This window comes from Paucibacter sp. B2R-40, assembly GCF_025717555.1.
Taxonomy (GTDB): Bacteria; Pseudomonadota; Gammaproteobacteria; order Burkholderiales; family Burkholderiaceae_C; genus Paucibacter_A.
On the sequence record NZ_JAJIRP010000002.1, the window covers coordinates 57672 to 519044 of the forward strand.

Here is a 461373-nt window from a genome sequence, read left to right on the forward strand (position 1 = left end):
GGGCTGCGTGCTGTTGAGGCGCATGGCGGCCCGCGAGACGCTGCGTTCGCTGATCACTGTGTGCAAGACCCGGACGAGTTGGAGCTCGATCTTGTCGAAATCGGCGCGCTGGCTCATATTTTCAAATCCATACTAACTATGCGCATAATCGTATAGCCTGAAGCGACACGCCCGTTACTTTCGGTGCAAACTTCGACAAGCCATCATGAACAGCCCCGCCGCCCGCCCGCTACGCTTCTTCCATCAAGGTCAGATCCGGGCCGTGCAAGGCCTGCCCGTCACGACCACGGTCTTGCAATACCTGCGCGAGCAGGCCTCAGGGCCATGTTTGGGCAGCAAGGAAGGCTGCGCCGAGGGCGACTGCGGCGCCTGCACGGTGCTGGTGGCGGAGTTGCGCGAAGGCCAGCTGCAGCTGCGCAATATCAACGCCTGCACGCAGTTTTTGCCCACGCTGGATGGCCAGGCCCTGCTGACGGTGGAAGACCTGGGCTCGTCCACCGACTTGAATCCAGTCCAGCAAGCGCTGGTGGAGTGCCATGGCTCGCAATGCGGCTTTTGCACCCCCGGCTTTGTGATGTCGCTGCAGGCCTGCTATGAAAAGCACAGCGCTGCCGGCACGCGGCCGACCCGCCAGCAACTGGCCGACGAGCTGGCCGGCAATTTATGCCGCTGCACCGGATATCGGCCGATTCTGGATGCGGGGGAGAAGATGTTCGACTTGACGGGCCGGCAGCTCGATCTAAAGCCGGCCGAGGCAGCCTTGTTGCAGATGCAGGCAGAAGATATTCCGCTGCATTACTCTGCGCCTAACCCTGCCTTCCGGCAGCGCACAGACAGCTTTGATGCGCCTCGGACGCTGGAGCAACTGGCGGCCCTGCTCGAAACCAAGCCGGCCGCCCGTCTGCTGGCCGGCTCCACCGATATCGGCCTGTGGGTCAACAAGCAGTTCCGCGACTTGGGCGACCTGATCTATATCGGCGCTGTCGACGAATTGCGTCAGATTCGAGCCGAGGCCTTTGATGGCCAGCCAGGCTTATGGATTGGTGCTGCTGCATCGCTTGACGATGCCTGGGCCGCGCTGACCGCTGCCACGCCACCCTTGCGCGAGCTGTGGCTGCGCTTTGCCTCGCCACCGGTGCGCCGCGCCGGCACGCTGGGCGGCAATATCGCCAACGGCTCGCCGATCGGCGACGGCGCGCCGGCCTTGATCGCCCTCGGTGCCGAGCTGGTTTTGCGGCGCGGCAGCCAGCAGCGCCGGCTCAAGCTGGAGGATTTTTACCTCGCCTATATGCAGAATGCCTTGCAGCCGGGCGAGTTCATTGAAGCCATGCATCTGCCCCTGCCGACGGCTGACTGGCGGCTGCGCGCCTACAAGATCGCCAAACGCTATGACAGCGATATCTCGGCGGTCTGTGCGGTGCTTTCAATCCGGCTGGACGGCGAGTTGGTCGCTGAGGCGCGGCTGGTCTTCGGCGGCATGGCAGCGGTGGTCAAACGAGCCGCTTTGGCCGAAGCGGCCTTGCTTGGCAAAGCCTGGACCGAGGCCGCGATGATCGAGGCGCAAGCGGCGCTGACCAGTGACTTCACACCGATGAGCGATGCCCGCGCCAGCAGTGCTTACCGGATGCAGGTCGCACAGAATTTGTTGCGCCGGCTCTGGTTGGAGACACGATCAGATGCACCCTTAGCGGCCAGCGACTTGAGCGTCTGGCAGGCGGTTTCTTTCGACACCAACATGACCAGGAGCGCCGCATGAACGCCGCCGCAGCCCAAGTGGGGGTGAGTCGCCCGCATGAATCGGCCGCCCTGCATGTGTCAGGCGAAGCGATTTACACCGATGACATCGCCGAGGCCACGGGCACGCTGCACGCAGCGCTGGGTCTCTCGCCGGTTGCACATGGCAAGCTGCTGGGTATTGATCTGGACCTGTTGCGCGCCCAGCCCGGTGTGGTGGCGGTCTTGACGGCGGCCGATATTCCGGGCGCCAACAACTGCGGGCCGCTGCTGCACGACGACCCCATACTGGCCGCCGATGTATTGAGTTACCTAGGCCAGCCGGTCTTTGCCGTCATCGCCAGCAGCCGCGACTTGGCGCGCCGTGCCGCTGCGCTAGCCAAGCACGCCATTCGTTTCGAGGCGCTGCCCGCCGTGCTGACGGCCAAGGCCGCGCATGAGCGGGGCCAATATGTATTGCCGCCCATGCATCTGAACCGGGGCGAAGCGCAAGTTGCACTCGCAACGGCGCCGCACCGGCTCAGCGGCGAATGGTCGGTCGGCGGCCAGGAGCAGTTCTACTTGGAGGGCCAAATCAGCTATGCCTTGCCGCAGGAGCAGCAAGCGATGCTGGTGCATTGCTCGACCCAGCATCCGAGCGAAATGCAGCTGCTGGTCGCCCATGCGCTGGGCTATGCCGCGCACCAGGTGCAGGTGCAATGCCGACGCATGGGCGGCGGGTTTGGCGGCAAGGAATCGCAATCGGCGCTGTTCGCCTGCGTGGCGGCGGTCGCGGCGACCAAGCTGCGCCGGCCGGTCAAGCTGCGACTGGACCGTGACGATGACTTCATGATCACCGGCCGCCGCCATGGCTTTGATTACCGCTGGGATGTCGGATTTGACGAGGACGGCATGCTGCTCGGCGCCGAGGTCGATTTGATCTCCAACTGCGGCCATTCGGCCGATCTGTCGGCGCCGGTGATGGCGCGTGCGCTCTGTCATTTTGACAATGCCTATTTTTTGCCTCATGTGGCCTTGCACGGCTTTTGTGCCCGCACCAACACGCAGAGCAATACCGCCTTTCGCGGCTTTGGCGGGCCGCAAGGGGCCTTGGCCGTCGAGATGATTCTGGACTCGATTGCGCGCCGTCTTGGCCTTGATCCGTTGCTGGTGCGTCAGCGCAATTTCTATGCGGACGAAGGTGGCCGCAACATCACGCCCTATGGCCAGCAGGTCGAGGACAACATCCTGGCGCCGCTAAGCGACAGGCTTGTTGAGACCAGCGACTATCACGCCCGACGCGCAGCGATTGCGAGCTTCAACGCCAGCAGCCCTGTGCTGAAGAAAGGCCTGGCGCTGACGCCGCTGAAGTTCGGCATCAGCTTCAACGTCGTGCACCTGAACCAGGCCGGCGCCTTGGTCCATGTCTATACCGATGGTTCGGTCTTGGTCAATCATGGCGGCACCGAGATGGGCCAGGGGCTCAACACCAAGGTCGCGCAGGTCGTGGCGCATGAACTAGGCATTCCTCTGAGCAGCGTGCGCTGCAGCGCCACCGACACGCAAAAGGTCGCCAACACCTCGGCGACTGCTGCCTCCACCGGCAGCGACTTGAACGGCAAGGCTGCGCAGGACGCGGCGCGCAAGATCAAGCAAAGGCTGAGCGTCTTGGCGGCGCAAATATTTGGCTGCGCGCAGGACGAAGTTCTTTTTGAGGCCGCGCAAGTCAGCGCAGGTAAGCAGTCACTTGGTTTTACAGAGCTGGTCCACAAGGCCTATATGCAACGTGTGCAGCTCTGGAGCGACGGTTTCTACACCACGCCGGGCCTGCACTGGGACCGCGCCAAGCTACAGGGCAAGCCCTTTTACTACTACGCATTTGGCGCGGCAGTGGCCGAGGTCTTGGTCGACACGCTGACGGGCGAGAGCCGCGTCACGCGCGCCGATGTGCTGCACGATGTCGGCCAGTCATTGAACCCGGCCTTGGACATCGGCCAGGTCGAAGGCGCCTTCGTGCAAGGCATGGGCTGGCTGACCACGGAGGAGCTGAAATGGCATCCGCAATCGGGCGCCCTGCTGACTCATGCGCCGAGCACTTACAAAATCCCGACCGCCAACGACAGCCCGCCGGACTTCCGCGTCAGCTTGTTCGACCAGCCAAACGCCGCCGACAGCATTCACCGCTCGAAGGCGGTCGGCGAGCCGCCGCTGCTTTTGCCTTTTTCGGTGCTGCTGGCGATCAAGGATGCAATTGCCTCGACGGGTCCGGCCGGCTGCGACCCGCTGCTGCGCGCACCGGCTACGGCCGAGGCGGTGTTGTCTGCTTTGCAGGCTGTGGGGGCTGTTGGGACTGTTGGGACTGCGTAGAGAGTTGCGCCAATTGGTTCAGGATCGCGTACGCGGCCGTGATGCGCGCCGTGATATCCACGTTCTTGTTCGCCAGCATCACGATGCCAATTTTCAGCTGGGGCACAAACAAGACGTAGCTGCCGAATCCCGCCGTTGAGCCGGTCTTGTTGAACAAGGTCGACCGGCTCGATTGGGCCTGCATTTGCGCCGCCGAGAGGCGCTTGGCCGGATTGGATTCAAAAATCATGGCCTCGGAGTTGCCGGCCAGCAAGCGATCCAAGGTGATGGGGAAAGGGTATTGCTCCCAGCCCAACCCTTGCACCATCTCGCCGACCTTGAAGTAGCCAAGCTGCGTGCCCACAATCGCACGCTGCATGGTCACGCTCAAATGCTGCGGATCTATTTGGGCCTGCACATAACGAATCATGTCAGCGGCCGTCGACTTGACACCATAAGCTTGTTCGGCGAAGACGCCAGGCCTCACGCGGATCTCGGCATTGGCTTTGCTATAGCCCCAGGCATAGCTGTCCACCTGCGCCTCCGGCACCTGGATATAGCTGTCGTGCAGACCTAGCTGCGGGAACAGCAGGGTTTGCATCGCATCTGCAAAACTGCTCTTCAAGGCCAAGGCGGTGACATGACCCAGCAAACCAAGACTTGGATTCGAATATTCGCGCCTTGTGCCCGGCGCAGCGCTCGGCCGCCATTGCTGGAAATACGCCAGCATGCCATCCGGTGCGAGTTCATCCGGAAACTGCAGCGGCAGGCCACCGGCGGTGTAGGTCGCCAGGTGGATCAAAGCGGCGCGGTCGATCGCCCGACCCTTGAGCGCCGGCTCATAGCGGCCGGGGTGGTCGTTCAAAGACAGCTGTCCCTGCACTTGTGCGTATGAAGCCAGCGTAGCCGTGAAGGTCTTGCTGATGGAGCCCAACTCGAACAAGGTGTGCTCGTTGACGGGCTTGTGCGCCGCCCGGGACGCCAGGCCGTAGTTGTAGAAGCTGGCTTCGCCATTGAGCGTGATCGCGACCGCCATACCGGGCACGTCATGCTGGGCCATCAAGGGAAGAATCGCTGCATCGACGATGGATACAAGCTTGGCGGGGGGCTCGGCGGCCTTGCTGCCGACAGGCAGCAGGCATGAGCAGACCAGCGCGAGGGTCAACAGTTTTTGCACGGGAGTCATGAGGTCTAGCAATTTGAATTCTTCAAAGAACGTTTGCCGATGCGGCTTGGCCGTCAGGCAAACAAGGTCGCCAAGCGCTCCACTGCGGCGACCGACAGCGCGCGGTCGATGCGGGTGTCCTCATTGCCGAAGTCGTGTTCGCCCTGCGCCTGCACCAACACGCCGTCGCGGCGCGGCAGCATAAAGAGGTTGTGGCCTCGGTAGATCAGCGCGTAGTCCACCTCGATTTGCGGCACCAGGCGCGCCGTCTGGCCGCGCACTGGGATGATGGACTTGTCACCCAGCAAGGCGCGCGCGCCATAGCCGGTGCAGTTGACGACGGTGCGTTCACGCAAGGCGCCAAACTGGCGCGGGTGCTCAAACACCTCATGCACGATCTCGCCGCCGGCGCGCAGAAAGTCATCCATCAAGAGTCGCTGATAGCTGGAGATATTGAAGCTCATTTGGGTGAAGCGCTTGGCATGGGCGACGCGAAACGGATGCTCGCCCGGCCTCAGAAGCACGGACTTGGGGCGGATGTCGTCCAACTCCCCGATCAGATCCGGATAGTCGGGCTCATCAATCCCGCCATGTGCAGAGTCGGGCAAGGGCTGATCGAAAGGGATGTCCGACAAGATGTAGCCGTCGCGCCACTCGACCGGCCGATCGGCCAGGCCGAGCAGGCTTTGGTAAGTCTTGAAGGAGCTGCGCGCCATCGAGGCCCAGGCCTGAGTCCAGGCCGGCGTGGCGTATTCGCTGCTGCAGATGCGCGAGTCCGGCGACCACAGACCGGTAGCCTTGGATGAGGCCACTTCGGGCGGGCGCTCCTTGCAGTAGATGCGCACCTTCATCCCGTTCATTTGCGCGACGCGCGCCGTGGTGAGCCCAATAGCACCGCAACCAATCACGGCAATCTGCTTGTGCCCGCTGGCCCTTATCAGCGGCAGCGCCAATCGGGCGGAGCCCCAAGACAGCGACCAGCCGCTGCCGCCATGGCCGTAATGGTGGACGATGGTCTTGCCGTAGCGCTGCTCGGACGCTATGCGGGGTCCCTGGGCGCGAAACGGCCGCAGGCAGACATTGAGGTCGATGATGCGGTCGGCGCTGGCGCGCAGCGGCGCGATCGGCCCTGGTGGCGCAAACGCGTTCAGTGCTGTGGAGGGCGCTGTTGTTTGCGCATAGCTGCACTTGGGCAGATTGGCGAGCGCGGCTGTGCCCGCACCCAGAAAAAGGCGGCGTTTCATAAGTTTCTCCTTGGGGGCGCCGGCTCGGGCCGGCCTAGCTTGGCTTGGTGCTTGGCGCGGCGAACTCAGCTGCTGTGCGTGGAGGCCAGCCTTGCGTGAATCTCGCTGGCGTCAAGCTGACGACGGGCCGCATCATCTGCGTCCAAAAGCACCAGCGTGAACCGCCTCTCACCGCTCTTGAAGCGCATGGTCAGGCAACTGCCGGCCTCGCGGGTGGTGCCGGTTTTGGACAACTGAATGTCCCATTCACTGGCACCGACAAGCAGATTGGTGTTGCGCACCGCTCGCACCCGGCCGTCGATGGCCACCTGGCCGGCACTTTCGCTGCTGATGCGCGCAATTTCGGGGTAATGCGAGGCGCCAAGGGCGATCTTGGCCACCTCTGCAGCGGTGGAGATATTGCCGGGCTTGACCCCGGCGGGGTCGACAAAGGTGGTTTGGCTCAGGCCCAGGCTCTGCGCTTTGGCCTGCATGGCCCGCACAAAAGCCTGCGTGCCGCCGGGATAGTTGCGCGCCAAAGCTGCGGCGGCGCGGTTGTCGGACGGGATCAGGATCAGCTGCAGGGCGCTGAGCCGGCTCATCTGCGCACCCACTGCGAGCCGGGCAGCGCTGCCGATATGCGGGCTGATATCGGCGGCCGCAATGCGCAGCGTTTCCTGCAGATCGGGCTTGGCATCCAACACCACCATGGCCGTCATCAGCTTGGTGATGGAGGCGATGGAGACCGGTGTGTCGGCGTCCTTGGCCAGCAGGACCGCGCCGCTGCTATCGTCAAGAATCAGCGCATGGCGGGCATTCAGCGGCAGTTGCAGCAATTGACTCGCTGTAGGGATGATGGGGCCGGGCCCGGCCATGGTGCTTGTGGCCGCAAGGCTGGCCAGCGGCGCCCTGCTGCTGGCGCTATTCGCCTGCACCCACAGGCTGGCGCAGGCCAGCAGCGCGGCGGGCAGCGCCGTTTTCCAGCCGCTGGCCTGGGCCTGCGGCTTCAATAGTCGCTCCAAGCGCTGCAGCAGCTTGCCGCCGCCGGCCGCCATCGCCAAGCTGGGTAAATTGGGCAAGCTGGGCGAGCACGCGGCTTGCTGCAGCGACAAGGCGTTCAGCGCCAGGGCCAGGCGGCGCGGATCATTCAGTGCCTGGCCCGCCAAGGCATCGGCCACTTCTTCACGTGCATCACGCATCTGGCCGGACAGCCACCACACCACGGGGTGGAAGAACAGCAGCGCTTCGACCAGGCTCTGCAGCAAATTGACCAGATAGTCCCAGCGCCGTACATGGGCCAATTCATGCGCAAGCAAGGCCTCCAGCAAAGGAGGTGGCATGCCGCTGAACAGGGCTGCGGGTATCAGCACCAGCGGACGCAAGAAGCCAACGGTGATGGGGCTGGCCAGATCGGGCAAGACGGCTAAGCGGACGGGGGTTTGAATCCCCAGGCGCAGCGCCAGCGCGTCCAACCGCAACTGCCAGGCAGCAGCTGCGGGCATGCAGCGGCGGCGCAGCAGGCTCACCCACGCCAGGCCGACGCTCAAGCGCAGCGCCATCAAAGCAAGCCCAACACTCCAGGCCGCCACCAGCGCCGGCAATTGCCCGGCCAGCGACTGCAGCCAGGCCGGCAATGCTTGCGTCGCTTGCGCCGACACCGCTTGCCCTGCGCCCAGCAGCCACATCAGATGGCCCAGCGGCAGGCCCAAGCAGGCCAGCAAGGCACAGGCGCAAATGGCATAGCGGCTGCGCGGATTGGTCTTGCTCAAGAAAACAAGCGAGCCACCGGCCAGCGCCGCAATGATCAAGCCCTGCCAGACAAAGTTCAGCAATGCCCAACCCAGCGCCGGCACGAAGGAGCCGATGGCCCACGCACTCAAAGAGGCACTCATTTGGATTCATCCTCGCCGCCCAGCAACTTCTGAATGTCGGCCCGCTCCTTGGCGCTCACATGCCCCTTCAGCGCCGCCAGCACCAAGGCCTTGCCCGAGCCGGCAAAAGCCTTGGCGATCAGATCCTTGAGCAAGTGCGTTTGTAACTTATCCTGCTTTTGCGCTGGGGCATAGAGCTGCGGGCGCCGGCTTTCGTCGCGCGTCAGCAGCCCCTTGGCATGCATCAGCTGTAACTGCCGCAGGACGGTGGCGTAAGTCGCCTCTGGGCGATCACTCAGCAAAGCTTGATGTACCTGCTTGGCATCGGCCGGGCCAAGCAGCCAAAGCACGCGCAAGAGATCAAGCTCGGCGGCGGTGGGATGGGGAACAGTGGCTTGAGGGGTGCTGGGCTGCGACATTCGTTCAGTATAAATGTTCTAGAACAAATATTCTAAACAATCGCGAAAATGCTGACCAGGCGCGCAGGCGAAGTCGGATGGGCCAAACCAGTTCAAACCGCCTCCCTGGGTGCAGCTCGGCTGAACCTGTGGTCTGCAACATTGAGATGGGAGTTGAAGGACGGGCGATCCGGGCTTCGGGGCAAGGCGCTCAGCACTGCGATGCCAAGCGGCAGGGAGCCTTGCAACGCGTGGTCAACAACTTCTGAGTTCATTGTTGCAAGCCACTAGCCAGACGCACAAGCCGCGCCATTGGCGCGAGGCAAGGCTTGATCGTGGCATTGCTTGTGCAGGGATGCAAACGCGCTTGATATTGCCGGCGTGGCTGCCTGCTGCACGGCCTGAGCTGGCCGTTCGCTCCTTTGCACTCCTAAGTGGCCGGCTAACTGGCCGGCTAACTGGCCATCTATATGCCCACCCATCGATAGCTGGCCCAAAGCGAGCTCATCCAGGCCTTGCCAGTTGATCTTCCAATTGAACTTCATTGCGAGCCTCTCTTTCTCTGCGGGGATCTCAGCACTCGCTGAGATTTCCATGGGTGGAATGATATTTAGGCTGATTGAAATTGATAATCCGTCAAAATCCACAAACACTGTTTCCAAAAACATCTCAATTAATCAATTCTTTATGTCTTTGCATGAACGCCTGGCCGATATGGCCGTCTATGCCCGCGTGGTGGAAAGCGGCGGCTTCTCGGCCGCCGCGCTGACGCTGAACCAGTCCAAAAGCGCGGTGAGCAAAGCGGTGTCACGTCTGGAGGCACATCTGGGCACGCGGCTGCTCAATCGCAGCACCCGCAAGCTCACACCGACCGAGGCCGGGCTGGCCTTTCACGCCTATTGCCGGGAGATCGTCGCGCAGGCGGAAGAAGCCGAGCAGCACATCGGCCAACTGCGCGATGTGCCGCGCGGCTTGTTGAAGATCACCTCACCGCTGAGTTTGGGCGTTGGGCGCATTGCCTTGATGCTGCCGGAGTTCCTGGCGCTGCACCCGGAGGTTCGGGTCAGCCTGGTGGTGGATGACCGCAATTTAGACCTGATCGGCGAAGGCTTTGATCTGGCCTTGCGCATCGGCAAGCCGCCCGACTCCAGCCTGGTGGGGCGCAAGCTGGCCGAGTTGCACAGCCTGGTGGTGGCCTCGCCCGACTATGTGGCCAAGCATGGAGCGCCGCGCCGGCCGGCCGACCTGCTGCGCCACAACTGCCTGAACTTCAGTGAACGCGCCGACGAAGGGCAATGGCATTTCACCGGCCCGGACGGCAATGAGAGCGTGCAAACGCAGGGCCAGCTGATGCTCAACACCAGCCTGGGCCTGCGCGAAACAGCGCTGGCCGGTATCGGCATCGCCAAGATGCCCGACTACCTGGCCGCCGAAGGATTGGCCGACGGACGCTTGCTGCGCCTGCTGCCCAACCACCCCTGCCAAAGCCATCCGCTTTACGCCATTTACCCGCACCGGGAACATCTGGCCGCCAAGGTCAAGGCCGCAATTGGGTTCTTTCAGCAGGCCTTTGGCAAGTAGAACTGGGCCCGCGCGCTGCCATGCGATCATCCCGCCATGTACGCCTTTTCCCGCGCCATGGTCGAGCTCTACAGCTTGGCCGAGCAAGCCAGTTATCAGGAGTTCCCTGAGGCCGCACTGCGGCTGCTGCGACGCTCGGTCGGCTTCGACGGCGCAGTTCTTGGGCTGGGCGCAGCCGGCGCCGCATCGCAAGAGCCATTGCAAATCACCCAAGCCCATGTGCATCAACGCGACGAGAACATTCTGCAAGCCTACGGCGCCGTGTCAGCCGGCGACCCCGTCACGGCGGCATTCTTGCGCGGGCTGGAGCGGCCGCTGGCGGTCGACTGCCAAGCACTCTACGGCGGCTCGCAACGACCCGGCTTGAACGATATGGCAGGCTTCAGCCGCAGCTACGGCTTGCGCCATCTGCTGCTGTTTGGTGACCGACCAGTCGGCGCAAAGCCCGGGCGCTGGTTGGTGCTTTACCGCAGCGCAAACAAGGGCTTCCGCGCCGAAGACGCCGACTACCTGCATGCCACCTGGGCCCATTTGTCACGCGCTATCGTCATTCATCACCATGCGCTGCTGGACCGGCAAGACAGCTTGCAGGCGCAGCGTGCATCGGCGCTGGTCAATGCCCACGGCGACATCGAGATCGCCGACCCGCAGTTTTTGGCCTTGCTGCGCCGGCAATGGCCCGATTTATCCAACCGGCGGCTGCCGCCCTGCGTGCTGGATGCGCTCAAACGCGGCGTCAGCTACCGAGGCCAGCAGATCGAGGTCAGCGCCAAGCCGCAGGAGCAGCTGTGGCTCTGCAGAGCGCTGCCGGTCGACACGCTGGCCGCGCTGACACCGGGTGAAAGCGCCGTGGCAAGGCGCTTTGCCGCCGGCCTCAGCAGCAAAGAAATTGCGCGTGAATTGGGCGTCGCACCGAACACCGTGCGCACGCAAATCACCCGCGTCTACGCCAAGCTGCAAGTGCATGACAAAGCGGCGCTGGCACAGCGCTTGATGGAAGCTTGAATTCGCTTTGTCACGCATTTGCGTGATTGAGTGTCGCGCTCGCAAGGTCTATGGTTGCCCAAGAGTTGAAGGCATTCGACCCTCGCTCAACAAAAACGGAGACAAGCATGTTCAAGACCCGCAAACTGCCTATCGTGGCCGCGTTCCTTAGCGCGTTGCCTTTTCTACTGGTGGCCTGTGGCAGCGCCGACGACCTCGATCCGGTTGCGCCCTACAAGCTCAAACCCGAGTTCCTGACGGCCGAGCCCAGCCGCACCGACTATGACGGCGCCAGCAACGGCCTGCTGACGGGCAAGGCGGCGTCACTGACGGCCTTGCTGAGCTACCAGCTGCCGGCCAACCCCAGTGCCGCTGACCTGCGTACCTTGGCCATCCAAACCAGCTACACCGGCCTGCTCGACGTGACGCCGGCCGGCGGCTTCGGCAGCTATTACGGCCGCATCTCGGCGGCAGGCAACAAGGGCAGCGAGTATGTGGCTGTCTCGGACGACGGCAGCGGCAAGCAAAACGTCACCATGATGGTGACGGTGCCGAGCAACTTCGATGCCAGCAAGGCCTGCGTGGTGGCGGTGCCGTCCAGCGGTTCGCGGCCGGTCTACGGCGAGTTGGGCACGATAGGCGAATGGGCGCTCAACAAGGGCTGTGCCGTCGCACTCACAGACAAGGGCGGCGGTGTCGGCATCCATGACCTGGACCGCGATGCCAGCTTCGCCTTCGACGGCAGCGTGGCCACGGCCGGTACACGCAAAGACCTGACGTTCAACGCCAATTTGCTCGGCGATGATCTGAGCATATTCCGCGCCACCAAGCCGAACCGCTTGGCACTCAAGCATGCGCATGGCAAGCAAAACCCCGAGAAGGACTGGGGCAAGTACACGCTGCAGTCGATCAAGCTCGCACTCTATGTGCTGAACAAGCAGTTCCCAAACGCCAATTTATCGCCCGCCAACACCTTGGTGATCGCGTCCAGCATTTCCAATGGCGGCGCCGCCGTGCTGCGAGCCGCCGAGCAAGACAGCGAGGGTCTGATTCGCGGCGTAGTCGCCGGTGAGCCCCAGCTCAATCTGCCGGACAACGCGGGCCTCATGGTCAAACGCGGCGGACTCAACGTGCCGATGTCCGCCAAGCCGCTGTTTGACTACATCACCGTGGCCGGCCTTTACCAGGCCTGCGCCACGCAGTCGGCCGCGCTGGCGCCCAGCAGTGCTTTCGTGATCGCAGCCTTCGCCGCCAACCGCTGCGCCTCGCTGGCGGCGCAAGGCCTGGTCACGGGCGGCACTCTGGCCGAGCAGTCGGCCGATGCCCTGGCCAAATTGCATGCCTATGGCTGGGAGGCCGAGTCCGACCTGCTGCATGACAGCCACTACGGCTTCGAGTTCACCGAGTTGGTGGCGCACACCTACGCCAATGCCTTCGCCCGCGCCTCGGTGACGGAGGGCGTCTGCGGCTATAGCGTGGCCGGTATCGATGCCTCATACAAGACGCCGGTGGTACCGGCCGCTGACGCCTTCAAGACCGGCTGGGCCACCGGCGGCGGCTTGGGTTTTTTGGGCGGCGCCTTCAACATCATTGCCGACACTGCAGTCGGCGGCCCGGCCCTGTTCTTGCTGGCCGCCTCACCCAGCAGCGGCAAGCCCGATTTCTATCTGGACGGTGCCACTTGCTTGCGCCGTTTGGCGAGCGGAGTGGACGTCGGACGCTTCTCCATCAGCGCGGCCGAGCAGGCCTTGGCGGCGCGCATCAAAACCGGCCTCAGCGAGGTGCGCGTGAGCGGTGATCTGCGCGGCAAACCGGTCGTGATCGTGCACGGGCGCTCGGACGCGTTGATCCCGGTCAACCACAACTCGCGCCCCTATGCCGCGCTGAACAAGCGCGTCGACGCCAGCAGCGGCCTGCGCTATTACGAAGTGACCGACGCCAACCATTTCGACGCCTTGGTCGGCATGTACCCCAAGACCTTGGTGCCGCTGCATGTCTACACCTTGCGCGCGCTGGACCTGATGTGGGCCAAGCTGACCACCGGCGCGGCTCTGCCCGACTCGCAACTGGTGCGCGCCCAAGCGCGTGCCTCGTCCAGCGTGGTGTTGACCGACGCGCATGTTCCGGCCATCGCGACCACGCCTGCAGACGCCGACAGAATCTTCATCACAGCAGGTGCGATCGACGTGGCCAACTGAGGTCGTCACATCCTTGTCACCTCCAAGCTCTAGGCTGCGCGCAGTCGTTCGGACGGTCGCCCAGCACCTTGGGCGGCAGCCTTCACCTAGAGTCCTGGAGGGACCAGATGTTCACTTTGATCAGTCGAAAATTCGGCCGGCATGCGCTCGCATGCACGGCTTCCGCCGCTCTGCTGGGCGCCCTGGCCCTGTCAGCTACGCCGGCCTCGGCCGCTGAGGCAGACCCCGTGGTGCTGAGCTTCGCCACCCTCGGCGACTCGCGCCAAGACCCGCTAACGTCTGACCCCACGCTCGGCGCCCTGTCCGGCCAGGACAAAACCTGGCTGCAAAGCAGCAAGGCCTTCTCGCGCATCCTGCGCAGCATCCAGGCGCAAAAGTCGAACCTGCTGTTCTTCAACGGCGACATGATCCACGGCTACGGCTGGGCCGGCTTTGGCTATACCTCCAACCTGGGCGGCACCGCTATCAGCGCGCCGGTGGCACCGACGACCGTCGGCGACATCCTCAACAGCGATCTGGTCAAGTTCTACACCCAGTACGCGTTCTGGCGCGGCATGGTGGCGCCGGTGATGGAAACCGGCACCTACGTCGTGCCGGTGCCGGGTAACCACGAAACTCAGTGCAAGGCCTGCGGCAAGAAGGCCAAGGTCGAGAACGAAAACGCCTGGCGCGCCAATATGGGCGACCTGATCATCGACAGCGCCCGCTTCAAGGCGGTCGTGGGCCAAGACGCCAGCAATTTGAACGTCGGCAATAACGGCGCATTCGATGGCCTGAGCACCGACCAAAGCCAGCTGTCCTACAGTTTCGATGTCGGTGACGCGCATTTTGCCGTCGTCAACACCGACCCGGTCGGCGCCGACTCCAAGGCACCGGCGGCCTGGTTGGCCAGCGACTTCGCTACGGCCAAAGCGCGCGGTGCCAAGCATTTCTTCGCCTTTGGCCACAAGGCCGCCTACACCTATAACTACTCGGCCACCAACACACCGACGCCGGCCGGCGGCCTGGACGTCAATGTGGCGGCCCGCGATGCCTTCTGGAAGGTGATCGAGGACAACGGCGCCACCTACTTCTGCGGCCACGAGCACATCTTCAATATGCAGCAGCCCAAGGGCGCGGCCTGGCAAATTCTGGTCGGCGCGGGCGGCTCGCCGTTTGATTCGAAGTTCGGTGATGCGTCGGCCAACCCGGCCACAGACCGGACTTATTCCTGGGCCAATGTCTTGATCCGCAAGAGCGGCAAGGTCGAGATCACCGCCTACGGCTTCAATGACGCCTTCGGCCCGACCCAGGTGCTCAAGCAAGTCACGCTGGCGCGTTGAGACTGAAGCAGGACCACAACCATGATGCGCATCAAAACAATCGCCCTCGCCGCCGTGCTCGCACTGTCCGGCGCGGCCCAAGCGGCAAGCTTGATCGACACCGGCAGCCCGGACGCCAGCAAGCCCGGCTATGTACTGGATACCGCCAACTTCCTGGCCGTGCAGTTCAAAGCCGACGCCGCCTGGCAGATTGACGGCTTGTCCGCCTATCTGAGCGGGGGCAATGCCGGCGAGCACTTCACCGTCGCCTTGTATGCGGATAGCAGCAGCCATTTGCCGGGCGATCTGCTCGCATCCAGCTTGGCCGAATTCTCAGCCGATGGCTGGAATAGTTCCGCAGCCTTGAACTGGAGCTTGCCAACGGCGGGCAACTACTGGTTGGCGTTGGAAGGTGCGACAAAGGAAACCATCCCCGGTCTGCCCGAGCCGGACGGCAGCTTTGTTGCAACTGCCGGCGGCCTGAGCATGCCCGGCCTAACAGCCTTCTCGGACGGCGGCTTGGCCGGCTACCAAGCCAGCCCGGGCATCCAGTTCGGCCTGCAGGTGACCGGTGCGGTGCCTGAGCCCACCAGCTACTTGTTGCTGCTGGTGGGGCTGGGCGTGATCGGTGTGAGTCGTTTGAAAGCCTGCCGGCAACAGCACGGCTAGCACTGAAGGCTGCAAATCAGCGACAGAACAACAAGAAGAAAAAGAAGAAGAAGGGTCCGGTCAGGCTTGAAAAAGCAGACCGGACCCTTCGGTGCGTCCACGGCGGCCTAGCGCGTCGTTTCAGCGCACAAAACTTCTTGAGCAGGAATGTTATTTTTTACTGCCACACCCCCCATGTCGTAGGGGGTCTCGAACAGATGGTGCGACCGTAATATGCGCGGGAATTTGAAAGCCGCAGAGGGTCACGGAAGCAAATTTCGGGCTTCTGCTCGCGATTCAGCCTTTTCCTCTCGCTTCGAAAACAGCTTGTGCATTCAATGCTCCTGAGATCTAGACGGCTACGCGGAGTGCGGGCGAGCTTCAGCTCTGTATTTGCACCCGCCCCGACCGAGCTCAGAAAACGAACAGCCAAGCGAGCATTGCCTTTCTTCGCGAGGGCAAAAAAACGACCGCCTTCCCTGCAGGCATAGCTGAGGGGAGGCCAAATCATCGTGAGGCCTCCTTGATGAAAATTGCAATCGCCAGACACCGTCGAAGCTTCAAGTTTTGCTCTTTGGGTGCAGCTGCGCTGTTGGCGAGCTTGACTGCTCAGACAGGAGCGGCCGAGCAAACCGGTGCAGCCGGTGGCGCAACTGCCGTGGCCGGAGACGCTCAGCTACAGACCTGCACTGCCACCCTGGGCACGATTCGCTTGCAAGATGGCTATACGCCGGCAGCCAACACCGCTGCCGCTCCCGCAGCCAACAACGACAGGCTGTCCTCCATCACCGGCGTCTTGGCCAGCTTGGCCGCCCTCAACGGCGGAGCCGGCGCACCCTCAGCCGGGCCCGCTGGAGGCAGCGGCACAATGAGCGGCGCCTCACTCGAATCATTGCGTTTGCTGATCCAGCAGTCCAACTGTTTTGTGATTGTTGACCGGGGTGCCGTGGAGCAGGCCGCCAACGACGAAAAGAGCCGCGCGCGCTCCAACAACAATGAAATGCGCGACGACGCTCATATGGAGCAGGGCCAGGAAGTCGCCGCCGATTTTGTGTTGCGCTCCTCCGTCATCTCCTTAGAAAACAAAGAGAACACCGGCATCAAGCTGGGTTTTCTGTCCAAAATTGGCATGTCGGGCAGCAGCAAAAAGTCAGACATGAATGCCAAGGTGCAGCTGGTGCTGTCCGATGTCCGCTCGAAGGTTCAATTGGCGGCCGCGCTGGGCGAAGGATCGGCCAGCAATACCGCTTTGGCCGGCAATATTCTGGGCGGGGCTAGCCACTTCCTCGGCGGGGTCGGCTACAGCTCGGAATCCAAGACCTCCAGCACCACGGTCTTGCTGCAAGCGTTTGCCGATGCCTACAACAAACTCGTTCCGGCCGTGCAGAACTACAAGGCGCAAAGCGTGAAAGGCGGGCTGGGCACCGGTGGCGCCCTGCGCGTGCAGGGAAGCAAAAACGCCGAGTCACAGCGGCCCTGAGGCGCTATGCAGCAGCTCCCTTCCGGCATCTTTGCGCTGGCAATGTTGGCGCTCAGCGCTGCAGCAAACGCCCAAGAGTACAGCCGCTTTCTCAGCTGCAAAGGCAACTTTATCGCGGATGAAAAAACGCATGAAGCGAATGCGGAAATCGCCTTGCGCGTCAACAACCGCACGGCCTTGATTCAGGGCTCTAACGTATTACCTGTGGGTGAAATACTGCGCTACGTGCCCACGCCAGTCAGCTATTCGATGACCTATATCTTGCGACCCAAGGGCACGAAGGTAATTGTCGTGCCGGGCTGGTTTCAGAACACGATTCTGGTGGCCTACCCAAACTTGAACCGACTCAACCAGATTCGCCTTTCGGTCAATCGGCAAACGGGCGTGCTGGACGGCAAATTGCTGAATGAAGAAGATGAGCTGCTGGGCTCATTCAGCATGAACTGCAGCTCGCAAACCGAGCAAGACGTGGCCGCCCCAAAGTTTTAAGCGTGACTACTGCCCCACCTGCGTTGAACATTTCACTCCGGCCCGTTTGACCTCGAGGAGCCATATCAAGCGTGGGTTCGGCGCCTCGATCGGGCTCAGCAGGCTCAGTGCAGCAACTGCTCCACATCGCTGGCCACATCCCCGGCGGCCGTGATCTTGGCCTCCAGATAGGCCAGATCCAGATGCAAATGTTCAACCAAATCGGGCACCGCCACCAGTAAGGCCTGGGCCGGGTTGTCGTGGTGCTCGGCGGCGTCGGCCAAGACCTCGGCCAGATGCAAAACCGCCGCCATCAGCGAGAAGGGTCGAATCTCCATCGGCGTGTTGGCGTCCTTGAAGGCCTCGACCATGGGGGCCGGGAAATGCCAATGCGAGGCCAGCGAGGCGGTGACATCGGCATGGGTGCAGCCGAAGCGGTGCTCTTCGAGCGAGAAACGGCTGCCCGGCTCGGCCGCATGGGCCTCCACATCGGCGACCATCTCAGGCTCTTCCATCGCCATCATCAGCTGGCCTGTGCGCAGCATCAGGCCGGCCAGATAGCTGGTGTCGGCGTCCACGCGCAGGATCTGGCTGAGGATGCGGGCATAGGCGGCTGTGGTGATGCTGTGGCGCCAGAACAGCGCCCGGTCCAGGCCCTTGATGACCGGAAAGGCACCCGAAATGCAGGCGGCCAAAGAAAGATTACGCAAGGTGTCCAGACCGAGCGCGCCGGCGGCGTCGTTAAGACTGGAAATCTGGTGCGAGGGGCTGTAGCGGGCCGAGTTGGCCAGGCGCAAAACCTTGGCCGACAAGGTTGAGTCCTTGCCGATCAATTCGGCAATGGCATTCAGACTGATGTTGTCATCGTCGAAGCTTCGAATCAGCCGGCTGGCCACTTCGGGCATGGTCGGCAGTGCATTATTGTTCTTGAAAAACTTTTCGGCTGCAGCGCTCACATTGGTCTCCTCAAGCTGATGCGCGCAAGCTTAAAAAGCCCGAGCAGCATCGGAGCCACCACAGCGGGGCCCCGTCACCCGCAGTCTAAGCGGCGACCGCGCTTTTTTGCAGCGAACTAAGACTTGAAAAGCGTTGAAATTCACCTCTATAAGACAAGGCTTGTGCAGCGCCGTGCTCAGCCATGCGCAAGGTTTTGCAAGGCGGCCAGATTCAGCAGCTTGATTGAATAGCCCTTGACTTCAATCAGGCCGGCCGTCATCAGCTGACGCAGCAGCCGCGACAGGGTTTCGGGCGTAATCGCCAGCTGCGCGGCCAGTTCGCGCTTACGCTCCTTCAAGGCCACGTCCGCGCCTTGCACCGGGCTGCGCTGCAGTAACCAAGTAGCCAGACGCTTTTGCGCGTCCTTGGACATCAAGTCATGGGTCGCGCCGGTGAGGCTTTGCACGGTCTGGGCCAAGGCCATCATCAGGCGCTCGCGCATGTCCGGAAAGCGTTCCAGCAGCACACGCATGCCGTCCAAGGGGAATTCCAGCAGCGCAGACGGTTGCAAGGCACGGGCGTCTTGGGCGTGGCCTGAGCCCAACCAGGCGCTGCTCAAATCCAGCCAAGCGGGGCCATGAACACAGCGCTCCAAATGAAACTGTTGATCATCGCCGGCCGAGCCCAGACCGACCACCCCGTCCAGCACCGCCACCAAATTGCCGGCGGATTGGCCGCGCGAAAACACCGCAGCCCCCGTCTGCAATTGGCGGGTTTGGGTCAACGGAGCCAAGGCATGCATCTCGGCATCGCTGAGCCGCGGCGGGCCGAGCAGCTTGTCAAGCAAGGCGGCGCTGCTGCCGGCACTGCGTGGCAAGCGGCGAGCGGACTGGGAAATGATGGCAGTTTCCACGTTGGGCCTGACGGAAAAGTCGCTGAATGGACCGCAATGTGTCGCAAGCCCCCTTTTCTGTCTTTGCGAAAAGTCAAAACGGTCGACGACAAACCCGCCTGCGGGGGCCGCAGCTTGCGCCAGCGCAAATCAGCGGATCAGCAGAGCCCTGAAATCATTCACATTGGTGAATGTAGGGCCGGTGCTGACGAGATCGCCCAGCGGCTCAAAGAAACCCAGCGCATTGTGGGCGTCCAAGTCCTGCTGCGCACTCAGCCCCAAGCCGCACGCACGCGCCAAACTGCTGGGCGTGAGGATGGCGCCGGCGTTGCGGCCGATGCCGTCGATCCCGTCGGTATCGGCTGATAGCGCATAGACGCCGGGCTCGCCGTCCAAGGCCAAGGCGCAACTGAGCAAGAATTCCGTAGCGCGGCCGCCTTGACCGGGAGGCGACTGAGTTTGCCGCAGCGTCACCGTGGTTTCACCGCCGGACAAAATCACGCAGGGCTTGGCAAAGGGCTGGTCTTGCCGCGCGACAGAGCGCGCGATGGCCGCATGGACGCGCCCCACCTCACGCGACTCGCCCTCGATGGCGTCGCTCAGGATATAGGCCGGCAAGCCCAGCGCACGCGCGGCATCGGCGGCGGCCTGCAGACTCATCATGGGCGTGGCGATGAGCTGGGATTGCTGAGCCGCAAAGCAAGCGTCGTCAGGCTTGGGCGTCTCAAACGCGCCGCTGCGCAAGCCTTCTTGCGCCGCTGCCGGCAGCTCAATCTGGTAGCGCTGGCAAATGGCCAGCGCCTCGGCACAAGTGGTCGGATCAGCCAAGGTCGGGCCGGACGCGATCACGGCCGGGTCGTCGCCGGGCACATCACTGATCAAAAGGGTCAGGACTTGCGCCGGCGCACAGGCCGCGCCCAAGCGGCCGCCCTTGATGGCCGACAAATGCTTGCGCACGCAATTCATCTCGCTGATGCTGGCGCCGCTTTTGAGCAGTGCGCGGTTGATGGCTTGCTTGTCGGCCAAGCTCAGGCCCGCAGCCGGCAGACTCAACAGCGCCGAGCCACCACCCGAAATCAGGCAGATGACCAAATCATCGGGGGTCAAACCTTGCGTCATGGCCAGGATTCGCGCGGCCGCGTTGGAACCAGCGGCATCGGGCACCGGGTGAGCCGCCTCGACCAACTCGATGCGGCTTGGCCGGAAGCCGGGCGGGCAATGGCTATAGGGCGTGATCACCAAACCGCTCAAGCGGCTGTCTGTAGGCCAGGCCGCTTCCAGCGCCTGCACCATCGCGCCGCCCGCCTTGCCAGCGCCCAGCACCAAGGTCCGACCGGCCGGCGGCGACGGCAGATGCGCGGCCAAAATGCGCGCCGGCAACGCACGCGCCACGGCGACATCGAAGAGATGCCGCAAAAATTCACGGGGATGATTCAGAGGGTCGAGGGCAGCGTTCATCCGGTCCATTATCTCGGAGCGAACTTCCCGGCAATCTGCCGGTCAGATACGCCAACGCTGCCCTGCCCAGCAGCAGAGTCAGGCGCCGCCGCGGCGACGACGCAAGCGCAATGCCAGCAGCCCCAAACCGGCAAGCATCAGCGCATAGGATTCAGGCTCCGGCACCGCGACCACGGTCCGCGTGAAGTAGCTTTGACCTTGGCAATCAGCCAGGGAATCTCGATTGCAGGTGCTGGCGGGAAAAGCCACCGCATCGAGCATGTGCCCCTCGGCATCCAAGCCTGAAACATTCAACCAGACCAAGGACCGGTAGAAATAGTAATCACCCGCGGCCACGGCACCGGCACTGGGCGAAAAGGTCCCAAACAAATAGTCATGATGCCCGCCGGGCGCCAGGACATAGGGCTCAGAAAAAGGATTGGCAGCGAACGAGAAGTTATAGGGTGGCCCATCCGTGCAATTGAGGGAGAAGCTGCCGCTGCAACCGAAACCGATGGTCAGGCTAAAGCTGGTGTAGCTCGTGAAGTCACTTTGAAAATACCCCCCTTGGCCGTCGTTCCAAGTGCCACTGGTCGGAAGATCTGCGGCATTCAGGCCTGCCAGCGGCAAATTGCTGTCAAGCGTGAAGCTCTCGCTGGGGTCCTTGTTGCTGAAGCGAACATGGACATCAATGCTGTCATTGGGGCCGACCACACCCGTGGGCTCGGTGAACACCAAGGACAAGGAGGACCACGCCGCTTGGGCCGAGGCCGGTGGCACCAGCGCAAAACCAAGGCCAGCCAGCAAGGCTGCACGCATTGAAAGTCCAAAAGAGCACGTTGTCTGCTTCATGATTTCTCCAAAAATATTAGGGCCAGATGCTGCGGTCAGCACAGCCAACGCTACGCCTCAAGTTCGGTTTAGCCATCCCCCTAAGGCGCTGCTTTTCGCCTGCCCGGGGGCATTTCTCGAACTTGCTTGCGCCTGGTCAACAAGCGCCAGGGCTCGCGGCTGAACTTGCTCAGGCCTTGATCTAACGCAATACGTCAACAGCGCCAGGCCCGCAAGCTTTGCGGGCACTTCATGCGAGGACGGCAGCCCCCTCGCCCGCTTGATCAGCGCTGCGCTCACCAGGGAATATTCATGGCCAAGCCCACCCATCCGAAGTCGGCTCACCGATCCACGCCAAGCACCGCCTTGAGTCGCAGAGAGCCGCAGGCACTGGCTAGCCGCGATGCCGGCGGCGGAGCCGGCAGCAGCAATAGCAGCGGCGGCGCGGCACCAAGCTCTGGCGTAGGCGCTTTGATAGCCAGTCAACTGGCCGATATGACGCCCAGCTTCGGCAATATCCTGGCCTCGATCGGCCTCGGCGTGGCACGCTCGCAAGCGGCCTTGGATGAAGGCGTGATCGAGACGGTCAAGCAACTGGCCGACACCAAGATCACCGTCGTCACCGAGGTGATCGAGCAACTCGATGATGATGGCCTGCCCAATGTGGCCGCCACACAGCTCGTCACCAACGAGCTGTCGGTCTTGAACTTCGTCGCCCCGACCGTGCATGAATGGCAGCATGTATCGCTGTCCATGGACATGAGCGTGGGCGCGATGGATGAGCAGACCGGCTTGTCCTACAGCCTCACGCAGACGCACAGCGGCAACACCCGGGGCGCCTTGGCCGGGCTGGTCGGTGTGGGCGCGATGTCCACCAACAGCAGCGTTTTGTCCATGCAGCTGAATGCCGAGCGCGAAGCGCAGTGGTCGAACGGCACCGTGCAGCTGGACGCCGTGCTCGCGCCTCGACGCACCGGCAAATTCCCGGTCCCGGCGCAGGTGACGATAGGCCCGCAACTGTTCATCAGCCAAGGCGCGGTGAGCGAAACCAAGACCGGTGGCGTGCTGACCGAGCGCAGCGTCGAGTTGATGATCAGCGTGCGCAAGGCCAGCGGAGCGGTCAACCCCGACAAAGAGCTCAGCCTGGATGCCGGCGGGCTGCTGCCCAGCTTCTCGAGCGACGATCCCTTCACCGGCTCGACCACCAATGCCGACGGGCGATGCAGCGTCAGCCTGCGCCGCCCCATCACGCCGGGCTTTGCACAGCCGGCCCGGCGCAGCATCACGCTGCGCTTGGGTGAGATCAGCAAGCGCTTTGACTTGGTGATCTAGCTATCAAACTGAGCAGGAGAAAATCATGGGCAACACCCTCTCGTCTCCCTTCCAAGCGGGCAACGCAGTGAACGCAGCCAACGCCGGCAGTCAAATGCTGATCGATACCAGCTCGCCCAAAGGCTTGGCCAGCAATCTGCAAAGTGCCGGCATGAGTTTCGGCCAGCTGGTGGCCAGCACCGGCCAAGCGGTGGCCGACACGCAGATGCGCCTGAACACCACCGGTGCGGCAATGGCCTCGGCCCTGGCGACTACGCAGGTCGAAGTGATCGCGGCGCAGGAAAGCATCTATGACGACGACGGCCATCTGCATGAGGCACGCACCTTCACGCGCAAGCTGCCCTTGGTCAACTTCATTGACCCGGTGTTCTATGAATGGACAGCGGTGCGCCTGCAGGGCGAGTTCTACGCCAGCGGCTTCAGCGGCAGCGCCAACGTCACCGCGACGACGCAGACCGAAACCAAACAGCCCGGCAGCGGCGCCTTTGGCTTCATTTTCGGCGCCAACAAGGTCGACACCCAGACCAACACCAGCACGGTCACGGTCGGCGCTACGACCACGCAAGAGCGCTCCTTCGGCCATGTGCGCGCCAGCGCCTTGCTGCAGCCCAAGCGCGATATCGGCGTGCCGCCGCCGCGCCAGGTGGTGCGCGGGCCCAGCCTGAATGTGGTGGCAGGCGAGATCAAGGACGTGATGGACGGAGAGGTCTTGCAGGCGCGCACCATGGCGGTGTTGATCGAGCTGCGCCGGGCCGACGGCAGCGCAATCGCCGGCAAGGCGATAGCCATCGACACCGATGGTGCGCCCTGGAGCTATACCGACGACACGGCGATGCTGACCGACGCACAAGGCCGCTTGGCGCTGACGCTGCGGCGCGACTTTCTGGCCGCACTGGCCGGTGCTGCGCCGGACACAGCGCCCAAGGATTTGATTCTGAGCGCCCGGCTGGGCCTGGTGTCAAACAGCAGCAGCCTGAGCTTTTAGTCGCTTTCATGAGCCGCTTGCCCGTCCGCCGCGCCAGCCTGCCCGCGCAACAGGCGCCACTGTCCAGCCTGCTTTGCGAAGCCGTGGCCGGCGTGCTGCGCGCGCAAGCCGAGCTGGACCGCGACGCGCTGAGCCGCGTCACCCAGTTTGTGCAAACACCGAATGGGGCTTTGAGTTTGCCGCCGCTCTGGTACTCAATGACACAGGTAGATCTAAGCTTCGAGATGGCGGCCACGGTGAGCAAGGTCAATGCGCGGCCAAGCACTAAAGGCACTAACGGCACTAACGGCGATAGCGTACGGCTTGACTGTCGCCTGCTCAATCCCGCCATGGTCAGCCTGTTCGGCCACAGCGCGTCCAGCGGTTTGAAAGTGACCCTGCGGCTGGCGCCGCAGGACGCCGACGGCTTGCGGCCACTTGATACGCAAAGCAGCTGAGCCACAACCATGCCCTTGCCGCCTGTCTCTGAGCCGAGCAATATCAAACGTGTCGGCAGCGAACGCTTGGTTCGCATTGATGGGGTCAATGGCATCTTCACGCCGATCGGCAGCACGGCCGAGCTGCCGATCGGCGCGGATGAACGCGCCAATCTGCAAGCCGTCATCGACGCGCTGAAGCAAGAACTGAGCAGCGTGCAAAGCGAGAAGCAGCAGGCCGAACAGCAACTCAGCCAGCTGCGCGACCGACCCTCGGCGCCGGACGACTTCGCCAGCGCGGTACAGCAGTCATTGGACGAGTTGCAGGGACGCATGGCGACCATGCGCAATGCAATGTCCAACTTCGCCGTGCGCGAGTTCAAGCTGGAAGCGAGCGTGTTTGTGCAGGTCTCGGCGCTGGGCAATATCGAGTACCGCTTTGTGCAGCCGGGCGACCAGATTGAACCAGCCGCGCTGTCCAAGCTGACGCTGGATGTGGTGCCGGTGCCCAAGAGCAATCTGGCCGGCGTGTGGTCCAGCGAGTTGTTTCAGCCCGAGCTGGCGCTAGGCGGTCTGCCCGGCCTCACTGATGTTCAGCTCAAGCGACTGGAGGGCGCGGGCCTGTTCTCGGTCGGCGAGTTTTTGCAAGTCGGCACCCGGGCGCGCGCGCAAGTGACGCTGCAAGCCCTGCTCGGAGCCGAGCGCCAGCAACTGCAGCGCTGGGCCCAGCAGGCCGCGCTGATGTGCTTGCGAGGCGTGAACGGCGCAGCTGCGCTGGTCTTGATCGAAGCCGGCTTCGGCAACTTCGAGCTATTGGCCGGCCACGCGCCGGAGACAGTGGCGCGTGGCTATGCACGGGTGCGCGCCGCGCACAAGGACTGGGGCGCGCCCTTGGCCGGCATCGCCTGGGCCCGGCAGTGGGTGCGCGCAGCCCGGCAGTATCTGGGTCTACCCGAGGACGCTGCGGCGGCTGGCACTTGACACTTGACACTCGACACTTGGGCCGGACACTGTGCCCGCACCCGCAATTATTTCAAGGCCCATGCTCTAGGCTGGACCTTTCCCCTACTTCAGCAGTCCTTGGGGTTCTCGCTATTCACCCCAAGCTAGCGGGCTGCGCCCACTTGAACTCGAATTCATTTGGCGTGCGACGCGAGCTCTTCGACCAACTGAATCAGCTCGGCAGCGTTGTTCGTACAAGCATTGGCGTCATGAAGTGACGCCTCCTCGCGCAGCGCTGGCGCGTCCAGCGATGCGTAAAAAACGACAGGTGTTTGATCGTCCCGCCCGCGCATACTGTCCAACAAATGAAACCCTTCCCTGAGCCCTTCCTTTCGGCCCATGTCCGAGATCACGGCCAAGTATTTGTTCTTTGCAAGCAGCGCCAAGGCCAACCCGGTTGATAAGGCATAGGAGATATGAATACCTCTACGTTCAAGATGGGCGGCAATCGGTCGGTTGTCCTTGGGCTGATCATCTACCCAAAGGACCCGACGGCTGGCGTCGTAGCGATATGGAGTCATTGCTTTTGTAGAGGTCCGGTGCCTAGCGTCGAAGTTAAGCGGCGAGCGATGGCTGGGCGCGGAAGGCCCAGGATGACATGGCAGCCTGGAGTGCGCAGCCCTTCCGACTTGGCTCGAACGAATGCTCAGGCGTCGCTGCACGCATGTTGGCTATGGCTTTGCAGCGCTCCAGTACGACAAGAAGTCTCTTCCGGTCGAGTTTGTGAGACCCTCGAGTCGACTGCCCGTGAGAATCGCTGAGTGGTTGTAGGGGCCCGACTGGTCTGATGTGACGAAGGCGATGCGAACCGTACCCCAATCGGTATTGATTCTCGCTTGTTCAATGGGCGCGCCATAAAAGGTGCCAGAGAAGGTCTTTCCATTGACCGAGGACACTACGAATTCTTGAAAGTAAGCCGCCGCAGTTGGCGTCGGTCGCAGGTCTACCTTCCAGACGCCAATAAGTGCCTGCGGATCGGCAGGCTTTATATCTACGTTGGGTGCTGCGCATCCAGCGACCAGCGCAAAGGAGAGTAGCGATACTGCGATTCGCATTTGAGCCTTTCCTGACCGTGTGAGAGACAGTGGTTTCGCGACGCCCAACTAGGCCATGGGGCGACCCCGCTGCTGCGTACCGCAGCGACTGCGCCGCTATTTTCTGGGTATCTCGGCTAGCCCGCACAAACTTGCTGCAGATCCTCCCACTTGCCCGGTTTGTACCACGCGTGTCGAATCGCTAAAACCAGCAAACCCTTGAAGCAGGCTGGCTTGGAGTGAGTTCACGAACTCCAAAATTCATCGGCATACAGGGATATCCGGCCTTGTTGTTGGAGCTCACGTCGTCCACGCCAAGCAAGCAGGCTTGGTTTGGCTCGGTCGCCGATCTAGTCGAGTCGAACTTTTGCCCCGGCCTCGAACCAGCGCCCCAGCAGCGCCCGCTCCGCCTCGGTGATGCCAGTCGCATTGTTGAGCGGCATCAGCTTTTGCAGCACCGCCTGTTGATAGATCAGCGGCGCGTTCTGCGCGATCAAGGCCTGCGTGTGCAGCTGCACCCCCTTCTGCGCGAGGTCGGCGTTATGGCACATCACGCAGCGCTGCGTGATGATGGTCTGCACCTCAGCAAAGCTAGGGGCCACCGCTTGCGCGGCGAGCGGCACGCGCAGCGGCGCCATCCACAGGATCAAAGCCGCCAGCAGCGCCAGCGCAGCGGCCACCAAGCTCCAGGCGTTGACACCCTTGTGCCGCTTGACGAAGTAGCTGCGCACCAGCACGCCCACGGCCATCAGTGCAATCAGCACCAGCCAGTTGTGCGCATGGCTGTAAAGCATGCCGTAATGGTTGCTGAGCATCGCGATCAAGACAGGCAGCGTGAAGAAGGTGTTGTGCACGCTGCGCTGTTTGCCGCGCTGGCCGTAGACCGGATTGACCGCGCGGCCGGCGCGCATATCGGCAATCACCTGCTTCTGGCCCGGAATGATCCAAACCAAGACATTGGCGCTCATCATCGTCGCCAGCATCGCGCCGATGATCAAGAACGCGGCGCGGCCGGCGAACAGCTGGCAAGCAGCCCAAGTTGCTGCGGCGACGAAGACGGCGATCAGACCCAAGACCCGACCGTCGTTGCCAATCTGGCCATCCTTTGTTTTTCCCAGATGCCTGCAAATCTGGTCATAGACCAGCCAGCCCGAGAGCAGAAAGCCCAAGGCTGCCGCAATCGCCGCGCCAGGCCCCCAAGCGTGTATCCGTGGGTCGATCAGATAAGTGCTCGCATTGAACAGATACAGCGTCACAAAGAGCGCGAAGCCGCTGATCCAGGTCCAGTAGCTTTCCCAATAAAACCAGTGCAAATGCTGGGGCAGATTGGGCGGCGCCACCATGTATTTTTGCGGGTTGTAAAAGCCGCCGCCATGGACGGCCCACAACTCGCCGCTCACGCCTTTGGCACGCAAATCGGCAGCGACGGGAGCGACAAGATGGTTATCCAACCAGACGAAGTAGAAGGAGGCGCCGATCCAGGCGATGCCCACGATCAGGTGCAGCCAGCGCAGCAGCAAAGCCGCCCAATCAAGCAGATAGGCGAGATCCATATGAGTCTCAATCCAAGAATCAGATGCATCTCACCACAGGCGGGCGCTGTGAGCTGCGGACAAGTCGCGTCATTGATGGCCGCTGCGACGATGCCGCAAAGTGTAGCGAGCTTTGCAGCCCTCAAGTTCGGCGACTCTTGCTCGCCTTGGTCGGTTTGGGGCCCTGCTTTGCCGGCCGGTCGGTGCGCGCCGCATGGCTGGGCAAAATGCTCTGCGCCAGGGCGATCAGCTGATCCGCGCTGCGGCTCAGTGCCACATCATCATGCTGAGCCATGGACAGCGCATCGACGAAACGAGACAGGCGCTCCAGTCGGTCGACCATCGCTTCGAGCTGCAGCGGCCGCACTGTCACGCAACCCAGCGCCTGCGCATAGCTGGCGACCAACTGATCAAACCAGCGTCGCCCCTCTTCAGCGGGCTGCCCCAATTTACCGTCAATCATGCGTTCGACCAGCAGGGCTTCGGGCTGGATCAGCAGATCCCAGGGGCTGGGCTGGATGGCAAAGTTGTATTGTGCCGTGCGCCGGCATTGCTGCGCCAACTCGATCGCGGCGTCTTTCTCCGCCGGGTTGTGCCAGTCGGTCAAGGCATCCAGCGCCAAGCGGTAGAGCGCGTGACAAGGGCTGAAGTGATCGGAGCCGGGCTGTCCCTCACCGGCCCGGTAGGCCTCCACACCTTGCTGCAAACAGTCCGCCATGGCCTTGATTGCGGCGTCGGCTGCGGCTGCATCCAACTGCCCGCTGAGCAAACGCCGGGCCTGCAGATTGGCCTTGCGTTGCCAGGCCGCACCGCGCAAGGCGGTGCGCTCGCTGTGCATCGACGACGAACTCGGCGGTGCATCGTCTGAGCCCTCGCCGTCGCCATCCGCCACCAGGGCGTCCAGCCCGTCCAGCCGGCGCAGCGCAAGATCGATCATCGCTTCGCCGGCCCGCAGTTGCTGCAGCGCCTTTACATCCCCGCCCAAGGCCTTGGCCAGCGCCTCAACCGCGCGAGCTTCGCCCAGCCTGGACTCCACATCGACCAACTTTTCCAGATCCGAGATCGGCACGCCGCCGCAGCGGTCCACCGCCTGCGCCGCACTCAAAAAGGCCGCGCGGGCCCGCTCCCATTGCCCCAGATCGAACCAGGTCTTGCCCAAGGCATATTGCAGCTGAGGATTCTGCTGCCAACCGGCCGGGCAGCGCCGCGCAAGCGACTCCGCCACATGCTCCACCTCGGCTTGCAATTCGCGTGCGCCCAGGTAGTCGCCTCGGCGCGCCAGATCGGAGCGCAGGCTGGCCAACTCATCCAGCATTTCGTCGGGCGACACATAACGTTCAGCAGCGCCGGTGCCGGGCGCGCCCTCAGCCGCCGGCTCGGCCAACCACACCGGGTCGCCATAGGCTTGAAAGGCGCCCCAGGTGATGTCCTCGGGATGGGCGCGCCAGACTTCTTTGCGGGCGCTGAACACCGCATCGCCGAAGGGCTGGCGGCGCAGCAAGAGCTGCTCATAGAAAACCTGGCCAAACAAGCGCGCCGATTCGTCATTGACGGCCCAGCCGGCCACGACCACACAGCGCACGCCGATGGCGATCATTTCGCGTGCCACGCTGGCGGCCAGCTTGTTGCTGCCCGGACCTTGGGTCTCATTGTCAACCTGGCCCAGATGGCAGCAATTCATGAACACCAGCTCGGGCACGGTCTCCATCGCCATGATCTCGGCCGCCGTGATCAGCAGGCCATCGGACAAGAGCACGCCGCTGCGATTGCGCCCATCGGCATGCGGCAGATCGAAGACGCCGTGGGCCGAAATATGCAGGATGCGCCAAGGCTTGGCGTAGAGCTTGGCCAGCACATCGCTGGCCTTGTTGTAGTCTCCAATCACCCCCTCGACCTCATAGCCCATGCCGCCGAGCAGGGCCTGGCAGGCTTCGCCTTCGGCCTGGGCGCCGGGCAGATCAGGAGGCGCCTGGGTCGGCTGCCCGTTGAGCAGCGGGAAACCCTTGGAGAAACCGGCCACCGAGGGGTTGGCGATCACCAATGCGCGGCGCAACACGCCCTGATGCACGCTGGCGCGAAACACCTGGGCCGCCAGCTGCCGCACCACCGCCGTGCGCAGTGCCAGCGGCTGCTTCTCCTCCGAGGGTCGGTCCGGGTCATCGGCCAACATCAACTCCCAGGGCAGGTTGGCGGTATAGCCATCCACCACCAGCACCACACGGTCGAGTTGGCGCGCGGCGTCCTTGAAGTCATGCGGCACCATCAACTGGAACAACATGCGGCCGAAGTCCTCGTTCCAAATCGGATTGCTGATCTGCTGCGCCACCATCTGCTCGATCAAGCCGGGCTGACGCTGCAAGGCGACCGACTCGGCACGCGCGCGCTGGCCGACAAACACAAAGCGCAGCTTGTCGGCCAAGGGGGCCGCCCCGCCACTGTGCGCCGCCGCGTTCTGAGCTTCGCTGCGCTCGGCGTCGGTGATGATCAGGCGCGGCCAATAGCTGGAATTGCCGTCGTCAAAGAGGCGCTGCCTGAAGCCCTCGCCCTGCTGCAGCTCGGCCTGACACAGCAGAGCCGTGCCCTGCTTCTCGGCTTGCGCCGCCAGTTGAGCGCTCAAGTTGCGCAAGGCATAGGTGGCGCCGATGGCGGTGTCGAGGTAGAGCTCGATGATGTCGAGCCGGCCGATCCGGATGTTCAAACGCGTGGCCGCAAAAAAGCGTGCATTGGCCTCCATCACGCCGCGCACCAAAGCCTCGACCGAGGCCGCCACGGTCAGATTGGCCGAGGAGTTATAGCCCAACAGCAAACTGGCCAGCGGCACCTCGCGCTCGGCCTTGCCCAGGACATCAATGACTTGCAGCAAGTAGCGCAAGGCGCCGGTGCGCACCGCCTCGGTCAGATCGGCCGGGCTGAGGGCGCGGTCGTACGAGCCCAGGCCGGTGACGACCGCGCCGCTCAAGACACCGAGCTGGCGCTCGAAATCGCCGCGCACCCGCAGCACCACCGTGGCCGAGCCGCGCGCGCCGGCATAAAGCCCGAGGCTGTAGCGTTCGCTCAATTCCTTGTTCAAGAGCTCGCGGTCGATCAAGGCCTCGGCGCCGGCGATCGGGTCGCGCTCGTAATGACCGACCAAGATAGGGTCCGACACAAAGCGCAGATCCATCGCTTTGACCGCCACCTCCAAACGCCTTTGCGTGCGTGCGGGCACGCGGTTGCGGGAGGAGCCGCCCATCAAGCCACGCAACAAGGCGTCCGGGTCCTCGGCGCTCGGCGGGCCGGCGTCATAACTGATCGGCTGCGCATGCTCGATGGCCCTGGTGGTGGGCGCTTGGCTGCTGAGCGCCGCCGTCGAGCCCGAGTTCAGCAGCTCGGTCATGGCGGTGAAGTAGGCGCTGGTCGAGAGCAGGTCGCCATGGGCTGCGGGCAGGTAGTAGAAACGCCCGATACCGCCGATGCGGCCCGAATCCCAGGTCACCGTACCGTCGCCGCGCGTGGTGCCGACCATCTTCAAGCGTGCCTTGGCGCCCGCGCCTTCTTCGCGCAGACCGCAAGGCGTGTTGGGCGCCTGGCCGAAGATATAGATGCTCTTGGCCTCGTAGGCGGCCGGCAGCGCGGGAACGTTTGGCCCGTCTTGCGCCCACAACCAGTTGGCCGAGGTCAATACCGCTTGCTCCGGCGTGCCGGCATGTTGGTCGCCGAACCAGAAGTCGCGCACCTTGCTCTTCAGGCCCAGCCAAGTGTCGGCCTGCTGATAGGCGTAACTTGCACCCCCGTCGGGTTGACCCTGGAAGGTATCCACAAAGCCGGGCTTGGGCAGCAACTGCAAGGCACCTCGGAAGCCGGCAATGATGTCCAGCACTTCTTGCATATCATGCGTGACATCCAGCCGCACCAGCGTGCGCAAGGTGTCACCCTTGCCGATCAGGTTTTCCACCATCGAATGCGCACCCTGATGCGGCGTGCCCAGCATGATCAGGCGCGCGCCGTCGCGGGCCATCAATTGGTCGATCACGGCGCGGCGCTTGTAGATGCAGGCCCGCACCACCAGGCCGCCCATGCTGTGGGCCAGCAGTCGGATCGGCTGTTGGGTCTGGCGCATCAGGCGGTCCAGAAACTCGCCCAGTCGTTCGGCCAGCACGTCCAGCGGCTGGCGCCAGTCATAGGGAAAGGGCTCGACCCTGTGGCTGTCGGCCAAATGCTTGCAGACGCGCCCGTAAAACATCGCAAACAGCTCATCGGCCTCGACGCCGCTGCGCGACCATTCGATCTTGGCCAGGCCGCCGGTGGCAATATCGCCCGGATCGAACCAGACCCGGTCCTTACCGTCGACCTGCAGATGCGAGCCCATCACGCCGGGCAGCACCACCACCACAGGCCGGTCCGCAGCCGTAGCGCTGCGGCTGGCACCGGCCGCTGCCAGGGCCGCCGCGTAGTCGGCCGGGTCGGGCAAGGCGCGGAAGCTGGTCAAGCTATAGGGCTCGGCCACCAGCAGCCAGTCGCGCAGCGCGCTTCGGGTGTCGATATTGACGAAATAGCGGAAATGCGAGACATCCGCGCCACGGTCAAATAGCACCCGGGCGGCCGACTTGGGCGCGATGCCGGCCAGCATCGCCGTGGTGTTGACCACCAGGTCGTTGTCGTCGTTGTCGAACAGCAAGAAGTCGGTCAGCATGACGCCCAGGCGCAGCAGCAAATTGCCGCCCTGGATATCGCCGGCGATGATGGACATGGCCGTGCCGGGCCGCACCGGGGCGTCGTGCAAAAGCCGGGCCATCGGCGAGTCCGGCAGCATCGCCTCGATGCCGGGCACCAGATGAGCATTGGTGCGGTTCTTGGCGATCTCGATCACCGCGCGCTTGAAAGCCGAATAGAGCGGGCTGCCGAAGAAGAAAGGCACGTTGCCAATCAAGGTCAGCAGGCCGGACAAGAACACATCGAAGTTGCCGCTGGCCAGCTTGGTGCCACTGGCGGGCGAAGCGGCGCGCACATAGCGCTGCACATCGAGCTTGCGCTCGCGCAACAGACCGGCCAGCGTGCGCAGCTGCTGGCGCTGCTCGGCGTGAGCGTCTTTGAGCTCCTTGATCACGCGCTCGGCCTCCTTCGCATCGGCGTCGCCGGTGCCTTCAAAAGCGAAGGCATAGCCGTCGATCAAGGCGTCGAAGTCGCCCAGGCACAGCAAGTCGGCAACCAGACCGCCGCGTGAATGCGAGACCAAGCAGATCTGCGCGCCGACAGGCAAGGCGCGCACCAGCTCGATCGCGTTTTCAATCGGGCTTTGCGACAAAGTCCGGTGCTCGAAGCCGTAAATGCCGCCGCTGAACTTGGCCTGCAGCGCGCCCCACAGATCCCGGTCGCCGTTGCGCAACTCGCCAAAACTGCCCAAGGTGCTGGAGCCAGTGCCATGCACAAACACCAGCATCGGCCCTAGCGGCGGCTTGGCTGCGAAGTCGCAGTCCTCCAGGTCTTGCGGCTTGCCGGTGGCTGAAATCCAGCGGTACAGGCCTGGCTCTTGCGAGAGTTGCTTCTCGATCGCCCACATCAAAGCCTTGGTGCCGGCCCAAGTCACCCCCAGCTCGGCCTTGTTTTTCAACTCACCCAAGGCCGCGTCAATGATGGCGTCGGGCACCGCCCCGACGGCAAAGGAATAGACCTTGCTGATCAGGCCGCCGATCGCCTCGCCCAAGCCACGGCCGGGTGCCGCACCTTGCGCTCGCAGCGCCTCCAGCAGGATGGAGCCATCCGCAGCGATCAACTCCGGATGCGTCAGCAACAGCGTCTCACGCAGACGCCCCGCGCTGGTGATCAGCGTGCTGCCATCCGCCAGTTCCAGCACCAAGACCTCATTGGCGGCCGCCTCATGGCTTTGCGACACGGCAGCTCCGGCCACGCTGCGAGCGGCCGGGCTCATATCAAACGCGCTCAGCGGCTCCAGATAGCCATCGGGCAAGAAGGCGTCATCGCGCCGATCGGCCGAGCGGGCGGCCGGAGTCAGCATGGCCGGCAGGCGCAGGCGCTCGGCCGGCCGACCATTGAGTCTGATCTGAATGCTGTGCTCGGCCATCTTGTTCTCCCGCTATGGCTGTTGGGCGACTAAATCGTGAAGGGCTTTTGCGCCACAAAGGCTGCCGTCGCCGCGCTACTGCCCAACACAAACAGATTGGGCGACTGGGTGGGCGGCAGGCCGGCGCGGATGCGCGCATGAAAGCTCGCGTAGTTGCCGGCGAAGGCGCCACCATTCCATATCTTCAGCAATTGGCCGGTAAAGGCGCCGTTATGGTCGCCGTCCATCGAGGTCTGATTGTCTTGGCAGCCCGAGATCAACAGCACCGCCGGCTTGAACACGCCCACCAAAGCTACCGCATGCGAGGCCGCACCGACCAGGGCCAAGGCGGCATCGGGGTCAGTTGTTGCCTTGGCGGTTTCTCTGAGCACATTGATTTGGAGCTGATCATAGAAGTCCTTGTGCTCGGCATAAACCCGGCGCGCCACATCGACCGGCATCAGCTTGATGCGCTGTCCGGGCGGTGGCGGTGGCGGCGGGAAGTCCCTCGTCACGCTGCCGCTGTGGCAACTGTCCGACAGCACCAGCACGCGCACGCCAGCGGCAAAGCGGCTCAGCTCCAGGTAGAGCTCGTCATCGATCAGTTGACCATCAAACAAGCACCAGGTTTCGTCTTGGTGATCGGGCTCGTCGCCATTGATGTCACCGACCTGCCCGCCATGACCTGAATAGGTCAGCAGAAAAAAGTCACCCGCCTTCAAGGCCTTGGCGGCGGCACGCAAGCCGGACAACACCGCAGCGCGCGTGCCCTTCTTGGTCAGCAGCACGGTCGGCTTGATGCCCTTGGTCTTGGCCAGCGCGGCCATGTCATTGGCGTCAAACTCGCAGGCGGCGAGTGGGCCGTCCCAGCCGCCGTAGGCCGCCGGGCTGACGGCATTCAAGCCGATATGAAGGGACAGGGCCTTGGGCTTTGGCGAGGGCTTAAGGGCGGACACCTTCTGCGCTGGGGCGGATGTGATCTTGCTGGCCATGATGCGATTCTCCTGAAGCCGCCCCCATGGCGGCAGCCCCGGATCTTCCGCGCCGGTTTCAAATTATGAAACCCCTAGCTTCAATTAGGATGAACCTGCATTCCATCAACCCGACCAACTCCATGAGCTGCGCACGACCTGACCCCCTGAGCCGCCATTTGCTGAGCCTGGCCTATAACAACGGCTGGGCCAACTACCGCCTCTTGAACGCGTGCGGCCAACTCAGCCAGGCTGAGTTTGAAGCCAGGCGTTGCAGTTTCTTCCCCAGCATCAAGGCCACCCTGAACCACAATCTATGCGTCGATTGGTTCTATATCGATGCTCTGGAGCGTGCCCAGCAAGACCTGGCCCCGCATCCAGACTGCTACAGCTTCTTTGCCGTCGACGAGCCGTTCCAGTCCTGCGCCGACTTGCAGCAAGAGCAGCTCTGCGTCGATCGCCGCTTGATTGCCTTGTGCACGGCCCAAAGGGACGAGCATTTGGAGCGCATTGTCACGATTGCGCGGCCGGGCCGACCGCAACTGGAGAGCCGCACGCGCTTGCTGGCGCATTTGTTCCAGCATCAGATCCACCACCGCGGCCAGGTGCACGCGATGTTGGCCGGCAGTTCGGTGGCGCCGCCGCAGCTGGATGAATTCTTCTGCGCCGGCGAGGCCAGTGAGCGGGCGGCGGAGTTCGCCGCCCTGGGCTGGACCGAGTCCTTGGTCTGGGACTGATTTAAGCCGAGCGGCGGCGCACCACCAAGCCCAAAGCGCCCAAACCGGCCAGCAGCAAGGCATAGCTCTCAGGCTCAGGCACCGGCGTCAGCGCAGCAACTGCCGCAACACCGGTGTCGGCGAAGTCGGTGAAGACACCGTCCACGCCCAACTTCAAATAGGCTTCCATTTCCTTTTGCGGGTCGCTAAAGCCCAGCATGGACGCATCATTGCGGAAGGTCCAGGTGTGCACGAACAGGCCATTGGCATGGGCCGACTCGATCACGCCGGTGGAGCCATCAACACGGCGGTCCTTGCCGTCGACGGTGCCGTCGCCAGTGCGGTCAACGCCGTCGGCCACTGTCTTCAGCAAATAGGGCTTCCAAGGTCCGATGCCGTCCGCATAGGTGGCGACAAAGGACAGACCGACATCGGTGACCATGTCGGCAAAAGTCAGCTTGCCGCCCTTTTTGGCGATGTCGTAAGGCCTGTCATAGGGGGCCACCAGCGACAGCGAGCCATCGGCGTTGACGTCATCGGCGTCGACCAACTGCACCAGCTTGATGTCGGTCTTGGTGTTCAGGTATTGCAGGTTCGAGACTTCGAAACTCTGGATGAAGACCGGCGCATTGCCGGTGTTGCCGTAGGCCGCGTGCAAGGTCGAAACTAAGGTATCTTCGAAATAAGACTTGCTGCGGCCCTGAGCGACCGAGACGCCCTGCATATAGGTCGAATGCTTGAGCTCGGGGTAGATGCCAATCGTGCGGCCGGTCTCGATGCTCTTGGCCTTGGCCAAGGCGATCACTTCGTCGAGTGTGGGCACCTTGAACTGACCGTCATAAGTGGTCGGGCGGCCGGCACGCGTTTGCATTGCGCCCAGGGTCTTCAGCTCGGCCAGCGTGAAGTCTTCGACGAAGTATTCGTTCGCATAGGTGACGCCGTCGATGGTCTTGGTCGTCTTGCGGCCGGCGAATTGAGCCAGGCTGGCCACATTGGTCGAAGCACCGATGATGGGCTCATGGCGCGCCACCAGCACGCCGTCCTTGGTCATCACCAGATCGGGCTCGATGAAGTTGGCACCCAGCTCGATGGCCTTGGTGTAACCCTCGATGGTGTGCTCGGGCAGATAGCCGGAAGCTCCACGGTGGCCAATCACGATGGGGGCATTGCCGTCCAGCGTATTCCAGGCAAAAGCAGGCGCGGCGCTGAGCGCGCAAGCGGCGGCCAGGGCGCTGAGGATGTGTTTGGTTTGCATAGCGGTCCTTCTTGATGGAGCCTGCATACTGACGCGCGATGATGAAAGTTCCACCCAAAGTCTCCAGTTCGAAATAGTCCATTCGGACTACTCGCTCCCCACGCCGGCCCCTCTAGGCCGCCATATTTTGAAGTTAGGGGGGTGGCGACACAAACAGCGCAGTGCCATGCAAAATCGCGCGGCACTGTGCGGGCGATCCGACCGCAAAACAATCAGGAATTCGAGCTATGTCAAAGTCAAAGCTACTTGCTCTCGTCATGTCGGTCAGTTGCGCAGCGGCCAGCGCCGGGCCGATGACCGTCACCGAGCTCACCTTGTTCCGCGACGGCGATCGGGCGAGTTGGCTGGCCGGGCAAAACATATGGCTGAATGATCGCTTTGACAATGGCGACGCTTTTCACGGCCCGACCTTTACGAACGGCAATATTGCCAGCTACAGCCTGCAGTCGCTGGCCGCCGGCGCCGACCCCAATCTGGCAGCACAAGAAGTTGGCGGTGCACTGCTGTTGGATGCCAGCTATGCGGAACCTTCGCCCGGTGCTACTGGCGGCATAGGCAAGTCTTTGAAGCTGCGCCTCGCGACCAACACCAACACCGCCGGCAGTGGGCTGGACAAATCGCGCAGCTTCGCAGCCGCCCTGACGATATCGATGCAAAGCCTGCCCGAAGTGGGTCAATCCTGGGGCCTGCGAATGAGCGATTCGTTCAGCAACTCGAATGACTATATTGAACTCAATGTGTTCAGCAACAGCAATGCCAGCTGGGTACAGTTTCGCAAGCAGGATTTCCTCAATCAAACCGTCACCGTCCTCGGCACTGCCGCGCTGAACATGCCCAGCGGTGCCAATGGTTTGATTCTGGCCATCAGCCATGACAGCGCCGGTAGTGATGTGATCTTCGGCAACTATGGCTATGCCGACGACAACGGTTTGATGAGCGGCACGCTGAAGACCTTTGCCACCAGCACCACCGCTTTCCACGGCGAAGACCACACCCGCATTGAGATGCGTGCCACCCAAGCCGTGCCTGAGCCGAGCACTTGGGCGCTCTGGGCAGCCGGGGCCGGCCTGCTCTTGGCCCGCCGCCGGCGCACGCGCAGGGATTGATCAGCGACCTTGCAGCAACTGCGCCAGCACCGCGATCGCGATCACCTCGGGCTGTTTGCCGGCAATCCCGGGCAAGCCGATCGGGCAAGTCACATGCATTAATTCGATCTCGCTGAAGCCGCGCTCTCGCAAGCGAGCACGGAAACTGGCCCACTTGCTCTTGCTGCCAATCAGCCCGATGAAAGGCAGATCGGCCTGTTCGCGCTGGCGCAGCAAGCAAGCCGCCAACACATCGAGGTCTTCGGCGTGGCTGAAGCTCATGATCAAGACCCGACTGCCGGCACGCAGCTCTTGCACCGCAGCCTGCACCGGCTCGCTGTGCTCGGCCTGCACATGGGTGGGCAAACCGGGAGGAAACACTTCATCGCGGCTGTCAAACCATTGGACTCGGCTCGGCAGACGACTCAATAGGTCGATGATGGCGCGGCCGACATGGCCGCCGCCGAACAAGGCCACCGGCAAGCGCTGAGCTTCCAACGGCGCCAAGCGCGTGCGCAAGTCAGCCAGTTGCCCAGCCGAGGGCCGGGCCGGCAGCAGTTCGAAACTCAGGTCGACCACGCCCCCGCAGCATTGGCCCAGGCTCGGGCCAAGGGGGAAACGTCTCTGCAAGGCTGAGCCCTGCCCGCCAAGCAAGGCCCGCGCATGCGCTGTGGCCTCGAACTCCAACTGCCCGCCGCCGACGGTGGCAATCAGCGCCCCTGCGGTCACGGCCATCCAGGCGCCGACCTCGCGTGGCCCACTGCCCTGCACCCGCGTCACTTGCACCAGCACCGCTGGGCCGTTGTACAGCGCCGTCAGCAAGTCGTCCAAAGCAGCCAAGATGCGTCAGCTCCCCCGGTAAGTGGAATAGCTCCAAGGACTGGCGAGCAAGGGCACGTGATAGTGCAGGCCCGCGTCGGCAATGCCAAAGTCCACCGGCACCCAGTCAAGAAAGGCCGGCTCGGGCAAAGCCACGCCGAGCGACTTGAAATAGTCGGCCACGCCGAACAGCAGCCGATAGCGCCCGGGCAGGCAAGCAGCCCCCTCCAGCAGCGGCGCGTCAGTTCGCCCGTCCTGGTTCAGCACCCAGCGCTTGAGCAACTGCGGCGCAGCCCCTTCAAACCGCAGCAACTCCACCGGCATGCCGGCCGCCGGCGCACCGTGCATGGTGTCCAGCACATGGGTTGACAGCCATCCCGCTGTCGCAAGTCCTAACTGCACCATCAGATCACCGCCTTGCATTGAAAATTAAGGCACAGTGTAGGCACAGCGGCCCCGAGCTACACGACGATGCGACCCAAACTAGCAGCAAGTAACTATCCACGCGACCTGATCGGCTACGGCGAACACCCGCCGCAGGCCCAGTGGCCGGGCCAGGCCCGCATCGCGCTGCAGTTCGTCTTGAACTATGAAGAAGGCGGCGAAAACTCGGTGCTGCATGGCGACGCCGGCTCCGAACAATTCCTGTCCGAGATGGCCAGTCCCCCTGCCTACCCGGCGCGTCATCTCTCGATGGAGAGCATCTATGAATATGGTTCGCGCGCCGGCGTCTGGCGACTCTTGCGCGAATTCGAGTCTCGCGGCTTGCCCTTGACGGTGTTCGGCGTGGCGATGGCGCTGGAGCGCCACCCCGAGCTGTGTCAAGCCTTGGTCGGCATGAACCATGAGATCGCCTGCCATGGATGGCGCTGGATCAGCTACCAAAACCTTGATGAGGCGACCGAGCGCGAACATATGGCCCGGGGCATGGACATCTTGCAGCGCCTGACCGGCGAGCGAGCCTCGGGCTGGTACACCGGCCGCGACAGCCCCAACACCCGCCGCCTGGTGGCAGACTACGGCGGCTTCGAGTACGACAGCGATTACTACGGTGACGATCTGCCGCTGTGGTTGCAGGTGCGCAAGAGTGACGGGTCGCTAGCGCCCCATCTGGTCGTGCCCTACACGTTGGACTGCAACGATATGCGCTTCGCACTGCCGCAGGGCTTCTCGACCGGCGATGAGTTTTTCGAGTATCTGCGCGACAGCTTCGACCTGCTCTACGCGGAAGGCGCCGAAACGCCGAAGATGATGAGCGTGGGCATGCATTGCCGCCTGCTCGGCCGCCCAGGGCGAATGCGTGCACTGCAGCGTTTTCTCGACCATGTGGAAAAGCATGAGCGGGTCTGGATTTGCCGGCGCGTCGACATTGCTCGGCATTGGCGCAGCGTCCACCCTTTTGATGCCAACACCGCTTTTACCTGGGAGCGCTGAAGCATGTTGCTGAACCTGACCCAATTGAACGCCGCCAGCCCGGCCGAATTTGTGCAGTTGCTGGCCGGCACCTACGAGCATTCGCCCTGGGTCGCCGAAGCCGCCAGCGCCGCTCGCCCCTTCACCAGCTTGGCCGGCTTGAAGCTGGCGCTGGCTGATGCGGTGCGCGGCGCCGGCCGCGAGCAGCAATTGACCTTGATACGCGCTCACCCCGAATTGGCCGGCAAAGCCATGGTGAGCCAAAGTCTGACGGCCGAGTCCAGCGACGAGCAAGAGCGTGCCGGTCTGACCCATTGCTCGCCGATCGAACTCGCGCGCATTCGGCAACTCAATGCCGACTATGCCGCCAAGTTCGGCTGGCCCTTCATCCTGGCCGTGCGCGGCCCGCGTGGCCTGGGTCTGAACCGAAGCGAGATCATCGCGAGCTTCGAGCGTCGCCTGCAGAGCCACCCGGAATTGGAGCTGAGTGAATGCCTGCGCAATATTCACCGCATCGCTGAGATCCGCTTGAATGACAAGTTTGGCCAGTCGCCGACGTTGGGCAATCAGTTGTGGGATTGGGCCGAAGCGCTGGCCGTCCATTCCGACCCTGGCTTCAAAGAGGCCGGCGAGCTGACCGTCACCTACCTCACCGATGCACATCGGGCCTGTGCGGCGCAGCTGCAGCAATGGATGGCACTGGACTGCGGCTTTGACGAGGTCGGCATCGACGCCGTCGGCAATGTGGTCGGCATTTACCGCGGCCTTAGCCCGAACGCCAAGCGTCTGCTGACCGGCTCTCACTACGACACGGTGCGCCGCGCCGGCAAATACGACGGTCGCCTGGGCGTGCTGCTGCCCATGCTCAGCGTGCGCGAGCTGCGCGCGAGCGGCCGCCGCCTGCCCTTTGATTTGGAAGTGGTGGCCTTTGCCGAGGAAGAAGGCCAGCGCTACAGAGCCACTTTTTTGGCCTCCAGCGCCTTGACCGGCGACTTCGATCCCGCCTGGCTGGATGAATTGGACGCCGAGGGCGTGAGCATGCGCGCCGCGATGCAAGCTGCCGGCCTGCCCGCCGAGCTGAGCCCTATTCAAGCGCTGCGGCGCGACCCGGCCGACTATCTCGGCTTTGTCGAAGTGCATATCGAACAAGGTCCGGTGCTGAACGAGCTGGACCTGCCGCTGGGCGTGGTCACTTCGATCAACGGCAGCCGGCGCTACTCTGGCGAAGTAATCGGCGTGGCCGCCCATGCCGGCACCACACCGATGGATAGGCGCCGCGACGCCGCGGCCGCCGTGGCCGAGCTGATCCTTTATGTCGAGCAACGCGCCGGTACGCATCGGGAGCAAGTGGTCGGCACGGTCGGCATGCTGGAGGTCCCGGCCGGGGCCATCAATGTGATCCCCGGCCGCTGCCGCTTCAGCCTGGATCTGCGCGCCAGCAGCGATGCCGCTCGCGATGCGCTGGACGCCGATGTGCGTGCGGCTCTGGCCGTCATCTGCCAGCGCCGCAGCCTCCAGTGGCAATTGACCCCCACCATGGCCGCCGACGCCGCCCCCAGCGATGCCGGCTGGCAAGCGCGCTGGGAGGCCGCGGTGGTCGCCTTGGGCCTGCCGGCTCATCACCTGCCCTCGGGCGCCGGCCATGACGCACAGATGCTGCACCGCCTGCTGCCGCAAGCGATGCTGTTTGTGCGCGGCGGCAACGGCGGCATCAGCCACAACCCGCTGGAGCAGCTCAGCAATGACGATGCCGAGCTGGCGCTGCGGGCCTTTCAACAGCTGCTGGAAAACCTTGCCAAGGACATGTCATGAATCCCTATGAGCAAATCGACCAATGGGTCGATACGCATTTCAACGAAGAAGTGCAATTCCTGCAGGCGCTGGTGCAGGTACCCACCGACACGCCACCGGGCCATAACGCGCCGCATGCCGAGCGCACGGCCGAGTTGCTGGCAGCAATGGGTTTGAACGCCGAAAAGCATGAAGTTCCGGCCGAGCTGGTCCACGCCCATGGCTTGCAGTCCATCACCAATTTGATCGTGCGCCGCCGCTACGCGGAGGCCGGCCCGGTGATCGCGCTGAACGCACATGGCGATGTGGTGCCGCCGGGCGAAGGCTGGAGCCATGGTCCTTACAGCGGCGAGCTGGTCGGCGACTTGCTAACGGGCAAGGTCTACGGCCGCGCGGCCGCCGTCAGCAAAAGCGACTTTGCCACCTACAGCTTTGCACTGCGGGCGCTCGAGTCACTGGGCCTGCCCTTGCAAGGCGGTGTCGAGCTGCACTTCACTTATGACGAGGAATTCGGCGGTGAGCTCGGCCCCGGCTGGCTGCTGAAAAAGGAATTGAGCAAACCCGACCTGCTGCTGGCCGCCGGCTTCAGCTATCAGGTGGTGACGGCGCACAACGGCTGCTTGCAGCTGGAAGTGACGGTGCACGGCAGAACAGCGCATGCCGCCTACCCGGACAGCGGCGTGGACGCCTTGCAGGCAACGGTGGCAATTTTGAATGCGCTTTATGCACAGAACGAACAATACAAAAAGACCTGCTCCGAGGTCGAGGGCATCTCGCACCCGTATTTGAATGTGGGCCGCATCGAAGGCGGCAGCAACACCAATGTCGTACCCGGCAAGGTCACGTTCAAGCTCGACCGCCGCATGATCCCCGAGGAAGACCCGGTCGCGGTGGAGGCCAATATCCGCGCGCTGATACGCCAGGCGGCGGAAAATTTTGAGTCCGACCCGCCCATCAGCGTCGACATCAAACGCCTGCTGCTGGCCCACTCGCTGAAACCAAAACCCGGCAACCAGACTCTGGTCGCTGCCTTGCAAAAACATGGCGAGGCGATCTTCGGCGAGCCGATTCCGACCTCCGGAACACCGCTCTACACCGACGTTAGGCTTTACGGCGAGCACGGCATCCCGGCGGCGATTTACGGCGCCGGCCCACGCACGGTGCTGGAGAGCAACGCCAAGCGGGCCGATGAACACCTGAATCTGGCCGATCTGCGCGGCGCGACCAAGGTGGTGGCGCGCACGCTATTGGACTTGCTGCATAGAATCGAGCCATGAACAAAACACTCCCCCAAGCCCTGACAGCCCTGCTGCTGATCCTGAGCGTTGCCGAAGCTACAGCACAAGTCGAAGTCAGCCAGCCCTGGGTGCGCGCTACCGTCGCGCAGCAAAAAGCCACCGGCGCGTTTTTTCAGCTCAAGGCCAAGACCGATGCTCGCCTCGTCGAGGTGCGCTCCAGTGTGGCCGGCGTCGCCGAGGTGCACGAGATGGCGATGGACGGCGCGGTGATGAAGATGCGCGCCGTGCCCAGCCTGGCCTTGCCGGCCGGCCAGACGGTGGAACTCAAGCCAGGCGGCTATCACGTGATGCTGATGGACCTGAAAGCGCCGATCAAGGCCGGTGACAGCGTGCCGCTGACGCTGGTGTTCGAGGGCGCCGATAAAAAGCGCGAGACTCTGGAGATCAAGGCCGAGGCGCGCCAGCTGGGATCGCCGGCTGCGCCAACAATGGCTCACTGAGTCGCATTGCCCTCGACCGGCAATTGCTCCGCGCGCCAGCGCAACATGCCGCCGGCCAGATTGGCGACCTGCGCCAAACCCGCTTTTTGCAGCAACACGGTCGCCTGCGCCGAACGCGTGCCCGAGCGGCAGATCGCCACCACCGGCCGATTCGCTTCGATCAACTCGCCGGCATGCGCGGCCAGTTGCGACAGCGGCAGCAGACGGGCGCCGGCGATATGGCCGAGCGCGTCGCTGAACTCGGCCGGCTCGCGCACATCGATCAGCTGCACCTCGCCAGATCGCTCGGCCAAACGCTCGGCCAACACCGCCGGCTGTATCTCCCAGATGCCGCTGAAGGTGAAGGTCAGCGGTGCCCAGGCTTGCTCGACGCCGGTCTCGACGTCGGGCCGGCCACAGCGCAAATTGGCCGGCACGGCGATGTCCATCAGCTTCGGGTGCGGCAGCCCGAGATTACTCATATAGCCGCTGAAATCAGCCTCATTGACCTCGCCTCCCAGGCGCGGGTTGAAGCGCCGCTCCTCGGCCACGCTGGTGACGGTCAGGCCGCGATAGTCATGGCCAGGGTAGAGCAAACAAGCATCGGGCAGCGACAGGATCTGGCTCCGCACTGACTGATACAGCAGTTGCGGGCTGCCTTGCTGGAAGTCGGTGCGCCCACAGCCACGGATCAACAGGCTGTCGCCGGTGAAGGCCATGCTGTGGTCGTCGAGCACATAGCTCAGGCAGCCGCTGGTATGGCCCGGCGTGGCACGCACTTCCAGATAGCGCGCGCCGAAACCTACGCGCTCGCCATGTTCTAGCAGTCGATCGGCAAAGGCGGCGCCGGCCTGCCCGGACAACAAGATCTGGCTGCCGCAACGCTGTTTCAAACCCCAGGCGCCGGTCACATGATCGGCATGCACATGGGTGTCCAGCGTCGCCAGCAGGCGCAGGCCCAGCTCGCGCAGCAAGGCGGCGTCGCGGCGCTGGTGTTCAAACACCGGGTCAATGATCAGCGCCTCGCCGGTCAGCGAATCGCCCAACACATAGGTGTAGGTCGACGAGAGGGGATCGAAGAGCTGGCGGAAGATGAGCGGCGAGTTGGACATGGGCTTGGGCTCCTTGCTAAAGGAACAGTTTAGGGGCGGCCGATCCAAGCTCGCTAGAATCCCGCCCGTGCACCTCCGATTCTCCAAGCCCACAACCCTAAGCCGCTGGCTGGTCGTCATGACCTTCTTGCTGGCTGCGCTGATGCCTGCTTTGTCGCAGGCCTTGGCTCATGCCCGTGGCGATGTGGCGGCCTGGAGCCAAGTGTGTCGCAGCAGTGTGATCTCACCGCGAGCCTCCAGTTCGGTATTGGCGGCGCAGGCGGATCGCCAAGACTCGCAAACATCGGTGCACGGCTTGTTCGCCAACTGCCCCTATTGCGCGCTGCATACGCAAGACCTGGCACCGCCGCCGGCAGCACTTGCAAGCACGGTGCTTTTGCTGCCCCTGAGTTTCGAAATGCCGGAGCGCTTCTACAGCGCACCCAACAGTGCCCACGCCTGGGCGCCGGCGCAATCTCGCGCACCACCGCTCGCGCTGGCCTGATTCACCTGCGCTGAAAGAGCGGCCGGCCTAGCCCGCGCCCGCCTCCTTCCCCTGTACTGCCCACGCCCGCCCGGTCAATCAACAAAACTAGGCCGGCGCTTGGGCGCCGATCGAATCGATTTCCAAACATGAACACCCTGTTCAAACCCACCATGCTGAGCATGGCCTTGGCCGCCGCCTTTGCTTGCCTGCCTCATTCTGCAGCCCTCGCCTGCGAAGATTGTGGCGATGATGAAGCCCCCGCAACAAGCGCCGCAATTGAGGCCGCCCAAGTCGCGGCAAATGGCGCGGCAAATGTCGATGCGAACAATGCGAATGCCGCCACCCCGACCCGCAATCTCGGCATCGTCTTGATCGCCGGCAACGCCACGCGCTCCTTGCCAAGCAATATCCCCACCACCATGGAGAGCGTCACGGCCGAGGAGATCGCCCGCACGATCAACGCGACCGACGCGCAAGATGCGCTGAAGTACCTGCCCAGCTTGCTGGTACGCAAGCGTTATATCGGCGACTACAACCACGCGGTGCTGTCCACTCGCGCCTCGGGCACGGGCAATAGCGCGCGCTCGCTGGTGTTTGCCGACGGCATCCAGCTCTCCAACCTGCTCGGCAACGGCGCCGGCTTCACCCCGCGCTGGGGCATGGTCACGCCCGAAGAGATCGAGCGGGTCGATGTGCTCTACGGCCCCTTCTCGGCCGCTTACTCGGGCAACTCGGTCGGCGCGGTGGTGGACTACCAGACCCGTAGCCCCAAAACTTTTGAGGCTCATGCCAAGGTCGGCATCTTTCACCAACCGTTTGAGCTCTACAACAGCTCGGCCAACTACGGCGGCTACCAAGCCAGCGCCTCGATCGGCGACCGCGCCGGCGCGCTGGCCTGGTGGGTCAACGTCAACCATCTGGACAGCGAAGGCCAGCCGCTGACTTTTATCACCAAGCTCACTTCGACCGGCAAACCCGTCAATGCACAGACCGTGGCGGTCACGGGCAATGTGCTGGACGCCGACAAGAGCAACACGCCCTGGCAGATTCTGGGCGCCGGCACCAGTTATCACACCCAGCAAGACCACGCCAAGCTCAAGTTGGCCTATGACTTCAACCCCGAGCTGCGCGCCAGCTACAGCCTGGGCTGGTGGAACAACAAGGCCGTCGGCAGCAGCGCCAGCTATCTGCGTGACGCGGGCGGCAACACCGTCTACAGCGGGGCCAACATCGGCATCGACGGCAAGCAATACGCGGTCGCCAACACCGACTTTGGCCAGAACCGCGACCGGCTGGAGCATCTGATGCATGGCCTGGCGCTGAAGAGCCAGACACGCGGCGTGTTTGACTTCGAGCTGGCCGCCAGCAGCTATGACTACCGCCAAGACGAAGCGCGCGCACCGAACGCGCCCAAGAGCCTGAGCAAGCCGGCGGCCGACACCGGCGGCCCCGGACGCATCACCGATCTGAGCGGCACCGGCTGGAGCTCGCTCGCCGCCAAGGGCGTTTGGCGCCCGGACGGCAGCGCGCATGTGCTAGACTTTGGCCTGCAGCATGAGCGTTATGCCTGGCGCCAGAAAGTCTCCGACACGGCCGACTGGCTGGGCGGCGCAGCCGGAGCCTTGTTCACCGACTTCAGCGGCAAGACCCAGCTCAGCAGTGCCTTTGTGCAGGACGCCTGGACGATCGGCCCGCAGCTCAAGAGCGTGATCGGCCTGCGCGCCGAGCAGTGGCAGGCGCTGGATGGCAGCAAGACGGCCGCCAATGGCACGCCGGTCAGCTTCGAGGCCCGCAAGGAGCGCTATCTGTCGCCCAAGGCGGCGCTGGGCTATGAGCTGAGTGAGAGCTGGACGCTCAAGCTCTCAACCGGCCGGGCGGTGCGCATGCCTACCGCCGGTGAGCTGTACCAGGGCGGCGTCAATGCCAATGGCGTCTATGTGCCGAGCGACCCGAGCACCAACCCGACCCTCAAACCCGAGAAGGGCTGGACCAGCGAGCTGGGTGCCACCTGGAGCAGCGGCAAACAGCAGCTGCGCAGCACCCTGTTCCACGAGGACACCCGCGACGCGCTGTACTCGCAGCTCAGCGCCAATCCAGCTGACCCGGCCAAGCCCATCAGCAGCGTGCAAAACATTGGCCGCATCCGCACGGTCGGGATCGAGCTGGCCTATAGCGCCGAGGACCTCTTCGTTCGCGGCCTGGAGCTGCAAAGCAGCCTGACCTATGCCGATTCCGAGATTCTGGAGAACGCCGGCTTCGTCAGCACGCCCGGCGACACCATCGGCAAACAGCAGCCGCGCGTGCCCAAATGGCGCGCCACGTTGGTGGCCAGTTATGCAATCACCCCGGCCCTGAGCGCCAGCTACGGCCTGCGCTACTCGGGCCCGCAATACAGCACACTCAATAACAGCGACCCGAACGGCTTCACCTACCAAGGCTTCTCCAAGTTCTTCACCACCGACCTGCGCTTGCAGTGGCGCGTGGCCAAGCAATGGACCGTGGCGGGCGGCATCGACAACCTGAACAACTACCGCTACTGGGCCTTCCATCCCTACCCGCAGCGCACTTACCACGCTGAGCTGAAGTTTGACCTTTGATCGGAGCTAGAAAATCATGTTGAAAATGACCCGCCTGCTGCTCGCACTGGCCTTTGTGCCGGCCGCTCAAGCCCATGTCACGCTGGAGCAGGCCGAGGCCGTCGCCGGCACACCTTACAAAGCGGTGCTGCGCGTCGGCCATGGCTGCGAGGGCTCGGCCACCACTCGCATCACGCTGACCTTACCGGCCGGCTTTCGCGGCGCCAAGCCCAGCCCCAAGGCCGGTTGGGCGCTGGAGCTCAAGCGCGAAGCGCTGGCCAAGCCCTACGAGAGCCATGGCCGCATGATCGGCGATGAGCTGGTCGAGGTGAGCTGGACGGCCAAGAGCGAAGACGCCTATTTGCAAGACGCCTGGTACGACGAGTTCGTCGTGCGCGGCATCTTGCCCGAGGCGCTTGGGCCGATCTGGTTCAAGGTGCGCCAGAGCTGCGTCAAGGGCGAATGGAATTGGGCTGACTTGCCCAGCGAGGGCGACTCGACCAAGGGCTTGAAGGCGCCGGCCGTGCGTTTGCTGCTGACCAAACCGGCTGCAGCGCCGGGCACGCACCAGCATTGATTCGAACCGCCAAGTCAGGAAAAGCCGGGAAAAACCAGCCCACAAGTTGGCAAGCTTTGGGCCCGGTTCTTGAGGTTTTTGCGCCGCGCCGGAGAGTGAAAATACAGCCCATGACGACGCAACACCGCTCCAAGCAATGCCGCAGCCCATCCGCTAGCGGCGCCCTGCAACTGCCGGTGCTGGAGGCCGCGCCGCCGGCCTCCTAGGCCAAGCCGGAATCACTTCCTATAGCGCCCAGGCTGCAGGCCCTCGCCGGTTTGCCCGGCCCAGCGCTGCCAGCGCAACAACCCTCAACGCTGCAGCCCCACAAGCTAGCCCAGATCATTTCAGCATCGAGCTAGCCATGTCTTCGGGCAGCGTCACGCGCTTTTGACAGACCCCGACCGACTCTCCTCGGTCGGGGTCTTTTTTTGCGATTCAAATCTGCAGGGGCAGGCTCAACTCGACGATGCAGCCCTGGCCCGGCCTGCTGTTCAAGTGAATGCTGCCCTGCAAATCCAAGGTCACCAGCCGGTAGACCATGTGCAGCCCCAGGCCCGATGAGCCCTGTCCAAGTTGGGTGGTAAAGAAGGGGTCAAAGACGCGCGACAAATGTTCGGGCGCCACGCCCCGGCCGTTGTCTTCAATCCGCAGCACATAGCGGCCATCTTGCTCGGACTCGGTGACCATCAGCCGATGGGGTTGAGGCCAATTCTTGAAGCCATGGACCAGGCTGTTATCGATCAAATGCGCCAATACCTGACCCAGAGCGCCAGGGTCGCCATGCACGCAGCTGTCGACTTGGCTGTCGTACTGCAAGTCGACCTGCTCCGCACGCAAGGCGGGAGCCATCACGGCCAAGGTGTTTTCAAGCACCTGACGGGGCCGGAACTGGATCACCTGCGCGTTGCTTTGCTCTTGCGCCAGCGCCTTGAAGCGGCTGACGAGATCGGCGGCCCGCGCCAAGCTGCGCAGCGTGATGCTCAAGCCGTGCGCCAACTCGGCATGGTGGCGACTCATGTCCGACCGACGCAGACGGTTCTCCTCAAAGGCCTGGACGTGCGCGGGCAGACTTTCGCTGAGGGTGCTGGTGGCCAGCAAGGCGTTACCTATGGGCGTGTTCAACTCATGGGCGACGCCGGCCACCAAATGCCCCAAAGCGCTCTGCTTCTCGAGCTCCAGCAGCAAGCGCATGGCCTGCGCCAACTCGCGCGAGCGCTGCTCAACCTTGAGCTCCAGCGCATCGCGCGCTTCCTGCAGCGCCGCCTCGGTTTGGCGCCGCACCTGCACCTCGTTTTGCAGATGCAAAAGCGTGGCCTCCAACTCCCGGTTGCGCTCGGCCAACTCGCGCTCCAACGCATTGCCATGCTGGCGCAGATAGTCGTTCTGCGTCTGGGTGCGCACATGGCCGAGCATGCTCATCAAACTGCGGCCACTGCTTTGCTGCAAGGTCTTGAGCTGCTTTTCAGCCAGTTCCACCTGCTCGCGGCGCGCACTCAGGGCCTCAGCCCACAGTCCGGCTTCCTCGGCACATTCGGCGCGGCGCAGCAAGGCGCGCGTCAGGATAGGCCATTGGGCATGGCTTAGGGCGCTGTCACGGGCCTGCTTGAAGCGTGCAATCGCCTCCGCATGGTGACCGGTCTTCCAGAGATAGAGGGCCTGGTTTTGCAGCAGAAAGCTGAGTTGAAGGCCTTGAATCTCATGCGCCGGCAGCAGGGCTTCGGCCTCATCCAGCAAGGCGCGGGTCGCGTCCAGCCGGCCTTCCCAAAGTCGCTTATTGGCCAGGTTGACGGCATCGCGGAAGATGCGGCTGGGAATCTGCAAACGCTTGGATTCCGCATACGCGCGCTCCTGCAGCACGGTCGATTCCGCCATACGGTCGACAAAGGAATAGGCTGCCGCCAAGCTGATGATCAAGGTGTAGCGATCATCGGCGCTCAGCCGGCTCAAGCTCGCCTCATCAAGCACCCAAGGTTCCAGCCTGCGAATCGCCTCTTCATGCATGGCCTCGTCATGCAAAAACTTGCAAACCAGCATCAAGCAGATGTGCAGACCTCGCTCGTCGCCCAGCCTCGTGTAGAGCGCTTCCGCGCGAGCCACCGACTGCAAGGCCAGCGCGATCACATGAGCGCGACTCTGAAACCGTCCCAGGCAACACAGGACCTCGGCCAAGGGCAAATCGTCGCCTAGCTGCTCGGCGCGCTCAAGCAGGGCGAAGACTTGATCCAGTAGTTCGAGACCAATTTCCTGATCCAGACTCAAACGCAGGCGAAGTTGCCGCTCTTCCAGGCGCAGCAACTCGCCGGGCTGCAGCGCGCCCTGGGCCTGCAGCGCCTGCAACAGCTGCTGTGCATTGCGGTGCTCGCCAATGGCAAGTTGGTGGTCAAGTTCCGCTATTGCGCCAATAAAGTCATCGCTGGACGTTGCGATCGGCTGCAGGTCTTGGCGCTCCTGGCCAATATCACTCATGTACATGCTCCATGTCTGCGCCAGCCCGAACTCCGTGAGCAAGAATAGCAGCAAGTGGCAGCACAAAGACCATGCAAAATATTAGCCACGCTCAGCCACCACCAAGGATTTCAATGCCAATTTGCCGCCGTCCCCTGATCATCAAGTCCTTCTTGGCCGCCTGCGTGTTGGCGCATGGCCTGCCGGCAGCCTTGGCTCACGGCGCCGGCCCGGCCGATGCTGAAGCCGCGCCAGCGGCAGCCGCAGCGCCCAAGCTCAGCGCCGTGTTGTTCGAGAACGTGCGCATCTTCAATGGCAACGCCGATCGGCTTTCTGGCCCGTCTAACGTGCTGGTTATTGGCAACCAAATCAAAGCGATCTCCGCAGCGCCGATCACCGTGCCTGCCGACGTCGACTTGGTCAGAATCGCAAGTGGTGGCCGCACGCTGATGCCGGGTTTGATCGATGCCCACACCCACATCATGTTTTCATCTCTGCCACAGGCGGCGATTTTGATGTCGGATGTGGGCTTTGTGAATGTGGCTGCGGTCAAGGAGGCGCAAAACACCTTGATGCGCGGCTTCACCAGCATCCGCGATCTGGGCGGCCCCGCGTTTGGCCTCAAACAAGGCATTGATATGGGTTTGGCCACCGGGCCACGCATCTGGCCTGCGGGCGCTTTCATTTCACAAACCGGCGGCCATGGCGACTTCCGCCTGCCTAACGATATGCCCGCTCGGCCGGGTGACTTCAGCCACAGCGAACGCGTCGGTGCCGCGATGATTGCCGACAGCGCCGATATGGTGCGCCAGCGCGCCCGCGAGCAATTGGCACTGGGTGCCTCGCAAATCAAGATGATGGCCGGCGGCGGCGTCTCGTCAAGCTATGACCCGCTCGATGTGACCCAGTACACCACGGCCGAGCTGCGCGCCGGGGTGGAGGCCGCCGAGAACTGGGGCACTTATGTGACGGTGCATGCCTACACGCCGCGCGCGGTGCGCCAGGCCATCGAAGCCGGCGTCAAGTGCATTGACCATGGCCAGCTGCTGGACGACGCTACCGCCAAACTGATGGCCGACAAAGGCATCTGGTGGAGCTTGCAGCCCTTTATCGACAACGGCAAATCGGCCTTCGCCGAAGGCTCTCCGAACCGCATCAAGCAAAAACAGATGATGGCCGGCACCGACACTGCCTACGCCTTGGCCAAGAAGTACAAGATCAAGACCGCCTGGGGCACCGACACCTTGTTCGACGCCAAGGCCGCCGCCACCCAAGGCGCGCAGCTGGCGCAGATGGTGCGCTGGTACAGCCCGGTCGAAGTCTTGAAGATGGCCACCAGCGGCAATGCCGAGCTGTTGGCGATGTCGGGTGCGCGCAGCCCCTACCCCGGCAAGTTGGGCGTGGTGCTGGAAGGCGCGATGGCCGACCTGATCTTGGTCGACGGTGATCCGATCGCCAATATCGACTTGGTGGCCGACGCGGCCAAGAACTTCCTCGTCATCATGAAGGACGGCAAGATCTACAAGAACAGCCTGCGCTGAACTTGTGCCGGTCGGCGAGGGCTTGGTTCAATCTTCGCCGGACTCCGGCAGATGAATCATGCCGGTATGGTAGTTGTACTCGAACACTTCGCCATAGCGGGCCCATTCGATCGCCACGCGCAGCACGCGCTCCGACTCATGTTCGTCCATGCTTTCATGCAGCAGCTTGAGGAAGGGTTCCTCGCGCAGCTCGCCATGGGGCTCTTGCTCCAGGCTGTGGCGGATGAAGGCGGCGATCGGCACATGGGCCATCAACTGCTGGCCGAACAGCTTGCGTCGCAACTCATGGTCACCGTCAACATAGCTTTGCCCCAGCGCCGTGATCAAGATGTCGCCGCGCTCCAGCTGCGCCAAGCCCAGCCGGTGCAAGGCATCGGCCAAGGGCAGCAGATCTTCGTCGGTCAGTTCGCTCTCTTCGGCCAGCTGCGGCAGGTCGGCGCGGCCCTTGAAGCGTTCGTCGATCAGCAGTTCCAACAGGCTTTCCATGCGGCCCACATCGGCCTCGGGCAAGCGGTCGGACAAATGCGGGCGCGGCTCTTGCACCTGGTCGGAGGCCGCCGCACCTGCGGTCATCAAGGCGTAGACCTCGTCGATCAGCAAGCGGACTTCCGCGCTGTCGGGGTGGCGCGGACGCGGTAGGCTGATCGGCAATTCCGCCCTCACCCGGCCCGGATTGCTGGAAAAAATCAGCACCCGGTCGGCCATCATGACCGCCTCTTCGATATTGTGTGAGACCACCAACATCGCCTGGGTCGGCATCTGGCCGCTGCCCCACAGCGTCAAGATTTCATTGCGCAAGCGCTCGCCGGTCAGCACATCGAGGGCCGAAAAAGCCTCGTCCATCAGCAGTACCTGCGGCTCCATCACCAAGGCCCGCGCCAAGCCGACACGCTGCCGCATGCCACCCGACAACTCGCGCGGCAAAGCACCTTCGAAGCCGGCCAGGCCAATCATGTCGATCGCCGCGCTGGCACGCTTGGCGCGCTCAGGCGCACTGACGCCACGCGCCTCCAGACCGAGTTCGACGTTTTGCTGCACCGTCAACCAGGGGAATAGCGCGAAGGACTGAAACACCATGGCGATGCCATCGGCCGGCCCGAACACCGGCTGACCGCAATAGCGGACATCGCCGCCATCGGACGGGATCAGGCCCGCCATGATGCGCAGCAGCGTCGACTTGCCCGACCCCGATTGGCCCAACAAGGCGACGATCTCGCCCTTGTCAAGCTGGAAGTCCACGTCCTCCAGCACCGAGCGCATGCTGCCGTCCGAGGACTTGAAGCTCTTGGCGACCTTCTTCAATTCAATCAAGCTTGTCATCAGGAAAAATCCTTAAGAATGAAGGCGCTGTTCCGCCACCACGTACAGCCGCCGCCAGACCCAATGGTTGAGCGCCATCACGAACACGCACATCACGCCTATGCCCAAGGCAATCCGCGGGAAGTCACCAATCGAAGTCATGTGGGCGATATAGCTGCCCAGGCCTTGCGCCTGCAAGGTGGTGTCGCCCCAGGACACATATTCGGCCACGATGCTGGCGTTCCAGCTGCCGCCACTGGCGGTGATAGCACCCGTCACATAGCTCGGAAAGATCGCCGGCAACAGATAACGACGCCATTTCAACCAGCCGCGCAGGCCCAAGTTTTGGGCCGCAAAACGCAGCTCGGACGGGATCAGAGAGGCACCGGCGATCACATTGAACAAGATATACCACTGCGTGCCGAGCACCATCAGCGGCGACAGCCAGATGTCGGGGTTGAGCTTCCAGTGCACGATCAGCATCACCGCCACCGGGAACATCAGATTGGCCGGGAAGGCCGCCAGGAATTGCGCCAGCGCCTGCACCCGACCGGCAATGCGCGGGTTGAGGCCGATCCACACGCCGATCGGCACCCAGATCAGGGAGGCCAGCGCGATCAACAGCAGCACGCGCAGCAAGGTGTAGGCCCCGAGCTTGAAAACATGGGCCGCCTCGGCCCAGCCCACCTCGGTATGGATAAAGCGCAGCAAATGCCACAGCGCGAACAGCACGGCGGCCGCCAGCACGGCATCCCAAGCCCGCGCCCAGAGCGGATTGCCTGGCTGCGGGCGAGCACGTATCGATGTGCCGTCAAAACGCCGGCGCGTCCACCGGAAGCTGGCCACCAACAAGCGCCCGGGCAACACGCCCACGCGCTGCAACAAGGCCGTACGGCGCAGCCAAGTCAGCAGCCAGGAGTTCGGCACCTGCTCATTGCCCGACTCTTCAAAGCGGAACTTGTCGGCCCAGGCCAGCAGCGGACGGAAGAACAATTGGTCATACAGCAGAATGCCGATCAGCATCGCCAGGATGGCGTAGCCGATCGCGGCCAAGTCGCGCGCGGCAATCGCCATCGCGATATAGGAGCCGACGCCGGGCAGCTTGATGTCTTGATTGGCGACCGAGATCGCCTCGGAGGCGACCACAAAGAACCAGCCGCCGGACATGCTCATCATCATGTTCCACAGCAGGCCCGGCATCGCGAACGGCAACTCCAGTCGCCAAAACCGCTGCCAACCGGAGAGCTGAAAAATGCTGGCGGCCTCCTGCAATTCGGCCGGCACCGTACGCATCGACTGGTAGAGGCTGAAGGCCATATTCCAGGCCTGCGACGTGAAGATAGCAAAGATGGCCGCGCATTCAACGCCGAGCAAGCTGCCCGGAAAGATCGCGATAAAGCCGGTCACCGTGATCGACAAAAAGCCCAGAATCGGAATCGACTGCAGAATGTCCAGCAAGGGCACCAGCACCCGTTCGGCGGCCTTGTACTTGGCGGCGAGCGCGGCGAAAGCGCAGGCAAACAGCACCGAAGCACCCAGCGCCAGGAACATGCGCAGCGTGGTGCGCAGCAAGTAATAAGGTAAGACAGCGGGGTCCAGGCTGATCGGCAACACCTCGCCCAAATGGAAAGGCTGTGCCATCTGCGAGCCGGCCAGGGCCAGCAAGCTGAGCAGCGCCAGCACCAGCGGCAGCAAGGCCCAATCCCAGCGATTGGTGCGGCCGTCAAGAACTTGCTGAGGGAAAAACCGTTTGTCTTGCATGACTTGAGCGTGACCGTCAGCGGAGGTGCGAAATCATAGCTGCGCCACATGGCAAAGCTCGGGTTTTCCCGAGCAGCGCGCTCAATTCAAGCCGCCAGCAGCGTCTGCAACTCCTGCTCGCGGATGCCGTAAAAGCGCTTGATCTCGGCGATCTGCGCTTGCAGCTCCGACCGCCTTGCCGCGCTCAGCGGCTGCGCGCGCTTGACGGCCAGAATCATCTTGTTCTTGCTGGTGTGCTCCAGCGCCACAAACTCGAACACTTGGGTGTCATAACCCTCGGCCTCCAGCAGCAGCGCGCGCAGACCATCGGTGACCATTTCGGCCTCCTGGCCCAGATGGATGCCATGCTGCAAAAGCGGGCGCAAGAGAGTGGGCGTCTGCATCTGCGGCCGCACCTGCTTGTGGCAACAAGGCGAGCACATGATGACCTTGGCGCCGGCGCGCAGGCCGAAGTGGATCGCATAGTCGGTGGCGATGTCGCAGGCGTGCAGCGCGATCATGACGTCCAGCCTCAGCGGTGTGTAGCTGCGCACATCGCCCTGATCAAAACGAAGGCCCGTCATCTGATGCTTGGCCGCGGCCGCGCCGCAGAGCTTGACCATATCGTCGCGCAGTTCGACGCCGGTCACCTCGGCACGTTTGCCCTGCGCACGCAACCAGTCATGCATGGCAAAGGTCAGATAGCCCTTGCCGGAGCCGAAATCGGCCACATGCACATCCGGGCTGTCGCTCAGGCCGGAAGACTTCAAGGCGGCTGAAAAAATCTCGATGAACTTGTTGATCTGTTTCCATTTGCGCGACATCGCCGGCACCAATTGCGCCTTTTCATCCCCAACAGCGCGCACCAGATGCGTGACCCCCAGATCCAGCCAGAAGGGCCGGCTCAACTCCAGATAGCGCAGCTTTTCCTTGTCATGGCCTGCCTGCCCTTTCAACTCAGCAGCGATCGGCAGCGCTGCCGCCGGCACCTTGCCCAGACGCAAGCTGGGCCGGCCCTTGCGGCTGAACACCAGTTGCACTTCCTCGCTCTGCGTTTGCAGATGTGCGCTGTGGAACTGCGCACCCAGCAGCTCGGACAAAATCGCCAGCGCCTCGGGGACTGGGTGGTTCTTGGTGATGTCGCGGGTTTGATAGCGCCACAGGAAGGACAGCTGGCGCTCGCCGCGCAACAGCACTTCGCGCACCATCAGCCGGTCCAGCTGGGCCTCGCTGCCGACATATTTGCTCAACAGCAATTTGGCGAACGTGGCGTTGGCCAGCGCCGTTTCCAGCAGGCGCAAGAATCGCGCTTTGGCATCGGCCTTGGCTGCTGGAGGCTCGGGTGGCGCGCTGTCGGGAATCAGATCTGTGAACATCGGCAAGGGCCAAGTGGGTGAGCAAGCGACTGATTTTCGCTCATAGACTCAATCCTTGCCGCTGCGCCATACGGCCGCAAACGCACGCCACTTGTTCCAAGCCGACATACGCTCATCCGACAAGGCATCCAGGAAGTCCGACAAGCGCTTGGACTTGACCATGGTGTAAATCGTCAGCGCCAAGGTCGCCACCATCACCACGGCAAAGTAGAGCAGACGCTCGCTCAGCGGCGCTTCGGCCTCGGCGAGCAAATTCATGCCCAAGAATCCGGTCGTGATGGTGCCCACCAGACCAAAAATCGTCACCACCGTCAGACGCACCACCGTGTTGGCCTGGCGACGAATGCTGTCGGTTTCCAGATAGGCGCTCATATCGGTGATGCGCTCCTTGACCTCAGCGTACAGCACCGGCAACTCCAGATGATTTGCACACATGCGAAACAAGGCACGCGACTGCGCTTGCTCGGCCACCTCGTGGAACCAGTAACGGTGCGAGAAGCGCAAAAAACCCTCGAAGCTGGAGCGAATCGCACGCTTGAAGCGGCGCACGTTTTCGGCATCCTGCACGTTCAAGCGCCGCAACGCCTCGACCAGGCGGTCGGAGAACATCAGCAGCGAAGCCTTTTGGAAATGCGCAATCAGAAAGATCAAAAAATGCTGATGGCGGAACTGCGCCAGCACGCCGCGGTCGCGGCAGCTGAAGAAAGCCGAGTCCGCCCGGCCGATCACCACCAAGGAGTGCCCACCGCACAAGTAACGCGTATTCGGTGCGGGTCCGGCATCGCTCCAGAAGCGGTCATAGCAATACTTGCTTTCGAAATCGTGCAGATGCTGCTCGGAGAACGGCAGCTCTTGCACGCCGGCTTGCGCTGCCGGCCCCGTCACCAGCCCCAGACTGACCATCTCGCTGCGCGACAAGGCGCGCGGCTCATCCAGCGCCAGGTAAGCCATCATCGGCATCCGGTAATACTCGATCTGACGGTAGCGCAGCGCGCCGGCTTCGGCCGAATGATCGACCACCAGCGGGCGCAACACAAAGGCCCAATGCTCGGCAATGCAAGGCGCACGGTGCTCCTGCACTTGCGCGATGTAATGCTCGCGCTCCAGCGCATCCGAGGCCGACAAGACCTGACCCTGTGCATCCAGCCATTCGGCGCTGGCCAGGCTATGCAAGGGCAAGCCTTGCGCGTCCCAGCCGGACGGGTAAGCGCGGCCCAAGCGGTACAGCAGCTCCTGCGCCTGGCGCAGTTCCAGATCGGTGGTGCAAACCTCGACATTGAGCAGCACCACGTCCACGTCGAAGAAGAAGTACAGGTCCACGTGGACGACATCCAGCGTCAGCGGCGCGGCACCGGGCCTGGGGCAGACGCGCAGCTGAGCCAAATCACGGCGCCGGAACACCTTCATGCCGGCTTCGCTGCGCCCGTCTTGCGGCCTGCCGGGTGAGCGCCCGTCGCCATAGAGAAAGCGCTGCACATAGGGCAAAAAGGTCACGAACTCCTGGTAGTGGCGTTCGTGAAAGCTGGCCGGGTCGCCGGTGTATTCGTCGACCAACTCATGCCAGGGGCCGGCATTGGGTTCGCCATTTTGCCCTTGGGGCAGCAGCTCCCAAGGGCGTCGCGGCGCGCCCGGCTCCTCGCCCAAGGGCATCAAACGCAGCGGCCAGAGGAGGATCTGGTGCATGCGCTGCACATGGGGCGAGGACCGGGTCGCCTGACTGGGCTGACTTGACATGGCGCGAATCCGCAAAGTAGATGCAGCCATCATGCCGCCTATTGCTGCGCGGTCAAGCGCATAGCAAACAGGGCTAAGCGCTCTATTTGTCGAACTTCTAGGGAGTGCCCAGGGAAGCCTGCGGCAGCACAATCAGTCCCCACCCAGCCCAGGAGCACGCCATGTCATTTGCAACGTCCTTGCCCTTTGTATTGCGCTGGGAGGGTGGCTTTGTCGACCACCCCGCCGACCCCGGTGGCGCCACCAACAAGGGTGTCACCCAAAAGGTCTATGACAGCTGGCGAGCCAAGTACGGCCAGCCTCAGCGCTCGGTGCGCGACTTGCAGGACAGCGAGATGGCCGCCATTTACGAACAGAACTATTGGCGCGCGGCGCGCTGCGGCGATGTGCAGGACAAACTGGATCTGGCCGTCTTCGACACCGCCGTCAATATGGGCGTCGGGCGAGCCGTGGGCTTTTTGCAAGGCAGTGTGGGCTGCGCGGTCGATGGCGGCTTCGGCCCTGCGACCTTGAATGCCGTTCAATGCTGTGACCCGGCCCGCGCGCTGCCGATGTTTTGCAATGCGCGCGAAAGCTATTACCAGCGCCTGGTCGAAGCCAAGCCTGAACTGAATGTGTTTCTGCGCGGCTGGATGAACCGACTCAATGCCTTGCGCGCCAGCGTCGGCATACCGGGCTTCAGCGCCGGCGTGACGCGAGGCATAGTCCCCGGCGAGATCATTCGGCGCTTGCCGGATCTGGGTGAAGATCCGGCTTTTGATGTCTGATCAGGCCGCCCGGCGACGCAAGGCCGCCAAGCCGGCCAGGCCGGCACCGAACAGCAGATAGGTCGACGGCTCGGGCACGGCCACCGTTTGCAGCGTCAGCGGCTGCGTCGTCACCGTCACATCACCCAGATTCGAATTGAGGAAGATGGCATCAGAGAAGTTCAGCACACTGCTGCCAACGCTCAATACATTGAAGCTGATATGCGCCAGGCTGCCGCTGCCGCTGACACCCGGCACGGCGCCCTGCAAGGTGTTGAACACCAAGTCGATGGAACCGAGCGAATTATTGATGCTGCCGCCGTCTGCAAATGTCGAGCCGCCGCCGCTGGCCAGAAAGCCGCCTTCCGTCACGCCCGTCGCCTGCAGTACCGCCGCATTGAAGGACAGCGTGAACTGGTAAGCGAACAAATCGCTGACGTCAGAAATCAACACATTCAGATCAATCACCGAGCCCTGCACGGCGGGATTTGCCGAGGCAACGATGGACAAGGTCGGGTCGGCGGCCAAGGCGGGTGCAGACAAAGCACCCAAGACACCGAAGACGCCCAAGAGCAAAGCGCTGTAAAAACTCTTCTTCAACGTGGGCCGGCTGGTCATGCTGATGTTCTCCTCTGCCCTGTAGGCGGCTAAATTGGCGTCGAGTCCGCAACGGCTTTTTGCGCCGGCGCCTAACGTCTAATGACATAGATAAATGTTTGGCAAGCCGAACCTTCGCCTTGTCGGCGAAGGCTCCGGTCTTGCAGGGCTTGAGTTTTCCATTCGGGCGCCCACTAGGACAAGAGGGGAATCCCGCCCTTTGTGTGCAGCGCGGCTAAAACCCCACGGGTGCTTTCACCTGAAGTCGATCCGGGCTCGCGCGGCCTGCATCGCGGATTCAATGACATTGAACGCCTCGGGGCCCTGGCTCTCTCTGCGAAACACCTGCCGGGTGGCGCCGCCACGCCACTCGATGCTGATCACTGCCCAGGCGCCGTCGCGGATCTGCGGATCCTCATACACCGCCTGCATCGCCAAAAAGCCCTGTGCCAAAGTGAGTCGCACCAAAGCATCGAAATCCGCTTCGCTGACGGAGCCATGGCGGCTGACATCTTCGGTTTGGTGGCGGGCCTTGCCGGTCGAAGTCAGGCTGGCGAGGCCGTCCCGGCGCAGCACCAAGCGTTCGCCGCTGCTGCAGCCGAAACAGTCCTTCTCCAGGGAGATTTGGATGATTTCACGGCTGTTGGTCGGCCACACAAGACCCTCCTCGCCCTGGCCGCAAGCGGGCCCAATTCCGAGTGCGGCAAGCCACAAAACAAGCGCCCGCATCGTGCGCTGCAGATTGCACTCAAGCCGAAATTCCCTCGTCGCACTTGATTGCCTCATCGGGATTGCCCCTCTATTGCTGCTCAAAACTGTCCACTATTCTTGCACCCTTATTCAAACGGATAGCGAATCCGTGGTCTATCGAATAGCAAGTTAGTAAATGCCGGCTGACCGCTGATCCCGCGCCTTATCCCTTGATCCACAGTTCACGCCCCATAAAGGACAGCACATGGAATCGCATCTCTCCCGCAGCCCGAGCGCAAAAGCCGTCTTTGCACTGTGCCTGGCAATGGCCGGCGCTGTCGCCGCGCCGCTGGCCCACGCCGCCGCTGAGGTTCAGCCCCTAAATGCCAGCGAGCAAACGCAGACCGGCGGTACTTTCTGGCAAGACAGCAAGGCCTCCAGCGCCAAAGTGTCGGCCAAGGGCGCCGTGGCGTCTGTACAGCCACGGATTTTTCGCGCGCTGACGCTGGACCGCAGCGGCTTCAAGGCCTTGGCCATCGGTGCGCCGCTGGAACGCACAGCTGCCGCAAGCTTGAGCCCCTTGGTGATTTCGCTGCCGCATCCGGACGGCGGCTATCAGCGCTTCGCGATCGCGGAGTCGCCGGTGATGGAGTCCGGCTTGGCCGACAAACATCCCGACATCAAGACCTTCTCGGGCCGCGGCCTCGACGATGAACGTGCCAGCTTGCGCATGGACATCACGCCGCTGGGCCTGCACGCCTCGATCCGCTCACCCAAGGGCGCTTGGTATATCGACCCCCAGTTCCACCTCGACGACAGCATCTACCTCAGCTATCACGGCCGTAACCTGCCCAACACGCATGGCCGCTTGACCGAGGCGATGCAAACCGAAGCCCATATCGCGCTGACGCGAGGTTTTTATCATGCGGCCGATGCGGTGGAGGTGCGTGGCTTTGGATTTGCGCCCGGCGCTCAGGTGCGCATCACTGTGCAAGACCCCGCCAACGACGTGAGCCCCCGCCAGACCGTCCAAGCTACGGCCGACCAATATGGCACGGTCGCGGCCACCGTGACCGCCGACCCGTCGCGCAACCTCGGCAGCTATGAGATCACCGTCAGCGACGGTCTCAGCAGCGCCAGCTCCGCCTACCATGTGGTCGGCGACGACATCAGCCCGACCGCCGCAACCGGCAATCAGCTGCGCAACTACCGTCTGGCCCTGGTGACCGACCCCAAATACGCAAGCTTCTTTGGCGGCAGCGCCAATGTGACGGCGGCGAAGGTCACCTTGGTCAACCGCATCACCCATATCTATGAGGACGAGACCTCGATCCGTCTGACGCTGGTGAATGACAACGACAAGTTGAATTTCGACACCGTCGCGCAAATGACCGGCGCAAATGGCCCTTGCGGTGCCACCGCTTGCTACACCACGGCCCAAGTGGCGAGCTGCGGCAGTGGGACGCTGACCCGCAACAAGACCGTCATCGGCCTGCTGATTGGCGCCAGTAATTACGACATTGGCCACATCGGCATGGGCAATTCCGGCGGCGGCCTGGCCAGCCTGGGCGTGGTCGGCGGCACCAGCAAAGCGCAAGGTTGCACTGGCGTGACCACACCGGTCGGCGATCTGTTCGCGGTCGACTATGTGGCGCATGAGATGGGCCACCAGTTCTCCGGCAACCACTCCTTCAACGGCATCAGCGGCAGCTGTACGGGTGGCAACCGCAATGCCGGCACCTCGGTGGAGCCAGGCAGCGGCTCGTCCATCATGGCCTATGCCGGCATTTGCGGCACCGACGACAGCCAGCCTCACAGCGACGCCTATTGGTCGCAACGCAGCTTCGACGAGATCGTGGCTTACACCTCCGGGGCCGAGAGCAATCTGAGCGAGGTGCAGATGGCGGCCTTGACCGCTTTCACCACCGACGGCCAGCAGTTCAAGCTGAAGTACAAGGGCAATTCGTCGGCCGCCATCGTCCGAGGCAGCAACTTCACCATCGCCGGCATCAAGGCCGCGATCGAGGGCATCAGCGGCTGGCCGGCGGGCGGCACCGCGACGATCACCTCGCTGACCGATGCCAGCTTCACCATCACCTTTGGCGGTGCGCTGGCGGGCACCAATGTGGACTTGCTGGGGCTGACTGAGGCGACCGGAGGTTCCAGCGGCTATGTCGGTGAAATCACTGCCGGCGGCCCGACCGCGCGCGGCGGCAGCACCAGTGCCACCGGCAATAGCGCACCGGTCGTGACCGCACCGGCCGGCTACACCATCCCGATTCGCACCCCATTCGCCTTGACCGGCGCCGCCAGCGATGCGGACGGCGACACCCTGACCTATCTGTGGGAGCAAAACGACCGCGGCGGCTCGACCGGCACCGGCTTGCTGAGCAACACCAAGTTGAACGGCCCGTTGTTCCGCCAGTTCGGCACGGCCGCCATCGTCAGCGAGGCCAACTCGCAGACCTACAACTCTGCCGGTGAAAACCAGGTCAGCAGCGACCCGACCCGCGTCTTCCCGGACATGGCGCAGATTCTGGCCAACAACACCAACGCGGTGAGTGGCAGCTGCCCGGCCTCCAATGTGGACTGCTTCTCGGAGTTTTTGCCGACCAAGGACTATGTCGGCTTCGCAGGCGTCAACGCCAGCCCGGCCAGCCTGAACTTCAAGCTGACGGCGCGCGACGGCCGCGGCGGTGTCGGCAGTGCCAGCACCAAGCTGATTCTGGCAGCCGGTGCAGGCCCCTTCTTGGTGACCTCGCACAACAGCGCCTTGGCGGTCGCCAGCGGATCGGTGCAAACCGTCACCTGGGATGTGGCCAACACCAATGCAGCGCCGGTCAGCACCGCCAACGTGAAGATCAGCTTATCGGTCGACGGCGGCAATACTTTCCCGCATGCCTTGGCCGCCAGCGTACCCAACAATGGCAGTCGCTCGGTGGTCTTGCCGGCGCTGGCCACCACCAAGGCGAGGTTCAAGGTCGAGGCCGTCGACAATGTGTTCTTTGATGTCTCGAACGTCGACTTCACCATCGTGATGGTCGGTGACGTGAACGGTGACGGCAAGGTCAACTGCGATGACATCGCCATCGTCAAGGCTTCAATCGGCAAACGCGCCGGCGACCCTGGCTTCGATCCGCGCGCCGATGTCAACGGTGACGGTGTCGTCAATATTCGCGATCTGACCACCGTGGCCCAGCGCCTGGCGATCGGGGCCAAGTGCAAATGAATGTGAGCGCGGCGAACTAGCTGACCCGCAGCACCCGACGCAAAACCCCCTCGCCTCTGGCGGGGGGGTTTTTTTATGCCCGGCGGTTAAACTCGACCCGCCCGAACAAGTCAGAGATATCGCGATTGCCAATGGCAAACCAAGTAACGAATTACCTGTACTTCTTCCAACAATTCGGCCTGATCAGCCTGGTGGCTTTGCCGTTTCTGGCCAGCTTGATTGCGGCACTGCTGCCCAGCAATGCGCGTAATGCCGAGTCGACCTTGGCTGGCGCGGTGGCGCTGTTCTGTTTTTTGCAAGCCGCGTCTTACTTCCCCGAAATGGCCGCCGGCGGTGTGATCCGGCAGGAGTTCATCTGGTTGCCCTCGCTGGGCCTGAATTTCGTCTTGCGCCTGGATGGCTTTGCCTGGATGTTTTCGCTGCTGGTGTTGGGCATGGGCGCGCTGGTGGTGCTGTACGCGCGCTACTACATGTCGCCCAGCGACCCGGTGCCGCGCTTTTTCTCGTTCTTGCTGGCCTTTATGGGGGCGATGAGCGGCGTGGTCATCTCCGGCAATCTGGTGCAACTGGTGCTGTTCTGGGAGCTGACCAGCCTGTTCTCGTTTTTGCTGATTGGCTATTGGCATCACCGCCGCGACGCGCGGCGCGGTGCGCGCATGGCGCTGACCGTCACCGGCGCCGGCGGCTTGTGCCTGCTGGCCGGCGTCCTGGTCTTGGGCCATATCGTGGGCAGCTATGAGCTCGACGCGGTGCTGGCCTCGGGCGAGCTGGTGCGCGCGCATCCGCTTTACCTCAGCGCCCTGGTGCTGGTGCTGCTGGGTGCGCTGACCAAGAGCGCGCAGTTCCCGTTCCACTTCTGGCTGCCCAATGCGATGGCCGCGCCGACACCGGTGTCGGCCTACCTGCACTCGGCCACCATGGTCAAGGCGGGGGTGTTTTTGCTGGCACGGCTGTGGCCGGTGTTGGCCGGCAGCGATCAGTGGTTCTGGATCGTGACTGGCGCAGGGCTCATCACCTTGCTGATGGGCGGCTTCGCGGCGATTTTTCAGCAAGATTTGAAGGGCGTGTTGGCCTATTCGACCATCTCGCACCTGGGCTTGATCACGACGCTCTTGGGACTCAACAGCCCGCTGGCTGCCGTCGCCGCCGTCTTCCACATCATGAACCACGCCACCTTCAAGGCCTCGCTCTTCATGGCCGTGGGCATCATCGACCATGAAACCGGCACACGCGATATCCGCCGCCTCAGTGGGCTGCGGCGCAGCATGCCGATCACCGCCACGCTGGCCATGGTGGCGAGTGCGGCGATGGCGGGCGTGCCGCTGTTGAACGGCTTCATCTCCAAGGAGATGTTTTTCAGCGAGGCGGTGTTCGTCAACTCTGTGCCCTGGTTTGACCTGCTGCTGCCGGCCGCTGCGGTCTTGGCCGGCATGTTCAGCGTCGCTTACTCGCTGCGTTTTTGCGTCGATGTGTTCTTCGGCCCGGATACCAGCGCCGAGCTGCCGCGCATGCCGCATGAGCCACCGCACTGGATGCGTGTGCCCGTGGAGTTATTGGTGCTGGCCTGCCTGGTGGTAGGCACCTTGCCGCAATGGACCATGCAGACCCTGCTGGAGACGGCCGCAGCCCCAGTGGTGGGCGGCGCGCTGCCGGATTTTGATCTGGCGCTCTGGCATGGCTTCAACACGCCCTTGCTGATGAGTTTGGTGGCGCTGGCCGGCGGCATTGCGATGTACGGCTTGTTGCGCGGCCCGCTGGCGCGCGAGCAGTTTGCGCGCACGCCCTTGCTGGGTCGCCTGCATGGCAAGCGGCTGTTTCAAACCGGCTTGGCGCGCCTGACAGGCGCCAGCCGCACGACGCTGCGCCTGCTCAGCACGCGCCGCCTGCAGACGCAGTTATTGCTCTTGATCGGTTTGGTCGTGGTCGCCGCCGGGCTGGCGGGTCAAGGCGGCATCGGCCTGGGTGAACGCGCACCGCTGCCCTTCTCGCCCGGCTTCACCTTGCTGTGGCTGATAGGCGGCGCGGCGGCACTGGCCTGCACGCGCGCCGCCAAATACCAGCGACTGACGGCCCTGGCCTTGATGGCCGTGGCCGGCCTGTGCACGGTGATCACCTTCGCCTTGTTCTCGGCCCCCGATCTGGCGCTGACGCAGTTGTCGGTCGAGACCGTCACCACGGTGCTGATTCTTCTGGGCCTGCGCTGGTTGCCCAAGCGAATCGAGGCACTGGAGGCGCCCGAGGCCTCGGGCGAAATCCTGCTGGAACAGGACCGCCGCCATACACGGCAAAGGACACGAAAAAAAGCGCGGAGGCTGCGCGACTTGGCGCTCGCCTTGTGCGCCGGCGGTGGCATGAGCTGGCTGTCTTTTGCCATGATGACGCGCGAATTCCCGCACAGCATCTCGACTTTTTTCCTGGAGCGGGCCTTGCCCGAGGGCTTCGGCACCAATGTGGTCAATGTGATGCTGGTGGACTTCCGCGGCCTCGACACCTTGGGCGAAATCACCGTGTTGGGCATCGTCGCGCTGACCGTCTACGCCTTGCTGCGGCGCTTCCGACCCGCGCCCGAAAGCATCAGCTTGCCGACGCAGCAACTGCTGCTGGCGCCCGACATCGCCACCGACCTGGTGCACGCCAACACCGCCACGGACACTGCCAGCGGCTACCTCTTGGTGCCGGCCGTGCTGGTGCGATTGCTGCTGCCGGTGGCGCTGGTGATCGCCGTCCACCTGTTCATGCGTGGCCACAACCAGCCGGGCGGCGGTTTTGTCGCCGGCCTGGTCTTGTCAACCGCCTTCATCCTGCAATACATCGTCTCCGGCACGCAGTGGGTCGAAGCCCATCTGCGCCTGCGGCCGCAGCGCTGGATTGCAATGGGTTTGCTGACGGCCTGCAGCACCGGCCTGGGTTCGCTGTTATTCGGCTACCCCTTCTTGACCACCCACACCAGCCATTTTTACCTGCCCATCGTCGGCGAGATCCATATCGCCAGCGCGCTGTTTTATGACATCGGCGTTTTCACCCTGGTGGTCGGTGCCACCTTGCTGATCTTGACGGCCTTGGGTCACCAATCGGTGCGCGGCCACAAGCGCCTCGCAACGGGGAGCAAGAGCTGATGGAAATCGTGCTGGCCCTGGCCATTGGCCTGTTGAGCGCTTGCGGCGTTTGGTTGCTGCTGCGCCCGCGCAGCTTTCAAGTCATCATCGGTTTGAGCCTCTTGGGCTACAGCGTCAATCTCTTCATTTTCAGCATGGGCCGCTTGAGCCTGGACAAGGAGCCGGTGCTGGCCGCTGGCGTGGCGACCACGCTGCAAAACTACACCGACCCGATGCCACAGGCCTTGGTGCTGACGGCCATCGTCATCGGCTTCGCGATGACGGCGCTGTTCTTGGTGGTGATGCTGGCGCAGCGCGGCTTTGTCGGCAATGACCATGTGGACGGTACGCCGGATGAGGATCAGGAGCCCGAGGAAACGCCGGGCCGCCCCAAGTTTCCTTACGCCCCCTTGGGGGGGCGGACGTCGCGCAGCGGCGGCCTTGGGGGCACGGAACCATGATGGCGCTGCTGACCGAATGGGCTTTGCTGGCCAATGCGGCCTTGATGCCGCATCTGACGATGGCGCCCATCCTGCTGCCCTTGATTGCGGCCTGCCTGCTCTTGCTGCTAGGCGACCGGCGCCACCGCCGCAAAAGCATATTGGCCCTGGTGGCGACGACGGCCAATCTGGCCATCGCGCTGTTCTTGATGCTGGGCGTGCATATGGAAGCCGCGCAGCCACAGGCCTACGGCGTCTATCTGCCCTCGAACTGGGATGTGCCCTTTGGCATCGTGCTGGTGCTGGACCATTTATCGGCCTTGCTGCTGGTGGTGGCGGCCGTCGTGGCCTTGATGGCGCTGCTGTTCTCCTTGGCCCGTTGGCACAAGGCGGGCGCGCATTTCCATGTGCTCTTGCAGCTGCAGATCATGGGCCTGAACGGCGCTTTTCTGACCGGCGATCTGTTCAATCTCTTCGTCTTCTTCGAGGTGATGCTGGCCGCGTCCTACGGTTTGCTGCTGCACGGCAGCGGGCCGGCGCGGGTCAAGGCAGGCCTGCACTACCTCAGCATCAATCTGTTCGCATCCTCGCTGTTCCTGGTCGGGGCTGCGCTGATTTATGGCGTCACGGGCACGCTGAATATGGCCGACCTGGCCGCCCGCATCCCGCTGGTGGCGCCGGCCGATCTGGCACCGCTGCATGCCGGCTGCGCGATTCTGGCGCTGGCCTTCTTGGCCAAGGCCGCGCTTTGGCCGTTGAATTTTTGGTTGGCACCGGCCTACACGGCTGCCTGCGCGCCTTCTGCGGCGATCTTCGCGCTGCTGACCAAGGTCGGCGTCTATGTGCTTTTGCGCTTGTCCACCTTGCTGTTCTCGGACGGGGCGGGCGCCTCGGCGGGCTTCGGCCAAAGCTGGCTGCTCTGGGGCGGCATGGCCACGCTGGCCTTCGGTGCCGTCGGCATGCTGAGCGCGCAGCGGCCTGCCCGCCTGGCCTCGTTTGCGGTCATCGTGTCCTCGGGCACCTTGATGGCGGCCATGGGTTTTGCGCGCCCCGACCTGACCGCCGGTGCGCTCTACTACCTGCCGGCCTCGAGCTTTGCGGTGGCGGCATTTTTCTTGCTGGCCGAGTTGATGGATCGCTCCCGCAACCCGGAGCCGCATGCCCAGCGTGCCCCCGAAGATGAGGAGGACCATTTGCCCTTCGCACTGGCCGAACAAGAGTTGAGCCGCGAGGCCAATCTGGATGAAGACGAAGAAGTGCTGGTCGGCCGCGCCATCCCCGCCTCCACCGCCCTGTTGGGCCTGGCCTTTGTTGCTTGCACCTTGCTGCTTTCGGGTCTGCCGCCGCTGGCGAGCTTTGTGGCCAAATTTGCCATGCTGTCGGCACTGCTGAAGACCAGCGGCAGCGCCATCGGACCTGCCCCCGCCGCCTGGCTGTTCTTTGGCTTGCTGCTGCTGGCCGGTCTGTTCGCCTTGCTGGCCTTGTCGCGCACCGGCATGCGTTTCTTTTGGACGCCGGTGGACCGCAGCGCGCCGCGCCTGCGCTTGTTCGAATTCGCGCCGATGGTGTTGCTGCTGGCGCTGTGTGCCTTGATGACGGTTCATGCCGAGGGCCTGCTGCGTTATGCCAACAGCACCAGCCAAAGGCTTTATCAGCCGCAAGGCTATATTGATGCAGTGCTGTCGGCCCGGCCGGTGCTGACGCCGACCAATGCCGAGCGTCTGCGCGCGCTGCCGGCGGAGAGCAAGCCATGAGCAAGTCGTTTTTCAAGCGTTGCATCCCGGCGCCGCTGTTGAGCCTGGCCTTGATGGCGCTGTGGTTGCTGCTCAATCACTCGCTCAGTCTCGGCCAATGTCTGCTGGCGCTCCTGGTCGGCCTGCTGGCACCATTGCTGACCGCGTCGCTGCGGCCCACGCCGATCAGCTTCAAAAAGCCGGGCGTGGCCTGGCACCTGTTCTGGCGGGTTGGACTGGATGTTCTGAGCTGGAATTGGCGCGTGCTGCGCGGCACGCTGGCGCGCAGCAAAAGCCTGCCGCAGGGCGGCTTTGTGACGGTGCCACTGGAGCTGCGCGACCCGAATGGGCTGGCGGCCTTGGCCGTCATCATGTGCGTGATACCGGGCACCATCTGGTCGGAGTTGTCGCTCGACCGCAGCGCGCTGTTGGTGCATATCTTCGAGCTGGGCGATGGCGACGGCGCAGCGCAAGCCGAGATCGACTTGATCAAAATGCGCTATGAGCGGCCCTTGATGGAGATCTTTGAATGAGCGGTTTTCTATTCGGCGCCATCACCTTCACCGTGGCTTGCTATGTGCTGGCCATGGCCTTGTGCCTGCTGCGCATGATTCGCGGGCCTGCCTCGCAAGACCGCATCCTGGCGCTGGACCTGATTTGCACCCTCGCAATGCTGATCTTGCTGGTGCTGGCGATTCGCTATCGCAGCGAAATGTATTTTGAAGCGGCGCTGCTGATCGCGCTGTTTGGCTTTGTGGGCTCCAGCGCGATGGCCAAGTTCTTGTTGCGCGGCGAGGTGATCGAATGATTCACCCAGCTCTTTCGCTCTGGATCGAGGTGCCGGTCGGCATCTTGCTGTTGATCAGCGCGGCCTTTTGCCTGGCCGCAGCCGTCGGCGTGCTGCGCTTCAAAACATTTTTCATGCGCATGCACCCGCCGGCACTGGCCTTCACGCTGGCGACCTGGTGCGTTGCGCTCGCCACCATCATCTATTTCTCGGCACTGGAGCAAGGGCTGGCCCTGGACGCGTGGCTGATCATCATCTTGTTGGCGCTGACGGTGCCGGTCACCACCATCATGCTGGCGCGCACCGCCTTGTTTCGCACGCGCACCCGGCAAAGCAGTGAGGAAGAAGTGCCGCCTGCACTCAGTCAACAGTGATGCGTCGCTGCGCGGCGATCTTGTCTTTGAGCGCCTGCAGTTGCGCGGGCGTCCAGCCCGGCGCATCGGTCAAGCTGGCCCAGCCGTCCAGATAATGCTCGAAGGCATACAGGTGCCCATAGCCCAGCGGCGGCGTGGTGGCCAGCATCAGGTCTATCGTCAGCTGCAAAAAGGTCACCACCGGCACCCAGACGAAGTCCGGTGACACATCGGGGCCAAGCGGCCCCTGCAACCAAGCCGGCCGGCGCCATAGCGCGCCGGGGTCAAAAAAGCTGACCGCGTCGCTCGCGTATTGCAAGTAGATCACCCGGTACGGCCCCCAGGCGGCGGGCGCCTGGTTCAAACGGTTGACTTGAGCGGTAAAGCGGATCACCGAGCCATCGCGGAATTCGGGCAGCCAGGCCGGTGTGCCGGGGCGACGTTGGGCGGTGACCAGATTCCAGGTCTCGCTCGCAAAAGGCGGGCCGGCCCAAAAGGCGCCGGCATAGGGGTCGCCGATCACCTGATGCAGATCATGTGAGAGGTCGGAGTTGAGGCTGCCCAGACTGAGTCCGTGCAAATAGAGCTTGGGGCGCTTGTCGCGTGGCAGACTGCGCCAATGGTCATAGACGGCGGTGAAGGTCGCGCGAGCGGTGTCGCGACCCAGTTCGGGGTCGGCCAGCAAGGCCAGCCAGCTGGCCAGATAGGAATATTGCACAGCCACGCTGGCCACATCGCCGCGCAGCAAATACTCCAGCGCCGTCTGACTCTCGGGGTCGACCCAGCCGGTGCCGGTGGGCGTGACGATGACCAGATGGCTGCGCTCAAAGGCGCCGATACGTTTCAATTCTGCCAGCGCCAGCTGCGCGCGCGCCTCGACCGTCTCGGCCGAGTTCAGGCCGACGTAAACGCGCAGCGGCTCCTTGACTTGCGCGGCATCGCTGCTCGTCATCTGCGCGATCGCCGCCCGGTCCGGCCCGGCGGCGATGACGCGGCGGCCGGCCCGGCCCAGACCCTCCCATTTCAACAAGGAGCCGGGCGCGCCGGCCTTGAGCGGGTCGCTCGGGCGCGGACTGCTGTCGTCCTCGATCAAGGCATCCAGGCGCCGATAAGACGAATCAAAGGCATGCATGCCGGCGCGCACCAGCACGCCATTGCCGATCGAATAGAACAACCAAGCGGTCAAACCCAGGGCCGTCAGCACCGCCACCGGCCCCGACACCTGGCGCTGCAAACGCGCAGCAATGCCCTGCTTGACCCAATCAAAGGCCCGCCCGATCAGCAAGAGCAGCGCAAAGGTCAGCACCGCCACGACCGCGATCGTGAACGGACCGGCGCTGTCTTGCGGCGCCAATTGCATCAAGGCGCGCAAACGGTTTTGCCATTCATTGGCGCGCCACAAGGCATAACCGGTCGCACCCAGGCAGAGCAGCAGTGCCGGCGCGCGCCGCCAGACCAGCGTCTCAGACCGCGGCTCGGGCAGTTGCAGCAGCCGCCACAACCACTGCACCAGCACCCCGATGCCATAACCGGCCGCAAAGCACATGCCGCTGAGCATGCCTTGCACGGCCGGGTGGCGCGGCACCAGGCTGGGCGTCAGCGAGGCGGCCAAAAACAGCGTGCCAAGCAAGAGCCCGACCACGGTGAACGAGCGCAGCAGCGCCGGTAGAGCCGAATTGAGGCGAGTCATGCCTGCTCCTATGAAGACGGCCATGCAGCCAAATCAATAACTGATGCGAAAGCGCTGGCCCTTGAAGACCAGCACCGCGCTCTTCAACTCGATGCGCTCCAGCAGCAGCTCCGGCGCTATCTGCTCGCCCTCATGCAGCAATTGCCCGTTGACGATCAACATGCGGTTGGCGGGGGTGTCCGAGTACATCGCACCGCTGGTGGCAATCGTGGGCAAGGCCTTGCGGGTCGCGTCGGGCAATTCGGTGAATTTCAAGATGACAGCGCCAGCCGCACTGGCAGCCGGTGCCGGCGCGGCCATGCTTGGTGCGAGACCGGCGAGCGGCTTTGCGGCCGGCAGCGGCTCGGCAGCGGCCGGCGGCGGTGCCCGCAAAATCGGCGTCAGCGGCGGAGCGGGGTCGCTGGTGGCTGCCGCTATCGGGGCAACCGAGGGAGCAGGCAAGGGAACGGCCAAGGGACCAGCGGGTGTCAGGTTTGTAGCCGCCGGTGTTGCCGCCGCCGATGCCGCCGCCGTTGCCGCCGTACTGACCGGCGCCGGCTCCTTCGTCAACCAGCGCGCAGCCCAGGCTCCCAGCAGCAGCAAGACCACGCCTGCAACGGCCAGCGTCACGCCAGCTCTGGCCGACCAAGCCCCGGCAACCATGCCGGACTTGCCCGGCTTGCCGCCTGGGTGCTCATGTTCGGCATGGCTGTGCAGCGTCGGCACGCTGCCGCGCTCTCGCTCGGAATCCGCTTTGCGCAAGGCGTCAAGAATATAGGACATGGTCGCTTGGATGGTTTGTTCAGGGCGCCGCAGCAGCAAGATTTGGCGAGGACTTGCCGGCTTGCAGCCGCGGCTCGGCGGCCGTTTCCGCCTCTGTTGCCGCTCCTGCTGCTCCTGCCGTATTGGCCGCAGCCTGCTGTTCGGTCAAACCCACTCGGCTGAGCAGCATCAAGGTGACGGGCCCCAGTTGGCCGTCGCTACGCAGGCCTTGCGAGCGCTGAAACGCCGCTAACCTGGATCGCATCGAGGCATCCAAACGGATCGGGCCGGCGCTTGGCGCTACGGCAAAGGCCTTGGCCAGTTGCGCATCAACCCAAGCCAGCAGCGGCCCGCCATTGGCCTTGGCCGGATAGCCGGGCGGCGCCCGCCACAGCAGACCAAACTCGCCGCGCCACTGCGTGCTCAAGGCCGGCAGGCTGATGCGCAGCGATTGCTCGCCCAGGCGCACGGTCGCGTATTGCTCGTCGAGTTTGATCAGGGTGACGTAAAAAACCTTGCCCGCCTCATCGCGCAGGCTCAGGATGCCGGGGCGATCGAGCAGGCGCAACAGGCTCAAGCCGCCATCACCCGCACCGCCGCCCACGGCCAGGCTGCGAAAGCAATGCAGCTGCTGCTGCGCCAAGGCCTGACAGGGTTCGATCTCGGGCGCCTCAAGCTGCCAGCTTTTTGCCAGCTCTTGCCAGGCCTGTGCCTCGCTGCGCAAGCCCAAACTGCCGGGTACGCTGTTGCTAACTTCCAGCTTGCTGGGCGGGCTGGCTTTACCGACCAAGCTGGCTGGGGCTGAGGCCGTTGCTGGCTTTGCCAGATTTGCCGGCGCCACCGCAGCACTGACGACGGGCGCCCGCTTGCCGCTCGAGCTGGCATGCAAATAGTCGCGCCCCGCCCAAGCCAGCACTGCCGCGCTGGCAAGCAAGGCGCTGGCGCCCAGTGCCCAGCGCTGCTTGCTTCGCCCAGCGCCTGACCAGGCGGAGCTCGAGTCTTGGGGGCCGAAAACTTCCGCCGCCGCCCGGTCCACCGTGGCACGGTCAACACTGCGCTGATCCTGCGAGTAAGCACCCAGCAGCGCGCGGTCGCACAGCAGATTGATGCGCCGGGGCACGCCGCGCGAGAGCTGGTAGATGCGTCGCAGCGCCTTGGGCTCAAAGGGCAAGGCGGCGCTGAAGCCGGCCACGCCCAGGCGGTGCCGCACATAGTGGCCGGTTTCGGCCTCGGACAGCGCGGGCAGATGGAAACGCGCGATCACGCGCTGCGACAACTGCTCCAACTCGGGCGCCGCCAGCATGTCGCGCAACTCGGGCTGGCCGATCAGGATGATCTGCAGCAGCTTGCGCTCATTGGTCTCGAGATTGGTCAGCAAGCGCAGCTGCTCCAACACTTCGGCGGAGAGGTTTTGCGCCTCATCGATGATCAAGACATTGTTCTGCCCGACCGCATGGGTGCTGAGCAAAAACTCGTTGATGGCATCAACAAAGGGCTTCACCGACTGGATAGGCGCGTTTTCGGCCGGCAGCGCTTGGTGGTGCTGAATGCCGTATTCCTCGCAGACCGTGCGCAACAACTCGGCCACCGACAACTTGGGGTTGAAGATGTAGGCAACATTGCAGCGCTTCGGGATCTGCCCCAGGAAAGCACGGCAGACGGTGGTCTTGCCGGCACCGATCTCACCCGTCAGCAACACAAAACCGCCGCCACCGCGCAGACCGTAAAGCAGATGCGCCAAGGCCTCCCGGTGCCGCTCGCTCATATAGAGATAGCGCGGGTCGGGGGCGATCGAGAAGGGCTCTTGCTTCAGGCCAAAAAAGTTCGCGTACATGGTGTGGGCATGCGGGCCCTGGCTGCCTAGTTGGGGGGTGATGGTAACGGCATCGCATGAATGCCAGCCAGACTCAGCCAAGCTCAACGTCTGCGCAAAGCCCAGACGACCCCGGCCAGCAAGAAGGCAATGCCCAGCAGCGTCAAAGCCGGCGGCATTTGGCCTCGCAGCATAAAGGCATAGGCGAGCGCCGCCAGTGACTCAAACACGATCAATTGGCCCACCAGCGAGGTCGGCAGGCGTTGGCTGGCCTCGTTCCAGCACAGCGTTCCCAGCCAGGAGGAAAACAGACCCACCGCCAACATCAGGGCGAAAAATGGCAAGGGCCGCGGCCCCAGCGGCAGCGCAAAGCCGGTCGGCAGCAAGGGCCAGCCAATAGCCTGCGCCCCGTACAAGCAAGCCACGCCGAGCAAGGCCACCGGCAAGGTCATCAGCCCCTGAGCAGTGGCCCAGGCACGCGGGCTGGCCTGTGGGTGAGCCAAGAGCCAATCGGCATTGCGAATCGGGTACCAAGTCCAGCATGCGACGGCAGCCACGGCCAGCAGGGCGCCGAGCAGATAACGGTGCAGATCACCGTCCTGGCTCTGAAGCAAGGCATCCAGCTCGGATTGGTTGACGGCGGCAATACCGGCCGCGATCAAGAGCAGCGAAGGCGCCAGCTTGATCCAGGGCAGAGCCTGATGGCTGCGCAGGTTGGCGATGATCGCAATCACCACCGGCAAGGTGCCGATGATGACGGTGGGCAGCGGCCCGCCGGCCATTTGAATCGCAGCGGACAGGCAGAGGTAATAGATGAAATTGCCGATCAGGCTGAGCTTGAGCGCCTGCCACCAATCGACCGAACGCAGCTCGGCCAAGCGGCTGCGGTCCAGCAGGCCCAGCGGCACGGCGATCAAACCGAAGGCCAGATAGCGGCCTATGGTCAGCATCAAAGGCGGGTAGTCGCCCAACATCAGCGGCGCCACAAAGACCAGCCCCCACATCAGGCCGGCCGCGAGCGCAAAAACAATGCCTATCCACATGCGTAGCGGTCTCAGGTTTCAATCAAATACGAGCTTGGCCGCCAGCGCCAACATGGTCAGGCCGATCAGGGCGTCGAGTATCTGCCATGCGCGTGGCCGCGCGAACCAAGGTGCCAGCCAGCGAGCGCCATAGCCCAAGAGCGCAAACCAGAGCAAGCTGGCGCTGGCAGCACCCATCATGAAGGCCAGGCGCAAGGCCGTTGGCTGCTGCGCGCCGACCGAGCCGACCAACATCACCGTGTCCAGATAGACATGCGGATTGAGCAAGGTGAAGCCGGCCAGTTGCAGCAAGGCCTGGCGCAGACTCAAGCGGGGGCCCTGCGCGGCGTGCAGATCGGCGCCGGGCCGGCGCGCCCGCCACAGCGCGCGCAAGCCGTAGCCGGTCAAAAAAATGGCGCCGGCCCCGCTGATCAAGCGCGTCAGCAAAGGCTCTGCGTTGATCAAGGCCGCCAAGCCAAATACGCCAGCCGCCATCAACAAGGCATCGGTGAGGCCGCAGGCCAAGACGATGGCCCCCACATGCTCGCGCCGCAGGCCTTGGCGCAGTACAAAGGCGTTCTGTGCGCCAATGGCGACGATCAATGTGGTGCCCAGCAGCAGGCCCTGGGTGTAGCTGTTGAAATGGGTGAGATCAAAATTCATGCCGCGCAGCATCGCTCAATTTGCCGCCCGCCGCCCTTAGACTTGCTGATGCCGCATCAGCGCGGCTGAATCATGACCTCCTTGCCCGCAAAGCCCGATGCTTGACTATTCTCTGTTGGCCGCCATCGCGGCGGTGGTGCGCGAGGGCAGCTTCGAGCGCGCGGCGCGCGCACTGCACCTGTCGCCCTCGGCTGTGTCGCAGCGCGTCAAGCTGCTGGAAGAACGCTTGGGGCAGATCTTGGTGCTGCGCGGCTCGCCTTGTAGGGCGACCGAGGCGGGCCTGAGCTTGTGCCGCCATGTCGAGCAGGTCGGCATGCTGGAGCAGGACTTGATCGGCGCGCTGCCGGCGCTGGCTGCCGACGACTCAGGCCGTGTGACGCTGCGCCTGGCCATCAATGCGGACAGCCTTGCGACCTGGTTTTTGCCCGCAGCCAGTGCCTTTGCCGAAAACGAATCGGCCCTGCTGGACTTGAGCCTGGCGGATCAGGCCCACACCGCCGAACGCCTGCGCAGCGGCGAGGTCTTGGCGGCGGTGACGGACCTGGCTGAGGCGGTGCAAGGCTGCCGCAGCCTGCCGCTGGGCGCCATGCGCTATGCGGCCACCGCCAGCCCTGCGTTTGTAAAGCGTTATTTCCCCGGCGGCGTTACGGCCGCAGCGTTGAGCCTGGCGCCCAGCCTGCGCTTCAATCAGCAGGACCGCCTGCAATCGCGCTGGGTCGAGCAAGAGTTCGGCCAAGCCTTGACCCTGCCGGCCCATGGCCTGCCCTCGGCCCAAGCCTTTGTGGACGCAACAATTGCCGGCCTGGGCTGGGGCATGAAGCCGTCCGCTGCTGTCGGGGGGGCGCTGGCCGACGGGCGCTTGCTGCTCTTGCTGCCGCAGGCGCCATTGATGTTGCCCCTCTATTGGCAGAGCACACGCCAGAAACTGCCCATGCTGGAGCGGCTGACGCAGGCGGTCTTGGCGGCGGCGCGGGACGGCTTGGAGCCGCTAGGCTGAGAGCAATAGGCCCTCAGCGTTTGGCTATGCTCAGGCCGAGCGCAGTTCCATACAAAAGCTTGCTTCGGTACCGCAGCGCCAGCAAAGCTCCAAAACCAGCGCTTGGCCAGCGGGCGCGTGGCGCAGGCGCTGCACCTTCAGCAAAGCGGTGCCCACAGCGATGCCCATTTGTTGCGCCTGCAGGGCAGTGGCGGCAAGGGCCTCGATGTGCTGGAGACGGTAGTTGCCGCCAAAGCCCAGGGCCTGGAAGTGCAGCTCAAGATCATCTGGGCACAAGTCGGACACTGTGATACGCCCCGGCAGGCAATGCAGAGGCAAGCTGCGCTGGGTCAGCACTTGGGCCGGGCCGCCCTCCCCGGCCAGGATTTGCAGCGTCACGAGCCGTACCACCCATTCGCCGGCGACCAAGCCAAAAGCGCGCTGTTCACTCAGGCTGGCCAAGGCCAAGTCGCGCGAGAGCAGTTGCACGCGAGACTCGGCCTTGGCATTGCCACTTGCGGGAGCGGCTTCGGAACCGGCTGCAGGACCGGCTGCAAAAGCAGCGGCCGGTTCGGCCCGATAGGTGCCCGAGCCTCGCACCCGCACCAAGAGCCCGCGCTGGCACAGCAAGCCCAGCGCTTTGCGCGCCGTCTCACGCGACACAGCCAGCACCTCGGCCAAGACCCGCTCAGAGGGCAGCGCGCCATCGACCTGCCATTGGCCGCGCTGCAAGCCCTCGCCCAGACGCCTGGCCAAGCCCATATAGAGCGGCATGCGCGCGGTTCGCTGGAACAGGGCCGAGTGATTGCTCATGGTGCAGGTGACTATGGCAAACACCGCCTCAATATCGAGACAAGATTGGCTTAAGGCCGCCTCAAGAGGCTTGCGGGTCATGTGCGCGCGAAGCCTTTTTTTACACAGAGCGGCACTTGGCGCGCGCGGCTTAGCGTGCGAATATGACGCCATGATGACAATCAGCGTTTCAACTTGGTGGTCGCTGCTGTGCGGGGTGGCTCTGTTCAATATCGCCGCATGGAGCTTTTCGTCGCTGGCGCTGTACAAGCGTCAAGCGCTGCTGCCGCCCAAGGCCTACTCAATGCGACGGCTGCAGTTGCTGCTGTCGGCCGGCTATGTACTGGGTTGCGCCTTTCGCTCGGCGCTGCCGGTGTTTGACGTGCCGCGCCTGTGCCTGCTGGACACCTGGCTGTCCAGCGTGGTGGTGGGTCGCTCCGTCGCCACGGTTGCGGAGCTGTGCTTTGTCGCGCAATGGGCCTTGATGCTGCACGAGGTCTCCAGCAGCGCCGACAGCCGCGTCGGCCGACTCGCCGCATTGGCCATCGTGCCCTTGATCGCGGTGGCCGAAACCTTCTCCTGGTACTCGGTGCTGACCACCTCGAACATCGGCCATGTGGTGGAAGAGTCGCTCTGGGGTTTGAGCGCCGCCTTGCTGGTGGCCAGCTTGATCATGGTCTGGCCGCGCTTGACGGACAGGCAGCGCCCCTTGCTGGCCGCCTGGTGCTTGATCGGCGTCGCCTATGTGATGTTCATGTTCATGGTGGACGTGCCCATGTACTGGTCGCGCTGGCTGGCCGATGAAGCGAGCGGCCGCGCCTACCTGAGCGTCGCCCAAGGCTTCGCCGACGTGTCGGGCCGCTGGACCGTCTCGCACCGCCAGCAAGACTGGCAAGGCGAGATGGTCTGGATGACGGCTTACTTCAGCGTCGCCGTTTGGCTCAGCATCGCGCTGGTGCATGCCCCGGTGCTGCAGGCTCGGTCCAAGCAGGCTTGATCAAACACTTTTTTCAGCGGTAAAGCAAATCGCCGCCGGGCTACCGACCGCCACATAGTGGCCGGTGAATTCGAGCCCGCCGCTCGCCGCCTGCACTTCGAAAACAGCCAGATGGTCGCTGCGCTGATTGCAGACATACAAAAACCTGCCACTCGGATCGAAGGCGAAGCTGCGCGGGTAAGAGCCGCGCGTCCATTCATGCCCCAGCAGCGTGAGCGAACCCTCGGCCGCGACCGCGAAAATAGCGACCGAGTCATGCAGGCGGTTCAAACAGTAGAGATAGCGGCCATCGGCGCTGAAGCGCAGGTCAGAGGCAAAGCTCGTGCCCTTGAATCCCAGCGGCAAGCTACTGACTTCGGCGTGTTGGGTCAGCCGGCCCGTTTCAACGTCAAGTTGCAGCCAAGCCAGCGTGGAAGCTTCTTCGTTCAGCACATAGCAATGCTCGGCGCGCTGCGGATGAAAGGCAAAGTGGCGCGGCCCGGCGCCGATGGAGGAGCACCAGGTCTGCGGCTCGGACAACTGCCCGCTGCGTGCGTCAAAGCGCCAACTGATCAGCAAATCCAGGCCCAGATCGCTGACCAGCAAAAATCGCCCTCGAGGATCAAGCTGGGCCATATGCGCATGCGGGCCGCCGTCATGGCCGCTGATCGCAAAACTACCCGCCACGGCCAGCGCCGCCGGCTGCGGCGCGCTGACTGCGGCGCCGAACAGCTCGCCATGGCGGCTGACCGTCAAAGCCTCGCACAAGCTGCCGTCACCAGCCACCGGCAGCACGGCCACCGAACCTCCGCCGTAATTGGCCACAAAGACGAAGCGCTCGTCGGCGGACAGACTGAGATGGGCCGGGGACGCGCCGCCGGAACCGACGCTATTGATCAGCGTTAGCGCGCCGTTTGTGGCGTCACGGGCATAGACCGTCACCTGCCCGCTGCCCCCTTCAGCGCCGTCGAATTCATTTGCCGCATACAGGCGCGAGCCGTCGGCCCTCGCACATAGCCAACTCGGGTTGGGTGGCCCGGCACTCAGGCCCAGCGGCCGCAAACTGCCGTCCTGCGGGTCTTGCTCAAAGCTGTAGATCCCCAGGCCGTTGGGGCTGTAGCTGCCGACATAGGCGTGGGCGGGTAGATTGATTTTCACGGCCGGATTCTCGCGCAAGCTGGCTTGAACTCAGATGCGCAGGCGCACGCCGCGCGCCGCCAACTGCTTGACCAGCAAGGCCACCGCGACCGCATAGGCCATGCCGAAGCCAATGCCGACCAAGTCGGTGCGCAGGAACAGCGGGATTTCCCAATTCGCCAAGCTCATCAGGCCCTCCACAATGAAGGGGATGAGATAGGCGACCAGCGGGTTGGCCGCCACCGGCTCCAATAGCCAGGGCAAAAAACTGCGGCCGCCCACATCGACATAGTGGTACAACGCGGCGAAGATCAGCACGCAGGCCGATGCGCTGTAAAGCGCCCAGCTCGGCGTGGCATAAATCTTGGAGATCTTGAACTCCGGCCGCAGCCAAGTGGCCGCCAGCGCCAGCAGCAGAGCAAAGCCGAAAGCCAAGGCAAAGCGCTTGGCTGCGCTGTCCTGGCTCAGCTGATTGAAGAACAGCATCGCCGTTACACAGCCGCTCAAGACCAAGGCCGCATGGCTGAAATGTGCATCCTGGCTGAACAAGACCCGCAGCAAGGCCTGCCCCTCCACGGCCGGCGCCCGGTGCAGCGCAAAGTAGGCGGCGCAAAAAGCAATGCAGACCAGCAGGCCCAAGACCCGCCCGCGGCATAGCGCAAAGCATGCGCAGCCGATCAAATAGGCCCAGCCAATCAGGCCCAAGATGCCCCACCACTGCGGCGTCATACCGTCTTGGCCTGCGGGGCCGCCACGGTACAACAAGGCCAGGCCGACAAACAGGCCGACACCGATCAAGCGCCAAGCCAATCCCAAAGCTGGTCCGCCGCTCAGCGAGCCCCAGACCAAAAAGGCGGCGACAAAACACAGCAAGGCCCAGACCTGAATCGGCAGCAGCATTGAGGCGGCGTGAAAGCCGTCCTCAGCGTTGACCATAAAGAAGCCAATCACCACCAGGCCCAGCGCGCGCTGCAAGACATGGCCTTGCACCTGCCAGCCGCTATCGCCCTTGCTGAAGCGCTGCTGCAGGGCAAAGGGAATCGACATGCCGACGATGAACAAGAAGGCCGGGAAGACCGCGTCGACAAAAGTCATCGCGTCCACATCGGCCGGCATATGCGTCATCCACTGCGGCAGCCCTATCACCCCATGCCACTCGTTGACGGTGATCATCACCAGCACCGTCAGCGCGCGAAAGATGTCGATCGAGTTGATGCGGCCGCTGCGCACCTTCAGCCAGGGTGCAGGGGATGTGACAGTTATATTTTTGGTCATGGCCGAAAGCCGCAGAAATTTCTAGCAAGAAGGAACAGAAAAGTGACGGCCTCGTGCCGTCACTTCGCAGCGCGCATCAGTAGTCGATGCCGACCCGCAGCCCATACATGCGCGGATCATTCCACATCGCCCGCACAAAGCCACCGCCGTCCTGGGCCGAGTTCTTGGTGTACTTGTTGGTGGCATTGAAGACATAGACCTCGGCATACCAGCTCTTGGGCGCCGACAACTTGATCGAGGCATCGATCTTGGTGAAGGCCTTTTGTGCATCCGAGATGTGCGCGTTATCAAGATTGCGCAGGGTGAAGTACATCTTGTCTTGCCACTTCAAGGCCAACCAAGGCGTCACCGAATAGCCGTCACCGAAATCGAACTTCTGCGAGAAGTTGAACCCCAAGCTGTACTTGGGCGAGAAAGGCAGATGGTTGCCGGTGATGTCATAGATATTGCGCCCAATCAGGTTCGGGTCTGTGCCCTCGTTGGCGGGCGGGCAATCGGGCGCGCCCATCTCATGGCGGTAGTCGCAGTTCCAGGTATCGCTGAAGTTGGGATAGTTCTTCACCTTGGAGTTGATATAGGTGAAGAAGCCGCCGATCCGCGCACCGGCCCAGGGCTTGTAATCGAACTCAAGTTCCAGGCCGGGGATGTCAACCTGGCCGACATTGATGGTCTGGTACTTCTTGATCAGATCGCAATCAAAGGTGTTGGGTGTGCATCCCGGCTCGGGCTTGACCTTGGCCGAGAAGAACTCATCGGTGACCTGCATATCCTTGTAACGGCTGAAAAACGCTGTGGCGGAAATGCTCAGGCGATTGCTCAGCATCAAGCCTTTGTAGCCGAACTCCAGGTTGGTGACCGTCTCGGGCTTGTAGGGGAAGAAGGTGTACTGCGGCGACGGGCCCTCGACGCAGGTTTTATCGCCGCAGCGGTCGTCCTTGTCACCGAATCCTCCGGCCTTGTAGCCGGTCGACAAGGAGCTGTAGACCATGTCCTTGGGCGTCAATTGCGTCATCAGGCCCAGGCGATAGGTGAACTTGCGCCAGGATTCGGAATGGTCGTTCTGCGCCGGATCGCCCCAGTGCGAATAAGCGCCGGTGCCGGCGAAGGGGCCCATGTCCTTGGTCAGGTCGGCGCTGTTGTGCGGGCGGAATTCCGGCGTGCCGAACTTGGAATCGTAGTGGCCGTTGTAATAGGCATCGCTATCGTCGGCCCAGCCACCGAAGACCTTGCCGCCTTGGTCGGTCTTGCTGTCCCAGCTGTAGCGCCCGCCGACCGTGGCCGTCCAGGTCGGCGCAAACTTCCAGTCCATCTGGCCGAACAAGGCCTTGGCATCGATCTGGCGATTCGGCTGGTTGTAGAACTGGCTGTTGGGCAGGCCCCAGTTATTGTTGGTCAGGTACTCCTGCGCATAGTCGATGGCGTTCTTCTCGCGCATCCAAAACCCGCCGACGACATATTGCAACGTGTCGGTTCTTTGCTTGTATTGCAGTTCCTGCACCAGCGACTGGTACTTGGAGTTCAGTGTGATGGAGGAGTTGTCTTGCACCGGCCAAACACCGGGATGCAGGCCCTCGGCGGTCCACTCCGCCGTGACCTGGCTGGACAGTCGGTGATAACCGGCATCATCATCGGTCTGCTGGCTGCGCCGCTGGTCGGCATAGGCGAAGTTGTATTCGAGGCTGCTGGACTTGGACAAATTCCAGTTCAGGCCGCCGCGCACGGTGTCGATGGACATATCGATCTTGCCGGGCAGGTTGATATTGACATCCCATTGGCTGCCGGGGCAGGCGAAGCGCGTACCGGCGGCTTGAGCGCAGTCCTTCAAGGCAATATCGCCGGCGCTCGAGTTCTGAAATTTTTCGTAAGTCAGCGACGCCTCAAAGTCAGGCGTGACCCGCCAGCGGCCCGCCAAGCGCGCCGCCCATTGGTCCTTGTTGTTGTAAGCATCGGCCTTGCTGACCGGGGTGTTGCGGCGCTGGTCAACATCGGGGATGCCGTCCTTGTGGAAGCCATGCTCGGGCATGTCGATATCGGTCTTGTCCTGTGTCTGGTTCAGCCAGCTGTCGCGGGTCAGATGCATCAGCGTGGCGCGCAAGGCGAAGTTCTCACCGATGCCGATGTTCTGAATCACATTCAGCTGGCGCTTGTTCAAATTGCCCAGGTCCAGCTCGGCGCTGCCGTAAGTTGCGCCGTACTCGGGCTTGGCCGGCATGATGTTGATGGCGCCGGCGGTAGAGTTGCGGCCAAACAAAGTGCCCTGCGGGCCACGCAGCACTTCAACCTGTTCCAGGTCAAACATCAAGGCCATCGCACCCTGGGGGCGCGGCGAATACAGACCGCCCACATGCAGACCGACGGCAGGGTCACCGATCTCGGTGAAATTGTTCGAGCTGATGCCGCGGATGGCGATCTGCACGCCCGAGTCGGCGCCAGTCGAGAACTGCAAATTCGGCACCGTGCCGGCCAGGCCGCGCACATCGGTCACGCCTTCGCGGGTCAGTCGGTCTTGCGTGATAGCAGTGACGGCGACCGGCGTCTGCAGCAAGCTGGAGCTGACGCGCGTGGCCGTCACCACCACGGTTTCCAGCTCGTTCTTGTTGGATGCGGCGGCCTTGTCAGCGGGTGCTGCCTGTTGCGCCCAAGCGGGCAAACACATGCCGAGCAAGGTGGTGGCGGCCAGGCTGATGGCCGTGCGGACCAAGGGTGTCGCTTTGCCTGGACGGGCAATGCGGCTTGAGGGGAACTGTGCGCTCATGTTTTCTCCTGCTGTCTCTTCGCGAATCTAAGCAAAGCCCGCTGCGGTATCCGTCAGCGCTGCATTGAAGGGGTAGGTCAGCGCCGCGGCTTGCATGGCCTCGCCGCAGCGCTTTGACTTGGCTCAAGTGTCCGCAGCGCGGTCTTTGGATTTGCTTACGAAACCATCAAGGTTTGCTTAAGGCTGAGCCGCTTCGGAGACAGATCAAGGGAGAACCCTGAGGCCAAGTGAGGTGCGCGTCAGCAGCCCTGCTTGTCGCCCGGCTTCACCTCGAACTTGGCGGCCGCGCGCTGGTAAAAGTCAATTCGCCGCGCCACTTGTTTGCCGGCATAGGAGTCGGCCGGCTGGCCGCATTCCAGCGCGCCGTTGATGCTGCGAATGGTTTCACCAAAACCGGCGCCACTGACCATGGCCTGGTGCGGCGTCATGGTGCCGGGGCCGATCTGATTCATCCAATACCAGAGCGCGGTCTGCCAGGCGACCTTGGGCTCGCGGGCGACTCGGTCGGGGTCGGCCCAAAGGTCCAGACCGATCGCGTTGCCGGCGGCCAGGTATTGATAGTTCCAAGACAGCTGAATCGGCCCACGACCGTAATACTGCTGACCCGGCGCACAGGTACGGCCAGCCTCCAGGCTGCAGTACTTGTCGTGATTGGCCTGGTTGTACTCGCGCACCGCCTTCAGCTCATCCGACTCATGCGCGATATTGGCCAGAAAGGCGGCCATTTCCTGACGCCGCTGTACATCGCTGCCACTGCCCGCGAAGGCCGGAAAGGAGCGCACCGCCTGCACAAAGCCCTCGTACGAATAAAAGTCAATGCGCTGAGGAAAGAGCAGCTCAAACTGAGCCTGCGTCGGGAGAAATTGCTCCGCCTTGGGAGGCGCTGAGGCGCAGGCCGAAAGCAATAGAGCCGTGGTGGCCAACAAGGCGGCTTGAGTGGTTCTGGCGGCTTCAAACATCGGAATTCTCCATGCTGCGATTGAGCGAAATTGGGGCCTGAACTATCTCGTGTTTTGAGCCGCCGCTGGCTCAAGAATTCCTTAAGTGTGCGTTAATGCGACGCTTGCTACAGTTGGCCGCATGAAAATTTGCCTCGTTGAAGACGACTTGGAGCTCGGCCACTCGGTGCAATCGCTGATTCAAGATGGCGGCCATGAGGTGGTGTGGGTGCGCCGCATCACCGAGGCTCGTTACTGGCTGAGCCAATTGGTGTTTGACGCGGTAGTTTTGGACCTGGGCCTGCCTGATGGCAACGGCCTGGATCTGCTGCGCAGCATTCGCCAGCAAGACAAGCAAATGCCCTTGATCGTGATCACCGCCCGCGACGGCATCGAGGACCGCCTGCACGGCCTGGACAGCGGCGCCGACGACTATCTGGTCAAGCCCTTTGCCGGCCCGGAGCTGCTGGCGCGCCTGCGCGCGGTAGCGCGGCGTTCAGGCCTGGCGCAAGAGTCCGAGGCGCAGGAATGGCTGGTCCAGGACCTCAAGCTCGACGAACGCCGCATGGTGCTGACGCGGGGCGACGCCATCATCAACCTGTCCAAAACCGAGTTCACCATTTTGCTGACCTTGCTCAAGCTGCCCGACCGCGTCGTCACTCGGCGCGAGCTGGAGGCGCGCGCGCTGCCTAACGCCGACAGCCATGCACTCGATGTCCATATGTTCAATCTGCGCAAGAAGATTGGCGAAGGCTATGTGCGCACCGTGCGCGGTGTCGGCTTTGTGCTGGAGCGCAAATGAAGTCAGCCACAGCCGCCGAGTTGGCGCCGGCACTCGGCGGCGCCACCAGTTCCTTGTTTGGCCGCACCTTCGGCGCTTTTTGCGCGGTGCTCTTGCTGATCTGGTGCATTTTGATGCTGCGCGAATTTCACGACGTGCGGGTCGTCAACACCCGCAACGGCCAGGCCGCCAATCTGTTGTGGGCCGAGCATGCGCGCATGCACGCCAGCTTGTGGGCGGCGCAGCCCGAGCGTCTGCAAGCCGCCATGGCCGAGTTGGAACATCTGCGCGAGCAGGAGTGGATGGGCATTGGCTACGAGGCGCCCATCATTGCGCTGCAAGTCTGGCAGGGTGAGCAACTGCTGTTCCGCCAAGGGCCGCCCGAAATGGGCGACCGCCTGACGCCTGACGAGCAGCGTTTCGAGAGTGATGCGCGCTGGTTGTACGTGGAAACGCGTGTGCCCGCGCAGGACTTGCTGGTGCGGCGTTGGCAAGAGGTGCCGGGCGACTGGCATTTCAGCTCAGATGGCCTCACTTATTACGCCCGCCCGCTGTTCTACAGCTTGCCGGTGATGCTCTTGGTCGCCTGGCTGCTGCTGCGCGCCGGCTTTGCGCCGCTGCAGCGCATTGGGGCGCAAATTGCCCAGCGCTCGGCCAAGGACTTGTCTGCCCTGCCCCCGACGCCTTACCGCGAACTTGCTCCGGTGGTCAATTCGGTCAATGATCTGATGAGCCGCTTGCAAGAGCGGCTGGCCCGCGAACGCGAGTTCTTGCTCGATGCCGCACATGAACTGAAGACGCCGCTGGCGGTGATGCAGCTGAACGCCGAATCGCTGCAAGATGCGCCGCCGGGCGAGCGCCGCAACGAATCGGTCGCCCGCCTGACCGAGGGCGTCAAACGCGCCACCCACACGGTGCATCAATTGCTTGCACTGGCACGCTCCGGCACCGACCAGGAAAGCACGGCGCTGATGAGGCATGACTTGGTGGCCTTGGCACGCGACCGAATTGCGCTCAGCAGCCAGCTGGCCCTGCAGCGGGGCATCGAGGTCGAATTGGACGCGCCCGAGAGTTGCGAGCTGGCACTGAACCGCGAGAGTGTCGGCGCCTTGATCGACAACCTGGTCGATAACGCGGTCAAGTACTCGCCCGGTGGCAGCTTGGTGAAGGTCGGCATTGCCGTGCGCCAAGACGGTATCGAACTGAGCGTCATCGACCAAGGGCCGGGCATTCCGCCCGCACTGCGCCGCAAGGTGTTCGAGCGTTTCTTCCGCCTGCCCGACCAAATCCAGTCGGGCAGCGGCCTGGGTTTGGCGATCGTCGAGCGGGCCGCCGCTCAGCATGGGGCGGCCGTGAGCTTGGGCGACGGGCCACAAGGCTGCGGCCTCTGTGTGCTGGTGCTGTTCAAGGCCGAGGCTTGATGCCTCAGCGGCCGTCGCGCTTGAGCTTGATCGCCCGGCCCGCCAAACTATTGCTTCTGATGCCGCTGCTTGCCTTCACCAGTGCTGCTGGCGCCGCTGAACTAGCCGCGCCGGGCTTGATGCCCTGGCCTCAGCAGGTCAGCGCGCAGCACGGCCGGCTGAGCGTGCCGGCGTCGCTCAGGATAGAGGTCGAGGGAGCGGATCTAAGTGCGGCCATGAAGGGCTGGCATCGCCGTCTGGCCCTGCAGACCGGCGGCACAGCGCCCGCAGGTATGGTCCCGTCGGCACTTGTGATCCGAATTCAGGTGGCGCAGGACGGCCCCCACATCCCCACGGTGGCGATGGATGAAAGCTACCAACTGAGCGTCAACGCCGACGGGGTGGCGCTGCGGGCCAACAGCCGCTTCGGGGCCATGCGCGGCATGGAGACGCTGCTGCAACTGCTGCAGCCCGACGCCGCCGGCCACGGCACTTTGCCGCTCTTGCAGATTCAAGACGCGCCGCGCTTTCGCTGGCGCGGCTTGCTGCTGGACTCCGTGCGACATTTTTTGCCGCTGGAAGACATCAAGCGCCAGCTCGACGGCATGGCGGCGGCCAAGCTGAATGTCTTTCACTGGCATTTGAGCGACGATCAGGGGTGGCGTTATGGATCGCTTGTCTGGCCGAGATTGCAAGAGCTTGCCAGCGACGGCTTGTTCTACAGCCCGGCGCAGATGCGCGACGTCGTGGCCTACGCGGCGCAGCGCGGCATCCGCGTCTTGCCCGAGCTTGGCTTCCCCGGTCATGCTTCGGCCTTGGCCGTGGCTTACCCAGACCTGATCAGCGCTGCTGGTCCGTTTCGGATGCAGCGCCAATGGGGCGTACATCTGCCGACGCTGGACCCCAGCAAGCCGGCGGTGTATGAATTTTTGGACCGTTTGATTGGCGAGTTGGTTGAAATCTTCCCGGATCAGTACCTGCACATTGGCGGCGACGAAGTGGACCCGACGCAATGGCTGGCCTCCCCCGACATTCGCGCCTATATGGCGACCCATGCGCTGCCGGATGCCAAGGCATTGCAGGCGCATTTCAATCAAAAGCTGGAAAAAATCCTGGCCCGGCATGGACGCCGCATGGTCGGCTGGGACGAGATCTTCCATCCGGCCCTGCCGCGCTCCATCATGGTCCAGTCCTGGCGCGGCCAGGACTCGCTGGCGATCACGCTGCAACAAGGCTACCCCGGCATCTTGTCCACCGGCTTATACCTGGACCAGCCGCACAGCAGCGCCTTCCACTACCGCAACGAACCGCTACCCATCGCCTTGGACGCACACGAGCAGCTCGCGGACGGCGAACGGGCGCAGACCTGGGCCTTCCGGATGCCCAGACTCAAGGGGCCCGCCGTCAGCGGCAGTTTCAGCCTGATCCAAGACCGCAGTGGCAGCTGGCGAGGCTTCATCGACTTCAATGGGCGCGCGCGCCGCCCGCTCAGGGCCATTGAATGGCGGGGTAGCGATCGGCTGAGCTTTACGCTCGACACCTGGATGGGTGAGTTCACGCCGAGCTTCAAACTCACCGACACAGAGCTAACAGGTTATGTGCTGATAGGCAATGTGCGCTATCTCACCAACGGCGAGCGCATGGACGGCATGCCGGAAGGGCTCGCGGCGATGCAGGTCGACGCGCTGCAGGCGCAAAACCTATGGGGCGGCGAGGCGGCATTGTGGACCGAGAATGTCAATGCGCAGATCCTGGACCTGAAGCTGTGGCCGCGCACCTTTGCCGTGGCCGAACGCCTCTGGTCGCCCCAGAAGCTGCGCGACGAGGCGGACATGTATCGCAGGCTGGCCGCAGTCGATGCCTGGTCCAGCGTCTCGGTCGGTCTGCAGCAGCATCAGCAAGCGGCGCGGCTGATGGCTCAACTCGCCGGCAGCACTCAGATTTCACCCTTGCAGATCTTCGCCGAAGCGGTCGAGGCCGGCCAGTATTACGCCCGCCAACATACCAAGTTTCTCAAGGGCAATTACGACCAGTTCGAGCGCCTGGACCGCTTTGCCGATGCCTTGCCGCCCGAGAGTGCGGTCGTGCGTGCGATGGACGCGGCCGTCAGCCGCTTGCTGGCCGACTCCGGTGATACCGCGGCCACAGCCTGTCTTGCCGACATCTTGAGCCGCTGGCAGGGCAACGCGGCGGCGCTCAATGCCTTGATCGCCGCCCGTCCTGATTTGGCGAACTTGGCCCCGGTCGCAGCCGACCTTGCCGAGTTGGTCGACTTGGGCTTGGGCTTGTTGCAGCAGTTGACGCGGCAGCGGCCACTCTCGGCCTCCCAGACCGTCGCCGCACCAGCGCTGTTTGAGCGCGCGGCTCAGCTGCGCGATGAAGTGGTCATTCGTGCCGTCTACCCGCTTGAGCGCTTGTTCAATGGCTTGGCCGCCAGCGACTAAAACTCAGATCGGCAGTTCGGTGTAGTAGCGTCCACCGTGAAAGATCAAGGGCTGAGCGCCCTCGCGCCAGCTGCAGCTCTCGACTTCGCCGACGAAGATGACGTGATCGCCCTCTTCGTACTGGCTGCGGTTGGCGCATTCAAACACCGCCGCCACCCCGTCCAGCACCGGCGCCCCGCCGGCACCCTCGCGCCAAGCGACGCCTGCAAAACGGTCAATATCGCGGGTCGCAAAGCGCTGCGCCAAGGCCTTTTGATCGGCCGCCAAGATATTGATCGCATAGTGCGACCCACGGCTGAAGACCGGCATCGAGCCGGCTTTTTGCCCCAGGCTCCACAGCACCAGAGGCGGGCTCAAGGAGACGGAATTGAAAGAATTGGCGGTCAGGCCGACCAGGCTGCCGTCCGGCGCGCGCGCCGTGACGATGGTGACACCGGTGGCGAACATGCCCAGCGCCGAACGAAAGCCCATCGCTTGAAGCGCTGGAATAGCAGCGGTCGAGGCGGGGCTGAGTGAGGAAGTCGATGTCGGCATATGTGTATTGTTGACCAAAAGAGTAGGTCTCTGCCGTCGATGCGCAATAAGCCCTTCGCAAACAGGCCTCAGAATAGTCGCAAACACCTTGCCCCAGCCCCGTTCGGCTCATTCGCTTCATGCCCCTAGACTCAGACTTCCAAATTAGCCCGCGCTTGCCGGCTGCTCCGAACTACGGTTTCGGCCATTGCGCCTGTCACCGCGAAGAAGCGGCCGCCACCGGAAAATTCAAGCGCTCGCGCCGACTCTTCACCGGTCTGCTGGGAGCCACAGCGCTGCTGCCGGCCTGGGCGCGGGACGGCGTTGAGGTCGGCAAAACGAGCTCCTTGACCAAGCTGGTGCCGGCCGAGCAAGTCGAGCAGGCCGGTGCTCAGCAGTACCAGCAGATGATGGTTCAGGCCAACCAGCAACGTGCGCTGGCGCCTGCCAATCACCCTCAGCTGATACGTCTGCGCTCGATCGCCAAACGCATCATTCCGCAGGCATTTGCGTGGAACCCCCGCGCCAAGGAATGGCGCTGGGAGGTGAACCTGATCGACAGCCCGCAGCTGAATGCTTTTTGCATGCCGGGCGGCAAGATCGCTTTTTTTTACGGCATCCTGGAAAAGCTCAAACTCACGGACGATGAGGTCGCCACCATCATGGGCCACGAGGTGGCGCATGCCTTGCGTGAGCATGCGCGTGAGCGCATGGCCAAGACGCAGGCGACCCGGCTCGGCGCCTCGGTGCTGTCTAGCTTGCTGGGGTTGGGCAATGTCGGCGACGCGGTGCTGGGCATGGGTGGGCAGTTGCTGACGCTGACCTTCAGCCGCGAGGATGAGAGCGAGGCCGATCTGGTCGGCATGGAGCTGGCCGCGCGAGCCGGCTACGACCCGGCGGCCGGCATCAGCCTGTGGCAGAAAATGGGCGCCGGTAGCAAAGGCGCACCGCCGCAATGGCTGTCTACCCACCCGGCCGGGCCGACCCGCATCCGCGACATCGAGGCCAACCTGCCCAAGGTCAAGGGTCTGTACGAGAAGGCCGACAAGCCCAGCCAGCGCTTTGACGTCGCGCCACCGCTGCGCAGGCCGGCCACGCAGGGTTGAGCACAAGGTTGAGCACAAAGTAAGTCGAGCGTTTCGAGCGCGCAAGAAAAAAGCCCCCAAGGCGCGATGCCATGGGGGCTTTTTGACCGGAGATGCGCGTCAGGCGATCAGCCCTGCACGCCCAGTCGCTTGTTGATGAACCATTGCTGAGCAATCGACAAGATATTGTTGGTCAACCAGTACAGCACCAAGCCGGACGGGAAGACGAAAAACATAAAGCTGAAGGCCAGCGGCATGAACCACATCATCTTGGCCTGCATTGGATCAGGCGGCGTCGGGTTCAACCAGACTTGGAACAGGCTGGACGCCGTCATCAGCAAGGGCAAGATGAAGTAAGGGTCTTTGGCCGAGAGGTCAACAATCCAGCCAATCCAGGGCGCGCCGCGCATCTCGACCGAAGAAAGCAGCACCCAATACAGACCCATGAAGAAAGGCATCTGCAGGAAGATCGGCAGGCAGCTGCCAATTGGGTTGACCTTTTCCTCGCGGTAGATGCGCATCATTTCCTGCTGCATCTCGGCCGGTTTGTCCTTCAGGCGCTCACGCATCGCTTGCACCTTGGGCCCGACGGCCTTCATCTTGGCCATGCTCTTGTAGGCGCTGGCGTTGAGCCAGTAGAAGGCGATCTTCAGCAGCACCACCAAGGCAATGATGGCCCAGCCCCAGTTGCCCAGGATGCCGTAAAGCTTTTCCAGCAGCCAGAACAAGGGCTTGGCCAGGATGGCGAAGATGCCGTAGTCCTTGACCAACTCGAAACCCGGGGCCAGCACGGAGAGCTTTTCTTCTTCCTGCGGGCCGACAAACAATTGGTCCGCATGGGTGGCTGTGGCGCCAGCTGCCAGCGCCGGCAAGGTGAACACCATGCCGACCGCATATTGATCGGGTACTGCGCCCTTGACCTTGCTGACGAAGAATTCACGCGGCGTGTGATCGTTGTGCAACCAGGCGCTGGCAAAGTAATGCTGGACCATCGCGACCCAGCCGTCGTCGGCGTTCTTGAGGATGTCGACCTTGCCCTTGTCGATGTCCTTGAACTCGACTTTTTGGAACTTGGTCTTGTCGGTGTAGAGCGCAGGGCCTGTGAAGGTCGATGTGAAGGCGGTGCCGCCAGGACCGGCCACATTGTTGCGCACCAGTTGCACATACACCTGCGGCGTCACGGCTGCGGCGCCCACGTTGACAACCTCATGCTTGACACCGATGACATGCTCACCGCGCTTGAAGGTAAAGGTCTTGATGTACTTGACGCCGCCCTGCTCGGGAGACTCCATGCGCACGACCAACTCGTTGGTGCCGGCCTTCATCTCGCGCTCGCCTGGCGCCACCGTCATCAAGGTGTTGTGGGTCGGCAAGGCCTCACCCTGGCTGCCGATCAGGCCTGTCTGCGCCTTGTAGCTGTGGCCCACGCTATCGAGCAACACGACCGGGCTTTGCGGTACGGTCGATTTGGCCTTGATGCCCACCGCTTGCAGGATGGGGTCAAACAGACCTGGTTCGGGGCCGGTAAGGTAGGTCGGCAACTCAACCCGGGTGACATCGCCACCCAAGGTATCCAGCGTGACATCCAAGACATCGGTCTTGATGTGCACCTTCTCGCTGGCCAGGGCCGCCGCAGCTGGCGCAGCGTTGGGCAAGCCCACCTGAGCGCCGGCAACTGGCGCAGCAGTCGGCACGCCGCTCAAACCGTTTGATGCGGCCGGGGCCACGGTGGCGACTTTCGGCGCCGGTGGGCTGAACATGGACGGCTGCCCATTGTGTTTTTGCCAGCCGTCCCAGAGTAGGACGAGCGACATGGTGAACACCACCCACAGCACGGTGCGGCGTATATCAGTCATGAGGAGGCTTCTGAATTGGAGTTTCGAGGAGGGGATGCCGGCATGCACACGCCAAGGCGGGTGAACAAGCCGGGCGCATTGTCAGGCACGGCGTCGTGGCCGCCTTCGCAAAACGGATTGCAACGCAAAATTCGGTACACGGTCAGATAGCTGCCGGCCAGCGCGCCATGGCGCTGCAGTGCTTGCAGCGAATAGGCAGAGCAAGTGGGTTCATAGCGGCAGCCCGCGTTTATCCAGGGGCTCAGCAGCAGGCGATAGCCGCGTACCAAGCCCATCAACATTCGCTGCGGGAGCGAAGAAAGTTTGATGGACAGCATGGTGACGGCCTAGCGCTCAGGCGCCGGAGCGGGCCAGCACCCGGCCGACCAGCTGCGCCAATTCGGCACGCACGGCCGCCCGCAGCGCATCCGAAGCAGCGCTGGGGAACAGCTTGCGATCAAAAGGCATGCGCAGCCGGACCACCCACAAGCCGGGCGGCAAAGTGGGTTGTCCGGCAAAGGCGGCACGGATCTGGCGCTTCATCAGCGAGCGAGTCACCGAACGTTTGGCATGGCGCTTGGGCACTATTGCACCCAACCAGCAAGCGTCCGGGAGTACTTCATCCACAGGGCTGTGGGTGACATGTGCATGGCCTGTTGATAACTTGACCTCCGCGGTGGATAAAACCTTGGCGGGCTTGCTAGGACAGGCGGCCAGGTGATGTACCGCGAAATGACTGCTGCGCACGCGGCTGGAGCTGGCCAGCACGCGCTCAAAGTCGGCCGATCGCACGATGCGGCCGATCATGACTCTGCTCTCTAGACTTAGACAGCCAGACGTTTACGGCCCTTGGCGCGGCGCGCAGCGATGACGGCGCGGCCGCCGCGTGTCTTCATGCGAACCAGAAAGCCATGGGTACGGGCGCGACGGGTCTTGGAGGCTTGGTAAGTACGTTTCATGATGAGGCCCCTTTAGGCAATATCTAGGCAGAAATAGCGAAGGTCTAAGGACGTCGGATGACGCTTTAGCGGTTGTTGGCGATCAGTCGCCGGCTTGCAAAACGATTTGCGGTTTGCACCCCGGTCGTCGGGCAGCTCCCGGCTTGAGATGAATCAAAGCCAAAAACCACGCTGCGACGGCCACTGATGTGTGCCGCGCCGGGGCGCCGCTTATGCGTTCACATGCGCTTGCAAGCATTGCGTAACGCGCCTGGGAAGGGTATCTGCCGACCTTTGAGTCTTTAGACCCCGCCCTTTATGGCGGCTAAGCTTTTGCCTGCCAGCGCTGCGTGGATAGGCGCTCGGCCCAAACGCACATCTTCATGCGCGCGCTGACCAAACATTCCTACTCCGCTATATCCAGCGTCCGGAAAACCCGCGATTACACCAAAGAAATGCAGGACCGTCAAGCCTTTACTGAGGACAACCCCACTCCACAAGCGCTTGCTTCCACCAAAAAATCTGTGGATAACTCGCAGCAGCTAGGCTTGAAACCCGTACAATCTGGCCGCTCTAGAACAAGTTTTCCACAATGAGCGCAGACATGCTTGGTGTAATGAGCGCAGACAAATTTGAGCCCCATAGTTTGATGGCAGGCGGATCGAAGGCAGACAGTGCAGCCCCGCCTGCAGCCACCAGCTACGGCGAAAACTCGGCCACCCACGCGGACCTTTGGCAACTTTGTTGCGAAAGACTGATTGCCGAACTGCCCGAGCAACAATTCAATACTTGGATTCGCCCCTTGCCGCCGGCTGTCGTCAGCGACGGTGGCGCAGCAGGCGGCTTGCTCGTGTCCTTGCGCGTGCCCAATCGCTTCAAGCTCGACTGGATTCGCAACCAATATGCCGGCCGCATTGAGTCGGTGCTGTCCGACTTGGCCGGTCAGCCGGCGCGGCTGGATCTGGCCTTGGCCTCGCGCGATTCACAGCCGCGCTCCGCTCCTCTCTCGGCAGTGGGCAATCAGCTGAACCAGCCACCGCATCAAGCCGCCTTGGCGGCCGGCCAAGTTCTGCACAACGGCCTGCGTCCGGTGATCAGCCAACCCAACCCAGCCCAGCCCGATGCAGGGCCTGGCAGCCAGCAAACCGTGCAAACACTGGGCGGGTCTCAGCAACCAGCGGCGCCCAAGCCTGCCAACCTGGCGCCCAGCGCCAGCCGACACCGCATCAATAGCGCGCTGACTTTTGACAATCTGGTGCCCGGCCGCGCCAATCAGATGGCCCGCACAGCCGCCCTGCATGTGGCCGGCGCGCCGGGTGCGATGTACAACCCGCTGTTCATCTATGGCGGCGTTGGCCTGGGCAAGACGCATTTGATCCATGCGGTGGGCAACGCGCTGCTGAAGGACAAGCCGGATGCGCGCGTGCTCTATCTGCACGCCGAGCAGTTCATCTCCGACGTGGTGAAGAACTACCAGCGCAAGACCTTCGACGAACTGAAGGCCAAGTACCACTCGCTGGACCTGCTGCTGATCGATGATGTGCAGTTCTTTGCCGGCAAAGAGCGCACGCAAGAAGAGTTCTTCAATGCGTTTGAGGCACTGCTGGCCAAGCGCGCCCACATCATCATGACCAGCGACACCTACCCCAAGGGGCTGGCCGATATCGATGAACGCCTGACCAGCCGCTTTGATGCCGGGCTGACGGTGGCGATCGAGCCGCCCGAACTGGAAATGCGCGTTGCGATTCTGATCAAGAAGGCCGAGGCCGAGCAGACGCCCATGCCCGAGGATGTGGCCTTCTTCATCGCCAAGAATGTGCGCGCCAATGTGCGTGAACTCGAAGGCGCGCTGCGCAAGGTCTTGGCCTACAGCCGCTTCAGCCACAAGGAAATCAATATCCAACTGGCGCGCGAGGCACTGAAGGACTTGCTGTCGATCCAGAACCGGCAGATCTCGGTCGAGAACATCCAGAAGACCGTCGCCGACTTCTACAAGATCAAGATCGCCGATATGTACAGCAAGAAGCGCCCGGCCAGCATTGCCCGGCCACGCCAGATCGCCATGTATATCGCCAAGGAGCTGACCCAAAAAAGCTTACCCGAAATTGGCGAGCTGTTCGGCGGGCGCGATCACACGACCGTCTTGCATGCGGTGCGCAAGATCGGCGGCGAGCGTCAGAAGAATACCGAGCTGAATCAGCAGCTGCATGTGCTGGAGCAGACGCTCAAGGGTTGATCCGAGGTAGGTCTAGCGTCAATTTACGACGGACCCATCAAGAATTGGCCTTGGAGTAGGTCAAAATGCGGTGCGCCGCCATGAGACGGGCGACCCGGTTAGAACAAGTCAGATAAGTGGAAAGAGGTTGACATGATTGTGTTGAAAGCCACCCAAGACAAGGTGCTCGGCGCCCTACAGGCGGTTGCAGGCATCGTGGAGAGGCGCCACACCCTGCCCGTTCTTGCCAATGTGCTGATCCGCAAGCATGGCGGCCAGTTGGAACTGACCACCAGCGATCTGGAAATTCAGGTCCGCACTACCGCCGAATTGGGCGGTGACGAAGGCGACTTCAGCACCACCGTCGGCGCGCGCAAGCTGATCGACATCCTGCGCTCGATGCCGGCCGACCAGACCGTCTCGCTGACTGCCAATGCCTCCAAGCTAACGCTGCAAGGTGGCAAGAGCCGCTTCACGCTGCAGACCTTGCCGGCCGACGACTTCCCGCTGGTGCAGGAAGCCGCCGACTTCGGCCCCGCCTTCGCCGTGCCGCAAAAGACCCTCAAGCACCTGATCAACCAGGTGCACTTCTCGATGGCGGTGCATGACATACGCTATTACCTGAACGGCATCTTGTTCGTCGCCGAGGGCAAGAGTCTGACGCTCGTCGCCACCGACGGCCACCGCCTGGCGCTGGCGCAAGCCGAGTTGGAGACAGAGATCCCCAAGCAAGAAGTCATCTTGCCACGCAAGACCGTGCTGGAGCTGATGCGTTTGCTGAAGGACGGCGGCAAGGATGCTGCGGATGAGCAGCCGATCGAAATGCGCTTCGCCGGCAACCAGGCCAAGTTCAGCTTCTCCGGCATGGAGTTCGTCACCAAGCTGGTCGAGGGCAAGTTCCCCGACTACAACCGCGTGATCCCGAAGAGCCACAAATTTAACGTCACGCTGGGCCGCTTGCAACTGCTGGCCAGCCTGCAGCGCGCCGCCATCCTGACCAGCGAGAAGTTCAAGGCCGTGCGCCTGTCCTTCGAGCCAGGTCAGCTGTCGATTGTGTCCAGCAATGCCGAGCAAGAAGATGCCCGCGAAGAGATCGACATCGATTACGCCGGCGACCTGATCGAGACCGGCTTCAACGTCACCTACCTGATGGACGTGTTGCAGAACATGAGCCAGGAGATGGTCAGCATCGACCTGAACGACAGCTCGGCCAGCGCCTTGATCACCATCCCCGAGCAGACCGGCTTCAAGTACGTCGTGATGCCAATGCGGATCTAGCCCGGCCACCGCAGAGTTTCAACCAGAGCGGGCTTAGGCCCGCTTGTGCGCTTTTGAAGGGCTTGAGTTTTGGCCCACGTTAGAGAGAGTTCCAGATGACAGATGCCCAGAATCCCGAATCCAAGCCCGCTGAAAGCGCCAATGCCGAAGGCCTGACCGACAAGCAGACCGCAGCAGCCGCCTCGGGTGGCGTCTACGGCGCCGATTCGATCCAGATCCTGGAAGGCCTGGAAGCGGTGCGCAAGCGCCCCGGCATGTATATCGGCGACACCTCCGATGGCACCGGCCTGCACCATCTGGTCTTTGAAGTCGTCGACAACTCGATCGACGAATCCTTGGCTGGTCATTGCGACGACATCATCGTCACCATCCACACCGACAACTCGATCAGCGTCATCGACAACGGCCGCGGCATCCCCACCGACGTCAAGATGGACGACAAGCACGAGCCCAAGCGCAGTGCCGCCGAAATCGCCTTGACCGAGCTGCACGCCGGCGGCAAGTTCAACCAGAACAGCTACAAGGTCTCGGGCGGCTTGCACGGCGTCGGCGTGAGTTGCGTGAACGGCCTGTCCAAGACGCTGCGCCTGACGGTGCGTCGCGACGGCAAGATTCACCAACTCGATTTCAAGCAAGGCGTGCCGCAAGACCGCGTGCTGGAGATGCGCGACGGCTTTGAGGTCAGCCCGATGAAAATCGTCGGCGAAACCGACAAGCGCGGCACCGAAGTTCATTTCGTGCCCGACACCGAGATTTTCCAGACCAATAACGAGTTCCACTACGACATCCTGGCCAAGCGCCTGCGTGAACTCTCGTTCCTGAACAATGGCGTGAAGATCCGCCTGGTCGACGAGCGCAATAACAAGGAAGACAACTTCGCCTATGCGGGCGGCGTGAAGGGCTTTGTCGAGTTCATCAACAAGGGCAAGAACACCTTGCACCCGACCATCTTCCACGCCCAAGGCGACAAGATCAGCGACCAGGGCACCAATGTCGGCGTCGAGGTCTCGATGCAGTGGAACGAGAGCTACAACGAGAACGTGCTCTGCTTCACCAACAACATCCCGCAGCGTGACGGTGGCACCCACCTGACCGGTCTGCGCGCCGCGATGACGCGGGTCTTGAACAAATACATCACCGACAACGACCTCGCCAAAAAGGCCAAGGTCGAGGTGGCCGGCGACGATATGCGCGAAGGCCTGGCCTGTGTGGTCTCGGTCAAGGTGCCCGAGCCCAAGTTCAGCTCGCAAACCAAAGACAAGCTGGTCTCCAGCGAAGTGCGCGCACCGGTGGAAGACATCGTGAGCCGCCTGCTGACCGACTATCTGCTCGAGAACCCGATCGACGCCAAGATCATCTGCGGCAAGATCCTGGACGCTGCACGCGCCCGTGAAGCGGCCCGCAAAGCTCGCGAGATGACGCGCCGCAAGGGTGTACTGGACGGCCTGGGCCTGCCCGGCAAGCTGGCCGACTGCCAGGAAAAAGACCCCGCGCTGTGCGAAATCTACATCGTCGAGGGCGACTCCGCCGGCGGCTCCGCCAAGCAGGGCCGCGACCGCAAGTTCCAGGCCATCCTGCCGCTGCGCGGCAAGATTTTGAACGTCGAGAAAGCGCGTTATGAGAAGTTGCTGACCAGCAATGAAATCCTGACGCTGATCACCGCGCTGGGCACCGGCATCGGCCGCGGCGCCGGCAGCGATGATTTCAACCCCGACAAGCTGCGCTACCACCGCATCATCATCATGACCGACGCGGACGTTGACGGCGCCCACATCCGCACGCTCTTGCTGACCTTCTTCTACCGTCAGATGCCGGAGTTATGCGAGCGCGGCCATATCTACATCGCCCAGCCGCCGCTCTACAAGGTCAAGGTCGGCAAGCATGAGCAATACCTGAAGGATGCGCATGAGCTGGACGGCTTCCTGCTCAAGATCGCGATGCAGGACGCCCATCTGCACACCGGCATTGGCGATGCAGTTCTCTCAGGCGAGACGCTGGAAACCCTGGCACGCCAATATGTGGCGGCCGAGAGCGTGATCACCCGCCTGTCCAACTGGATGGACTTTGAAGCGCTGCGCGTGCTGTCCAGCGGCCTGGCCATCAACCTCGACAACAAGGAAGCGGCCGAAGCCGCTGCTGCAGCGATGCAAGGCGCGCTGCATGAAGCCGAGGTCAACAGCGAATACGACGAGCGCACCGACAAACTCTTGCTGCGCATCAGCCGCAAGCAGCACGGCAACACCCGCTCCAGCGTCATCAATGCCGACTTTGTGCACAGCGCCGACTACGCGGTGCTGGCCAGTGCCGGCGTGACCTTCAAGGGACTGATCGGCGAGAACGCTGTGGTGCGCAAGGGCGAAGGCGAAAAAGCCAAGGAAAGCAAGATCCCGGACTTCCGCACCGCGATGTCCTGGCTGATGACGCAAGCCGAAAACTCCGTCGGCCGCCAGCGTTATAAAGGGCTGGGAGAGATGAACCCAAGCCAGTTGTGGGAAACCACGATGGACCCGACCGTGCGCCGCCTGCTGCGCGTGCAAATCGACGACGCCATCGAGGCCGACCGCGTGTTCACCATGCTGATGGGTGACGAGGTCGAGCCACGCCGCGAGTTCATTGAGCAGAATGCTTTGCGTGCAGGGAACATAGACGTTTGATTCTTGTTGTAGAGGCTCGGGAGTTAACTTAACGGTTGTCGGCCAACTGCGGGGCACCGCTGATTCATCAAAATTGTCCGTGGTCAAGCCGCGATTCCTTGAATTCAGCGCTCCGGCTTACCCCTCCAACACCCATCCCGCCCTTGTCAGTGGCAGTCGCGTGATTGCCTTGGCCGGGTCGCGGCCGCTGGCGGCGAAGAGGGCGTTGGCCAGCGCTGGGCCGATGGAGGCCGGGCCTTCTTCGCCGACGCCGCGAGGCTGCTCGCCGCTGCCGAGCACGACAAGGTCAATCGGTGGGGTCTGGGCCAGCGTCAGCAGCGGATAGCTGTCGAAGTTGGCTTGCTGCACCTGTCCGTCTTTCAGCGTGATCTCGCCGGCCAGCGCGGCGCTGAGGCCGAAGATGGTGCCGCCCATCAGCTGGGCGCGCACCGCGTCTGGGTTGACGACCAGGCCGACGTCGACCGCCGCCGTGATGCGCTCGATGCGGAAGCGCCCCGGCGCCGGCACCGAGATCTGCACGATATGGGCGCTGCGTGCAGCATTGCCCGAGCTCAGCGCAAGACCCTGGAAATGCCCGGGTGGCAAGACCTGGCCCCAGCCGGCGCGTTCGGCCAGGGCGCGCAGAAGCGCCAGTGTGTTGGGCTTTTTCTCCAGCATGCGCAGCCGGTAGGCGAGCGGGTCGATGCCGGCCAGCGCAGCGGCGCGGTCGATGCTGCACTCGTAGAAGAAGGTGTTCTGCGAGGCGCCGACCGAGCGCCAATAGCCGCAGGGTACGCCCGCATCAACGCGGCTCCAGCCCAGTTGCATGGGGCCGACTCCGTAGTCGTGCCGGGTCCAGCCCATGCCGACGGACCAGTCGAAGTCGGGGCTGGGCTCGCCGTTGCTCAGGCTGCTGTATTCAAGCAGCGAGGGATTGGCGGCGTCCACGCGCAGCGCTTGCGGCCAGCCCTCGCTATCGAGCGCCAGGCGCACCCGCGCTGCGGCGGCGGGACGGTAGCCTCCGGCCCGCATATCGGTCTCGCGCGACCAGATCAGCTGCACCGGACGCTTCATCTGCTTGGCGATCAGCGCGGCCTGCACAGCAAAGCCATGTTCGAGCCGGCGGCCAAAGCCGCCACCGATCAGCATGGCGTTGATCTGCACCTGCTCGGGCTTGAGCCCCAGCGCACGGGCCACGCCGCGCTGGGTGTCGCCGGCGCTCTGGGTGGACAGCCACAATGCCGCGCCTTTCGGGCCGACCTCGGCCAGCGCATTCATCGGCTCCATGGTCGCGTGGGCGAGGAAGGGCACGTCGTAGCTGATGTCCAGCACGCCTTTGCCGTGGCTTATGGCCTGGCTCAGCGCTTGAGCCACGGCGGCATCGTCAATGCGTGGGTCGTCGCGTTGGTCGAAGGGTTTGCCCGCACCGCGAGCGGTGGCGGCGAGCAGCTCGGCGCGCAAGGCCTCGCTGTCGGTGGCGGCGTGCGGCCCGGCGCTCCAGCGGGGCTGGAGTGCCTGCAGGGCTTGACGGGCGGTCCAATAACTGTCGGCGACTACGGCAAGTGCGGCAAGCGCGGCCAGCGTGCCGGGCAGACGGACGATGCCGCGCACGCCTGGAAACGGCTTGGCCGGGCGCTCGTCCACGCCAAGTAGCTCGGCGCCGAAGCGTGGCGCGTGGATCAGCGCAGCGTAAAGCATGCCGGGGCGGCGCGCGTCGATGCCAAAGCGGGCGCTGCCGTTGACCTTGGCCGGCAGGTCGATGCGTTGGCTGCCTTCCTTGCCAACGAAGCGGCGCTCCGCGGCGGGCTTGCGCGGCGCGTCCTTGGGCGCGGGCAGCGCGGCGGCCTCGGCCAGCAGCGCGGCATAGGGTAGACGCTGGCGGCCATCGGGATGCAAGACCTGACCCCCTTCGCCTGCATTGCTGAGGCAGTCGGCCGCGGGCACACCCCAGCGCGCGGCCGCTGCCTGGATCAGCATGGCGCGAGCGGTGGCGCAAAGCTGGCCGATCTCGCGCCAGGACAGCGAGGTGCCAAAGCTGCCGAAGCTGGCGTAGTCCTTTATCCTCGGGCTGAAATAGCGCGCTTCCACCGGCGCCTGCTCGACACGTACCCGGTCCAGCGGGAGGTCCAGCTCCTCGGCAGCCATCAGGCGCACGGCACTGTGCGTGCCCTGGCCAAGTTCGACCACATAGCTGAGCACGGTCAGGCCGCCCTGCGCATCAAAGCGCAGCCAGATACCGAAGCCAGGCACGCCGGCTGCGGCTGCAGCTGCAGCTGCAGCAGGGGCTGTAGTTTGGGCCTCGCTTGGCGCCAGGCCCAGCGTCCAGAGGCCGGCGACCAGGCTGGAGTGCAGCAGCAGCGCGCGGCGGGCTGGACTGGCAAGCCGGCCAGGATTCTGGCCTGCGTTCATGTGGTGCTCCCGGCTTGCAGTGCGGTGGCGGCGCGCTCAATGGCGGCGCGCACGCGCGGGTAGGTGCCGCAACGGCAGAGATTGCTCATCGCCGCCTTGATCTGCACCTCACTGGGGCGGCGCTGCTCGGCCAGCAGCGCGGCGGCGGCCATCAGCATGCCGGACTGGCAGTAGCCGCATTGCGGCACCTGCTCGTCCAGCCAGGCCTGCTGCAGCGCGCGGCCGATGCGGCTCTGGTCCAGCGCCTCAATGGTGGTGATGCGGCGGCCCTTGAGCGCTTGGATGGGCAGCACGCAGCAGCGCGTCGCGGCACCGTCGATATGGACGGTGCAGGCGCCGCACTGGGCTGCGCCGCAACCGAACTTGGTGCCGGTCAGCGCCAGGTCTTCGCGCAGCAGCCAGAGCAGCGGTTTGTCGGGCGCTGCCTGGACGCGGTGCGTCTGGCCGTTGATCTGCAATTGCATGGCTTTGGGTTTCATCGGTGTGCAGCCTGTCGTTCAAGGTGTCGTCGTGGCCGGCGCTATCGCGGCGTAGTCGACAGGCACCCAGATGTAGTTGAGCCCCAGCGAGCGCAGGCGGCCGATGCCTGGGAAGGCCAAGTGCGCTCCCGCGATCAGCTCATCGCTGCGTGCTGCTGCGGCGAACTCACGGTTGCGCAGCGCGATGCCCTGGGCTGCGTCCTTCTCGCCCGGCGGAACGGCCTCAGGCAGCTCGAACTGCACCTTGTCGTTGACAACGAAGTCGCCCCAGAAGTGCATGCGCTGCCCCCGGCTTTCGATCACGTAGAAGCTGTGGCCCTCGGTGTGGCCGTAGCGGGCCACAGCCTTCAGCTCAGGCGAGAAGCGGGTGTCGCCGTCGAAGGCCTGGTAGCGCTGAGCGCTGATATAGGGCGCCAGCTTGGCGACGATCGCCTGCGCGGTCTTGTTGCCCTTGGCTGCGGCGGCCTGCCATTGCGGCAGTTCGTGCGCGTCGGCATGCACCACCGCATTGGGAAACGAGCGCTGCTTGCCATCGGCCAGGCCGAAGACATGGTCGGGGTGCATATGGGTGATGTAGATATCGTCCACCTGCTCCGGCGCATAGCCGGCCGCCTTCAGGTTGTCGAACAACTGGCCGTAGCCCGCCGCGCTGCCCCGGCCGCCCGCATCGATGAGGATCAGCTTCTTGCCGGTGTTCACCAGAAAGGCGATGGTCGAGAAGTCGTTGCTGGGCTGCGCTTGGGTGCGCCGGCGCAGGCTGGCCTTGTGCTCGACCGTGAGCGAGGGAAACAGCTCGTCGATCGCCTCCGGCCAGGGGTCGTTGGCATCCAGCAGTGCCGTCACTTCCAGGTCCCCCACCATCAGCCGGTAAAAGCCCGGCGCCTGGCTCCTGGCCATCGGAGCGGCCGCGTGGGCGGCCGGCAGTATTGCCGCGATCGCCAGCATCAAATAGGCCCATCGAGGCCAGTTAAGAAGATCACGAAGGTGTTGCATGAGACGGTGCCGGGCGGCATGGTTGGACGGAAGGCGCAGTATGGGCAGCCGGCGCCGCGCGATCCAGGCCTGTGGTACAGGTACGGTCAGTCGTGTTACGAATCCGCGCGGGTATGAGCGATCATGGCGACCTGCTCGCAGTCAAGCCCAACCCAACATCGATGAGCCCAGCTATCCCTACCGACCCCGAGACCTCGGCCGCACAAACCGCGCCGGGATCGGTGCTGCGTGTCGTGCTGGCGAATGGGCTCGTCTGGGGCGTGATCTGCAGCCTCGGCGCGGCGGGCGACTACCGCGATGGCGCGCGGCTCGGCCACGCGGCCAATTTCCTGCGCGTCTGGGGAGCCTGGCTGAATGCACATGTGCCGCTCTTCGTGCTGAGCGTTGCGCTGATGCTGGTGCTGCCGCGCATCCAGGACCGCTGCTTAGGCGGGCGGGCTATCGCCAGCCTTTATGGGGCGTTGGCCCTGCTGTACTTTCCGCTGCACATGATCTACACCGCAGTGCCGGGCTGGCTGGCGCGAGGCGACGGGCAAAGCCTGATCGGCTATGTGCTGCAGCGGGATAACTTCACCTGGTTTCTCGAGTTCGCCTGGTTCAGCGGCACTTATGCGGTCGTGATGGCCATCCACATCTGGCGGCTCGGCCAGCAACGCGCCGCCGAGCTGCAGGCCGCGCGTGAGGCCAATCTGGCGCTTGAACTGGCGCTGGAGCGGCAGCGCCTGCACGGTATGCGCCAGCAGCTGGAGCCGCACTTCATCTTCAATGCGCTCAACAGCATCAGCGCCTTGGTGCGCAGCAACGAGCAGCCGGTCGCGCTGGAGGGCATTGCGAGCCTGAGCACGCTGCTTCGCTACGCGCTGAAGGCCAGTGCCCAGGATGCGGTCTGCCTCGGCGAGGAGATCGCCTTCTGCCACGACTACCTCGACCTGCAGCAGATGCGCTACGGTACGCGCCTGCAGCTTACGTTCGATGACCCAGGCCCAGCAATCGAGCGGGTCGAATGTCCGCCGCTGCTGCTGCAGCCGCTGATCGAGAACGCCCTGCGTCACGACCTGGATCGGCACACCGGACCAACCCAGCTGACCTTGCAATTCCACCTCGACAGCACCCGTTTGAAAATCCGGGTGTGGAACTCCCTGGCTCAGCGCGGCCCGGCCAATGCCGGACTCGGCCTGGGGCTGGCGCATGCGCGCGAGCGGCTTGCGCTGATGTATGGTTCGCGTGCGGTCCTAGCGACCCACGAGACGCCGTCGAGTTTCGAGGTCCGCGTCGAACTACCGATCAGCATTTCCGAATGACAACGCCATCCGACGACAGCTCAACAACGAAGACGATTCGCGCGCTCGTGGTCGACGACGAGGAACTCGGGCGGCGCAATCTCTGCCTGGCGCTGGCTGAGCATGCCCATTGGGAAGTGGTCGCCCAAGCGCCGAGCATGGCGGCAGCGCAAGAGGCTCTGCGCGCGCAGCCCGACATCGAGGTGGTCTTTCTGGACATCCGCATGCCCTATGGCTCGGGCCTGGAGCTGGCGCAAGTACTCGCTCAGCAGGAGCAACCGCCCTGGATCGTGTTCGTCACCGCCTTCGACGAGCATGCGATCGAAGCCTTCGATCTGCACGCGCTGGACTACCTCCTCAAGCCCTTCAGCAACCGGCGTCTGGCGAAAGCGCTGGCCCATGTTGAGCAGATGGTGCGGCTGCGCCAGCAGGTCGCCTTCGCCGGCGCGCTGCGCAGCTATGTCGAGGACGCGCAGCGCAGCCCGCAAGCGGGCAAAAACTACTGGAAGACGCTGAGCGTGCGCTCGGTGGGCCGAATCGACGCCGTCTCGCTGGACGAAGTCCTGCGCATCGAGGCGCAGGGCAATTACGCGGCGCTCCACCTGCCCACACGCCAGTTGCTGTTCCGTGCGTCGATGACACGCCTGGAGCAGCACCTCGATCCGGCAGTCTTCCTGCGCGTACACCGCGGCACCATCGTGCGGCGAGAGCAGGCGCTGTCATTGCTGAGCATGCCCAGTGGAAGCTACGAATTGAGGATGCGTGATGGGTCGCGGGTGGCCGTCAGCGAGCGCTATGTCACTGCCGTCAAGGTGGCGCTGCAAACTGGCTGATGCCGCATTCACTCCAAAGCGCGCTGGACGGAAATGGTCGTTCCGCAGGACCAAGGTCCTCGGTGTTCCCTGATGGATACGTCCAAACCTGTGCCAGGCGTTGGCAAATGCCAACTGGTCAGGTTCAGCCACAAGCGTGACGAGGGCGAGTTCATCGCAGGCAAGTTAGACGCTGCAAATCTTCCTTGTCCGGTCGACAAGCTCGTCGGCACTTCAAAGGAAGAAGTACTTGTCGTTCCCCAGCGGCACAATGCTGCCGCGAGAAGGCGGCTTGCAGAGCCCCAAGCCCAGGTCGCCCAGCGAGAGCCGATTGCGACGCTGCAGGGATCCCAATATGCCCGGCTCAGGTTGACTGGTGAGTACAAATAGCATCTTTGTATGCCCCTAAGAAAAACGGCTTCGCTCGGTCTCAGCAGTCGTGCAAATATTGTTGATTGGTTGTGTCTTGAATTTGCCGGCCATATGAGAACCCGCAGGCAGAAGCCCCCGCCAAGGATCCGCTCAGCTGAAATTTGCCGCGCCGCTAAGGTTTTTTCAAGCGTCATACAAACAACAACGCCCGGCTTACCCGTGCCTTGTTGTTTGTCGAAGTGCAATAGTCGCCGCGCTACTTCACGCTGGCGAGAAAAGCCAAGAGATCTGCCCTGGCACGAGGATCGCTCAAGCCCTCGAACTTCATCGTTCCGCCGGGCAAGGCCAGCTTGGGTGCGCTGATATAACTATCTACTTTCTCAGCAGTCCAGGACCATTTGCTGGCCTTCATCGCGTCGGAGTAAGCCACCCCCGCCAGGCCCGCAGCCGGGCGGCCCAACAGCGCAAACAGGCTCGGGCCTTTTTTGTTTTTGCCCTCTTTGAGACTATGGCATTCAGCGCATTGGGTGGCAAACACATCGGCCCCCTTCTGGATCTCGCCTTCGGCGCAAGCGCTGATGCTGGCGGCGCAGCAGGCCAGGGCGAGCAGCGCGGTCTTCAACGTTGAGAAACTGGGTATTGGCAAGCACAATTGCTTGCGGCTGTTGGCAAATGGGTCCATCTCGATGAGCACCTAGAAGGATGTCCAGGCGAACAGGAACAAGGTGTTGTTGTCAGCGGCATTGCGGCCCGCGCCGTCATAGTTTTTGGCGGCGCCGTTGTACTTGCTGTAGCGCGTGTACTGAGCGCCCAGCTTCACGTTCGCCCATGGCGCGCCCCAGGAGTCTTCCTTGCCGAAGGGCGTCCAGTCCAACTGCAGGATTTGCCCGGCACTGTCGGGGACATTGCCAGCATTGGCGGCATACAAAAGACTGTCGGCCGTTCCATCGGTACGGAAATGCCCCAAGGACAAGCCCCAACTTTGATTGAAATGGTAGGAGGCATTGAGCTTGAGCTCGTTCAGGCTGCCATTCAAGTTGCTGGCTTCACCTGCGGCCAGCAAGGCGTCGCGGCGCTGAGTTTCGTGCACGTAGCTGCCCTGCAAGGTAAAGACATGTTCGCGTGTGCCCAAGAACTGGTATTGCCCGTCAATGCCGATGTCACGGTAGCGGTTGCTGCCACTTCCATTGGTGCGATCAGGCTGGATGCTGCTGTTGAAGCCGAACAGCCCGACCGAATAGGCGCTGCTCTTCAAGTCCTTGAACCAAGCCAGTCGCCAGTAGGCAGTGCCATTGCCGAGTTTGCCCGGATCATCTTCCCTGCCCAGACCCAAACGAGATTGCGCCGTCAGCGACAGGCTGCGATAACTGCCTAGTTCTGCGTACCAGCTATTGTCCAAAAAGGCATAGGCGGAGGCGCCCAGTACATGCTGCTCCAGAGCACCATTGATCAAGGTGCCCGTCTCAGGGCCGCTGAATCCCAGCGCCGAGCCGATATAAGGGAAGCCCCAGACCGGCATGCTGTTGAACGGGTCTTGCACGCCGGGGTTATTGTTCAGCGATGCGCCCAGGATCAGCTCCTTGCCCTGCCATTCGGTGGCGTGAGCAAAGCGCAGATCCATTTGGTCGATGGCGGTCTTTTTGCCAATGCCGTCATAAGTGACTTGCATGAAGGCGCCGAGCTGATCGGCCAGCTTGCCGGCAATGAAGAGCGAGGCTTCATCCAAGGCTGCGTTGTCATTGGTTTTATAGCCGTCGACCGGCGCTGCGTCTTGCGCCTTGCCCGTGTGAGTGCGTGAAGCCACCACCATGCCGGACAGCGGCACATTGCCGCTGCTGCCATTGCTGTCGGTGTAGCCGCCAATCTTGAACTTGATGCCGAAGGGCGTGAGCTGTGGGCCAAAGGCGCCGATATGACATGCGGCACAGTCCTGCCCGGTCTGGCGCGCAAAACTGGGCACGGCCCAGCTGGTCGTGGCGCTCAAAAGCCCCGCTGTCAGGCCCGCGAGCAGCGCGCAGCGTCGCAACAATCTATGCATATTCATAGTGATGAATTCTCAAAAAGGTGATGGGAAGGAAGTGAAAGCCGTGCTCGAAAGTTCTTGGCTGCATCAAGCACGGCGCCAGCCTGGCAACATGGCGCTCAAGACCTGGTCTCGGCGCACCCATTGATGCCAGGCAACCGCCAGCAGGTGCAAGGCGATCACCGCGGCCAACAACCAGGCCACATTGCCGTGCACCGCTTCGAGTGTTTCGGCCAGGTCCAGGTCGGTGGCCAGCAGACGCGGCAAATGAATTGACCCCAAGCTGACGACGTGGCCGCGTGCATTGCTCAGCAAGAAGCCCAGAGGCGGCAAGCTCAGCAGCAGCAGGTAGACCAGCCCATGCATCGCGCCGGCCAGGCGGCGTTGCCACGCGCTCGCTTGATCCAGCGTGTCGGCCAACTTGAAGCGGCTGCGCAGCAGCAGGCGCAGCAGCGTCAAGGCTCCGACGAGAAGCCCAGCCAAGCGATGCCATTGCAAGACGGAAGCACGCAATCGGTCTTCATCCAAGCAATCGCGACCGATGATCAGGGCAAAAACCAGCAGCAGCGCCATGACCGTGAGCCAATGGGCATAGACGATAGGTCGGGGATGGCGCAAGTCAGCTGCGGTACGGACAGGAGCAGGTATCGAACTCATGCGGGCTTCTCAGGAATCCAGAAAACCCGAGGCTAGGCCCCCCCTGCCTTCAAAAGCCTGACAAATTCAGGCGGCGCTCACGCGACTACGGGGAAGTTGACCGTCACTTGCAGACCTTTGCCGCCTGGCCCGCTGCCCAGACTGACCTGTGCGTCGTGACGCAAAGCTACCTCGCGCACAATGGCCAAGCCCAGGCCGCTGCCGAGCTTGGAGGCCGCGTCGATCTGGTAAAAGCGCTCAAACACCTTGTCGTGCTCCAGCGGGTCAATGCCCGGTCCCTCGTCTTCGACGCCCAAGAAAGCTCTGCGATCGGGCCGCGTACCGCAGCGCACGGTGACCTTGCCGCCGGGGTCGCAATGACGGATGGCGTTGTGGATCAGATTGCCCAGCATTTCTTGCAGCAGCCAGGCCGAGCCATTGACAAAAGCCGGGCTGGCCTCAAAGCCCAAGTCCAGGCCGGCCTCCAAAGCGGCATCAAGCCAGCTGGACGCAGCGTCCTCCAGCAAGACTTGCAAGTCCAAACGCTGCAAAGTCTCGGCCTGAACCGCTTGCGGGCCGGAGCGCGCCAAGGCCAGCATTTGATGGGTCGATCGCGCCAGCCGCTGCAATGAAAGCTTCAAATTTGTCAGGCGCTGACGCTGCGTTTCATCGGCATCCCGCTCGGCCAAGTCGAGTTGCATCTGCATGCCGGCCAGGGGCGTGCGCAATTGATGCGCCGCATTGGACAGAAAAGCCTGCTGAGCTTCGGTGGAGACACGCAAATTGGCGACGAAGCCGTTGATCGCACTGACCAGCGGAAGCAAATCGGCCGGCAACTGATCTGTAGCGATTGCACTGAAGTCTTCTGCTTGCCGGGCAGCCACTGCTTGGCTCAGCTCATCCAACGGTTTCATCGCCAAATGCACGCCTAAGCGGACCAACAGCAGCGCCAGGCTCAGCAGCACCAGATTGGGAACCACCGTGTCCATCATGACCAAGCGCGCTTGCGCCTCGCGGCGCTGCAGCGTCTCAGCCACAACGATGCTGAGCGCCCCCAGCGCGGACGCATGCGGATAGGTGATGACGCGCACCTGCGCGCCGCCTAAGCGATGGTCAGCAAAGCTCGGCTGAGTGTGCGCCTGCCTATCGAGCACCTTCGCCAGTGCTGGATCGCCGCCAATGACGGCGCCCTGCTCGGTGCGCACCAGAAAATACAGTTGATCCTTCCCATCTGCGATCTGCATTGCGCGCATGGTGCGCTCCAGATGCAGGCCGAGGTCATCATCGGCTGCGTCGTCCGCGTCCACATCCAGGCGCGAAGCCAAAGCGATCGCAACCCGGGCGAGCGCCTGGTCCTGGTTGTCGCTGGCCCGCTCAAGGGCGCGCACATAGTCGTAAACGGCACTGAGCAAAATCACCAGCAAGAGCGGCCACAGAAGCAGGCGCAACAGGCGGTCGCGCAGACTCAAATGCTGTTCGCGCATGGCACTCACACGTCGATGCGGTAGCCGATACCACGCACGGTGCGGATGGTGATGCCGCTGTCAGCAAACTTGGCGCGCAAACGCGAGATATAGATCTCGACCGCGTTATCGGTGATCTCTTTGTCCCAGCGGCTGAGGCTGTCGGCCAAGCGCCGTTTAGCGATCACCTTAGGGGCGGCCAGCATCAGCGCCTGCATCAAGTGCCATTCCCGCCCCGTCAACGCCAGCGGCTGGCCAAACAGCTGGGCCGCATGCGTCGCCAGATCGAGGGTCAAAGGCCCGGCCGTCAAGCGGGCGGTCGCAACCGAGCGACTGCGCCGAATCAATGCCTGCACCCGCGCCAACAATTCAGGCCATAGAAAAGGCTTGATCAGGTAGTCGTCAGCGCCCTCGTTGAGCCCGCTGACCCGGTCCGACAAGCCGTCGCGTGCCGTCAAAATCAAGATTGGCAGCGTATGCGCGGCGGCCCGTACGTGACGCACCAGACTCAAGCCATCCATGCCTGGCAGACCGAGGTCAAAGATCGCCAGATCATGCACTTGGTGACCCAAGGCATCCAGCACCTGTTCCGCACTGCCCAAGTGATCCATTTCATAGCCGGCCCGCCCCAGCGCTTCGCGCAGGCCGGCGGACAGCAATTCATCGTCTTCAACCAGCAATATGCGCATCGGGGGCAGGGGCAGAATTAAACAGGCTGGACATCCAGCCGGGCCAGACCAAGCTGGCCGCAGCGGCCGCGCAAACTGCGGAAGCCTCGGTTGATTGTCCACGGTTGCGCGCGCCTGCCGTTTGCCCGCCATCAATCAAATCCATGCCCGCTTGCCCGGTTCAAGCGGCGCAGGCAAGCCTATTGGCCCGCTCCCCAGCGCCAGCGCGGCCGCTCACCCTTGCGCCAGCAAATCAGCATCAGCAAGGCCGTCAACACCGTAACGCACGCCACATAGCTGAGGGGCTGCCGCTCGGGCGACAGCAGGGCCGCCGCCAGCACCATCAAGGCGGCATAAGCGCTCAGCACCAACCAGCCTTGCCAGCGGACCGGCAAGCCCCAGCCCCAGCCATAGCGTTTGGCCGGGAACCAAGTATTCTGCTTTTTGAGGTCGATTTCTTCGGCCATGACATTGCTACGGTTTGATCTCAGATCTGCACCCGTGTGCCCAATTCCACCACCGCGTTGTCAGGCAGGCAGAAGAACTCGGCGACGCCGCCGGCATTGCGGCTCATGGCCGCAAACAGATGCTCGCGCCAGGGCACCATGCCTTCGCCGGCAGTCGGCACCACCGTCTCGCGGCTGAGGAAGTAACTCGTTTCGAACGCGGAGATGTGCAGGCCCTTGGCGGCACACAGGGCCAGCGCCTTGGGCACATCGGGCTGATCCATAAAGCCAAAATGCAGGCCCACGCGCCAAAAACTCGGTGCCAGCTCCTGCAACTCGACCCGCTCTTCATCGGGCACCCAGGGGCGGTCCTGAAACACCACGGTCATGATGACGTTTGTCTCATGCAGGACCTGGTTGTGTTTGAGGTTGTGCAGCAAGGCCTGCGGCACGGTATCGGGGTTGGCCACGGCGTAGACGGCGGTGCGCAGGGCGCGGTGGGTGTCGGCTCCGCCCAACGACTCGAGAAAGGGCTGCAACTCCAGACCATCGCGCCGGATGCTGCCCATCAGCAAGGCCCGGCCGCGCGACCAGGTGCTCATCACCACAAACAGACCCAGCGCAAAGGCCAGCGGGAACCAGCCGCCGTCCACGAACTTGATCGCGCAGCCCGCTACCAAAAGCAGGTCCAGCGCCAGGAAAAACAGCGTGGCCGAGATCGCGATCGGCGCCGGCAGGCGCCAGCCATGGCGCACCACAAAAAAGGTCAGCACAGTGGTGATCAGCATCGTCATCGTCACCGCGATGCCGTAGGCGCCGGCCAGCGCCGAGCTGCTGCCGAACAGCAGCACGGCAGCCACCACGCCGACCAGCAAGGCCCAGTTGACCGCCGGGATATAGATCTGGCCGGCCTCGCTGGCGGAGGTGTAGCGCACCGTCATGCGTGGCAGGAAGCCGAGCTGAATCGCCTGCTTGGTCATCGAATAGGCGCCCGAGATCACCGCCTGTGATGCGATCACGGCGGCCAGCGCGGCCAAGATCACCACCGGCAACATCAAACTGTCGGGGAAAAGGCGGTAGAACGGATTTTCGATCGCGCTGGGGTCACCGATCAGCAGTGCGCCCTGGCCCATATAGTTCAAGGCCAATGCCGGGAACACCAGCGTGGTCCAGGCCAAGCGGATAGGCTTGGCGCCGAAATGGCCCATATCGGCATATAGCGCCTCGGCGCCGGTCAGCGCCAGCACGATGGCGCCGACGGCGGCGAACACATGCCAGCCGCGCGCCATCAAAAATTCCCAGGCATGCAGCGGGTTCAAGGCGGCCAGCACCTGCGGCTGCGCCTGAATATGGATCACGCCAATCACCCCCAGCAGCACGAACCACAAGGTGATCACCGGGCCGAATACCTTGCCCATCGCATGCGTGCCGAAGCGCTGCAGCATGAACAGCGCGGCCAAAATCGTCAGCGAAATCGGCAGCACATAGGGCTTGAGCGTCGGCGTCAGCACCTCCAGCCCTTCGATCGCCCCCATCACCGAAATGGCCGGCGTGATGATGGAATCGCCATAAAACAGCGTGGCGCCGAACACTCCCAGCAAGAGCAAGCCCTTGTGCAGACGCGCCCTGCCCGTGCCGACCGCCTTGGCGGCCAGCGCCGTCAAGGCCAAGCCGCCGCCCTCGCCGCGGTTGTCGGCGCGCAGGATCAGGATCACGTACTTGAGCGTCACCACCAGCATCAGCGCCCAGATGATCACCGACACCGCGCCGATCAGATTGGCCTGATTCAGCGCTACGCCGGTGGCGGGCAGGAAGATTTCCTTGACGGTGTAGAGCGGGCTGGTGCCGATGTCGCCATAGACGACACCAATGGCTCCGAGCGTTAGCGCCGGCAAGCCTTGGCGCTGCGGATGGCCGGAAAGGGGGGAGACAGAACTGGCGGAGGACATGGTCGCAAGCGAAAGTGGCGTGATTGATGGTCGCACTGTGAATCGTCCGGCATAAGGATCGCATAAGGGAAGCATATAGATCACATCGGGCACGCCTAGGCGCCGCAGCGAATGAGCCGATCAGCATCTGGGCCCGCGGTGACGGGCGTCACATGTCAGGAAGAACATACGCCAAGAAACGCCGCACTTCTGCTTCTGCTCAACCCTTTTGCCCAAGGCCATCATGAAACTCAGCACGCTCCTCGCCTCCCTGACCCTGTTGACGGCGTTCGCGCCGCTTGGCGCTCACGCCACGAGTTATGACAGCAACCTGATCGTCAGCGGCGATGCCGAGTCAGGCACCACGGCGTGGAACGCCATTGCCGATACCGCGATGTTCCAGACCGTGGCCTACGCTGACCCCTTGTTCCTGTACCCGGACACCGCGCATGGCGCGCGGCACTTTGCCGGCAGCAGCGGCAGCGCCTTTTCTGCCGGCTGGCAGCAAGTCGATGTGAGCGACAAGGCCGCTGACATCGACGGTGGCGGCCTGGCGTTCAAGCTCGATGCCTATCTCGGTGGCGTCGGTGACCAGGAAGACAACACCTTGTTGTATGTCTCCTTTCTCGACGCCAAGGGCAATGAAATCAACCACACCGAGCTGGGCCCCAACTACGTCGACCTGCGCGACTACTACACGGTGCTGGCCGCCTTTCACACCAGCGGCTATGTCCCCGAGCAGACGCGCGCGATCCGCTTCGACCTGTCCATGGATGCCCCCGACGGCAACGCCAGCGGCGCCTACGCCGACAACCTGTCCTTCAGCCTGACCACGCCGGCCGTGCCCGAGCCGCAAAGCTATGCGCTGATGCTGGCAGGTCTGCTCGCCGTGGCTGCGGTGGCACGCCGCCGCGCACGCTGAATCCACTCATTAGGTCTCACCTTTCAAGCTACAGGCAGCCCATCATGACTCAAAGTTCACGTCGCAGATTCCTCCAATCGGCCGCCACCGGCGCCGCCCTCACCGCCTTCCCGGCGGTGATCCAACGCGCGCTGGCCGCGCAAGCCAAGGTTGTCACTGGCACCATCCAGGACGTCAAACATGTGGTGATCCTGACGCAGGAGAACCGCTCCTTTGATCACTACTTCGGCACGCTGCACGGCGTGCGCGGCTTTGGCGACCCGCTGCCGCTGCCAGTGGTTGACCGCCCTGGCACCATCGTGCGCAAGAACATCTGGGTGCAGCCGACCGAGCCGAGCAACAGCGTGAGCAACCCTACCGTGCCGGGCCGCACACAACCCAAGACCGTGGCGCCGTTCCGGCTCAACACCAAGCTCAACTTCAACCTGATGCGGGTAGACGGCACGCCGCATGGCTGGGGGGATCTGCATTGGGACCAGGGCCGCATGAACTACTGGACCCTGACCAAGCACAACCATTCGATGGGCTACTTCGCCAAGGAGGACATCCCCTTCCAGTTCGCGCTGGCCAATGCCTTCACGGTCTGCGACGCCTATCACTGCTCGCTGGCCGGCTCGACCAACCCGAACCGGCTCTTCCTCTTCACCGGCACCAACGACCCGCTGGGCCGTAGCGGTGGTCCGGCTGTCAGCAACCGCAATGACTGGTTCGACAACCTGCCCGACTACACCTGGACGACTTACCCCGAGCGCCTGCAGGCGGCCGGCATCTCCTGGCAGGTCTACGAGAATATGGACGACAACTTCACCGACAACTCGCTGGTCGGTTTCAAGTCCTTCCGTGACGGCTGGTTCAACCGCCCCGGTGCCTCGGCCGAGCTGAAGGCGCGCGGCATCACGACACGCGATCTGGATCTGCTGCGCCAGGACGTCGTCAATGGCACGCTGCCCCAGGTATCCTGGATCGTCGCCACCGAAGCCGGCTCCGAGCATCCAGGCCCGTCCAGCCCGGCCCAAGGTGCTGAATACACGGCCAAGGTGCTGGAAGCGCTGACGGCCAATCCGGAGGTCTGGGCCAGCACGGTGCTGTTCATCAACTTCGACGAGAACGACGGCTTCTTCGACCATATGCCGCCGCCGGCTGCGCCTTCGCTGGTTCAATGGGACGCCGATCCGGCCAAGCGCGTCTACGCGGGCGCCTCGACGGTGGCCACCACCGGCGAATACCACGAGGTCGAGAATCCCAACAGCCCCGCACCCAGCACGCTGCACTGGCCTTACGGCCTGGGCGCACGCGTGCCGATGTATGTGGTGTCACCGTTCAGCAAGGGCGGCTGGGTCAACTCGCAGGTGTTCGACCACACCTCGGTGCTGCGTTTCATGGAGCAACGCTTCGGCGTGATGGAACCGAATATCTCGGCTTGGCGCCGGGCGGTTTGCGGTGATCTGACCAGCGCCTTCAACTTCGCCAACCCGAACAACAGCACGGCCTTCATGGCGCAGTTGCCCGACACCAAGGCGCTGGCCGACAAGACCCGGGCTTTGAACAACCCGACCAAGCCGCGCCCGACCCTGCCAAGCACCTTGACCTTGCCGGCGCAAGACAGCGGTGTGCGGCCCTCCTCGGCACTGCCCTATGAGCTGGCGGCGACGGCATGGGTCACGGCCACGGCCGTCAATGTCAGCTTCCAGAACACCGGCAAAGCCGCCGCCGTGTTCCATGTCTACGACCGCCTGCGCCTGGCCGAAATCCCGCGCCGCTACACCGTCGAAGCCGGTAAACAGCTCAGCGGCAGTTGGGCTGCCGATGCCAACGGTGCGTATGACCTGTGGATACTGGGGCCTAACGGTTTTCACCGTCATCTGACCGGCAATGCCGGGCGCCTGAAGGCGGCAACTCAAGCCAACCCGGAAGTGCAGATCAGCTGTGACAGCGTCAGCGGCGACCTGCTCGTGAAGTTGCTCAACAGCGGCAACGCGCCTTGCGTGTTCCAGCTGGCCGCCAACCGCTACAGCGCGGCCACGGTCAGCGAGTACACGGTGCTCGCACGCGGCGAAACCAATCTGCGCCTGCCGCTGGCGCAAAGCTACCGCTGGTACGACTTCAGCGCCAAGGTGAAGGACCAGGCCGACTTCAGCCGCCGCTTTGCCGGTCGGGTGGAAACGGGTGCACCGTCGGTCAGCGACCCGACCATGGGCGGCAGCGCCCGCGCCGACCAATGGCAGGTCTGAGCAGCCAATCGCGCGCTCGCGGCGGTTCTTGCAGCGCTCACTCGCAAGAACCGCCACTCTCCAAGCGGTAGCCCACGCCCGGCTCGGTCAACAAGCGTTGCGGGTCGGCCGGTGCGGCTTCAAGCTTGGCGCGCAGCTGCCCCATATAGAGCCGCAAGTAATGGGTGTGCTCGACAAACTCCGGCCCCCAGACATCGGCCAGCAAGGTGCGGTGCGTCAGCACCTGGCCGGCATGGCGCACCAGGCGCGCCAGCAGCTTGAATTCGGTCGGCGTCAGGTGAACCTCGGCGCCATGCAGACTGACACTGTGTGCGGCCAGATCAACCCGCAGGCCTTGCTGTTCGTAAAGCGTCTGCGCGGCTTGGGTGTGCACACCGCGGTGGCGCAAGGCCACCCGCATGCGCGCCAACAGCTCGCTGATGCTGAAGGGCTTGACCAGATAGTCATCGGCGCCGGCGTCGAGCAAGCGCACCTTGTGGGCGTCTTGCTCGCGCGCCGAGATGATCAACACCGGCGTGTTCTTGCCTCGCCGCAGCTGCGCCAATAACTCGGCGCCGTCGCCATCGGGCAGGCCCAAATCCAGCAAAACCAGATCGACCGGCTCGGCATGGATCAGAAGTGCGCGCGCCTCGGCCAGGCTGGCCGCACAGAGCAGCTCATAACCCTCCACCCGCAGGGCGCTGGCCAAGGTGGCGCGCAGCTCTCGGTCGTCCTCCAGCAACAAGATTCTCAGCAAGCTCATACGGTCATGTCCTCGACCCGGGGGGCGCTGACGCTGGGCAGCCAGCACTCAAAACTGGCGCCGCCGTGGCGGCGCGGCCGGTAGCGCATCAGCCCCCCATGCGCCTGGGCGATCGCCCGGCAGGCGGCCAAGCCGACGCCGGCGCCGCGCCTGGCATTGGCGTCGGGGCCGGCCGCATGCTGCTGCTCCGCACCGCGTTGAAAAGCTTCAAAAATACGTTTGCGCCAGACCAAAGGCACGCCGGGGCCACGGTCACGCACCGCCAGCACGATGAAGGTTTTGCCCCCCTCAAGCGCGGTGCGAGCCGAGATTTCTATATTTGAAGCGGGCGCATATTTCTGTGCGTTGTCGACCAGATTGCCGAGCAGCTGGGTCAGCAGCAAGGCGTCGCAGCGCAGCAGCGGCAGATCAGGCTCCAGCCGGGCTTGCAGTTCAATCAGCTGCGGCCCTTCTGTTTCAGCACTCAGCGTCGCGTGGCGCTGGCGGGCGCGGCGCAGCACCGCGCCGACAATTTCCTCGGCCGACTCCCAGTCCAGGCGCAGCGCCACGCCGGGCGCGTCCAAGCGGGCCAGTTGCAGGCTGTTGGCCGTCATATCTGCCAGCGCCTCGGTTTCATCCAGGATGGTGGCGGTCAAGCGCGCTCGTTGTGCCGGGCTCAACTTCGCATCTTGGTCCTGCAGCGAAGAAGCAGCGCCCATGATGCAGGCCAGCGGCGTGCGGAAGTCATGCGAAATCGCCGCCAGCAAGGCATTGCGGTTGGCTTGGCTCACGGCCTCATCGCGCGCCAGCTGCGCCAGGTGCTCGGTCGCGAGGCGCTCCAAGGCCAGGCCCATTTGCGTACAAAGCAATTGCAAATGAGTCAGCAGGCTGGCATCCAGCGCTTGTGAGCGGCTGGGCTGCAAAAGCGCGGCGCCCAAGGCCGCGCCGCGCCCTCGGATCGGCAAGTACCAGTCCGGTTGGCCCTCGAATCGACCCGTGCCGGGTCCGAACGCCTGGGCGTGACGCAGGCACTGCCAAAGTCCGGCACGTTGATCAGCGCTCAGGTCGGCGATGCCGTTCTGCCATTGCACCGCCTCGGGCAGATTTTGCTGCGGCAAGGCCTGGTCTTGCTGCAAAAGCATCAGCTGCACCGGCGTGCCCAGTTGCGCCTGCAATTCGGCCTGCAGCAAAGGTCCCAAGCTCGCCCAGTCGCGCGCCTCGCGCAAGCTGTCATTGAAGCCGCGCAACTGCTCGGCTTGGCCGACCTGGCGCCGCGCCAACGCCGCCTGGCGGCGTTGGCTGGCGATCAGCAAGGCGGTGATGCAGCTCAGGCCCAGCATCGCCCCCAGCAATAACAGGTGCTGATTGCCCTCGACGCTGAGGCTGCCGCGCGGGCCAACGAAATGCCAGTTGAACAGCAGCACCGACACCAGGCTGAGCAGCAGCGCCGCCGCCAGCGGCAGCCACAAACTCGCCAGCGCCGCTGCCAAGACCAGCAGCAGCGCTTGATTGGCCAGATTGACCCGCCCATCCAGCCAGAACAGCAGCCACCAAGCCAAGGCCCAGGTCAGCACGCCCGGCAGCGGTTCGAGCCAAGAACTCTTGAAAGTGATTCGCGCAGCGCTCTTGTCATACATGCGCCCACCTTAGCATTGCCGCCATCAAAAACGCATCAGGGAGCGCCCAAACCTGGGCGGTGCTGCCTTCGGACCGCATCAAGGCACAGAGCCAGTCGCATATGCCTTGGCTTTCAACCCGCCTTCAGACATGAAGTCGCGGTAAATCCGCGCGGCTGTACCGTCCTGCGCAATCGATTCGAAGACGGCATTGACCTCCCGTTCAAGCGCGATATTTTTGGAACGCATCGAAAACGCCACCACACCATAAGAATTGTTTAAAAACAATTCTTCGCCGAAGTAGCTTTCGACCTGAAGTTTGCGAATCAAGTGGTCTATCGTCGCGAGCGAGCCGGCAACGCCCGCGACGCCCCGGCCTTTGACCACCATACGAATCGCTTGCGTGTAATCAAGCGTCATTTGCTTGTCAATCAAAGGGTCGGCATCGAAGTGCTGACCCAAGGTCAAGCCACGCGGAACACCCATGCGCAAGCCGCGCAGCTCATGAGGTTGGCTGGCGGCCACGCCCTTGATCAATCGAACCCCAAACCGCAGAGGCAAAATTTCTGCCCCGCGACGCGCATAAGCTGCGCGGGCGTCGGACCAAACCATCAGCGAGAAGTCTGTGGCTCCGGTCTTCAAATTGAGTTCCACGCGGGCATAGGGCGTCAGCGTGAGCACGACGGTATGGCCACTTCTGCGTTCGAACTCACGCATGTATTCGACCAAGACGCCGGCATACGACTCGGCAGCGGTGCCGCCGTTGATGCGGTAAGCCCAGGGCTCGAACTGAATCACATCGACCTTGAATTCAGCCGCCTGAACCGCCCCCGAGGCACAGGCCGCCAAGGCCAAGCCCGCACAGCAAGAGGCAAGCCAATGTTCAAGCATCTGCATGGCGGACTCTGTTCGGGCCAAAGGCAGCAATCGAGTGCCTCAACCCAGGCCTAAATGCTGCGGCCCAGGCGCGGCAGGAATTTGCCACGCGCGATGGCGCTGCGCAGCAAAAAGCTGGCTGCCAGCGCCCAGACCAGCAAGGCCATGGCCGAGGCCTCGACGCCGTAAGCCCCGCCACTGAGCCATTCGGGGCCACTCATGGCGCCATGCAGCCAGCCCTTGGCCGCGTGACCCGAGACCGGCACCGAGAAGACGGCCGAGAACAAATAATTCCAGGCGAAGTGCATGCCGATCGGCGCCCACAGGCTGCGGCCGAGTTGATAGGCGGCGCTGAAGGCGAGCGAAGCCGCTGCGGTCACCAGCATGCCCAGCACGCTGATTTCAGCGGGCAGGTGCGCGGCCACAAACAGCAAGGTGGACAAACCCAGCGCCCGCCGGCTACCCCAGGCCTGCTCGGCGATACGGAAGACCACGCCGCGAATCAGCAACTCCTCCAGCACCGAGACCAAGACCATCTCAGGGATTTGCTGGATGAGCACAAAGCCGTCGCCCAAGCCCTCGATGCGGTAGACGCCCAGCCCCCACAAAGGCGCCAGCGTGAGCAGACCCAGCAGCACGCCCAGCCCTGCGCCGCGAGTCCATTGCCGCAAGGCACCGGCGGCGCGCAACTCGCTGACCTCGCGGCGCTCGACGCGGCTCATATAGGCCCAGTAGCCCAGCGCGCAGGCGAGCGCCGCCACGAGATTGGGCCAGGCCACGCGCATGGCCTTGGGCAGCAGCGCCTCGATCAGCGCGAAGCTCAGGGCCAGCGGCAACACCATCGCCAAGGATGCCGCGAGCATGCGCGAAATCGGCAGGTTCAAAAGGCGGCGCAGCAGAGGTTTGTCATCGGTGGTCATCATTGAACTCTAGTCAGCGGTTGGCGGTGTTGTTGAGGGCCGCTTGGGAGCCCCTCGATCAGCAAGCAGTTCAGAACGTGAACCGCGTGCCCAAGGTGATCAGATTGCCCCTGACCTGCGGCGAAAGATGCCCATAACTCTCAAGCTCTAGCGACATCGCGAGATGGTGGTTGACGACATATTCGACGCCGCTGCCGACCAGCAGCGAGGTCTTGCTGCCCAGGAGCTGACTCGTCGCCGCATTGACCGGGTTTACGGCGCTGACCTTGCCGAAGGACACGCCCAGCTTGCCCGTGAGGGCGAACGAGTCGCCCAAAGGCCAGCGGGCAGTGCCGGCCGCAAATGCACTGTGACCTCGGGCGGTCTGCACAATCAGCGTGGCGCCCTTGCCGGTGTTTTGGTTCAGATCACGGATGCGGGCGTAGCCGACTTGCAGGCCGAAGTTCTCGCTCAGCTGGTAGCCGCCAAAGAACTTGGCGCTGCGACCCAGGCCCTCGTCATTGCTGCTGTTGGAGTCCGCTGTTTCCCGGTTGCCAAACGCAGCGCCAAAGGCGATGCCGAGGTAGGGGCCGCGCACATCCTTGGCCGTCGCTTCTTCGGCATGGGCCTGGATGGGCAGGCAGGCCGCCGCAAAAGCGGCGCAAAAAGTGAGGCAGGTGGCGGCGCACATCGCTGTGCTGGGTATCAGGCGTTGCATGGGAGTTCCTTGAATGGGTTGGAGCTTGGGTCGGTTCAGAAGGCGTAGCTGAGCGCAATCACACCCATCTCCGCGCTGCGTTTGCGCGTCAGCGGGCTGTCTTTGGCATCCGCCAGCAAGCTGCTCACCGACAGCGCCGCCGTGACCGTGCATCTCTTGTCAATCGAATAGCTGAGTGCCACATTGGCGCGCGCGTCGCGGGCGCCCGCGCTGGCCGCATAGACCCCGTAGCCGCTTGCCGCTGATTGGTCGGCGCTGACCCCAAAGAAGGACTGCATGTAATGGGCGTTGGCGAGCGTGAGGCCCAGGCCCGCACCCAGATGCCAGTTCGGCGCGATCTCGCTCAGATAGCCCGCACCCAGATCGATGATCAGGCCCTTGTTATTGGCGCCAGCGCCATAGCGCAGCGACGAGGTGAAGAACAGCCCCTGGGGCAGGCTGTAGTTGAGGAAGGCCCCGCCTTCGGCGGCGGCGTCCACGTCACCCAGGCCATGCAAGGCGCTGGCGCGGCTTTCTTTGCGGCCCTTGTCGGCCGTCAGGCGCAGGCCATATTGCAGTGAAGACGACGGCGCAGAGAAGTTGTAGCCGATGCCGTTGCTGATGCCTGCAAACCAGCCGTTAGCCCATTGGTAGTCGAGCACCGGAATCACCCAGGTGCTGCGCTGGTCGGAGCCCTGGTATTCATAGGTCGCAACAACAGCGGCGCCCACCGTGCCACCGTCTTTGCCGGGTGCGGCGCCGTACAGGCGTACCGCGTCGAAGGCCTGTGAAAAAGCATGGGGTGCGGCCAAGCTCAGGCCGGCGGCGAGAGCGAGGGCCTTGAAGCAATTGAGACGATCGAGAGCAGTGTTCATAGGAAATCCAAAATTGAAGATCAAAAAAGTTCTCGGGCAGACACGCCCGGGGGCTGACCCTGGCGGGCCAGCCAGCAAAGAAGCGAGCGGGGTTAGATGAATGCCGTGCTTCGCCGCCGCCGGCGAATCAGCCATTCGGCGACAAGCGCGTTCAATCCCCAGGCCGAGGCCATTAGCAGATCGCGCAAGCGATAGGTCGGCGCGCCGGACACCAGCGCCACCGGCAGCAAGAACAGCACCTGCGTCCCGGCGCCTTGGCCCAGCGCATAGGCACGGATCATCCAGGCCCGGTGCTGATCGAAGCGGCCCAGCAGCACGGCGCGGACCGCCGCGACGATGGTCCCAGCCATGCACAGCCCAACCAGCATGCGGGCCGCGTACAAGAGCGGGCCTTGCTGCTCGGCCGGGATGGGCAGGCGCGCCGCCATCCACAAGCCCGTCAGTGCCGCCAACAGGCCGCAGGCGGCCACCAGCCTGCCGCTGTATCGGTGCAGGCGGCGGTTACGCCGCCTGAGTGCCGCATCGAACTGGAATGCGCCCAGCACACAGAACAAAGCCGCCGCCACGATGTGGAGCAGCACCGGCCCGGGCATGCTCATGAACCTCGCGCTGCTGCTCATATCACCGGCCAGCATTTGCATCAGGCGCGCCGCGCCAGCAGCCACCGGCACCACGCTCAAGAACAAAAGCAAGAAAGTGGGGGCTCCCGGCATCCGCCACGACGGACTGGGCAAAACTGGCAAAACTCGCATGACGCAGACCGGGCTAGAGCGTGGCGCCAACCCCTTGTCGATCGCCTGGCTGGCAGTGTCGACGGCGCTGCCCCAGCCTGTCACCGTACCAAAGTACGGTTTTGCGGCGCTGGCTCAGAGCAAGTTCAAGGCCTGGGCGCGTGCGACCGCCTCGGTGCGTCTTTGCACATCGAGCTTGTCAAAGATGTTCTGGTTATGCCACTTGACCGTGCTCAGCGAGACAAACAGCTGCTTGCCGATTTCCTGGTTGGACAGCCCTTTGTAAATCAGGGTCAGCACTTCGAGCTCGCGCTGGCTCAAGGGCTCGGCCAATGCATCGGGCGGAGTCAATGGCATCGGCAGCGTTGCTGGGGCAGGCAGCGTCAGGCTGGCAATGGCGTCCGACTGCCTGCGCAGCGCGTCTAGCAACAGCGCGGTGTAGCGCGGCCGCGCGCCCTGGGCCGCCTTCTCCAAGAGTCGCTGCATGGGCCGGCCCAAATCAACAAAAGCGCGCACCCAGCCCTGCGGCTCGGCCAAAGACATCGCCTCGCCCAGCACGGTCAGCGCCGCCTCGGACGGGTCGAAGGCGTCCAGCGCCAGCGCCTTGAGCAAGAGCGCGCGCACCAGCTCGGCCGCCGGGGCAGTGGCTTGCGAGGCGGACAGAAACGCATTCAGACATTCGAGCGCCTGCATCGCCTGGCCCCGGGCGAGCAAGACCTGCGCCTGCGCCAAGGGCAGCGCATGGGTTTGCGCCAACTCGGCGGCGGCCATCACCTCGCCGGTTTGCAAAAACGCCTGCACCTGCACCTGGGCGATGGCGAGCCGTCCGCCATGCTGGTTTCTGGTCTGGGCGGCGGCGCTGGCCAGCTTCAGCATCTCCAAGGCCGCGTCGCTCTCGGCACGGGACAGCAGCATCTGCGCGCGCAAGGCGTCGGCGCCCAAGCCGGCGTCGCATTCCAGCAGCGCGGCCAGCCGACTGCTTTGTTCGGCATGGGAGGCAGCGGCCTCAAGCTCGTTCCATTGATAGCGAATGCGCGCCAGCCCCAGATGAACCTCGCAGGCCACGCCATGCGGCTGATCGCCCAACAACTGCAGCGCGCGGCCGTAGGTGCGAGCGGCCAGGTGCAGTTGGTTGTCGTCCTCCTGCAGATGGCCCAACGCAATGGCCGCGCAAACCCCGATCATGCGATTGCCACAGGCTTGCGCCTGCGCCAGCACTTCGCCGTAGACCTGCTGGGCCGCCGCGCGCTCGCCATGGAATTGATGCGCCACGCCCAGCGCGCATTGAGCCGCAACGCGCAGCGCCAAGCTGGTTTGCGGCAGCCGCTGCAGCGCCAAGGCGGCCTCCTGGGCAATCGTGGCGGCATCGCCTCGGGCCACCGCCTCCCAGGCGCGCACCGCGTTCAGCTCTCCGCACCAGCCCTCATAGGCCGGATCCTGGCTGGCCTTTTCTATCGCCGCCTGCGCACCCAGCATCGGCGCGCGCATCAGGCTGTGCTGACTGGTGGCCAGGTAAGACCAGGCCAGCATCAGCCACAGCGGCGGATGCGCGTCCAGAAATGCCGGCGGCTGGTCTCGCAGCCACTGCAGCACCGGTTCCGCGTCCTCCAAAAAGTACAGCGGCATGCCGTCGCCCTGCACCACCTGCATCGCGCGCGCCGTGTCACCGGCGGCCACCGCATGGTGCAAGGCATCGCGGATCATGCCCTGGGCTTCGTACCAGGCAGTGGCGCGCAGATGCAAGGCGGCCTGCACTTTCTTCTCGCTCTCACTCAAGCGCTGCCGCAACATCGCGCCAAACAGATGGTGGTAACGGAACCAGCGGCGCTCTTCGTCCAGCGGCACGATAAACAGACCGGCGGCCTCCAGCTGGCGCAGCATCTCGCGCCCCTCACCTGACTGCGACTGCATGACGGCGTCGCACAAGTCCGGGCACATGCGGTCCAGCAGCGAGGTGCGCAGCAAAAAGCACTGCAGCGCGGGGCTTTGGCGCCGCAGCACTTCTTCGAGCAGATAGTCCTGCACCAGGCGGTGGTTGCCGCTGAAAGACTGGATGAAGCGCTCGGCGTCGCTCTGCCCGGCCAAAGATAAGGCCGCCATCTGCAGCCCGGCCGGCCAGGCTTCGGTGCGCGCAGCCAGCGCCTGAACTTGAGCCTCGCTCAGACCCAAGGCCATCACGTGATTCAAAAACTGCGCGCTCTCCTCGGCCTGGAAACGCAAGTCGTCCTGCCCCAGCTCGAGCAACTGGCCTTGCGCTCGCCAGCGCGCCAGAGCGATGGCCGGCAGGGCACGCGAGGCCAGCACCAGATGCAAATGCGCGGGCATGCGCTCGAGCAGAAAGGCCAGCAGCGCGTCAACTGCGGGGCAGCTGGCTAAATGGTAATCATCGAGCACCAAGACCAGCCGGCCCGGCCGCGTCGCCAGTCGGTTGATCAGATGGGTCAGCACCGCCTCGGGCGTTGGCCGGGGTCGGGCCTGGGCCAGCGCCAAAGCCCCATCACCCAGTTCGGCAGCAATGCTGCGCAAGCTGGCGGTTAAATAGGCCACGAACTGGTCCGGATCACGCTCGCCCTCATCGAGCGACAACCAGGCGCTGGGATGCTCACAGGCCTGCACCCAAGCCCCCAACAAGGTCGATTTACCAAAGCCGGCGGGCGCGCAAACCAGGCTTAGCTTGCCCGGCAAACCGGCGTCCAAACGCTGCATCAAGCGCTGGCGCTCAACACTGCGCAGCGCCGGCGGGGGCGCGAAGAGCTTGGTGGCGAGCAGGGTCTGGGTCATGGGCCGACTATACGAGTGGCCGGCCAAGACCCGCCACCAGCTACGCCAGGGCGGCAGCAGCCTTTCGCTGCGCCTGGCTCTGCCCACCATAACCCCAGGCATCGGCGGGTACTTGCTGCACCACGATATAGCTGGTCGGATGCAGTCGCCCCAGCACGACGCCCATCGCCGTATGCACGGCGGCCAGATAGGCGCTGATCTGAGCGGCGGTATTGGTGCCGGCCGTGACCTGAATCTGCAGCTGATAGCTGGCCAGCGTGTCGGCGGCCAGCGGCCGCGCGCCGATGAACCAATGCGTGGCCGGCACCAGCTCGATACGCACAGCGGTCAAAGCGGGGACTTTAGCCAGATGCTCGGCGGTCAATTCGGTCAAGGTGGCGGCCAAGTCGCGCAGGCTGGGGTCGGTGCCGGGCGCGGGGCTCAGGCTGAGGTGCAGATAGGGCATGGTGGTGTTCTCCGGTATAGGGTTCGAGTTCGGTTCGTGTTTGCGCTGTCAGTAATAGCGGCTGCGCAAGTCGGCGCTCTGCCAGCGTGCCTCCACGCGCGCGGCCCAGGCATCAAACCAGCGATCCAGCCAAAGGCGCGGGGAGTTAAAGAAAGACGAGCTCGGAGCCGGCTCGGGCTGCACTTGGGCGGCGTCGCGATATAGGGCGTAGTTGAGGCTGTTGTTCATGCTGGCTTGCTCACTGGGTTTGTTTGCGGATTGAGGCTTGGCTTTCGATGGAACAGATGTTATGTTTGCGCCAACGCACAAACAACTGCGCAAACTGCACTTGAAGTTTGCAAATACGCACAATGGAGCAACTGGAAGTCGGGCTGGATTGGGATGATTTGCGCTACGCGCTGGCGATTGCCGAGGCCGGCTCGCTGAACGGCGCCGCCAAGCTGATGGGGGTGCGCCACACCACCGTGCTGAGGCGGCTGGATGCCTTGGAAGAGCGGCTGGGCGCGCGCCTGTTCGAGCGTCTGCGCAGCGGTTACCGGCCGACCGAGGCGGGCGAGTTGATGGCGGCGCAGGCGCGCGAGATGCGCCCTGCGATTGCCGAAATGCAGCGCCGCATCGTCGGCCGCGACCTCGAGCTGCAAGGCACGCTGCGCCTGAGCACCGCTTTTGTGGCGATGCTCTACCTGCTGCCCGAGGCGCTGGCGGCGTTCCGGCGCAGCCATCCGGGCATCGAGGTCGAGGTGAACGAGAACTCCAGCTTGGTTGATATGTCCAAACGAGACGCCGATGTGGCGCTGCGCATGAACCGGCTCGTGCCCGAGCATCTGGTCGGGCGCCGCTTGGGCGACGTGCGCATGCGTGTCTACGCCAAACGCGGCCAGGCGGGTCTGCCGCAAAGCGTTCTGCCGGTGAGTGACCTCTGCGCCAACTACCCCTGGATAGGATTCGATCGGGAGCGCCGCTCGCGCTTTTTCGACCGCTGGATGCTGGACCATGTGCCGCAAACCAGCATCGCCGTGCGGCTGGACCTGCTGCATCCGGCCGTGGCGATGGCGCGCACCGGCTTGGCCTTGGCGCTGCTGCCCACCTTGATCGAGGGCCATGAGCCCGATTTGCTGCCGGTCTCCGAGGTGCTCAGCGACGTCAGCACGCCGGTCTGGCTCCTGACGCATCCGGACCTGCGCCAGACCGCGCGGGTGCGCGCCTTTATGCAGGAAGTGGGCGCGAGCCTGCAGGCAAGGCTGGAGGCCGCACCTTGAAAAACCGCCAAGCCGGCCTCACTGTGTCGAGCATCAGAAGGAGTTGTCACCGATGTTGATCACCTGCCCGCACTGCCTGAGCAAGAACCGCGTTCCCGATGAGCGTGCCACCCAAGACCCGATCTGCGGCAAATGCGGCCAAGCGCTGCTCAGCGGCGAGGTGGTCGAGTTGAGCGAGGCCAACTTCGATGCGGTGGTGGCGGGCAGCGAGTTGCCCGTGCTGGTCGACTTCTGGGCGCCTTGGTGCGGCCCTTGCCGGCAGATGGCGCCGCAGTTCGCCATCGCCGCCAAGCAACTCAAGGGTCAGGTCTTGCTGGTCAAGGTGAACAGTGACGAAAGCCCTCAGCTGTCACAGCGCTTCGGCATCCGCAGCATCCCGACCTTGCTGCAATTGCAGCAAGGCAAAGAGTTGCAGCGCATGTCGGGGGCGCTGCAGGCGCCGCAGATTGTGGGCTGGCTGAAGCGCTGAACAAGCATCAAGCCCAACGCCCGACCGGCAGCGCGGCCGGGCTGAGCAAGACCCAACGTTGCCAACGGCGGCGCAGCAAAACAAGCGTCAGGATCAGGCTCAACGCCGCCGTGATCCAGAGGCTCAAACCCAGCCAGGCCATGCCGGCCAATACCGCTGCGCCGGCGGCCATGGCGATCAGCGGCAACACCTGATGCGCGCCCACTGGAGCGGCTTGACGGGACCAGTCGCGCAACAAATAGCTGCCCATGGGCAAGGCCAGCAGCAAGGCATACAGGCCCAAACGCGGAGCACCGCCGCCGGAGGCCATTGCCATCATCAGGCAGATCAGGGCCAAGGCCAGACTCCACTGCAAGAAATACTGCGTCAACAATCGTCGGGCCAACAGTCGGTTCAGCGTTTGACCGCGCGGCATCGCCGGCAGCAGCATCAGCAGCGCCTGCTCGCGGCGGCTGCGATGCAGGCTGGCGGCCAGACCCAGCAGCGGGTTCAAGACCATGCTGACGATGCCGATCTGCAATCCAACGCTGCCATTGCCGCCGAATTCCGACCAATTGGGGGCGTAAAACTGGGCAATTGCTACCGCGCCAATCGCCAGCAGCGCCAGTATGACGGTCAAGGAACCCAGAATGCTGGTCCAGTGCTGATTGCCCCAGCAAGCCAGTTCGGCGCGCGCCAAAACACTGCGCGCTGCGGGCTTGGCATGGGCCAGCAGATAGCGCTCCCACAAGGGCCGCGGCCATGAGAAAAGCCTCGTCAGGGTCAGGCCGGTCTTGCCAAAGTACATGCCGGTAGACAGGCCGCGGGTTTGATCAGCAAAGGCCAAGCGCAGCATTTCGGCCTCGCGGTAGCTCGCTTGATGCGCCGCGCCGCCGTCTTGCAACAAGCGACTCAGCAGCCAAGGCAATAGCAGGCCGGCGACCAAAGCCAAGCTGGCGGGCTGCGCGCCGTACCAATGCAGCACCCCATGCCAAACGCGTAACCACAGCGCATTCACCGGCCACCAAAAGCCAAGGCTGGGCACGATCCAGATCAAAAACCACAGCCGGTACCAGCGCAGCATCGCCGCCACGCTGAGCATCACCACTGCCGCGCCCAAGCCCCAGGCCAGCGGCTGGCCCAGTTGCGAGCCGAACAGCACCGCGCTCGTAGCGCTCAAGACAAGCAGCAGGCCGACCGCGCAGCAGCGCAATCGGGCCAGATGACCGGGCACCAGGCGGGCGGCAGTCGGGTGGTTCTGGCGCCGCAGGCTGGCGAAACTGATGCCCCACAGAATCAGCAGACTCGTCGCGGCGGCGATGCCGAGGACTAGGCGCGCCGTGGTCAGGTCGACCATGATTGCGCAAGCAAGGGCCAGCGCCAGCGTCAACAACAGCAGTGCGAGCCACACCCATAGCTCGCCGGTGTGGCGGCGTTGTTGAAAGGGTGCCAACAAGAGCGGGCTGTAGTTCGACCGTAGCGCGCGCAAGCTCCTCATCATGTCAGCTCCATGAACAGGTCTTCCAGATTGACGCGCTCGCTGCTCACATCGACCGGCAGTTGCCCGCTGGACGATGAAGACTGCGGATAGCGCACCAAGCAGCGCTCGCGCCCAGCCTCAAGTGGGCTGCGGCTCAGGGCTTGCAAACCCTCCGCAGCAATCAGCGCTTGCAGCACCGCAGTGGGCCCGCTCAAGGCGCGCACCTCGTCCAGCAACTCATCCAGCGGCGCCTGCAAGCCGATGCGGCCTTGCTTCAAAAAGGCCACGTTGAAGGCGACGCGCTCGAGGTCCGACAAGATGTGGGTCGAGAACACCACCGTCGTGCCACGGTCCAGCACCTGCTCGACCAGCTCGCGCAGGAAGTCGCGCCGCCCGGCGGGGTCAAGGCTGGCCACCGGCTCGTCCAGCACCAAGAGGTCGGGCTCATGGGCGAGCGCACGGATGATGGACAAGCGCTGCTGCTGGCCGCCGCTGAGCTTGGCGATCGGCTTGTCGCGCGCGATGTCCCAGCGCGACAGCAAGCCCTCGACCTTGGCCTCGTTCCAGCGTGGATAAAAGCTCTTGAAGTAACGCAGCAGTTGGGCGGGCGTGAAACCCTCGAACAAATCGCTTTGCTGCGGCACATAGCCGATGCGGGCGCGCCCGGCGTCGTCCAGCTCAGCCGCATTCTGGCCGAACAACTGCACCGCACCGTTTTGCGGCTCGCGCAGGCCCAGCAAGCTCTCCAGCAAACAAGTCTTGCCTGCGCCATTGCGGCCCAAAAGGCCGACCACTTGGCCCGGCAGCAGCTGCCAGTCCAGACTCTTCAGCACGGCTTGCTGGCCGAAGCTCAGGCTCAGACCCTGCACCTGCGCGGTGACCGATGTGGATAGCGTGTTTGCGCTCATGCGGCGCCTCCCTGTTCTTGAATGAGATCTTGATTGAGAATTTGTTCAAACAACTGCAATGCTTGGGGAGCCGACACCTCCAACTGATGCACTTCGGCCGCTGCGCGCTCCAGCGTCGGACGCAGCAAGGCGATGCGATCGACCGCCGGTTGCGCGCTTTTGTGCTGTGCCGCCACCCGCATCGCCAAGCCGCGCCGGCGCTCCAGCAGCCCCTCGGCTTCGAGCAGGCTGTAGGCCTTGGAAATCGTCATCGGGTGCACGGCCAAAGCTTGCGCAACCTCGCGCACCGAGGGGATCTCCTGCCCAGCAACCAGCTGCCCGCTGGCCACGCGGCGCCGCAATTGCTCGACCAACTGCCGATAAATCGGTTCGGTCGAGCCGGTGTTGATTTGAAAGAAAAAGCTGTCGGCACTCAAAGCTGCTCCTGATGTGTACTAGCATAGTAGTACACATATACAGCCTGAGTCAAGCTCTTCAAGCGTATCGATTGCATCAAGTGCTTGTGCGGCGAACTTTGCCGAAGAGGCATGGGCGCTTCATGTGATGATTCGGCCCCATGCAGAAACCGATCGCTCGCCGCTCACTCATGTCCACTTCTCCGCGCTCATCACTCGACTCCGGATCGCTGCTGGCCATCTTGCTGGCCTGCACGCTAGCGCCGCTGCTGGCCTTCAACTTGACGCCCTCGGCGACGCTGTTCAATCAGCTCACTGCCCTTGCCGGCTGGGGCTTGGTGCTGCTGTGCATGGGTGGCCAGCAGGCACCCGCCTGGCGGCTCACGCCGGCGGCCGCAGCGCTGGGCCTATTGGCGCTGGCACCTTGGGCTTCAAAGCTCTTGGGCAGCTTGCCAACGGCCTTGGCGCTGGCCAATAGCGGCATGCTGTTCGCGGCCTTGGCCCTGCTGCTAGCCGGCCAGGGCCTGCAGCGCAGCGAGCGGCAGCGTTGGCTGGAGGCGCTGTGCTGGGGCTTGTTGTTGGCTGGGGTCTTGAGTTTGATCGTCAGCCTAGTGCAGGTCTTTATGCCGGCCTGGGCCGATGGGCATGTGATCGCGCGCTCAGGCATCCCGGGTCGGGCGGTAGGCAATATGCGCCAACCCAATCATCTGGCCAGCCTCTTGATGTGGGCCTGTGTGGCGGCGGTGTATCTGGCCGACCAGGGTCGCTTCAAATCCTTCGGCGGCAGCTTCGTTTTGCCATTGCTGCTGTTCGGCCTGGTCTTTGCGGTGGTGCTGAGCGCCTCGCGCACCGGTGTGATCGGCGTGCTGATCTTGGCTGCCTGGGGCGCGCTTGATCGCAAACTGGGCCGCGCGGCCAAGTTATCGCTGATGGCCACACCCATGCTGCTGGCCTTGAGTTGGTGGTTGCTGTCGGCCTGGGCGGCCGGCGGCGCGCATGCGCTGGGGGCCGAGTCGCGCCTGGCCGAAGGTGCAGGCTCGCCGTCACGGCTGGCCATCATCGCCAACGCCTGGAGTCTCTTGAAGGCCAACCCCTGGACGGGCGTCGGCTGGGGCGACTTCAATCTGGCCTGGAGCATGACGCCCTTCCCTGATCGGCCGATTGCGTTTTTTGATCACACCCACAATCTCGTGATGCAGTTGGCCGTCGAGTTAGGTCTGCCGCTGAGTTTGGCGATTTTGGGCTTGCTGGCCTTCTCGCTATGGCGCGCCTTTGCTCTCAGTCGCGCTGCTGGCAGTGCCGACGCGGTGGTGCGGCGCTGTGCTTTCATGCTGGTCTTGATGATAGGGCTGCACAGCCTGCTGGAGTACCCGCTCTGGTATGCCTACTTTTTGCTGCCGAGCGCTTTCGCCTTCGGCTTGGCGCTCGGCGCGCCCACCGATGAAACGCCGCATGCCGACAAAGCAAGCGACAACAGCTGGGTCTGGATTGGAGCCTTGATGCTGGCGACCAGTGCCTACACCACCTGGGAGTATTTGCGCGTGGTCGATATTTATGCCCCCTCGGCCAACTCGCAGCCATTGACGCAGCGCATCGCCACAGGCCAGGCCACGGCCCTGTTTTCGACCCAGGCCGACTATGCCGCCGCCACCTCCTTGCCCGCCAGCCCGGCCACGCTGGGCGCAGCCCAACGGACCGCCCACAACCTGATCGACGCGCGGTTGATGATCGCCTGGGCCAAATCGCTGCACGCCAACGGAGATACCGACAAGGCCCGTTATGTGGCGCAGCGCCTGCGGGAGTTTCACCATCCAGCCGGCACGGAATGGCTGGAGGACTGCGAGCTCACGTTGGAGGCCGGCGCGCTCAAGCCGTTCCAGTGCGAGCCGCCGCTGCGCGACTACAACTGGCGCGAGTTGCGCCGGTGATTCAGCCGGCCGACCAGTCGCCGCTCTTGCCCCCATGCTTTTCCAGCACGCGGATATCGCCCATCACCATGCCGCGATCAGCGGCCTTGCACATATCGTAAATGGTCAGCAGGCCGATCTGCACCGAGGTCAAAGCCTCCATCTCGACCCCGGTGCGGCCCAGCGTCTCGACTTGGGCGCGGCACAGCACAGCGTTGGCGGCCACGTCGATCTCGAACTCAACCGCCACGCGGGTCAAGGGCAAGGGATGGCAAAGCGGGATCAGATCGGCGCAGCGCTTGGCGGCCTGAATGGCGGCGATGCGGGCGATGCCCAAAACATCACCTTTTTTCGCACTGCCACTGGTGATCAATGCTAGGGTGGCGGCTTGCATGCTGATGCGGCCTGCCGCCACCGCAACACGGTGCGTGACAGCTTTGGCCGCAACGTCCACCATATGGGCTTGGCCTTGGGCGTCAAAATGAGTGAGTTCTGATGTCATTGCAGGGCGGGTCTCGATGGGCGGCAACAATTGGGAAACGATTGTGGGCGCATCATAGAGAGGCTTGACGCTTTTTTGGAGTCTGTGTTGTTGAAGCTATCTGTCAGTTTGATGCGTCGTCCGGGCCGCTGTGCCGTCAGTTTGTTGGCGGCTGCGGTGCTGAGCATGGGCATGCCTCTCAGCTATGCGCAGGTCAACCTGCCGGCGCTGGGCGACTCGGTATCGCAAGATCTCGACCTCGGCACCGAGCGCCGCATTGGCGAGCAGGTGATGCGGCAGATTCGCCCTGATCCAGACTTCCTCGAAGACCCCTTGCTGCTGGAATATCTGCAGTCGATCTGGGGGCCGCTGGTGACCACCGCCAAGCAACTCGGCAACATCGGCGACGAGACCAGCGAGCGCTTCGCCTGGGAGGTGTTTTTGGTGCGCGACCGCAGCATCAATGCTTTCGCCCTGCCGGGCGGTTATGTCGGCGTGCATCTGGGCTTGATCGCGATGACGGGTTCGGCCGATGAATTGGCCTCGGTGCTGGCGCATGAGTTGTCGCATGTAACGCAGCGCCATATCGCCCGGCGCATGGCCGGCGATTCGCGCAACAGCATGCTGGCCTTGGCCGGCTTGGTGGCCGGCTTGATCGTCGCTTCGCGCACCCACAGCACGGACGTGGCGAACGCAGCCATCGTCGGCAGCCAGGCGGCTGCCGCGCAAGCCTCGCTGAGTTTTTCGCGCGATATGGAACGCGAGGCCGACCGGGTCGGCTTCACGGTGATGAACCAGGCCGGCTATTCGCCCGCCGGCATGTACAGCATGTTCGATCGCATGGAGCAGGCCAACCACCTGATGGATTCCGGCGCTTACCCTTATCTGCGCTCCCACCCCTTGACCACCGAGCGTATCGGTGACGCGCGCTTGCGCATGGGCACCATTGACTATGAACGCCCAGTCGGCAGCGCAGAACATGCATTGATGGCTGCGCGGGCCAAGGTCTTGATGGACGCGCGGGCCGAGGCCTGGACCGCCTTGCAAAACCTGGACGCCGGGGCGCGCGACCAACAGACCAAGGCCAGCGCTGAGAACAAGGGTTATGAGCAACTGGCTGCGCGCTATGCCGGCGCATTGGCTTCGATCAAGATGCGTGACTTTGCGCGGGCGGAAAACGCCTTGCGCAGCGCCGAGCTGACTTTGAAATTGATGGGCCAGGACCCCAAAGCCGAGCGCATGCTGCGTTACTTGCGTGCCGAACTGAATCAGGCGCGCGGTCAGGCCGCCGATGGTTACGCAGCCTTGAAGCCGCTGGCGGGCGAGCGCTCCAGGCCGCTTTTGATTCAAAAAGCACAGCTGGCTCGTGTCGACACCAATCCAGCCACCGTGCGCGAAGCCGCCGAGGCGCTGCAGACCTATGTGAGCCTGAACCCGATGGACCCCTTGGCCTGGGCCGAGCTAGGCCAGCTTTGGAGCAAGCTGGACCAACCGCTGCGGGCAGTTCGCGCGCAGGGCGAGGAGCGTGCAGCCATGGGCGATTTGAACGGCGCCATCGACCGTTTTCGCTCCGGCCTGCGGCAGTCCCGCGGCCGCGATGCCGACCAGGTCGAGGCAGCGGTGATCGACGCGCGCCTGCGCAGCCTGCTGTACGAGCGGCGTCAACTGCTGGCGGAGATGTATCCGCGCGGCGCGCCGCCGGGCGCCGAGTTGCCCTGAGTTCAGTCCGAATCTGGGAACAGGCGCTCGAACAAGGTGTCGATCAACATGCCGCACAGGCTGTAAATCAACGAGCCGATCAAGGCGGCCCAAAAGCCGGCCACGTCAAAGCCGCTCAGCAAGCGCGCCGCCGCCCAGAACATCAAGGCATTGATGACGAACAGGAATAGCCCCAGGCTGACCACCGTAACGGGCAAGGTCAACAGCACCAGGACCGGCCGCAACAAGGTGTTGAGCAAGCCCAGCACCATCGCCGCGATCAAGGCCGAGCTGAAGCTGGTCACCACCACGCCGGGATACAAATGAGCGACCAGCAGCAAGGCTGCGGCCAATAGAAGCCAACGCAAAAGTATCTTCATGGCGCCGAATATACAAGCGAGGCGTGACTTTTTGCAGGGTCTTCGGCTGGGGACTTGCCCCTAAACGGGGGCAGGTCTTGCCTTTTGCTGGCAGAATGCGGACTTCGAAGGGGGAGTAGCTACGCGGTGCAAGCCGTGGCGGCCGCCCGTCAGTACGGTGTCTGTGAAGATGCCCGGGCCCCGCAGCCGGCAGTGGATTGATTGTTGTTAGTCAACAGCGCCGTCCCGCAAGACCTTTCGACTCTTGGCCGCGGCTTTGCATTCAGCAGGCGCGGCTCGATGTTTGGTTTTTTTGCGGGAAATTCAATGGATACGATTGCGCCTGTGTGGCTGTGGTTCTTCTTTGGCGGCTCGGTGCTGGCCGCCCTGTTCGTCGACTTTGTGGTGCTGCGCAAGCAAGGCGCCCACGAGGTTTCTGTCAAAGAAGCGATCAACTGGTCCCTGGTCTGGGTGGGCTTGAGCCTGGCCTTCAACGGCTTGTTCTGGTGGGCCATCAAGGACAGCACAGGTAACGTTGAGTTAGCCAATACCCGCGCCCTGGAGTTCTTGACCGGCTACTTGATCGAAAAGTCGCTGGCGGTGGACAACATCTTTGTCTTCCTGATGATCTTCACCTATTTCTCGGTGCCGGCCGAGTATCAAAAACGCGTGCTGATGTACGGCATCATCGGCGCCATCATCCTGCGTACGGTCATGATTCTGGTCGGCAGCTATTTGATTGCCGAGTTCCACTGGGTGCTGTATGTGTTCGGCGCCTTCTTGCTGGTCACCGGCATCAAGATGTGGTGGGCCGCCGGTCAGGAACCTGATCTTGAGTCCAACCCGGCCTTGAAGCTGCTGCGCCGAACAATGCCAGTGAGCAAGAACTTTGACGGCGAGCGCTTCTTCACGCTGGAGAACGGCAAGCGCGTCGCCACGCCGCTGCTGCTGGTGATTGCGCTGATTGGCATGACCGATGTGATCTTCGCGGTGGATTCGATCCCGGCCATCTTCGCCATCACGGACGATCCCTTCATCGTGTTGACCTCGAACATCTTTGCCATCCTGGGCCTGCGTGCGATGTACTTCCTGCTGGCCGCGATGGCGACAAAGTTTCATTTGCTCAGCTACGGTTTGGCGGTGGTGCTGGCATTCATCGGTAGCAAGATGATTCTGATCGACATCATCAAGATCCCGGTCTTGGTCTCGCTTGGCGCTGTGGTTGCGATCCTGGCTGCGACCATGATCCTGAGCTTGCATACCGCGCCCAAAATATCCAAGGACAGCAAGCACTGAGTCGGCCGGCGGCCCTTGGCCGCCCTCCCCGATAAAAGCCCCGTGAAGCTTTCGCTTGCGGGGCCTTTTTTTACCCTTCGCACGAATCTAAATAACAATCGTTCGCATTAATGCTAGGATAAGGACAAGGCCCAGCAAGGCCGAAATACCCGCAAATTCAAGCGCAAGGCCATTTGTGATTCCCGTACTTGTCACCCCAACCGCGTCCTCTGCGTCCCGGCGTGCCAGCACCTCGTCGCCCGCCATCAGCACAGCAGCGCACCCGAGCTCAATCCCAATGACGCGTCTCAAGGGGCCGGCTAGACCCGCCCGCACGCTCTTGCTCGGCTGCGTCCTCACGGTGCATTTGATCGCCGGCTGGGCTCTCTGGCAGTTCGTCGGCGTGCGAACCCAAGCGCTCAAGCCCGAACCCATCGTGCTGAGTCTGATTGCCGCCGCCCCACCCCTGGCCTCGAACCAGTTGCCGCAACGCCAGCCGAAGAGCAGCAATACACATGAACCACTGAGGCCCTTGACTGCGCCACCGGTCGAAAACCTTGCTATGCCAACGCCGAGTTCGGTCCCCGCTCTTGTCGAGGTTTCGCCCCAAGCGTCGCCGCCAGCGATCGCGCCCCAACTTGAAGCGCCGCATCACATTGCTGCGCCGTCAATCGCACCGATTACCGCCGCCGGTCCGCGCCAAGTTGCGGCCAGTGCGGTGCGATATCTGGTCGAGCCACAAATGACGGTGCCGCTGCTCTCGCGCCGCTTGGGCGAATCGGGCGTCGTTCACCTGCGCATCGTGGTCGACGCACGCGGGCACCTGAAGGAGGCAAGCTTGAAAAAGTCTGCTGGCTTTGCTCGCCTGGATCAACAAGCGCTGCAAGACATTCGCTCGGCACGCTTCGCGCCCTATCTTGAGAACGGGCAAGCGGTCGAATGGGAAACCGTCGCGCTATTGGCCTACGAGCTCGATCGCTAGTCCTCCCGTCACGCCGCGCCGGCCCCAAGCACACCTCTTCGAGGCTAAAACATAACCCCATATTCAATGACCTAAAAGTCGAATGCGGTGTACGGCAAACACGCAGCGCGGCGTGGGCCTGGCACCGGTACTCAGCTCCAATTCAAGGGCAAATTTTCAACAAGTGATGCGGGTGCGCGACACCTAGGGTAAACAGGCTGCATTTCGATGTGAGATTGGGCTCGCTTCCCCTATGAAAGCCTTCTCAAGCGCCTAGTGCCGCAGTACCATCGCCCCTGCTAGGTGCTAGAGAGAATTGAAGGCTTATGCGGCCTTCACCCAGAACCAGCACATCAACAACTTTTGATGGAGAGAATTGAAATGGCAACTGCAAAGAAGGCCGCGCCCGCTAAGAAAGCGGCTGCGACCCCCAAGGCCGCACCGGCGAAAAAAGTAGCTGCGGCTCCAGCCGTCAAGGCGGTCAAAGCTGCGGCGCCGGCCAAGAAGGCCGCTCCTGCGAAGAAAGCTGCTGCGGTCAAAAAGGCTCCGGCCGCCAAGAAGGATGCCGCTCCTGCAAAGAAGCGCACCCCGAATGCAGCATTCATGAAGGCCTTGACGCCTAGCGCCGCCTTGGCCGCCATCGTCGGCGCAGCTCCGCTGCCGCGCACCGATGTGACCAAGAAGGTCTGGGAATACATCAAGAAACACAATCTGCAAGATGCCGTGCAAAAGCGCATCATCGTTGCCGACGCGGCGCTGAAGGAAATCTTCGGCAAGGCAAAAGCAGATATGTTCGAAATGACCAAGCTGATCAACAGTCACCTGAAGTAATGCGTGAGCCCGATGGGCGATCGTGCAATCGTGTGAATGGGCCGCTGCCTGCTTGCCCGATCGCAGCACCCTAGCCCAAGACAGGAGGCCCGCTCAGCCGGGTCTTTTTTTCGCCCGTTTTTTAGGGCAAGGCGCCTTGCAAAGCGTCGACCATCTTCAGCACATCGATGGGTTTGACCCAATAGTCGCTGAACCCCGCAGCGCGAGCTGCCTCAACTTGGTCCGGCAGATCATCGGCCGACAGCGCCACACAATGCAGTGTCGAGCCGCGCGCAACGTTGCGCAAATGCGTCAGCAATTCCAGCCCCGTCATATCGGGCAGATTCATATCAATCAGCAAGAGGTCGGGCCGCAAGCTTTCGAGCAGCGCCAAGGCCTGGGCGCCGTCCTCGGCACATTCCAGGCGCCAACCGGGCAGACGCCGAAAGACCTCCTCCATCAACACGAGGTTGATGCGGTCGTCTTCAACATAGAGCACGAGGCGGGCTGGGGCCGAGAGCATGAGAATTTGAGCGATCTGGTCAGTTGCAAAGCCCGAGCAGGTTAGCAGCGATTTACCTACCGCGCACCCCAAGAACCCCGCGGCACTGAAAAACGACAGGCAAGTGAGCGGCTTTTTTGCTCATCGGCGTCCGCGCGTATCAACGCAACAAGAAATGAAGTTCCGATTGATTTCAGGGTAAGCGTGAATTAACACACCTCCCTGCCTCGGCCGCAGGGGCCCGCGAGCACTTTAACTGCCCTAGGGTTATTACACTCTTGACATCGCAGATCGAGGGAAAAGACTGGTTTTCCCCGCTCCATTCAAGACTGCTTTACTGGTTTTTTGAAAGTGTCGACGGCATTGCCGCCCACAGCCTGCGGGCTAAATTTGACGGAATTTGAAAAAATGTCTTTGCTAGCATCGATTGCTCTTGCCGCTTCTAGTGCAGCGTCTGGCGCTACCTTGCCAAACTGTTCATGGGACAAGCCCGGCGTCAACCCCTTCATGGGTGACTTTTCGGCGGCCGTCGACCGCTACAAAGATATCCCCGCACCAGTGCGGGCAAAGCTGAAAGAGCGCATGCTCAAGCGCGACTACGACGAGTTGGTCACCATCAAGCGCGACAGCATTGAAGGCCAAGCCCAGTACGGCAGCGCCATCACCGATATGCACTTTGGCGCCAACAGTGTCTGCAAAACGGTCAGCCGCGCCAAGTGGACGCAGGCCTACGAAGAGCGCGGGCTGGTCTATTGCGAGCAAGGTCAGTGCATCTTGGTGCCGACCGTTTGTCGCAATGTCAGCCGAATTCAGCGCATCGCACCACGCGCCGCCGGGCCCGGCGCAGGAAGCAGTGTGGCCTCCTCGACGCAGGATGCACAAGGACCGTTGGAGTTGGACCCGACTGCGGCCGGTCCGGTGGCCAGCCCAGGAAGCTTCGCCCAGATTGCAGGCGGATCGGGCTTTGAGGGCGGCCCCGTGCTGACGCCTGGGCTGAGTGCACCAGGTGGCGGTGGCGGCTTTCCAGGCTTGGGCGGTGGCGGTGGTGGGATTGGCGGCGGCGGCGGTGGTGGCGGCTTGATTCCGACCCTGCCCCCTGGTCCACCAGCACCCCCCATCCCAGAACCCTCGACCTGGGCCATGCTGATGGCAGGCTTGTTTGCTGTGGGCTTTATCGCCCGCCGCCGCAAGCTCGGCTGAGCAAGGCTCAGCGCAGCAAGTTCTTCAAATAGCGCCCGGTATGGCTGCCTTCATGGGCGGCTACTGTCTCGGGTGTGCCTGCCACCAACAGCTGGCCGCCGCCCGAGCCGCCTTCCGGCCCCATATCGATGACCCAATCCGCCGTCTTGATGACGTCGAGGTTGTGCTCGATCACGACGATGGTGTTGCCGGCATCACGCAACTGGTGCAAAACCTTCAGGAGCAGGGCGATGTCGGCAAAGTGCAGGCCGGTGGTCGGCTCATCCAGGATGTAGAGCGTACGGCCAGTGTCGCGCTTGCTCAACTCCAGCGCCAGCTTGACGCGCTGCGCCTCGCCGCCCGACAAGGTGGTCGCACTCTGGCCTAACTTCACATAGCCAAGACCCACATCCAGCAAGGTCTGCAACTTGCGCGCCAGCGTCGGCACGGCACTGAAGAATTGATGCGCGTCTTCCACCGTCATGGCCAGCACTTCGGTGATGTTCTTGCCCTTGTAGAGCACTTCCAGCGTTTCGCGGTTGTAGCGCTTGCCGAAGCAGCTGTCGCAAGGCACGTAGACATCGGGCAAGAAGTGCATCTCCACCTTTAGTACGCCGTCACCTTGACAGGCCTCGCAGCGGCCACCAGCGACGTTGAAGCTGAAGCGCCCTGGCCCGTAACCCCGCTCGCGCGCGGTATTCATTTCAGCAAAAAGCTCGCGGATCGGCGTGAACAAGCCGGTATAGGTGGCCGGATTGCTGCGCGGCGTGCGGCCGATTGGCGACTGGTCGACGTTGATGACCTTGTCAAAGGCTTCCAGCCCCTCGATCTGGTCATGCGGCGCCGGGTCGGCATGGCTTTGGTAGAGCTTCTTGGCGACCGCCGTGTAAAGCGTGTCATTGATCAAGGTGCTCTTGCCCGAGCCGGACACGCCGGTCACGCAGGTCAGGAGGCCCACCGGGATCTCGACCGTCACTCCCTTCAGATTGTTGCCGCGGGCATTGACGATCTTGAGCGCCTGGTGGGCGGCTTGCGGGCTGACGCGGTGGCGCTCGCGCGGCACTTCGATACAGGCCGCGCCGGACAGATAGCGCCCTGTCGGTGAATTCGGGTCGGCCGCCACCTGCTCGGGCGTGCCTTGCGACATGATGCGCCCGCCATGCACGCCGGCGCCGGGGCCGAGGTCCAACACATAGTCGGCCGCGCGGATCGCGTCCTCGTCATGCTCGACCACGATGACCGTGTTGCCAAGGTCGCGCAGGCGCCGCAGCGTCGCAATCAGCCGGTCGTTATCGCGCTGGTGCAGGCCGATACTGGGCTCGTCCAGCACATACATCACCCCCGTCAGGCCCGAGCCAATTTGCGAGGCCAGCCGGATGCGCTGCGCCTCGCCACCCGACAGCGTGTCGGCGCTGCGATCCAGGCTCAGGTAGTTCAGCCCAACGTCATTCAGGAAGCGCAAGCGCGAGGTGATCTCGCGTACCACCTTGTCGCCGATCTCGGCCTTGGAGCCCTTGAGCTTGAGGCCTTCAAAATAGACCAGGCAGTCGCGCAGCGTCGAATGCTCGACGTCATAGATAGGCCTGCCCTTGGTTCCAGGCGCCGCATCAGCGGGCTGCAACACGACATTGCGCGCTTCGCGACGCAGCCGCGAGCCCTCGCAATGCGGGCAGGGCTTGGCGGACATATAGCGGGCCAGATCCTCGCGCACCGCGCTGGAGTCCGACTCCTTGAAGCGCCGCTCCAGGCTGGGCAAGATGCCCTCAAACGGGTGCGAGCGTTTGACCGCGCGCTTCTTGGGCCCACCGGCGGGGCTTTCGGCTTGGTAGACGAAGGCAATCTCCTCCGCCCCGGAACCATGCAAAAAGGCATGGCGCACCGCTTCGGGCAGTTCCTCGAAGGGCTGATCAATGTCGATTTGGTAATGCGCCGCTACCGCCTCCAGCATCGAGAAGGTGTAGGCATTGCGCCTGTCCCAACCCTTGACCGCGCCGCTGGCCAGGCTCAAGGAAGGGAAGGCCACCACCTTGTCGCCATCGAACATGGTCAGCTGACCCAGGCCCTCGCAAGACGGGCAGGCGCCGACGGGCGAGTTGAACGAGAACAGCCGCGGCTCCAGCTCCGACAGCGAATAGCTGCAGGCGGGACAGGCAAACTTGCTCGACAAGACCTTCTCGGCACCGCTGTCCATATTCAAGACCAGGGCGCGCCCCTCGGCCAGCCGCAGCGCCGCCTCGAAGCTCTCGGCCAGACGCTGACGCAGGCCGTCGGCGCTCTCATCGGCGTCCTTCGCGTCTCTGGCCTTCAGTTTGATGCGATCCACCACCACATCGATGTCGTGCTTCTCGGTCTTCTTCAGTGCCGGAAAGTCCGGTGCATCGACGGTCGCGCCGTCGACCCGGAATCTCACATAGCCCTGCGCCTGCAGTGACTCGAACAACTCAAGGAACTCGCCTTTGCGATCGCGCACCACCGGCGCCAGCAGCATCAGCTTGGAGTCTTCCGGCATCGCCAAGACGGCGTCGACCATCTGGCTGACGCTTTGCGCCTCCAGCGGCAGGTTGTGGTCGGGGCAGAACGGCGTGCCCGCGCGCGCATAGAGCAGGCGCAGGTAATCGTGAATTTCGGTGACCGTGCCGACGGTCGAGCGCGGGTTGTGGCTGGTCGCTTTTTGCTCGATCGAAATCGCCGGCGACAGGCCCTCGATCACATCGACATCGGGCTTGTCCATCAGCTGCAAAAACTGCCGCGCATAGGCCGACAAACTCTCGACGTAACGGCGCTGGCCCTCAGCATAGAGCGTGTCAAACGCCAGGCTGGATTTGCCCGAGCCGCTCAAGCCCGTGATCACCACCAGCTTGTTGCGCGGCAGGTCCACATCGATGTTTTTCAGATTGTGGGTACGCGCGCCGCGAACTCGAATCATAGGGATTTCAAACGGCAAAGGCAGGGGCGGCGGCGATGACAAAGATAGGGAGTCGGACATGGTGTACACAGGGCGAAGCAACCTGACATCATAGGGCGAAGGCGTCAAAGTGCACAAACAGACCCATTCCTGCAGGCAAAGGGTCGCGTTCCAAGCTCGGGTAAACCCTCTATCGGCCGCAGACGCAGGCCACGCGCAAGTGCCGTCATTTCGTCGCATGACCATGGCGGCAGGCTCAGCGCTTGCCGATACTGAGTTCAACGAAGCAGGCATTGACACCCCAAAGCAGCCGCTTCGATGTTCACTCAAGGAGCCCCTCATCATGCGTACTCAAGCCTTCGTTGCCTTCATTCTTGCCGCCGCTTCATTTACTGCCAGCGCCCAAGGCGAGGCACCAAAGCCCGAGCAATTGGAGCGGGTCGTCGTCAGCGGCAAGGCGGTTCGATCCGAGCTCGTGCAATTGCCGCGCGTCGTCGTCACCGGCCTGAGCGTCAACAGCCAGATGCAGCAGCTCTTGTTGGCCTCGGCAAAACCAGCGCTGCGCCGTATTTAATATTCGCGACCCTATCCCTGACAATAGCGCCAGCGGGGTCGGTCCTGACCCCTTCCAGCTTTGTTGATCAGGGGACAGACGAGTGACAGAAGAAACCCGCAAGCGCAGATCATGGCTTGACGGCTTTATGGCCTACGCCTTGCCGAGCGGTCTGAGCGAAGCTCAGGTGCGCGACAACATCGTCATACTCGATCAACTGCTTTATGCGCTGTGGGATTTGGGCGAAAACCTGATCTTCGCCTGGACCCCGGCCGAGGGTGGTCAAAGCGGCTTGCGACTGCTTGTCGCACCTCATCCGCTGCTGACCGAATTCACCCAAGCCGCACCTGACCCGCAAGAAGCCTTGCGGCGTGGCCGGGTGCTGGATGAGCTGCTGGGCAATCAGGCGCATCTGCCCGCTGATCAATTCGAGCAAACTGCGGCCGAGCTGGGCCTGACGCCGCAATTCATCGTCCTGCCCTTCGCGCCACAAACCGGCCTCGGGCTGGACTTGATTGCCGCCATCGTGGCCCGTTATGGCATTCGACTGGTCGAAGACCGGGCGGTGATTCTCTTTGACGCGGTCGGCTTTTCGTTGCTGACGCCGCTGCAGCAGGTGGTGCAGCTCAACAGCCTGTCCTGTTCGGTCAACGCCGCCTATGCCAAGCTGCTGGACCGCGAGATCAATATCAATTTCGCACGCACCACCACCGGCGATGGCTTCTACATCTGGAACCGCATGCGCGGCATCGAGGCCAATGTCGAGCTCTACCAGCTCTTGCAATTCATCCTGGCCGATAACGCCTTGGCGCGTGAGCGGGCGCGCCGGCCCGAATCGGTGCCGCAATTGCGCGCGGCCTTCCACGTCGGCTCGCACTACGAGTTCTATCAAAGCGAAGGCCTGAACCCGACCTCGTTCAGCTATTTGGTCGGGCAGGTGACGATAGAGCTGGCCCGCATGATAGAGCGCGCGCTGCCGGGGCAGATTCTGCTCGGCAAGTTCAATACCCTGATGCGCGATGAACATAGCGGCGAGATCCAGCGCATCGACTCGGTGGACTTTGTCGAGCGCACACGCCGCCCGCTGAAAGCCCTGAACGGCCTGACCCTGGCCGGTGCCGAGATCGATGAAATTGCCTGTTACTTGACCGGCAACCGCAACGCGGCCGGCGACTTTGGCATCAGCGAGTTTGAAATCAGCGACAAACATGGCCGGCCGCACCGGGTCTATAACGCCAAGATCAATATTCATCGCCGCCTTGGCCAGCCCGTTTACCTGGGCCTGCGCGAGGAAGATCTGCCGGCTTTTTCCGCGCCATTGCTGCATGCCTAGCGGCTGGTCACCCTATGATGGGGTGACTAAAGACACCCGCCCATGATCCAGCCCACCGATCGCACGCCGGCGCCGCAAGCGCCGGGCGAGCGCCGCAATCTCACCGTGCTGTTTGCCGATCTCTCCGAGTCAACCCGACTCGCAGACGCCATGCAGGCTGAGCATTACGCGCTGATGTTGCGCGAGTTGCGCGCGCTCTACCAAAGCGTGGTGCCGCGGCATGGAGGCACGGTCGTGCGGATTCAGGGCGACGGCATGCTGGCCATCTTCGGCCACCCGCTCATGCGGGAAGACGATGGGCGGCGCGCCACCGAGGCCGCACTTGAATTGCACCAGTTGGTACGCCTGATGCGCCCGCCCAGCTCTTGCTCACAGTGGCCACATGGCCAAGACTTGAGCCTGCACTCGGGCATCCACGCCGGCATCGTCTTGATCGAAGAAGGTGACGCGGTCAGGGGCCGATTCGACTTGCTGGGCAATACGCCGAATTTCGCGGCACGCCTGTCCGACCAGGCCGGCGCGGATGAAATCCTCGTCAGTGAAGAAACCCTCGGGCTGCAAAGCCATTACTTCCAAACCAGTGAGCGTCGGGCGGTGCATCTGAAGGGCCGCGCCAGCGCGCTGGCGGTCTACGCCATCAAGGGCCGGGCCGCCATTGGTCGGCGCTTCGAGGCCAGCCAACAGCGTGGTTTGGCGCCGTTTGTGGGGCGCCAAGCGGAACTGCTGCAACTGGAGCTGGCGCTGGCCGAAGCACAGCAGGGCCGGCCGCGCTGGATCAGCATTCGCGCCAATGCCGGGGTCGGCAAGACCCGCTTAACTGAGGAATTCCTGCAGCGCGCCTGCACCACGCATTGCCAAGTGCAGCGCGGCTATTGCGAGAGCTATTTGAGCGCCGAGCCGCTGCAGCCCTATTTGCAGATCTTGCGAACTTTGGCCGCGCAAGGCCTGGGCATTGCCGCCTCGCTATTGACGGCCGACGCCCCGGCGCGTCCAGCCGGACTCTTGCAATTGCTGGCTGCCATGGCACGCCAGACCCCGCAGCTGATTTTCATTGATGACCTGCAATGGGCCGATGACGCCAGCCTCTCACTGCTGCATCGATTGCACGCACTGGCGCGCGAACAGCAGCTCCCACTGATGCTGCTGACCGCCACCCGGCCGCTGGAGACCGAGCTGCCCGATGGCGGCGCCATGGTGCTGGAGCTGGCGCCATTTGATGCCGCCGACGCAGCGCAGGCCATTGTTCAGCTGCTGCCCGACACCGACCCCTTTGTCGCGCTTGATATTCAGCGCCATGCCGGCGGCAACCCGCTGTTCATCGAGGAGTTGTGCCATGCGATCAAGCATGAACATGCGGGCCGCCGGGCGCTCATACGCCCCCGCGCCGACTCGGCAGGTCAGGCCTGGCTGGCGGCCCTGACGCTGTCACGCGTCGCGCGTTTGGCACCCGAGCAAGCGACCGTACTGCGCGCCGCAGCGGTCATTGGCAACATAATTCCGAGCTGGTTGCTGCAGCGCCTGACTGGTTGCACCGAGCAAGACCCGGCCGTGCTGGCACTGGCCGAGCGAGACTTCGTCTTCCCGGATCGGCGCGCCGGCTTCTTTCGCTTCAAGCACGGCTTGACCCGCGACGTGGTCTACGAGTCGATTGGCTGGCATGAACGTCAGGCCATGCACCGCCATATCGCGGCCGAGCTGCGCTCGCAAGTGCATGACACGCCGCGCCAAGCCACTGATGAGTTGCTGGGCTACCACGCGGCGGCGGCCGAGCAATGGGAAGACGCCGCGCTGCATGCCGAACGCGCCGGCGATCAGGCCTTGGCCGCCTCGGCACTGGACCGCGCCAAGAAGCAATACCGCGCGGCGCTGGCGGCCTTGGACCATTTGCCCGGCTGCAACGCAATTGAGGCACGCTGGGTGGCCATCGCTCAGCGCTTTGGCATCGCGTGCGTATTCGATGCCTCAAGAGCCGATCTGCGCGTGCTGGAACGTGCCGTGCAACTGGCCCAGCGCAGCGGTGAGGCTGAACTGGTAGCGCGTGCAGATTATTGGTTAGGCTATGCCAGCTATGCGCTGGGCGAAGTGCGCGCCGGCCTCTTGCATTGCGAGCGCGGACTGCTGGTGGCGCAGGCCAATCGCCAACACCATGCCGCCCTGCTCGCGCAATTGCACGGCACCAAGGGCCAACTCTTGGCCGCTGCGGCGGACTACCCAGCTGCCCTGGTTTTGCTGGACCAAGCGATCGCTTTTTTGCGGCCCTTGCATCTTGCTACCGCGCCGCCGGGCCCGCCCGCCCGCCCGGCCGTGGGCCTGGCCTATTCGCTCGCTTGCCGCGCCTATGTCCTGGGCGACCAGGGCCACTTTGTCGGTGCGCACGCTTGCTTTGACGAGGCCTTGGCCATCATTCAGGGTTCCAACCATGCGGTCGAAGCCTCGGTGCAGGGTTGGCGCGCGGCGGTATTTCTTTGGCAAGGCCGCTGGCCCGAAGCACAGCAGGCAGCGGCCGAAGCGCACCGCATCGGGGGCTTGGTGAGGAGCCTATTCACTTACGCCATGGGTCATGCGGTCGGCGCCTATGCGGCCTGGCAGACCGAGCGCTCACCGGATGCCGCGCATGGTTTGCACGCTGCAGCGAACTGGCTGGCACCGCGCGGCGGCGGCCTGTTCAGTTCGCTGATTCATGGATGGTTGGCCGAAGTGCTGGCCGAGCAAGGTGACGCTCCTGGTGCGCGACGCCATATCGCGCAGGCCTTGCGGCGCGCCCGCCAGCGTGACTGGATAGGCGTGGCGATGGCCTACCGGGCGGCGGCGCGCATGGCGGCCGGGGCCGAACAGGCGGCTCGAGCGCAGCGCTACCTGGCCAAAGCCCAGGCCGTGGCCGAACTGCGCGGATCGGCGCACGAAGCTGCCGTCAATCAACTATGCGCAGCCGAACTCGCACTCGCCCTGGGTCAGCCTGCGCAGCGCTTGCTGGGCCAGGCTGCGGCATCTTTTGAGACCTTGGACATGGCCTGGCATCTGCAGAACACCCGGCGCTTGATGGCTAGCGTTTGAAGCAACTCAAACTTCAGCGCCTTCAAGGCTTGCGCGCAAAGTGCGCTTCAATCTGCTCCAGTGTTTTGCCCTTGGTTTCCGGCAAGATCAAGGCCGCCACCAGGAAGTAAACCACCGTGCAGCCAGCCCAGAAGAAGAACATCGCCGCATAACCGTGATTGCCGACGGTGGGCAAGAACACCGCCGCGATCGTGGTCGAGACAAACTGATTGATCAGTAACGCAATGCTCATGCCGTTGGAGCGGATGCGCGTGGGCATCAACTCCGACAGCGCCAACCAGACACACACACCCGGCCCCACCGCAAAGAAGGCGACAAAGGCAAAGATGCAGGCCGTCACCAGCCAACCATGGGTGGCGCTGGGCACCGGCCCGACCAGGGCCTGCGTGATCACCAAGGGCGCGCCTGCCGCGCTGCCGGGGTCCGCAAAGGGATTCAGATGCAGGCGGCGAAAGAAGGCGCCGATCACGCTGTCGCTCTGCACCGTGTGCTCCCGTGAGATCTCGATCGGCCTGGCATCCAGCTCGTCGCTGCGCCGGCTCTGCACATTGCTGAAGTCGCCGTAGGCGTAAGACAGGGTCAACTGCTGCGGTGCGCCATCGGCACTCACGCCCAATTGGGCCAGGCTAGCAGAGTCAAAGCTCAGTTGCAGCCGGTCTTGCTGCACCAGTTGCTGCAGCGCAGGCGTGACGTCGATGCGACCGCGCTCGGCCGACCAGAACAGGCTGCCGGCCAAGACCAGCGCCACAAAAATACCGCCACTGCCCAGCATCAACAAAAACTTGCGGCCCTTGCGGTCCACCAGCAGCAGCGCCACCACGGTCATCAGCGCATTCAAGACCTTGATCGCCACATCGGCCGAATTGGCCACCGAGCCGCTCAAGCCGGCCTGGTTCAGGATATTGACCACATAGGCCAAGATCGAGTTGATACCGGTTGCCTGGGTGCAGGCCAGAATCACGCAGGCCAACAGAAACGGCGCCCTATAACGGCGACTGAACAAGGGCTCACGCGCGGCCGCCTCTGGCCCCTTGACAGACCCTGTCGCCCCTGCCATCCCTGTCGCTGCAGCCGCCTGCTGCATCTCGCGCAGCTCTTGCTCGGCGGCGGCGGCACTGCGGCTGCGCAAGAGCGCAGTGCGGGCTTGGTCGATATCCAGCGGCCGGCCCCGGCCGACCAACCAGCGCGGCGACTCACTCAAGAACAGGCAACCGAGCGTGAACACCAGGCCGGGGCCCAGGCAAATCCAAAAGATGCTGCGCCAGGCCTGATCTTTGGCCGCAAACAAGGCCTCGCCGCCGCTGCCGGCAACGGCTTCGACCGAACGCGCGTAATACAGGCCGATCAAGGCCGCCACCACCAAGCCTATGGTCAAGAGCAATTGAAACATCGCCGTGCCGCGCCCACGCTTATCAGCATTCAAGCATTCGGCCAGATAGAGCGGTACCACCACACCGATCAAACCGCCGCTGATGCCTTGCAGCAATCGGCCCAGCAGCAGCGGCGTGTAGCCATCGGCCAGCGCGATGATGGGGATGCTCAAGGTGAACAGCAAGCCGCTCAAGACCATCACCTTCTTGCGCCCGACCCAATCGGCCAGCGCGCCGGCAAACAAGGACGACAAAACGCTGCCCAAGAGCACGGCCGCGACGATGAAGCCGAGTTGCTGTGCGCTCAAACGCCAAGTTACCGATGCGGTGGACTCCAGATAGGGCAGCGCGCCGGCGATGATGCCGATGTCAATGCCATACAGCAATCCGCCCATGCCGGCGATGAAAAGCATGAAGCGCATGGGCCAAACTTTGGGCGAATCAGTAGCGGCCTTGAGGCTGGCGAAGGCAGGTGCATTCATGCGGGTGAATCCTTGAACGGTCAAACGAGAGAAACAAATTCACCTTCGATGACCACGGTCTGCACTTGCAGATCGGCATCCAAGACGACCAAGTCAGCCCAGGCGCCCGGCGCGATACGGCCGCGCTCGGGCAGGCCCAGGTAGTCGGCCGGGTGGCTGGACAGGCAGTTCGACGCTGCTGCCAGATCAAGGCCGATCGAGAGCAAATTGCGCAGCGCTTGGTCCATCGTCAAGGCGGAGCCGGCCAGCGAGCCCGAGGCCAAACGCACACAGCCCAAGCATTTCATGACGCGTTGTGAGCCGAGCGCATATTCGCCGTCCGGCATGCCGGTGGCCGCCGTCGCGTCGGTCACGCAATAGAGCTTGGGGATGGCGCGGATGGCCGCCCGCATGGCCCCTGGATGCACATGCTGCAGATCCGGGATCAGCTCTGCGTACTCCGCATGGGCCAGCGCCGCGCCGACGATGCCGGGCTGGTAATGATTCAAGGGCGTCATGCCATTGAACAGATGCGTGAAGCCGGCCACGCCGGCTTGCAGCGCCGCCAGGCCGTCCTCATAGCTGCCGGCCGAATGACCGATCTGCACGCGAATGCCCAAGTCATTGAGTTGCGGGATCAATGCCAAGTGCCCGCTCAATTCAGGCGCTAGCGTCAAAACCTTGATTGGCGCAATCGCGTGATAGTGAAGCACCTGCTCCAGTGTGGCCGAGCAGACAAGATTGGGCTGCGCGCCCAAGCGCTTCTCGCTGATGAAGGGGCCTTCCAGATGCACGCCGAGGATGCGGGCCGTGCCGGGCGCGCGCTGAGCGATCGCCTCGGCCAAGCCGTCCAGCGCATGCTCAATCGCTGCCGGGCTGGCCGTCATGGTCGTGCCCAGCATCGAGGTCGTGCCATGCTGGGCATGGGCCCGCGCGACCTGCACCGCCGTATCACCGCCCTGCATGATGTCCACACCGGCGCCACCATGCACATGCAGGTCCACAAAGCCCGGCAGAATGCTCAACTCGGCTGGCGCGTCAGCATCGGGGTGGACGCTGAGCACGCGATCATCGAATTCAAGCCGACCGAGCAGCCAGCCGGCGGGCGTCAGGATGCGCCCCGACAAGGTTTTTTTGTCTGTGCTCATTCAACGATGATCAGCTCTATGCCCAGGCGCTGCAGGCCATCGCGGTACTCATTGCTGATGCCGGCGTCGGTAATCAGCGTGTGCACGCGCTCAAGCTGCACAATGCGGTGCAGGCTGACGCGACCGAACTTGCTGGAGTCGCTCAGCACGATGACCTTCTTGGCGCGCTCCACCATCATGTGATTGAGCCTCGCCTCGGCCTCGTGATGGGTGGTCAGGCCGAACTGCAGATCGCAGCCGTCCACACCCAGGAACAGCTTGTCGAAGATATAGCCGCCCAAGCAGGCCTCGGCCTGCGTGCCCAGGATGGACAAAGACTTCTTGCGCAAGAGGCCGCCGGTCAGCATCAGCTCGACGCCCTCGGCATCGGCCAACTCCCAGGCGATGTTCAGGCCGTTGGTCATCACCGTCACATTGCGCAATTCACGCAAATGGTGAGCCAGCGCCATCGTGGTGCTGCCGGAGTCGATGATGATGTTGTCGCCACTAATCACCATCTGTGCGGCTCGCGTGCCGATGCGCTCCTTCAGGCTGGTGTTCAAGCCGTCTTTTTGGCGGATATTGTGTTCCTGCGGCGGCATGCGCTTGAGCGCGGCGCCGCCATAGCTGCGCGTCACCAAACCCTGCTCTTCAAAAGCGGCCAGGTCGGTGCGTATCGTCACCGCCGACACGCCCAGCTTGGGCGCCAGGTCCGACACCTGCACGCTGCCCCGCTCCATCAGCAACTGCATGATCTGCTCGCGGCGCTGGCCAGTATTGCGGCTCGGAGGCTTGCTGTTCTTGCTCATGGCTTGCTTTTCAATTCTTTCGTTTCAAGAAGCTGCATTTTAAGCAATCGAAAGCGAAGGAGTTTTCATACTTTCGCCCAGCCCATGGCGGTTGCGGCTGCAGGCACGCGCATAGCGCGCCAACACCACGCCGACCTTGTGCTGGGCCAGCGCCCTCGGTGTCGCGGCCAACTCACCGCGCAAAACTGCGTCGAACTGCTCCGGCAGGTATTGGCTCAGCAGTGGCAAGGCAATCGCTTGCTGCTCTAAATTGGCGATCAGCTTGGCCACGGCGGCCTGCACGGCGGCGTCGCCCCAGTAGTAGCGGCAGCGGTCGCTGAGCGCGTAGGCACGCAGCAGATGCTGCTGCGCCGGCGTGCCGCTGTAATGTTTGGCCCAATGCTTGGGCTCGGCCAACATGCGCTGCTCCAGCACCGCCGGCAGTTGCGACTGGCGGCCAAAGGGCACGATCTCGCGCTCGATCGCCGCCAAGGCAAACCAGGCCTCCCGCAAAGCGAAAGTGACGGCCGGGCCTACTTTCAGAATCGCAAAATGATCGCGCACCAGCGCATGCATCGCGGCTTCGGTTTGATAGTCGGTCGAATGGGCCTCGAACACCAAAGCCGGCGGGTCCATCTGCTGAGCCACGAACTTAGACAAGTTGGCCGCTGCCTGGGGCGCGTAATGCTGAATCTGGCTGTGATCAAAGTCCACGCCCGGCTGCACCACCATCGCAATCACGCGCTGCCAAGCACTCTGCAGCCCATGCGCGGCAAAGGCCGCCGCATGCACGGCCAAAGTGGCTGCGGCTGCAGCCGGCGAGGTCACGGCCACGCCGGCGCCCAAGGAAGCCTCACCACCGGGAATCGGCACTTCGGTGCCGATCACATAGACGGGCGGCGCCAAGCCGGCCTCAAGCGCGGCCCGTTCAGCGACGGCGGCCAAGACTGCGGAGCGTTCAGCAACGATCTCGTCCGGCAGGCGCTTGGGGTCATCCGAGCAAGCCATGCTGCAGTCGAGGTGAATCTTCTCAAAACCCGCCGCCACATAGCTGCGGATCAACTCGGCAGCAAACGCCATCGCCTCGGCGGCCGGCAGATGCTGCCAGGCGTTGGGCCCCAAGTGATCGCCGCCCAAGAGCAAGCGGTCGGCGGCAAAGCCTTCTTCTTGCGCCAGCTTCAACACATAGCTGCGAAATTGAACCGGGTTCATGCCGGTGTAACCGCCAAACTGATCGACCTGATTGGAGGTCGACTCGATCAACAAAGGCGTGCCGTAACGCTTAGCCTGCTCAAACGCGGCCCGCAGCACATATTCATTGGCCGAGCAAACGCTATAGATGCCGACGGGCTGGCCCTGACGGTGGGCGGTGATGATGTCAAGAAGGTGAGACATAGGCTTGCTCTAGGAATTTGAAATGAAAGGCTGCTGGCGCGCCAACAAGGCCGCGCCGCGCGTGCCGCCGGCGTCGCCGAAAGCGGGCGGCAGAATCGGCGGCACGCGTGCGCCCGCAAAAAGGTGGCGCGCCACTGCGGCGGGCAAATCTCGGTACAGGCGCTGCAGCTTGGACAAGCCCCCGCCCAGCACGATCACATGCGGGTCCAAGACCAGCACCAAGCCGGCCAGGCCGTAAGCCAGCACATCCAGATGCACGGCCAAGCTGCGCTGCGCCAGCGCCTCGCCACTGTCGGCACGCTCGCTGATGGCGGCGGCATCAAGCGCTGCACCGCCAAATTCTTGATACAGGGCCGCCAGCCCGCTGCCCGAAACATAACGCTCCAAGCAAGCAGTCAAGCCGCAGCCGCAAGGCCAGAGGGGCAGGCCATGGCGCTCGCGCAGCGTGGCCGGTAATCCGCCATGCCCCCATTCGCCGGCCAGGCTGTTGTAGCCGCGCAGCAAGCGCCCGCCGACGCAATAGCCGCCACCGGCACCGGTGCCCAGAATCGCCCCGAACATGCTCTCGGCCCCGGCCGCCGCGCCGCCGTGCGCCTCGGACAGCGCAAAACACTGGCAGTCATTGCCCACCACCACCGGCCGCCGCAGCCGCGCCGTCAAGGCCGGTGCCACCGCTTGGCCATTCAGCGCCGGCACATTGGAGCTCAACTGCAATCCACTGACCGGGTCGACGACACCGGGCAGGCCCAGGCCGACCACGCCGCGTTGACCCAAATCCGCATCGGCCGCCTCCACCAAGCCCGCCAACGCCTCGACAAAAGGCGAAAAGTCCTGGGTCGGCGTGTCAACACGCCGCCGCCAGCGCTCGCTCAAGACCGCGCCTTGGTAGGCCACCAACTCAATCTTGGTGCCGCCAATATCGATGCCGTAGAACAGGCCGTCAGTGAATATTGGGTGCGACATAGGCATGCAGGGTGACGCCTTGGACGACGCGGTTGACGGTGCCGTCCGGGAAAGGGTTGTCCGGCGTCAGCCCCAATGCGGCTGAGCGGTGCAGCGCGTACTGCTGTGCCGCCAGCAAACACAAAGGCGCCAGCCAAACATCGCCGGCGGCCGCCAGATCGGCGCCCACGCTGAACAGCAAATTGCCGGCGCCGCTGCCCGCCGCGCCAAGCTCACTTGTACCCACTTGCAAAACACGTCCGGCCACGCCTTCGCGCTGCAGCTCAGCCAACAAGTCAGCGTCGAATTTACGCACATGCGGGTCGCTGGACGGAAACAACACCACCAAGGTGTTCTCGTTCAGGATCGACTTGGGGCCATGGCGAAAACCCAAGCAGGTATTGGCGAAGGCCAGCACGCGCCCACAGGTCAGCTCCAGGATCTTCAGTGCCGACTCCTTGGCCAGCGCCTCCAGCGGCCCGCTTCCCAGGTAAACCACGCGCGCGAACGGCTCTTGGGCCAAGGCGGCGAGCGGCGCCGCCCAGTCGCGCAGCCGCAGTTCGGCCTGCGCTGCCAGTGCCTCGACGCGGGCCAAACGGTTGTCCCAAGCGTCGCGACCGAAGGCCAGCAGCGCCGCCAACTGCATGCAAGAAAAACTACTGGTCATCGCGAAGCCACGGTCACAGGAGCGGCTGGGCATCAAGAGATTGAAGCTATCACGCTGGTCGGCATTGCGTGTGTACAGCGCGCCGTCGGCATTGCAAGTAATGTTCAAAAAGAGCGGCGCGTCTACCAGCTGACGCAAGAGATCAACAGCACCCAGACTTTCGGGGCTATTGCCGCTGCGCGCGAAAGACACCAGCAGCGTCGGCTGATCGCGCCGCAAGTAAAGTGCCGGATGCGAGATCAGGCTGGTGGTGGCCACGGCGCGCACCTGCGCCGGCCAGAGGCGATTGATTTCATCCACCACGCCTTCGCCGCAGTAGGCGGAGCTGCCGGCGCCAGTCAGGATCACTTGGTGAGTCGGCTCGCTCAACCATTCATTCAAGAACGCGGCCAAAGCGGCTTGCCGTGCAGGCTCGAAGGACTGCGCCAGTTCGCGCCACACCGCCGGTTGCTGGGCAATCTCTTCGGCCGTAGCCAGCCCGCCTAGGGCCTGCCAGTCGTCACGGGGACGGTTCAGTAATGGATTCATTGAGCGCGGTGAAAACAGTGAAGCCGGAAGCGGCGGTAGTTGGGCATCGCTTGACAGCGATTTCACTTTCACTTTAGCAAAGTCGAAAGAAAAAAGAAAGTCAGGATCTAAAAAATAAATCAGGTCCAGCTGCGCAGCATGCTCTGCTCTAGTTCTCAGCTATAGCTTGTCAAAACAAAGCATGAGTCGATTCAATTGTGGTCAATTTGCAAGCAGCAACGAATCAATATTTTCGTTTCAATTGTTTATTTCTAGTGGTTTTCACTATATTTCGTCAAATATCTTTCGGTCTGCCTTTCACTCAATTGACTGCGGAACCCTGCTTGCCTAGAGTTCGATCAACTCTTTCAGATTGAGGCCTCGAACGGCCAGGGAACACACAGGCATGAAACTTCAAGCGCCGCAGGCTTTGAACAAATCACCGCTGAAGGCCACCAGCCTGGCGGCGCTGGTCGTCATCAGCTTGCTGCAAGTGGACGGGCTCGCGGCGGCGCCGCTGGGCAATCTGCGCGAATTGGTGGCTCTGCCAGCGTCCCCAGATCAAGCGACGAAGCCCAGCGCTGCGCAATGGGAGCTGCGCGCCGAAGGCAAGGCGCGCCTGCGCATCAGCCTGCTGCGGGCCGATGTGCTGCGCATCGAGGCCAGCCCCAACGAGCGTTTCGCCGCCAGCGAAGACAAGGCCGCGCCCATCGTGCTGGCACAGGCGCTGGCGCCAGTCAGCGCGATTGAACACAAGCTCAGCGACCAGGGCGACCATTACCTGCTGCAAACCGACAGCCTGGCGCTGCGCATCAACAAGAAGCCTTTGCGCCTGGCCCTCTACCGGGCCGACAACAAACAACTGCTGTGGCGCGAAACCGAAGGCCTGGACCTGAGCGACAAGCTGTCGGTGCAGACCCTGAGCAGCCACAAGAACGAGCGCTTCTACGGCGGCGGCCAGCAAAACGGCCGCTTCGAGTTCAAAGGCAAGCAACTCGAAGTGTCTTACTCCGGTGGCTGGGAAGAAGGCGACCGGCCCAGCCCGGCGCCGTTCTTGATGAGCTCAAACGGCTGGGGCATCTTGCGCAATAGCTGGCGCGACGGGTCCTACGATCTGCGCCAGAACGAGCGCATCACGCTGGCCCATCAAGACGGTCGCTTCGACGCCTTCATCTTCGCCGGCCCCGGCATACAGCAAGTCATGGCCCGTTACACCGAGTTGACCGGCCGCGCCAAGATGCTGCCGCGCTGGGCCTATGAGTACGGCGACGCCGATTGCTATAACGACGGCGATAACGTCAAGAAGCCCGGCACCGTGCCCAAAGGCTGGAGCGACGGCCCGACTGGCAAAACGCCCGATGTGATCGAGTCGGTGGCGAAAAAATACCGCGAGCACGATATGCCGGGCGGCTGGATTCTGCCCAACGACGGCTACGGCTGCGGCTATACCGATCTGCCCAAGGTCGTCGCGGGCCTGAGCGAGCTCGGCTTTCGTACCGGCCTGTGGACCGAGAACGGCGTCGACAAGATCAAGTGGGAGGTCGGCACGGCCGGCACCCGCGCACAAAAGCTCGATGTGGCCTGGACCGGCGCAGGCTACCAGTTCTCGATGGACGCGAATCAGTCCGCCTACCAGGGCATTTTGGACAACTCCGACGCGCGGCCGTTTTTGTGGACCGTGATGGGCTGGGCCGGCATACAGCGCTATGCGGTGACCTGGACCGGCGACCAAAGCAGCAGCTGGGACTACATCCGCTGGCATATCCCGACGCTGATCGGCTCGGCCCTGTCGGGCCAGGCCTATGCCAGCGGCGACGTGGACGCGATCTTCGGCGGCAGCCCCGAGACCTTCACGCGCGATCTGCAGTGGAAGACCTTCACGCCTGTGCTGATGGGCATGAGCGGCTGGGCGGCGCAGGCGCGCAAACACCCCTGGGCCTATGACGAGCCCTACCGCAGCATCAACCGCAAGTATCTGAAGCTGAAGCTGCGGCTAACACCCTATATGTACGGTCTGGCGCAAGAGGCCGAGGCCAGCGGCGCGCCGATTGTGCGCGGCCTGATGTGGGATCACCCGAACGACCCCAACGCCAACACCGAGGTCCACAAATACCAGTTTCTGCTCGGCCGCGAGCTGCTGGTGGCGCCGGTGTTCCGCAGTCAGACCGCATCGCAAGGCTGGCGCAAGAACATCTATCTGCCCGAGGGCTTGTGGTTCGACTACTGGGACGGCCGCCAAGTGCAAGCCGGCGCGAGCGGCAAGACGATTGATCTGCAAGTGACGCTGGACAAGCTGCCGGTGTTCGTGCGCGCCGGTGCAATCCTGCCGATGTACCCGGAAGTGCTGTTTGACGGGCAAAAACCCAAGGACCAGCTGACGCTGGACCTCTACCCGCAGGGCGAATCGAGCTACACGCTGTATGAGGACGACGGCCTGACTCGCCAATACAGCGAGCAGGGCAAGAACAGCCGCCAAGTGATAGCTATGAGCGCCCCGACACAAGGTGCTGGCGATATCCGCGTCAAGGTCGGCGCGGTGCAGGGCGACTATGCCGGCCAGGAGGCGCAGCGCAGCCTGGCGTTGATCGTACACAGCCGCGCCAAGCCGCAGGCGGTGGAACTCGGCGGCAAGGTCTTGCCGGAATCGACCGACCAAGCGGCATTTGATGCCGCCACGCAAGGATGGTGGTTTGATGCGAACGACAAATTCGGCACGGTCCACATCAAGACGCCCAAGCGCAGCATCCGCCATGCGGCCGAGTTCACGTTGAAGATATCAACAGAGGCCGTGCTGGTCAAAAACGAGGACTTCCCCGCCGCGCCAGAATTGGGCCGCCAAGTGCCGGTCGACAGCCTGACTGTCGTCAACCGCCCCGGCGAAGAGCCCGGCCACGCGATCGAGAACGCCTTTGACGGCAAGCCCGACACCTGGTTCCGCACCACGCGCAACCAGGCGATGCGTGCCGGCCCGCACGAATGGGTGCTGGGTCTGGGCGAGCGCCGCATGATCGACGGCTTCGAGATCGCGCCGCGCAATGACAAGAACTGGAAGCATGGCCAGGTGCGTGACTACGAGGTCTATCTGGGCGACAACAACGGCGATTGGGGCAAGCCGGTGCAAGTCGGTCAGCTCAAGCTGCAAGAGGGTCTGCAGACCGTCAACTTCGCCAAGCCGGCCGCCGGCCGCCTCTTGCGCTTCCGCGTGCTGAGCACCCATAACGGGGACGCTGATCAGGCAGCAAGCGGCGTGGATGAGATGGTCACCGCCGTGTCGGCACAGGCCGCCCCGGCCAAGGCCTTCAACGCGCTGGCGCCCAGCGAGGTCGAGCCGATTGTGCTGTCGGAGTTCCATCTGCTGGAACAGCGCGCGGGCGCAGGCTTGGCCGAGCAGCAACGCTATCTGTCTGAGCTGCGCCTGCCCAAAGGCGTCGCCAAAGACAAACCGGCCGGCGCAAGCCAAGCACTGGCCATGCGCATGAACGGCTTGAAGTTCCAGCAAGGCTTGGGCGTCGGTGCGCAAAGCCGCCTGGATCTGAAGCTGCAAGGGCCATGGAACCTGTTCCGCGCTGACCTTGGCATCGATGACAGTTGCCGCGCCTATGGCGGCCTGCAGTTCCAGATCTGGGGCGATGAGCGCCTCCTTTACGACAGCGGCCTGGTGCAGGCACCCGCCGTCGTCAAGCCCGAGATCGACGTGCGCGGCTTGACAACATTGAGCCTGCGCACGCTGGGCGCCGTCGGCAAAGAGGCTCACAAAGTCTGCGCCAACTGGGCCAATGCCGCGCTCTTGGGTTTCGAAGGCGCACAAGTTGAAATCAATCAGGGTAAGAAATAGCGCAGAGCCCCCAAAGAGGGCCTGTCAAAAATAACTTAAGAACTAGGCGGCAGATGGGTCTGACCGCCTTCAACCGGAGAACATGAAAATGAAAGTTACGAAATTGGTGGCACTGCTGGCTGCAGCAGGTTTGGTTCAAGTGACTCACACAGCCTATGCCGCTGAAGAGCTGGACCGCGTTGAGATCACCGGCTCCAGCATCAAGCGGGTCAACGCCGAAACGGCTTCGCCGGTGCAGGTGATCACGGCCAAGCAAATCGAAAGCATGGGGGCACGCACCTTGATGCAAGTCTTGGACAACCTGCCCGCCGCGCGCCCCGGTCAGCAAGACTTCCGCTCCTTGTTCAGCGGCTCTGACGGCGCCTCGCAAGCCAATCTGCGCGGCCTCGGCGCACAGGGCACCTTGGTGCTGTTGAACGGCCGCCGCCTGTCCTTCTACGGGGCACCGGAAGGCTTTCAGACCCAGTTCGTCAATATCGACGCGATCCCCGCCGCCGCGATCGAGCGCATGGAGGTGCTGACCGACGGCGCCTCGGCCGTCTACGGCTCGGACGCGATCGCCGGCGTCATCAATGTGATCACCAAACGGGCTTATCAGGGCTTGGAGCTGAGCCTGACGACCGATCACTCACGCGAAGTCAAGGCTTATGGCGAACACCAGGCCAGCGCCACCTACGGCTTCGGCGACTTCGAGCGCGACCGTTTCAATATCTACGGCTCGATCAATCTGTTCAAACGCGACCGCATTGCCTTCTCGGACACCTACGACAAGCGCCCTGAGCAGTTCTATATCAACAACCCGACCTTCATCAGTGACCTGCGCATCGGCACTGGCAGCGAGCGCGGCGTGCTCAACCCCGGCACCCTGTTTGTGTTTGACTCCAAGAATGTGCGCACCAGAATGGCCGCGCCGGGTTGCAACAATGTCCTGACCTCGGGCGCCAGCACCAGCTGCGTCGTCAATGGCTTGCCCAATCAACTCGACACCGGCCCCAAGAGCGACCGCGCCACTGGCTACCTGGCGGGGCGCCTGAATATCAGCCCGGCGATGGAGGGCTTTGCCGAGCTCGTCTACACCGACATCAATCTGCGCGGCGAGCGCGGACCGGGCAGCTTCAGCAGCGGCCAGACCATCAACTGGTACTCGCGCAATACCGGCACCACGCTGAACACCTTTATCGCCCCCTTCCTCGGCCCCAATAACGAATACAACAAGCTGACCCCTGAGCTCAAGGCCAAGATGGGCGGCGCCGCCGGCCTGAGCTATTTGCTGCAAGATGCGACCGGCCATTTTGGTCAAGAAACGCTGGACAAGAGCTACCGCGCCATGACCGGTGTGCGCGGCACCCTATTTGGCGACTGGGACTATGAAACCGCCTTGAGCGTGGCCGGCAGCCACTCGACGGTTTTGCAAACGGGCAATATCAACACGCTCGGTTTCGAGAAGGCTTTTGGCCCCTTCACCTACGACCCGGTCAGCAAGCGCAGCTTCATCCCCGACCATCCGGCCTTCCAGTTCGGCGTAATCAACGAGAAGAATGCCGCACTGATCCGCGAGGCTTTCGCGACCTTTGACATCCAGTCCTGGACCAAGCTGGTCAGCCTGGACGGCAAGATCGAGGGCAAGGTCGCCACGCTGCCGGCCGGCGATGTGCGCGCTGCTTTTGGCTACAACCTGATGCGGGAATCCTTCTACACGCCCGGCAACAAGGACGCGGCCGACGGCCACATCACCCAGCAAGGCGGCTCCTGGTTTGACGGCCAGCGCACCATAGGCGCGCTGTTCAGCGAGGCCATCGTGCCTATCACCAAGAGCCTGGAGCTGGACGCCGCCGTGCGCCTGGACAAGTACCCGAACTTTGCCGCCAATCTGGCGCCCAAGGTCGGCCTGAAGTTCCGCGCCATGCCGGAGCTGCTGCTGCGTGGCACTTACTCACAGGGCTTTCGCGCGCCGAATTTGGCCGAGTCCGGCGAAGGCGGCGTGTTTGCCCAGCGCGGCGGCATGAAGGACACCGTGCGCTGCAATGAAACCAACGCCATCGCCAATCAATTGAAAAAGTCGGTCGACAAGGCGGACCAGGATCTCGGCAATACCTTGCTCAACAGCAACTGCAGCAACAATATCGCCGGGCTGACACCGCCCAACAAGGATCTGAAACCCGAAACAGCCAAGAGTGGCACCTTGGGCCTGGTATTCCAACCTGGCAAGAACTTCGACATCTCGGCCGACTATTGGTTGATCCAGCGGCGCGACGAGATCATCCGCCAGGATTTCCAGGAGCTTTATGACCAATACGCCGAGAAATACGGTCCGAGCCTGGCCGGCGCCCCGGGCGTGATCCGCAGCCCGATCACCGATACCGACAAGAGCAACGTCGCCGCGGCCGCCGCCATGTGCGCCAACCCGGCCAATGCGGCCGCCTGCAGCGGCAAGCCCTTGAGTTATTCGGTAGGCCTGCTGGCGGGCATGAGCAACAGCTATCTGAACCGTGGCCGCACCCTGGTCGACGGTTTCGACATCGACGCGCATGGCCGCTTCAGCCTGGGCGAAATGGGCAAGCTCAATCTGGGTGTGGCCGCCACCATCATGAACCGCAACAAGCATGACGACGCGCTCGGCGAAGGCTTCTCGCAGAACTATGTCGGCTATTACGGCCAACCCAAGTACCGTGCGACCTTCAATGCTGATTGGCGCTATCAGAACTTCGGCAGCAGCTTGTTCGTCAACTACACCGGCGGCACCAAATGGGCCTATGACAAAACCGATGAGGAGAACAACAACCCGACGACCTGTACTGCTGCCGATGTGGCCCTTCCGGCCAATCTGTGCGGCGGCGCGCCGTCCTACTACACGGTCAATCTGGGCTTCAACTGGGAGCCGGTCAAGTCCTTGAATCTGGGCCTGAACATCAAGAACGTCTTGAACAAGCAGCCGGACTACGACCCGAATGGCTGGGAAGGCTATAACCACGCGCTGAACGTTTTCGGCCGCGTCTACAGCCTGTCGGCCAGCTACAAGTTCTGGTAAGCCGCAGCCGCCCACAACCCGTACAGCAGCGCTTGGGCCCGCCATCGCCTGGCAGGCCGGGCGCCGCTGTGCACGCCGAACCCAGCTTTGATCACAGAAAGTGTCTATGCAAGTGCAAATCTTTAAGGGGCCTAGCAGTGCCAGCCGGCCCTTGAGCCTGCTCACCCTCAGCGCGCTGATGTCGCTGCTGTCGCTGGCCGCTTGCGGCGGCGGCAATCTGGCGGAGGAGCCTGCTTCCGCTGCTGCTGCCGCAGCAGATGCTGGCCCCAGCATGCGAGCGCTGGCCGCACCGGCGGTCGCCGCCGCCAAAGCCCGCGCGCCACAAGTCGCCCTTGGCGGCAATGCTTACATCACCGCAGCCGGCCCCGACACGACGGAGTGGATCTCCAATGAAGAAGGGCTGATGGACTGGACCGCCCCGGCCACGGTGATCAGCACTTATGTGCGGGTCGCGCAGCCGGGCAAGTTCAATATCGTACTCAAGGGCAGCGCGCCGGACGGCGGCGTCAGCACGCTGCGCATCACGGCCCAGGGCAAGAGCTTCACCCAGCGCCTGACGGCCGGCACGGCGCAAGTCACCAGCCTGGCCACGGTCGATGTGGCTCAAGCCGGCTACGTCAAGATCGATGTACAAGGGCTCAAGCGCACGGGCGCGGAGTTCGGCAAGCTGACGGCCATCGAATTGAGCGGCACGGCCACCACCGGTCTGCTTTATGCCAATGCGCCGGAGGACTATTACTGGTCGCGCCGCGGCCCTTCGGTGCATCTGTCCTATGCCGTGCCGGCCAATACCGAATACGCCTACAGCGAGTTGCAGATCCCCGTCGGCGAAGACCCGATCGGCTCCTACTTCATGGCCAATGGCTTCGGCCAGGGCTATATGGGCATTCAGGTGAACGGACCGGACGAGCGCCGCGTGCTGTTCTCGGTCTGGGACCCGGACGGTGGTGGCAAGACCACCTTGGTCAAGAAAGGCCCGGACGTCGTCGTCAATGAGTTCGGCGGCGAAGGCACAGGCGGCCAGTCCTACCTGCTCTACCCCTGGGTGGCCGGCAATACCTATAGATTCATCACCCGCGTGCGGCCCGACGGCCAGGGCGCCAGCCTGTACTCGGCCTGGTTCTTCGCACCCGAAGACGGCCAATGGCATTTCATCGCCACCTGGACCCGCCCTAACATCACGACTTGGCTGACCGACTTCTACGCCTTTGCCGAGAACTTCGACGGTGACTACGGTTGGCGTGAACGCAAGATGCTGCACGGCCAGCAATGGGCGGTCAACAAAGACGGCACTTGGAAAGAGCTGAACCGCGCCCGCTTCAGCGTCGACGCGACCGGCGCCAACAAGCAGCGCCTGGACTATGCCGGCGGCGTCGATGCCAGCGGCAAATTCTTCTTGCGCAATGGCGGGTTCTTCAATGAGACGGTGACGGCGGGCCAATACTTCACGCGCCCGCTGACCGGCGTCAAACCCGACGTTCGACTCGATACCTTGCCTTGAACTGAGATGCTCATCATGAATAAATGTCTCACTCGCTGGAGCTTGGCGCTTGCCACTGCTGTGTCCGTCGCCCTGCCCGCAAGCGCCGATGTGCTGACGCTGGATGTCAGCGGCATCAATAGCCAGGACGTGATCGGCTCGGCCGCCAACACCGTCCTCAACTTCAATCTCGGCGCGCTGGCCCATATCAACAGCCTCAGCTGGCAAGTCAATCTGGATGCCTACAACCCGAGTTGGCTGTCGGAGCTGCAGCTGAGCCTGAGCGGAGCACAGACGAGCAGCGCCGGCCTGTTGTTGGCGCCCGGCGCGGGCAGCGACTTTTCTGGCAGCCAGGCCTTTGGCGGCTCGATTGATTTGCTCGATCAGGGCTTGGACTTCAGCGTCGGCGCCGACGGCATCTTGCGTTTGGAGTTCAGCGAAGCGGCGTCCGATGGCCTGAGCCCCGACGGGCGCTGGGTCAGCGGCCAAGTCGTGATCGACTGGACCGCCGCCGCTGTGCCTGAGCCGGCTGGCTATGCTCTATTCGGCTTGGGTTTAGTCCTGATGGCTGGGCTGGCACGATCACGTAAGCTCAGCTGACTGCACCTCCATTTCCCCATGCCTGCCATGACCATGAATCGTAGAAATTTCCTCCGCTCCTCCACCACCGCGCTGGGTGGATCGGCACTGCTGACGCCCGCGTTTTCCGCTCAAGCCGCCACCCGCCCGCGCCTGCGCGTCGGCTTGATCGGCACCGGCATGCGGGGTCAGGTCTTGCTGAAAGAGCTGCTGCGCCGCGACGATGTGGACGTGGTGGCGCTGTGCGATATCGAGCCCATCATGCTGGGCCGGGCGCTGGCCATGGTGGAGAAGTTCAAGAAGCCCAAGCCGAGCACTTATGGCGAGAGTGGCGACAAGCTGGCCTACTTGCAACTGCTGGCGCAAAAAGACTTGGACGCCGTCATCATCGCCACGCCCTGGGAGCTGCATGCGGCGATGGCGATCGCGGCAATGGAGGCCAAGGTCGCGGTGGGCTGCGAGGTGGTGGCCGGCGTCACGCTGCAAGATCACTGGGATGTTTTGCGCACCCAGCAGCGCACCGGCACACCGTATATGTTGCTCGAGAACGTCTGCTACCGGCGCGATGTGATGGCGGTACTGCAGATGGTGCGGGCCCAGATGTTCGGCGAGCTGGTCCACTTGCAGGGCGGCTATCAGCATGATCTGCGTGCGGTCAAATTCAATTCCGGTGACCCAGCCAAGCCCTATGGTGGCGGCGTCGAGTTTGGTGAAAAGGGCTGGTCGGAGGCGCGCTGGCGCACCCAACATGCGGTCGACCGCAATGGCGAGCTGTATCCCAGCCACGGCATCGGCCCCTGCGCGATGTACGCGAACATCCACCGCGGCAACCGCTTCACGCATATCAATGCCTTCGCCAGCAAGGCGCGCGGCCTGCATGACTTTGTCGCCAACAAAATGGGCAAGCCCGAGCACCCCTCGGCCAAGGTCAACTTCAAGCTCGGCGACATTGTCACCACCAGCTTGGCCTGCGAGAACGGCGAGACGATTCTGTTGCAGCATGACACCTCGCTGCCGCGCCCCTATTCGCTGGGCTTCCGGGTGCAGGGCACGAATGGTTTGTGGATGGACGTGAACAACTCGGTGCATATCGAGGGCATCAGCAAGCCGCATGAGTGGGAAGACTTCCAGGCCTACCAGGACAAGTTCGAGCACCCGCTGTGGAAGAAGCACGCCGCCACCGCGGCTGAGGCAGGACACGGCGGCATGGACTGGTTTGTCGTCAACGCCTTTATCGAAGCGCTGAAGGCCGATGCGCCCATGCCCATCGACGTCTATGACGCGGTGGCCTGGAGTGCCATCACGCCGCTGTCGGAGCAGTCGATTGCCGAGGGCTTCAAGACCCTCCCCTTCCCGGACTTCACCGAAGGGCAGTGGAAGACGCGCAAGCCGATCTTTGCCTTTGGCGACAAGTACTGATTCATAAGGCCCGCGCCCGGTTCGCCCAGACTTTGCCGGCGATCAAGCTTTGGGGCCTTTTGCCCTGAAGGCTCGCCGCTATCATCAAACCTGTCTCGGCTCGAGACTGGGGTTATTGATGCACGGCTTGGCGATGTACGTGGCGAGTTTCTTGGTTGCAATGGGCTTGGGCTTGGGTGCCAGCTCGGCCGCCGCCGCCGACTTGGTGCTCATCGTCGACGCCAGCACCGAGATGCCCTGGGCGCAGCTGCAAAGAAATCAAGTACTTGCCGGCCTGCACTGGGATTTGGGGCAGGCCCTGGCCAAGCAGCTGGGCCGGGACCTCAGGTTCTTGGTCTTGCCTCGCAAACGCATTGCCAGGGCTTTAGAGGCAGGCGACGGGGACCTCGTCTGCGGCCTGCTACCCAAATGGTTTGCCGGACCATTCGATTGGAGTCTGCCGGTGCTGCCGGATGGCGAGCTGATCTTGAGTCTGGCGAGTGCCACAGCGCCCAAGGCCATCAGCGAACTGCGCGGGAAGCCGCTCGGCACCGTCAGCGGCTTTGTCTATCCGGAACTTGAGCAAACGCTGGGCGAGGGTTTTGTCCGTGAGGACGCGCCCAACGCAGCGGCCAATCTGCGCAAGCTCAATCTTGGCCGCATGCAATATGCTGTCTCGAATCAGCTCTATGTCGACTACCAGCGCCACCAAGGCGCCCTCAAAGTGGCCTTGAATCCGGACTTCATGCTGGCCAGCTACGTGATGCCTTGCGCCTTGTCGCGGCGCAGCCAGATCAAGCTCGATGCCCTGAACCAAGCGATTACCCAGTTGGAGAGAAGCGGCGCCCTGCACCAGATGAGCAGCGCCTACCGCTGAAATATCGGCACGGCAATCGCTGCCATTCGTCGCCCCCAATCCCATTTGGCGCGGCCCAGCCAGCGCTTCGTCGCTTGGCCGTGGCGCCGCGCTTCGGCATTGCGGACACTGCAGACATTGCAAACAAGCACCCCCAGGCCGAGGAGTTACGTCGGCCGCCCCCCAAGGGGGTCAGACAAGCTCGGGGCGGCCCTTCTCTTGTCTGAGAGGAGCCCCCTCAACCCCAAGGAGTCCCAGCCATGAACACCAGTCGCCATCACCAACTTTTGACCACTTTTCTGACCGCTCTCGGCGCCGTTGCTGCGTCGGCCGTGCTGGGCATGAATCTGGCCGAACAGGCCGACCAAGCTGCGGCCCAACAGCAAGTGGAAAAGCGGCAGGTGCATGAGATGACGGCGCAGGTGCACAAGCTGCCGACAGTGCTGATCGAAGGCCGCCGCCAGGCCTGAGCGCGGGCCCAACGAAGCCCTCGCTGACGGTTAACATCGCCGCCTCAAGAGGGGCGGCATGAAAAATAAACCAGACACATTGGCAAAACTGCGGCGCCATGCGCTGCAACTTGGGTTCTTGACCCAGGTCTTGATTTTGACGGCCTGCGGCGGTGGTGGCAGCAGCGATAGCCCCGCCCCCGATCCTGCCCCGCCGCCGGTACTGCCCGTGCCGCCGCTGAGTGCCGAATGTCAGCCCGGCTCGGTCGCCCGGCTGGCGCAAGAGGCGGCGCCACTGGCCGGCCGTAACACCGAGATTGCACTGCTCGCATGCAGCGGCAAGGAACTGAAAGCCCTGAGCTGGCGCCAGACCGGCGGCGCGCCGCTGAACCTGCTGTCGGCACGCTCGCAAGCGATCACACTGGACCCGCTCCTCGGCCAAGCCTACCGCTTTGACTTGAGCTACCAAGACGGCCAAGGCAGCAGCTTCGTCCAAAGCGTGCTGGTGGAGGCCAAGGCGGCGCAGGCCGATGATGCGGCCGCCCTGCGCGGCGAGCCCTCGGTGCTGGCCGGCGGCAAGACCTCGGTGCGCGTCACCAGCGCCAAGCTCGGCGAAGCCGATTGGGCGCTGGCGACGGTGCAGTGGCGCCAACTGGACGGACCCACGGTGTACTTGGGCGAGACCAATGGCCAACGCGTGGTTTTCACCGCGCCGCAGACGACGATAGACGCCACGCTGCGTCTGCAGGCCGACATCACCCTGGCCAGCGGCGCCAAGCTCAGTGGGCAATTCAATCTGCTGGTGCAAGCGCCGCCACCCAACGCGCCGGCCGATCTGCTGTTCAGCGCCAACGACCCGGCCAGCCGCGTCTACCCTTATCTCGCGCAGGGGCCCTACGCGTCAGCGCTGGACGAATGCGTCTACAACCCGCGGCTGACGAGCAGCAATCTGTGCACCCTGGGCAAGCTGCCCTTGCTGGGCCAGGCCACCGCTGGCCAGGTGCCGACGATCGAGCAGGTGATGCAGCGCGTGCTGGTGTCGAACGACTGGATGGGCGAGGTGTTCGAGCGCTTCTTGCGCGAGGAAGACAAATTCGGCGACTACCGCCGCATGTTGGCCAGCGTCACAGCCATCGTCATCGGTGGCCGGGTCCGGCCGGCTTTCTACTGGAACGCGACCGGCGCCATCTATCTCGACGCCAGCAATCTGTGGCTCACGCCCGAACAGCGCGACACGGTCAGCGAGTCGCCCGACCCGCGCAGCAATAATGGTGCGCTGCTGGGCTTCGCCTCACCTTGGCGTTATGTGAAAGACAACCAGCATGCCTACAACAGCCTGGCGCGCGAGCCGCGCCTGAGCCGCCCCTTGAGCGAAGTGGACTATGCATTGGGCAGCTTGCTGTATCACGAGTTGACCCACGCGGCCGACTTCATGCCGCCGCGCACGCACGCCACGCTGCCCACCGACAAGCGGGTCTACCAAGCCGGCCCGGCGCGCGGCCTCTCGCAGAGCTTGTACGAGCAGTACCCCTTCTTTTCGAGAGAGCTGCAGAGTCTGGCCAAAGTGCTGTCCTTTGGCGCCGCGCCGACGCCGCAGCAAATCGCTTACACACCGAGCGACATCGTCTACTTCTTCAGCGCGGACCGCGTCAACGACGACTACGCTTACTCGGTGCCCGATGGCCAAAGCTTCTCGCGCGAGGACGCCGCCATGCTGGTGGAAGAAACCATGATGCAGCTGCGCTACGGCGTGCTGCGCGACTATGCGGTCACCAACAAGCTGGTTGAAGGCGCGCTCAGCGCCGATCTGATCATCACCTGGGGCCAGCGCGGCCGCATCGGCGAGGCAGCGATCAAGCCGCGCGCCAAGCTGGTCCTGGCCGAGGCGCTGCCCTGGGTCGACACGGCCCTGGTCGACACGCTGGCGCCGCCGCTGATGCTGCGAGCCGGCCAGAGCTGGGGCGCCAATCTGGACCAGGCTGCCTTGGCGGCCGGCAAGCTCAGGCCGCTGTCGGCGCAGCAGCGCCTGAATGAGCGCGAACAGACGACGCGCGAACTGCGTTCGCGCTGAGCCCTTCAACCAGCCGCTTAGCCCTTTAGCCCGTTAGCCCGTTAGCCCGTTAGCGTGACAGCTCGCTGGTGAACGCCGGCTTGTCCAGATGTTGGCGCAGAAAGGCCAGCATTTGCGGCCAGGCATCGGCTTGAGCATGCGCATCGACGGCCGGGCTGCCGCCCAGCTTCATGGCCCCAAGGTTGTGGCCGGTGGTCGGCGCCCAGCCGCTGGCAGACAGCGCATGGCCGGCGCCGGAGTAGATCAGGCTGATGGTGGGCAGGCCCAGCGCCTTGCGGCTGGCCTCGATATTGCGCGCCATACCGGCCGAGTCCCACATCTGGTCATCGCTGCCGGCGACCATCAACAAGGGGCCGCGGTAGTTTTCGACCGCGATGCGCGCGGCCGCCAGCCGCTCCGGGTGTGCCGCCCGCCCCTGGTCCATGGGCCGGCGGATGTGCACCGCCGCGCCGCTGGCGAAGCCGGCCGTTTCCTCGGCCATGCCGGTATAGGGTTGCCAGGCCAGCGGCTTGCCCTTCCAGGCAAAGGACGAACGCTTGTCCGCTTCGGCCACGCCCACGCCCCAACCCTCCCAAATCACATCGCTGGGCACATATGCGACGACGGCGCGTATCCAGCTCATCCGTGCGGCGGCTGCCAGCGCGAATTCCGCGCCCTTCGACACGCCGTAGACGGCGATGCGCTCAGGGTCGACTTCGGGCTGGCGGGCCAGCCATTCGCGCGCTTGGTTCAGGCGGTCCAACTCGATGTCGGCGAATGAGCTGGGCAGCTCAGGCAACTCGGCCGGCTCCAACCCTTTTGCGCCCCAGTTAGGCGGCGAGTAATAGGGCAGGCCCAGCACCGCATAGCCCTGCGAGGCCAGCAAGGGCGTGGTCGTGCGGGCAGCGATCGAGCCGCCTTCCGAGCCGCCCAAGACAATGATGGCGCCACGCTTGTGCGTGCCCGGCCCCACCGCATAGCGGGCGCCGGGAAACTCCGCCACCAAACGGCTCTGCACCTCGGGCGCGAACGGCCGCAGCACTAGTTTCTTCTGCACCAGCAAGCGCTCGCCGGCAAAGGCCTGCAGCCAGACCTCGCCTGGGTGCTTGGGATCCAGCGGCGGCAAGGCGGCCGTTGGCGCGGCCGGTTGCATGGACCAGAACAGGCCGCGCACATCGGCACCGCTGTACGTGCCCCGTTCGGGCGCCTGGCTGCCCAGATCCAACTCACCCACGGCATTGCTGGTGAACCAGGCTTCGCCCTGATGGGGCTGCTGCAGGCCCATGCCGCGCGCCAGCCGGCTGCTGAGCACGCGTATGGTCGTCAGCGGCGGCAGCTCGCTCAGCCGTATCTTCAAAGCCGTGCCCTCCACCACCTCGGCGGCCGGGCTGACGTGAATCTGCTGAGCCAAGGCCGGCAGGCTGAAGGACAAGGCGACGACGGTCACGATGCGGGTGATTTTAAAGTTAGCCATGGGGAGCACCGGTTGAGTGAATCGAATCTTCACTGTAGGAAGGCGCGCCGCAATCGGCCTGCGCAAGCCGACGAATCAACCGAGCGAGCGACGAATCACCATTCAGAGGGCTCGATCAAATCTGCGCAAAGGCCCGCAACATCTCCAGCACCGGCCGTGCCGCCGGCGGCATCAGCGCCGGTTCCGGGTAGACCAGCACCAGCTCGCGCGTCAACGCCGGTCGCAGCGGGCGCAGCTGCATGCGATCGTGCAGCGTCAGCACCTGCGGCGCATCAAACGTGTCCTGCGGCATCACCGACGCGCCATAGCCGGCCACCACCATGCTCTTGATCGCCTCGGTGTAGTTGAGTTCGATACGGGTCGCCGGGTTGAAGCCGGCCTGGCCGAACCAGGCCATGGTGTGGCGATACATCTGCGTTGAACTTTCGTTCAGGATCAGCGGCTTGTCGGCCAACCAGGCCGGTGTGACTTCGTCCGGCACGTCCCAGTCCGGCGGCAGATAGGCCAGCACGGGATCGCTACGCCAAGCTTCGCTTTGCTGGCCGTGGTCGGGCGGCAGCGGCAGTGTCACCAGGCCCAGATCCTGGCGGCCCTCGCGCAGCGCCGCCAAGGTGTGATGGGTGCCCAGCACCGCCACTTCGACCTCGATCTCCGGGTGAACTTCTTTCAAGCGTGCCAAGACCTGGGGCAGCAGGTAGACCAGCACGCCGGTCTGCGTGGCCAGCCTCACCTTGCCGGCCCGCCCGCGCGCATGACGCGCCACCAGCTCGACGGCTGCGTCGGCATCACGCAGCAGATCACGGCCGCGCTGCACCAGCACCTGACCCGCCGAGGTCAGCTGCGCGCCACGTTTTCCCCGCAGCAGCAGCGTCGCGTCCAGCCGCGACTCCAGCTCGCTGATATGCAGGCTGACGGTGGGCGCCGCCAGGTGCAAGGCCTGGGCGGCGGCTGCAAAAGTGCCCAGATCGGCGATCGCCACCAGGGTGCGCAGCTGGTCCAAGTTCAATGCACGCATCAGCTTTCCTGAATTTATACGTCAGATGATTCAACTTTTCAAACCATACCCTAAATTGGAAGATGCGCAACAAGACCACGGAGAAACATCATGCAAGTCCTCAAAAACACCTTCCCCTCACTGCAAACCCTCTACGCCGCCTGGCTGCAACGCCGCCGCCATGCACGCATGCGGTCCGAGCTCTTAAGTCTTGACGGCCGCGAGCTGCTGGACCTGGGCCTGGGCCGCGGCGAGCTGGAATACCTTCTTCTGCATAAACAAGATTGAAGTCGCCAAACCGTCTCGGGCAGCGCTCACAATCGGCGCAAGACAAGGAGACCGATGATGAGTTTCAGCCCGCCGTTTTTTGCCCCCATGCAGTACCACGACGCCGCCGCCGCGCTGGCGCAGGCGCAGCAGATTTATACGGCCAGCGTCCAGCATTTGCGCGCCGCACTGCAGCGCTTTGTGGCCGGCGAAGAATTGCCCAAGGTGCGGGCCTGCTATCCCTTTGTGCGCCTGCGCCTGCGCTCCAACAACCATGCCGCGCCGCCCGATTCGCGCCTGGCCTTCGGCTTTGTTGACGGCATTGGCAGCTATGAAACCACGCTGACCCGTCCCGATCTCTTCGCCGACTACAACCTGCGGCAGTTCCAGCTGCTGCTGGACAACCATGGCGAAGCGCTGGAGGTGGGCAGCAGCAACCAGCCGATTCCACTGCACTTTGCGCTGGGCGAGCAGGAACATTTCGAAGGGAGCTTGACGCCCGAGCGCCGCCGACTGCTGCGCGATCTGTTCGACCTGCCCGACCTGGCCGCGATGGACGACGGCATCGCCAATGGCACGCAGGAACTCAGCCCCGGCGCCGCCCAGCCCTTGTCGCTGTTCACCGCGTCACGGGTTGACTATTCGCTGCAGCGCCTGCGCCACTACACCGGCACGCGCGCCGAATTTTTTCAGAACTTCGTGCTGTTCACCAATTACGCTTTCTATATCGACGAGTTCGTGCGTATGGGGCGCGAGCTCATGCAGCGCAGGCCCGACCCGACCCAGCCGCATGAGCTGGATGACTGCATTGCCTTTGTCGAACCAGGTAACTTGTTAACTCGGCGCATCGGCTTGAGCGCCGAGGCCGAGGATGTGCTCGGCGCGGCTTTGCCGCGTTTGCCGCAGATGCCGGCCTTTCACCTGATCCGGCGCGACCGCAGCGGCATCACCATGATCAATATCGGCGTCGGCCCGGCCAATGCCAAGACCATGAGCGACCACATCGCCGTCCTGCGCCCGCATGCCTGGCTGATGCTGGGCCATTGCGCCGGCCTGCGGACCAGCCAGCAGCTGGGCGACTATGTGCTGGCGCATGCCTATGTGCGCGAGGATCATGTGCTGGACGAAGAGCTGCCGCTGTGGGTGCCAATCCCGCCGCTGGCCGAGATTCAAGTCGCCCTGGAGCAGGCCGTGGCCGACGTGACCCAGCTCAGCGGCTTTGAGCTCAAGCGCATCCTGCGCACCGGCACCGTCGCCTCGACCGACAACCGCAACTGGGAGTTGTTGCCAAACGACCGCCATGGCGGCCCCGAGCGCCGCTTCAGCCAGAGCCGGGCGATCGCGCTGGACATGGAAAGTGCCACCATCGCCGCCAATGGTTTTCGCTTTCGCGTGCCCTATGGCACTTTGCTGTGCGTCAGCGACAAACCGCTGCACGGCGAGATCAAGCTGCCCGGCATGGCCGACCAGTTTTACCGCGCCCGCGTCGACCAGCATCTGCGCATCGGCCTGCGCACGGTTGAGCTGTTGCGCGCCGGGCCCTTGAGCCAATTGCACAGCCGCAAGCTGCGTAGCTTTGCGGAGGTGGCGTTTCAGTAAGGGGCGGCTAGGCCCTCGCCCCTTTTGTATATTTGTCCGTCGATTACTTGCCTTCAGATTCTTGACCCAATCCGAGCTTGCGCTGCCAATCAGGATAGAGAATGGCATGTCTCCTGGAAGTGAGCCGCCATGCATTTCGACAACCCGACTCTGTTCAATCTGGCGCTGCTGCAGGCGCTGACTTCGACCGCCCTGCTTTTGCTGCTGATGGGTTGGCGTCCCAGCCCGGCGGCGGCACGCGCCCACGCCTTTATGGGCTTGCAAGCCTTGGGCTGGCTGCTGCTGGCCGCCACGAACTTTGGCGATGAGCGGCTTTGCTTGAGCTTGGCCATGGCGGCCTTCAGCGCCAGCCTGAGTGCTTTGTGGTGGGCGCTGCAGCTGTGGCTCAAACCTCGCCCCGGCCGCGCCTTGGCCCTGCTTGCGCCGCTGCTGATGCCTTTGATCTACGGCTTGCAATTTGAAGACATCGGCTTTCGGGCCGCCTGGGCACTGTATTGGTTGGCGCTGCAACTCGGCCTGCTGGTCTTGAGCCTGGTGCTGTCGAACAAAGCAGCAGAGCTGCATGGCGTCTTGTCCAAAGCGCGGCCCAACACCATGCCCAGCGCTGACAACCGCCGTTGGCGCTCGGTGCTGTTGGCCGCTGTCTTGCCGCTGCTGATCATCTGTCTGTGGCGCGCCAGCAGCGCAGCGATGGGGGTCACGCCCAGCAGTCTGATGGCGCCGGACGGCAGCAACAGCGTGTTGGCCCTAGGCGTACTCTGGGGTTTGGGCATGGCCGTTATGGCCATCGTGTTGGCTTGGCGCGGCGAGACCGAGAGCGAATTGGCGCGCTTGGCGCAGACCGACGGGCTGACGGGGTTGAGTGACGGCCGCGCCTTTGCCGCCCGCTCGGTCGATATGATTTCGGCCACCCGGCGCCACCAGGAGCAGCTCGCCTTGATGCTGCTGGAGATCGACAACTTCAAGACTATCGAGGCCGAGCATGGCGCTGCCGGCGCCGAGCGCGCCTTGGTCTTGTTCAGCAGTTGCGTGCAGGCGCAGATGCGTCTGGGCGATCTGGCCGGCCGCATCGGTGTGGAGAACTTTGGCCTCTTGATGGACCGCTGCGAGTTGCAAGGCCCGCAGGCGATGGACCTGCGCCTGCGCAGCGCGCTCAATGCTCGCTCACAGACAGAGCTGGGCTACAAGCTCGACTACAGCGCCGGCTGGGCCAAGCTGCGCCATGGCGACCGCAATATCGACGACCTGATGCGGCGCGCCGAGACCGCGCTGTACGAAGCCAAGCGCGGCGGTCATGGGCGCTTACAGGCCGAACCCGGTTTGGAGATTTAGCAGGCTGGCACGCGGCTTGCATTAGGGTTTACAGCAGCGCCGTCCACGAGACGGCACAGGGCTCCCTCATGCAAAGGCTTCAACAATGCTCACCTCCGCTACTTCTTCAGTTTTCTCTGCCCTGGCACCGAGCCGGCGCAATTTCGAAGCTCAGGCCGGCAAGCAGCTTCAAGCCCTGGCCCCGGCCGGCATCCGCAAGCTGAGCAGCCAAGACCTGCAATGGTTGCCGGCGCTGGCCGACCTATTGATTGACGGCGTGCACCGGGGCGCCAGCCTGGGCTTTCTGGCCCCCTTGTCGCGCTACGCGGCGATGGAATATTGGCACGGCGTATTCGCCCGCCTGGGCCCCCATCACAGCCTGTGGATCGCCAGCGCTGCTTCTGAGTCAACAGCGGGCGATCAATTGCTTGGCGCGGTGCAGCTGTCGTTGTGCCCACGCCTGAATGCGCACCACCGCGGGGAGGTGCAGGGCTTGATGGTGCACAGCAGGGCACGCGGTCGGGGCGTGGCCAGCTTGTTGATGGCCAGACTGGAGTGCGCAGCGGCGGCTCAGGCGCGCACGCTTTTGGTCTTGAAGGCACCTTCGGCCTCACAGGCCGAAGCCGTCTGCGTGCATCTGGATTGGCAGCGCGCCGGCGAAATCCCGGACTACAACGCCAATGCCGATGGCAATTTGCAAGATGCGACGCTTTACTTCAAGCGCCTCAAAGCGCTGCGCTGAAAGCGGGTGCGGGCTAGATCACAGCACCGCAAGCCCGGCCGCGACCTTGTGACTTGGCCAGATAGAGTTGTTGGTCGGCGGCCACGATCAACTCCTCGGCCAGCCGGCCGGCATCGGGCTGAAAGCTCGCCACACCCAAGCTGATGGTCAGATAAGCGCCCACGTCGGAAGCGGCGTGCTTGATATGGGCCGCCCGGATGGCCACATCCATCTCGCTGGCCAGACGCAAGGCTCCGGCCGCATCGGTGTCGGGCAAGATGCAGGCGAACTCTTCGCCGCCGTAACGGCTGACCATATCGCCGGGCCGCTTCAGCTGAGCCCGCATGGTGGCAGCGACGGCGCGCAAGGCCTCGTCGCCGGCCAAGTGGCCGTAATGATCGTTGAAGCGTTTGAAGTAATCCACATCGGCCACCAGCAGTGACAGCACGCTGCCGCTGCGCTTGGCGCGCTGAAACTCAAGCTCCAGGCGTTCATCGAAAAAGCGCCGGTTGTAGACGCCGGTCAGGCCGTCGATGAAGACCATCTGGCGCAGCAAGTCGCCCTGCAATTTGAGCGTCAGATGGGTTTTGACGCGTGCCCGCACCACCGCCGGACTGAAGGGTTTGGAGATGAAGTCCACCGCCCCGAGCTCCAGCCCCTGAGTCTCGGCTTGCGGCTCGCTGTGGGCCGTCACAAACACCACCGGCAAATCCTGCAGCGCGGCGTCGGCCTTGATGCGGCGGCAAACTTCGTAGCCGTCCATGCCCGGCATTTGGATATCCAGCAAGACCAGATCAGGATGCTTGTCGCGGCAGATTGTCAAAGCCTGCGCGCCGGAAGTCGCCATGAAGACTTGATAGTCAGCGGCAAAGACCTGGTAGAGCGCCTGGATATTGACCGGCTGATCATCAACGATCAAGAGCCGCAGCTTGCGCCCGAGCTGCTGCAGCGGGTCAAGCGGGCGGTCTTGCGGGTCAAGATACTGCGGCTGCGTCATGCCTTGCCCTCTGCCAGCAGCGCTTCGCACAAGCTCAGGGCGCGCTCAAAGTCCAGCGCCGCCACGGCCGCCTCCAGCGCGTCCTGCCCTGCGCCGAGCAGGGCAGCATGCCGCTCACGTAACTGTGCATGCGCATCGGTCGCGCCCATATCAAAATCTCTCAATAATTGCATCAATTGGCCCAGTTCCAGCTTGAAAGCCTGAGCATCGGGGGACTGCGCGGCATTGGCTAGGGCAGGTTTTGGCCCCAGAGCGGACAAATCGTCGGCCAAGCGCAGCATATCTCGGCAAGCGGATTGGATATGCCGGTCCAGCTCGCTCAACCAAATCGCGCCCAGGCTGTCGCCGCGCTTCAAGACCGTTTCCCCCTCGCCGCCCAACTCGGCCAGCTGAAAGCCGCCCAGCGTGGCTGCCAGGCCCTTGAACGAGTGCAGCGCCATGGCGGCTTCTTCGGTGCGGGCCTCGGCCAGCATGCCGGTCAGCTGCGCCGGCAAGTCCAGCGCGGAGCCGGTGAAGGAGCGCACCATGCGCCGGAACAGCTCGGTCTTGCCCATGAACCTGTCCATCGCCGCCTGCAAATCAAAACCCTGTGCGGTGGCCAGGTCGCGCAACTCGGCCGGCACGCTCAGGCTGGCGAACTTGAGCGCGGGCTTGGCGCTGGGCTCAATGGTGACGGCGTCGCCCCGCCCGGTCAGGCGCAAGAGCAGCGCCACCAGGCGCTCCAGATCAAATGGCTTGCCCACATGCTCATTCATGCCGGCGGCCAAACAGGCTTCACGGTCGGAGGCCATCGCATTGGCCGTCATCGCCACAATCGGCAGGCTGTTCAGGCCCAGCTCGGTGCGAATCAGTCCGGCGGCGGTGTAGCCGTCCATCACCGGCATCTGCATGTCCATCAACACAATATCAAATGCAAGTGCGTCGGCGCGTAGCAGATCGACACCGATTTGGCCGTTGTCGGCCAAGCTCACGCGTGCACCGGCGTCCTCCAGCAGTTCCTGCGCGACCTGCTGATTATTGAGGTTATCTTCCACCACCAAGATCCGCATGCCTTGCAAGGGCTTGGCGCCTGCGCTCGCTGCCGCAGGCTTGAGCGGCACCGGCTCAGCGGCTTCGCCGGTGCGGGCGGCTTGCACGGCTTCTTGCAGCATCAGCGCCGTCACCGGCTTGACCAAAAAGCCGTCCAACAAACGTTGTTCGGATTCGCTGCGTGCGGCCAGCATCTCGCGCCCATGCGCGGTCACCATCACGAGCAGCGGCATGCCTGCGTGTTCGCCGGCCAATTCGCGGATGCGTTGCGCAGTCTCGAAACCATCCATGCCCGGCATCTGCCAGTCGACCAGCACCACTTCATAAGGTCGCCCGGCATCCACTTGGCCCTGCAGCAAGCTCAGTGCGGCCGCACCTGACGGCGCCAGGTCGACCTGCCAGCCGAGTGCTTCGCTCATTTGGCCCAAGACATCGAGCGCGACCGGGTTGTCATCAACGATCAAGGCGCGCAGCGGCGACTGATCCAAGCCCGGCTTTGCGCTGGCCGGTGCGGCCTCGGCCGCCATGCGCAGGCGAAAGGAGAAGCAGCTGCCCTTGCCGGGCGTGCTCTGCAGCAGCAACTCCCCCCCCATCAACTGCACCAGGCGCTGGCTGATCGCCAGGCCTAAGCCGGTGCCGCCAAAACGCCGGGTGGTCGAGGCCTCGGCCTGCGTGAAGCCGGAGAAGATCTTGGCCTGGTGCTCGGGTGCGATGCCGATGCCCGAATCACGCACCGCAAATTCGATCTCCACGTCATTGGCGTGGCGGGCCAGCAGGCGTGCACTCAGCACCACCTCGCCACGCGGGGTGAACTTGATCGCGTTGCCGCCCAGATTGATCAAGACCTGCTGCAAGCGCATCGCGTCGGCGTTCACCATCGCCGGCAAGGCGGGGTCGACGTCGAACAAGACCTCCAGCGCTTTGGCCCCGACATTGGCCGACAAAATCACCGACAGATCGCGGAACAACTGCTCCAGCGCGAAGGGCTGCGCGTCCAGTGTCATCTTGCCGGCCTCGACCTTGGAGAAGTCCAAGATGTCATTCAGCAAACCCAGCAGCGAACGCGCGGCGCCCTCGGTCTTGCTGGCGTAATCATGCTGACGAACGTTCAACTCCGTCTTTTGCAAGAGCTTGAGCATGCCCAAAATGGCATTCATCGGCGTGCGTATCTCATGGCTCATATTGGCCAGGAACTGGCTCTTGGAGCGTGAGGCCTCTTCGGCCGCTTCGGTGGCCTGCACAAGATCGGTGATGTCGATGCGAAAGCCCACCGTGTGGCCGTCCACCATCTTGCGCTCGATCACCCGCACCCAGCGGCCGCTCTCCAGCTTTTGCACCAGCAAGGAATCACTGCTCTGATGAATCGCCAGGCGCTCGGCCACCCATTCCTCGATCCGCCCTTCGGCATCGCGATATTGGCCTCGCTCGGCGCCGCCGCGAATAATTTCCTCAAAGCTGGCCCCGGGCACGATCAAGTCGGCCGAGGCGGCGTACATCTGCCGGTATTTCTCATTGCAGAACACCAGCCGGTCGTCGGGCCCGTAGAGCACAAAAGCCTCGTTGACCGCATCGATGGCGCCGCGCAGCAAGGCCTCGGCGCGCCGCACCTCGGCCTCAGCCCGATCTCGCTCGCCCACGTCCATATAGGTCATCACGAAGCCGCCGCTGGGCACCGGGTTGCTGCGGATCTCTACGCTCAGGCCGTTCGGGCGGCGCCTGTTCCACACATGCGGCGCCACCATGGCCTCCAAGGCCCGCCCTTTAGACGCCTCAATGGCCGCGTCAACGCTGAGGGCGCCTCCGTACTCACCCGTCTCGGCCAAAAGACGCGCGAGGCGCTCCACCGTCAGCGGCGCAGCACTCAAAACGCCCTCGTCCAGGCCGTACAGCTCGGCGTAACGGCGGTTGTAGAGCGGAATATTCAACTCGGCATCGACCATGGTCAGCCCGCAAGGCAGGCTCTCCAGCACGATGCTGAGCAGCTCATTGCTGCGGCGCTGCGCGTCCTCCATGCGCTTGCGGTCACTGACGTCGAAATAAGTCGTTACAAAGCCGCCATCCGGCATTGGCGCGCCGCGCACTTCCAGCGTGACGCCGTTGGGCCGCTGGCGCTCAAACTGATGCACGCTGGGGTGGCGGGCGCGCTCGATGATCTGCTCGACGGTGGGCTCGATATCGAGGCCCGAGCCATATTCGCCGCGCTCGGCGTTGTAGCGAATGATGCTCTCGAACGAGGTTGTGGGACCGGAGAATAGTGCGGCGGGGAAGTCCAGCATCTCAACAAACTGCTGGTTGTGCGCGAGCAAGTTCAAGTCGGCGTCGAACACGCTCAAAGCGCATGGCAGGTTCTCCAGCACATTGCGCAAGACCGCATGGCTGCGTTTGGTCTCGGCTTCAAGCAAGCGCTGCTGGGTCATGTCTTGGTAGGTGCCGACCAAGCGCATCGCGCCGCCATCGTCGAACACCGCCTCGCCGACCGAGCGCACCGACAAAATGCGCCCCTTTGCCGTTTGCAAACGCAGATTCAAATCCCAGGCCTCGCTCGCATCCACCGCCCGGCACATCGCCTCTTGCAACAAGGCCCGGTCGGGCGCGGAAAAATAAGACAGCGCATGCTCTTGCGTGATCGGCTCTTGGTGCGTGTGGGGGTCAAGGTCATGCAAGCGGTAGGTTTGCGGCGACCAGCTCAAGGCCTCGGTCGCGAGGTCCAGCTCCCAGGCGCCGAGGCCGGCCAAGCGCTCGGCGCGGTCCAGCACCAATTGCTTGTGCTGCAGCAACTCGGCCGCGCCCTTGGCTGCGCTGATGTCCATATGCGTGCCGGCTATCCAGAGCGGCTGGCCCTCGGGCGTGCGCGCATACAGCTTGCCATGCGCCAACACCCAGACCCAGTGGCCATCGCGGTGACGCATGCGCAGCTCGCACTCATAAAAGCTGGTCTCGCCGAAGAAATGCCGCATCAGCAAACTGCGCGCTTTGCTCATATCTTCGGGATGGCAGTTGTCAACCCAGGTGTTGGCATCGACCGGCGCCAAGTCGGCCAACACATAGCCCAGCATCTCGGCCCAGCGCTCGTTCAGCCGCAACTCACCGGTGACGATATTCCAGTCCCAGGTGCCGGTGTTGGTGCCTTCGATGATGCGGTTCAGACGCTCTTGCTGCTCGGCCAGCACGGTGGTGGCCTGCTTGGCGGCGGTGATGTCGGTGCGGATGGAGAAGTACTTCTGAATCTTCCCCTGAGCATCCAGCATCGGCGCAATGATGCTGTCAACCCAGTACAAGCGGCCATCTTTGGCGCGATTGCAGATCTCGCCATGCCAAGACTGGCCGGACGAAATCCTGAACCACAAGGCATCCCAGAACTCGGGCCCATGCTGCCCGGAATTGACGATGCTGTGCGGGCTGCCCAAGAGTTCTTCGGGTGAGTAGCCGCTGATGCGGCTGAAGGCGGCGTTAGCCTCAATGATCACACCGGCGGCATCTGTCACCGACACGATCGCATGCTGATGAATCGTCTCCAGCAGGGCCTTGTTCTCGGCCAGGGCCAAGGCCAGCACCTGTTGGTCGCGCTTGCGCTCGGTGATGTCCAGGCTGATTTCGATAAAGCCGGAATGCTGGCCGCGCACATCAAACACCGGCTGCACATCGGCCTCAACCCAATAGAGCTCGCCGTCGGGGCGGCGGCGCTGAAACTCACAGCGCTTGCCGGTGCGACTCGAGGCCATCTCGGTCAAGTCGGCCGGGCAAAGCGATTCAAGTTCGGCGCTGCCCATCAGTTCAGCCGAGCGACGCCCCAGCGCCTGCGCCTCGGTATAGCCACTGATGCGGCAGAAGCCCTCATTGACCCAAGTGATTTGGCCCTGCACATCGCTGGCAATCACCGCATTGCTGGTGCCGCGCGCCACCCGGGCCAGGCGCTCAAGGTCGGCGGTCATCGCCCCGGCCTTGGCCTCGGCGCGGTCTCGCCCGGAGATTAAAAGCCAGGCGGAGAATGCCAGCAACAAGGTCAACAGCGTGCCACCGGCACCGACCAAAAGCAGTGAGTCCGAATCCGCCGACCGGTCGAACTCGGGCGTGCTTTGGGTCAGTACGCGCAAATTGCGACCCGCAAATGCGAACTCACGTGCGGCCTTGAAGCGCGGTTTGGCCGCCAGTTGCTTGGCAGCGCCCTCGGCGGCAGCCGCCGGCATGGCCTCGCCCGGGTCCTCGCCCGGTTCCTCGCCAGAACGGTAGGCCAGGATAGGGGTCTCGTCGCTTGGGCTGTCCCACAGCTCGAATGCCAGCAATTGCTCGGCGACTTCGGCCACACCGCTCATCAATTCGGCCGCCACGATGGGTGCGTAGATCAAGCCCCGCAAAGCCTTCTCGCGCTGAGCCTCGGTTTGCAGCTCCGCGCCGCGCTGATAGATCGGCAACAAAAGCAAGAAGCTTGACTGATGCTTCTCGTCTTGGATCAGCATGATGCGGCCACTGAGCGTTTCGGTGCCACTGTGCAGTGCGCGCTCTACCGCTTCACGGCGTATGGCCTCCTGGCCGACGTCAAAACCCAAGGCCTGTCGGTTGTGTTCGAGCGGCTCGATGTATTTGACGACGAAGAGATCGGCCTCGTCGCCGCTGCTGTGGACCTCAAAGTCAGGCGCACCATCCAGCCGCGCTGCGGCAATAAAGGCCGGCAGTTGCGCGCGCATGACCCGCTCGATAAAGCCAAAGCCGCGCACGCCCGGGAATTCGGTCGCCATCTGACGCGAGGCCACATATGCCCTGAATTCGCTGCGCTCAACCTTGACGCTGGCCGCAAAGACGCCGCGTGCGCCTTTCATGCCGTAGATCGGCTGGCGCAAACGACGCTCAATTTCCTGATGAATGCGCTCCGACAAACGCTCAAAACGAGCCTGCGCGTCGTGCAATTCTTCCGCCTGCTGATTGGCCGCCAGGCCGTAGGTCAGGGCAAAGCCAAGCAGCAATATCGCCGCGATCAAACCATACTTGCCGCGCCCCGAAACTTGTGGCCCAGGCGCACTCGCAAGCAGTTGCCCAGCACTTGCTTGCGGTGGCTGAACTTGGGTGTCGCCGCGTCCTGGGGATTGCATCGTCAAGCTTGCACCTTGTCAAAAATCTGTCGCCGGGCCGCAGCCAGTTTAGAGGCTGTGCGCCTTGTCGTAGCAAATTTGGCCAGCATGACATGGTCGCGCAACAAGGCCCTGATCTTTTGCAGGAAAAGCCGGGCAGTTCGGGGCCTCATCAAAAACTCAGGACAAAGGCCGCGCCCCCCTCCAGCGGCCGCACATGGCGCACCCGCCCACCCATGCCGTGCACCAGTTGCCGCACCACGGTCAGGCCAATGCCTTGGCCGCCTTCGCGCGCGCTGAAAAATGGCAGGAAGATCTTGCGCTCCAGCCCCGGCGGCACACCCGGGCCGTTGTCGCGCACCGTGATCTGCAGGCGCCCGCCGCGACCCTGGCGCGCTTGCAACCACAGGCGCGGCAGGGCCAACTCGGCGGTCGCCGCCGCCGCATTGCTGATCAGCGCCAGCAGCGCCTGCTCCAGCTGCGCCTCATCGGCCAGCAAACGCAGGCCTGGTTCACTCACCTCGATATTGAACTCAGCGCCACGCGCTGCCCAGGCCGAGGCCAGCGCCAGGCGCTGGAACAAGACGCTCAGGTCGACCGGCGCCAGCTGCGGCGCCGGCCATTGGCTGACCCGGCGGTAGGTGGCCACAAAGCTGGACAAGCCCTCGGCTCTATGCCCGATGCCGTCCAAAGCCAGGCGCAACTCAGCCTCGACCAAGGGGCGCTCGTCCAGCAGCATTTGTGCGGTCTGGCTGAGGCTCTTGATCGGGGTGAGCGAGTTCATGATTTCATGCGTCAACACTTGCACCAGCTGTTGCCAGGCCAGCAAGGACTCACCCTCCAGCTCACTCTCCAGCGGCACCAGCACCAGCAGCGTCTGCGCCTGCCCGTCCAGGTTCAGGCTCTGGCGCTGCAAGGCCCAGCGTTCGCTGCCGCGCTCGGTGTCCAGCAATTGCGGCCCGCTGCGCGCGGCCGAACGCAGCAACTGGTGCAGCGCGGCGGGCTCACGCACGCCACCGGGCGCGCCCAAGCGGCGCGCCCGGCTGCTCAAGGCTTGCAGCTTGCCCTCGCCGCTCAAGCACCAAGCCGCCACCGGCAAATGCTCGAACTGAGCCTGCAAGAGCGCGAGCTTTTGGGCGTCCGCCGGCCTTGCGGGTTCCAGCGACTCGGCCGGCAAAAGCTGCGGCCGCAGCCGCTGCTTGGCACTGGCCTTGGCCAGCGGCCAGGCCAGCGCCAAGCCGCCCAGGAACAATAAACCCGCGCCAAGCCAGACGCGTGCATCGGCTCCGGCCTGGCGGGCCAAGGCACCGCTGGCCAGCCAACAAGCGGCCAGCAACAGCAGGCGCACCCATTCAAAGCCCATGTTTGTCCAGCCGCCGATAGAGCGCCGCGCGCGACAAGCCCAGCGTGCGCGCCGCAGCGCTGAGATTGCCTTCGGCTGCGGCCATCGCGGCCAGCAAAGCGGCGCGCTCTTGCGCGGCGAGTGAGCGGGCCGGCTCGGCCGCCTCGAAAGCCGGCAGCGGCATGGGCGCCTCGGCGGCCCGCTTGCCTTGCCCAGCGCGCTGCAAGGCCTCGCGGCAAGTTGCGATCAAACGGACGTTGTCCCAGGGCTTGGTGATGAAATCAAAGGCACCGCGCCGCAGCGCCTGCACGGCCAGCTCGATATCGGCATAGGCGGTCATCACCACCACCACCGGCGGCAGCACGCGCGCCTGCACCTCGGCCAGCAATTGCAGGCCCTGCGCGCCTTCGGTGCGACCGGGGCCGAAGTTCAAGTCCAGCAACAACAAGCTGGGCCGCAGCTTGTCCAGCACGGCCATCAGCTCGGCCGGTCGGCGCAGGCAAGTGATGGGTGCCACGCGCCGCTGCAGCAGCAATTGCGCGGCCAGGCCGACGCCGGGGTCGTCGTCGAGCAGCAAGATCTTGTGGTCAGGGCGGAGGTGTTCTTCAGCATTCACGGCCCGCAGTTTCGCAGCATCAGGCGGGCCAGCACCATAGAGGTGTTCGATAGCGGACAGGGGGCTTGGCGGCCGGCTGCACAAACGCGATGCTGCCCAGCCTGATTCACCCTTTTCAATAAACCGCCCGCCATGATTGAACTGAGCCAATTGAGTAAACGCCACCGTGCCGGTGACGTCGAAACCACCGCCCTGAACGCGATCGACCTGCGCATCGAAGCGGGCGAATACGTGGCCATCACCGGGCCTTCGGGCTGCGGCAAGTCGACCTTGCTGGGCCTGCTGGGCCTGCTGGACCGGCCCAGCAGCGGCGTCTACCGACTGGAGGGCGAGGATGTGACGCGCAAGAGCGCGCGCGAGCTGGCCGCCATCCGGCGCGGCCGCATCGGCTTTGTGTTCCAGAGTTTCAATCTGGTTGACGAGCTGAGCGTGCATGACAACGTGCAACTGGCGCTGCGCTACGGCCTGCTGCCGGCCGCCGCGCAGCGCGAGCGGGCGGCTGAGGTGCTGCAGCGCCTGGGCCTGAGCCACCGCGCCGCGCACCGCCCCAGCCAACTCAGCGGCGGCCAGCAGCAGCGCGTGGCGATCGCCCGCGCCATCGCCGCCCGCCCGGCCTTGCTGCTGGCCGACGAGCCGACCGGCAACCTCGACAGCGCGCATGGCCAGGAAGTGATGCAGCTGCTGCGCGAGCTGAATGAGGAAGGCACGACCCTGGTGATGGTGACCCACAGCCCCGAGCATGCGGCCTTGGCCTCACGCACCGTGCGCTTGCTCGATGGCCGGGTGTTGGTGGACGCTCACGCGGAGCAGTTCGCATGAAGCTGACCCTGTTGAAAGAGGCCTGGGGCGGTCTGCTGCAGCGCGGTGCGGCCACGCGGGTCAGCAGCGGCGGCATGCTGTTGGCGATGGCAGCTTGTGCTCTGGTGGCGGTGCTGGCGCTGTCACGCGCGGCCATCGACCCCAGCGTGCCCGAACCCGAGCGGGTGGTGATGCTGGACTTTATGCCGCATCCGCCCGGTGAGGATCCGCATTGGCAGCTGGCCGCGCCGGCAGGCCTGGTGCCGCTGCTCAAGACTCGTGGCCTGCCGCTGGACCTGCTCAGCCGCAGCAGCAGCGAGGGCTTCACGCTGCATATGAATGCCGATGGGCAGGACCGCCTGGAGGTGGTGCGGGTGCTGGCGGCCGACCCGGAGCTGGTGCCGCTGCTGGGCATCAAGGCCTTGCACGGTGATCTGGAGGCGACGCTGCGCCGCCAAGACGCCATTGCGCTAACGCCCAATTTGGTGCGCAAGCTGTGGGGCGAGCTGCCGTTGGCGCAGGCCATCGGCCGCAGCGTCGAATGCCGCGGCAAGGCCTATCAGGTGACGGCGGTGATGCCGGCCATTGACGGGCGCAGCAGCCTGAACGCGGCGCATGAGGCAATGGTCAGCTTCGAGCTGGTCGGCAGCGATTTCCGCGGCGGCATCATTGACAGCCCGCAGGCGCTGCAAAGCATCCACCAAGGCAATGCGCAGATCTACGCCCGCCTGCGGCCGGGCGCCACGCCGGAGCAACTGGCGCCACTGCTGGAGCAGGCCTACCGGGCCCATCCGCTGTATGCCAAGCTGCCGCCCGAGTGGCTGGAAAAAAGCCCCAGCAAGAAGGCCGCCGATTTCCGCGCGCTGACGCTGGCGCAATTGCCGCTCGAAGGCCAGCCGATGATCTGGGACCTGCTCAGCGCCTTGGGCGCCGCCAGCGCGCTGCTCTTCATGCTGGCCGCGATCAACAGCATGAATCTGCAGGCGGCGCAGCTGCTGCAGCGCCGGCGCGAAACCGCGTTGCGCCGCAGCCTGGGCGCCACCGGCGCCGATTTGCTGCGGCTGTGGAGCATGGAGACCCTGCTCGCGCTGCTGCTGAGCGCCGCCGGCGCCGCTTTGCTGGTCTGGTGGCTGGCCCCGGCGGTGGCCGACTGGCTGGGCCTGAGCGCCGAGCGGCCGATTGTTGATGCCTTGCCAATGCCGGTGCTGGCGGGCTTGGGGCTGGCGGTGCTGCTGCTCTTGCCCTTGACCCTGGCGCTGCCGGCCGCCATGGCGCTGCGCCAAGTGCCCGCTGCTGCGCTGCAAGGGCGAACGGCCAGCGAAGGGCCTTGGGGGCGGCGCATCCGCCAGGGTCTGCTGACGCTGCAACTGAGCGGTGCGCTGCTGCTGCTGGCCCTGACCGGCGTGCTGAGCTTGCAGCACCGGCATATGGTCCACGCGGATCGCGGCATCGCGACCGAGAACCGCCTGATCCTGAGCGCCATCGTCGAGCGCGACTTTGTGCCGCCGATGGACGCGTTTGCCGCCGGCCTGCGTCAGCATCCGGCCATCACGCATTTCGCCTTCAGCTCGGCCCGCCCGGCCATGGATACCGACGGCCCGAGCGAGCTGCATATAGGCCCGCAAGGCGCCAAGCAAATGCTGCGCATGACCGTGGCCTCACCGAGTTTTTTCGACACCTATGGCATCAAGGTCCTGGCGGGCGACCCGCGCAGCGGCAGCGGCGACGGCCGCTTGGTGATCGACGCCAAGGCGGCGCGCCTGCTGGGCTTTGCGGCACCTCAGGACGCGGTGGGCGCGGTGCTGCGCGGCGGCGGCGACTTGGCCACGCAGGGCCAAGAGCAGCGCCGGGTGCTGGCGGTGGTGACCGACATCAAACAGGAGTCGGCCCGCGACGCCGCCCGGCCGCAAGGCTTTTTGCTCAGCGATGCGCCGCAATGGGATTTGACCGTCTACGGCCCCGATCCGGTGGCGCTGCGCGCAGCGCTGGAAGAAGTCTGGAAGAGCCATGGCCCGCCGCTGGCCCATCTGATCTGGACCGCCGACGAACAGCGCGCCAGGGTCTATCACCTGGAGCAGTTGCTGACATGGCTGCTCGGCGCGGTGGCGCTGCTGGCCGTCGGTGTGGCCATGCTGGGCGCCTATGCCTTGGTGGCCGACACCCTGCGCCGGCGTCGCACCGAACTGGTCTTGCGCCGCCTGCATGGCGCCGGCCATGGTGACATCGCCCGCGAGGTGGCGGCCGAGTTTGCGCTGCCCTTGGCGCTGGCCGGGCTGATCGGCCTGCCGCTGGCCGGTTGGCTGGGCTTTACGTATCTGGAGGACTTTGTCGACCGCATCGGCTTGGGCGCGGGCCTGGCCCTGCCGCTGCTGGTGGCTGCCTTGCTAACCCTGCTCATCACCGCCTTGGCGGCGCTGCGGCATCTGCGGCTGGCGCTGGCGCTGCAGCCGATCGAGGCGCTGCGCTGAGCGCTTGCGGGCATCACCGCGCCAACTCGCCCCAGGCCTGATCCGGCTCGCCCCATCCGGCTTGCCGGGGCCTTGGCCGGCGGCGATGCTGGCGGCATGAACAACATCCCTCCCCCAAGCTGCCCGGTGGCGGCAACGCCGGCCCAGCGCCTGTTCTTCCTCGACTGGCTGCGCATCCTCGCCTTCGGCTTGCTGGTGCTGTATCACGTCGGCATGTATTACGTCAGCTGGGGCTGGCATGTCAAAAGCAGCCATATCGTCAGCGCCATCGAACCGCTGATGATGTTGAGTTCACCCTGGCGCATGGCGCTGCTGTTCTTCATCTCGGGGGCGGCCACCCAGGCAATGTTGCGCAGGGAAAGCACCGGCAGCAGGGCTGGCCTGCTCAAGCAGCGCAGCGCCAGGCTGCTGTGGCCGCTCTTGTTCGGCATGCTGGTGATCGTGCCGCCGCAGTCCTATTTCGAAGTGGTCCAAAAGTTGGGCTTTGCAGGCAGCTACCTGGACTTCATGCCGCACTACCTGTCCCATGATCCGAACTTTTGCCGGCTGGAAGAAGGCGTGCGCAAATGCCTCAGCCTGCCGACGTGGAATCACCTCTGGTTTTTACTCTACCTCTGGATCTACACGGTGCTGGCCTGGGGCTTGCTGCGCTTGGCGCCGTCCTTGCTTGACCGCCTGGGCGCAAGAATATCCACCAGCGGCCCGGCCGCCATCATGCTCGGACTGGCCCTGCCCTTGATGCTGGCGCGTCTGACGCTGGTGCAGTTTGAGGGCACGAATAATCTGGTCTGGGACTGGTACAACCACGCTCAATACCTGAGCGTTTTCCTGCTCGGCCTGCTGTGCATGCGCGGCAGCGCTAACGATGAGCGCCTCTGGGATGCGATCGCCCGCCTGCGCTGGCCGGCGCTGATGCTGGCCTTGGCGGCCTGGGGTCTGCTGCAAGCCTATTTCAGCCACTATGCCGACTTTGATCCGCCCTATCTGCTGCGCCTGACGACCCGGCTGCTCTGGGGCGGCATGCAATGGTGGGCCATCTTGGCGGCCTGCGGCTTTGCGCGCCGCTGGCTGAACTTCGACAGCGCCTGGCGCCGGCGCCTGAGCAGCGCGGTGTTCTGTGTCTACATCCTGCACCAGACCGTCATCATTTTGCTGACGCAAGCGCTGCTGCCGCTGGATCTGCTGCCCGCGATAGAGGCGCCGCTGCTGATCGCGCTGACCTTCGCGATCAGTGCCTTGGGCTACTTGCTGGCCCGGCGCCTGCCGCCTTCGCTGGGTCTGCTGCTGGGCATTCATGAAAAAGAACCGGCCACGAAAAGGACAAAAGAAAGCGCTACATTCGGGTCAATTTCCACTGCCAGCACACCACCCCCATGAAGTATTTGCACACAATGGTCCGCGTCACCGACCTCGACGCCTCGATGAAGTTCTACCGCGATGCGCTCGGCATGGTCGAGGTGCGCCGCAGCGAGTACGAGGCCGGCCGTTTCACCTTGGTCTATCTGGCGGCACCGGGCGATGAGGCCGGCAAATATCAGCCGCAGGTCGAGCTGACCTACAACTGGCCGGACGCCGATGGCAAGAGCGAGGCCTACACCGGCGGGCGCAATTTCGGCCATCTGGCCTTTGCCGTGCCCGACATCTACGCCGCCTGCCAGCGCCTGCTGGATCACGGCGTGGTGGTGGTGCGCCCGCCGCGTGATGGCCGCATGGCGTTTGTACGCTCGCCCGACTTGATCTCGGTCGAGCTGCTGCAAGACGGCCCGGCGCTGGCTGCCGCCGAGCCCTGGATCTCGATGCCCAATATCGGCGGCTGGTAAGCCGATTCTGGCGATGGGCTTCCAAGCGGCGGTCGGCGCGCTCAACTACCGTTTCGCCGATCTGCGCGAGCTGCTCGCCAAGGCCTCACCGGCCCGCTCTGGCGATCAGTTGGCGGGCTTGGCGGCCGCGAGCGCGCAAGAGCGCGTGGCCGCTTGCCGGGCGCTGGCCGAGGTGCCGCTGGGGCTGTTCTTGAACCAGCTGCTGATTCCCTATGAAGTCGATCAGGTCAGCCGGCTGATCATTGACAGCCATGACGCGGTGGCGTTTGCGCCGATCGCGCAGTTGAGCGTCGGGGCTTTGCGCGACTGGCTGCTGTCGGACGCCGCCACGCCGGCCGCGCTGAGCGCCTTGGCGCCGGGCTTGACGCCCGAGATGGTGGCGGCGGTCAGCAAGCTGATGCGCAACCAGGACCTGATGCTGGTCGCGAGCCGCTGCCGCGTCGTCACCCGCTTTCGCTCGACGCTGGGCCTGACCGGCCACTTGGCGGTGCGGCTGCAACCGAACCACCCGACCGACAGCCCGGCCGGCATCGTCGCCAGCATCCTGGACGGTCTGATGTATGGCGCCGGTGACGCCGTCATCGGCATCAACCCGGCGGCCGACAGCGTGGCCGCGATGACGCGGCTGCTGTACTTGCTGGACGAGTTGATCCAGCGCCACCAGATCCCGACGCAGAGCTGCGTGCTCACGCATGTGACGAACACGCTGCAAGCGATTGAACAAGGCGCGCCAGTCGATCTGGTGTTCCAGTCGGTGGCCGGCAGTGAGGCGGCGAACCGCAGCTTCGGCATCGATCTGGCGCTGCTGGACGAAGCGCATGCGGCGGCGCTGTCGCTGCGGCGCGGCGGTGAGCATGTGATGTATTTCGAGACCGGCCAGGGCAGCGCCTTGTCGGCCAACGCGCATCACGGTGTGGACCAGCAGACGATGGAAGCGCGCGCCTATGCAGTGGCGCGCCGCTACAAGCCGCTCTTGGTCAACACGGTGGTCGGTTTCATCGGCCCGGAGTATTTGTTCGACGGCAAGCAAATCATCCGCGCCGGTCTGGAGGATCATTTTTGCGGCAAGTTGCTGGGCCTGCCGATGGGCTGCGACATCTGCTACACCAACCATGCCGAGGCCGACCAGGACGATATGGACAATTTGCTGGTGCTGCTGGCCAGCGCCGGCCTGAACTTCATGATGGGCGTGCCGGGCGCTGATGATGTGATGCTGAACTACCAGAGCACCTCGTTTCATGACGCGCTGTTCGTGCGCAAGTTGCTGGGCCTCAAACGCGCGCCCGAGTTCGAGCTTTGGCTGCACGGCATGGGCATCACCGATGGCCAGGGCAGTCTGCTGCCGGCCTCGAGTGGGGCGGCCCTGCTGGCCGATTCGCTAAGCGGCAAAATTGGCGGCATGGCATGAAGCTCGACATCACGCTCGACCCTTGGGCCGAACTACGCCGTCACACCCCGGCCCGCATCGGCATAGGCCGTGCCGGCACCAGCTTGCCGACCCGCGAGTTGCTGGACTTCAGCGCCGCCCATGCGCAGGCACGCGATGCCGTGTTGACACCGCTGGATGTGGCGGCCTTGAGCGCCGAGCTGAGCGGGCAAAGTTTTGCCTGCCTGAGCGTACAAAGCCAGGCCTCGAACCGCGCGGTCTATTTGCGCAGACCCGATCTGGGGCGCCGGCTGGACGGCGCGAGCATCGAGCGCCTGCAGGCGCTGCCGCCGCAGGCGTTTGACCTTGCCGTCGTGTTGGGCGACGGTTTGTCGGCCATCGCCAGCCAGCGGCATGCGCTGCCGCTGATTCAGCAACTCAAGTTGGTGCTGAGCGAGAACCTCAAATGGGCGCCGCTGGTGATCGCCACACAGGCCCGCGTGGCGCTGGGCGATGAGATCGGCGCGCTGCTGGGAGCCAAGGCGGTGCTGATGCTGCTGGGCGAGCGGCCGGGCCTGAGTTCACCCGACAGCCTGGGCGCCTATCTGACCTTCGCTCCACATATCGGCCGCAGCGACGCCGAACGCAACTGCGTCAGCAATATCCGCCCTGCCGGTTTGACGCCCGAGCTGGCCGCCCCACGCCTGGCTTGGCTGCTGCGGGAGGCCTTGCGACGCAGCCTGAGCGGCGTGGCGTTGAAGGACGACAGCGAACGCGAATTGCTCGGCGCTGCCTAAGGCCCGTCCTGCTCGGCCTCGCGCCCCGGCGGCGGGTAAGCATCGGCCACAAAGGCCGGCCCCTTCATCACCATCACGATGACGCAGCCTATGCCCAGTGTCAGCACCAGCGTCCAGTGCAGCAGCAACAAGCCCAGCAGCCGGTAGCAAGTCAGCAGCAAGTCACGCTCTGCGGCAGCCGTCAGCTGGCTGGGCACGGCCCACCAACAGGCCAAGGCCAACAAGCCCGGGATCGCGGTGCCGACCCACAAAATGCGCGGCAAGCGCTGCCAGATTGCCCATTCAAGCCCGGGCGGCGAGCGGTCAAAGCCGGGCAGTCTATTCAGCCAGTTCATCGCTGCCCCCTGGTTGAGAGGCCGGCGCGCCAACTTGCGCGGCGGGTAACGGAGGTACATGGCTCATCTTCTGCCCATCCCATTGCTGACCACACCAGCAGCGCCCGGCCGGATCAATGATGCAAGTGCCGCTGCCGCAGCAGCGAGGATCTTCGGTCATGAGGTGCTCCTGGGCTCACAGAGAATCAAAGGGGATCGAAGCGCCGAGCGACTCGTTGCAGCGCCGGCCGTGCATGCAAAAACACACGATAGGCGCGTTCCATCACCCACGCAAGACCTGGCAAGCGCCCAAGCCTAGCCAGCCAACGCCAGCCGGGCAGCGTCGCCCACAAAGCCAGAAATGCCTCAGCGCCGCTGAGCAAAACCCCGTCGCTGGCCTGCACATGGAAGCGCGCCATCAGTTGTTCACGTGTGCTGCCCGCGGGCAAGGCCAGGGCCGGGTCGCTGACATCGGCAAAACACAGCGGCTGACTCGCTTGCAGGCCCTGATAGAGCGCAATCTCGCGTCGGCACAAGGGGCAAGCGCCGTCGTACAGCACGGTCAGCGGTCTGTCCTTGGGGTTCGGTTGAACAGGATTCACCATGCGGGCACCTCGTTGGCGGCCAGGAGTTCGGCCGCAGTTTTTAGGCCGCGCGTGCTGCGGGCCCACCATTGGAAGAACGAGTCACAAGGCTCGGGCGTGAATGGAAACAGCGCCGGGGCTGGTTGGCACTCGGCCCATGTGGGCAAGTAATGCCTGAGGTGCGGCTCCTCAATGCTGCGCACCCGCAAGCTGCCGGCCAAGGCCGCGCCAATGGCCGCCGCGTCGCCATACCAAGATTGCAAGGCATGGTCCCTCGATAGCTCGGCGACCCGCTCCGCCACGAAGCGCCAGCGCCGCTCACTCCAGGGCCAGGACGCGTGGAAGTTGCTGACGAAGACAAAAACCAGCACCGTATCAGGCGGCAGTTGGGCTGGCAGCGCACCCAAACTCCACGGATGCAAGAGCCAGACCTCTTTGCCCTCGGCAAACACCGCGTCGGGCTTGCCTGCGCCAAGCCAAGCCGGTGGCTGCGCGCTCAGCTGTGGCTCAAGCAGGCCCGGCAAGGCCGCAAATGACGCGCCCGAGCTCGGCTTAGGCTCGCGCGCCAACCGGTCCAGCGCTTCGTAAGACACATCAATCACGCTGCCCGGGCTATGCCAGGCGGGTGGGGCATAACGGGCCACGTTATCGGCATTGAACAAGTAGGGCTTGCGGCTGCCGGTGCCGGCAACCCATTGCCAGCTCAGGTGGTTGCTGGCCAGATCGCCGTCCAGCAGATGCGCGTACATCCAGTCGGCGCCGCAACGCCAATGCAGCTTGCGGATATGGACGCAGTAGCTCGCCAACCACATGCGCGCATGGTTGTGCAGCATGCCGGTGGCGTACAGCGCATGTACAGCTTGGTCGATCACGGGCAGGCCGGTGCGGCCTTGGCGTATATCGTCCGTCAGTTCGTTTTCGTAAGCCCCGCCTGGCAGCGGCCCCTGATGCAAATCGGTCAGAATGCCGTCGCCGCGGTGCTGCCAGACATGGCGAAAGTAGGCCCGCCAGCCCAACTCGAAAATGAATTTGTGCTGCAAGTCCAGCTCATGACGGGCCAACACGCCGACCAGCACCTCCGGCAATGACACAAACCCGTGGGTGATATAGGGCGACAAACCGGTCACCGCGCCATTCAATGCATTGCGGCTGCGCGCATAAGCCGCAGGCTGGACGGCATCAACGCGCATGCGCGCCGCTGCCAGCGTCGGTTCAAAGGCTGGCATCTGGCAATGCTCCCTCTTCACAGCGCCGAATCGCGTCGGCGCGCTCAAGCACGGCCTGGCGCTCCTCGTCGCTCAGCCGAGTGAGGTTCTTGACTTGCAGCGCCATGCGCGGATTCTTGGCCAAGCTCGCCTCGTGACGCATCAGAAAGTCCCAGTACAAGGTGGTGAAGGGGCAGGCTCTATCTCCGCTGCGCAGGGCCGGGTCGTAGCGGCAACTCTTGCAATGCGGGCTCATGCGCTGGATGTACTTGCCGGTGGCGATATAGGGCTTGCTGCCCATCAGGCCGCCGTCGGCATATTGGCTCATGCCCAGGGTATTGGGCAACTCGACCCACTCCACCGCGTCCACATACATGGCCAAATACCAAGCGTGTACCGCTTGAGGCCTGACGCCCAACATCAGCGCATAGCCACCGGTCACCATCAAGCGCTGGATGTGATTGGCATAGCCATGCGCCAGGGTCTGGGTAATGGCATCACGCAGGCAAGCCATCTCGGTCGCGCCGTTCCAGTAGAAAGCCGGCAGCGCATGCTCGGCGCCGAGCGCATTGCGAGCCAAATAGCCCGGCATCTGCGTCCAATAGATGCCGCGCACATATTCACGCCAGCCCAGAATCTGCCGCACAAAGCCCTCGACACTGGCCAGCGGCGCAGCGCCCGCTTCATAGGCCGCGACCGCCGCCGCCACCACCTCACGCGGGTTCAAGAGCTTGAGGTTGAGCGCGGCCGACAAGTGGGCGTGATACAGCCAGGGGTCGCCGGGCCAGATCGCGTCTTGGTAGCGGCCAAACAGCGGCAGGCGCTCGGTGATGAAAGCGCTCAAGGCCTGCAATGCCTGGGCGCGCGTCAGCGGCCAGGCAAAACTCGCCAAACTGCCCGGATGATGGGCAAAGCGGCGCTCCACCAGCGCGAGCACTTCAAGCGTGACTTCATCGGGCTCGAAGCGACTGCGCGCCGGCAACAGCCCCGGCCCCTCGGCGCCGAAAGCGGCGCGGTTGTCCGCGTCGAAATTCCATTGCCCGCCCACCGGCCTGTCCGCCTGCTCGGGGTCCATCAGGATCTGGTGTTTTTTGCGCTGCTCACGGTAAAAAAACTCCATGCGCAGCGATTTGCGGCCGCGTGCATGTGACGCAAACTCGCGCACGCTGCTGAAGAAGTGCCGGTCTTCGCGCAACTCCAGCGGCAGACCACAAGTGTGGGCGGCGGCCTTGAGCGCTTGCAAAACGCGCCAGTCGCCGGGCGCCGTCAGGATCAAACGAGCGGGCTTCAAGCGCGCCACATCTGACAGCAGTTGCGCGGCCAAGCTGCCGGCATTGCCGCCTGCCTCCAGGCGCGTGTAGTGCAGCGGCCGTCCCGCAGCTTGCAAGGCGATGGCGAAATGCCGCATCGCCGCCAAAAACATCGCAATGCGCGGCTTGCCGGAAGCGATGTGGGTCGACTCCTCCGCCACCTCAGCCATCCAGACGGCATCCAGCGCTGGGTCAAAGCCGTCGAAGGCGGCCGCTTCCAGATCGAGTTGGTCGCCCAGGACCAGCACCAGCGCGCGCAGCTCAGCCATGACTGGCCGCCTTGCCGCGCCGGCAAGCGTCCGAGCAGTACTTGACCTCGGCCCAGTTTTTGGCCCAGTTTTTGCGCCAGGTCATGGGCCGCAAACAGACCTTGCAAGGCTTGCTCGGCAGCGCAGCTTTATTGCCGCGAAACGAAGGCGCCGAGCCACTCATCTTCAAGCAGCTCAGCGGCTCAGTCAGCTCAGGCGCCAGGCGCGATCAGGCCTTCTTGGCCCAGGCGCTGCACCAGCCCGCTGCGGCCACTTGCTTGCCGGCAAACAGCGGGCAGCCGCCCGCCTTGTCGGCCGCCTTGCCCTGGAACAGCGCACAGCCGGCGCAGTTCTGCCCGGCCGCGAATTTGGGGAACTTCTTGGCATCAACGCGCTTGGCGTCGGCCACATAGCCCAGCGCGGCAGCCTGGGCATCTTTCTCATCCACCATCGCTTGGGCGAAGGCGCTGGTGCCTACGGCTGCGGTAGAGGCAGCGGCAACCGTCATCAGGAAAACACGGCGTTGCATAGGGTGGGTCATGGGGAACTCCTTGCGATGGCTAGCGAGATTGAATCAGAAGGCCTTTCCTTCTGCTTTGCAGGATAAGTTAATTCGAGTCAAAATGTCGTCAAATATTCAATCCCCGAGTAAAACCGTCCGGTGATTGGAGTCAATTGCGCTTCACTTGAGGTCCACCTGAAGTTCACTCGGGAGTCATGATGAGCAAAAGCAAGGCAGCCATCAAGGCGGCGCAGCCCGATTCAGCAGCGCGGCACCGCAGCGGCGCCGTCGCCCGCATGCTGCGCATGCCCGTCGCCACCTTGCGGGTTTGGGAGCGCCGCTATCACTTGACGCAAGCCGAACTAAGCGCCAGCGGCCAGCGGCTGTACTCGGCCAGCGACGTGCAGCGGCTCGCCTTGCTGAAGCGCTTGAGCGACCTTGGCCACGCCATCGGCAGCCTGGCAGAGTTGGACATGCGGCAGCTGCAAGCGGTCGCGGCTACCCATGCCAGCGCGCTGACCCAGACCCATCTAGCCGAGGCCGAGACCGAACCCGCAGCCGGCGGCCCTTGGCGGCTGGCCGTCATTTGCAGCGCCTTGGGCAACGCCTTGTGCAAGCAACTGCAAAGCCCCGAATTGTTGCGCCGCTTGAGGCGGCCGGTGCAATTGCTGGGCCCTTTTGAAGATGCCGCCCAAGCCGAGGCCGCCTTGCTTGGGCTGCGGGTCGATGCCTTGTTGGTGCAGGCCCCGCATATACAGACAGACTGGCTGGCAGGCCTGCGAGCCACCGCCCCCAACTTGGCCGCGCGGCCCAGCGCCCTGCTGTACCGCTTTGCACCTGATGCCGCCTGCGCCGCCTTGGTGGACGCCGGCACCTTGCTGCTGCGCGAGCCCCAGAGCGACAGCGTGCTGGGCCAATGGCTGCAAGGCTTGCAGGCTGCGGGCGTGCCGCTAGCCGCGCGACAAGCGCCAAAAGCGCCAGCGGCGCCCAATCCCGCCACTGCGGCTATAGCGCCGCGCCGCTGGGATGATGCGGCCTTGGCAGATTTTGCCGGCCTGTCTTCCACCGTCGCCTGCGAATGCCCGCGCCATGTGGCCGAATTGCTGCTGCAGCTCGGCCACTTTGAGGCCTATAGCGCCGATTGCGAGGACCGCAGCCCCGGTGACGCGCAACTGCACCGTTATTTGCGCGCCGTGGCCGCCGGCTCGCGCGCCAGCTTCGAAGCCGCCCTGACCCATATTGCCGCGCATGAGGGGCTGATCCTGCCACCCTCCAAGGCCTAGCAAGGTCGACCTGCCATCAGATGGCGCTGAGGACCGCCAGCCACAGTGGCGCCGTCAAGACGAACAGCAAGGTCGAGGCGACGATGGCTGCCGTCGTTTCGCCCTCCTGGCAACGGTAGCGCTGCGCGAAGATCAGCGCATTGGAGCCGGTCGGCAGCGCCGCCACCATCACGATCACCGACAAGGGCAGGCCGGCCAGGCCGAAGCCCCAGTGCGCCACCACCAGGACCAAGGCCGGCAAGACCAGCAACTTCAGCGCCGCCAAGCCCAGCACACCGCGCCAGGCCCTGGGCCAACCGTAATAGGCCAGGGACATGCCAATCAGCGTCAGGCACAGCGGCACCACCGCCGTGCCCAGCATTTGCAAGACCTCATCCAGCACGGTCGGCAAGGCCATACCGATTGAATTCAAAACAAACCCTGCCAACACCGGCAGCACCACCGGGTGAATCACCGTGTTGCGCACTGTTAACGCCAAGGTGCTGGCCAGGCCGCCCTGCTCGGGGCGAGCGCGCGCCAGATCGAGTTCGACCAACAGCGTCAAGACGGTCAACAGTGTCAACGCATGCAGGCTGATCACGGTGATGTGAATCGCCAAGCCGGCTTCGCCGAAGATGCCGGCGGCCAGCGGTACACCGATTTGCAAGGTGTTGCCGAAGGTGACGGTGATGGCCTGCACGCTGGGCACGGCCGCAGCCTCAGTCACTTGATGTCGCCAGCGCTGCAAGCCATAGACCAACAACAAGAGCAGCAGCACCGGCATGAAGAACGCCGCCAGGGTCAGCCAAGGCAGGCTCGCCAAATCGAGCCGCGCAGTGGTGCGAAACAGCAGCGCCGGCACAAAGATATAGAAAGCCACATTGGAGAGCACGCGGGCCGGGTCATTGCCCTCGGCCCCCGCACTGGCGCTGGCACCCAGCCAGCGCATGCGGCCGACAAACCAGCCAATCGCCACCGCGATAAAGATTGCCAGCAGTTTGTAGAACACCAAGCCTGTCATGCCTGAGCGCGCTCGTTACTCATTCACGACACCGTGTGCAGGCTGAGCTCGAAGGAAAAGCGGCTGCCGGCGCTAAACTCGCTGTGCACATGGATTTCGCTGCCCATCTCACGCATCAGCTGCTGGCTGATCGACAGACCCAGGCCGGTGCCGCCCAGGCAGCGAGCGTCGTCCACCACCTGCTCGAACGGCTGGAACAGGCGCACCAGTTGATGATCGGCAATGCCGATGCCGGTGTCGCTGACTTCGAAACTCAGGCGCGCCACGCCCTCTTGCAAACTCAGCAAACGCACTGACAGCCCGACACTTCCCGTATCGGTGAATTTCATCGCATTCGAGAGCAGATTCAGCAAGACCTGACGCAGGCGTTGGCCGTCCACCATCACCCTGGAGGGCAGTTGCAGGCCGAGGTCAATATTGAACAGCAGGTGCTTTTGCTCGATGCGCAGGCGCACGCTGTCACACACCATGTCCAAGAGCGCGCGCAGATCCACCGAACTCGGCTGCAAGCGCACCTTGCCGGCTTCGATGCTGGCGGTGTCGAGCACGTCCGTGATCAAGCTGAGCAAATGCTCGCCCGAGTCGCGCACCTGCGCGATCTTGCTTTGCTGCGCAGCACTCAGGCTGTCGTCCATCTGCAGCAACTGGGTGAAGCCCAGGATCGCGTTCAAGGGCGTTCGAAACTCATGACTCATGGTGGCCAAGAAGCGGCTCTTGGCCTGGCTGGCGGACTCGGCGCGTTGCTTGGCCTGGCTCAACTCCACGGTGCGCTCGGTGACCAGCTCTTCCAGGTGGTCACGGTGATGGGTCAACTCTTGCTCGGCCAGGCGGCGCTGGCTGATGTCACTGACCATGCCCTCGATGCGGGTGCCGCTGCCATCTGCCAAGGGCACGACATGAACGCTGAGCTCGACCCATAACTGCATACCTTCTCGGTTGGCGATCAGCAAGGGCACCTGCTGCAGCAAGCGATAACGGGTCAGCGCCCGGGCGATGCGCTTGTACTCCAGGGCCTCCACCTGCACCAGCGCGCGCAAGCGGCGACCCGACTTGAGCGCCTCTTGGGGCGAGGCGTAGCCCAGCATCTTGGCCAGCGCACGGTTCAGGCTCAGCAAGCGGCCCTTCGAGTCTGCTTGAAAGATACCCTCGGTGGCGTTCTCGAACAGGCTGCGGTAGCGCTCCTCGCTTTGGCGCAAGCCTACCGATGAATTCAGTAGGCGCTCGCTCATCGAATTGAACTGCTGGGTCAGTACACCGATCTCGTCGCTGTGCTCGACCTCGGTGCTCGCCCCCAACTCGCCCGCTGCCACGCGCTGCGCCATTGCGCCTAGCCGCTTGACCGGGCGTGTCACCAGGCGATTGATCAGCAAATAGCTGGTCGCAATCACCGCCGCCAAGGTGGCGGCGAGCAAGCCGGCGACAAAACGCCGCGTATGGGTGACCTGGGCCTGCACCAACTCACTCGTGGAGATCAGCACCGCCTGGGCCACCAGCGTGGGCTCGGCATGCGGGCTGCTTTGATACATCACCGGAAACTCGCGGCGCAGCGGCAGCACGGCCGGCCGATTGCGCTCGCGCCGCAGCGGCGCGGCGTTGACACCCAAGCTGATCATCTCGACCGCATGCACCTCCGGGTCGGCCATCACCGCATCGAGCAAGTTCTCGATCGCCGTGCCGTCCAGATTCCAGATCGGGGCGGCAAAACTGCGCGCCACCAGATCGGCCATGCGCTGCTCGCGCTGCACCAGCGCCAGCGACAACTCGCGCTCTTCGGCCACCGTCCAGTACCAGCCCAGCGCCAGCACCAGAATGCTCGCCACCAGGCCGATGCCGGCAATCAAGCGGGTCTGAATTCCAATGCTTACCGGGCTCCGTCCCATGCTCCAGGTCCTCAGCGTTCAGCTTGACTAAGCTGCCTTCTTGACGGCAACTTTCTTCGCTGCGGCCTTCTTTGCCGGCGCCTTCTTGGCCGCGACTTTCTTGGCTGCCACCGTCTTGGCTGGCGCAGCGGTCTTGGCCGCAGCTGGCTTGGCGCCGGGCTTGAGCGCACGCGGCTCAAACTCGAACATTACCTTGCCTTCCTTCTTGTCATAGGCCAGGAAAGCCTTGAACTTGCGGCGCGTCTTGTTGGAGACAAAGTTTTCCAGCAAGGCGGTCTTGCCCTCGGCCAGGAGCTTTTGCATCTGTGCCACTTCAATCGGCTGCTGCAAGATGATCTTGCCGCTCTTGAAGTCGCAGGTCACGGCCGCACCGACCGCATGTTCGCAGACATAGTTGGCCCCATGCTCGAACACATGACCCTGGCATTTCGGGCAAGCACCCAGCGAGGTCTGCGCGCTGAAGTCGACCGGCTCGCCGTCACCCTCGGCCTTTTTCGCGTCTTCACCGAAGTCGAATTCGAGCTTCCAGTTGTGGATCTCGTCGTCATAGACCAAGGCCAGCTCGGCGGTGAAAGGCCAACCGGCCTTGGAGCGGAAGCCCTCCAGCGGGCCGATCTTCTTGTCAGTCAAGAACTTCTCAACCTCATGTAACTCGAAGCTGCGGCCACCCGGAATCTTGCCGATCGAGAAGCCGCAGCCTTCTGCTGCGACCGGGTCGCCCGCCGGGCCGCTCCCAAGGGCGGCCACATCCCCTCGGGGGACCGGCTGCGTACCCGCAGCCGAGGGGCCATGTCCCCCGCCGATGCAGGTGTAGCGACGATAGTTCTCCTTCACCACGCCGCCACACTTCGGGCAGGGTGCCTTCAAGGTCGCGTAATCACCCGGGATGGTGTCGCGGTCATATTCCTTGGCCTTTTGCACCACGCGCTCGGTCATTGCGGCGATTTCGGCCATGAAGGTGTCGCGGTTCAAGCGGCCCTTCTCCATCTCGGCCAGCTGGAATTCCCAGTTGCCGGTCAGCTCGGGCTTGGTCAACTCCTGCACATCGAGGCCGCGCAGCAGCGTCATCAGCTGGAAGGACTTGGCGGTGGGCACCAGCTCGCGGCCGTCGCGCAGCATGTACTTCTCCATGATCAAGCCTTCGATGGTGGCCGCCCGCGTGGCTGGCGTGCCCAGGCCCTTCTCGGTCATCGCGGCGCGCAGCTCTTCGTCGTCGATCAGCTTGCCCGCTCCTTCCATCGCCGACAACAACGTCGCTTCGGTGTAGCGCGCCGGCGGCTTGGTCTGCAAACTCTTCACATCGACGGACTCGGTGCGCACCACCTCGCCCGGCGCCACCGCGACCAGATTGGCGTCGTCTTCCTGCGCCTCTTTGCCATACACGGCCAGCCAGCCCGGTTTGACCAGGATCTTGCCGTTGGTCTGGAAGTTCAATTCCTGACCCGCCGCCTTGACGGTCGATATACGCGTCGTCACCATGAATTCGGCCGGCGGGAAGAACACGCCCAGGAAGCGCTTGACCACCATGTCATAGAGCTTGGCCTCGATGTCGCTGAGGCTCTTGGGCGCTTGCAGGGTCGGGATGATGGCAAAGTGATCCGAGACCTTGGCGTTGTCGAAGACCTTCTTGGTCGGCTTGATATAGCCTTCCTTCAAGGCCTTGCGAGCATGGGTCGCCAGCTCGCGCAGTGGGCCCGGCATGTCCTCATTGGCGATCATCTCGGCGGTCTGCTTGGCGACGGCCAGATAGTCCTCGGGCAGATAGCGCGAGTCGGTCCGCGGGTAGGTCAGGACCTTGTGCTTCTCATACAAGGCCTGGGCCAGACTCAATGTGGTCTTGGCCGAGAAGCCAAAGCGCGAGTTGGCCTCGCGCTGCAAGGTCGTCAAGTCATAGAGGCCGCCGCAACTGCTGGTCGTGGGCTTACTTTCCTCGCGCACGCTGGCCGGCTGGCCGAGTGCGGCCAGCGCGATGGCGTCGGCATCGGCCCGGTTCCAGACCCGGTCAGCACGGCGCTCCAGGTCCTCGTCTTTCTTCCAGGCCGGGTCAAACCACTTGCCTTCGTACTGGCCGGCGACGGCGTCGAAATTGGCGCGCACTTCCCAATAGTCACGCGAGACATGCTTGCGGATCTTTTCTTCACGCTCGACCACGATGGACAGCGTCGGCGTCTGCACCCGGCCCACGGTGGTCAGGAAGAAGCCGCCGTCGCGCGAATTGAAGGCCGTCATCGCCCGCGTACCGTTGATGCCGACCAGCCAGTCCGCCTCGGAGCGGCACCGCGCGGCATCCGCCAGCGGCAGCATCTGCGCGTCGCTCTTGAGCTTGCCGAACCCGTCGCGAATCGCCTGCGGCGTCATCGACTGCAGCCACAGCCGCTCGACCGGCTTGTTGATCGCGGCCTTGGCCGTGCCCGCATACTGAACGATCAAGCGGAAGATCAGCTCACCCTCGCGGCCCGCGTCACAGGCGTTGATCAGTTGGGTGACGTCCTTGCGGCGGATCAGCTTGACCAGGGCGTTCAGCCGGCCCTTGACCTTGTCGATAGGGTTCAGGTCAAAGTGAGGCGGGATCACCGGCAGATTGGCGAAACTCCATTTGCCGCGCTTAACGTCGAATTCCTCCGGCGCCTTGATCTCCACCAGATGGCCGACGGCCGAGCTGACCACATATTGATCGCTCTCGAAATATTCATCATGCTTTTCGAACTTGCCGGCGCTGGAGGTCAGCGCGCGGACGATGTCTTGAGCCACGGAGGGCTTCTCGGCAATGATCAGGGTCTTGCTCATGATGATGATGTTTTCTTTTCGTCAATGATCGGGCACCCGGCAAACCGAGTTAGACCCTGCCTACAATCCGGCCTCGCGCACATACACACGCACGCACGCACCCACACGCGCGCACACCCATGAATTCAATGTACCTAAAAAGCCGATGAGCTCGTCAACAGCGAAAAAAACTGTCAAGCCTTTGCCCGCGGCCAAACAAGCCAAACCCACGGGCAGGCGCATTCAGGTACGAAATTCTGGTGTCCATGGGCGCGGAGTCTATGCGCTCACGCACCTCAATGCCGGCGATGTGCTGATTGAATACACCGGCGAGCGTATTTCTTGGGACGAAGCGATGGACCGCCACCCCCATGACCCGGCCCAGCCCAACCATACTTTTTACTTCCACATCGAAGACGGCCGCGTCATCGACGCACTGCATGGCGGCAACAGCTCACGCTGGATCAACCATGCCTGCGACCCTAACTGTGAAGCCGATGAGGAAAACGGCCGGGTGTTCATCAAGGCGCTGCGCGACATCTGCCCCGGCGAAGAGTTGTTCTACGACTACGGCCTGACGGTTGACGAGCGCTACACGGCCAAGCTGAAAAAAGAATTTGCCTGCTACTGCGGCAGCCCCGAATGCCGTGGCACCATGCTGGCGCCGAAACGTTGAGTCATGCAGCCGTGAACCCCGCTTATCAGAACTGGAATGCCGAGAAGCTCTACGAGGCCTTGCTGCCGCTATTGCCCGGCATCAGCATCGAGGTCTTGGCACGCGCCGAATCAACCAATAGCGCGCTGCTGGACCGCATCAAAAGCGACGCCCGCAGCGGCGAGCCCCAGCCCTATGGTCGCCGCGCCCACGATATGCAACCCTGCCTGCTGGTGGCCGAGCATCAGACTCATGGCCGCGGGCGCTTGGGGCGCGCCTGGTTGTCGGCACCCGGCAGTTCGCTGACTTTCTCGCTGGCCTTGAACTTGGCACCCGCAGATTGGTCGGGGCTCTCGCTGGCGGTGGGCTGCGCGATTGCCGAGGCCTTGGAGCCCAGCCTAGGGCTTAAGCAAGCACCACGCCTGACCTTGAAATGGCCCAACGACATCTGGCTGGACGGCCGCAAGCTCGGCGGCATCTTGATCGAGACCGTGACGGCCGGCGCGGGCCGCATGGCGGTGATAGGCGTGGGGCTGAACATCAAGGAACTGAACGCCGGCAAGGACAGTGAGGACTCCAGCCTGCAATTCAACACCGGTTTTGCTGCGCTGAATGAACTGCGACCTGACTGCACGGCGCCCGCTGCGCTGGCCTTGATTGCCCCGGCCTTGGTGCAATGCTTGCTGGATTTTGAGCAAAACGGCTTCGGACCTTGGGCATCGCGCTATGCCAGGCGAGACCTGACCCTGGGCCAAGGCGTGACGGCCGGCCAGGTCGAGGGCGTCTCGCGCGGCGTCGGCACACAGGGCGAATTGTTGCTGCAGACCCCGCAGGGTGTGGTGGCGATCAACGGCGGCGAGGTCAGTCTGCGCCTGACGCCTTCGCCTGACGTCTGCGCCGCCCAGCAGCAACCGCAACAGCAAGGCTGAACCCGTGCTGCGCGCCCTGGTCCTGCTGCTGATTTTGCTGAATGGGCTATTTTTCGGCTGGACGCGGGGCTGGCTGGATGGGGTGATTGGCATCAAGGCCAGCGGTGAGCGAGAACCCGAGCGGGTCGCCGCTCAAGTGCATCCTGAGCGCATCACGCTGCTGAGCCCACAGGCCGCAGCCGCGCTGCAAACCCGCAGCTGTCTGGAGTTAGCAAGCCCCTTGAACGGGGATGCCGCGCTGGCCGAGGCGCAGGCTGTGCTGCAGCGCGCCGGCTTCACGGCCAGTGATTGGCAAGCCCAATCGGCCGAGCAGCCTGGTGTGTGGGCGGTGGCGTCGATTCGCCTGCCTTCCAAGGACTTCCAGGCGCGCAAGGAAGAGACCTACAAGAAGATGAGAATCGCCTTTGAGTACCTGAGCGGCCCGCCCGAGGAGTTGCCCACCATGGTGCTAGGCCGCCACGCCAGCGAGAAAGCGGCGCAAGCCGCGCTCGACGCCTACACGCAGCGGCAGCTGAAAGGCTTGCGGGTCTTGCAGCTGCAAGCGCCCATGCAGCGTCATGTCCTGCGCGTGCCCAAGGCCGACAGCGCCCAGGCCGCCAAGCTGCTGGGGCTGGCCAAGGAGCCGGCTCTGCAAGGCGGCTTCAAGGCTTGCGCGGCGCAAGCAGCAGTGCCAGCGGCGACTGCGGCAAGCTCCACGGCTGCTGCGAGCTCGGCAAGCGCGCCCTGATTTTTCGCCAAGCCTTGTGCGCTAGCGACTCAAATCGATGGTGCCGCAAGGTACATCGATGATGATGCTTTGTGTCAGCACTTGGTCAAACACTTCGCGCCGGAGATTGAGCGTCAAACCTTCCAACCAGGCCAAGAACTCGACCCGGTTCAGATTGGGCTCGCCGACCTCACCGACCCGGTTCTTGAAAGCGGGCTGCCCCACCGCCCACATCACCTTGAACGGGCAGGCCATGGTATTGAGATCGAAGCTGACTTTTTGCTTGTCAATGTCCTTGACCGACCCTAGGAATGCCATCAAAGAATTGTCTTTGAGCGTGTAGTCGTAGCTCCGGCTTGAGCCTCTGAAACTAAACATCTGCTCAATCGTCACTGGCTGGGCCTCAGCGGGCAAGCAGGGCAAGCGGTACTCACGCGCATGGTCTTGCGCCAGTCGGGCCATCGCCTGCGAGCTGCTGCTGTAGGCGATCGTCACCTCCGGGGCAGCATCAGGCTTAATAAAGCGGATATGCAGCAAGACGTTGCCGGAGGTGGGCTTCTTGATATTGCTCGCCAGCGGATTTTCTTCTCGCCACTGCGGCACTTCGGCCGGCGTGCGCAGGCAGCTGACCAAACTGGCGTTCGCCGGTGGCGCCACATAGCGCATATCGTTCCAATGCACAGGCTGGCCGCCCTTGGGGCTGAACGCAAACTCCTGCACGGCCTCGATTTTCTGACCGCTCGCCAAACAAGGCAATCGATAGCCGCGCAAATAACGCCGAACTTCGTAGGCCAAATCGTCCGAGCCATTGCGGCTCAGAATCTCCACTTCAGGCGCTCGGTCGGCGTCAGCAAAGCTCAGCTTGACGCGGAAATTGCCGCCGCGCTGCAAACTCAAATCTTGCTCGGGATAAACCGGGGGCGGCTCTGACATAGTCAGACATTGCAAAGGCTTGGCAGCGTCTTGATCGACGATCGTGTTGATCGCATGCGCCGAAAATGAGCCGCACAGCGCGAGCGCTAGCGTTGGTGCCAAGCGCTGGCCCCGGCGCAGCCAAGCACTGCGGGCAAAAAACGTTGATTGATCCACCTGATACTCCTCCCTACCTGATTCAAAGTTCGAGAAACTTTTGTTCTCTTGAACTACGGTGCAAGGCGCGGGCACTGCATGCAAGTCCGCGCCGAGACCGTTTCTTTGCCGGCAGTATGTCGGGCTGCGGCGATCGCGCAAGCGTGTTTACACCAAGACAAGACAAGGCTGCCGACACCCAAGCGGCCCGCCCTTCATGGCGAACAGCATCAGGCCTTAGATCGCGTGCGGCGCAAGAGCCAGGTCGAAAAGCCCAGCATTGCGACCCACAGGCTGCTGAAAGCCCCGCCTCCACCTCCGCCGCCACTCTCGGCCACCGTCACGGGTGCCGCTGCGATCGCAAAGCTGCGCGAGACCGGCGTGGCGGCCGCAAAGCTGCTGTCACCCGCTTGCGTGGCGCTTACCGTGCAGGTGCCCACCAGCAGCAAGCTCAGGCTGTTGCCGCTGACGCTGCAGACCGACGGTGTGCTGGAGCTGAAGCTGATCGCCAGGCCCGAGCTCGCCGTGGCACTCAGGGCCGGTGCCGCTACGCCCAGCACTTGATCAGCGGGGCCTGTAAAGCTGATCGTCTGCGCGGCCGGCAGCACGGCGAAACTGCTGCTGACCTGAGCGGCCGCAGCGTAGTTCGCATTACCGGCCTGATTGGCCAGCAGCGTACAAGTTCCACTCGTCACCAAGCTGACTGCGCTGCCGCTGACGCTGCAAACAGCTGGTGTCGCGCTGGTGAACGACACCGCCAAGCCCGAGGAGGCGCTCGCACTCAAGACGGGCACGGCCACACCGATCGTTTGAGTCGCCACGCTCGCCACCGTGATGGTTTGCGCCGCTTGGGCCACCGTGAAGTTGCGCGTCACCGGCGTTGCTGGCGCGTAAGTGTTGTTGCCCGTCTGGGTTGCCGAAACCGTGCAGGTACCGGCGGACAAGACCGTCAGGACCGCGCCACTGACGCTACACACCGAGCCGGTGCTGGATGAAAAACCGACCGAGAGCCCTGAGCTGGCGCTGGCCGTCAAATTGAATGCGCTCACACCGAAGGTTTGATTTGACGGGCCGGCAAATGTGATGGTTTGCGCGGTGACGCCGGCTGAGCTGCTGACAGTAAAGCTGCGCGCGACCGAACTGGCGGCCGCATAGGTCGCATTGCCTGCCTGGGTCGCGGTGAGGCTGCAATTTCCGGCCGCCAAAAGACTCAAGGTACTGCCACTGACACTGCACACCGAGGGCGTTGTGGACGTAAAGCTAACTGTCAGGCCCGAGCTGGCGCTGGCCGTCAAGGCAATGGCGCCGCTGCCCAATATTTGATTGCCCGGGCCGGCAAAGCTGATGGTCTGAACGGTGGCGCCGACCAAGGTCGCGGCGACCGCCGCTCCCGCATCCAGCATGCCCGCACCACAGGTGCTGGTGGTGCAATAACATTCATCCTGTACGGCACTGGTGGGTGCGGTGCACTGCGCGATGCCGGCCGTACCACCACTGCTGACAAAGGGTCGGGCCGTCCTTTGCAAGATTGCCAACACCTCGGTGGACGTCAGGGAGGGTTTTGCCGAGACCATCAAGGCCACCGTGCCCGCCACGATGGGGGCCGAGAAACTGGTGCCCACCGATGCGCCGTTGTTGGTGTAGGCCGCATCAGCCGCCACCGGGGTGGTGCTGCCGCTATTGGTGGTGGACAACATTGGGAACAGGCAGGCACCGCTCAAGTTGACGCAATTGCCGCCGGGCGCGGCGATGGCCACCTCGGGGCCGACGCTGGAAAAACCCACCTTGCTGCCGACATGGCGCAGACCGGTGACGGTAATCACGCCCGGGCAATTGCCAGGCAGGCCGACCGCTTGGCCCTCACTATTGCCCGCCGCCACGACGATGGTGGCGCCGGTGGCGATGACTTGGTTGATGGTGTCGCGGTAGGTGCCGGAGCCGGTAGCGCTACATGTCCCTGTGCCGCCAAGGCTCAGATTGAGCACCTTGGCCGGATTCGGATTGGTCGGCAGGCCAGGCACGGCGATGCCGGCCGCCCATTTCATGCCGGCCATGATGTCGGAGTCATAGCCGCCGCATTTGCCCAGCACGCGTATGGGCAGGATCTTCACGCCCCAGGCCACGCCGGCGATACCTTGGCCATTGTTGCTGCTGGCCGCAATCAGGCCGGACACCCGCGTGCCATGCCAGCTGCTGTTGCCAATGTCAGTCGCGTCGCAACCCGTGCCGAGCGCTCCGCCGTTGATATCGGCTTGCGTGACGTAGTCACCCGGGTCGGAGGCATCACTGTCACGCCCCGCCACGCCGTCGCCGGCGGTGGCGTCATTGGCGATCATGTCGTAGCCGCCGACGAACTGCCCGGCCAGGTCAGGGTGGTCCTTGCGTACGCCGGTATCCAGCACCGCCACCACCACCGAACTGATGCCGGTGCTGGTGTCCCAGGCTGCAGGCGCGTTGATGCTGGATACCACCTCACCGACCGGCGCCTTCAAATACCATTGCCCATTGGCTGAGCCATTGACACCACTCGGGGCGACGCCGCCAAAGCCAGCATACAAGGGGTCATTCGGCGTCACGGCCGTATGCCGACGGCGCCCGTCAATGACCACCATCTCGACCTCGCTGTCCAAAGCCAGGCGCTTGACCAGCTCAGCGGAGCTGATGCCCTTGGCGGTGAACACATGCGTGCGCTCATCCAGGCTGCGATGGGCCTGCAGGCCGACCACGCCTTTGTTGACGCCGGTGCGCAGGCCTAAACCGGTGGCGCGGGTCTGCGCGATGTCTTGGGCTGAAGCCTTGCTCGCCTGGGCCGACATGATCTTGGCCCTCACACTCGGTGCGGCCGGCTTGAAGCGCACGATCACACGGGCGCTATAGCTTTCGGCCGCCGAGGCCTCGGTGGCGGCCGCCAGCGAGGACTGCGGGTACAGCGCAGCGCCCAGTAGCAGGGTCGACAAAAAGGGCGCAAGGATCAGGTACTTCATGGCCGGGCAACTCCAAACAAGGCGCGCCGCCCGAGCGGCGCATATCCCTTCAGTTTAGTTCGGCCCCGCGAGCCACAGAGGTAAAGAAAGGCAACTGCGCGGCACTTGTTTGAGTCAAAGCGGACGCAAAAAAGGCCTTGCTTTTTTATCAAGCAAGGCCTTCGATCAATAGCTCAAGTCTTATTTGGCGATCACACGCACCATTTCGAGCACCTTGTTCGAGTAACCCCATTCATTGTCATACCAGGCCACCAGCTTGACGAAGGTGCTGTCCAGCGCGATACCGGCATCGGCGTCGAAGATCGAAGTGCGCGCGTCGCCCCGGAAATCGGTCGCCACGACCTTTTCTTCGGTGTAGCCCAGCACGCCCTTCAAAGCGCCTTCGGATTGGGCCTTGAACTCGGCGCAGATTTCCTTGTACGAGGCTTCGCTGTTCAGCTCAACCGTCAAGTCAACCACCGACACGTCGGAGGTCGGCACGCGGAAGCTCATGCCGGTCAGCTTCTTGTTCAGCTCGGGGATCACCACGCCGACGGCCTTGGCCGCACCGGTGCTCGAAGGAATGATGTTTTCCAGAATGCCGCGGCCGCCGCGCCAGTCTTTATTGCTCGGGCCGTCGACCGTCTTCTGCGTCGCGGTGGCCGCATGCACGGTCGTCATCAGGCCGCGCTTGATGCCCCATTTGTCGTTCAAGACCTTGGCCAATGGGGCCAGGCAGTTGGTCGTGCACGAAGCGTTGGAGATGATGGCTTGGCCGGCATAGGTCTGGTGGTTGACGCCGAACACGAACATCGGCGTGTCGTCTTTCGACGGTGCCGAGAAAACCACCTTCTTGGCGCCCGCTGCCAGATGCTTCTCGCCCGAAGCCTTGTCCAGGAAGAGGCCGGTCGCCTCGACGACGATGTCGGCGCCGACTTCATTCCACTTCAGCGCGGACGGATCACGCTCTTGGGTCAGGCGGATGGTCTTGCCGTTGACGATCAGGTTCTGGCCATCAACCGAGACTTCGCCGTCGAACTTGCCGTGCACGCTGTCGTACTTGAGCATGTAAGCCAGATAGTCAGGCTCCAGCAAATCGTTGATGCCGACAACTTCAATTTCCTTGAAGTTTGCGATGGCCGCGCGGAACACCATACGGCCGATGCGGCCGAAGCCGTTGATACCAATCTTGATCGTCATTTGAGAGTCTCCAAAAAAACAATTGCAAAACCGCAGAAAAAAGGGGCGCTGAGGGCACCCCTTCGTCATTCACCCAATTACTTCTTCTTGCCCAGCGCAACCTTGACGGTGGCCGCCACATTCTCAGGCGTGAAGCCAAAATGTTTGAACAGCACCGGTGCCGGAGCCGATTCGCCGTAAGTATCGATGCCAACGACGGCCGCGCAGCCGTATTTCCACCAGCCGTCCGTCACGCCCATTTCCACCGCCACACGCGGCAGGCCTTCGGGCAAGACGGACTTCTTGTACTTGGCGTCTTGGCGATCGAACACGCTGGTCGAAGGCATGGACACGACGCGCACGCCAATGCCGTCCAGCGCCAACAACTCTTGCGCGCGCATGGCCAACTGCACTTCCGAGCCGGTCGCGATGATCACCGCCTGAGCCTTGCTCTTGATACCGACCGAAGCTGGCTCGGCCAAGACATAAGCGCCCTTGCTGATTTCGTCCAGCGCCTTCTTCGGCGCATAAGGCAGGTTCTGGCGACTCAGCGCCAGCACGCTTGGGCGGCTGGCGTTGCCCAGCGCCATCGTCCAGGCAACCGCGGTTTCGGCCGTGTCGGCCGGACGCCAGACGTCCAAGCCGGGGATCAGGCGCAGGCTGGCCACATGTTCGATCGACTGATGCGTCGGGCCGTCTTCGCCCAGGCCGATCGAGTCATGCGTGAACACGTGAATAACGCGCAGCTTCATCAGCGCGGCCATGCGGATGGCGTTGCGGCTGTAGTCGCTGAAGGTCAGGAAGGTGCCGCCGTAGGGGATGTAGCCGCCATGCAGCGCAATGCCGTTCATGATCGCGGCCATGCCGAATTCGCGCACGCCGTAGTTGATGTGGCGCCCGCCATTGCTGCTGCCGTCGGCTTCCAGGCGGAAGGCGGTCGCGGCCTTGGTGTTGGTCAGGTTGGAGCCGGTCAGGTCGGCCGAGCCGCCGAGCATTTCGGGCACGGCGGCCGTGAAGGCTTCCAGCGCGATCTGGCTGGCCTTGCGGCTGGCGACGGTTTCGGCTTGCGTGTGGGCGGCGATCACCGCGTCAACAGCGGTCTGCGCGAAGTTGGCGGGCAGGTCGCCGGCCATGCGGCGCTTGAACTCGGCCGCCAGCGCGGGGTGCGCCTTGGCATAAGCGGCAAAGCGCTTGTCCCAGCCGGCTTGCAGCTTGGCGCCCTGCGCCTTGGCGTCCCAGCCGCTGTAGACCTCCTTGGGGATCACGAAAGGCGCGTGCGCCCACCCGATCGCCTCGCGGGTCAGCTTGATTTCGTCGCCGCCGAGTGGCTCGCCATGGGCCTTGGCGGTGTTGGCGCGGTTCGGGCTGCCTTTGCCGATATGGGTCTTGGCAATCACCAGGCTTGGCTTGTCCGTGCTCAGCTTGGCCTGGGCAATCGCAGCGTCAACGGCGTCGATGTCGTGGCCGTCAACCGGGCCAATCACGTTCCAGCCATAGGCCTCGAAACGCTGCGCCGTGTTGTCGGCGAACCAAGGTGCGACTTGGCCGTCGATCGAGATGCCGTTGTCGTCATAGATGGCGATCAGCTTGTTCAGCTTCCAAGCGCCGGCCAGCGAGCAAGCTTCGTGGCTGATGCCTTCCATCAGGCAGCCGTCACCCATGAAGACATAGGTGAAATGGTCGACCACCGCGTGCTTGTCACGGTTGAATTCCTTGGCCAGCATCTTCTCGGCCAGCGCCAGGCCGACCGCATTGGTGATGCCCTGCCCCAGCGGGCCGGTGGTCGTCTCGACGCCGGGGGTGATGCCGACTTCGGGGTGGCCGGGGGTCTTGCTGTGCAGCTGGCGGAAGTTCTTCAGCTCTTCGATGGACAGGTCATAGCCGGTCAGGTGCAGCAGCGCATAGATCAGCATAGAGCCGTGGCCATTGCTCAGCACGAAGCGGTCACGGTCGGCCCATTGAGGGTTCGTTGGGTTATGGCGCAGATGGCGGTTCCACAAGGCGACGGCGATATCGGCCATGCCCATGGGCGCGCCGGGGTGGCCGGAATTGGCTTGCTGCACGGCGTCCATGGCCAGTGCGCGAATGGCGTTGGCCATCAAAGTGGGGTTGCTTGCAGCGGTAGTTGCCATGGCTTGAGGAGCTTGAGGAGCTGGAGTTTCGAGGAGGGGTAACCCGGGATTTTACTAGGCCTGCGCGCACCCACCGTTCATGCCAGTGAGACCAAGCCATCATTCCATCAAAACGCTTGCCGCAAAGCCAAGAAGCGTCACCCAAACAAAACAGGCGATCGCCGCAGAAAAGCTGGCGATCGCCTGGTTCAAACTTGATTGACAGCCTCGGCTGTCAAGGCCTTGCTCAGCCGCGGCGGCGGCGTGTCAGGCCCAGCAGCGCGAAGCCGCCGGCCAACATCATCAGCGAGGTGCTGGCCTCGGGCACGGCCGAGATATTGTCAAAGCCGATGTTCTGTCCGGCGCTGCCGGTCAAGTCGAAGGACTTCGCGGTGCCGCTGAAATTCAAGGTCACTTGCTTCCAGCTGTCGTAGCCGGCATCTGCCGTCTTGGCCAAGTTGAAGGTACCGAGCAAGTCGCCGGTGCCATTCAAGCCGGAATAGGCCTTGACGGCGCCGGTCACGTCAACGTAGCTGGCGTAGAACAAAGACAGGCCGCTCTCGACACCACCCGCCACATTCATATAGGCAGAGGCACCGGGGATGTCTTGAACGTAGGCCGTACCTTGGGCCGATGGCGCGCCGCTGTAGAAAGTGAAGTCAGCGTCATTGGACAAGCCTGCCACGCCGACGAACTCGACGCCCAGGTTGACGCCGGTGGACTCATCGGAGGCCGCGCCACCGTTGTAGAAACCATTGACCGCCACGTCGTAGCTCCAGGTCTTTTCAAAGTCGACCACGAAGCTCGTGGCGCCTGCGAAGGCTGGGGCGGCGGCAAACAGGGCCAGAACGGCCAGGCGAGAAAGCTTCATGGGAATAATCCAGGTTGGGGGGAACTGAGCGTGGCCATCAAAGCCACATTGCGCCGCCAGTCTATTCACGCTACACGACAACAGTGTGACCAAGCCGACACCGTTGCGGCTGCCATTCGGATCAAGCACCGCAAGCTCCATAGCCGCTGCCATTGGCACTGTCATCGGCGCTTCATATGAAGTCGCTAGGCTCGCCCTCTTCCCATCTCCAGCGCCCGCTCTACAGACCATGACTCAGCTCATTGATCGCCGCCATCTGCTGCGCGCGGCCGCTGCCGCCGGCCTCGGCGCTTGCCTGCCGCGCGCGCGCGCCTGCGAATTTTTTTGCACCACGCTGCGCGTCACCCACCCCTGGACGCGCGCCTCCGCCCCCGGCGCCACCAGCGCCGTGATCAACATGAAGTTCGACGAAGTGCTGCAGGACGACCGGCTGATCGGCATTGAAACCCCGGTGGCGGCCAGCGCCGAAATCGGCCGCGCCGGCTCGCGCGACAAGCGCGCGGTGGACTTTGCCATTCCGGCCGGCCAAGAAACCGAACTCAGCGAAACCGGCACCTTCATTCGACTGACCGGCCTGAAGCACCCGCTCGAAATCGCCCGCAGCTATCCATTGACGCTGGTGTTCGAAAAAGGCGGCAGCATCGAAGCCGACCTCAGCGTCGACTATGACAACTAGTCAGTCAACGTAGGCCATCAGGCACGGACAAACCGTCACGACCAAGTCACCTAGGCTCCCTAACATCCAAGGGCAGTTTAGGCAGGGCAGCTGTTTGCCCGCCAAAGAATCACCCGCACGCCCCACCCCCTTTCCCGTAAAACAATCAGGAGTTGTTCACATGAAATTCGGTTTCAGCAAAAGCCGGCTCGCCCTCGCGGCAGTCGCAGCCATCGGCTGCACCACCCTGTCCGTAGCCCCGACTGTCGCCAGCGCCGCCGGCAAGACCGCCGGTCAATATGTGACGGGAGACTTCCACAATCACACCACCTGCTCGGACGGCTCGATTTCGATGCAGAAGTTGGTCAAGAAGGTCACCGACAAAGCCGGCAGCGGCGACACGCCATGGGGTCTGGACTGGTTTGTGCAAGCCGGCCACGGCGGCAACGGCAACCGCAATTGCACTTTGACCGAAGACGCATCGCTGAGCACGCCTGCCTACCCCAACATCCCCGGCAAGGGCCCGACAACAACTTGGGCCAATAGCGTTGGCGCAGCAGCCATCAAGGGTGATGGCGGCGGCGTGGGTGGCAACGGCAATATGTGGCGCTGGCAGTCGATTCAGGAATTCCAGTACCCGCTGATCGAGTATTTGGCAACTTCCAAGAACCTGCCCCTGTTCATCGGCATGGAATCGGTCGTGGCCGGCCATGAGCACAGCTCGATGAGCATCATCACCGGCCAAATGCCGGCCTCGCTGGACGGCGCCACCATGCCTGCAGCGCCTGGCTACACAGCCCTGGGCAATGCCAACGCCTTGGCCCAATGGTCGTATTGCTTTGACCGTGGCGACACCGACAAGAGCCGCGGCAACGTCACCGGCTCGGCCATCGGCAACAACTGGAATTGCGCCGTCCCAGGCAGCAACAGCGCCGGCGACATCAGCTGGAACGCTGCAGCCCAGAAGCTGATGCCTGCCAGCGGCACCGGCAACGGCACCAAGGGTCACCTGAAGACCGTGGAAGCCATCAAGTGGATGGCCCAGAACCACGCCAACGGCAGCTACTATGTGCCTGCCCACTTGGAGCGCGCCGGCCCCTTCTACGCCGATGGCAACCAAGGCTTCAACATCGAGCATCTGCGCAACTTCAACAATGCCGGCCCGACCATTGCCTTCGGCTTTGAAACCCAGCCTGGCCACGGCGCTTCTTCGAACCGCGGCGAATACCAAGTCAAGCGCAACAATATCGGTGGCGTGGCGACCGACTCGGTCGGCGGCACCACCTACGGCGGCACCGGCGTCTATGGCGCCCAAGTCGGCGGCGTCTGGGATGCATTGCTGGGCGAAGGCCGTAACTTCTGGTACTTTGCTTCGTCCGACTGGCACAACCGCGGCTCGTTCGGCCCGGATGACCGCCGCTCGACGCAAGACTTCTACCCCGGCGAATACGCTCGTGACTTCGTGATGGTGCGCAACGGCGCCGACAAGCTGCGCCCGCAAACCATTGTTGACGGCCTGCGCACCGGTAACAGCTTCGCCGCCAGCGGCCAGCTGATCGACCGCCTGGCTTTCGTCGCCTGCGCTTCCTACGCCGGCCCTGCCGCGCGCACCAACGCACAGGTCGAGGCCTTGGCCGTGGCAGCTGCCACCAATAACAAGGACATTGATGCCAGCGGCTGCGCCACCATGGGCGAAAAGCTGGTGGTTCGCCCCGGTGCCGAGATCGTCGTGTCGGTGGTCGTGCGTGATCCAGAAGGTATCAGCCACGCGCCTTACAGCTTCCCCAACCCATCGCTGAAGCAAGTCGGCATCATCCAGCCGCTCAATATGCCCGTGCTGGACCACATCGACCTGATCCGCGGTCTGGTGACTGGCTACAAGACACCGGGTGCGGCTGACTACGCCGGCGCTTGGCCAAGCAACACCGACTGGCTGCGCACCGACGGCAGCACTGCGGACCTGTCCGTCGTGCCCGCCGCGGCCAAGAACACCAGCGCCGCTGTCATCAAGACCTTCAGCGAGAACGGTGCCGCAGCTTGGGTGGCCGTTGCCTCTGGCGTCGACAACAGCAAGTTCCTGAAGATGACTTACCGCATTCCTGCGGTCACGGCATCCCAGTATGTGCGTCTGCGCGGCAGCAATCTGCCGGCCGCTGTGCCTTATGAAACCGACGCCAATGGCAACCCCTTGGCCGACTTGTTCACCAACGCCAACGACACCACCAAACTGCGGATTCCTTGCACCACCGTGGGCAGCAATGTGCCTGCAGCCGGCGTGACCTACACCGGCAACACCATCGACGGCTGCCCAACGCATCTGCCGGTCGTGAGCGGCCAGAAGATGGTTGCCTATGACGTCGCCGCCTGGTCCGATCTGTGGTTCTACAGCAACCCGATCTATGTGCAAGTGAACGGCTCCACCGCCGTCGCCGGCGTCAAGTAAGACCAGCAAAAGCTTCGCTTGAAGGGCGCCATGCGGCAAGGCATGGCGCCCTTTTTCATGCGCTCAAGGGAACTCGCGCACGCCGCGTCGATGACCGACCGTCTTCATCCTGACATGCACGCGTCATAAGATTCTCGGCTTTGCTGCTCCCCCAGCCGCTCTCGCGCAACCGCTGCGAGGCCAAGCTCGACCTTGCCCCCATGTCCACATCACAAAACACTACATTGCTCGCCGGTCTTGACACCAGTCCGCGAGGCCAGGCCCGCCCGGCATGGCTGAGAGAACCCTTGCTGCATTTCCTGATCTTGGGCGCGCTCTTGTTTGCAGCCGACCATTACTTGGTCGGGCGCGCCGATGACCCACGCAGCATCGTGGTCGGCGCCGAGGTCGACGCCGAGGCTAAACAGATTTTCAGCGCCGCACGCGGCCGCGAACCCAATGCCGAGGAACTGACCGCGCTGCGCCAGGTCTGGCTCGACAACGAAGTGCTCTACCGCGAAGGCATGGCCATGCAGGTCGACCGTGGCGACTCGGCCATCCGTGAGCGGGTCATCTTCAAGGCGCTCAGCGTGGTCGATGCCAACACCAAATTGCCGCCCGCCACAGACCAGGTCCTGCGCGCCTGGTTCGAGAAAAACCGCGTCAAATACGACGAACCGGCCCGCTTCGACTTCCAGGAAGCCGCGCTGGCCGGCGACAACTCGGAAGCGGCTGTGCGTGCCTTTGTCAGCGAGCTGAACAGCGGCGCGGCGGGTGACGCCAAAGCCGGCCTACGCGTCTTCAAGGGTCGGCCGCAAAGCAATCTGCTGCAAAGCTATGGCGCCGACTTCGCCAAGACCTTTGCAAGCCTGACGCCGGGCGAGTGGCATGCGCTGCAAACCCGCGATGGCTGGCGCGCGATGCGACTTGACGCCATCAGCAAGCCGCAACCCGCGGCGTTCGAGCCGCTGCGCACCGTCGTTCAGCAAGACTGGACCGATGCCACCTTATCCGAGCAGCGCAGCGCCGCCGTGCGCGCCTTGACGCAGAAATACAAAGTGAAATTCGAGGCCAGCAAGCCATGATGTTGCGGTTGTTCAAACTGCTGCTGGCCGGCCTGGCCTTGCTGACAAGCCAGGTCAGCGCGCATGAAATGAGCATGGCCGAGATGCAGCTGCGCGAGATGGCACGCGGCGAATTCTTCTGGCAATGGACGGCCAGTGAAAAGCGCGCGCCGGCCGAAGTACTCAAGCCGGTGTGGCCTGAAAACTGCGAGGCCGAAGGCAATGTGCTGCACTGCGGCGGCGCCGGCCTGAGCGGCCGCATGGCCATGGACGGCGTAGGCCAAGCCTACTCAGCGGTGATGGTCAAGGTCTTCTGGCTCGATGGCCAGACCCGCGTCTACACGCTGACCGCCGGCCAGCCGAGCGTGCAACTCTATGGCTCGGCCGATGACAAGAGAGGTATGGGCGAGATTGCCCGCGCCTACACGCTGCTGGGCGTCGAACACATCCTGGCCGGCATCGATCACCTCCTGTTCGTGATCGCCATGCTGATGCTGGTGGGCTTCAATCGCCGCCTGATCTGGACCATCAGCGCCTTCACGCTCGCCCACAGCCTGACTTTGGCCAGCAGCGCCGTAGGTTGGCTGGTATTGCGCCCGCCGCCGGTGGAAGCGGCGATTGCGCTGTCCATCGTGCTGGTCGCGGCCGAGGCCTTGCACTCGCGCCAGACGATTGCGCGGCGCTGGCCGGCGCTGGTGGCCTTTTTGTTCGGCCTGGTGCATGGCCTGGGCTTCGCGGGCGCGCTGAAAGAAATCGGCCTGCCTGACCAGCATCTGCTCATCGCGCTGCTGACCTTCAACCTGGGCGTTGAGATCGGGCAGTTGATGACGGTCGCTGCGGCCTATATTTTGTGGCGTGTGACGGCGCGCTGGCCTTGGGCCGCCAAAGCTCGCACCGTGCTGCTCTACATGATAGGCGCCATGGCCGCTTATTGGTCTTTGCTGCGCATCACCACGATCTTTGCCTGACCCCTTGCCGTCTGCCCCTTGCTGCCTGACCCCTTTGACCGCCGAACATGTCCAGCTCCGAAATCATCAGTCTGTTCCCCACGCCTTTTTTGCGCGCGCCGGGCGCCTTGCCGCCCGCCTTGGTGAACGCCTTGGTCAAGCATTTCAGCCAGCAGGCGCAGCAAGAGAACAATGCCTCGACTAATCTCTCGCACACCCGCATGCTTAAGCCGAGCGAAAGCCCCTTGCTGGTCGACGCGGCGGCCTTGATAACGCCAAAGCTGAGCGAGTTCGGCGCGCTGATGTTCGGCGAGCAAATGGGCTGGTCGCTGAAGGAAATGTGGGTCAATGTGCTGGACCAGGGTGGCAGGCAGGCGATGCACAACCATGCCAACAGCTTTATCTCGGGGGTGGTTTACCTGACACCTACCGATGACTCATCGCGCACCGTCTTCATGAAGTCGCCGGGCGGCACCGATTTCTCCTTCAAGAACGACCATGCCGGCGTCACCACCGGCCCCTTCAATGCCGAGAAGTGGATCAGCCCCAATCCGGCGGCCGGCGATCTGGTGCTGTTCCCCAGCTATCTGATGCACGCGGTGCCGCCTAACGAAGGCGCCCGACGCATCACGCTGGCCTTCAATGCGATTCCGGCCAGGCTCGATTCCTGGGGCTACCAAGTCAGCTTCAGCGGCTGAAATGATGGCGATCAAACGAGGTGAAGGTGCCGCGCTGGCGCTGATGCTGGCCTCGGGCTTTGCGGGCCTGGGCTACCAAGTGGTCTGGACCCAGCAGGCCGGACTCTGGCTGGGCCATGAATCGGCCGCCGTGCTGGCGGTGGTGGCGGCATTTTTCGGCGGCCTGTCGCTCGGCGCCTTGAGCTTTGGGCCAAGCATCGAACGCTCGAGGAATCCGCTGCGCTGGTATGCGGCCCTGGAACTTGTCATCGCCTGCTGGGGCCTCGCGCTGATCCTGCTGATGGCGCCGGCCAGCGCCGCGCTGCTGGCCCTGACAGGCGCGCGGCCCTCGCCGGCCTGGCAATGGACGGTCGCTTTCGCGGGCTGCTTCTTCTTGCTGCTGCCGGCCACCGTTGCCATGGGCGCCACCTTGCCGGCGCTGGAGCGCGTGCTGGCGCAATGGCGCGGCGCGGGCAGGTCGATTGCGACGCTCTATGCCAGCAACACCGCCGGTGCAGTGTTGGGCGTGCTGGTCAGCGCCTTCTGGTTGATTCCCAGCCTGGGTCTGACGCGCACGGCCGCTATCTGCGTGGCGCTCAATCTGCTGTGCGCGGCGGGCGCCATGCTGGCGCTGCGAGCACCAACGCCCGCCGGCTCCAACCCTGTGCCTACAGGCTCGGGCCAGCGGGCCATGCTGATGCGCCTGGCCCTGACCGGCCTGCTCGGCATCGGCTACGAGGTCCTGGTGGTGCGCGTGCTCAGCCAGGTGACCGAAGACACGGTCTACACCTTTGCCATGCTGCTGGCGGTTTACTTGATCGGCACGGCCGCCGGCGCCGCAGCATGGCAGCGTTGGCTGGCCAAACAGAGTGACGCTGCCAAGTGCAGCGATCACTTGCTCGCGGCCTTGGCGCTCGCCTGCCTCCTGGGTATCGGCAGTCTGTGGACGGCCGAAGGGCTGCGCGCCCTTTTGCTGAGCGCTTTGGGCCCTGGCATGGCGGCCGCGATCGCCGTCGAGGCCGCCTTGGCTGTAGCCGCCTTTGCCTTGCCGACCTTGCTGATGGGGGCGCTGTTCAGCCAACTCTGCGCACGGGCAGCCCAAGCGGGACTGAGCTTCGGCCGCGCGATCGGCTTCAACACCGTGGGCGCGGCCGCAGCGCCGGTCTTGTTTGGCGTGCTGCTGACGCCTGCTTTGGGCAGCAAGTGGACCCTGCTGATGATTCCACTGGGCTATCTGGCCTTGGTCGCACCGCAAACTTGGCTGCGGCCGACCGTGCTGCTGCCCGCCACTGCGACTTTGGCCTTGGCGCTGTTGACGCCGCCCTTGGCCTTTGTCGACGTGCCCGAAGGTGGCCGCATCTTGAGCTACCAGGAAGGCGCGATGGCTGCCGTCAGCGTGGTTGAAGACGCACAGGGCGTGTCACGCCTGCGCATCAACAACCGCCAGCAAGAAGGCAGCAGCTCCAGCCTGTGGTTCGATGCCCGCCAGGCGCTGCTGCCGCTGCTGCTGCACCCGGCGCCCAAGCATGCTTTGTTCCTGGGCCTGGGTACCGGCATGACGGCTGCCTCGGCCGCCGAAGATCCGACGCTGCAGGTCGATGCGGTGGAGTTGCTGCCCGAGGTGATCAGCGCCTCAGCGCATTTCACCCAGAACCTCAACCAGGGCCGGCCGCACGCCAATCTGCAGCTGATTGCCAGTGATGCACGCCGTTATGTCAGGGCCTCAGCAACGGGCTATGACGTGATCATCTCGGACAACTTCCACCCGGCGCGCAGCGGCTCGGGTGCGCTCTACACGGTCGAGCATTTTCAAGCGGTGCGCGCCAGGCTGGCCGAGGGCGGCTTGTTCTGCCAATGGTTGCCGCTGCACCAGCTCGACCTGCCGACCCTGCGCAGCATCGTGCGCTCGTTCTTGATCGCCTACCCGGGCGCCACCGCGATCCTGGCCAACAACAGCCTGGAGACACCGGTGCTCGGCTTGATCGGCCGCCAAGCAGATGGCAGCAGTGGTTTCACCAGTGTGGAGGCGGCGCGCACGCGGTTGGCGGCGGCCTCGTTCGCCCGGTCGCCGGCTCAATTCGGCATTGAGGACGAATTCGCGCTCTTGGGCAGCTTTGTCGCTGGGCCGGCCGCCTTGGTCAAGTTCGCCTCGGATGCCCCGGCCAATACCGATGACCACCCCGTGGTCGCGCACCTGGCGCCGCGCATCACCTATGCGCCCGATTCAGCACCGCGCGATCGGTTAATGGCCTTGCTACCGGCCTTGAACATCAGTCCGGCCGACTTGTTTGGCGCGCAGGCGCTGAGCGCTGAAAACTCAGCCAGCGCGGCCCGTCTGAGCGCCTACTGGCAGGCGCGCCGGCAGTTCATAGAGGCAGGCCGTCACATCCACGCGAGCGGGGATCTGCGCGCCATGCTGGCCCAGGTCGAGGGCCCGCTGCTGGATGTTTTGCAACTCAGCCCGGACTTCCGCCCGGCTTACGATCCACTCTTGCGCATGGCCAAGGCCCTCGCTGGGCTTGACCCTGAGAAGGCCCAAGTTTTACTCAAGCAACTGCAAAGCCGGCAACCGGCGCGCCAGGAGGCCGGAGATATCTTGCTTCAAATGGGCGGGATGGCCGGCGTGGCCGATGCTGCACAGCCCCATGCGGGCAGGCAAGCCGGCAGCCCCTGATCTGCCGGCGGGATAGGTCCGGCGCCTGCGGAGCTGCACTTTTCCCGCCGATGTCGTGCGTTTGCTCACACGGCAACGATGGTGCCGGCGCGCACATGTAAGCAATTGCAGTCAAGCTAGCGGCCAGCATTGCGATCGCCCAGGCGGCATCCGTTGACGCCGCCGCCGGTCAAGGAGCAAGGCCATGAACGAAGAACTTGCACCCGTCCTCGAGCCCGCAGCAGCAACAGCTCCTGCTGCGGCCCTTGCCACCATCTTGTTCGTGGACGATGAGCCCTCCATCCTGAGCGCCTTGCGGCGCTTGTTTCGCCCGCAAGGCTATAAGGTGTTGATGGCCGAGGGCGGCGAAGCCGGCCTGGCACTGCTGGAGCTGGAGCAGGTTGACCTGGTGATCTCCGACATGCGCATGCCCGAGATGGACGGCGTGCAGTTTCTGGAGCAGGTGCGCCAGCGCTGGCCCGGCATTGTGCGCGTGATGTTGACCGGCTATGCCGACATCAGCTCCACCATCGGGGCCATCAACCGCGGCGAGATTCACCGCTATATCGCCAAGCCCTGGGACGATCAGGACATATTGCTGTCTGTCAGCGACGGCCTGACCCGCCGGCGTCTGGAGCGCGAGAACCAGCGCCTGGCCCTGTTGACCCAGGAACAGAACCTGCAGTTGCAAGTGGTCAATGGCCAGCTGAACGAGGCCAATACGCAGCTCCAAGATGTCAACGCTCAGCTGCAAGGCGCCAATCAGCAACTGCACGGCGTCAATGAGGAGTTGGAGCTGCGCGTCAAGGCGCGCACCCAGGAGCTGGAGTCGGTCAACGGCCAACTGGCCGATGCCAACGTGCAGCTCGGTACGGCGAACGCGCAGATGGAAAAAGCCAATCAGCAACTGAACGCGGCGAACCTGCAGCTGGAGGAGAACTTCGCGCTTTCGATCAGCGTATTCGCCGGCCTGCTGGAGCTGCGCGATGGCAGCGTGGCCGGCCACGGCCACCGTGTCGCCACCCTGGCCCGGCGCATGGCCGAGCAGATGGACCTGAGCGCCATCGAGGTGACCGACATCTACAACGCCGGCTTGCTGCATGAGGTCGGCAAGATCGGCCTGCCCGACCATCTGTTGCAAAAGACCGTGTCGCTGATGACGGGCGACGAGTTCGAGCAATACAAGCTGCACCCACAACACGCGCAAGCGGCGCTGATGCCACTGGGCCGGCTGCGCCAGACCGCTGTGATCATTCGCGCCCAACATGAGCGGGTCGACGGCAAAGGCTTCCCCGATGGGCTGCAAGGCCTGGAGCTGCCGCTGGGTGCGCAAATCATTCAGGTGGCGGCGACCTATGAGGCGCTGATCAGCGGGCGCTTGGCGGAAAAGGTCTACTCGACCGAAGATGCTGCGGCAGCGATTCGGGAAGGCCTGGGCACCCGCCAAGAGGCAGCCGTGCAAGAGGCGTTTGACCTCGTGTTGGAGCAGATAGTGGCCGAGGCCGGCGCCGATATTGAAGTGCTGTCGGCCGAGCTCAAGTCAGGCATGGTGCTGAGCCGGCCGGTGCTGAGCCCGCATGGCAATGTCTTGCTGCCGGCGGCCTTTCACTTCACGTCACCGGTGATCAAACAGGTGCTGGATTTTGAGCAGCGCTTGGGCCAGCCCTTCAGCTTCTTCGTCAAGAAGCCGCAAGACCCTAAGTCGGCCGGCACGAGCAAAAAGCCAGCTCCAGCCACTCCGGCCGCTAGCGCAGCAGCCTGAGCAAATATCGCAAGGGAAGCAGCATGCAAGCGCATCACACTCCAGGCCTGGGCAACGCCGCACCAAAGCTGGCCGCATTTGGCGCGGCGCAAACAAGTGCACTCGATGACTTGCAACGCCTGGCACTGGACGCCGTCAGCGCGCCACTGCTGGTGCATGGTGGCGGCTTGATCCTCTACGCCAACCCGGCCATGCTGCGCCTCTTGGGCTATGACCTGGAACAGTTGCAAAGCCTGCCGCATTACGCCTGGGCCAATGATGCCGACGTCGAGAACCTGAGAGCCTACGGCGAGCGATGCTTGCAGCAGGACGAAGCCTTGCCGACGCTGGAATGCGAGGCCATGACCGCCACCGGCGCGGTGCGTTTTCTCGAAGTCACCGCCCGCGGCTTGGCCACGGCCGAGGGCAAGCTGGTGCTGCTCAGCTGCCAGGATTTGAGCGATATGCGCCATGTGCAGATGAGCTTGCTGGAGGTCGGGCAGGTGATGCATCAAATTCTGGAAAACAACCCGGTGCCCACTTTTGTGATCGACAAGAACCACCGCATCACCCATTGGAACGGCGCCTGCACACAGCTCACCGGCGTCGAGTCCTGCGATGTGGTCGGCAGCACCGAGGCCTGGAAGCCCTTCTACGACCAAGCGCGCCCGCTGCTGGTGGACCTGATCGTCGAAGGCTCGGTGGCCGAGGAGCGCCAGCGCCTGTATGGCGACAATTTGCGCGCCTCCAGCCTGGTGCTGCGCGCCTATGAGACCGAAGACTTTTTCCCCCAATTTGGCGAATCCGGGCGCTGGATCTTCTGCACCGCCGCCCCGCTGTATGACATGCAGGGCAAGGTCGTCGGCGCCATTGCCACGCTCTTGGACGTGAGCGAGCGCCATCTGGCCGAAGAACAATTGCGCCAGCACCAAGCCGAGCTGGAAGGCACGGTGGCTGAGCGCACGGCCGAGCTCTCGCGCAGCCACCGGGAGTTGGCCGCTTTCATGGAGAACGCCTCGGTTGGCATCATCTACAGCAGCCGCCACCAGATCGTGCGCAGCAATAAAAAGTTCGCCGAGATTTTCGAACTGGACACGAGCGAGCCCGCCGAGCTGCTGGCCTCACAGTTTTTCAGCAGCCAGCAGGCCTACCAGGAGCTCTTGAATATTGCCACGCCGGTGCTCGGCAAGGGTCAGTCATTGATGCACGAAATGGAGATGCTGACCGCCGCCGGCAATCGCATCTGGGTGCAGCTGATTGCCTACCCGGCCAACCCAGCCGACCTGCATTCGGGCGTCTGGTGGCTGCTGCAAGACCGCAGCGAGGTGACCCGCGCGCAACGCGAGTTGGTCAACAACTACCGCGATATCAAGCAAGCCCATGCGCGCCTGGAAGAAGCGCAGAACCAGTTGTTGCAGTCCGAAAAAATGGCCTCGATTGGGCAATTGGCCGCCGGGGTTGCGCATGAGATCAACAACCCGGTCGGCTTCGTCAGCTCCAATCTCGGTACGCTGCGCCGCTATGTCGAACCCCTACTCAAGCTGGTGACGCTGTACGGCGGCCTCGACCTGTCGGCGCAGCCGGCCGCGCAACTGGCCCAGCTCAAGACCTTGGCAGAGCAGGCCGATCTGGAATTCATCCACGAGGACTTGCCGCAGCTGCTGAAGGAAAGCGACGAAGGCCTGAGCCGGGTCAAGAAGATCGTGCAGGATTTGAAGGACTTCTCGCGCGTCGACCAAGCCGACTGGCAAGAAGCCGACCTCAACCAAGGCCTGGCTTCGACGCTCAATGTGGTGCGCCACGAGATCAAATACCAAGCCGAGGTCACCTGCAACTTCGGCCGCCTGCCCCTGGTGCGCTGCCTGGCCGGCCAGCTCAACCAGGTCTTCATGAACCTGATCATCAACGCGGCGCACGCGATCGCGCAGCGCGGTGAGATCAAGCTCAGCTCCGAGCAGATTGATGACTATGTTTGCGTCAGCGTGCAAGACAATGGCTGCGGCATGAGCGCTGAGGTGCAGCGCCGCATCTTTGACCCTTTCTTCACCACCAAGCCGGTCGGCCAAGGCACGGGCCTGGGCCTGTCGCTGAGCTTTTCCATCGTCAAAAAGCATGGCGGGCGCATCGAGCTGATATCCAGCCCCGGCGCGGGCAGTTGTTTCAAGGTCTGGCTGCCGGTGCGCGGGCCGAATGCCTGAGCCCAGAAAAGCACGCCAAACTGTTCAAGAAGTCACGCTGCCTGCCGATACCGTCCTACGGGCATCGTCGTTGGGATGGTGCCAGCCCATCACCCAAAGGACGGAAGATGAGAAAACTTCACGCTGTCAAACTGCAAAGAATTGGCTCGGCAGTCGCCCTGCTGTTCGCCGCCGGCACGGCATCGGCGCTTGACTACAGCTACTCAGGCTTTGCCAATGTGACCGCCGGGCGCGTTTTCAGTGGCAGTGGGCTGAACATCGGCTACCCCAATCCTCAAACCTGGCCCCAATGCCCGAGCTGCTATGTGGCTGACTTCTCGCATGGGTCGGTCTATGAAACCAGCTGGACCTTGAAGCCCGAGTCGCGTGCGGGCCTGCAGGGCACCGTCAATTTCACCTCTGACTTCTCCTTCACCGGGCAGCTGATGGCCAGGCATGCTGCCGAAGAAGCCAAGCTGGATATCGAATGGGCTTTTCTGAGCTACAACCTCAGCCCCAAATTCACACTGCAGGCCGGCCGCAAGCGCCTGCCTTTGTTCTATTTCTCGGACTTCCAGGACGTCAGCTTCGCCTACAACTGGGTGCGGGTGCCGCCCGATGTGTACGGCTGGGCGGTCGTCAATTACAACGGCGCCAACATCACCTACCGCGATGACATCGCCGGTTGGGCGGTCAAGTCCAATGCCTACGCGGGCCAGGAGCATTCCAAGGAAAACCCGATCGCCAAGCTGGAGCGCCCAGAGCGCCAAGACATCAGCTGGGACAATATGATGGGCATCGACCTGGAGCTCAATCGCGATTGGTTCACCGCGCGCTTTTCCTATAACAAGTCCAAGCAACGCTCGGTCTTATGGCTGCCCGAGGGTCAGGTACAAACCTCGCCCGACCCCGATCTCTACGGCAAGTCTTCGCCGCAGACCTTCAGCTCGGCCGCCTTCAATATCGACCTCGACAACTGGGTCGGCCGCAGCGAGTTTTCGCGCATCACGCGCACCCCGGCGCGCGGCAGCTACCGCGGCTACATGATCGGCGGTGGCTACCGCATCGGCAAGTTCCTGCCCATGATCACCATCAGCGAATTGCGGGCCTATAGCGCCGGCGACGCCTCCAAACATGTCGAAACCGACAGCAATATCGGCGTCACGCTGCGCTATCAATTGAACGACAGCAGCAGCCTCAAGCTTCAGGTGGACCGCAGCCGCTGGGACTTCTTGGACGGCACCGACAGCAAACGCAAGCTGATGACCGTCTCTTACGACATGATCTTCTGAAGCAGGAGCAAAGATCATGTCATTCACTCATCAAGTATTCATCCTGGCCTTGCTGGCCGGCGGGGCGCAACTCGCGGCCGCCGATGTCGCCGTGATCGTCCACCCCAGCAATGCAGCCTCCATCGACGAGGAGCAAATCACCAAGATTTTCCTCGGCCAAACCAAGACCTTCTCCGGTGGCTCCGAGGCCACCCCGGTGGACATCAAGGAAAGCCCGCTGCGCGAAGAGTTCGGCACCAAGGTTTTAAAGAAGAACTCCGCCCAATTGAAAGCGCTATGGGCACGGCAGATCTTCACCGGCGGCGCCAAGCCACCGCGCGAGTTGGGCAGCGACGAAGAGGTCATCAAGTTCGTGGCCAGCACACCGGGCGCGATTGGCTATGTGGACGCCGGCAAGGCCAACGCAACGGTCAAGGTGATCACGAAGCGCTAAGGCCTGCATCAGGCCGCGCGATTTGCTGGTTAGACTGTGTGCCCATGCGAGCCATCATCCTCGCGGCCGGGCGCGGTGAGCGCATGCGGCCGCTCACCGACACCACCCCCAAGCCGCTGCTGTGCGTGCGCGGCGGCAAGCCCTTGATCGAATTCCACATCGAGGCGCTGGCCGCTGCCGGTGTGCGCGACATCATCATCAACACCGCCTGGCTGAGCGAGCAGTTCCCGGCCAGATTGGGCGACGGTGCGCGCTTCGGCGTGCGACTGCATTTCAGCGATGAGTCCCAGGAGCCGGTCGGCGCGCTGGAGACAGCCGGCGGCATTGCGCGTGCCTTGTCGCTGTTGACCGCCGATGGAGACGCCGCCTTCTGGGTCGTCGCCGGCGATGTGTTCCTGCCGGATTTCCGCTTCCCAGCCCAAGCCGCCGAGGGCTTTTTGAACAGCAACTTGGATGCCCAGCTTTGGCTGACCCACAACAGCCCGCACCACCCCAAGGGCGATTTCGGCATCAGTGCCGAGGGCCTGGCCTTGAGCGACACAGCCTCACCGCGCTACACCTGGGCCAGCGTCGGGCTGTTCCGCAGCCGCATGTTTGCCAACATTCAGCCCGGCGCCAAGGCGGCGTTGCGCCCGTATCTGGAGGACGCGATCCGGCGCGGCAAGCTGGGGGCCGAGCTACTGAACGGGGCTTGGGTCGATGTCGGTACCGTCGAGCGCTTGAACAGTTTGAGCAGCCTGCACGGCTGAGCCGACCAGCTCCAACTCGCCACTGGCCAGCCAGCCGGCCATAGGTTGGCGCGTGCGCTCGGTCAAGCCCTGCACCGAGGCGCCGGGAGCGCTGAGCACGCCGAGCCAGCCTTTGCGGCCGGCGCGCTTGACGGCGAGCAGCGCTGCATCGGCCAGATTGACGGTGGCGTTCCAGTCCACCGCCCTTGCCGCCTGAGGCGCCAAGGGGAAACAGGCAAAACCGAGCGAGCAAGTCTTGCTCAAGCTGCTGCCGTCATCCAGCACAAAAGGCTGCTCGGCGATGGCGCGGCAGGCGCGCTCGGCCAAGTCGGCGGCATGCCGGCGCGAAGTCTCGCGCGCAACGATCAAAAACTCTTCGCCGCCCCAGCGCACCAAGTAGTCGCTGTCGCGGAACACCGAGGCCAAGCGGCCGCGCATCTGCCGCAGCACCGCGTCGCCTGCGGCATGGCCGAGTTCGTCGTTGATCTGCTTGAAATGGTCAATATCGACCAAGAAGAAGATCATGTCGCCATCCTCCAAGGCTGCGCCCTGCCTGGGCGTTTCATTGCGACGCAAGGTCAAAGCGACATCGGACTCGATCTGCTGCGCCAGAAAGCGCCGGTTGCGCAGACCCGTCAAAGGGTCGGTCAGGCTGGAAGCTTCCAGTGCCGCCGTGCGCTCGCGCACCTTGTTCTCCAACCAGACTTGCCGCTGGCGCAAGAGCCGCGTGCGCGAACGCACCAGCGCCGCAACGGCAGCGGCCAACAGCGCCAGCAGCACGACACGAAACCACCATTGCTGCCACCAGGCGGGCAAGACCTTCACTGGAATAGCCAACTCCTGCTCGCTGGCGACACCGCTGCGGTTGTGCGCGCGCACCCGCAGCACATAGTCGCCCGGACTCAGATTGCTGTAGCTGGCCACGCGCAAGTCGGCGCCGGTCGCTATCCAGTCCGGATCAAAGCCCTCTAACTTGTAGGCATAGCGGCTGCGGCCCGGGTTGCTGTAGTCCAGCGCCGCAAACTCCAGGCTGAAGCTGCGTTGCTGCGGGCTCAGGCGCAGACCGTCCTGCAATTGCCCTGCTTGCTGGCGCTCGCCATTGATGCGCAGCTCTGACACCACCAGCGGCGGAGCATGCCTTGAGCGATCAAATTGATCCGGCGAGACCACCGCGATGCCTTTGCTGCCACCGAACAAAAAGCGCCCGTCCGCTGCCTTGGCGAAAGAGAAGAACCAAGGGGTGCCGATGTCGAGACCATCAGTTGGGGTGAGCTCATCCAACCTGTCGGAGACCGGGTCATAGACATTCATCTGCGTCCAGATGCGGCCACGGCCGTCTTCCAGCAAGTTCGCGCCGAAGGGCCGGTTGACAATGCCATGGCGCTCGCTGATGCGCTCAAAACTGGCTTGCCTGCCATCCCAGGCCTTCATCCGGTGCAGGCCGGCCACGGCGGTGTCGACCCAAAGCGTTTGCTTGCTATCGAACAACAGCCCCAGCACCACCGGGTTGGCCAGCTCAGCCCCGGCCGGTGACGCGACCCGCTGCAACTCGCTGCCCTCTGCGGCCAAGCGGAACAAGCCGCGCATGCTGCCGACCCACAGGGCGCGATCCGGCGCCTCGGCCATCACATGTATTTCGCCCGTGAGCGCTTGGCCGCCAGGTCGCGCCAAACGCTGCACTTTGGCGGCCCCAGGGCGCAAGACATGCAGGCCATCATCTGCACCAATCCACAGCGAGCCGTCGCTGCCGGCCAGCAATCGCCGGGTCTTGCCGGCGTCCAGATGCAGGCTGCGCAGCTGTCGATCTTGCGCATCGAATTGATAGAGCAGCCCTTCCGCGCCCAGCCATATTTTTCCATCCGGCATTTGGGCCATTGAGGTGATGCGCGCAGCCTCCAGCTGCGCAGCGGGTGAAAGTGCGGCGTACTCTTTGCCTTGCGTCGAGCCCGCCATCAGCCGTGGCCGCAGCCCGCCAACAACACGCAGACCGGCGTCCAAACGCGCCACTTGGCCGTCATGCCCGGCGGCCAGAAGCTCGCCGTTTTTCAGCGACAAAAGGCTGCGCACATCAGGCTTCTTGAGGTCGCCTGTGGGCCCGCCAACGAGGCCGACAGCGGAGCCGGCGCCGCGCACCCAAATGCTGTGATTGTTTGGATTGTGGCGTTGCAGCCCCAGGCCAAAGCCGCCCACCCAAACCCAGCCCGCGCGGTCGACCCACAAATTCACGACCTCATCGCCGGCCAAGCCGGCCGGCTTGCGCGGGTCGTGCCGCATACGCTGCTGCAGGCGTCGCGAGCGCAAGTCATGCACATCAATGCCGCCCGCATGACCAACCCAGATTTGACCGCTCGTCGCTTCGATCAGGCTATTGATCTCCCCGCGCCCGGCGATCGGCCCGCCTGCACCTTGCTCATCATCGCCAAGCAGCTTGCCTTGACCGGTTTGCGGGTCCATCACGGCCAAGCTGCCACGCTGTGTACCCGCCCAGATTTGCCCGTTAGACGCCTGCAGCAGCGCTTGCACGCGTTGCCCGGCCAAGCCTTGCAGTATCGGCTCAAAGCGCTGGCTCGCCCTGTCAAAGCGGCTCAAGCCCGACCAGGTGCCGACCCACAGCGTGCCTTGACGGTCGACCAGCAGCGATTGCACTCTTGCATCATCCAAGCTGCCGGCAGCAGCGCTGTGCCGATAGTGGCTGAAAGTTTGGGTGTGGGGGTCAAAGCGATGCAGGCCGCCACCCAGGGTGCCCAGCCAGATCGAGCCATCCACATCTTCAGCCAAGGCTCGGATGGTCGGCAAGGGTGAGAGTTTTTCCACCGAGTTGGGGTTCGCTGCTGGAGCCTCATGCTCAAAGCGAAAGCTGCTGACCTGCTCGGTCAGCGGGTCATAAACGGCCAAACCATCGGTCTCGGTGCCTATCCACAAACGCCCATCGCGGGCGGGCAGCAGCGCACGCAGCCAACCCAGATTGCGCGCTGCGGCGATCTTGCTGGCGCGCTCCTGCGGGCGAAAGCGGTAGCCGTCGTAACGCACCAGGCCATCGCCCGTGGCGACCCAGATAAAACCCGCCTTGTCTTGCGCCAACGACGCCACCACGCCGCGCGGGATAGCGTCGGCGCCGACCGACTCAAAGCGAGCTTCAGCCAAGGAAGCGGCAGCGCTGCCGCCAAGTGCAGGCAGCGCCGCCATTGTCAGCAGAAGTAAGGCGCTAAGCCGACGAATCCATTTCATCGCGCACTATGGCATGCGCGGATGACGGGCTCGCCCCCGAAAAACCCGCTGCTTGACTGAGGTCAATGGACTACTTTGCCAATGGCTCGGTAATCGCATCGATGCGCGCCAACACCTCAGGCGTCAGTTTCGGCGTCAAGGCCAGCGCGCCGAGATTGTCTTGCAGCTGCGCAAACTTGCTGGCGCCCAGAATGACGGTAGAAACGCGCGGATTGTGATTGGCCCAGGCGATCGCGAGCTGCGCCACATTGCCGCCCAAGTCGGCAGCCACCGCCGCCAACTGCGTCACCGCCGCGTTTTTGGCCTTGTCGGTCAAACCTTCGACCATCCAGCTCATATTGTCGAGCGCACCGCGGCTGCCGGCCGGCACGCCATCCTTGTACTTGCCGGTCAGCAAGCCCGATGCCAAGGGGCTCCAGGTGGTCAGGCCCAAGCCGATGTCTTCATAAAGGCGCGCATATTCCTGCTCGACCTTGCTGCGGTGGAAGAGGTTGTACTGCGGCTGCTCCATCACCGGCTTGTGCAGGTGGTGGCGCTCGGCAATCTCCCAGGCCGCGCGGATATCACTGGCCGACCATTCGCTGGTGCCCCAGTAAAGCGCCTTGCCCTGGGTGATCATGTCGCTCATCGCGCGCACGGTCTCTTCGATCGGCGTGTGCGGGTCGGGGCGGTGGCAATAGACCAGATCGATGAAGTCCAGCTGCATGCGCTTGAGCGAGCCGTCGATTGCCTGCATCAGGTATTTGCGGTTCAGCGTGTCTTTGCGGTTGACCGGATTGCCTTCGCCGCCCAAGCCCCAGTAAAACTTAGTCGAGACGATGTAGTTCAGGCGCGGCCACTTCAGCGCCTTGAAAGCCTCGCCCATCACGATTTCACTCTGACCCAGGGCATAGACCTCGGCGTTATCGAAGAAGTTGACACCGGCATCAAACGCGGCGGCCAGCATCTCGGAGGCGGCCTTGGTATCGACCTGCTTGGCGTAAGTGACCCATGAACCCAGCGAGAGTTCGGAGACTTGCAGGCCGCTGCGGCCCAAACGACGGTATTGCATGGTGGTTTCCGAATTGGATGAAGCCCGCAGCGTACAGCAGGCCGGCCGCTATAGTTCAGGCCAAGCTCAAAAGCCCGCAAGCGCGGGAAAGTCATCGACCCACTATGCGCACAATCCATCCGCCCGACGCCGCCTCGGCTGCCTCCGCCAACCAGCTGCGCCTGGCCGTGGTCGGCGCCGGCCCGGCCGGTTTGACCTTGGCATTGCTGGCCGCACAACTGCTGCCGCAGGCGCAGATCACGCTGTTTGATGCCCGGCCTTTGGACAGAGATGTATCTGGCGACCCGCGCACCCTGGCCCTGGCGCTGGGCAGCGTGCAACTGCTGCAGCGCCTGCAGGCCTGGGACGCGAGCCAGGCGCAGGCGATTTTGACGGTCAGCGTCAGCCAAGCGCCACCGACCCTGAAACACCCGTTGTTCGGGTCGACGCAAGAACCTGCCGTGGCACTGAGTGCGGCCGAACAAGGCGTCAGTGAATTGGGCTCGGTGATCAGCTACGGTCAGTTGGTCGCGCCGCTGCAGGCGCGCTGGCTGGCCCGCGCAGCGCTTGAGCCGGCCCGCCTGAGCAGCCGCTTCGGCACGCCCGTCCAGGGCCTGAAGGCGGTCGCGGACGGGGTGGAAATCGACGCCGAGATCGCCGAGCAGTTTGATCTGGCCGTGGTGGCCGAAGGCGGCGTGTTTGCCGAGCAGGCGCGCAAAGCGATCGCGCATGACTATCAACAAAACGCCTGGGTCGGCACGCTGACCTTGAGTGCCGACAGCCCGGCCGGCGCAGCCTATGAACGCTTCACGCGCAATGGCCCGTTGGCGCTGTTGCCGCTGCCGCCCAAAGGAGGCGAGCGCCGTGCGGCCTTGGTCTGGTGCATGCCACAGGCCGAGGACGAGGTCGCCCAGCTGAGCGACAGCCAGCGCCTGGCCGTCTTGCAAAGCCTGCTGCCCGAGAGCGTCGGCGTCTTGCAAGCCATCAGCCCCTTGAAATGCTTTGCCTTGGGGCTGAACGCCGAGCGCACCCTGGTCGACGGGCGCATCGTTCGCATCGGCAATGCCGCGCAGACCCTGCACCCGGTCGCAGGCCAAGGACTCAATCTGGGCTTGCGTGACGCCTACGCGCTGGTCGATGCCTTGCGCGCCGGTGGCCCTATAGAAGCGGCGCTGCGCCGGGTCGAATGGCAGCGCGCGCCGGATCGCTGGAGCATGATCGCCGCCACCGATTTTCTGGCCCGCACATTTGCCTGGCGCTGGCCGGGCTTGCCAATTGCACGCGGCCTGGCACTGGCAGCGCTGCAGGCCGCCACGCCGCTGAAAAAAGCGCTGGCGCGCCAGATGATGTTCGGCAGGCGCTGATCAGTTGAGCGCCAGCGCAATCAAATCGCGCAGCATCGAATTGACATTGCTGCGCACCGCACCCTCGGTGGCCAGGCGCAAGCGCTCGTTCGGGTCCACCATGGCGGAGGTAAATTCGGCCACATAGGCACTGCGCAGGCGGCGCTGATAAACAACCGTGCCGCTGCGCTTTTCAACCACCGTGTAAGCCAGGGTGACGGCCACGCGGGTGTTCAGGCCGATGATGGGCTGCTCCAGCTCGATCAGCTGCACTTCCATTTGGTAGTTGCCCGTGCCGGGGCGCAGCGCCAACATGCCGGTGGCACGCAGCGACTCCTCGATCGACTCTTGCAGCGCAAGATTGCTGACCTTGCTGCCCCACATGCTGCCGGTCGGCTGGCCGCCGGTGACCGGCGACAAGGAAATCTGCCCCCTCAAACGGTCCGGCACCCAGCCGCGCATTTGCAGGCTCTCTTTTGAGCTCAAGGCCATGCTGGGCGGATCAGTGGCCGTTCCGCAGCCGGCCAGCGCGATCAACCCAGCCAGCCCGAACAGAAATCGCCTCATCATTGCATCAGCCCTCCAGAATTGCCGCCCGAGACCTACAGCCGCCGATGCTGCAGGGCCGGCAACTGGCGCCGCACAGCGGCCAGGCGCGCCAGGTCCAAGTCGGCCAACACCACACCTTCGCCCTCGGGCAGACAAGCGATCACCTCACCCCAAGGGTCGATGATCATCGAGTGGCCCCAGGTCCTGCGGCCATTTTGATGCAATCCACCTTGGGCCGGTGCGATGACATAGGCCTGATTTTCGACCGCTCGTGCGCGCAGCAGCAATTCCCAATGGGCTTGGCCGGTCACGTAGGTGAAGGCGGCCGGCACACTGATCAGGTCGACCGGCCCGAGGCTGCGGTACAGCTCGGGGAAGCGCAGGTCATAGCAAACGCTCAAAGCCACCCGCAGCGGCCCCGCCTGCAGCGCCACCGGCTCCGTCCCGGCCTCCAGCACGCGGCCCTCGTCATAGCTCTCGCTGCCATTGTCAAAACGGAACAGATGCATCTTGTCGTAACGCGCCGCCTGAGCGCCGTCGGGCGTGTACACGCAGCAGGCGTTGCGGACCCGCCCGGCCTGCGCCGTGTGCAGCGGAATCGTTCCGCCTATCAGCCACAGGCCCAGCTCAGCAGCAGCCCGACTCAACATGCTTTGGATGGGCGCGCGGAGATCACCTCCTTGCTCGGCCACCGCCAGCTTGTCGCTGTCGGCGAGGCCCATCAGGCAAAAATACTCGGGCAGCGCCACCAACTCGGCACCTTGGGCTGCGGCCTGCTCCAGCCAATGGCGAGCCCGCGCCAGATTGAGGGCCAGATCGGGGCCGGAGACCATTTGAACGGCGGCTACTTTCATCATTCACTCTCCTCAAGGGGCGCTGGCGGCGGCTGATGGGGCTGATGGGGCTGGTGCAGCATCGGCCGCCGGCGCGGTTTCAAATAGATTGCTGTGGTGCTCGACCCGTTCGACCTTGGGGTCCACCCAGCTGCCGGTAATGCGGAATTCACGCGTATTGGCGGCCGCGATCGGCTTGCTCAAAACCAGCTGCGCCAAAAACGTGCCCAGGCCAATGGCCGGATTGATCGCGATATAGGCCAGCGAAGCGCCGCCGGTATTGAACTCGGGCACCACCAGCACGCGCAGGTTTTGTGTTTCAGCCGCAAGGTCGGCCTGGCCGTCCACCAAGACGGTCGCCTGCACGCCGCGCGTACGCAGATTGCTGCTGCTGGCCACGCCGCGCGTAATCTTGACATCGCCGGTCACGCCGTCGAAGGTAAAGCCTTCGGAGAACACGTCTCGGAAATCAAAAAGAAAACGCCGCGGCAGCGATTGCAGGCTCAGCACCCCCATCAAGCGCCCCACGCCAGGCTCCACATTGAGAAATTGCCCGGACTCCAGCTGCACATGGAGTTGACCGTTCATGCTGGCGAAGTCCGGCGCCAGCGGCTCGCCCGCCCAACCCAGCTGGCCGGTCAAGTGACCTTTGCCGCCGCGCAAGACCCGACCCTGGCCCAAGCGTTCCAACATATCGCCGGCATCCAGCAGTTCTAACTTCCAATCCAGCTGGGTACGTCTGAGTGCCCGCCCCGGTTCATTCAACCATTGGCCGGTAGCGTTGAGCACGGCGTCGGGCGCCTTCAACTGCAGCTTGCTCAAGCGCCAGTCATGCGCCGGGCCACTGGCTTGCGCCTCAATCTCCAGCCTACCCAAACGCTTGCCGCGCAGCTCAAAGTCATCGACAACAATATCCAGATCAGGCACGTTGCCGGGCTGGCTGTCCAAAACCTGGCCCACGCCATCGGCCTCCTGATGCGGCAGGGACAGCCGACTCAGCCTGGCGAACACGCGCGCGGGCTGCGCTGGCTGAGCCCCTCGCAACTCGACATAGCCGGCCATTTGTGCCGCATCAACGGTAAAGCGCCAAGTGTTTTTGGTGGGCGCCGGCGCCTGCGTGATGCCGGCCACGACCTTGGTCAGAGAGCGGCCGGAAAAATGCAATTCATTCGCCCGCAGGGCAATTTGGCTGGGTGCATAGGCGCTGGCCAGGCCGGAGCTCGAGGCCGCTTGCCCGCCCTCATTGCCCGGCGCTGCCGCCGAGCCCCACAGCCGCTGCAGGGTCTTGTTCCAAGTATCCAGATTGACGCTGTCCAGGTTGGCCTGCAGTTGCACGCCGCTGCTGGGCAGGCCGGCCAAACTGTCCTGCACGCTCAACGCGCCGCGCAAGACTCGCGCCGGTTCGACCGAGACATCGCGCTGGTAATGCGCTTGCAAGAGATTGCCCAACTCGAAGCGCAGTTCATCGAGTTTGGCATCTCGACTCCCGTCCGGCTTGAGCTGTAAGCGCAGCGGCAGGCTTGCGCCCGCTTCTTTGCGCAGCGGTGCCGGCAGGTCCAATCCCAGCCCAACGAGATTGCTGGTGATCGAAAAGTCTGCCAAGCCTTGATTCAACCCGACCTGCAGCCGGTAGCTGGCCTGGCCGCTGGCGGCCTGCGCCAATTTGGCGACGGACCCGAGTTCGGGCGAACGCTGCAAGGCTTCGGCCGTGGCCACGCCGGTCGCCGTGAAACGCAGGCTGCCATCGGCTTGGTTGCCGCCCTCGACGCTCAAGTCGCCGCCAAAAGCACGTGCCTGCACCGTCTGCAACTTGACGCCCTGGCGGTCGAACTCGACGCTGCCGCGGGTGCTGGTCAACAAGGGCAAATCGGGCCGCAGCCGCAGCTCCCCGCCCAGCAATTGCACCGCCCCCTTGACGACCGACTTGTCCATGTCTTGCAAGGGCAAATTCAAGCTCAGTTTCAGTTTCGCCGCGCCGCCGGCCGTGGCTGCCGCCAACAAGCCGCCGCTGGCTTCATTGACCGGCGACTGACGCACAAACTTCAGCAACTCGGTGCCCGGCCCGTTGCCCTGCCCCTCGATCTCCAGTCGGTGTTTGACCAGCAAGTCTTTGATGCCGCCCTTGATGCCGCTGAGTTCATAAGCAAACATCTTGGCGCGACCATTTTTGATCTGCATGCCGCCGCGCTCGAACACCAGCTCGGCATTGACTGCCTCCAGGGCCGGCCAATTCGATGCCCGCCCCTCGACGCCGGGCACGTAGAGAAAATCGATGTCGCGCGCCTGTGTGGTGATGCGGAACTGCCCGTCGCGCTCGCGCTCGCCGTCGAAGGGGAACTTGGCCAACTCACCGCGCACGCGAATATTGACCGCACGCGCCTCACCCGCACGCAGGGCGTCTCGCACATAGTCCAGCGCATGGTCCCCAACGGCCAGCGGCAAATAGCGGTGAACCTTGACTGCATCGATCTTGTCGATCTGTCCCGTCAGCTCCAGCCAACCCGGCAGCCGACGTCCAGCTTTGCCGCTGCGCCAGACCGCATCAAATTGCCCTTGCATATCTTGGTTGAGCAGTTCCAAGCGGCTCACGCGCAGCTCATAGTGCGGCGGCTGCTTGGGCGCCGATTCAATCCGCCAGTCCAGCTTGGCGCTCAGGCGCTGAATCGGCGGCAGATCTTGGCGGAATACGCCGGGCAGCTCAAGTATTCCATCGGCCATGCTCAGCTGCGCCTGACCGCCTTTTTCGCTGGCGTCGAGCTGCAAGGTCAAACCACTCAAGCCCAGGTGCTCCAATCCCTGACGGCGCCCGCCCAGACGCAGGCCCTCAAGGCGACCTTTGACTTGGTAGCGGCGCGGGTCCATCACCGGGCCCTCCCAGCTAGCGCTGAGCCGGCTCAAGACGCCTTGCGGCGCCATCTCGGCCAACCAGGCATGGGTTTGCTCGTCAAACGGCAGGCGCTGGGCCAGCTGGCTCATCAAGGCCAGGTCGAGCCGTTCGGCCGACAGCTCCCCGCCTATGGGCAAGCCCTGCACGACAGAGCCCGCAGCGGGTTTGGGCAGGCGCAGCGCCAACTTCCAATCCGTACGCGGCCAAATCACGCCGTCGCCGCTGATGAAACCGAGCTGGCTGGCTTGCAGGCTGAGCGATTGCGCGGCGTGCACAAACTGCAGCCTGCCTTCGATCTTTTCCAGGTCGAGTTGATCGGCTTTGGGTGTCAGGCGCAGCTTGACCGCACGCAGCGCCAGATCGCTGGTCACACCCTGCGGCTGGCCCTGCTTGAAATCGACCCAGGCGCGCAAGGCGCCGTCGCCCTCGCTCAGCTCGAAGGGCAGGTCAATATGACGGCGAAGCTCGCGCAAATCTGCGCGCGGCAAATCGGCATAGAGCTGGCCGCTCCAGCCCTGAAAATCGCTCGGCCGGCCCAGCAGCGTTTGGGTGAAGCGCCCGCGCAGGCCAAAGCGCTGGCCCCATTGCGGCGGCGGCGTCGCGTCCAGGCGTAACTCATGGCGGCGCACGCCGTTGCGCAAGACTAGGTTGAGATCAGACAACTCCAGCGCTTGCGTGGCGCGGCGCTCGTCGATCCAGCGCACCCGGCCATTCAGGATCACAAACTCATGTTGTGACAACAGCCAATCCGCCCATTCCTCAGCCAGGCCGGTGGATTCGGCCTGCGCCGCCTCGTCGACGCTCAGGCCGGCGACAAAAAAGCGCCCCTTGGCATCGCGGCGGACCTCGACCTGGGGGGCGTCGATCAGCAGTTGCTCGAAGCGCAAATTCAGACTCAGCAGCGAGCGCGCCGACAGCGCGGCCGCCACCTTGGGCAAGCGCAGCGCTTCGCGGCCACTGGGGTCGAGCAGGCGTACCTCGCGCATCTCAATCGCCGGTATCCACCCCCCCGAAGTAACCTCGATGCTGCCGATGCGCACCGTTGCCCCCAAGGCCTGTGAGGCATGGCGCTCCAGTGCCGGACGCCACTCGTCGATGTGCGGCAGAATCACCCAGTGCAAGCAGCCCCACGCCACCATCACCAAGCCCCAAGCCAGCAAGAGCAGGGCCAGCGCCCAGCCGATCAGGCTGCGCAACCAGCGGCCGGGTCGTTTGAGCCAGAACAGGCGCGTGGATAGTGGGGATGGCTTTACTGACATTAAGAGGGGAGCAAGCCGTGAGACAGAGTTCGGGTAAGTTGAAGCTGGCCGCTGCGGCCCTGAGCGGTTCCGTAGCATAGCCAGCCATGACAGCCATTGATTCCCTCATTGTCCCCGAGACTGCGCCTGTGGCTTTGGCCGAACACAGCCGATTTGTGCAAAGAATTCGGCGCCGCTATGCCGCCGAGCTGAGTTTGCTGCCTGCCGGCCGGCCGGACCGAGCCGCCATTGAGCAGTTGATCCACACCTTGCAAGCCGCCGGCCGCCAGCTTGGCCCAGCGCTGCGGGTGGCCCGCCACTTGGTGCTGGAGCGCCTGGCGGTGCTGGACATCGAGGCCGGCGCGGCGATGCATCAAATCACCGAGGTGATGACCAGCCTGGCCGAAGTGACGCTGTGCCTGGCGCTCAAAAGTGCCCGCGCCGAGCAAGATGGGCTGAGCGGCGCGGCCCGCAATGCGAGCGGCGAGGTCATCGAGTTCTGGGTGCTGGGCATGGGCAAACTGGGCGCCCGTGAGCTGAATGTCTCCTCCGACATCGACCTGATTTATGTCTATGACGATGATGGCCACACCGATGGCAATGTCAACGGTAAAGGGTCCATTTCGGCGCATGAATACTTCGCCCTGGTCGCCAAGCGGCTCTATGCGCTGATCGGTGAGGTCACCGATGATGGCCAAGTCTTCCGGGTCGATCTGGCGCTGCGGCCGAACGGCAACTCGGGGCCGGCGGCCGTCAGCATGGCGATGCTGGAGGAGTATTTCCTCGTGCAGGGCCGCGAGTGGGAGCGCTTTGCCTGGCTGAAGAGCCGCGTGGTGGCGCCGCTGGAGAGCGTGCAGCTGGGCCGCGCTTTAGGCCTGCGCTCGCTGGTGACGCCCTTTGTCTATCGCCGCTACCTGGACTACGGTGTGTTCGAAGGCCTGCGGCAATTGCACCGCAAAATCCGCGACGAAGCACGCTCGCGCGCCGTCGGCCGGCCCGAGCGCGCCAATGACGTCAAGCTCTCGCGCGGCGGCATCCGCGAGATCGAATTCACTGTGCAGCTGCTGCAAGTGGTGCGCGGCGGCCAGTTCCCCGAGATCCGCACGCGCTCGACCGTCAAGGCGCTGGCGCGGCTGGCCGAGCGCGGCCTGATGACGGCCGAGGCCGCCGAAAAGCTGAGCGCCGCCTATGTCTTCTTGCGCCAGGTCGAGCACCGGATTCAGTACCTCGACGATCAGCAGACGCACTGCCTGCCCAGCAATGATGAAGACCTGAAGTGGATCGCCCGCAGCATGGGCATGCCGTGCCAACAAGCGGGCGCCGCAGGGGCAAGAATTTCCTGTCAGCTGCTGGACCGCTTGGGCGAGGTGCGCGAGATCGTTGCCACCGAGTTCGACGCGCTCTTGCATGACGGCCAGGCGCCCAAGGCCGGCGGCAATGGCTGCCGCAGCTGCAATGGTCCGGCGCTGCCGGTCGATTCGGATGAGTTCCTGGCCAAGCTGCCGAGCGAGCTGGCCGTCGCCGTGCGGCGCTGGGCCGAGCAGCCGCGCGTGCAAAGCCTGCGTGAGGAGTCGCGCCTGCGCCTGGCCAAGCTGGTCGGCCGCGCAGCCGTCGCGGTGCGCGACGAAGCCTGCAGCATGGCTGCGGCCTTGCGCTTTGTCGACTGGATCGAGCCGCTGCTGCGGCGCGAGAGCTATTTGGCCCTGCTGGTTGAAAGGCCGGCAGTGCAGGCCCGGCTGCTGCGTCTGCTGGGTTTGGCTCGTTGGCCGATGCGCTATCTGATGCTGCATCCCGGCGTCATCGACGAGTTGGCCGACAGCCGTTTGCAAAACGACCGCTTTGACGGTGCCGTGTTCCTGCAAGACCTGCAAGAGCGCCACGCCGCCTGGGAGCGCGGCGGCGAGGCGCATGAAGAAGCCTTGCTCGACACCCTCAGGCGCGCCCATCAGGCGGAAGTGTTTCGCACCCTGGTGCGCGATATCGAGGGTCAGATCACGGTCGAGGAGGCGGGCGATGAGTTGTCGGCGCTGGCGGACGCGATTTTGCAATGCACGATCGAATGGACCTGGGCGCGGCTCAAGCAAGCCCACCGCCCGGCGCCGCGCTTTGCCGTGATTGCCTATGGCAAGCTCGGCGGCAAAGAGCTGGGCTATGGCGGCGATCTTGATGTGGTGTTCTTGTTCGACGACAGCGACGAAGCGGACAAAGACCTGGCACCCGAAATCTACGGGGCCTTCGTGCGCAAGCTGATCACTTGGCTGACCGTGCGCACTTCGGCCGGCGAGCTGTTCGACATCGACACCGCGCTGCGCCCGAATGGCAATTCCGGCATGTTGGTGACTTCTCTCGCCTCCTTCGAGAAATACCAGACCGGGCGCGGCAGCAATACCGCCTGGACCTGGGAGCATCAGGCGATCACGCGAGCGCGCTTTTGCGCCGGCGACCCGGCCCTGGCCGAGCGCTTCGAGGCGGTACGCCGCCATGTCTTGACCGCGCCGCGCGATCAGGCCGCGCTGCGCTTGGAGATTCAGGCGATGCGCGACAAGGTCCGCGCCGCCCATCCGGTCCGGATGAGCAAGTTCGACGTCAAACACAGCCCCGGCGGCATGATGGATGCCGAGTTTGCCTTGCAATACCTGGTCTTGGCCCATGCCGGCGCGCACCCCGAGCTGATCGCCAACGCGGGCGCCATTGCGCTGCTGCAGCGGGCTGAAGCAGCGGGTCTGCTGCCGGCCGGGGTCGGCAGCAAGGCAGCCAATGCCTACCGAGAGCTGCGCCGCGCCCAGCACAAGGCAAGGCTGGATGAGCAACCCACGGCGGTCGAAGCGGCGGACTTGGGCGCACTCGGCCTGGACCTGCACCGCGATGCCGTGCTGGCGCTGTGGCAGGCGGTGTTCGTCTGAACGTGGCGCGCCATGGCTGGAGCGGCTTTGGCATCTTCCTGGGCCTGGCCGCGCTGCTGACCTGGCTGCTCCCCAGCAGCGTACTGGACTGGCAACCGCAGCTCTTAGCCAGCGAACCTTGGCGCGCCTGGACCAGCGCCTTCGTCCATTGGAGCCGGCAGCATCTGTGGGCCAATCTGCTGGCCTGCGCCGTCGTCACGCTGTTCGGCTGGGGCGCGCGCGTGCCCAGCCGTTGTGCCCTGGCCTGGTTCATTGCCTGGCCGCTGACGCAGATCGCGCTGCTGCTGCAGCCGACGCTGCCGCATTTCGGCGGGCTCTCGGGCGTGTTGCATGCGGGCGTCGCGGTGGTGCTGGTGGAGTTGCTCAGACGCGACGGCCGCGAGCGCCTGATCGGTGCCGGCGTCACGCTGGGGCTGCTGATCAAACTTTGGCAAGAGCAGCCTCTGGGAGAGCCCATGCGTCACTTGGCCGAGTGGGACATTGCCGTCGTGCCGTTTTCGCATTTGACCGGTGCGCTGGCCGGTGCGCTCAGCGCCCTGGTCTTGCTAGGGCTGGCGCGCCGGCGAACCTAGCCAAGGCATAGTGCGCGGATGAATGATTTGCGCAAAACCCATCTCGACCGTGTTGCCGTCGGCAGCCTGCTGCTGTGCTGCATCTTGTGGGGCTTGAACCAGGTCGCCGCTAAGGCCGGCTTGAGCGAAATCGGCCCGCTCTGGCAAGCCGGCTTGCGCTCCAGTGGCGCGGCGCTGCTGGTTTGGGCTTGGGCCGGGATGCGCGGCATCAAGCTGTTTGAGCGCGACGGCAGCCTGCGCGGTGGCTTGATGGCAGGCCTGCTGTTCGGCCTGGAGTTCGCCTGCGTCTTTGTCGGCCTGCAGTACACCAGCGCCTCGCGCATGGTCGTGTTTATCTACCTCAGCCCCTTTGTCGTGGCGCTGGGCATGCCTTTTATTGCGGCTTCCGAGCGGCTCAACGTCCGCCAGGTGAGTGGCTTGTTGCTGGCCTTTGCGGCCGTGGCATGGGCCTTCTCGGAAGGCTTTGGACAGAGCAGCGGCAATCCTCGCCAATGGGTCGGCGACGCGCTGGGGGTGTTGGCGGCGCTGTTCTGGGGTGGCACCACGCTGACGATTCGCGCCAGTGTTTTGAGCCGCATCAGCGCTGAAAAGACCCTGTTCTATCAGCTGGTCGTTTCCGGCCTGGGCCTGTGTTTGGCGGCCGCCCTGCGCGGCGAGGCTTGGCCGGCGGTCTGGTCGCTGCGCCTGAGCGGTTTGTTGCTGTTTCAAACCGTCATCGTCAGCTTTGCCAGTTATTTGCTCTGGTTCTGGATGGTGCGGCATTACCCGGCCACGCGGCTGGCCACCTTCACCTTGGCCACGCCGCTGTTTGGCCTGCTGGCGGGCGCCCTGCTCTTGCAAGAGGACATCACGCTGCGCCTGATCTTGGCGCTGCTCGCTCTGGCAATAGGGGTTGTTCTGGTCAATCAAAGGCCGCAGCCGCAGGCAGAATCACGCGGTGAAAATGCTAGCTTGTAATCCACACGCAGCGCCCTTGAGCCGCCGCGACTGCCTTCGCCTCGGCTTGGCCGGCACCGCACTGATGGGCGGGCTGTCCGGCTCGCCGACCCATGCCGCCGAGGGCGCGGTGCTGGCGGCCGGGCCGGCCGACGTGATGGCCGACTATCAGCGCTTTTTGAACCAGCGCGATGTGCTGCAACTGAATGATTTCGGCGGCCCCTATTCGCGCCGTGATGTGGTTGAAGTGGTGCTGTTCCACCAGGCGCTGCACCGCGGCGGCTGGCGCACGGCCTTGAAGTTTCAAGACATGCCCTCGGTCGAACGCTTGTTGCGCGAACTCGGCACCGGCCATGTTATTTCCAGCAGCACCAGTTACTGGAGCGAAGACATCAGCGGCGCGGAGGCCTCCGTGCAGCTCAGCCAGGCGGTGATCGGCGATGGCGAGTTCGAGGCCGGCTTCTACACGGTTGAAACCAATACCCGGGCAATGAGCGCCAAGAACCTCAAGGACCTGCAGGCCTTGAGCGGCTTGTCCAATCAAACCTGGTTGGTGGATTGGCGCAATTTGAAGCGGCTGGGCATTCAAGCCCAACATGTCACCAACTGGGAGTTGATGCCCAAGATGGTGGCCGCCGGCCGAGCCGACTTCTTGTTGGCGCCCTTTCAAGCCACGCCGGACTTGAGCCTGCAAGTCGGCAACGTACGCCTGCTACCGATCCCCGGCGTCAAGATCGGCATGCAGGGCACGCGGCATTACCTGATATCCAAAGTGCATCCAGAGGCTCAAAAACTGCAAGCGGCGCTCAATGCCGGCCTGCAACAGCTGCGCCAGCAAGGTGTGATCCGCAAGGCTTATATGCAATCCGGGTTTCTAAACTCAAAGGTCAGCGACTGGCTGCGGCTCTAGACTGACCCATCTTTCAAACCCCAACCAGAAGGCAAGCTCATGATTCAGCTCTGCGGTTTCTCGCTCTCGAATTACTACAACAAGTAGGGTGAAGTGAGCTGCATTTTGTATTTAAGCCAGGTTTTATCTGTGAGAAATTAACGTTTCTTACAAGACACTTTGTAATTCATATTGTGAAATATTCTGCAGATGGTATGATTTCATCATGTCCATAAGCGCATCATTGCCTTGCCGACTCAAAACCTCCCTCTTCGGTTCGGGAGAGCGCGCTGCGTTTCTAGTCGACTCAGACGGCCTGCCAGAGCCTTACAGCACGCTCTACGTCACCATGAAGTTGCGGAATGCCGGGCATTCGGTTTCGACGCAGATAGCCGAGCTCAACGCAATCAACGTATTGTTTGCACACGCGGCAGAAGCCGGCATTGAGTTGGTACCGCGCTTCAAGGCAGGGGACTACTTGGATAGAGTTGAGTGTGAAGCGTTACGCAGAAGCTCTCAACGCAATTACGGACCAAGCGCAAAGCACCAAGCCGTAGTAATTGCCCTCGGAAACGGCAAACGAGGGTACATCCCTGCCGTGCCTCCCGTCGCCCCGTCGACTCAGTACAAACGATTGTCTTACTTCGCACGCTTTTTAAAGTGGCTTGGCGAAGAGTTGGCCGGCGATAGCGGAGATGGACGGGCGCCGGTCATCAATGCGATGGTTGAGAACATTCAGGCACTGCGTCCGGCTCAAATCGACTCAAAGACCGACATAGAGTCGAATACATTTTCTCGCGAAGACGACGCCCTACTTTGTGGCCTCCTTGCCGAAGGCTCGCTGACAAACCCATTCACCCCCATGGTGCAGGTCCGCAACTTGCTGGCTATCGACCTTTTGCGCCTTCTCGGGAAACGACGGGGTGAAATTTTAAACATCCGGTTGAGTGACATCAACTTATCAAAACGACAAATTGACATCGTTCGACGCGCTGACAACGTGCACGACCCTCGCGTAAATCAGCCCTTGGTTAAAACGCGGTCGCACACGCTGCCAATCGGTCCAAGTTTGGTTAGCCTTATCAATCAATACTTGCCGCTACGTCGCTCAGTAGCTGGCGCGTCCAAGCATCCGTATTTGCTGGTGACGCACAAGTCAGGCCCGACTCAAGGCCAGCCAATGACGATTGAGGCGCTTAAGGAAGTATTCAGAACCATCAAACGCGCAGAACCGCGGCTGTCCCACCTACATCCGCACCTACTGCGGCATTTCAACGGTGATGCAACTGCCAGGGCTCAGCAAGGTGACCAAGCAACCCCAGGAAACAGCGAACGCGACCGGCGCCAACGCAATTTTTTGGCTGGACGTGCCCCCGAGTCAACCATGGACAGCCACTACACAGCACGCGAAACAGAGCGGCATGCAAATAAGACTTCGTTGAGAACACAAGAAGAGCTCACCAAGGCAATTAAATCCGCACACATCTCAAGCGAAGAGCCTGACAGCCTATGAAAAAGTCCAGCATTCCGAGACCGTTGGCGGTGCTCCCAGCATCGAACAACCAGCCCTACTTGGTCATAACCAGGGATGGGGTGGAATTCGATAGTCGAATGCCAACGTGGCCTATCGATGCACAGACGACTCTTTACGTTGAAGACCTTTGCAGCCTCTTTGACTCAGAGCTAGCGGAAGGATTGGTTGGAACGCTGCGCAACCTAGTCAGCAAATTTAGTGCCAATACGGTACATGGGCACGCGACAGTCTTACGACATTACCACCGAACGATTGCTCCTTCTAGTGTGATTCATCATTGGGACGCAAGCGACTTACGCGGCTATCGAGAAAGCCTCATCAACGAATTCGGTCATGAAGAGTACCTGATAAGGCTACGGGCGTTCCTCAAACACTGGGGAGCGTTGCGGCAGCCGGGCGTCTCTGCCGACACGACCAGGGTACTGCGAGAAATGCGACTCAAGGCCTCTGAAAAAGGTCGCGCGGTACGCATTCAAGACCCCCAAAAAGGGCCCCTAACGCCAGATGAGCTACTCAATCTGACGCGAGACATTTACCGAGGCGTAGAAGCCGGCGACATCAGCTTAGAGCTACTCAGCCTCGTGGTCTTCCATATCGTTACGGGCCGAAGGACGGGCCAGTCAGCGGCCCTCAAGTGCCTGGATGTAGACAGAAGTCGAAAAGGGGACCCGACCCCCGGTAAAAATGAAGGCGAACAGCTCTATTTGTTACATGTGCCAAGGGCCAAACAACAAGGGCATGGGTTTCGAAGAACGCGTCGCAGCATACAGCTCATAGAGGTGAATTTCGCATTGTTCGAGGCTCAGCGTGAAATGGTGCGCGCCGAATTTAATCAACTCTTGGAAGAGAACGGCTTCCAATTGCAGCACTTAGACGTCGAGCACTTGCTGGCATGCGTACCCCTCTTCCCTAACTGGAAGAATATTCGCAATACCGTAACTGCCGCCAAATCACTCCGCGAGCAAAGCCACGCCCTCGCACTGGCCACCTTGCGGACTCACGCTGAAGGGCAGCTTTGGCACCTAACCCGAACCCAAGTAACAAAAATGCTGCAAAAGGCTGGCAAGCTGGCCGGGGCAAAAGCGCGTGATGGAACACCCCTGCAGTTAGACGTAACACGCCTGCGATACACAAAGGGCACGGACTTGGCCCGCCAGGGCGTTAACCGGCCAACGATAGCCTGGTTGCTGGACCACTCCAACCTCGATAGCGCGGGCATTTACATTGACAATTTACCCGAGCATGCTGCACATGTTAACGAAGCCTTAAAGGGCTCCCTGGTCATGAATCACGTTGCAGCCCTGTTCCGCGGCGAAATTGTGGACTCTGAAGCGGATGCAGTTGCCGGAAACGTCCCTCAACAAAGTCGAATTTACTACCAGGGTAACGGCGCAGCCACTTGCGGCATCCAAAAGCAGTGCGGTTTGGGAGGCGGAATCCCTCTAGCCTGCTACACCTGTGAGCGATTCCAACCTTGGATTGACGGCCCCCATGAATCTGTATTGGCCGATTTGCTCCGAGAACGCAGCCTCGAATGCAAAACCCTAGGCGACGACCATCCCGTAACTCGTCGACGTGACGCCACCATATCGGCAGTCATCAATGTAGTTCAGCGCTGCACAGCCAGAAAACAAGAGCTGGCGGCTCGCACTTGACAGTGAACAACTCACAAAAACCACTTCACTCCGAGTTGCGGAGTCGGGCCACTCGAAAGCGGGCAGAAGCCCTCGCTGCGTACATCCAAACAGCCCAAGAGGGCTTCAAGGGCTTAGCTTACGACTGGGAAGCGCCCCACTGGAAGGGAGTGGGTGTATTCGCCAAGCACGGCGTCGTGAAAGGCGGTCCAAGAACAAGGGGGTACGACAGCTCAGAGTTATTTGACCCCGGTTTCCTCGACTTTGCGAAAGCCTACATCAGGACGCAGCACCTTCAAAATCCGAGAGAGTCAAAAGCCGAACAAGGCAGCCGTCTCATGGGGCTTCGCCTTGTTGAGCTAGCCCTTCTTGAGCTTCACGAAATAGCCGACCCGTTGAAAATTGACCGAGGTGTTCTTGACCGCGCGACAGCGCTGGCGATGAAGCTTCACACAGGCGCATCCTGCCCTAAAGCCGGCAATGCTGTTCAATCGATGGTGCAGACCTTGATTGCCCAGGGCATCTTGCCAATTGAGCTGAATGGCTGGACATCACCAATTCGTTCGCACCGCAATATGGGCACCACTGCGGGGAGTGAAGGGGACCGAGCTCGCCAACAGAAGTTACCCAGCCTGGAGGCTTTGCAGGTTCTGGCCAATATCTTCAATCGCGACTTGGACCCAGAAGACGACAGGCACCATAGGGACATCTACACCACGAGCGTCGTAGCTCTACTACTTTCGGCACCTTCTCGCGGGCAAGAAATTCATAGACTGCCTGTGAACTTAGAAGTCAAGACTACTGACAGATTCGGCAACGAACAGACGGGGTTGCGGCTGCACGCGAGTAAGGGCTTCGGGGCCTACGTCAAGTGGGTATGGTCCGGCATGGTGCCTACCGCGCTAACTGCAATAAAGAGACTGACGTTAATTACAGAAGAAGCGCGCGCACTGGCTCGTCACCTTGAGAACGCCAAAACTCGCAATCGATTCTTCCGCCATTCGAACTGCCCCGCGGTTGCTGATGACGAGCCACTGACTGCTGAGCAAGTTTGCATGGCGCTGGGCAAGGCAAGCACGGGAAGCCTTAGTACTGCGGGGCTCAGCACCGCAGACTGCCGGCATACGCTGGCCTCGCTGTGGAAAGATTGGGTACTCCCCCTCCACGAGAAAAAGCACCCCTACTTCCCTTACGTCAGCAAGAAAGACCAAGCACTTGGCAGTAAGGGAGGGCTAAAGTTCAGCGACGCCTTATTTTGCATGCGAGCCGACCAACTCTCGGCGCATAGAACCAGCATGGTGACGCTATGGCTCCCTAGCCTGAGCTCGGCATTCGCGTTCGATGTCGCACCCTCAAGAGCAAGGGGGTCAGTCAACATTTTTGACCGATATGGCTACACGAGTACCGACGGCAAGCCCTTGAAGCTGACGTCGCACCAACCACGCCACCTACTGAACACGGAGGCACAACATGTGGAATTGCCTGACGACCTTATTGCGCACTGGTCGGGTCGCTTGAGCATTAAGCAAAACGAGACCTATGACAATCGGCCGGAGCAAGAGCGCGTGGACCATGCCCGCCCACTGATAGACGAAATGGACGCGCAGCTAGCCTATCGTCCCTCCAGGACCGAGGAGGCGCGTCCGCTGCAAGCCAGTCATTGGAGCATCGACAGCGGGCCAAAGCCTCGCTCATGTGCCGACCTTGACATCCAACCGCAGCTCGCTGGCCTTAAAACCGAGTATGGCGAGTGCCATCACGATTGGGCGATGGCCCCCTGCGAGGGCCTAGTTGCATGCCTAGAATGCAGCGAACACGCGTGCATCAAAGGCTCCGACTCCACCGCTCAAGAGAGGTTGGCCCGAATCGACCGCCTACACCGCCAAGTATTGGCTGAAGTCGAAAAGGCAAAGACAGCGGTTACCCAGGAGAACTGGGGAGCACAGGAGTGGCTGGCCCTGCAATTGCGCTACGCGACCAAGCTCGAACAGCTCATCTCAATCTTGCAAAACCCTGATGTGCCGGACCGGTCCGTCATTCGACTGTCCCACGCTCAGCATCCGACCCACTTGCACCGCGTCCTGCGCGGAATTGCCGAACGGGCTCTAGCGGATAACTCAGCGCCGGCTCATGTAATGAAGCAAATGCTTGATGCCTTGAGCAACGCCGAGCAAGGCGTCCAGTCGATTACTGTGCATAAGCCCAAGCAACTATCCAACCCAAACAAAGTAGCCTCGGAGACGGTAACGGATGGCTCGTAACACACACATCAAGGCCGTCCACGTTGCGGCCATCCAAAACCTCATCCGAGCATGGGATGAGGAAAAGATAACTTGGGCGTCGGTTTGCGCAGCTGCGGAGCCAATTCTCGGCTACACGCCCAGTCGGTCCGGGCTAAATGCGCATCCCGGGGTGCTCGCGGCCTTCCAAGCCCGAAAGCAAGGCCTGACAGTTAGCCCGCCTGCTAAGCGCCCCATGCCCAGCAGCTTAGCTGCTGCAGGCCAGCAGCTAGCGGCCAAGAACGCCGAAATTGCGGAGTTGAACCGCACCCTTAGCAAATTTGAAGAGCAATTCAGACGTTGGCAGTACAACGCAAGGCTGCGCAAAATAACCCTGGAACAGCTGAACGAGCCACTTCCCGCAATCGACAGGACCCTCTGAGATGCCAAGCGTAGGGCACTTGGCGGCTCAAGCGGTTCGACGCTTCAATGAATGGGTGGTCGAACGAGACCGGGCGGCCGATTGGCCCGACTACATCCGTGCCGGAAAACTCAATCGCAGCGAGCTAGCCAAGGAGTGCGAGTTTGGCAGGGCGGCGCTGCAACAAAACCCGAGCCTTGCTGCAGCGTTGGCCGCATTGGAGGTTCGTTTAGCAGACCAAGGCGTCCTAAGCGCAGCGCCTCTGGTCGACCCGGAATTAAAAGCGATGGTCGGCGCTGCTGACGAGCAGGTTCGGCGGGCGATGTCAGCTCGCGCTACTCTGGAAAAGCGCGTCAAAACCCTCGAAGAACAAAACGCTGCCCTCCGGGCTGAAACAGCTGAACTGCGAGAACGGCTTCGACGCTCCGCGTTGGCAGACATTCACTTGTCCCAGACTGGAAGGCTCCTTCCGCCATGAGCGTGGTACAGGTGTTTCTCCGCGTAACGAGTGTGCGCTCGCGAGGTGCCGCCGGCGGTGCCATATTTGCCGGAAAAACGGATTTGGGAGAGAGTTACGTTGTAGTGGTGAACTACGCTCTCCTCGGGGACTCCAGTCTCGTTGAGCGCGCCCAAGTCTGGTCCGTTGAAGGCGAGGCCGCCCCCGTGTCATATACCGTGGACGGTATCGTTCGTAGCGAGGTGCAGATACGGGCCTCACAGGTAGCCTTGCAGCGCCCTAGCGGCAAGAACCTCGTCGCCTGGATTGCCCAGTCTTCCGAATGTATTGGCATCGGAGAAGTTCGAGCTCGACGGCTCTGGGAGACCTTCGGCACGGACCTGCCCGCGCTCATTGAGTCCGCAAACATTGCCGCGTTGGCGCCAGTGGTAGGAGAAGAGCCCGCCCGCACCCTTGTAGCCGCGTTTGAGAAGCACGGCATTGCGCAAGTTTTGCTCTGGCTGGACCAATTGGGGCTACCAAGGGCGCTAGGGGCCTCTGTAGCGCGTTACTGGGGGAAAGACGCCAGAGTCAAGGTCGGAATGAATCCGTACGTCCTTGTGTCCTTCTGCGCGGACTGGAAGACGGTTGACGACCTCGCACAGAAACGCTTTGAAATAGGCCCAGATGACTCGCGGCGACTCATAGCTGCCGTCGAAGAAGCCCTCTACAGAGCAATGGACAGAGGGGACACCGCGCTGCCCTGCGAAAACCTTAAGAGTCGATTGCGCCTGCTTCTGGGAAATTCTCAGCGGGCCGAGCTAGCCCTATCGGCAGCGCTGGGTAGCGGCGTAGTTACTGAATCGGCCGGCCTAGTCCAAGCAAAAGGCCTGGCTCACATAGAGGAAACCATTGCTGCTCGGTTAAAAGCACTGCAAGCCGGTCGAGGCCCCGACCAAGATGAGCTGTTCACTGTGGACTTGCCTCGAACTCAAGATGTGCAGAACTCAGTTGCGCTCTATGAGTCCTTGCACAGCATCGAGCTGACGCCCGAGCAGCGCGAAGCAATATTGACCTCCGCAACCAACCGAGTGAGCCTCATTCTGGGGGGAGCTGGAACGGGGAAGACCACCGTCCTAAAAGCGCTATGTCAAGCTATCGACCAAGTGACGCCAGGCGCCACCATTCATCAAATTGCATTGGCAGGTCGTGCTGCTCAACGGATGACTCAGGCGACAGGTCGGCCAAGCAAGACCATTGCGGCTTTCCTGCTTGACGACGATATCGCGCCAGGCTCGACCGTCCTCCTTGACGAGGCCAGCATGGTCGATGTCATCCTGATGTATCGACTCCTTCGACACATCCCTGCCGTACGCCTAGTTCTGATTGGCGACCCCTCGCAGCTGCCGCCGATTGGCCCCGGCCTCGTTCTCCACGCATTGGTTGGGCAGCCGTCAATTCCGCAGACCCTTTTAAAGACGGTCAAGCGGCAGACGGCAGCATCCGGAATACCTATGGTGGCGAAAGCAGTCCGGGACCACTGCAACCCCGAGTGGGCGCCTTACGTCGGGAAGGGAACAGGGGTGTCGGTTGTACCCTGCTCGGAAGGCGCCCTTGACGCCACCGTAGCCAACATCTACTCGGAACTGGGGGGGACCGGTCAGGACTTCTCAGTCCAAGTGCTAAGCACGACCCGCTCCGGAGCGGGCGGAATACGGGCGCTAAACGACATTCTGCACAGTCGTTTCGCGCCAAAGGCGCAGCCCGTGTGCAGCCATAGCAATGAGTTTGGCTCGGTCAATGAGAGAACCGCCGACCAACTCAGCCTCTTCGTGGGCGACTTGGTGCTCTTCGGGTCCAACGATTACACCCTAGGCTTGCGAAATGGCGCACTGGGCTGCGTCAGCGAGTCGCTCAACCCCGCCAGCGCGGATGAACCTGTTTGCAGGGCCGAATTTGAAGGGGTGCCCTATGAGTTGACTGCGGCGCATGTGCGGCACGTCATCCATGCTTATGCGATGACCATTCACAAGGCGCAGGGAAGCCAGTTTGAACGTGTCATCGTCCCTATTCGGTACTCCAGGATTCTCGACAATTCCTTGCTGTACACGGCCATAACTCGGGCGATTGGCCAGGTGGTCTTGGTCGGAGATATCCGAGCTGCGGAACAGGCCATACTCGCCCCGAGTTCCGCTTCGTTGCGCACCACCAGGTTGCAGGCGCTGATGCAGTGCGCAGAAACACCCCCTTCAAGACCGAATTAAAGCTGGCTGCGTAACACCCTCGTTCCAGAGGAGCATCGGCCCCTTGCCCGCCGCTAGCGGCGGGTCGCCGGGAAGGCCCCGGCGAGGGTATGCGACGAACACCCAATCTTGGCGGCGCTGCCCCACGCCTCGGGTCAATTGGCGTTAGCCGAGTTTGTGACGGAAATGTCGGTAACGGCCCACGTCCAAGTCGCTTACCTACTAACTTATGGACATAATTCAAGCAATCTCGTATAATCAGACCTCTTTACATAGAGGAAATTCCACTCACTCAGTCAGTTTGCAAGCGCTGAACTCTCCTTAATTATAAGGTCAAGTTCTTCATGCTGGAGAAGGGCATCCCCTTCGAAGAGCAGTTGGTGATGACGCACTCGCACGAAGAGGCCGTGTTGACCTGCAGCCCGCTCGGCAAGGTGCCTTTCATCCGCACGCCGCAAGGCGCTTTGTGCGAGAGCCAGGTCATCCTTGACTATTTGGAGGCCGCCCACCCGAGCCCGGCGCTGCTGCCCAGCGACGCCTTCGAAGCGGCCAAACAGCGTGAGCTGATCGTCTTCATTGAGCTGCACCTGGAGTTGGTGGCGCGCGAGCTGTACGGTCAAGCCTTTTTCGGCGGCACCGTCAGCGAAGGTACGAAGGCGCGCGTCCACAAACTGCTGGTCAACAACATCGCCGGCTTCAAGCGCCTGGCCCGCTTTGGTCCCTACGTCGGCGGCGAACAGTTCGCCATGGCCGATTGCGCCGCCTGGGTCAGTCTGCCGCTGGTGGCAATGGCCAGCAAGGCGGTGTTGGGCGAAGACCTGTTGGCGGCCGGCGGCATCGACTGGAAGTCCTATGCCAAGCTGGTCGGCGAGCGACCCGCCGCGCTGACGGTGGCCGCCGACCGCAAGGCCGATCAAGACCGCATCGCCTTGTTGAAGGCGCAAGGCGGCTGATCCGACCGCTTCATCCCGCGTTTTCTGCAGACTGTCGTTTCACAGGCCCCCCAGGTGGGGGCTTTTGTTATGGTGTGCTACATCAGCAACACACAGGCCACAGGCCCTCGTTGATATGCACAACTGGAACGACACCGCCCCCATCTACCAGCAGCTGGCCGACCGCCTGGCCGTACAACTACTGGACGGAGAACCGCCCGAAGGCGACGCCATGCCCTCGGTACGCAAGCTGGCAAGCCAATATCTGATCAATCCGCTGACGGTCAGCCGCGCGCTGCAAAGCCTGGTCGACAACGGCTTGGTGGAAAGCCGCCGCGGTCTCGGCATGTATGTGCGCGGCGGCGCCAGAGCGCGCTTGCGGCAAAGCGAGCGCGAGCAGTTTTTGCAAACCGAATGGCCACTCTTGCGCGAGAAGCTGCAGCGCCTGGGCCTGAGCGCATCCGACTTGAATTGGGAGACGAAATGAGCAACTTGATCGAAGCCCGCAATTTCAACATTCGCTACGGCAAGAAAACTGCCGTTGACAACATCAGCTTCAACATCGCCAAGGGCCGCGTCATCGGCCTGCTGGGCCACAACGGCGCCGGCAAGACCTCGCTGATGAAGGCCATGGTCGGCTTGATCGCAGGCAGTGGCGACTTGAAGGTGCTGGGCCTGGACCCGCGCAATCAACGCAACGAGCTGCTGCAGTCCATGTCCTATATCCCCGACGTGGCAGTGTTGCCGCGCTGGGCCAGGGTAGACGAGCTGATCACCTTGATGAGCGGCTTGCAACCGAAGTTCTCGGCCGAACGCGCCCGCGTGCTGTTGCGTCGCACCAGCGTCGGGCCGCGCGACAAGGTCAAGAGCTTGTCCAAGGGCATGGTGACGCAGCTGCATCTGGCCTTGATCGCCGCCATCGACACCAAGCTGATGATTCTGGACGAGCCAACGCTGGGCCTGGACGTGATGTCGCGCAAGAGTTTTTACGAGATGCTGATCGACGAATGGTGCGACGGCGAGCGCACGGTGGTGATTTCGACCCACCAGGTCGAGGAGATCGAGACCTTGCTCAGCGACGTGATGATGCTGGACGAAGGCCGGCTGGTGCTCAATATCAGCCTGGAAGAAATGGATTCACGCTTTGTGGCACTGTCGCATGACGCTGCCGCCGCGGACGCCGTCGCGCAGGCCCACCCCTTGCTGCGCTACCGCCAGCAGGGCCGGGCCGCCGCGCTGTTCGACGGCGCGCCGCCCGCCCATGTGCAGGAGCTGGGCCAGCGCTTTCGGCCCAGCCTGGTTGATCTGTTCATGGCACTGACCCGCAAGCCAGAACTGCAATCCCGCCAATCCGCTTGAGCTTCAAGGAGAAGAAGATATGTTTTCGACAAGATTTATGACCTTGCTGCAGCGCGAGTGGATGCAGCACCATCTGGGCTGGTTGCTCGTGATGTTGAGCCTGCCATTGATCCTGCTGGTGGCAATGCCCTTTGGGCATATCCAGATGGATGATCATCTGCCCCCGCCTACACTGCTGGCCGCAGCGGTGATATCAATGTCGACGCTCGTCGTCTTCGGCATCACCTTCTTGGTCACCTCATTCCAGCTCTCGGGGCTGGCGCGTCGAGACACCCAAGATCGCAGCATCGAGTTCTGGATGTCGCTACCGGGCAGCCACAGCGAGAGCATTCTGGCCACCGTTTTGATGCACACCGTGTTCGTGTTCTTGCTGGCGCTAGGCATCGGTGCGGCGATGGGCGTGCTGCTGTCGATAGCCGCCGTGATCAGGACGATGGGCGTGGGCGCGCTGATGGATGTGTCTTGGTGGGCCTTGCTGGTGGCCGGCGCTGCCGGGCTGGCCAGGCTAGCTCTTGGCACGGTTTTGTTCACCTTGTGGCTCTCGCCGATGTTCATGATCTTGATGGCAGCATCAGCGTGGCTGAAGCGCTGGGGCACGCCTGTCGTCATCGCTGCGGTCGTGATCGGCGGCAATGTGCTGGACAAGCTCTATGGCAATCCGGTGGTTTGGGACTTGCTGCACGCCCAATTCGACGGCGCCAGTCGCGCCATGATGGATGCCGACAACCAGATGCGCAACGGCTCGGTCCTGCCGGAGGCGATGCCGCAGTTCATCAGCCATTTCGCGACTTGGGCCATCACCGATGCAGGCGCGGCCTTGGCTCAAACCGCTTCGCTGCATTTCATCGGCGGTTTGGTGGTGGCAGCCCTCGGCTTCGGGCTGGTGATTCTGTACCGTCGCCGCGCGCATTAAAGCGCCAGGTTAGAGCTGTGGTTGCGCCGCCCGCCAGCGCGCCACGGCCGCCGGCAGGGCCGCCAATTCGGTGATGACCTGGATGCCGCTCAATTTAAGCGGATGCTTCAAGAGCAAGGCGCTGCCGCCGGCCCAGAGTTCTATGGAGGCCGGCAAGGCGGCGCGCAGATCGGCCAAGCCGCGCCGCACCATGCTGGCCGACATCAAGCCGCTGAAGCTCAAGGCCACGATGTCGCTGCCATGGGCAGCGGCCGCACGCGGCAACTCGTCCGCCGGGGTCTGCACTCCCAAGGACAGACATTGGCAGGCATCAACCGCCAGCAGCGACTCCACCATCAGCAGCCCCAAGCCATGCGGCTCGCCCGGCAAGGTGGTCAGCAGCACGCGGGGTCGGCCGCTGCCCCCCTGGGCCGGCACGCTTTGCACCGCCTGCCGCAAGATCTGCTGCACGCATTCGGTGTAAATATGCTCTTCAAACACCTCCAGTTCGCCGCGCATCCATTGCTCGCCCACCACACGGGTCAGGGGCGCCACCCATTGCTGCACAAAGTCGCTCAAACCTTGGCGCATCAAGGCCTGCACCAGATGCAGACGCAACTCGTCAACCCTATGGCTGCGCAAGAGCTGCAAACACAAGTCCCTTTCAGCGCACTGATCTGATTGCGCAACAAGCGCTGCGGCACCGCCACCCACCTTGTTCAGCCCATTGCGCTTTGCTTGTACGGCAAGCCCGGCTCGCCCCCCGGGCCGACTGCCGTCTTTGTCCTGCAGCAAGGCCTGCAAAGCCTGCACCGACGCCGGCACCACATGCCCCGGCCTGTGCCCGCCATCCAGCAAACGTTTCAGCAGCCGCAAGCGCTGCACCTGATCTGGCGGATAGACACGGTCGCCTGCACCGTCTCGCTGCGGTAGCGGGAAGCCATAGCGCCGCTCCCACACGCGCAAAGTGTCCTTGCTCAGACCTGTATCCCGCTCGACCGCCGCAATCCCCACCCAGCTGCCGGTGTTGTCCGCGATCGCGGCATCGGTCGCCGCTCCGGTCGGCTTTTCTGCCCCATTTCTCATGCGCAAGCCACCACCAAAGCCTCTTGACGTTTACCCATGCCGGGCGTTTCAATCAGATCGCACATGCCAAGCCCTTACAACTCTATTTGTCCTAGACAAAACATGGACAAGAAACAAATCCTGCCCTAATATAGATGCATGTCAATGATTTGACTAGGACAAACTATGAAAATGATTCCCCAACTGCTCCCAGTCAGCAAGCTAAGCCTGGCTGGACTGTTGGCAGGCGCCATGAGCAGCGCTTGCTTTGCCGCTAGCGCGCCAGCCCTGCCGAACACGGCGGCTTGCCCAGCCCTGCTGCAGCGGGAGATGCCCCGCTTACAAGACGAGAAGCCTCTGGCCCTGTGCCAATATGCGGGCAAGGTGGTGATGGTCGTCAACACAGCCAGCTTCTGCGGCTTCACGCCGCAGTACAAGGCGCTTGAGACCTTGGCTGCACGCTATGCCGACCGCGGCTTGGTGGTGCTGGGCTTCCCGTCCAACGACTTCGGCAGCCAAGAGCCCGGCAGCAACAAGGAAATCGCCGAGTTTTGCGAAAACACCTTCAATGTGAAGTTCCCGATGTTTGCAAAATCGGTGGTGAAAAGCGGCAAGCCCGACACCAACCCGCTCTTTGCTGACTTGATCAAGCGCAGCGGCAGCGAGCCCAAGTGGAACTTTCACAAGTATCTGATTTCACGCGACGGACAGCAGGTCGTGAGCTTTTGGTCCACCACTGATCCCTTGAGCAAAGGCGTCACCGACGAGGTGGAACGCCTGCTGTCCAAACCCTGAATTTCAGCCGAAAAGCATGGCAGCGGTCGCATCAAGCCTTAACAAAGCATTCAGCGGATCGCCATGTCCAGCGAGTGCTAATGCCATGCCTGTACGGATCAATTCATCTATGGCAAACAAGTTCAATGCGCTTTGTAAACAATTGCAAACGCAAGAAAATTTTCGCAATTCTTTCGAATTTTCGGTAGTATTGTCACACTTACAGTCGCAAAGTCACTCCCTCAGTGGAGCAGCAATCTCGAAGCCGTTTTCCTCCTCCTCCCTCCCTCCCTCGTTGGCTTCGAGGCACTTTGCGACTACTTTTATGCCAGGGGCTTGCGCCGTTAGCGCAAGCCCCTTTTCATTGCCCGGCGCACTGGCCAATTCTTCTGCCGCTTTATTGCGGGTGACGGCGCCCTCCAGCGCTGGCCATGCGCAGCACTTGCTGCCTTTTTTGAGCCAGCTGTGCACGCAACCAGCCAAGGCGCCTGAAGGCAGCCCCAAACGTCGCGTCGCCGTGATCGGCTCCGGCATTGCCGGCTTGTCAGCGGCCTGGGCGCTGAGTACGCAAGCCACCGTCAGCTTGTTTGAAGCCAATGACTATTTCGGTGGTCACACGCACACCGTCGACATCGAACTGGAAGGCCAGCGCCACGGCGTTGACACCGGCTTCCTGGTCTTCAACGAACGCACTTATCCCCTGCTGATCGAGCTGTTCAAGCAATTGGGCGTTGACGTCGCCGCCAGCGAGATGTCGTTCTCGGTACAAGTGCCGGATCAGCAGTTGGAGTGGAGCGGCAGCAATCTGAACGGCGTGTTTGCTCAGCGCGCCAACCTGCTGCGGCCGGCCTTTTGGGGCATGTTGACCGACCTGCTGCGCTTTAACCGCCTGTGCACCGAGTTGGCCGAGCAAGGTCGTGAAGCCGCCCTGGCCCAACCCATCGGCGACTTCCTGCAACAGCATGGCTTCGGTCAAGCCTTCAGGAATTGGTATTTGCTGCCCATGGTCGCTTGCATCTGGTCTTGCCCGACCCAGCAAATGCTGGAGTTTCCGATCTCGACCTTGATACGCTTTTGCCACAACCACGGCCTGCTGCAGGTCGCTAACCGGCCGCAGTGGTACACCGTGCGAGGCGGTGCCAAGCACTATGTGGAAAAGCTGCTGAGCCGGATCACCGATGCCCGCCTGTCCTGCCCGGTGCAGCAGGTGCGGCGGCTGGCGCAAGGTGGGGTGGAGATCCACAGCGCTCGCGGCGTCGAAGTCTTCGACGAGGTGGTGATGGCCGGCCACAGCGACCAGTCGCTGCGAATGCTTGCCGAGCCAAGCAAGGCAGAGCAGCAAGTGCTGGGCGCCATTCCCTACCACCGCAACCGCGCGGTCCTGCATACCGACGCGCAGCTGATGCCGAGCCGGCCGCGCGCCTGGGCGGCTTGGAATTATGAGCATGGCGGCCAACAAAGCGGCAGCGAGCAGCGCGCCGTGTGCCTGCATTACTGGCTGAACCGCCTGCAGCCGCTGCCTTGGAAGCAGGCGGTGATGGTGTCGCTCAACCCCGTGCGCGAGCCGGCGCCGGCGCAGGTCCTGGCCGAATTTGATTACGCCCACCCGGTCTTTGATCGCCCGGCCGTTGCCGCGCAAGCGCGGCTCCCCTTGATTCAGGGCGAGGGCCATGTCTGGTATTGCGGCGCCTGGACACGCTACGGCTTTCACGAAGACGGTCTGCTCTCCGGCCTGAGCGTGGCCAAGCAATTGCTGGAGCGCTGGACTCAGCAGGCGCCCCAGCAGCCCGCCAGCCCGGCGAGCGCCGCATGAAACCCGCCGCAGGCCAGCCCAGCGGCAGCGCCGCCTGGCCCGAGCAAGCGCTGATTGGGCGCGGCCAGGTGCGCCATCGGCGTTTGCAGCCGGCCCAGCATGGTTTCAGCTACCGCAGCTATTTTTTGATGCTGCCGCTGCGTGCGCTGCGGCGCTCGCCCTGCCCGGCGCTGCACCGCAATGCCCGCTTCGCGGCACTGCGCTGGTTGAGTTTTGCCGATGCCGACCACGGCGACGGCAGCCCCGACTGCCTGGCCTGGCTGGATGCCCTGCTGCAGCGCGAAGGCGTACATGACGCCGACGGCGAGGTTTGGCTGCACTGCTACCCGCGTGTACTCGGCCACACTTTCAAGCCGGTCAGCTTTTGGTATTGCCAGCGCGCCAACGGCGAGTTGGCGGCCATCGTCGTCGAGGTCAACAACACTTTCGGCGAGCGTCACTGCTATTTGCTGCAAGGCCCTGAGTTGGCCCTCGGGCGCGAGATGCAAGCGAGCAAGGTGTTCCATGTCTCGCCGTTTTGCCGGGTTGCCGGTCGTTATCGCTTTCGCTTCATGCACAGCAGCGGCCCCGGCGGGCTGCGCACCATTGCCCGCGTGGACCATGAAGACGACAACGGTGAGCTGCTCTTGCAGACCAGCGTCAGCGGCCAGCTGCAGCCCTTGAGCGAAGCCAGCGCTCGCGCGGCATTCTTCGCCGTGCCGGCGCTGAGCTTGCTGGTGCTGGCACGCATCCATTGGCAGGCCTTGCGGCTATGGATCAAGCGCGTGCCTTTCTTCTCGAAACCTCTCCCTCCCGAATCCCTGTTGACTCGCTGACGAGCCCATACCCCGTATGAACTCCACCACCCTCAAACACCGCCTCGCCCTGCCCGACGATGCACCCGCGGCCGCCCGCACCGTGTTCGGCCTGCTCACGCATCTGCGCCACGGCAGCCTGGATGTGCAAATGCCGGACGGCGCGACCGCCCACTTTGGTGACGCCCATGGCCCGCGCGCGGCTTTTCGCATTCTCGACTGGGCCGTTTGCTCGGCCAGCCTGCGCTCGGGCGATATCGGCTTCGCCGAAAGCTATGTGGCCGGCCACTGGAACACGCCCGATCTGCGCGCCTTGCTGGAGCTGTTCATCCGCAACCGGGCCAGCCTGGACCAGGCGATCTTCGGTTCCTGGTGGGGTGCGGCCCTGCACCGCGTTCGGCACCTGTTCAAGCGCAATAGCCGCGCCGGCAGCCGCAAGAACATCCATGCCCATTACGACATCGGCAATGATTTCTACAAGCTCTGGCTGGACCCGAGCATGAACTACTCCAGCGCCTGGTTCGAGGCCGGTGCCCAGCAATCCTTGAGCGAAGCGCAAACGGCCAAGATGCAGCGCGCCCTGCGCGAATGCGGCGTCCAAGCGGGCGACCGGGTGCTGGAAATCGGCTGTGGTTGGGGTGCGGTGGCCGAGACCGCCACGCGCGACTTTGGCGCGGCGCTGACCGGCGTCACCTTGTCCAGCGAACAACTGGCCTGGGCCCAGCGTCGCATGGCGGATGCGGGGCTGAGCGCCAAAGCCGACCTGCGCTTGCAGGACTACCGCGACATCGCCGACCCGGCCTTCGATGCAGTGATCTCGATCGAGATGTTCGAAGCCGTCGGTCAGGAATACTGGGATGGCTATTTCAAGACCGTGCACGCCAAGCTCAAATCTGGCGGGCGCGCCTGCATCCAGACCATCACCATTCGCGATGACTTGTTTGATCGCTACAGCCGCTCAAGCGACTTCATCCAGCAATACATCTTCCCCGGCGGTATGTTGCCCAGCCCAAGCAAGTTCCGCGCTCATGCAGCTAAAGCCGGCCTGCGGGTCGTCAATGAACTCGCTTTTGGGCAAGACTACGCGCGCACCTTGCAGCTTTGGCGCGACGCCTTTTTGCGCCATGAGGGCGCCGTGCGCGAGCAGGGTTTTGACACTCGCTTCCTGCGCCTGTGGGAGTTTTACCTAGCCTATTGCGAAGCCGCTTTCGCGGCCGGCAATACCGATGTGATGCAGTTCACTTTGGCGAGGGACTAGCCATGCAACGCCGCCGCGCATGCCAACTCGGGGTCGCCGCCCTAACGCCAATTTTACTGACACCCCAGCTCAGTTTGGCGGGCCCCGGCGAAGCGGCGTCGGCGGCGCCTCCGGAGCTGACGAACTTGCGCCAGCTGGCGCAAGCGCAGATGCGCTTCTTCGGCCTGCTGATTTACGACATCCGGCTGTGGGCCAAGGACGCGGTCGACGCGCAAAACTGGCCGCAGCAGGTTTTGGCACTGGAGCTGGAATACGCCCGCAGCCTGAGCGGCACCGAGATCGCCAAACGTTCGCTGACCGAGATGCGCCGCCAATCCGAGATCGGCAGCGAACAAGCCCAGCGCTGGTTGGCCGAGATGGAGGCTGCATTCCCCGACGTCAAAGCGGGCGACCGCATCAGCGGCCTCAACGAACCCGGCGCTGGTATCAATTTCTTCGTCAACGGCCGCCTGCAACGCAGCATCAAAGACCCCGTCTTCAGCCGCCTGTTCATGGGCATCTGGCTAGCCCCGCAAACGTCCGAGCCCAAGCTGCGCAAGCAGTTATTGGGTAGCGCAGCCGGTGGTGCTTGAACCGACGCTGAGCCCCGCAGCCGGCGCGCGCTATGGCGCACTCGGCTTCGCGCTGGCCTTTGTGGCCTTGCCGCTCTATATCACCCTGCCCGCCCATTACGCCCAAGAATTCGGCATGCCGCTGGCCCTGCTGGGCGCGCTGCTGCTGGGCGCGCGCTTGGCCGACGCCTTGATCGACCCCTGGATCGGGCGCTTGTGTGACCGCTGGCTGATTCAGCACGCGAGCCGCGTCCTACCCTTGATGGCGGCCGCCGCAACACTCTTGCTGCTGGGCTTTGTGGGCCTGTTCTTCCCGCCCTGGCGCGGGCAGACCGCCTTGCTGCTCTGGTGCGGCGCTTTTCTGATGCTCACCTATCTTGGCTATAGCTTGCTGAGCGTGATGCACCAAGCCTGGGGCGCGCGCCTGGGCGGCTCGGCCGGCAAGCAGACAAGGGTGGTCGCCTGGCGCGAGGGCTTTGCGCTCGCGGGCGTGATCAGCGCCAGCTTGCTGCCGGGTTTGCTCGGCCTACCGGTCACGGCTGCAGCCTTGGGCGCGGCCCTGCTGCTGGGCCTGTTGTTGCTGCGCCTGGCCCCACGTGCGCCGGCTTTACGGCTTGAAGCCAGTGTTGCAGCCGTTCCAGTCTGGGAGTCGGCGGCATTCAGGCGTCTGCTGGCGGTGTTTTTGCTCAACGGCATTGCGGCCGCGATACCGGCCAGCCTCTTGCTGTTTTTCGTCCGAGACCGCTTGCAAGCGCCGCAATGGGAAGGCGCCTTTCTGGGCCTGTACTTCATTGCGGCGGCGCTGTCTTTGCCGCTGTGGCTGCGCATGGTGGCCCGCATAGGCCAAGCGCGCAGCTGGGGCTTGGCCATGCTATTGGCCGTGGCGGCTTTTGCCTGGGCGGCCACCTTGGGTGCCGATGACAGCTTAGCCTTCGCCTTGATCTGCGTGGCCAGCGGCTTTGCTGTCGGCGCCGACCTGGCCATTCCTGGCGCCATGCTGGCCCGCGTGGTGCACGCGGCGGGCTATGGCGGGCGGGCCGAGGGCGCTTTCTTTGGCTGGTGGAATGCGGCCACCAAGCTCAACCTGGCCTTGGCTGCCGGCTTGAGCCTGCCGCTGCTGCAGGTGCTGGACTACGCGCCCGGCCGGCGCGACGCCGATGCCTTGCGCGCACTCACGCTCGCCTATTGCCTATTGCCCTGTGTATTGAAGCTGCTGGCCGCCGGCCTGCTGTACCTGTTCTGGATACGCCCCAAAGGCGCCGAGGAGTTGATGTGAAGCTGCTGTTCAAATTTTTCTGGGCTCTCAAATTCGCCGCTTTGGCGCTCTTGTTGAGCGCCTGCGCCGCTCCGCCCAACCCGGCCGACTACGCGCAGGAAACGCCCAAGCTGGAACTGCGCAATTATTTGAACGGTCCCTTACTGGCCCACGGTATCTTCACCGACCGCAGCGGCCATGTGAAGCGGCGCTTCACCGTCAAGCTCAAGGGAACCTGGGAAGGCGATACCGGCGTGCTGGAAGAAGACTTCGAATACAGCGACGGCGCCAAGGAGCGGCGCGTCTGGACCATCAAGGACCTGGGCGAAGGGCGCTACAGCGGCACGGCCGGCGATGTGGTCGGCACGGCCACCGGCGTGGCCGCCGGCAACGCCCTGCGCTGGAGCTACACGCTCAAATTGCCGGTGGACGGCAAGGTCTACGAGGTCGATTTTGACGATTGGATGTACCTGATCGACGACAAGGTGATGCTCAACAAGGCGCGCATGAGCAAGTTCGGCTTCGAGCTGGGCCAAGTGACCTTGTCCTTCCAGAAGCTCTGAGTCACCATGTCTTTGAACCCCAAAATCAGCCACTGGCAGGGCCGCATTGTCTGGCTGGTCGGCGCCTCCAGCGGTATCGGCCAGGCCTTGGCGCACAGCCTGCATCAGGCCGGTGCGCGCGTGATCGTGTCGGCCCGCCAGGCGGAACTGCTCCAGCAATTTGTGGTCGAGCATCCCGGGAGCTTGGCTCTGCCACTCGATGTTTTGGACCCTGAGGCCTTGAAGCAGGCCGCTAAATCGGTGGTGCGCAGCTATGGCCGTATCGACCTGACGGTCTACTGCGCCGGCTACTACCAAGCGATGAGCGCGCAACGCTTCTCGCTCGCCGAGGCGCGCCGGCATATCGACGTCAACTATATTGGCGCCTTGAATCTGCTCGACAGCTTGCTCCCACAGCTGCTGCTGCAAGCCCATCAAGGCTGCGGCGGCCACATCAGCTTGATCTCGAGCGTGGCAGGTTTCCGCGGCCTGCCCAAATCGCTGGCCTACGGTCCGTCAAAAGCGGCACTGAGTCACTTGGCCGAGGCCCTCTATCTTGATTTATCCGGCGAAGGCATCGGCGTGTCTGTCATACACCCCGGCTTTGTCGAGACGCCGCTGACCGCGCAGAACGACTTCAAGATGCCCGCCTTGATCACTGCCGAGGCAGCGGCGGCGGCCATCATCAAGGGCTGGGGCCAAGGCAAATTCGAAATTCATTTTCCTAAACGATTCACGCTTTGGCTCAAGGCCCTGCGCCTGCTGGGCCATGGGGCTTACTTTGCCGTGATCAGAAAATTCATTCAGCCATGAGCCCTCACGCCGAAGACCACCCCGACCCACGCGCCGCCGCCGCGATCCGCTTTTTTGAGCAGCTCAGCGCGGACGATGTGCAGTGGATGGGCCGGCATTACACCGAACAGGCTTTCTTCAAAGACCCGTTCAACGAAGTCCGCGACTTGATCGGTGTGCAGCGCATCTTTGCCCATATGTTTGAAACCTTGGACGCGCCGCGTTTCGAGGTGCTCGACTGCCTGGTTCAAAACCAGCAATGCTTTCTGACCTGGGACTTCAGCTTCAGGCTCCAGGGCCAAACGCAGCAGCGCCATATTCACGGCAGCAGCCATCTGCGCTTTGCCGCCGACGGCCGCATCGCCTACCACCGCGACTATTGGGACGCGGCCGAAGAGTTCTACGAGAAGCTGCCGCTGCTGGGCGGTTTGCTGCGCTTGATCAAACGCCGGCTAAAGGTCTGATCAGCGGCGCCGGCCGAATCAGCGCAGCCAACCCTTGCGGCGGAAGTAAATGAAGGGGGCCGCGACCGAGGCCGCCATCAGACCCAGCGCAAAGGGATAGCCCCAGGCGTAGTCCAGCTCGGGCATGAACTTGAAATTCATACCGTAGATGCTGGCAATCAGCGTTGGCGGCAGCAGCGCGACGCTGGCCACCGAGAAGATCTTGATGATCTTGTTCTGGTTGATATTGATGAAACCGACGGTCGCGTCCATCAAGAAGTTGATCTTGTCGAACAAAAAGGCGGTGTGCGAGTCGAGCGAATCGATGTCGCGCAGAATCTGCCGAGATTCCTCGAACTGCTCGGCATTGAGCATGCGGCTGCGCATCATGAAGCTCAAGGCGCGCCGTGTATCCATCACGTTACGGCGGATGCGCCCGTTCAAATCTTCCTCGCGCGCAATCGCCGACAGCACCTCGCCGGCCTCGGCGTCATTGACGTCCTTCTTCAACACGCGGGCGCTGACGGTTTCCAGCTTATCGTAGATGCCTTCCAGGATGTCGGCCGAATATTCGGCGTCGGCGTCATACAGCTTCAGCAAAACATCCTTGGCGTCTTCGATCAAGGCGGGGATACGCCTTGCGCGCAGACGCAAGAGGCGGAACACCGGCAGGTCTTCGTTGTGAATCGAAAACAGCACATTGTTGTGAAGGATGAAGGCGACCCGCACATTGCGGGTGTTGGCATCGTCGTCGATCAAGAAGTCGGAGCGGATGTGCAACTCGCCGTTGTCTTCTTCGTAAAACCGCGCCGACTCTTCCAAATCTTCGTCGACGATGTCCTCGGGGATAACCAAGCCGAAGCGGTCCTTGATCCAGCCTTTTTCCTCGGCGCTGGGCAACTCCAGATCCACCCATACTGGGCGCGACTGAGCGAGATCCTCGGCGGATTCAATTTCTTCTTGGAAAAGCCCGCCCTTCAGGCGGCCGTTGTCGAGCGTGAAAACATTCAGCATGCAGATCTCCAGCGCCATTGCGCCGCATTGAGTCTGGACGGGCTCGCCGTCCGGGAGTGGATGGGGGGTGGGACCGTCTCACTCCGGACAATCGGCTGATTGCTTCAATCAGGGCCGACAGGCGATAGTGTGGACGGTCACCTAGGGTGATCGCTGTCCAAGAAAAGGCTCCGTAGCTGTAATAGAGCAATTATCACCGAGCATCAGCAGCCCAACGATCCAAAAGCGCTTGAAATCAAGCATTTGACTGCCAGAAATTGACCCCAACACAAACCCGCAGCGCTGTCGCCAAGTAAGTAGCTCGGACTATGCCCCTTCCAAATGCCGTAAAGGACTTGTCACGAAAGCTCTTCCGGTGCAAACTGAATTCACCGATCCACTCCCAAAGCCGAACTCAGCGACCCAGCAATAAATCAACTCGTTCTTTGCACTTTGTTTTTTGTCTTCTCGATTTCCCCTTGTGAAAGGAGGCTTTATGAACCTGACAATCAGTGGCCACCATTTGGAAGTAACACCGTCTCTGCGTGAGTATGTGCTCACCAAGCTTGACCGAGTGACCCGCCATTTTGACCAAGTCGTTGACATCAATGTCTTGCTCACCGTGGAGAAGCAAAAGGAAAAGGAACGCCGGCAGAAGGCCGAAGTCACCGTGCATGTGAAGGGACGCGACATCTTCGTTGAACATGCCGCCGAAGATCTTTATGCCGCCATTGATCAATTGATGGACAAGTTGGACCGGCAAGTCTGCCGCCACAAGGACAGGCTGCAAGATCACCATCATGCATCCGCCAAGCGCCTGGAAACACCCAGCCAGAGCCTGGATTCTTGATTTGATGAACAACCGCCGGGCAGTTTGTCCGGCGCCCCAGCAAGGCGATCTCCGGATCGCCTTTTTGCTGTTCGAAAGCATTGCAAGCTGTAAGCTTTCGCTATTTACATGATTTTGTTGCTATGCAACAGCGACATGTGCGATTGTTCACCCTGACATGCGTATGAACCCCCCGTGGTTCAGCCAGCTTTCTATAATTCAGCGCTTAGATATTGAATGAGCGACTCGCCCAAGGCTTGCAGCCCGAATCGGCGCTTTGACACCATGAACCGTCTCGCCGCCATCCTCCCGTCCAGCAATGTGCTGGTGAATGTGGACGCCTCAAGCAAGAAACGTGTTTTCGAGCAGGCCGGGCTATTGTTCGAGAATCACCACGCGATCTCGCGTGCCCTGGTTGCCGACAACCTGTTTGCCCGCGAACGCCTGGGCTCGACCGGCCTCGGTCACGGTGTCGCTATTCCCCATGGCCGTATCAAAGGCCTGAAAAATCCACTCGCGGCGGTCTTGCGCATACAACAGGCGATTGGCTTTGACGCACCCGACGATGAGCCCGTCGGCCTGTTGATTTTCCTGTTGGTGCCCGAGGCCGCAACCCAGCGGCACCTGGAGATACTGTCGGAAATCGCCGAAATGCTGTCGGATCGTGACCTGCGCGAGCGCCTCAAATCCGAGACCGACGCAGCCACCCTGCATGGCCTGATTGCGGCCTGGCAGCCACTTAAGTCGGTCGCCTGACCAAACCAAGACCGAGAACCCACGTTCAGTGAAACCCACCTCCATCAGCGCCGACCGCCTTTTTGAAGAACATCGGGAGGCGCTGAGATGGGAATGGATTGCCGGCCACGCGCACCCCGAGCGCCGCTTTGATGAGGCGGCCGTACGCGACGCGCACTCTGCCGCAGATCTGGTCGGTTACCTCAACTACATCCACCCCTACCGCGTGCAAATCGTCGGGCGCCGCGAGGTGGCCTATTTGAGCGAAGCCACCGGAGAGGTGCTGGACCGGCGCATTTCCCGCATCGTCACGCTGGAGCCGCCCGTCATCATCGTGGCCGATGATCAGTCGCCCCCGGATCGCTTGGTGGCGATGTGCGACCGCGCCGAGATTCCGATGTTCGTGACGGCCGAGCCGGCCGGTCATGTGATCGACGTGGTGCGCGCCTATCTGGCTCACCTGTTTGCCAACCGCACGACCCGTCACGGCGTCTTCATGGACATTTTGGGCCTGGGCGTGCTGCTGACCGGCGAGTCGGGCTTGGGCAAAAGTGAATTGGGCTTGGAACTCATTTCGCGCGGCCACGGTCTGGTGGCCGACGACGCGGTGGACCTGTTCCGCATCTCGCAAACTGCCATCGAAGGTCGCTGCCCGGAGTTGTTATTGAATCTGCTCGAAGTGCGCGGCATCGGCCTGCTCGACATCAAGGCCATCTTTGGTGAGACTGCGGTGCGCCGCAAAATGCGCCTGAAGTTGATCGTGCACCTGGTACGCAAGGAAACCATGGAGCGCGACTTCGAGCGCCTGCCCTATGAGCCACTGTACGAAGAGGTGATGAACACGCCGGTGCGCAAGGTCATCATCGCCGTGGACGCGGGGCGGAACTTGGCGGTGTTGGTCGAGGCAGCCGTGCGCAACACCGTGCTGCAATTGCGCGGGATCGACACCTACCGCGAGTTCGTTGAGCGCCACCAGCGCGCGATTGAAAAAGGTCAACTCGACGAGAGTTGAGCTTTTCGCGGTACTCCGCAAAAAGGCCAGAGAGCTAAACCTTTCGCGGTGACCCGCAAAATGAACAGCACAAGCTGGATTAAGCGGGATCTGCCCGACCTAGCTATTGCGGTGCGGGCAATCCGTCTTGATACAGCTGGCGTAGAGCGCTAGTGAATGTTCTTGCAAATCGAAGCCACGTGAGCGTGCGATCGCATGTTGCCGCTCCTCGATCTCCGCATCGAAGAACTCCTCCACCCGCCCGCAAGTCAGACAAACCAAATGGTCATGGTGGTTGCCCTGATTGAGCTCGAAGACCGATTTGCCGGACTCAAAATGATTGCGTGACAGCAAACCGGCTTGTTCAAACTGCGTCAGCACACGGTAAACCGTGGCCAAGCCGATGTCGGCATCTTCGGTCAGCAAGGCCTTGTAGACATCTTCGGCCGTCATATGGCGCTGCGTCGTCTTCTGGAATATCTCCAAAATCTTGATGCGAGGCAATGTCGCCTTCAGCCCGCTGTTCTTGATTTCTTCGGTCCGGTTCATGGCTTGATGGGGTGGGCGTCGCCCACCGTGGGCCTGCCGCTAGAATGGCCCGATCATAGCCAGCTCTGGCGACCCTTCAGCAGCCCAAGCCCCCACAGAATTACCTCATGCACCCGAATTCTAGAAATGACTCGCCAATTCGCCTGGGTCTGCTTGCGCTGACCGCTGCCTTGACCACCTTGCTGAGTGCTTGCTCGGGCTTTCCATCCGTGTCCGGTGATAAGGTCTTCGGCCTTGTGCGCCCTTACCGAATGGACATTGTGCAAGGCAATGTGCTGACCAAAGAGCAGGTTGCCAAGGTCAAACCCGGCATGAGCCGGGCCCAGGTGCGCGATTTGTTGGGCACATCCTTGCTGACCGATGTTTTCCATGAGGACCGCTGGGACTATGTATTCACGATTCGCCGCCAAGGCATTGAGCCGCAGCAGCGACTCGTGGTCGCTTGGTTTGACGGTGACTTGTTGAAGCAACTCGACCTGCCACCGGACTTGCCGTCCGAAAACGAATTCGTTTCGGCCATCAATACCCGCGAGTTGCGCGGCGATGCGCCCAAGCTGGCGCTGACCGAGGAAGAGCGCAAGGCCCTGCCCGTGCCAGCCAAGCCACCCACCCCTGCTGCGGAGACCATCGGCGTGCAGCGCAGCTTCCCACCATTGGAAGCGCAGAAATGAGTTTGCGCATCGCCATCGCGGGATGTTCCGGCCGTATGGGCCGGATGCTGATCGAAGCCGTAGTTGGCAGCCCTGACTGCCAACTGCACGGCGCCCTGGATAGGCCGGGCAGCCCGACGCTGGGCCAAGACGCCAGCGGTTTCCTGGGCCACGCCAGCGGCGTGCTGGTGACCGACGATCTGCATGCGGCCTTGCGCGGCGCCGATGTCTTGATCGACTTCACCCGGCCCGAAGGCACGCTGGCCCATTTGGCGGTCTGCCGTGCCCTGGGCGTCAAGGCCGTCATTGGCACCACCGGATTCGATGCCCAGCAAAAGGCCGTGATCGGCGAACATGCTGGACACATTGGCATCATGATGGCGCCCAATATGAGCATCGGCGTCAACGTCGTGCTGCGCCTGCTGGATCTGGCGGCGCGCTCGCTCAACGAAGGCTACGACATCGAAATCATCGAGGCCCATCACCGCCACAAGGTCGATGCGCCGAGCGGCACGGCGCTGCAAATGGGGGAGGTGGTCGCCAGCGCTCTGGGTCGCGACCTGAAGACCTGTGCCGTCTATGGCCGCGAAGGTGTGACCGGTGAGCGTGACCCATCCACGATTGGCTTTGCCACCGTGCGCGGCGGCGATATCGTCGGCGACCATACGGTGCTGTTTGCCGGCACCGGCGAGCGCATCGAGATCAGCCACAAATCCAGCAGCCGCGTCACCTATGCACAAGGCAGCTTGCGCGCGGCGCGCTTCTTGGCCAGTCACCCGGCCGGCCTCTACGATATGAACGACGTTTTGGGACTGGGCGCATGAGCGGCTTCGCCGAGTTCTGGGGCCAGAGCGACGGCGTCGGGCGCGCGGTGGCATTGCTGCTGCTGACGATGTCGGTCAGCGCCTGGGTCGTGATCTTCTGGAAATGCTGGACGCTGCGCCGCACCCGCAACAGTGTGACGCAGGCCGTGCCGGCTTTTTGGGCGGCGGCCGACCTCGACGGCGGCCGCGCTGCCTTGGAAGCCTTTGATTCCGAAGCCGTCTTGCTGCCTTTGCTGGACGCGGCCACCGCTGCCGCGCAAAGCGGCACGCTCGAAGGTGCCGGCAAGCGCGAGTCGCGCCTGACCCGCCGTCTGCGCGACGCCCTGCACCGGGTGCTGGGGCGCTTGCAGTTCGGCCAAGTACTGCTGGCCTCGATCGGCAGCGTGTCGCCCTTTGTGGGCCTGTTCGGCACCGTCTGGGGCATCTACCACGCGTTGGTCAGCATCTCGGCCGGCGGCAACATCACGATCGAGAAGATTTCCGGCCCGGTTGGCGAGGCCTTGATCATGACGGCGGCTGGTTTGGCGGTGGCGATTCCGGCCGTCTTGGCCTACAACATCTTCGGCAAACAGGTCGGCGACTGCGAGGCCGAGTTGGAAGGCTTTGCGCATGATCTGCGCGAGATGTTGGAACAAGACCGCATCGCGGACTAGCAATCATGGCATTCGGCAGGCTAGAGCGCACCGAGCGACCCAAACCGATGGGCGAGATCAATATGACGCCGCTGATCGACGTCATGTTGGTGCTGCTGGTGATCTTCATGATCGCCGCACCCTTGATGAGCTCCTCGCTGCGACTGGACTTACCCAAGAGCGAAGCGGCGACGCCGTCCGATGCACCCAAATTCATTGCCGTCTCTTTGGCGCCGGATGGCGGGCTCTACCTGGGCGAGGAAAAGCTCTCGGCCGAGCGCTTCCAGCAGCGCATAACTGAATTGGGCCGAGCCAATGCCGAACTTGAAGTGCAGCTGCGCGCCGACGAGCTGGTGCCTTACGGCCAGGTGGCCGAGTTGATCGGCTGGGTGCAAGCCGCCGGCTTGAGCCGCATCGCCTTCGTCACCGAAGCGCCGCCACAAGCACCGCCACAGTAGGCCGAAGCCGGCCCCGCCAAGCCTGCCCCTACAATTTGCGTATGAACGAAAAGTACGCACCTAACGAGATCGAAGCCGCCGCGCGGCAATATTGGAATTCCCGTGACGCTTACCGCGTGACCGAGGACCAAAGCAAGCCCAAGTTCTACGCCTGCTCGATGCTACCCTACCCCAGCGGCAAGCTGCATATGGGCCATGTGCGCAACTACACGATCAACGACATGCTGGCGCGCCAACTCCGCATGAAGGGCTACAACGTGCTGATGCCGATGGGCTGGGATGCCTTCGGCCTGCCGGCCGAGAACGCCGCGATCAAGAACGCGGTGCCGCCGGCCAAATGGACCTACGACAACATCGCCTACATGAAGTCGCAGATGCAATCGATGGGCCTGGCCATCGACTGGTCGCGCGAAATCGCCACTTGCTCTCCCGAATACTACAAATGGAACCAATGGCTGTTCCTGAAGATGCTGGCCGCCGGCATCGCCGAGCGCCGCACCCAAGTCGTGAACTGGGACCCAATCGATCAGACCGTGCTCGCCAATGAGCAGGTGATCGACGGCAAGGGCTGGCGCTCCGGCGCCACGGTCGAAAAGCGCGAGATCCCCGGCTACTACCTGAACATCGTCAACTACGCCGAAGAATTGCTCGGCGCCGTGGCAGACCCGACGCACACGAGCTATCTGAGCGGCTGGCCCGAGCGCGTGCGCCTGATGCAGGAAAACTGGATCGGCAAGAGCGAAGGCGTGCGCTTCGCCTTCCCGCACCAGATCAAGGGCGCCGACGGCGCGCTGATCCAGGACGGCCGCCTGTATGTCTTCACGACCCGTGCCGACACCATCATGGGCGTGACCTTCTGCGCCGTGGCGCCCGAGCATCCGCTGGCCACGCATGCGGCCGCCGGTAATGCCGACCTTCGCGCCTTCATCGCTGAGTGCAAGAGCGGCGGCACGACCGAAGCCGAACTCGCCACACAAGAGAAGAAGGGCAAGCCCACCGGCCTGTTCGTCACGCACCCGCTGACCGGCGCACAGGTCGAGGTCTGGATCGGCAACTATGTGTTGATCGGCTATGGCGACGGCGCCGTGATGGGCGTGCCGGCGCATGATGAGCGTGACTTCGCCTTTGCCCAAAATTATGGGATTGAGATCAAGCAAGTCGTCGCTGCGGACTTTGCCCTCAAGGACGACGCAGAGGATGCTGCATTCCACACGTTTGACGCAACCAAGCCGTGGAAAGATTGGTATGGGACCAAAGACGGTGTCTGCATCAATTCCGATGGATTGGATGGCCTGAGTTACAAGGCGGCGGCCAACAAAGTTGCCGAGCTGCTCGGCGCCAAGGGCCTGGGCGAGCTTAAAACCACCTGGCGCCTGCGCGACTGGGGCATCAGCCGCCAGCGCTACTGGGGCACGCCGATTCCCATCATCCATTGCGCCGACTGTGGCGCGGTGCCAGTGCCCGAGAAGGATCTGCCGGTGGTCTTGCCGGAGGAATGCATCCCCGACGGCAGCGGCAACCCGCTCAAGAAGCACGCCGGTTTCCTCAACGTCGCTTGCCCGCAATGCGGCAAGCCGGCGCAGCGCGAGACCGACACGATGGACACCTTCGTCGATTCGTCCTGGTATTTCATGCGTTATTGCGACGCGCAGAACAAAGACGCGATGGTTGGCGCCGGCACTGATTACTGGATGGGCGGCGCCGGCAATGGCAGCCCCGGCATGGACCAGTACATCGGCGGCATTGAGCACGCGATTTTGCACTTGCTCTACGCGCGCTTCTGGACCAAGGTGATGCGCGATCTGGGCCTGGTCAAGATCGACGAGCCCTTCACCAAGCTGCTGACGCAAGGCATGGTGCTCAAGGGTGCCTTCTCGCGCAAGCCGGCCGACGCGGGCAAGAACTATTACTGGGAAGACGAGGTCGAAGTCGAACTCAACGCGCATGGCCAGATCATCGGCGGCAAGCTCAAGGCGGACGGTCTGCCGCTCGAGTACGAACTGACGACCATGTCCAAGTCCAAGAACAACGGCGTCGACCCGCAGGCCTTGATCGACCAATACGGCGCCGACACCGCCCGCCTGTTCGTGATGTTCGCCGCCCCGCCCGAGCAGACGCTGGAGTGGAACGATGCCGGCGTCGAAGGCGCGCACCGCTTCCTCAAGCGGGTCTGGGCTTTTGCCGTCAAGCAAGAAGCGGCAATCAAGACCGGCGGCCGCGACTTTGCCGCTTTGAATGGCGACGGCAAGGCGCTGCGCCGCGAGGTTCATCTGGTGCTCAAGCAGGTCAGCTATGACTATGAGCGCATGCAGTACAACACCGTGGTGTCGGGCGCGATGAAGTTGCTCAACGCCTTGGAAGGCTTCAAGTCGCAAGGCCAGGACGCCGCCGTGCGCGAGGGCTTCTCGGTGCTCTTGCGCCTGCTCTACCCGGCCTGCCCGCATATCGCGCATACGCTCTGGCAAGACCTCGGATTTGCCGATAGCCTGGGCGATCTGCTCGACACCGCCTGGCCATCGGTTGATGAAGCAGCGCTGGTGCAAGACGAGATCGAGCTGATGCTGCAGGTCAACGGCAAGCTGCGCGGCGCGATCCGCGTGGCGGCCGGCGCCGACAAGGCGGCGATCGAAGCGGCGGCGCTGGCGAATGAGGACTTCATCAAGTTCTCCGAGGGCAAGCCGGCCAAGAAGGTCATCGTCGTACCGGGCCGTTTGGTCAATCTGGTCGTCTGAAGCAGCTCATGCAGCGTCGACGTCTTCTGATGGCTTTGGGCATTAGCCTGACGGGCTGCGGCTTTGCGCCGCGGCGTGAGCCCGAGCTGCTGTTTCACAGTCTGGCGATCAGCGGCATCAAGCCCGATTCGCCGATGGCGGCCGAGCTGCGCCGCCAGCTCTCGCGCACCTCGGTGGTGGTGGTGGAAGACGCTAACAAGGCGCAGCTGGTGCTGGTGGTGCTGAAGGATGTGCGCGAACGCTCGGCGGTGGTGTCCACGACCGCTGGCCAAGTGCGTGAGTGGCAGTTGCGCCTGAACTTCGACTTCATGCTGCGCACCCCCAATGAAGAGTTGCTGCTGCCGCGCACCGAGCTGCGCATGGTGCGCGAAATGAACTTCCGCGAAACCGACGCGCTCGGCAAAGAGCAGGAAGAAGCCCAGCTCTACCGCGCCATGCAGTCCGACGCGGTTGCGCAGGTGATGCGGCGCTTGGGCGCCGTGCGCCTGCCTAGCTGAGGCCCCATCAAGATGCAACTCCGCGCCGAAGCCCTCGCCCCCCAACTCGCAAAAGGGCTGCGCCCGATCTACACCGTCTACGGCGACGAGCCGCTCTTGATTCAAGAAGCGGCCGATGCGATCCGCGCGGCAGCGCGCGCCCAGGGCTACAGCGAACGCAAGGTCTTCACCGTCGCCGGCGCGCATTTCGACTGGGCGCAGGTGCTCGGCGCGGCGCAGGCGCAGAGCCTGTTTGCCGACCGGCAGCTGATCGAAATCCGCATCCCGTCCGGCAAGCCCGGCAAAGACGGCTCCGAGGCGCTGCAGCGTTACTGTGCGCGCCTGCCCGAGGATGTGGTGACCCTGGTCAGCCTGCCCAAACTCGACAAGACGCAGACCAGCAGCGCCTGGTTCAGCGCGCTGGACGGCGCCGGCGTGACGCTGCGCGTCGACCCGGTCGAGCGGCGCGCGCTGCCGCAGTGGATCGCCCAGCGTCTGGTGGCGCAAGGTCAGCGCGTCGCGGACGGCGAGATGGGTCAGCGCACGCTGGCCTTTTTTGCCGACAGGGTCGAAGGCAATTTGCTCGCCGCGCATCAAGAACTGCAAAAACTCGCGCTCTTGCACCCCAAGGGCGAGCTGAGTTTTGAGCAGATCGAATCGGCCGTTTTGAACGTGGCCCGCTACGACGTCTTCAAGCTCAGCGAGGCGGTCTTGGGCGGCCAGCTCGCGCGCGTTTTGCGCATGCTGGAAGGCCTGGAGGCCGAGGGCGAGGCCGCCGTGCTGGTGCACTGGAGCCTCGCCGAAGACATCCGCGCGCTCAAGCGCGTGCGCGATGCGGTTGACGCCGGCAAACCGCTGCCGATGGCGATGCGCGAGTCACGCGTCTGGGGCCCAAAAGAGCGCTTGTTCGAGCGCATCGTGCCGGGCTTGCAATCCGCCGATTTAACCCGTTTGGTGGCTGCCGCACAGATCTGCGACGGCCTCGTCAAAGGCTTGCGCCACCCGGACTGGCCGCAAGATGCCTGGATGGGCCTGCGCCGGCTGGCGCTGATGCTGGTGGAGACGACGGCCGCGCGGGGCCCTCGGCTGGCCTTACAGAGCTAAGGCCAGCATCGTCAAGGCGCTGTGCACGGCAGCGCCAGCGTAAAGCAGCTGCCTGCACCGACTTGGCTGCTCACGCGCAAATTGCCGCCCAGCACATGGCTGGTCAAGTTGTGGCCGATGCTCAGTCCCAGGCCGGAACCACCTTGACCAAATTTGGTCGTGAAAAAGGGATCGAACACACGCTCCAGCACGGCCGGGCTCATTCCCACGCCATTGTCCCGCACCCACAGTTCGATCTGCCCTTCTCCCGCCAAGCCGGCCCCAAGCTCGATCTGCCCGCCAGCGCGACCCTCAAAGGCATGCAGCAAGGCATTGCTGATCAAGATGATCAAGACCTGACTCAATGCGCCGGGGTAACTCTCCAGCTGTAGCCCCGTCGGCAGCTGAACCTGCCATTTCACGCCGGCGCGACTCAGTTGCAATGCCAGGGTCTGCACGCATTGCTCGCACAGTTCAGCCAAGTCGAAGCGGCGCCGCTGCTCCGAGCTGCGATCCACCGCCACCTGTTTGAAGCTGCGCACCAGCGAAGCTGCGCTTTCCATGCTCCGGTTGATGACCTCCAGGCCGTCAACGGTGCGGCTGGCGTATTGCAGCCATTCCGAGCGTTTGATGGCTTGCCGCTCGACCTGACGCGAGAAGTCCTGCGTCGCATCCAGCAAGGTACTGGCAACCAGCAGGCTATTGCCGATCGGCGTGTTCAGCTCATGCGCCACGCCGGCCACCATAGAGCCCAAGGCAGCGAGTTTCTCCTGCGCCATCAACTGCTTTTGCAATTCGCTCAAGCGCTGATAGGCGGCGGCGTTGTCCAAGGCGATCGCGATATAGGAGCAGAGCGTACGAAAAATGATTTGCTGCCGCTCACCAAAGGCACCGACGCGCGGCGACTGTATGGTCATCACGCCAATCACCCGCTCGCCCACTTGCAGCGGCGCGAAAATGACGCTTTGCTGGGCCGAGGTTCCCGGCACCTGCTCCCCCAGACCGGCATTGCTGGCATCGCCGAAGAGAAACTCTTTGCGCTCGCGCACGCAGCGCACGGTCAGCGAACGCTGCGAGCTCATCGCGATCGGGGGGTCCATGAAAGCGTGGCCGTCCTCCACGCCAAAGGCGCAGATGAGCTGCTGAGCCTTGGCATCAAGCAAATAGACGGCCATGCAGGGCGCGTCCAGCAGCGCGTGAATATGGCGCTCCATGACCTCGAAGATTCGCTCGGCCACCAATTCATTGGTGATTTCCTGGCCTATTTGACCGAGATGGAGCAGCACTTCGTGCGAGTCGCGCAGCAATTGAAAACGCGCCGCCTCGGACTCGGCCAGGCGGCGCAGATGCTCGCTCTCGGCGCGTGCGCGCTCGATTTGATGGTGCGCCTGCAAGGCGCTGGAGCGGCGCGCCGCCTCCTCATTGAAGCTGCGCTGGCGCCCCTCGCTGGCGCGCAGCGAATGGAGATAGGCCCGCTCAAAGTCACCCGCCCGCGCATAGGCCTTGGCGGCAGCCTCCAGCAGCTTGGGTGGCGCCACAAAGCCCTCTATGGACGCGGCTCTCTGAAGGGCCAGCTCGTACCAAACCAAGGCATGATGTTGCGGCTGCAGTTGCTGTTGCGACTCCGCGATCGACGCATCTTCATCGCGTTGAATGTCGGCCAGCACCCACAGCAAATCAAGTTCTGCACTCGGCTCATGCTGCGCGCGCGCCAACTGCAAGCCCAGTTCGGCCTGCTCGCGCGCAAGCGCAAACTGCGCCTGCATCAGCGCCGCCCGGGCCAAGCCCAAACGGGCGTTGATCTGCAGGTCAAGCGAACGCACGGCGATGCCCGCTTGCATCAAGCCCGTGAACGCGGCCTGCGCTGCGGCCGCTTGGCCCGAATCAAGTTCGGTATGCCCCAAGTAGCCCAAGGCCAGCGCATGGGTGCGGCTGCCGGCCTGAGCTTCGGTCAAGTCCAAGCATTCCAGCAGGAGGTCGCGGGCGTCGCTCAATTGCTCCAAATGCCGCAGGGCTTCGCCGGTATGCGCCAAGCACAGGCTGATCATGCTCGGCCAGCGGGCGGTGCGCGACAAATCGAGGCCCCGCTTGAGCCACTCCATGGCGGTCTGGAAGTCGCTCATGCGGGTGAAGCTATGGCCCAGATTGGTGGCCAAGGTGATGGCGCGCCGGATTTGCCCGGTTTGCATGGCCAACTCGAAGGCCTCCGACCACGCCTTGATGGACTGCAATAGCTGGCCATTCATGGCCGCCAGCAGGCCGCGGAAGTCGTTCAGCGCCGCCTCCGCCATCGGGGCTTGCACTTGGCCCTCGGCAGGCAAGCGAGTCAACCAATGGCGCTCCGCTTCGGCTTGATCGACAAACACATCGGCGCGCGCCAAGTTCGCCTGAAACATCAAACTGCGCTGAGCATCTCCGCCTAGCTCCGCGCAGGCGATGGCCGAGCTCAAGGCGGCTCGCAGCCCGGTCGAGTCACCCAAGTCAGCCGCCAGGTAATGAGCCAACCAATGCAGGTCGGCCAGGCCGAGCTCGTCCGCCAAAGCCTCGAACAAAACGCGTGCTTGGGCCAGTTGCGCCGCTGCCAGATCCATTTGTCCCAAGAGCAAATGCGCTTCTGCGCGCAGCAAGCTCAGTCGGGCGCGGGCGCGGGCAATCTCAGCGGCTGGCCATTCGGTGGAGTCCAGCAGCCCCTCGACATCAAGCGCATAGGCCAACGCACGGCGGGTATCACGCTGGCGCAGACTCCAGGCCAGCAGCAGGCGCTCTCGCGTGGTCTCGATGGCGCCGCCTGCCGTGAGCAGCGACTCCCACTGCGCAATGCTTGAATCCGCCGAACAGAATTCCATGCTGAGTGCCTTAACTTGGAAGTAGCGGAACGAAATGAAAGTGATGGATTTGTACCCGGGACTAGGCGTGAACCACTGGCATAGCCCTAGCTATGGCGAGGATTCACAACGACGTCATGGGGCAAAGACGCGCTTTCATGTTTCGATATTTCCGAGTTTAGGTACTTACCTCCTCGGCCGCCCGTTCAGTACCCCTGCTGTCGCTCGACCAAATGCTGCAGGCTTGCTCCAGCGCGCAAGGCTTGAATATTGCCTTTCACCACAGCAGCCGCGCTGCGCGGGTCGGTCTGCGCTGCGCAATGCGGCAACACGGTGACCTTAGCATGGCGCCAAAAAGCATGCCCGGTCGGCAGCGGTTCATGCTCGAACACATCCAGCACGGCACGCCGCAAACGACCTTGCTCAAGCGCCGCCAGCAGGTCGGCCTCCACCACATGGGCGCCGCGAGCCAGATTGACCAGGCTGGCGCCGGCCTTCATGGCAGCGAAGCGCGCGGCATCAAAGAACCGGCTCGTCTGCGGCGTCAAAGGCAGCAGATTGATGATCACATCGGCCTGCGCCAAGCCTTCAGCCAGCCCCATATCGCCATGCAGGGCCAGTACACCTTCGACCTGCGCCGGGCGCCGGCTCCAGCCGCTGACCGAGTAGCCCAGCGCCGCCAAAGACTGCGCCACACGGCCGCCCAACTCGCCCTGGCCCAGCACCAACACCCGCCATTCGCTCGCCCGCGGCTGCTGCGGGGCCAGCCACTCGCCCCGCAACTGCTGCGCCTGCAGGTCAAAAAAGCCACGTTGCAGGGACAGCACCGCCCACAAGGCCGTCTGCGTCATGGCCTCATTCATCGCCGGGTCGACCATGCGCGCTAACGGCACATTCACAGGCAAACTGCCGTCTTGCAGCAAGCGCTCGACCCCGGCCCAGAGCGACTGGATCAGGCGCAGATTCGGCAGGCCGGCCAGGCTGCCGGGCTCGGGGTTGGCGACGATCGCTGCCTCCACTTCGGCGGCCTCGGCGGCGCTGCTGGGCGGGGCCAACAGCCATTGCTCATTCGGCAAGGCTGCTTGCAGCAGCCTCAGCCAGCGATCGCGCTCAGCGGGCTGCCAACGCCCCAGCAAAAGCAGACTCATTCGTCCTTGTCTTCCACCGCCTCGCACAAGGCCATCAAGCCGGCCCGCAGGGTTGCCGTGCGCACCGCATGGCGGTCGCCGGGAAATAGTTCCCGCCAGACCTTGGGAGGCGAGCCGGCATGCACCAGCGCCAGCCAAACGGTGCCGATAGGCTTATCGGCGCTGCCCCCTGTCGGCCCGGCGATGCCGGTGACCGACAAAGCCCAATCAATCGGCGCATGCGCCAGCAAGCCTCGCGCCATGTGCAGCGCCACCTCGCCGCTGACCGAGCCGTGCAGACCGATCAAGGCGGCCGGCACACCGAGCAACTCGGTCTTGGACTCGTTGCTATAGGTCACCACGCCGCGCTCGAACCATTGGCTGGAGCCAGACAAGCTGGTACAGGCCGCGGCGATCAGGCCGCCGGTGCAGGACTCGGCCGTGCCCATTTTTTCGCGCCGCTGCGTCAGGGCGACGCCGATGCGGTCGATCAACTCTTGCTCTTCGGGAAATAGCATGCTCATCACCCCAGAATTGCGCGCCACAGCGCGATGACCATAAGCGTACATCCTGCCGCGACAAAATCATCGAACAAAATGCCCCACCCTTGCGCCCAGCCGACCGGCTGACCGCGCGCGCCTTTGAACAAGCGATCAGCCCAGCCGACCGGCCCCGGCTTGGCGGCATCGAAATAGCGAAACAGCGCGAACGCGATCAGCTGACCCCAGAAACCGACCGGCGACACAAGCCACAGAATCAGCCAGAACGCGACGATCTCGTCCCAGACGATGGCGCCGGGGTCAGGTGTTGCCAAATGGCGCGCCGTCATCGTGCAGGCCCACCAGCCGAGCACCGTGCTGGCCACAATCAGCGCCGCCCATTGGCCGTCATTCAGCCAAGGGTTGATCAGCACAAAGCTCAGCCAAGCCCAAAGCGTGCCGACCGTGCCCGGCGCCTTCGGGGACAGGCCGCTGCCGAAGCCCAGCGCGATCCAGCGCGCCGGATGGCCCAACATAAAGCGCGCGGTGGCGCGGCGCGGCGGGGTAGTCAGGGTTTCTACTTCACTCATGATTTGAAATGGTCAAAGCTGCTGAATTGGTGTGCCAAGGCCTGACCCTCGGCGTCGAACAGGCGCAAGCCCGCTGCGGCTTCGATGCGGCCGATCCGCGTCACCGGCGTAGCGCTTTGCTCGGCGGCCCGTTGCACGGCCGCGCGCTGCTCGGGCGCCGCCGTGAACACCAGCTCATAGTCATCGCCGCCGGCCAGGCCGCATTCACGCCGCAGGGCCAGCGGCTGGGCGGCCAGCACCGCGCTGCAAGGCAGCAGATCGACCTCCAAACTTGCGCCAACGGCGGAGCGCTGCAGGATATGGCCGAGGTCACCGATCAAGCCGTCCGAGACATCGACCGCACTGCTTGCGATGCCGCGCAAGGCCTGACCCAGCGCAACGCGCGGCTGAGGGCTTTCCATCGCCCGCCGCACCTGTTCGAATTGCTCGCCGGGCAGGCTGATGCTGCCGCGAAAAACTTCCAAGGCCAAGCGCGCGTCACCCAATTGACCGGACACATAAATATCGTCGCCGACCTTGGCGCCGCTGCGCAACAAAGCCATGCCGGCCGGCGCCTCGCCCATCACCGTGATGCTGATGTTCAGCGGACCCTGGGTGGTGTCGCCGCCGACCAGATGGATGCCGTGGGCATCGGCCAAGGCGAATAGGCCCTTGGAGAATCCCGCCAGCCAGCTCGCATCGGCACGCGGCAGCGCCAAAGCCAGCGTGAAGGCACGCGGCGTGGCACCGCAGGCGGCGAGGTCGCTGAGGTTGACGGCGAGGGCCTTGTGGCCGAGCCGCTCGGGCGCCACCGTCGACAGAAAATGCCGGCCCTCGACCAACATATCGGTGGACACCAGCCACTGCATGCCCACCGTCGGCGCCAACACCGCGCAGTCATCGCCTATCCCCAACACAACACCGTCCTGGCCTTGCGCGCGCACGAAAAACTGCTTGATCAGATCGAATTCACCCATGCGGGGATTCTCGCCGGTGTGCAGCACGAGCTTTGCAAGATGAAGTCGCAAATACGCATTTCCGCGTATAGCCCCGCCTTCGCCAAGGGCTGACACTTGCAGTCAGCGTAAAAGTGTCACTATGCGCACTCCTACAATCAAATGGCTCACTAGTCGAGCAAAGCAAGACTTCACCGGCCTGCCAAGAGAAATAGCCCATGCCCACGTCCGAACAGAAGAACGCCCAGTTTCGCCAAGCAGCGCTTGAGTATCACGAGTTCCCGACGCCGGGCAAGATCGCGATCGCAGCCACCAAGCAACTGGTCAATCAGCGCGACTTGGCGCTGGCCTATTCGCCCGGCGTGGCCGCCGCTTGTGAGGAGATCGTCGCCGACCCGGCGAATGCTTTCCGCTACACCTCGCGTGGCAATCTGGTCGCCGTGGTGACAAACGGCACAGCAGTCTTGGGCCTGGGCGACATCGGCCCGCTGGCTTCCAAGCCGGTGATGGAGGGCAAGGGCGTGCTGTTCAAGAAGTTCGCCGGCATTGATGTGTTCGACCTGGAAATTCAGGAGCGCGACCTCGACAAGCTGGTCGATATCATCGCCTCGCTGGAGCCGACCTTTGGCGGCATAAATCTGGAAGACATCAAGGCGCCGGACTGCTTCTACGTCGAGCGCAAGCTGCGCGAGCGGATGAAGATCCCGGTCTTCCATGATGACCAGCATGGCACGGCCATCGTCGTCGGCGCGGCCTTTTTGAATGGCCTGAAGGTGCTGGGCAAGGACATCAAACAGGTCAAGCTGGTGACTTCGGGCGCCGGTGCAGCTGCGCTGGCCTGCTTAGGGCTGCTGGTCAAACTCGGTCTGCCCAAAGAAAACATCTGGGTCACCGACCTGGCAGGCGTCGTTTACGAAGGCCGGGTCGAGTTGATGGACCCGGACAAGGCCGGTTTTGCGCAGAAGACCGATTTGCGCAGCCTCAGCCAAGCGATTGAAGGCGCAGACATCTTCCTCGGCCTGTCGGCCGGCGGCGTGATGAAACCAGAAATGGTGGCCAAGATGGCCGAGCGGCCCATGATCTTCGCGCTGGCCAATCCGACGCCGGAGATCACGCCCGAGGAAGTCAAGGCGGTGCGCAGCGACGTCATCATGGCCACAGGCCGCACCGATTACCCGAATCAGGTCAACAACGTCCTGTGCTTCCCCTATATCTTCCGCGGCGCCTTGGACTGCGGCGCGACGACCATCACCGATGAAATGGAGATTGCTGCCGTTCACGCGATCGCTGAGTTGGCGCAGGCCGAGCAGAGCGAAGTCGTGGCGGCTGCCTATGCCGGCGTGAATCTGAGCTTTGGGCCAGAGTACCTGATCCCCAAGCCCTTCGATCCGCGCTTGATGATGAAGATTGCCCCAGCGGTAGCTCTTGCTGCCGTTGCTGCGGGCGTGGCCCAGCGCCCCATCAAGGACATGGACGCTTACCGCGAAAAGCTGCAGAGCTTTGTCTACGCGTCGGGCACGACGATGAAGCCGATCTTCAACGTCGCCAAGCGCGCCAAGAACAAGCGAGTGGCCTATGCCGAGGGTGAAGAAGAGCGCGTGCTGCGCGCGGTGCAAGTGGTGATCGACGAAGGCTTGGCCAGGCCAACCCTGATCGGGCGCCCTGCGGTCATTGCCGAGCGCTGTGAGCGCTTCGGTCTGCGCCTGCAAGAGGGCCGCGACTATGACATCGTCAACGTCGAAGAAGACCACCGCTACCGCGACTATTGGCAGACCTATCACCGCATGACGGACCGCAAGGGCGTGACGGCGCAACTGGCCAAGATCGAGATGCGCCGCCGCTTGACGCTGATCGGCTGCATGATGCTGCACAAGGACGAGGTGGACGGCATGCTGTGCGGCACTTGGAGCAACACGGCCATGCATTTGCACTACATCGACCAGGTGATCGGTAAGCGCCCGGGCGTCAAGAACTTTGCTTGCATGAACGGCCTGATCCTGCCGGGCCGCCAAGTGATGCTGGTGGACACCCATGTCAACTACGACCCGACAGCCGAGCAATTGGCCGAAATCACCGTCATGGCGGCGGAAGAAATGATGCGTTTTGGCCTGCGGCCCAAAGCGGCATTGCTCTCGCACAGCAATTTCGGCTCCAGCAACCAGCCCTCGGCGCTGAAGATGCGCGAAGCGCTGGGCCTGATTCGCAATGCCGCGCCTTGGCTGGAAGTGGACGGCGAAATGCACGGTGACACCGCGCTCGACGCCGACTATCGCAAGGAGCTGATGCCCCACAGCACGCTGAGCGGCGAGGCCAATCTGCTGGTGCTGCCAAACATTGATGCGGCCAATATTTCCTACAACTTGCTCAAGACCGCAGCAGGCGGCGGCATTGCGATCGGACCAGTGCTGCTCGGCGCCGCCAAGCCAGTGCATGTGCTAACGCCATCGGCTACCGTACGCCGCATCGTCAATATGACGGCGCTGACGGTTGCCGACGCCAACGCCGCACGCTAACAAACGCAAGATTCAGCACCGCTTGATGCACCGAAATAGTGCGTCATTCGGGCCTTCGTAGCGACTTTTTACAAATGTTTGTGAGGGCTTACCGTGCCTATATTGCGGCAACAAACCCCAGCAAAACGGACTTATACCAGCATGTGTGCGCTCACAAACTAAAGAATAATATCGACCCTGAGACTGGCGAAGCGCTTGAGCTTTTCAAGCGATTTAGTTACCATTGTGTTTTCAGGAACAGGGTTAACCCGTGTCTTTGCTCTCTCGACCACATTCGTGGTCCGCTTGGCGAAAATCAGTCCTAGCCGCTTTTTTGCTGGCAACGGTCGCGATCAACGTTCAAGTGCAGGCCAAAGAAACGCTTGCCTCGCTGGATGTAGTCGCCTTGCCGGCACTGCCTCGTGAAGCGCAGAAAACGCATCAACTGATCTTGACCGGAGGGCCATTCCCTTACGAGAAAGACGGCATCGTATTCGGCAATCGCGAACGCATCTTGCCTAAATATCCAAGAGGCTACTACCACGAGTACACCGTCCCAACGCCGGGCGCCCGCAATCGCGGCGCAAGACGCTTGGTGTGCGGCGGCAAGCCCCCGAGCACTCCTGATGTTTGCTATTACACCGGCGACCATTACTCAACGTTCAAACGCGTTGTGCAGTGAATCGAAGGTGATGAAAAGTTCTGAGACTATATAGGAGGATTGTGACCATGCTTTTGCAGACCGTCCGTCCCAATATCGTGCAGGCCATTCGGGCCTACCGCGTAGAGGACTTGATGCACGCCGCACAGGATGCTGGACAGCATTTCTTGTACGCCAATCTGACCGAGGCGCAGTCCAAGCAGGATGTGCTGGAGGGGATCGCGCAAGCGTTTCTTTTCCCGGCCCATTTCGGCAAGAACCTCGACGCCTTGCATGATTGCATGACCGATCTGGTGCACAAGTCCGGCGCGCAGCCTGGATTCGTTGTCGTGCTGGAGCAGCTGCCCGATAACGCCAAATTTGATCGTGAAGTGCGCGAGCAATTACTTGATGTATTCCGAGAGGCGGCCGACTACTGGGCCGACCGCAAGGTTCAGTTCAGGTGCTTCTATTCTTTTCAGTAGCCCGCTCACAAGACAACGCGTCTTGGGAGCGGGCTACCGAAGAAGCCGCAGCTGCCCCGGTCAAGCCGGCAGCAAAGAATTCCAAAGCAGCAGCCAATGCAAACTTTGGAATGAATATGCCGATGATGAGCAGCGCTTTCGACACAGCCATGTGGTTGAGCGCAGCCTAAGCGGCTCATTCAAAACAAAAGGGATCCTGCGGGATCCCTTTTTTTCGCCCGAATGGTTTGAACTTCAGCCTGCTTCGGCCAGCGCCTGGGCCAAGGCGACGAACTCCGCCACCGGCACTTCTTCCGCACGGCGCTGCAAATCAAATTGCCCGCCAAAACCACGTGTGGTCAGCCAAACACCCAGGCTGTGGCGCAGCAGCTTGCGGCGCTGCGAAAACGCGACCGCCACCATCTCACCGAACAACTTGCGATCCAGCTCGGGCGGCTTGGCATAGGGCTGCATACGCACGATCGCCGATTCGACCCGTGGCGGCGGATCGAACGCGCTTGGCGGCACATCCAGAACGGACTCGATCGCATAGCGCCACTGCAACATCACCGTCAGCCGCCCATAGTCCTTGCAGCAAGGCGACGCGGCCATGCGGTCGACGACTTCCTTTTGCAACATGAAATGCTGATCAACCACATGCTCAACATAGCCCAGCAGATGAAAAAGGATCGGGCTGGAGATGTTGTAGGGCAGGTTGCCGACCACGCGCAAGCGCTGGCCCTTCTCGGCGGCGAGGGCCGCGAAATCAACCTTCAGCACGTCCGATTCAATCACTTCGAGCCCAGCGCGGGTGCGCAGTTTGGCAGCCAAGTCGCGGTCCAGTTCGATCACCGTCAAGGGCTTGATCCGGTCCAACAAGGGGATCGTCATTGCGCCCAAACCGGGCCCAATCTCGACCACGGTTTCGCCGCTTCGAGGGTCAATCGCATCAACAATCGACTGGATGATGTTGACGTCGGTCAGGAAATGCTGACCGAAGCGCTTGCGTGCAATGTGCTGCGCCATGCTCAGTCCAGCCACTCGCGCATTTCGACATAGGCTCGCGAGCGCAAATCCTTGACCCATTCGAGGTAGGCCTCCTCGTACTTGCCTTCGCGCAGCGCTGCTTTCGCCTGCTCACGCAAAGCCTTCATTTCGACCTCGACCAAACGCCGCTCCACCACCTGGATCAGGTGCACGCCAAAGCGCGAAGGCACGGGGTCGGAGATGCCGCCCAGCGGCAAGGCATTCATGGCCGCCTCAAACTCGGGAACGAAAGCACCGGGGCCCATCCAACCCAGATCGCCGCCTTCGGCAGCGCTACCGTCCTCGGAGTTTTCACGCGCCACTGCCTCGAAGCTGGTGTTGCCGCTGGCGATCGCGCGCTTGAACTCTGCCAGGCGGCGCGTCGCGACCTCGGCACTCAACTGCGCCGAAGGACGCAACAACACATGCCGAGCATGGGTCTGCGTCACCGTCGTCAGGGAACCGCCGCCCTGGCGCTCGACCACTTTCAGCACATGAAAACCGGCGCCCGAGCGCAGCAGTTGCGGGCTCAGTTCGCCACTCTTCAAACCAGCGACGGCTTGGACAAACAAATCCGGCAACCGGTCCGCCGGCCGCAGGCCAAACTCACCGCCGCGCTCCTTGGTCGCATCATCCGAAAACTCACGGGCCAGCTTGGCGAAATCGTCCCCTGCCTGAGCGCGTGCGAGCACCGCCTCAGCCCGAGCTTTTCGCTCGGCCACGACCGCTTCGGACGCACCATCCGGCAGCTTGATCAGAATATGCGCCAGATTCATTTGCCCGGTGCTGTTCGCCTGCTCCTTGCGCTGCTCCAAATAGGTGTCGATGTCGCCATCGGTAATCCGAATCCGCGCCTGCACCTCACGCTCACGCACCCGCTCGGTCATCATCTGATCGCGCAAGTTTTCCCTGAAGGTGCGGAAATCGGTTCCGTCTTGTTTCAGACGTTCCAGCAGTTGCGGCATCGTCAGCTTGTTCTGTGCCGCCACATTGCTGACCACACGGTCCAACTCGGGCTCATCGACCTTGCCGCTGGTTTCGCGTGCATGGGTGACCAAGACCCGGTCGTCGATCAAGGCATCCATGGCCTGCTTGTGCAGGGCGGCTGGGTCAGGCATGGACACGCCACGCCGCTTGGCCTCTTCGCGCAGCTGCATGGTTCTTTGCACCACCTCGCTGGCCGCCACCACGTCCTGGTTGACCACGGCGGCAATATAGTCGCCGGGCTTCAGGTCAATGGCGCGCTGCTGCGCCCAAGCCGCTGGACTCAGCGACAGGCCCATCAATAATGTTGCAACGAACAGGTTCAGGGATCGAATCGACATATCAGTCATAGGGAGCTTCAGGGCTTGCCGAGCGATCATTGCTCAGGCGTCGGTAACCGGGGATATTGTCCCTCAAGACCTTGAGCGCATTGGAACCGAGTTGGGACAGGCCCACCAGCTCCAATTGCAGCATCAAGCGTGTATTGGTTTCTGCGCGTCCGGTGGACAGGCGCTCGGCACCCACCCGGAACACCCAGCAACCGGCGTCGTATTCAAAACCGAGCACCGAATCGGTCAGCTTTCTGTCAAACATACTGTACTGAACGCGCCCAGCGCTGTACCAGGCACCGCCGCAGCCGGCGCTGTCGCGCTTGGCCGCAGCGTCTTGGCCATAGATCGGCCACTGCCATGCCAGTTCGACCTGCTCACTCTGCCCGCGCGTCAGCCGATAGGCCATGCTGACGGTGCGAAACGGCCCGGGAGAATAACGCGCCCGCATGATGGTACGCACCGGACGGCTCTCATTGGGATTGAACTGCACCGAGCCGTCGGTCCACCACTCCGGCCGCAGATGGGCCGAACCGAGCAGCAAGAGGTCGGAGAAGCGCTGGGTCACCGGCACGGCATCGGGCGTGACCAACTGGTCACGGAACAAGTAGCGCTGCATCAAACCCAAGCGCAAGAGCTCCGCACCTTGCGCATTGTCGACCCAGCGGCTGACCACGCCGGCCGTCAACTGATGGGCATCGGAGACCCGGTCAATGCCGGAAAACTGATTCGATGAATAGATCGAATCAAAGTTGAAATCTTTGGGTGCGGAGTCAAAGTTCGGGAACTCCTGCTGCGCCCGATAAGGCGTGTTGACGTAGAGCACGCGCGGCTCCAGGGTCTGCGTCAAGTCGCGCTCGTAAATACTGGTTTCGCGTTCAAACACCCAACCATGATCGACACTGAAGGTCGTGACCGTGCGGCCGATCGACTTGCGTCCGTCGACCTGAGCTTGGTCCAGCCCATATTGGGCGGCGTTCACCTCCAGCTTGGGAATCAACCACCAGGCAGCGCCTCCCATCGGCGCGCTGACATGCGCCAACATATGCGCACGTTGCCCGGTTTGAGTCTGTGTAGGCAAGGCGCTAGGCGGCAGGTCAAAACGGTTGTACTCAAGCTCGACCGAACCCTCCAGCCTGCTCTTGCGCCCCCAGGGCCGAAAACCCTCCATGACCGCATCATCGGCTGCCGAGGTCAGCCTCAGCCCGACCTGCGGCGAGCGCTGATAGGGTGACGCAAACTGGGATTGAGGATCCAGGCCCTGCAATACCTGCCAATGCTGCACCCGAACATAGGAATGCATCTCGCCCCAACTCATCTGGTGGCGCCGGTCGAACTGCAGATCCGTCGGCAATAGCCGTTCGGTCTGCGTTTGCAAACGCTGGGGCAAGTCTTTCCAATAGTCATCGTCCGAGACCCGCTCAGCGCCCAGCCGGTAACGCCAATCCCTTGCCAACTCCCCAGACTGGTCCAAGTTCACGGCCCAACGGGACTGACCCATCAAACGGTCATGCGGCAACAAGGCCAGCTTGGCGATGCCGGCATGTTGCGGCTCCAAATAGCGGAATTCACTGTCCAGGCCGAAGCCGCGACGCGTCATCACAAACGGGGTCAAGGTGGCATCACGCTGGGGCGCGATGTTCCAGTAATACGGCATGCCGAACTCGACACCGCTGCGCTTATCGATGCTGAAACTCGGCGGCAGCCAACCTGATTTACGCCCCAGCCCGAGCGGAAAACTCAGCTTCGGGGCGGGCAGAATTGGCACGCCATAAAAACGCAGCACACCGCCAGTGGCCACGCCCACATTGGCGTCGAAGTCGAGTTCCAGCTTTTGTGCGCTGAGTTCCCAAGGCAGAACCTGACCATCCTCACGCACCGGGCAGCTGCTGTAGGTACCGTCAATCACCAAGACATTGTTGGCGCCGGCAAATTTGACCCGCTCGGCATGCCCACGCCCGCCGGTCAGCGCGAGGAAATAACTCGGCGAAAGAAACTCACCCTCAAAACGGTTGACGTAGAGCTGCAACTCGGGGCCACTGAACACATTGCCGTCACGGTTGATTTCAACATTGCCGACCGCCCGCGCAAGATCTTCGACCTGCTGATAGTTCACCCTGTCCGCCTTGAGCAGGAGCTCGCCGGAACGCAGCTCGACCGCACCTTCCGCGCTCGAGTCCTGGTCCAAGCGCATGCTTAACCTCTCCGCGCCTATCACCAAAGCGGGTTTGCTGCCATGCTGACCCTTGCTGCCGGTTGAGCGCACCGGCTTCAGGCGCAGCGCTTCGCTGGCGGGGGCAGCAGATGAGGGAGGAGGCAGGTCTTGCGCCCGAGCGCCCGCCGCCAGCAACAAGGCCGACGCGCACAAGCACAGCAAGCTCAGCCGGGGCCAGCAGCGCGAGGTCGACTCGGCAACAGTTACAAGAGGGGCGAATCGAGCCAAGGCGGTGGGCAAAGACGTTGACAATGGGAGAGGCAAAGGGCGGCGCCAGATCAATGACGCGCCGTTTGTAAAATCCATTATCCATGAGGCCACAAAAAGCCCCGCCCCCGATTCCCTCCAATGCCTAGCGGCCCGCCCATGAATTCGATCGTTTGGCCCAATAAAGTTCGCGAGCAGCACTTTCAGACCTGGCTGCAAACCCTGCAGGCAGCGCACGCCCTGCTGCCGGATAGCCTGCAAATGGCCAGCGCCGACGCGAGCACGCGGCGCTATTTGCGCATCACTGGGCTTGGCGGAGCCAGCTTCATCGTGATGGACGCGCCGCCCGAGAGCAACGACGTGCGCCCTTTCATCGCCATCGCCAGGCATATGGCCCTAGACTGCGGCCTGCTTGTGCCGGAAATCATCGCCGCCGACGAAGCCCTGGGCTTTGTGCTGCTCAGCGATTTGGGGGACTTGACCTATCTGAAAGCGCTTCAATCTGCCAGCCCGGTCGAGGCCGACCGCCTGATGCGCGCCGCCACCCAAACCCTGCTGCAGTGGCAACTCAAGGGCGACGCCGCCCGCCTGCCGGCCTTTGACGAGAGCTTTGTGCGCCGCGAGCTGCAAATCTTTGTCGACTGGTGTGTGCAGCGCGAATACGGTCGGCAGTGGAACGAAACGCAGCTGAAGTGGTGGGAGCACAGTTGCAAAGTGCTGGTGAGCAATATGGCCGAGCAGGCTCAAATGCCCATGCACCGCGATTTCATGCCGCGCAACCTGATGGTTTGCACCGGTCAGGACGGTGAGCTACGGGTCGGCGTGCTGGATTTCCAAGACGCGGTGCGCGGACCCGTAGGCTACGACCTCGCCTCGCTGCTGCGAGACGCCTTCATCTCCTGGGACGAAGAGCAAGAACTTGACTGGGCGATCCGTTACTGGGAGCAGGCCCGCCGTGCGGGCTTGCCCGTCGACGCCGACTTTGGTGAGTTCTGGCGCCAAGTCGAATGGAGCGGCCTGCAGCGGCACCTGAAAATCCTTGGCCTGTTCTGCCGCCTCAAGCACCGCGACGGCAAACCCGCTTACGCCGAGGACCTGCCGCGCTTCTTTGCCTACGCGATCAAGGTCTCGACCCGCTATGTGCAGCTCTCGCCGCTGACGCATCTGCTGCAGGACCTGCAGGGCAGCATGGTCGAGACCAGCTTCACCCTGCGATAGTCTTGCTTCAACTCAGGGGTGGGCAGCCATCACCTGGGCGACTGCGGCCGTCAAGCGCTTGCCATAGGGCACATGCAGGAACTCGTTCGGGCCATGGGCATTGCTCTTCGGCCCCAAGACGCCGCAGACCATCATTTGCGCGGCCGGGAAGCCCTTTTGCAGCATGCTCATCAGCGGAATCGTGCCTCCCTGGCCGATATAGCCGACCGGCGCGCCGAAATGCGTCTCGCTGGCCTGATTCAGCGCCTGGCTGAGCCAAGGCGAGAGATCGGGCGTGTTCCAGCCGGTCGCACCGTAAGCACCGGCGCGGCCGTCGGGCACGAACGTAACCTTGGCGTTATACGGCGCGTTGTCTTCCAACAAAGCCTTCAAGCGCAGGGCAGCATCATTGCCGTCGACCAGGGGCGGCAGGCGTAGCGACAGCTTGAAGGCGGTGAAGGGGCGCAACACATTGCCCGCACTCTTCATCTCCGGGAAGCCGTCCACGCCGGTGACCGACAGCGTCGGCCGCCAGGTGCGGTTGAGCAAGACCTCGACCGGCTCGGCCGTCATTGGCAGCACCGGGCTACCATCGGCACCGCAGGCCCAGGGCAGGCGTTTGTAGACCTCATCCTTCAACAAGGCCGCCGTCGCCTTGGCCTGCTCCACCCGGTTGGCCGGGATGTCGCAGTGGAAACTCTCGGGCAATAAGCGGCCGGTCTTGGAATCCTCAAGGCGGTCAAGCACCTGCCGCAAAATCCGGAACGATGAAGGCACCACGCCGGAGCCGTCGCCGGAGTGGATGCCCTCGGTCAGCACCTCGACCTTCAGCACGCCACTGACCATGCCGCGCAGCGAAGTCGTTAGCCAGAGTTGCCCGTAGTCACCGGCACCGGAGTCCAGACAGACGACCAGCGACACTTGGCCGAGTCGCTCTTTCAGCACGTCGAGGTAGGCCGGCAGGTCATAGGAGCCCGATTCTTCGCAGGTTTCGATGATGCCGACGCAGCGCGGGCGCGGAATGCCTTGTTTGTCCAGCGCCATGATGGCCGTCAGCGAGGCGTAGACCGCGTAGCCATCATCGGCGCAGCCGCGGCCGTAGAGCTTGCCGTCCTCGTATTTGGGTGTCCAAGGGCCCAGATCGCTGCGCCAGCCACTGAATTCGGGTTGTTTGTCCAGGTGGCCGTACAGCACGATGGTGTCGCAGCTGTCCAGCTTGGTGGCCGGCACCTCAAAGAAAATGATCGGCGTGCGGCCTTCGAGGCGGATCACTTCGAGTTTGAGGCCGGCGACCTTCTTGCTCTCGACCCAGCTGGCGGCGTCGCGCAGCACTTTTTCGATATAGCCGTTGGCGGCCCAGTCGGCGTCGAACATCGGGCTCTTGGCCGGAATAGCGATGTACTGTGTCAATGCGGGGACGATCTCATCGTCCCAAACCTGCGCCGCAAAATCGGCGATGGCGGTGGCTTGATCGGGTTGCAAGGGCAAGGCGGGGTCGCGAGCATTCATGATGGGTTCCAGCTTATGGCGGGGGAACCCCATCTTAAAACACGGCTCGGGACTATCCAAAACGCTCCACCAGCCAGCTTTGCAAGCGAGCAAACACCTGCTCGCGTTCCGGCTCGTTGAATATCTCGTGAAACAGCCGCTCAAAGCACTGCGCCCTGCCCAAGCCTTGCGGTGCGTTCGCAGCGAACTCGGCCGCGCCGGTCGGCGCCACGCATTTGTCGCTGCCGGCCCACATCAACAGCGTAGGCACGACCCAATCGGCTGCATGTTGGCGCACCAACTCGCCGCCATCCACGATCGCCCGCGCCAAGGTCGGCGTGATGCGGTCATGCACCAGGGGGTCATCGATATAGGCTTTGACCACCGCCGCGTCGCGTGAAATCCACTTGGTCTTGAGCCCATTGCCGACCGCCAAATGCGGCGCCAGCGCCACACCGATGGCCAGTTGCAGGCGCTGGAAGCTCGACATGCCGGGGTCCAGCGCGGGCGAACTCAGCACCAGCGCGTCGATCGGGCGAAACCACATCGGCAATTGCCCGCCGCTGCTGGCTGCCAGGCCGCCGGCCACAAAACGCGCCGCCACCAAGCCACCCATGCTGTGCCCCAGCAGTATCAAGGGGCTGCGCCCCAGTTGGGGGTCGAGCCGCAACTCGTCGATCACCAAGGCGAGATCACGCAGCAAGGACTCACCATCGGTCACATCCCCGCGCGGGCCACCCGATGCGCCATGCCCGCGCTGGTCGAAGCCCACCACATGCCAGCCCCAGTTATTCAAGCGCGCTGCCACGGCCTCATAACGCCCAATATGCTCACCCAGACCGTGGACGATCAAGACGGTGCCTTGCGCCGGCTCCATGCCGGGCTTGCTCCATTGCCGCCAATGCAGCGGTACGCCATCGTCACATCTCAAAGTACGCATGCACGCAGTGTAGGTAGGCCGTGCCGCCTCGCGCCTCAGTGCTTGCCCGATCGGTAGAACTACGCAAACCCCGGCCATACAAATGCAAGCCAAGCGCCAAAGGCGGTTCGCCCGGCTCTACACTGCCGGGCGTAGCCTCGACCTCCCGCCCCAGAAGGCCCCATGAGATCACTTTTTACACTGCTGCTGCCTCTCTTGCTGGCCGCCTGCGCCGCACCCAAGTACACCGTCGATGATGGGCGTAAGGTTGATGAAAGCCTGCTGGCCAATATCCGTGCTTATGGCAGCGGCGAGCAAAGTCTGCGGCCCGCCATTGTGCGCAGCGCCACCTTGAAAGATCCCAAATGCGACCGCCAGTGGGAGCTGCCCTTTGCGGTCGCGACCAGCTATGGCTGGGCCGAAAACGACCGCGTCGCCTGGGTACGCGGGCTGAATGTCGACGAGCGTTTGACGGTGGTGGCCGCCGCACCCAATTCCACGCTCAATCCGGGTGACAAGCTGCTGGCCGTGGCGGGCAAGTCCGACAAGGACAGCGAGACCTTGCTGTCCTTGCTGGCCGACGCACGCGACGCCGGCAAGCCCTTTTTTGTCACCCTCAGCGGCGGCGCCAGCCGGGCGATCACGCCGTTTGAGGTCTGCCGGGGTTACGCCCGCCTGGCGCCCCCCAACACGCCCGAGGTGCAGGATTACCACTGGTTGCTGAGCATGCATTCGCTGGAACTGTCGAAAGCACAGCTCAGCGAAGATGAAGCACTGTGGGCGGTGCTTTGGACGCAGGGCCTGTCCGAAGAGGGCGGCGCGCGGATGAAGACCTATCACTACGGCACCAAGATCGTCGGCACGCTTTACAACTTGGCCACGCTGGCAACCGGCCTGCACGGCGCGGCCCTGGCGGCCGAGGCCGCCGTCAGCGCGGCCAAGGTGGCGGCTAAATCGGTCGCCTCCGAGATCGTCAAACAACAGCTGATCGAGCAAGGCAGGGCCTTGGCGGCGCAGCGAATTCGCGAAGGCCTGATCGATGCCGGCAAGGAGCTGAGCAAGCAGCAAGTGATGAACGGCCTGCAGGCGGCTGCCGCCAACCGCAGTTCGCTGTCCGGCGTGGCGTGGATCGCATCCACCGTGTTTGATCAAGCCGATCAATGGGCCTTCGAGCGCGCCGCGAAGCTCGGCGCTGACCCCTTGGCGGCCTTCAGTCTGCATCAGAAGTTACTTGAGCGCAGCCTCGCCGGCAATGCGTTTGCGCTTGACATCGAACGCCTGGAAGCGCTCAGCAAGCTGGCGCAGAACAAGGGGCTGGATGGGCAAGTTCAAGCGATTCTGCGCGGCTTCAAGGCGAGCGAATTGGCACTCGAAATCGGTGCCATGCCCTTGGCTTCGGCACCTACGACTTTTTCCTACGAGAGTGCCAGCGACCCCGGCAGCAGCCCCTTTGCGCGCGGCTTGATCGATGCCATGCTGGACATTCCGACCGAGTCAAGTGGACGCAAATGATGACGAAACGCAGCACGAAAGCCGGCCAGTTCGGGGCCATCGCCCTGTCCCTCAGCCTGTTCCTGAGCCCATGGTCCGGCTGGGCCCAAGTGGTCGCCGAAGCGCCAGACGCGGCGGCCTCCGCCCCAGAGAGCGCCGAGCCTGCCGCACCGGCGCCGGCCGCACCGACTTGCTCGGTGCTGACCCAACGCGCCATGTCTACCGAGCTGCGCGCCGCCACTGCGCTGAGCCAGAACAAGGGCATCGACGAGACCGCCAAGCTGTTTGACCGCGCGATTGCGCAATGGACCCTAGCCCTGGACGGCTGCGAAGGCCGGCCACGCGAGCGCGCTCAAAAGAACCTCAATGACAGCGAACGCCAGCGCGCGCTGCTGGCCGAGCGCCAAGCCGCCGGCTCTCAATGCGAGCTCTCGCACCGCGATGCCGCGTCCCTGCAGGAACTGGCCGCACGGGCCTTCGGCGAGCGCCGCTGGATGGACGCCGCCTCGCTCTACAGCAAGGCCGAGACCATGTGGGACTTGGCCGCCGAGCATTGCACTGGCGCGCAGCAGCAGATCGCCAGCAAAAAGCGCGAACAAGCCGAGATCGACGCACATAACTCGGAACACTGCGCACCCTTGTTCGAGCGTGCCCGCGAGTACACACAGAAGTTCAAAGCCGCTGCCGCCAGCTTGACCCCAACCGACAAACAGCAGCAGTCACAGACCTCGGAAACGCTCTGGCGCAAGGCCAATGCCGCCTGCAAGGGCAATGCGCAAGAGTTGGCCGGCAACAATGCCCAAGCGCTGGCACGCGAGCGCGGCACACCTTGGGTCGCGACGCAAGCGCCCGAGGCTGCACCAACGCCCTCGCCCACGCCCACGCCCCTTGTCCAAGCAGCTGCCGGCGCGAGCGCCAACAAGGCGCCCGCCAAACTGCCGGCAACATCAGCTTTGGCGGCGCCAACTCCCTCATCGAGCGCACCCGCGCCGATCCCTGCGCCCGCTACCGCTACCGCTACCGCTGCCGCTGCCGCGACCGCCAACCCGCTCAGTGCCGGCGTTGCAGCCGCCGTCGTGCTGACTGCGGTGGCCAGCAAATCAGCTGCTCAAGAGCTGGATGTGCTGACCGGTGACACCCGCTACAAAGGCTTGTTCACGCGCGAAGAGGGTCAGGTCGTGACAGGCAATGGCCGGGTCGAATGGGCCAATGGCGATGTCTATATCGGCGACTTGCTGCACAGCGTGCGCCACGGCAAGGGCGAGTTCATCTGGGCCAGCGGCCAGCGCTACAGCGGTGACTGGGTGCAAAACAAGGCCACCGGCAAGGGCAAGGTCTGGTTCATCAATGGCAACCAATTCGAAGGCACGTTGATAGACGGCAGCCCGGAAGGCGAAGGTCAGCTGCAATACGCCAGCGGTGATGTGTACAAGGGTCAGGTCAACCAGGGCCTGCCACATGGCCGGGGCAGCTTCCAATGGAAGGGTGGCCAGCAGTTCGAGGGCGACTGGGTGCGCGCCGTACCGCAGGGCAAGGGCGTGCTGCGCTTTGTCAACGGCAACCGCTACGAAGGCGATATCGTGGCCGGCCAACCGCAAGGCCAAGGCTTGATGCAACTCAGCTCGGGTGACCGCTATGAAGGCGCTTTTCTACAAGGTGATCCGCAGGGCCAGGGTAGCTACACCTGGAAAACGGGGGAGCGCTATGTGGGCGCCTGGGTCGCCGGGCGCAAGCATGGCACAGGCATTTTCTACTGGCCCAACGGCGACCGCTGGGAGGGCGAATTCAAGAACGACGAGCGCACCGAGTTCGGTGAGTTCACGCCCAAAGAATGAAGGAAGGAAAGCCAGCATGACCCCAACTATCGAACTGAGTCCGCCCGACATCACGCCCTATCGAACCAGCACCGGCACCAGCGCCAGCGGAGTCGATTACGTCCATCTGTTCGACTCGGGCCGCCCCGGCCCGGTCGTGATGGTGCAGGCACTGACGCATGGCAATGAGCTGTGCGGCGCGATCGCCCTGGACTGGCTGTTCAAGCAGGGCTTGGGCCGCAGCCTGCTGCCGCTGCATGGCCAGTTGGTCATCAGCTTTGCCAATGTCGAGGCCTTCGCGCGCTTTGACGCGGCTGACCCGAACGCCTCGCGCTGCGTCGACGAAGACCTCAACCGTGTCTGGCATGACAGCGTCTTGTTCGGACCCGGCGACTCGCTTGAGTTGCGCAGGGCGCGCCAATTGCAGCCCTTTGTAGACCGCGCGGACTTGTTGTTGGACATTCATTCGATGCAAGACGCCTGCCGCCCGCTGATGGTGTGCGGCATGCAGGACAAGGGTGCCGCGTTCGCGCGCGAACTGGGCATGCCGGGCGATTTGCTGATCGACACCGGCCACCCCTCAGGGCTGCGCATGCGAGACCGCGGCGGCTTCGGGGACCCTGCCAGCCCCAAGAACGCCTTGCTGATCGAATGCGGCCAGCATTGGGAACAAAGCTCGGCCGACGTGGCGATCGACTGCCTGGTGCGCTTCCTCAAGCTGAGCGGCATGGTGGACGCGCAATGGGCTGATGCGCGCCTGCGCCTGGCGCTGCCGGCCAAGCAGCAGTTGATCCGGGTCGACCGGGCCGTCACGGCGCTGAGCGCCGACTTTCACTTCCTGCAGCCGGTGCGCGGCCTGGATGTGATTGCCAAGGCCGGCAGCGCTTTTGCGCAGGATGGCGACACCGTCTTCAAAACCAGTTATGACAACACCGTGCTGGTGATGCCCAGCCTCAAACATGGCAAACCGGGCAATACGATGGTGCGGCTGGGCCGCTTCGACGCGTCCTGATCCGTCCTGACCCACCTTGAAGGGGCTGCGTCATTGCAGTTGCACATCATGCTGCAACACCTCAGGCGGGTAATAGCGCTGCAAAGCCTTCAGCAAGCTGCCGTCGCGAGCCGCACCGGCCAAGGCTTCGCGCAGCAGCAGTTGATCGGCCTCGGTCAGCGACTGCCGTGACACATAGGCGCCAACCTCCGAGCGCGGCAAGCCGGTCAATTCAGCATAACGCAAATCACCAGCAGCATCCGCCACGCTGCGCCCTTCTTGCAAGGCCGAGTAAAGCAGGGTCGGCGGCAGAATGGTGAACTCAACGCGGCCGGCTCGCAGCATCAGGCCAACGGTGCGTAAATCGCTGACGTAATCGACCCTTTTCTCGGCCTCCAATTGCTTCATCAGCGCGCCATACTCATCGCCCCAGCTATAGCTGCGCACCATGGCCGCACGCCAGCTGGTTTTGGCCAGCAAGCTGCGCACATCGGCAATCAGTGCCGGCTGGCTTTTCAAAGTGATCAGCGCCGGCGTCAGTTTGAGCATGGGCACGAATTGCGCCTTTTGATCACGTTCGGAGTTGCGCGAGGCCGGCAGGAACAGATCGGCCTCATGGCTGTCGAAAAACATCAGGGCCAAGCGGGCTCGCGGCACCACAGGAAAAACGAACTCGCAAGCTTTCGTCAAACCAATTTGACGCAGCAAGTCAGGGTAGACGCCCTCGACTTTGTCGCCTTGCACCTTGACGTTAAAGCCTGTCGGCGCCACCGGCACGCGAATCGCGCGTGAGCATTGTTGTGCCATGGCCCGGCCATCGAGCATCAGCAAGCCGAGCAAGCCAAGACCACAACTGACAACGCACTGCCGAACCTTCATGTTGCCCTTGATCAAGCCAAGTCAGCAAGGGAATGGGCCTGCGCCCAATTGAGCAGAGTATCAACGACTTCGCTTGCCAGCGGCGACCCAGATTGAGCTTGCATCACTTGAGGCAAATCAAGAACAATCGCGGCTTGATATGCGAACGTGACACTTTCATGACAAATAACCCGCCGCCATGAGTACAAGCCCTCGCAAGCCCCCTGCCGCCAAAAAGGCCGTTCCACCCAGCGCAGCCAAGCTAGCTGCCGCCGCCGACAAGCCGCGCCGCAGCCGCAGCGGCGACACCGCCGGCACTTCTGATGCCAAGCGCATCGCCCGCCATGTGGTCAAAGAAGCACTGAGTGCGGCGCGCGAGCGCGAGTTGGCGGCCTTGAAAGACATCGTCGCCAAGGGCGGCCCGGATGCACTGGCCTCGTCGGTGAAGGCCATCGTGGCCGGCGCCTCGGCTGACGATGCTGCCGCGCTGCGCCAGGCCTTGCTGCAAGAACTGCACGCGACACCGCTGAACGGTGCGCACCCGGACGATGAGCTCTCGGCCGATTGGCGGCGCGGCGGCTACCCCTACAAAAACCTGATGTCGCGCAAGTCCTACGAGCAGCAGAAATACCAGCTGCAAGTTGAGCTGCTGAAGCTGCAGGCATGGGTCAAGGCGACCGGGCAGAAGGTCATCATCTTGTTTGAGGGCCGCGACGCCGCCGGCAAGGGCGGCACCATCAAGCGCTATATGGAACACCTCAACCCACGCGGTGCGCGAGTGGTGGCGCTGGAAAAGCCCAGCGAGGTGGAGCGCGGTCAATGGTATTTCCAGCGCTATGTGCAGCATCTGCCCACCGCCGGCGAGATCGTGCTGTTTGATCGCAGCTGGTACAACCGCGCCGGCGTCGAGCGGGTGATGGGTTTTTGCAGCAATGACGAGTATGTCGAATTCATGCGTCAGGCCCCCGAGTTCGAACGCAATCTGGTGCGCAGCGGCGTGCACCTGGTCAAGCTCTGGTTCTCGGTCAGCCGGGCCGAGCAGCGCCGCCGCTTCAAGGAGCGCGAGGCGCACCCGCTCAAGCAATGGAAGCTGTCACCGATCGATCTGGCCTCGCTGGACAAATGGGACAGCTACACCAAGGCCAAAGAGGCGATGTTCTTCCACACCGACATCGCCGAGTCACCCTGGACCGTCGTCAAGTCGGACTGCAAAAAGCGCGCACGCCTGAACGCGATGCGCCATGTGCTGCACCAACTGCCCTACACCAACAAAGATCTGGCCAAACTCGGCCAACTCGATCCCTTGCTGGTCGGACGGGCTAACTCGGTTTATGAGCGGGGTGAAGCGAAGGGCACAGCGGGCACTTAAGTGCCTGCGCGTCTAACCACGGTCGAACTTGAACACGGCCATGCTGGCCAGCAGATTGGGGAACCGTCGCACCGCCTGTCCGTCCTGAATGCCGAAAGCATCCAGAATGCGCAGGCGGTTCTTGTGTGCCAACACCTCAAAGTCGGCAAAAGTGCCGACCCGGATGTTCGGCGTGTTGTACCACTCATAAGGCAGCACCCGCGTCACCGGCATGCGGCCCAAGGCGACCTGCAGACGGTTGGGCCAATGGGCGAAGTTGGGGAAGCTGACGATGCCGATGCGACCGACGCGGGCGGTCTCGCGCAGCATCGCCTCGGTATTGCGCAGATGCTGCAAGGTCTCCAATTGCAAGACCACATCGAAGCTCTGATCCTCGAAGATGGTCAAGCCGTCTTCCAGATTGAGCTGAATCACATTGACGCCGCGCTGCGCGCAAGCGAGCAAATTGGCGTCATCCAGCTCGACGCCGTAGCCGGTGCAGCCGCGATGCTTTTGTAAATAGGCCAGCAGTTCGCCGGTGCCACAGCCCAGGTCCAGCACGCGCGAGCCGACCGGCACCAGCGCGGCGATTTGTTCGATGATGCCGCTGCTCATGCCGGCTCTCCTGCAATGCGAGTGAAATAGGCCCGCAAGACGCCGTGATAGCGCGGGTCCTCCAGCAAAAAGGCGTCATGCCCATGCGGCGCGTCGATTTCCGCGTAAGACACATCGAGCTTGTTGTCCAGCAAGGCCTTGACGATCTCGCGCGAGCGGGCCGGCGAAAAGCGCCAATCGGTCGTGAAGCTGGCCAGCAAAAATTTGCAGCGCGCGCTGGCAAAAGCACGGCTCAGGTCACCGCCAAACTCACGCGCCGGGTCGAAGTAGTCCAGCGCGCGGGTGATCAACAAATAGGTGTTGGCATCGAAGTAATCGCTGAACTTGTCGCCCTGGTGGCGCAGATAGCTCTCGATCTGGAACTCGATGTCCTGGGTCGTGTAACCCAACTCGGCCGCTCTCCCATCAGCGCCAGCCTTCCTAAGACTGCGGCCGAACTTCTGCTCCATCGCGTCGTCCGACAGATAGGTAATGTGGCCAATCATCCGCGCCACGCGCAGGCCGCGCTTCGGGATTGCGCCATGTTCGGCGTAATGGCCGCCGTGGAAATCGGGGTCGGTGATGATGGCCCGGCGCGCCACCTCGTTGAAGGCAATGTTCTGCGCCGACAGGGCCGGCGCGGTCGCTATCGCGATGCAGTGGCGCAGGCGCTCGGGGTAGCGCAAGGCCCAGTCCAGCGCCTGCATGCCGCCCAGCGAGCCGCCCAAGACTGCCGCCAACTGCGTGATGCCTAACTCGTCAAGCACGCGGGCCTGGGCGTCGACCCAGTCCTGCACGGTGACGACAGGGAAGTCAGCACCATAGACCTTGCCCGTGGCCGGATTGACATCGCGTGGGCCGGTCGAACCGAAGCAGGAGCCCAGGTTGTTGATGCCGATGACGAAGAACTTGTCGGTGTCCAGCGGTTTGCCGGGGCCGATCAGGTTGTCCCACCAGCCTTCGCTTTTTTCCTGGCCTGCGTAGGTGCCGGCGACATGGTGGCTGGCGTTCAGGGCGTGGCAGACCAGCACTGCATTGCTGCGTGCGGCGTTCAGCTCGCCGTAGGTCTCATAGACCATCTCGTAGTCACGCAGCTCCAGCCCGCTGCGCAGACGCAACGGCTGCGCAAAAGCCATGCGCTGAGGGCTGACGTCGCCCAATTGACCCATATGTGGCATCAGTGAAAAGCCTCCAAAAAACAAAACCGGCACCGCTGAGAGTAAGCGGACGCCGGCTTGCGGAGTCCCTCTTTAGCGGAATTTATTAAGCGCCCGCAATTCGGAACAAATCGGCGCTGGCCATCATTATAAGAGGGCCGTCGGACGCCCTCCTGAGTTCACGGCGCCGTACACAGACAATGCACGACCGCCCCGAAGGGCTTGCGGCTGTTGCTGATCTCAGCGACGAAAGCCAGCTCGGCACGCGCTTCCTGCAGGGCAGCGGGCAAACTCAAGCCCAGCTCGGCGCGAATGGCAGCAGCAATCGACGGTGCCAACACATCCTCCAGACTGCTCAGCAAACGCTCCCAGCGGCCCATTTCGCCTTCGACATAACTCACCCGCGCATCGGTGCCAAGTTTGGCCTTGGCGGCGGCCGATTTGATCGCGTCGTCCAAACTGCCCAGGCGGTCCACCAAGCCACGCTCCACAGCCTGCGCGCCGGTCCAGACACGCCCCTGCGCGACGGCATCAAGCTCGGCCACCGTCTTCTTGCGCGCCGTTGCGGCCTTGCCGGTGAACTCGGCATAGATGTGGTTGATGCCGGACTGCACCACCGAAGCCAAGCGCGGGTCGAGCGGGCGGCGCGGGTCGTAGCCGCCGGCCAGCCAGGTGGTGGTGTGGCCGCCGGTGTGGATGGACAACTTCTCCAGCAGCTTGTCGCCGGTCGGCAGCATGCCGAACACGCCGATCGAGCCGGTGATGGTGCCGGCCTCGGCAATCACCTCGTCCGAGGCCATCGAAATCCAATAACCGCCCGAAGCCGCCACATCGCCCATGGAAACCACAACAGGCTTGCCGGCCTTGCGCGTCAGCTCCAACTCACGCCGAATCACTTCCGACGCAAAAGCGCTGCCGCCGGGCGAGTTGACGCGCAGCACCAGCGACTTGATGTTCTCATCCTCGCGCGCCTGGCGGATCAGCCGGGCGGTCGAATCGCCGCCGATGCGGCCCGGCCCGGCCGTGCCGTCGCTGATCTCGCCCTCGGCCACCACCACGCCCACCGCCGGGCCATGCTCCAAGATCGGTTTTACATGGGCCTGATATTCGGCGAAAGACACACGCCGATAGCTATTGCCTTTGTCATCCTTGGCGCCGCGCGCGATCAACAACTCACGCACTTCGTCGCGGGTCTTGATGCCGTCGATCAACTTGGACTGCAGCGCCAGCTTGGCCGCGTCGCCGCCCACGGCCTCTAAGGCCTCGGGCAGCTTTTCAATCCCGGCGGTCACCGAGCCCTTGGGCAGCTTGCGTGCTGCCTCGATCGCATCGGTGTAGCCGGCCCACAACTCGCCCAGCAAATAGCGCTCTGCTTCCAAAGAAGCTGGCGACGGTGCATTGGCGAAATAGGGCTCGGCAAAGCTCTTGTAAGTGCCGACGCGCAGCACATTGGCCGACACACCCAGCCGATCCAAGGCATCTTTGTAGTAATTGCGATAGCGCCCGAAGCCTTCGATCCTCACCGTGCCGAGCGGATTCAAGTAGATCTCGCTGGCTTGCGCGGCCAGAAAGTAGCCGCGCTGATCAAAATGATCGCCATAGGCGACGATCTTTTTGCCGCCATCCTTGAAGCGCTTCAGCGCCGCCGCCACTTCGTGCAGTCCGGCCATGCCGGCACCGTCAAACTCATCCAGTTGCAGCAGCACCATGCTGATCTTAGGATCCTTGCCGGCAGCCTCCAGCGTCGCCAGCACATCGCGCAGCCTTGTCTGACGCTGCGCATTGCCTTTCAACTGTGCCATCACCTGCTCGCGCGGCGAACCCGAAAACTGCTCGACCAAGCTGCCGCGCAGATCCAGCACCAAGGTGGTCTTGTCCTTCAGTGGCGCCGGGCCGCGCGAGACCAGACCGCTCACCAGCGCCACCAGCAACGCCAGCATCAACAGGTTCAACAAAGTACGCCGGCTCGCATCCAACACGGCCCAGAATTTGCGAATCAGCCACCACAGGCCAAAGAACACACTTTTCACGCCCATAGGGGCTCCTTTTGCTAACTAGCAGTTTGATGCCGGCGATTGTGCAGCAAAGGGCGGCTTGGCCATGATGGCGGCGAACAGATCGCTCGCCAACCATCGATGCAACCAGCCCCGCAGCGCCGCGTGAGGAGCGGCCTCGAACCAGGCCGCGTCGACCGCCGCAAATTGGCGCACAAAAGGCAGCAAGGCCAGATCCAGCCAACTCGGCGTCGCACCGAGCAAATAGGTGGAGCGCTGCAGCAGCGCATCCAGCGGCACCAGCATCAAGGCCTCGGCCTCGGAGCGCCATTGCGGCTGAGTCGCCTGAGGGTGACGGTCCGGGTATTTGTAGCGGTCCAGCAATTGCTTGAAAGGCCCATCGTTGAGCGCCAGCCAAGGCAGGGCCTGCGCGTCCAAGTCGGGCCGACGCCAAGCTTGCGGATCGGCCTGCGCCAGGGCCCAAAACATGATGTCGGCGCTTTGCTCCAACACTTCACCGCTGGGCAAAAGCAACACCGGCACCGTGCCCTTGGGCGACAGGCGCAGCAACTCTGGCGGCTTGGCGCGCAGTTGCACCTCGTGGATCTGAACCACTATGCCGGCATACTGCAAGGCCAACCTGGCCCGCATGGCATAGGGGCAGCGGCGAAAGGAGTAGAGCTGGGGCAGCAAGGCTTGGCCAATCGGCCCGCGTCAAATCAGGCCACTGGCGGGGCAGTGTCGATAAAGCTCTGGCGTGCGCTGAGCTTCTCGAAATGGCGCGCCAGATTCGGATTTGCACTGCGCCAGTCAATTGCGGGGAAGCGGAAGTCCAAATAGCCCAAGGCACAGCCGACCGAGATATCGGCCAGCGAGAAATGATTGCCCCAGCACCAGGCCTTGTCACCCAGGCCATGGTTCATGGCGGTGCAGGCGGCCAACACCTTGTCCAACTGGCGCTGCACCCAAGCTTCGCAGCGCTGCTCGGCCGTGCGCCCGGCAAACTTGTTTTCCAACAGCGCCAAAACAGCGGCGTCCATCACGCCGTCAGCCAAGGCCTCCCAAGTCTTCACCTCGGTGCGCTCGCGGCCACGTTCAGGGATCAGCTTGCCGACCGGCGAAAGCGTGTCCACATACTCAACGATCACGCGCGAATCAAACACCGCGCCTGTGATCGAGTCCTGCCCTTCCATCACCAGGCAAGGCACCTTGCCGAGCGGGTTCATCTTCAGAATCGCATCGCTGCTCCAGACGTCCTCCAGCACCAGCTGGTAGTCGAGCTTTTTTTCGGCCATCACGATACGCACCTTGCGAACGAAGGGGCTGGTAAGTGATCCGATGAGTTTCATATGGGTTGCAATGACTTCGTCCTAGTTCGATTCATTCTAGCCAAGGCAATGTTGCGCGCCAGACTGTACAAAGTCGGCTTTCTGGTGCAGACGCCGGCCTTGGCTCGGACAAGAAAAAACCCGCACAAGGCGGGTTGGACGAAAAACAGGTCAATCTCAAGCCACGCGGCGACGTCGCGCCACAAAGCCCACCACGCCCAAGCCAGCCAGCAGCAAGGCGTAGCTCGAAGGCTCCGGCACCACCGACACCAAGAGCAATTGCCCGCGCACTGCGCCGCCTGGATTGGCGACGGTATGCACATTGACATAGGCCAAGCTGCCCAATAGCGCATCCTTCATGGACATCGCCCCAAAAGCAGAAGGCGCCACATTGCTGCCGCCTACCAACAAGGTGCTGCCTGCATTCAAAGAGACAAACGGCACATTGTCCAGCCCGACCCGCACAGGCCCATTGACCCCGGCGGCGGCAGGTCCATGGATGTGATAAGCACTGGCTGCCGTGCCCGCGACAGCGCCGCCACTGAGGCCGAACACCGACATCGCAAAGTTGTAGCTGTCGTCAGCCAGTGACACCGTGCCCATATCGTCATAAGACAGCGTCGCAACACCGGTGGCCGTTGAGGCCGAAGCGCTCACTTCTTGCGCGGCAGTGAGCGTCGCATTGAACTGGTAGACCGTCGCTTGTGCCGCCAGCGGCAGCGCCGACAAGGCGGCCAAGGCCAGCAAAGGCTTGAAGAGTGAGCGAGTTTTCATCTGAGTTCTCCAAATAGGAAAAAGACAAGCAAAGCCGAACGATATCGACCCTGCATCTCTTGTACCAAGTATCGAGCTAGGCGGACACCCCAAGTTCATGGGTTCTAGGGTATTCACTTGGAAGTCTGGGCAAGCGTCCAGTCAAGTGTGGCCGGGCGGCCATCCAGGCTCAGCCGCGCGGTGCTGGGCTCACAGCGGCTCAAAACCTGCCCCCGCCGCACCACCAGCAAACGCTGGGCCCGCAGACGCAGGGCCTCGACAGGGCTGCGGGCCTGCAGCAACACGAAATCGGCGTTAGCGCCCACTTCAAGTCCATAGCCTGCCAGACCCATCAGCCGCGCATTGTTGACGGTGACGGCGTCGAAACAGGCGTGCATGCCGGCCTGCGAAGTCATCTGTGCCACGTGCAAACCCATGCTGGCCACCTCCAACATATCGGCGCTGCCCTGGCTGTACCAGGGGTCGAGCACGCAGTCATGGCCGAAGCCGACATTGACGCCGGCCGCCAGCAACTCCGGCACCCGCGTCATACCGCGCCGTTTCGGGTAGCTGTCATGCCGCCCCTGCAAGGTGATATTGATCAGCGGGTTGGCCACCACCTGCAGGCGCGCCTCGGCCATCAAGGCGATCAGCTTGGAGGCGTAATAGTTGTCAACCGAATGCAGCGAAGTCAGGTGCGAGCCGGTGACGCGCCCTTGCAGACCCAGGCGCTGGGTCTCAAACGCCAAGGTCTCGACATGGCGCGAAGCCGGGTCATCGCTCTCGTCACAATGCATATCGACGGCCAGGCCGCGCTCGGCCGCCAGCTCGCACAGCAGTTTGATGCTTTGCGTGCCCTGCTCATAAGTGCGCTCGAAATGCGGAATGCCGCCGACCACCTCGACGCCCATGTCCAGCGCGCGCTTGAGGTTCTCGAGCGCACCCGGCGCACGCAGCAAGCCGTCCTGCGGAAAGGCGACCAGTTGCAAGTCCAGATAGGGTTTGACCCGCTCCCGCACATGCAGCAGCGCCTCGACCGCCAGTAGACGCTCATCACACACATCGACATGGCTGCGTATCGCCAACAGGCCCTTGGCTACCGCCCAGTCGCAATAGCTCAGCGCCCGCTCAACCAAGGTTTCTTGCGTCAGCAGCGGCTTCAACTCGCCCCATAGCGCAATACCTTCCAGCAAGGTGCCGCTTTGATTGACACGCGGCTGGCCGTAGCTCAATGCAGCGTCAAGGTGGAAATGCGCATCGACAAATGGTGGGCTGAGCAGCCAGCCCTGGCCGTCAAGCTCCTGCACGCCCTCGACCGCAGGCAATTGCGGCGCTATGGCTTTGATGCAGCCGCCCTGCACCAAAACGTCTTGGCCTTGGCGGCCATCGGGCAGGCAAACATTGCGTATCAGCATGGAAAGCGGCCTCGCTGCTTCGGGACTAGAGGGGTCAGCCTAACACTCTGATCACCGGCCATCGAAGCCAAGCTCATTAGAATGAAGCCCAGCCCACCAACACTGTTTCACTTCAACTGATGACCCGCTCCCCGACGCCTTCTGCACGCCAGCCTTTGAAGTTAGCTCTACTCCTGATTTTGGGCGCCGCGCTCCTCCCGGCCCAGGCCAAGAGTTCCGGCAAGGCCACCAGTGAGAAGGTGCCCAGCCTCAGCGATGTGCCCATCAACGCCAAGCATGTGCTGGTCTTGGATGACAGCTCGGGCAAGGTCTTGAAGGAAAAAAACGCCGACAGCGTGGTGCCGATCGCCTCATTGACCAAGCTGATGACCGCGATGGTGGTGCTCGATGCGAAGCCGAACATGCAGGAAACCATCCGTATCGACAGCGCCGATAGGGACACGCTCAAACACAGCCTCTCGTTCTTGCCGGTGGGCGCGCAGCTGACCCGCCAAGACGCTTTGACCTTGGCCTTGATGTCCTCGGAGAACCGTGCCGCGGCCGCCTTGGCGCGCACCTTCCCTGGCGGCTTGGCGGCCTTTCAATTGGCGGTGAGCGCAAAAATTCGCGCCCTCGGACTGACCCATACCCAGATCAACGAAGCCACCGGCCTGTCACCGCAGAACACCTCGACGGCCAACGAGGTGGCCAAGATCGCCGCTGCAGCCGCCCGCTACCCGGCAATTGCCGACATCACCAGCGACAAAAAGGCCACCATCCCCGTCAGCGGCCGTAAGCGCGAATTTCACAACACCAATCGCCTGGTCGGCAAAAAGGGCTGGGACATCCATCTGTCCAAAACCGGCTACACCGACGAGGCCGGGCGCTGCCTGACCATGCGCATGACCAGCGGCGGTAAAAACGTCACCGTCGTCTTGCTGGACGCCGACGGCTCGGCCGCGCGCCTGCAAGACGCCGGCAAGATCCGCCGCTCACTGGAGAGAGCGCGCGGCTGATCTGGCCTCGCAGACTCAGCCGGCGCCTCAACTGGCGCCTTAGCCGCTTCTCAACCGCCGCCTCAACCGCCGCGCTTGGCCTTCAAAGGCTGCTGCACCACAAACACCACCGCCGTGCGCGCCGGCAGCGTGAACTGCCCTGTGCCGGCCTCGTACTTGGCCTGCGCAGCGCGCTTGTCGGCCGCTCCCGGCGCGCGGTGCACCGGATGCAGCTCGAAATTGCGGCCGGCCAGCGCGGGCACGCTCAGCTGCTTGTCGCTCTTGTCCACATTGATCAGATAGACCAACTCCTGGAAGTTGGCACCGGCATAGCCCGCGCCATTCAGGTGGCCGACCAAGACGGTGGCCTCCTGTGCGCTGCCGGTGTTGTGGAAGCTCAGGCGCGCCTTGATGTCCTCGGCAGTTCTGAGCCGCAGCAAGGTCGTGCTCTTGCGTATGGCCAGTAGGTCGCGGAAGGCGTCGCGAGTCCAGGCGATGTCAGCAGCGGCCGGCTTGATCAAGGGATTTGCCAACAACGGCTTGACCAGCGGCCAGTTGTCGGCGTTGTCACGAGCGGGCGGCAGGCCGACGCCGAAGTTATTGTCTGCATAGCTCCAGTCCAGCTTATTGAACCAGTCACCCGAGTCATAACTATTGCGGTCCATGGACTTGCTGCGCAGTGTGTCGACGCCGGCATGGAAGTAGGCAATGCCTTGACTGAAGCTGTTGATGGCCGCACCGAGGATCTGCACCCGGGCGCGGTCTTCGCGGCTGGTACTGGACGGCAACTTGAAGGCGTTGTTGTCGAACAAAGTGGTGTTGTCGTGGTTCTCCACGTAATTGACCACTTCGGAGGGCTCCAGCACATAGCCTGCGGAGAGGCCGCCGGCATTGATTTCCTCCAAGCGCAGGTTCGCGTCCCAGCTGGTCTGAAGCTGGAAGCTGCGGATCGAGCCGGCCAAGCTGGCCTTGATCAGATCGCCCTGCCACATCAGGTCGCCGCGGGTCTTGCCGCCACCAAAGCCGTTCGGGTCATAGAACAAGCCGTTGATATAGCCCTGGTTGGCGAACTGGTTGTTGCCGGAATCAAACGAGCTGCCGCCGCGCACCGCATCGCGGATGAAGGGGTTGAAGCTGCCGATGCCGGAGCCGTTCAAGCTCATCATCTCGGCCTGCACAAAGCGCGCGCCATTGGCCACCTCGCCGAAGTTCCAGCCCTCGCCAAGGATCTGCACCTCGCGGCCGGTGGCAGCCTTGACGCGCGCCTTGAGCGCCTCCATCACCGAGCGCGGGTGGTGGCCCATGATGTCGAAGCGCAGCGAGCTGATGCGGTAGTCGCGCGTCCAGGTGATGGCCGAGTCGATCATCAGCTTGGCCATCATGTGGTTTTCGGCGGCGGTGTTTTCGCAGCAGGTCGAGCGCTCGACGCCACCCACGGCATTGAGCCGGTGGTAGTAGCCCGGCACCACCTTGTCCAGCACCGAGGCGGCATTCTGGCCGGAGGCACTGGTGTGGTTGTAGACCATGTCCATGCCAACGCGCAGCCCGGCCGCGTTGAGCGCCTGCACCATGCTGCGGAATTCCAGTACCCTTGCTGCCGGCTTGGCCGCCGAGCTGGCGTAGCTGCCCTCGGGTGTGCTGAAGTGCAGCGGGTCATAGCCCCAGTTGAAACAGTCGCTGGACGCCGTGGCTGCCACTGCGGCCTGCTGTGTCTCGCCGTCCGGCGTGCCGCTTGGCGTAGGCGTGAGGCAGTTCTTTTCATTCACGCTGGCAATGTCGAACACCGGCAGCAGATGCACATCGGTCAGGCCGCTTTGCGCCAGCGCGCCGAGGTGCTTCATGCCCTTGGAGCCGGCTTCGGCAAAGGCCAGGTACTTGCCGCGCTTGTCGGCCGGCACCGTGCTGTCATTGATCGAGAAGTCACGCACATGCAACTCATAGATGCTCATGTCCGCGCTGCTGGCCACCGTGTTCGGAGGCGCACTTTCGTCCCAGCCTGCCGGTTTCAAAGCCGGCGACTGCAAATTCGTCACCACACTGTGCTGGCTGCCCATGCTGAGCCCAAGCGAATAGGGGTCAGTCACCTGGTTGCGGACCAGGCCAACACCGCGCACAAACACCTGCACCGCAAAGCGATAGATCTGGCCGGATCGATCACCCGCCAGACTCAAGCTCCAGCTGCCGGTTGCGGGGTCGAGCTGCATTGGGATGGATTCAGTGCGTGTCAGCGCCTGAGCGCTGTCGCTTGAAATGATCAAAGACACCGCCTGCGCGGTCGGCGCCCAGAGCTTGAAACTGGTGCGGCCTTGCGCCACCACCGCGCCGAAGTTAGCCTCGTCTGCAGCTGCTGCATACAGCTCGTCCATGGCACCGGCGATCTGCGTGGTGCTGGCGTTCTGAGCCAGGCCGGCCGCGTTCTCTTGCACCAGCACCAGTTGCTGGGTGTGCAAAAACGGCAGCCGAACCAAGTCGGCCTCGCGGACCTTGAACACCGCGCCAGCGGCCACATATTTGAAGCGCAGCGCAGCGTCGGCTGGCACCGTGCCGGCAAAGGCGTCCAGCGTGATAAAGCCGTCACTGCCTTGCGTCAGCGCGTCGCGCTGCACGACGATCTGGCCCTTGGCCGAGTAGTACAGGCGCACCACGCCGTCGGCGGTCACGCGCGGCCATTGCAGCAGACTCTTGTTCAACCAAACAGCGCGCGAGTCGGTGCTGGAGACGGAGCGCAAATCGGGCGGCGCCTGATAGACATCGGGGTCTTGCTGCACCAACCAGATCTCGCCGACCTGATTCTTGATATTGAGCGAGGCATAGTCGACGCGGATATTGTTGTCACGCCCGTCCTTGTCGCCCTGGTTCGGCGCCATGCCGTGGATGATGAATTCCAAGGCCGTTTGGCCGCCGCCCAGTTGGGGGTTCAGCACCGGGATGTCAAACACCACCTCGCCCGCGCCTGCGGCGTAGCCGGGCATCGCGCTGAGCGCGACCGGGCTGCCCCATTGGTCAATCACCATGCCGGCCGGCAGCGCAGCTGCGTTCAGGCCGCTGCCATTCCACAGGTGCAGACCCCAGCTCGCATAGGCGCTGTCGAAGCGCTTGTAATGCACCCGCAGCGTCTTGATGTCCGGTACCGGCAAGCCCAGCGGATTGCTGGCGTAGGTGCTTGCGTCGCCCTCGAGCCGCCAGATTTCATTCGCACCGGGCTTCAAGGTGTAGCTTTGATCGGCGCCGCCCCAGTCCTTCCAATCGCCCTTGTGAAGCAGATAGCCGACTGAGCCACCTTCACCGGCATTGGCCGCCAGCGGCACGTCGTAGATCGCGCCAAAGTCGTCGCTGCCCGTGGCGTTCCAACCTTCGTTCCAGTTCGGGCTCTGCGCCGCGCCCCAGCTGTGCAACTGCCAACCGGCGGTGTCGCCATTGGCGCGGCGGTAATGCACGCGCAGCGTCGAGGTGCTGACCGCCGCCGCAGCTTTGCGGCGCGCATCGGGCGGCAGCGGCACGGCTGCCAGAACGGTCGAATCGGACGAATCGGCGTCGACTGACAGCCCGGTCGCCCTGCCGGCTTCAAGCGTCGCCGCATTTGAATCGGGTGCAGCGCCGCCGCCGCACGCACTCAGCTGACCCAAGGCCAGCGCAGCGGCCAGCCCCAAGCTCAGCTGAGCCACCACCCGCCGCGTCTCGCGCAGCATCCTGGACCATTGAATCGTCATATGCATCCTTCTTTCAGGAAACCAAGGCTGACCCAAGATGGAGCCGAGCCCGAATTCGGCGCGATGCTAATGAAGTAAAACTACATGCGATAGATGGTGTTTTCCCGATGATTACTGTTTTTACTCTCCTTATTCCCTTGTCCATGTAATCAAACTACTTAACCCCCAACAAGAAAGTTCCGCGAGCCTTTGCACAAAAACTCGCCCGCCGTCATCGCAAAGCCCAGCCCCCCGTGGGCCGCGCAATGTCGAGCCACCCCTGCCGCATAAAATGCCGCCCTTGCACTCTTGCTTCACCAACGCGCCCGCTTGGACGCCCATCGCCATGAACCTATCCGCCTTTTCCTCGATCAGCGCCCTCTCGCCGCTGGATGGCCGCTACGCCTCGCGCGTGGCTGCGCTGCGCCCCCTGCTGTCCGAGTTCGGCCTGATGCACCGCCGGGTGCAGGTTGAAGTGGAATGGTTCATCGCCTTGTCGGATGCCGGCTTTGCCGAGTTCAAGCCGCTGACCGGCGCCGCCCGCGGCCTGCTGCGCGGCTTGGTGTCGCGCTTCTCGGAAGTCGACGCGCAAGCGATCAAGGACATCGAGAAGACCACCAACCATGATGTCAAAGCGGTCGAGTACTGGCTGAAGTCGCGCTTCGAGAACAGCCCCGAGCTGAAGGCAGCCGGCGAATTCGTACACTTTGCCTGCACCAGCGAAGACATCAACAACACCAGCCACGGCCTGATGCTCAAAGCCGCGCGCGCCGACGTGCTGCTGCCCACCGTCGACCGCATCACTACCAAGCTAACGGCCATGGCCCACGCCATGGCGGCCACGCCGATGTTGGCCCGTACGCATGGCCAGACCGCCAGCCCGACCACGATTGGCAAGGAAGTCGCCAACGTCGTGGCGCGCCTGCGCAATGCGCGTGCCCGCATTGCCGATGTGCAATTGCTGGCCAAGATGAACGGTGCGGTCGGCAATTACAACGCCCACCTGAGCGCCTGGCCCGAGTTCGACTGGGAGGCCTTCAGCCAGCGCGTGATCGAGCAGCAGCTGGGTCTAACGTTCAACCCTTACACCATCCAGATCGAGCCGCACGACTATATGGCCGAGCTGTTCGACGCGGTCACGCGCTTGAACACCATTCTGATCGACTGGTCACGCGATGTGTGGAGTTATGTCTCCTTGGGTTACTTCAAGCAGCGCACGATTGCCGGCGAGATCGGCAGTTCGACCATGCCACACAAGGTCAACCCGATCGACTTCGAAAATGCCGAGGGCAATTTCGGTTTGGCCAACGCTTTGCTCACTCACTTGAGCCAGAAATTGCCGATCAGCCGCATGCAGCGCGACCTGACCGATTCCACCGTCTTGCGCAATATGGGCGTGGCGATCGGCTACGCGGTCTTGGGCTATGAGTCTCTGCTCAAGGGCCTGGACAAGCTGGAGGTCAACGAGGCCAAGCTAGCGGAAGATCTGGACGGCGCCTGGGAAGTGCTGGCCGAGCCGATTCAAACGGTGATGCGCCGCTTTGCCCTGCCCAACCCTTATGAGCGCCTGAAGGAGCTGACACGCGGCAAGGCCATCACGGCCGAGGGTGTGCGCGAGTTCATCAACGGGTTGGAGATTCCTGAGGCCGAGAAGGCGCGGCTGTTGGCGATGACGCCGGGGAGCTATGTGGGCAAGGCGGCGGAATTGGCGAAGCGGATCTAACTCGGCAAGCCCATGCCATCGAGGCGCCCTGCGGGGCGCCTTTTTTACGTCCAAGAATCTGCGACCAGATGAAGATCCCCACGCTTCGGGCTAGGCAGCCAGCTTCGGTCTCCTGTACGCCATCCCGACCGAACGCGGCGCAGTGGGCACAAAGCCGAACTGAGCGTACAAATCTTGCGCTTGGCCGTCCGCAATCAGACTAACGTAGCCACTGGGCGGAACATTGCTTTCAATGTATTTCAGAATCTCGGCCATGATGCGTTTGCCTAGTCCACGCCCTTGATGCTCTTTGAGTACGGCGATGTCCACGACTTGAAAGAAGCAGCCGCCGTCGCCGATGACTCGCCCCATACCGACGGCCTGCGCCTCATGAATGATCTGGACGGCAAAAAGAGTATTCGGCAAGCCGCGCGCTGCGGCCTCGTCGGACTTGCCACTCAGGCCAGATCCGACGCGCAGCGCCTGATAGGTCTGAACTGAGGGGGTTTCTAGAATGTTGGAATAGGATTCCACTTATTTAATCGAAGTCGGCATTTGATTGCTCTACCGCTGGGCCTGCCGAGCTTAAGTTTTGCGGGCATCTGCAAAAACAAAACTCACTGACGCAGCAATGTCCGCTACCACCCCGCCGGCAACTTCTTCAACAAGACCAGACGCCCATCGCGCTGCTCGACATAGCCGCCTTGCAGCAACTGCTTGAAGATCCGGCTGATCATCTCTCGCGAAGAGCCGACCCGCTCGGCGATATCTTGCTGCGTCAGCTTGAGTGACACCAGCCGGGGCCCACCGCCCGGGGTTTCGGCGCCGGCCAATTCATTGAGCATGCGCGCCACCCGTTGATAGACATCGTCCAGTGCCAGGCTCTTGACGTTCTCGGTCGAGCGACGCAGCAGCGTCGCCAGCCGGTGAATCAAGTGAAAGGCAAAGTCGGGGTGCTGGGCCAGGAATTCCCGCATGTCCGCTCCGTGCACCAGCACGCAACGCAGCGGCTCCAAACTGGCCACCGAGGCCGAGCGCGGCGCGCCGTCCAGCAGGCTCAACTCGCCAAAATACTCACCCGGCCCAAGGGTGTTGTAGATCACTTCGCGGCCATCGTCGCCGGCGCCGTAAACCTTGACCCGGCCCGCCAACAGGATAAAAAAGGCATCTGATTGATCACCCTCGTTGATCAACACGGCATGCGCCGGATAGTTGCGTGCGCCGCCCCGGCTGGCGATCGCCACCAACATTTCATCCTGCAATTTATCGGCTTGGTCCATGCGAGTCACTCCCAGTTCAGGCGCAAGCATAGCTTCTGCATCGTGACGATTGGCGCCCAAGCCTGCGCAAGAAACGGGCTGACCGCTCTAAAAAGAGCCGCAACACTGTGCGCTCCCATGACTCGTTAGCCTGGAGGAGTTGTCAAATGCACAGAACCATAGAGCCCGCCATCCACTACTGGGGTACGCCGGTCCTCATCATCAGCAGCCTGAACGAAGACGGTTCGGCCAACTTGGCGCCGATGTCCTCGGCCTGGTGGCTGGGCTGGAGCTGCATGCTGGGCCTGGACGCCAGCTCGCAGACCCTGGCCAACCTGCGCCGCCAGCGCGAATGCGTGCTCAATCTGGCCAGCGTGAACGAGGCCGACGCAGTCAACCGGCTGGCACTGACCTCGGGCACTTCGCCCCTGCCCATGCACAAGCAATGGCTGGGCTACCGCCATGTGGCGGACAAGTTCGCGCAGGCGGGTTTGCGAGCGCAGCCCTCGGAGCAGGTCGCGCCTCCGCGCGTGCAGGAATGCCAGGTCCAGCTGGAGGCCGAGGTGGTGGACGTGCGGCCGTTTGGCACGCAGGACCCGCGACTGCCCATTCCCAGTGCGATGGTCGAGCTGCGTATCGTTCGCGCCCATGTGCATGCCTCCATCCTGCAGGACGACCACGCTGATCGCATCGACCCGCAGCGCTGGCAGCCGCTCATGATGAAGTTCCGTCAGCTCTATGGCGGCGGCGCACAGGTGATGCCGGAATCGATATTGGCCAGCTGCCCGGAGGAGATGTATGCGCCGTGGAAAGCGCGTTGAATCTTGCCGCTCAGGCCAGGTCTTCCCACGCCAACGCCGCAATCTGCCAGCGCCGGCCGGTATTGAGCAGTTGCACGGTCTTGATGCCCTCGGCCTCGAAGGCCTCGCCGTCGAGAACTCCCTGCTTGCGGTAGCGCAGCCAAGCCTGGGCGATGCGGCCATGGCGGTCGATGCGCTGCTCAACGATTGCCTCATCAAACGCTGCCAAGCGCCCGCCCGGGCGCAGCAACTCGGCGCGCGGCTGCACAAATTCCTCGACCGTCATCCGGTGCAGGCCGGCGTCATCGGCGCGGCTGATGACGGCCTGCGGCGCCAGCATATAGGGCAGGGCCGCCAGGCGGGGGTTGCGGCCGTCCTGGTTGTTGAAGACGGCAAAAAAGCGCCGCAGCAGGTCGGCTATGTGGTCGTCCTCGTCGCCGGACGAGGGCACCCCTTCCATCGAATAGACCTTGCTCAAGCCCTCGACGCCGGCAAACTGCGTGGTCTCCAGATAGCGCAGGCCCAAACTCTCGAGCAGCCGGCCCGAAGCGTCGTTGCTCGGTGCCGTTGACGCCATCAGCCTGGGTTCGCCCATCACCTCGCGCGCATAGTCCAGGCAGGCCTTGGCCGCCTCGCGGGCATAGCCCTTGCCCCAAAAGCGCGGCAAAAAGGCGTAGCCAATGTCCGGCACCGGCAAATAGTCGCGCTGCAGGATGCCGCACATACCGAGGACGGTGCTGTCATCAAGCAGTTCAACCGCCCACAGCCCCAAGCCTTTTTCCCAGCAGGGCCGGATCAGCTTTTCGTCCATCCAGAACCGGGCGGCGCCGAGATCGCGCACGCCGGGGTCATTGATATTGAGCTTCCAGGAGTCCTGCTGAAGTTGCTCCAAGACATAGTCCTCGTCACCGGGTGCAAACCAGCGCAAGCGCAATCTGGCGGTCGTCAAAACAAGCATGCAGCCATCCCTCGAATAAAACCCTGGACAATACGGCACCTTAAACGATGCAGAAAAACACGCCCATGAACTTCATCCAGCAACTCAAACAAGCCGAAGCCCTCAACGACTCGCTGCTCTGTGTGGGGCTGGACCCGGAACCGGCCAAGTTCCCCGGCAGCTGGAAGGGCGACGCGGGCCGCATCTATGAGTTTTGCGCCGCGATTGTGGACGCCACCAAGGACCTGGTGATTGCCTTCAAACCGCAAATCGCCTACTTCGCCGCCCACCGCGCCGAAGCGCAGCTGGAGCAATTGATGGCCCACATCAAGCGCGTGGCACCCCATGTGCCGGTGATCCTGGACGCCAAGCGCGGCGACATCGGCTCGACCGCCGAGCAATATGCCAAAGAAGCCTTCGAGCGCTACCAGGCCGACGCCGTGACGCTGTCACCCTTCATGGGCTTCGATTCGATCGAGCCCTATCTGCGCTACCCGGACAAGGGCGCCATTCTGCTCTGCCGCACGTCCAATCCGGGCGGCAGCGACTGGCAGAACCAGCGCCTGGCCGATGTGCCGGGCAACCCGAAGCTGTACGAACATTTAGCCCGTTTGGCGCAGACCGACTGGAACAAGAATGGTCAGCTGGGCCTGGTGGTTGGCGCCACGTTTCCGGCCGAGATCGCCCGCGTGCGCGAGCTCGCGCCAACGCTGCCGCTGCTGATTCCGGGTGTGGGCGCGCAGGGCGGCGACGCCGAGGCGACGGTGCAAGCGGGCTGGAAGCCAACGGCGCCCATCATCGTCAGCAGCTCGCGCGCGGTGCTCTATGCCAGTTCGGGCGAGGACTTTGCCGCTGCCGCCCGCCGGGTGGCGCTGCAAACCCGCGAGCAACTGAACCGGGCTCGCAATACACCTCAGGGCTGATGTCTTGGCCTGTGCACAAATGCCCAATATGCTCGCCGGCAATGATTTAGACCCCGATTCAGGTGCTAACCCAATGGTCAAGCGCCAATTTGTCGGAGAGACTCGCGCGTTGAACTAAGTTGAGCGAAGCGGTTGGCAAAGTGAGCAAGGAACCCCAAGACGATTTGAGCAGCCTGGTGGGCCAGGAGCTGAGCCCGGCCGATCAGCAAGCGCTGATGGAGCGCAATTTGCGCTGGCACGCGGCGCGGCTGTTTCTCGGTGCGGCCGGTGCCATTTTGCTGGCCGCTGCATGCGTGCTGCTGCTGGGCCGCCAAAGCGATGAGATGCTCAGTGGCCTGCTGCCACCCGCCGCCGCTGCCGCCATTGCATTCTTGAGCCTGATTGCCTTGTGGCGCCTGCCGCGCCGCCTGGGCATGTTGGCCGTGCTCTCGACCATGGGCCTGGTGATGGGCTTGACCGTGCTGATCGCGGTGTCGCGTGGCACCGGTCTGTACTCGCTGAGTTTGTCAGTGCTGGGCCTGCTGGCGGCCTTCTCGACCGCCATGCTCGGGCTGCGCGTCGGCATGGCGCTGGCCGCTTTCAGTCTGGCCGCCGTACTGGGCTTGGGCTGGGCCGAGTTGCAGGGCTGGCATAGCAGCGCCGTTGCGCTGTCCAGCCTGCCGCTGCGCATTGCCACCCACTGCTTGTTGATCGTCGTCGGGCTGATTCTGGGCTACGCCATGCTGCGCATGGTGCAGCGCTCCACCAAAGAGGCGGCCGAGCGCAATGCGCGCTTTCGCGGCCTTTTGAGCATGGCGGCCGATTGGTATTGGGAGATGAACCGCGACTACCGCTTCACCCATTTGGCCGAAGACACGCCCGGCAAATCGGGGCTGGACCTGCAAGCGCGCCTGGGCAAGACGCCGTGGGAGATCGAGAACCTGGGCGTCAGCGACGAAGACATGGACGCACACCGCGCCGACCTGGAGTCGCACCGCCCTTTCCACGGCATGGTGGCGCGCCGGCGCGCCTTGGACGGCGGCGTTGTCTATGTGTCCATCAGCGGCGAGCCACGCTTTGACAGCCAGGGCAATTTCCGCGGCTATTGGGGCGTGGGGCGTGACGTCACCGACGAAGTGCAGGCCGAGAACGCCGTGCACGCCACCGAGACGCGCTACCGCGAGCTGTTTCGCCGCTCGCCCAGCCCTTTGGTGCTGCACCGCTGGGGCCGCGTGCTCGATGCCAACCCGGCCGCGATGGCGATGTTCGGCTACACCCAGCGCAGCAGCATGATTGGCCAAGATCTGTTCTCGCATTACGAGCCCGGCGACGATGAGCGCGCGCGCCAACGCGCCGCCAAGATCGAGGCGATGGCCGTCGGCGGCATGTTGCCGATGGCGGAGTTCCGCCTGCGCACCTTGTCCCGGCGCCGCCGCCTGGTGTCGGCCACCAGCGTGCGCGTCGACGCCACCAGCGGCCCGGCGACCTTGAGCTTTTTCATCGACCAGACCGAGCAGTCGCGCGCCCAGGATGCGCTGCGCCGCTCCGAAGGCCTGCTCTCGCACCTGGTCGCCACCAGCCCCGACGTCATCACGCTGACCGAGATGAGTTCGGGCCGCTATGCGATGGTCAACAAGACTTTTGAGCGCCTGAGCGGCTATAGCAGCGAAGAAGTGCTGGGCCGTACGGCGGATGAGTTAGGGATCTGGCAAAACCTGGACGAACGCGACCATGTATTGGATTTGATACGCCTGAACGGGCGCTGCGACGAGTTCCCGGTGACCTTGCTGAACAAGGCGGGCGAGCCGATTTCAATTCTGCTGTCGGCCGCGCCTTTTGCCATGGACGGACAGCAATACCTGGTCACCAACTCGCGCGATGTGAGCGAGTCCGAGCGCAGCCGCCTGGTGCATCAGGCCATCTTGGAGAACGCCTCGATTGGCATCACCTTGACGCGCGACCAGCATTTTGTGCAGGTCAATCGCTTGGTAGAGGAGATGTTCGGCTGGCCCGGCGGCAGCCTGATCGGCCAGCATGGCAGCGTGGTCTGGCCCAGCAAAGAGAGCTACCAGAACGTCGGCCAGGAGCTGGGCTTGAAGCTGGAAGCGGGCGAGCAAGTCGAGACCGAGCAAACCATGCGCCGGCGCGACGGCAGCACGTTCTTATGCCGCTTGCTGGCCAAAGCGGTGGACCCGCATCACCCGAGCCGGGGTGGCACGATCTGGATTCTGGAAGACATCACCGAGCGCCGCCGCGTCGAGGCCGCACTCGCCCAAGCCAAGGACGAAGCGCAGGCAGCCAGCCGCGCCAAGAGCGCCTTTCTGGCCAATACCAGCCATGAGATCCGCACGCCGCTGAACGGCCTGCTGGGCTTGGCGCGCATGTTGCAACAGCCCGATCTGAGCGAGGCCACGCGGCGCAATTATCTGGACCAGATGCTGGACAGCGCCGAAAGCCTGTCGGGCCTGATCTCGGACATTCTGGACCTGTCCAAGATCGAAGCCGGCCGCCTGACGCTGGAAGCGGCACCGTTCGGTTTGCGCGATATGTTGTCTACCATGCGCATGGCTTACTTCACGCTGGCGCAAGCGCACCGGCTGGCGTTTCAGATCGATGTGGACGCCGATGTGCCGGCCTGGGTGGTGGGCGACCAGGTGCGCATCCGACAAATCCTCAGCAACTATTTGTCGAATGCCTTGAAGTTCACCGAGACCGGCTCGGTGGCCGTGCGGGTCTTGAGTTCGGCCCATGAGCGGGTGCGCATTGAAGTGATAGACACCGGCCCCGGCATCGCGCCGTCCATGCATGAGCGCTTGTTCCAGCCCTTCACGCAGGCCGATGAATCGACCACGCGCCGCTACGGCGGCACCGGCCTGGGTTTGTCGATCTGCCGCGAGTTGGCCACGCTGATGGGGGGCGAGGTCGGCGTGCTGAGCGAATTGGGCAAGGGCTCGACCTTCTGGGCCGAGCTGCCGCTGCCGGCAGCACCCACGCCGATCAGCAACCAGCCGCGCGAGGCCCGCAATAATGAAGACCTGCAAGGCCTGCGCGTGCTGATGGTGGAAGACCACCCGGTCAATATGATGATTGCCGTCGCGCAGCTGCAGCAATGGGGGCTGGAGGTGGCGCAGGCTATCGACGGTGCCCAGGCGGTCGAGGCTATTCTTGCCGCAGCCAGCATGGGCAAGCCTTTTGACGCGGTGCTGATGGATGTGCAGATGCCGGTGATGAGCGGGCACGAGGCGACGCGCGAGGTGCGCCGGCGCTTCGGCGCCGAAGAGCTGCCCATCATCGCCTTGACTGCAGCGGCGCTGATCTCGGAGCGCGACGAGGCGCTGGCCTCGGGCATGAACGAGTTCCTCACCAAGCCGATTGACGCGCCCAAGCTGCGCGCGACCTTGGTGCGGCTGATCGGCCACCGCGATAACGACCGCAACCGATCCTGAACCACTCTCGGGCGGCGACAATCGGCACATGAACAAAGCCTCGCCTGCCCCCTTCGCCTCGCGCGCCGTCGCCATGCTGCCCGACAAGGGCCAGCCCGAGTTGCTGTTCCTGCTCCTGCATGGGGCCGGTGCCGATGCAGCGCAGATGCGGCCGCTGGCGCAAGCACTGCGGGCGCAATACCCGCAAGCCGCCGTGCTGGCGCTCAATGCAACTTTGCCCGTAGAAGGCGGCCAGCAGTGGTATGACCTCGATGGATGCAATGACGACAACCACGCCGAGCGCGTGCAGGCCGCCCTGCCCGCCTTCATCGCCACCGTGCGCAGCTGGGCGGCGCAGTGGGACTTGCCCTGGCAGCATGTCGCTCTGGGCGGCTTCTCGCAGGGCGCAGTGCTGGCCTTAGAGGCTGCGCAGGCCGAGGCGCAATTGGTGGGTCGGGTGCTGGCCTTCTCAGGCGCCTACGCCACACCGCCGGCCCATGCGCCACATGAGGTGAGCCTGCATATTCTGCACGGCCAACTGGACGGTGTCTTGCCCTATCAAGACCAGGTCAGCGCGGCCCGTAGACTAGTGCAGTTAGGCGCCGACATCACAGCCGATGTCCTGCCCGACATCGGCCATGAATTGCACCCCGAGCTGATTGAGCGCGCGATGGAACAGCTGCGCACCTTTTTGCCGGCACGGATGTGGAAAGAGGCGATGCAGGCGGCGGCCGAACAAGACGGAGCTGGGAAGAAATGACGGCTGAAACTGCAGCACGCTTGCTCTTGGTCGAGGACGATGCTCGCCTGGCCGAGCTGGTTGTCGCCAGCCTGAGCAAGGCCGGCTACCTAGTCAGCCATAGCGCCAGCGGCCTGGAAGGCGAGGCCATGATGCGCGCCGGGGGTTTCGATCTGGTGCTGCTGGACGGCCATCTGCCGGACAAAGACGGCTTTGACGTGCTGCGCGATGTGCGGCGTGACTTTGCCGGCCGCATCGTGATGCTGACCGCCCGCGACGATGACATCGATCAGGTGATGGGCCTGGACGGCGGCGCCGACGACTACATCACCAAGCCGGTCTCTCCGCGCGTGCTGTTGGCGCGGCTCAAGGCCTTGCTGCGTCGCGATGCGCCGGCACCGGCACTCTCCGACGAGATCGGTGAGCTGCGCTTCGGCGAGCTGCTGATCAAGCCCGCTGCGCGTTCGGTCGTTTTGGCGAGCGCAGAGGTCGAGCTGACAACCGCCGAGTTTGACCTGCTGCTCTTCCTGGCCGAGCGCGCCGGCACGGTCGTCACGCGCGACGACATCATGCAAGGCCTGCGCGGCCTGGAGTTTGATGGCCTGGACCGTGCAATCGATGCGCGCATCTCGCGCCTGCGCAGAAAGCTCGGGGCCGTGGAGTACATCAAGACCGTACGCGCTCAGGGTTATCTCTTTGCCAAAAATTAACCACCCCCTGACTCGCCTGGCGCTGGGCTTGGGCCTGGCGGTGTTGGCGCTGGTGCTGCTGGTGCAAGGCGTGGTGCTGCTGGCCGTGGACGAAATCAGTGACGACTATGTGCGCCGCTTCATGCGCGGCACGGCCACCATGCTGGTGCAAGAACTGCGGCCGCTGGACAGCGCCACCCGCCTGCAACGCGTCAAGCAGCTGGACGAGCTGTTCGTCTACCCGGTTCAGATCATTTCGGCCGACAGCCTGCCAAAACGTCTGGGTACCGCCGACCGTGATCGGCTGGCGCGCGGCGAGTTGCTGGTGCAGGGTTTCAACCGGCTGATCTACGCCGGCATCGCACCCGGCGATCCGCAGATCTTGCGCTTGGGGCCCCTGAATGCCGACAACCACCCCGGCAACGGCTGGGTGCTGCCGCGCGAGCTTTGGCTGCAACTGGCCGTGGCCTTGGCGCTGGCGGCCAGCGTGGTGCCGCTGAGCTGGTGGCTGATGCGCCCGGCCTGGCGTGATCTGCGCCACTTGCAAGAAGCCGGCGAGGCCATGTTGGCTGGTCGCTTTGATGAGCCGATCAAGGAAAGCCAAAGCCATTTGTTTGCGCCCATCGCGGCCGGAGGGCGCGCGATGCTGGCCAAGTTGGCCAGCGCCTTGGCCAGCCAGCGCGAGCTGACCGGCTCGATTTCACATGAGCTGCGCACGCCCTTGGCGCGGCTGCGCTTCGCCCTAGACGCCTTGGTGGACGAAGAGGACGCCGCCCAACGCGAGCTTGCCGTGCAGGCTTGTGAGCGCGATCTGGACGAGCTTGACACCCTGATCGACACCAGCCTGATGCTGGCCAGGCTGGACATGGGCGCGCTGGAGGCACGCTGCGAGATGGGCGACTTGACCGGGCTCTTGGCTGCCGAAGTGCAAAGCCTAGCGCCATTATTGGACGGCAAGAAGCTGCAAACCAATCTGACTTTGCCGCCGCTTGTTCGCTTTGACGCCCGGCTGCTGCCTTATGGCCTGCGCAATGCGCTGCGCAATGCCGCCCGCCATGCGCGGGGCGAGATTTTGCTGTCTGCCTCGGTCGAGCAGGGTCAGGTCTTGCTGATGGTCGATGACGATGGCGAGGGCGTGCCCGTGGCCGAGCGCGAAGATGTGTTCACGCCCTTCAAACGTTTGGCGAACAAGCGCAGCGGACATGGCTTTGGCCTCGGGCTGGCGATCGTGCGGCGGGTTGCCGAGGCGCATGGCGGCGTGGCCCGCATGGCGAGCGCACCGCTCGGCGGGGCCAGACTGCTGATCAGCTGGCCCGCCGAGCTGCCCAACACTTAGAAGTGGTAATTGACGCCCATGCTCAGCACATTGCTGGCATTGCCATAGGTCGACTGCGTGGGCATATTGTTGAAGCGCGTCAGCTCGGTGCGCAGCGCCCAGTTCTTGTCGAGCGCGTACTCCATACCCAGGCCGGTCTTGAAGCCCACCGCATGGTTTTTGTCAAAGCCCGAATAGCTGCGCTCATTGTGGGCGGCGCCCAAACGACCGTAAAACGCAAACTTGTCGCTCAAGGGCAGGCGGCCGATGGCGTCCAGCGAATAGCTGGTGCTGGTGGATTCGCCATTGCCGATATGGGTTGAGCCCAAGCGTGTCACACCCAGTTCGGTAGCGAAATACTTGTTGAACTGATAGCCGCCATAAACGCCCCAGCTGGTGGCGGTCTTGTCGGTGGAGACGGCGGGCTTGGTCGGGCTCTTCAGATTGTTGCTGGAGCTGCCGATGTCGCCGCCCACATAAAAGCCTTGCTCGGCCGCTTGGGTCAGGCCGGCGCCGGTCAAACAAGCCAAAGTCGTGCTGATGGCAATGATTTGCTTCTTCATAGGAGGTCCAACCTTTCAAATATCAATAACAGTCTCGTTCAGCGGGGGCTTTGCCTGTTGGCTTGCTGCCCCGAGAAGCGATGTAGTGATTGTGTTGAAAGGTCGCCCTGGCGTCTGTGGGCCAACTGTTTGGCTTGTGTGACGGTGTGTGACAGCGGCTGAGTCGGCGGGCCCAAGCTGCACCAGGCGAATCCGGCCCTGGGCCGCATTCAGCCCCCGCACTGTTTCTCAGTTATGGCACACTGCACCCTAGCGCCAGCCGGGGCGCTGCTGGATCCACAGGCAGGGCTGAGCCCACCCGGACGGACGCGAGTTCATCAAGACCGCGTCCGCTCAAACTTCACTTCCCGCTGTTTTGCCTTTGTGCGGCCTGATCGCGCGGATCGCAGGCTTTACACGCATGGAGGTTTCCCTTGTCTACGAACCATCACGGGGCTGCAGCGCAGCCCACCCTGCCCGCGATTCCGGCACTTCCCGCGCTCCCCGAACTTGCCGATCTGCAACAGCTCAAGCGCCAAGCACGTGAACTGCTGCGCGCCTGGCGTGCCGCTGATCACCCCAGCCTGGAACGCGCTGCGCCCTACCGCCGCGACGACGCTGGCGCACCGCCCAGCCTCAGCCTGGCCCAACTGGTGATTGCACGCGAACTGGGCTTCCCCAGCTGGCCCGCCCTGCACCGCGCCGTCATGGCGCAGCAGGAGGCACGCCAGCTCGACAACGCGGCGCTGGTCACGCGCAGCCTGGCTTTGGCGCTGGGCCGGGGCTGGGACAGCCCGAAGCCGGAAAGAGCCTTGGCGCTGATGCAGCGTTTGCGTGGTCCATGCCCGCCGGGCCTGCGCGCCGCCCTAGCCTTGGTGCGGGGTGAGCTGGAGACGCTTGAAGCGGTGCCCGCTGCTGGCCAGCGCCTGCCACCATTCAATGCGCCGGCCTTGGCCTATGTGTGCTTCTCCAGCCTGCATCGCCTGGGTGAGCCCTGGGAGGGCGGCTTGATGCGCAGCGCCCAAGCCTTGCTTGCAGATTGTGCGCAAGCTGCCAGCGATCTCCATGCCCTGCGCATGCCCGACCCCGACCTGGAGCCCTCGCCAGATGCGAGCACGCCGCCCGGGCTGCCGCTGCTCTATGGCGCCATCACCAGGGCGCAAAGCCCCGGCCTCGCCGCCGCACTGCTGGCCGCCGGCGCAAAACCCAATGACGGCGAATCGCTCTATCACGCCTGCGAGGACCCCGATCGCGGCCGAGCCGCGCTGCAGATCCGTCAGCTGATCGCCCATGGCGCGAGCTGGCAGGGCACTAACGCGTTATTGCGCCTGCTCGACTTCGAAGATCCCGCCGGCCTCGTCCTGGCACTCAGCCTAGGCGCCGATGTCAATGAAGCCGGCCCCCAGGGTGCCACTGCCTTGCATCATGCGCTGCGCCGGGGCCGCTCAACGGCCTGCTTGAGCCTGCTGATCGCCCATGGCGCCGACATTGCAGCACGCGACGCCGAGGGCCGCACGCCGGCCACCTTGGCGGCGCTGCTGGGTGAGCTTGAAGCGCTCGATCTGCTGGCGGCACAGGGCGCCCAGCCCGAGCTGCCCTCCGCACGAGAGCGCTTCCTGGCCGCCTGCGCGGCCGCCGATGAGCCGAGCGCTCGCGCCTTGCTGCAAGAGCAAGCCGACTTGCTTGATCAGCAGCTGACGGCCCAAGAGCTGAGGCTGCTGCCCGACCAGGCGCAACGCCGCGCCCGAAGTTCTGTGGCCTTGATGCTGTCGCTGGGCTGGCCGGTCGCGGTGCAAGGCGACTGGCAAGCCAGTGCGCTCAACCAGGCCGCCTTCAACGGCGACGCGGCCCTGGTGCAACTGCTGCTAGCTCACGGCGCCAGCTGGGAAGAGCGCAACGGCTTTAGCGGCGATGTGATGGGCAGCCTGCAACATGCCGCCGTGCATCTGCCTCAGCCCGGGAGCGACTACTTGGGCGCGCTGCAAGCGCTGTTGGCCGCCGGTGCGCCATGGCCCTCGGATGAGGAGCGCGAGGCACTGCCCGAGACTATGCAAGTCTGGCTGGACGAGCAGAGTTTGGCTTGAAAAAGCGCTGCGCCTGATTGGCCTTTGCAAAACGAGCCAGCAAGGCCTTGGGCCTGCTGGCCGAGTGCAGCGGGGGACTTGCGTCAATCCAAGCTAACTTCCGTCCTCACCGTGCCCGCGCGCTCTGCGCTGGCCGTCAGCGCCAGCCTTGTGCCCTTGGGCGCACGCACCACCCATTCGCCGACCGCCCGATCGGCCGTCAGCTCGCGGCTGGGCAAAAAGGCCTGCTGCGAGGATTTGGGGCCATGTCCTTCGAGCTGCGGGCCTTCCATGCGCTCCTTGCCGCTGACCAGGCTAACGGTAGGATCAAGCGCAGGCAAATGGATCTCGAACATCACGCCGCGCACGACCTTGCGCTCCAGCGCCCGCTTGGTCACATAGGCCGGCAGATAGCCGCTATTGGCCACCGCCAGGCGGATGCGCCAGGTGTCGGGGCCCAGCGCCCTCACCTCGGTGCGCAGCAACTCCAGCTTGGGCAGGCTGAGCGCAATCTGGTTCATCCAGGCCGGGAAGCGCGCGGCCTCGCGCTCGCGCAACCAGGGTGGCGGATTGCGCCAATAGTTCATCTTGTCCCAACCGCCAATCTCGACGTCACCGAGCTGCGGGTGATGAAAGGCGGTCCAGTCCACATGGGCCTTGCCGCCGCATTGCTCATCGCTCCATTTGAGCAGTTTCAAATCGTCTTCGACCGAGTGATCGCGGTACCAGTCAATCCATTTATAGCCCTCGATGCCGGCCTCTTTGTTCGGCGACCACAACTCCACCACCCAGAACAGCGCACCCAGATGCTCATAGACCCAGTCCTGCGTGCCGGTGATGACTTCCTTGGGGTGGTATTTGAAGTCGTGCCAGATGCTGATCGCCGGGTAGCCACTGTGCTTTTCGCCCAAGGCGGAGAAGCGCTTATAGGCCCATAGATCCTCGGGGATCATGTCGTCATCGCTGTGCCCGCCCATAGGCCGCAGGATCACGCCGCTGTGGGTGTGATAACTGATCGCCGCGCCGATATTCGGGTGGGTGGTGATGAACTCCACCATCGCCCGCACCTCGGGCTCGCTGGTCGGGAAGGGGCCGGCGCCGACCTGCTTGTATTCCTGCCGCCATTCGCTCGGGAAGTTGCGGTTCAGATCCAGTCCCTCGCGGTCTTTGTTGACCGTCACGGTCAGGCCGTCGTGGTTCTTGATGAACCCCTCGGGCAGCAGGCGGTAATACTCGCCGCCGAACTCGCCCGGCTCGCGCGCCACCAGCAGGCGGGGTTCGTCGGCATGCTTTTTGTAAGTGCCATGCGGGTCGGGCACGCGCATGCTCAGAATGCGACCGTCGCCGTCGACGTCCTCGGGCGTCAGGCCCTCGACCGGCTGCTCGTCATAGGGATAGGGCCGGGTCGAGGACCGGATATGGCGCGGCCGGTCGGCCAGGGCCAGCTCGGCACCGTCCGGGTTCAGGCGCGGCACCATATAGATAGCGCGGGTGTCGAGCAGTTGGGTCACTTGCCGACCTTGTTCATCCGGGGTGCCGTAGCCGGAGATCAGGTGGTGCAGGTAGTAGAGGCAGGTGGTCGAGGCGGTCAGCTCGGCGGCGTGGATATTGCCATCCAACCAAAAGGCCGGCTTGTCGACATCGGCACCGGTGGCCGTATTGGTCAGCACCAGCACCCAGATCTCGCGGCCCTCATGGCTGCGGCCGATCGAGCGCACCGAGACCAGATTCGGGCAGGCCTGCGAATAAGCAAACAGCAGCTCGGTCAGCGGCTCGTAACGGTAGAACTCGTCGAAGCGGGGAATGGGCAATGCGGCCATAAGTGCGAGCTCGTAGGAGTGAAAGCGATCGGGCCATTCTGCCTAAAGGATGTGACTTGTATAGCGGGGACTGCCCGTAGCTCTTCGCAAAGGCAGCTCAAAGTCAATCGCAGCAACAAAGGGCTACTTTGATGGCGGGGTGCCCGAGGTTTTTTGAGCCCGGTCCACGGGGGCCAAGTCGACGCCCGCCTTGGCGATCAAGGTATCGGGCAGACTGGTTCTCAAGGCGCTTTGCTGAACTGTCTGCACGACCACAGCGCGGCCGCGCAGCAATGGCTTGGGATGGATGAAATTGAACATCTTGCGGCTACTGCCCCTTGAACAGGCCCTGAAACTGCCGCGACACCGGCAGCTTCTCCTCGCGGCCCTTCAGCGTCACGTGCATGGAGTTTTCATCCACCCGCACCGCGCTGGCGATGCAGCGGCTGTTGACCAAGACGCTGCGGTGCAATTGCCAGAACTGCTCGGCATCCAAGCCGGCCAGCAGCTCCTTGAGCGGCGTGCGGATCAAGGCCTCGCCGCCCTGGTAGACGACTCTCGTGTAGCGGTTGTCGCTCTCGAAATAGATCACCTCCTCGGGCGCGATCAGCTTGATTTCACGGCCGAGCGAGGCCTGAATCGGGCGCATCGCTGGCTTGGGGCTGGGCAGCAAATGCTGCAGCAATTTTTGCAAATCAGCGGCCTGCGGTGAGGCCCTTGAACTCAACCTTGCCTGCACGCGCTGCAGCGCCTGCGCCAGCCGCGCATCCTCGACCGGCTTGAGGCAATAGTCGACCGCGCCGGCCTCAAAAGCCGACAGTGCATGGTCGCCATAGGCGCTGACGAACACCACCTGCGGCGGCGCGGCCAGCTCGCTCATGCGCCGCGCCACCTCCAGCCCGCTCAGACCGGGCATGCGGATGTCCAGCAAGCACAGGGTCGGCTCATGCTCCAGATAGTCGTCCCAGGCGTCGACGCCGTTCTCGCTGGCGGCCACGATGTCCAGCTCCGGCCACAGGCGCTTCAAGGCAGCGCGCAGTTGCTCACGTGGGCCTTCTTCGTCGTCGGCGATCAGGGCTTTGATGTTCTTCATGGTTTGGGCTCCACAGCATGAATCTCCAGGCTTGCCGAACAACCGGGAGTCAAAGGCTTCAGGGTCAGGCGCGCGCGTTCACCATAAAGCTGCTGCAGCCGCTCGCGTGAGTTCTGCAGGCCCAAACCGTCCACAGCATCACTGTTCAGGCCGGCACCGTCATCGCGCACCTCGATCAAGACCTGAGTCTCGACCGGGCTGGTCGCCGTGACAGTGATGCTGCCGCCGCGCAGCGCAGGCTCGATGCCGTGGCCGATGGCGTTTTCCACCAAGGTCAAGAGCAGGCCCGGCGGCAGCTGCAGCGACTCGTCCACGCCAAGGCCAATTTCGATCTGCCATTGCAATCTTGTGCCCAGTCGCGCCTGCATCACCTCCAGATAGCTGCGCACGATCTGCAGTTCCTCGGTGAGACTGAGGCTCTCGCGCTCGAACATCGGCAGCGTGGCGCGCAAATAGGCCGTGAAGGAGCGCAAGGTGCTGGCGGCGCGAGGGTCTTGGGTGTCGACCCAATGCTGGACCGAGGCGAGCGTATTGAACAGAAAGTGCGGCTGGATCTGCGCGGTCGCGAGGCGGCGGGCCAGCACCAATGCGCGATCTTGCTGATCGAGTTCTCGCAGGCGGCCTTCTATTTGCTGTGCTCGGTAGAGGGTCAAGAACCACCACGCCACCAAGCCCATCAAGACCCCCATGACGCAAGCGATCAATGGCCCCCGAATCTCTTGGCGCAACGCTTCGTCGGTTTGAAGCCATTTGTAAGCCAGGGCGGCAACGATCATGGCCACGACGGTCAACAAAGTGATGAGGTTTAGGCGAAAGCGAGTCGGCGCCAACCACAACGATTTGGCTACCCGCAAGAGAAACCAGGTCAAGGCCAGCACAGCGATGCTGAAATACACCGCAAGACCGTTCGGCAACTCGCGATAGTTAATGGCCAGCAAGACAAACACGTTGGAGTAGACATAGGTGTCGATGGCGGAAGGCCATGGCTGGTCTCCACCGCGCTCCATTTCAGCCGAAGTGAATCGCCGCTCCGGGCCTGCACAGATCCACTGCGACCAATGAAACCAACTTGAGGAGGCGTTTGTCTTTGCTTGCATGGCCGGCAGTCTAGGCCAGGCCCACCCTTCGAGCGAGCCGGATACGGCGAACTGCGGATCGCGGCGCCGAATGGCGGCTAAAAGGACATCAGCTCACCGCCGACAAACACCTTCAGCTCGCCCGGCTGGAAAGCCACCCAGGGCTCGTCGCGCGTCAGCGGCTCGGTGGCGATGATGGCCACGCGGTCTTCTTTGCTCGTCAAGCCGGCGAAATCGACGCTCAGGTCATCATCCTGCAAATGCACCCGTCCAAACGGTTGGCGTCGCTGCAAATAATGCAGATGGGTCGAACCATGCGCCCATAGCGCCTGGCCGTTAGACAAGAGCATATTGAAGGTGCCAAAAGCATTGAGCTGCGGCATCAACTCGGCCAAAGTGCGGGTCAGCTCGGCAATGCTGGGCACGTCGCAATGCGCTTTAGACAGTTCCTGCATCAGCCAGCAGAATGCGCGCTCGCTGTCGGTCTGCCCGACCGGCTTGAAGGCTGCGTGCAGGCGCGGCGCGAATTCTTTCAAGTTGCCGTTGTGCGCAAACACCCAGTAGCGGCCCCATAACTCGCGCTGGAACGGGTGGGTGTTTTCCAGCGCCACCTGACCCTGAGTGGCCTTGCGGATATGGGCAATGACGTTATCGCTCTTGATCGGATAGCGCTGCACCAACTCGGCCAAGGGCGACACGCGGGCGCTGTGATGGTCAACAAAATGGCGCAGGCCGCGGCCCTCGAAGAAGGCAATGCCAAAGCCATCCTTATGCTCGTCGGCGCGGTTCGCCAAGCCGGTGAAGCTGAACATCACGTCGGTGGGCGTATTGGCATTCATGCCGAGCAGTTGGCACATGGTTTAGCCCTCGAAGAACAAGCGTTTGAAACCCTTCAGGCTGATCAGATTGCCCGGGTTGCTGGTCTCGTTCAAGACCCCGCTCATGCGTTTGACCAGGCGCTCACTCTTGTTGGCGCGCCAGATCAACAGGTCGATCAACCAGGGGTGGGCGTTGACCTGATTGGCGCGCTCGTAGAGATCGAACTTAGGCTTTAGCGCCTTCAGGCTTTGTTCGTAGTTGCTGCGAACCAGCTCGTCGCTGCTGCCATTGGAACGGCCGGCCAGCAGCGCTTCGGCTGCCAAGATGCCGGTCTCCATCGCCTTGCCTATGCCTTCACCGGTGAAGGAGTAAGTACTGCCGGCCGCCTCGCCGGTCACCAACAGGCCGGGGCGGCTCCACTTGGCGCCGTTCAGGGTGCAGCGCAAGGGCGCGCCCTTCAGCTCGCCGACCAAGGTGCCCTCGCGCATCAACTCGGCAGCGGGCGGATAGCTCTCAACAAAGGCATCGAAAATCTTGCGCAGGTTCAGCTCTTTCTTGCTGCCCTTGCCGTCTTCCGTTTTGTGGCTGCCCGCTACGCCGACGCCGATATTGAAGCAGCCGTCCGGCGCAGGAAAGATCCAGCCGTAACCGGGCCGCACGGCCTTGGACCACACCACATCCATCGCCTTGATGCGGCCGACCATGCTGGGCGCATGCACATAACCCCTTAGCGCCACGCCACTGGGCGTGTGGCGCTCGCACAGGCCGGCGGCGCTCAGCGCCTTGGGTACGGCGCCAGTGGCCAGGATCACCCAATCAGCGCGAACTTCCCGCAACTCGTCGCCAAGCTTCAGCGTCGCGCCGATGACGCGCTGCTCGGCGTCGAGCAGCGTCGCCTCAAAACGAGCCGGCGCCAAAAACTTCGCCCCGGCATCCTGCGCACCTTGGCACAAGATGTCGTCCAGGATCTTGCGCGGCAACACCGCCAGGTGGCCGGGCACATCGACGCGCCCGCCGCGCGGGCCTATGCAGCCCACATGCGCAACCGGCTGCGCGCGCGCCATTACCTGGTCGAGCAGGCCCAAACGAGCCAGCGCCGCATGGGAATCCGGGATCAGCCCATCGCCGCAAATCTTGTCACGGCCTTGGGGCTGCTGGTCGACCAATAAAACATCCAGCCCGGCTTGCGCCAACACCCTGGCTGCCGCACTGCCGGCGGGGCCAGCGCCGATGATCAAGATCTCGCAGCGCTGTGGCAAAAATACGGGCTTGGCGGCAAGGGGTGCTTCTGACGGGGACATTGACTATTTTTCCTCTTGAGAGGGCTCATTCTAGGAGGCGGTCAAGATATGCCTGGCGAAGCCAACATGCCTTACCCATCACAGATACTTAGTTACCCAAAAAAAACGGCCCCCTAAGGAGCCGTTTTTAACTAAGCAAGTAGCCTAGGTCGATCAGAACTTCTGGCCGTAACGGACATACAGGAAACGACCTGGGATCGCGTACTGTGGGTCAAAGCTGTTGTTGGCGGTCGAGTACGCAATCGGCGGGTTCTTGTCGAACAAGTTGTTCACGCCAACAGTGAATGTGCCCTTCCAAGGTGCCTTGTACGAAGCTGATACATCGTGGTAGACCACTGCGCCGATCCGGTTCGAAGCATCGGTCGTGTCCGTGCTTGGTGTCGTGCACAGGCTCTCAAAGCCGGCATTGGCCACTTTGCTGCAATCTTCGGTCTGCGCACCGAAGTAACGCGCGCCCCAGGTTGCACCGAAATCACCATAAGACCAGTTGGCGTTCAGATTGCTGCGCAGACGCCAGTAGTTGTCACGGTCGAAGTACTTGCCGACCCGGTTTTCACCGGAGGAGTCAACGAACTGCTTCATGTAGGTCGAATCCAACACCAAGCCAAAGGTACCGAAGGAAGTCTTGGGCAGACGATAGTTAATCGTCATGTCGTAGCCTTCAACCTTGGTCGTCGCGTAGTTCAGGCCGGCCGACAACAAGGTGTTGATGGCGCCGCCGGGGCTACGTGTGTACGCGCCGCAAAAGGCTGTTTGGCCTTCCTTGATGCAACGATCCAAAATGGTGGACGCACCGATGGTCTCGATACCGTCCTTGATATCGATCTTCCACCAGTCCAAGGACACGTCGAAGCCGGTCAAGAAGCCCGGAGCGTAGACGACACCAAGGGTCTTGGTCGTGGATGTCTCAGGCTTCAAGTTGGGGTTGCCGCCAACGCTGATGCGAATCTGCGAGTTGCCTTGGTCGTAACCGCCCACTGGCACGCCTTGCGCATGGCAACGGCCCTTTTGCTCGTCGGTCAACTTAGCGTAGCCGCCACCGCTGGTCGTCGAGCAAGGATCGCCCAAGGTTGGGAAGCTGTCAGACACGCCCTGGTACAGCTCAGAGATCGACGGCGCACGGAAGCCTTGGCCCCAGTTACCGCGGACCATGAAGCTGTCGACGACTTGCCAACGCAAACCGGCCTTGCTATTGGTCGTACTGCCGAAGTTCGAATAGTCGGAATAGCGCGTCGCAACCGACAGGTCAATCATCTTGGCGAAGGGCAGGCCCTTCAGCAGAGGAATCGACAACTCACCGAAAGCCTCTTTGACGTTGTAGCTGCCATCAGTCGCTGTGCGGGAATTGCCCGTGGTGTTGCCCGAAGCGATCAGGGCATCCGGACGGTCATAACCCGACTCGCTGCGGCGCTCAATACCCACGGCGATGGAGGCCATGCCGGCAGGCAGCTTGACCAGGTCGCCGGACATATTGGCGTAGACCTGGGACATCGTGGAGCCCCGCAGGTCATGCGCCTCAAAGCTGGAATAGCCCAGCATGTCCGGCGTGATCGAGCCGACACCGCCCAACAGGTTCATAGGCACGCAACCGTTGATGCGAGTGGCGATATCGCCGGCCTTGCTCACGCAGGTCGGCACACCCTTGCCATCCATCATCGACGGGCCGAGTGCGGAACGCATGGCCAGCAGATTGAACAAGCCCTTGGTCGTGTCTTGCTGGCTGTTGCGGCCATAGGTGGCGCCAGCATCCCAGCTGAAATCACGCTCCAGCATTGTGAAGCTGCCTTCCAGGCCGGCATTGAAGCCGCTGGTGTTGACGTCTTGCTTGAACGAACGGCCGCCGGTTTCAACCGCACGACGCTGCACGCGCGACACGTCCAAGCCGAACGGGTTGTACATGCTGTCTTTGCTGATCGAAATCGTCTTGGCGATGGAACCAGCGCCAGGGCCGGTGCCCAGCACGATAGGCATCGCAGCCAGCAACTGCTCGGACTTGCGGTTATTAAACACCGCCATCATGCTGGCCGTGACCTTGTCGCTGATGTCGTACTGCACGCGGCCAAACACAGAGGCGCGCTCTTGCGGCGTCACCAGGTAGTTGTCGGGTGCGAAGTTGTAGTTGTCAGCCGCGCTGTAGGCGCGCCAGTCCTTGCCAAGCTTGCCCGGATCGTAGGTGAACTGACCCGAAGCGCCGCCGGGGCGTGATTCGCCACCGGTACAGGCGCCGGTCACAGAGTTGAAAGTGCCTTTGCAAAGGCCGAAGCGGCCACCAGGGATGGTGGAGCTGCCGAAGGTCACGCCGGTGTTGACGACGGGGACGGCCGAGATGTCTCGGTCGCCTGCTCCGAGCGCGTCTTCCTTGACATAAGCCATGCCCAACACCGAGCGCACCTTGCCCGAATTGCCGCCAATGGTCAGGTCGACAGACTGGCGCTTACCGTCACCTTTGCCATACTGACCTGTGTAGCCATTGAACTCCATGCCTTCGAAGGACTTGCGCAAGATCACGTTCACCACGCCAGCGATAGCGTCTGAGCCGTAAGTTGCAGACGCGCCGTCTTTCAGCACGTCAATCCGCTCGACTGCAGCGGTCGGGATGGTGTTGAGGTCGACTGCGCCGCCCAAGCCAGTACCACCAACCCAGCGCTTGCCATTCACAAGCACGAGGGTTCGGCCGGACCCCAGGTTACGCAAGCTCACTTGCGATTCGCCGTTACCGCCGTTATTGAACGTGGAGTTCAGCGCCGAGCCGTTCGTGCTGATCTGCTGAATCATCTCGCCCACAGATGTCAAGCCGGTGGCTTGCAGCGCTTCTCTATTGAGAGAAAACACCGGCTGCGAGGTTTCGGCGTCGATCCGCTTGATGCGGCTACCTGTGATCTCGATACGCTCCAACTGCTGAGCCTCGGCCGTCTGAGCCTGCGCAGCGGTGGCCATGGTGCCGATCGCGATGAAAACAGCCGCGCCAACGGCGCTGACTTTATGGGTTTTAGAAATCATCTTTAGTTAACCTTGGGGTAGTGGTTTTGTCACAATCGCTGCTGCCGATGACTCGCCTTCTTTGGGCAGGTCCGACCAGAACAACGGCTCTTGGTAACAAAACTTTACCGCCCCCCCGTGCCAAAGGACATGGTGATATGTCCCCGTGACAAAGATGCAACACCCCCTCTGATTAAGGGGCTGCTTGCTGTAGGTGAGCGCGCTAGCAGACTCAAACCGAAAATTCAAGCCCTAAGTGCCTTCACTTGTCTGCGCCAAGCATGCAGCAGCGGCTCGGTATAGCCGCTGGGCTGCTCCAGCCCCTTGAAGACCAAGTCCAGCGCCGCTTGGTAGGCCGCCGAAGTCTCAAAATGCCCGGCCATCGGCTGATACAGCGCGTCGCCGGCGTTTTGCCCGTCCACCACCGCCGCCATGCGCTCGAAGGTTTCGGTGACTTGCGCTGCGCTCGTCACACCATGCAATAGCCAGTTGGCAATGTGCTGACTGGAAATTCTCAGCGTGGCCCGGTCCTCCATCAGGCCGACGTTATGAATATCCGGCACCTTGGAACAACCCACACCCTGGTCCACCCAGCGCACCACATAACCCAAAATGCCCTGGGCGTTGTTGTCCAACTCCTGCTGAATCTCGGCGGCAGCCCATTTCGCTTGTGCGACTACCGGAATTTGCAGCAATTTGTCGAGGATCGAGTTGCGCTCTGCATCCGCATCGATCTGTTCCAACTCCTTTTGCACCTCCGCCACATTGACTTGGTGATAGTGCAAGGCGTGCAAGGTCGCGGCGGTCGGCGATGGCACCCAGGCCGTGTTGGCGCCCGCTTTGGGGTGGGCAATTTTTTGCTCCAGCATGGCCGCCATCAGATCCGGCATCGCCCACATGCCCTTGCCGATCTGCGCGCGACCACGCAAGCCGCAAGAGAGACCTGTCAGCACATTGCTGCGCTCATAGGCGGCAATCCAGGTGCTCGTCTTCATATCGCCTTTGCGGAACATGGCGCCTGCCTGCATGGCGGTGTGCATCTCGTCACCGGTGCGGTCCAAGAAACCGGTGTTGATGAAGGCGACGCGACTGGCAGCGGCCGCGATACAGGCTTTCAGATTGACGCTGGTGCGGCGCTCTTCGTCCATGATGCCGAGCTTGACGGTGTTCTGCGGCAGACCCAGCACGGACTCGACACGGCCAAAGATCTCGGATGCGAAAGCGACTTCGGCCGGGCCATGCATCTTGGGCTTGACGATATAGACCGAACCGGTGCGGGAGTTGCCCTTGCGCTGCAAGTCATGGATGGCGATGGTCGTCGTGATGACGGCGTCCATGATGCCTTCGGGGATTTCTTGGCCCGTTCCGTAAAGAATCGCCGGATTTGTCATCAGGTGGCCGACATTACGCACAAACATCAAAGAGCGGCCATGCAACTTGACCTCGCCGCCTGCCGCGCCGGTATAGACCCGATCCGGGTTCAGGCTGCGCGAGAAAACCTTGCCGCCCTTGCTGACCTCTTCCGTCAGCGTGCCTTTGAGAATGCCTAGCCAATTACCATAGGCCAACACCTTGTCTTCGGCATCGACGACAGCGACCGAGTCTTCCAAGTCCAGAATCGTCGACAGCGCCGCCTCCAGAACCAGATCGCTGACGCCGGCGGCGTCGCTCTGCCCAATTGCCGTCGAACGATCGATTTGAATGTCCAGATGCAAGCCGTTGTGGCGCAGGAGCACGGAACTCGGCGCGGCAGCATCCCCCTGGTAGCCGATGAATTGCGCAGGGTCGGACAAGCTGGTCGCGGCACCGCCTTGCTCCACCACCAAGCGACCGGCTTCAACACGGTAGCCGGTCGCCTCTTTGTGCGAGCCGGTCTGCAGCGGGGCAGCTTGATCCAGCACCTGACGCGCAAAGGCAATCACCTTGGCGCCGCGCACCGGGTTGTAGCGGCCCGCCTTTTCTGCGCCATCGGTCTCGGCAATCACATCGGTGCCGTAGAGCGCGTCATAGAGCGAGCCCCAGCGCGCATTGGCCGCGTTCAAGGCATAGCGGGCATTCAGGATAGGCACCACCAGTTGCGGGCCGGCCTGCAGTGCCAACTCCGCGTCGACATGGTCGGTGCTGATCTGCACCGCGCCGGGCGCAGGCACCAAATAGCCAATCTGCTCCAGGTGCGCGCGATAGGCGGGCATATCGGTGATCGGGCCAGGATAGGCGCGGTGCCAGGCGTCCAAGTCGGTTTGGAGACGGTCACGCTCGGCCAGCAAGGCGATGTTCTTGGGCGCCAAGTCACTGACGATGGCGTCAAAACCGGCCCAGAACGCGGCGCTTTGCACGCCGGTGCCGGGCAGCACCTGCTGCTCAATGAAGTTGAAGAGCTCGGTTGCGACTTGCAAACCGTGGATTTGGGTGCGTGCGGTCATGGTGTCTAGCCTTGATAAGAAAACGGAATACCGACAATCTATTCGACTTTGCTGCCGCCATTCATCACCTCAGACGCATTGAATACCTGATTAATTTGCACGAATCAGACGAAACAAGAGTTTTTTAGCGGTGCGCGGCAGCACAATCATGCCCCATGGACCGCCTCAAGCAGATCGAATCCTTTGTCTCGGTAGCCACCCGCGGCAGCCTGACCGCTGCGGCTCAGGTCGAAGGCGTGGCCCCGGCGGTGATGGGCAGACGCATCGACGCGCTGGAGTCCCGCTTGGGCGTCAAGCTCTTGCTGCGCACCACGCGGCGCATCAGCTTGACGCATGAAGGCAGTGCATTCCTGGAGGACTGCCAGCGCCTGCTGGTCGACTTCAACAACGCCGAAGCCAGCGTCAGCGCCGGCGGCGTCAAGGCCAGCGGCCATTTGCGCATCACCGCGCCGGCCGGTTTTGGGCGCCGCCATGTCGCGCCCTTGGTGCCGGAGTTCTTGGCCGAGCATCCGGACGTGAGCATTTCACTGAACCTGAGCGACCGCGTGGTTGACATCAGTGGCGAGGGATTTGATTGCGCGGTGCGTGTCGGCGACCTGCCCGATTCCAGTCTGGTCAGCATGCGACTGGCCGATAACCGGCGCCTGTGCGTCGCCACGCCTTCCTATCTGAAGCGCGCCGGCACACCGCAACACCCGAACGAATTGGCGCGCCACAGCTGCCTGATGCTCAGCTCCGACGCCAGCCAGACGCGCGGCTGGGCCTTCCTTGTTGAGGGCGAAGTGATCTATGCCCGCCCGGGCGGGCGGCTGGACTGCAGCGACGGCCAGGTCTTGCACGACTGGTGCCTGGCCGGCTTGGGCCTGGCCTGGCGTAGCACCTGGGAGGTTGAAGCCGACATCCAGGCCGGTCGACTTGTCGCCGTGCTGGGCGCCTTTGCCGCGCCACCTAACGGGATCTTCGTGCTGATTCCGCAACGCAAGCATCTGCCGCTGCGCGTACGGCTGTGGATAGAATTTTTGAAACTGAATTACGGCAACGAGGCCTATTGGCGCCGATGAACGCCATAGGCGGGCGCGATCTCCGCGCACCGCCCAGGCAGGACTCAAGCAAGGATTTACTTCGCAGCAGCGTCGGCCACGCACTTCTTCTCGAAGCTGGTCTTGGCCGCGCCGGCCAGCTTCTTCTCGGCCGACTTGGCAGCACAAGCAGCGCCAGCATCGACGGCTGGAGCGGCGGCCTCAGCCACCGGCCCACCATCGGCCACGCATTTCTTCATGAAACTGGTTTGCGCTGCGCCGTGCAACTTCTTCTCGGCAGCCTTGGCTTCGCAAGCAGGATTGCCGGCGGCAGGGTGATCGGCATTGCACTTCTTCAGGAAGCTGGTTTTGGCAGCACCGGCCAGTTTCTTCTCGGCGGCTTGCGCGTCACAAGTGGCGTCGGCTGCGTGAGCAATACCGGCAAAAGCAAGCGTGGCCAAGGCCGCAAAGCTAATCAGTTTCTTCATCTGAGATCTTTCTGAGTGGATGGGTTGAAAACTACCTGACGGTCAATTCAAGCATGACAACGCGACAAGCTCAAGACGGGTTTACATGATGCGGCGCGGATGCGCCATTGATTCATGCGCGGCGTGCAAGCGCCGCACCAGCACCTGGATGAAGCCCCGATCGAACCGGTGCTGACATTCGGGACTCAACATCCCCAGCGACTCGGGCGTGAACGAGATCGTGGTGCAGATCTCACTCACCATCACATCGGTGCTGTGCCTGCGCAGATCGGGGTTAGGCGCCAGATAAGCCATCTCGCCGACCGAAGTGCCTTGGCCCAGCGTGGCGACCTTATTGCCATCTCGGAACACCTCGACCGCGCCCTGCGCAATGATGTGAAAGGTATTGCCCTCCTGGCCGCGCTTGTAGAGCGCATGCTCGGGCGGAAAACGCCGCCAGCGCCCCCGGTGCACCACCTCCCACAGTTCCACATCACCAAAGTCGGCAAAAAATTCCAGCGCGCGCAGCATATTGAAACGCTCTGAATCCTTCACCTCATAGAGCCGGGCCAGCGGCACCAATTGCTTGGACACCAACTCCGACAGCGCGCGGCCAAACGCTTCCCAATCGGCATATCGGGCCTCGGGGTGCTTGGACAGCGCCTTCAATATCACCGCATCCAGCTCGGCCGTGACGCCGCCGCGCAGCCCGATCAGCGAGGGCGGCGCCTGGTGATAAATCTGGTGCATCAAGGCCATCTGGCTGGGCGCATCGAAGGGCGGGCGGCCCGCCACCAGGTGATAGAGCACGGCGCCCAGCGCATAGATATCGGCACGGCAATCGACGTCACCGCCCTCGATTTGCTCCGGCGGCATATAGGCCAGAGAACCCACGCGGTGCACTTGCGTCGAATCGGAATGCAGATTCAAGGCGCTGCCGAAATCACTGACTTTGACGTCAGTGACTTGCCCCGCAGCGTCCAGCACCGCCAAGAGATTGGCCGGTTTGACGTCGCGGTGAATCAGGCCTTGGCGGAACACATAGCTCAGCGCCATTGCGCACTTGAAGCCCAGCTCGACGATCTGGTCCAGCGGCAGCAGCCTGTCGCTGCGGCAAAAATGCTTCAGCGTCACGCCGGGCACAAACTCCATCACCAGATAGGGCGCGTCCTGCTCGGGCACGGCGTCGAGGATTTGCACCACGTTCGGGTGTTGAAGCCGCCCGGCCAGCGCAGCCTCGGCGGCATAGAAGTGAAAGCTGTAGTCACCCTGCTGGCCGGCGCGGCTTTGCGTAGCCCAGGAGCGCATGCGCTTGATCGCCACCTCGGCCTTGCGGAATTCATCGAAAGCCAGGAACACATCGCTGGTGGCGCCCTCACCCAGGCGGCGCGTGACCCTGTACTTGCCGATATAAACCGGCAAGTCGACGTTGGCCTCTAGGGGCAGATCAGGGTCCGTGGACATGCCTTCCATCATACTGGGACCCTCAGCAGAACCAAGCTGGGCCGCGGCGGGATCTTTGCGGGATGTTGGCCAAGGCGCGGACCGCCGCCCAGACTCGTGTCTGGGCAAGGGTCGCAACGCCGGCCAGCGCCCGCAAAGGCCCGCCCCGAAGGGTTTGCGAGATAACAGGCCCTCTCGGTCGTTGCAGTGCTCGGCAGTCGGGCATAGAGCCCGACCTTCGCACTGCGCCTGCGAGCCGGCCTGTTCTCTCGCAAACGCGACCCAGTTTGGTTCTGCTGAGGGTCCCCAGCCCCGTAGAATTGCCAAATGATCCAAGCCAAGCAAGAACTGCTCGCCGCCCTGGGCGAAGCCATCCAGGAACTCAGCCCCGGCTCCGCGCTGCTGGCTGCCTTTGAATCGCCAAAGCAGGCCAGCCATGGCGACTTCGCCTGCACGGCCGCCATGCAGATGGCCAAGCCGCTCAAGAAGAACCCGCGCGAATTGGCGCAGGCACTGATTGATGCCTTGAACAGCCGCCCGGCCTTTCAGCGCTGGGTGTCCAGCATGGAAATCGCCGGCCCCGGCTTTATCAATATCCGCCTGACCGACGCCGCCAAGCAGGCCGTCGTCGCCGAGGTCTTGAGCGCCGGCGCGGTCTTCGGCCAGCAGCCGGCCAATGAGCGCCACGTGATGGTGGAGTTCGTTTCGGCCAACCCGACCGGCCCGCTGCACGTCGGCCATGCCCGCCAGGCCGCCCTGGGCGACGCGCTGTGCAGCCTTTTCAAGACCCAAGGCTCGCAGGTCACACGCGAGTTCTATTACAACGACGCCGGCGTGCAAATCGCCACGCTGGCCAACTCCACCCAATGCCGCCTCAAGGGGCTCAAGCCCGGCGATGCCGGCTGGCCGGAGAGCGCCTACAACGGCGACTACATCCAGGACATCGCCGACGCATTTCTGGCCAAGCAGACGGTGGTGGCAGATGACCGCCAGTTCACCGCCTCGGGCGACATCGAAGACCTGGACAGCATCCGCCAGTTCGCCGTCGCCTACCTGCGCCACGAACAAGACCTGGACCTGCAGGCTTTCGGTTTGAAGTTCGACAGCTACTTCCTTGAGTCCGGCCTCTATAGCAGCGGCCGCGTCGATGACACCATCGCCAAGCTGATGGCCAGCGGCAAGACCTTCGAAGAAGGCGGCGCGCTGTGGCTGCGCACCACCGATTACGGCGACGACAAAGACCGGGTGATGCGCAAATCTGAAGGCGGCTACACCTACTTCGTGCCTGATGTGGCTTATCACATCGACAAGTTCCAGCGTGGCTATACCAAGTGCATCAACATCCAGGGCACCGACCACCACGGCACGATTGCCCGTGTGCGCGGCGGCCTGCAAGCGGCCAATGTCGGCATCCCGCAGGGCTTCCCCGACTACATTCTGCACAAGATGGTCACCGTGATGAAGGGCGGCGAGGAGGTCAAGATCTCCAAGCGGGCCGGCAGTTATGTGACGCTGCGCGATCTGGTCGACTGGACCAGCCGCGACGCAGTGCGCTTCTTCCTGATCGGCCGCAAGGCGGATACCGAGTTCACCTTCGACGTCGATCTGGCCTTGAAGCAGAACGACGAAAACCCGGTCTTCTATGTGCAGTACGCCCATGCACGGATCTGCTCGGTGATTCGCAACTGGGTCGCGCGTGGCGGTGACGAGGCCACGCTGGGTCAAGCAGACCTGAGCCTGCTGAGCGCGCCGACCGAAGCCGCCTTGATGCTCAAGCTGGCCGATTACCCGCGCATGCTGAGCAGCGCGGCCGAGTCGCTGGCGCCGCACGATGTCGCTTTCTACCTGCGCGACCTCGCCGCTTGCTATCACAGTTACTATGCCGCCGAGCGGGTGCTGGACCAGACGCCGGCCTTGAGCCAGGCGCGTGCCGCCTTGCTGGCCGCCACCCGCCAGGTAATTGCCAACGCGCTGGACGTGTTGGGCGTCACCGCACCCACCACCATGAGCCGCGAAGCGATCGAGGAAGCCGCATGAGCCAAAGTAGCAGCAGTAAAAGCAACAGTAGCGCGAAGCAAGGACAGCGCGGCGGCTTTGTGCTGGGGTTGATTGTCGGCGTGCTGCTGGGCCTGGGCGTCGCACTCGGCGTGGCGCTCTACATCGCCAAGGTGCCGATTCCCTTCATCAACAAGGTGCCGCTGCGCACCGCCGAGCAAGATATAGAGGAAGCGGCCCGCAACAAGAACTGGGACCCTAACGCGCCCTTGGCCGGCAAGGCCGGCGCCAAGGTGGCCAGCGGTGTGGTCGGCGGTGCGGCGGGCGGGGCCGCCCCTGCTGCAGTTGCAACCGGCACCGATACCGCCCCGGCACCCGTCATAGCGGCGCCGGCAGTCGCTCCTGCTACGGCCGCAAGCAGCGCTGCACATGCGCTGCCCGCTGCCGCAGCCAACGCAAAAGCTACTGACAAAGTCGAAAAAACGACCGAAAAAACGGCTGAAAAGGCAAGCGACAAAACCGGCGATAAAAAGGCCGACACCAAAGCCGCCGCAGCGCTGGCCAGCCCCGCCGAGCCTTTTATCTATTTCGTGCAAGCCGGCGCTTTCGTCAAAACCGAGGACGCGGAACAGCAACGCGCCCGCTTGGCCATGCTCGGCTTCAGCGCCAAGGTGCTGGAGCGCGAGCAGTCCGGCCGCACGGTGATGCGCGTGCGCATTGGCCCGTTGGACAACCGCGAAGAAGCGGAAGAGTTGCAGCGCAAGGTCGAAGCCGCCGGCATCGAAGCCAATCTGGTGCGTGTGCAGCGCTGATTCGGCGCGCGTCGACCATCCCCCTTCCCCTTTTGTTTTCTGCCCCGAGGATTTTCAAGATGATGAAGCGTCGCGATTTTTCTGCACTGTGCAGCCTCAGCGCTATGGCCGCTGCGGCTCTGCCAAACCTGGCCTTTGCCCAGGGTGGCCCGATCGAAGGCAAGCAATTCCAGCGTTTGTCCCAGCCGCTGCCGGTCACACCGGGCAAGATCGAAGTGGTCGAATTCTTCTGGTACGGCTGCCCGCATTGTTTCGCCTTCGAGCCGGTCGTGCAGGCCTGGTCCAAGCAACTGCCGACCGACGTCAGCTTCCGCCGGGTGCATGTGGGCTTTCGCGCCAATATCAAACTGCATCAGCGCCTGTTCTTTGCACTCGAGGCGATGGGCAAGGAAGAAGAACTGCTGCCGCGCGTGTTCAGCGCCTTCCACGTCGAGCGTCTGAACCTGGACGACGAGAAGTCCATCCTGGACCTGGCCGCCCGCATGGGCCTGGACATGGCCAAATTCACCGCTGCCTTCAACTCCTTTGGCGTGCAGACCAAGAGCGCGCAGGCCAGCAAGCTGTCGGAAGCCTATCGCATCGACGGCGTGCCCGCTTTAGGCATTGGCGGCAAGTTCCTGACCTCGCCGGCCATGGCCGGCATCCAAGGGCAGACCGAAACCCAGCATGGTCAGCAAGCGGTGATGGTGGCCGACTATCTGATCAAGCAATTGCGCGCCAACAAGGCCTAAGCCCATGAGCATTCAGCGCCGCAACTTCGGTACAGGACTCCTCACGCTGGCCGCTGCCGGGGTGGCCGGCATGTCCGGTTTGGCCCGGGCCCAGAGCCCCGTCGAGGGCAAACAATTTGTGCGCCTGGCCCAGCCGCTGGCCAGCGCTGGTGCCGACGGCAAGATCGAGGTATTTGAGTTCTTCCTCTACACCTGCCCGCATTGCTTTGCCTTTGATCCCGCCCTGACGGCCTGGAGCAAGAGCCTTGCGCCGGATGTGCAGCTGCGCCGCATTCATGTCGGCGTGGGCGCCATGCACAAGCTGCACCAGCGTTTGTTCTACGCGCTGGAGAGCTTGGGCCGGCTCGGCGATTTACATGAACAGGTCTTCAAGGCACTGCAAGTCGAGCATCTGGATCTGAGCAGCGAGAAAGCCATCACCGACTGGGCCGTCGGCAAGGGCTTGGACGGGGCCAAATTCAGCGCCGCCTTCAACTCCTTTGGCGCGCAGACCCGGCTCGGCCAATCGACCAAGCTGGCCGAGGCCTACCGTGCCGACGGCGTGCCGGCCTTGGGCATCGGCGGACGCTTTTTGACCTCGCCCAGCATGGCCGGCGGCGTGCCGCAGGCCTTGTCGGTGGCCGATCATTTGATCAAGCTGGCACGCAACAAGAGCTGAGTGAGGGGGGCAAAGCCACCCCCGGGCTAGAATGGTCTGCAAGAATTGTGCCGCCACCCAGATGAAGCCTACCCAAACGCCCACCCACCGCCGCTGCGCCGCTGTTTTACTGCCAAGGCTGGCGGGCATGGCCGTGGCACTTGGCGCCTTGCTGCCGCTGGCTGCCGGGCCGGCATGGGCCGAGAAAGCCGATCATCTGATGCCCTTGAACATCGCCTCCGAAAAAGGCGGCAGCGTTGATGTCGCCAATCAAAGGACCGAGTTTCTCGGTGATGTGGTGCTGAGCCGGGGCAGCCTGGTGCTGCGGGCCGAGCGCATTGACCTGCGTGAAACCGGCGACGGCTACTACCAGGCCAATGCCAGCGGCAAAACCGGCAAGCAAGTCAGCTTTCGCCAAGCGCGCGACGTGCCCGGCGAGGCGATCGAGGGCTCTGCCGACGCACTCGAATACGACACCCGCAGCGACTCGGTGCGCTTTCTGGGCAATGCGGTCGTGCGCCGCACCCAAGGCAGCAAGGTCGCCGACGAAGTCACCGGCGCGCTGATCGTCTACAACAACCGCAGCGAAGTCTTCACGGCCGAAGGCGGCGCCGCCTCGCCCCACCCCAGCGGGCGGGTGCGGGTGGTGCTGATGCCGCGCGGTGCGGCAGCGGCCGAGGCGAGTGCTGCGGCTTCGGCCGTGCCGCTGCAGCCCAGCCAGACCCTGCAGCAGCGCAAGCCGCTATGAGCCAAGCCGCTTCAATCCCGGCGCTGGAAGCAGGGCCGCGCAGCCGCCTGGAGGCCGAGGGTTTGGCCAAGAGTTATGGGGTGCGCCGGGTCGTCACCAATGTCCATGTCGGCGTCAACAGCGGTGAGGTGGTCGGCTTGCTGGGCCCCAATGGCGCCGGCAAGACGACCAGCTTTTACATGATCGTCGGTCTGGTGCGCGCCGATGCCGGCGAGATCCGTATCGACGGTCGCGAAGTACAGCACCTGCCGATCCATGAGCGCGCGCGCCTAGGCCTGAGCTATTTGCCGCAAGAGGCTTCGATCTTCCGCAAGCTGACGACCGAGCAAAACATCCGCGCGGTGTTGGAGTTGCAAATCGGCCCGGACGGTCGTGCCTTTTCGCCCGCCCGCATCAATGAGTTGCTGGAAAGCCTGCTGCACGATCTCAGCATCGAAAAGCTGCGCGACAGCCCGGCGCCGGCCTTGTCGGGCGGTGAGCGGCGGCGCGTCGAGATCGCCCGCGCGCTGGCGACGCAGCCGCGCTTCATCCTGCTGGACGAACCTTTCGCCGGTGTTGACCCGATCGCGGTGCTGGAAATCCAGCGCATCATCGGCTTCCTGAAAGCGCGCGGCATCGGTGTCTTGATCACCGACCACAATGTGCGCGAGACGCTGGGCATTTGTGACCGCGCCTACATCATCAGTGAAGGCTCGGTGCTGGCCGAAGGCACACCGGCCGAGATCGTCGAGAACGCCGATGTGCGCAAGGTCTATCTCGGCGAAAACTTCCGCATGTAAGCTGGTCAGCGGCGAATGAAACCCTCCTTGCAGCTACGGCTGAGCCAGCACCTATCGTTGACGCCGCAATTGCAGCAGTCGATCCGCTTGTTACAGCTCTCCACGCTGGAGCTGAACCAAGAGGTCGAGCAAATGCTGGCGCAAAACCCGCTGCTGGAGACCGAGGAAGACTACAGCGTCGCCGTGCCCGAGTTGGACGAAATGCGCGGCCAACTCAGCGAGACCACCGCCGCACAAGACAGCGGCGCCGACGCGGAGTTAGGCGGCGGCGTGGAGGCAACGCCCGAGTTGCAGGGCGATGACTTCGGCACCGTCGAGCGTGAGGACTGGGAAAACGGCACCGAGCGCGACGATTTCGATGGCATCCGCGAACTGCCCGGCAACAGCCCGGGCAGCGCCAACAACAGCGGCGACGAGGACGGGGAGCATGGCGATCAGTCCAGTGGCGAAATCAGCCTGCAAGAACACCTAAGCCAACAAATGGCCGGCATGGGCCTGTCGGACAGCGACCGCATGGCGCTGCATGTGCTGATCGAATCGCTGAGCGAAGACGGCTATCTGGAAGACAGCCTAGAAGAAATCGCCGCAGCCCTGGCCGAGGATGCCGAAGAGCGCGAAGACCTGCTGGACCATCTGCGCATCGCCTTGAAATGGTTGAAGAACATGACGCCCACCGGCGTCGGCGCACGTGATCTGGCTGAGTGCCTGGAGTTGCAATTGCGCGCCTTGCCGCGCAGCGCGGCGCAGATGATCGCCATCATGATTTGCCAAAAGCACCTGGAACTGCTGGCCAGGCGCGACAGCAAAAAATTGATGGCCTTGACCGGCGCGGATGATGAACTGCTGCGCGAGGCGCAAGCGCTGATCGTGTCGCTGGAGCCCAAGCCAGGGCGCGCCTTTGCCCGCGGCATGGCGGCGGCGGTGATCCCCGATGTGATCGTGCGCAAGGTCGGCCGTGAGCTGCGCGTCATCATCAACCCCGAGGTGGCACCGAAGCTGCGCATCAATGAGCTGTATGCCAATGCGCTGCGTCAAACGCGCGGCGGCATAACGAACAGTCCGCTCGGCGGCCAGCTGCAAGAGGCGCGCTGGTTCATCAAGAACATCCAGCAGCGTTTCGACACAATTTTGCGCGTCTCGCAGGCCGTTGTGGAACGTCAAAAGGCTTTCTTCACCCATGGCGCCTTGGCGATGAAGCCGCTGGTGCTGCGCGAGATTGCCGACGAGTTGGGTCTGCATGAATCGACCATCTCGCGCGTCACCACGGCCAAATACATGGCCACCGTATTCGGCACCTTCGAGCTGAAATACTTCTTCGGCTCAGGACTCAGCACCGAGGCCGGCGGCAATGCGTCCAGCACCGCCGTGCGGGCGCTGATCAAGCAATTCATCGACGCCGAGAATCCGGCCAAGCCACTGTCCGACAGCGCGCTGGCCGAGATGCTGGAAGAGCAAGGCATCCAGGTCGCGCGCCGCACCGTCGCCAAATACCGCGAAGGCATGAAAATAGGCACAACCACGATGCGACGGGTCAACTAAGGAGCATAGGTCTCATGTCCACTCTCAAATCGATCGCCTTGGCGAGCCTCATATGCCTGAGCCTCAACGCCTGCGTCAGCGTACCCAGCCCGCGCAGCGTCAGTCCCGGCATGAGTGCGGCCGCCGTGCTGGCGCAATATGGTCAGCCGGTGCAGATCTGGCCCGACTTGGACGGCAAGGGTGGCAAAACGCTGGAATACTCGCAGCAACCGATGGGCCAAAGCGCCTTGATGATCCGCGTCGACGCCGCAGGCAAGGTCATCAGCATCGAGGACACGCTGCAGCCGGCTGTGCGGGCCCGTATCCAGCCCGGCTGGACGCCCGATCAGGTCAGCCGCCTGCTGGGCAAGGAACGCACGCGCGTCTTCTTCAGGTTCAGTGGCGAAGAGGTTTGGGACTGGACGGTGCCCGATGAAATAATGGGTCAGCGCCAGCGCTTCAATGTGCACTTCAAGGACGGCGTCGTGCTGCGCACCACCCACAGCATGATCTTCGACGACGAACGCATATTCCCGGGTCGCTAGGGAAGCCCTGCATAAATCGGGGTGAGCCGTGCAGTGCGGATCGGGATGGACTGCAAGGCGCTGTTTGAAGCCAATAGCCGTAGCTCTTGGCGAAAAGCGCAAGGCCGCAGGTCACCCGAGACCGCGTCAGCACGGACCGGCCTGATATGTGCAGAGCTGCCTTGAGAACTACTTGGGGTAAAGCAGCATCTGCGTGCAGCGAAACAGCGCCAGCGTTTTGCCCGTTTCGCGATGCGTGACCACCGCGTCCCAGACCTGAGTGGTGCGGCCCAGATGTACAGGGCGGGCCTTGCACTCGATCACGCCGTCGCGGGCCGTACCCAGGTGGTTGGACTTCAACTCAATCGTCGTGAAACCGCTGGCACCGGCCGGCAGATTGGCGATGCAGCCATAGCCGGCGCAGGTGTCGGCCAGGCTGACGATGCAGCCGGCATGCAAATAGCCGTTTGGCGCCATCACGCCGGGCCGCACCGGCAGCTCCGCATGAACCTCTTCCAAGCTGGCTTGCAAAATCACGATACCCAGCAAGCCGGGCAAGCTGGCGGCACCGAATTGGGTCAGTTGGTCGGAGGTGAGCATGCGGTCCTGGATTTCAAAGTAAATGGCGCCAGTTTATGCCGTGCCACCGTTGCTGGGACAATAGGGCCATGGCCGCCAAAGAATCCCCCAAAACCTTGTTGCAACTTTTTCTCTCCTGCGCCTCCGGCGTGGAGCGATTGCTGGACGAAGAAGTTCGCTTGATCCTGCCCAAAACTCATATCGAGGTCTTGCGCGGCGGCATTGCGCTGAAAAGTGACCTCGAGGGCGTGATGAAGCTCAACCTCGAATGCCGCTTAGCGCAGCGCGTGATGATAGAGCTGACCTCGGGCGGCTACCGCCATGAGGACGATATCTACGCCCTGGCCCGCACGATCGACTGGACCGAATGGATCACACCGGCCGAGACAGTTCGCGTCGACACCGTCGCGCGCCACTCGCCGCTGCGCAGCCTTAACTTCGCCACGCTGCGCGTCAAGGATGCAATCTGCGATGTGCTGCGCGACGCCACCGGCGAGCGCCCCAGCGTCGACACGCGCTTCCCCGATCTGCCCATCATCTTGCACCTGAGCGAACTGGACGCGACCATTTATGTCGACACCTCAGGCGAGCCGCTGTTCAAACGCGGCTGGCGCGAAGACAAGGGCGACGCGCCGCTGAAGGAAACCTTGGCTGCCGCAATGTTGGCCGCCGCTGGCTGGAAGGGCACGCCCGAGACCGGCGGCGCGCTGCACGACCCCTGCTGCGGCTCGGGCACGATCGCGGTCGAGGCAGCCCAAATCGCCTGCGGCATGGCCGCCGGCATGCAGCGCCGCTTTGCCTTCGAAAAGCAATTGCCGTTTGTGCCACTGCGTGGCCGCTGGCAAGCGATTAAGCAGGCCGCCAAGGACCGTGAACATGCGCCGGCGGTGCCGATCTTCTGCAGCGATGTGGCCTTCCGGATGGTCGACTTTGCGCGCCGCAATGCCGAGCGTGCCGGCGTCGCCCAGTACATCCAGTTCAACGGCGGCGATGCGCTGGAGCGGCCCGCTCCCGAGCTGCCCGAGGGCATGCCCGGCACCATCATGATGAACCCGCCCTATGGCGAGCGCATTGAGGTGCGCGGCAAGGCCGCACATTACCGCGATGCCGGTGGCTCGGAAGCACGCGACGCCGGCGACGATTTCTTCCCGCGCCTGGCCTCGCATTGGAAGCGCGCCTACACGCAAAACCCGGCCGGCTGGACCGCCTGGCTGCTCTGCCCGGATATGAAGTTACCTCAGCAGATGCGGCTGAAGGAGTCGCGCCGCTTCCCGATGTGGAACGGCCCGATCGAATGCCGGATGTTCCGCTTTGATCTGGTCGCCGGTTCGGCGCGGGCACCCAAGCCCAACGCCGACGGCGAAACTCAAACAGGCCGCGAGGCCTGAGAGCCTAGCCCTTCACGGCAGCCTCGCAGTACTATTGCGTACAGTAACTGGTCATTCAAAGAGACTGCAAGGCCAACCAGCCCAGGACGGCCAGTGGCGCGGTGTCGGCGCGCAGGATGCGGGGCCCTAGCTGGGCGGCCAAAAAGCCCCGTTCGCACGCCGCCTGCTCCTCGGCCGGGCTCAGGCCGCCTTCGGGCCCACTCAAGACCAAGGTCTCTTGCGCTACCGCAGCGCTCAAGGCCTTCAGCGGCTGGGCGGCGGTCGGACTGAGCAGCCAGCGGCGCTGCTGGCTCGCCAACTCGGCCGGCTGCGCAGGCAATTCCGCCAGCCAGGCCGCCAAGGTTTTGACCGGTGCAATGGTGGGAACCTTGGTGCGGCCGCTTTGCTCGCAAGCGGCGATGGCTACACCCGTCCAATGCGCGGCCTTCTTGTCGGCCCGCTCACCATTTAGACGCAAGACCGAACGTTCGCTCATCAGCGGTTGAATGCAGGCCACGCCCAACTCGGTGGCCTTCTCGACCAAACCGTCCATGCGGTCATTGGCCGGCATCACCACGGCCAGCGTCACCGCATGCGTCAGTTCGCGTTGCACCGCTTGGCGCGCTTGCAAATGCACGCGCACCTCGCTGCGGCCCATTGCCGCGACCTCGGCCTGCCACTCATGGCCGGAGCCGTCAAACAAGGTCACCGGACTGCCCGGTTGCAGGCGCAAGACCTGGACATGGCGGGCGGCCGAGGGGGGCAACAGCAAATCATCGCCACCGAGGTCCGGGGCACTCAAGGGGATATCGACAAAAAAACGCGGTGGCATGACTGACAGCTCGAATCGGAAAGTCGCTCAGTGTGCCAGCAAGTTCACGCACCCCGTCATCATCAGCTTGAGCGGGTGATGGACATGGCACGCCGCACCTGATCGGCCACCACCTCGCCCTGCGCTTGGCTGACCTCGGCCACAAAGCGTTGCCCCAAGGCACGCAGGGCCGCCACATCGCCGCAGCGCTCTACGTCGAGCACCATCTTGTAACCCTTCATCAAGCCCAGATACTGCTTGGCATGGCGGGTCAAAAAGCCATAGAGCTGCTCATAGTCCAGCGGCGAGAGATCCAGCTCGACCGGGATGTCCACGGCGCCCGGATTGGCGTCTGCAATCAGCCCCTGCGCCAGCAAATATTCGATGTCGGCCGCCACAATGCCTTGCACCAGACTCAGCCATTGGGCGGCGGTTTTGCCACCATCGATCATCAGCAAGAGGTTGCGAACGCTGCGCGACATGGCCAAGCTGCGCGCCTTGATTTCAGCCCGCCCTGCTTCGGTCTTGACGTAGGCCCGGTCCAGCATCGTTGTCACTCCCCCAAGTACACAGCCGACTCTAAACGGTCCGGGGCTTTGCCGTGCGCGGACTCAGCGCACAAGGACTCAGGTCTTGTCGCGTAGTTCACGCCTGAGGATCTTGCCGACTGGCGTCTTGGGCAACTCATCGCGGAACTCGACCACCTTGGGCCGTTTGTATCCGGTCAGATTGGCCTCGCAATAGGCGCGCACATCGGTCTCGGTGATGGGGTTGACGGCCGGGTTCTTGCGCACGATGACCACCTTGACCGCCTCGCCGGCCTTGGCGTCGGGGATGCCCACCGACGCACATTCCAGCACGCCTTCCATCTGCGTCAGCACGTCCTCGATCTCGTTCGGATAGACGTTGAAGCCGCTGACCAGAATCATGTCCTTCTTGCGATCGACGATGCGGAAGAAACCGCGCTCATCCATGGTGCCGACGTCGCCCGTGCGGAAGAAGCCGTCGGCCGTCATCACCTGGGCGGTTTCGTCCGGCCGCTGCCAATAGCCGGCCATCACCTGCGGCCCACGAATGGCGATTTCGCCTCGCTCACCATTGGCCACCGGTTGACCCAGATCGTCCAGCAGCAAGATCTCGGTGCTGGGCATGGGCAGGCCAATCGAGCCGGTATAGGCCAGGCTATCGGTCGGGTTGCAACTGGCGATCGGTGAGGTTTCGCTCAGCCCATAGCCTTCGCAGATAGGGCAGCCGGTTTTTTCCAACCAAAGCTTGGCCGTTGCATGCTGCACCGCCATGCCGCCACCTACCGCGATCACCAAACTGCTCCAGTCGACGGTATTGAAATCCTTGTGATTGGCCATGGCCATGAACAAGGTGTTGACCGCCGGCAGGCTGTGGAAACGATGCTTGGCCAATTCCTTGAAGGTGCCCGGGATGTCACGCGGATTGGGGATCAAGACATTGCAGCCGCCCACATGCATGGACAGCATCATGTTCGTCGTGAAACCGAAGATGTGATACAGCGGCAAGGCGCAAATACTGACCAACTGCTCGCCGGCCGGGATCTTCTTGAGAGCGGGCTGATACCAAGCCTCGGCCTGCATCACATTGGCGACCAGATTGCGGTGCAGCAGCACCGCGCCCTTGGAGACACCGGTCGTGCCGCCGGTGTACTGCAGCACGGCGATATCGTTAGGGCCCACGCTGGGCGACTTGTAGCTCAGCTGACGACCTTTTGCGACCGCGTCATTGAAACTCACCGCGCCGGGCAACTCAAAGGCCGGCACCAGCTTCTTGACCTTGCGCACCACGTAATTGACGATCAAGCCCTTGGGGAAGCCCAACATATCGCCCATGGACGCCAGCACGACATGCTTGGTCGGCACTTGCTTGAGCACCTGCTGCAAGGTGATGGCGAAGTTCTCCAGGATGACGATCGCCTTGGCGCCGGAATCCTTGAGCTGATGCTCCAGTTCGCGCGGGGTGTAGAGCGGGTTGACGTTGACCACGACGAAACCGGCCCGCAGCACGGCAGCGACCGCGACCGGGTACTGCATCACGTTGGGCATCATCAAGGCGACGCGGTCGCCCTTCTCCAGCCCCAGACTCTGCAAATAGGCGGCCAAGGCACGCGAGCTCTCATCCAACTGGGCGAACGAGATCTGCCGGCCCATCATCTTGTAGGCGGGCTGCTGCGGGAACTTCTTGAACGCCGAATTCATCAGCTCGACCAGCGACGGGTACAGCTCCGCATGAATCTCGGCGGGCACACCTTCGGGATAGTTCTTCAGCCAAGTCTTCTGCAGCATGGGTTTTATGTCTCCGTTCGAATGAGCTGGATTCTCTCCGATGGGAGGGGGTGGGGGCATAGGGGGAAGCGATAGCGGGGCGTAGAGTGCGCTGCCCAATTGGGTTGAAAGCACCGCTCGCAACGGGCCAAGCTTCAACAGAAAGAACACGCGCCAGAACAACACCCTAAAGGCAAAAATACCGTACCCGAACTAACGGCACCTTCAAACGAGGGGGGCTTGTTGGCCCCAAATACCTTGGCTAGGGTTATCCTTGGCCCAAATTTTTAAGCCACTGCCGCCATGGAAAAGTCGCCCAGTCGTCAGCCGAAATGTCCAAAGGAACTGGGTGGCTGCATGTGCCCAATGGAAAAACCTCGATGAAACCTAAGAGCAATGACCATAGCGAAAAACACTAGAGCCTGGCAATCAGCTCTGTTCGATGCGTTGCTGTTTGGAGTGATTTTTGGCCTCACCAACGTCATATCCTACGGCTTCATCGTCATGACCGGCCGCAGTCTCAAACCCGCTGATTATGGGACATTCAGTGCGCTCTTAGGCTTGATTTCACTGGGCGGCGTTTTTGCCAACTCGATTCAGGCCGGCGCTACCCAAGCCGTCAAAACCAGCACAAACACACTGAAACTGCACCATGTACTCAGCTCAGCGTGGAAATATTCCGCGCTTGGAGCGGCCGTTCTGATTGCAGTTCTACTCCCCTTCAAACAACAACTAAACGCCAACACTTCGCAAGTCATCCTCGGCGGACTCTGCCTGTTTGCCATGATCATGAGTTCCGCAGTAGTCGGCTACCTTGCCGGCATCGGCAAGGTCCGAGCTCAGGCAGACCTTGCCTGCTATGGAGCTATCGCCCGGCTGGCCACAGGTTGGCTCTTGTTGACGACAGGATTTGGTATCAGCGGTGCGCTAGGCGGCTACGTTATTAACTATCTATTTATATTTGTATTAGCAATAATATACAACCGCAGTTACACCCCTCAGAACAATACCAAAATAGCGTCGAAAACCAAAAACATTAAAATAGAAACGTCGACTTTACTCATTTTCATGCTGACTTACGCGACTTTCACACTTGATCAATTTGCCGTTCAATTCTTCAATCCAAGTGTCGGCGGTGACTATGCCGCTGCGGCAACGATTGCAAAACTAACGTTCTTTACAGCTTTCCCCGTCATTGCCATCGCCTATCCACGCATGTTGACCCAAACAAGCCGCTTGGCACAATTAAAAACGCTCAGGCATGCAGCCACAGCAATTGTGGCCAGCGGTACCGCCCTGGTAATTGTATTGCTGATATTTCCGCATGAAATCACTACTCTATTTTTTGGGAATCAATTTGAAATGGCTGCAGCCAACATCCCAATTTTGGCTCTCGGTGTCCTGTTCTTTTCGATGTCGGTGCTCGCCATGCATGCCAAGATAGCCTGGCGATATACCGCTGGATACATACCGGCAGCAGTATTGCTGGGTGGCGGTTTTTTGCTGCATGCATATCGCCACCAAGACATAGGGAAAATTGTGGAAAATCAGACCATAATATTTGGCACACAAATGCTTTTCTTGTGGGCCAGTTTTATTCTCAATTTTAACTCCGCCTCGATCAGCCTGCATAACGCAAACGATAGTTAGTCATCATATGCCTAGCCAGAGTTATTAACTAAAATTTCAGAGTATTTTATCTCGGCCAACCAGTAGGTAAAATTTCAATATGCCAGAACAATCAAATATTTGGGTAGTAATCCCAGCCTTCAACGAGGGCGAAGTTATTCGAGACGTAATATCCGAATTGCGAAAAAAATACAACAATGTCGTGCTAGTTGATGATTGCTCCAAGGATACTACTGGCTCTGCCGCCCTGGATGGTGGAGCTATCGTGCTACGGCATCCCATCAATTTAGGCCAAGGTGCGGCACTTCAAACCGGGCTGAAATACGCGATTTCACAAGCAGCGGAATACGTGGTGACCTTTGATGCCGATGGGCAGCACCGCGTTGAAGATATTGCAGTACTTATGGAAGTTCAAAAACAATCGAATGCCGACATCGTGGTCGGCAGTCGATTTTTGGGAAGTACGCAGAATCTACCTACACTCAAAAAGATCGTGCTTAAGCTTGCTGTTCTATTTACTCGCATGACCAGCGGATTGCAATTGACTGATGCGCACAATGGGCTCCGCCTTTTTACCGGACATGCGGCCAAATCCATCAAAATCAATCAAAACAGAATGGCTCACGCATCGGAAATCGTTGATCAAATCCTAGGTCTTGGCTTAAAAGTTGCGGAAGCCCCTGTGACAATCATCTATACGGAATACTCAATCCGAAAAGGGCAGAAAATCAGCAATGCCTTCAATATCCTAGCTGAGCTTTTTGTTGGGAAAATTACAAAATGATTATGCAATTTATCCTGATATCAGGGCTCCTAGCTTGCCTGATCTACGCGTTCCTACAAAGACAAAAATCCCGTCTGATTAGCGCATTGTTGGCAGTAATCTCTATTCTTGGAATAGTATTCGTCTCCACACCAGAACTAACCAATGTCTTAGCAAAATTTGTCGGCATAGGGCGCGGAGCAGATTTAATTCTTTACTGCTGGCTATTGATAAGCATTGTAGTTTCAGTCAATCTCCAGATGAAGATACTTTCAATCCACAAAAATATTACAGATCTCACTCGCGAGTTGGCACTGATGCGACCACAGTCGCAGTTGCGAGAAATAGATAGGCCTGACAAGGAAAGCTATGAGCGAGCGCAAAGCCCAAGCGCAAATTATGAAAAACCAGTTCCTTTCAGTGATTAATATTATTACTAGATACTAAATATTTCTTCAAATATTGATGGCATTTAGACAGAATCAGCCATACATCCTAAAACATAGTTCAGCAGCGCGGACAACATGGCAAACATAATTAAAATTGAAAAAATAATTGATAAATATATTTTTCTTCCTCTTTGCTTTATCTTTGGGCGAAAAAATCATAGGAAGGCAATTCCAAATTCGATTACAAAAATACTCGTTATTAAATTCTGGGCGCTTGGTGACTCTGTAGTACTACTGCCTACACTTCAGGCCTTCAAAAGAAAATTCCCCAACTCTGAAGTACACGTACTGGCTCACACGAGAAACAGAGCCGTTTTCGAAGGTCAAGATTACATTGACAATATTATTGACTTTTCCATAAAAAATATATTAAATAACTTTAGATATTACGACATCTGCATAGATGCTGAGCCTTATTTAAATGTTTCCGCATTAATTTGCTTCATAAAAGGGAATTTTAGAATTGGATTCTCTCACGGAGCCAGAGGAAAAACATACCACATTCAAAGCCCATTCAATAAAAATCAACACATGGTTCAAAATTACCTCGATTTTGGAAAAATATTTAATATAGATAGAAATACAGATAAGCTTATTCCGCTTTCCATCTCGAGCCCTGATAAAGTTCTAATTTCAGAATACCTGCAGAAAGTCAAATATTCGACTACTGGCCTAACAGTTGGCATCGCTCCAGGTGTCGCTGAGTCGGTGAAATTCAGAATGTGGCCAATTGAAAATTTCGCCGCACTCGCTGATACCTTAATCGAAAAATATAACGCACAGGTTTTTTTCATCGACTCAAAGTCAAACATTGAAACAATTAGAAAAATTGAATTTTCAATGAAAAATAAGGCTATAAATTCTGCGGGAATATTTACCGTAAAACAATCAGCAGAACTTATTAGTCGATGCGATATTGCGATAAGCAACGATTCCGGCTTCATGCACATTGCAGCTGCAGCAGGCGTAAAAACAATAGGTTTATTTGGCCCCAATACACCCGTCCTATGGGGGCCATATGGCGCAAATAATGTCTCCATATGGAAACCGAAAATTGGCTGCCCTTTTATAGACAACACCAGCGCAGAATTAATTCCAAAACAACTGAGCTTTGAGCAGGCCAATTGCATGACAGCAATTGAGGTTGATGATGTACTGATTGCAATTGACAAGTTGCTTCAAATAAAATAGTTATATTTCCGTTGCAATTTGCATTGAATTAATTTTTTATTTTTTAAGAAACAAAAAATATCAAATTCGCAGTTGATTATTTTTGAAAATTGCAACTCGTAATTCAGTCATTAAAATGCAAAGGTTTGTGTATGTTGAATTCAACCTGGGACAAAGATCCTGCAGGGTATGACTCTCATCGAACCACTTGGCTTCATCAGCGAAAGACCAATCGCCTGTTTGAATTTCTTACTGAGGCGAAGGCAGGGGAACGGATCATTGAAGTCGGATGCGGAACTGGAGTAGCTATTCTTGATATTGCTGAACGTCGCCCTGACTTGAGCTTCATCGGTATTGATCCGAATAGAGAATATATTGACTATGCAAACACAAAAGTCACCCAGAGAAAATTCAAAAATGTGAGTTTCTCTACTGGTCTGGCTGAGCAAATTTCGAGTTCAAATGAGAACTCATGTCAAGCCAACTGGATTATTTCAACCGACGTTCTGCATCATGTAAGCGACCTCAGAAGATCTATCGAAGAGATTTCATTGAATTCTTGCTCCGGCGCAAAATGGATGATTCTCGAACCAAGTTGGCTGAATCCCTATATCTGCTACTTTCAGGCCACCAAATTAGGGGAACGAAATTTTTGGCCAAACGCATTCCTAGAGCTGACCCGGAACAATTGGCATCACGAAGCAACGCAGTATATTAATATAATTCCGTCGGCCATAAAAAAGCCTAACAATATTATAAAAAAACTCGAATACTTTCTAGAGGGGTTGCCGGTTATTTGTGGAACAATATGCCTTGTCTTGCAGAAGAAATAAGTTTTATTTGATCATGACAAATAGATATTTTCAAGACTTCTATGCTTCATTTCCCGCGCGGAAACATGCCATTTTTTATCTACTTTTTGGCGGCATCAGCATTTGTTTATTAGTCTTTCTAACGCCTCCATTTGAAGTTCCCGATGAACCGCAACACTTTTATCGAAGCTACCAACTCAGTCACTTCGATGAGGTGGATAGAGTTAAGAGCAAACGGATAGACCTTGACTTACCCGCTTCAATTCCAGGCCTTGTCATGCACTTCATGGGTACCACGGAATTTCACGCTCCAAGGAAACCTCCGCAAAGATCATTGACTGAAATATTTAAAAAGCTTGGCGATCCGGTCGATGAAGATCTGCGAGTAAACATTGATTTCTCTGGAATACAGGCAAATTCGCCTCTTCCTTACCTCCCGCAAGCCATGGCAATAGCGGCAGTTAGATCTGTGGGTTGGGGTCCCTTGGAAATGCTCTACGCGGGCCGCTTGGTAAACGCCTTGAGTGCAATCATCATTACAACTGTAGCTATCGCGCTGCTACCAGTTGGCCGAACTTTCGCGCTGATCGTGGCCTTGCTGCCCATGACGCAGTTTCAGACAGCATCGGTATCCCCTGATGCATTGACGATCAGCGGAGCGTTGCTATTTACAGCGCTGATGGCAAGGTTTTTGGCAAAGCTAAACTGGACCTGGAAACAACAGTTGGCCACTATTCTTGCGGGCTTACTGATGTGCTCAGTAAAGCCTGTTCTTGCGCCACTACTATTTGCTGGCTTGTGGTTGGGTTCGCATACAAGGAATTCTGTTTTCGTTTCAGCCAAGCGGGTATTTGCGACTCAATTCATTTTGGCTGCCATTACCGTTTCACTGATTGCCATTTGGTTCCTGCTTGTGCCTAAACCTCATACAACTACCTTGGGCACTCCGGTGGGAGTTGATTCCTCAGGCCAAGTTGCATATTTAATGGAACATCCCTTGACTGCGGCGAGAATTCCATTGAGATCACTTTATTTGTACGCAGGATCGCGCTGGCAATCAACTATAGGGAAACTCGGATGGCTCAATGTACATCTGAATAGTTGGGTTTATATACTTTCGGGCATCGCCATGCTTCTAGGCCTCTACGCGGAGAGGGCAAAGGCTCGCGTCAATGTCTCATCGTCATTTTGGATCGCCTTTCTCAGTATTACGGCGATTTTCATGGTTGAATGGGCCTTATACATTATTTGGACGCCGGTTGGGGCATATGCAGCAGAAGGGGTGCAAGGCCGATACTTCCTGCCCATACTACCTATGGCGGGCGTCGCGGGGGTCACTTTGATTCAAAGGTGCTCCCTCAGAAAATTTAGACAGCACGCCACCTACTGTGTCGTCGCGATACTAATTGCGACGACGCTCTCAATGCATCGCACAATTATCGGGGTTTATGGACTCTTCTAGCGCCAAACCAGCTCCGACACAAACCGCTACTCCACCGCCTTCACCATATCCTCCACCACCTTCTTCGCGTCGCCGAACACCATCATCGTCTTGTCCATATAGAACAGCTCGTTGTCCAGGCCCGCATAGCCGGCCGCCATCGAGCGTTTGTTGACGATGATGGTCTTGGCTTTGTAGGCCTCCAGAATCGGCATGCCGTAGATGGCAGAACCCTTCACATGGGCAGCCGGATTCACCACGTCGTTGGCACCGAGGATGATGGCGACGTCGGCCTGCGCGAACTCGGCGTTGATGTCTTCCATCTCGAACACCTGGTCATAGGGCACCTCGGCCTCGGCCAACAGCACATTCATGTGGCCGGGCATGCGGCCCGCCACCGGGTGGATCGCGTACTTGACCTTGACGCCGCGCTCGGTCAGCTTGTGCGCCAACTCCTTGACCGCATGCTGGGCACGCGCCACCGCCAAGCCGTAGCCGGGGACGATGATGACGGTCTCGGCATTGCCCATGATGAAGGCGGCATCGTCGGCGCTGCCGCTCTTGACCGTGCGCTGCACCGCGCCACCGGCCGCCGCAGCACTGGTATCACCCCCAAATCCGCCCAGGATCACATTGAAAAAGCTGCGGTTCATCGCCTTGCACATGATGTAGCTCAGGATGGCGCCGGATGAACCCACCAGCGAGCCGGCAATGATCAGCATCGAGTTGTTCAGCGAAAAGCCGATGCCTGCGGCCGCCCAACCCGAATAGCTGTTCAGCATCGACACCACCACCGGCATGTCCGCCCCGCCAATCGGGATGATCAGCAAAACGCCCAGGGCAAAGCCCAGCAGCAGGATCAGATTGAAGTCCAGCCAGCTCTGCGAATGCCAGAAGCCGAAGCAGAAAAACACCGCCGCAAGACCCAGAGCCAGATTCAGCTTGTGCTGACCGGCAAAAGACACCGGCGCGCCCTGAAACAGGCGGAATTTGTATTTGCCGGACAGCTTACCGAAGGCAATCACCGAACCGCTGAAAGTCACCGCGCCGATAAAGGCGCCCAGCGCCAGCTCAATACGATTGCCGCCGGGGATGTTGGTGCTGCCAGCCGAACTGATGCCAAACGCCGCCGGCTCCAACACGGCCGTGGCCGCGATAAACACGGCCGCCAAGCCAATCATGCTGTGCATGAAGGCGACCAGCTCGGGCATCTTGGTCATCTCGACCTTTTGTGCCATGAAGGCGCCCAGACCGCCGCCGATGATCAGGCCGGCCAGCACATAAGTCAGGCCGAACAGCTCACCATGCGCGAGCTTGACGATCAAGGCCGCCGTCGTCACGGTCGCGATCAGCATGCCGACCATGCCGAAGATATTGCCGCGAATCGAGCTGGTCGGGTGCGACAAGCCCTTCAGCGCTTGGATGAAGAAGACACTGGCGACGAGGTACAGAAGGGTGACTAAATTCATGCTCATTTTTTAGTCTCCACGGTCTTTTTTTCCTTCTTCTTGAACATCTCCAGCATCCGCCGCGTGACCAAAAAGCCGCCGAACACATTGACAGCGGCCAAGGCCACGGCCAGCGTGCCCATGAACTTGCCCAGATCGGTGACCGTCAAGGCAGCAGCCATCATGGCGCCGACGATGACGATGGCCGAGATCGCGTTGGTGACGGCCATCAGCGGCGTGTGCAGCGCGGGAGTCACCGTCCAGACGACGTGGTAGCCGACATAGATCGCCAGCACAAAGATGATCAGATTGGTGACCGTTGGGTTAACGAGTTGTTCCATGGCTTCAGCTCTTCTTTCTCTTGACTTCACCGGCCTGCGTCATCAGGCAGGCGGCAACGATGTCGTCATCCATCGGGACCTGGAACATGCCTTCTTTGCTGATCACCAGCTTCAAGAAATCCAGGATATTGCGGGCATACAGTGCTGACGCATCAGCCGCTACCAGCGCCGGCAGATTGGTCTCGCCGACCAGCGTCACGCCATGCTTGACGACCGTCTTGCCGGCCTCGGTCAAGGGGCAGTTGCCGCCATTGGCAGCGGCCAGATCCACGATTACCGAGCCCGGCTTCATGCTTTGGACCATGGCCTCGCTGACCAGCACTGGTGCGGCGCGGCCAGGGATCAGCGCCGTGGTGATCACCACATCGGCCTGCGCCACCCGCTTGGCGACTTCGGCCCGCTGGCGGTCCAGCCAGCTCTGCGGCATCGCCTTGGCGTAACCGCCCACGCCGACGGCGGCTTCCTTTTCCTCGTCGGTGTCGTAAGACACATCGATGAACTTGGCGCCCAGTGACTCGACCTGCTCCTTGACGGCCGGCCGCACATCCGAGGCCTCGATCACCGCGCCCAGGCGCTTGGCCGTGGCAATCGCCTGCAAGCCCGCCACGCCGACGCCCAAGACGACGACGCGTGCCGCCTTGACCGTGCCGGCCGCCGTCATCAGCATGGGGAAGAATCGCTGATAACGGTCGGCCGCGATCATCACCGCCTTGTAGCCGGCGATATTGGCTTGGCTGGACAGCACATCCATGCTCTGCGCCCGCGAGGTGCGCGGCGCCGCTTCCAGCGCGAAGGCGGTCAGGCCGGCAGTGGCCAAAGCCTGCAAACCGTCGGCGTCAAAGGGATTGAGCATGCCGACCAGGGCCGCGCCGGGCCTGACCAGCGCTAACTCCTCACTCGATGGGCTGCGCACCTTCAGCAGCAAATCGGCACCAAAGGCTGCAGCGCGGTCAACAAGCTCGGCGCCGGCCGCCGCGTAGGCCTCGTCAAGCACGCTCGCAGCCAGGCCGGCGCCGCGCTCGATGCGCAAGACATGACCTTGCGCTTTCAATTTTTTGGTGGTTTCGGGCGTGATGGCCACGCGCGTTTCACCGACTGCGCTTTCGCGCGGGACACCTATCAGCATGAAATTTCCCTTCCAGAGACCTCATCGAGCAATTAGCCGCGCCGAGCTTACACAATAGATGCTCTTGATGACACCCGGGCATGCCTGGGTACAACGGAGTTAGAGATGTCCACCAAGAATGAGCGTTGGAAGCCTGCGGTGACGGTCGCGGCGGTCATCGAGCAAGACGGCCGCTATTTGCTCGTCGAAGAAGAAACGCCTGAGGGCCTGCAACTGAACAACCCGGCCGGGCATCTGGACCCGGGCGAGTCGCCGCTGGAAGGCGTGGTGCGCGAGGCGCTGGAAGAAACCGCGCGCGACTTTGTGCCCGAAGCCTTGCTTGGCCTGTATATGGCGCGTTTTGTGCGCAGCAAGCGTGGCGAGGATGTCACCTATCTTCGACTGGCCTTCAGCGGCCGTGTGGGTGAGGCGATCAAGGGCCGCACGCTGGACCACGGCATCCATCGCACGCTGTGGATGACGGTGGACGAGATTCGCGCCAGCGCCGAGCGCCACCGCAGCCCCTTGGTGCTGCGATGCATAGAAGATCACATGGCCGGCAAGCGCCTGCCGCTGGACGCCATCCACATCGACCCCTCGTTGTACACGCCCTTGATCAAGGGTTGACGGCTTGCGGGACAATTCGGCATGAGCAACAAAAAGCAACGCATCGTCGTCGGCCTCTCCGGTGGCGTGGACTCCGCCGTCACCGCCTACCTGCTCAAGCAGCAGGGCCATGAAGTGATCGGCATCTTCATGAAGAACTGGGAAGATGACGACAGCGATGACGAGAATGGCAAATACTGTTCCTCGAACATCGATTTTGTTGACGCGGCGGCCGTCGCCGATGTGATCGGCATCGAGATCGAGCATGTCAACTTCGCCGCCGACTACAAGGACCGCGTGTTCGCGACCTTTTTGCGCGAGTACCAAGCCGGCCGCACGCCCAACCCCGACATCTTGTGCAATGCCGAGATCAAGTTCAAAGCCTTTTTGGACCATGCGATGCGGCTGGGCGCCGAGAAGATCGCAACGGGGCACTATGCGCGCGTGCGTGAACTGGGCGGCCAGGTGCAGTTGCTGAAGGGCGTGGACAACAGCAAGGACCAAAGCTACTTCCTGCACCGCCTGAACCAGGCGCAACTGGCCAAGACGCTGTTCCCGGTCGGTGAGTTGCACAAGACCGAGGTGCGCCGCATTGCCGAAGAGATCAAGCTGCCCAACGCGCGCAAAAAGGATTCGACCGGCATCTGCTTCATTGGCGAGCGGCCGTTTCGGGAGTTTTTGAACCGCTATCTGGCCCATCAACCCGGTCCGATCAAAGACGCGAATGGCCGCACGATTGGCGAGCATGTCGGCCTGTCCTTCTACACCTTGGGTCAGCGCCAGGGCTTGGGGATTGGCGGGCTCAAGCCCGAGCGGGTCAAGCGAACTCGCGGCGCACCGGCCGCCCCGGTGCCGGTGCGCGGCAGCGGCGACCATGCGCCCTGGTTTGTGGCCAAAAAAGATATGGCCAGCAACACCCTCTATGCGGTGCAGGGGCATCAGCACCCTTGGCTTCTCAGCCACAGCTTGCTGGCCGATGACATCAGCTGGACCAGCTTGACGCCACCCAGCGCCGCTCCGATGGCCGCCAAAACCCGCTACCGGCAAAACGACGCCGACTGCAAGTTCAGCCCCGATGAGCCGATCGCGGGGCAGTTTCGGCTCGACTTTGCGCAAGCCCAATGGGCGGTCACGCCGGGCCAGAGCGCGGTGCTGTATGACGGCGAGGTCTGCTTGGGCGGCGGCGTGATTGCGCAAGTTCCGACGCCAACATGACCAAGGGCACGCGGCAAAACCGTCGTCCTGTGTCAAGCTTGCGGCTTTTTCTGCAAGCGACCCACTCTTGAACACCTTTGACCGCCTGCTCGCCCGCTTCGCCCAGCCCAGCGTGGCGCTGCGCATCGCCGTGTTGGCGGTCTGCCTGCTGGAGCTGGCCGCCACCGTAGCGGCCTTGCTGGGTTTTCAGACCGATGCCTATGACGGCGCGGTCGCCGCCCTGTATCTGCGCCTGGGCGGCGCCAGCAATGACACGCTGCTGCTGATTGGCTGTTTCTTGCTGGTGCTGCTGTTCGCCTGGTCTTACTGGTGCCTGGCCCGTGATGCCAGCGCCGATCAACCGCCCCGCCATGCCTTGGCGCGACTGATTTTGGTCAACCTGCTGGCCATCAGCGTCACGCCCGGCCTGCCGTTTCTGGTCACCGCCTTGGCAGCGGTTTTGTTGCGCGCCCGACCAGCGTTCCTGTTCGCACTCACTCAAATCGCCATCAATCTGGCGCTCTATCGTCTGCTGCCCCTGCCCGCCCTGGTGCAGCCTGACGCCGCCGTGCCCGCCTGGTTGGACAGTTTGGGCCTGTTGATGGCGATGGTGGCCTTGCACGGCATGGCTTTTGGCCTCGGCCGCATGGTGGCCGCCGAGGCCGAAAAGCGCCGCTGGCTGCAAGTGATGCTGGCCGAGCGCCTGAGTGGCGAGCAATTGCAGGCCGAGCAGCTGCGCTATAGCGAACGCGCGATGATGGCGCGCGAGTTGCATGATGTGGTCGGCCATCACCTGACCGCCTTGAATCTGCAGCTGCAACTGGGCAGCGCCTTGCTGCAGCGCCGCGACGCGGGCGGCGCGCTGCTGGCGGTAGACAAGGCGCGCGAAAACGCAGCCGGTCTGCTGGCCGATGTGCGCGAGGCGGTGTCGCAACAGCGCAGTGCGCCGCGCATCGACCTCACCACCGCGCTGCAAGCCTTGGCCGAGGGCATTGCCAGCACCCGCATCGAACTCGATATCGCCCCGGCCGCGCGCGACCTCGGGCCGCGCGTCGCACACGCCTTGTTGCGCTGCGTGCAAGAGGCCGTCACCAATAGCGTTCGGCATGCCCGCGCCGCCCGGGTCAGCATCAGCCTGGGCTTAGTCCTGGGCAAAGAGCACGAAGAGGTTTGCGTCAGCATCGACGATGATGGCCGCGGCGCGCCGCAACACAAGGCGGGCAACGGCCTGCAAGGCATGGCCGAACGAATGCAAGAATTGGGCGGTCGGATGGAGGTGACGCGCCGAAGTCCAGGCTTCAGAATTGAGTTGCGTTGCCCGCGCGACCCCCAAATTGGACCCTCGTCTTGATCACGAGTGGCCGGATGAATTCACTGAAAGGACGGTATGAGTAAACCGCTGATCAAACTGCTCTTGGTCGAAGACCAGCAACTCGTGCGCGAGGCGCTCAAAGGACTGCTGGCCCTGAGCGACGAAATCACCATCGTTGGCGAGGCCAGCGACGGCGCCGAAGCGCTGCAGATGATTGCCGAACAAGGCCTGGAGCAAACGCCCGACATCGTGCTGTCGGACATGCGCATGCCCAGGCTGGACGGCCTTGGCCTGATACGCGCGCTGGCGGCACGCGGCCTGAACATCCCCGTCGTGCTGCTGACCACGTTTGACGACGCCGGCATTTTTGACGAAGCAGTGCGCTCCGGAGCGCGCGGCTTTTTGCTCAAGGCCATCAGCCCCGACACCTTGCTGCAGTCGCTGCGCGAAGTGATGAACGGCGGCACCTCGCTGCGACCATCGCTGACGGCCCGCATGGAGCGGCCGGTCGCGGCGGCCGAGCGCTCCTTTGTGGCGACGGAACAGCCCGACCCGCTTTCACCCAAGGAGTTGCAAGTCTTGCGCCTGGTCGCCAGCGGCCGCAGCAACACCGAGATCGCCGCGCTCTTGGGCAATAGCGAAGGCGTGATCAAGAACCACTGCTCGTCGGTGTTTTCGAAAATGGGCGTGCGCGACCGCACGCAGGCGGTCTTGCGGGCGATTGACCTGGGCTGGATCTGAATTCGGCGGCTCAGTCTTGCACTGAGTGGCCGAGATCCATTACCCAGTACAGCCGATACTTGCCTGGCCCGCTGGCGCAGACCAGCGCGACATCTTTAAAGGCCGGCTGCATCAGGTTTTCGCAATGCTTGGGGCTGGCGCTCCAAGTCTGCAGCGCTTCTTCCAGATTCTCTTGCCCTGCGGCCAGGTTTTCGCCGACGCGATAAGCCAGATAGCCGTTCGCGCGTAGGCGCTCGCGCAGCGTGCGCCCGTTGGCTGCCACATGGTTGAGCTGATCCCCTTGCGCCAACTCGGCGGCATAGCCCTGGGCCACCTGCTCCAGGCGGGGCTCCCAGCGCAGTGGGCCGGCCGCAGCGAAGCTCAGTGCTCCACACGCGCGTGGCTGAGCCCGAAAGGCATTCAGGTAACTGAGCACTTGCTCGACCACCACCTTGTCCTGACAGCTCGGCTCGGCCGCTTGGCCAGCGGCCGGCACGGCTAACATTGCCAACAACAGGACAAACGAACTTCTAAAAAACATGGACTTGGCAGCAAAGCTCGCGCGGTGAGGGCCGAATCGTACCCGCAGGCGTCCGTTCGCGCCCCTTGCGGTCGATTCATCGCAGCGCCGGCAACATGCGGCGCGGGCCGTGGCAAGATCCACCCCGTTCATCAAAACCAAGGCAACCCTCCACCATGGCTGACGCTCCTTCCGCACCACTGGGTCAATTGAAGATTGACCGCCAGGCCTCGACCAGCAAATCAAAGCGCCCGCGCAAGACCTGGCCCTGGGTGCTCGGTGGTGCAGTGGCCTTGGGTGCAGCGGCGATGGTGCTGATGCCGGCCAAGCCCGAGGTGCAAGCCAGCACGGTGCTGCAAAGCTATCCCTCGCAGCAATACTTGCAGCTGACGGCCTCCGGCTACGTGGTCGCGCAGCGCCGTGCAGCCGTCGCGTCCAAGGGCAGCGGCCGGCTGATCGAGCTGACCGTGCGCGAAGGCAGCCTGCTCAAGAAAGGCGATCTGATCGCCCGGCTCGACGCCAGCGATGTGCAGGCCTCGATCGGCACAGCCTTGGCGGGTGTGCGGCAAGCCGAAGCCGGCCTGCGCCAAGCCCAGGCGCAAGCGCAACAGGCCGGCGTCGAGCTGGGCAATGCCGAGGCCGAAATGCAGCGCAGCAAGAGCCTGCAAGCGCAAGGCTTTGTCTCAGCGCAAGCCTTGGACGCCAACCAGCGCCGACTCGACGCCGCCCGTGCCGGCATGGCCGCCGCGCAAGCCAGCGTCGGGCAGGCACAGGCCAGCCAAGGCCAAGCGCAGGCGCTGCTGGCGGTGCAAAATGTCAATCGCGAGTACACCGAGATCCGCGCCCCGTTTGATGGCGTGGTGCTGAACAAGAACGCCAATGTCGGCGACATGATCTCGCCCTTCTCGAATGCGGCGGGTTCGCAAGGCGCGGTCGTCACCATGGCCGATATGAGCACGCTGGAGGTCGAGGCCGATGTGTCCGAAGGCAGCCTGGCCAAGGCGACCAAGGGGCAGCCGGTCGAAATCACATTGGACGCATTGCCCGAGATGCGCTTCACCGGCCAGGTCGCCGGCATTGTGCCGACGGTGGACCGCGCCAAGGCGACGGTGATGACCAAGATCCGCTTTGACCAGCTCGACCCGCGCATCCTGCCGGAGATGAGCGCCAAGGTCAGCTTCCTGTCCAAGGCGCCGACACCGGCCGAGCAGCAGCCGGTCTTGGCCGTCAACCCGAAAACGTTGCTGGAAAAAGACGGCAAACAGTGGCTGCTGCGCATCAAGCGCGAGGGCGAGAAGGAGTTGCTGGAGGCGGTCGAAGTCAAGGTCGGCCGCAAGCTCGGCGATGTCGTCGAAGTGACGGGCGCCGTCAAATCGGGCGATCGCATCGTGCTGGCGCCCAGCGCCAAGCTCAAAGACGGCGGCCAAGTGACGCTGGCGGCGAAGTAAGCCATGAGCGAACATGAAACCCTGATTCGCATCCGCGATCTGTCCAAGTCTTACGAGCGCGGCGGTCAGGAAATTCCGGTGCTGCTGGACATCCAGCTCGATGTGGAGGCGGGCGACTTTGTTGCCTTGATGGGCCCCAGCGGCTCGGGCAAGAGCACCTTGCTGAATCTGATTGCCGGCATCGATCAACCCAGCAGCGGCCGTATCGAAATCGGCGGCATCGACATCGCCACACTCAGTGAAGCACAACTGGCCAATTGGCGCGCCGCCCATGTCGGCTTCATCTTCCAGTTCTACAACCTGCTGCCGGTGCTGACCGCGTTCGAGAACATCGAGCTGCCCTTGTTGTTGACAAATTTGTCGGCCAAGCAGCGCCGAGAACACACCTTGGCGGCGCTGGAGATGGTCAAGCTATCCGATCGAATGGATCATTACCCGAATGAACTCTCGGGCGGCCAGCAGCAGCGGGTGGCGATTGCCCGCGCGCTGGTCAGCGACCCGACCCTGATCGTCGCCGATGAGCCCACCGGCGACCTCGACCGCGTCACCGGCTCCGAGGTCTTGGACCTGCTGCAGCAACTCAACCGCGATTTGGGCAAGACCATCGTGATGGTCACCCATGACCCCAAGGCTGCGGCGCGCGCACGCCGCATGGTGCATCTGGAAAAAGGCGTGTTGGTCAGCGAAGCCGAAATGAACGCCCAGGCCTGAAGCCCAAACTAAGCCACCATGTTCCTCTTCAAGCTCCTGCTCAAAAACGCCTTTCGCCACAAGCTGCGCACGCTCCTGACCATGGTCGGTCTGGTGGTGGCGATCTGCGCGTTTGGGCTGCTGCGCACCATCATCAGTGCTTGGTACGCCGGCGTTGAAGGCAGCAGCAGCACGCGCCTGGTGACGCGCAGCGCGATCTCCTTGACCTTCCCGCTGCCGATGAACTATGCGCAGCGGCTCAAAGGCGTGGACGGCGTCAGCAGCATTTCCTGGTCGAACTGGTTCGGCGGCGTGTACCAAACGGAGCGCAATTTCTTCCCGCAGTTTGCCGTCGACCCGGTCAGCTATCTGGCGCTCTACCCCGAGTACCGCTTGTCGGACGCAGAGCGGCTGGCATTTCTGCGCGACCGCCAGGGCGCCATCGTCGGGCGCAAGCTGGCCGATAAATATGGCTGGAAGCTCGGCGACCAGATTCCCATTCGCGGCACCATTTACCCCGGCACCTGGACCTTCACGCTGCGCGGCATCTGGGACGGCGCCGAGGCCAAGACGGACGAGAGCCAGTTGCTGTTTCACTGGGCATTTTTGAACGAGTCGATACGCAAACTGGCGCCCAAGCGCGCCGATTCGGTCGGCGTCTACATCATCGGCATCAAAGACCCGCAAAACGCGGCCTTGATTTCGCAGCGGGTCGACGCCGGCTTCAAGAACTCGCTGGCCGAAACGCTGACCGAGACCGAGTCGGCCTTCCAGCTCAGCTTTGTGTCTATGAGCGAGGCGATTTTGCTGGCGATCGAAGCGGTCAGCTACATCATCGTCATCATCATCATGGCGGTGATGGCCAACACCATGACCATGACCGCGCGCGAGCGCCTGGCCGAATACGCGACGCTAAAGGCCTTGGGCTTTGCGCCCAGCTTTGTCGTCAAGCTCTTGTTCGGCGAGAGCCTCTTGATCGCGCTGCTCGGCGGCCTGGCCGGCCTGCTGCTGACACTGCCGCTGGCGGCAGGCTTTGGCAAGGCCATAGGCACGCTGCTGCCGGCTTTTCATGTCTCGGGCCTGACGATGAGTTTGCAGATGCTGGCGGCCTTGATCGTCGGCGCGGTGGCGGCTGCCTGGCCGGCGTGGAAGATGAGTCGAATTGATATTGTTCAGGGCCTGAGACATGTGGCGTAATCTTCAAGGGCCGAGCGCCGGGCCGCCCCAAGCCGACCCGCATCCCCTCGGGCGATCGACCGGCGTACTCGCCGGGCGAGGGGCCAACATCTCGCCGGCCTGGAAGATGAGTCGGATAGATATTGTTCAGGGGCTGAGGCACGTGGCATGAAAGCGATCCCACTTTCATACATCGCCCGGAATTTATGGGTGCGGCGCGTCACCACCTTGTTGACGGCCGGCGGCATGGCCCTGGTCGTTTACGTGTTTGCCACCGTCTTGATGATGAGCGAAGGCATACGCGCAACGCTGGTGGCGACCGGCCAACCGGACAATGTGATCGCCTTGCGCAAGGGCGCCGGCGCCGAGATCAACAGCGGTGTTGACCGCATCCAGGCCAGCATTCTGGAGAGTCTGCCCGGCATCGCCACCGATGCGAACGGCCAGCCGCTGATCACCAAGGAACCGGTGGTGCTGAACAACCTGCCCAAGCGCGGCAGCGGCAAACCCAGCAATGTGACGGTGCGGGGCACCAGCGAGCGCGGCCTGCAACTGCGCCCACAGGTGCAAATGATCGAGGGCCGGATGTTCCGCCCTGGCACCTCGGAAATCATCACTGGCAAAGCGATTGCACGCGGCTTTCAGGGCGCGGGCTTGGGCGAGACGCTGCGCTTCGCCGGCCGCGACTGGACGGTGGTGGGCGTGTTTGACGCAGGCCGCACCGGCTTTGACTCCGAAATTTGGGGCGACGCCGAGCAAATGCTGCAGGCCTTCCGGCGCGGTGCGTTTTCCAGCGTGGTGTTCCGGCTCGCCGATGCGAGTCAATTTGAAGCACTCAAAGCCAAGCTGGCGGATGACCCGCGGCTGACGGTCGAACTCAAACGCGAGGCGGTGTTTTACGCCGAACAAAGCGAGGCGCTGGCCAAGTTCATCAGCATCCTGGGTACGGCGCTGTCGGTGATTTTTTCGATAGGCGCCATCGTCGGCGCGATGATCACGATGTTTGCGGCGGTGGCTTCGCGCGTGGGCGAGATCGGCACCTTGCGGGCCCTGGGCTTCCAGCGCGGCGCGGTGCTCTTGGCTTTTATGCTGGAGTCGCTGCTGCTGGCCTTGGTCGGCGGCCTGATCGGTTTGGCCGCCGCTTCGCTGATGCAAACGGTCAATATCTCGACCACCAACTTCCAGACCTTCTCGGAACTGGCCTTTCAGTTCAAGCTGACCCCGGCCATCGTCTGGCAAACGCTGCTGTTCTCCTTGTTCATGGGCTTTGTCGGCGGCTTCATCCCGGCTTGGGGCGCGGCGCGGATGAAGATCGTCGATTGTTTGCGGGCGGCATAAAGCCAAGCCAAGCCAAGCTGGCTGACGCGGCCGGACGATGCCACGAAAAACAGGGTTAGCCCCTGGTGACACCCCCCCTGAATGCGGGAGCACCGCCTAGGCTAAACACCCATGGGATGAACGCCTCAAACGTGAACAAATGGGCACTCATTCGGTGGGTCCCAAGGTCCGCGCTTCAGGCTTGTCCTTCAGCCCGCAAGGCCATATCAAACGGCCCAAGTTCCCACCGTCAACCGATTGACCGAGAGGGACTTATTGATGAAGCTTTCCACACCAAGCCGTTTTGGGCTCGCGGCCCTGGCCCTGGCCGCCTCGAGCGTGGCCTTTGCCGATGCACCAAGCATTTACACGCAGGGCTTCGAGAACCTGGCCACCTCCGGCTGGCTGCTGACGAATAACAGCGCGCCAGCGGGCCTGGCCTGGTTCCAGGGCGTGCCCGAGTCGCTGAGCGCGCAGGCCGGCGCCACAGACTCATTTGCGATGGCGACCTATAACAGCGCCCTCAACGGCACTGGCAGCATCGACAACTGGCTGATCAGCCCCGAGATCGCGCTGAACGGCGCCACCGAGCTGAGTTTTTGGGCCCGCACCGAAGACACCGCCGGCTATGCCGACCAGATCAAGGTCTACTTCAGCGCCGGTTCCGCCTCCAACACCGCCAGTTTCACCACGCTGCTGAGCTCGGTCGCGGCCAGCACTGGCGGCTGGACCCAGTACAGCTTGGCATTGCCCAATGCCGCCTCGGGCCGGATTGCCTTTGACTACGCTGTGGCCGACGCCAACAACGCCAATGTGATCGCGATCGACAGCGTCAGCATCACCGCCGCCGTGCCCGAGCCGAGCAGCTATGCCTTGATGGGCCTGGGCTTGTGCGCCGTGGCCTTCGCCCGCCGCAAAGTCCGCGCCCAGTAAGTCGCTTCAACTTAGCGCCCTGCTTTGAAACAAGGAATGACTCCCATGAAAATCAAGATCAGCCCCCTGGCTGCGGCGTTCGCCGTGGTCACCCTGCTGGCCGCGTCGGCCGCATCGGCGGCCACCGTCGCCAAAGACCCGGTCACCGGTGAATTGCGCGCCCCCACCGCAAGCGAAGCCCAGGCCCTGAGCCAGCCCGCCTCCAGCGGACGGGTCGGCGTCAAAGCCGCATCCACAAGCACGCAAGCGCGTGGCCTGTTGACAGGTCGCATCAACCCTCAGCCGGTTCAACATGCCGACGGTTCGGTCGAGCATGAGCTCGATGAAAGCTCGCTGTCCTTCAGCGTCGCCACGCGCAATAGCGACGGCAGCATCAGCCAAGCCTGCGTGACCGGCGCGCAAGCCGCCGACGCCGCCATGAAGGCGCCCGCCAAGACCAATGCCAAGACCGCCAAGGGACACAGCCATGACCTCAAATAAGACGACCTTCTCGACTTCGCTGCGCCACGGCAAGGTCGCCGCTGCGGCCTTGCTGCTGGCGTCCACGCTGGGCCTGTCGCTGCAAGCGCAAGCCGCTGCCACCATCGTCATCAACAACGTCAACGCCGCCGGCGTCGGCTTCAATGACACCACGCCGGCCACTCCCGTGGGCGGCAACACCGGCACCACGCTAGGCCAGCAACGTCTGATCGCCTTCACCCATGCCGCCAATATCTGGGGCGCCACGCTGACCAGCAGCCAGCCTATCGTGATCAATGCGCAGTTCTCTGCCCTGACCTGCACGAGCGCCTCGGCGGTACTGGGCAGCGCCGGCGCGACCTCGGCATTCCGCAATTTTGCCAATGCCCCCAAGGCCAACACGCTGTACTCCTACGCCTTGGCCAACAAGCTGGCCGGGGCTTATCTGGGCACGGCCAACGCTGCACAAATCAGCGCCAACTTCAACAGCAATCTCGGCAACACCGGCTGCCTGGATGGCACATTCTTCTATCTTGGCCTGGACAGCAACCACGGCGCCAATATCGACTTCGTGGTCACGCTCTTGCATGAGATGGGCCATGGCATCGGCTTCCAGACCTTCACCAATGGCCAAACCGGCGCGCAAAACGGCGGCGTCCCGGCGATCTGGGATCACTTCCTGTACGGCAGCACGGCCGGCAAGCTCTGGAAGGACATGACTAACGCCGAACGCGTGGCTTCGGCCATCAGCATCGACAAGCTGGTCTGGACCGGGGCCGGGGTCAATGCCGAGATCCCCAATGTCTTGCGTCTTGGCCTGCCGGCCTTGAGCGTCAGTGGTTCGCAGGCCGGCGCTTTCGCCGGCAACCATGCCGTCGGTGAGGCCTCCTTCGGCCCGGCGGTCGGCACGGTGGCACTGGCTGGCGCGGTGATGCCGGTGACCGAGGCCGGCGGTGCGCTGAGCCAGGCCTGCTCGCCGCTCAGCGCGGCCAATGCACAGGCCGTCAATGGCAATGTGGCGCTGCTCAGCCGCGGCACTTGCGGCTTCGCCGTCAAGGTCAAGAACGCGCAGAACGCAGGTGCCAAGGGCGTGATCGTGGCCGACAACGCGGCCGGTGCCGTCACCGGCATGGGCGGCTCTGACGCCACCGTGACCATCCCCTCGGTGCGCATCACGCAAGCCGATGGCGCTGCCTTGCTGGCTCAGCTGGGCAAGCGCACCCGCACCTCATCGGGTGTGACTGGCGCCTTCAACCTGGTGGGCTCGCAATACTCGGGCGCCGATGCGCTGGGTCGCATGATGATGTTTGCACCCAACCCCTACCAGAGCGGCTCCTCGGTGTCTCACTTTGACACCTCGGCCTTCCGCAACCAGTTGATGGAACCCGCCATCAGCGGCGACCTGACCCAATCGGTGCTGGTACCGAAGGACTTGACCTTCAAGTTGCTGCAGGACATCGGCTGGTAAATTCGGACCGGCTCTGGCCAAGCCCGCTCGCCGGGCTGCTTGGCTCAAACGGCAGGGTGTGTTGAGCACCCTGCCGTTTTTCCTTCTGCGCTTGTTCGCCGCAGCCAGCCTGCGAAGGCAAAGCCCCCGTGCAGTCCACTCGCAAAGGCGACGCCAATGTGTCGCATCAGTGTTTGTACCTAAGGGAAAATCCTGGCGCCCCCACCCCCTGAACCCCCGCGTTCAGGGGGGCGCACCCAAGACTGCATCTCGATACGCTGTTGATTCACACAAACCGGTGCTGCTCGGCAGTATTGGCAACACCCTGAGTGCTGATGGCGTTTGCCGGACTTTGGCCGGGCGACGCAACGACGCGGGTCCGGCTCTGCGCAAACGAAGCCGGCCAATTCGGGCCTGTCGGCCCTTTGTCCTCTGAGGAGTTTCCGTCCATGAGCAAAACTCAAACCGCGATGCAGCATCGCTTCGCGTTTTTGGCCCTCGCCGTGATGGCTTTGGTCGCCTCGCAAGCGCAGGCCCAGGTCGCCAAGCCCTACTTCGAGTTCAAGAAACCAAAGATGATTGCCATCGACGGCGATCTGTCCCATGACATCAATGGCCTCGCGGCGCCGGTCAGCAACCCAAGCGGCGCCTATGTTTTCGGCTTCGAGGGCGTCAGCCAATACGACGGCTCCTTCTTCGGTCGCAACTTCATCCCGCCAGACACGATTGGCGCTGTGGGTGCAAGCCAGTACATGGCAACGACCAACGGCGCCTACGCGGTCTTTAACAAGACCACCGGGGTGCGCACCTCGCTGGTTTCTGACGTCGCCTTTTGGGCCGCCGCCGGGCAAACCGGCGCCAATGGTGATTCGCGGGTCATGTACAGCGCATCCGCCAATCGCTGGATTGCGATGTCCTTCGGAGCCAATGCCAAGGACCTGCAAATCGCTGTGTCCAATACCTCCGACGCGCTGGGCGGCTGGCAGTCGACCAAGTTTGAGGGCTATGGCGGCCTTGGCTTTGGCGCCACGGCCGACTACCCCACTTTGGCAATGGATCGCAATGCGGTCTATATCGGCACCAACAACTTCGCACCTGCATCGTCTGGCGGCACCAACAGCTTCCGTGGCACCACGATGAACGTGATTCCACTCGACAGCTTGTTCAGCGCCGGCGCACCGACGACCAGCAATATGAAGCAATTTGTCACGCCCTATGTGAACGGCTCGGGCAGCAATGTTGACCGTGGCTTTGCGCAACAAGGGGTCAACAGCTCATCGGCAGGCTCCACCGGCAAGGTAGTGGCCACGTCTTTGTTCGACTATGACACCCGCACCTTCAATGTCACTGGGCTCTCGTCCTCGTCAGCCACCGGATCTGCTGTGACCGCGTCGGTCGGAATTGGGGAAAAAGCCTTTGAAAGCCCCAGTCCCGCGCATCAGCCTTCGGCCGCCATTGCCGCCAACCGGGCCGTTGTGGACGCAGGCGACGAGCGCATCAGCAGCGCCGTTTACGAAGCCAACGGCCGCATTTACATGGTCAAAACGGTCGACCCCGTCGCCAATGGCGTGGCCGACAATTCGCGCATTCGCTACACGGTGCTCGACGCCAACACCAACGCCATTCTTGACGAAGGCGATATCGGCCAAGCCGGCTATGACTACTACCAAGGCTCGATTGCCGTCAATGAACTCGGCCAGGTTGTGATCGGCTACAACCGCTCCGGCCTTGACGCTGCCACCGGCAAGATCAGCTTCATGGGTCAATCCTTCAACACGGCCGCCAATGGTCATTTGGTGTCTCAAAGTGGCGAGCTCTTGCTCAAGGAAAGCCTGGTTGACGACTATCACAACGGCAGTTTGTTTGGACAAGCGGCGGCTGGGCGCCAGCGCTGGGGGGACTACAGCTCGGTCTCGGTGGACCCGACCGACTCCAGCAAGTTCTACCTGATCGGCGAGTTTGCACGTGAGTACAACAATGCTGACGGCGGCCATCCTGGCGGCACCGGCGGCTCGCGTTGGGGCACGTGGATTGCGGTGATTGATGCCAACGTGGCGGCGGTTCCTGAGCCCAGCAGCTGGCTGATGCTGGTTTGCGGCATCAGTGCAGTCGGCTTTGTTGCCCATCGGCGCCGTCGCAACGAGAGCCTTGCTGCCTAAAGGCGGCGACGAATCCCTTCAAAGACCTGCCGGCGCGGATCGGGTTGGTGCCCGATCCGCGCTTTTTTTGGAGTGGCTCCAGCGATGGTTTCTCAACTGCCCGGGGCAGCGCCTGCGGTCTGGACATTGGACGGGCTCTGGGGCGGCGACCGCCTGCAATTGACGATCGACGTCCTGGGCGCTCGGCTTGAAACAGATGGCGCCAGCGGTAGCTTCAGCGCCCCCTTGCGCGTCGCCAAGGACGGCCGCTTTGTGGCCGCCGGACACTTCAGCCAGCACCAGCCCGGGCCCGATCTTGCCGACGCAGTACCCGCCACTGCCGCCACCGACCGAGCCAGCTTCGCTGGCGAAATTGCGCCCGACGGCTTGACCATGTCCCTGTCAATTCAAAGCGCGGCCTCTGCCGCGCCGCAGATCTTCTGCCTGCGCAAAGGCGTCAAGGTCAAGCTGATTCGCTGCCTTTGAGGCCGTGCCGAGCCCGTGCGCGAGTCAGCGCAAGGGCCAAGCTCCAGCTCAGCACAAAACCACCGAACAGCGCCCAGATGGCCCAAGCTTCATGGCCATGGGCATGACTCATCGCCAGCCACAGCGCGGCCAACTTAATCAGCAGCCAAAACAGGCGCGCGAACAAGTCCAAGAGACTTTCGGGGTGAAGATCTGGGTGCCGAGGCTCGAGCACGGGCTCGGCGCCATGCTCGGGCGCGGTCGCATCGAAGCGCGCAATCAGCAGACCGAGAGCGGCTCCCGCCGCCAAACAAGCGAGCCAGGATTCGCCGTGCAGCAAAGTCAAACCCAGCAGCGCCGCGCCGCTGCCCCAGGCCAGCCCATAGACCCAAACGGGCCGGCCACTCGCACCCTCTCCCTCTGCCTCTGCGTCTGCTTCTACCTCTTCATGTTCAGTCTCCAAATAGCCTTCATGCGCAGACAAAAAACTATCCGCCGCCGCCGACAAAATCATCCCGGCCGTGCCCAGCACGACGCCCAATTCGGCCAGGCGAGCCGTCGTCATCACCCACGCCAAGGGAAAGATCAAGGCGCCGCCTAGAAAGCAGAGGTAATAGAAGGAACGGCGAGCAAAGGAATGAGGGCTGTGCACGATGGCGGCCCAGACCGCAGCGAAATACAGGCCCGACAACAAGCCCACCAAGACCTCGATGACCAACTCCGCCACCTTGGGCGGCTCGAACAGGGGCGACAACTCTGTCGCAGCGACCCAGGCATGCAGGCCGACGCCGTAAAAGGATTCACTTTGCCCGCGCAGCAGGAATTGGTCACCGGTGCCCCATTTGCCACCCAACAAGACCAGGCGCCCGGCCAAGGCATCGGGCTTGAGCAGCGCTTGGCTGAAGTTCAGGCTTTCGACCGCAGCCGGGCGAATCACACGCAACTCGGGGCCATGGGCCGAATCGCGCGCACCAAGACAGGCCGCATGCCAGTCCTTGGCTTCACTGCGCTGGGCTTGTACCGGCTCACGGCTCAACTCGGCCGCCGCCACACCCAAGGGGGTCAGGCCTTGCCCGCGGTCGAAGTAGAGGCCGTTCTCACTCAGATCGGGCGAAGCGAATTGAACCTCGCTGCCAAACAGCGCCAGCCAGTCTTGATCCAAGGCGCCGGGGTCGCCACCCGTATAGCCTTGCGGGCAGACCATCACCAACTGCGTCAGGCGCGATAGTTTTTGCAAGCTCTCGAACAAGCGGCGCCGCGCCGGCCATTCATCCGGCGCGGCCGGCGACAAGTCGAGATCGATCGCCAGCACCTTGGGCGGCGCGCTCTGCAGCGCATCGAACAATTCGCGCAGCTTGTCCGGGTCGAGCGGCGAGCGCTGCTGAAAGATATTGCGATGCTCGGCATCGTCAATGCCGATGACCGAAATGCAGTCCAAGGTCCTTCCCGCGCACACAGGCGGCAACTTGTCCGCATGGCCCAGCCGCGCCAGCAAGCTCATCTGCACATTGGCGTCAACGAACTCGCGCACGCCGGTCTCGAAAGGCTTCAGGCAAAGCGCGACGATGGCCGACATCATCACCGTGCCAATGACGCGCGCGCCCCAGAGCGACCAGAATTTGTCCGGCACGCGTAAAAGCAACAAAAGGCTGTGCAGTCGCTGCTGTAAACGGCCCGTCAGGCCCGAAGGTGAAGATTTCATCTTGATAACCCGGTTCAATGCCGGCACTATGCCACTGTGCCGTAGAAACTCGCGTTTACGCCCCAAGAACAGCGCGGCACAGCATCAGCCGTCTGCAACACTAGGATCCACGAATGCATCGTCATCAGTCTTGTCTCCCTACCTCATTATTTCGACGGGCCAGCCGGCTGGTGCCAGCCCTCATGCTCGGCGGCCTGCTTGGTGGTTGCCTGGCGACCGTGAACACGGCGGTCAACGACATGGGTCAGTCCTTGAGCGACGCAGTCGCGCCCAAGATCACTTTCTTGCTGCCGCCCAAGAATGCCGACGCAGGTAGCTTGAGATCGGTCTTGATTTTGTCGGACGGCAACGAAGTCTCGGCCCATATCGCAATGGACCTGGAAAGCGCGATGAGCAAGCTGCGTATCGCAGAGCGGCCGTTTTACAGCAAGGTGCAGATGGGTGGCCGCATTGGCGGCGTGCCGTCCGACGCGCAATTGGCCGATCTGGCCGCAAAAGCGGGCGCCGAGGCGCTGGTCTTGGTCACCGGCGGCGTCAGCGAAGTGCGCACCGCCAACTCGACCGAAGAGCGCAGCACCTGCGCGGTGCAAACCAAGTTCTTGAAGGCCTGCCCGAAGGAGCAGGTGCGCAGCACACGCGTCACTTGCACCGACACGCGCGGCCTGGCCGCCGCCCGCATCAAGGTGTTCCGCAGCAGCGACAAGCGCAGCGTCTTCACCGACAGCGTCGGCGGCGAGAGCGCGCAGCGTCTGTGCTCCGACGAGACCAATGTGGCACGCGTCGACCCCAAGCAATTGACTGCCAATGCGGTGCAGAACACCGGCGCCAATGTGATGCGGGTGCTGGCGCCGTCCTATGAGCTGCGGCCGCTTGACTTGATGAGTGCCGATGCCGGCCTGCCGGCTGCGCAGCGCAAGGACTTTGACGCGGCCGTCAAGTTCGCCGAGGCCAAACGCATGGACGAGGCTTGCCGGCGTTTCGAGGAGCTCTACCTTGATCACAAAGAGTCACCGGCGCTGACCTTCAACAATGCTTTTTGTGCCGAAGTGCGCGGCGACCTGCTGCGCGCCTCCCAAGGCTACCGGCGCGCGTCCGAGCTGATCAACGCGCCTAACTCGCAAATAGACCGGCGTATTGCGGTCACCGAAAAAGCCATTCGCGAGAACCCGGTTGCGTTCATGCCGGCCGATCTGGCCGGCGCGCAACTGAGCAAAGCGCCCGCCATCAAGGGCGATGGCCGGCGTGTCGCCCTGGTGATCGGCAATGCGCGCTATCAGCGCAGCGCGCTGGTCAACCCTGTCAATGATGCCCGCCTGGTGGGCGACAAGCTGACGCGTATCGGCTTTGATGTACTGACCTTGGAGAATGTCGATTCGGCCCGCTTCGCCACTGCCACGCGCGACTTCGCCAAACGCGCCAAGGGCGCCGACATCGCCTTGTTCTACTACGCCGGCCACGCCATCCAGGCCGACGGCGAGAACTTCCTGATGCCGGTGGACAACGCCAAGATGCGCTCGATCGACGATGTGCGCGATCAAGGCAGCGTGCAGCTGGCCGACATCGTGGCCCAGCTGGAGGTGGCCGCGCCCGCCGTCAAGCTCTTGATCATCGACGCTTGCCGCGACAACCCGCTGCCCGCCACCAGCCGCAGCCTGGCCGGCGGCGGCCTGGCCGACATCAAGCAGGTGCCACAAGGCGGCTTGATCGCTTTTGCCACCTCACCCGGCAGCACCGCCGAGGACGGCACGGCCCGCAACAGCGTCTTCAGCAAGCATTTCGCGGCGCAGCTCAGCGTGCCTAACCAGAATATCGAGCAGGTCTTCAAGAAAGTGCGCGAGGCCGTCAAGGCGGAAACCAAGAACAAGCAGGTGCCCATGGAGAAAAGCGACTTGATCGGTGACGTGTTCCTGGTGCGCGCCAAATGAGGCGGGCCAGCACTCAGCGCCTATTGGCCACCCTGGTCTTGAGCCTGCCGGCGCTGGCCAGCGCCTCGGCCTGCCTGTACAAGGGCGCCGACGCCACCGCGCGCGTCATCAACCGCTCGGGCGAAATCACCACGCCCTTCCCCGAACCCCTGTCTTCGCCGGACTGCCGGCGCCTGCGCGTCGCCACCGGCGAGGTAGCGGTGTATGCACTCGCAGGCACGCAAACCTCGCCCGAGATGCGGCGGGTCAGCAGCGGCGCCTTGATCGTCGGCGCCGGCAATGCGCCGACTGAAGCCGGTGGCGTGCCGCAGCTGATGCAGCAGATCAAGAGCGTCTTGGACGGTGGCCAGCGCCTGCGCAGCGGCTCCTCACGAGGCGCCAATGAGGACTACATCCTGACGGCCATCCCAAGCGGACGCTTGGCCGAACCGCAGGCCGATTTGCTGGTGCCGCTGGGCCAGGCGGCCGATGCCGATCTGGCCAGCTTCGAGTTGAGCCTGAACGGCAAAGTCGTGCACCGCCAGCAAGGTCCGGCGCAAGAGCTGCGCCTGCCGGCCGCGCAACTCAAGCGCGGCAACACGCTGCAATGGGCGCTCAATTACGCCGGCCAGCGTCATCAGGGGCAGATCGTGGTCGAAGACCCAGCCTTGCTCGCGCAGCGCAAGCAAGATTTACTGCAGCTCAGCCAGGGCGAGCCTGATCCGCTGCTGCGCCAGCTGCGTTTGGCCGCTGCGCTGGTGGATGAGGGGCAGGTCTGGGCCGCACGCGAGATCATTCGAGCCAGTTTGACACCCTAGGGACGCTGCGGGCTGGCGGGTCGTCGGCAGGGGCAGGCTCGGCAAAAGCTTGCCAGCCGGCCTCGGCTGAGCGAGTATGAGGGCATGAAATCATCATCCCCCAACACTTTGTACCGCCTGCTCGGCTTGAGCAGCCTGATCAGCCTGCTGATCGTCAACGCTGCTTGCGCAGAGCACCCCATGAGCAATGCCAACCCCAACCCCAAAGCCGAAGTCAAGGCCGATATCCAGGCTGGCAGCAAGGCAGCAGCAGCGGCAAGGTCAGAGCCGGCCAGCCTTGGCCTGTGGCGACAGATCCAGGCCGAAATCGGCGACGCCGCCTGCGATGGTCCCCAGCAATGCCACAGCATCGCCATTGGCGCCAAATCATGCGGTGGGCCGGACAGTTATATGGCTTGGTCCAGCAAGCACACCGATGGCCAGAAGCTGCGCAGCCTGGTCGAGCAACATGCGGCGGCGCGCAAGGCGGAGAACCAGGCCTCGGACATGCGGTCGGATTGCCGCGTCGTTACCGATCCAGGTGCGCGCTGCGTGCCGAGCCCCAAGGGTCAAGGGATGGTCTGCGCCCTGAATGAGCGCGGCAGCGGCGGCGGGTCGGCGATCTGACTTGGCGATCTGGTTTGGCTTGCGCGATGCGCGAACAAAAAAAGGGCTGCATGTCGTACATGCAGCCCTTCTACTTTGGACGCCGGGTTTTGGCTTGAGGTGAGCGCTTGGCCCACCCCAGTCGACCCCGCTTGCCTTACTTGTTCAGCTTGGCAGTCTTGTCGTTTTGCGCCAAAGGAGCAGCGCCAGTCTCAACACGCAAGGCGGTGGTGGCTTGCACCTTGCCGCCAGCGTCCAAGAACTGGGCCGCACCCAAGTAGCGCTCGTTGTTGGCCAGGCCGGACCAGCTCATGCCGGCCACGACATTGCCACCCGACACGACCTTGCCCGGCAAAGCCACGGTGAACTTGCCGCCGAGGTCGCTGGTCGACACCAGCCAGCTCGACAGCTGATAGCTCATGCTGGCCTCAGGACCGCCATAGGCATGCACGCAGACGTTGTAGTCGCCAGCCTCAGGGCTGTTGATCTGCATTGCTTCGTTGGAGCCGTCATTGCCCGAGTTGCCCACCTTGGCACCTGCGGCGTTGTACATCACCATGTCGAAGTCATCAGCACCTGGATGGCTGGTGTCTTGGTTGCGCAGGGCAAACCGAGCCGCCACCGTGCCGGCAGCGATCGTGACCTTGTGCACCTTGACGTTGGCCGTGCTCGCGCCGGCCTTGCAGATGGCTGCAGCGTTGGCGTTAGCATCCGGCGTCAGGGCCACCACGTCACCCAAAGTCGCGGCCTTCAAGCCACCCTTCAGCGCTGTCATGCGGCCGGTGAAACCGCTCTTGACGGTGAACAGCTTGCTGCCGCTGACGCGGTCGCTGGTCTGCTCGGCCGGGGCCGAGATGGCCTTGCCAACCTTGGCGGTCAGCGGGCTCTTGACCACATGGCCGGCGCCGTCGCTCCAGACCACCGAGCCATAGTTCCAGACGCTGTCAGCAGCGGTGGTGGCGGTGAGTTTTACGGTGAAGCTGGCCTTGGCACCGGCGGCCAGTGTCAGCGTTGCAGGCGTTACCACCACATTGAAGCCAGGCAGGCTGGCTGCAGCGGTATAGGTCGCGCTGCTTGCGCCGACGTTGGTGACCGTGCGGGTCATCGTCACCGGCACGGCGCCCAAGACATTGCCGACCGTCAGCGAAGGCAGGTTCAGGTTGTAGGTCTCGTCGAGCGCGCCGCCGGAGCAAGCTGCACCCGTCAAGCTGCCCACCTTGCACTGGTACTTGGTGTAGTCGGCAGCACCCAGATCGAACACCAGACCTGGATCAGCGGCCTTGTTCGGGTCCACATGGCCGGCACCTTGCGACCAAGGCAGCAAGCCGTTTTGCTCGCCAGCCAGGCCGTCGGTCAAGGTGTTGTAGGCGGTCGTCATCAAGGCCGACTTGATCATCGCAGGCGTCCAAGTTGGATGCTGCTGCTTGAGCAAGGTCGCCAGGCCGGCCACATGCGGCGAGGACATCGACGTGCCTTGGTAGGAAGCCCAGGCCGGCAGGCCAGGGGCGGTACCGTTTTCGATCGCGAGCTTCTCGGCTGGAGTCGCTTCGGGCGTCACGCTGGCGACTACGTCCACGCCAGGCGCGGTCAGGTCGGGCTTGAGCACATTGCCATCAAAACGGTTCGGGCCGCGTGACGAGAAGCCGGCCATGATAGGCGCAGGCGTCGTGCCGATGAAGGCCTTGGTGATCGCTGCCTTGGGGCTCACGGTTGCGGCGTAGGTCTTGACCAAGGCGCCGTCGGCCGCACTGATGTGGACGGACGGGATGCTGTGCGCATCGGCCACCAGGCCGGCACCGTTATCGATCAGCACCATGCCGACGCCGCCGGCATTTTGCACCGCCAAGCTCTTATCAACGCGGGCGTTGCCGCCGCGCGTACAAACCACGACCTTGCCGGCCACCTTGGCTGGGTCCAGCAGCACCTGACCGCTCGGAGCTGCGGCGCTGTAGCACAGGTTGGCGTTGGCGCCACCAGCACCGGCTGTATCGGCCAACACCAGGTCGGTCAAGCTCGACAAGGCGGTCTGGCTCAGGGTCGCGCCGGTGTAGCTCGCGCCGTTGCCCAGGCTGACCGTACCCTTGAAGGCGCGGTCATGTGTGGATGCGGCGACCGTGGTCAGCCATGGGCTGATGTGGGCCACTTCATTGGCCGGGCCGCTGTTGCCGGCCGACGCAGCGACGAACACGCCGGCGTTGGTGGCACGCAAGAAGGCTTGCTCAACAGCGTCATTGACGCTGGTGCCGCCGCTGATCGAATAATTGATCACGTTGACGCCGTCTTTGACGGCCTGATCTGCTGCGGCGACGAGGTCGGAGGTAAAGCAGCTGTTCTTGCCGCCCGTAGCGTCAGTGGCATCAGGGAAGGTCCAGCAGACCTTGTAGGCAGCGATGCGGGCGCGCGGTGCCATGCCGGTGGCGACGCCCAGCGGCGTGCCATTGACGATGGCAGTAGCACCCCAGTTGCCGGCCACGGTTGAGGCCGTGTGGTCACCGTGGCCACCATGGCCTACCGTGCCGCCGATCGAGTCACGGGCGGAATTGTCGAACTCGGTCCAATGCAGGGTCGGGTAGTTTGCATGTACGCCGGCATTGAAGTAGCGCGCAGCGACCAACTTGTTATTGCACTTGACGTTGCCGCCGGTGTCGCAAGTGCCTGTGAAGCCCGCGGGAGCGGCACCGTAGTTTTGCGCGTCGGCCGGGTTGAAGCTGGGCACGCCATTGGCGTCCACGCGATCGGCGAAAGCTGGATTTTCGGGCCAGATGCCGCCGTCAAGAATGCCAACGACCATGCCTTCGCCGGCATTGCTGCGGCCAGACAACTGGCTCCACAAACCACCCGGCTTGTCCAGACCCAGGAAGGTCGAGGTCGAGATCGTCAGCAGTTGGCGCATCTCATCGGGCTGCACCGACAGCACGCCGGCGTTGTTCTTCAGCGTAGCGACTTCAGCGTCGGTCAGCATGGCGGCGAAGCCGTTCAGCACCGTGGTGTAGCGGGCAAACACCTCGGCATTGGCCACCGTCTGGGTGACCAGATTTTGCTGGTCACCCAAGTATTGAATGTATTCCTGAACGGCGGGCGCTTCGAAATTGATGCGCCCGATTACACCTGAACGTGACTGTGCAGGTGCCAGTTGTGGCGCGCTGGCGACCGGCTGCGATTGCAGCTGAACGATGTAGGCGCGGCGCGCTTCTTGGGCTTGAGCGCTGGCGGCGAGACCGGCCAGCAGGGCCACAGCGGCCAGGGAAATTGGACGAAGTTTCATTGAACTATTCCTTGAATTGGTTTGACTTGACCGCGAGGCTCAGGCGGCTTGGCGGCGGCGTGCGATGGCGCCAACGGCGACCAGACCCAGACCCATCAAAGCCCAGCTGCTCGGCTCGGGCACTGCTGCCGTCACATTGATGTTGTCAATCGCGTAGTTAGCCAGATTGCCGCCACTGGTGCAGCTGCCTGCAGCATTGCAGGCATAGCCGCGAATTTTGACGAAGCTGAATTCGGTGTTGGCAAAGGCGGCGTTCAAGTTCAAGGTCGCGAAGTTGAAGCTGCCGCCCGATGGTCCGGCCAACGCGAGCTGGCTGGAATTGGCGATAGCGACACCGTCGGCGTTATAGCCGGTCAGAACCAACAGACCGGAGAGGGCTGGATAACTTGCCAGATCAGCGGTCCCAATGAAGCCGGCGCTGAGACTTTGAACCTTGAAGCTAGTGTTGTCGTTGCGACCCAGGTAAAAGTAGCCGTCATCCAACATGGCAATGAATTGGCTATTGTTGCCCTTGGGGCAGCTCAATCCAGCGCCACAGGTATCGGCCAATTGACTGCCGTTGATGACTGCGCCGACCATGTCGCCCGGTTGGGTGGCACCCACACCGTAAGCTTCGGTCCAGTAGGCGCCAAAAGTGTTTTGGCCACCAATCAGGTTGTTCTGGGCATCAAAGCCAGACATGGTAATGAACGGCGAGTCTTGCAACTGCTCGAAGTCCACAACTTCTGCTTGCGCCAAGCTCAAGCCAGCCAACATGGCGGCCGCAGCCGTCGCTTTGATCATCATCGACATCGTCTTCATTTTTTGCCTTTAATCCCAATGGTGGGGGTATTGCGAACCACTGTTTGACTGGCACCGATGGTTCTTGAAGGTAGCAAGAGTCCGGTTCAGTCGACCGTTCAAGCCATGAGTGATCTCTTGATAGTTCAGCTCATTGCGCGAAATTTAGATTCTGCAGATGCAGCACTGCAACTCCATCCCAACTTGCCCGCCCCCCATGCCGGGGGGGAGAGGGTTTGCCCGATACAGGCGACGCCAAAATTCAGCCAATAAGCGGTTATAGGAGCAGCTACTTTTTGCTCAACTCTCCGCTTTATGTCAGGGTTATTACCTAACGCGAAAGATTGGCGGAAAAACATCACTCCGAAAGTGCCTGGACGACCCGACTTTCGGTTCCTTGCACTGGAAGCCTTTTTTTCAGGCAGCCGGGTCTTGGCTTCGCAGCGCCTGGGCGCTGCAGTCATTCCAAACCCGACCAGGATCAGGGCGTGGGAGCCGAGGCCGGGCTTGCGAAAGGGTCGACCTGCTCAGGCAACGGCCCATTTGGAGCGGTAGCGGCCGTAAACACCCAGTCTTGTGCGGTGGCTACGGATGTGCCATCGGTCTGAGATTGCCGCAGCAGCGCGCGTTCAGAGCGGCTGTGAACGGCCGAGAAAGTTTTCGGATTGGCGGCGTCGGGCACCAAGACCCAATCAGGCTTGCCGGTGAACGGGTCAGCATAAGCGCGGCGCAGATGGTGGCGCGTCTTGGGGCCGCGCCGATCGGCCAGCAAGTCATCCAGGCTCGCGGGGTATTGCGCCAGACCCGGCGAGGTCTTCAAGTAACTGCCTATGGCCTGGGCAATTTCATTGCCACGGAATTCCAGCTCGCGCTCGCGCTCACGTTGCGCCGCCGTGCTCCAGGCCTGCCCCAGCGCCGCCAGACCCGCCGCCGTGATGGCGACGAAGAACAGCAGGCCAAGGTAAGTGAAGCCGCGTTGCCGCTGCATGGCCAGACTACCAATCCGCAAAGAGACGTCCATCGCTGGCACGGCCGGCCGCACCGCTGCGCACGTCGTAGACCTGGCCGGTGGCCACCGCGTCGGGCGGCGGCGCCAGCACCACCCAGGCCTCGCGGCTGCCGGTCAGCGGGTCCTCGGGAATCTCGCGGATATAGCGGGCCGTGGCCAGCTCTTCGAGCGTATCGGGGTAACGGCCTTTGTCGGCGGCAAACTGATCGAGTGCATCCCGCATGGTGCTCAGCGAGCTGCGCAGCGCGGTTTCTTTGGACTTTTGCAGGCTATTGAAATAGCGCGGTGCGGCGATCGAAGCCAGCAGCGCCACGATCGCCATCACCACGATCAGTTCGATCAAGGTGAAGCCACTGGCTTTACGAGTATTCAACTTCATCACCAATCCTTGTAGCGCGAGCCGTCCAGCGCACGGCGCTCGGAGCGCGAGAAAACATCGAACACATCACGCCCGGCGCGCGGTTCATCGGGCGGGCTGTCGGCCGCGCGTTGGCCCCAGGTTGCGGCCGGCTCCAGGCTCGCGTCGGCAAAGGGGTCGCGCGGCAAGCGGCGCAACAAATAGAGCTTGCGCCCATCGGTGCTGCGCGCGTCGGGCACGCCTGCCACCAGCGCCTGCAGATTGGGCGGGTAGCCGCTGTCTTCTGGGCTGGCCTTGATTTGGCCGGCCTCGACGGCTTTCTTGTAGGCGTCAAGCGCGCCGCGCAGCGTGCGCAGACCGGCCCGCAACTCATGCTCGCGGCTGCGCTGCACCGACATCTCCAACAGCGGCCGCGCTGAACCGGCCAGCATGGCCAAGATCGCCAGCACCACGAGCATTTCTATGAGTGTGAACCCACGTGTAGACATAGCTCAGCGCGGCGCATCTACCGTCAACAAGCCCGAACCTTCCATCCGCACCGACGCGCTCTCGCCGTTGAGCCCGCTGGCGGACAAGCTGTTCAAGCCGATATTGAGCACTTGGCCGTTGGCGGCGGGCAGCGCACGCAGCACCACCACCCGCTCACCGCGCGGCGCCAGCTCGACGGGCACGCGGCCCGAGCTAGCGCCGCCGCTGGCGCCGGACGGCTGCAGCCTTGTCGAGTCATACTCAAGCTCGCCCCTGACGGTCAGGCCGGAGTCATTCTTCAGCGTCACCGAAACGGTGCCGCCGGCCGCCACCTGAGGCGTCACATCCAGTCGCACGGTGACCTCTTGATTGGCGGCCTCGGCCGCAACGGCCGGCGTCATTGCGTTGGGCAGCGGCCGCGCCAGTGCGGCAGCTTGACCGGCACCGACCGGCGCCACCCCCACCTTGGTATTGGGTTTGAGCAAACTGCTGAAGGCGCCCGGCGAGGCGTCGGTGCCGCTGGCCATGCGCGTCATCGCCACTTCAGGCACAGCCAGGCTGCGCACAATGCGCGGCGTGATCAAGAGCACGACCTCGGTCTTGTTGCGGGTTGAGTTTTGCACGCCAAACAGCGTACCCAACACCGGCATTTCCGACAGGCCAGGGATGCCGCTGGCCGAGCGACGATCTTCGTCGTTGATCAGGCCGGCCAAGACCTGCGTCTCGCCGTCATTCAGGCGCAAGGTGGTCTGGGTCTTGCGGGTACCGATCTCATAGGCGGTGGTGCCGCCCGGGCCGGTGACCTGGCGGATCAAATTGCTGACTTCCAGGCCAATCTTGATCACCACATCGTTGTCGAGCTGAATGCTCGGCTCAACATCGAGCTTCAAGCCAATGTCCAAATAGCTGACCGAGGCCGCCACCGAGGTGGAGCCGGTGAAGTTGGTGGTGGTGGTGAAGACCGGCACCTTCTGGCCGATATGCACATTGGCTTTTTCGCGGTTGCGCACGCGGATTTTCGGGTTGGCGAGGATATTGCCATTGCCCGAGGTGCCGCGAATCGTCGCCGCCACAGCCGGGTTGGCGATCGTGCCGCGAAAGTTATTGCGCTGACCCAACTCGACTTGCCCGGTCACACCGGGCAGACCAAAGTTGACCGTATCGGGCCACTTCAGGCCCAGATCGGTAACGCGGTCGGTCGACAGTTCCATCACCTCGACCTCCAACATCACTTCCGCATCCGGCAGGTCGATCGAGGCAATCAACTTCTCGACCAAACGCATCACTTCAGGGGTGTCACGCACCACCATCAGGTTGAGCCGCTCATCGATATGGATATCGCGCACCTTGGTGATGGTGCGCACCATCGCCTGCACCTGCTTCACGTCGGCGTTAGCCAAAAAAAGCGTGCGGGTGATCAGCTCCTGATGCTCGCGCTGTTTGGCCGCCGTGTTGGGGAAGATCAAGACCGAGCTGTCGTTCAAGAGCTTGCGGTCCAGCCCTTGGGTGGACAGCAGCACGCGCATCGCTTCATCGAGGGACACATTGCGCAAGAAGATTGTCACCTTGGCATCGGCGCGCACATCCTTGTCGAAGACGAAATTGATGTTCGAGCTGCGCGACAAAGCTTCGAAGACCTGGCGCAGCGCGGCGTCGCGAAACTCCAGGGTGACGGGCTTTTGAAACGCCGGGCCCATATCGGTGTTGGCGGCCTCCAGCGGCCGCGCCTGCGCAGATTGGCTCAGCAACAAGCGCGCGCCGGCGTGCCCAGGTGACTCGGCCAGAATTTCCCGCGCCAGCTGCTCACTGCGATCGGGCTTGCCTTCACGCAGGGCCTGGCGGGCCAGCACCAGTTTGGTTTCCTGGCGCCGGCCGCGGTCCAGTTCGGCCTCGAACCAGCTGATGCGCGGGTTTTTGGGGTCCACCTCACGCAGATGCTGCAGCGCCTCGGCGGCTTCGTCCCAGCGGCCGGCCGAGCGCAAACCTTCGATTTGCACCAGCAACCTGGAGGTCAACTGCGATGTGATGCGCAGCTGTGCGACCCGCAGCGACTGCTCATGCGGCTCCAGCTTGCGCGCCTCTTCCAGCACCGCGTAGGCTTGAGGTAACTGATTAGCTCGTACCAGATCGTCCGACTGCCGCAGCGCCGGATGGGTACAGGCGGCCAGCAGCGCGGCAAGCGCCAAGCTAAAAAATAACTGCTTCATGGTGTGGGCTTGAACGAAATGGTTTGATTGAGCTTGGCGGGCAGCCAGGTCAGGCTGAGCCCGCGTTCGGTGACTTGATCGACGCGCCATTGACCGTCCACCACATCACCGGCTTTGACGGCCAAGCTGCGCACAGGGCCGGCCAGCAGGGCCGTGGCTTGATCGCCCTCGACCAAACGGCCAATCAATTGATAGGCGAAGGCCGGCGCCACCGGTTCGGGCGGCGGCGCCGGGGGCGCAGCGACTTGTTTGGGCGCGGGCGGCGGGGGCGGCGGCGCCCAGGCGGCGAAGTAGCTATTGGCCGGCACTTCCCAGGCCTTGCGTTCGACCGCGGCCCAGTTGGTCACGACCAATGCGGATGCAGCGGCAGCGGCCGGCGCGCTCTTGCGCGCCGCGCTTGCCGGCGTGGGCACCCGCCGCTCGCCGGCCACCGGCTGCACCAGCGACTCGTCACCGTCCGGGCTCAGCGCCGACCACAGCGTGGCGGCCAGGGTCAAGGCCAAAGCGCCGCCCAGTGCGTAGCGACGCTTGCCCGAATTGATCTGCTGCGCTTGACTCATGATTTAGCGCCCGCGCTGCGGGGGTCGATGCGGCCATGCAGGGACCAGACCAGATCGGCCTCCAGTTCGGGCGCATTCGGTGAGGCGCGGCGCAGCTTGAGCGCGTCAAGGCTGAGCGCGGGGTCATGGCGCAGGGCCGCGTCGATGAAGGCGCGCAGCTGAGCGTAGCCGCCGGTCAAGGGCATATTGACGCGCAGCCGCTCCAGGCCGGCGGCCGTGTCAAGTGTCAGCCGGTGCTCGGTGCGCGCGCCGACCAGGCCCATCGTCAGGCCAATTTCCAGCAAATCGGCGAGCCGCTGCTGGCGCATCTCGGCATTCGGCAAGGCTTGCTGCCATTGCTGCGGCGTGGCCGGCGCTGCAATAGGGCCGCTCGCCAAACCAGCGGCGCGCTGGCTGCGCAGCTGACGGTTCAGGCCATCGGCCTCGGCCTGCAGCTGCGCGGTCTGCGTGCTCCAGCGCTGGGCCTGCATGAGCAGAACCAAGGCCAGCAACAAGGCCGCCGCACCCAACAGGCCCGGCCAGCCCAGGCGCTTGAGCGCTTGTTTCAATTCCATCCCATGCGCCTTCATTTCTTCTCTTCCTTGGAGGGCAGCGCGGCCAACTCAATTTGCAACAAACTCGGCCGCAGCTTGGCGCTCAGCTCAAAGCGCTGGCCCGACAGGCCTTGCTCGGCATTCTGGAAGCGGCTCAGGACCACATCGGCCCAGGCCGGCGCAGCCGCCAAGCGGTCCACCAGCGCCAGCGCGGCCCCCTTGTCCTGCGCCAAACCTTCCAATCGCAACTCTTGGCGGGCTGCGTTGAAGTCCAAAGCCAACCAACTCAGCGTACCTGCGGGTCCGGCGTCTGCACCGGCCTGTTCGACATTGGCCAGCAAGGCCTCCCAAGGCTGGCGCAGCAGGCCCTGTACCTCGGCGGCACTGCGCTGCTGCTCCAGCTCGGCCGATTTGAGCGGCGCGGCTTTGCTCGTCGGGGCGAGCGGCTTGGGCGCGCCGCTCGCTAGGTTTCGCAGTTCGGCCTGCAGCGCCACTCGCTGCTCGGTGGCCTGCAGCAATTGCTGCCGGCCAAGGCCTGCGCTCCAGCCCGCCAGCAACAGGGCCAGCAAACCCAGGCCCAAGAACGGCCAAGCCAGGCCCGAGCGTGGCGTGCGAGCGCCCAGAAAATCAGGCAGCGGCAAGGCCAGCACACGCGCTGCGGCAGGCACCTCAAACCAAGCCAATTCGGGGCCGCGCGCTTCCAAGCGCCCCGCGACCTGCAGGCCCGGCCAAGCCTGCGAGGCCAGTGGCACGGCCGCATCCAAACCATAGCCGCCGACCCAAATCTTGGCCAGGTGCGCGGGCTCACCTGCCCCGCACAGCTCGCGCAAGGTCTCGGCCAAGGCGACTTGGGTGGGCGCTGCCAGGCGAAGCTGGCGCAAGACGCGCGGCCGGCCATCCTCCAGCAGCAGCCAGGTCAAGACCTGACCCTCCACCCAGGCCAGCGCCGCGCAAGGCGCCTTGAACCATTCCGGCTGCTGTGCGGCCAAGCGCCTCAACAACGGAGCCCAGGCCGGCTGCACGCTGCGCAGAGAGACATCAAATTGTTGGGCCGACGCCTGCAAGGCCGCGCCGGCCGCGCCATGCAGCGCGCTGGCGCCACATTGTTCGGGCTCGCCTGCGCTGCTCACCCGCCAACTGGCGATGGCCCAATGTTTAGCGGCAGCGCCGAAATAATGCCCGAACAGCTGGCGCGCATAGGCCTGCAAGGCGCCCTCGTCTTGCAGCGGCAAGCCGGCCTCGCAGACCAGCTCATGCAGCAGCTGCGCCGACACGGTGATCTCGGCCGCCGCGCCAGGATGCGCGCGGCACCAATCGGCAAAAGACTGGGGCCTGACGTCGCCGGCTTGGCTGACGCCGTCCGGGCCAAGGAAGAGCGCTTGCGGCTGCGCGAAGTTGGCGAGCAAGCGCTGTCGAAGCCGCTTGAATGCATAGGGACTGCTATTCATCGAGGGTGACCCTCTCCAATTCCTCGAAGGTGGTCTCGCCCCGGCAGACCGCCGCCAAAACCATGCTGCGCAGCGGCTTCATGCCGCGCGCGCGGGCGGCCTCCTTGATTTGCGACATCGGCGCGCGCGCCGCGATCAGGTCGCGCAGCGCGTCGTCGAGCTTGAGCAACTCGGCCACCGCGCGCCGGCCCTTGTAGCCAGTGCCACGGCAGTGGCCGCAGCCTTCGCCTTTGAGGAAGTTCGTGTCTTTTTCGTCGCTCAGGGACGCGCCGGGCCGCCCCAAGCTTCCCTGCTCCCCCTCGGGGGGGCGGTCGCCGGATTCCGGCGTCCTTGGGGGCAAATTCAAGCCATAACGAGCCAGAGTGGCAGCATCGGGCTGAAACGGCCGCGCGCAATGCTTGCAGGTCAGCCGCACCAGGCGCTGCGCCAACACCGCATTCAGCGCCGAGACGACGTTGTACAGGTCCAACCCCATATGCATGAAGCGGCCGATCACATCGAAGGCGTTATTGGCGTGCACAGTGGAGAACACCAAGTGGCCGGTCAGCGCAGCCTGCACCGCGATCTGCGCGGTCTCGGCGTCACGGATTTCGCCCACCATCACGCGGTCGGGGTCGTGACGCAGGATGGAGCGCAGGCCGCGTGAGAAGGTCAGGCCTTTTTTCTCGTTGACGGGGATCTGCACCACGCCGGCGAGCTGATACTCGACCGGGTCTTCGATCGTGATGATCTTGTCATCGCCAGTGTGGATCTCGGCCAGCGTCGCATACAAGGTCGTCGTCTTGCCGCTGCCGGTCGGCCCGGTCACCAGCAACATGCCATGCGGCTGGCGCGCCTGGGCGCGGATCGCCGCGCGCTCGTCGGGCGGGAAGCCGAGTGCATCCAGCGTCAGGCTGCCGCCGGTCTGCTCGATGCGGGCGCGGTCCAAGACCCGCACCACCGCGTCTTCACCGAACACGCTGGGCATGATGGACAGACGGAAGTCCACCACCCGGCCCTGCACCTTGAGCTGAAAGCGGCCGTCCTGCGGCAGCCGGCGCTCGCCGATGTCCAGCTCCGACATCACCTTCAGCCGCGACACCAGCTGCTCGGCCACCGGCGCACCGTCAACCGTGCGCACCATCGACATCACACCGTCGACGCGAAAGCGGATAGACGCGCCGCGCGCCGTGCATTCGATATGCACATCGCTGGCGCCGTCTTGCAGCGCGTCGTACAAGGTCGCATTGAGCAGGCGCACCACCGGGCTGGCCTGCTCGGACATCATCAGCGCCGACAGCTCCAGCGCGCCGCCATCGGCTTCGCCGTCGATCACGGCCTCCTCGACATCGGACAGCGCGCGGAAATCCGCCTCGCCGGCACCCAGCCAATGAGTGATGGCCGCCGACTCGCAGCGCAGCCAGCGGACCGGCTCCTGCAGCCGCGCCTCAACGCTCTGCAGCAGCAGCGGGTCGGCCGCGCGGTCGCCCAAGAGCATCTTGCGGCCACCTGCGCCCAGCGCCAAGACGGCGCGCCAGCGCTGCGCCTGAGCTTGCGGCCAATGCTCGAAGTCGAGCTGCCAGGGCCCGAACTCTGGTGGCAAGACATCCGCCAGAGAATGCGTGCTAACGGTGGTGTTCACTGGACTTGTTCCACCAATTGGAATATGGGCAAATACATCAAAACAATAATCCCGCCTATCAACACACCCATGATCAACATCAGCGCCGGGTTGATCGCCCGCGTCAGCAGCTCGGTCAGGCGCGCCGCTTCTTCGTCGTGAAAGGCGGCCGCGCGCTCCAGCATCGCCGCCACCTCGCCGCTGCGCTCGCCCACCCGCACCATGCGGCGCGCCACCGGCGTGGCCAAGTCATTGGCCTCCAAAGCCTCGGACAGGCGCTCGCCGCGCTCAATCTGCGCGGCCGCTGCGGCCACTGCCGGCCGCCAGGGCTCGGCCACCACGTCCTGCACGATGCGCAGACTCGCCAACACCGGCACGCCCGAGGCCAAGAGCATGGCCAGGCTGCGATACAGACGCGCCAAGGCCAGCACGCGCAGCCTCGGCCCCAGGCCTGGCAGCGTCCACAAGCTGGCCTGCACGCGCCGGCGCAGGCCCGGCTGGCGCCACACCGCCACCGCCAGCACAGCGAGCGCCGCGATGCCCGCCAACACCGCAAAAGGATGGGCACCGGCGGTTTGGCCAAAGCCAATCAAGACCCGCGAGGCCCAAGGTAAGTCATTGCCCAGCCCGTCCAGAATGCCGGCAAAGCGCGGCAAGACATAGAGCAGCAGAAACAAAATCACCGCGCCGCCCACCGTCAACAGCATCAGCGGATAGACGCAGGCCGCGATCAAGCGCGCGCGCAGACTCTCGACCCAGGCCAGGTAGCGCGCATGTTGCGCCAGCGCAGCGCTGAGCTGGCCGGTGCGCTCATTGGCGGCAACGATGGCGCAGATCAATTCGTCAAAAGCTTGCGGCTGCTCGCGCAGCGCCACCGACAAGGCCTGACCCTGCTCGATATGTGCAATCACCGCGTCCAGCGCCAGCACCACCGATTCGCTGGCCTCCTTCTCGCGCAAGGTGTTGAGCGCGTCCAGCAAAGAGATACCGGCATCGAGCAGCACGGCCAATTCCTGGCTGAACAATTGCAAGGGGAACTTCTTGCCCGCAGTTCGGCCCGCGCGCCCGGCCTTGGCCGGCAAGGCTTCTTGTACATCCAGCACATGCTGGGGCGCGACGCCCAAAGCGGCAGCCACCGACTGCCGGTCGGGCGCGTCAACGCGCTGCGTACGCACCCCATCGGGGTGAAACACGCGGGTCAGGTAAACAGGCATGGGTTGGCCAATTTCGGCGCTTCAGGCGCTCTCAAGCAGGAACCAAGACTCACCAACTGACCAGGTCCGCGTCTTCGCCTTCGCCACCCGGACGGCCGTCACGGCCAAAGGACAGCAGATCGTACTCACCATGCTCGCCCGGCGAGCGATACTGGTAGTCGTTCTTCCAGGGGTCTTTGGGCACGGCCTTGCTCAGATAAGGGCCGGCCCAGCGCGGCTCATCGGCCGGCTTGGCCACCAGCACCGCCAGACCCTGCTCGGTCGTGGGGTAACGCCCCACATCCAAGCGGTATTGATCGAGTGACTTTTGCAAGCCGTCGATCTGCGCCTTGGCCGCCTTGACCTCGGATTTGCCGATCTGGCCAAAGAACTTCGGGCCGACATAGCCGGCCAACAGGCCGATGATGACCATTACCACCAGCAGCTCCAGCAGGGTGAAGCCGCGCGACCGATGCGGTCGGCCGCTTGCGATGCCGTCTATGTTTTTAAATGCTTCCATCTTGAAACTACTTCACATTTTCTTTGTTTAAGCGGCTCAGAGCCTGGCCACAACAAGGCCAAGCCCACACTATTCCATTGAAACAGCGCCAGCGCCATTGGGACTTGACCACCCCTCATTCAGGGGAATATGACACTGTAGCGGCCGCGCATGACAATCTGCCCGGCTCACGCGGGCCACAGGCGCGCTGCCCGCGTGAGGCCACACGCCAAGTCTCAAGCCCTATTTCATTGCGACATCACGCGCATTCAAACCTGAGCCAGCATGGCCAGCATCACCCCGATCAGGCCGGCCACCATCAAAACCACAATAGGAAGCAGACTGAGAAAAAACCCCAAGGTTCGGCTGCGCGGCTCACGGATATAGCTGCGCGCATACAGGGTGCGGCCAAACAAATAGACCGCCCCGATGGCCGCCATCCAGTTCGGCGACCAAAACTGAGCGGCCAGCCACATGGCCGGCAAATAGGCCACCAGCAACTCCAAGGTGTTCATCTGCACCCGGTAGTAACGCTCAAAGCGCTCATGGCCGGTGATCGCGGGTGCCTTGATGGCGTAGGCCGTGCGGGCCCGGCCCACCAGGGCCGTGAAGGTCATGTACTGCGCAACAGCCAGCAGGCTGACAAAAATAAGAGCGTTCATAGACGGATTGAAGCTAAGAAGTGCCCGCATTCTGAGGCCGTTAGGCCCTCATTGCAGCAGATGACGTTTAAAGAAATCTGCAATGGCGCGGTCCAACGCCGGCAAGGCCGAGCGATCAAAGCCCGGCGGATCGTTGAGCAGCTCACCCAGCAAACCGTTCAAACCCGGTGGCAGCGGCGACAGCAGCGCCCCATGCCCGCCCTGCGGCAGATCGGCCAGCCATTCGCATGCAGCGCCGCAGGCCTTGAGCACCGCGTCGCTATGCCACTGCGGATGCAGCCAGCGGTCTTGCCGGGCCGACACCAAGGCTAGCGGCAGGCGCGGGTGAGCAAAGGAGGCCATGTCGAAGTCGGCGGCCGCCGGCACTGCCGCGACCACGGCCGCAATGCGCACATCGGCATAGGCCTGCGGCTGGGCGTCAGCGAACTTGAGCGCAATGATCTGCCGCGCCAACCAGGTTTTGGGGCCGTCCAGCCAAGACCCGGTCAGCTGGGTCGCCAGGCCCACGCAGAACTGAAAATCACCGAGCAAGTTCGCCTCGCAGTGTGCGCGAAAGCCGGCCGGCGACCAGCGCCCACCGGCCAGACTCAGCACCGTGTGACCACCGGCCGACATGCCGTAAGCGCCGACTTTGTCCAGCGCCAGCAGCGGCCCAAAGCGCGCATCGCCAGCCACCGCGTCGATGGCGCGCGACATTTCGGCCGGCCGCAGCTGCCAGGAATCGGGGCCCGGCCGGCTCGGGTCTTTGTAGTTGTCCGCCCGGTGCTCGGGCATCGCAACGACAAAGCCGGCCTCGACCAAGGCGCGCGCCAGATCGGCATGCACGATAGGCGAGCCGCCCGAGCCATGCGAGATCAACACCAGGCGACCGTTGCCGCGCTGCGGCGGCGCATGCAGCGCCACCCGCAAACTCATGCGGCCAAGCTTGAGCGGACTTTCAGCGACAGGCGTCGGGTAAAAAAGCGTCACCGGGCCAGCCAGCTCGGCCGCCACAGGACCGGGCGGAACGGCGATCTCGGTCATGCCCATCTGGGCCACCGCAGTCAGCTGGGCCAAGCCCAGCCCCAACAGGGCGCTCCAGGTTTTCAATTTGCAAATCACATCCGGCAGTTTCATCGTCAGGCTCCAGGCTGCTTTGTCCAAGGCACCCGCCTTTGGACTTGAGGCCCGCAGAATGCCCACAGCCCGGGCGCCGGTCTGGCCGAAAACCGCGATTGCAGCTTTCGGCCAGACCGTTTTCAGGAATCGGCCAGCGCTTGTTGCCGGTATTCGCTCGGCGTCAGACCGGTGGCGGCCTTGAAGGCGCGGTTGAACGGGCCAATCGACTGAAAGCCCACTTCCAGCGCGATCGTCAGCACCGAACTCGATCGCCGCGCCGGCGCCGCCAAGGCCACGCGGGCTTCGTCCAGCCGGTAGCTGTTGACGAAGCTGTTGAAGTTGCGCTGCCCCAGGCCTTGGTTGATCAGGAGGCGCAATCGATACTCGGGCAACTGCATGCGCTCGGCCAGCCGGGCCAGGCTCAGGTCTTCACTGCGATAGAAGCGCTCATCCAGCATCAGCCGCTGCAAGCGAGCCAGCAAGGCTTGCTCGACCGGATCAGAACGATCGGCTGAATCCGCGGCCTGTTTGGCGGTTTTTTCAAGCAGCGGGCCATCAGTCACCAGCGCCTTTCGAAAGAACAAGCCTGGCACCGGCATGCGCAGCAAGCCCCAAGCCAGCACCAGCGCGATCAGCAGCAAGCCGGCCATGTCGAAGCTGGCCGACTGAGCCGTCAAGCGGCCCTGCGGCGCTTGCAGACGCACAGCCACCATGGCCGCCATATAGATGCCGCCAGCGATCACGACAAAGGCTCTCAGGCGCCGACGCCGCTCAACCAAATCGCCCTGCCAATGGCGCAGCGCCGTCAGCCCGATCAAAACGCCAAACCATAAAGGCAAGAGCCGCTGCACCCGCAGCGCAGCCGCCGCCAGCGGCCAATGCTGGGTTTGGCCAGCCAACCAGGCGCAGTTCAGAAAGCCCAAACCCGCCACAGCCAGCCAAATCAGGCCATGCTTGGGGCCCAAGGCAAATTCATCATCAAACAGCGCCCGTGCAAACAGCCAGAACAGCGCCGCGTTGCCGACCGCCACCGCCACCCAGGGCGCCTGCCAAGGCCCGCCGACCTCGGCTTCGAACAGCGGCGCGGAACTGATGACCTGCACCATCAAGCCCAGCGCCAGCAAGGCGCCCAAGACGGCCACGATGCTGCGGCGGGTCGCCGAGTCACGCAGCAGATTGGCGCCCAGCAAGCCCAACACCACCAGCACGCCGCCACGCAGCGCAGCGTCAATGGCGGCAGTTATAAGGGCTGAGGTCGAAGCAACATTGACGGGCATGGGCCGATGATAGAGCGCTGCCGGCTAGCGACGGGTCAGCGCCCAAGCCCGAGCTCAAGCTCAGGCGCGGACCGAGGCACGACGGCAAAAATGGAAGCCGGCACAGCAACCCCGCCCACTTGCAGCCGATTGCGCGCGACGCCCTCCAATTGCGCCCCACATTTGCGAGCCACGCCTTCGCTGGGCATGTTGCCAAGCGCCACCACGATCTCAACGCGCTGCATGCCGAGCTGACTGAAAGCGTAGGGCAGCAAGGCCTGAACCGTATGCAAGGCCACGCCTCGTCTTTGCGCGGTCTGCCGCACCCAATAGCCCAGATTGCAAAAGAGATGCTGCTGATTGATTGAGTTCAGCCCGGCGCCGCCCAGGAACTCATGGGTCGCCAACGAAAAAATGCCGAACTCGTGGGCGGTGCCAGAGGCAAGGCCGGCCCGGCAGAGTTGAAACCAGTGGAGCGCGTCTTGCTCTGAGAAAGCGGGCTGGCACCAGGACATCCATGGCCCAACCGAGGCCGCCGATTCGCGCGCAGCGGCGGCGAAGCCCTCGGCATCGCTGTCTTCAAAGGCTCGCAGAACCAGGCCTGCGGACCGAATCGCCTGCATAGCTGCAATGCTCATGGTTTAGGTTCGTGGAGCCGACCGAACTTGGGGCGCCGCGCCTCCAGGGCCAAACTCGCCGTAGCTCACGACAAGCAAAACTGAGGCGGTAACTGTGCCAAGGAAGATCAGAACGAAGCTGACGTACCAAAGTTCAGTCACATGCCCAATCTTGGCTTTCACGCCGCCGCCACTCTCACGCACGAGGACCGGCACAAGGTCCCCTAGCCTTGGCCGCCCACCCGAGGCCGCCACCGTACTGCGAAGCTCTAGGCGCTGGCCATTGGCCAACGAAAACGCAACTCGGTAGTAGCGCATGTTCCGGCCATAGCTGCGGAAATTCCATTCGCTGACCACGGTCGCGCTGATCCGATAGGCCGCGCGTACGAATCGAATCTGTCGCACGACCGCAAAGAGGCCGCCGGCCAGAGCGCCAGCGCTCAAAATGGAAAGAATGACAACAGCAACTGACATCTCATTTTCGATGGAAACCGAAACGAGTCGCGCAAGCCCCCAGAGCGGGCTTGCCGGCCCAGGGCTGCCGCCTCGTCCTCAGTCCCCGAACACGACCTTCTTGCGCTCCCCCACCCAGCCCTCCAGCTGCGGGCCATAGACTTCCTCGACCCGGTTGCGTTTGATCTTGAAGGTAGGAGTGATGAAGCCGTTGTCCACCGTCCACGGCGTCTTGATGACGACCAGGCAGTCGAGCTGCTCATGCGGGTCGAGCTTGGCGTTGATCTCGTCCAAGTGAGCGCCGAGCTGCGTGCTGAGCGCGTCTCGCTCGGCCGCCGTGCCGCTGTGGCCGGCCGCGTCCGGCGACAGCATCACCACGCCGACCGGCTGGCCCATGCTGGCCCCGGTCACCACGCAGGCTTCCACGGATGGATGCTGGCCCAGGCGGTCTTCAATCGGCGCCGGTGCCACATACTTGCCCTTGCTGGTTTTGAACAAATCCTTGACCCGGCCGGTGATGCGCAACAAGCCTTTGGCATCAATCTGCGCCTTGTCGCCGGTGCGTAGCCAACCGTCAGCGGTGATGACCTCGGCGGTCAGCTCGGGCTGCTTGTAGTAGCCCAGCATCAAAGCGGGGCTGCGCATCAGCAACTCGCCGTTGGCGGGGTCGATACGTGTCTCAATGCCTTCATAGGCCGGGCCAACCGTGCCGATTTGATCTTCACCCGGCATGGTGATGTGCGAGACGGCCAGGTTCTCGGTCATGCCGTAGCCTTCGCAAATACCCAGGCCTAACTTTCGATACCAGCGCAGCAACGCGACCGGCATCGGAGCGGCGCCACCGGCGGCGATCCGGCATTGATCCAGGCCAAGCGCCTTCAGCACCTTGCCGCGCACCAGGCCGCCGATGATGGGCAGCGAGAGCAAGAAGTCGAGTTTCTTCTGCGGCATCTTGGCCTGCACGCCTTGCTGGAACTTGACCCAAAGGCGCGGCACCGAGAAGAAGACGGTCGGGCGAGCACGCTGCAGATCAGCCGCGAAAGTGTCCAGGCTGTCGGCAAAGTACACGGCGAAGCCGGTACGCAGCCAGCCATGCTCGACCAGCACCCGCTCCACCACATGGGCCAACGGCAGATAAGACAGCATGCGGTCGTCCGCACTCATCGGAATGCGCTTGAGCGCGGTGCTCAGCGCCCAGGCGAAGGCGCCAAAGGAATGCATCACCCCCTTGGGCGCGCCGGTGGTGCCCGAGGTGTAGATCAGCGTGGCCAAGTCATCGGCCTGGCGCATCGGCTCGCCCACCAGAGGCTGATTGCGCGCGCAAATGGCGTCCCATCCTTCATAAGACTTCTTGGCATCGTCAGGCGAAAGCGGGTAGCTGATGCAAGGGAGCCCCTCGGGCACACCGGGCTTCATGCCGGCCCAGCCATCGAGCTTGCCGACGAAACAGGCCTTGGCCTCGCTGTGCTCCAAAATTTGCCGAATCGTGTCGGGCGCCAGTGTTGGATAGAGCGGCACCGAGACATAACCGGCCATCCAGATGGCCAGGTCGCTCATCAACCACCAGGCGCAGTTCTTCGACAGAATCGCCACCTTGGCGCCGGGCTCCCAGCCTTGCGCCTTCAGGTGAGTGGCCATGCGCCGTACTTGGTCGCCGACCTGGCTCCAGGTCAGCTCCTGAACGGCCCCGCCACCGAGCGGTTGCGTCAAGGCCACCCGTGAGCCCAGACTGCGCTCCCAATGGTAGAAACGTTGCAGGGCCAGGCTGTCGGCGGGAATGGTCGGCATTTGTTTTGTCTCCGTTGAATTTATGACATTCAGAATCTGAGACTAGCCAAGGTCGCGCCCACAGCCTAGCGGGTTTATGCGGGGATGTGGCGCTTCAGAGTCACACCCCTAGTTCCTGCTCTGGCCTGGGCATGCCCGAGCTTACTCAGCCTCGGCCGCCAGCAGCGCCGCCAAGGCCTCGAGCACGGCTGCGTTGTTGATGCCGGGAGCCAGATGCACCGGCGCCGCAGCAAGCGCGGCCGCACCTTCACGTTTCAGGCGCGCCACCCATTGACCGGCATCGCGCCCGCCGGCAAAGCCCGAGCTTTGCAGCAACAGGCTGCCGTCGGCCGCATTGAGCTTGAAGTAGAACTGCCCGTCGGCCTCGCGGAACTGCTTGAACACCGGCAAGGCGGCTTTCGCATGCTTGACCGGCGCGGCCACCACCGCCGGTGCCGAAAAATTACGCAGGCCGACCGCCTGGCGCAGTTCGGCCAGCAAGGGCGCTGCGACCGCGCGCGCTTTGGCCGCACCGGCCTGCAGCGTCGCCTCGATCAACTCCGGCTGCGCCATCAAGGCCTCAAAACGACTGCGCAGCGGCGCGATCTCGGCATCGATCAACTCGAATAATTGCTGCTTGGCCTCGCCCCAGGCCAGGCCGGCCCGCAAGTCGGCGCGGAACTGCTGACGCTGCGCGGCCGTCGCGAAGGCGTCATAAATCGTCACCAGGGTCTGGCCCTCGGGCTCTTTGGGCTCGCCGGGCAGCTTAGAGTCGGTGACGATGCGGGCAATCGCGTCCTTCAAGCCCTTGGCACCCCCCTCGAACAGCGGAACGCTGTTGTCATAGCTTTTGCTCATCTTGCGGCCGTCCAAGCCCGGCAGCAGTGCCACGTCTTCTTCGACATTGGCTTCGGGCAATACAAAGAACTCCTTGCCCTGACCAAACAGATGATTGAAACGCTGCGCCACATCGCGCGCCATCTCGATGTGCTGGACCTGGTCACGGCCGACCGGCACGCGGTGGGCATTGAACATCAGAATATCGGCCGCCATCAGGATCGGATAGCTGTACAAACCCATGGTGATGCCGGCGTCCGGGTCCTCACCGGCTGCCACATTGGCGTCCACTGCGCCCTTGTAGGCATGGGCCCGGTTCATCTGGCCCTTGGAGGTCACGCAGGTCAGCAGCCAGGTCAGTTCGGGGATCTCGGGGATATCGCTTTGGCGATAGAAGGTCACGCGCGAGGTGTCCAGGCCGGCCGCCAGCCAGACCGCTGCGATCTCCAGGCGTGAGCGGTTGATGCGCTCCGGGTCATCGCATTTGATCAGCGCGTGATAGTCAGCCATGAAGAAAAAACTCTCCACGCCCGGCTCCTGGCTGGCGGCAATCGCGGGGCGCACCGCGCCGACATAGTTGCCCAGATGCAGGGTGCCGGTGGTGGTGATGCCGGTCAGAACGCGTTGGAATGGGCGGGGAATAGCGCTTTGGGTCATGGTGAAATCAACTGGCAAATCGAAGAGCGGCCCGGCTGGCGAGAATCACCGCGCCTGGGCACAAGGGGTCAGGCATTGTCACAGCATGCCGCTCGGTTGCGCGCTGCGTTCATTTTGCTGCCCTGCAAGCACCTCAAACGGCTAGCATCGAGCCTCAACAGCGCTTGGAACGCCGTCGCACAAAGCCATCATCGTCATCATGCCTTTGCTACTCCTGATCAGCGCCGGCCTCAATGTGATGTTCGGCATTGCCTTGCTCTTGCTGTGGCGGCAGGACCAGCGCTTCGCCTACGTCAGGTTATGGGGCTTCAGTTGGGTGCTCTTGGGCTGTGGCCTGACCCTGGGCCCGGTCTTGCATGACTTCAGCCCACCCGGCCCGGCCCGCGACATTCAGTCGCTGTTCGCGTCGATGGCCTTGATGGCCTCCCAATTGCTGCAAGTCGCCGGTGCCTTCGACTACCGGGGCCGCCGCCTGCGCTGGCAGCGCGCCCTGCCGCTGTTCGTCATCATCATGCTGATTCTGGCCGGCCTGGGGGCAAGAGACTTTCGCAGCGCGCTCTTGGTCGGCTCCAGCGTGATGGGCCTAGGTTCGCTGGCCAGCGCACATCTGCTGTGGCGCAACGGTCGCCACTCCGAGCGCTGGGTCGGTGTCGGTTTTGTCGCACTGGCGCTGGTGCATCTGAGTGCGCCGTGGCTGGACCCGCAGGCGCGCTCGATGATCACCTATGTCAGCGGCTTGCTGGTGCAAGCCACGCTCTCCCTCGGCCTGATCCTGCTCTCCGTCGCCCGGGCGCATGCCGAGACCCGCCGCCAGACCGAGCGTTTCAGCAAACTGGCCGAACATTCATTGCAAGGCCTGGTGGTGCTGCAGGACCACCGCGTCGTCTACGCCAATCCGGCCGCACTGGCGATTTTTGGCTATGTTCGCGGCAGCAGTGAACTGCCCGGCGATCTGGTCGAAGCGCTGGTACCGCCCGAGCTGCGTAACGCGGCCCGTGAGCGGCATCAACGAGTGCTGGCCAACCCCGCTGCCCGCATCGAATGGGAAGCCACGCGACTCGATATGGATGGCCGGCCCCTGCACATCCGCGGCCTCTCCAGCCATCTGGACTGGGACGAGGCGCCGGCCGAGTTGATGGTGATGGTGGATGACAGCTCGCGCCAGCGCGCCGTCGACGCGCTGCGCCGCCAGGCCTTGCATGATGAGCTGACCGACCTGCCGAACCGCAACTTTGCGCTCGAACGCCTGCGCGACATGACCTATCTGGGCGCTCCGCCATTCGCGCTGATTTCGGCCGACCTGGACCGCTTCCAGTTGGTCAACGAGAGCCTGGGGCACGCGGTCGGTGATGCCTTGCTGAACGCGGTGGCCAGGCGGCTGTGCCGACGTCTGCCGCCGCAGGCGCTGCTGACGCGACTCGGCGAGGATCAGTTCCTGGTCTTGATTGAGGGGGCAGCCAGTCGGGCCGAGGTGCAGGCGGTGGCGGAGCAGCTCTTGTCCCTGCTGGATGCACCGTTTGCACTCGACGGGGCCGAGCTGTTTGTGCATATGTCGCTGGGTGCAGCCCTGTTCCCGCAAGACGGGCGCGACGGCGCCAGCCTGCTGCGCGCCGCAGATTCGGCCATGCACCGCGCCAAAGGCAACGCCGGCGCCTCATTCATGTTCTTTGACGTGGCGATGAACGGTGCCTCGCGGGCGCGGCTGGACGCCGAACAGTCGCTCGGCCACGCGATCGCCGAACGCGAGTTCTTGCTGGAATATCAACCCAAGTTCCGCGCCGGCAGCCGCACGCTCTGCGGTTTCGAGGCCTTGGTGCGCTGGGAGCGGCCCGGCAAGGGGCGCGTCAGCCCGGCCGAGTTCGTGCCCGCAGCCGAGCGCACCGGCCAGATCAAGGCGCTGGGCGAGCTGATCCTGGACATCGCCACCGCTCAGCTGCGCGAGTGGCAGCTGGCCTGGGGTCAAGCCTTGCCGGTGGCGGTCAATGTATCGCCCTTGCAGTTCGACGACGCCGGCTTCGCCAGCCGCGTGCTCGCTCTCCTGGAAGAACGCGGCCTGCCACCTGATGCGCTGGAGATCGAGATCACGGAGACCGCCGCGATCGGCCATGTCGAACGCGTACTGCCGCAGTTGCACCGTCTGCGCGCTGCCGGCGTGCTGTGCTCGCTGGACGACTTCGGCACCGGCCAATCCTCGCTGACGATGTTGCGCAATTTGCCAATCAGCACCATGAAGCTGGATCGCAGCATGATTGAACCGCTGCCCGAGGCACAGGCCAGCGCCGTCGTCAAAGCGACCTGCGTGCTCGGTCACTCCTTGCAGCTGGAAATTGTTGCCGAGGGTGTCGAGACCGAAGTCCAGGCGCAGGCCGCCGAAGCCTTGGGCTGCACGCAGTTGCAGGGTTATCACCTCGGCCGGCCGCTGGCCGCAGCGGCCGCCGGTGCGCTGCTGGCCCTTGCCCTGGAGAATCAGCCGCGCGCCGACTCGATGCCTACCCAGCCGCCCTCGGTGTAGCGCTCGCCGGCCACCACGCCGGGCGCAAACAAGGCATCCAAGGCGGCCACTTGCACGGCATTCAGCTCGACTTGCCCGGCCGCCCAATTGCTGCCCAAATGGGTCTGCCGCCTTGTGCCTGGGATCACCAAGGCATGCGGCTGCTTGTTCAAAATCCAGGCCAGAGCCAGTTGCGAGGGCGGCAGGCTCCAGGCTTCGGCCAGCTGCGCCAGGCGCGCCGCCAGCGCCCGGTTGTGCTCACCGGCCGCACCGTTGAAGCGCGGCAGCATACGGCGAAAGTCATCCGGGGCCAGGTCTTGCGTGGCCGGCAAGGCGGCACTCAGCAGCGCACGGCCGAGCGGGCTGTAGGCCACAAAAGCCACGCCCAAGGCGGCGGTGGCCGGCAGCATTTCCAATTCGGCCCCACGCTCCCAGAGCGAATACTCGCTTTGCACCGCCGCCACCGGATGCACCGCATGAGCGCGCCGCAAGGTCTCCACACTGACCTCGGACAGGCCGATCGCCGCAATCTTGCCCTCGGTCTTCAGCGCCACCAGCGTCTCCATCAACAGCTCGATGGGCACGGCCGGGTCGCGCCGATGGACGTAGTAAAGGCCGATCTGTTCCAGCCCCAAGCGCTTCAGTGAAGCCTCGCAGGCGGCACGGATATAGGCGGGCGAGTTGTCGATACGGCGCTCATAAGTACCGGCCGGCCTGTCAATGCCGAACTTCGTCGCCACCAGCACTTCGGCGCGTTGATTCGGTCCCAGCTCGGCCAGGAATCTCCCCAGCAATTGCTCGTTATGGCCGGCGCCATAGGTGTCGGCGGTGTCGAGATGGCGCACCCCAAGCTCGAAGGCAGCATGCAAAGTCGCCAGTGATTCGGCATCGTCATGCGCACCGTAGAACTCGCTCATGCCCATCAGGCCCAGGCCTATTGCAGAGACTTGCTGGCCGGCGAGGCGGCGCAGGGCTTCTTTCGCGGTCTGGCTCATGACATCACCCGGGCTGTGCCGCAGACTCGGATAGAACTGCCGGCGGCGGCCGGAATCTCGGCCCGCAGCAGCGAGCGTGCACCCATGTCTTCGCCTTGCACGATGTCGATTGCGCCTCCATGCGGCCAGCCCAGATCGCGCAGATAGCCGGCCAGTGCGGCGGTGGCCGCGCCGGTGGCCGGGTCCTCCAGCACGCCGCCCGAGGCAAAGGCATTGCGGGTGTGAAACAGCTGCGGCGTTTCGCTATAGGCCAGCAAAATGGTGGTCAGGCCGGCGGCCTGCATCAGGCGCCGACCCTCGTCCAAGTCATAGTTCATTGCGGCCAAGGTCGCGCGAGACTTCAAGCCCAGCACCAGATGGTCGGCGCCGCCATGGGCCAAGCCTGGCGGCAAGCGTGGGTCGAGATCATCCGACTGCAAGCCGAACAGCGTCAGCGCCGCCGCCAGCAAGGCCGGCTCAGCCGGCGCGCTGCGCGTCGGCGGCGACTGCAAGGCAGCGCTATAAAGATCACCCGCTTGCCGGCCTTCGACGCTGATACGGGCGCTGTTGAGAATCAAATCAAACCGCCCGTCACCCTGCCGGAGCGCCAGCGCCGCGCCGAGCGCGATGGTGGCATGGCCGCAAAACGGCACCTCGTTTTCAGGCGAAAAATAGCGCACCCGCCAAGCCGAGCCCTGCGGCTGAGCAAACACCGACTCAGAAAAACCAAGCTCGGTGGCCATGCGCTGCATTTCGGCGTCAGCGGGCAATTGATCGGCGATCAACACGCCGGCCGGGTTGCCGCCGATGTGCGCGTCTGAGAAAGCGGAGATTTTGAGAATGCTTGTGTTCATATGTGTGAGGACTGAGGACTAGAGCTGCTGCGCATCATGCTCGCTGAGGCCTTGGCCCGCCAGTCTCGCCGCCTTACACGGCCTGTGCAGCTGCGCTGAACAATGCCGCCGACAATATCGCCATCATGGCCGAACCCGACTTTCAGCATTTACGTATTTTCTTTGCCGTTGCCGAGGCGCGCAGCTTCCGTGCCGCCGCGCTGACCCTGGGGCTCAGCCCTTCGGCCGTCAGCCAGGCGATGCGCAGACTCGAGCAGGAGCTAGGCGTGGCGCTGTTGGCGCGCAGCACCCGCAGCGTCGCGCTGAGCGCGGCCGGCGAACAATTGCTGGCGCAGGCCGGGCCGGCCGTGCAACGCATCAAGCAAGCCTATGCAGACCTGGGTGAGCTGGGCGGCGAGATCGGCGGCACGCTGCGCTTGTCGGTGCCGCGCAGCGCAGCGCGACTCTTGCTGGCGCCGCTCGTGGCGCGCTTCCTGGCCGCCCATCCTGCGGTGCAGTTGGAGTTGCACACCCAAGACGTGATGGTCGACATCGTCGCACAGGGCTTCGACGCCGGGGTGCGCTTTGCCGAGCGCCTGCCGCTGGACATGGTGGCCGTGCCGCTGGGCGAGGCCCAGCGCTTCATCGTCGTCGCGACGCCGGCCCTGCTGGCGCGCTCGGCTGTTCCGACCCATCCCCGCGACTTGCTGCAAGCGCCTTGCGTACGCCAACGCTTCGCCAGCGGGGCGATGTTTCGCTGGGAGTTTGAGCGGGATGGCGAACAGCTAACGCTGGATGTCAGCGGTCCCTTGATGGTCGATGACCAAAGCGTGGCGCTGGCGGCTGCGCTGGAAAGCGCAGGTTTTGCCTATGTTTATGAATGCGCGGCGCGCGAACATCTGCTGGCAGGCCGCCTGTTCCAGGTCTTGGGCGACTGGTGCCCAGCGGGCACGGGCTTCTCGCTCTACTACCCCAGCCGCCGCCAAGCCAGCCCGGCCTTGCGGGCGTTTATTGGGATGGTGAAGGCGCAGCTTGCGTTCTGATCGATAGAGTCGCCCGTTCAGCTTCGACTCAGTCAGCCGAAAGTCGGTGGCGGTGATCTGATTTCAACGGTGTTGAGTGACTCAACGATCCGCCATCGCCTCGCCCAGCTGCACCGCGCTGCCAGGCCGACCCAAATCTTCGCCAACCCAAGCCGGATTGAAACTCCACGGCCCCTTGGGGAACAACATCACGACAGTGGAACCCAGCAAAAAGCGTCCCATCTCTTCGCCTTTCTTCAACTGAATCTGCTGGTCCTGATAACTCCACTCGACCACCTTGCCGGGCCGCGAAGGGTTGACGACGCCATGCCAAGTCGTGGCCATGCTGCCAACGATGGTGGCCCCCACCAAGACCAGCACCCAAGGGCCATGGATGCCCTCGAACACACAGACCACGCGCTCGTTACGCGCAAACAGGCCGGGCACGCCGCGCGCCGTCACCGGGTTGACCGAGAACAGATCACCGGGCACATAAATCATGCGCAAGAGCCGGCCCGCCGCTGGCATATGGATGCGGTGATAGTCGCGTGGGCTCAGATAAATATTGGCGAAGATGCCGTCGTCAAACTGCGCGGCCAAGGCCGCGTCGCCACCCACCAAGGCTGTGCTTGAGAACTCATGGCCCTTGGCTTGAAAGATTTGATTGCCCTTGATGGCGCCCACTTGGCTGATGCGCCCATCCACCGGGCACAGCAGCGTCGCATCGGCCAAAGGCCTGGCACCCGGTTTCAGCGCACGGGTGAAAAACTCATTGAAGCTCGGGTAGGCGGCAATATCCGGCTCGGCGGCCTCGGCCATATTGACGTCGTAGCGGGCAACAAAGCGGCGAATGATGCCGGTCGTGATCGCTCCCATGCGGGCCGAAGCTACAAGGCCGGCAAAGCGGGTGATGGCCTGTTTGGGCAACAGGTATTGCAGCAGCACAGCGGAGCGGTCGGACACGGATTTTTCCCTTGGAGCCAAGGCTGCGGATTGTAGCGAGGGGGCTGCTTGGGCAAGGTTTGGCGTTCGCCTGCTGCTCCCACGGGCAGGCTCAGTCTATGTTCGCCAACGCACCGACGGCCCGCCTGAAACAAGTGATGGTTGCGCCAGGCTCACTCGACGCCACTTCACGACCGGACTGATAAGGCTTTTTATGAACACCAAGCACCATGGATTTGCCCCCTTGCTCTTCACCGCAGCCATCGCCATCACAACAGCGATGTTGGTGGGCGGCTGCAGCAAGCAGCCGGAAGTTGCCGCACCGCCGCCCGCGCCAACAGATGTTGTTGCGCAAGCCGCCTCTACGGCTGCGGCCAATGTGTCGGATGCCGATGTCAGCGGGCATGTCTCCACCGTGCTGAATCAGAACGATTCGCTCAAGGCCTTTGACATCAAGGTCGTCACGCTCAAAGGCGATGTCCGTCTGATCGGGATGCTAGACACCCAAGCCCAGATAGACACTGCACTCAAAATCGCGCGCGAAGCGGAAGGCTCCCACACCATTCACAACGAACTCACGCTCAAGAAATAGCTTGCTCACTCAGCAGGCTGCCCGCTGCGCAGGCGCAATTCCCGCAGCAGCGGCAGCAGTTCATCCGCTGGCCGCGCCGCCAGCTTGCGGTAGGCGCGTCCGCCGTCGCTGCGCGCCAGCAGCTTCATCTCGACCAACTCGCGCCGCAAAGTGCAATGGTCGCCAAAGCCATGGTGCGCATTCAGCACCTGATTGACTTCCGGTTCGGTGTAGATGCGCCGACTGTCGAAGTGCAACCACAGGCCCCAGATCGCATAACGCTGAACCTGATGGCGGCTGGGCCAGCGCACCAGGCGCCCATGGGCATCGAATTGGCGCAAGGCGCGGTCGGCCAATTCACTCAGTTCGGGATGGCGCGGCCCGCGCGCCGGTGGCGCATGTTGCGGCGTGAGCTTGCTGGGCGTGACGGGCGCTTTGCTTGCCACAGCGGCGGCGCGCAAGGCTTGCAAATTGCGATGCCCGGCCGCGCGGGCCAGCATATTCAACAAGCTCAGGTGGCTGGGCGGCTCGCACGGCGGCTCGCTTTGCAAGAGCTGCTCGGCGAGTTGCTGGCGCAGTGATTTGGCGAAGGCCGAAATATCTTCGGCGTGCAGGGCAATAGATTCACGAGGCATGATTGAGAGATCTCCACATCACGCGTGTTGCTCATGGCCGCCACAGGAGGCGGTGCTGGTGCTTGCCGGCTTCCAGCTGGGCACACGCGAAACGGGGCTCAGCCTGGTGAAACGAAAATCTCTTCTCTTTGCCTGGCAGGTTTAGCTCACGGTCAAACGCTTAAACGGTCTGCCATGCGGCAAGGCCTGGGTGTTCTGCCGACCCGGGGCGCAGTATAGATGATGGGGGCAGCGGGTACGATCAGCACTTCGGCCAAGCAAGCCCTCCCCCGCATTTACCCAATTCAGCCCCCTACGAGCGGCCACCGCCATGGAAATCTATCTCGACGCCAATGCCACCACGCCGGTGCTGCCGCAGGCCAAGGCCGCGGCCATCCAAGCGATGGTGGAAGACTACGGCAACCCCAGCAGCATTCACAGCACCGGCTTGAAGGCCAAGGCGCTGATCGACGGCGTCAGGGCACGCGCGCAGCGACTGCTCGACACCGGCGACGGCGCCTTGCTGTTCGTCAGCGGCGCCACCGAGGGCATTCAGACTGCCGTGCTGTCGGCGCTGAACTCAATGCGCGGCAATTTGCAGGCCGACTTGCTGCTCTATGGTGCGACCGAACACAAGGCGGTGCCCGAGGCGCTCAAGCATTGGAACCAGGTGCTGGGTTTGAATCTGCAGATCATGGCGATCCCGGTCGATACCCAAGGCCGGCATGACCTGGCCTTCTTGCGCCAACACGCGCCACGCGCCGGGCTGGTCTGCACCATGGCCGCCAATAACGAAACCGGCGTTATCAGTGACCTGGACGGCATCGAGTCCGCGCTGGCCGGCAGCAAGGCGCTGTGGTTGGTCGACGGCGTGCAGGCGCTGGGCAAGCTGCCGCTGCGCCTGCAAGCGCGGCGCATCGACTACGCGCCATTTTCCGGCCACAAGCTCTATGCACCCAAAGGCATTGGCCTGCTCTATGTGCGCGCCGGCGCACCGTTCACGCCGCTGATGGCGGGCGGCGGGCAAGAAGGATCGCTGCGCTCGGGCACCGAAAATATGTCGGGCATCGCCGCCTTGGGCGCGGTGTTGGCGGCGCTGGACGATGGCCAGACGCTGCGCGACGCGGCCACCATGCATAGTTTCAGAGACCGCCTAGCCGAAGCATTATGCGAAGCATTCCCCGGCCTGGTTTTCAATGCGCCGCTGGGTTCAAGTCTGCCGACCACCTTGAACTTTGCCGTGCCGGGTTTGAGTTCGCGCCTGCTGCAGGACTTGTTCGACGCCGCCGATGTGCGCGTCAGCGGCGGCTCGGCCTGCAGCGCCGCCAAGGCTGCGCCAAGTTTTGTTTTGCAAGCGATGGGCCTGCCGGACTGGCAGGCGGCCGGCGCGGTGCGGCTGTCGATAGGCCCGGCCGTCGACGAGGCCTTTGTCGATGAAGCATGCGCCCGCATCCGCGCCTGCGGCGAGTCGCTGCGCCGGCATTGCTTGAGCCCGGCGAACAATTTTCCGACCATCGGAGACGGCATCACCCGCTTTATGCAAGACGGCGCTTGCTGCTATTTGCTGGCCGACTCGCTCAGCAAAACCTGCGTCTTGATCGACGCCCGGCCGGAGCAGGTTTGCCGGCTGGCACAGGCGCTGACTTGCCAGGGCTACCCGTTGTTGGCGGTCTTGAGCAGCACGGGCGAGGCCGAGCACGCCGAAGCACGCGAGCTGCTCGCCGACACCCTGCCCGCGCTGATGCCCACCGCGCAGGTTGACGCCTTGGGCTGGCCCATGGACCGGGCGACGATTGTGCTCGGCGAACAAGAGCTAACGCGGCAAAGCAGCTCACAGGGTCAGGTCCTGCTGCTGGGCAAGACCGGTGCAGCCTCGCCCGCCATCGCTTTCACCGGATTGAGTCTGCCGGCCGAACTGAGCGCCTGGGTGGCAGCCGCCACACTGCTGGCACCGGGCCGGGATGAAGCTCAACAAGTGGCCTTGACTCTGGCCAGCGCGGCGCAAGACCAAGATGCCAGCGTACAGCAGGTGCAAGGTGCGCAGTTGAAAGCCTTTGTGAACTTCCACCCCGACGCGCTGCTGGTCGATGTGCGCGAGCCTTACGAGCAGTTCCTCAGCCAAACGCCGGACTTGAGCGGAGCGCAACTGGAGGCGATGCCGCTGTCGCGCCTGCTGAACGCAATCCTGCCCTGGTTGACCGAGCAGCCGCAGCGCCCTTTGTTATTCTTCTGCCGCACCGGCAACCGCAGCCGCCAAGCAGCACTGGCGCTCAGCCGCCTCGGCCACGCCCAAGCCTGGACCTTGGCCGGCGGCTTGGCGCTCTTGCCCACCGCGGCCCGCCCCAAGCATCAACCCGACCCTGCTCTGTATGTCTGATCTCAACGCCACCCAAGCTCATATTCACTCGTCTTTTTACCGCTTTGTCGCTTTGGCCGAGCCGGAAGGCGTGGCCGCAAGACTGCGCGAACTGAGCCTGCCGGCCACCGAACTTGGCGGCAATATTCTGGTCGCCCCCGAAGGCATCAGCGCGGCCATCGCCGGGCCGGCGCAGGCCTTGGCCGCCTTCGAGCAGGCGCTGCAAAGCGATCCCGTCTTCGGCGGTGCTTTTGTCGGCATGGTGTTCAAGCACAGCGCCTGCACGACCAAGCCCTTCACGCTGATCAAGGTGCACACCAAGCCCGAGATCGTTGCCTTTGGCGTGCCCGGCGTGTCGGGGCTGCCGGATGCCAGCAAGCCCGACACCCATGTCTCGCCCGCGCGCTGGCGCGAGCTGATCAAGCAAGCCGATGTGCTGGTACTGGACAACCGCAACAGCTTCGAGTTCAAGCTCGGGCATTTTGAGGGCGCGGTCGACCCCAAGGTGGCGCATTTCCGCGACTTTCCGGCCTATGTGGCAGAACATGCCGATGAGTGGAAGGCCAAGGGCCAGCGCATCGCGATGTATTGCACCGGCGGCATACGCTGCGAAAAAACCAGCGCCTGGATGCAAGACCAGGGCTTGGATGTATTTCAACTTGACGGCGGCATCGTCAGCTATTTCGAGGCCTTGCCCGATGCTGCGGTCGACTGGAAGGGCGAGTGCTTTGTGTTCGACAAACGCATCGCCATCGACACCCATCTGCAAGAGACGGCCACCACCGCCGAGGACGTCTATGCGGGCGAGCCGGACGAAGCCTGGCGGCTGGCCAGGGCACGCCGGCTCGATCCGAGCGGCAGCTAAGTTACCAGACCTTGCAGCGCTTGGCCTCGGGCTTGACCATGGCCTGACCCGGCTTGCAAGCAAAGGCTTTCTCGAACTCCGGCATATTCACCACCACCCCGTTGATGCGGTAACGGCCGGGTGAATGCGGGTTGGTCAAGGCCTGCACGCGCTGTGCCTCGGGGCGCTCGCTATTGCAATCCCACTGGGCGAAGCCGACAAAGAAGCGCTGCTCGGGTGTCAGCCCGTCAACAGGCTGCAAGCCCTGCGCGGCCACATGCTGCTTCCAGGCGGTCAGCGCCAGCACCAGGCCGCCGAGGTCGGCCAGGTCTTCGCCCAGGGTCAGCGCGCTATTGATCTTGATGTCGTCGACGATGGTGTAGCCGGCGTATTGCTGCGACACACAGGCGGCGCGCTGCTCGAAGGCTTTGCCGTCTTTCTTCGTCCACCAGTCCTTCAAATTGCCCTTGGCGTCGAACTTGCGGCCTTCGTCATCAAAGCCATGCACCAACTCGTGACCGATGGTGCCGCCGGTGTTGCCATAGTTGGGCGCGGCGTCCATCTTGGGGTCGTACAGCGGCGCCTGCAGCACGGCAGCGGGGAAGTTGATGTCGTTCATCTGCGCGTCGTAATAGGCGTTGACGGTCTGCGGCGTCATGCCCCATTCGCCGCGGTCCAAGGGCTGGCCGATCTTGGCCAGCTGCCGCTTGAATTCGAAGCTATTGCCCCGCTGCACATTGCCGACAAAGCTGCTGCGGTCCACCGCCAGCGCGCTGTAATCACGCCAGCGCTCCGGGTAGCCGACCTTGTTGACAATGCTGCCGAGCTTGGTCAGCGCCTGCGCCTTGGTGGCCTCGCTCATCCACGGCAGGGACTTGATGGAGTCCGCCATCGCGGCCTCGATCTCGGCCGTCATCTGCTGTGCCTGCTGCTTCAACTCGGGGCTGAAGCTGCGCTGCACAAACTCCTCGCCGAGCGCCTCGCCGAGCTGCGCGTCGACCAGTTCGACGCAGCGCTTCCAGCGTGGCTTCATCTGCGGTGTGCCCTGCAAGGTCTTGCCGAAGAATTCGAAATTGGCCTGCACCATCTCGGGGGCCAGATAGGCGGCGTGGCTGCTGAGCGCGGCCCAGCGCAGATAGGTCTTCAGCTCGGCCAGGCTGAGCGCTTGCAGGCGCTTGTCCATGGCCTTGAAGAAGCCGGGCTCGGTGACGTTATAGCTTTGCTGCGACTCGGGCAGTCCCAAGCCGGCACGGTAAGCTGACCAGTCGAAATGTGGCGTTAGGGCCTGCAAGGCCTTGGCGTCGAGCTTGTGATAGGTCTTGTAGGGATCACGACGCTGCACTTGCGTCAGCGTGGCGCGGGCCAGGGCGGTCTCGGTCGCCAGCACCGAGCGGGCGGCAAGCGCGGCGGCCTGCGGGGTGTCACCGGCCAGCTCAAAGACGCGCGCCACATGGGCCTCGAACTTCTTCAGCATCGCGCGCGATTTGGCGTCTTGATTGACGTAGAAGTCCCGGTCCGGCAAGCTCAATCCGGCGGCCATGGCGAAGGCAATGACCTGGGTCGCGTCGCCGAAGTCTTGGCCCGAGGCGAAGCGGAACAAGAAGCGCTCGTTATTGGTGGCCAAATGCAGCGCGGCCAGCAGCGCCGGCAAATCGCGCTTGTCGCTCAGCGCATCAATCTGTGCCAGCGCGGGCTGCAGCGGCGCAAGCGCAAGGCTTTGGGCTGCATCTTCGTTCATGCAGGCGGCGAAATAGTCGCCCATCTGCGCCTGCTTGGCGCTCAAGGCAGACCGGTCCGGCGCTGTGGCGAGTTTGTCCAGAATGCCCCACAAAAAGCGCTGGTTCTCGTTTGCCATCTTGGCGTAGACCGACCAGCGCGATTGATCGGCCGGAATCGGGTTGTTCTTGATCCAGCCGCCGCAAGCGTATTGGTAAAAGTCCTCGCAAGGGTCGACGGCGGCGTCCATGGACGGACGGTCCAGGCTGGGCGTGTAGGGCAAGGCGCTGAGCGGCTGCTCGGGCGCGGCGGTTTCGGCCATGGCCGCTCCAGCACCTGCCGCCAATGTCATTGCAAGGCTCAGGATAGAGCCTTGGCTGAGTTTCAAAATTGAGTGCGAGGACTTGGACATGGCTGCGTGGACTCTTTGGTGAAGAGCCGGCATTCTCGCCCATGCCTCGCGCGGCAATTCAAATGAACCTGCCCCGATTGAAAAGGGCTGCGGCTGGCGCGTTTATAGGCTGACCGCCAGCTCCGGCTCGGGCAACTTGACCTGGTTGTCGGTGCTGAACTGATAGTCCTTGAAGACATGCTCGGCACTCAGCAATTGATAGCTGCCATCGGGGTTGCGGTGCGTGGTGTCTTTCAGGCGCCAGGTCAGCTGGCCGCAGGTCCAGATGTCGAAGTTGCGCATATGGGTGCACAAGCAGGTTTTGTCCTGCACCGAGACGCGCTTCTCGCCTGGATGCGCAGCCACTTCGCGGTTGTACGAGGTGATATAGGCGCATTTGCCATTGGCATCGAGCAGATACCCGTAAGCCTCGCAGTTAGGCCGGATGCCGTCGCCAATGCCTGGGCTGGCCTTGATCATGCGCATCGGATAGCCGGTCGGCGAGATTTCGTTGACTTCGATATCGGCCTCGCTGGCCTTGAAGTATTCCTGCTTGATGTCGTCCGGCAGGCCGCATTCACGCGTGACGGTGAAGCGCGTCGCCACCTGCACGCCCGAAGCACCGAGTTCCAGAAAGCGCACCGCATCGCTGCCGGTGAAGATGCCGCCGGCGGCGATCAGAGGGATGTCCAGCTTCTCGGTCAGCAGGTATTGATGAATCTCGGTGACGATGCTGGCCAGGTCGTACTGCGCCCAGTCCATGCCAAAGCCCAGATGGCCGCCGGCCAGCGGGCCTTCGATCACCACATAGTCGGGCAGGCGATTCAGGCGGCTGTTCTTCTTCAGGAACAACTGCAGCGCGCGCAGCGAGGACACGATGATGCCCAGCTTAGCCTCGCGAAAACGCGGATGTTCGGCGATCAAGGCGAAGGAGCCCAGATGCAGGCCGGCCGCCAAGGTGATGCCGTCGATACCGGCGTCCAGCGCCGCATTCATGCGCACGCTGAGCGTTTCCTTGGGGCCGTTCATCGTCAACTTTTCCATGCAGTTGATGAAGATCAGGCCGCTGCCCTGCTTGCGCGCCATGGTCTTCTCGACATGCAGGCGCGTGGCTTCGGCCAGATGTTCCAGATTGAATTTGACGTCCGACTTGTCTTCTGATGCGACGTTGTACTGAAACTGTGCCTGCTTGGCCTTGGTGTATTTGGTCTTGTAGCGGCGATCGGTCAAGGTGTTGACCATCGCGTCGGAGATGTGGCCGACACCGCCTAAGCGCGCGGCTTCCAAGGCCAGGTCGGAGGAAGAAATATCGACTCCCATGCCGCCAATCACGATAGGCACCAATTCATGGCGACCCATGCGCAGGCGGAAATCATCCAGACGTTTCATTTTTTCTATCTACTTTCGAAGTTTGGACTCGGCTTTCAAGGCCGAGGCTACGGGCTCATGGCCGCCTGCGAGTGTGCCAAAAATTGACTCCCCTTGTCTTGTCTTGCGACAAGACTTGGACACGCCCAGTCTCTGCATGGCCCCAAGTATCGCCGCCAATGACCAGGCGGGTGGTGCGGCTTGCATTGTTGGCCCTAGGCTTCCTTGGTCTGCTCGAGCAAGCGCGGTGCAAGCCGCGCCACCGCCTCGCTCACGCCTTGGGCCATCGCCACCCCGCCATGGCCCTCGCCATCGACGAGCACCAGTTCACTGCCTGGCCAACGCTTATGCAATTGCCAGGGCGTGTCAAGCGGCGAGCTGATATCGAGCCGACCGTGGATCAGCACGCCGGGCAGATGGGCAATTTTGTGCATATTCGAATGAATCTCGTTTTCTCGCAAAAAGCCCGCATGCTGCCAGTAGTGAATCACCAGCGTCGCGAACAGCAAGCGGAACTCGGGGTCTTGATAGCGCGGGTTGGGAGCACTATTCGGGGCGAGAGACACATGCACATCCTCCCAGGCGCACCAGGCCCGCGCCGCTGCGGCCCGCACGGCAGGATCTGCGTCGGTGATGCGGCGGTAATAGGCGTCGATCAGGCTCTCATTGGCCCGAGCCCCGGACGCCTGGGCAAACTGCTCCCATTCACGCGGAAACACCAAACTCATGCTTTGCGTCAGCCAATGCACTTCGGCCGCTGTCGTCGTGGTCACCGCCGCCAAGACCAATCCCAACACACGCTGCGCATGAGCTTGCGCATAGGCCAGCGCCAGCGTCGTGCCCCAAGATGAGCCGTAGATCAGCCAGCGATCAACGCCGAGATGCGAGCGCAGCATCTCGATATCGACGATCAGGTGCTGCGTGGTGTTGGTGTGCAGATTTGCCGACGCATCTATTGCCAGCGGGCGGCTGCGGCCACAGCCTCTTTGCTCGAAGGACACGATCAGAAAACGAGCTGGATCGAAATGGCGCCGATAGCCGCTCATGATGCCGCTGCCCGGCCCGCCATGCAGATACAAAGCCGGCTGACCTTGGGCGTTACCGGAACACTCCCAATAGATTTCGTTGCCATCCGTGGTGGCCAAATGGCCGCTCGCAAAGGCGTCAATCGGCGCAAACATGGCCAGACATTTCCTTAAATGGGTTCGGGTTCATTTAATTTCCGCTCCACTGGCCCCGTAACCGCCACCGCCCGGCGTGCGAATCACAAACGCATCACCGGCCTGCATTTCCGCTTGGCCGATATGGGCCAAATGCTCGACGCTGCCATCCGCTCGCTCAACCCAGTTGCGGCCCGGTGCACCTGCCGCGCCGCCGGCCATGCCGAAAGCGCCTTGCGTACGGCCATTGCTCAAAATCGACGCCGTCATCGGCGCCAGAAAACGCAGGCGCCGCTCGCCGCCATTGCCCCCCTGCCATTGCCCTTTGCCACCGGAATCCGCAACGATTTCATAGGACTCCAAACGGATCGGGAAGCGGAACTCCAAGACCTCGGGATCGGTCATCCGCGAGTTGGTCATATGGGTTTGCACGACGCTCGCGCCATCAAAACCCGCCCCTGCACCCGACCCGCCAGAGATGGTCTCGTAATACTGATGACTGAGGTTGCCAAAAGTGAAGTTATTCATCGTGCATTGGCTGGCGGCCAGCACGCCCAAGGCACCATAGAGCGCATTGGTGACGCAAGTCGATGTCTCCACATTGCCCGCCACCACCGCCGCCGGATGGCGCGGATTGAGCATGCTGCCCTCGGGGACGATCACCTTGAGCGGCTTCAAACAGCCCGCGTTGAGCGGGATCGCATCATCGACAAGGGTGCGGAACACGTACAAGACCGCCGCCATCGTGATCGAGCGTGGTGCGTTGAAATTATTCGCTAGCTGGGCACTGCTGCCACTGAAATCAATCACGGCGCTGCGCTCGGCCGCGTTGACGCTGACGGCCACTTGGATCTGCGCGCCGTTGTCCAGCGGCAGCGTGAATGCGCCGTCTTGCAAACTCGTGATGACGCGGCGCACCGATTCTTCGGCATTGTCTTGCACATGCTGCATATAGGCGGCCACCGTCGCGGCGCCGTATTGCGCCACCATCGCACGCAACTCCTGCGCGCCCTTTTCATTCGCAGCGATCTGCGCCCGCAGGTCGGCCATATTCTGAGCCGGGTTGCGCGAGGGATAGGGGCCGCTGCCCAAAAGCGCGAGCATCTCGGCCTCGCGCAGCACGCCGGCCTGGACCAGCAAGAAATTGTCGATCAAAACGCCCTCTTGCTCGATCGAGTTGGAGAACGGCGGCATCGAGCCCGGCGTGATGCCGCCGATATCGGCATGGTGGCCACGTGAGGCAACGAAGAAACTCGGCCGGCCAGAAGCCACGTCAGAGTCGCCCGGCGCCGGGCCGCCCCAAGGCGGGCGAACACCCCCTGGGGGGGCAGGGTGCGCAGCACCCGTGGGGGCTGGCATGTCGCACGGCGCCGGGCCGCCCCAAGGCGCGCGAACACCCCCTCGGGGGGCAGGGTGCGCAGCGCCAGTGGGGGTCGACAGGAAGACCGGGGTCACGACGGTGATATCCGGCAGGTGCGTGCCGCCGTGATAGGGGTCGTTCAACACATAGACATCGCCAGGCGCCATCGAAGGGTTGCGCGCAATCACGGTGTGAATCGACTCGCTCATCGAGCCCAGATGCACGGGAATGTGCGGCGCGTTGGCGATCAAATCGCCGGCAGCACTGAACAAAGCGCAAGAGAAGTCCAGCCGCTCCTTGATATTGACCGAGTGCGCGGTGTTCTGCAGACGCAAGCCCATCTGCTCGGCAATGTTCATGAACAGATTGTTGAAGATCTCCAGCATCACCGGGTCCGCCTGCGTGCCGATGGCAAAGGCCTGCGCACGCACCTGCACACGGCAAATTTCGACGCAGCCGTCCGCCATCAAGCGCGCCTGCCAACCGGGGTCGATGACCGTGGTGGCATTGCGCTCGGCCAGAATCGCCGGGCCATCAATCTGCGCGCCGGCGCTCAAACTCTCACGCACATACAGCTGCGCGTCGCGCCAGCCGGCCGGCTGGCTGTCGGCGGCGCAGTACATGCTGATGTTCGCATCGGCCGGCGGCAAATACACAGCAGGTTCAGCGCTAGCGTCGTGCGCGGCCAAGGCCATGCCGGCCGCAATGCACTCGACTGCCACCGCCTCTATCACCAACTCGCGGCCCGGCATCAGGAAAGCGAAGCGCTGCCGGTAGGCCGCCTCGAACTCGGCCCGCAGATCTTCCACGCCTGTGCCCTCGTGCAGCGGGCAGGTCAATGCGGTGTCGGTGCCTTGATAGCGAATTTGCAGATGGCGCACCAGTTGCAAAACCTCGAGTGCCAAGCCTTGGCCGACAAGTTCGGCGCGCGCGGCTTGGGCCAATATCTCCGCCTGCGCCCAGGCGCTGCCCAAGCCCTGTGCATCAAGGCTGCACTCCACAGCGGCTTCACGGGTGGCCATGCGGTCAGCCAGGCCCATGCCGTAGGCGCTCAAGACCCCTGCGAAGGGATGGGCCAGCACCCGACTCATGCCCAAGGCATCGGCAACCAGACAGGCCGCCTGCCCGCCGGCTCCGCCAAAGCACTGCAAGGTATAGCCCGTTACATCAAGCCCGCGCGCCACCGAAATACGCTTGACTGCATTGGCCATGCTGCCGACGGCGATCTGCACGGCGCCGCTGGCGGCCTGCTCCGCCGTGACCATGCGACCGGCTGCGACCGACATCTCGGCCGCCATTGCGGTGAAGCCTTGCAAAGCAGCCTCGCGGCTCAGGGGCTGATCCGCCTGCGGGCCGAACAGCTTTGGGAAGAAGTCGGGCTGGATGCGTCCCAACATGACGTTAGCGTCTGTCGTGGCGAGCGGCCCGCCGCGCCGGTAACTGGCCGGGCCTGGATTGGCGCCGGCCGAAGCCGGACCGACACGCAGGCGTGCGCCGTCGAAGCTGATCAAACTGCCGCCGCCGGCCGCGACCGTGTGGATGCTCAGCATCGGCGCACGCATGCGCACACCGGCGACCTCGGTGTCGAAGGTACGTTCATAAGGCAGCGCCGGGACGCCCCAAGCTGTCTGGCGCCCCTCGGGGGATGGACGCGCAGCGGCCTGGGGGCCAACATCAGGCAGCGCCGGGACGCCCCAAGCTGCCTTGCGTCCCTCGGGGGCTGGACGCGCAGCGGCCTGGGGGCTCACCAGCTCGCCATTGAAATGACTGACATCGGTGGAAGTGCCGCCCATATCAAAACCGATCAACTTGGCGTGCCCGGCGGCCATGCCGGTGCGCACCATGCCAACGATGCCACCAGCCGGGCCGGACAGAATCGCGTCCTTACCGCGAAAGTGATGCGCCTCGGTCAAACCGCCCGAGCTCTGCATGAAAAAGAGGCTGACGCCCGGCATCTGCGCCGCGACCTGATCAACATAGCGGCGCAGGATGGGCGAGAGATAGGCGTCGACGACGGTGGTGTCGCCGCGCGGCACTAGCTTCATCAATGGACTGACCCGGTGCGAGACCGAGATCTGCGTGAAGCCGATCTGCTGGGCCAGGCTCTCAGCCCGCAACTCATGTGCGGGGTAGCGATAGGCATGCATGAAAACGATGGCACAGGCACGCAAGCCGGCATCAAACGCAGCCTGTAAATCCTGTTTCAGCGCCAACTCATCCAAGGGCATGACGCAGTCGCCCTGCGCGCCAAAGCGCTCATGCGCTTCGATCACGCGGCTGTAGAGCAACTCGGGCAGCACGATCTGCCGCGCGAACAACTGCGGCCGCGCTTGAGTCGCGATGCGCAACGCGTCGCGAAAGCCGCGTGTCGTGACCAGCAGCGTCGCGTCGCCCTTGCGCTCCAGCAAGGCGTTGGTGGCAACGGTGGTGCCCATCTTCACGCAGTCCACCAAGGCCGGCGTGATCGCTTCACCGGGCTTGAGACCAAGCAAGCGCCGAATCCCCTCGACCGCCGCGTCGGCGTATTGCTCGGGGTTCTCGGACAGCAGCTTCAGGGTTTGCAGCGCCCCACCCGGCGCGCGACCGACCAAGTCGGTGAAAGTGCCACCCCGATCGATCCAGAACTGCCATCGATCGGAGTCAGGGGTGACGACTGGAGGCTTGGACATCATCTTCAAACTGGGGTCAGGTTCATTTAATTCAAAAAATGGGGTCAGGTTCATTTGTTGAAAATTAAATAAACCTGACCCCATTTAAAAGAGTCGCAAGGGGGTCGTAGGCCCGGGCTCAGGCAAGCGCTAACCGCCACAGTGAGGTGACTTCGGCGTTGCGCGCTTTAAACAAGGGATCGAGCTTGTCGGCAGCGCGTGCATGTTGTGGCTTGACGTCGCTGCGGTCGACGACGCGCAAACCCGCGGCGGCAATCCATCCCAGCAGTTGCTCGCGCGTGCGCAAGCCCAGATGCTCGGCCAGGTCCGACATGATCAACCAGCCTTCGCCGCCCGGCAAAAGATGGGCCCTCAGGCCGTTCAGAAAACCCAGCAGCATGCGGCTGTCCGGGTCATACACGGCATGCTCAAGCGGCGAGTTAGGTTTCCAAGGCAGCCAAGGCGGGTTGCAAACAATCAAATGCGCCTGGCGCTGCTCTTGCGGGTACAGATCAGCCTGCATCAGCTCGACTCGGCTCGCCACACCCAAAGCAGCCAAATTCTCGCGGGCACAAGCCAGCGCACGCGGGTCTTGGTCGGTCGCGACGATGCGGGTGACGCCGCGCTTGGCCAAGATCGCCGCCAGCACGCCGCTGCCAGTGCCGATGTCAAAGGCGACGCCTGCCTTGCCGCTGCTCTTCAGGCTCGCCGGCAAGGGCGCATGGGCCACCAGATCCAGATACTCGCCTCGCAGCGGCGAGAAAACGCCGTAATGCGGCGTGATGTCGGCCTTCAGCGCGCCGACATGGACGCCCTTCTTGCGCCACTCATGCGCGCCGATCAAGCCTTGCAATTCACGCAGCGAGGCCACGTAATGCTCACTCACCTCGCCGCGCGCCTGCAAGCCCGCTTCGCGCACATCCGGGGCGCGTCGCAAAGGCACGCCATGGTCGGCGTCAAAGGGCAGCAGCAGCATATTCAAGACCCGCGAGCGCAATGCCTGGGCCTTGCGTTGAGCGACGAATACATCGTTCACCGAGGCGGCAGGCTGGCCGGGTTTGGCCAGCTTGGCGGCTTTAGCGGCAGTACGCTCGGCCTTGGCCTCGACCCGCCGCTCCATCGCTTGCATCAGCAGCCTGGCGTTTTGGAAGTCGCCGCACCAGAGCAAACCAATACCTTCGCAGGCCCATTTGTAGGCGGTGTCGGCATCGACAGTGTCGTCCACGACATAGACCCGTTTGGGGGCGGGCAGATCCGCCATTGAACGCCAGCGGGCGCTGACGGGCTGACCCTCGTTGGCGATCCAGCGGATTTGGTTGACTTCGGCTTGTGTATGCATACCGCATTCTCGGTCGGTTTAGCGCCGGCGCCGCACAGATGCGCATCGCTTGCACGCTTATCCATCTGCCCACGATCCACTTTTGCAATTCGCCCGCGAACACGGCCCGGGTCGAATCATTCAAGCCGATGCCCGTGGCGCAGCGCCACGCATGCGCCTGGCAGCCCTGCTCAAATCACGCTGGCCCCAATATTGATCAGCAGCGCCAACACCAGGGTATTGAACAAATAGGCCAGGATGCAGTGCAAGGCGCCAAGCCGCCGCATCGATTTGGAAACAAAGGCGACGTCGGCGGTTTGCCCCGAAGTACCAATCACGGCGGCAAAGTAGAAAAAATCGAAGTAATCAGGCGGCTCATCGCCAGGAAACTGCAAGCCCGCAGACTTGACCACAGAAGACGCGGTCCTTGACTCATCCGGACCCCAATTGCCGTAGTAGCCATGCGCATAGTGCAGCGTGAACATGATCTGGACAAAGGCCCAGGATGACAACACCGTCAGCCCCGCCAAAGCGATGTGCGCCACTTTCAAAAAGCCATGCAACTCCTTCACCAAGGCCAGGTCGCCGGCAATGGCCGCCAGACTGGCCACGGTGGAGACCACGACAAAAGTCAGGATCACCGCTTGCCCTTCATCCTGTTGTTGGGCGCGGCGCCTCATGCTTTGCGAGGTGGAGCGTGCCATCATCACGGCCGCCAGAAACACATACAGCAAGGCGCCGCAGTTCCACGCGACCAGCCAGCGGGTGATCGGATGGGTCGCCCCAACATACGGCGCCAATATACCGACCGCCACCGCAACTGAAGTAGCGATCAGCAAGCGCGCTTTTGAGCGGATGATGTGCAAGATGGGGCGATGTTTCCAAGCCATGAGGGATGCCTTTCTTGGCCGCTCGGGTCCCCCCCAGCGCTTTGTGAACGCCACAGCCTGCTGTTGAGCAGGACCCGCTGGCAGCCACCGGTTGTGCCGCAGCGCATGACGTGCGGCTCGACAGGGGAACAATTAAAAAAGCCCGCCTCCTCTCGGAGACGGGCTGGCTATCAACAAAAACCCGACGAAGTAGGTTTTAGAAAGGAATATCGTCATCCATATCGTCAAAACCGGTCGCCGACCGCGGTGCCGGTGCCGCAGCGCGAGGTGCGGGCGCTGCCGCACGTGGAGCCGGAGCGCGGGCCGCAGGTGCGCGAGCAGGCTCGCCGTATTCATCACCGCCGCCATAGCCGCCACCGCCAGCGCCACCCCGGGCTTGACCGCCGCCGTAGCCACCACCACCGCCGCCTTCGTCACCACTGTCACGGCCGCCGAGCAATTGCATTTCGTTGGCAATGATCTCGGTCGTGTAGACGTCCTTGCCTTCTTTGTCGGTCCACTTGCGGGTCCGCAGGCGCCCCTCTACATAGAGCGGCTTGCCCTTCTTGCAGTATTGGCCGACGATTTCGGCCAGCTTGTCATTGAAGACCACCCGGTGCCATTCGGTCTCTTCCTGCTTCTCGCCCGACTCGCGGTTCTTCCAGCTGCGCGTGGTGGCCAGGCTGATGGTGCAGAAGGCCACACCGCTGGGGTTGTAGCGCAACTCCGGGTCTTTACCCAGGTTGCCGATGATGATGACTTTATTGACCGAGGCCATGATGGGCTTTCTTTCTTGCGCTTGCTGATTTCCGATTCGCGGATTATGCCGCCGCCATCCCGGCAAGCCGCAAACCAGCCCCCTGTTCTCGCAAATAGTCGCCGTCCATGGCAGCGCTCATGCGCGCCTGCCTAAGATGGCGCCATGGACACCCTGATCGTCAAACCCAAGCACAAGGCAAGCCTCAGCAAGCGCAGCCGCTTTTGGCTCGCCTATGCCGGCGTTTGCCTGGTGACCTGGTCGCTTTTTGTGCTGGCCGGCACCGACTACAAAAAAGGCGCCTGGGAGGTCTGGTCGGCCGTCTATGAGGCATGCATGACCTTGTGGGCACCGATGCTGCTCGGTGTTGCGGTGTTCCCCTGGGTGCGCCGCCTGCACACAGCGCAGCCCGGCTTGCTGGCCTTGCTGGGCCTGCACGCGCTGGCCGCGCTGCTCTTCAGTGCACTCTGGTTGGCAGCCGATTTTGTTCTGGACAGCCTGCTGTTCGGCCCCGAGCATGCGCATGCCACGCTGATGCAAGCAGCGCTGTGGCGCACCATCACCGGCGTGTTCGTCTATGTACCGCTGGCGACCGGCTTCACGGCCGTCCTGAGCGCGCAACAGGCCCGCGCCAGCGCATTGGCCACAGCACAAGCCGAGAGCGCCTTGGCACGGGCCGAGTTGGCGGCGATCAGCGGCAAGCTCAATCCGCATTTTTTGTTCAACACCTTGAACTCACTGATCGCGCTGACCCGCAAAGACGCCAAGGCAGCCGAGGGAGCGCTGATGCGCTTCTCAGACATGCTGCGCTATGTGCTGGACACCAAGCGCGGCGTGGCCGACCGGGTCAGCTTGCGCGAGGAGCTGGATTTTGTGCGCGACTACCTGGCGCTGGAAACGCTGCGCATGGGCCAGCGCCTGCGTCTGGACTGGGCGGTCGCAGAGGAAACGCTGGACGACGAGATCCCACCGCTGACACTGCAACCACTGGTTGAAAACTGCATTGCTCACGGCATCGCGCCCAGCGTGAGCGGCGGCACCATCAGCATCGCCGCGCGCCGCGACGCGCTGACCCAAGGCTTGGTGCTGACCGTGCAAGACGACGGCGCCGGCTGCGAACCCGCAAGACTGAATCCGAGCCAGGCCCCGGCACAGCGCCAAGGCATCGGCCTGGGCGCGCTGCGCCGCCGCTTCGCCCTCGATTACGAGGGGCGCGCCCGACTGCATATTCACACCGCACCCGGCGCGGGTTTTCGCGTCGACATCTGGATACCTCAAACATGACTTCAAACAAACGCCTGACCGCCCCTCGTTGTTTGCCTCCTTCGGGGCGGTGGCGCTGTATTGCATCGGCATGGGGGGGCGTATGACTCAGCGCATCACCACCCTCATCGCCGAGGACGAACCACTCGCCAGCGAGGCGCTGGCCGGGTGGGTGGCGCAGTTGCCGCAGCTGGCCCTGGTCAGCGTCTGCGGCGATGGCCTCAGTGCCTTGGCCGAAATCCGCCGTCTGCAGCCGGGCCTGATCTTCATGGACATCAATATGCCCGGCATGACCGGTTTGCAGGTGCTGCGCACGCTGGCCGAAACGCAGGATGGCGGCGAGCACCGAGTGATCTTCACCACCGCCTATGACGAACATGCCTTGGCCGCCTTCGAACTGCATGCGGCCGACTATCTGCTCAAGCCCTTCACGCAAGAGCGCTTCAATGAGGCGGTCGAACACGCGCTGCGCTCTGTCATCAGCAGCGGCCCAGACAGCAGCACGGTGGAAGCGGCAGCCGCCGCGGCGGCGGAAGACAACAGCCCGCTGAGCCGCATCCTGGTGCGCGACCAGGGCAAGATCTTCCCGCTGCAGGTGGACGCGATCGAGTACCTGCGCTCCGACATCAAGTACACCGCCGTGGCCAGCGCCGGCAAGCAGTATCTGGTGCGCCTGCCCATCACCTCGTTCGAGCAGCGCCTGGACCCCCAGCGTTTCCTGAAGCTGCAGCGCAGTTGCATCGTCAATCTCGACTTTGTCGTCTCGATGACGCCGGATGAGAACTCGCAATTGATCGTGCAGATGCAAGACGGCTCCCGCTTCACCGCCAACCGGGATGTCTCTAAAAAACTGAGGGAGCAATCGATATGAAACAACTCCAAATGACCATTGCCGGCATGGCATTTATGGCCAGTCTGACGGCCGCCAGCGCCTTCGGCCAAACCAGCCCCAAGCAAGTCATCAGGCAGGGCGTCGAGGGTCGGGTCTATGCGCCGGGGCCGTTCGAGCGCATCGAGCTGGCCGGCTCGGCCAATGTGAGGCTGCTGCAGGGCGACACAGACGAGGTATTTATCGCCGGCGACGCGCAGGAGCAAGAAGCCGTGTCGGTCACGCTCAACCAAGGACGGCTGGACTTCCGCAGCAACACGGGCTGGAAGATGTGGCCCGGCAAACGTCTGCAAGTCGAAGTGACGGTGCGACAGTTGCAAGAACTGGTGCTCTCCGGGGCCAGCGACCTGCAAGCGCCCGCCAAGTTCAAGGCCGGCCCTTTGAGCATCAAACTCTCCGGCGCGGGCTCGGCCCGCTTTGATGACTTGCACGCCGAGCGGCTGGATTTCAGCATCTCCGGCGCCGGCGAGGGCTTTTTGCGCGGTCAGGTCAATCTGCTGGACTTGAAGATCTCGGGCAAGGGCAGGCTGGCGGCCGAAGACCTGCAGGCCCACGCCGCCAATGTCAAAATCAGCGGCATTGGCAACGCCGACCTGTGGGTCATCGAGAAGCTGAATCTGGACGTTTCTGGCGTTGGACAAGTTGTCTACTGGGGCCAGCCCAATGTTTCGCGCACCACCTCGGGCATTGCCAAGGTGCTGTCGCGCGGGGACCGGCGAGCAGCACCGGTGCCGCCCGCTCCCCCTGCTACACCAGCTCCTCCCGCCGCGCCCGCGCAGCCGCCATTGCCTCAGCGTTCGCCTTCCCAGTAGTCCAGGCTGTTGTCGCGCCGCTGGATGAACGCAGGGCCCTTGGAGAAGATCGCAATTTTCTCCGAGTCGGGGTATTCGCAGACCTCGGGGCGGTCCTGCGTGCTGATGGACAAATACTTCAGTTCGGCGTCCGAGGTGTTGAGGATGTGATGCGGGTATTCCGGGCCGCAGGGAATGAAGATCACATCGCCCGCCTTGATGGACAACAACTCACCAGCCACCCGCAAGGTACCCGAACCTTCCAGCACGATGAACATTTCTTCCTGGCTGTGGTGGAAGTGATAGGGGCAGCTCTGCTTGCCGGGCGGCACCGTGTCAACGCCGCAGCCGAGTTTGCGCGCGACCGTGCCTTCGGATACCCCGCCGACCATGCTCTCGTAGACCGGATCACGCAAAAAGCGCTCGCGCGGGATCTCCAAGAAATTGCGGATCAACTTCTGGCGCAGCTCGGCGGATTTGTGGTGGCTGGTTTCGGGTGACGGTTCAATCGGCGTGCTCATTCGGGTTCTCCTCGACAATGCGGCATCCATGAGCCAGCTTACGCAAAAATCTTCCCCCCTAAACATCTTGCAAGAGGTGTTTGGCTATCCAGTTTTCCGCGGCGCCCAGGCGCAGATCGTGGATCACGTCTGCGCCAGCGGCGACGCGCTGGTCTTGATGCCCACCGGCGGCGGCAAAAGCCTGTGCTACCAAATCCCGGCGATTGCCCGCCACCGCGCCGGCCAGGGCGTGACGGTCGTCGTCAGCCCCTTGATTGCCTTGATGCACGACCAGGTCGGCGCGCTGGAAGAAGCCGGCGTGCATGCGGCCTTTTTGAACTCGTCGCTCTCGGGCGATCAGGCCGCCCATGTCGAGCGCGAAATGATGAGCGGGCGCCTGGTGATGCTGTACGCCGCGCCCGAGCGCATCAGCAATCCGCGCTTCTTGGCCCAAATGGATTCGCTGCATGAGCGCGGCCTGTTGAGCCTGTTCGCCATCGATGAGGCCCATTGCGTCAGCCAATGGGGGCATGACTTCCGCAGCGACTACCTGGCCCTGAGCCTGCTGCACGAGCGCTACCCCGATGTGCCACGCATCGCGCTGACAGCCACCGCCGATGACCTGACCCGCGCCGACATCATCGAGCGGCTGCGCCTGGAAGAAGCGCAGATCTTCATCTCGTCGTTTGACCGCCCGAACATCCGCTACGCCATCGTCGAGAAAGACAAGCCGCGCGAACAGCTACTGCGCTTCATCCGCGATGAACACGAAGATGACGCCGGCATCGTCTATTGCCAAAGCCGCAAGAAGGTCGATGAAACCGCTGCCTGGCTGGAAAGCGAAGGGCTCAAGGCCCTGCCCTATCACGCCGGCCTGGACGCGGCGGTGCGCCAGCGCCATCAGGACCGGTTCTTGCGCGAAGACAGCGTCGTGATGGTGGCGACGATTGCCTTCGGCATGGGCATTGACAAGCCCGATGTGCGCTTCGTCGCTCATCTGGACCTGCCCAAGAACATCGAAAGCTATTACCAGGAAACCGGCCGCGCCGGCCGCGACGGTGCGCCGGCCGTGGCCTGGATGGCTTACGGCCTGGCCGATGTGGTCAACCAGCGCCGCATGATTGACGAAAGCCCGGCCGGCGAGGAATTCAAGAAAGGCCAACGCGGCAAGCTCGATGCGCTGCTGGCGCTGGCCGAGGCGACCGACTGCCGGCGCGTGCGGCTATTGAGTTACTTCGGCGAAGCCAGCACCGCTTGTGGCAACTGTGACAACTGTTTGAGCCCACCGGCCACCTGGGACGGCACCGACGCCTCGCGCAAGCTCTTGAGCTGCATCTACCGCTTTCACCAGAACGGCGGCCAGCGCTTTGGCGCCGGGCATTTGATCGACGTGCTGCGCGGCAAGGTGACGGACAAGGTCACGCAATACGGACACCAAAGCTTGAGCACCTGGGCGGTCGGCGCCGATCTACCCGAGCAACAATGGCGCGCCGTGCTGCGTCAGCTGATCTCGCTGGGCCATGTGGTGGCCGAAGGCGAGTACATGACCCTGGCCTTGGCCGACAGCGCGCGCGCAGTGCTGCGGGGCGAAGTGCAGTTGCTGCTGCGCGTGCCGACGGTGGCGCCGAAGAAAGGCAAGCTGGCGCGCGGCGGCAGCAGCAGCGGCAAAACTGCAGGTTCGGGCCGCAGCGCCGCGCCCATCGAGCTGGATGACGAGGCGCAGATCCGTTTCGATCAACTCAAAGCCTGGCGCGCCGAAGTCGCCAAAGAACACAGCCTGCCCGCCTATGTGATTTTCCAGAATGTCACCCTGGCCGAAATGGCCAAACAGCATCCGCAAACCCTGGATGAGCTTAGCGCTATCAGCGGCGTCGGCGCGAAGAAGCTGGAAGCCTATGGCGAGCAGATTCTGCGCGTGCTGGAGTAGGCCTAGGCCATAAAGCCGAGATCCCGCTTGGCCGCGTCGAAGTTCTTCAGGTTCGGAAAAATATCGGCCAGATTGCCGTCGCTCACGCCCATCCAGCGGCCCAGCGTTGCGCCCAGTTGCTCGACCGATGTCTCGGGCAATAGCGCGCCATTGCCGAGCTGATTGGGGCTGCTGTCGAAGTCATTGTTCTTGGCGTTCTTGGCGCCGACGACCGGGAACTTGCCGTAGAACTCGCGCCCCTTGACCGCGCCGCCCATGACGAAGTGGTGAGACCCCCAGCCGTGGTCGGTGCCATCGCCATTGCTGGTGAAGGTGCGGCCGAAGTCGCTGGCGGTGAAGGTGGTGACGTTGTTGCGCAAGCCCATCGCGCCCAGCATGCTGTCGAAGTAGGCCAGCGCCTGCGAGAGCTTGGCCATCAAGTCGGCTTGGGCGCGGTTCTGGCCATCATGGGTATCGAAGCCGCCCAGGCTGACGAAGAAAACTTGCCGGCCCGCACCCAAGGCACTGCGCGCACCCATGGTTCGCGCCACGACTTGTAGCTGCTGGGCTAATGAGTTAGTTGACTTGGTCCCAGTCAAGGGGTTGTCATATTGCAAAAGTGGATCGGCAGCGCCATTGGCCAGATCGGCCGTGCCATAAGGTGCACTATTGGCGGGCGGCAAGGCACTGCCGATCAAGGCCTCGGCCGCCAGCGATCGACTGACCACGGTGGCGTGGTCGCGTGCGATCAGGTCATTGCTGCGGCCGCCGCGCATCACGGTGCGCATGCGCTCCAGCGCCGCAGTGGAGCCAAACAGACTGGTGTCGCTGCCGCCGATGCGGATGGCCCCTCGCGTGCTGATCTGGTACTGCAGCGCTTGCTTGCCGCTCAAGAACACCGCGTTGCCGCCGGCCGAGACGGCACTGAAGAGGGGCTGGCTATTGCCCGCCATCAAGAGGTCGGCAAAGCGACCGCCCCAACCCACCGTCGCGCCTTCGGGCGTCAGTGACTGCCAGGTGGATTGCTGGTCGTTGTGAGAATACAAGCCAGCTGGCCGCGCGAAAGTGACGATCTTCAGATCAGCCTTGCTGGTGGGGCGCACGAGCGGGCCGATATTGGGCAGCACCGCCAACCGCCCGGCGGCGAACAAATCACGCACACCGCTCATGCTGGGATGCAGGGCAAACGTGCGGCCTTGCGATGTGATGGGGTTGATCGCCAGCACGCCGCCGAGCCGCTCGGGCGAGCCTGCACCGGCACCCATTTGCGCCGGGGTACCCGGCGCCAACAGCGCGATCGACTCGGGCGCTTGATTGCGCACTTGGCTGTAGGCGGCCCAGGACTCGGTATCGGTCGGCAAGACCATATTGAAGGCGTCATTGCCGCCGAACAAGAACACGCAAACCAGCGCCTTGTAGTCACCGGCGGTCTGCGCGCTGGCATTGCCGAAGGCTGCCAGATTCATCGCCATGGGCGCGGCCGCGCCCAGGCCGGCAAAACGAGCCGCTTGGGCCAGAAAGGCGCGGCGGGAGGCGGGGGAATTGAGGCTATTTTTCATCACATGTCCTAAACAGTTGGAGTCAGCGCACGGTGCTGCGCGCCAAGGTCTGACCCGCAAGTCTTTATTTTTGAACCAGGTATTCAGGGGACACCAGCGCCAGATAGACGCCCAACTTGGCACGGTTCAAGGACTGGTCATCGACGGTCTTTTTGTTGCTTGCGTCGGCCTTCAGCGCATCGAGCTTGACCGACTCGACTGCCGCCACCATCTCGGCCTTGAGTGCTGCATTGCTGCGCGCCCCCAGCAGCTGCTTGCTGACTTGCTCGACCAGATCGGCCGGCTTGGCGGCCAGGGCGACCAGCCCTGTCAGCTCGAATTGAACATCATTGCGGGCGGCCTTGTAGTCCAGCCCGCGCTGGCCGAAGCCACTCGCCACGCCGCCCTTGACGAAGTTGGCGTAGCCCGCGACCGAGGTCTCTTGCACCAGTTGCAGCTCCGGCATGGTCAGCTTGGCCGCACCGCTTTCGCTGCCGGGCGCGATAAAGCCGGGCCGGTAGAAGTTAAACACCGACGGCGAGCGCAGCGGCGACTGGCCGAGCTGGGTGGCGGGGTCATCGGTGGCACCGATCAGCCAGGCGCCGGAGTCGCTGCTGGCGCCGAGGGCGCGCAGCGCCGCCGTGAGGCGCAGCACCGGCTCTTGCAGCTTGCCGTAGCCGGGCTGGGCGGCCAGGGCACCATCACGCGCCTCGCTGTCCAGCAGAATCGCCTTGACCATCGCCTTCATATCACCGGCACCGAAAGCCTTGGACACGCGCGTCACGTAGTCGGGGCTGGGGTTGCTGGTGACCAGGCGCTGGATCATCTGGCGGCCGATAAAGGGGCCGACATTGGGGTGCAATGCCAAGGCGTCCAAGCCGGCCTTCAAGCTCGCGGCCGGGTCTGCCTTGGTCTGCGCCGCCACGACCTTGCCCAGGAATTTCTTCTCGCTGATCGAATGGAACTGGCTATAGCCCTGCATCGATTTGATGCCACGGTCGGCCTCGCAATAGTCGGGGCACCAGCCCCAGAAGCGCCCGTCTGCGGTGTCGGCGCCATCCCAGCTGAAGCCGGTGAAGACCTTGGCCATGCCGGCAATGTCATCAGCCGTATAGCTGGGCTTGGGGGCGCCGCCATCCAGCTTGGCGCTCCCGTCGACGTTCAGCTCCACCAGCCCGATCGAAAACAGCTGCATCACCTCGCGGGCAAAGTTCTCGTCCGGCACCCGGCCGGACTTGGCATCTTCTTTCTGGTTCTTCAGGTGCGAGAGATACAAGCCCATGGTCGGGTGCGTCGCCACCTGCTCCAGCAGCACGCGGTAATTGCCGAAGGCATTGGCGGACAAGGTGTCCAGATAAGACGCGACACCACGCGGCTGGTTGGCCACATTGTCTTGTGCCATCGACACCACCATGATTTGCGACAGCGCATAGGCGACACGCTGGCGTAACTGGTCATCGGCCGTGATGGCGACCTTGTAGAAGGAATCGAGCACCTCGCGGGTGCCAGCCGCGTCAGTGGCCTTAAGTGCTTTCACGGCCGCATCAGACGCATCCCAATTCAGACGGTGCATGCTGGTGGGCTTGGCGAACTGCTCATCCAGCCAAGGCTCATAGCCTTTATCCATGACGGCGGCGATGCTGGCCTCGGTGGGGCCGAAGCTGGCCTGCATCAGAAAGCGCATGGCCTCCTCACGGCTGCCGGGCTTGAGCACTGTGGCGACGGGTGGCGGGCTGGCGGCAGGTGTCGTTGCGGGCCCTGCGGGCGAGTCCGCTGCGCCTCCGCCGCCGCCGCAAGCAACCAGCAGTAGCGTCGCCAGCGCCATGGTGGCCAGCCCAAGCGGCCGTCGGCCACCTGTGCGGAAGGGGGCAGGACGCAAAGATAAGTGCCGCATACTTCGAACTCCAAACTGCCTGCGCAAGGTTTGCGCGGTGGAGCGGACTGTATTGAGCCGAGAGCGAAGCGGGGTGGCGGCAAAGGAAAGAGATGTAAGCGCGTGTTGCGGTTCGCGACTTGCACGCAACAGGTCCGCCTATTGCGTGAAAAACTACCGCACCCTTTGGCGCGGCGAAGTCGCCTTCATGCCTTACATCCCGTTCATCCCCTCTATTCCCTATATCCCCTTTGATCCCCCTTTTATCCTGGCTCAATTCTCTTTTTGGCCTGGGTGAAGGAGATGAAAGGGATGCAACACTGGGTTTAGACCCGCACCGGCAGCGCCGTGCGGCTGACCACCTGCTGCAACACAAAGCTGGAATGCACGCCTGTGACGCCTTGAATACGTGTGAGCTTGCCAAGCAGCAGGCTCTGGAAGTGATCCATATCGCGCACCACCAGCTTGAGTTGGTAGTCGGCTGCCTGGCCAGTGATCAGCAAACACTCCAAGACCTCGGGCAAGACCTGCACAGCGGCTTCGAAGTTGGCGAAGCGCTCCGGCGTGTGCAGATCCATCGAGATATGCACCAGGGCCATCAGGCTCAGCCCCAGCTTCTTGGCATCCAAGAGCGCCCGGTAGCCGGTGATCAGACCGCTGTCTTCCAAGGCGCGCACGCGGCGCAAGCAGGGCGAAGGCGACAGGCCCACACGCTCGGCCAGCTCTTGGTTGTTGATGCGGCCGTCTTGCTGCAACAGTTCCAGAATCTGGCAATCAATACGGTCAAACTCCATGATTCACGCCTTGTAATGAATAGATGGCGCAATTTTCTGCCAATTTCAATGAAAATCAGGCCATCTTCGCAATCTTCTGCCAACAGCTCTTGCCTACACTGAAGGCATTGGTTCTACAGACCAGTGCAACACAGGCAGGCCACTCCGCCATGTCCTTCAGCCCCGGCAATCAGCAAAGCCCCAGGCGCCACAAGTGCCTGGGGTTTCGGCTTTAGGGCTAAGCGGCGGCATCGGGCAGCACGCCTTTCAGGCTGTCCGCCTTGTGTATATGCAACTCGCGCTGCGGCAGCGGCACGACGATATTGGCCTCGGCGAAGGCGTCGCGAATGCGCATCGCAAAGGCGCTGCGCACCGCCACCCAGTCGGCCTGCTGCGTGGTCCAGGCGCGCACATTGAAGGTCAAGGCACCCGGCGTCAGCCCGGTCAGCAAGGCCGAAGGCGGCGGAAATGAGGCGATGCCATCGAGGTCTTGGGCAATGCCGATCAGCATCGCAATGGTCTGCTGCGGACTGACCTCGTAGCAGGTGCTGACGTCAATATTGATGCGCCGGCTATTGCCTGTCAGCGTCCAGTTGACCAGTTTGTCGGCCAGGATCATGCCGTTGGGCAAGACCACATCGGCGCCGTCAAAGGTGGTCAAGGTGGTAGCGCGCAAGCCGATATCGCGCACGGTGGCGGTGAGGCCGGCTACGTCGACCACATCGCCGGGCCGGATCGGCCGCTCGAACATCAGAATCAGTCCGGCGACGAAGTTACGCACCACGTCTTGCAGGCCCAAACCAATACCGATGCCCAGCGCGCCGAACACAATCGCCAGCTCGCCGACCTTGAAGCCGGCGGCCGCCAGCGCGGTCAACAAACCAAAGATCAGCACGCAGTAGTAGCTGATCGTCGAGACACTCTGCCCCACGCCAAGCGGCAGCTTGAGCGCCGGCAGCACATCCTCGGCCAGCAGCGTGCGCAACGTGCGCGCGACCCAGAACGAGGCCCAGGACGCCACCACAAACGCCACCACGCTGCCAAGGCTGAGCGTCAATCCGCCCAGCGCCACCTGAAAGGTCAGAGCCGCCATCAGCACTTCGTACATGGGCCGGTAGATGCGGAAGTCCTGCAAGGCATAAACCACCCAACCCAGCACCAGCAGGATGCGCCCCAAACGTACGACCACGGGCACCAAGGTGCCGACATGGCGCTTGCTCAACTGCGCCATCTTGGGCCGAGCCAACAAGACCTGCAACAAAGCCACCAGCACCGATGCGCCGGCATACAAGGCCAGCGCTGCATAACTGCTGTCCAGCACGGCGCCGGTCAGCATGGTGGTGAGGGAGATATTGCCCAAGACATTGGACAGCGCCGAGGCCAGCAGCACCGCGCAGGCCAGCAGCAACAGCCCCGCCGGCAGCCACTTGGGCACTTGGCTGCTCGCCTTGACTTCGCCAGCAGCCGGCTGGGCCGAGGCCGTCAGGGCTGCGGCATTCAAACCTGCGGCCTCTGCAAGTTCGTCGTCCGAGGTCTCCATCAGCGCGGGTATGCGCAGCGCACGCCAACCCAAAACACCCAGCGTGATCAACATCAACACATTCAGCGCCAGCAGCCCGAGCCGGTAGACCAATAAGCTGCCGACGAACAGCGAGGCCACGACATTGAAGAAATAGAACACCGCGCTCAAATAGGCCCAGGGGCCCACCGCCGGCGGAATGCGCCGCTGCAGCAAGACCAAGACAGGCACCCAGGCCAGCAACATCACAATCTGCTGCCGCATGATGGGGCCTTGCAGATCGTAAAACATCGCACCCAGCGCCACCAACACCAACCAAGCCGCCAGGGGCCGCGACAAGATCTGCATGGTCAGCGCCGAGGCCTGTCCATCCTTGACCATTTGCCGGGCGCGCCGCTTCAGCCAGAACATCACGGGCAAGAGCAGCAGCGCCAGCAACACCAAGACCGGCAACAACTTGGCGCTGCTGGCATCGTGATCGCGGGCGAAACCGCGCTCGATCTCCAAGCTGCTGCGCAGGCCCACGCTGACCGGCTCACTCGCCTCGTCAGAAGCGGCCGCCTGCCACAGCGGCGGTGCATCGATCACCAGCAAGCGTCGATCGAGATCTTCGATGCGGGTCTGCACCGCATTGCCCATATTGTGGACATGGGCCGCCAAAGCGCTGGCGGTACGGCCGCGCTCCAAGAGTTTGGCCAGGGGGCCGGCCAGGTCGGCTTCACCTTGCTGCGCCAGCGCGATCAACTCGTCCACACGCTGCACCAGGGCGGGCGCCGAATCGGCCGCACTCACACGGGTCGCTTGCCAGATATTGCGGCGGGCGGCCAGGTCGGCGGCGTCTTCCGAGCGGCTTTGCAAAACGCGCGCCAGCTCGGCCCGGCTGCGCGCAATCTCACGCTCATGTAACTGCCAATGTCGATGCAAACTCTCCAAGCGGCGCACCGACAACAATGCCAAGGCGCTGCTGCTGGATTTGTCGCTCAGCTGTTTGATCGATTCGGCCCGCTCGGCCAGCGACTGCTCCAGCCGGCGCCCGGCATCGGCGCTATGCGCGCGGCGCACCACGGTGACAATCAGCTGCTCATCGGCATCGGCGCGCGCTGGAATATCCGCCGGCGCAATCACCTCATGGCGGCTCTCGGCGGCGGCCGCACTGCCGGCGGGCGGCGCCTGCGCGAAGCCGGGCGAGGTGGCGCCCAATGCCAGCAGCAAACTCAGGCCCAGCAGCCAGCCGTAAGGCCCCGACCGCTTGAACCAAGCCCTCCTAGATTCGATCTTCTTGACCATGCAACATCCATTGGCGCCACCCCGGCGCAGCTGCATTGTGCCGTCAGCCGGCCACCCTGCAATAGGACTCGACATAGGCCTGATGGGCCGGCAGCTGCACGACGGTTTGATCGACGTGCTGGCGAATGCTATTCAGGAAACGCGCCAACTCGGCGTCGCCCATCAGATCAGCCACTTGGTGATGCTGTTGCGGCAAGATGCCCTGGCCCAACATCACCTGTATCCATGAGTTCTCGGCGAATAGCTCGTTAGGCACACGGAATACCCTTGCGGTCTCGCGGAACAAATCAATCCGGTGACGCAGCGAGGCCGGAATGCTCATCTCGCGGCAGTGGCGCCAAAAGGCGCTGTCCTGGCGCTGGGTGACGTGATAGTGAAGCACGATGAAGTCGCGGATATGCTCGATCTCGTTGCGGCTTTGCTGGTTGTATTCAGCGATATCCGAGGGGCAAATGCCTTGAGATGGGAACATTTGCATCAGCCGCGTGATGCCGCGCTGAATCAGGTGGATGCTGGTGGACTCCAGCGGTTCCAAAAAGCCACTGGACAAGCCGATGGCGACGCAGTTGGCGCGCCAGGTTTGCTGGCGCTGACCGGGCTGAAAGCGCAGCACGCGCGGCTGCGTCAAGGCCTCGCCCTGCACATTGGCCAGCAAGGTTTGCTTGGCTTGCTCATCGTCAATGTGTTTGCTGGCATAGACCAGCCCATTGCCGACCCGGTGCTGCAGCGGGATGCGCCACTGCCAACCGGCGGCATGTGCGATCGAGCGTGTGTAGGGCAAAGCCGGCCCGGTCGAAGCGGTCTGCAGCGCCACCGCGCTGTCGCAGGCCAGCCAATGCGACCAGTCCTCATAGCCCACGCCCAAGGCCTCGCCGATCAAGAGACCGCGAAAGCCGGTGCAGTCGATGAACAAATCGCCCTCGATCAGCGCGCCGGAATCCAGCCGCAGCGCGGCGATGTTCTCGCCCGCCAGCGCCACTTCGGTGATCTTGCCCTCGATGCGCTGCACGCCAAAGCCCTCGCTGAACTTGCGCAGATACTTGGCGTACAGCGTCGCGTCCAGATGGAAGGCGTAATTCATACCGGCGCGCGGCAGATGCGCGAACTTGCTTTGCTGCGCGGCCTTCAGCTCCAGACAATAGTCGCCATAGTCGCCGGCCAGGCCGCGCTCGCGGCCTTTGAGCCAGAAATGCTGAAAGCCAGCCGTCCAATGGTCTTTGCCGGTCAAGCCAAAGGAGTGGATGTAGTCCTGCCCCCGGTCGCGCCAGTTCTCGAAGCTGATGCCGAGCTTGAAGGTCGCCTGAGTGGCGGCCATGAATTCCTGCTCATTGATCTCCAGCAGGCTGTGAAAGGTCAGCAAGGTCGGAATCGTCGCCTCGCCGACACCGACGGTGCCGATCTCATCGGACTCGATCAGCTTGATGTCGAGCAACTTTCCCAAGGTCTTGGACAAGGCGGCCGCCACCATCCAGCCGGCCGTGCCGCCGCCGGCGATCACGATGCGTTTGATTGGCTTGCGTTCGCTGCTCATGCTTGGTTCTGCCGGTCAATCAATGCGCGCAGCTGCGACAGCGACGCCACCGCCATATAGATCGCCTGCAAATGGCCGGCGCGAGCCAAGGCCTCCAGCGCGCTGCCGGGCAAACCGGCCAGACGCTCCTCGTTGATTGTGTAAAAGCCGGCCAGACGATTCTGTGAGCCGTCGTTCAGCTCGATATCCAGCACAAAGGACTCCAGCAGCTCATGCGCCTGCAGCGCCTGGATGAAGGCGGGCGTGGCTTCCAAGCCTTGATGCAGGGCCAGCAAGACCGAGTTCAGGCGCTGCAGGTAGTCACTGCTGCCACCGTGCGGCAAGAACAGCGCCTCGCCTTCGCTGCGGCTCAGGCGCGGGCTGTCCAGATCGATATGCACCAGCAATTCCTGGCCCGAGCGGCCAATCAAAAAGGGTTGGCGCTCCAGCGAGAGCGGCAGATAAGCCGCATCCCAACGTCCGTCGCGCAAGAACAAATTCTGGCCAGCTTGCAGCCCCAGCAAGGCAATCGGCTCGAAGCCTGTGCCCTGGGCCGTCTTGCGAAACACGATCGGGTAATGCGCCTGGATGCTTCGGAACTCATCCGGGAAGGTCAGCGCGAACATCTGCCCATCGCCTAACTCGGCAGCACGACGGGTGATGACCCGCCGGTCTTGGTGTTCGACGTTATTGAGTAGTACTGAATTGACCATGAGGATTGACTCGGGAAGAGGGGTTCAGATGCTGTGCAAGCCATGCTGCTGGATATGGGCTATCAGTGCCCGGTTGCTGGGTAGAGCCCCCAGCATCCGGCGCGTCAATTGGGCGGTTTCGGAAAAGAAGCCGGCGGCCTTTTGCGCATTGGCCGCATCTTCGCTGTGCCGCGCGCCAGCGCTTGGCAAGGGCCGAAAGCCCATGCCGTAGAGCACGTATTGATAGCTGGCCGAGGGGAACATTTCCTCGATGCGGTGGAAGTCGTGCCGCGAGGGCGGGCGGTGCTGCCATTGCGCCAGCAGCTCTTGCAGGCGCGGCGGCGTGCTCGCGGCCTGTTCGCGCCAATAAGCGCTGTCGCGGCGCTGGCTCAAGACGTAATGCAGTTTCAGAAAATCGATCACCCGCTCCCAGCGGTAAGTAAAGGCATCGTTGAAGCGATGGGCGGCAATGTCCATCAGCGCCCGGTTAGCCGGCATTTCTTCGCTCACCAGCGTGGCCGACAACTCAACCAGCGCCAGCGCAGAGGCCTCCAGCGGCTCGATAAAGCCGGCCGAAAGACCAATGGCAACACAGTTCTTGTGCCAGAAGCGGGCCCGGTAGCCGGGCTTGAAACTCAGCTTGCGGGCGGTCAAAGCTTCGGCGGCTCCGCCGGTCTTGGCCACATAGGCGCGCAGCTCGATTTCAGCCGCCTCGTCCGAGCAGTGCGCGCTCGAATAGACATAGCCAATGCCGCGCCGCGTCTGCAAGCCGATGTCCCAGATCCAGCCGCAGCTTTGAGCCGTCGAAATGGTCTGCGAGGCAATCGGGCTGTCCACCTGCGCGTAGGGCACTTGCAAGGCCAGCGCGCTGTCATTGAACAAGACCTCTTGCTGCGACAGCAAGGGCACACCGAAGTGCTGGCCGAGCAGCAGCGAAGGCATGCCGCTGCAGTCAATGAACAGATCGGCGCTCAGCGCCCCATGCGTCTGCGTCTGCAGCGAGGCGATATCGCCATTGGCGTGTGAGTTGACGCCCAGCATGTGATCTTGCACATGTTTGACGCCAAGCTTTTCCAGGCAATGCCGGCGCAAAAGCTGGCCGAATTTGACCGCGTCGAAGTGATAGCCGTAATTGGCCACTGCCGCGAATTCCGGCGTGGCCGCCTGCTTGGGCGCCAGACCGGCCGAGCAAAGATGGGGCTGAAAGCTCATCAGTTCCGCAAACGGAACATCCACGCGCTGCTGCAGCCAGGCCGCCACCAGATTCGCCTCGGTATAGCCTTGCGGCAACACAAAAGGATGGTCGTATTGATCATCGGCGCGGCCATGGACCCAGCCGACGAATTTGGAGCCTTGCTTGAACGTAGCCTCGCACTCGCGCACCAAGTCGGTCTCGCTGATGCCGATTTTGTGCAGCGTGTCGCGCATGGTCGGCCAAGTGCCCTCGCCAACGCCAATGGCCGGCACATCGGGCGACTCGAGCAGCGTTACCTGCAGGCCCACCCCATGTTCGGCCGCGATCAAGGCGGCAGTCAGCCAGCCGGCCGAGCCGCCGCCCAAGATTACGATCTGCTTGAGCCGTTCGATCCGCTCTGTCATGTTCGCCTCTATGCGCTGCCGACCCAGCAGCGATACCGGTCAAGAAAGTGAGAGCTCTTGTAGCGAGCGGCCGTCAGGCTTGGGCGAAGGAGCACAGAAACCGCAACGTACTTCCTGTACGTGAGGATTCCGAGCAGCGCCCAAGGACGCATGGCGGCCGCGCAGTAAAGAGATCTTGCCTTCTCAGAATGTATAGCGAGCGCCGAACATATAACGTGGACCCGTCTGCGTCGCATAGAGCAGCTGATCCTTGTTGCGGCCGTGCAAACGCTGTACGCCGTCATTGAGGTTGATCACCTCGGCCTGCAGGCTCAGTTTCTCGGTCAGCTTGTAGCCAATATTGACGTCGACCTGACCATAGGCATCGGTATAGACCGGGTTGGGCAAGCCGGTGCCGTCGAAACGCGAGGTCAGGAATTCATCCCGCCAGTTATAGGCCACACGCACCGACCATTTGTCGTTCTCAAAGAAGCCGACCAAGTTGGCCGAATCGCTCAAGCCTTCCAGGGCAAACTGCTCGCCGCGGTTCTTGTTGTCGTACTTGAGCCCCGAGGTGACATAGGTGTAGTTGGCCGAGACGCCGAAGCCACTCTTGCCGAACATATGCTGGACGTTGAACTCCAGACCGTTGAGGCTGTCCTTGCGCTGATTGGCCGGTGTGGTGATGGCAAAGGTGGCGATCGGATCGCTGGCCTGGCCGGGGATCACGCCGGTCTGGTTGCCATTGGCATCGTCCTTGCCGCGCACCACACCGCCCTGGCCGTTCTTGTTCAGGAAGATGTAGTTGCGGATGCAGGTGATATCGGACGTGACGCAGCCCTTGGCGATCGCCTCCTTGAAGAAGGTGCCGCCGGCCGGTGTACGCAAATTGAAAGGCGTGCCCTGGGTCGTCGTTGTGCCGATGAAGTTCTCGATGTTCTTCTTGAAATAGCCCAGCGACAAGAAGCTGGCCTTGGCGTAGTACCACTCGCCGGACAAATCGAAGTTCTTGGACTTCAAGGGCTTCAGCGCCGGGTTGCCCTGCGCGCCGGTGCCGCCGTCGATACGGGCCAGCTGGTTCAGCGTCTGCCCGCCCTGGATGTCACCCCAGCCGGGGCGGCCAATGGTTTCGCTATAGCTGGCGCGTGCCTTGACGTCGCGGGTCACGTCCACGTCCACGTCCACGCTGGGCAGGAAGTATTTGTAGCTGCCTTCCAGCGTGGTGTAGCCAGGAGCACCAAACTGCACCGAGAACTCGTTATTGGCCACCCAATTGATACCGGTGGCGGTGGGCACCAGAGCGGTGGCCGTCACATCGGTTTTCTCGTAACGCACACCGAAAGCGGCATTGACCGGCAGGCCTAACTCCCAGCTGGTGCTGTACTGCAAAAAGCCGCTCTGGGTCTTTTCTTGCACCTTGCGGTCGGTCGTGAACTGGTTGGAGGCGCGGTAGAGCGAATCGTCGCCGGCGGCCTTGGCGGCCAGGGCGCGCACCGTCTCGAAGTCGAAGGTGAAGAACTGATTGAACAGCGTCGGGCTGTCATGGCCGCTCATTTGCTTGAAATAGGGGCTGATGCTGTCGGCGCGCCAGACATTGTCCGGATAGTCGGCGGCATTGGTGGCGCCACCCCAGGTGTCGCGCTGCACATTGGAGAAGGCCGAGCGGTTGTCGACCTTGTTCAGGCTCATGCCGAAGTCCAGACGAGATTCGTCCGAGAGCTTGTAGTTGCCGGTCAACTGCCCTTGGTCGATGGACGACTTCATATAGCTGTTGCGGAAGGACGAGCCCGTCACCATCATCTTGGATGCGTCGATATTGCCGCCGGCCACGCTCAGGACCGGGAACTTCTGGGTGAAGTCCACGGCCGTGGTGCCACGCGTAAAGCTGGCCGTGCCCAGGCTGGAGTTGGAGCCGTAAGGGCTGTCGGCACCGGATGTCGCCGTCGAATGGTGGGCATCAAACTCCAAGGTGAGCTTGTTGCTTGCCTTCCAGGCCAGGTTGAAGCCGGTGGAGTTGTTCTCGTTCTTGGTCGCGTATTGCGCGCCGCCCATGGACAAGTCGCTGGTGGCCGGAACGATAGTTTCCGAATAGATCTTGGGGCTGCTGACCGGGCCGCTGTTCCAGCTGCTGGACGAAGGGCCGAAGTTGAACCAGACCGACAACTCATTGCGCTTGGTCTGGATCTTGTTCTGGGAGTAGGTGTAGTCCAGCGTGGCCGTTAGGTCATTGATGGGCTTGTATTGCAGCGTCACCTGGCCGTTCGTGCGTTGGCGCTGAATGCCGTTGACCGAATAGGCAAAGTTCTGCGGCACCGAATAGATATCGGTCGGGCCAGGGCGATTGATGATGTTCTCTGAGCCTGGCGTGCCGGGCTGGGGGATGGTGCCCCAGTTGTTCTCGTCGCCGGCAAAGGGCCGCCAGCCATTGGCCACCGCCGCCTGGTTGTAGCCCAGATTGCGTTCCTGATAGCTGCCGCTGATGGCGATGCCGAACTTGCCATCGGCGAAGGTGTTGCTGTAGATGCCCGAGACTTCGGGCGTGACTTCGCTGCCTTGCAGCGGGTCGGGCAGGCGGCCGTTGGAGGTGTCATGCACGCCCTTGACGCCGAGGCTGGCGCGCAGGCCGGGGTTGTCCAGCGGCCGGGCGGTCTTGATATTGATGGTGGCGCCGATGCCGCCGGCCGGCGACGCGGCACGGCTGGTCTTGAAGACCTCGATGCCGGCGATCGACTCCGAGGCCAGATTGGCGAAGTCAAAGGCACGCGAGTTCGAGACCGTGGTGTCGGCGATGCTGGAGGCGGGCATTTGCCGGCCGTTCAAGAGCACCAAGTTGAAGTCGGGGCCGACGCCGCGCACGGTGACGCGCGAACCCTCGCCAATCGAGCGGTCGATCGAGACGCCACTGATGCGCTGCAAAGACTCGGCCAGATTGGTGTCGGGGAACTTGCCGATGTCTTCGGCCACGATGCCGTCGACCACGCCTTGCGCATTGCGCTTGAGGTTCATCGACGAGCCCAGGCTGCCGCGAATGCCGGTGACGACGACGGCCTCCAGCACATTCGCGGCTGCCGGCTGTTCGCTCGCTGGCGGCGTCGCTTGTTGTGCATGGGCGCTGCCCATGCCGGCCACGCAAAGCCCGCAGGCCAGGGCCAGCTTGCTCATTTGAAACACAGGGCCGACAGCTTGGCTGGACCGCTGGACTGGGGTGTTGATCATGTTTGTCTCCGTTCGTAGTTTTCTAAAGGCCACATTCGTTCGATGGGCCTAGGGGCAAGCTGGGCTTGCCCACTTTTTTTGAACTGTCAATTTTTCAGGTTCTTTGAAAGCGCTTTCATAACCATACTGATTTTTGCCTTTGGGTGAATCTAGGGAACTCCCTTGCTTTGTTGTTTTTCCGAGCTTTGGGCTTGCAGCGCTCAGCCGAGCGCTGCCGCATCCAGGGCGCGCGATGCGCCAATCAAGGCCGGCGAGGCCGCCGCGTCGATGACAAAAGTGGGCACGGCCGCGAGGTAGTTGGCGAAGCGCCCTTTGGCCTCAAAGCGCTCTCGAAAGCGTGAGGCCGCCAGTTCCGGCAACAAGCGCGGCACGACGCCGCCGCCGACATAGACGCCACCACGGGCGCCATAGGTCAGCGCCAGATTGCCGGCAAAGCTGCCCAGGAAACGAAAGAACAGGTCCAGCGCGGCCAAGCAATCCGGATCGCGCAGCTCGCGTGCGGCGGCAATCAGCGCTTGAGGGCTGGTCAGGGGCGCGGGCCGGCCGGCCAATTGCGCCGCGGCCTGATAGAGATTGAGCAGGCCAGGCCCGGACAAAGCCCGCTCCGCCGAAGCGTGACCGAAGCGCTGGCGCAGGCAGTTGACGATGGCCGCCTCTTGCTCATCGATAGGCGCCAGGCTGGCGTGACCGCCCTCGCCGCTGATCGGCGCGTAATTTCCGCTGCCGCTCTGGCTGGCACCGCCCGCACTGCCAGCACCTCCAGCACTCCCAACCGGCAAAAGCCCCGCCACACCGAGGCCGGTGCCTGCGCCCAAGACCGCCATAGCCTCGCCCGCCACCGCGCTGCCACCGCCAATTTGGCGCAATTGCTCGGGCCGCAGTGCCGGCAAGGAAAGCGCCAGCGCGGTGAAGTCGTTCAGCACCGCCAGGCGCTGCACGCCCAAGCTTTGCTTGAGCTGGGCAATCGAGAAGGACCAATGGTGATTGGTCATGCGCACCCTGTCGCCGACGATGGGGTTGGCGATGCCGATCGCGCAGGCACGCGGGCGCGGCTTGCCCTGCTCCGCCAGGTATCTGGCGATCGCCTCTTGCAGCGAGGCCTGCTCCGCGCACTTGTAGCTGACGATGTCTGCCACCGCGCCGTCGGCATCCTCGCCCCAGGCGAAGCGGGCATGAGTGCCTCCCACATCGCCAAGCAGACGCGGATACAAAGACGCGGTGGCATTCAGGCTCATGAGATCCTTTGCGAAGCAAATTTCGGAACACTTGACGGCAGCCGCCGCAATGCCACAATCGTAATGAAAGCGCTTTCATGAAGCAAGCACTGGTTTTCCCTGGTGTGCAAGAACAGCGCCCACATGTCCCGGCCCTCCTCACCTTTCCTTCCTCACCTTTCCTCTCACCTCAAAACACCCAGCGCCATGCCCGCATCCAAACCCGGCCTTTCAAACTCCTTGCCAGAACCCTTGCAGCTGCGCTGCGTGCTGAGCACGGCCGACGGCCAACACCGGCTCGCCGAACAAGCGCCACTGTTGCTGCAAGGCCCTGCCGGCGCCAATTCGGCGCACAGCGACTTGCCCAGCGTGATGGTCCACAGCGAGCGGCGCTTTCAAACCCTGCTGGGCTTTGGCGGCGCCTTCACCGAAGCCGCGGCCGTCACCTGGGGCGCGCTGCCCGAAGCCGAGCGCGCCGCGCTGCTGCGCCAATACTTTGATGCCGACAGCGGCCACGGCTACACGCTGTGCCGGCTGCATATGAACAGCTGCGACTTCGCGCTGGGCAACTACGCCCATGCGGCGGTGGCCGGTGACGTGCTGCTGGAGCATTTCAATATCGAGCGCGATCGCAAGGCGCTGCTGCCGATGATCAAGGCGGCACAGGCGCTTGTGCAGCAGGCGGGGTCGACATCTATCCGCTTGCTGGCCTCGCCCTGGAGCCCACCGCCCTGGATGAAGAGCAACGGGCAGATGAACCAGGGTGGCGAGTTGCTGCCCGAATATGCTGCCGTCTGGGCTCAATGTTATGTCCGTTTCATCCAGGCTTATGCGGCCGAGGGCGTGCCGATCTGGGGCCTGACGGTGCAGAACGAACCGGCCGCCACGCAACGCTGGGATTCATGCATCTACAGCGCCGAGCAGGAACGCGATTTTGTGCGCGACCATCTCGGGCCCGCCTTGGCTGCGGCCGGCTTGGGCCACGTCAAGATCATCGTCTGGGACCATAACCGCGACCTGATGGTGGAGCGCGCGGCGGCCGTCTACAGCGACCCCGAGGCGGCCAAATATGTCTGGGGCTGCGGCTTCCACTGGTATGGCGAAGACCATTTCGAGCATGTGCAACTGCTGCACGACGCTTGGCCTGACAAGGCACTGCTCTTCACCGAAGGCTGCCAGGAAGGCGGCCCGCACCTCGGCTCCGCCGCTCTGGGAGAGCGTTATGCCCGCAACATCATCAACGACCTGAACCGCTGGACGGTCGGCTGGATCGACTGGAACCTGCTGCTGGATGAAACCGGCGGCCCGAACCATGTCGGCAATTTGTGCAGCGCACCCATCATGGCCAATCGGCAGACGGGCGAGTTGATGCCGCAAAGCTCGTATGACTATCTCGGCCATTTCGCCCGCTTCATCAAGCCGGGCGCGCAGCGGCTGCTGTGCGCGGCCAGCAAGCAGAACCTGGAGGTCACGGCCTTCGTCAACCCTGACGGCAGCAAAGTGCTGGTCGTACTCAACCGCAGCGAGGCCGCCATTCACTACACGCTCAGATTGGACGCTAGGCAATGCCAGGCGCTAGCGCCGGCGCGCTCGATCAGCAGCTTTGAACTCTCGGCTTGAAGGTCGGGCGGGCTGACTCAGCCGCCCGCCTTTTCCTGGTGGGCCAGCAAGGCCTGCTCAAAGCGTGCCACCGTGGGACCTATCAGCGGACGGTAAAGCGGCCGCAGCAGCCAGTTCGGCAGCCAGCGGCCGCGCTCCTCCGCTGCCACTCGGGCGCGTGGGTGTTCCATGAAGCGATAGGCGCTGGGTCGGTAGCCGGCGCTGCTGCGGCGGAATTCGATCCGGTCCAGATGCTTGATGCTTTTGTAGCCGTAATGCGCCGGCGCCAGCAAACGCAGCGGCGCGCCATGGTCCAGCCCCAAGGCCTCGCCGTTCAGGCTGTCGGCAAGCAGCACATCGTCGGCCAGCAGATCTTCCAGCACCATGCAGCTGCGCGCTCCATCCTGGCCGCGCAGGATCACAAAGTCGGCGCCGCTCACGGGCCCGGCTTTGGGCAAAACCAATTGCTGATAGAAGTCGCGAAAGCGCACCCCGCCCCAGCGCAGGCCCTTATGCGTCCAGGTGGTGACGCAGTGAAAGTCGGCGCGGATCTCCACACGCGGCAAACTCAGCAAATCGCTGCGATAGATCTCGATCTGCGTCTGCAGTTCCCCCAGGATTTGCAACTTGATCGTGCTCGGCTGCGCCGGAAAGCGCGTGGCGAATTGAGTCAAACCAAAGCGCGGAAAAGCCTCGGTCTCGCGCTGCCCCGGCGGCACATCAGAAGCAATAGGTTTCATGGCTTTGCCAATTGTTCATACGCCTGCGTCCGATCAGTTCGCATGCTTTGAGTAAGGCACCTTCAAGATTCGGTCGCCGGTGAATGAACCCAGATAGAGCGAGTTGCGCAGTTGTTGCGCGACGGTCGCCGCGCCCATCGGCGGGCCGGCATGCTGAAACACTTGTTCCAAGGCCAAACTCTGCGGATTGACTCGAAAAATACTGAATTCCAGGCCACAGGTATCACCTGTATTTTTAATGCAATACAAATTTTCGAGTCGATTTCCGGTCAGCGAAGCCACCAGCAAAAAACCATTTTCATCCCAGGTCATATTGTCCGGGCGTTCAATTTTCGCCCTGGCCAAAACGGCGCCGCTGCGGCGGTCTATTTTGCGAATCTCATTCCCCGAAGTAACGCTGACAAATACAGTGGTTTCGTCCGCAGCAAGTTCAATACCGTTCAGAAACGGGCCGCGGCTGCCCTCTAAAACTCGGAACTCAGTTTCGGCCGCCGGCAGCCACTCGAAGGCATAGCCGGTATCGACGCCCAACTGAGATTTCCAGATGCCGGTACTGATGCCGAACAGGCTCGGCGCCGTTCGGTCAAACATATGGCTGGCGATAAAGCCGCCATTGCGCAGCAGCGTCACGCTATTGATGGAAACTTCCGCGGGCGGCATCACGCAACCGCGCCAACTCAAACTGTATTGCTCACCCTGTTTGAGCAATTCAAACATTTCGATACGCATGCCTTGGCCGTGGTTGACGGCCGCCACCTGCCAACGGCCATCGCTGCGCTGTTTGAGCGAAATACCCAATGGTGAAAACTCTGCACCCGGTTGACCCTGGCAATTGCTCGCGCCCCAGTTTTGGCCAGCCGAGCCTCCCGACGCGATGCCAATGGGAAATGCCGTAGTGATGGTCTTGCTCCGTGTATCAAAAAACGCCAAGCTGCCTGAACTCGGCCGGCCGAGCGTCCCGACCTGGCTCACCAGCAGGGTTTCTCGGTCCGGTAGCACCCGAATATCTTCGGGATTTTTAAAACCACAAATGCTTGCGATGGCGCTTTCATATTGACTATCTCTGTCACATGGTGGGATCGCTGGGCTGCTGCAGCCGATCAACAATAGACTGCCCAGTGCGAGTAAATATAGTCGCGGCGATTCAGTTTTGAACGGCTTAAGTTTCATGTCTATGGATACCCTGCTGAATCAGCGTTTGTTTTTCAATGTGCTGACAAAGTGGTCGATAATTTTTTGCTTGATTTCCGGCGCTGTTTCTTTGCTGAAGCCATGCCCGGTTGGATAGGATTGATGCGTGGCAGGATATTTGAAATGATGCGCCTTCAGGTATTCCATGATGTCATGGCTCATCGGTGTTCCGGGCCATATTTGGTCGTTCTCCGCCGAGATCAACAAGATCGGGCCGCCAATTTTTTCAAATGCAAAGGTGGCTTTCTGGACTTTGTCAACGTCTTGCAAAGCCTTCTCGAACCGTTGAATCTGCGTGGAATTTTTCAAATCCGGCAAATCCATCGCAGGAATATCCTTGCCTTGATAGGTCCACGCAGATTGTGAACTGGTCATCCCCGACCATGCCACCTTGCTCGGCGTGGTGATTGCGACCGATTTGATGCGCGGGTCGAGAATAGCCAAGAGAAAGCCAGCCTCCGAGCCGCGCGAACCGCTGACCACGCCAATGCGTGAAGCATCGATTTCCTTGACAGTTTCAGCGTAGTCAATTGCGCTGATGAAATATTCCATAGGAATATGGTCCAAGGTGGCCGGCAAACCCGCCTCGGTTTTGAAATAGACCAAACCGATGAGTGCAATGCCGTTGGAGGCCATCATCTCGCCATTGGCGTCCGCAAAACCCCAACTCGGGTCCGAACCGCCGAAGCCGATCACCACCGGAACTTGTTCCTGGGTCTTGGGCAAATACAAGCGCGCGGCAAGATTCTTGTATTGAATCGTCTTGACCTCGTATTCATAGCTGCCGGCGAGGCATTGCCCGACAAAAAACACGCATCCGGCGATGAAGAGTAGCCATTGTTTGAACATGATGGGCATGATGGGCATGATGAGAGATGTTCTTGGTGGGTGCTGCGGGTGACTGACCTAGGGTCCGTCAATTACAGCGCGTGCTGAAGAAAAAATGCCCGACAGAGTTTCGCGACCTGCTGAGGCCGTTCGACCATGGGGACATGCCCGACTTTGTCGAGCACGATCTTGCTGCTGCCTTGAATGGATTGGTGCAGCAGGTCCGCGTCGTCGACATGGACGACGCAGTCTTCGCGACCCCAGATGATCAAGCAGGGAACCCGGATGCGGGTCAAAACATCGCGCTGGTCGAAGCTGTGCTCAATGTCGGCCAGCACCTTGCGTTCGATCTTGGCGCGGCGCTTCTTGTCCTCCAGCAACAAGTTCAGCATGAAAGCCGGAATGTAGATCGGCTTGACCATGGCAACCGCCAACATGCGGCGATAGTCGGCCGGGCTTTGGATGTCCAGCATGGCGTTGCTGCCGTCCTTGGCCATTTCTTCCAACAGCCAGCTGGGCCGGGTTTGCGCACCGAGGCAGCCCATCAGCACCAAGCCCTTGACGAGTTGCGGATGTTGATGGGTCAAGCGCAGTGCTATTGCGCCACCCATCGAGCTGCCGACCAAGCAAACCGAGCCCAAGCCCAGCGCAGCGATGAACGCCGCCATGCGCTGCGCTTGAGTGGGCACGTCGAAAGACAGGGTCAGGTCTTGCGTGCTGTCGCCATGGCCGGGCAGATCCACGGCCAAGATGCGGCGCTGATGCCCCAGCGCCTTGACCCAGCGCAGCCAGGTGGATTTGTCCGTACCCGCGCCATGCAGCAATAACAGCGTCTGCTGCGCCTGCAGTTCGCCGTTGTCCAAGTAGGCAATGCGCCCAAATGGAAGCTCCAGCACATGTCGGCTGAGACCGGCTTGCTTGAGTTCGGCGGCAAGCGCTTTCTCAAACAGCCAAGCCTGGAACTGCCGCCAGCGGGATGAGGTTTGAAGCCGCATAGGTATCAATGACCCATCAAGAAGAACTGGTTGATTTCGTTTGAGCTCAGGCACGCAGAACGTCGCCGATCGGCAGGGCCTGCAAGGCGGGGCGCTCAATCAAACTTTCGGTCAGCACCCAGCCCAGCCAGAGCCCCCCCCAAGCGCAGAGGCACAAACAGGAGCAGCCGAGCACCTCAGCGGCCTCTACGCAGCAAGAAAATGCCGGCCGGAATGGCCAACCAAAAGCCCGATTCCGGCATCAGGATCACGCCCAAAAGGCTCAGGGCCAGCAGGCCCCAAGCTTGCCGGCGGAGCGCGGCGTTCTGCCCGCTTCGCTCAAGCGACGTGATGGCCAGCGCCTGCATGGCCAGCGGGGCAGCGAAAAGCAGGAACCAGACGGCGGCAGCCGTCAGCGGGTCCTGACCGACGGTGTTGTAGACGCCTCGCCGCACAATGTCGAGCAGCGGTTGGTGCAAAAAGACCAGGGCGAACAGGGTGTGCAGCGCGGCCACGACCATCAGCCAATGGCCGATCCAGACGCGGGGAAGTGACGAAATGGTGGAGGTGCTTGTTGTGCTCATGATGCTTGGGAGCGATCAAAGTTGGGAATCAGTTTTGAGCCGCCGACTTTGAGTCGCCAGCATCGGCAGCAAGCGAGCTTCGATCTGCTCGCAAGCCCGAGCGATACCCGGCCCTTCGGCGGCCAGGCGCTGGCCGGCTTGCTGGCAGTTCTTCCGCACGGCGGGGTCGACCATCAGCCGCTGCAAGGCAGCTGCCACTTTCGGCGCCTTGTAGTGTTTGGGTGCCAATTCACTGGCCACACCCAAGCGGCACGCGCGCTGGGCGTTGTCAAACTGGTCATAGGCAGCCGGACAGATCAGCTGTGGCACACCGGCACGCAGCGCTTGAGCCGTGCTGCCGATGCCGCCATGGTGAACAAAGGCTGCCACGCGTGGCAACAAGGCGCCGAAGGGTGCGTAATCGACCTGGATCAACTCGGGCGGCAGCTCGCCGCTGATTTGCCCAGGGAAATGGGAGAGCAGAACCCCGCGCACGCCTGCCAGGCGGCAGGCCGCTATCGAGGCCTCGAAGAACGCCCGGTTGCCGGCCGAGGCGGTGCCGGGTGAGAACGCCACCGGCGCCGACCCAGCAGCCAAAAAGGCTTCCAAGGCCGGCGACAGCTGTGCGTGCTCGCCATGATCACAAAGTGGGAAGCCGGTCAAGGTCACGCCGGACGGCCAATCGCGCTGCGGCTCGGCAAACCAGTCCGGGAACAGCGCCAGCAGCAGATCGGCTTGATGGATCCAGGACTTGAAAATCTCCCGCTTGGGCGCCAAGCCCAGTTCGCTACGCCAGCGGTTCAAGGGGGCCGCAAACTGCGGTGAGTAGAAGAAACGGTCCAGCGACCACCAGACCAGGCGCTTCAGCAAGGCCGGGCTACTGGCCTTGATCCAACGCGCTGCCAGCCGCGCCGGAGCGAGGTCCGACTGGAACACCGAAGGCGCCAAATGCACTGTGGCGCAGGGCACGCCCTCTGTTTCGCCCAGCAAGCGGGCGGCAAACAGCAGCGAATTGCCAATGCAAATGGTTCTTGCTGGACGCAGCTCGGCCCGCATGGCTTGATAGTAGGCGGGGCCGAGCCGAGCCAGTTCCTGCGCGACAAGCTCAAACGCCCGGTTGGGCGTGGCGGCGGCGGTGGCTCGGAACAAGGCCTGATGCTCGGCCAGCTTGCCGACGCCGACAAAGCGCAGCCCCGCTTGCTCGACCCTGGCCTGGAAAGTCGGGTTGGCAAAGAGCAGCACCTCATGGCCGCGCGCCGCCAACGCTTGTCCAAGGGCGATAAAGGGCAATACATCACCATGGCTGCCTGCCGTGGCGATCAATACCCGCACCGGGGCGGCTGTCATGCGCCCACTCAAGCTGGTCGGCATGGTTGAAACTCCTGTCAATTGGCTTAGCGGATCCATGAGTTGCGGGTGCGCACGCGCGCGCCCAGCGTCCTGAGCATCAGCAGCAGCCCAAGGTAGGCGCGGTCGAAATAGGGCAACTCGGGGGTGACCGAATGCAGGTAACCCACGGCTTGCCGCTGCTGGGCTGGATCGGGCCGGGGCATGTCGGGGAGCCGGCCAAAGTCATAGAACTCGGCAACGAAAGGCCCTGTCTGCCAGGCGACTGTCCCGGCCAAGGCCGGCATCAGTTGTTCACGGAACTCCTGCTCGCTCAAGCTCGGCGAGATCAAGCCCAGCTCCAGATAGGCTCGCTGCACACATGGGTAGTCACGGGGCTTGCGCAGCAAAGCCGACCAAGCGGCGCTGATGCCGCCGCAGAACGAAGCACTGAGCGCTTTGCTGCAGCCAAAGTCCAACAGGCCCAAGCGGCCATCGGGCATGAATAAGTAGTTGCCCGGATGCGGGTCGGCTTGCAGGCGTTGCAGCTCGAACAGGCTGAACAAAAAGGTATCAAACAAGAGCTGCCCGAAATGGTCGCGTTCGGCTTGGCTGGGCCGGGTCGCTAACCATTCATTCAGATGCATGCCGGGCAGTCGCTGCATCGTCAACACCCGCTTGCTGCTCAAGTCGGGAAAGGTCTGCGGGACGACCAAATCAGGCCGCACAGCAAAGGCTTGCCTGAACCAGCGCATTTGCTCGGCCTCGTGCTGGTAGTCCAACTCCTCGGCCAGCTTGGCTTCGATATCGGCCAACACGCGTTCGATGATGGCGGCCTTGGGCAGGCTGTCCGAGCCGCGCGCAAAGGTCTGCAGCAAGCTGCGCAACATCGCCATATCGCTGCCGATGGAGGCGGCCATGCCGGGATACTGCAGCTTGACGGCGACCGCCTCGCCTTCTCCCTCTCCGTTTACCAGCGTCGCGCCATGCACCTGCCCCAGGCTGGCCGCAGCAAAGGCGTTCGGCTCGAATTGAGCAAACAAGTCGTCGGGTCCTTGGCCAAACTCCTGGCGCAGCAGCTTGATCACCAAGGCCCGGTTCAGCGGCGTGACCTGGTACTGTGCTTTGGCCAGTTCGCTGCGCAGGGCCTCGGGCAAGAAGCCCAACTCCATGCTGAGCAATTGCGAAGCCTTCAGCGCCGTGCCCTTGAGTTGGTTGAGCGCGCCAAACAGGATGCGGCCCAGCTTGGCTTCGTACGCGGCGCGCGCTTGCTGGCTATCCTCGGGCGAACGCGCAATGCCCTGGGCCCGGTGGCTCAGATGCGCCACACCGGCGCGCGCCACGGCCAAGCCGGCAAGCGCGCCGCGGGCGATGCGGCCAGTGCGCGGAGCTTTAGCGCTCATGGCCGAGTTGGCGCAACATCAGCGGCACGATCACGCCATGCACCGGGCCGACCACGCTCATATAGGCGCGGCCAAGTCGGTTGTGGACATGCACAACAGTGCTCATCTGCAGCTCATTGCTACCCTGCCTGAACAGCGAGACCTGCACATGCAAATGCTTGTCCTGATCCTCCACAATCACCTCCCGCTCGTCCGCGTACTGCAGCGTGAAGATGCCAACCCGCTCGCCAGGCCGGTAACTTGAGGCCGGCTTGCGCCGATCGCCTGGCGCCATGGCACCGAGGTTCTTCAAGCCGACCCAGCGCACCGCTTGATTGCGCAGCGCCATCAGCCTATTCATCCATGCGGGCGTGCGCGCGGACAGGTCAAGAAACTGCGCCAGCGCCGTCGCCTCGGGCTGTGTGCTGGCAAAGCGGTAACTGTCGGCAAAGTCGGCACCGGGCAAGACCCGCAGGATTCGACTGCCCTCGGGCAGCGCGGTCTTGATGAGCTTCATTTGCCGGCTCCGCTCAAGCTCATGCGCGCAAACTTGAGCACATCCAGCAAGCCATTGCCGTCGCGCAGCAAGCGCGTCAACTGGCTGCGCAGCAGGAAGCCCCCCAAGTCCAGCGCCTTGTTGACGATGCCGCTGTGCAGGGCCAGCACCAGCAAGCCCAGACTGAGATCGACCATTTGCGTGGTGTTGGCGAATTCGTCGGAATCGTCGCGCAGCCAGTAGGCGGTGATGGCGTAGACACCGTCGGCCAGCAAGGCGGCCAAGCTGGGCTTGAAGCTGCAGGGAGCGATTTCGGCCTTGCTTTCGGCCTGCGCCAGCATCTCGGCAAAAGCCTGCTTCAGCAGCGTCTTGCCGGGCAAGTCATCGCCCATCACCGCCAAGGGCGCACCCGCTACCAGCTTGTGGGCCAAGGCGACGAACTCGCGGTCAGCCAAAAACCGCTCCAGCAGCGCATCGATCAAGAGCTGCATGCGCTCTTGCAAGCTGAAGCTGTCCAGGCCCTTGGTCTTGCCGATCTGCGCCAAGGCATCCGCAACCGCTTGCTCAAAATAGGCCAGCACCAACTTCTCCTTGCTGGGGAAGTATTTGTAAATCGTCGCGTCACCGAGTTCGGCAGCGCGCGCGATCTGCTTCATCGTCGTGCCCTCGAAGCCCTGACTCGTCATCAGGTCCACCGCGGTCTTGATGACGAGGCGGCGGTTCTTTTCTGTTTGTGACTTTGAGATGCGCATTTTGATACCAGCTACTCTTTGCGAGATTGTTTTCTTTATTTAATCAATAGTCAATATCTTTTAATGCTTGCAGATCTATGCCACCAAGCCAACTCCGGCTGGCCGCTATCGCCCGGTGGGCGACCCTACTGCGGGCTAATGCCTATGCCGAACGACTGCAATACACATTCGGCGAACGCTTGGCTTCACTACACTGCAGCCGGGCAGGCGTGAATATGTCGCAAGAGCCGTCCATTCGGCTTCGAAATCGGCCCCAACGCAGCCGGCCTGGGAATCAAGTCAGTCACGACGATGTCGATAGCAAAGGCAATGAGCAGACACAACTCCGCGAGCAACTTGGCGGCACGGTCACCCGTGGGCCTGCGCTTGGCCGGCGCTTGCCTGTTTAGCGGACTTCGCTTGGGTATGAGCCTTGGCTTGGCCGTGGGTCTGAGCGCCTGCAAGCCGGAGCCTTCGCCAGATCCTGCTCCACCGAGCAACGCTTCGGCCGCGCCTGTGAGCACGGCCACCAGCAATGTCTCTGTGATGAAAGAGCTGGCTCGCATCGAACGGGCCGGGCCCGTCAAGCCGGCCGACAGTGAGCGGGAGCTGCTGGCCTTGCAAAGCCAGCTCAAGCCGGGCAGTGCGGAGCTGCTGGAGCTGCTGATCTTGCGCGGCCAACTTGCGGTCGTTCGCCGCGACACGGCCAGCACTGCGACCATTTTGCGAACACTCGCCGATTGGCCGAATCAACGCAATCAGGCCGAGGCAGGTCTGGCACGGCATTGGCTGATGGCGCGCGCTTTGAACCAAACAGGTCAGCTGGAGCTGGCCAAAAAGGAGTTAGCCGAGCTGAAGGGCTATAGCGCCGGCCAGACCTCGGCGCTGCGACGCGCTCATGCCTTGTTGGGCCGCATGCAATCGGACACCGGCAACGCCGACGCCGCCTTGCTCAATTTGCACCAAGCGCTGAAGATGGCCGAAAGCACCGGCGTCGGTTGGCGCCGGGTCGATCCGCTGGTCGGCTTGGCCAATGCTTACGTAGAGGCACAACAGCTTGAGCGCGCCGAGCAAACCATCACCGAAGCCTTGCGTGAAGCCGAGCGCGACCCCGACACGTATATGTTGTTGAATGTGCAGACCTTGCGCGGCATCGTCTATGCAGAGCAGGGCAAACACGCTTTGGCGCAGCAGGCCAAGCAAGAAGCGCTGGAACATGCGCGACGCTCGGGTGTCCCGGATTTTTTATCGCTGGCCCTGGCCAACTACGCGGACCATCATCTCAAGCAAGGCAATTACACCGAGGCCTTGCGCCTGTCGGAAGAAGCCCTGCCGCTGGCGCTCAAGAGCCAAGACCTGGCCTCGCAGGCGGTCGCCCTGGCGAATATGGGTTTGGCAAAAATTGCACTCAAGCGCATCGATGAAGGCACGCGGGATGCCTTGGCCGGCATCGCGATAGACGAGAAGCGCGGCGCCAATAGCGGCGCTTCGATTGGCTGGCAAGAGCTGGGCGCCTATTTGGAAAAAGCCGGCGATCTGCCTGGGGCCGCCAAGGCCTATCACCAATACCGCAAGCTGATCGACCAAGCCCTGCGGGCCGACACCCGCAAGGCCGTGCTGGAGGCGCAAGCCCGTTACGACGATGAACGGCGTGCCAAAGAAGTGGAACTGCTGGGCCGCGACATGAACTTGAAGGCCGAGCAAATCCGCGAGCGCGATTTGCGCCTCCGGCTTTGGGCGGCGCTGGGCGGCTGCGTGCTCTTGTCCGGTGTGCTGCTGGGCCTGGCCTATCAGCGCATTCGCAAAACCAACCTGGCACTGGCCAGCAGCAACGCCGCGCTGCGCCTGCAGGGGGAGCGCGACCCGCTGACCGGCTTGTCGAACCGGCGGTATTTCCAGGCCGCGATCAAACGCCTGGCCGACCAGGGCAAGCTCAGTGGCAGCGTGTTTTTGATCGATATCGACCATTTCAAGCGCATCAATGACAGCCATGGTCACGCGGCGGGTGACAGCGTGTTGGTCGAAATCGCCGAGCGCCTGCGCGCGACGCTCAGAGATGAGGACTTGGTGGTGCGCTGGGGCGGCGAAGAATTCCTGATCGTCGTCGACACGCGCGACGCCGCCTATGCCGGCGCCTTGGCGCAACGCTTGCTCGACAACATAGGCGGCAAGGCCGTCTCTCATGGCACCCAAAGCATCGCCATCACCGCCTCGATTGGTTTCGCCAGCTTCCCCGTCGCACCACAGCAATTGGCGCTGAGCTGGGAGCGCGCCATCGATTTGGTTGACACCGTGATGTATATGGCCAAGGCCCATGGGCGCAACAAGGCCTATGGCATCCAGGCCATAGACGCGCAGGACGAGGCCGGTCTCTTGAGCTTGGCCGCGCGCATGGAGGCCGCCTGGCATGAGGGCCGTATCCAGTTGCTGGCCTTGCAGGGCCCCGAACCGGTGCCGCTCTCAACATGACGGGCTTGCGCACCCAACCCTGGATCGGTCTGCTGCTGATGCTGGCCTGCGCCGCCGCTTGGGCGGCGGATATTGGCGGCAAAGCCGCGTTCGACCCCGCCTTGGACGCCCAGCTCGCTCGCCTGCAACGGATCGCTTACGACAAGCCGGCCTTGGCGCTGCAAATCTTGCAAAAGTTGCGGCTCGATCCCGCCCATGCCGCCAACAGCCAGCAACTGCTGTTGGCCGAGGGTCGCATGCAGGCAGCGGCCGGCAATGACGCGGCCGTCGAGGCCATTGCCACCAACTTGAGTCAGTACCCGCAGAGCCAGGCGCAAGTCAGCCTCTTGCGCGCGCTGCATGCCGACCAAGGCGGCCGCAGCCTGCAAGCGGCCGAATACGCTGAACAAGCGCTGGCCGGCTTGGCGCCGCAATGCGGTCTAGAGCCATTGGGCCAGCCGATGGCCGAGGACTGCGACTTCCGCAGCGCCTGGGCGGCCTTGCGCGTATTGACCCGCAAGCGGCAAAACGAAGGCGTCTTCAGCCTGGCCGAGGCGTCAGCCCGCCAGGGCCTGGCCCTGGCCGAGGCGGGCAAAGACCACTATTTGCAAGCGCTGAGCATGGGGGGCTTGGCCGTGCTCAGCCTCTTGTCGGGCCAGACAGATGACATGCATCGGTGGCTGGCGCAAGGCCAGAAAATTTCCGAAGGCGATGTGCTGGCGATGGCATACATGAAAGCTTTTGAAGCAGCACTGGCCTCGCGGACCGGGCGGCCGGCCGAGCAACTGCGCGCCTTGGAAGAAGGCCTGGCCCTCGCCACCCAAGCCGATGCGCCGCACTTGATGGCCCAGATGCAGGTCGGCTTGGCCGATATCTATGTACGCTTGCAGCAGCCCAAAAAGGCCATTGCGGCGGCCGAAATCGCGCTGCCGCAACTGCATGCCCTGGCTGATCAACGGCTGGAACGCGCTGCCCGCCACAACTTGGCCCTGGCGCTGATCCAAGCGCGGCAATTTGAGCGCGCACGGCGTGAGTTGACCTTGCTGGCCGAGATGCGGCAGGACTGGAGCGACCACGCCGTCTTGATCGAGGAGTTGCGCGAAGAGGGCGAAGCCTGGGCCGCCGCCGGCCAGGCCAAGGAGGCCTTGGCGAACTTTCATGCCGAGCGCAGTTTGAACGCCGAACTGGTGGCCTTGAATCGTGAAGCCTCGCTGCGTCAATTGAAAATCAAATACGACAGTGAGCGCAAGCAAGCCGATCTGGACCTGCTGATCCGTGACAAAAGCCTGGTCGACAAGCAACTCGCCAACCGCCACCTTGCGCAGCAGGTGGGCTTGGCCGTGGCGGCGCTGCTGGCGCTGTCGATCGGCTTGGCGGTGGTGATGGTCAAGCGCGTGCGCGAGGCCAACAGGCGACTGAAGGCCAACCAAGCCTTGCTGCGCGCGCAAAGCGAACGCGATCCGCTGACCGACCTCGCCAACCGCCGCCATTTCCTCGGCGTGATGGAACAGCAAGCCCCGGCCCAATTCAATGGCGCACTGTTGATGATAGACATTGACCACTTCAAACATGTCAATGACCAGCATGGACACGGCGTCGGCGATGTGGTGATCTGCGAAGTGGCGCGTCGGCTCAGCCATGCGGTGCGCGCCGAAGATCTGGTGGTGCGCTGGGGCGGTGAGGAATTCTTGGTCTTCGCACCCGATGTCAGCTTGGGCGATCTGGCCCATCTGGCCGAGCGCATCCTGCGCGGCGTCGGCGGCCAGACCATCCCGACCGACACAGGCCCGCTGCGGGTGACGGTGTCGATCGGTTTTGCCCATTTCCCCTTGCCGCCGTCCAAGCTCGAACTGCAGTGGGAGCAGGCGGTCAACTGGGCCGATATGGCGCTCTACACCGCCAAGTCGCGCGGCCGCAACCGCGCGATGGGCATCGCCACCGTGGACGCCCGCGACAGCGACGCGCTGACGCAGATCGAGGCCGATTTTGACGCCGCCTGCTCGTCCGAGCGGGTCAGTCTTTTGCAGGTCTTGGGCCCGTCGGCCTAAACCCGGTCTTTATGAAAATTTCTCTGCATTACGGCCGCGAGCTCGCGCAGGCCGACTTCTTGGCGGCCTTGGTGGTCGCCGTCTTGTTGATTCCACAATGCCTGGCCTACGCCATGTTGGCCGGCTTGCCTCCCCAGATTGGCCTTTACGCCAGCTTGTTGCCCCTGCTCGCCTATGCAGCCTTGGGCTCCAGCCCGGTGCTCGGTGTCGGCCCGGTGGCAGTGTTGGCGCTGATGATTGCGCAGGCGCTCGCATCATTACCGCTAGGCATCAGCCCGAGCCAGGGCGCGTTGGTTTTGGCGGCCGAAGTCGGCCTGATCTTGGCGCTGGCCGCTGTGCTGCGCTTGGATGCGCTGGCATCGCTGCTGTCGGTGCCGGTGCTGCATGGTTTCGAGACCGGCGCAACCTTGGCG

At 63.0% G+C, this 461373-nt stretch carries 376 protein-coding genes and 2 pseudogenes (2 of these 378 running past the window's edge); 185 read left to right on the plus strand and 193 right to left on the minus strand.

Annotated features, from left to right (window positions below; translation table 11 throughout):
* Positions 1-117: the 5' end (the start) of a LysR family transcriptional regulator gene (locus LNV09_RS04280; protein ID WP_263555845.1), read on the minus strand. The gene continues 873 nt to the left of window position 1, outside the view; the window shows 117 of its 990 coding nt (coding positions 1-117); it begins with the start codon at positions 115-117; the stop codon falls past the left edge of the window.
* Positions 118-205: 88 nt separating this feature from the next.
* Between LNV09_RS04280 and xdhA the strand changes: the two genes are divergently transcribed.
* A complete protein-coding gene (gene xdhA / locus LNV09_RS04285) occupies positions 206-1756 on the plus strand; it encodes a xanthine dehydrogenase small subunit (RefSeq protein WP_263555846.1) in 1551 nt (516 codons plus the stop codon).
* On the plus strand, positions 1753-4080 hold the full coding sequence (gene xdhB / locus LNV09_RS04290; RefSeq protein ID WP_263555847.1) for a xanthine dehydrogenase molybdopterin binding subunit: 2328 nt from the start codon (positions 1753-1755) through the stop codon (positions 4078-4080). Before xdhA ends, xdhB begins: the two co-directional genes overlap by 4 nt.
* On the opposite strand, the gene ampC is transcribed toward xdhB, so the two are convergent.
* The 5 genes from ampC to LNV09_RS04315 form a co-directional block, all read right to left on the minus strand.
* A complete protein-coding gene (ampC, locus tag LNV09_RS04295; RefSeq protein ID WP_411969227.1) occupies positions 4013-5227 on the minus strand; it encodes a class C beta-lactamase in 1215 nt (404 codons plus the stop codon). The two genes, xdhB and ampC, sit on opposite strands and share 68 nt — an antisense overlap.
* Before the next feature lie 71 nt (positions 5228-5298).
* Positions 5299-6468 (minus strand): FAD-dependent oxidoreductase, encoded by a 1170-nt coding sequence (locus LNV09_RS04300; protein ID WP_263555849.1) that lies wholly within the window; start codon positions 6466-6468, stop codon positions 5299-5301.
* Between the two features lie 65 nt (positions 6469-6533).
* Positions 6534-8339 carry a M56 family metallopeptidase gene (locus tag LNV09_RS04305; protein WP_263555850.1) on the minus strand — a complete coding sequence of 602 codons (1806 nt, stop codon included), beginning with the start codon at positions 8337-8339 and terminating at the stop codon, positions 6534-6536.
* Positions 8336-8737 (minus strand): BlaI/MecI/CopY family transcriptional regulator, encoded by a 402-nt coding sequence (locus LNV09_RS04310; protein ID WP_263555851.1) that lies wholly within the window; start codon positions 8735-8737, stop codon positions 8336-8338. Before LNV09_RS04310 ends, LNV09_RS04305 begins: the two co-directional genes overlap by 4 nt.
* A 266-nt stretch (positions 8738-9003) precedes the next feature.
* Entirely contained in the window at positions 9004-9384 is a 381-nt protein-coding gene (locus tag LNV09_RS04315) for a hypothetical protein (protein ID WP_263555852.1), read from the minus strand.
* Positions 9385-9403: 19 nt separating this feature from the next.
* Between LNV09_RS04315 and LNV09_RS04320 the strand changes: the two genes are divergently transcribed.
* The 7 genes from LNV09_RS04320 to LNV09_RS04350 all read left to right on the plus strand — a co-directional run bounded on the left by LNV09_RS04320 (position 9404) and on the right by LNV09_RS04350 (position 17397).
* The gene (locus LNV09_RS04320) at positions 9404-10297 is read left to right on the plus strand and encodes a LysR family transcriptional regulator (RefSeq protein WP_263555853.1); all 894 of its coding nucleotides are present in this window, start codon (positions 9404-9406) and stop codon (positions 10295-10297) included.
* A gap of 36 nt (positions 10298-10333) precedes the next feature.
* On the plus strand, positions 10334-11302 hold the full coding sequence (locus tag LNV09_RS04325) for a helix-turn-helix transcriptional regulator (protein ID WP_263555854.1): 969 nt from the start codon (positions 10334-10336) through the stop codon (positions 11300-11302).
* Between the two features lie 107 nt (positions 11303-11409).
* Positions 11410-13479, plus strand: a complete 2070-nt coding sequence (locus LNV09_RS04330; RefSeq protein ID WP_263555855.1) for a 3-hydroxybutyrate oligomer hydrolase family protein — start codon at positions 11410-11412, stop codon at positions 13477-13479.
* A gap of 107 nt (positions 13480-13586) precedes the next feature.
* On the plus strand, positions 13587-14801 hold the full coding sequence (locus LNV09_RS04335) for a metallophosphoesterase family protein (protein WP_263555856.1): 1215 nt from the start codon (positions 13587-13589) through the stop codon (positions 14799-14801).
* Between the two features lie 21 nt (positions 14802-14822).
* A complete protein-coding gene (locus tag LNV09_RS04340; RefSeq protein ID WP_263555857.1) occupies positions 14823-15449 on the plus strand; it encodes a PEP-CTERM sorting domain-containing protein in 627 nt (208 codons plus the stop codon).
* Positions 15450-15954: 505 nt separating this feature from the next.
* Positions 15955-16908: a CsgG/HfaB family protein gene (locus LNV09_RS04345; protein WP_263555858.1), complete on the plus strand. Its 954-nt coding sequence runs from the start codon at positions 15955-15957 to the stop codon at positions 16906-16908.
* 6 nt (positions 16909-16914) lie between these two features.
* Positions 16915-17397 carry a hypothetical protein gene (locus tag LNV09_RS04350; RefSeq protein WP_263555859.1) on the plus strand — a complete coding sequence of 161 codons (483 nt, stop codon included), beginning with the start codon at positions 16915-16917 and terminating at the stop codon, positions 17395-17397.
* Between the two features lie 104 nt (positions 17398-17501).
* On the opposite strand, the gene LNV09_RS04355 is transcribed toward LNV09_RS04350, so the two are convergent.
* The 4 genes from LNV09_RS04355 to LNV09_RS04370 all read right to left on the minus strand — a co-directional run bounded on the left by LNV09_RS04355 (position 17502) and on the right by LNV09_RS04370 (position 21493).
* Positions 17502-18332: an HDOD domain-containing protein gene (locus tag LNV09_RS04355; RefSeq protein WP_263555860.1), complete on the minus strand. Its 831-nt coding sequence runs from the start codon at positions 18330-18332 to the stop codon at positions 17502-17504.
* 176 nt (positions 18333-18508) lie between these two features.
* Complete coding sequence (locus LNV09_RS04360; protein ID WP_263555861.1) at positions 18509-19225, minus strand: Crp/Fnr family transcriptional regulator; 717 nt, start codon at positions 19223-19225, stop codon at positions 18509-18511.
* Between the two features lie 129 nt (positions 19226-19354).
* On the minus strand, positions 19355-20662 hold the full coding sequence (locus LNV09_RS04365; RefSeq protein ID WP_263555862.1) for a glycerate kinase type-2 family protein: 1308 nt from the start codon (positions 20660-20662) through the stop codon (positions 19355-19357).
* Between the two features lie 78 nt (positions 20663-20740).
* The gene (locus LNV09_RS04370; RefSeq protein WP_263555863.1) at positions 20741-21493 is read right to left on the minus strand and encodes a PEP-CTERM sorting domain-containing protein; all 753 of its coding nucleotides are present in this window, start codon (positions 21491-21493) and stop codon (positions 20741-20743) included.
* 291 nt (positions 21494-21784) lie between these two features.
* Between LNV09_RS04370 and LNV09_RS04375 the strand changes: the two genes are divergently transcribed.
* From LNV09_RS04375 to LNV09_RS04390, 4 genes are read left to right on the plus strand one after another with little or no spacing between them, the layout of a single operon-like run.
* Positions 21785-22804, plus strand: coding sequence for a hypothetical protein (locus tag LNV09_RS04375; RefSeq protein WP_263555864.1), 1020 nt, complete (start codon positions 21785-21787; stop codon positions 22802-22804).
* Positions 22805-22829: 25 nt separating this feature from the next.
* The gene (locus LNV09_RS04380) at positions 22830-23789 is read left to right on the plus strand and encodes a hypothetical protein (RefSeq protein ID WP_263555865.1); all 960 of its coding nucleotides are present in this window, start codon (positions 22830-22832) and stop codon (positions 23787-23789) included.
* Between the two features lie 8 nt (positions 23790-23797).
* Entirely contained in the window at positions 23798-24226 is a 429-nt protein-coding gene (locus LNV09_RS04385; protein ID WP_263555866.1) for a hypothetical protein, read from the plus strand.
* Between the two features lie 9 nt (positions 24227-24235).
* Entirely contained in the window at positions 24236-25186 is a 951-nt protein-coding gene (locus LNV09_RS04390; protein WP_263555867.1) for a DUF4332 domain-containing protein, read from the plus strand.
* Positions 25187-25341: 155 nt separating this feature from the next.
* Here LNV09_RS04390 and LNV09_RS04395 read toward each other — a convergent pair whose 3' ends face one another.
* The 4 genes from LNV09_RS04395 to LNV09_RS04410 form a co-directional block, all read right to left on the minus strand.
* On the minus strand, positions 25342-25728 hold the full coding sequence (locus LNV09_RS04395) for a DNA-binding transcriptional response regulator (protein ID WP_263555868.1): 387 nt from the start codon (positions 25726-25728) through the stop codon (positions 25342-25344).
* 863 nt (positions 25729-26591) lie between these two features.
* Positions 26592-27794, minus strand: a complete 1203-nt coding sequence (locus LNV09_RS04400; protein ID WP_263555869.1) for a urate hydroxylase PuuD — start codon at positions 27792-27794, stop codon at positions 26592-26594.
* Between the two features lie 121 nt (positions 27795-27915).
* Positions 27916-33834: a CHAT domain-containing protein gene (locus LNV09_RS04405; RefSeq protein WP_263555870.1), complete on the minus strand. Its 5919-nt coding sequence runs from the start codon at positions 33832-33834 to the stop codon at positions 27916-27918.
* Positions 33835-33863: 29 nt separating this feature from the next.
* Positions 33864-34805, minus strand: coding sequence for a caspase family protein (locus LNV09_RS04410; RefSeq protein WP_263555871.1), 942 nt, complete (start codon positions 34803-34805; stop codon positions 33864-33866).
* A gap of 89 nt (positions 34806-34894) precedes the next feature.
* On the opposite strand from LNV09_RS04410, the gene LNV09_RS04415 reads away from it, so the two are divergent.
* Positions 34895-35521, plus strand: coding sequence for a DinB family protein (locus tag LNV09_RS04415; protein ID WP_263555872.1), 627 nt, complete (start codon positions 34895-34897; stop codon positions 35519-35521).
* 1 nt (position 35522) lies between these two features.
* Here LNV09_RS04415 and LNV09_RS04420 read toward each other — a convergent pair whose 3' ends face one another.
* Complete coding sequence (locus LNV09_RS04420; RefSeq protein WP_263555873.1) at positions 35523-36755, minus strand: glycerophosphodiester phosphodiesterase; 1233 nt, start codon at positions 36753-36755, stop codon at positions 35523-35525.
* A gap of 227 nt (positions 36756-36982) precedes the next feature.
* Here LNV09_RS04420 and LNV09_RS04425 point away from each other — a divergent pair, with 227 nt between their 5' ends.
* Positions 36983-37861, plus strand: a complete 879-nt coding sequence (locus tag LNV09_RS04425) for a PEP-CTERM sorting domain-containing protein (RefSeq protein WP_263555874.1) — start codon at positions 36983-36985, stop codon at positions 37859-37861.
* Here the strand turns inward: LNV09_RS04425 and xdhC are convergent, their stop codons facing one another.
* On the minus strand, positions 37862-38683 hold the full coding sequence (gene xdhC, locus LNV09_RS04430) for a xanthine dehydrogenase accessory protein XdhC (RefSeq protein ID WP_411969228.1): 822 nt from the start codon (positions 38681-38683) through the stop codon (positions 37862-37864).
* A 3-nt stretch (positions 38684-38686) separates the two neighbouring features.
* A complete protein-coding gene (gene uraH, locus LNV09_RS04435) occupies positions 38687-39082 on the minus strand; it encodes a hydroxyisourate hydrolase (protein ID WP_263555876.1) in 396 nt (131 codons plus the stop codon).
* 48 nt (positions 39083-39130) lie between these two features.
* On the opposite strand from uraH, the gene puuE reads away from it, so the two are divergent.
* Genes puuE through LNV09_RS04455 form a run of 4 tightly spaced genes read left to right on the plus strand, consistent with a single transcriptional unit; the run spans position 39131 to position 43601 of the window.
* The gene (puuE, locus tag LNV09_RS04440) at positions 39131-40093 is read left to right on the plus strand and encodes an allantoinase PuuE (RefSeq protein ID WP_263555877.1); all 963 of its coding nucleotides are present in this window, start codon (positions 39131-39133) and stop codon (positions 40091-40093) included.
* A gap of 3 nt (positions 40094-40096) precedes the next feature.
* Positions 40097-41884 carry a 2-oxo-4-hydroxy-4-carboxy-5-ureidoimidazoline decarboxylase gene (gene uraD, locus LNV09_RS04445; protein ID WP_263555878.1) on the plus strand — a complete coding sequence of 596 codons (1788 nt, stop codon included), beginning with the start codon at positions 40097-40099 and terminating at the stop codon, positions 41882-41884.
* Positions 41881-43140 (plus strand): M20/M25/M40 family metallo-hydrolase, encoded by a 1260-nt coding sequence (locus LNV09_RS04450; protein ID WP_263555879.1) that lies wholly within the window; start codon positions 41881-41883, stop codon positions 43138-43140. Before uraD ends, LNV09_RS04450 begins: the two co-directional genes overlap by 4 nt.
* Entirely contained in the window at positions 43137-43601 is a 465-nt protein-coding gene (locus LNV09_RS04455) for a copper chaperone PCu(A)C (protein ID WP_263555880.1), read from the plus strand. Before LNV09_RS04450 ends, LNV09_RS04455 begins: the two co-directional genes overlap by 4 nt.
* Here the strand turns inward: LNV09_RS04455 and LNV09_RS04460 are convergent.
* The gene (locus LNV09_RS04460) at positions 43595-44692 is read right to left on the minus strand and encodes a rhodanese-like domain-containing protein (protein WP_263555881.1); all 1098 of its coding nucleotides are present in this window, start codon (positions 44690-44692) and stop codon (positions 43595-43597) included. The genes LNV09_RS04455 and LNV09_RS04460 overlap by 7 nt on opposite strands.
* A gap of 67 nt (positions 44693-44759) precedes the next feature.
* On the opposite strand from LNV09_RS04460, the gene LNV09_RS04465 reads away from it, so the two are divergent.
* The 3 genes from LNV09_RS04465 (at position 44760) to LNV09_RS04475 (ending at position 48311) form a co-directional block, all read left to right on the plus strand.
* Complete coding sequence (locus LNV09_RS04465; RefSeq protein ID WP_263555882.1) at positions 44760-45176, plus strand: DUF2946 domain-containing protein; 417 nt, start codon at positions 44760-44762, stop codon at positions 45174-45176.
* 128 nt (positions 45177-45304) lie between these two features.
* A complete protein-coding gene (locus tag LNV09_RS04470; protein WP_263555883.1) occupies positions 45305-47755 on the plus strand; it encodes a TonB-dependent receptor in 2451 nt (816 codons plus the stop codon).
* A gap of 16 nt (positions 47756-47771) precedes the next feature.
* Entirely contained in the window at positions 47772-48311 is a 540-nt protein-coding gene (locus tag LNV09_RS04475; protein ID WP_263555884.1) for a YcnI family copper-binding membrane protein, read from the plus strand.
* A gap of 417 nt (positions 48312-48728) precedes the next feature.
* On the opposite strand, the gene LNV09_RS04480 is transcribed toward LNV09_RS04475, so the two are convergent.
* Positions 48729-50759 carry a sensor histidine kinase gene (locus LNV09_RS04480; RefSeq protein WP_263555885.1) on the minus strand — a complete coding sequence of 677 codons (2031 nt, stop codon included), beginning with the start codon at positions 50757-50759 and terminating at the stop codon, positions 48729-48731.
* Positions 50760-50872: 113 nt separating this feature from the next.
* Between LNV09_RS04480 and LNV09_RS04485 the strand changes: the two genes are divergently transcribed.
* The gene (locus tag LNV09_RS04485) at positions 50873-52279 is read left to right on the plus strand and encodes a metal-dependent hydrolase family protein (RefSeq protein ID WP_263555886.1); all 1407 of its coding nucleotides are present in this window, start codon (positions 50873-50875) and stop codon (positions 52277-52279) included.
* A 27-nt stretch (positions 52280-52306) separates the two neighbouring features.
* On the opposite strand, the gene LNV09_RS04490 is transcribed toward LNV09_RS04485, so the two are convergent.
* The 4 genes from LNV09_RS04490 to LNV09_RS04505 form a co-directional block, all read right to left on the minus strand.
* The gene (locus LNV09_RS04490) at positions 52307-53602 is read right to left on the minus strand and encodes an ABC transporter ATP-binding protein (protein WP_263556278.1); all 1296 of its coding nucleotides are present in this window, start codon (positions 53600-53602) and stop codon (positions 52307-52309) included.
* Between the two features lie 9 nt (positions 53603-53611).
* Positions 53612-55339, minus strand: coding sequence for an ABC transporter permease (locus LNV09_RS04495; RefSeq protein ID WP_263555887.1), 1728 nt, complete (start codon positions 55337-55339; stop codon positions 53612-53614).
* An 86-nt stretch (positions 55340-55425) separates the two neighbouring features.
* On the minus strand, positions 55426-56694 hold the full coding sequence (locus LNV09_RS04500; RefSeq protein WP_263555888.1) for a class I SAM-dependent methyltransferase: 1269 nt from the start codon (positions 56692-56694) through the stop codon (positions 55426-55428).
* A gap of 48 nt (positions 56695-56742) precedes the next feature.
* Complete coding sequence (locus tag LNV09_RS04505; RefSeq protein ID WP_263555889.1) at positions 56743-58428, minus strand: magnesium transporter CorA family protein; 1686 nt, start codon at positions 58426-58428, stop codon at positions 56743-56745.
* 161 nt (positions 58429-58589) lie between these two features.
* On the opposite strand from LNV09_RS04505, the gene LNV09_RS04510 reads away from it, so the two are divergent.
* Positions 58590-59195: a glycoside hydrolase family 108 protein gene (locus tag LNV09_RS04510; RefSeq protein ID WP_263555890.1), complete on the plus strand. Its 606-nt coding sequence runs from the start codon at positions 58590-58592 to the stop codon at positions 59193-59195.
* On the opposite strand, the gene LNV09_RS04515 is transcribed toward LNV09_RS04510, so the two are convergent.
* Positions 59196-59792, minus strand: coding sequence for a cohesin domain-containing protein (locus LNV09_RS04515; protein WP_263555891.1), 597 nt, complete (start codon positions 59790-59792; stop codon positions 59196-59198). It lies immediately after the preceding gene.
* A gap of 234 nt (positions 59793-60026) precedes the next feature.
* Positions 60027-60428, minus strand: a complete 402-nt coding sequence (locus LNV09_RS04520; RefSeq protein ID WP_263555892.1) for a hypothetical protein — start codon at positions 60426-60428, stop codon at positions 60027-60029.
* Positions 60429-60726: 298 nt separating this feature from the next.
* Between LNV09_RS04520 and LNV09_RS04525 the strand changes: the two genes are divergently transcribed.
* From LNV09_RS04525 to LNV09_RS04555, 7 genes and pseudogenes are all read left to right on the plus strand, one after another.
* The gene (locus LNV09_RS04525; protein ID WP_263555893.1) at positions 60727-63690 is read left to right on the plus strand and encodes a reprolysin-like metallopeptidase; all 2964 of its coding nucleotides are present in this window, start codon (positions 60727-60729) and stop codon (positions 63688-63690) included.
* Positions 63691-63821: 131 nt separating this feature from the next.
* Complete coding sequence (locus LNV09_RS04530) at positions 63822-66806, plus strand: monovalent cation/H+ antiporter subunit A (RefSeq protein WP_263555894.1); 2985 nt, start codon at positions 63822-63824, stop codon at positions 66804-66806.
* Positions 66806-67153 (plus strand): annotated as a pseudogene (locus tag LNV09_RS04535) (Na+/H+ antiporter subunit C); the annotation flags it as partial. The gene LNV09_RS04530 and the pseudogene LNV09_RS04535, both read left to right, overlap by 1 nt.
* A 92-nt stretch (positions 67154-67245) precedes the next feature.
* Positions 67246-68979, plus strand: a complete 1734-nt coding sequence (locus tag LNV09_RS04540) for a monovalent cation/H+ antiporter subunit D (RefSeq protein ID WP_263555895.1) — start codon at positions 67246-67248, stop codon at positions 68977-68979.
* Positions 68976-69491: a Na+/H+ antiporter subunit E gene (locus LNV09_RS04545; protein ID WP_263555896.1), complete on the plus strand. Its 516-nt coding sequence runs from the start codon at positions 68976-68978 to the stop codon at positions 69489-69491. Before LNV09_RS04540 ends, LNV09_RS04545 begins: the two co-directional genes overlap by 4 nt.
* Positions 69488-69766 (plus strand): K+/H+ antiporter subunit F, encoded by a 279-nt coding sequence (locus LNV09_RS04550; protein ID WP_263555897.1) that lies wholly within the window; start codon positions 69488-69490, stop codon positions 69764-69766. The genes LNV09_RS04545 and LNV09_RS04550 overlap by 4 nt, the downstream gene beginning before the upstream one ends.
* The gene (locus LNV09_RS04555) at positions 69763-70119 is read left to right on the plus strand and encodes a Na+/H+ antiporter subunit G (protein WP_263555898.1); all 357 of its coding nucleotides are present in this window, start codon (positions 69763-69765) and stop codon (positions 70117-70119) included. Before LNV09_RS04550 ends, LNV09_RS04555 begins: the two co-directional genes overlap by 4 nt.
* Here LNV09_RS04555 and LNV09_RS04560 read toward each other — a convergent pair.
* From LNV09_RS04560 to LNV09_RS04580, 5 genes are all read right to left on the minus strand, one after another.
* The gene (locus LNV09_RS04560) at positions 70106-71788 is read right to left on the minus strand and encodes an alpha/beta hydrolase (protein WP_263555899.1); all 1683 of its coding nucleotides are present in this window, start codon (positions 71786-71788) and stop codon (positions 70106-70108) included. The genes LNV09_RS04555 and LNV09_RS04560 overlap by 14 nt on opposite strands.
* A 33-nt stretch (positions 71789-71821) precedes the next feature.
* Positions 71822-72550, minus strand: coding sequence for a general secretion pathway protein GspB (locus LNV09_RS04565; RefSeq protein WP_263555900.1), 729 nt, complete (start codon positions 72548-72550; stop codon positions 71822-71824).
* A 19-nt stretch (positions 72551-72569) separates the two neighbouring features.
* Positions 72570-74363, minus strand: a complete 1794-nt coding sequence (locus LNV09_RS04570; RefSeq protein ID WP_263555901.1) for an ExeA family protein — start codon at positions 74361-74363, stop codon at positions 72570-72572.
* An 83-nt stretch (positions 74364-74446) separates the two neighbouring features.
* On the minus strand, positions 74447-75385 hold the full coding sequence (locus LNV09_RS04575; RefSeq protein ID WP_263555902.1) for a DMT family transporter: 939 nt from the start codon (positions 75383-75385) through the stop codon (positions 74447-74449).
* Between the two features lie 18 nt (positions 75386-75403).
* Positions 75404-76027: a LysE/ArgO family amino acid transporter gene (locus LNV09_RS04580; protein WP_263555903.1), complete on the minus strand. Its 624-nt coding sequence runs from the start codon at positions 76025-76027 to the stop codon at positions 75404-75406.
* A gap of 97 nt (positions 76028-76124) precedes the next feature.
* Between LNV09_RS04580 and LNV09_RS04585 the strand changes: the two genes are divergently transcribed.
* Positions 76125-77024: a LysR family transcriptional regulator ArgP gene (locus LNV09_RS04585; RefSeq protein ID WP_263555904.1), complete on the plus strand. Its 900-nt coding sequence runs from the start codon at positions 76125-76127 to the stop codon at positions 77022-77024.
* A gap of 30 nt (positions 77025-77054) precedes the next feature.
* Here the strand turns inward: LNV09_RS04585 and LNV09_RS04590 are convergent, their stop codons facing one another.
* Positions 77055-77816, minus strand: coding sequence for a GntR family transcriptional regulator (locus LNV09_RS04590; RefSeq protein ID WP_263555905.1), 762 nt, complete (start codon positions 77814-77816; stop codon positions 77055-77057).
* A gap of 151 nt (positions 77817-77967) precedes the next feature.
* On the opposite strand from LNV09_RS04590, the gene LNV09_RS04595 reads away from it, so the two are divergent.
* Positions 77968-78792 (plus strand): hypothetical protein, encoded by an 825-nt coding sequence (locus tag LNV09_RS04595; protein WP_263555906.1) that lies wholly within the window; start codon positions 77968-77970, stop codon positions 78790-78792.
* Here the strand turns inward: LNV09_RS04595 and LNV09_RS04600 are convergent, their stop codons facing one another.
* From LNV09_RS04600 to LNV09_RS04615, 4 genes are all read right to left on the minus strand, one after another.
* Complete coding sequence (locus LNV09_RS04600; RefSeq protein ID WP_263555907.1) at positions 78793-79929, minus strand: lactonase family protein; 1137 nt, start codon at positions 79927-79929, stop codon at positions 78793-78795.
* Between the two features lie 30 nt (positions 79930-79959).
* Positions 79960-81183: a DUF5009 domain-containing protein gene (locus LNV09_RS04605; protein WP_263555908.1), complete on the minus strand. Its 1224-nt coding sequence runs from the start codon at positions 81181-81183 to the stop codon at positions 79960-79962.
* Positions 81184-81259: 76 nt separating this feature from the next.
* On the minus strand, positions 81260-83938 hold the full coding sequence (locus LNV09_RS04610) for a TonB-dependent receptor (protein WP_263555909.1): 2679 nt from the start codon (positions 83936-83938) through the stop codon (positions 81260-81262).
* A 239-nt stretch (positions 83939-84177) separates the two neighbouring features.
* Positions 84178-84897, minus strand: coding sequence for a chitinase (locus tag LNV09_RS04615; protein ID WP_263555910.1), 720 nt, complete (start codon positions 84895-84897; stop codon positions 84178-84180).
* Between the two features lie 121 nt (positions 84898-85018).
* Here LNV09_RS04615 and LNV09_RS04620 point away from each other — a divergent pair, with 121 nt between their 5' ends.
* From LNV09_RS04620 to LNV09_RS04630, 3 genes are read left to right on the plus strand one after another with little or no spacing between them, the layout of a single operon-like run.
* On the plus strand, positions 85019-85678 hold the full coding sequence (locus tag LNV09_RS04620; protein ID WP_263555911.1) for a response regulator transcription factor: 660 nt from the start codon (positions 85019-85021) through the stop codon (positions 85676-85678).
* Positions 85675-87078 (plus strand): ATP-binding protein, encoded by a 1404-nt coding sequence (locus tag LNV09_RS04625; protein ID WP_263555912.1) that lies wholly within the window; start codon positions 85675-85677, stop codon positions 87076-87078. The genes LNV09_RS04620 and LNV09_RS04625 overlap by 4 nt, the downstream gene beginning before the upstream one ends.
* A complete protein-coding gene (locus LNV09_RS04630; RefSeq protein WP_263555913.1) occupies positions 87078-89501 on the plus strand; it encodes a beta-N-acetylhexosaminidase in 2424 nt (807 codons plus the stop codon). The genes LNV09_RS04625 and LNV09_RS04630 overlap by 1 nt, the downstream gene beginning before the upstream one ends.
* 3 nt (positions 89502-89504) lie before the next feature.
* Here LNV09_RS04630 and LNV09_RS04635 read toward each other — a convergent pair whose 3' ends face one another.
* The gene (locus tag LNV09_RS04635) at positions 89505-90035 is read right to left on the minus strand and encodes a flavin reductase family protein (protein ID WP_411969215.1); all 531 of its coding nucleotides are present in this window, start codon (positions 90033-90035) and stop codon (positions 89505-89507) included.
* A 119-nt stretch (positions 90036-90154) separates the two neighbouring features.
* On the opposite strand from LNV09_RS04635, the gene LNV09_RS04640 reads away from it, so the two are divergent.
* Positions 90155-91120 (plus strand): M48 family metallopeptidase, encoded by a 966-nt coding sequence (locus LNV09_RS04640; RefSeq protein WP_263555914.1) that lies wholly within the window; start codon positions 90155-90157, stop codon positions 91118-91120.
* A gap of 107 nt (positions 91121-91227) precedes the next feature.
* On the opposite strand, the gene yidC is transcribed toward LNV09_RS04640, so the two are convergent.
* From yidC to rpmH, 4 genes are read right to left on the minus strand one after another with little or no spacing between them, the layout of a single operon-like run.
* The gene (gene yidC, locus LNV09_RS04645; RefSeq protein ID WP_263555915.1) at positions 91228-92955 is read right to left on the minus strand and encodes a membrane protein insertase YidC; all 1728 of its coding nucleotides are present in this window, start codon (positions 92953-92955) and stop codon (positions 91228-91230) included.
* The gene (gene yidD, locus LNV09_RS04650; RefSeq protein ID WP_263555916.1) at positions 92952-93272 is read right to left on the minus strand and encodes a membrane protein insertion efficiency factor YidD; all 321 of its coding nucleotides are present in this window, start codon (positions 93270-93272) and stop codon (positions 92952-92954) included. The genes yidC and yidD overlap by 4 nt, the downstream gene beginning before the upstream one ends.
* A 16-nt stretch (positions 93273-93288) precedes the next feature.
* Positions 93289-93741, minus strand: coding sequence for a ribonuclease P protein component (locus tag LNV09_RS04655; RefSeq protein ID WP_263555917.1), 453 nt, complete (start codon positions 93739-93741; stop codon positions 93289-93291).
* A 17-nt stretch (positions 93742-93758) separates the two neighbouring features.
* Positions 93759-93893 (minus strand): 50S ribosomal protein L34, encoded by a 135-nt coding sequence (gene rpmH / locus LNV09_RS04660; RefSeq protein WP_054021782.1) that lies wholly within the window; start codon positions 93891-93893, stop codon positions 93759-93761.
* 362 nt (positions 93894-94255) lie between these two features.
* On the opposite strand from rpmH, the gene LNV09_RS04665 reads away from it, so the two are divergent.
* From LNV09_RS04665 to gyrB, 4 genes are all read left to right on the plus strand, one after another.
* Entirely contained in the window at positions 94256-94468 is a 213-nt protein-coding gene (locus LNV09_RS04665; RefSeq protein WP_263555918.1) for a hypothetical protein, read from the plus strand.
* 53 nt (positions 94469-94521) lie between these two features.
* A complete protein-coding gene (dnaA, locus tag LNV09_RS04670) occupies positions 94522-96108 on the plus strand; it encodes a chromosomal replication initiator protein DnaA (RefSeq protein ID WP_263555919.1) in 1587 nt (528 codons plus the stop codon).
* A 132-nt stretch (positions 96109-96240) separates the two neighbouring features.
* Positions 96241-97365, plus strand: coding sequence for a DNA polymerase III subunit beta (gene dnaN, locus LNV09_RS04675; RefSeq protein WP_263555920.1), 1125 nt, complete (start codon positions 96241-96243; stop codon positions 97363-97365).
* 95 nt (positions 97366-97460) lie between these two features.
* Positions 97461-100019 (plus strand): DNA topoisomerase (ATP-hydrolyzing) subunit B, encoded by a 2559-nt coding sequence (gene gyrB / locus LNV09_RS04680; protein WP_263555921.1) that lies wholly within the window; start codon positions 97461-97463, stop codon positions 100017-100019.
* A gap of 117 nt (positions 100020-100136) precedes the next feature.
* Here gyrB and LNV09_RS04685 read toward each other — a convergent pair whose 3' ends face one another.
* From LNV09_RS04685 to LNV09_RS04695, 3 genes are read right to left on the minus strand one after another with little or no spacing between them, the layout of a single operon-like run.
* On the minus strand, positions 100137-102407 hold the full coding sequence (locus LNV09_RS04685; protein ID WP_263555922.1) for a xanthine dehydrogenase family protein molybdopterin-binding subunit: 2271 nt from the start codon (positions 102405-102407) through the stop codon (positions 100137-100139).
* Positions 102404-102871 carry a (2Fe-2S)-binding protein gene (locus tag LNV09_RS04690; RefSeq protein WP_263556280.1) on the minus strand — a complete coding sequence of 156 codons (468 nt, stop codon included), beginning with the start codon at positions 102869-102871 and terminating at the stop codon, positions 102404-102406. The genes LNV09_RS04685 and LNV09_RS04690 overlap by 4 nt, the downstream gene beginning before the upstream one ends.
* A gap of 33 nt (positions 102872-102904) precedes the next feature.
* A complete protein-coding gene (locus LNV09_RS04695; protein WP_263555923.1) occupies positions 102905-103879 on the minus strand; it encodes an MBL fold metallo-hydrolase in 975 nt (324 codons plus the stop codon).
* Between the two features lie 161 nt (positions 103880-104040).
* Between LNV09_RS04695 and LNV09_RS04700 the strand changes: the two genes are divergently transcribed.
* The 3 genes from LNV09_RS04700 to LNV09_RS04710 all read left to right on the plus strand — a co-directional run bounded on the left by LNV09_RS04700 (position 104041) and on the right by LNV09_RS04710 (position 106361).
* A complete protein-coding gene (locus tag LNV09_RS04700; protein WP_263555924.1) occupies positions 104041-105180 on the plus strand; it encodes a sensor histidine kinase in 1140 nt (379 codons plus the stop codon).
* Positions 105177-105992, plus strand: coding sequence for a LytR/AlgR family response regulator transcription factor (locus LNV09_RS04705; RefSeq protein WP_263555925.1), 816 nt, complete (start codon positions 105177-105179; stop codon positions 105990-105992). The genes LNV09_RS04700 and LNV09_RS04705 overlap by 4 nt, the downstream gene beginning before the upstream one ends.
* 72 nt (positions 105993-106064) lie before the next feature.
* On the plus strand, positions 106065-106361 hold the full coding sequence (locus LNV09_RS04710) for a hypothetical protein (RefSeq protein WP_263555926.1): 297 nt from the start codon (positions 106065-106067) through the stop codon (positions 106359-106361).
* Between the two features lie 238 nt (positions 106362-106599).
* Here the strand turns inward: LNV09_RS04710 and LNV09_RS04715 are convergent, their stop codons facing one another.
* The 7 genes from LNV09_RS04715 to LNV09_RS04745 all read right to left on the minus strand — a co-directional run bounded on the left by LNV09_RS04715 (position 106600) and on the right by LNV09_RS04745 (position 113528).
* Complete coding sequence (locus LNV09_RS04715; RefSeq protein ID WP_263555927.1) at positions 106600-106965, minus strand: c-type cytochrome; 366 nt, start codon at positions 106963-106965, stop codon at positions 106600-106602.
* A gap of 72 nt (positions 106966-107037) precedes the next feature.
* Positions 107038-108387, minus strand: coding sequence for a cytochrome c1 protein (locus LNV09_RS04720; protein ID WP_263555928.1), 1350 nt, complete (start codon positions 108385-108387; stop codon positions 107038-107040).
* 66 nt (positions 108388-108453) lie between these two features.
* Positions 108454-109023 carry a cytochrome b gene (locus LNV09_RS04725; RefSeq protein ID WP_263555929.1) on the minus strand — a complete coding sequence of 190 codons (570 nt, stop codon included), beginning with the start codon at positions 109021-109023 and terminating at the stop codon, positions 108454-108456.
* A 77-nt stretch (positions 109024-109100) separates the two neighbouring features.
* Positions 109101-110486: a sensor histidine kinase gene (locus tag LNV09_RS04730; protein ID WP_263555930.1), complete on the minus strand. Its 1386-nt coding sequence runs from the start codon at positions 110484-110486 to the stop codon at positions 109101-109103.
* Positions 110487-110491: 5 nt separating this feature from the next.
* Complete coding sequence (locus LNV09_RS04735) at positions 110492-111154, minus strand: response regulator (RefSeq protein ID WP_263555931.1); 663 nt, start codon at positions 111152-111154, stop codon at positions 110492-110494.
* A gap of 179 nt (positions 111155-111333) precedes the next feature.
* A complete protein-coding gene (locus LNV09_RS04740; RefSeq protein ID WP_263555932.1) occupies positions 111334-111600 on the minus strand; it encodes a hypothetical protein in 267 nt (88 codons plus the stop codon).
* Between the two features lie 20 nt (positions 111601-111620).
* Positions 111621-113528, minus strand: coding sequence for a potassium transporter Kup (locus LNV09_RS04745; RefSeq protein ID WP_263555933.1), 1908 nt, complete (start codon positions 113526-113528; stop codon positions 111621-111623).
* Positions 113529-113751: 223 nt separating this feature from the next.
* Here LNV09_RS04745 and LNV09_RS04750 point away from each other — a divergent pair, with 223 nt between their 5' ends.
* Positions 113752-114429 carry a PEP-CTERM sorting domain-containing protein gene (locus LNV09_RS04750; protein WP_263555934.1) on the plus strand — a complete coding sequence of 226 codons (678 nt, stop codon included), beginning with the start codon at positions 113752-113754 and terminating at the stop codon, positions 114427-114429.
* Between the two features lie 44 nt (positions 114430-114473).
* On the plus strand, positions 114474-116660 hold the full coding sequence (locus LNV09_RS04755) for a phosphocholine-specific phospholipase C (protein WP_263555935.1): 2187 nt from the start codon (positions 114474-114476) through the stop codon (positions 116658-116660).
* 37 nt (positions 116661-116697) lie between these two features.
* On the opposite strand, the gene LNV09_RS04760 is transcribed toward LNV09_RS04755, so the two are convergent.
* The 10 genes from LNV09_RS04760 to LNV09_RS04805 all read right to left on the minus strand — a co-directional run bounded on the left by LNV09_RS04760 (position 116698) and on the right by LNV09_RS04805 (position 126529).
* Positions 116698-117402, minus strand: a complete 705-nt coding sequence (locus tag LNV09_RS04760) for a response regulator (protein WP_263555936.1) — start codon at positions 117400-117402, stop codon at positions 116698-116700.
* Positions 117399-119018 carry a sensor histidine kinase gene (locus LNV09_RS04765; RefSeq protein WP_263555937.1) on the minus strand — a complete coding sequence of 540 codons (1620 nt, stop codon included), beginning with the start codon at positions 119016-119018 and terminating at the stop codon, positions 117399-117401. The genes LNV09_RS04760 and LNV09_RS04765 overlap by 4 nt, the downstream gene beginning before the upstream one ends.
* A gap of 78 nt (positions 119019-119096) precedes the next feature.
* Positions 119097-119894, minus strand: a complete 798-nt coding sequence (locus LNV09_RS04770) for a substrate-binding periplasmic protein (protein ID WP_263555938.1) — start codon at positions 119892-119894, stop codon at positions 119097-119099.
* 50 nt (positions 119895-119944) lie between these two features.
* A complete protein-coding gene (locus tag LNV09_RS04775; RefSeq protein WP_263555939.1) occupies positions 119945-120796 on the minus strand; it encodes a CPBP family intramembrane glutamic endopeptidase in 852 nt (283 codons plus the stop codon).
* A 67-nt stretch (positions 120797-120863) separates the two neighbouring features.
* On the minus strand, positions 120864-121490 hold the full coding sequence (locus LNV09_RS04780) for an outer membrane beta-barrel protein (protein WP_263555940.1): 627 nt from the start codon (positions 121488-121490) through the stop codon (positions 120864-120866).
* Positions 121491-121525: 35 nt separating this feature from the next.
* Complete coding sequence (locus LNV09_RS04785) at positions 121526-122344, minus strand: MipA/OmpV family protein (RefSeq protein WP_263555941.1); 819 nt, start codon at positions 122342-122344, stop codon at positions 121526-121528.
* 92 nt (positions 122345-122436) lie between these two features.
* Positions 122437-123036, minus strand: coding sequence for a DUF2306 domain-containing protein (locus tag LNV09_RS04790; RefSeq protein ID WP_263555942.1), 600 nt, complete (start codon positions 123034-123036; stop codon positions 122437-122439).
* 174 nt (positions 123037-123210) lie between these two features.
* On the minus strand, positions 123211-125856 hold the full coding sequence (locus LNV09_RS04795; RefSeq protein WP_263555943.1) for a winged helix-turn-helix domain-containing protein: 2646 nt from the start codon (positions 125854-125856) through the stop codon (positions 123211-123213).
* Between the two features lie 40 nt (positions 125857-125896).
* Complete coding sequence (locus LNV09_RS04800) at positions 125897-126301, minus strand: tautomerase family protein (RefSeq protein ID WP_263555944.1); 405 nt, start codon at positions 126299-126301, stop codon at positions 125897-125899.
* A 48-nt stretch (positions 126302-126349) separates the two neighbouring features.
* Positions 126350-126529 carry a hypothetical protein gene (locus LNV09_RS04805; RefSeq protein ID WP_263555945.1) on the minus strand — a complete coding sequence of 60 codons (180 nt, stop codon included), beginning with the start codon at positions 126527-126529 and terminating at the stop codon, positions 126350-126352.
* A gap of 122 nt (positions 126530-126651) precedes the next feature.
* On the opposite strand from LNV09_RS04805, the gene LNV09_RS04810 reads away from it, so the two are divergent.
* Together LNV09_RS04810 and trxC are read left to right on the plus strand one after the other, a co-directional pair.
* On the plus strand, positions 126652-127560 hold the full coding sequence (locus LNV09_RS04810; protein WP_263555946.1) for a LysR family transcriptional regulator: 909 nt from the start codon (positions 126652-126654) through the stop codon (positions 127558-127560).
* A 52-nt stretch (positions 127561-127612) separates the two neighbouring features.
* Positions 127613-128029 carry a thioredoxin TrxC gene (gene trxC, locus LNV09_RS04815; RefSeq protein ID WP_263555947.1) on the plus strand — a complete coding sequence of 139 codons (417 nt, stop codon included), beginning with the start codon at positions 127613-127615 and terminating at the stop codon, positions 128027-128029.
* Between the two features lie 7 nt (positions 128030-128036).
* Here trxC and LNV09_RS04820 read toward each other — a convergent pair whose 3' ends face one another.
* Genes LNV09_RS04820 through LNV09_RS04830 form a run of 3 tightly spaced genes read right to left on the minus strand, consistent with a single transcriptional unit; the run spans position 128037 to position 130812 of the window.
* Complete coding sequence (locus LNV09_RS04820; protein ID WP_263555948.1) at positions 128037-129506, minus strand: hypothetical protein; 1470 nt, start codon at positions 129504-129506, stop codon at positions 128037-128039.
* Positions 129506-130396: an ABC transporter ATP-binding protein gene (locus tag LNV09_RS04825; protein ID WP_263555949.1), complete on the minus strand. Its 891-nt coding sequence runs from the start codon at positions 130394-130396 to the stop codon at positions 129506-129508. The genes LNV09_RS04820 and LNV09_RS04825 overlap by 1 nt, the downstream gene beginning before the upstream one ends.
* On the minus strand, positions 130393-130812 hold the full coding sequence (locus tag LNV09_RS04830; RefSeq protein ID WP_263555950.1) for a GntR family transcriptional regulator: 420 nt from the start codon (positions 130810-130812) through the stop codon (positions 130393-130395). Before LNV09_RS04830 ends, LNV09_RS04825 begins: the two co-directional genes overlap by 4 nt.
* 170 nt (positions 130813-130982) lie before the next feature.
* Between LNV09_RS04830 and LNV09_RS04835 the strand changes: the two genes are divergently transcribed.
* The gene (locus tag LNV09_RS04835) at positions 130983-132719 is read left to right on the plus strand and encodes a PglL family O-oligosaccharyltransferase (protein WP_263555951.1); all 1737 of its coding nucleotides are present in this window, start codon (positions 130983-130985) and stop codon (positions 132717-132719) included.
* 1 nt (position 132720) lies between these two features.
* On the opposite strand, the gene moaC is transcribed toward LNV09_RS04835, so the two are convergent.
* Positions 132721-133200, minus strand: coding sequence for a cyclic pyranopterin monophosphate synthase MoaC (moaC, locus tag LNV09_RS04840; protein ID WP_263555952.1), 480 nt, complete (start codon positions 133198-133200; stop codon positions 132721-132723).
* An 87-nt stretch (positions 133201-133287) separates the two neighbouring features.
* Between moaC and LNV09_RS04845 the strand changes: the two genes are divergently transcribed.
* Complete coding sequence (locus tag LNV09_RS04845; RefSeq protein ID WP_263555953.1) at positions 133288-134898, plus strand: M48 family metalloprotease; 1611 nt, start codon at positions 133288-133290, stop codon at positions 134896-134898.
* Positions 134899-134900: 2 nt separating this feature from the next.
* Here the strand turns inward: LNV09_RS04845 and LNV09_RS04850 are convergent, their stop codons facing one another.
* Positions 134901-135257 (minus strand): phage holin family protein, encoded by a 357-nt coding sequence (locus LNV09_RS04850; RefSeq protein WP_263555954.1) that lies wholly within the window; start codon positions 135255-135257, stop codon positions 134901-134903.
* Positions 135258-135563: 306 nt separating this feature from the next.
* Between LNV09_RS04850 and LNV09_RS04855 the strand changes: the two genes are divergently transcribed.
* The 3 genes from LNV09_RS04855 (at position 135564) to LNV09_RS04865 (ending at position 138303) form a co-directional block, all read left to right on the plus strand.
* Positions 135564-136532 (plus strand): TerC family protein, encoded by a 969-nt coding sequence (locus LNV09_RS04855; RefSeq protein WP_263555955.1) that lies wholly within the window; start codon positions 135564-135566, stop codon positions 136530-136532.
* A 277-nt stretch (positions 136533-136809) separates the two neighbouring features.
* Complete coding sequence (locus LNV09_RS04860) at positions 136810-137493, plus strand: energy transducer TonB (protein WP_263555956.1); 684 nt, start codon at positions 136810-136812, stop codon at positions 137491-137493.
* A 360-nt stretch (positions 137494-137853) separates the two neighbouring features.
* Positions 137854-138303: an SWIB/MDM2 domain-containing protein gene (locus LNV09_RS04865; protein ID WP_263555957.1), complete on the plus strand. Its 450-nt coding sequence runs from the start codon at positions 137854-137856 to the stop codon at positions 138301-138303.
* A gap of 121 nt (positions 138304-138424) precedes the next feature.
* Here LNV09_RS04865 and LNV09_RS04870 read toward each other — a convergent pair whose 3' ends face one another.
* Entirely contained in the window at positions 138425-138805 is a 381-nt protein-coding gene (locus LNV09_RS04870; protein WP_263555958.1) for a response regulator, read from the minus strand.
* A 444-nt stretch (positions 138806-139249) separates the two neighbouring features.
* On the opposite strand from LNV09_RS04870, the gene LNV09_RS04875 reads away from it, so the two are divergent.
* A complete protein-coding gene (locus LNV09_RS04875) occupies positions 139250-139984 on the plus strand; it encodes an MHFG family PEP-CTERM protein (protein WP_263555959.1) in 735 nt (244 codons plus the stop codon).
* Positions 139985-139991: 7 nt separating this feature from the next.
* Here LNV09_RS04875 and uvrA read toward each other — a convergent pair whose 3' ends face one another.
* A complete protein-coding gene (uvrA, locus tag LNV09_RS04880; RefSeq protein ID WP_263556281.1) occupies positions 139992-142895 on the minus strand; it encodes an excinuclease ABC subunit UvrA in 2904 nt (967 codons plus the stop codon).
* Positions 142896-143211: 316 nt separating this feature from the next.
* Here uvrA and LNV09_RS04885 point away from each other — a divergent pair, with 316 nt between their 5' ends.
* From LNV09_RS04885 to LNV09_RS04895, 3 genes are all read left to right on the plus strand, one after another.
* Entirely contained in the window at positions 143212-143442 is a 231-nt protein-coding gene (locus LNV09_RS04885) for a hypothetical protein (RefSeq protein WP_263555960.1), read from the plus strand.
* Positions 143443-143524: 82 nt separating this feature from the next.
* The gene (locus LNV09_RS04890) at positions 143525-144754 is read left to right on the plus strand and encodes a hypothetical protein (RefSeq protein ID WP_263555961.1); all 1230 of its coding nucleotides are present in this window, start codon (positions 143525-143527) and stop codon (positions 144752-144754) included.
* Positions 144755-144796: 42 nt separating this feature from the next.
* A complete protein-coding gene (locus tag LNV09_RS04895; protein ID WP_263555962.1) occupies positions 144797-147808 on the plus strand; it encodes an adenylate/guanylate cyclase domain-containing protein in 3012 nt (1003 codons plus the stop codon).
* Positions 147809-147830: 22 nt separating this feature from the next.
* Here LNV09_RS04895 and LNV09_RS04900 read toward each other — a convergent pair whose 3' ends face one another.
* From LNV09_RS04900 to LNV09_RS04925, 6 genes are read right to left on the minus strand one after another with little or no spacing between them, the layout of a single operon-like run.
* The gene (locus LNV09_RS04900) at positions 147831-149660 is read right to left on the minus strand and encodes an MFS transporter (protein ID WP_263555963.1); all 1830 of its coding nucleotides are present in this window, start codon (positions 149658-149660) and stop codon (positions 147831-147833) included.
* 20 nt (positions 149661-149680) lie between these two features.
* The gene (gene nagA / locus LNV09_RS04905; protein ID WP_263555964.1) at positions 149681-150787 is read right to left on the minus strand and encodes an N-acetylglucosamine-6-phosphate deacetylase; all 1107 of its coding nucleotides are present in this window, start codon (positions 150785-150787) and stop codon (positions 149681-149683) included.
* A complete protein-coding gene (locus tag LNV09_RS04910; protein ID WP_263555965.1) occupies positions 150784-151575 on the minus strand; it encodes a DeoR family transcriptional regulator in 792 nt (263 codons plus the stop codon). The genes nagA and LNV09_RS04910 overlap by 4 nt, the downstream gene beginning before the upstream one ends.
* Positions 151576-151614: 39 nt before the next feature.
* Positions 151615-152949: a D-tagatose-bisphosphate aldolase, class II, non-catalytic subunit gene (locus LNV09_RS04915; protein ID WP_263555966.1), complete on the minus strand. Its 1335-nt coding sequence runs from the start codon at positions 152947-152949 to the stop codon at positions 151615-151617.
* A 9-nt stretch (positions 152950-152958) separates the two neighbouring features.
* Positions 152959-153918, minus strand: a complete 960-nt coding sequence (locus LNV09_RS04920; RefSeq protein ID WP_263555967.1) for an ROK family protein — start codon at positions 153916-153918, stop codon at positions 152959-152961.
* Positions 153890-155086, minus strand: a complete 1197-nt coding sequence (locus tag LNV09_RS04925; RefSeq protein WP_263555968.1) for an AgaS family sugar isomerase — start codon at positions 155084-155086, stop codon at positions 153890-153892. Before LNV09_RS04925 ends, LNV09_RS04920 begins: the two co-directional genes overlap by 29 nt.
* 385 nt (positions 155087-155471) lie before the next feature.
* Here LNV09_RS04925 and LNV09_RS04930 point away from each other — a divergent pair, with 385 nt between their 5' ends.
* The 8 genes from LNV09_RS04930 to LNV09_RS04965 all read left to right on the plus strand — a co-directional run bounded on the left by LNV09_RS04930 (position 155472) and on the right by LNV09_RS04965 (position 168761).
* A complete protein-coding gene (locus tag LNV09_RS04930; RefSeq protein WP_263555969.1) occupies positions 155472-158900 on the plus strand; it encodes a TIM-barrel domain-containing protein in 3429 nt (1142 codons plus the stop codon).
* A gap of 88 nt (positions 158901-158988) precedes the next feature.
* Positions 158989-161928 carry a TonB-dependent receptor domain-containing protein gene (locus tag LNV09_RS04935; RefSeq protein ID WP_263555970.1) on the plus strand — a complete coding sequence of 980 codons (2940 nt, stop codon included), beginning with the start codon at positions 158989-158991 and terminating at the stop codon, positions 161926-161928.
* A gap of 151 nt (positions 161929-162079) precedes the next feature.
* Positions 162080-163429 carry a DUF3472 domain-containing protein gene (locus LNV09_RS04940; protein WP_263555971.1) on the plus strand — a complete coding sequence of 450 codons (1350 nt, stop codon included), beginning with the start codon at positions 162080-162082 and terminating at the stop codon, positions 163427-163429.
* Positions 163430-163444: 15 nt separating this feature from the next.
* Complete coding sequence (locus LNV09_RS04945; RefSeq protein ID WP_263555972.1) at positions 163445-164008, plus strand: PEP-CTERM sorting domain-containing protein; 564 nt, start codon at positions 163445-163447, stop codon at positions 164006-164008.
* Positions 164009-164041: 33 nt separating this feature from the next.
* The gene (locus LNV09_RS04950) at positions 164042-165406 is read left to right on the plus strand and encodes a Gfo/Idh/MocA family protein (protein WP_263555973.1); all 1365 of its coding nucleotides are present in this window, start codon (positions 164042-164044) and stop codon (positions 165404-165406) included.
* A gap of 118 nt (positions 165407-165524) precedes the next feature.
* Entirely contained in the window at positions 165525-166262 is a 738-nt protein-coding gene (locus tag LNV09_RS04955; protein WP_263555974.1) for a substrate-binding periplasmic protein, read from the plus strand.
* Positions 166263-166501: 239 nt separating this feature from the next.
* Positions 166502-166711, plus strand: a complete 210-nt coding sequence (locus LNV09_RS04960) for a hypothetical protein (RefSeq protein ID WP_263555975.1) — start codon at positions 166502-166504, stop codon at positions 166709-166711.
* Between the two features lie 58 nt (positions 166712-166769).
* Positions 166770-168761, plus strand: a complete 1992-nt coding sequence (locus LNV09_RS04965) for a hypothetical protein (RefSeq protein ID WP_263555976.1) — start codon at positions 166770-166772, stop codon at positions 168759-168761.
* Between the two features lie 49 nt (positions 168762-168810).
* Here LNV09_RS04965 and LNV09_RS04970 read toward each other — a convergent pair whose 3' ends face one another.
* On the minus strand, positions 168811-170214 hold the full coding sequence (locus tag LNV09_RS04970; protein WP_263555977.1) for an acyl-CoA thioester hydrolase/BAAT C-terminal domain-containing protein: 1404 nt from the start codon (positions 170212-170214) through the stop codon (positions 168811-168813).
* Between the two features lie 115 nt (positions 170215-170329).
* The gene (locus tag LNV09_RS04975) at positions 170330-171229 is read right to left on the minus strand and encodes a LysR family transcriptional regulator (protein WP_263555978.1); all 900 of its coding nucleotides are present in this window, start codon (positions 171227-171229) and stop codon (positions 170330-170332) included.
* 90 nt (positions 171230-171319) lie between these two features.
* Between LNV09_RS04975 and LNV09_RS04980 the strand changes: the two genes are divergently transcribed.
* The 4 genes from LNV09_RS04980 (at position 171320) to LNV09_RS04995 (ending at position 175127) form a co-directional block, all read left to right on the plus strand.
* Positions 171320-171496 carry a DUF1127 domain-containing protein gene (locus tag LNV09_RS04980; protein ID WP_263555979.1) on the plus strand — a complete coding sequence of 59 codons (177 nt, stop codon included), beginning with the start codon at positions 171320-171322 and terminating at the stop codon, positions 171494-171496.
* Between the two features lie 57 nt (positions 171497-171553).
* Positions 171554-173074: an AMP nucleosidase gene (locus LNV09_RS04985; RefSeq protein ID WP_263555980.1), complete on the plus strand. Its 1521-nt coding sequence runs from the start codon at positions 171554-171556 to the stop codon at positions 173072-173074.
* A 129-nt stretch (positions 173075-173203) separates the two neighbouring features.
* Entirely contained in the window at positions 173204-174406 is a 1203-nt protein-coding gene (locus tag LNV09_RS04990; RefSeq protein ID WP_263555981.1) for a sensor domain-containing diguanylate cyclase, read from the plus strand.
* Positions 174407-174491: 85 nt separating this feature from the next.
* Positions 174492-175127 carry a GNAT family N-acetyltransferase gene (locus tag LNV09_RS04995; RefSeq protein ID WP_263555982.1) on the plus strand — a complete coding sequence of 212 codons (636 nt, stop codon included), beginning with the start codon at positions 174492-174494 and terminating at the stop codon, positions 175125-175127.
* Positions 175128-175140: 13 nt separating this feature from the next.
* Here LNV09_RS04995 and LNV09_RS05000 read toward each other — a convergent pair whose 3' ends face one another.
* The 4 genes from LNV09_RS05000 to LNV09_RS05015 all read right to left on the minus strand — a co-directional run bounded on the left by LNV09_RS05000 (position 175141) and on the right by LNV09_RS05015 (position 184156).
* Positions 175141-176103, minus strand: coding sequence for a diguanylate cyclase (locus LNV09_RS05000; protein ID WP_263555983.1), 963 nt, complete (start codon positions 176101-176103; stop codon positions 175141-175143).
* Positions 176100-182219 carry a PAS-domain containing protein gene (locus LNV09_RS05005; protein WP_263556282.1) on the minus strand — a complete coding sequence of 2040 codons (6120 nt, stop codon included), beginning with the start codon at positions 182217-182219 and terminating at the stop codon, positions 176100-176102. Before LNV09_RS05005 ends, LNV09_RS05000 begins: the two co-directional genes overlap by 4 nt.
* Before the next feature lie 151 nt (positions 182220-182370).
* On the minus strand, positions 182371-183561 hold the full coding sequence (locus LNV09_RS05010; RefSeq protein WP_263555984.1) for a sensor histidine kinase: 1191 nt from the start codon (positions 183559-183561) through the stop codon (positions 182371-182373).
* Entirely contained in the window at positions 183551-184156 is a 606-nt protein-coding gene (locus LNV09_RS05015; RefSeq protein ID WP_263555985.1) for a response regulator, read from the minus strand. The genes LNV09_RS05010 and LNV09_RS05015 overlap by 11 nt, the downstream gene beginning before the upstream one ends.
* 132 nt (positions 184157-184288) lie before the next feature.
* Here LNV09_RS05015 and LNV09_RS05020 point away from each other — a divergent pair, with 132 nt between their 5' ends.
* The 6 genes from LNV09_RS05020 to eutC all read left to right on the plus strand — a co-directional run bounded on the left by LNV09_RS05020 (position 184289) and on the right by eutC (position 191405).
* The gene (locus tag LNV09_RS05020; RefSeq protein WP_263555986.1) at positions 184289-184975 is read left to right on the plus strand and encodes an ABC transporter ATP-binding protein; all 687 of its coding nucleotides are present in this window, start codon (positions 184289-184291) and stop codon (positions 184973-184975) included.
* Positions 184972-187422 carry an FtsX-like permease family protein gene (locus tag LNV09_RS05025; protein WP_263555987.1) on the plus strand — a complete coding sequence of 817 codons (2451 nt, stop codon included), beginning with the start codon at positions 184972-184974 and terminating at the stop codon, positions 187420-187422. The genes LNV09_RS05020 and LNV09_RS05025 overlap by 4 nt, the downstream gene beginning before the upstream one ends.
* A 96-nt stretch (positions 187423-187518) precedes the next feature.
* Positions 187519-188799, plus strand: coding sequence for an acyltransferase family protein (locus tag LNV09_RS05030; RefSeq protein WP_263555988.1), 1281 nt, complete (start codon positions 187519-187521; stop codon positions 188797-188799).
* Positions 188796-189242 (plus strand): lactoylglutathione lyase, encoded by a 447-nt coding sequence (locus tag LNV09_RS05035; RefSeq protein WP_263534134.1) that lies wholly within the window; start codon positions 188796-188798, stop codon positions 189240-189242. Before LNV09_RS05030 ends, LNV09_RS05035 begins: the two co-directional genes overlap by 4 nt.
* A 13-nt stretch (positions 189243-189255) precedes the next feature.
* On the plus strand, positions 189256-190650 hold the full coding sequence (locus LNV09_RS05040) for an ethanolamine ammonia-lyase subunit EutB (RefSeq protein ID WP_263555989.1): 1395 nt from the start codon (positions 189256-189258) through the stop codon (positions 190648-190650).
* Entirely contained in the window at positions 190647-191405 is a 759-nt protein-coding gene (gene eutC, locus LNV09_RS05045) for an ethanolamine ammonia-lyase subunit EutC (RefSeq protein WP_263555990.1), read from the plus strand. The genes LNV09_RS05040 and eutC overlap by 4 nt, the downstream gene beginning before the upstream one ends.
* On the opposite strand, the gene LNV09_RS05050 is transcribed toward eutC, so the two are convergent.
* From LNV09_RS05050 to LNV09_RS05080, 7 genes are read right to left on the minus strand one after another with little or no spacing between them, the layout of a single operon-like run.
* On the minus strand, positions 191402-191740 hold the full coding sequence (locus LNV09_RS05050; protein WP_263555991.1) for a hypothetical protein: 339 nt from the start codon (positions 191738-191740) through the stop codon (positions 191402-191404). The genes eutC and LNV09_RS05050 overlap by 4 nt on opposite strands.
* The gene (locus LNV09_RS05055) at positions 191724-191900 is read right to left on the minus strand and encodes a hypothetical protein (RefSeq protein ID WP_263555992.1); all 177 of its coding nucleotides are present in this window, start codon (positions 191898-191900) and stop codon (positions 191724-191726) included. The genes LNV09_RS05050 and LNV09_RS05055 overlap by 17 nt, the downstream gene beginning before the upstream one ends.
* 25 nt (positions 191901-191925) lie before the next feature.
* Positions 191926-192324 (minus strand): thiol-disulfide oxidoreductase DCC family protein, encoded by a 399-nt coding sequence (locus LNV09_RS05060; protein WP_263555993.1) that lies wholly within the window; start codon positions 192322-192324, stop codon positions 191926-191928.
* Positions 192318-193529, minus strand: coding sequence for an FAD-binding domain-containing protein (locus tag LNV09_RS05065; protein WP_263555994.1), 1212 nt, complete (start codon positions 193527-193529; stop codon positions 192318-192320). The genes LNV09_RS05060 and LNV09_RS05065 overlap by 7 nt, the downstream gene beginning before the upstream one ends.
* Complete coding sequence (locus tag LNV09_RS05070; RefSeq protein WP_263555995.1) at positions 193516-195087, minus strand: cryptochrome/photolyase family protein; 1572 nt, start codon at positions 195085-195087, stop codon at positions 193516-193518. The genes LNV09_RS05065 and LNV09_RS05070 overlap by 14 nt, the downstream gene beginning before the upstream one ends.
* Positions 195080-195250 carry a DUF2256 domain-containing protein gene (locus LNV09_RS05075; protein WP_263555996.1) on the minus strand — a complete coding sequence of 57 codons (171 nt, stop codon included), beginning with the start codon at positions 195248-195250 and terminating at the stop codon, positions 195080-195082. The genes LNV09_RS05070 and LNV09_RS05075 overlap by 8 nt, the downstream gene beginning before the upstream one ends.
* 45 nt (positions 195251-195295) lie before the next feature.
* Positions 195296-195607, minus strand: coding sequence for a high-potential iron-sulfur protein (locus tag LNV09_RS05080; RefSeq protein WP_263555997.1), 312 nt, complete (start codon positions 195605-195607; stop codon positions 195296-195298).
* 179 nt (positions 195608-195786) lie between these two features.
* Between LNV09_RS05080 and LNV09_RS05085 the strand changes: the two genes are divergently transcribed.
* Positions 195787-196851 carry a MerR family transcriptional regulator gene (locus LNV09_RS05085; protein WP_263555998.1) on the plus strand — a complete coding sequence of 355 codons (1065 nt, stop codon included), beginning with the start codon at positions 195787-195789 and terminating at the stop codon, positions 196849-196851.
* 16 nt (positions 196852-196867) lie between these two features.
* Here the strand turns inward: LNV09_RS05085 and LNV09_RS05090 are convergent, their stop codons facing one another.
* From LNV09_RS05090 to LNV09_RS05100, 3 genes are read right to left on the minus strand one after another with little or no spacing between them, the layout of a single operon-like run.
* Positions 196868-197851: an AEC family transporter gene (locus LNV09_RS05090; protein WP_263555999.1), complete on the minus strand. Its 984-nt coding sequence runs from the start codon at positions 197849-197851 to the stop codon at positions 196868-196870.
* 23 nt (positions 197852-197874) lie between these two features.
* The gene (locus LNV09_RS05095) at positions 197875-199731 is read right to left on the minus strand and encodes an ATP-binding protein (protein ID WP_263556000.1); all 1857 of its coding nucleotides are present in this window, start codon (positions 199729-199731) and stop codon (positions 197875-197877) included.
* Positions 199732-199758: 27 nt separating this feature from the next.
* Positions 199759-202518, minus strand: coding sequence for a DNA topoisomerase III (locus LNV09_RS05100; RefSeq protein ID WP_263556001.1), 2760 nt, complete (start codon positions 202516-202518; stop codon positions 199759-199761).
* Between the two features lie 145 nt (positions 202519-202663).
* On the opposite strand from LNV09_RS05100, the gene LNV09_RS05105 reads away from it, so the two are divergent.
* The 3 genes from LNV09_RS05105 to LNV09_RS05115 are packed head-to-tail and all read left to right on the plus strand — an operon-like array spanning position 202664 to position 204808.
* Positions 202664-203173, plus strand: a complete 510-nt coding sequence (locus LNV09_RS05105) for an SET domain-containing protein (protein ID WP_411969219.1) — start codon at positions 202664-202666, stop codon at positions 203171-203173.
* Between the two features lie 11 nt (positions 203174-203184).
* Positions 203185-204081: a biotin--[acetyl-CoA-carboxylase] ligase gene (locus LNV09_RS05110; RefSeq protein ID WP_263556003.1), complete on the plus strand. Its 897-nt coding sequence runs from the start codon at positions 203185-203187 to the stop codon at positions 204079-204081.
* A 4-nt stretch (positions 204082-204085) separates the two neighbouring features.
* On the plus strand, positions 204086-204808 hold the full coding sequence (locus LNV09_RS05115) for a hypothetical protein (RefSeq protein WP_263556004.1): 723 nt from the start codon (positions 204086-204088) through the stop codon (positions 204806-204808).
* Between the two features lie 21 nt (positions 204809-204829).
* On the opposite strand, the gene LNV09_RS05120 is transcribed toward LNV09_RS05115, so the two are convergent.
* The 5 genes from LNV09_RS05120 to LNV09_RS05140 all read right to left on the minus strand — a co-directional run bounded on the left by LNV09_RS05120 (position 204830) and on the right by LNV09_RS05140 (position 212979).
* A complete protein-coding gene (locus LNV09_RS05120; RefSeq protein ID WP_263556005.1) occupies positions 204830-205876 on the minus strand; it encodes a hypothetical protein in 1047 nt (348 codons plus the stop codon).
* Between the two features lie 209 nt (positions 205877-206085).
* Entirely contained in the window at positions 206086-208839 is a 2754-nt protein-coding gene (locus LNV09_RS05125) for a S8 family peptidase (protein WP_263556006.1), read from the minus strand.
* Positions 208840-209019: 180 nt separating this feature from the next.
* A complete protein-coding gene (gap, locus tag LNV09_RS05130; protein WP_263556007.1) occupies positions 209020-210018 on the minus strand; it encodes a type I glyceraldehyde-3-phosphate dehydrogenase in 999 nt (332 codons plus the stop codon).
* 77 nt (positions 210019-210095) lie between these two features.
* On the minus strand, positions 210096-212129 hold the full coding sequence (tkt, locus tag LNV09_RS05135) for a transketolase (protein WP_263556008.1): 2034 nt from the start codon (positions 212127-212129) through the stop codon (positions 210096-210098).
* 226 nt (positions 212130-212355) lie between these two features.
* Positions 212356-212979, minus strand: a complete 624-nt coding sequence (locus LNV09_RS05140; protein WP_263556009.1) for a PEP-CTERM sorting domain-containing protein — start codon at positions 212977-212979, stop codon at positions 212356-212358.
* Between the two features lie 229 nt (positions 212980-213208).
* Between LNV09_RS05140 and LNV09_RS05145 the strand changes: the two genes are divergently transcribed.
* The 11 genes from LNV09_RS05145 (at position 213209) to murU (ending at position 227789) form a co-directional block, all read left to right on the plus strand.
* Positions 213209-213655 carry a copper chaperone PCu(A)C gene (locus LNV09_RS05145; RefSeq protein WP_263556010.1) on the plus strand — a complete coding sequence of 149 codons (447 nt, stop codon included), beginning with the start codon at positions 213209-213211 and terminating at the stop codon, positions 213653-213655.
* 160 nt (positions 213656-213815) lie between these two features.
* On the plus strand, positions 213816-216077 hold the full coding sequence (locus tag LNV09_RS05150) for a hypothetical protein (RefSeq protein ID WP_263556011.1): 2262 nt from the start codon (positions 213816-213818) through the stop codon (positions 216075-216077).
* A 200-nt stretch (positions 216078-216277) separates the two neighbouring features.
* A complete protein-coding gene (locus LNV09_RS05155; protein WP_263556012.1) occupies positions 216278-217141 on the plus strand; it encodes a peptidylprolyl isomerase in 864 nt (287 codons plus the stop codon).
* Positions 217138-218088, plus strand: coding sequence for a HupE/UreJ family protein (locus tag LNV09_RS05160; protein ID WP_263556013.1), 951 nt, complete (start codon positions 217138-217140; stop codon positions 218086-218088). The genes LNV09_RS05155 and LNV09_RS05160 overlap by 4 nt, the downstream gene beginning before the upstream one ends.
* A 47-nt stretch (positions 218089-218135) precedes the next feature.
* Positions 218136-218765: a TIGR02466 family protein gene (locus LNV09_RS05165; RefSeq protein WP_263556014.1), complete on the plus strand. Its 630-nt coding sequence runs from the start codon at positions 218136-218138 to the stop codon at positions 218763-218765.
* Between the two features lie 4 nt (positions 218766-218769).
* A complete protein-coding gene (locus tag LNV09_RS05170) occupies positions 218770-221418 on the plus strand; it encodes a fused MFS/spermidine synthase (protein WP_263556015.1) in 2649 nt (882 codons plus the stop codon).
* A 184-nt stretch (positions 221419-221602) separates the two neighbouring features.
* Positions 221603-223159 (plus strand): HD domain-containing phosphohydrolase, encoded by a 1557-nt coding sequence (locus LNV09_RS05175; protein WP_263556016.1) that lies wholly within the window; start codon positions 221603-221605, stop codon positions 223157-223159.
* Positions 223160-223182: 23 nt separating this feature from the next.
* Positions 223183-225336 carry a PAS domain-containing sensor histidine kinase gene (locus LNV09_RS05180; protein ID WP_263556017.1) on the plus strand — a complete coding sequence of 718 codons (2154 nt, stop codon included), beginning with the start codon at positions 223183-223185 and terminating at the stop codon, positions 225334-225336.
* A gap of 107 nt (positions 225337-225443) precedes the next feature.
* Positions 225444-226607, plus strand: coding sequence for a porin (locus LNV09_RS05185; RefSeq protein ID WP_263556018.1), 1164 nt, complete (start codon positions 225444-225446; stop codon positions 226605-226607).
* A gap of 16 nt (positions 226608-226623) precedes the next feature.
* Positions 226624-227040: a type 2 periplasmic-binding domain-containing protein gene (locus tag LNV09_RS05190; protein WP_263556019.1), complete on the plus strand. Its 417-nt coding sequence runs from the start codon at positions 226624-226626 to the stop codon at positions 227038-227040.
* 44 nt (positions 227041-227084) lie between these two features.
* Positions 227085-227789: an N-acetylmuramate alpha-1-phosphate uridylyltransferase MurU gene (gene murU, locus LNV09_RS05195; protein WP_263556020.1), complete on the plus strand. Its 705-nt coding sequence runs from the start codon at positions 227085-227087 to the stop codon at positions 227787-227789.
* On the opposite strand, the gene LNV09_RS05200 is transcribed toward murU, so the two are convergent.
* Positions 227718-230954: a ligand-binding sensor domain-containing diguanylate cyclase gene (locus LNV09_RS05200; RefSeq protein WP_263556021.1), complete on the minus strand. Its 3237-nt coding sequence runs from the start codon at positions 230952-230954 to the stop codon at positions 227718-227720. The genes murU and LNV09_RS05200 overlap by 72 nt on opposite strands.
* Positions 230955-231066: 112 nt before the next feature.
* Entirely contained in the window at positions 231067-232047 is a 981-nt protein-coding gene (locus LNV09_RS05205) for a potassium channel beta subunit family protein (RefSeq protein ID WP_263556022.1), read from the minus strand.
* A gap of 104 nt (positions 232048-232151) precedes the next feature.
* Between LNV09_RS05205 and LNV09_RS05210 the strand changes: the two genes are divergently transcribed.
* Positions 232152-233390, plus strand: a complete 1239-nt coding sequence (locus LNV09_RS05210) for an FAD-dependent monooxygenase (RefSeq protein WP_263556023.1) — start codon at positions 232152-232154, stop codon at positions 233388-233390.
* Here LNV09_RS05210 and LNV09_RS05215 read toward each other — a convergent pair whose 3' ends face one another.
* Genes LNV09_RS05215 through LNV09_RS05225 form a run of 3 tightly spaced genes read right to left on the minus strand, consistent with a single transcriptional unit; the run spans position 233391 to position 238897 of the window.
* Positions 233391-233939 (minus strand): hypothetical protein, encoded by a 549-nt coding sequence (locus LNV09_RS05215; protein WP_263556024.1) that lies wholly within the window; start codon positions 233937-233939, stop codon positions 233391-233393.
* Positions 233940-233971: 32 nt separating this feature from the next.
* Positions 233972-234772 (minus strand): carbon-nitrogen hydrolase family protein, encoded by an 801-nt coding sequence (locus LNV09_RS05220; protein WP_263556283.1) that lies wholly within the window; start codon positions 234770-234772, stop codon positions 233972-233974.
* 12 nt (positions 234773-234784) lie between these two features.
* A complete protein-coding gene (locus tag LNV09_RS05225) occupies positions 234785-238897 on the minus strand; it encodes a YhdP family protein (protein ID WP_263556025.1) in 4113 nt (1370 codons plus the stop codon).
* Positions 238898-238983: 86 nt separating this feature from the next.
* On the opposite strand from LNV09_RS05225, the gene glnE reads away from it, so the two are divergent.
* The 13 genes and pseudogenes from glnE (at position 238984) to LNV09_RS05290 (ending at position 255867) form a co-directional block, all read left to right on the plus strand.
* Complete coding sequence (glnE, locus tag LNV09_RS05230; RefSeq protein ID WP_263556026.1) at positions 238984-241779, plus strand: bifunctional [glutamate--ammonia ligase]-adenylyl-L-tyrosine phosphorylase/[glutamate--ammonia-ligase] adenylyltransferase; 2796 nt, start codon at positions 238984-238986, stop codon at positions 241777-241779.
* Positions 241758-242351 (plus strand): rhombosortase, encoded by a 594-nt coding sequence (gene rrtA / locus LNV09_RS05235; protein WP_263556027.1) that lies wholly within the window; start codon positions 241758-241760, stop codon positions 242349-242351. Before glnE ends, rrtA begins: the two co-directional genes overlap by 22 nt.
* Positions 242352-242369: 18 nt before the next feature.
* Complete coding sequence (locus LNV09_RS05240) at positions 242370-243308, plus strand: DMT family transporter (protein WP_263556028.1); 939 nt, start codon at positions 242370-242372, stop codon at positions 243306-243308.
* A 16-nt stretch (positions 243309-243324) separates the two neighbouring features.
* Positions 243325-244197 (plus strand): transporter substrate-binding domain-containing protein, encoded by an 873-nt coding sequence (locus LNV09_RS05245; protein WP_263556029.1) that lies wholly within the window; start codon positions 243325-243327, stop codon positions 244195-244197.
* Between the two features lie 205 nt (positions 244198-244402).
* Positions 244403-245689, plus strand: coding sequence for a tyrosine-type recombinase/integrase (locus LNV09_RS05250; RefSeq protein WP_263556030.1), 1287 nt, complete (start codon positions 244403-244405; stop codon positions 245687-245689).
* Positions 245686-247365 carry a site-specific integrase gene (locus LNV09_RS05255; protein ID WP_263556031.1) on the plus strand — a complete coding sequence of 560 codons (1680 nt, stop codon included), beginning with the start codon at positions 245686-245688 and terminating at the stop codon, positions 247363-247365. The genes LNV09_RS05250 and LNV09_RS05255 overlap by 4 nt, the downstream gene beginning before the upstream one ends.
* Positions 247362-249605 (plus strand): hypothetical protein, encoded by a 2244-nt coding sequence (locus LNV09_RS05260; protein ID WP_263556032.1) that lies wholly within the window; start codon positions 247362-247364, stop codon positions 249603-249605. The genes LNV09_RS05255 and LNV09_RS05260 overlap by 4 nt, the downstream gene beginning before the upstream one ends.
* 401 nt (positions 249606-250006) lie before the next feature.
* A complete protein-coding gene (locus LNV09_RS05265; RefSeq protein ID WP_263556033.1) occupies positions 250007-250462 on the plus strand; it encodes a VPA1267 family protein in 456 nt (151 codons plus the stop codon).
* On the plus strand, positions 250459-252684 hold the full coding sequence (locus LNV09_RS05270) for an AAA family ATPase (protein ID WP_263556034.1): 2226 nt from the start codon (positions 250459-250461) through the stop codon (positions 252682-252684). The genes LNV09_RS05265 and LNV09_RS05270 overlap by 4 nt, the downstream gene beginning before the upstream one ends.
* Positions 252685-252980: 296 nt before the next feature.
* Positions 252981-253616 (plus strand): annotated as a pseudogene (locus LNV09_RS05275) (glutathione S-transferase); the annotation flags it as partial.
* A gap of 115 nt (positions 253617-253731) precedes the next feature.
* Entirely contained in the window at positions 253732-254082 is a 351-nt protein-coding gene (locus tag LNV09_RS05280; protein ID WP_263556035.1) for a GntR family transcriptional regulator, read from the plus strand.
* The gene (locus LNV09_RS05285; RefSeq protein ID WP_263556036.1) at positions 254079-254954 is read left to right on the plus strand and encodes an ABC transporter ATP-binding protein; all 876 of its coding nucleotides are present in this window, start codon (positions 254079-254081) and stop codon (positions 254952-254954) included. Before LNV09_RS05280 ends, LNV09_RS05285 begins: the two co-directional genes overlap by 4 nt.
* A gap of 19 nt (positions 254955-254973) precedes the next feature.
* Positions 254974-255867: a hypothetical protein gene (locus tag LNV09_RS05290; protein WP_263556037.1), complete on the plus strand. Its 894-nt coding sequence runs from the start codon at positions 254974-254976 to the stop codon at positions 255865-255867.
* A gap of 9 nt (positions 255868-255876) precedes the next feature.
* Here the strand turns inward: LNV09_RS05290 and LNV09_RS05295 are convergent, their stop codons facing one another.
* On the minus strand, positions 255877-256932 hold the full coding sequence (locus tag LNV09_RS05295; protein ID WP_263556038.1) for a MerR family transcriptional regulator: 1056 nt from the start codon (positions 256930-256932) through the stop codon (positions 255877-255879).
* A gap of 165 nt (positions 256933-257097) precedes the next feature.
* Here LNV09_RS05295 and LNV09_RS05300 point away from each other — a divergent pair, with 165 nt between their 5' ends.
* The 9 genes from LNV09_RS05300 (at position 257098) to LNV09_RS05340 (ending at position 265154) form a co-directional block, all read left to right on the plus strand.
* Positions 257098-257706 carry a glutathione peroxidase gene (locus LNV09_RS05300; protein WP_263556039.1) on the plus strand — a complete coding sequence of 203 codons (609 nt, stop codon included), beginning with the start codon at positions 257098-257100 and terminating at the stop codon, positions 257704-257706.
* Positions 257707-258148: 442 nt separating this feature from the next.
* The gene (locus LNV09_RS05305) at positions 258149-259498 is read left to right on the plus strand and encodes an NAD(P)/FAD-dependent oxidoreductase (RefSeq protein WP_263556284.1); all 1350 of its coding nucleotides are present in this window, start codon (positions 258149-258151) and stop codon (positions 259496-259498) included.
* Positions 259495-260313, plus strand: a complete 819-nt coding sequence (locus LNV09_RS05310) for a DUF1365 domain-containing protein (protein ID WP_263556040.1) — start codon at positions 259495-259497, stop codon at positions 260311-260313. Before LNV09_RS05305 ends, LNV09_RS05310 begins: the two co-directional genes overlap by 4 nt.
* 16 nt (positions 260314-260329) lie before the next feature.
* Positions 260330-261550, plus strand: a complete 1221-nt coding sequence (locus LNV09_RS05315) for an SAM-dependent methyltransferase (protein ID WP_263556041.1) — start codon at positions 260330-260332, stop codon at positions 261548-261550.
* 2 nt (positions 261551-261552) lie between these two features.
* Positions 261553-262122 (plus strand): chalcone isomerase family protein, encoded by a 570-nt coding sequence (locus LNV09_RS05320; RefSeq protein ID WP_263556042.1) that lies wholly within the window; start codon positions 261553-261555, stop codon positions 262120-262122.
* Positions 262115-263377: an MFS transporter gene (locus LNV09_RS05325; protein ID WP_263556043.1), complete on the plus strand. Its 1263-nt coding sequence runs from the start codon at positions 262115-262117 to the stop codon at positions 263375-263377. The genes LNV09_RS05320 and LNV09_RS05325 overlap by 8 nt, the downstream gene beginning before the upstream one ends.
* Positions 263374-263919 (plus strand): DUF3833 domain-containing protein, encoded by a 546-nt coding sequence (locus tag LNV09_RS05330; RefSeq protein ID WP_263556044.1) that lies wholly within the window; start codon positions 263374-263376, stop codon positions 263917-263919. Before LNV09_RS05325 ends, LNV09_RS05330 begins: the two co-directional genes overlap by 4 nt.
* Before the next feature lie 6 nt (positions 263920-263925).
* Entirely contained in the window at positions 263926-264711 is a 786-nt protein-coding gene (locus tag LNV09_RS05335; protein ID WP_263556045.1) for an SDR family NAD(P)-dependent oxidoreductase, read from the plus strand.
* Entirely contained in the window at positions 264708-265154 is a 447-nt protein-coding gene (locus LNV09_RS05340) for a nuclear transport factor 2 family protein (RefSeq protein WP_263556046.1), read from the plus strand. The genes LNV09_RS05335 and LNV09_RS05340 overlap by 4 nt, the downstream gene beginning before the upstream one ends.
* Positions 265155-265172: 18 nt before the next feature.
* On the opposite strand, the gene corA is transcribed toward LNV09_RS05340, so the two are convergent.
* The gene (gene corA, locus LNV09_RS05345; RefSeq protein WP_263556047.1) at positions 265173-266147 is read right to left on the minus strand and encodes a magnesium/cobalt transporter CorA; all 975 of its coding nucleotides are present in this window, start codon (positions 266145-266147) and stop codon (positions 265173-265175) included.
* Between the two features lie 475 nt (positions 266148-266622).
* Between corA and hpf the strand changes: the two genes are divergently transcribed.
* The 3 genes from hpf (at position 266623) to hprK (ending at position 268702) form a co-directional block, all read left to right on the plus strand.
* A complete protein-coding gene (hpf, locus tag LNV09_RS05350; RefSeq protein WP_263556048.1) occupies positions 266623-266976 on the plus strand; it encodes a ribosome hibernation-promoting factor, HPF/YfiA family in 354 nt (117 codons plus the stop codon).
* A 264-nt stretch (positions 266977-267240) separates the two neighbouring features.
* Positions 267241-267711: a PTS sugar transporter subunit IIA gene (locus LNV09_RS05355; RefSeq protein WP_263556049.1), complete on the plus strand. Its 471-nt coding sequence runs from the start codon at positions 267241-267243 to the stop codon at positions 267709-267711.
* A 28-nt stretch (positions 267712-267739) separates the two neighbouring features.
* Positions 267740-268702 carry an HPr(Ser) kinase/phosphatase gene (hprK, locus tag LNV09_RS05360; RefSeq protein ID WP_263556050.1) on the plus strand — a complete coding sequence of 321 codons (963 nt, stop codon included), beginning with the start codon at positions 267740-267742 and terminating at the stop codon, positions 268700-268702.
* A 99-nt stretch (positions 268703-268801) separates the two neighbouring features.
* Here the strand turns inward: hprK and fur are convergent, their stop codons facing one another.
* Positions 268802-269230: a ferric iron uptake transcriptional regulator gene (gene fur / locus LNV09_RS05365; RefSeq protein WP_263556051.1), complete on the minus strand. Its 429-nt coding sequence runs from the start codon at positions 269228-269230 to the stop codon at positions 268802-268804.
* Between the two features lie 107 nt (positions 269231-269337).
* On the opposite strand from fur, the gene LNV09_RS05370 reads away from it, so the two are divergent.
* From LNV09_RS05370 to holA, 7 genes are read left to right on the plus strand one after another with little or no spacing between them, the layout of a single operon-like run.
* Positions 269338-269901 carry an outer membrane protein assembly factor BamE gene (locus tag LNV09_RS05370; RefSeq protein WP_263556052.1) on the plus strand — a complete coding sequence of 188 codons (564 nt, stop codon included), beginning with the start codon at positions 269338-269340 and terminating at the stop codon, positions 269899-269901.
* Positions 269898-270704, plus strand: coding sequence for a 4-hydroxy-tetrahydrodipicolinate reductase (gene dapB / locus LNV09_RS05375; RefSeq protein ID WP_263556053.1), 807 nt, complete (start codon positions 269898-269900; stop codon positions 270702-270704). Before LNV09_RS05370 ends, dapB begins: the two co-directional genes overlap by 4 nt.
* Positions 270701-271357: a MotA/TolQ/ExbB proton channel family protein gene (locus LNV09_RS05380; RefSeq protein WP_263556054.1), complete on the plus strand. Its 657-nt coding sequence runs from the start codon at positions 270701-270703 to the stop codon at positions 271355-271357. Before dapB ends, LNV09_RS05380 begins: the two co-directional genes overlap by 4 nt.
* Before the next feature lie 5 nt (positions 271358-271362).
* Positions 271363-271794: an ExbD/TolR family protein gene (locus tag LNV09_RS05385; RefSeq protein WP_263556055.1), complete on the plus strand. Its 432-nt coding sequence runs from the start codon at positions 271363-271365 to the stop codon at positions 271792-271794.
* A gap of 41 nt (positions 271795-271835) precedes the next feature.
* A complete protein-coding gene (leuS, locus tag LNV09_RS05390) occupies positions 271836-274526 on the plus strand; it encodes a leucine--tRNA ligase (RefSeq protein ID WP_263556056.1) in 2691 nt (896 codons plus the stop codon).
* Between the two features lie 8 nt (positions 274527-274534).
* Positions 274535-275023: an LPS-assembly lipoprotein LptE gene (locus tag LNV09_RS05395; RefSeq protein ID WP_263556057.1), complete on the plus strand. Its 489-nt coding sequence runs from the start codon at positions 274535-274537 to the stop codon at positions 275021-275023.
* 12 nt (positions 275024-275035) lie between these two features.
* Complete coding sequence (holA, locus tag LNV09_RS05400; protein WP_263556058.1) at positions 275036-276106, plus strand: DNA polymerase III subunit delta; 1071 nt, start codon at positions 275036-275038, stop codon at positions 276104-276106.
* Positions 276107-276117: 11 nt separating this feature from the next.
* Here the strand turns inward: holA and LNV09_RS05405 are convergent, their stop codons facing one another.
* The 5 genes from LNV09_RS05405 to thiL form a co-directional block, all read right to left on the minus strand.
* Positions 276118-278931, minus strand: coding sequence for a sensor histidine kinase (locus tag LNV09_RS05405; protein ID WP_263556059.1), 2814 nt, complete (start codon positions 278929-278931; stop codon positions 276118-276120).
* 185 nt (positions 278932-279116) lie between these two features.
* Complete coding sequence (locus LNV09_RS05410; protein WP_263556060.1) at positions 279117-280058, minus strand: 2-hydroxyacid dehydrogenase; 942 nt, start codon at positions 280056-280058, stop codon at positions 279117-279119.
* Entirely contained in the window at positions 280055-280555 is a 501-nt protein-coding gene (locus LNV09_RS05415; protein ID WP_263556061.1) for a CinA family protein, read from the minus strand. The genes LNV09_RS05410 and LNV09_RS05415 overlap by 4 nt, the downstream gene beginning before the upstream one ends.
* A gap of 5 nt (positions 280556-280560) precedes the next feature.
* Positions 280561-281106, minus strand: a complete 546-nt coding sequence (locus LNV09_RS05420; protein WP_263556062.1) for a phosphatidylglycerophosphatase A family protein — start codon at positions 281104-281106, stop codon at positions 280561-280563.
* Positions 281103-282062, minus strand: coding sequence for a thiamine-phosphate kinase (gene thiL / locus LNV09_RS05425; protein WP_263556063.1), 960 nt, complete (start codon positions 282060-282062; stop codon positions 281103-281105). The genes LNV09_RS05420 and thiL overlap by 4 nt, the downstream gene beginning before the upstream one ends.
* Positions 282063-282259: 197 nt before the next feature.
* On the opposite strand from thiL, the gene LNV09_RS05430 reads away from it, so the two are divergent.
* From LNV09_RS05430 to LNV09_RS05440, 3 genes are all read left to right on the plus strand, one after another.
* Positions 282260-284554: an NADP-dependent malic enzyme gene (locus tag LNV09_RS05430; RefSeq protein WP_263556064.1), complete on the plus strand. Its 2295-nt coding sequence runs from the start codon at positions 282260-282262 to the stop codon at positions 284552-284554.
* Between the two features lie 331 nt (positions 284555-284885).
* The gene (locus tag LNV09_RS05435) at positions 284886-285215 is read left to right on the plus strand and encodes a guanyl-specific ribonuclease (protein WP_411969229.1); all 330 of its coding nucleotides are present in this window, start codon (positions 284886-284888) and stop codon (positions 285213-285215) included.
* Between the two features lie 47 nt (positions 285216-285262).
* The gene (locus LNV09_RS05440) at positions 285263-285658 is read left to right on the plus strand and encodes a barstar family protein (protein ID WP_263534897.1); all 396 of its coding nucleotides are present in this window, start codon (positions 285263-285265) and stop codon (positions 285656-285658) included.
* Positions 285659-285892: 234 nt separating this feature from the next.
* On the opposite strand, the gene rsmA is transcribed toward LNV09_RS05440, so the two are convergent.
* From rsmA to LNV09_RS05455, 3 genes are read right to left on the minus strand one after another with little or no spacing between them, the layout of a single operon-like run.
* Complete coding sequence (rsmA, locus tag LNV09_RS05445; protein ID WP_263556065.1) at positions 285893-286663, minus strand: 16S rRNA (adenine(1518)-N(6)/adenine(1519)-N(6))-dimethyltransferase RsmA; 771 nt, start codon at positions 286661-286663, stop codon at positions 285893-285895.
* 2 nt (positions 286664-286665) lie between these two features.
* Positions 286666-287988 (minus strand): peptidylprolyl isomerase, encoded by a 1323-nt coding sequence (locus LNV09_RS05450; protein ID WP_263556066.1) that lies wholly within the window; start codon positions 287986-287988, stop codon positions 286666-286668.
* 1 nt (position 287989) lies between these two features.
* Complete coding sequence (locus LNV09_RS05455; RefSeq protein ID WP_263556067.1) at positions 287990-290419, minus strand: LPS-assembly protein LptD; 2430 nt, start codon at positions 290417-290419, stop codon at positions 287990-287992.
* A 138-nt stretch (positions 290420-290557) separates the two neighbouring features.
* On the opposite strand from LNV09_RS05455, the gene LNV09_RS05460 reads away from it, so the two are divergent.
* A complete protein-coding gene (locus LNV09_RS05460) occupies positions 290558-291616 on the plus strand; it encodes an aminoglycoside phosphotransferase family protein (protein ID WP_263556068.1) in 1059 nt (352 codons plus the stop codon).
* Positions 291617-291628: 12 nt separating this feature from the next.
* Here LNV09_RS05460 and LNV09_RS05465 read toward each other — a convergent pair whose 3' ends face one another.
* Together LNV09_RS05465 and LNV09_RS05470 are read right to left on the minus strand one after the other, a co-directional pair.
* Complete coding sequence (locus tag LNV09_RS05465) at positions 291629-293104, minus strand: M20 family metallopeptidase (protein ID WP_263556069.1); 1476 nt, start codon at positions 293102-293104, stop codon at positions 291629-291631.
* Positions 293105-293156: 52 nt separating this feature from the next.
* Entirely contained in the window at positions 293157-294023 is an 867-nt protein-coding gene (locus tag LNV09_RS05470; protein ID WP_263556070.1) for an alpha/beta hydrolase, read from the minus strand.
* A gap of 162 nt (positions 294024-294185) precedes the next feature.
* Here LNV09_RS05470 and LNV09_RS05475 point away from each other — a divergent pair, with 162 nt between their 5' ends.
* Genes LNV09_RS05475 through LNV09_RS05485 form a run of 3 tightly spaced genes read left to right on the plus strand, consistent with a single transcriptional unit; the run spans position 294186 to position 298319 of the window.
* Positions 294186-295514 (plus strand): hypothetical protein, encoded by a 1329-nt coding sequence (locus LNV09_RS05475; RefSeq protein WP_263556071.1) that lies wholly within the window; start codon positions 294186-294188, stop codon positions 295512-295514.
* Positions 295514-297328, plus strand: a complete 1815-nt coding sequence (locus LNV09_RS05480) for an MORN repeat-containing protein (RefSeq protein WP_263556072.1) — start codon at positions 295514-295516, stop codon at positions 297326-297328. Before LNV09_RS05475 ends, LNV09_RS05480 begins: the two co-directional genes overlap by 1 nt.
* Positions 297329-297344: 16 nt before the next feature.
* Positions 297345-298319 carry a M14 family metallopeptidase gene (locus LNV09_RS05485; RefSeq protein ID WP_263556073.1) on the plus strand — a complete coding sequence of 325 codons (975 nt, stop codon included), beginning with the start codon at positions 297345-297347 and terminating at the stop codon, positions 298317-298319.
* Positions 298320-298349: 30 nt separating this feature from the next.
* Here LNV09_RS05485 and LNV09_RS05490 read toward each other — a convergent pair whose 3' ends face one another.
* Positions 298350-299105, minus strand: coding sequence for a substrate-binding periplasmic protein (locus LNV09_RS05490; protein WP_263556074.1), 756 nt, complete (start codon positions 299103-299105; stop codon positions 298350-298352).
* Positions 299106-299355: 250 nt separating this feature from the next.
* Here LNV09_RS05490 and ppk2 point away from each other — a divergent pair, with 250 nt between their 5' ends.
* The gene (gene ppk2 / locus LNV09_RS05495; protein WP_263556075.1) at positions 299356-300525 is read left to right on the plus strand and encodes a polyphosphate kinase 2; all 1170 of its coding nucleotides are present in this window, start codon (positions 299356-299358) and stop codon (positions 300523-300525) included.
* Positions 300526-300537: 12 nt separating this feature from the next.
* Here ppk2 and metW read toward each other — a convergent pair whose 3' ends face one another.
* From metW to LNV09_RS05530, 7 genes are all read right to left on the minus strand, one after another.
* A complete protein-coding gene (metW, locus tag LNV09_RS05500; protein ID WP_263556076.1) occupies positions 300538-301119 on the minus strand; it encodes a methionine biosynthesis protein MetW in 582 nt (193 codons plus the stop codon).
* Complete coding sequence (gene metX, locus LNV09_RS05505; protein WP_263556286.1) at positions 301116-302267, minus strand: homoserine O-succinyltransferase MetX; 1152 nt, start codon at positions 302265-302267, stop codon at positions 301116-301118. Before metX ends, metW begins: the two co-directional genes overlap by 4 nt.
* 167 nt (positions 302268-302434) lie before the next feature.
* Positions 302435-304291 carry a signal peptide peptidase SppA gene (gene sppA / locus LNV09_RS05510; RefSeq protein ID WP_263556077.1) on the minus strand — a complete coding sequence of 619 codons (1857 nt, stop codon included), beginning with the start codon at positions 304289-304291 and terminating at the stop codon, positions 302435-302437.
* A gap of 18 nt (positions 304292-304309) precedes the next feature.
* The gene (locus tag LNV09_RS05515; protein ID WP_263556078.1) at positions 304310-304942 is read right to left on the minus strand and encodes a glutathione S-transferase; all 633 of its coding nucleotides are present in this window, start codon (positions 304940-304942) and stop codon (positions 304310-304312) included.
* A gap of 26 nt (positions 304943-304968) precedes the next feature.
* Positions 304969-305598: a glutathione S-transferase C-terminal domain-containing protein gene (locus LNV09_RS05520; RefSeq protein WP_263556079.1), complete on the minus strand. Its 630-nt coding sequence runs from the start codon at positions 305596-305598 to the stop codon at positions 304969-304971.
* A gap of 156 nt (positions 305599-305754) precedes the next feature.
* On the minus strand, positions 305755-306351 hold the full coding sequence (locus LNV09_RS05525) for a CHRD domain-containing protein (RefSeq protein ID WP_263556080.1): 597 nt from the start codon (positions 306349-306351) through the stop codon (positions 305755-305757).
* Between the two features lie 113 nt (positions 306352-306464).
* The gene (locus tag LNV09_RS05530) at positions 306465-307745 is read right to left on the minus strand and encodes an amidohydrolase family protein (protein WP_263556081.1); all 1281 of its coding nucleotides are present in this window, start codon (positions 307743-307745) and stop codon (positions 306465-306467) included.
* Positions 307746-307864: 119 nt separating this feature from the next.
* Here LNV09_RS05530 and LNV09_RS05535 point away from each other — a divergent pair, with 119 nt between their 5' ends.
* Positions 307865-308740, plus strand: a complete 876-nt coding sequence (locus LNV09_RS05535; protein WP_263556082.1) for a serine hydrolase — start codon at positions 307865-307867, stop codon at positions 308738-308740.
* A 62-nt stretch (positions 308741-308802) separates the two neighbouring features.
* Here LNV09_RS05535 and LNV09_RS05540 read toward each other — a convergent pair whose 3' ends face one another.
* Positions 308803-312429, minus strand: a complete 3627-nt coding sequence (locus LNV09_RS05540) for an alpha-1,6-glucosidase domain-containing protein (RefSeq protein WP_263556083.1) — start codon at positions 312427-312429, stop codon at positions 308803-308805.
* 325 nt (positions 312430-312754) lie between these two features.
* Here LNV09_RS05540 and purB point away from each other — a divergent pair, with 325 nt between their 5' ends.
* Positions 312755-314131, plus strand: a complete 1377-nt coding sequence (gene purB, locus LNV09_RS05545) for an adenylosuccinate lyase (RefSeq protein ID WP_263556084.1) — start codon at positions 312755-312757, stop codon at positions 314129-314131.
* Positions 314132-314221: 90 nt separating this feature from the next.
* On the opposite strand, the gene LNV09_RS05550 is transcribed toward purB, so the two are convergent.
* The gene (locus LNV09_RS05550; protein ID WP_263556085.1) at positions 314222-314644 is read right to left on the minus strand and encodes a GNAT family N-acetyltransferase; all 423 of its coding nucleotides are present in this window, start codon (positions 314642-314644) and stop codon (positions 314222-314224) included.
* A gap of 104 nt (positions 314645-314748) precedes the next feature.
* Entirely contained in the window at positions 314749-315390 is a 642-nt protein-coding gene (locus LNV09_RS05555) for a Crp/Fnr family transcriptional regulator (RefSeq protein WP_263556086.1), read from the minus strand.
* A gap of 146 nt (positions 315391-315536) precedes the next feature.
* Here LNV09_RS05555 and LNV09_RS05560 point away from each other — a divergent pair, with 146 nt between their 5' ends.
* Complete coding sequence (locus LNV09_RS05560; RefSeq protein ID WP_263556087.1) at positions 315537-316190, plus strand: flavin reductase family protein; 654 nt, start codon at positions 315537-315539, stop codon at positions 316188-316190.
* Between the two features lie 10 nt (positions 316191-316200).
* Here the strand turns inward: LNV09_RS05560 and LNV09_RS05565 are convergent, their stop codons facing one another.
* Positions 316201-317127: a GNAT family N-acetyltransferase gene (locus LNV09_RS05565; protein ID WP_263556088.1), complete on the minus strand. Its 927-nt coding sequence runs from the start codon at positions 317125-317127 to the stop codon at positions 316201-316203.
* Positions 317128-317192: 65 nt separating this feature from the next.
* Between LNV09_RS05565 and pyrF the strand changes: the two genes are divergently transcribed.
* The 5 genes from pyrF (at position 317193) to LNV09_RS05590 (ending at position 324197) form a co-directional block, all read left to right on the plus strand.
* Entirely contained in the window at positions 317193-318029 is an 837-nt protein-coding gene (gene pyrF, locus LNV09_RS05570; protein ID WP_263556089.1) for an orotidine-5'-phosphate decarboxylase, read from the plus strand.
* A 140-nt stretch (positions 318030-318169) separates the two neighbouring features.
* Positions 318170-321454, plus strand: a complete 3285-nt coding sequence (locus LNV09_RS05575) for a PAS domain-containing hybrid sensor histidine kinase/response regulator (protein WP_263556090.1) — start codon at positions 318170-318172, stop codon at positions 321452-321454.
* A 28-nt stretch (positions 321455-321482) separates the two neighbouring features.
* Complete coding sequence (gene ypfH, locus LNV09_RS05580; RefSeq protein ID WP_263556091.1) at positions 321483-322193, plus strand: esterase; 711 nt, start codon at positions 321483-321485, stop codon at positions 322191-322193.
* Positions 322190-322882, plus strand: a complete 693-nt coding sequence (locus tag LNV09_RS05585) for a response regulator (protein ID WP_263556092.1) — start codon at positions 322190-322192, stop codon at positions 322880-322882. The genes ypfH and LNV09_RS05585 overlap by 4 nt, the downstream gene beginning before the upstream one ends.
* Positions 322869-324197 carry an ATP-binding protein gene (locus LNV09_RS05590; protein WP_263556093.1) on the plus strand — a complete coding sequence of 443 codons (1329 nt, stop codon included), beginning with the start codon at positions 322869-322871 and terminating at the stop codon, positions 324195-324197. The genes LNV09_RS05585 and LNV09_RS05590 overlap by 14 nt, the downstream gene beginning before the upstream one ends.
* Here LNV09_RS05590 and LNV09_RS05595 read toward each other — a convergent pair.
* Positions 324194-324739, minus strand: coding sequence for an outer membrane beta-barrel protein (locus LNV09_RS05595; RefSeq protein ID WP_263556094.1), 546 nt, complete (start codon positions 324737-324739; stop codon positions 324194-324196). The genes LNV09_RS05590 and LNV09_RS05595 overlap by 4 nt on opposite strands.
* 413 nt (positions 324740-325152) lie before the next feature.
* Here LNV09_RS05595 and LNV09_RS05600 point away from each other — a divergent pair, with 413 nt between their 5' ends.
* A complete protein-coding gene (locus LNV09_RS05600) occupies positions 325153-326802 on the plus strand; it encodes an ankyrin repeat domain-containing protein (RefSeq protein WP_263556095.1) in 1650 nt (549 codons plus the stop codon).
* A gap of 83 nt (positions 326803-326885) precedes the next feature.
* On the opposite strand, the gene LNV09_RS05605 is transcribed toward LNV09_RS05600, so the two are convergent.
* The 8 genes from LNV09_RS05605 to LNV09_RS05640 form a co-directional block, all read right to left on the minus strand.
* A complete protein-coding gene (locus LNV09_RS05605) occupies positions 326886-328601 on the minus strand; it encodes a M14 family metallopeptidase (RefSeq protein ID WP_263556096.1) in 1716 nt (571 codons plus the stop codon).
* 123 nt (positions 328602-328724) lie between these two features.
* A complete protein-coding gene (locus LNV09_RS05610) occupies positions 328725-328901 on the minus strand; it encodes a hypothetical protein (protein WP_263556097.1) in 177 nt (58 codons plus the stop codon).
* Positions 328902-328908: 7 nt separating this feature from the next.
* Positions 328909-329673, minus strand: a complete 765-nt coding sequence (locus LNV09_RS05615; RefSeq protein ID WP_263556098.1) for a LytR/AlgR family response regulator transcription factor — start codon at positions 329671-329673, stop codon at positions 328909-328911.
* Positions 329670-330770: a sensor histidine kinase gene (locus tag LNV09_RS05620; protein ID WP_263556099.1), complete on the minus strand. Its 1101-nt coding sequence runs from the start codon at positions 330768-330770 to the stop codon at positions 329670-329672. Before LNV09_RS05620 ends, LNV09_RS05615 begins: the two co-directional genes overlap by 4 nt.
* Positions 330771-330847: 77 nt before the next feature.
* Positions 330848-331606 (minus strand): class II glutamine amidotransferase, encoded by a 759-nt coding sequence (locus LNV09_RS05625; RefSeq protein WP_263556100.1) that lies wholly within the window; start codon positions 331604-331606, stop codon positions 330848-330850.
* 3 nt (positions 331607-331609) lie between these two features.
* Positions 331610-332869: an NAD(P)/FAD-dependent oxidoreductase gene (locus LNV09_RS05630; protein ID WP_263556101.1), complete on the minus strand. Its 1260-nt coding sequence runs from the start codon at positions 332867-332869 to the stop codon at positions 331610-331612.
* 153 nt (positions 332870-333022) lie between these two features.
* Entirely contained in the window at positions 333023-335869 is a 2847-nt protein-coding gene (locus tag LNV09_RS05635; RefSeq protein ID WP_263556102.1) for a TonB-dependent receptor, read from the minus strand.
* A gap of 224 nt (positions 335870-336093) precedes the next feature.
* Positions 336094-338271 (minus strand): malate synthase G, encoded by a 2178-nt coding sequence (locus LNV09_RS05640; RefSeq protein ID WP_263556103.1) that lies wholly within the window; start codon positions 338269-338271, stop codon positions 336094-336096.
* 155 nt (positions 338272-338426) lie between these two features.
* On the opposite strand from LNV09_RS05640, the gene LNV09_RS05645 reads away from it, so the two are divergent.
* On the plus strand, positions 338427-339332 hold the full coding sequence (locus LNV09_RS05645; RefSeq protein ID WP_263556104.1) for a LysR family transcriptional regulator: 906 nt from the start codon (positions 338427-338429) through the stop codon (positions 339330-339332).
* Between the two features lie 56 nt (positions 339333-339388).
* Here LNV09_RS05645 and LNV09_RS24705 read toward each other — a convergent pair whose 3' ends face one another.
* Both LNV09_RS24705 and LNV09_RS05655 read right to left on the minus strand, forming a co-directional pair.
* Positions 339389-339778, minus strand: a complete 390-nt coding sequence (locus tag LNV09_RS24705; protein ID WP_318023270.1) for a PsiF family protein — start codon at positions 339776-339778, stop codon at positions 339389-339391.
* Between the two features lie 81 nt (positions 339779-339859).
* On the minus strand, positions 339860-341221 hold the full coding sequence (locus LNV09_RS05655; RefSeq protein ID WP_263556105.1) for a serine/threonine-protein kinase: 1362 nt from the start codon (positions 341219-341221) through the stop codon (positions 339860-339862).
* Between the two features lie 306 nt (positions 341222-341527).
* Between LNV09_RS05655 and argS the strand changes: the two genes are divergently transcribed.
* The 8 genes from argS to LNV09_RS05695 all read left to right on the plus strand — a co-directional run bounded on the left by argS (position 341528) and on the right by LNV09_RS05695 (position 348965).
* The gene (argS, locus tag LNV09_RS05660; protein ID WP_263556106.1) at positions 341528-343237 is read left to right on the plus strand and encodes an arginine--tRNA ligase; all 1710 of its coding nucleotides are present in this window, start codon (positions 341528-341530) and stop codon (positions 343235-343237) included.
* Positions 343234-344007, plus strand: a complete 774-nt coding sequence (locus tag LNV09_RS05665; RefSeq protein ID WP_263556107.1) for an SPOR domain-containing protein — start codon at positions 343234-343236, stop codon at positions 344005-344007. Before argS ends, LNV09_RS05665 begins: the two co-directional genes overlap by 4 nt.
* 59 nt (positions 344008-344066) lie before the next feature.
* Entirely contained in the window at positions 344067-344738 is a 672-nt protein-coding gene (locus LNV09_RS05670; RefSeq protein WP_263556108.1) for a thiol:disulfide interchange protein DsbA/DsbL, read from the plus strand.
* Between the two features lie 4 nt (positions 344739-344742).
* Positions 344743-345396: a thiol:disulfide interchange protein DsbA/DsbL gene (locus tag LNV09_RS05675; protein WP_263556109.1), complete on the plus strand. Its 654-nt coding sequence runs from the start codon at positions 344743-344745 to the stop codon at positions 345394-345396.
* 61 nt (positions 345397-345457) lie between these two features.
* The gene (gene lptA / locus LNV09_RS05680) at positions 345458-346123 is read left to right on the plus strand and encodes a lipopolysaccharide transport periplasmic protein LptA (protein ID WP_263556110.1); all 666 of its coding nucleotides are present in this window, start codon (positions 345458-345460) and stop codon (positions 346121-346123) included.
* Complete coding sequence (gene lptB / locus LNV09_RS05685; protein WP_263556111.1) at positions 346120-346902, plus strand: LPS export ABC transporter ATP-binding protein; 783 nt, start codon at positions 346120-346122, stop codon at positions 346900-346902. Before lptA ends, lptB begins: the two co-directional genes overlap by 4 nt.
* Before the next feature lie 15 nt (positions 346903-346917).
* The gene (locus LNV09_RS05690) at positions 346918-348441 is read left to right on the plus strand and encodes an RNA polymerase factor sigma-54 (protein WP_263556112.1); all 1524 of its coding nucleotides are present in this window, start codon (positions 346918-346920) and stop codon (positions 348439-348441) included.
* Between the two features lie 14 nt (positions 348442-348455).
* Complete coding sequence (locus LNV09_RS05695; RefSeq protein WP_263556113.1) at positions 348456-348965, plus strand: hypothetical protein; 510 nt, start codon at positions 348456-348458, stop codon at positions 348963-348965.
* Positions 348966-349133: 168 nt separating this feature from the next.
* Here the strand turns inward: LNV09_RS05695 and LNV09_RS05700 are convergent, their stop codons facing one another.
* Complete coding sequence (locus LNV09_RS05700) at positions 349134-349544, minus strand: PaaI family thioesterase (protein WP_263556114.1); 411 nt, start codon at positions 349542-349544, stop codon at positions 349134-349136.
* 68 nt (positions 349545-349612) lie between these two features.
* Here LNV09_RS05700 and LNV09_RS05705 point away from each other — a divergent pair, with 68 nt between their 5' ends.
* Complete coding sequence (locus LNV09_RS05705) at positions 349613-350911, plus strand: THUMP domain-containing class I SAM-dependent RNA methyltransferase (protein WP_263556115.1); 1299 nt, start codon at positions 349613-349615, stop codon at positions 350909-350911.
* A gap of 55 nt (positions 350912-350966) precedes the next feature.
* Here LNV09_RS05705 and LNV09_RS05710 read toward each other — a convergent pair whose 3' ends face one another.
* From LNV09_RS05710 to LNV09_RS05720, 3 genes are all read right to left on the minus strand, one after another.
* Positions 350967-351722: a 16S rRNA (uracil(1498)-N(3))-methyltransferase gene (locus LNV09_RS05710; RefSeq protein ID WP_263556116.1), complete on the minus strand. Its 756-nt coding sequence runs from the start codon at positions 351720-351722 to the stop codon at positions 350967-350969.
* A gap of 62 nt (positions 351723-351784) precedes the next feature.
* Positions 351785-352249 (minus strand): hypothetical protein, encoded by a 465-nt coding sequence (locus LNV09_RS05715; RefSeq protein WP_263556117.1) that lies wholly within the window; start codon positions 352247-352249, stop codon positions 351785-351787.
* A gap of 78 nt (positions 352250-352327) precedes the next feature.
* Positions 352328-354013 carry a long-chain-fatty-acid--CoA ligase gene (locus LNV09_RS05720; protein WP_263556118.1) on the minus strand — a complete coding sequence of 562 codons (1686 nt, stop codon included), beginning with the start codon at positions 354011-354013 and terminating at the stop codon, positions 352328-352330.
* A 375-nt stretch (positions 354014-354388) separates the two neighbouring features.
* Between LNV09_RS05720 and LNV09_RS05725 the strand changes: the two genes are divergently transcribed.
* The 6 genes from LNV09_RS05725 (at position 354389) to LNV09_RS05750 (ending at position 360277) form a co-directional block, all read left to right on the plus strand.
* Positions 354389-355642, plus strand: a complete 1254-nt coding sequence (locus tag LNV09_RS05725; RefSeq protein WP_263556119.1) for an MATE family efflux transporter — start codon at positions 354389-354391, stop codon at positions 355640-355642.
* A gap of 79 nt (positions 355643-355721) precedes the next feature.
* Positions 355722-356405, plus strand: coding sequence for a glycosyltransferase family 2 protein (locus LNV09_RS05730; protein ID WP_263556120.1), 684 nt, complete (start codon positions 355722-355724; stop codon positions 356403-356405).
* Positions 356402-356812 carry a DUF2304 domain-containing protein gene (locus LNV09_RS05735; RefSeq protein ID WP_263556121.1) on the plus strand — a complete coding sequence of 137 codons (411 nt, stop codon included), beginning with the start codon at positions 356402-356404 and terminating at the stop codon, positions 356810-356812. The genes LNV09_RS05730 and LNV09_RS05735 overlap by 4 nt, the downstream gene beginning before the upstream one ends.
* 96 nt (positions 356813-356908) lie before the next feature.
* The gene (locus LNV09_RS05740; protein ID WP_263556122.1) at positions 356909-358024 is read left to right on the plus strand and encodes a glycosyltransferase family 9 protein; all 1116 of its coding nucleotides are present in this window, start codon (positions 356909-356911) and stop codon (positions 358022-358024) included.
* Positions 358025-358155: 131 nt separating this feature from the next.
* Positions 358156-358836: a class I SAM-dependent methyltransferase gene (locus LNV09_RS05745; protein ID WP_263556123.1), complete on the plus strand. Its 681-nt coding sequence runs from the start codon at positions 358156-358158 to the stop codon at positions 358834-358836.
* A 13-nt stretch (positions 358837-358849) separates the two neighbouring features.
* Positions 358850-360277: a DUF2142 domain-containing protein gene (locus LNV09_RS05750; protein WP_263556124.1), complete on the plus strand. Its 1428-nt coding sequence runs from the start codon at positions 358850-358852 to the stop codon at positions 360275-360277.
* Between the two features lie 26 nt (positions 360278-360303).
* Here the strand turns inward: LNV09_RS05750 and LNV09_RS05755 are convergent, their stop codons facing one another.
* The 3 genes from LNV09_RS05755 to LNV09_RS05765 are packed head-to-tail and all read right to left on the minus strand — an operon-like array spanning position 360304 to position 363171.
* Positions 360304-361731: an NAD(P)(+) transhydrogenase (Re/Si-specific) subunit beta gene (locus LNV09_RS05755; protein ID WP_263556125.1), complete on the minus strand. Its 1428-nt coding sequence runs from the start codon at positions 361729-361731 to the stop codon at positions 360304-360306.
* A complete protein-coding gene (locus LNV09_RS05760; protein WP_263556126.1) occupies positions 361728-362045 on the minus strand; it encodes an NAD(P) transhydrogenase subunit alpha part 2 in 318 nt (105 codons plus the stop codon). The genes LNV09_RS05755 and LNV09_RS05760 overlap by 4 nt, the downstream gene beginning before the upstream one ends.
* Positions 362046-362049: 4 nt before the next feature.
* Positions 362050-363171: a Re/Si-specific NAD(P)(+) transhydrogenase subunit alpha gene (locus tag LNV09_RS05765; RefSeq protein ID WP_263556127.1), complete on the minus strand. Its 1122-nt coding sequence runs from the start codon at positions 363169-363171 to the stop codon at positions 362050-362052.
* A gap of 105 nt (positions 363172-363276) precedes the next feature.
* Here LNV09_RS05765 and LNV09_RS05770 point away from each other — a divergent pair, with 105 nt between their 5' ends.
* The 4 genes from LNV09_RS05770 (at position 363277) to LNV09_RS05785 (ending at position 367003) form a co-directional block, all read left to right on the plus strand.
* Complete coding sequence (locus tag LNV09_RS05770; protein WP_263556128.1) at positions 363277-363777, plus strand: NUDIX hydrolase; 501 nt, start codon at positions 363277-363279, stop codon at positions 363775-363777.
* A gap of 21 nt (positions 363778-363798) precedes the next feature.
* Positions 363799-364971, plus strand: coding sequence for a tRNA 2-thiouridine(34) synthase MnmA (mnmA, locus tag LNV09_RS05775; RefSeq protein ID WP_263556129.1), 1173 nt, complete (start codon positions 363799-363801; stop codon positions 364969-364971).
* A 67-nt stretch (positions 364972-365038) separates the two neighbouring features.
* Complete coding sequence (locus tag LNV09_RS05780) at positions 365039-366301, plus strand: sensor histidine kinase (RefSeq protein ID WP_263556130.1); 1263 nt, start codon at positions 365039-365041, stop codon at positions 366299-366301.
* Positions 366302-366337: 36 nt separating this feature from the next.
* A complete protein-coding gene (locus LNV09_RS05785; RefSeq protein ID WP_263556131.1) occupies positions 366338-367003 on the plus strand; it encodes a response regulator in 666 nt (221 codons plus the stop codon).
* A gap of 10 nt (positions 367004-367013) precedes the next feature.
* Here LNV09_RS05785 and LNV09_RS05790 read toward each other — a convergent pair whose 3' ends face one another.
* A complete protein-coding gene (locus LNV09_RS05790) occupies positions 367014-367487 on the minus strand; it encodes a CAP domain-containing protein (protein ID WP_263556287.1) in 474 nt (157 codons plus the stop codon).
* Positions 367488-367678: 191 nt separating this feature from the next.
* On the opposite strand from LNV09_RS05790, the gene LNV09_RS05795 reads away from it, so the two are divergent.
* From LNV09_RS05795 to LNV09_RS05835, 9 genes are all read left to right on the plus strand, one after another.
* Entirely contained in the window at positions 367679-368950 is a 1272-nt protein-coding gene (locus tag LNV09_RS05795) for an efflux RND transporter periplasmic adaptor subunit (RefSeq protein ID WP_263556132.1), read from the plus strand.
* A gap of 3 nt (positions 368951-368953) precedes the next feature.
* Positions 368954-369661, plus strand: a complete 708-nt coding sequence (locus LNV09_RS05800) for an ABC transporter ATP-binding protein (RefSeq protein WP_263556133.1) — start codon at positions 368954-368956, stop codon at positions 369659-369661.
* Positions 369662-369679: 18 nt separating this feature from the next.
* Positions 369680-370837, plus strand: a complete 1158-nt coding sequence (locus LNV09_RS05805; protein ID WP_263556134.1) for an ABC transporter permease — start codon at positions 369680-369682, stop codon at positions 370835-370837.
* Positions 370838-370984: 147 nt separating this feature from the next.
* Positions 370985-372154, plus strand: a complete 1170-nt coding sequence (locus LNV09_RS05810) for an ABC transporter permease (protein WP_263556135.1) — start codon at positions 370985-370987, stop codon at positions 372152-372154.
* Positions 372155-372412: 258 nt separating this feature from the next.
* Positions 372413-373066, plus strand: a complete 654-nt coding sequence (locus LNV09_RS05815) for a choice-of-anchor J family PEP-CTERM protein (RefSeq protein ID WP_263556136.1) — start codon at positions 372413-372415, stop codon at positions 373064-373066.
* Between the two features lie 45 nt (positions 373067-373111).
* The gene (locus LNV09_RS05820; protein ID WP_263556137.1) at positions 373112-373546 is read left to right on the plus strand and encodes a post-PEP-CTERM-1 domain-containing protein; all 435 of its coding nucleotides are present in this window, start codon (positions 373112-373114) and stop codon (positions 373544-373546) included.
* A complete protein-coding gene (locus LNV09_RS05825) occupies positions 373533-374993 on the plus strand; it encodes a PA domain-containing protein (RefSeq protein WP_263556138.1) in 1461 nt (486 codons plus the stop codon). The genes LNV09_RS05820 and LNV09_RS05825 overlap by 14 nt, the downstream gene beginning before the upstream one ends.
* 428 nt (positions 374994-375421) lie before the next feature.
* Positions 375422-377131 (plus strand): PEP-CTERM sorting domain-containing protein, encoded by a 1710-nt coding sequence (locus LNV09_RS05830; protein WP_263556139.1) that lies wholly within the window; start codon positions 375422-375424, stop codon positions 377129-377131.
* Positions 377132-377215: 84 nt separating this feature from the next.
* Positions 377216-377596, plus strand: a complete 381-nt coding sequence (locus LNV09_RS05835) for a hypothetical protein (RefSeq protein WP_263556140.1) — start codon at positions 377216-377218, stop codon at positions 377594-377596.
* On the opposite strand, the gene LNV09_RS05840 is transcribed toward LNV09_RS05835, so the two are convergent.
* Positions 377574-379277: a CHASE2 domain-containing protein gene (locus LNV09_RS05840; RefSeq protein ID WP_263556141.1), complete on the minus strand. Its 1704-nt coding sequence runs from the start codon at positions 379275-379277 to the stop codon at positions 377574-377576. The genes LNV09_RS05835 and LNV09_RS05840 overlap by 23 nt on opposite strands.
* A 182-nt stretch (positions 379278-379459) precedes the next feature.
* Here LNV09_RS05840 and LNV09_RS05845 point away from each other — a divergent pair, with 182 nt between their 5' ends.
* The 3 genes from LNV09_RS05845 to LNV09_RS05855 all read left to right on the plus strand — a co-directional run bounded on the left by LNV09_RS05845 (position 379460) and on the right by LNV09_RS05855 (position 382605).
* Positions 379460-381202 carry a caspase family protein gene (locus LNV09_RS05845; RefSeq protein ID WP_263556142.1) on the plus strand — a complete coding sequence of 581 codons (1743 nt, stop codon included), beginning with the start codon at positions 379460-379462 and terminating at the stop codon, positions 381200-381202.
* The gene (locus tag LNV09_RS05850; protein ID WP_263556143.1) at positions 381199-381999 is read left to right on the plus strand and encodes a hypothetical protein; all 801 of its coding nucleotides are present in this window, start codon (positions 381199-381201) and stop codon (positions 381997-381999) included. Before LNV09_RS05845 ends, LNV09_RS05850 begins: the two co-directional genes overlap by 4 nt.
* Before the next feature lie 84 nt (positions 382000-382083).
* Positions 382084-382605 (plus strand): hypothetical protein, encoded by a 522-nt coding sequence (locus LNV09_RS05855; RefSeq protein ID WP_263556144.1) that lies wholly within the window; start codon positions 382084-382086, stop codon positions 382603-382605.
* A gap of 136 nt (positions 382606-382741) precedes the next feature.
* On the opposite strand, the gene LNV09_RS05860 is transcribed toward LNV09_RS05855, so the two are convergent.
* From LNV09_RS05860 to LNV09_RS05950, 19 genes are all read right to left on the minus strand, one after another.
* Positions 382742-385849, minus strand: a complete 3108-nt coding sequence (locus LNV09_RS05860; RefSeq protein ID WP_263556145.1) for a S8 family serine peptidase — start codon at positions 385847-385849, stop codon at positions 382742-382744.
* Between the two features lie 39 nt (positions 385850-385888).
* Entirely contained in the window at positions 385889-386650 is a 762-nt protein-coding gene (locus LNV09_RS05865; protein ID WP_263556146.1) for an NF038120 family PEP-CTERM protein, read from the minus strand.
* A gap of 460 nt (positions 386651-387110) precedes the next feature.
* Positions 387111-387617 (minus strand): type II secretion system protein, encoded by a 507-nt coding sequence (locus LNV09_RS05870; protein WP_263556147.1) that lies wholly within the window; start codon positions 387615-387617, stop codon positions 387111-387113.
* A 7-nt stretch (positions 387618-387624) separates the two neighbouring features.
* Complete coding sequence (locus tag LNV09_RS05875) at positions 387625-388017, minus strand: type IV pilin protein (RefSeq protein ID WP_263556148.1); 393 nt, start codon at positions 388015-388017, stop codon at positions 387625-387627.
* The gene (locus LNV09_RS05880; RefSeq protein ID WP_263556149.1) at positions 388017-388484 is read right to left on the minus strand and encodes a type II secretion system protein; all 468 of its coding nucleotides are present in this window, start codon (positions 388482-388484) and stop codon (positions 388017-388019) included. Before LNV09_RS05880 ends, LNV09_RS05875 begins: the two co-directional genes overlap by 1 nt.
* 3 nt (positions 388485-388487) lie before the next feature.
* On the minus strand, positions 388488-390671 hold the full coding sequence (locus LNV09_RS05885; RefSeq protein WP_263556150.1) for a secretin GspD/PilQ domain-containing protein: 2184 nt from the start codon (positions 390669-390671) through the stop codon (positions 388488-388490).
* Positions 390668-391231, minus strand: coding sequence for a hypothetical protein (locus LNV09_RS05890; RefSeq protein WP_263556151.1), 564 nt, complete (start codon positions 391229-391231; stop codon positions 390668-390670). Before LNV09_RS05890 ends, LNV09_RS05885 begins: the two co-directional genes overlap by 4 nt.
* Positions 391228-391800 carry a hypothetical protein gene (locus LNV09_RS05895; protein WP_263556152.1) on the minus strand — a complete coding sequence of 191 codons (573 nt, stop codon included), beginning with the start codon at positions 391798-391800 and terminating at the stop codon, positions 391228-391230. Before LNV09_RS05895 ends, LNV09_RS05890 begins: the two co-directional genes overlap by 4 nt.
* Entirely contained in the window at positions 391797-393212 is a 1416-nt protein-coding gene (locus tag LNV09_RS05900; protein WP_263556153.1) for a PilN domain-containing protein, read from the minus strand. Before LNV09_RS05900 ends, LNV09_RS05895 begins: the two co-directional genes overlap by 4 nt.
* Positions 393205-394833 (minus strand): GspE/PulE family protein, encoded by a 1629-nt coding sequence (locus LNV09_RS05905; protein ID WP_263556154.1) that lies wholly within the window; start codon positions 394831-394833, stop codon positions 393205-393207. Before LNV09_RS05905 ends, LNV09_RS05900 begins: the two co-directional genes overlap by 8 nt.
* Positions 394830-396026, minus strand: coding sequence for a type II secretion system F family protein (locus LNV09_RS05910; protein ID WP_263556155.1), 1197 nt, complete (start codon positions 396024-396026; stop codon positions 394830-394832). Before LNV09_RS05910 ends, LNV09_RS05905 begins: the two co-directional genes overlap by 4 nt.
* Positions 396027-396075: 49 nt before the next feature.
* Positions 396076-396525 (minus strand): type II secretion system major pseudopilin GspG, encoded by a 450-nt coding sequence (gene gspG / locus LNV09_RS05915; RefSeq protein ID WP_263556156.1) that lies wholly within the window; start codon positions 396523-396525, stop codon positions 396076-396078.
* 248 nt (positions 396526-396773) lie between these two features.
* Complete coding sequence (locus LNV09_RS05920; protein ID WP_263556157.1) at positions 396774-397166, minus strand: MAPEG family protein; 393 nt, start codon at positions 397164-397166, stop codon at positions 396774-396776.
* A gap of 48 nt (positions 397167-397214) precedes the next feature.
* Positions 397215-398282, minus strand: coding sequence for an alpha/beta hydrolase family protein (locus LNV09_RS05925; protein WP_318023271.1), 1068 nt, complete (start codon positions 398280-398282; stop codon positions 397215-397217).
* A 122-nt stretch (positions 398283-398404) separates the two neighbouring features.
* A complete protein-coding gene (locus LNV09_RS05930; RefSeq protein ID WP_263556158.1) occupies positions 398405-399541 on the minus strand; it encodes a helix-turn-helix domain-containing protein in 1137 nt (378 codons plus the stop codon).
* Positions 399542-399576: 35 nt separating this feature from the next.
* Positions 399577-400158, minus strand: a complete 582-nt coding sequence (locus LNV09_RS05935) for a GNAT family N-acetyltransferase (protein WP_411969224.1) — start codon at positions 400156-400158, stop codon at positions 399577-399579.
* Positions 400159-400161: 3 nt separating this feature from the next.
* Positions 400162-400611, minus strand: coding sequence for a hypothetical protein (locus tag LNV09_RS05940; protein ID WP_263556159.1), 450 nt, complete (start codon positions 400609-400611; stop codon positions 400162-400164).
* Between the two features lie 78 nt (positions 400612-400689).
* On the minus strand, positions 400690-402378 hold the full coding sequence (locus LNV09_RS05945) for an AMP-binding protein (RefSeq protein ID WP_263556160.1): 1689 nt from the start codon (positions 402376-402378) through the stop codon (positions 400690-400692).
* A gap of 141 nt (positions 402379-402519) precedes the next feature.
* Complete coding sequence (locus LNV09_RS05950; protein ID WP_263556161.1) at positions 402520-403851, minus strand: tryptophan--tRNA ligase; 1332 nt, start codon at positions 403849-403851, stop codon at positions 402520-402522.
* A gap of 199 nt (positions 403852-404050) precedes the next feature.
* On the opposite strand from LNV09_RS05950, the gene LNV09_RS05955 reads away from it, so the two are divergent.
* Positions 404051-406363 (plus strand): putative bifunctional diguanylate cyclase/phosphodiesterase, encoded by a 2313-nt coding sequence (locus LNV09_RS05955; RefSeq protein WP_263556162.1) that lies wholly within the window; start codon positions 404051-404053, stop codon positions 406361-406363.
* Here the strand turns inward: LNV09_RS05955 and LNV09_RS05960 are convergent.
* Positions 406318-407337: an aldo/keto reductase gene (locus LNV09_RS05960; protein WP_263556163.1), complete on the minus strand. Its 1020-nt coding sequence runs from the start codon at positions 407335-407337 to the stop codon at positions 406318-406320. The genes LNV09_RS05955 and LNV09_RS05960 overlap by 46 nt on opposite strands.
* Positions 407334-408170: a PhzF family protein gene (locus LNV09_RS05965; RefSeq protein WP_263556164.1), complete on the minus strand. Its 837-nt coding sequence runs from the start codon at positions 408168-408170 to the stop codon at positions 407334-407336. Before LNV09_RS05965 ends, LNV09_RS05960 begins: the two co-directional genes overlap by 4 nt.
* Positions 408171-408295: 125 nt before the next feature.
* Here LNV09_RS05965 and LNV09_RS05970 point away from each other — a divergent pair, with 125 nt between their 5' ends.
* Positions 408296-409192 (plus strand): LysR family transcriptional regulator, encoded by an 897-nt coding sequence (locus LNV09_RS05970; protein ID WP_263556165.1) that lies wholly within the window; start codon positions 408296-408298, stop codon positions 409190-409192.
* 81 nt (positions 409193-409273) lie between these two features.
* Here LNV09_RS05970 and asd read toward each other — a convergent pair whose 3' ends face one another.
* Positions 409274-410134 (minus strand): archaetidylserine decarboxylase, encoded by an 861-nt coding sequence (gene asd, locus LNV09_RS05975; RefSeq protein WP_263556166.1) that lies wholly within the window; start codon positions 410132-410134, stop codon positions 409274-409276.
* A gap of 193 nt (positions 410135-410327) precedes the next feature.
* On the opposite strand from asd, the gene LNV09_RS05980 reads away from it, so the two are divergent.
* Positions 410328-410705: a BON domain-containing protein gene (locus LNV09_RS05980; RefSeq protein WP_263556167.1), complete on the plus strand. Its 378-nt coding sequence runs from the start codon at positions 410328-410330 to the stop codon at positions 410703-410705.
* A gap of 5 nt (positions 410706-410710) precedes the next feature.
* Here the strand turns inward: LNV09_RS05980 and LNV09_RS05985 are convergent, their stop codons facing one another.
* On the minus strand, positions 410711-411319 hold the full coding sequence (locus LNV09_RS05985) for a DUF2087 domain-containing protein (RefSeq protein WP_263556168.1): 609 nt from the start codon (positions 411317-411319) through the stop codon (positions 410711-410713).
* A gap of 310 nt (positions 411320-411629) precedes the next feature.
* Here LNV09_RS05985 and LNV09_RS05990 point away from each other — a divergent pair, with 310 nt between their 5' ends.
* Positions 411630-413675, plus strand: a complete 2046-nt coding sequence (locus LNV09_RS05990) for an aminotransferase class V-fold PLP-dependent enzyme (protein WP_263556169.1) — start codon at positions 411630-411632, stop codon at positions 413673-413675.
* The gene (trhO, locus tag LNV09_RS05995; protein ID WP_263556170.1) at positions 413668-414519 is read left to right on the plus strand and encodes an oxygen-dependent tRNA uridine(34) hydroxylase TrhO; all 852 of its coding nucleotides are present in this window, start codon (positions 413668-413670) and stop codon (positions 414517-414519) included. Before LNV09_RS05990 ends, trhO begins: the two co-directional genes overlap by 8 nt.
* Before the next feature lies 1 nt (position 414520).
* Here the strand turns inward: trhO and LNV09_RS06000 are convergent, their stop codons facing one another.
* The 7 genes from LNV09_RS06000 to LNV09_RS06030 all read right to left on the minus strand — a co-directional run bounded on the left by LNV09_RS06000 (position 414521) and on the right by LNV09_RS06030 (position 426106).
* Positions 414521-416536, minus strand: a complete 2016-nt coding sequence (locus tag LNV09_RS06000) for a M13 family metallopeptidase (RefSeq protein ID WP_263556171.1) — start codon at positions 416534-416536, stop codon at positions 414521-414523.
* A gap of 192 nt (positions 416537-416728) precedes the next feature.
* Entirely contained in the window at positions 416729-417994 is a 1266-nt protein-coding gene (locus LNV09_RS06005) for a nitronate monooxygenase (protein WP_263556172.1), read from the minus strand.
* Between the two features lie 194 nt (positions 417995-418188).
* Entirely contained in the window at positions 418189-419154 is a 966-nt protein-coding gene (gene pip / locus LNV09_RS06010; protein WP_263556173.1) for a prolyl aminopeptidase, read from the minus strand.
* A gap of 30 nt (positions 419155-419184) precedes the next feature.
* The gene (locus LNV09_RS06015) at positions 419185-423162 is read right to left on the minus strand and encodes a hydantoinase B/oxoprolinase family protein (RefSeq protein ID WP_263556174.1); all 3978 of its coding nucleotides are present in this window, start codon (positions 423160-423162) and stop codon (positions 419185-419187) included.
* A 118-nt stretch (positions 423163-423280) separates the two neighbouring features.
* Positions 423281-424480 carry a methyltransferase gene (locus LNV09_RS06020; RefSeq protein ID WP_263556175.1) on the minus strand — a complete coding sequence of 400 codons (1200 nt, stop codon included), beginning with the start codon at positions 424478-424480 and terminating at the stop codon, positions 423281-423283.
* 170 nt (positions 424481-424650) lie between these two features.
* Complete coding sequence (locus tag LNV09_RS06025; protein ID WP_263556176.1) at positions 424651-425349, minus strand: DUF1345 domain-containing protein; 699 nt, start codon at positions 425347-425349, stop codon at positions 424651-424653.
* Between the two features lie 196 nt (positions 425350-425545).
* Positions 425546-426106 carry a single-stranded DNA-binding protein gene (locus LNV09_RS06030; RefSeq protein WP_263556177.1) on the minus strand — a complete coding sequence of 187 codons (561 nt, stop codon included), beginning with the start codon at positions 426104-426106 and terminating at the stop codon, positions 425546-425548.
* Between the two features lie 144 nt (positions 426107-426250).
* Between LNV09_RS06030 and LNV09_RS06035 the strand changes: the two genes are divergently transcribed.
* Genes LNV09_RS06035 through LNV09_RS06045 form a run of 3 tightly spaced genes read left to right on the plus strand, consistent with a single transcriptional unit; the run spans position 426251 to position 429049 of the window.
* Positions 426251-427369 (plus strand): sensor histidine kinase, encoded by a 1119-nt coding sequence (locus LNV09_RS06035; RefSeq protein WP_263556178.1) that lies wholly within the window; start codon positions 426251-426253, stop codon positions 427367-427369.
* Between the two features lie 28 nt (positions 427370-427397).
* On the plus strand, positions 427398-428219 hold the full coding sequence (locus tag LNV09_RS06040) for a LytR/AlgR family response regulator transcription factor (protein ID WP_263556179.1): 822 nt from the start codon (positions 427398-427400) through the stop codon (positions 428217-428219).
* A complete protein-coding gene (locus LNV09_RS06045; RefSeq protein WP_263556180.1) occupies positions 428216-429049 on the plus strand; it encodes a head GIN domain-containing protein in 834 nt (277 codons plus the stop codon). The genes LNV09_RS06040 and LNV09_RS06045 overlap by 4 nt, the downstream gene beginning before the upstream one ends.
* On the opposite strand, the gene LNV09_RS06050 is transcribed toward LNV09_RS06045, so the two are convergent.
* Positions 429028-429549 (minus strand): cupin domain-containing protein, encoded by a 522-nt coding sequence (locus LNV09_RS06050; RefSeq protein WP_263556181.1) that lies wholly within the window; start codon positions 429547-429549, stop codon positions 429028-429030. The two genes, LNV09_RS06045 and LNV09_RS06050, sit on opposite strands and share 22 nt — an antisense overlap.
* Positions 429550-429577: 28 nt before the next feature.
* On the opposite strand from LNV09_RS06050, the gene recQ reads away from it, so the two are divergent.
* Positions 429578-431455 (plus strand): DNA helicase RecQ, encoded by a 1878-nt coding sequence (recQ, locus tag LNV09_RS06055; RefSeq protein WP_263556182.1) that lies wholly within the window; start codon positions 429578-429580, stop codon positions 431453-431455.
* A gap of 2 nt (positions 431456-431457) precedes the next feature.
* On the opposite strand, the gene LNV09_RS06060 is transcribed toward recQ, so the two are convergent.
* The 9 genes from LNV09_RS06060 to glk all read right to left on the minus strand — a co-directional run bounded on the left by LNV09_RS06060 (position 431458) and on the right by glk (position 446655).
* Positions 431458-432993 carry a DUF1501 domain-containing protein gene (locus tag LNV09_RS06060; RefSeq protein WP_263556183.1) on the minus strand — a complete coding sequence of 512 codons (1536 nt, stop codon included), beginning with the start codon at positions 432991-432993 and terminating at the stop codon, positions 431458-431460.
* 64 nt (positions 432994-433057) lie between these two features.
* Complete coding sequence (locus LNV09_RS06065; protein ID WP_263556184.1) at positions 433058-434866, minus strand: DUF1800 domain-containing protein; 1809 nt, start codon at positions 434864-434866, stop codon at positions 433058-433060.
* 305 nt (positions 434867-435171) lie between these two features.
* Positions 435172-435639: an Lrp/AsnC family transcriptional regulator gene (locus tag LNV09_RS06070; RefSeq protein ID WP_263556185.1), complete on the minus strand. Its 468-nt coding sequence runs from the start codon at positions 435637-435639 to the stop codon at positions 435172-435174.
* A 217-nt stretch (positions 435640-435856) separates the two neighbouring features.
* Positions 435857-438424, minus strand: a complete 2568-nt coding sequence (locus LNV09_RS06075) for a mechanosensitive ion channel domain-containing protein (RefSeq protein ID WP_263556186.1) — start codon at positions 438422-438424, stop codon at positions 435857-435859.
* Between the two features lie 43 nt (positions 438425-438467).
* Positions 438468-439955, minus strand: coding sequence for a tryptophan halogenase family protein (locus LNV09_RS06080; protein ID WP_263556187.1), 1488 nt, complete (start codon positions 439953-439955; stop codon positions 438468-438470).
* On the minus strand, positions 439952-440647 hold the full coding sequence (locus LNV09_RS06085) for a SapC family protein (RefSeq protein ID WP_263556188.1): 696 nt from the start codon (positions 440645-440647) through the stop codon (positions 439952-439954). Before LNV09_RS06085 ends, LNV09_RS06080 begins: the two co-directional genes overlap by 4 nt.
* A gap of 24 nt (positions 440648-440671) precedes the next feature.
* The gene (locus LNV09_RS06090) at positions 440672-442225 is read right to left on the minus strand and encodes a tryptophan halogenase family protein (protein WP_263556189.1); all 1554 of its coding nucleotides are present in this window, start codon (positions 442223-442225) and stop codon (positions 440672-440674) included.
* 183 nt (positions 442226-442408) lie between these two features.
* Positions 442409-445420 carry a TonB-dependent receptor gene (locus LNV09_RS06095; RefSeq protein ID WP_263556190.1) on the minus strand — a complete coding sequence of 1004 codons (3012 nt, stop codon included), beginning with the start codon at positions 445418-445420 and terminating at the stop codon, positions 442409-442411.
* Positions 445421-445620: 200 nt separating this feature from the next.
* Positions 445621-446655 carry a glucokinase gene (gene glk, locus LNV09_RS06100; protein ID WP_263556191.1) on the minus strand — a complete coding sequence of 345 codons (1035 nt, stop codon included), beginning with the start codon at positions 446653-446655 and terminating at the stop codon, positions 445621-445623.
* Between the two features lie 186 nt (positions 446656-446841).
* Between glk and LNV09_RS06105 the strand changes: the two genes are divergently transcribed.
* On the plus strand, positions 446842-448254 hold the full coding sequence (locus tag LNV09_RS06105; RefSeq protein ID WP_263556192.1) for a glycoside hydrolase family 30 protein: 1413 nt from the start codon (positions 446842-446844) through the stop codon (positions 448252-448254).
* Positions 448255-448271: 17 nt separating this feature from the next.
* Here the strand turns inward: LNV09_RS06105 and LNV09_RS06110 are convergent, their stop codons facing one another.
* The 9 genes from LNV09_RS06110 to LNV09_RS06150 all read right to left on the minus strand — a co-directional run bounded on the left by LNV09_RS06110 (position 448272) and on the right by LNV09_RS06150 (position 456485).
* Positions 448272-448973: a molybdopterin-dependent oxidoreductase gene (locus tag LNV09_RS06110; RefSeq protein WP_263556193.1), complete on the minus strand. Its 702-nt coding sequence runs from the start codon at positions 448971-448973 to the stop codon at positions 448272-448274.
* Positions 448974-449006: 33 nt separating this feature from the next.
* Positions 449007-450143: a hypothetical protein gene (locus LNV09_RS06115; RefSeq protein ID WP_263556194.1), complete on the minus strand. Its 1137-nt coding sequence runs from the start codon at positions 450141-450143 to the stop codon at positions 449007-449009.
* A gap of 21 nt (positions 450144-450164) precedes the next feature.
* On the minus strand, positions 450165-451031 hold the full coding sequence (locus LNV09_RS06120; protein ID WP_263556195.1) for an alpha/beta hydrolase family protein: 867 nt from the start codon (positions 451029-451031) through the stop codon (positions 450165-450167).
* A 53-nt stretch (positions 451032-451084) separates the two neighbouring features.
* Positions 451085-451987, minus strand: coding sequence for an alpha/beta fold hydrolase (locus LNV09_RS06125; RefSeq protein ID WP_263556196.1), 903 nt, complete (start codon positions 451985-451987; stop codon positions 451085-451087).
* A gap of 176 nt (positions 451988-452163) precedes the next feature.
* The gene (locus LNV09_RS06130) at positions 452164-452550 is read right to left on the minus strand and encodes a DUF6463 family protein (RefSeq protein ID WP_263556197.1); all 387 of its coding nucleotides are present in this window, start codon (positions 452548-452550) and stop codon (positions 452164-452166) included.
* Positions 452551-452565: 15 nt separating this feature from the next.
* Entirely contained in the window at positions 452566-453900 is a 1335-nt protein-coding gene (locus tag LNV09_RS06135) for a glycosyltransferase (protein ID WP_263556198.1), read from the minus strand.
* 23 nt (positions 453901-453923) lie between these two features.
* Positions 453924-455258 carry an ABC1 kinase family protein gene (locus tag LNV09_RS06140; RefSeq protein ID WP_263556199.1) on the minus strand — a complete coding sequence of 445 codons (1335 nt, stop codon included), beginning with the start codon at positions 455256-455258 and terminating at the stop codon, positions 453924-453926.
* The gene (locus LNV09_RS06145; protein WP_263556200.1) at positions 455248-455754 is read right to left on the minus strand and encodes a DUF2867 domain-containing protein; all 507 of its coding nucleotides are present in this window, start codon (positions 455752-455754) and stop codon (positions 455248-455250) included. The genes LNV09_RS06140 and LNV09_RS06145 overlap by 11 nt, the downstream gene beginning before the upstream one ends.
* The gene (locus LNV09_RS06150) at positions 455751-456485 is read right to left on the minus strand and encodes a TetR/AcrR family transcriptional regulator (RefSeq protein WP_263556201.1); all 735 of its coding nucleotides are present in this window, start codon (positions 456483-456485) and stop codon (positions 455751-455753) included. The genes LNV09_RS06145 and LNV09_RS06150 overlap by 4 nt, the downstream gene beginning before the upstream one ends.
* 309 nt (positions 456486-456794) lie before the next feature.
* Here LNV09_RS06150 and LNV09_RS06155 point away from each other — a divergent pair, with 309 nt between their 5' ends.
* The 3 genes in view from LNV09_RS06155 to LNV09_RS06165 are tightly spaced (at most 11 nt apart) and all read left to right on the plus strand, a layout consistent with a single transcriptional unit that may run on beyond the window.
* Complete coding sequence (locus LNV09_RS06155) at positions 456795-458933, plus strand: diguanylate cyclase (RefSeq protein ID WP_263556202.1); 2139 nt, start codon at positions 456795-456797, stop codon at positions 458931-458933.
* Complete coding sequence (locus LNV09_RS06160; RefSeq protein ID WP_263556203.1) at positions 458930-460960, plus strand: GGDEF domain-containing protein; 2031 nt, start codon at positions 458930-458932, stop codon at positions 460958-460960. Before LNV09_RS06155 ends, LNV09_RS06160 begins: the two co-directional genes overlap by 4 nt.
* 11 nt (positions 460961-460971) lie before the next feature.
* Positions 460972-461373 carry the start of a SulP family inorganic anion transporter gene (locus LNV09_RS06165; RefSeq protein WP_263556204.1) on the plus strand. 1257 nt of this gene lie beyond the right edge of the window, so only the first 402 of its 1659 coding nucleotides appear in the window; it begins with the start codon at positions 460972-460974; its stop codon lies beyond the right edge, outside the window.

Coding starts and splice junctions, on each gene's coding strand:
- xdhA (WP_263555846.1), top strand. CDS start 206: ATGAACAGCCCCGCCGCCCGCCCGCTACGCTTCTTCCATCAAGGTCAG.
- xdhB (WP_263555847.1), top strand. CDS start 1,753: ATGAACGCCGCCGCAGCCCAAGTGGGGGTGAGTCGCCCGCATGAATCG.
- LNV09_RS04300 (WP_263555849.1), bottom strand. CDS start 6,468: ATGAAACGCCGCCTTTTTCTGGGTGCGGGCACAGCCGCGCTCGCCAAT.
- LNV09_RS04305 (WP_263555850.1), bottom strand. CDS start 8,339: ATGAGTGCCTCTTTGAGTGCGTGGGCCATCGGCTCCTTCGTGCCGGCG.
- LNV09_RS04310 (WP_263555851.1), bottom strand. CDS start 8,737: ATGTCGCAGCCCAGCACCCCTCAAGCCACTGTTCCCCATCCCACCGCC.
- LNV09_RS04315 (WP_263555852.1), bottom strand. CDS start 9,384: ATGTTTTTGGAAACAGTGTTTGTGGATTTTGACGGATTATCAATTTCA.
- LNV09_RS04320 (WP_263555853.1), top strand. CDS start 9,404: ATGTCTTTGCATGAACGCCTGGCCGATATGGCCGTCTATGCCCGCGTG.
- LNV09_RS04325 (WP_263555854.1), top strand. CDS start 10,334: ATGTACGCCTTTTCCCGCGCCATGGTCGAGCTCTACAGCTTGGCCGAG.
- LNV09_RS04330 (WP_263555855.1), top strand. CDS start 11,410: ATGTTCAAGACCCGCAAACTGCCTATCGTGGCCGCGTTCCTTAGCGCG.
- LNV09_RS04335 (WP_263555856.1), top strand. CDS start 13,587: ATGTTCACTTTGATCAGTCGAAAATTCGGCCGGCATGCGCTCGCATGC.
- LNV09_RS04340 (WP_263555857.1), top strand. CDS start 14,823: ATGATGCGCATCAAAACAATCGCCCTCGCCGCCGTGCTCGCACTGTCC.
- LNV09_RS04345 (WP_263555858.1), top strand. CDS start 15,955: ATGAAAATTGCAATCGCCAGACACCGTCGAAGCTTCAAGTTTTGCTCT.
- LNV09_RS04350 (WP_263555859.1), top strand. CDS start 16,915: ATGCAGCAGCTCCCTTCCGGCATCTTTGCGCTGGCAATGTTGGCGCTC.
- LNV09_RS04365 (WP_263555862.1), bottom strand. CDS start 20,662: ATGAACGCTGCCCTCGACCCTCTGAATCATCCCCGTGAATTTTTGCGG.
- LNV09_RS04370 (WP_263555863.1), bottom strand. CDS start 21,493: ATGAAGCAGACAACGTGCTCTTTTGGACTTTCAATGCGTGCAGCCTTG.
- LNV09_RS04375 (WP_263555864.1), top strand. CDS start 21,785: ATGGCCAAGCCCACCCATCCGAAGTCGGCTCACCGATCCACGCCAAGC.
- LNV09_RS04380 (WP_263555865.1), top strand. CDS start 22,830: ATGGGCAACACCCTCTCGTCTCCCTTCCAAGCGGGCAACGCAGTGAAC.
- LNV09_RS04385 (WP_263555866.1), top strand. CDS start 23,798: ATGAGCCGCTTGCCCGTCCGCCGCGCCAGCCTGCCCGCGCAACAGGCG.
- LNV09_RS04390 (WP_263555867.1), top strand. CDS start 24,236: ATGCCCTTGCCGCCTGTCTCTGAGCCGAGCAATATCAAACGTGTCGGC.
- LNV09_RS04395 (WP_263555868.1), bottom strand. CDS start 25,728: ATGACTCCATATCGCTACGACGCCAGCCGTCGGGTCCTTTGGGTAGAT.
- LNV09_RS04400 (WP_263555869.1), bottom strand. CDS start 27,794: ATGGATCTCGCCTATCTGCTTGATTGGGCGGCTTTGCTGCTGCGCTGG.
- LNV09_RS04405 (WP_263555870.1), bottom strand. CDS start 33,834: ATGGCCGAGCACAGCATTCAGATCAGACTCAATGGTCGGCCGGCCGAG.
- LNV09_RS04410 (WP_263555871.1), bottom strand. CDS start 34,805: ATGGCCAGCAAGATCACATCCGCCCCAGCGCAGAAGGTGTCCGCCCTT.
- LNV09_RS04415 (WP_263555872.1), top strand. CDS start 34,895: ATGAACCTGCATTCCATCAACCCGACCAACTCCATGAGCTGCGCACGA.
- LNV09_RS04420 (WP_263555873.1), bottom strand. CDS start 36,755: ATGCAAACCAAACACATCCTCAGCGCCCTGGCCGCCGCTTGCGCGCTC.
- LNV09_RS04425 (WP_263555874.1), top strand. CDS start 36,983: ATGTCAAAGTCAAAGCTACTTGCTCTCGTCATGTCGGTCAGTTGCGCA.
- uraH (WP_263555876.1), bottom strand. CDS start 39,082: ATGCAAGGCGGTGATCTGATGGTGCAGTTAGGACTTGCGACAGCGGGA.
- puuE (WP_263555877.1), top strand. CDS start 39,131: ATGCGACCCAAACTAGCAGCAAGTAACTATCCACGCGACCTGATCGGC.
- uraD (WP_263555878.1), top strand. CDS start 40,097: ATGTTGCTGAACCTGACCCAATTGAACGCCGCCAGCCCGGCCGAATTT.
- LNV09_RS04450 (WP_263555879.1), top strand. CDS start 41,881: ATGAATCCCTATGAGCAAATCGACCAATGGGTCGATACGCATTTCAAC.
- LNV09_RS04455 (WP_263555880.1), top strand. CDS start 43,137: ATGAACAAAACACTCCCCCAAGCCCTGACAGCCCTGCTGCTGATCCTG.
- LNV09_RS04460 (WP_263555881.1), bottom strand. CDS start 44,692: ATGTCCAACTCGCCGCTCATCTTCCGCCAGCTCTTCGATCCCCTCTCG.
- LNV09_RS04470 (WP_263555883.1), top strand. CDS start 45,305: ATGAACACCCTGTTCAAACCCACCATGCTGAGCATGGCCTTGGCCGCC.
- LNV09_RS04475 (WP_263555884.1), top strand. CDS start 47,772: ATGTTGAAAATGACCCGCCTGCTGCTCGCACTGGCCTTTGTGCCGGCC.
- LNV09_RS04480 (WP_263555885.1), bottom strand. CDS start 50,759: ATGAGTGATATTGGCCAGGAGCGCCAAGACCTGCAGCCGATCGCAACG.
- LNV09_RS04485 (WP_263555886.1), top strand. CDS start 50,873: ATGCCAATTTGCCGCCGTCCCCTGATCATCAAGTCCTTCTTGGCCGCC.
- LNV09_RS04495 (WP_263555887.1), bottom strand. CDS start 55,339: ATGCAAGACAAACGGTTTTTCCCTCAGCAAGTTCTTGACGGCCGCACC.
- LNV09_RS04500 (WP_263555888.1), bottom strand. CDS start 56,694: ATGTTCACAGATCTGATTCCCGACAGCGCGCCACCCGAGCCTCCAGCA.
- LNV09_RS04505 (WP_263555889.1), bottom strand. CDS start 58,428: ATGTCAAGTCAGCCCAGTCAGGCGACCCGGTCCTCGCCCCATGTGCAG.
- LNV09_RS04510 (WP_263555890.1), top strand. CDS start 58,590: ATGTCATTTGCAACGTCCTTGCCCTTTGTATTGCGCTGGGAGGGTGGC.
- LNV09_RS04515 (WP_263555891.1), bottom strand. CDS start 59,792: ATGACCAGCCGGCCCACGTTGAAGAAGAGTTTTTACAGCGCTTTGCTC.
- LNV09_RS04525 (WP_263555893.1), top strand. CDS start 60,727: ATGGAATCGCATCTCTCCCGCAGCCCGAGCGCAAAAGCCGTCTTTGCA.
- LNV09_RS04530 (WP_263555894.1), top strand. CDS start 63,822: ATGGCAAACCAAGTAACGAATTACCTGTACTTCTTCCAACAATTCGGC.
- LNV09_RS04540 (WP_263555895.1), top strand. CDS start 67,246: ATGGCGCTGCTGACCGAATGGGCTTTGCTGGCCAATGCGGCCTTGATG.
- LNV09_RS04545 (WP_263555896.1), top strand. CDS start 68,976: ATGAGCAAGTCGTTTTTCAAGCGTTGCATCCCGGCGCCGCTGTTGAGC.
- LNV09_RS04550 (WP_263555897.1), top strand. CDS start 69,488: ATGAGCGGTTTTCTATTCGGCGCCATCACCTTCACCGTGGCTTGCTAT.
- LNV09_RS04555 (WP_263555898.1), top strand. CDS start 69,763: ATGATTCACCCAGCTCTTTCGCTCTGGATCGAGGTGCCGGTCGGCATC.
- LNV09_RS04560 (WP_263555899.1), bottom strand. CDS start 71,788: ATGACTCGCCTCAATTCGGCTCTACCGGCGCTGCTGCGCTCGTTCACC.
- LNV09_RS04565 (WP_263555900.1), bottom strand. CDS start 72,550: ATGTCCTATATTCTTGACGCCTTGCGCAAAGCGGATTCCGAGCGAGAG.
- LNV09_RS04570 (WP_263555901.1), bottom strand. CDS start 74,363: ATGTACGCGAACTTTTTTGGCCTGAAGCAAGAGCCCTTCTCGATCGCC.
- LNV09_RS04575 (WP_263555902.1), bottom strand. CDS start 75,385: ATGTGGATAGGCATTGTTTTTGCGCTCGCGGCCGGCCTGATGTGGGGG.
- LNV09_RS04580 (WP_263555903.1), bottom strand. CDS start 76,027: ATGAATTTTGATCTCACCCATTTCAACAGCTACACCCAGGGCCTGCTG.
- LNV09_RS04585 (WP_263555904.1), top strand. CDS start 76,125: ATGCTTGACTATTCTCTGTTGGCCGCCATCGCGGCGGTGGTGCGCGAG.
- LNV09_RS04590 (WP_263555905.1), bottom strand. CDS start 77,816: ATGAGCAATCACTCGGCCCTGTTCCAGCGAACCGCGCGCATGCCGCTC.
- LNV09_RS04595 (WP_263555906.1), top strand. CDS start 77,968: ATGATGACAATCAGCGTTTCAACTTGGTGGTCGCTGCTGTGCGGGGTG.
- LNV09_RS04605 (WP_263555908.1), bottom strand. CDS start 81,183: ATGACCAAAAATATAACTGTCACATCCCCTGCACCCTGGCTGAAGGTG.
- LNV09_RS04610 (WP_263555909.1), bottom strand. CDS start 83,938: ATGAGCGCACAGTTCCCCTCAAGCCGCATTGCCCGTCCAGGCAAAGCG.
- LNV09_RS04615 (WP_263555910.1), bottom strand. CDS start 84,897: ATGTTTGAAGCCGCCAGAACCACTCAAGCCGCCTTGTTGGCCACCACG.
- LNV09_RS04620 (WP_263555911.1), top strand. CDS start 85,019: ATGAAAATTTGCCTCGTTGAAGACGACTTGGAGCTCGGCCACTCGGTG.
- LNV09_RS04625 (WP_263555912.1), top strand. CDS start 85,675: ATGAAGTCAGCCACAGCCGCCGAGTTGGCGCCGGCACTCGGCGGCGCC.
- LNV09_RS04630 (WP_263555913.1), top strand. CDS start 87,078: ATGCCTCAGCGGCCGTCGCGCTTGAGCTTGATCGCCCGGCCCGCCAAA.
- LNV09_RS04635 (WP_411969215.1), bottom strand. CDS start 90,035: ATGCCGACATCGACTTCCTCACTCAGCCCCGCCTCGACCGCTGCTATT.
- LNV09_RS04640 (WP_263555914.1), top strand. CDS start 90,155: ATGCCCCTAGACTCAGACTTCCAAATTAGCCCGCGCTTGCCGGCTGCT.
- yidC (WP_263555915.1), bottom strand. CDS start 92,955: ATGACTGATATACGCCGCACCGTGCTGTGGGTGGTGTTCACCATGTCG.
- yidD (WP_263555916.1), bottom strand. CDS start 93,272: ATGCTGTCCATCAAACTTTCTTCGCTCCCGCAGCGAATGTTGATGGGC.
- LNV09_RS04655 (WP_263555917.1), bottom strand. CDS start 93,741: ATGATCGGCCGCATCGTGCGATCGGCCGACTTTGAGCGCGTGCTGGCC.
- rpmH (WP_054021782.1), bottom strand. CDS start 93,893: ATGAAACGTACTTACCAAGCCTCCAAGACCCGTCGCGCCCGTACCCAT.
- LNV09_RS04665 (WP_263555918.1), top strand. CDS start 94,256: ATGCGCGCGCTGACCAAACATTCCTACTCCGCTATATCCAGCGTCCGG.
- dnaA (WP_263555919.1), top strand. CDS start 94,522: ATGGCAGGCGGATCGAAGGCAGACAGTGCAGCCCCGCCTGCAGCCACC.
- dnaN (WP_263555920.1), top strand. CDS start 96,241: ATGATTGTGTTGAAAGCCACCCAAGACAAGGTGCTCGGCGCCCTACAG.
- gyrB (WP_263555921.1), top strand. CDS start 97,461: ATGACAGATGCCCAGAATCCCGAATCCAAGCCCGCTGAAAGCGCCAAT.
- LNV09_RS04685 (WP_263555922.1), bottom strand. CDS start 102,407: ATGAACGCAGGCCAGAATCCTGGCCGGCTTGCCAGTCCAGCCCGCCGC.
- LNV09_RS04690 (WP_263556280.1), bottom strand. CDS start 102,871: ATGCAATTGCAGATCAACGGCCAGACGCACCGCGTCCAGGCAGCGCCC.
- LNV09_RS04695 (WP_263555923.1), bottom strand. CDS start 103,879: ATGCAACACCTTCGTGATCTTCTTAACTGGCCTCGATGGGCCTATTTG.
- LNV09_RS04700 (WP_263555924.1), top strand. CDS start 104,041: ATGAGCCCAGCTATCCCTACCGACCCCGAGACCTCGGCCGCACAAACC.
- LNV09_RS04705 (WP_263555925.1), top strand. CDS start 105,177: ATGACAACGCCATCCGACGACAGCTCAACAACGAAGACGATTCGCGCG.
- LNV09_RS04710 (WP_263555926.1), top strand. CDS start 106,065: ATGGATACGTCCAAACCTGTGCCAGGCGTTGGCAAATGCCAACTGGTC.
- LNV09_RS04720 (WP_263555928.1), bottom strand. CDS start 108,387: ATGAATATGCATAGATTGTTGCGACGCTGCGCGCTGCTCGCGGGCCTG.
- LNV09_RS04725 (WP_263555929.1), bottom strand. CDS start 109,023: ATGAGTTCGATACCTGCTCCTGTCCGTACCGCAGCTGACTTGCGCCAT.
- LNV09_RS04730 (WP_263555930.1), bottom strand. CDS start 110,486: ATGCGCGAACAGCATTTGAGTCTGCGCGACCGCCTGTTGCGCCTGCTT.
- LNV09_RS04735 (WP_263555931.1), bottom strand. CDS start 111,154: ATGCGCATATTGCTGGTTGAAGACGATGAATTGCTGTCCGCCGGCCTG.
- LNV09_RS04740 (WP_263555932.1), bottom strand. CDS start 111,600: ATGGCCGAAGAAATCGACCTCAAAAAGCAGAATACTTGGTTCCCGGCC.
- LNV09_RS04745 (WP_263555933.1), bottom strand. CDS start 113,528: ATGTCCTCCGCCAGTTCTGTCTCCCCCCTTTCCGGCCATCCGCAGCGC.
- LNV09_RS04750 (WP_263555934.1), top strand. CDS start 113,752: ATGAAACTCAGCACGCTCCTCGCCTCCCTGACCCTGTTGACGGCGTTC.
- LNV09_RS04755 (WP_263555935.1), top strand. CDS start 114,474: ATGACTCAAAGTTCACGTCGCAGATTCCTCCAATCGGCCGCCACCGGC.
- LNV09_RS04760 (WP_263555936.1), bottom strand. CDS start 117,402: ATGAGCTTGCTGAGAATCTTGTTGCTGGAGGACGACCGAGAGCTGCGC.
- LNV09_RS04765 (WP_263555937.1), bottom strand. CDS start 119,018: ATGTATGACAAGAGCGCTGCGCGAATCACTTTCAAGAGTTCTTGGCTC.
- LNV09_RS04770 (WP_263555938.1), bottom strand. CDS start 119,894: ATGCAGATGCTTGAACATTGGCTTGCCTCTTGCTGTGCGGGCTTGGCC.
- LNV09_RS04775 (WP_263555939.1), bottom strand. CDS start 120,796: ATGATGACCACCGATGACAAACCTCTGCTGCGCCGCCTTTTGAACCTG.
- LNV09_RS04780 (WP_263555940.1), bottom strand. CDS start 121,490: ATGCAACGCCTGATACCCAGCACAGCGATGTGCGCCGCCACCTGCCTC.
- LNV09_RS04785 (WP_263555941.1), bottom strand. CDS start 122,344: ATGAACACTGCTCTCGATCGTCTCAATTGCTTCAAGGCCCTCGCTCTC.
- LNV09_RS04795 (WP_263555943.1), bottom strand. CDS start 125,856: ATGACCCAGACCCTGCTCGCCACCAAGCTCTTCGCGCCCCCGCCGGCG.
- LNV09_RS04800 (WP_263555944.1), bottom strand. CDS start 126,301: ATGCCCTATCTGCACCTCAGCCTGAGCCCCGCGCCCGGCACCGACCCC.
- LNV09_RS04805 (WP_263555945.1), bottom strand. CDS start 126,529: ATGAACAACAGCCTCAACTACGCCCTATATCGCGACGCCGCCCAAGTG.
- LNV09_RS04810 (WP_263555946.1), top strand. CDS start 126,652: ATGGAGCAACTGGAAGTCGGGCTGGATTGGGATGATTTGCGCTACGCG.
- trxC (WP_263555947.1), top strand. CDS start 127,613: ATGTTGATCACCTGCCCGCACTGCCTGAGCAAGAACCGCGTTCCCGAT.
- LNV09_RS04820 (WP_263555948.1), bottom strand. CDS start 129,506: ATGAGGAGCTTGCGCGCGCTACGGTCGAACTACAGCCCGCTCTTGTTG.
- LNV09_RS04825 (WP_263555949.1), bottom strand. CDS start 130,396: ATGAGCGCAAACACGCTATCCACATCGGTCACCGCGCAGGTGCAGGGT.
- LNV09_RS04835 (WP_263555951.1), top strand. CDS start 130,983: ATGTCCACTTCTCCGCGCTCATCACTCGACTCCGGATCGCTGCTGGCC.
- moaC (WP_263555952.1), bottom strand. CDS start 133,200: ATGACATCAGAACTCACTCATTTTGACGCCCAAGGCCAAGCCCATATG.
- LNV09_RS04850 (WP_263555954.1), bottom strand. CDS start 135,257: ATGAAGATACTTTTGCGTTGGCTTCTATTGGCCGCAGCCTTGCTGCTG.
- LNV09_RS04855 (WP_263555955.1), top strand. CDS start 135,564: ATGGATACGATTGCGCCTGTGTGGCTGTGGTTCTTCTTTGGCGGCTCG.
- LNV09_RS04860 (WP_263555956.1), top strand. CDS start 136,810: ATGACGCGTCTCAAGGGGCCGGCTAGACCCGCCCGCACGCTCTTGCTC.
- LNV09_RS04865 (WP_263555957.1), top strand. CDS start 137,854: ATGGCAACTGCAAAGAAGGCCGCGCCCGCTAAGAAAGCGGCTGCGACC.
- LNV09_RS04870 (WP_263555958.1), bottom strand. CDS start 138,805: ATGCTCTCGGCCCCAGCCCGCCTCGTGCTCTATGTTGAAGACGACCGC.
- LNV09_RS04885 (WP_263555960.1), top strand. CDS start 143,212: ATGCGTACTCAAGCCTTCGTTGCCTTCATTCTTGCCGCCGCTTCATTT.
- LNV09_RS04895 (WP_263555962.1), top strand. CDS start 144,797: ATGATCCAGCCCACCGATCGCACGCCGGCGCCGCAAGCGCCGGGCGAG.
- LNV09_RS04900 (WP_263555963.1), bottom strand. CDS start 149,660: ATGAATGCACCTGCCTTCGCCAGCCTCAAGGCCGCTACTGATTCGCCC.
- nagA (WP_263555964.1), bottom strand. CDS start 150,787: ATGAGCACAGACAAAAAAACCTTGTCGGGGCGCATCCTGACGCCCGCC.
- LNV09_RS04910 (WP_263555965.1), bottom strand. CDS start 151,575: ATGAGCAAGAACAGCAAGCCTCCGAGCCGCAATACTGGCCAGCGCCGC.
- LNV09_RS04915 (WP_263555966.1), bottom strand. CDS start 152,949: ATGTCTCACCTTCTTGACATCATCACCGCCCACCGTCAGGGCCAGCCC.
- LNV09_RS04920 (WP_263555967.1), bottom strand. CDS start 153,918: ATGCCTATGTCGCACCCAATATTCACTGACGGCCTGTTCTACGGCATC.
- LNV09_RS04925 (WP_263555968.1), bottom strand. CDS start 155,086: ATGAATCCATTACTGAACCGTCCCCGTGACGACTGGCAGGCCCTAGGC.
- LNV09_RS04930 (WP_263555969.1), top strand. CDS start 155,472: ATGAAACTTCAAGCGCCGCAGGCTTTGAACAAATCACCGCTGAAGGCC.
- LNV09_RS04935 (WP_263555970.1), top strand. CDS start 158,989: ATGAAAGTTACGAAATTGGTGGCACTGCTGGCTGCAGCAGGTTTGGTT.
- LNV09_RS04945 (WP_263555972.1), top strand. CDS start 163,445: ATGAATAAATGTCTCACTCGCTGGAGCTTGGCGCTTGCCACTGCTGTG.
- LNV09_RS04950 (WP_263555973.1), top strand. CDS start 164,042: ATGAATCGTAGAAATTTCCTCCGCTCCTCCACCACCGCGCTGGGTGGA.
- LNV09_RS04955 (WP_263555974.1), top strand. CDS start 165,525: ATGCACGGCTTGGCGATGTACGTGGCGAGTTTCTTGGTTGCAATGGGC.
- LNV09_RS04960 (WP_263555975.1), top strand. CDS start 166,502: ATGAACACCAGTCGCCATCACCAACTTTTGACCACTTTTCTGACCGCT.
- LNV09_RS04965 (WP_263555976.1), top strand. CDS start 166,770: ATGAAAAATAAACCAGACACATTGGCAAAACTGCGGCGCCATGCGCTG.
- LNV09_RS04970 (WP_263555977.1), bottom strand. CDS start 170,214: ATGGCTAACTTTAAAATCACCCGCATCGTGACCGTCGTCGCCTTGTCC.
- LNV09_RS04975 (WP_263555978.1), bottom strand. CDS start 171,229: ATGCGTGCATTGAACTTGGACCAGCTGCGCACCCTGGTGGCGATCGCC.
- LNV09_RS04980 (WP_263555979.1), top strand. CDS start 171,320: ATGCAAGTCCTCAAAAACACCTTCCCCTCACTGCAAACCCTCTACGCC.
- LNV09_RS04985 (WP_263555980.1), top strand. CDS start 171,554: ATGAGTTTCAGCCCGCCGTTTTTTGCCCCCATGCAGTACCACGACGCC.
- LNV09_RS04990 (WP_263555981.1), top strand. CDS start 173,204: ATGCATTTCGACAACCCGACTCTGTTCAATCTGGCGCTGCTGCAGGCG.
- LNV09_RS04995 (WP_263555982.1), top strand. CDS start 174,492: ATGCTCACCTCCGCTACTTCTTCAGTTTTCTCTGCCCTGGCACCGAGC.
- LNV09_RS05000 (WP_263555983.1), bottom strand. CDS start 176,103: ATGACGCAGCCGCAGTATCTTGACCCGCAAGACCGCCCGCTTGACCCG.
- LNV09_RS05005 (WP_263556282.1), bottom strand. CDS start 182,219: ATGCAATCCCCAGGACGCGGCGACACCCAAGTTCAGCCACCGCAAGCA.
- LNV09_RS05010 (WP_263555984.1), bottom strand. CDS start 183,561: ATGGGCTTTGAATGGGTGCGCCTGCTGTTGCTGGCCGCTTGTTGGCTG.
- LNV09_RS05020 (WP_263555986.1), top strand. CDS start 184,289: ATGATTGAACTGAGCCAATTGAGTAAACGCCACCGTGCCGGTGACGTC.
- LNV09_RS05025 (WP_263555987.1), top strand. CDS start 184,972: ATGAAGCTGACCCTGTTGAAAGAGGCCTGGGGCGGTCTGCTGCAGCGC.
- LNV09_RS05030 (WP_263555988.1), top strand. CDS start 187,519: ATGAACAACATCCCTCCCCCAAGCTGCCCGGTGGCGGCAACGCCGGCC.
- LNV09_RS05035 (WP_263534134.1), top strand. CDS start 188,796: ATGAAGTATTTGCACACAATGGTCCGCGTCACCGACCTCGACGCCTCG.
- LNV09_RS05040 (WP_263555989.1), top strand. CDS start 189,256: ATGGGCTTCCAAGCGGCGGTCGGCGCGCTCAACTACCGTTTCGCCGAT.
- eutC (WP_263555990.1), top strand. CDS start 190,647: ATGAAGCTCGACATCACGCTCGACCCTTGGGCCGAACTACGCCGTCAC.
- LNV09_RS05050 (WP_263555991.1), bottom strand. CDS start 191,740: ATGAACTGGCTGAATAGACTGCCCGGCTTTGACCGCTCGCCGCCCGGG.
- LNV09_RS05055 (WP_263555992.1), bottom strand. CDS start 191,900: ATGACCGAAGATCCTCGCTGCTGCGGCAGCGGCACTTGCATCATTGAT.
- LNV09_RS05060 (WP_263555993.1), bottom strand. CDS start 192,324: ATGGTGAATCCTGTTCAACCGAACCCCAAGGACAGACCGCTGACCGTG.
- LNV09_RS05065 (WP_263555994.1), bottom strand. CDS start 193,529: ATGCCAGCCTTTGAACCGACGCTGGCAGCGGCGCGCATGCGCGTTGAT.
- LNV09_RS05070 (WP_263555995.1), bottom strand. CDS start 195,087: ATGGCTGAGCTGCGCGCGCTGGTGCTGGTCCTGGGCGACCAACTCGAT.
- LNV09_RS05075 (WP_263555996.1), bottom strand. CDS start 195,250: ATGAGTGGCTCGGCGCCTTCGTTTCGCGGCAATAAAGCTGCGCTGCCG.
- LNV09_RS05080 (WP_263555997.1), bottom strand. CDS start 195,607: ATGACCCACCCTATGCAACGCCGTGTTTTCCTGATGACGGTTGCCGCT.
- LNV09_RS05085 (WP_263555998.1), top strand. CDS start 195,787: ATGAGCAAAAGCAAGGCAGCCATCAAGGCGGCGCAGCCCGATTCAGCA.
- LNV09_RS05090 (WP_263555999.1), bottom strand. CDS start 197,851: ATGACAGGCTTGGTGTTCTACAAACTGCTGGCAATCTTTATCGCGGTG.
- LNV09_RS05095 (WP_263556000.1), bottom strand. CDS start 199,731: ATGGGACGGAGCCCGGTAAGCATTGGAATTCAGACCCGCTTGATTGCC.
- LNV09_RS05100 (WP_263556001.1), bottom strand. CDS start 202,518: ATGAGCAAGACCCTGATCATTGCCGAGAAGCCCTCCGTGGCTCAAGAC.
- LNV09_RS05105 (WP_411969219.1), top strand. CDS start 202,664: ATGAGCTCGTCAACAGCGAAAAAAACTGTCAAGCCTTTGCCCGCGGCC.
- LNV09_RS05125 (WP_263556006.1), bottom strand. CDS start 208,839: ATGAAGTACCTGATCCTTGCGCCCTTTTTGTCGACCCTGCTACTGGGC.
- gap (WP_263556007.1), bottom strand. CDS start 210,018: ATGACGATCAAGATTGGTATCAACGGCTTCGGCCGCATCGGCCGTATG.
- tkt (WP_263556008.1), bottom strand. CDS start 212,129: ATGGCAACTACCGCTGCAAGCAACCCCACTTTGATGGCCAACGCCATT.
- LNV09_RS05140 (WP_263556009.1), bottom strand. CDS start 212,979: ATGAAGCTTTCTCGCCTGGCCGTTCTGGCCCTGTTTGCCGCCGCCCCA.
- LNV09_RS05145 (WP_263556010.1), top strand. CDS start 213,209: ATGACTCAGCTCATTGATCGCCGCCATCTGCTGCGCGCGGCCGCTGCC.
- LNV09_RS05150 (WP_263556011.1), top strand. CDS start 213,816: ATGAAATTCGGTTTCAGCAAAAGCCGGCTCGCCCTCGCGGCAGTCGCA.
- LNV09_RS05155 (WP_263556012.1), top strand. CDS start 216,278: ATGTCCACATCACAAAACACTACATTGCTCGCCGGTCTTGACACCAGT.
- LNV09_RS05160 (WP_263556013.1), top strand. CDS start 217,138: ATGATGTTGCGGTTGTTCAAACTGCTGCTGGCCGGCCTGGCCTTGCTG.
- LNV09_RS05165 (WP_263556014.1), top strand. CDS start 218,136: ATGTCCAGCTCCGAAATCATCAGTCTGTTCCCCACGCCTTTTTTGCGC.
- LNV09_RS05170 (WP_263556015.1), top strand. CDS start 218,770: ATGGCGATCAAACGAGGTGAAGGTGCCGCGCTGGCGCTGATGCTGGCC.
- LNV09_RS05175 (WP_263556016.1), top strand. CDS start 221,603: ATGAACGAAGAACTTGCACCCGTCCTCGAGCCCGCAGCAGCAACAGCT.
- LNV09_RS05180 (WP_263556017.1), top strand. CDS start 223,183: ATGCAAGCGCATCACACTCCAGGCCTGGGCAACGCCGCACCAAAGCTG.
- LNV09_RS05185 (WP_263556018.1), top strand. CDS start 225,444: ATGAGAAAACTTCACGCTGTCAAACTGCAAAGAATTGGCTCGGCAGTC.
- LNV09_RS05190 (WP_263556019.1), top strand. CDS start 226,624: ATGTCATTCACTCATCAAGTATTCATCCTGGCCTTGCTGGCCGGCGGG.
- murU (WP_263556020.1), top strand. CDS start 227,085: ATGCGAGCCATCATCCTCGCGGCCGGGCGCGGTGAGCGCATGCGGCCG.
- LNV09_RS05200 (WP_263556021.1), bottom strand. CDS start 230,954: ATGGCGGCGCTGCCTGCACTTGGCGGCAGCGCTGCCGCTTCCTTGGCT.
- LNV09_RS05205 (WP_263556022.1), bottom strand. CDS start 232,047: ATGCAATACCGTCGTTTGGGCCGCAGCGGCCTGCAAGTCTCCGAACTC.
- LNV09_RS05210 (WP_263556023.1), top strand. CDS start 232,152: ATGCGCACAATCCATCCGCCCGACGCCGCCTCGGCTGCCTCCGCCAAC.
- LNV09_RS05215 (WP_263556024.1), bottom strand. CDS start 233,939: ATGATGAGGCGATTTCTGTTCGGGCTGGCTGGGTTGATCGCGCTGGCC.
- LNV09_RS05220 (WP_263556283.1), bottom strand. CDS start 234,772: ATGAAAGTAGCCGCCGTTCAAATGGTCTCCGGCCCCGATCTGGCCCTC.
- LNV09_RS05225 (WP_263556025.1), bottom strand. CDS start 238,897: ATGTCAGTAAAGCCATCCCCACTATCCACGCGCCTGTTCTGGCTCAAA.
- glnE (WP_263556026.1), top strand. CDS start 238,984: ATGACAGCCATTGATTCCCTCATTGTCCCCGAGACTGCGCCTGTGGCT.
- LNV09_RS05240 (WP_263556028.1), top strand. CDS start 242,370: ATGAATGATTTGCGCAAAACCCATCTCGACCGTGTTGCCGTCGGCAGC.
- LNV09_RS05250 (WP_263556030.1), top strand. CDS start 244,403: ATGTCCATAAGCGCATCATTGCCTTGCCGACTCAAAACCTCCCTCTTC.
- LNV09_RS05255 (WP_263556031.1), top strand. CDS start 245,686: ATGAAAAAGTCCAGCATTCCGAGACCGTTGGCGGTGCTCCCAGCATCG.
- LNV09_RS05265 (WP_263556033.1), top strand. CDS start 250,007: ATGCCAAGCGTAGGGCACTTGGCGGCTCAAGCGGTTCGACGCTTCAAT.
- LNV09_RS05270 (WP_263556034.1), top strand. CDS start 250,459: ATGAGCGTGGTACAGGTGTTTCTCCGCGTAACGAGTGTGCGCTCGCGA.
- LNV09_RS05280 (WP_263556035.1), top strand. CDS start 253,732: ATGCACAACTGGAACGACACCGCCCCCATCTACCAGCAGCTGGCCGAC.
- LNV09_RS05285 (WP_263556036.1), top strand. CDS start 254,079: ATGAGCAACTTGATCGAAGCCCGCAATTTCAACATTCGCTACGGCAAG.
- LNV09_RS05290 (WP_263556037.1), top strand. CDS start 254,974: ATGTTTTCGACAAGATTTATGACCTTGCTGCAGCGCGAGTGGATGCAG.
- LNV09_RS05295 (WP_263556038.1), bottom strand. CDS start 256,932: ATGAGAAATGGGGCAGAAAAGCCGACCGGAGCGGCGACCGATGCCGCG.
- LNV09_RS05300 (WP_263556039.1), top strand. CDS start 257,098: ATGAAAATGATTCCCCAACTGCTCCCAGTCAGCAAGCTAAGCCTGGCT.
- LNV09_RS05310 (WP_263556040.1), top strand. CDS start 259,495: ATGAAACCCGCCGCAGGCCAGCCCAGCGGCAGCGCCGCCTGGCCCGAG.
- LNV09_RS05315 (WP_263556041.1), top strand. CDS start 260,330: ATGAACTCCACCACCCTCAAACACCGCCTCGCCCTGCCCGACGATGCA.
- LNV09_RS05320 (WP_263556042.1), top strand. CDS start 261,553: ATGCAACGCCGCCGCGCATGCCAACTCGGGGTCGCCGCCCTAACGCCA.
- LNV09_RS05335 (WP_263556045.1), top strand. CDS start 263,926: ATGTCTTTGAACCCCAAAATCAGCCACTGGCAGGGCCGCATTGTCTGG.
- LNV09_RS05340 (WP_263556046.1), top strand. CDS start 264,708: ATGAGCCCTCACGCCGAAGACCACCCCGACCCACGCGCCGCCGCCGCG.
- corA (WP_263556047.1), bottom strand. CDS start 266,147: ATGCTGAATGTTTTCACGCTCGACAACGGCCGCCTGAAGGGCGGGCTT.
- hpf (WP_263556048.1), top strand. CDS start 266,623: ATGAACCTGACAATCAGTGGCCACCATTTGGAAGTAACACCGTCTCTG.
- LNV09_RS05355 (WP_263556049.1), top strand. CDS start 267,241: ATGAACCGTCTCGCCGCCATCCTCCCGTCCAGCAATGTGCTGGTGAAT.
- fur (WP_263556051.1), bottom strand. CDS start 269,230: ATGAACCGGACCGAAGAAATCAAGAACAGCGGGCTGAAGGCGACATTG.
- LNV09_RS05370 (WP_263556052.1), top strand. CDS start 269,338: ATGCACCCGAATTCTAGAAATGACTCGCCAATTCGCCTGGGTCTGCTT.
- dapB (WP_263556053.1), top strand. CDS start 269,898: ATGAGTTTGCGCATCGCCATCGCGGGATGTTCCGGCCGTATGGGCCGG.
- LNV09_RS05380 (WP_263556054.1), top strand. CDS start 270,701: ATGAGCGGCTTCGCCGAGTTCTGGGGCCAGAGCGACGGCGTCGGGCGC.
- LNV09_RS05385 (WP_263556055.1), top strand. CDS start 271,363: ATGGCATTCGGCAGGCTAGAGCGCACCGAGCGACCCAAACCGATGGGC.
- leuS (WP_263556056.1), top strand. CDS start 271,836: ATGAACGAAAAGTACGCACCTAACGAGATCGAAGCCGCCGCGCGGCAA.
- LNV09_RS05395 (WP_263556057.1), top strand. CDS start 274,535: ATGCAGCGTCGACGTCTTCTGATGGCTTTGGGCATTAGCCTGACGGGC.
- holA (WP_263556058.1), top strand. CDS start 275,036: ATGCAACTCCGCGCCGAAGCCCTCGCCCCCCAACTCGCAAAAGGGCTG.
- LNV09_RS05405 (WP_263556059.1), bottom strand. CDS start 278,931: ATGGAATTCTGTTCGGCGGATTCAAGCATTGCGCAGTGGGAGTCGCTG.
- LNV09_RS05410 (WP_263556060.1), bottom strand. CDS start 280,058: ATGAGTCTGCTTTTGCTGGGGCGTTGGCAGCCCGCTGAGCGCGATCGC.
- LNV09_RS05415 (WP_263556061.1), bottom strand. CDS start 280,555: ATGCTATTTCCCGAAGAGCAAGAGTTGATCGACCGCATCGGCGTCGCC.
- LNV09_RS05420 (WP_263556062.1), bottom strand. CDS start 281,106: ATGAGTGAAGTAGAAACCCTGACTACCCCGCCGCGCCGCGCCACCGCG.
- thiL (WP_263556063.1), bottom strand. CDS start 282,062: ATGGGTGAATTCGATCTGATCAAGCAGTTTTTCGTGCGCGCGCAAGGC.
- LNV09_RS05430 (WP_263556064.1), top strand. CDS start 282,260: ATGCCCACGTCCGAACAGAAGAACGCCCAGTTTCGCCAAGCAGCGCTT.
- LNV09_RS05440 (WP_263534897.1), top strand. CDS start 285,263: ATGCTTTTGCAGACCGTCCGTCCCAATATCGTGCAGGCCATTCGGGCC.
- rsmA (WP_263556065.1), bottom strand. CDS start 286,663: ATGGCGCAGCACATTGCACGCAAGCGCTTCGGTCAGCATTTCCTGACC.
- LNV09_RS05450 (WP_263556066.1), bottom strand. CDS start 287,988: ATGTCGATTCGATCCCTGAACCTGTTCGTTGCAACATTATTGATGGGC.
- LNV09_RS05460 (WP_263556068.1), top strand. CDS start 290,558: ATGAATTCGATCGTTTGGCCCAATAAAGTTCGCGAGCAGCACTTTCAG.
- LNV09_RS05465 (WP_263556069.1), bottom strand. CDS start 293,104: ATGAATGCTCGCGACCCCGCCTTGCCCTTGCAACCCGATCAAGCCACC.
- LNV09_RS05470 (WP_263556070.1), bottom strand. CDS start 294,023: ATGCGTACTTTGAGATGTGACGATGGCGTACCGCTGCATTGGCGGCAA.
- LNV09_RS05475 (WP_263556071.1), top strand. CDS start 294,186: ATGAGATCACTTTTTACACTGCTGCTGCCTCTCTTGCTGGCCGCCTGC.
- LNV09_RS05480 (WP_263556072.1), top strand. CDS start 295,514: ATGACGAAACGCAGCACGAAAGCCGGCCAGTTCGGGGCCATCGCCCTG.
- LNV09_RS05485 (WP_263556073.1), top strand. CDS start 297,345: ATGACCCCAACTATCGAACTGAGTCCGCCCGACATCACGCCCTATCGA.
- LNV09_RS05490 (WP_263556074.1), bottom strand. CDS start 299,105: ATGGCACAACAATGCTCACGCGCGATTCGCGTGCCGGTGGCGCCGACA.
- ppk2 (WP_263556075.1), top strand. CDS start 299,356: ATGAGTACAAGCCCTCGCAAGCCCCCTGCCGCCAAAAAGGCCGTTCCA.
- metW (WP_263556076.1), bottom strand. CDS start 301,119: ATGAGCAGCGGCATCATCGAACAAATCGCCGCGCTGGTGCCGGTCGGC.
- metX (WP_263556286.1), bottom strand. CDS start 302,267: ATGGGTCAATTGGGCGACGTCAGCCCTCAGCGCATGGCTTTTGCGCAG.
- sppA (WP_263556077.1), bottom strand. CDS start 304,291: ATGGGCGTGAAAAGTGTGTTCTTTGGCCTGTGGTGGCTGATTCGCAAA.
- LNV09_RS05520 (WP_263556079.1), bottom strand. CDS start 305,598: ATGAAACTCATCGGATCACTTACCAGCCCCTTCGTTCGCAAGGTGCGT.
- LNV09_RS05525 (WP_263556080.1), bottom strand. CDS start 306,351: ATGAAAACTCGCTCACTCTTCAAGCCTTTGCTGGCCTTGGCCGCCTTG.
- LNV09_RS05530 (WP_263556081.1), bottom strand. CDS start 307,745: ATGCTGATACGCAATGTTTGCCTGCCCGATGGCCGCCAAGGCCAAGAC.
- LNV09_RS05535 (WP_263556082.1), top strand. CDS start 307,865: ATGACCCGCTCCCCGACGCCTTCTGCACGCCAGCCTTTGAAGTTAGCT.
- LNV09_RS05540 (WP_263556083.1), bottom strand. CDS start 312,429: ATGACGATTCAATGGTCCAGGATGCTGCGCGAGACGCGGCGGGTGGTG.
- purB (WP_263556084.1), top strand. CDS start 312,755: ATGAACCTATCCGCCTTTTCCTCGATCAGCGCCCTCTCGCCGCTGGAT.
- LNV09_RS05555 (WP_263556086.1), bottom strand. CDS start 315,390: ATGGACCAAGCCGATAAATTGCAGGATGAAATGTTGGTGGCGATCGCC.
- LNV09_RS05560 (WP_263556087.1), top strand. CDS start 315,537: ATGCACAGAACCATAGAGCCCGCCATCCACTACTGGGGTACGCCGGTC.
- LNV09_RS05565 (WP_263556088.1), bottom strand. CDS start 317,127: ATGCTTGTTTTGACGACCGCCAGATTGCGCTTGCGCTGGTTTGCACCC.
- pyrF (WP_263556089.1), top strand. CDS start 317,193: ATGAACTTCATCCAGCAACTCAAACAAGCCGAAGCCCTCAACGACTCG.
- ypfH (WP_263556091.1), top strand. CDS start 321,483: ATGAACAAAGCCTCGCCTGCCCCCTTCGCCTCGCGCGCCGTCGCCATG.
- LNV09_RS05585 (WP_263556092.1), top strand. CDS start 322,190: ATGACGGCTGAAACTGCAGCACGCTTGCTCTTGGTCGAGGACGATGCT.
- LNV09_RS05595 (WP_263556094.1), bottom strand. CDS start 324,739: ATGAAGAAGCAAATCATTGCCATCAGCACGACTTTGGCTTGTTTGACC.
- LNV09_RS05605 (WP_263556096.1), bottom strand. CDS start 328,601: ATGGCCGCATTGCCCATTCCCCGCTTCGACGAGTTCTACCGTTACGAG.
- LNV09_RS05610 (WP_263556097.1), bottom strand. CDS start 328,901: ATGTTCAATTTCATCCATCCCAAGCCATTGCTGCGCGGCCGCGCTGTG.
- LNV09_RS05615 (WP_263556098.1), bottom strand. CDS start 329,673: ATGAAGAACATCAAAGCCCTGATCGCCGACGACGAAGAAGGCCCACGT.
- LNV09_RS05620 (WP_263556099.1), bottom strand. CDS start 330,770: ATGCAAGCAAAGACAAACGCCTCCTCAAGTTGGTTTCATTGGTCGCAG.
- LNV09_RS05625 (WP_263556100.1), bottom strand. CDS start 331,606: ATGTGCCAACTGCTCGGCATGAATGCCAATACGCCCACCGACGTGATG.
- LNV09_RS05630 (WP_263556101.1), bottom strand. CDS start 332,869: ATGTCCCCGTCAGAAGCACCCCTTGCCGCCAAGCCCGTATTTTTGCCA.
- LNV09_RS05635 (WP_263556102.1), bottom strand. CDS start 335,869: ATGATTTCTAAAACCCATAAAGTCAGCGCCGTTGGCGCGGCTGTTTTC.
- LNV09_RS05640 (WP_263556103.1), bottom strand. CDS start 338,271: ATGACCGCACGCACCCAAATCCACGGTTTGCAAGTCGCAACCGAGCTC.
- LNV09_RS05645 (WP_263556104.1), top strand. CDS start 338,427: ATGGACCGCCTCAAGCAGATCGAATCCTTTGTCTCGGTAGCCACCCGC.
- LNV09_RS24705 (WP_318023270.1), bottom strand. CDS start 339,778: ATGAAGAAACTGATTAGCTTTGCGGCCTTGGCCACGCTTGCTTTTGCC.
- LNV09_RS05655 (WP_263556105.1), bottom strand. CDS start 341,221: ATGTCCACGGACCCTGATCTGCCCCTAGAGGCCAACGTCGACTTGCCG.
- argS (WP_263556106.1), top strand. CDS start 341,528: ATGATCCAAGCCAAGCAAGAACTGCTCGCCGCCCTGGGCGAAGCCATC.
- LNV09_RS05665 (WP_263556107.1), top strand. CDS start 343,234: ATGAGCCAAAGTAGCAGCAGTAAAAGCAACAGTAGCGCGAAGCAAGGA.
- LNV09_RS05670 (WP_263556108.1), top strand. CDS start 344,067: ATGATGAAGCGTCGCGATTTTTCTGCACTGTGCAGCCTCAGCGCTATG.
- LNV09_RS05675 (WP_263556109.1), top strand. CDS start 344,743: ATGAGCATTCAGCGCCGCAACTTCGGTACAGGACTCCTCACGCTGGCC.
- lptA (WP_263556110.1), top strand. CDS start 345,458: ATGAAGCCTACCCAAACGCCCACCCACCGCCGCTGCGCCGCTGTTTTA.
- lptB (WP_263556111.1), top strand. CDS start 346,120: ATGAGCCAAGCCGCTTCAATCCCGGCGCTGGAAGCAGGGCCGCGCAGC.
- LNV09_RS05690 (WP_263556112.1), top strand. CDS start 346,918: ATGAAACCCTCCTTGCAGCTACGGCTGAGCCAGCACCTATCGTTGACG.
- LNV09_RS05695 (WP_263556113.1), top strand. CDS start 348,456: ATGTCCACTCTCAAATCGATCGCCTTGGCGAGCCTCATATGCCTGAGC.
- LNV09_RS05700 (WP_263556114.1), bottom strand. CDS start 349,544: ATGCTCACCTCCGACCAACTGACCCAATTCGGTGCCGCCAGCTTGCCC.
- LNV09_RS05705 (WP_263556115.1), top strand. CDS start 349,613: ATGGCCGCCAAAGAATCCCCCAAAACCTTGTTGCAACTTTTTCTCTCC.
- LNV09_RS05710 (WP_263556116.1), bottom strand. CDS start 351,722: ATGCCACCGCGTTTTTTTGTCGATATCCCCTTGAGTGCCCCGGACCTC.
- LNV09_RS05715 (WP_263556117.1), bottom strand. CDS start 352,249: ATGCTGGACCGGGCCTACGTCAAGACCGAAGCAGGGCGGGCTGAAATC.
- LNV09_RS05720 (WP_263556118.1), bottom strand. CDS start 354,013: ATGCTGCAGAAGACTTGGCTGAAGAACTATCCCGAAGGTGTGCCCGCC.
- LNV09_RS05725 (WP_263556119.1), top strand. CDS start 354,389: ATGACCATAGCGAAAAACACTAGAGCCTGGCAATCAGCTCTGTTCGAT.
- LNV09_RS05730 (WP_263556120.1), top strand. CDS start 355,722: ATGCCAGAACAATCAAATATTTGGGTAGTAATCCCAGCCTTCAACGAG.
- LNV09_RS05735 (WP_263556121.1), top strand. CDS start 356,402: ATGATTATGCAATTTATCCTGATATCAGGGCTCCTAGCTTGCCTGATC.
- LNV09_RS05740 (WP_263556122.1), top strand. CDS start 356,909: ATGGCAAACATAATTAAAATTGAAAAAATAATTGATAAATATATTTTT.
- LNV09_RS05745 (WP_263556123.1), top strand. CDS start 358,156: ATGTTGAATTCAACCTGGGACAAAGATCCTGCAGGGTATGACTCTCAT.
- LNV09_RS05750 (WP_263556124.1), top strand. CDS start 358,850: ATGACAAATAGATATTTTCAAGACTTCTATGCTTCATTTCCCGCGCGG.
- LNV09_RS05755 (WP_263556125.1), bottom strand. CDS start 361,731: ATGAGCATGAATTTAGTCACCCTTCTGTACCTCGTCGCCAGTGTCTTC.
- LNV09_RS05760 (WP_263556126.1), bottom strand. CDS start 362,045: ATGGAACAACTCGTTAACCCAACGGTCACCAATCTGATCATCTTTGTG.
- LNV09_RS05765 (WP_263556127.1), bottom strand. CDS start 363,171: ATGCTGATAGGTGTCCCGCGCGAAAGCGCAGTCGGTGAAACGCGCGTG.
- LNV09_RS05770 (WP_263556128.1), top strand. CDS start 363,277: ATGTCCACCAAGAATGAGCGTTGGAAGCCTGCGGTGACGGTCGCGGCG.
- mnmA (WP_263556129.1), top strand. CDS start 363,799: ATGAGCAACAAAAAGCAACGCATCGTCGTCGGCCTCTCCGGTGGCGTG.
- LNV09_RS05785 (WP_263556131.1), top strand. CDS start 366,338: ATGAGTAAACCGCTGATCAAACTGCTCTTGGTCGAAGACCAGCAACTC.
- LNV09_RS05790 (WP_263556287.1), bottom strand. CDS start 367,487: ATGTTAGCCGTGCCGGCCGCTGGCCAAGCGGCCGAGCCGAGCTGTCAG.
- LNV09_RS05795 (WP_263556132.1), top strand. CDS start 367,679: ATGGCTGACGCTCCTTCCGCACCACTGGGTCAATTGAAGATTGACCGC.
- LNV09_RS05800 (WP_263556133.1), top strand. CDS start 368,954: ATGAGCGAACATGAAACCCTGATTCGCATCCGCGATCTGTCCAAGTCT.
- LNV09_RS05805 (WP_263556134.1), top strand. CDS start 369,680: ATGTTCCTCTTCAAGCTCCTGCTCAAAAACGCCTTTCGCCACAAGCTG.
- LNV09_RS05810 (WP_263556135.1), top strand. CDS start 370,985: ATGAAAGCGATCCCACTTTCATACATCGCCCGGAATTTATGGGTGCGG.
- LNV09_RS05815 (WP_263556136.1), top strand. CDS start 372,413: ATGAAGCTTTCCACACCAAGCCGTTTTGGGCTCGCGGCCCTGGCCCTG.
- LNV09_RS05820 (WP_263556137.1), top strand. CDS start 373,112: ATGAAAATCAAGATCAGCCCCCTGGCTGCGGCGTTCGCCGTGGTCACC.
- LNV09_RS05825 (WP_263556138.1), top strand. CDS start 373,533: ATGACCTCAAATAAGACGACCTTCTCGACTTCGCTGCGCCACGGCAAG.
- LNV09_RS05830 (WP_263556139.1), top strand. CDS start 375,422: ATGAGCAAAACTCAAACCGCGATGCAGCATCGCTTCGCGTTTTTGGCC.
- LNV09_RS05835 (WP_263556140.1), top strand. CDS start 377,216: ATGGTTTCTCAACTGCCCGGGGCAGCGCCTGCGGTCTGGACATTGGAC.
- LNV09_RS05840 (WP_263556141.1), bottom strand. CDS start 379,277: ATGAAATCTTCACCTTCGGGCCTGACGGGCCGTTTACAGCAGCGACTG.
- LNV09_RS05845 (WP_263556142.1), top strand. CDS start 379,460: ATGCTCGGCGGCCTGCTTGGTGGTTGCCTGGCGACCGTGAACACGGCG.
- LNV09_RS05850 (WP_263556143.1), top strand. CDS start 381,199: ATGAGGCGGGCCAGCACTCAGCGCCTATTGGCCACCCTGGTCTTGAGC.
- LNV09_RS05855 (WP_263556144.1), top strand. CDS start 382,084: ATGAAATCATCATCCCCCAACACTTTGTACCGCCTGCTCGGCTTGAGC.
- LNV09_RS05860 (WP_263556145.1), bottom strand. CDS start 385,849: ATGAAACTTCGTCCAATTTCCCTGGCCGCTGTGGCCCTGCTGGCCGGT.
- LNV09_RS05865 (WP_263556146.1), bottom strand. CDS start 386,650: ATGAAGACGATGTCGATGATGATCAAAGCGACGGCTGCGGCCGCCATG.
- LNV09_RS05870 (WP_263556147.1), bottom strand. CDS start 387,617: ATGCAGCGGCAACGCGGCTTCACTTACCTTGGCCTGCTGTTCTTCGTC.
- LNV09_RS05875 (WP_263556148.1), bottom strand. CDS start 388,017: ATGAAGTTGAATACTCGTAAAGCCAGTGGCTTCACCTTGATCGAACTG.
- LNV09_RS05880 (WP_263556149.1), bottom strand. CDS start 388,484: ATGTCTACACGTGGGTTCACACTCATAGAAATGCTCGTGGTGCTGGCG.
- LNV09_RS05885 (WP_263556150.1), bottom strand. CDS start 390,671: ATGAAGCAGTTATTTTTTAGCTTGGCGCTTGCCGCGCTGCTGGCCGCC.
- LNV09_RS05890 (WP_263556151.1), bottom strand. CDS start 391,231: ATGAGTCAAGCGCAGCAGATCAATTCGGGCAAGCGTCGCTACGCACTG.
- LNV09_RS05895 (WP_263556152.1), bottom strand. CDS start 391,800: ATGAAGGCGCATGGGATGGAATTGAAACAAGCGCTCAAGCGCCTGGGC.
- LNV09_RS05900 (WP_263556153.1), bottom strand. CDS start 393,212: ATGAATAGCAGTCCCTATGCATTCAAGCGGCTTCGACAGCGCTTGCTC.
- LNV09_RS05910 (WP_263556155.1), bottom strand. CDS start 396,026: ATGCCTGTTTACCTGACCCGCGTGTTTCACCCCGATGGGGTGCGTACG.
- gspG (WP_263556156.1), bottom strand. CDS start 396,525: ATGGAAGCATTTAAAAACATAGACGGCATCGCAAGCGGCCGACCGCAT.
- LNV09_RS05920 (WP_263556157.1), bottom strand. CDS start 397,166: ATGAACGCTCTTATTTTTGTCAGCCTGCTGGCTGTTGCGCAGTACATG.
- LNV09_RS05925 (WP_318023271.1), bottom strand. CDS start 398,282: ATGAAACTGCCGGATGTGATTTGCAAATTGAAAACCTGGAGCGCCCTG.
- LNV09_RS05930 (WP_263556158.1), bottom strand. CDS start 399,541: ATGCCCGTCAATGTTGCTTCGACCTCAGCCCTTATAACTGCCGCCATT.
- LNV09_RS05935 (WP_411969224.1), bottom strand. CDS start 400,158: ATGAGCATTGCAGCTATGCAGGCGATTCGGTCCGCAGGCCTGGTTCTG.
- LNV09_RS05940 (WP_263556159.1), bottom strand. CDS start 400,611: ATGTCAGTTGCTGTTGTCATTCTTTCCATTTTGAGCGCTGGCGCTCTG.
- LNV09_RS05945 (WP_263556160.1), bottom strand. CDS start 402,378: ATGCCGACCATTCCCGCCGACAGCCTGGCCCTGCAACGTTTCTACCAT.
- LNV09_RS05950 (WP_263556161.1), bottom strand. CDS start 403,851: ATGACCCAAAGCGCTATTCCCCGCCCATTCCAACGCGTTCTGACCGGC.
- LNV09_RS05955 (WP_263556162.1), top strand. CDS start 404,051: ATGCCTTTGCTACTCCTGATCAGCGCCGGCCTCAATGTGATGTTCGGC.
- LNV09_RS05960 (WP_263556163.1), bottom strand. CDS start 407,337: ATGAGCCAGACCGCGAAAGAAGCCCTGCGCCGCCTCGCCGGCCAGCAA.
- LNV09_RS05965 (WP_263556164.1), bottom strand. CDS start 408,170: ATGAACACAAGCATTCTCAAAATCTCCGCTTTCTCAGACGCGCACATC.
- LNV09_RS05970 (WP_263556165.1), top strand. CDS start 408,296: ATGGCCGAACCCGACTTTCAGCATTTACGTATTTTCTTTGCCGTTGCC.
- LNV09_RS05980 (WP_263556167.1), top strand. CDS start 410,328: ATGAACACCAAGCACCATGGATTTGCCCCCTTGCTCTTCACCGCAGCC.
- LNV09_RS05985 (WP_263556168.1), bottom strand. CDS start 411,319: ATGCCTCGTGAATCTATTGCCCTGCACGCCGAAGATATTTCGGCCTTC.
- LNV09_RS05990 (WP_263556169.1), top strand. CDS start 411,630: ATGGAAATCTATCTCGACGCCAATGCCACCACGCCGGTGCTGCCGCAG.
- trhO (WP_263556170.1), top strand. CDS start 413,668: ATGTCTGATCTCAACGCCACCCAAGCTCATATTCACTCGTCTTTTTAC.
- LNV09_RS06000 (WP_263556171.1), bottom strand. CDS start 416,536: ATGGCCGAAACCGCCGCGCCCGAGCAGCCGCTCAGCGCCTTGCCCTAC.
- LNV09_RS06005 (WP_263556172.1), bottom strand. CDS start 417,994: ATGAAACGTCTGGATGATTTCCGCCTGCGCATGGGTCGCCATGAATTG.
- pip (WP_263556173.1), bottom strand. CDS start 419,154: ATGTTTGCGCCGATTGACGCCTTTGCGAGCGGCCATTTGGCCACCACG.
- LNV09_RS06015 (WP_263556174.1), bottom strand. CDS start 423,162: ATGTCCAAGCCTCCAGTCGTCACCCCTGACTCCGATCGATGGCAGTTC.
- LNV09_RS06020 (WP_263556175.1), bottom strand. CDS start 424,480: ATGCATACACAAGCCGAAGTCAACCAAATCCGCTGGATCGCCAACGAG.
- LNV09_RS06025 (WP_263556176.1), bottom strand. CDS start 425,349: ATGGCTTGGAAACATCGCCCCATCTTGCACATCATCCGCTCAAAAGCG.
- LNV09_RS06030 (WP_263556177.1), bottom strand. CDS start 426,106: ATGGCCTCGGTCAATAAAGTCATCATCATCGGCAACCTGGGTAAAGAC.
- LNV09_RS06035 (WP_263556178.1), top strand. CDS start 426,251: ATGGACACCCTGATCGTCAAACCCAAGCACAAGGCAAGCCTCAGCAAG.
- LNV09_RS06045 (WP_263556180.1), top strand. CDS start 428,216: ATGAAACAACTCCAAATGACCATTGCCGGCATGGCATTTATGGCCAGT.
- LNV09_RS06050 (WP_263556181.1), bottom strand. CDS start 429,549: ATGAGCACGCCGATTGAACCGTCACCCGAAACCAGCCACCACAAATCC.
- recQ (WP_263556182.1), top strand. CDS start 429,578: ATGAGCCAGCTTACGCAAAAATCTTCCCCCCTAAACATCTTGCAAGAG.
- LNV09_RS06060 (WP_263556183.1), bottom strand. CDS start 432,993: ATGAAAAATAGCCTCAATTCCCCCGCCTCCCGCCGCGCCTTTCTGGCC.
- LNV09_RS06065 (WP_263556184.1), bottom strand. CDS start 434,866: ATGCGGCACTTATCTTTGCGTCCTGCCCCCTTCCGCACAGGTGGCCGA.
- LNV09_RS06070 (WP_263556185.1), bottom strand. CDS start 435,639: ATGGAGTTTGACCGTATTGATTGCCAGATTCTGGAACTGTTGCAGCAA.
- LNV09_RS06075 (WP_263556186.1), bottom strand. CDS start 438,424: ATGGTCAAGAAGATCGAATCTAGGAGGGCTTGGTTCAAGCGGTCGGGG.
- LNV09_RS06080 (WP_263556187.1), bottom strand. CDS start 439,955: ATGAGCAGCGAACGCAAGCCAATCAAACGCATCGTGATCGCCGGCGGC.
- LNV09_RS06085 (WP_263556188.1), bottom strand. CDS start 440,647: ATGGTCAATTCAGTACTACTCAATAACGTCGAACACCAAGACCGGCGG.
- LNV09_RS06090 (WP_263556189.1), bottom strand. CDS start 442,225: ATGACAGAGCGGATCGAACGGCTCAAGCAGATCGTAATCTTGGGCGGC.
- LNV09_RS06095 (WP_263556190.1), bottom strand. CDS start 445,420: ATGATCAACACCCCAGTCCAGCGGTCCAGCCAAGCTGTCGGCCCTGTG.
- glk (WP_263556191.1), bottom strand. CDS start 446,655: ATGAGCCTGAATGCCACCGCGTCTTTGTATCCGCGTCTGCTTGGCGAT.
- LNV09_RS06105 (WP_263556192.1), top strand. CDS start 446,842: ATGCCCGCATCCAAACCCGGCCTTTCAAACTCCTTGCCAGAACCCTTG.
- LNV09_RS06110 (WP_263556193.1), bottom strand. CDS start 448,973: ATGAAACCTATTGCTTCTGATGTGCCGCCGGGGCAGCGCGAGACCGAG.
- LNV09_RS06115 (WP_263556194.1), bottom strand. CDS start 450,143: ATGAAACTTAAGCCGTTCAAAACTGAATCGCCGCGACTATATTTACTC.
- LNV09_RS06120 (WP_263556195.1), bottom strand. CDS start 451,031: ATGCCCATCATGCCCATCATGTTCAAACAATGGCTACTCTTCATCGCC.
- LNV09_RS06125 (WP_263556196.1), bottom strand. CDS start 451,987: ATGCGGCTTCAAACCTCATCCCGCTGGCGGCAGTTCCAGGCTTGGCTG.
- LNV09_RS06130 (WP_263556197.1), bottom strand. CDS start 452,550: ATGAGCACAACAAGCACCTCCACCATTTCGTCACTTCCCCGCGTCTGG.
- LNV09_RS06135 (WP_263556198.1), bottom strand. CDS start 453,900: ATGCCGACCAGCTTGAGTGGGCGCATGACAGCCGCCCCGGTGCGGGTA.
- LNV09_RS06140 (WP_263556199.1), bottom strand. CDS start 455,258: ATGAGCGCTAAAGCTCCGCGCACTGGCCGCATCGCCCGCGGCGCGCTT.
- LNV09_RS06145 (WP_263556200.1), bottom strand. CDS start 455,754: ATGAAGCTCATCAAGACCGCGCTGCCCGAGGGCAGTCGAATCCTGCGG.
- LNV09_RS06150 (WP_263556201.1), bottom strand. CDS start 456,485: ATGCGCATCTCAAAGTCACAAACAGAAAAGAACCGCCGCCTCGTCATC.
- LNV09_RS06155 (WP_263556202.1), top strand. CDS start 456,795: ATGAGCAGACACAACTCCGCGAGCAACTTGGCGGCACGGTCACCCGTG.
- LNV09_RS06160 (WP_263556203.1), top strand. CDS start 458,930: ATGACGGGCTTGCGCACCCAACCCTGGATCGGTCTGCTGCTGATGCTG.